This is a genomic window from Pseudarthrobacter adonitolis (assembly GCF_055412845.1).
This window is the reverse complement of sequence record NZ_JBVAYW010000002.1, coordinates 57,157-448,580: the sequence shown is the minus strand read 5'-3', so window position 1 is coordinate 448,580 and position 391,424 is coordinate 57,157. Positions and strand designations below refer to the sequence as shown.

At 64.7% G+C, this 391,424-nt stretch carries 365 protein-coding genes, 6 tRNA genes, 10 pseudogenes and 2 riboswitches; of the genes and pseudogenes, 219 read left to right on the top strand and 162 right to left on the bottom strand.

Going from position 1 to position 391,424, the window contains the following annotated elements:
* Positions 1-277: cupredoxin domain-containing protein (locus tag ACZYZ4_RS04695; protein ID WP_463858603.1), on the bottom strand; the 277-nt coding region annotated here is incomplete at its 3' end.
* Positions 278-548: 271 nt separating this feature from the next.
* Here ACZYZ4_RS04695 and ACZYZ4_RS04690 point away from each other — a divergent pair.
* Positions 549-1,391, top strand: coding sequence for an alpha/beta fold hydrolase (locus tag ACZYZ4_RS04690; protein ID WP_463858602.1), 843 nt, complete (start codon positions 549-551; stop codon positions 1,389-1,391).
* A 578-nt stretch (positions 1,392-1,969) separates the two neighbouring features.
* Here the strand turns inward: ACZYZ4_RS04690 and ACZYZ4_RS04685 are convergent.
* Both ACZYZ4_RS04685 and ACZYZ4_RS04680 read right to left on the bottom strand, forming a co-directional pair.
* Positions 1,970-2,437, bottom strand: coding sequence for a VOC family protein (locus ACZYZ4_RS04685; RefSeq protein ID WP_463858600.1), 468 nt, complete (start codon positions 2,435-2,437; stop codon positions 1,970-1,972).
* 899 nt (positions 2,438-3,336) lie between these two features.
* Positions 3,337-4,410: a DNA polymerase IV gene (locus ACZYZ4_RS04680; RefSeq protein WP_463858598.1), complete on the bottom strand. Its 1,074-nt coding sequence runs from the start codon at positions 4,408-4,410 to the stop codon at positions 3,337-3,339.
* A 513-nt stretch (positions 4,411-4,923) separates the two neighbouring features.
* On the opposite strand from ACZYZ4_RS04680, the gene ACZYZ4_RS04675 reads away from it, so the two are divergent.
* Positions 4,924-5,259 (top strand): hypothetical protein, encoded by a 336-nt coding sequence (locus ACZYZ4_RS04675; RefSeq protein WP_463858596.1) that lies wholly within the window; start codon positions 4,924-4,926, stop codon positions 5,257-5,259.
* A gap of 177 nt (positions 5,260-5,436) precedes the next feature.
* On the opposite strand, the gene orn is transcribed toward ACZYZ4_RS04675, so the two are convergent.
* Both orn and ACZYZ4_RS04665 read right to left on the bottom strand, forming a co-directional pair.
* Complete coding sequence (gene orn, locus ACZYZ4_RS04670) at positions 5,437-6,057, bottom strand: oligoribonuclease (protein WP_463858594.1); 621 nt, start codon at positions 6,055-6,057, stop codon at positions 5,437-5,439.
* A gap of 41 nt (positions 6,058-6,098) precedes the next feature.
* Positions 6,099-6,296, bottom strand: coding sequence for a hypothetical protein (locus ACZYZ4_RS04665; RefSeq protein ID WP_463858647.1), 198 nt, complete (start codon positions 6,294-6,296; stop codon positions 6,099-6,101).
* Between ACZYZ4_RS04665 and mptB the strand changes: the two genes are divergently transcribed.
* Positions 6,220-7,776 carry a polyprenol phosphomannose-dependent alpha 1,6 mannosyltransferase MptB gene (mptB, locus tag ACZYZ4_RS04660; RefSeq protein ID WP_463858592.1) on the top strand — a complete coding sequence of 519 codons (1,557 nt, stop codon included), beginning with the start codon at positions 6,220-6,222 and terminating at the stop codon, positions 7,774-7,776. The two genes, ACZYZ4_RS04665 and mptB, sit on opposite strands and share 77 nt — an antisense overlap.
* A 15-nt stretch (positions 7,777-7,791) precedes the next feature.
* Here the strand turns inward: mptB and ACZYZ4_RS04655 are convergent.
* Positions 7,792-7,956: pseudogene (locus ACZYZ4_RS04655) on the bottom strand (DNA alkylation repair protein); the annotation flags it as partial.
* Between the two features lie 16 nt (positions 7,957-7,972).
* Positions 7,973-8,143 (bottom strand): hypothetical protein, encoded by a 171-nt coding sequence (locus ACZYZ4_RS04650; protein ID WP_463858590.1) that lies wholly within the window; start codon positions 8,141-8,143, stop codon positions 7,973-7,975.
* A 140-nt stretch (positions 8,144-8,283) separates the two neighbouring features.
* On the opposite strand from ACZYZ4_RS04650, the gene map reads away from it, so the two are divergent.
* The gene (gene map, locus ACZYZ4_RS04645) at positions 8,284-9,051 is read left to right on the top strand and encodes a type I methionyl aminopeptidase (protein ID WP_463858588.1); all 768 of its coding nucleotides are present in this window, start codon (positions 8,284-8,286) and stop codon (positions 9,049-9,051) included.
* On the opposite strand, the gene ACZYZ4_RS04640 is transcribed toward map, so the two are convergent.
* Positions 9,038-9,307, bottom strand: coding sequence for a GNAT family N-acetyltransferase (locus tag ACZYZ4_RS04640; protein ID WP_463858586.1), 270 nt, complete (start codon positions 9,305-9,307; stop codon positions 9,038-9,040). The two genes, map and ACZYZ4_RS04640, sit on opposite strands and share 14 nt — an antisense overlap.
* 354 nt (positions 9,308-9,661) lie before the next feature.
* Complete coding sequence (locus tag ACZYZ4_RS04635) at positions 9,662-10,750, bottom strand: LacI family DNA-binding transcriptional regulator (RefSeq protein ID WP_463858584.1); 1,089 nt, start codon at positions 10,748-10,750, stop codon at positions 9,662-9,664.
* Between the two features lie 174 nt (positions 10,751-10,924).
* On the opposite strand from ACZYZ4_RS04635, the pseudogene ACZYZ4_RS04630 reads away from it, so the two are divergent.
* Positions 10,925-11,389, top strand: a pseudogene (locus tag ACZYZ4_RS04630) (sugar phosphate isomerase/epimerase family protein); the annotation flags it as partial.
* Between the two features lie 112 nt (positions 11,390-11,501).
* Here the strand turns inward: ACZYZ4_RS04630 and ACZYZ4_RS04625 are convergent.
* Positions 11,502-11,577, bottom strand: a tRNA-Arg gene (locus tag ACZYZ4_RS04625).
* A 213-nt stretch (positions 11,578-11,790) separates the two neighbouring features.
* Here ACZYZ4_RS04625 and ACZYZ4_RS04620 point away from each other — a divergent pair.
* From ACZYZ4_RS04620 to ettA, 3 genes are all read left to right on the top strand, one after another.
* Positions 11,791-12,372, top strand: coding sequence for a single-stranded DNA-binding protein (locus ACZYZ4_RS04620; protein ID WP_463858582.1), 582 nt, complete (start codon positions 11,791-11,793; stop codon positions 12,370-12,372).
* Between the two features lie 108 nt (positions 12,373-12,480).
* Positions 12,481-13,038 carry a DUF6993 domain-containing protein gene (locus ACZYZ4_RS04615; protein WP_463858580.1) on the top strand — a complete coding sequence of 186 codons (558 nt, stop codon included), beginning with the start codon at positions 12,481-12,483 and terminating at the stop codon, positions 13,036-13,038.
* A 46-nt stretch (positions 13,039-13,084) separates the two neighbouring features.
* Positions 13,085-14,767, top strand: a complete 1,683-nt coding sequence (ettA, locus tag ACZYZ4_RS04610; RefSeq protein ID WP_463858578.1) for an energy-dependent translational throttle protein EttA — start codon at positions 13,085-13,087, stop codon at positions 14,765-14,767.
* Positions 14,768-16,393: 1,626 nt separating this feature from the next.
* On the opposite strand, the gene ACZYZ4_RS04605 is transcribed toward ettA, so the two are convergent.
* The 3 genes from ACZYZ4_RS04605 to ACZYZ4_RS04595 form a co-directional block, all read right to left on the bottom strand.
* Positions 16,394-17,206 carry an IS3 family transposase gene (locus tag ACZYZ4_RS04605; RefSeq protein ID WP_463858576.1) on the bottom strand — a complete coding sequence of 271 codons (813 nt, stop codon included), beginning with the start codon at positions 17,204-17,206 and terminating at the stop codon, positions 16,394-16,396.
* A gap of 38 nt (positions 17,207-17,244) precedes the next feature.
* Positions 17,245-17,571: a helix-turn-helix domain-containing protein gene (locus ACZYZ4_RS04600; protein ID WP_463858575.1), complete on the bottom strand. Its 327-nt coding sequence runs from the start codon at positions 17,569-17,571 to the stop codon at positions 17,245-17,247.
* A 295-nt stretch (positions 17,572-17,866) separates the two neighbouring features.
* Positions 17,867-18,847, bottom strand: coding sequence for an acyl-CoA thioesterase (locus ACZYZ4_RS04595; RefSeq protein ID WP_463858573.1), 981 nt, complete (start codon positions 18,845-18,847; stop codon positions 17,867-17,869).
* Between the two features lie 63 nt (positions 18,848-18,910).
* Between ACZYZ4_RS04595 and ACZYZ4_RS04590 the strand changes: the two genes are divergently transcribed.
* Positions 18,911-19,567, top strand: a complete 657-nt coding sequence (locus ACZYZ4_RS04590; RefSeq protein ID WP_463858571.1) for a DUF8185 domain-containing protein — start codon at positions 18,911-18,913, stop codon at positions 19,565-19,567.
* Between the two features lie 60 nt (positions 19,568-19,627).
* On the opposite strand, the gene ACZYZ4_RS04585 is transcribed toward ACZYZ4_RS04590, so the two are convergent.
* Together ACZYZ4_RS04585 and ACZYZ4_RS04580 are read right to left on the bottom strand one after the other, a co-directional pair.
* A complete protein-coding gene (locus tag ACZYZ4_RS04585; RefSeq protein WP_463858569.1) occupies positions 19,628-20,080 on the bottom strand; it encodes a globin in 453 nt (150 codons plus the stop codon).
* Positions 20,081-20,084: 4 nt separating this feature from the next.
* A complete protein-coding gene (locus ACZYZ4_RS04580; RefSeq protein ID WP_463858567.1) occupies positions 20,085-20,765 on the bottom strand; it encodes a mechanosensitive ion channel family protein in 681 nt (226 codons plus the stop codon).
* A 134-nt stretch (positions 20,766-20,899) separates the two neighbouring features.
* Between ACZYZ4_RS04580 and ACZYZ4_RS04575 the strand changes: the two genes are divergently transcribed.
* Complete coding sequence (locus ACZYZ4_RS04575) at positions 20,900-21,883, top strand: Rossmann-fold NAD(P)-binding domain-containing protein (RefSeq protein WP_463858566.1); 984 nt, start codon at positions 20,900-20,902, stop codon at positions 21,881-21,883.
* Between the two features lie 81 nt (positions 21,884-21,964).
* On the opposite strand, the gene ACZYZ4_RS04570 is transcribed toward ACZYZ4_RS04575, so the two are convergent.
* Positions 21,965-22,438: an OsmC family protein gene (locus ACZYZ4_RS04570; RefSeq protein WP_463858564.1), complete on the bottom strand. Its 474-nt coding sequence runs from the start codon at positions 22,436-22,438 to the stop codon at positions 21,965-21,967.
* A gap of 9 nt (positions 22,439-22,447) precedes the next feature.
* A complete protein-coding gene (gene pepN / locus ACZYZ4_RS04565; protein WP_463858563.1) occupies positions 22,448-25,015 on the bottom strand; it encodes an aminopeptidase N in 2,568 nt (855 codons plus the stop codon).
* Positions 25,016-25,125: 110 nt separating this feature from the next.
* Here pepN (ACZYZ4_RS04565) and ACZYZ4_RS04560 point away from each other — a divergent pair, with 110 nt between their 5' ends.
* The 3 genes from ACZYZ4_RS04560 (at position 25,126) to ACZYZ4_RS04550 (ending at position 27,628) form a co-directional block, all read left to right on the top strand.
* A complete protein-coding gene (locus ACZYZ4_RS04560; RefSeq protein ID WP_463858561.1) occupies positions 25,126-26,136 on the top strand; it encodes a hypothetical protein in 1,011 nt (336 codons plus the stop codon).
* Positions 26,137-26,213: 77 nt separating this feature from the next.
* The gene (locus ACZYZ4_RS04555) at positions 26,214-26,708 is read left to right on the top strand and encodes a ribose-5-phosphate isomerase (protein WP_463858559.1); all 495 of its coding nucleotides are present in this window, start codon (positions 26,214-26,216) and stop codon (positions 26,706-26,708) included.
* Entirely contained in the window at positions 26,708-27,628 is a 921-nt protein-coding gene (locus ACZYZ4_RS04550; RefSeq protein ID WP_463858557.1) for an Fpg/Nei family DNA glycosylase, read from the top strand. The genes ACZYZ4_RS04555 and ACZYZ4_RS04550 overlap by 1 nt, the downstream gene beginning before the upstream one ends.
* Before the next feature lie 56 nt (positions 27,629-27,684).
* Here the strand turns inward: ACZYZ4_RS04550 and ACZYZ4_RS04545 are convergent.
* Positions 27,685-27,758 (bottom strand) — tRNA-Gly (locus ACZYZ4_RS04545).
* 148 nt (positions 27,759-27,906) lie between these two features.
* Here ACZYZ4_RS04545 and ACZYZ4_RS04540 point away from each other — a divergent pair.
* The 6 genes from ACZYZ4_RS04540 (at position 27,907) to ACZYZ4_RS04515 (ending at position 33,160) form a co-directional block, all read left to right on the top strand.
* Positions 27,907-27,981: transfer RNA gene (locus ACZYZ4_RS04540), tRNA-Pro, on the top strand.
* Positions 27,982-28,066: 85 nt separating this feature from the next.
* Positions 28,067-29,470: a trigger factor gene (gene tig, locus ACZYZ4_RS04535; RefSeq protein WP_463858555.1), complete on the top strand. Its 1,404-nt coding sequence runs from the start codon at positions 28,067-28,069 to the stop codon at positions 29,468-29,470.
* 224 nt (positions 29,471-29,694) lie between these two features.
* On the top strand, positions 29,695-30,318 hold the full coding sequence (locus tag ACZYZ4_RS04530; RefSeq protein WP_463858645.1) for an ATP-dependent Clp protease proteolytic subunit: 624 nt from the start codon (positions 29,695-29,697) through the stop codon (positions 30,316-30,318).
* A 37-nt stretch (positions 30,319-30,355) separates the two neighbouring features.
* Positions 30,356-31,015 (top strand): ATP-dependent Clp protease proteolytic subunit, encoded by a 660-nt coding sequence (locus ACZYZ4_RS04525; RefSeq protein WP_463858553.1) that lies wholly within the window; start codon positions 30,356-30,358, stop codon positions 31,013-31,015.
* Positions 31,016-31,195: 180 nt separating this feature from the next.
* On the top strand, positions 31,196-32,476 hold the full coding sequence (clpX, locus tag ACZYZ4_RS04520; RefSeq protein WP_463858551.1) for an ATP-dependent Clp protease ATP-binding subunit ClpX: 1,281 nt from the start codon (positions 31,196-31,198) through the stop codon (positions 32,474-32,476).
* Between the two features lie 69 nt (positions 32,477-32,545).
* Positions 32,546-33,160, top strand: coding sequence for a mycothiol-dependent nitroreductase Rv2466c family protein (locus ACZYZ4_RS04515; RefSeq protein WP_463858549.1), 615 nt, complete (start codon positions 32,546-32,548; stop codon positions 33,158-33,160).
* A gap of 343 nt (positions 33,161-33,503) precedes the next feature.
* On the opposite strand, the gene valS is transcribed toward ACZYZ4_RS04515, so the two are convergent.
* Positions 33,504-36,122, bottom strand: a complete 2,619-nt coding sequence (gene valS, locus ACZYZ4_RS04510; protein ID WP_463858548.1) for a valine--tRNA ligase — start codon at positions 36,120-36,122, stop codon at positions 33,504-33,506.
* Between the two features lie 51 nt (positions 36,123-36,173).
* Here valS and ACZYZ4_RS04505 point away from each other — a divergent pair, with 51 nt between their 5' ends.
* Both ACZYZ4_RS04505 and ACZYZ4_RS04500 read left to right on the top strand, forming a co-directional pair.
* Complete coding sequence (locus tag ACZYZ4_RS04505) at positions 36,174-36,485, top strand: DUF488 domain-containing protein (RefSeq protein ID WP_463858546.1); 312 nt, start codon at positions 36,174-36,176, stop codon at positions 36,483-36,485.
* Positions 36,486-36,558: 73 nt separating this feature from the next.
* Complete coding sequence (locus ACZYZ4_RS04500; protein WP_463858544.1) at positions 36,559-37,362, top strand: SDR family oxidoreductase; 804 nt, start codon at positions 36,559-36,561, stop codon at positions 37,360-37,362.
* Between the two features lie 44 nt (positions 37,363-37,406).
* On the opposite strand, the gene ACZYZ4_RS04495 is transcribed toward ACZYZ4_RS04500, so the two are convergent.
* Positions 37,407-38,507, bottom strand: coding sequence for an endonuclease/exonuclease/phosphatase family protein (locus ACZYZ4_RS04495; RefSeq protein WP_463858542.1), 1,101 nt, complete (start codon positions 38,505-38,507; stop codon positions 37,407-37,409).
* 359 nt (positions 38,508-38,866) lie between these two features.
* On the opposite strand from ACZYZ4_RS04495, the gene ileS reads away from it, so the two are divergent.
* Genes ileS through ndk form a run of 4 tightly spaced genes read left to right on the top strand, consistent with a single transcriptional unit; the run spans position 38,867 to position 44,454 of the window.
* Positions 38,867-42,193 carry an isoleucine--tRNA ligase gene (gene ileS / locus ACZYZ4_RS04490; protein WP_463858540.1) on the top strand — a complete coding sequence of 1,109 codons (3,327 nt, stop codon included), beginning with the start codon at positions 38,867-38,869 and terminating at the stop codon, positions 42,191-42,193.
* A gap of 3 nt (positions 42,194-42,196) precedes the next feature.
* Complete coding sequence (locus ACZYZ4_RS04485; protein WP_463858538.1) at positions 42,197-43,555, top strand: bifunctional folylpolyglutamate synthase/dihydrofolate synthase; 1,359 nt, start codon at positions 42,197-42,199, stop codon at positions 43,553-43,555.
* A gap of 2 nt (positions 43,556-43,557) precedes the next feature.
* On the top strand, positions 43,558-43,995 hold the full coding sequence (locus tag ACZYZ4_RS04480) for a DUF4233 domain-containing protein (protein ID WP_463858537.1): 438 nt from the start codon (positions 43,558-43,560) through the stop codon (positions 43,993-43,995).
* 39 nt (positions 43,996-44,034) lie between these two features.
* Positions 44,035-44,454: a nucleoside-diphosphate kinase gene (ndk, locus tag ACZYZ4_RS04475; protein WP_463858535.1), complete on the top strand. Its 420-nt coding sequence runs from the start codon at positions 44,035-44,037 to the stop codon at positions 44,452-44,454.
* Positions 44,455-44,558: 104 nt separating this feature from the next.
* Here the strand turns inward: ndk and ACZYZ4_RS04470 are convergent, their stop codons facing one another.
* Complete coding sequence (locus tag ACZYZ4_RS04470) at positions 44,559-45,230, bottom strand: vitamin K epoxide reductase family protein (RefSeq protein WP_463858533.1); 672 nt, start codon at positions 45,228-45,230, stop codon at positions 44,559-44,561.
* 449 nt (positions 45,231-45,679) lie between these two features.
* On the opposite strand from ACZYZ4_RS04470, the gene ACZYZ4_RS04465 reads away from it, so the two are divergent.
* The 13 genes from ACZYZ4_RS04465 to ACZYZ4_RS04405 all read left to right on the top strand — a co-directional run bounded on the left by ACZYZ4_RS04465 (position 45,680) and on the right by ACZYZ4_RS04405 (position 58,999).
* Positions 45,680-48,958: an Rne/Rng family ribonuclease gene (locus ACZYZ4_RS04465; RefSeq protein ID WP_463858531.1), complete on the top strand. Its 3,279-nt coding sequence runs from the start codon at positions 45,680-45,682 to the stop codon at positions 48,956-48,958.
* 101 nt (positions 48,959-49,059) lie between these two features.
* Positions 49,060-49,157: riboswitch (TPP riboswitch) on the top strand.
* A complete protein-coding gene (gene thiD / locus ACZYZ4_RS04460; protein ID WP_463858529.1) occupies positions 49,150-50,724 on the top strand; it encodes a bifunctional hydroxymethylpyrimidine kinase/phosphomethylpyrimidine kinase in 1,575 nt (524 codons plus the stop codon). (Overlaps the previous riboswitch by 8 nt.)
* A gap of 272 nt (positions 50,725-50,996) precedes the next feature.
* Positions 50,997-51,305, top strand: a complete 309-nt coding sequence (rplU, locus tag ACZYZ4_RS04455; RefSeq protein ID WP_018773353.1) for a 50S ribosomal protein L21 — start codon at positions 50,997-50,999, stop codon at positions 51,303-51,305.
* A gap of 61 nt (positions 51,306-51,366) precedes the next feature.
* Positions 51,367-51,630, top strand: a complete 264-nt coding sequence (rpmA, locus tag ACZYZ4_RS04450; protein WP_069952019.1) for a 50S ribosomal protein L27 — start codon at positions 51,367-51,369, stop codon at positions 51,628-51,630.
* 116 nt (positions 51,631-51,746) lie between these two features.
* Complete coding sequence (gene obgE, locus ACZYZ4_RS04445) at positions 51,747-53,336, top strand: GTPase ObgE (RefSeq protein WP_463858527.1); 1,590 nt, start codon at positions 51,747-51,749, stop codon at positions 53,334-53,336.
* Entirely contained in the window at positions 53,326-54,477 is a 1,152-nt protein-coding gene (proB, locus tag ACZYZ4_RS04440) for a glutamate 5-kinase (protein WP_463858526.1), read from the top strand. Before obgE ends, proB begins: the two co-directional genes overlap by 11 nt.
* Positions 54,478-54,503: 26 nt before the next feature.
* Positions 54,504-55,865 (top strand): glutamate-5-semialdehyde dehydrogenase, encoded by a 1,362-nt coding sequence (locus tag ACZYZ4_RS04435; RefSeq protein WP_463858524.1) that lies wholly within the window; start codon positions 54,504-54,506, stop codon positions 55,863-55,865.
* Positions 55,866-55,940: 75 nt separating this feature from the next.
* Complete coding sequence (locus tag ACZYZ4_RS04430) at positions 55,941-56,171, top strand: hypothetical protein (protein WP_463858522.1); 231 nt, start codon at positions 55,941-55,943, stop codon at positions 56,169-56,171.
* Positions 56,172-56,226: 55 nt separating this feature from the next.
* Positions 56,227-56,841, top strand: a complete 615-nt coding sequence (gene nadD / locus ACZYZ4_RS04425) for a nicotinate-nucleotide adenylyltransferase (protein WP_463858642.1) — start codon at positions 56,227-56,229, stop codon at positions 56,839-56,841.
* Positions 56,842-56,848: 7 nt separating this feature from the next.
* Positions 56,849-58,159, top strand: a complete 1,311-nt coding sequence (locus ACZYZ4_RS04420; protein WP_463858520.1) for a hypothetical protein — start codon at positions 56,849-56,851, stop codon at positions 58,157-58,159.
* Between the two features lie 47 nt (positions 58,160-58,206).
* On the top strand, positions 58,207-58,608 hold the full coding sequence (rsfS, locus tag ACZYZ4_RS04415; RefSeq protein ID WP_463858519.1) for a ribosome silencing factor: 402 nt from the start codon (positions 58,207-58,209) through the stop codon (positions 58,606-58,608).
* 99 nt (positions 58,609-58,707) lie between these two features.
* Positions 58,708-58,780: transfer RNA gene (locus tag ACZYZ4_RS04410), tRNA-Ala, on the top strand.
* Between the two features lie 143 nt (positions 58,781-58,923).
* Positions 58,924-58,999: transfer RNA gene (locus tag ACZYZ4_RS04405), tRNA-Ala, on the top strand.
* 89 nt (positions 59,000-59,088) lie between these two features.
* On the opposite strand, the gene ACZYZ4_RS04400 is transcribed toward ACZYZ4_RS04405, so the two are convergent.
* Positions 59,089-60,414, bottom strand: coding sequence for a class I SAM-dependent methyltransferase (locus ACZYZ4_RS04400; RefSeq protein WP_463858517.1), 1,326 nt, complete (start codon positions 60,412-60,414; stop codon positions 59,089-59,091).
* 84 nt (positions 60,415-60,498) lie between these two features.
* Between ACZYZ4_RS04400 and ACZYZ4_RS04395 the strand changes: the two genes are divergently transcribed.
* The 7 genes and pseudogenes from ACZYZ4_RS04395 (at position 60,499) to ACZYZ4_RS04365 (ending at position 67,783) form a co-directional block, all read left to right on the top strand.
* Positions 60,499-60,852 (top strand): zinc ribbon domain-containing protein YjdM, encoded by a 354-nt coding sequence (locus ACZYZ4_RS04395; RefSeq protein WP_463858516.1) that lies wholly within the window; start codon positions 60,499-60,501, stop codon positions 60,850-60,852.
* An 18-nt stretch (positions 60,853-60,870) separates the two neighbouring features.
* Positions 60,871-61,920, top strand: a pseudogene (locus tag ACZYZ4_RS04390) (FAD-dependent oxidoreductase); the annotation flags it as partial.
* A gap of 48 nt (positions 61,921-61,968) precedes the next feature.
* On the top strand, positions 61,969-63,135 hold the full coding sequence (locus ACZYZ4_RS04385; RefSeq protein ID WP_463858640.1) for a class I SAM-dependent methyltransferase: 1,167 nt from the start codon (positions 61,969-61,971) through the stop codon (positions 63,133-63,135).
* Between the two features lie 174 nt (positions 63,136-63,309).
* Positions 63,310-64,512 (top strand): ROK family transcriptional regulator, encoded by a 1,203-nt coding sequence (locus ACZYZ4_RS04380; RefSeq protein ID WP_463858638.1) that lies wholly within the window; start codon positions 63,310-63,312, stop codon positions 64,510-64,512.
* Between the two features lie 119 nt (positions 64,513-64,631).
* The gene (locus ACZYZ4_RS04375) at positions 64,632-65,981 is read left to right on the top strand and encodes an extracellular solute-binding protein (RefSeq protein ID WP_463858515.1); all 1,350 of its coding nucleotides are present in this window, start codon (positions 64,632-64,634) and stop codon (positions 65,979-65,981) included.
* A gap of 3 nt (positions 65,982-65,984) precedes the next feature.
* A complete protein-coding gene (locus tag ACZYZ4_RS04370) occupies positions 65,985-66,902 on the top strand; it encodes a carbohydrate ABC transporter permease (RefSeq protein ID WP_463858513.1) in 918 nt (305 codons plus the stop codon).
* Entirely contained in the window at positions 66,899-67,783 is an 885-nt protein-coding gene (locus ACZYZ4_RS04365; protein WP_463858512.1) for a carbohydrate ABC transporter permease, read from the top strand. Before ACZYZ4_RS04370 ends, ACZYZ4_RS04365 begins: the two co-directional genes overlap by 4 nt.
* A gap of 9 nt (positions 67,784-67,792) precedes the next feature.
* On the opposite strand, the gene ACZYZ4_RS04360 is transcribed toward ACZYZ4_RS04365, so the two are convergent.
* Positions 67,793-67,990 carry a hypothetical protein gene (locus ACZYZ4_RS04360; RefSeq protein ID WP_463858510.1) on the bottom strand — a complete coding sequence of 66 codons (198 nt, stop codon included), beginning with the start codon at positions 67,988-67,990 and terminating at the stop codon, positions 67,793-67,795.
* Between the two features lie 155 nt (positions 67,991-68,145).
* Here ACZYZ4_RS04360 and ACZYZ4_RS04355 point away from each other — a divergent pair, with 155 nt between their 5' ends.
* The 8 genes from ACZYZ4_RS04355 to metE all read left to right on the top strand — a co-directional run bounded on the left by ACZYZ4_RS04355 (position 68,146) and on the right by metE (position 77,125).
* Entirely contained in the window at positions 68,146-69,153 is a 1,008-nt protein-coding gene (locus ACZYZ4_RS04355; protein ID WP_463858508.1) for an AAA family ATPase, read from the top strand.
* Between the two features lie 7 nt (positions 69,154-69,160).
* Positions 69,161-70,045 (top strand): DUF58 domain-containing protein, encoded by an 885-nt coding sequence (locus ACZYZ4_RS04350; RefSeq protein ID WP_463858507.1) that lies wholly within the window; start codon positions 69,161-69,163, stop codon positions 70,043-70,045.
* A complete protein-coding gene (locus ACZYZ4_RS04345) occupies positions 70,035-70,499 on the top strand; it encodes a hypothetical protein (protein ID WP_463858505.1) in 465 nt (154 codons plus the stop codon). The genes ACZYZ4_RS04350 and ACZYZ4_RS04345 overlap by 11 nt, the downstream gene beginning before the upstream one ends.
* Positions 70,490-71,563: a vWA domain-containing protein gene (locus tag ACZYZ4_RS04340; RefSeq protein ID WP_463858503.1), complete on the top strand. Its 1,074-nt coding sequence runs from the start codon at positions 70,490-70,492 to the stop codon at positions 71,561-71,563. The genes ACZYZ4_RS04345 and ACZYZ4_RS04340 overlap by 10 nt, the downstream gene beginning before the upstream one ends.
* The gene (locus tag ACZYZ4_RS04335) at positions 71,560-72,585 is read left to right on the top strand and encodes a VWA domain-containing protein (RefSeq protein WP_463858501.1); all 1,026 of its coding nucleotides are present in this window, start codon (positions 71,560-71,562) and stop codon (positions 72,583-72,585) included. Before ACZYZ4_RS04340 ends, ACZYZ4_RS04335 begins: the two co-directional genes overlap by 4 nt.
* Positions 72,582-73,394, top strand: a complete 813-nt coding sequence (locus ACZYZ4_RS04330; protein WP_463858499.1) for a hypothetical protein — start codon at positions 72,582-72,584, stop codon at positions 73,392-73,394. Before ACZYZ4_RS04335 ends, ACZYZ4_RS04330 begins: the two co-directional genes overlap by 4 nt.
* A 375-nt stretch (positions 73,395-73,769) precedes the next feature.
* On the top strand, positions 73,770-74,735 hold the full coding sequence (locus ACZYZ4_RS04325) for a methylenetetrahydrofolate reductase (RefSeq protein ID WP_463858497.1): 966 nt from the start codon (positions 73,770-73,772) through the stop codon (positions 74,733-74,735).
* 56 nt (positions 74,736-74,791) lie between these two features.
* Positions 74,792-77,125: a 5-methyltetrahydropteroyltriglutamate--homocysteine S-methyltransferase gene (metE, locus tag ACZYZ4_RS04320; protein WP_463858495.1), complete on the top strand. Its 2,334-nt coding sequence runs from the start codon at positions 74,792-74,794 to the stop codon at positions 77,123-77,125.
* A gap of 130 nt (positions 77,126-77,255) precedes the next feature.
* Here metE and ACZYZ4_RS04315 read toward each other — a convergent pair whose 3' ends face one another.
* Both ACZYZ4_RS04315 and ACZYZ4_RS04310 read right to left on the bottom strand, forming a co-directional pair.
* Positions 77,256-77,762, bottom strand: a complete 507-nt coding sequence (locus ACZYZ4_RS04315; RefSeq protein WP_463858493.1) for a DUF2004 domain-containing protein — start codon at positions 77,760-77,762, stop codon at positions 77,256-77,258.
* A gap of 45 nt (positions 77,763-77,807) precedes the next feature.
* A complete protein-coding gene (locus ACZYZ4_RS04310; RefSeq protein ID WP_463858491.1) occupies positions 77,808-78,725 on the bottom strand; it encodes a LysR family transcriptional regulator in 918 nt (305 codons plus the stop codon).
* Positions 78,726-78,906: 181 nt separating this feature from the next.
* On the opposite strand from ACZYZ4_RS04310, the gene ACZYZ4_RS04305 reads away from it, so the two are divergent.
* From ACZYZ4_RS04305 to nrdF, 7 genes are all read left to right on the top strand, one after another.
* A complete protein-coding gene (locus ACZYZ4_RS04305; RefSeq protein WP_463858489.1) occupies positions 78,907-80,289 on the top strand; it encodes an NAD(P)/FAD-dependent oxidoreductase in 1,383 nt (460 codons plus the stop codon).
* Positions 80,286-81,017, top strand: a complete 732-nt coding sequence (locus tag ACZYZ4_RS04300; protein WP_463858487.1) for a DUF1365 domain-containing protein — start codon at positions 80,286-80,288, stop codon at positions 81,015-81,017. The genes ACZYZ4_RS04305 and ACZYZ4_RS04300 overlap by 4 nt, the downstream gene beginning before the upstream one ends.
* Positions 81,014-82,387, top strand: a complete 1,374-nt coding sequence (locus ACZYZ4_RS04295; RefSeq protein ID WP_463858485.1) for a class I SAM-dependent methyltransferase — start codon at positions 81,014-81,016, stop codon at positions 82,385-82,387. The genes ACZYZ4_RS04300 and ACZYZ4_RS04295 overlap by 4 nt, the downstream gene beginning before the upstream one ends.
* 353 nt (positions 82,388-82,740) lie before the next feature.
* Positions 82,741-82,986 carry a glutaredoxin-like protein NrdH gene (nrdH, locus tag ACZYZ4_RS04290; protein ID WP_009356333.1) on the top strand — a complete coding sequence of 82 codons (246 nt, stop codon included), beginning with the start codon at positions 82,741-82,743 and terminating at the stop codon, positions 82,984-82,986.
* 64 nt (positions 82,987-83,050) lie between these two features.
* The gene (gene nrdI / locus ACZYZ4_RS04285; protein WP_463858636.1) at positions 83,051-83,515 is read left to right on the top strand and encodes a class Ib ribonucleoside-diphosphate reductase assembly flavoprotein NrdI; all 465 of its coding nucleotides are present in this window, start codon (positions 83,051-83,053) and stop codon (positions 83,513-83,515) included.
* Between the two features lie 65 nt (positions 83,516-83,580).
* Positions 83,581-85,701, top strand: a complete 2,121-nt coding sequence (nrdE, locus tag ACZYZ4_RS04280; RefSeq protein ID WP_463858635.1) for a class 1b ribonucleoside-diphosphate reductase subunit alpha — start codon at positions 83,581-83,583, stop codon at positions 85,699-85,701.
* A gap of 96 nt (positions 85,702-85,797) precedes the next feature.
* Complete coding sequence (gene nrdF / locus ACZYZ4_RS04275; RefSeq protein WP_024368367.1) at positions 85,798-86,772, top strand: class 1b ribonucleoside-diphosphate reductase subunit beta; 975 nt, start codon at positions 85,798-85,800, stop codon at positions 86,770-86,772.
* 935 nt (positions 86,773-87,707) lie between these two features.
* Here the strand turns inward: nrdF and ACZYZ4_RS04270 are convergent.
* From ACZYZ4_RS04270 to ACZYZ4_RS04260, 3 genes and pseudogenes are all read right to left on the bottom strand, one after another.
* Positions 87,708-88,211 carry a hypothetical protein gene (locus ACZYZ4_RS04270; protein WP_463858482.1) on the bottom strand — a complete coding sequence of 168 codons (504 nt, stop codon included), beginning with the start codon at positions 88,209-88,211 and terminating at the stop codon, positions 87,708-87,710.
* 60 nt (positions 88,212-88,271) lie between these two features.
* Positions 88,272-89,060 (bottom strand): ArsR/SmtB family transcription factor, encoded by a 789-nt coding sequence (locus ACZYZ4_RS04265; RefSeq protein WP_463858480.1) that lies wholly within the window; start codon positions 89,058-89,060, stop codon positions 88,272-88,274.
* A gap of 255 nt (positions 89,061-89,315) precedes the next feature.
* Positions 89,316-89,901, bottom strand: a pseudogene (locus tag ACZYZ4_RS04260) (recombinase family protein).
* 1,141 nt (positions 89,902-91,042) lie between these two features.
* Here ACZYZ4_RS04260 and ACZYZ4_RS04255 point away from each other — a divergent pair.
* The 3 genes from ACZYZ4_RS04255 (at position 91,043) to ACZYZ4_RS04245 (ending at position 93,347) form a co-directional block, all read left to right on the top strand.
* Positions 91,043-91,573, top strand: coding sequence for a P-loop NTPase family protein (locus ACZYZ4_RS04255; protein ID WP_463858478.1), 531 nt, complete (start codon positions 91,043-91,045; stop codon positions 91,571-91,573).
* 117 nt (positions 91,574-91,690) lie between these two features.
* Entirely contained in the window at positions 91,691-92,215 is a 525-nt protein-coding gene (locus tag ACZYZ4_RS04250) for a DUF2199 domain-containing protein (protein WP_463858476.1), read from the top strand.
* A gap of 196 nt (positions 92,216-92,411) precedes the next feature.
* Positions 92,412-93,347 carry a hypothetical protein gene (locus ACZYZ4_RS04245; protein ID WP_463858474.1) on the top strand — a complete coding sequence of 312 codons (936 nt, stop codon included), beginning with the start codon at positions 92,412-92,414 and terminating at the stop codon, positions 93,345-93,347.
* A 43-nt stretch (positions 93,348-93,390) separates the two neighbouring features.
* Here the strand turns inward: ACZYZ4_RS04245 and ACZYZ4_RS04240 are convergent, their stop codons facing one another.
* A complete protein-coding gene (locus ACZYZ4_RS04240; RefSeq protein ID WP_463858473.1) occupies positions 93,391-94,560 on the bottom strand; it encodes an IS30 family transposase in 1,170 nt (389 codons plus the stop codon).
* Between the two features lie 198 nt (positions 94,561-94,758).
* Positions 94,759-95,157, bottom strand: a complete 399-nt coding sequence (locus ACZYZ4_RS04235) for a MarR family winged helix-turn-helix transcriptional regulator (RefSeq protein WP_463858471.1) — start codon at positions 95,155-95,157, stop codon at positions 94,759-94,761.
* A 499-nt stretch (positions 95,158-95,656) separates the two neighbouring features.
* Between ACZYZ4_RS04235 and ACZYZ4_RS04230 the strand changes: the two genes are divergently transcribed.
* The 3 genes from ACZYZ4_RS04230 (at position 95,657) to ACZYZ4_RS04220 (ending at position 98,151) form a co-directional block, all read left to right on the top strand.
* Positions 95,657-96,244 (top strand): isochorismatase family protein, encoded by a 588-nt coding sequence (locus tag ACZYZ4_RS04230; RefSeq protein ID WP_463858469.1) that lies wholly within the window; start codon positions 95,657-95,659, stop codon positions 96,242-96,244.
* A gap of 195 nt (positions 96,245-96,439) precedes the next feature.
* The gene (locus ACZYZ4_RS04225) at positions 96,440-97,531 is read left to right on the top strand and encodes a CE1758 family FMN-dependent luciferase-like monooxygenase (RefSeq protein ID WP_463858467.1); all 1,092 of its coding nucleotides are present in this window, start codon (positions 96,440-96,442) and stop codon (positions 97,529-97,531) included.
* The gene (locus tag ACZYZ4_RS04220) at positions 97,528-98,151 is read left to right on the top strand and encodes a CE1759 family FMN reductase (protein WP_463858465.1); all 624 of its coding nucleotides are present in this window, start codon (positions 97,528-97,530) and stop codon (positions 98,149-98,151) included. Before ACZYZ4_RS04225 ends, ACZYZ4_RS04220 begins: the two co-directional genes overlap by 4 nt.
* Positions 98,152-98,204: 53 nt before the next feature.
* On the opposite strand, the gene ACZYZ4_RS04215 is transcribed toward ACZYZ4_RS04220, so the two are convergent.
* Positions 98,205-98,678 carry an SgcJ/EcaC family oxidoreductase gene (locus ACZYZ4_RS04215; RefSeq protein ID WP_463858463.1) on the bottom strand — a complete coding sequence of 158 codons (474 nt, stop codon included), beginning with the start codon at positions 98,676-98,678 and terminating at the stop codon, positions 98,205-98,207.
* A gap of 188 nt (positions 98,679-98,866) precedes the next feature.
* Here ACZYZ4_RS04215 and ACZYZ4_RS04210 point away from each other — a divergent pair, with 188 nt between their 5' ends.
* On the top strand, positions 98,867-99,145 hold the full coding sequence (locus ACZYZ4_RS04210) for a DUF3846 domain-containing protein (RefSeq protein ID WP_463858633.1): 279 nt from the start codon (positions 98,867-98,869) through the stop codon (positions 99,143-99,145).
* A gap of 1,750 nt (positions 99,146-100,895) precedes the next feature.
* On the opposite strand, the gene ACZYZ4_RS04205 is transcribed toward ACZYZ4_RS04210, so the two are convergent.
* Positions 100,896-101,909, bottom strand: a complete 1,014-nt coding sequence (locus tag ACZYZ4_RS04205; protein ID WP_463858461.1) for a trypsin-like serine peptidase — start codon at positions 101,907-101,909, stop codon at positions 100,896-100,898.
* 304 nt (positions 101,910-102,213) lie between these two features.
* On the opposite strand from ACZYZ4_RS04205, the gene ACZYZ4_RS04200 reads away from it, so the two are divergent.
* On the top strand, positions 102,214-102,525 hold the full coding sequence (locus tag ACZYZ4_RS04200) for a hypothetical protein (RefSeq protein WP_463858460.1): 312 nt from the start codon (positions 102,214-102,216) through the stop codon (positions 102,523-102,525).
* On the opposite strand, the gene istB is transcribed toward ACZYZ4_RS04200, so the two are convergent.
* The 5 genes from istB to ACZYZ4_RS04175 all read right to left on the bottom strand — a co-directional run bounded on the left by istB (position 102,522) and on the right by ACZYZ4_RS04175 (position 108,450).
* Positions 102,522-103,340 carry an IS21-like element helper ATPase IstB gene (istB, locus tag ACZYZ4_RS04195; protein WP_463858458.1) on the bottom strand — a complete coding sequence of 273 codons (819 nt, stop codon included), beginning with the start codon at positions 103,338-103,340 and terminating at the stop codon, positions 102,522-102,524. The genes ACZYZ4_RS04200 and istB overlap by 4 nt on opposite strands.
* Positions 103,337-105,013 (bottom strand): IS21 family transposase, encoded by a 1,677-nt coding sequence (gene istA, locus ACZYZ4_RS04190; RefSeq protein ID WP_463858631.1) that lies wholly within the window; start codon positions 105,011-105,013, stop codon positions 103,337-103,339. Before istA ends, istB begins: the two co-directional genes overlap by 4 nt.
* Before the next feature lie 416 nt (positions 105,014-105,429).
* The gene (locus tag ACZYZ4_RS04185; protein WP_463858456.1) at positions 105,430-105,813 is read right to left on the bottom strand and encodes a DUF6262 family protein; all 384 of its coding nucleotides are present in this window, start codon (positions 105,811-105,813) and stop codon (positions 105,430-105,432) included.
* Positions 105,800-107,347 (bottom strand): tyrosine-type recombinase/integrase, encoded by a 1,548-nt coding sequence (locus ACZYZ4_RS04180; protein WP_463858454.1) that lies wholly within the window; start codon positions 107,345-107,347, stop codon positions 105,800-105,802. Before ACZYZ4_RS04180 ends, ACZYZ4_RS04185 begins: the two co-directional genes overlap by 14 nt.
* Positions 107,344-108,450 (bottom strand): site-specific integrase, encoded by a 1,107-nt coding sequence (locus ACZYZ4_RS04175; RefSeq protein WP_463858452.1) that lies wholly within the window; start codon positions 108,448-108,450, stop codon positions 107,344-107,346. The genes ACZYZ4_RS04180 and ACZYZ4_RS04175 overlap by 4 nt, the downstream gene beginning before the upstream one ends.
* Before the next feature lie 233 nt (positions 108,451-108,683).
* On the opposite strand from ACZYZ4_RS04175, the pseudogene ACZYZ4_RS04170 reads away from it, so the two are divergent.
* A pseudogene (locus ACZYZ4_RS04170) lies at positions 108,684-109,085 on the top strand (recombinase family protein); the annotation flags it as partial.
* 95 nt (positions 109,086-109,180) lie between these two features.
* On the opposite strand, the gene ACZYZ4_RS04165 reads toward ACZYZ4_RS04170, so the two are convergent.
* Positions 109,181-110,215, bottom strand: coding sequence for an AAA family ATPase (locus ACZYZ4_RS04165; RefSeq protein ID WP_463858450.1), 1,035 nt, complete (start codon positions 110,213-110,215; stop codon positions 109,181-109,183).
* Between the two features lie 133 nt (positions 110,216-110,348).
* Between ACZYZ4_RS04165 and ACZYZ4_RS04160 the strand changes: the two genes are divergently transcribed.
* Entirely contained in the window at positions 110,349-111,233 is an 885-nt protein-coding gene (locus tag ACZYZ4_RS04160) for a DUF4352 domain-containing protein (RefSeq protein ID WP_463858448.1), read from the top strand.
* Positions 111,234-111,425: 192 nt separating this feature from the next.
* On the opposite strand, the gene ACZYZ4_RS04155 is transcribed toward ACZYZ4_RS04160, so the two are convergent.
* Positions 111,426-112,640, bottom strand: a complete 1,215-nt coding sequence (locus ACZYZ4_RS04155; RefSeq protein WP_463858446.1) for an aminotransferase class I/II-fold pyridoxal phosphate-dependent enzyme — start codon at positions 112,638-112,640, stop codon at positions 111,426-111,428.
* 735 nt (positions 112,641-113,375) lie between these two features.
* On the opposite strand from ACZYZ4_RS04155, the gene ACZYZ4_RS04150 reads away from it, so the two are divergent.
* Positions 113,376-114,113: a VOC family protein gene (locus ACZYZ4_RS04150; protein ID WP_463858445.1), complete on the top strand. Its 738-nt coding sequence runs from the start codon at positions 113,376-113,378 to the stop codon at positions 114,111-114,113.
* A 66-nt stretch (positions 114,114-114,179) separates the two neighbouring features.
* Here ACZYZ4_RS04150 and ACZYZ4_RS04145 read toward each other — a convergent pair whose 3' ends face one another.
* Positions 114,180-115,214, bottom strand: a complete 1,035-nt coding sequence (locus tag ACZYZ4_RS04145) for a PDDEXK nuclease domain-containing protein (RefSeq protein WP_463858629.1) — start codon at positions 115,212-115,214, stop codon at positions 114,180-114,182.
* A 247-nt stretch (positions 115,215-115,461) separates the two neighbouring features.
* Between ACZYZ4_RS04145 and ACZYZ4_RS04140 the strand changes: the two genes are divergently transcribed.
* The 3 genes from ACZYZ4_RS04140 (at position 115,462) to ACZYZ4_RS04130 (ending at position 117,201) form a co-directional block, all read left to right on the top strand.
* On the top strand, positions 115,462-115,845 hold the full coding sequence (locus ACZYZ4_RS04140; RefSeq protein WP_463858443.1) for a cupredoxin domain-containing protein: 384 nt from the start codon (positions 115,462-115,464) through the stop codon (positions 115,843-115,845).
* The gene (locus ACZYZ4_RS04135; protein ID WP_463858441.1) at positions 115,842-116,264 is read left to right on the top strand and encodes a hypothetical protein; all 423 of its coding nucleotides are present in this window, start codon (positions 115,842-115,844) and stop codon (positions 116,262-116,264) included. The genes ACZYZ4_RS04140 and ACZYZ4_RS04135 overlap by 4 nt, the downstream gene beginning before the upstream one ends.
* A gap of 118 nt (positions 116,265-116,382) precedes the next feature.
* On the top strand, positions 116,383-117,201 hold the full coding sequence (locus ACZYZ4_RS04130; RefSeq protein ID WP_463858439.1) for a CPBP family intramembrane glutamic endopeptidase: 819 nt from the start codon (positions 116,383-116,385) through the stop codon (positions 117,199-117,201).
* Between the two features lie 36 nt (positions 117,202-117,237).
* On the opposite strand, the gene ACZYZ4_RS04125 is transcribed toward ACZYZ4_RS04130, so the two are convergent.
* The 3 genes from ACZYZ4_RS04125 to ACZYZ4_RS04115 form a co-directional block, all read right to left on the bottom strand.
* Positions 117,238-118,131, bottom strand: coding sequence for an SDR family NAD(P)-dependent oxidoreductase (locus ACZYZ4_RS04125; protein ID WP_463858437.1), 894 nt, complete (start codon positions 118,129-118,131; stop codon positions 117,238-117,240).
* Positions 118,132-118,262: 131 nt separating this feature from the next.
* Positions 118,263-119,159: a diacylglycerol kinase catalytic domain-containing protein gene (locus ACZYZ4_RS04120; RefSeq protein ID WP_463858435.1), complete on the bottom strand. Its 897-nt coding sequence runs from the start codon at positions 119,157-119,159 to the stop codon at positions 118,263-118,265.
* A 9-nt stretch (positions 119,160-119,168) separates the two neighbouring features.
* The gene (locus ACZYZ4_RS04115; protein WP_463858434.1) at positions 119,169-120,230 is read right to left on the bottom strand and encodes an SPFH domain-containing protein; all 1,062 of its coding nucleotides are present in this window, start codon (positions 120,228-120,230) and stop codon (positions 119,169-119,171) included.
* 102 nt (positions 120,231-120,332) lie between these two features.
* On the opposite strand from ACZYZ4_RS04115, the gene ACZYZ4_RS04110 reads away from it, so the two are divergent.
* Positions 120,333-121,067, top strand: coding sequence for an NUDIX hydrolase (locus tag ACZYZ4_RS04110; RefSeq protein ID WP_463858432.1), 735 nt, complete (start codon positions 120,333-120,335; stop codon positions 121,065-121,067).
* A 6-nt stretch (positions 121,068-121,073) separates the two neighbouring features.
* On the opposite strand, the gene ACZYZ4_RS04105 is transcribed toward ACZYZ4_RS04110, so the two are convergent.
* Positions 121,074-122,138, bottom strand: a complete 1,065-nt coding sequence (locus ACZYZ4_RS04105; RefSeq protein WP_463858430.1) for an FAD-dependent oxidoreductase — start codon at positions 122,136-122,138, stop codon at positions 121,074-121,076.
* A gap of 79 nt (positions 122,139-122,217) precedes the next feature.
* On the opposite strand from ACZYZ4_RS04105, the gene ACZYZ4_RS04100 reads away from it, so the two are divergent.
* On the top strand, positions 122,218-122,736 hold the full coding sequence (locus ACZYZ4_RS04100) for a dienelactone hydrolase family protein (protein ID WP_463858428.1): 519 nt from the start codon (positions 122,218-122,220) through the stop codon (positions 122,734-122,736).
* A complete protein-coding gene (locus tag ACZYZ4_RS04095) occupies positions 122,733-124,196 on the top strand; it encodes a protein adenylyltransferase SelO (RefSeq protein ID WP_463858426.1) in 1,464 nt (487 codons plus the stop codon). The genes ACZYZ4_RS04100 and ACZYZ4_RS04095 overlap by 4 nt, the downstream gene beginning before the upstream one ends.
* A gap of 69 nt (positions 124,197-124,265) precedes the next feature.
* Here the strand turns inward: ACZYZ4_RS04095 and ACZYZ4_RS04090 are convergent, their stop codons facing one another.
* A complete protein-coding gene (locus ACZYZ4_RS04090; protein WP_463858425.1) occupies positions 124,266-125,096 on the bottom strand; it encodes a C40 family peptidase in 831 nt (276 codons plus the stop codon).
* Between the two features lie 3 nt (positions 125,097-125,099).
* Positions 125,100-125,268, bottom strand: a riboswitch (cyclic di-AMP (ydaO/yuaA leader).
* Between the two features lie 214 nt (positions 125,269-125,482).
* Between ACZYZ4_RS04090 and ACZYZ4_RS04085 the strand changes: the two genes are divergently transcribed.
* Complete coding sequence (locus tag ACZYZ4_RS04085; protein ID WP_463858424.1) at positions 125,483-126,784, top strand: coiled-coil domain-containing protein; 1,302 nt, start codon at positions 125,483-125,485, stop codon at positions 126,782-126,784.
* A gap of 23 nt (positions 126,785-126,807) precedes the next feature.
* Here ACZYZ4_RS04085 and ACZYZ4_RS04080 read toward each other — a convergent pair whose 3' ends face one another.
* A complete protein-coding gene (locus ACZYZ4_RS04080) occupies positions 126,808-127,188 on the bottom strand; it encodes a cupin domain-containing protein (RefSeq protein WP_463858422.1) in 381 nt (126 codons plus the stop codon).
* A gap of 139 nt (positions 127,189-127,327) precedes the next feature.
* On the opposite strand from ACZYZ4_RS04080, the gene ACZYZ4_RS04075 reads away from it, so the two are divergent.
* From ACZYZ4_RS04075 to ACZYZ4_RS04045, 7 genes are all read left to right on the top strand, one after another.
* Positions 127,328-127,690, top strand: a complete 363-nt coding sequence (locus tag ACZYZ4_RS04075; protein ID WP_463858420.1) for a TraR/DksA family transcriptional regulator — start codon at positions 127,328-127,330, stop codon at positions 127,688-127,690.
* A 23-nt stretch (positions 127,691-127,713) separates the two neighbouring features.
* A complete protein-coding gene (locus tag ACZYZ4_RS04070) occupies positions 127,714-128,274 on the top strand; it encodes a DNA alkylation repair protein (protein ID WP_463858418.1) in 561 nt (186 codons plus the stop codon).
* Between the two features lie 53 nt (positions 128,275-128,327).
* Positions 128,328-128,528, top strand: a complete 201-nt coding sequence (locus tag ACZYZ4_RS04065) for a DUF1918 domain-containing protein (RefSeq protein ID WP_463858416.1) — start codon at positions 128,328-128,330, stop codon at positions 128,526-128,528.
* Positions 128,529-128,582: 54 nt separating this feature from the next.
* On the top strand, positions 128,583-129,119 hold the full coding sequence (locus ACZYZ4_RS04060) for an NUDIX domain-containing protein (protein ID WP_463858414.1): 537 nt from the start codon (positions 128,583-128,585) through the stop codon (positions 129,117-129,119).
* 472 nt (positions 129,120-129,591) lie between these two features.
* On the top strand, positions 129,592-129,714 hold the full coding sequence (locus tag ACZYZ4_RS04055; protein ID WP_463858412.1) for a hypothetical protein: 123 nt from the start codon (positions 129,592-129,594) through the stop codon (positions 129,712-129,714).
* Between the two features lie 3 nt (positions 129,715-129,717).
* A complete protein-coding gene (locus ACZYZ4_RS04050; RefSeq protein ID WP_463858410.1) occupies positions 129,718-130,230 on the top strand; it encodes a DedA family protein in 513 nt (170 codons plus the stop codon).
* Between the two features lie 30 nt (positions 130,231-130,260).
* Positions 130,261-131,064, top strand: a complete 804-nt coding sequence (locus tag ACZYZ4_RS04045) for a thioesterase family protein (protein WP_463858627.1) — start codon at positions 130,261-130,263, stop codon at positions 131,062-131,064.
* 233 nt (positions 131,065-131,297) lie between these two features.
* On the opposite strand, the gene ACZYZ4_RS04040 is transcribed toward ACZYZ4_RS04045, so the two are convergent.
* Positions 131,298-132,002 (bottom strand): endonuclease/exonuclease/phosphatase family protein, encoded by a 705-nt coding sequence (locus ACZYZ4_RS04040; RefSeq protein ID WP_463858625.1) that lies wholly within the window; start codon positions 132,000-132,002, stop codon positions 131,298-131,300.
* Positions 132,003-132,094: 92 nt separating this feature from the next.
* Positions 132,095-132,484: a DUF2177 family protein gene (locus ACZYZ4_RS04035; RefSeq protein ID WP_463858408.1), complete on the bottom strand. Its 390-nt coding sequence runs from the start codon at positions 132,482-132,484 to the stop codon at positions 132,095-132,097.
* A gap of 16 nt (positions 132,485-132,500) precedes the next feature.
* Here ACZYZ4_RS04035 and ACZYZ4_RS04030 point away from each other — a divergent pair, with 16 nt between their 5' ends.
* Entirely contained in the window at positions 132,501-133,268 is a 768-nt protein-coding gene (locus tag ACZYZ4_RS04030) for a lipoate--protein ligase family protein (protein WP_463858624.1), read from the top strand.
* A gap of 46 nt (positions 133,269-133,314) precedes the next feature.
* On the opposite strand, the pseudogene ACZYZ4_RS04025 reads toward ACZYZ4_RS04030, so the two are convergent.
* The 3 genes and pseudogenes from ACZYZ4_RS04025 to ACZYZ4_RS04015 form a co-directional block, all read right to left on the bottom strand.
* Positions 133,315-133,942: pseudogene (locus tag ACZYZ4_RS04025) on the bottom strand (MBL fold metallo-hydrolase).
* A gap of 8 nt (positions 133,943-133,950) precedes the next feature.
* Positions 133,951-135,033, bottom strand: a complete 1,083-nt coding sequence (locus ACZYZ4_RS04020; protein ID WP_463858406.1) for an S-(hydroxymethyl)mycothiol dehydrogenase — start codon at positions 135,031-135,033, stop codon at positions 133,951-133,953.
* 82 nt (positions 135,034-135,115) lie between these two features.
* A complete protein-coding gene (locus tag ACZYZ4_RS04015; protein WP_111907727.1) occupies positions 135,116-135,373 on the bottom strand; it encodes a mycoredoxin in 258 nt (85 codons plus the stop codon).
* 129 nt (positions 135,374-135,502) lie between these two features.
* Here ACZYZ4_RS04015 and ACZYZ4_RS04010 point away from each other — a divergent pair, with 129 nt between their 5' ends.
* Positions 135,503-136,252, top strand: a complete 750-nt coding sequence (locus ACZYZ4_RS04010) for an SOS response-associated peptidase (protein WP_463858404.1) — start codon at positions 135,503-135,505, stop codon at positions 136,250-136,252.
* A gap of 24 nt (positions 136,253-136,276) precedes the next feature.
* Here ACZYZ4_RS04010 and ACZYZ4_RS04005 read toward each other — a convergent pair whose 3' ends face one another.
* The gene (locus tag ACZYZ4_RS04005) at positions 136,277-136,699 is read right to left on the bottom strand and encodes a VOC family protein (protein WP_463858402.1); all 423 of its coding nucleotides are present in this window, start codon (positions 136,697-136,699) and stop codon (positions 136,277-136,279) included.
* A gap of 19 nt (positions 136,700-136,718) precedes the next feature.
* Between ACZYZ4_RS04005 and ACZYZ4_RS04000 the strand changes: the two genes are divergently transcribed.
* Positions 136,719-137,039: a chorismate mutase gene (locus ACZYZ4_RS04000; protein WP_282331519.1), complete on the top strand. Its 321-nt coding sequence runs from the start codon at positions 136,719-136,721 to the stop codon at positions 137,037-137,039.
* A 54-nt stretch (positions 137,040-137,093) separates the two neighbouring features.
* On the opposite strand, the gene ACZYZ4_RS03995 is transcribed toward ACZYZ4_RS04000, so the two are convergent.
* Positions 137,094-137,483, bottom strand: coding sequence for a hypothetical protein (locus tag ACZYZ4_RS03995; protein ID WP_463858399.1), 390 nt, complete (start codon positions 137,481-137,483; stop codon positions 137,094-137,096).
* A gap of 155 nt (positions 137,484-137,638) precedes the next feature.
* Between ACZYZ4_RS03995 and ACZYZ4_RS03990 the strand changes: the two genes are divergently transcribed.
* From ACZYZ4_RS03990 to pdxS, 6 genes are all read left to right on the top strand, one after another.
* The gene (locus ACZYZ4_RS03990; RefSeq protein WP_463858398.1) at positions 137,639-137,974 is read left to right on the top strand and encodes a DUF6504 family protein; all 336 of its coding nucleotides are present in this window, start codon (positions 137,639-137,641) and stop codon (positions 137,972-137,974) included.
* The gene (locus ACZYZ4_RS03985) at positions 137,971-141,459 is read left to right on the top strand and encodes a DNA polymerase III subunit alpha (RefSeq protein WP_463858396.1); all 3,489 of its coding nucleotides are present in this window, start codon (positions 137,971-137,973) and stop codon (positions 141,457-141,459) included. The genes ACZYZ4_RS03990 and ACZYZ4_RS03985 overlap by 4 nt, the downstream gene beginning before the upstream one ends.
* Before the next feature lie 115 nt (positions 141,460-141,574).
* A complete protein-coding gene (gene thrS / locus ACZYZ4_RS03980) occupies positions 141,575-143,584 on the top strand; it encodes a threonine--tRNA ligase (protein WP_463858394.1) in 2,010 nt (669 codons plus the stop codon).
* A 20-nt stretch (positions 143,585-143,604) separates the two neighbouring features.
* On the top strand, positions 143,605-144,192 hold the full coding sequence (locus ACZYZ4_RS03975; RefSeq protein ID WP_463858392.1) for an HIT family protein: 588 nt from the start codon (positions 143,605-143,607) through the stop codon (positions 144,190-144,192).
* Entirely contained in the window at positions 144,182-144,805 is a 624-nt protein-coding gene (gene pgsA / locus ACZYZ4_RS03970; protein WP_463858390.1) for a phosphatidylinositol phosphate synthase, read from the top strand. Before ACZYZ4_RS03975 ends, pgsA begins: the two co-directional genes overlap by 11 nt.
* Before the next feature lie 141 nt (positions 144,806-144,946).
* Positions 144,947-145,873 carry a pyridoxal 5'-phosphate synthase lyase subunit PdxS gene (gene pdxS / locus ACZYZ4_RS03965; RefSeq protein ID WP_463858388.1) on the top strand — a complete coding sequence of 309 codons (927 nt, stop codon included), beginning with the start codon at positions 144,947-144,949 and terminating at the stop codon, positions 145,871-145,873.
* 206 nt (positions 145,874-146,079) lie between these two features.
* Here the strand turns inward: pdxS and ACZYZ4_RS03960 are convergent, their stop codons facing one another.
* Entirely contained in the window at positions 146,080-148,092 is a 2,013-nt protein-coding gene (locus ACZYZ4_RS03960) for a M3 family metallopeptidase (RefSeq protein WP_463858386.1), read from the bottom strand.
* Between the two features lie 84 nt (positions 148,093-148,176).
* On the opposite strand from ACZYZ4_RS03960, the gene ACZYZ4_RS03955 reads away from it, so the two are divergent.
* Positions 148,177-149,433 (top strand): CapA family protein, encoded by a 1,257-nt coding sequence (locus ACZYZ4_RS03955; RefSeq protein ID WP_463858384.1) that lies wholly within the window; start codon positions 148,177-148,179, stop codon positions 149,431-149,433.
* A gap of 77 nt (positions 149,434-149,510) precedes the next feature.
* Here the strand turns inward: ACZYZ4_RS03955 and ACZYZ4_RS03950 are convergent, their stop codons facing one another.
* Both ACZYZ4_RS03950 and ACZYZ4_RS03945 read right to left on the bottom strand, forming a co-directional pair.
* Positions 149,511-150,263 (bottom strand): type 1 glutamine amidotransferase, encoded by a 753-nt coding sequence (locus ACZYZ4_RS03950; RefSeq protein ID WP_463858382.1) that lies wholly within the window; start codon positions 150,261-150,263, stop codon positions 149,511-149,513.
* Positions 150,260-151,552 carry a MurT ligase domain-containing protein gene (locus tag ACZYZ4_RS03945; RefSeq protein ID WP_463858381.1) on the bottom strand — a complete coding sequence of 431 codons (1,293 nt, stop codon included), beginning with the start codon at positions 151,550-151,552 and terminating at the stop codon, positions 150,260-150,262. Before ACZYZ4_RS03945 ends, ACZYZ4_RS03950 begins: the two co-directional genes overlap by 4 nt.
* Positions 151,553-151,643: 91 nt before the next feature.
* Here ACZYZ4_RS03945 and pdxT point away from each other — a divergent pair, with 91 nt between their 5' ends.
* The 9 genes from pdxT to ACZYZ4_RS03900 all read left to right on the top strand — a co-directional run bounded on the left by pdxT (position 151,644) and on the right by ACZYZ4_RS03900 (position 161,535).
* Entirely contained in the window at positions 151,644-152,354 is a 711-nt protein-coding gene (gene pdxT, locus ACZYZ4_RS03940) for a pyridoxal 5'-phosphate synthase glutaminase subunit PdxT (protein WP_463858379.1), read from the top strand.
* Positions 152,355-152,357: 3 nt separating this feature from the next.
* Positions 152,358-153,113, top strand: coding sequence for a YebC/PmpR family DNA-binding transcriptional regulator (locus ACZYZ4_RS03935; RefSeq protein WP_463858377.1), 756 nt, complete (start codon positions 152,358-152,360; stop codon positions 153,111-153,113).
* 34 nt (positions 153,114-153,147) lie between these two features.
* On the top strand, positions 153,148-153,726 hold the full coding sequence (ruvC, locus tag ACZYZ4_RS03930) for a crossover junction endodeoxyribonuclease RuvC (protein ID WP_463858622.1): 579 nt from the start codon (positions 153,148-153,150) through the stop codon (positions 153,724-153,726).
* Positions 153,727-153,816: 90 nt separating this feature from the next.
* Positions 153,817-154,461, top strand: coding sequence for a Holliday junction branch migration protein RuvA (gene ruvA, locus ACZYZ4_RS03925; RefSeq protein ID WP_463858375.1), 645 nt, complete (start codon positions 153,817-153,819; stop codon positions 154,459-154,461).
* Positions 154,454-155,542 (top strand): Holliday junction branch migration DNA helicase RuvB, encoded by a 1,089-nt coding sequence (gene ruvB, locus ACZYZ4_RS03920; RefSeq protein WP_463858373.1) that lies wholly within the window; start codon positions 154,454-154,456, stop codon positions 155,540-155,542. The genes ruvA and ruvB overlap by 8 nt, the downstream gene beginning before the upstream one ends.
* A 182-nt stretch (positions 155,543-155,724) precedes the next feature.
* The gene (gene yajC / locus ACZYZ4_RS03915; protein ID WP_463858372.1) at positions 155,725-156,114 is read left to right on the top strand and encodes a preprotein translocase subunit YajC; all 390 of its coding nucleotides are present in this window, start codon (positions 155,725-155,727) and stop codon (positions 156,112-156,114) included.
* A gap of 111 nt (positions 156,115-156,225) precedes the next feature.
* The gene (gene secD / locus ACZYZ4_RS03910; protein ID WP_463858370.1) at positions 156,226-157,983 is read left to right on the top strand and encodes a protein translocase subunit SecD; all 1,758 of its coding nucleotides are present in this window, start codon (positions 156,226-156,228) and stop codon (positions 157,981-157,983) included.
* Positions 157,983-159,005 carry a protein translocase subunit SecF gene (secF, locus tag ACZYZ4_RS03905; RefSeq protein WP_463858368.1) on the top strand — a complete coding sequence of 341 codons (1,023 nt, stop codon included), beginning with the start codon at positions 157,983-157,985 and terminating at the stop codon, positions 159,003-159,005. Before secD ends, secF begins: the two co-directional genes overlap by 1 nt.
* A gap of 244 nt (positions 159,006-159,249) precedes the next feature.
* Positions 159,250-161,535 carry a RelA/SpoT family protein gene (locus ACZYZ4_RS03900; RefSeq protein ID WP_463858366.1) on the top strand — a complete coding sequence of 762 codons (2,286 nt, stop codon included), beginning with the start codon at positions 159,250-159,252 and terminating at the stop codon, positions 161,533-161,535.
* A 93-nt stretch (positions 161,536-161,628) separates the two neighbouring features.
* Here the strand turns inward: ACZYZ4_RS03900 and ACZYZ4_RS19430 are convergent.
* From ACZYZ4_RS19430 to ACZYZ4_RS03885, 3 genes and pseudogenes are all read right to left on the bottom strand, one after another.
* Positions 161,629-161,883: pseudogene (locus ACZYZ4_RS19430) on the bottom strand (type IV toxin-antitoxin system AbiEi family antitoxin); the annotation flags it as partial.
* 343 nt (positions 161,884-162,226) lie between these two features.
* Positions 162,227-163,801, bottom strand: coding sequence for a DUF349 domain-containing protein (locus ACZYZ4_RS03890; RefSeq protein ID WP_463858364.1), 1,575 nt, complete (start codon positions 163,799-163,801; stop codon positions 162,227-162,229).
* Positions 163,802-163,868: 67 nt separating this feature from the next.
* The gene (locus ACZYZ4_RS03885) at positions 163,869-164,669 is read right to left on the bottom strand and encodes a peptidylprolyl isomerase (RefSeq protein WP_463858362.1); all 801 of its coding nucleotides are present in this window, start codon (positions 164,667-164,669) and stop codon (positions 163,869-163,871) included.
* 235 nt (positions 164,670-164,904) lie between these two features.
* Between ACZYZ4_RS03885 and hisS the strand changes: the two genes are divergently transcribed.
* Positions 164,905-166,290: a histidine--tRNA ligase gene (hisS, locus tag ACZYZ4_RS03880; protein ID WP_463858360.1), complete on the top strand. Its 1,386-nt coding sequence runs from the start codon at positions 164,905-164,907 to the stop codon at positions 166,288-166,290.
* A gap of 141 nt (positions 166,291-166,431) precedes the next feature.
* Here the strand turns inward: hisS and ACZYZ4_RS03875 are convergent, their stop codons facing one another.
* On the bottom strand, positions 166,432-167,688 hold the full coding sequence (locus ACZYZ4_RS03875; protein ID WP_463858358.1) for an APC family permease: 1,257 nt from the start codon (positions 167,686-167,688) through the stop codon (positions 166,432-166,434).
* 110 nt (positions 167,689-167,798) lie between these two features.
* Between ACZYZ4_RS03875 and aspS the strand changes: the two genes are divergently transcribed.
* Positions 167,799-169,571, top strand: a complete 1,773-nt coding sequence (gene aspS, locus ACZYZ4_RS03870; RefSeq protein ID WP_463858356.1) for an aspartate--tRNA ligase — start codon at positions 167,799-167,801, stop codon at positions 169,569-169,571.
* A 66-nt stretch (positions 169,572-169,637) separates the two neighbouring features.
* Complete coding sequence (locus ACZYZ4_RS03865) at positions 169,638-170,453, top strand: GNAT family N-acetyltransferase (protein ID WP_463858354.1); 816 nt, start codon at positions 169,638-169,640, stop codon at positions 170,451-170,453.
* Between the two features lie 414 nt (positions 170,454-170,867).
* Here ACZYZ4_RS03865 and ACZYZ4_RS03860 read toward each other — a convergent pair whose 3' ends face one another.
* Complete coding sequence (locus tag ACZYZ4_RS03860) at positions 170,868-171,443, bottom strand: hypothetical protein (RefSeq protein WP_463858352.1); 576 nt, start codon at positions 171,441-171,443, stop codon at positions 170,868-170,870.
* Between the two features lie 382 nt (positions 171,444-171,825).
* Complete coding sequence (locus ACZYZ4_RS03855; RefSeq protein WP_463858350.1) at positions 171,826-172,095, bottom strand: hypothetical protein; 270 nt, start codon at positions 172,093-172,095, stop codon at positions 171,826-171,828.
* A gap of 23 nt (positions 172,096-172,118) precedes the next feature.
* On the opposite strand from ACZYZ4_RS03855, the gene ACZYZ4_RS03850 reads away from it, so the two are divergent.
* The gene (locus ACZYZ4_RS03850) at positions 172,119-172,304 is read left to right on the top strand and encodes a hypothetical protein (RefSeq protein WP_463858349.1); all 186 of its coding nucleotides are present in this window, start codon (positions 172,119-172,121) and stop codon (positions 172,302-172,304) included.
* Between the two features lie 178 nt (positions 172,305-172,482).
* On the opposite strand, the gene ACZYZ4_RS03845 is transcribed toward ACZYZ4_RS03850, so the two are convergent.
* On the bottom strand, positions 172,483-173,157 hold the full coding sequence (locus tag ACZYZ4_RS03845) for an acVLRF1 family peptidyl-tRNA hydrolase (protein ID WP_463858347.1): 675 nt from the start codon (positions 173,155-173,157) through the stop codon (positions 172,483-172,485).
* Between the two features lie 60 nt (positions 173,158-173,217).
* Here ACZYZ4_RS03845 and ACZYZ4_RS03840 point away from each other — a divergent pair, with 60 nt between their 5' ends.
* From ACZYZ4_RS03840 to nusB, 14 genes are all read left to right on the top strand, one after another.
* A complete protein-coding gene (locus ACZYZ4_RS03840) occupies positions 173,218-174,618 on the top strand; it encodes a replication-associated recombination protein A (RefSeq protein WP_463858345.1) in 1,401 nt (466 codons plus the stop codon).
* A 264-nt stretch (positions 174,619-174,882) separates the two neighbouring features.
* Positions 174,883-175,509: a 30S ribosomal protein S4 gene (rpsD, locus tag ACZYZ4_RS03835; RefSeq protein ID WP_056340296.1), complete on the top strand. Its 627-nt coding sequence runs from the start codon at positions 174,883-174,885 to the stop codon at positions 175,507-175,509.
* Between the two features lie 145 nt (positions 175,510-175,654).
* The gene (locus ACZYZ4_RS03830) at positions 175,655-176,029 is read left to right on the top strand and encodes a DUF948 domain-containing protein (protein ID WP_463858343.1); all 375 of its coding nucleotides are present in this window, start codon (positions 175,655-175,657) and stop codon (positions 176,027-176,029) included.
* Between the two features lie 17 nt (positions 176,030-176,046).
* Positions 176,047-176,277, top strand: coding sequence for a DUF6167 family protein (locus tag ACZYZ4_RS03825; protein WP_463858341.1), 231 nt, complete (start codon positions 176,047-176,049; stop codon positions 176,275-176,277).
* A 119-nt stretch (positions 176,278-176,396) separates the two neighbouring features.
* Positions 176,397-179,075, top strand: coding sequence for an alanine--tRNA ligase (alaS, locus tag ACZYZ4_RS03820; protein ID WP_463858339.1), 2,679 nt, complete (start codon positions 176,397-176,399; stop codon positions 179,073-179,075).
* A gap of 7 nt (positions 179,076-179,082) precedes the next feature.
* Complete coding sequence (ruvX, locus tag ACZYZ4_RS03815) at positions 179,083-179,694, top strand: Holliday junction resolvase RuvX (RefSeq protein WP_463858337.1); 612 nt, start codon at positions 179,083-179,085, stop codon at positions 179,692-179,694.
* Positions 179,678-181,306 (top strand): endolytic transglycosylase MltG, encoded by a 1,629-nt coding sequence (mltG, locus tag ACZYZ4_RS03810; RefSeq protein ID WP_463858335.1) that lies wholly within the window; start codon positions 179,678-179,680, stop codon positions 181,304-181,306. The genes ruvX and mltG overlap by 17 nt, the downstream gene beginning before the upstream one ends.
* On the top strand, positions 181,303-182,163 hold the full coding sequence (locus ACZYZ4_RS03805; RefSeq protein WP_463858334.1) for a shikimate dehydrogenase: 861 nt from the start codon (positions 181,303-181,305) through the stop codon (positions 182,161-182,163). Before mltG ends, ACZYZ4_RS03805 begins: the two co-directional genes overlap by 4 nt.
* Positions 182,164-182,189: 26 nt before the next feature.
* The gene (aroC, locus tag ACZYZ4_RS03800; RefSeq protein ID WP_463858332.1) at positions 182,190-183,389 is read left to right on the top strand and encodes a chorismate synthase; all 1,200 of its coding nucleotides are present in this window, start codon (positions 182,190-182,192) and stop codon (positions 183,387-183,389) included.
* 23 nt (positions 183,390-183,412) lie between these two features.
* Complete coding sequence (locus ACZYZ4_RS03795; RefSeq protein WP_463858331.1) at positions 183,413-183,958, top strand: shikimate kinase; 546 nt, start codon at positions 183,413-183,415, stop codon at positions 183,956-183,958.
* Positions 183,955-185,046 carry a 3-dehydroquinate synthase gene (aroB, locus tag ACZYZ4_RS03790; RefSeq protein ID WP_058932360.1) on the top strand — a complete coding sequence of 364 codons (1,092 nt, stop codon included), beginning with the start codon at positions 183,955-183,957 and terminating at the stop codon, positions 185,044-185,046. The genes ACZYZ4_RS03795 and aroB overlap by 4 nt, the downstream gene beginning before the upstream one ends.
* On the top strand, positions 185,046-185,564 hold the full coding sequence (locus tag ACZYZ4_RS03785) for a tetratricopeptide repeat protein (protein WP_463858329.1): 519 nt from the start codon (positions 185,046-185,048) through the stop codon (positions 185,562-185,564). Before aroB ends, ACZYZ4_RS03785 begins: the two co-directional genes overlap by 1 nt.
* Before the next feature lie 177 nt (positions 185,565-185,741).
* The gene (efp, locus tag ACZYZ4_RS03780) at positions 185,742-186,305 is read left to right on the top strand and encodes an elongation factor P (RefSeq protein WP_056340266.1); all 564 of its coding nucleotides are present in this window, start codon (positions 185,742-185,744) and stop codon (positions 186,303-186,305) included.
* Complete coding sequence (nusB, locus tag ACZYZ4_RS03775) at positions 186,305-186,715, top strand: transcription antitermination factor NusB (protein WP_056340263.1); 411 nt, start codon at positions 186,305-186,307, stop codon at positions 186,713-186,715. The genes efp and nusB overlap by 1 nt, the downstream gene beginning before the upstream one ends.
* A 75-nt stretch (positions 186,716-186,790) precedes the next feature.
* Here nusB and ACZYZ4_RS03770 read toward each other — a convergent pair whose 3' ends face one another.
* The gene (locus ACZYZ4_RS03770; RefSeq protein WP_463858327.1) at positions 186,791-188,053 is read right to left on the bottom strand and encodes a PrsW family intramembrane metalloprotease; all 1,263 of its coding nucleotides are present in this window, start codon (positions 188,051-188,053) and stop codon (positions 186,791-186,793) included.
* A gap of 100 nt (positions 188,054-188,153) precedes the next feature.
* Between ACZYZ4_RS03770 and pyrR the strand changes: the two genes are divergently transcribed.
* From pyrR to ACZYZ4_RS03705, 13 genes are all read left to right on the top strand, one after another.
* Entirely contained in the window at positions 188,154-188,741 is a 588-nt protein-coding gene (gene pyrR, locus ACZYZ4_RS03765; protein ID WP_463858326.1) for a bifunctional pyr operon transcriptional regulator/uracil phosphoribosyltransferase PyrR, read from the top strand.
* A complete protein-coding gene (locus ACZYZ4_RS03760; RefSeq protein WP_463858324.1) occupies positions 188,738-189,781 on the top strand; it encodes an aspartate carbamoyltransferase catalytic subunit in 1,044 nt (347 codons plus the stop codon). Before pyrR ends, ACZYZ4_RS03760 begins: the two co-directional genes overlap by 4 nt.
* Positions 189,781-191,133 carry a dihydroorotase gene (locus ACZYZ4_RS03755; RefSeq protein ID WP_463858322.1) on the top strand — a complete coding sequence of 451 codons (1,353 nt, stop codon included), beginning with the start codon at positions 189,781-189,783 and terminating at the stop codon, positions 191,131-191,133. The genes ACZYZ4_RS03760 and ACZYZ4_RS03755 overlap by 1 nt, the downstream gene beginning before the upstream one ends.
* A complete protein-coding gene (locus tag ACZYZ4_RS03750) occupies positions 191,133-191,654 on the top strand; it encodes a PH-like domain-containing protein (protein WP_463858320.1) in 522 nt (173 codons plus the stop codon). The genes ACZYZ4_RS03755 and ACZYZ4_RS03750 overlap by 1 nt, the downstream gene beginning before the upstream one ends.
* Positions 191,635-192,897, top strand: a complete 1,263-nt coding sequence (carA, locus tag ACZYZ4_RS03745) for a glutamine-hydrolyzing carbamoyl-phosphate synthase small subunit (protein WP_463858620.1) — start codon at positions 191,635-191,637, stop codon at positions 192,895-192,897. The genes ACZYZ4_RS03750 and carA overlap by 20 nt, the downstream gene beginning before the upstream one ends.
* Positions 192,897-196,241 carry a carbamoyl-phosphate synthase large subunit gene (gene carB / locus ACZYZ4_RS03740; RefSeq protein ID WP_463858318.1) on the top strand — a complete coding sequence of 1,115 codons (3,345 nt, stop codon included), beginning with the start codon at positions 192,897-192,899 and terminating at the stop codon, positions 196,239-196,241. Before carA ends, carB begins: the two co-directional genes overlap by 1 nt.
* Positions 196,234-197,106, top strand: coding sequence for an orotidine-5'-phosphate decarboxylase (pyrF, locus tag ACZYZ4_RS03735; RefSeq protein WP_463858316.1), 873 nt, complete (start codon positions 196,234-196,236; stop codon positions 197,104-197,106). Before carB ends, pyrF begins: the two co-directional genes overlap by 8 nt.
* A 109-nt stretch (positions 197,107-197,215) precedes the next feature.
* The gene (mihF, locus tag ACZYZ4_RS03730) at positions 197,216-197,533 is read left to right on the top strand and encodes an integration host factor, actinobacterial type (protein ID WP_426985650.1); all 318 of its coding nucleotides are present in this window, start codon (positions 197,216-197,218) and stop codon (positions 197,531-197,533) included.
* 47 nt (positions 197,534-197,580) lie between these two features.
* Positions 197,581-198,156 carry a guanylate kinase gene (gmk, locus tag ACZYZ4_RS03725; protein ID WP_463858313.1) on the top strand — a complete coding sequence of 192 codons (576 nt, stop codon included), beginning with the start codon at positions 197,581-197,583 and terminating at the stop codon, positions 198,154-198,156.
* Positions 198,157-198,192: 36 nt separating this feature from the next.
* Positions 198,193-198,453 carry a DNA-directed RNA polymerase subunit omega gene (gene rpoZ / locus ACZYZ4_RS03720; protein ID WP_056340218.1) on the top strand — a complete coding sequence of 87 codons (261 nt, stop codon included), beginning with the start codon at positions 198,193-198,195 and terminating at the stop codon, positions 198,451-198,453.
* A 28-nt stretch (positions 198,454-198,481) separates the two neighbouring features.
* Positions 198,482-199,732 (top strand): bifunctional phosphopantothenoylcysteine decarboxylase/phosphopantothenate--cysteine ligase CoaBC, encoded by a 1,251-nt coding sequence (coaBC, locus tag ACZYZ4_RS03715; RefSeq protein WP_463858312.1) that lies wholly within the window; start codon positions 198,482-198,484, stop codon positions 199,730-199,732.
* Positions 199,733-199,810: 78 nt separating this feature from the next.
* Entirely contained in the window at positions 199,811-201,046 is a 1,236-nt protein-coding gene (metK, locus tag ACZYZ4_RS03710; protein WP_463858310.1) for a methionine adenosyltransferase, read from the top strand.
* An 11-nt stretch (positions 201,047-201,057) separates the two neighbouring features.
* Entirely contained in the window at positions 201,058-203,193 is a 2,136-nt protein-coding gene (locus tag ACZYZ4_RS03705) for a primosomal protein N' (RefSeq protein WP_463858308.1), read from the top strand.
* Positions 203,194-203,215: 22 nt separating this feature from the next.
* On the opposite strand, the gene ACZYZ4_RS03700 is transcribed toward ACZYZ4_RS03705, so the two are convergent.
* Genes ACZYZ4_RS03700 through ACZYZ4_RS03685 form a run of 4 tightly spaced genes read right to left on the bottom strand, consistent with a single transcriptional unit; the run spans position 203,216 to position 207,084 of the window.
* Complete coding sequence (locus ACZYZ4_RS03700) at positions 203,216-204,292, bottom strand: glycosyltransferase family 4 protein (RefSeq protein WP_463858306.1); 1,077 nt, start codon at positions 204,290-204,292, stop codon at positions 203,216-203,218.
* The gene (locus ACZYZ4_RS03695) at positions 204,289-205,218 is read right to left on the bottom strand and encodes an alpha/beta fold hydrolase (protein WP_463858304.1); all 930 of its coding nucleotides are present in this window, start codon (positions 205,216-205,218) and stop codon (positions 204,289-204,291) included. The genes ACZYZ4_RS03700 and ACZYZ4_RS03695 overlap by 4 nt, the downstream gene beginning before the upstream one ends.
* 11 nt (positions 205,219-205,229) lie before the next feature.
* Positions 205,230-206,099, bottom strand: a complete 870-nt coding sequence (locus tag ACZYZ4_RS03690) for an aldo/keto reductase (RefSeq protein WP_463858303.1) — start codon at positions 206,097-206,099, stop codon at positions 205,230-205,232.
* Positions 206,100-206,109: 10 nt separating this feature from the next.
* The gene (locus tag ACZYZ4_RS03685) at positions 206,110-207,084 is read right to left on the bottom strand and encodes a sugar-binding transcriptional regulator (RefSeq protein ID WP_463858301.1); all 975 of its coding nucleotides are present in this window, start codon (positions 207,082-207,084) and stop codon (positions 206,110-206,112) included.
* 124 nt (positions 207,085-207,208) lie between these two features.
* On the opposite strand from ACZYZ4_RS03685, the gene ACZYZ4_RS03680 reads away from it, so the two are divergent.
* The 3 genes from ACZYZ4_RS03680 (at position 207,209) to glpK (ending at position 211,423) form a co-directional block, all read left to right on the top strand.
* Positions 207,209-209,020: a glycerol-3-phosphate dehydrogenase/oxidase gene (locus tag ACZYZ4_RS03680; protein ID WP_463858299.1), complete on the top strand. Its 1,812-nt coding sequence runs from the start codon at positions 207,209-207,211 to the stop codon at positions 209,018-209,020.
* A 92-nt stretch (positions 209,021-209,112) separates the two neighbouring features.
* Entirely contained in the window at positions 209,113-209,865 is a 753-nt protein-coding gene (locus tag ACZYZ4_RS03675) for an MIP/aquaporin family protein (RefSeq protein ID WP_463858297.1), read from the top strand.
* Between the two features lie 43 nt (positions 209,866-209,908).
* Entirely contained in the window at positions 209,909-211,423 is a 1,515-nt protein-coding gene (gene glpK / locus ACZYZ4_RS03670; RefSeq protein WP_463858295.1) for a glycerol kinase GlpK, read from the top strand.
* A gap of 90 nt (positions 211,424-211,513) precedes the next feature.
* On the opposite strand, the gene ACZYZ4_RS03665 is transcribed toward glpK, so the two are convergent.
* The 5 genes from ACZYZ4_RS03665 to ACZYZ4_RS03645 all read right to left on the bottom strand — a co-directional run bounded on the left by ACZYZ4_RS03665 (position 211,514) and on the right by ACZYZ4_RS03645 (position 219,322).
* Positions 211,514-211,786, bottom strand: a complete 273-nt coding sequence (locus ACZYZ4_RS03665; RefSeq protein ID WP_463858293.1) for a hypothetical protein — start codon at positions 211,784-211,786, stop codon at positions 211,514-211,516.
* A gap of 243 nt (positions 211,787-212,029) precedes the next feature.
* Entirely contained in the window at positions 212,030-215,173 is a 3,144-nt protein-coding gene (locus tag ACZYZ4_RS03660) for an efflux RND transporter permease subunit (protein ID WP_463858291.1), read from the bottom strand.
* 1 nt (position 215,174) lies between these two features.
* Positions 215,175-215,630 (bottom strand): hypothetical protein, encoded by a 456-nt coding sequence (locus tag ACZYZ4_RS03655; protein WP_463858289.1) that lies wholly within the window; start codon positions 215,628-215,630, stop codon positions 215,175-215,177.
* On the bottom strand, positions 215,627-218,776 hold the full coding sequence (locus ACZYZ4_RS03650; protein ID WP_463858287.1) for an efflux RND transporter permease subunit: 3,150 nt from the start codon (positions 218,774-218,776) through the stop codon (positions 215,627-215,629). Before ACZYZ4_RS03650 ends, ACZYZ4_RS03655 begins: the two co-directional genes overlap by 4 nt.
* A 336-nt stretch (positions 218,777-219,112) precedes the next feature.
* Positions 219,113-219,322: a hypothetical protein gene (locus tag ACZYZ4_RS03645; RefSeq protein ID WP_463858285.1), complete on the bottom strand. Its 210-nt coding sequence runs from the start codon at positions 219,320-219,322 to the stop codon at positions 219,113-219,115.
* Positions 219,323-219,719: 397 nt separating this feature from the next.
* Here ACZYZ4_RS03645 and leuS point away from each other — a divergent pair, with 397 nt between their 5' ends.
* The 4 genes from leuS (at position 219,720) to ACZYZ4_RS03625 (ending at position 226,155) form a co-directional block, all read left to right on the top strand.
* Positions 219,720-222,245 (top strand): leucine--tRNA ligase, encoded by a 2,526-nt coding sequence (gene leuS, locus ACZYZ4_RS03640; protein ID WP_463858283.1) that lies wholly within the window; start codon positions 219,720-219,722, stop codon positions 222,243-222,245.
* 57 nt (positions 222,246-222,302) lie between these two features.
* A complete protein-coding gene (locus tag ACZYZ4_RS03635) occupies positions 222,303-223,328 on the top strand; it encodes a DegV family protein (RefSeq protein WP_463858281.1) in 1,026 nt (341 codons plus the stop codon).
* A gap of 63 nt (positions 223,329-223,391) precedes the next feature.
* Positions 223,392-224,279, top strand: coding sequence for a ComEA family DNA-binding protein (locus tag ACZYZ4_RS03630; protein ID WP_463858279.1), 888 nt, complete (start codon positions 223,392-223,394; stop codon positions 224,277-224,279).
* A 1-nt stretch (position 224,280) separates the two neighbouring features.
* Positions 224,281-226,155 carry a ComEC/Rec2 family competence protein gene (locus tag ACZYZ4_RS03625; RefSeq protein WP_463858277.1) on the top strand — a complete coding sequence of 625 codons (1,875 nt, stop codon included), beginning with the start codon at positions 224,281-224,283 and terminating at the stop codon, positions 226,153-226,155.
* Positions 226,156-226,500: 345 nt separating this feature from the next.
* Here the strand turns inward: ACZYZ4_RS03625 and ACZYZ4_RS03620 are convergent, their stop codons facing one another.
* Positions 226,501-227,547, bottom strand: coding sequence for a LacI family DNA-binding transcriptional regulator (locus ACZYZ4_RS03620; RefSeq protein ID WP_463858275.1), 1,047 nt, complete (start codon positions 227,545-227,547; stop codon positions 226,501-226,503).
* A gap of 31 nt (positions 227,548-227,578) precedes the next feature.
* On the opposite strand from ACZYZ4_RS03620, the gene ACZYZ4_RS03615 reads away from it, so the two are divergent.
* The 5 genes and pseudogenes from ACZYZ4_RS03615 (at position 227,579) to holA (ending at position 231,524) form a co-directional block, all read left to right on the top strand.
* On the top strand, positions 227,579-228,850 hold the full coding sequence (locus ACZYZ4_RS03615) for an MFS transporter (RefSeq protein ID WP_463858273.1): 1,272 nt from the start codon (positions 227,579-227,581) through the stop codon (positions 228,848-228,850).
* Positions 228,851-228,902: 52 nt separating this feature from the next.
* Positions 228,903-229,438: pseudogene (locus ACZYZ4_RS03610) on the top strand (DUF1349 domain-containing protein).
* Positions 229,439-229,805: 367 nt separating this feature from the next.
* On the top strand, positions 229,806-229,961 hold the full coding sequence (locus ACZYZ4_RS03605; protein ID WP_463858271.1) for a hypothetical protein: 156 nt from the start codon (positions 229,806-229,808) through the stop codon (positions 229,959-229,961).
* Positions 229,948-230,202 (top strand): hypothetical protein, encoded by a 255-nt coding sequence (locus ACZYZ4_RS03600; RefSeq protein WP_463858270.1) that lies wholly within the window; start codon positions 229,948-229,950, stop codon positions 230,200-230,202. The genes ACZYZ4_RS03605 and ACZYZ4_RS03600 overlap by 14 nt, the downstream gene beginning before the upstream one ends.
* 305 nt (positions 230,203-230,507) lie before the next feature.
* Positions 230,508-231,524 (top strand): DNA polymerase III subunit delta, encoded by a 1,017-nt coding sequence (gene holA / locus ACZYZ4_RS03595; protein WP_463858268.1) that lies wholly within the window; start codon positions 230,508-230,510, stop codon positions 231,522-231,524.
* Positions 231,525-231,644: 120 nt separating this feature from the next.
* Here the strand turns inward: holA and rpsT are convergent, their stop codons facing one another.
* Together rpsT and ACZYZ4_RS03585 are read right to left on the bottom strand one after the other, a co-directional pair.
* On the bottom strand, positions 231,645-231,905 hold the full coding sequence (gene rpsT / locus ACZYZ4_RS03590) for a 30S ribosomal protein S20 (protein ID WP_056340153.1): 261 nt from the start codon (positions 231,903-231,905) through the stop codon (positions 231,645-231,647).
* A 169-nt stretch (positions 231,906-232,074) separates the two neighbouring features.
* Entirely contained in the window at positions 232,075-232,623 is a 549-nt protein-coding gene (locus tag ACZYZ4_RS03585; RefSeq protein WP_463858266.1) for a type II toxin-antitoxin system PemK/MazF family toxin, read from the bottom strand.
* 161 nt (positions 232,624-232,784) lie between these two features.
* On the opposite strand from ACZYZ4_RS03585, the gene lepA reads away from it, so the two are divergent.
* Positions 232,785-234,638: a translation elongation factor 4 gene (gene lepA, locus ACZYZ4_RS03580; protein WP_252565471.1), complete on the top strand. Its 1,854-nt coding sequence runs from the start codon at positions 232,785-232,787 to the stop codon at positions 234,636-234,638.
* Positions 234,639-234,674: 36 nt separating this feature from the next.
* Complete coding sequence (gene hemW, locus ACZYZ4_RS03575; protein ID WP_463858263.1) at positions 234,675-235,904, top strand: radical SAM family heme chaperone HemW; 1,230 nt, start codon at positions 234,675-234,677, stop codon at positions 235,902-235,904.
* A gap of 82 nt (positions 235,905-235,986) precedes the next feature.
* Here the strand turns inward: hemW and ACZYZ4_RS03570 are convergent, their stop codons facing one another.
* On the bottom strand, positions 235,987-236,406 hold the full coding sequence (locus ACZYZ4_RS03570; protein ID WP_463858261.1) for a DUF4870 domain-containing protein: 420 nt from the start codon (positions 236,404-236,406) through the stop codon (positions 235,987-235,989).
* A 128-nt stretch (positions 236,407-236,534) separates the two neighbouring features.
* Positions 236,535-237,383: a DUF3097 domain-containing protein gene (locus ACZYZ4_RS03565; protein WP_463858259.1), complete on the bottom strand. Its 849-nt coding sequence runs from the start codon at positions 237,381-237,383 to the stop codon at positions 236,535-236,537.
* 135 nt (positions 237,384-237,518) lie between these two features.
* Here ACZYZ4_RS03565 and hrcA point away from each other — a divergent pair, with 135 nt between their 5' ends.
* The 3 genes from hrcA to ACZYZ4_RS03550 all read left to right on the top strand — a co-directional run bounded on the left by hrcA (position 237,519) and on the right by ACZYZ4_RS03550 (position 240,522).
* Positions 237,519-238,532 carry a heat-inducible transcriptional repressor HrcA gene (gene hrcA / locus ACZYZ4_RS03560; protein ID WP_463858257.1) on the top strand — a complete coding sequence of 338 codons (1,014 nt, stop codon included), beginning with the start codon at positions 237,519-237,521 and terminating at the stop codon, positions 238,530-238,532.
* Positions 238,533-238,609: 77 nt separating this feature from the next.
* Complete coding sequence (gene dnaJ / locus ACZYZ4_RS03555; RefSeq protein WP_463858256.1) at positions 238,610-239,737, top strand: molecular chaperone DnaJ; 1,128 nt, start codon at positions 238,610-238,612, stop codon at positions 239,735-239,737.
* A 2-nt stretch (positions 239,738-239,739) separates the two neighbouring features.
* Positions 239,740-240,522, top strand: coding sequence for a 16S rRNA (uracil(1498)-N(3))-methyltransferase (locus tag ACZYZ4_RS03550; RefSeq protein ID WP_463858255.1), 783 nt, complete (start codon positions 239,740-239,742; stop codon positions 240,520-240,522).
* Between the two features lie 21 nt (positions 240,523-240,543).
* Here the strand turns inward: ACZYZ4_RS03550 and ACZYZ4_RS03545 are convergent, their stop codons facing one another.
* Positions 240,544-241,500, bottom strand: a complete 957-nt coding sequence (locus ACZYZ4_RS03545) for a GerMN domain-containing protein (protein ID WP_463858253.1) — start codon at positions 241,498-241,500, stop codon at positions 240,544-240,546.
* Between the two features lie 374 nt (positions 241,501-241,874).
* Here ACZYZ4_RS03545 and ACZYZ4_RS03540 point away from each other — a divergent pair, with 374 nt between their 5' ends.
* From ACZYZ4_RS03540 to ACZYZ4_RS03520, 5 genes are all read left to right on the top strand, one after another.
* The gene (locus ACZYZ4_RS03540) at positions 241,875-242,960 is read left to right on the top strand and encodes a PhoH family protein (RefSeq protein ID WP_463858251.1); all 1,086 of its coding nucleotides are present in this window, start codon (positions 241,875-241,877) and stop codon (positions 242,958-242,960) included.
* Positions 242,957-243,430: an rRNA maturation RNase YbeY gene (gene ybeY / locus ACZYZ4_RS03535; protein ID WP_463858249.1), complete on the top strand. Its 474-nt coding sequence runs from the start codon at positions 242,957-242,959 to the stop codon at positions 243,428-243,430. The genes ACZYZ4_RS03540 and ybeY overlap by 4 nt, the downstream gene beginning before the upstream one ends.
* The gene (locus ACZYZ4_RS03530) at positions 243,427-244,758 is read left to right on the top strand and encodes a hemolysin family protein (RefSeq protein ID WP_463858247.1); all 1,332 of its coding nucleotides are present in this window, start codon (positions 243,427-243,429) and stop codon (positions 244,756-244,758) included. The genes ybeY and ACZYZ4_RS03530 overlap by 4 nt, the downstream gene beginning before the upstream one ends.
* On the top strand, positions 244,742-245,716 hold the full coding sequence (era, locus tag ACZYZ4_RS03525; protein ID WP_354250246.1) for a GTPase Era: 975 nt from the start codon (positions 244,742-244,744) through the stop codon (positions 245,714-245,716). The genes ACZYZ4_RS03530 and era overlap by 17 nt, the downstream gene beginning before the upstream one ends.
* Positions 245,717-245,812: 96 nt before the next feature.
* On the top strand, positions 245,813-247,390 hold the full coding sequence (locus ACZYZ4_RS03520) for an LCP family protein (RefSeq protein WP_463858245.1): 1,578 nt from the start codon (positions 245,813-245,815) through the stop codon (positions 247,388-247,390).
* Between the two features lie 71 nt (positions 247,391-247,461).
* On the opposite strand, the gene ACZYZ4_RS03515 is transcribed toward ACZYZ4_RS03520, so the two are convergent.
* Positions 247,462-249,414 (bottom strand): M13 family metallopeptidase, encoded by a 1,953-nt coding sequence (locus ACZYZ4_RS03515; RefSeq protein ID WP_463858243.1) that lies wholly within the window; start codon positions 249,412-249,414, stop codon positions 247,462-247,464.
* Between the two features lie 254 nt (positions 249,415-249,668).
* Between ACZYZ4_RS03515 and leuA the strand changes: the two genes are divergently transcribed.
* The 3 genes from leuA to ACZYZ4_RS03500 all read left to right on the top strand — a co-directional run bounded on the left by leuA (position 249,669) and on the right by ACZYZ4_RS03500 (position 253,108).
* Positions 249,669-251,408 carry a 2-isopropylmalate synthase gene (leuA, locus tag ACZYZ4_RS03510; protein WP_463858242.1) on the top strand — a complete coding sequence of 580 codons (1,740 nt, stop codon included), beginning with the start codon at positions 249,669-249,671 and terminating at the stop codon, positions 251,406-251,408.
* A gap of 84 nt (positions 251,409-251,492) precedes the next feature.
* Positions 251,493-252,245, top strand: coding sequence for a DNA repair protein RecO (gene recO, locus ACZYZ4_RS03505; RefSeq protein ID WP_463858241.1), 753 nt, complete (start codon positions 251,493-251,495; stop codon positions 252,243-252,245).
* Between the two features lie 2 nt (positions 252,246-252,247).
* On the top strand, positions 252,248-253,108 hold the full coding sequence (locus ACZYZ4_RS03500; protein WP_463858239.1) for an isoprenyl transferase: 861 nt from the start codon (positions 252,248-252,250) through the stop codon (positions 253,106-253,108).
* Here the strand turns inward: ACZYZ4_RS03500 and ACZYZ4_RS03495 are convergent.
* On the bottom strand, positions 253,033-254,043 hold the full coding sequence (locus ACZYZ4_RS03495) for an alpha/beta hydrolase (RefSeq protein WP_463858237.1): 1,011 nt from the start codon (positions 254,041-254,043) through the stop codon (positions 253,033-253,035). The two genes, ACZYZ4_RS03500 and ACZYZ4_RS03495, sit on opposite strands and share 76 nt — an antisense overlap.
* A gap of 75 nt (positions 254,044-254,118) precedes the next feature.
* On the opposite strand from ACZYZ4_RS03495, the gene ACZYZ4_RS03490 reads away from it, so the two are divergent.
* Positions 254,119-255,192, top strand: a complete 1,074-nt coding sequence (locus ACZYZ4_RS03490; RefSeq protein WP_463858235.1) for a quinone-dependent dihydroorotate dehydrogenase — start codon at positions 254,119-254,121, stop codon at positions 255,190-255,192.
* 84 nt (positions 255,193-255,276) lie between these two features.
* Here ACZYZ4_RS03490 and ACZYZ4_RS03485 read toward each other — a convergent pair whose 3' ends face one another.
* Positions 255,277-255,879: a DUF3043 domain-containing protein gene (locus ACZYZ4_RS03485; RefSeq protein WP_463858233.1), complete on the bottom strand. Its 603-nt coding sequence runs from the start codon at positions 255,877-255,879 to the stop codon at positions 255,277-255,279.
* A gap of 54 nt (positions 255,880-255,933) precedes the next feature.
* Between ACZYZ4_RS03485 and ACZYZ4_RS03480 the strand changes: the two genes are divergently transcribed.
* From ACZYZ4_RS03480 to ACZYZ4_RS03460, 5 genes are all read left to right on the top strand, one after another.
* The gene (locus ACZYZ4_RS03480; RefSeq protein WP_463858232.1) at positions 255,934-257,379 is read left to right on the top strand and encodes a dipeptidase; all 1,446 of its coding nucleotides are present in this window, start codon (positions 255,934-255,936) and stop codon (positions 257,377-257,379) included.
* Positions 257,380-257,563: 184 nt separating this feature from the next.
* Complete coding sequence (locus tag ACZYZ4_RS03475; protein ID WP_463858230.1) at positions 257,564-257,953, top strand: HesB/IscA family protein; 390 nt, start codon at positions 257,564-257,566, stop codon at positions 257,951-257,953.
* Between the two features lie 187 nt (positions 257,954-258,140).
* Positions 258,141-259,013, top strand: a complete 873-nt coding sequence (gene ctaC / locus ACZYZ4_RS03470) for an aa3-type cytochrome oxidase subunit II (protein ID WP_463858229.1) — start codon at positions 258,141-258,143, stop codon at positions 259,011-259,013.
* Between the two features lie 10 nt (positions 259,014-259,023).
* Positions 259,024-260,751 (top strand): aa3-type cytochrome oxidase subunit I, encoded by a 1,728-nt coding sequence (ctaD, locus tag ACZYZ4_RS03465; protein WP_463858227.1) that lies wholly within the window; start codon positions 259,024-259,026, stop codon positions 260,749-260,751.
* On the top strand, positions 260,748-261,149 hold the full coding sequence (locus ACZYZ4_RS03460; protein WP_185260590.1) for a cytochrome c oxidase subunit 4: 402 nt from the start codon (positions 260,748-260,750) through the stop codon (positions 261,147-261,149). Before ctaD ends, ACZYZ4_RS03460 begins: the two co-directional genes overlap by 4 nt.
* 129 nt (positions 261,150-261,278) lie before the next feature.
* Here ACZYZ4_RS03460 and ACZYZ4_RS03455 read toward each other — a convergent pair whose 3' ends face one another.
* Positions 261,279-261,572 carry an HPr family phosphocarrier protein gene (locus ACZYZ4_RS03455; protein WP_463858225.1) on the bottom strand — a complete coding sequence of 98 codons (294 nt, stop codon included), beginning with the start codon at positions 261,570-261,572 and terminating at the stop codon, positions 261,279-261,281.
* 187 nt (positions 261,573-261,759) lie between these two features.
* Here ACZYZ4_RS03455 and ACZYZ4_RS03450 point away from each other — a divergent pair, with 187 nt between their 5' ends.
* Positions 261,760-262,551: a GntR family transcriptional regulator gene (locus tag ACZYZ4_RS03450; protein ID WP_463858223.1), complete on the top strand. Its 792-nt coding sequence runs from the start codon at positions 261,760-261,762 to the stop codon at positions 262,549-262,551.
* Positions 262,552-262,644: 93 nt separating this feature from the next.
* On the opposite strand, the gene qcrB is transcribed toward ACZYZ4_RS03450, so the two are convergent.
* The 4 genes from qcrB to ctaE form a co-directional block, all read right to left on the bottom strand.
* Positions 262,645-264,321 (bottom strand): cytochrome bc1 complex cytochrome b subunit, encoded by a 1,677-nt coding sequence (gene qcrB, locus ACZYZ4_RS03445; RefSeq protein WP_463858221.1) that lies wholly within the window; start codon positions 264,319-264,321, stop codon positions 262,645-262,647.
* Complete coding sequence (gene qcrA / locus ACZYZ4_RS03440; RefSeq protein WP_463858219.1) at positions 264,299-265,369, bottom strand: cytochrome bc1 complex Rieske iron-sulfur subunit; 1,071 nt, start codon at positions 265,367-265,369, stop codon at positions 264,299-264,301. Before qcrA ends, qcrB begins: the two co-directional genes overlap by 23 nt.
* 99 nt (positions 265,370-265,468) lie before the next feature.
* Positions 265,469-266,257: a cytochrome bc1 complex diheme cytochrome c subunit gene (qcrC, locus tag ACZYZ4_RS03435; protein ID WP_463858218.1), complete on the bottom strand. Its 789-nt coding sequence runs from the start codon at positions 266,255-266,257 to the stop codon at positions 265,469-265,471.
* An 87-nt stretch (positions 266,258-266,344) separates the two neighbouring features.
* Positions 266,345-266,983: an aa3-type cytochrome oxidase subunit III gene (gene ctaE / locus ACZYZ4_RS03430; protein WP_463858216.1), complete on the bottom strand. Its 639-nt coding sequence runs from the start codon at positions 266,981-266,983 to the stop codon at positions 266,345-266,347.
* A gap of 147 nt (positions 266,984-267,130) precedes the next feature.
* On the opposite strand from ctaE, the gene trpD reads away from it, so the two are divergent.
* Positions 267,131-268,189 carry an anthranilate phosphoribosyltransferase gene (gene trpD, locus ACZYZ4_RS03425; protein ID WP_463858214.1) on the top strand — a complete coding sequence of 353 codons (1,059 nt, stop codon included), beginning with the start codon at positions 267,131-267,133 and terminating at the stop codon, positions 268,187-268,189.
* Between the two features lie 65 nt (positions 268,190-268,254).
* On the opposite strand, the gene ACZYZ4_RS03420 is transcribed toward trpD, so the two are convergent.
* Entirely contained in the window at positions 268,255-268,536 is a 282-nt protein-coding gene (locus ACZYZ4_RS03420; protein WP_463858212.1) for an Lrp/AsnC family transcriptional regulator, read from the bottom strand.
* Positions 268,537-268,655: 119 nt separating this feature from the next.
* Positions 268,656-269,051: a DUF3054 domain-containing protein gene (locus ACZYZ4_RS03415; protein WP_463858210.1), complete on the bottom strand. Its 396-nt coding sequence runs from the start codon at positions 269,049-269,051 to the stop codon at positions 268,656-268,658.
* A 113-nt stretch (positions 269,052-269,164) separates the two neighbouring features.
* Between ACZYZ4_RS03415 and ACZYZ4_RS03410 the strand changes: the two genes are divergently transcribed.
* Positions 269,165-269,614: a VOC family protein gene (locus ACZYZ4_RS03410; RefSeq protein ID WP_463858208.1), complete on the top strand. Its 450-nt coding sequence runs from the start codon at positions 269,165-269,167 to the stop codon at positions 269,612-269,614.
* Between the two features lie 654 nt (positions 269,615-270,268).
* Entirely contained in the window at positions 270,269-270,742 is a 474-nt protein-coding gene (locus ACZYZ4_RS03405) for a hypothetical protein (protein WP_463858207.1), read from the top strand.
* Positions 270,743-271,112: 370 nt separating this feature from the next.
* On the opposite strand, the gene ACZYZ4_RS03400 is transcribed toward ACZYZ4_RS03405, so the two are convergent.
* On the bottom strand, positions 271,113-272,555 hold the full coding sequence (locus ACZYZ4_RS03400; protein WP_463858205.1) for a glycosyltransferase 87 family protein: 1,443 nt from the start codon (positions 272,553-272,555) through the stop codon (positions 271,113-271,115).
* Between the two features lie 102 nt (positions 272,556-272,657).
* Between ACZYZ4_RS03400 and ACZYZ4_RS03395 the strand changes: the two genes are divergently transcribed.
* From ACZYZ4_RS03395 to ACZYZ4_RS03385, 3 genes are read left to right on the top strand one after another with little or no spacing between them, the layout of a single operon-like run.
* Entirely contained in the window at positions 272,658-273,341 is a 684-nt protein-coding gene (locus tag ACZYZ4_RS03395; protein WP_463858203.1) for a hypothetical protein, read from the top strand.
* 59 nt (positions 273,342-273,400) lie between these two features.
* Positions 273,401-273,874, top strand: coding sequence for a molybdopterin-dependent oxidoreductase (locus tag ACZYZ4_RS03390; protein WP_463858202.1), 474 nt, complete (start codon positions 273,401-273,403; stop codon positions 273,872-273,874).
* Positions 273,874-274,146, top strand: a complete 273-nt coding sequence (locus ACZYZ4_RS03385) for a hypothetical protein (protein ID WP_463858200.1) — start codon at positions 273,874-273,876, stop codon at positions 274,144-274,146. Before ACZYZ4_RS03390 ends, ACZYZ4_RS03385 begins: the two co-directional genes overlap by 1 nt.
* 199 nt (positions 274,147-274,345) lie before the next feature.
* Here ACZYZ4_RS03385 and ACZYZ4_RS03380 read toward each other — a convergent pair whose 3' ends face one another.
* The 3 genes from ACZYZ4_RS03380 to ACZYZ4_RS03370 are packed head-to-tail and all read right to left on the bottom strand — an operon-like array spanning position 274,346 to position 276,614.
* Positions 274,346-275,098: a methyltransferase domain-containing protein gene (locus ACZYZ4_RS03380; RefSeq protein WP_463858198.1), complete on the bottom strand. Its 753-nt coding sequence runs from the start codon at positions 275,096-275,098 to the stop codon at positions 274,346-274,348.
* Positions 275,098-275,793, bottom strand: a complete 696-nt coding sequence (locus tag ACZYZ4_RS03375) for a TIGR04282 family arsenosugar biosynthesis glycosyltransferase (protein WP_463858196.1) — start codon at positions 275,791-275,793, stop codon at positions 275,098-275,100. The genes ACZYZ4_RS03380 and ACZYZ4_RS03375 overlap by 1 nt, the downstream gene beginning before the upstream one ends.
* Positions 275,790-276,614 (bottom strand): glycosyltransferase family 2 protein, encoded by an 825-nt coding sequence (locus tag ACZYZ4_RS03370; RefSeq protein ID WP_463858194.1) that lies wholly within the window; start codon positions 276,612-276,614, stop codon positions 275,790-275,792. The genes ACZYZ4_RS03375 and ACZYZ4_RS03370 overlap by 4 nt, the downstream gene beginning before the upstream one ends.
* Positions 276,615-276,745: 131 nt before the next feature.
* Between ACZYZ4_RS03370 and ACZYZ4_RS03365 the strand changes: the two genes are divergently transcribed.
* Positions 276,746-277,480: a response regulator transcription factor gene (locus ACZYZ4_RS03365; RefSeq protein WP_463858192.1), complete on the top strand. Its 735-nt coding sequence runs from the start codon at positions 276,746-276,748 to the stop codon at positions 277,478-277,480.
* Positions 277,473-278,612: a sensor histidine kinase gene (locus ACZYZ4_RS03360; RefSeq protein WP_463858190.1), complete on the top strand. Its 1,140-nt coding sequence runs from the start codon at positions 277,473-277,475 to the stop codon at positions 278,610-278,612. Before ACZYZ4_RS03365 ends, ACZYZ4_RS03360 begins: the two co-directional genes overlap by 8 nt.
* Here the strand turns inward: ACZYZ4_RS03360 and ACZYZ4_RS03355 are convergent.
* The 5 genes from ACZYZ4_RS03355 to ACZYZ4_RS03335 form a co-directional block, all read right to left on the bottom strand.
* Complete coding sequence (locus ACZYZ4_RS03355; protein WP_463858189.1) at positions 278,609-279,676, bottom strand: NAD-dependent epimerase/dehydratase family protein; 1,068 nt, start codon at positions 279,674-279,676, stop codon at positions 278,609-278,611. The two genes, ACZYZ4_RS03360 and ACZYZ4_RS03355, sit on opposite strands and share 4 nt — an antisense overlap.
* Entirely contained in the window at positions 279,673-280,602 is a 930-nt protein-coding gene (locus ACZYZ4_RS03350) for an MTAP family purine nucleoside phosphorylase (protein ID WP_463858188.1), read from the bottom strand. The genes ACZYZ4_RS03355 and ACZYZ4_RS03350 overlap by 4 nt, the downstream gene beginning before the upstream one ends.
* Positions 280,603-280,882: 280 nt before the next feature.
* The gene (locus tag ACZYZ4_RS03345) at positions 280,883-281,182 is read right to left on the bottom strand and encodes a hypothetical protein (protein ID WP_463858186.1); all 300 of its coding nucleotides are present in this window, start codon (positions 281,180-281,182) and stop codon (positions 280,883-280,885) included.
* Positions 281,152-281,475 (bottom strand): hypothetical protein, encoded by a 324-nt coding sequence (locus tag ACZYZ4_RS03340; protein ID WP_463858185.1) that lies wholly within the window; start codon positions 281,473-281,475, stop codon positions 281,152-281,154. The genes ACZYZ4_RS03345 and ACZYZ4_RS03340 overlap by 31 nt, the downstream gene beginning before the upstream one ends.
* The gene (locus tag ACZYZ4_RS03335) at positions 281,451-282,140 is read right to left on the bottom strand and encodes a hypothetical protein (RefSeq protein ID WP_463858183.1); all 690 of its coding nucleotides are present in this window, start codon (positions 282,138-282,140) and stop codon (positions 281,451-281,453) included. Before ACZYZ4_RS03335 ends, ACZYZ4_RS03340 begins: the two co-directional genes overlap by 25 nt.
* A 593-nt stretch (positions 282,141-282,733) precedes the next feature.
* Between ACZYZ4_RS03335 and ACZYZ4_RS03330 the strand changes: the two genes are divergently transcribed.
* The 3 genes from ACZYZ4_RS03330 to ACZYZ4_RS03320 are packed head-to-tail and all read left to right on the top strand — an operon-like array spanning position 282,734 to position 285,755.
* Positions 282,734-283,915, top strand: coding sequence for a type III polyketide synthase (locus ACZYZ4_RS03330; protein WP_463858182.1), 1,182 nt, complete (start codon positions 282,734-282,736; stop codon positions 283,913-283,915).
* Between the two features lie 12 nt (positions 283,916-283,927).
* On the top strand, positions 283,928-284,620 hold the full coding sequence (locus ACZYZ4_RS03325; protein WP_463858180.1) for a class I SAM-dependent methyltransferase: 693 nt from the start codon (positions 283,928-283,930) through the stop codon (positions 284,618-284,620).
* Positions 284,613-285,755 (top strand): FAD-dependent oxidoreductase, encoded by a 1,143-nt coding sequence (locus tag ACZYZ4_RS03320; RefSeq protein WP_463858178.1) that lies wholly within the window; start codon positions 284,613-284,615, stop codon positions 285,753-285,755. Before ACZYZ4_RS03325 ends, ACZYZ4_RS03320 begins: the two co-directional genes overlap by 8 nt.
* A gap of 25 nt (positions 285,756-285,780) precedes the next feature.
* On the opposite strand, the gene ACZYZ4_RS03315 is transcribed toward ACZYZ4_RS03320, so the two are convergent.
* Positions 285,781-286,200, bottom strand: a complete 420-nt coding sequence (locus ACZYZ4_RS03315; protein WP_463858176.1) for a nuclear transport factor 2 family protein — start codon at positions 286,198-286,200, stop codon at positions 285,781-285,783.
* Between the two features lie 59 nt (positions 286,201-286,259).
* Here ACZYZ4_RS03315 and ACZYZ4_RS03310 point away from each other — a divergent pair, with 59 nt between their 5' ends.
* The gene (locus ACZYZ4_RS03310) at positions 286,260-286,925 is read left to right on the top strand and encodes a peptide deformylase (protein WP_463858174.1); all 666 of its coding nucleotides are present in this window, start codon (positions 286,260-286,262) and stop codon (positions 286,923-286,925) included.
* A 12-nt stretch (positions 286,926-286,937) separates the two neighbouring features.
* On the opposite strand, the gene ACZYZ4_RS03305 is transcribed toward ACZYZ4_RS03310, so the two are convergent.
* Positions 286,938-288,935: a S9 family peptidase gene (locus ACZYZ4_RS03305; protein ID WP_463858172.1), complete on the bottom strand. Its 1,998-nt coding sequence runs from the start codon at positions 288,933-288,935 to the stop codon at positions 286,938-286,940.
* A gap of 101 nt (positions 288,936-289,036) precedes the next feature.
* Between ACZYZ4_RS03305 and ACZYZ4_RS03300 the strand changes: the two genes are divergently transcribed.
* The 4 genes from ACZYZ4_RS03300 (at position 289,037) to ACZYZ4_RS03285 (ending at position 292,070) form a co-directional block, all read left to right on the top strand.
* Positions 289,037-289,924 carry a putative RNA methyltransferase gene (locus ACZYZ4_RS03300; RefSeq protein ID WP_463858170.1) on the top strand — a complete coding sequence of 296 codons (888 nt, stop codon included), beginning with the start codon at positions 289,037-289,039 and terminating at the stop codon, positions 289,922-289,924.
* Positions 289,925-290,026: 102 nt separating this feature from the next.
* Positions 290,027-290,491, top strand: coding sequence for an NfeD family protein (locus ACZYZ4_RS03295; RefSeq protein WP_463858168.1), 465 nt, complete (start codon positions 290,027-290,029; stop codon positions 290,489-290,491).
* A gap of 32 nt (positions 290,492-290,523) precedes the next feature.
* Positions 290,524-291,474: an SPFH domain-containing protein gene (locus ACZYZ4_RS03290; RefSeq protein ID WP_463858166.1), complete on the top strand. Its 951-nt coding sequence runs from the start codon at positions 290,524-290,526 to the stop codon at positions 291,472-291,474.
* Between the two features lie 248 nt (positions 291,475-291,722).
* Complete coding sequence (locus tag ACZYZ4_RS03285; protein WP_003802221.1) at positions 291,723-292,070, top strand: RNA polymerase-binding protein RbpA; 348 nt, start codon at positions 291,723-291,725, stop codon at positions 292,068-292,070.
* A 146-nt stretch (positions 292,071-292,216) separates the two neighbouring features.
* Here ACZYZ4_RS03285 and ACZYZ4_RS03280 read toward each other — a convergent pair whose 3' ends face one another.
* From ACZYZ4_RS03280 to ACZYZ4_RS03195, 18 genes are all read right to left on the bottom strand, one after another.
* Positions 292,217-292,960: a polyprenol monophosphomannose synthase gene (locus ACZYZ4_RS03280; RefSeq protein ID WP_463858163.1), complete on the bottom strand. Its 744-nt coding sequence runs from the start codon at positions 292,958-292,960 to the stop codon at positions 292,217-292,219.
* Between the two features lie 116 nt (positions 292,961-293,076).
* Complete coding sequence (locus ACZYZ4_RS03275) at positions 293,077-294,732, bottom strand: amidohydrolase (RefSeq protein ID WP_463858161.1); 1,656 nt, start codon at positions 294,730-294,732, stop codon at positions 293,077-293,079.
* A gap of 62 nt (positions 294,733-294,794) precedes the next feature.
* Positions 294,795-297,704, bottom strand: coding sequence for a DEAD/DEAH box helicase (locus ACZYZ4_RS03270; protein WP_463858159.1), 2,910 nt, complete (start codon positions 297,702-297,704; stop codon positions 294,795-294,797).
* Between the two features lie 24 nt (positions 297,705-297,728).
* The gene (gene tatC / locus ACZYZ4_RS03265) at positions 297,729-298,523 is read right to left on the bottom strand and encodes a twin-arginine translocase subunit TatC (RefSeq protein ID WP_463858157.1); all 795 of its coding nucleotides are present in this window, start codon (positions 298,521-298,523) and stop codon (positions 297,729-297,731) included.
* 48 nt (positions 298,524-298,571) lie between these two features.
* Complete coding sequence (tatA, locus tag ACZYZ4_RS03260; protein ID WP_056340008.1) at positions 298,572-298,847, bottom strand: Sec-independent protein translocase subunit TatA; 276 nt, start codon at positions 298,845-298,847, stop codon at positions 298,572-298,574.
* A 32-nt stretch (positions 298,848-298,879) separates the two neighbouring features.
* Positions 298,880-299,233 carry a hypothetical protein gene (locus tag ACZYZ4_RS03255; RefSeq protein ID WP_463858155.1) on the bottom strand — a complete coding sequence of 118 codons (354 nt, stop codon included), beginning with the start codon at positions 299,231-299,233 and terminating at the stop codon, positions 298,880-298,882.
* A 10-nt stretch (positions 299,234-299,243) separates the two neighbouring features.
* Entirely contained in the window at positions 299,244-301,229 is a 1,986-nt protein-coding gene (locus ACZYZ4_RS03250) for a helix-turn-helix transcriptional regulator (RefSeq protein ID WP_463858153.1), read from the bottom strand.
* A 105-nt stretch (positions 301,230-301,334) separates the two neighbouring features.
* On the bottom strand, positions 301,335-301,730 hold the full coding sequence (locus tag ACZYZ4_RS03245) for an FKBP-type peptidyl-prolyl cis-trans isomerase (RefSeq protein ID WP_463858151.1): 396 nt from the start codon (positions 301,728-301,730) through the stop codon (positions 301,335-301,337).
* A gap of 40 nt (positions 301,731-301,770) precedes the next feature.
* Complete coding sequence (locus tag ACZYZ4_RS03240; protein WP_463858149.1) at positions 301,771-302,712, bottom strand: FKBP-type peptidyl-prolyl cis-trans isomerase; 942 nt, start codon at positions 302,710-302,712, stop codon at positions 301,771-301,773.
* A 110-nt stretch (positions 302,713-302,822) separates the two neighbouring features.
* Positions 302,823-304,187, bottom strand: a complete 1,365-nt coding sequence (gene pafA, locus ACZYZ4_RS03235; RefSeq protein ID WP_463858147.1) for a Pup--protein ligase — start codon at positions 304,185-304,187, stop codon at positions 302,823-302,825.
* Position 304,188: 1 nt separating this feature from the next.
* Positions 304,189-304,920 carry a proteasome subunit alpha gene (gene prcA / locus ACZYZ4_RS03230; protein ID WP_463858145.1) on the bottom strand — a complete coding sequence of 244 codons (732 nt, stop codon included), beginning with the start codon at positions 304,918-304,920 and terminating at the stop codon, positions 304,189-304,191.
* A gap of 1 nt (position 304,921) precedes the next feature.
* Positions 304,922-305,740 (bottom strand): proteasome subunit beta, encoded by an 819-nt coding sequence (gene prcB, locus ACZYZ4_RS03225; protein WP_463858143.1) that lies wholly within the window; start codon positions 305,738-305,740, stop codon positions 304,922-304,924.
* 82 nt (positions 305,741-305,822) lie between these two features.
* A complete protein-coding gene (locus ACZYZ4_RS03220) occupies positions 305,823-306,026 on the bottom strand; it encodes a ubiquitin-like protein Pup (RefSeq protein ID WP_056339984.1) in 204 nt (67 codons plus the stop codon).
* A gap of 84 nt (positions 306,027-306,110) precedes the next feature.
* Positions 306,111-307,784 (bottom strand): depupylase/deamidase Dop, encoded by a 1,674-nt coding sequence (gene dop, locus ACZYZ4_RS03215; protein ID WP_463858141.1) that lies wholly within the window; start codon positions 307,782-307,784, stop codon positions 306,111-306,113.
* A complete protein-coding gene (gene arc / locus ACZYZ4_RS03210) occupies positions 307,781-309,532 on the bottom strand; it encodes a proteasome ATPase (protein ID WP_463858139.1) in 1,752 nt (583 codons plus the stop codon). Before arc ends, dop begins: the two co-directional genes overlap by 4 nt.
* An 83-nt stretch (positions 309,533-309,615) precedes the next feature.
* Complete coding sequence (locus ACZYZ4_RS03205) at positions 309,616-310,677, bottom strand: tRNA (adenine-N1)-methyltransferase (RefSeq protein WP_463858137.1); 1,062 nt, start codon at positions 310,675-310,677, stop codon at positions 309,616-309,618.
* 105 nt (positions 310,678-310,782) lie between these two features.
* Positions 310,783-311,949: a site-2 protease family protein gene (locus tag ACZYZ4_RS03200; RefSeq protein WP_463858135.1), complete on the bottom strand. Its 1,167-nt coding sequence runs from the start codon at positions 311,947-311,949 to the stop codon at positions 310,783-310,785.
* The gene (locus tag ACZYZ4_RS03195; RefSeq protein ID WP_463858133.1) at positions 311,946-312,683 is read right to left on the bottom strand and encodes an HAD family hydrolase; all 738 of its coding nucleotides are present in this window, start codon (positions 312,681-312,683) and stop codon (positions 311,946-311,948) included. Before ACZYZ4_RS03195 ends, ACZYZ4_RS03200 begins: the two co-directional genes overlap by 4 nt.
* A 150-nt stretch (positions 312,684-312,833) precedes the next feature.
* Between ACZYZ4_RS03195 and ACZYZ4_RS03190 the strand changes: the two genes are divergently transcribed.
* Entirely contained in the window at positions 312,834-313,739 is a 906-nt protein-coding gene (locus tag ACZYZ4_RS03190) for a PAC2 family protein (protein ID WP_463858131.1), read from the top strand.
* Here ACZYZ4_RS03190 and mshC read toward each other — a convergent pair.
* Positions 313,736-315,013, bottom strand: coding sequence for a cysteine--1-D-myo-inosityl 2-amino-2-deoxy-alpha-D-glucopyranoside ligase (gene mshC / locus ACZYZ4_RS03185; protein ID WP_463858129.1), 1,278 nt, complete (start codon positions 315,011-315,013; stop codon positions 313,736-313,738). The two genes, ACZYZ4_RS03190 and mshC, sit on opposite strands and share 4 nt — an antisense overlap.
* A gap of 15 nt (positions 315,014-315,028) precedes the next feature.
* Entirely contained in the window at positions 315,029-315,862 is an 834-nt protein-coding gene (locus ACZYZ4_RS03180; RefSeq protein WP_463858127.1) for an undecaprenyl-diphosphate phosphatase, read from the bottom strand.
* Between the two features lie 50 nt (positions 315,863-315,912).
* On the opposite strand from ACZYZ4_RS03180, the gene ACZYZ4_RS03175 reads away from it, so the two are divergent.
* Entirely contained in the window at positions 315,913-316,848 is a 936-nt protein-coding gene (locus ACZYZ4_RS03175; RefSeq protein WP_463858125.1) for an aldo/keto reductase, read from the top strand.
* Between the two features lie 56 nt (positions 316,849-316,904).
* On the opposite strand, the gene ACZYZ4_RS03170 is transcribed toward ACZYZ4_RS03175, so the two are convergent.
* Positions 316,905-317,171, bottom strand: a complete 267-nt coding sequence (locus ACZYZ4_RS03170) for a hypothetical protein (protein ID WP_463858123.1) — start codon at positions 317,169-317,171, stop codon at positions 316,905-316,907.
* A gap of 39 nt (positions 317,172-317,210) precedes the next feature.
* Here ACZYZ4_RS03170 and ACZYZ4_RS03165 point away from each other — a divergent pair, with 39 nt between their 5' ends.
* Complete coding sequence (locus ACZYZ4_RS03165) at positions 317,211-317,444, top strand: DUF5703 family protein (protein WP_056339951.1); 234 nt, start codon at positions 317,211-317,213, stop codon at positions 317,442-317,444.
* 23 nt (positions 317,445-317,467) lie between these two features.
* Here ACZYZ4_RS03165 and ACZYZ4_RS03160 read toward each other — a convergent pair whose 3' ends face one another.
* On the bottom strand, positions 317,468-318,628 hold the full coding sequence (locus tag ACZYZ4_RS03160; protein WP_463858121.1) for an acyl-CoA dehydrogenase family protein: 1,161 nt from the start codon (positions 318,626-318,628) through the stop codon (positions 317,468-317,470).
* A 12-nt stretch (positions 318,629-318,640) separates the two neighbouring features.
* Complete coding sequence (locus tag ACZYZ4_RS03155) at positions 318,641-319,945, bottom strand: M20/M25/M40 family metallo-hydrolase (RefSeq protein WP_463858119.1); 1,305 nt, start codon at positions 319,943-319,945, stop codon at positions 318,641-318,643.
* A 173-nt stretch (positions 319,946-320,118) separates the two neighbouring features.
* Between ACZYZ4_RS03155 and ACZYZ4_RS03150 the strand changes: the two genes are divergently transcribed.
* From ACZYZ4_RS03150 to ACZYZ4_RS03135, 4 genes are all read left to right on the top strand, one after another.
* Positions 320,119-320,201, top strand: a tRNA-Leu gene (locus ACZYZ4_RS03150).
* Between the two features lie 75 nt (positions 320,202-320,276).
* Positions 320,277-320,639 (top strand): hypothetical protein, encoded by a 363-nt coding sequence (locus tag ACZYZ4_RS03145; protein ID WP_463858117.1) that lies wholly within the window; start codon positions 320,277-320,279, stop codon positions 320,637-320,639.
* A 60-nt stretch (positions 320,640-320,699) separates the two neighbouring features.
* Entirely contained in the window at positions 320,700-320,891 is a 192-nt protein-coding gene (locus ACZYZ4_RS03140) for a hypothetical protein (protein WP_463858115.1), read from the top strand.
* Between the two features lie 206 nt (positions 320,892-321,097).
* Positions 321,098-321,400, top strand: coding sequence for a DUF4193 domain-containing protein (locus tag ACZYZ4_RS03135; RefSeq protein WP_056339942.1), 303 nt, complete (start codon positions 321,098-321,100; stop codon positions 321,398-321,400).
* Positions 321,401-321,511: 111 nt separating this feature from the next.
* Here the strand turns inward: ACZYZ4_RS03135 and ACZYZ4_RS03130 are convergent, their stop codons facing one another.
* Positions 321,512-321,976, bottom strand: a complete 465-nt coding sequence (locus ACZYZ4_RS03130) for a GatB/YqeY domain-containing protein (protein WP_463858112.1) — start codon at positions 321,974-321,976, stop codon at positions 321,512-321,514.
* A gap of 118 nt (positions 321,977-322,094) precedes the next feature.
* Here ACZYZ4_RS03130 and ACZYZ4_RS03125 point away from each other — a divergent pair, with 118 nt between their 5' ends.
* From ACZYZ4_RS03125 to ACZYZ4_RS03110, 4 genes and pseudogenes are all read left to right on the top strand, one after another.
* Positions 322,095-322,838, top strand: a complete 744-nt coding sequence (locus ACZYZ4_RS03125) for a M50 family metallopeptidase (protein WP_463858110.1) — start codon at positions 322,095-322,097, stop codon at positions 322,836-322,838.
* A 107-nt stretch (positions 322,839-322,945) separates the two neighbouring features.
* Positions 322,946-323,576: pseudogene (locus ACZYZ4_RS03120) on the top strand (glutathione S-transferase family protein).
* A 17-nt stretch (positions 323,577-323,593) separates the two neighbouring features.
* The gene (locus tag ACZYZ4_RS03115) at positions 323,594-324,703 is read left to right on the top strand and encodes a serine hydrolase domain-containing protein (protein WP_463858108.1); all 1,110 of its coding nucleotides are present in this window, start codon (positions 323,594-323,596) and stop codon (positions 324,701-324,703) included.
* 93 nt (positions 324,704-324,796) lie between these two features.
* Positions 324,797-325,849 carry an FUSC family protein gene (locus tag ACZYZ4_RS03110; RefSeq protein ID WP_463858619.1) on the top strand — a complete coding sequence of 351 codons (1,053 nt, stop codon included), beginning with the start codon at positions 324,797-324,799 and terminating at the stop codon, positions 325,847-325,849.
* On the opposite strand, the gene ACZYZ4_RS03105 is transcribed toward ACZYZ4_RS03110, so the two are convergent.
* From ACZYZ4_RS03105 to ACZYZ4_RS03095, 3 genes are read right to left on the bottom strand one after another with little or no spacing between them, the layout of a single operon-like run.
* On the bottom strand, positions 325,846-326,757 hold the full coding sequence (locus tag ACZYZ4_RS03105) for a MaoC family dehydratase (RefSeq protein WP_463858106.1): 912 nt from the start codon (positions 326,755-326,757) through the stop codon (positions 325,846-325,848). The genes ACZYZ4_RS03110 and ACZYZ4_RS03105 overlap by 4 nt on opposite strands.
* Entirely contained in the window at positions 326,754-328,094 is a 1,341-nt protein-coding gene (locus ACZYZ4_RS03100; RefSeq protein ID WP_463858104.1) for a 3-oxoacyl-ACP reductase, read from the bottom strand. The genes ACZYZ4_RS03105 and ACZYZ4_RS03100 overlap by 4 nt, the downstream gene beginning before the upstream one ends.
* A gap of 9 nt (positions 328,095-328,103) precedes the next feature.
* Positions 328,104-329,471, bottom strand: coding sequence for an acetyl-CoA C-acetyltransferase (locus tag ACZYZ4_RS03095; RefSeq protein ID WP_463858102.1), 1,368 nt, complete (start codon positions 329,469-329,471; stop codon positions 328,104-328,106).
* 61 nt (positions 329,472-329,532) lie between these two features.
* Here ACZYZ4_RS03095 and ACZYZ4_RS03090 point away from each other — a divergent pair, with 61 nt between their 5' ends.
* Together ACZYZ4_RS03090 and ACZYZ4_RS03085 are read left to right on the top strand one after the other, a co-directional pair.
* A complete protein-coding gene (locus ACZYZ4_RS03090) occupies positions 329,533-330,225 on the top strand; it encodes a TetR/AcrR family transcriptional regulator (RefSeq protein WP_463858100.1) in 693 nt (230 codons plus the stop codon).
* A gap of 53 nt (positions 330,226-330,278) precedes the next feature.
* Positions 330,279-332,441, top strand: a complete 2,163-nt coding sequence (locus tag ACZYZ4_RS03085; protein ID WP_463858098.1) for an acyl-CoA dehydrogenase family protein — start codon at positions 330,279-330,281, stop codon at positions 332,439-332,441.
* Positions 332,442-332,554: 113 nt separating this feature from the next.
* Here the strand turns inward: ACZYZ4_RS03085 and glgA are convergent, their stop codons facing one another.
* Entirely contained in the window at positions 332,555-333,751 is a 1,197-nt protein-coding gene (gene glgA / locus ACZYZ4_RS03080; protein WP_463858096.1) for a glycogen synthase, read from the bottom strand.
* Positions 333,752-333,852: 101 nt separating this feature from the next.
* On the opposite strand from glgA, the gene glgC reads away from it, so the two are divergent.
* From glgC to ACZYZ4_RS03065, 3 genes are all read left to right on the top strand, one after another.
* The gene (gene glgC / locus ACZYZ4_RS03075) at positions 333,853-335,262 is read left to right on the top strand and encodes a glucose-1-phosphate adenylyltransferase (protein WP_463858094.1); all 1,410 of its coding nucleotides are present in this window, start codon (positions 333,853-333,855) and stop codon (positions 335,260-335,262) included.
* An 81-nt stretch (positions 335,263-335,343) separates the two neighbouring features.
* Positions 335,344-336,795 (top strand): SDR family NAD(P)-dependent oxidoreductase, encoded by a 1,452-nt coding sequence (locus tag ACZYZ4_RS03070; RefSeq protein ID WP_463858092.1) that lies wholly within the window; start codon positions 335,344-335,346, stop codon positions 336,793-336,795.
* A 45-nt stretch (positions 336,796-336,840) separates the two neighbouring features.
* Entirely contained in the window at positions 336,841-337,323 is a 483-nt protein-coding gene (locus ACZYZ4_RS03065) for a pyridoxamine 5'-phosphate oxidase family protein (protein WP_463858090.1), read from the top strand.
* A 33-nt stretch (positions 337,324-337,356) separates the two neighbouring features.
* Here the strand turns inward: ACZYZ4_RS03065 and ACZYZ4_RS03060 are convergent, their stop codons facing one another.
* From ACZYZ4_RS03060 to ACZYZ4_RS03050, 3 genes are all read right to left on the bottom strand, one after another.
* Positions 337,357-338,208, bottom strand: a complete 852-nt coding sequence (locus ACZYZ4_RS03060) for a transglutaminase family protein (protein WP_463858088.1) — start codon at positions 338,206-338,208, stop codon at positions 337,357-337,359.
* Positions 338,205-339,131, bottom strand: coding sequence for an alpha-E domain-containing protein (locus ACZYZ4_RS03055; RefSeq protein ID WP_463858086.1), 927 nt, complete (start codon positions 339,129-339,131; stop codon positions 338,205-338,207). The genes ACZYZ4_RS03060 and ACZYZ4_RS03055 overlap by 4 nt, the downstream gene beginning before the upstream one ends.
* Positions 339,132-339,206: 75 nt before the next feature.
* Positions 339,207-340,763 (bottom strand): circularly permuted type 2 ATP-grasp protein, encoded by a 1,557-nt coding sequence (locus tag ACZYZ4_RS03050; protein ID WP_463858084.1) that lies wholly within the window; start codon positions 340,761-340,763, stop codon positions 339,207-339,209.
* A gap of 204 nt (positions 340,764-340,967) precedes the next feature.
* Here ACZYZ4_RS03050 and ACZYZ4_RS03045 point away from each other — a divergent pair, with 204 nt between their 5' ends.
* The gene (locus ACZYZ4_RS03045; RefSeq protein ID WP_463858617.1) at positions 340,968-341,957 is read left to right on the top strand and encodes a YeiH family protein; all 990 of its coding nucleotides are present in this window, start codon (positions 340,968-340,970) and stop codon (positions 341,955-341,957) included.
* A 53-nt stretch (positions 341,958-342,010) separates the two neighbouring features.
* Positions 342,011-344,626, top strand: a complete 2,616-nt coding sequence (gene pepN, locus ACZYZ4_RS03040) for an aminopeptidase N (protein WP_463858081.1) — start codon at positions 342,011-342,013, stop codon at positions 344,624-344,626.
* Between the two features lie 15 nt (positions 344,627-344,641).
* Here the strand turns inward: pepN (ACZYZ4_RS03040) and lplAB are convergent, their stop codons facing one another.
* From lplAB to ACZYZ4_RS03015, 5 genes are all read right to left on the bottom strand, one after another.
* Positions 344,642-345,733: a lipoate-protein ligase LplAB gene (lplAB, locus tag ACZYZ4_RS03035; RefSeq protein ID WP_463858079.1), complete on the bottom strand. Its 1,092-nt coding sequence runs from the start codon at positions 345,731-345,733 to the stop codon at positions 344,642-344,644.
* Positions 345,734-345,831: 98 nt separating this feature from the next.
* On the bottom strand, positions 345,832-346,089 hold the full coding sequence (locus ACZYZ4_RS03030) for a type B 50S ribosomal protein L31 (RefSeq protein WP_111909496.1): 258 nt from the start codon (positions 346,087-346,089) through the stop codon (positions 345,832-345,834).
* Positions 346,090-346,211: 122 nt separating this feature from the next.
* A complete protein-coding gene (locus ACZYZ4_RS03025) occupies positions 346,212-347,036 on the bottom strand; it encodes a TrmH family RNA methyltransferase (protein ID WP_463858077.1) in 825 nt (274 codons plus the stop codon).
* 7 nt (positions 347,037-347,043) lie between these two features.
* Positions 347,044-347,829 (bottom strand): sulfite exporter TauE/SafE family protein, encoded by a 786-nt coding sequence (locus ACZYZ4_RS03020; protein WP_463858075.1) that lies wholly within the window; start codon positions 347,827-347,829, stop codon positions 347,044-347,046.
* Between the two features lie 18 nt (positions 347,830-347,847).
* Positions 347,848-348,633 carry an ABC transporter ATP-binding protein gene (locus ACZYZ4_RS03015; RefSeq protein ID WP_463858073.1) on the bottom strand — a complete coding sequence of 262 codons (786 nt, stop codon included), beginning with the start codon at positions 348,631-348,633 and terminating at the stop codon, positions 347,848-347,850.
* Positions 348,634-348,801: 168 nt separating this feature from the next.
* Here ACZYZ4_RS03015 and serB point away from each other — a divergent pair, with 168 nt between their 5' ends.
* Positions 348,802-349,695 carry a phosphoserine phosphatase SerB gene (gene serB / locus ACZYZ4_RS03010; RefSeq protein ID WP_463858071.1) on the top strand — a complete coding sequence of 298 codons (894 nt, stop codon included), beginning with the start codon at positions 348,802-348,804 and terminating at the stop codon, positions 349,693-349,695.
* On the opposite strand, the pseudogene ACZYZ4_RS03005 reads toward serB, so the two are convergent.
* The 3 genes and pseudogenes from ACZYZ4_RS03005 to ACZYZ4_RS02995 all read right to left on the bottom strand — a co-directional run.
* Positions 349,649-350,077 (bottom strand): annotated as a pseudogene (locus tag ACZYZ4_RS03005) (hypothetical protein); the annotation flags it as partial. The gene serB and the pseudogene ACZYZ4_RS03005 overlap by 47 nt on opposite strands.
* 78 nt (positions 350,078-350,155) lie before the next feature.
* Entirely contained in the window at positions 350,156-350,569 is a 414-nt protein-coding gene (locus ACZYZ4_RS03000) for a VOC family protein (RefSeq protein WP_463858069.1), read from the bottom strand.
* A gap of 150 nt (positions 350,570-350,719) precedes the next feature.
* Positions 350,720-351,472, bottom strand: coding sequence for an SDR family oxidoreductase (locus ACZYZ4_RS02995; protein WP_463858067.1), 753 nt, complete (start codon positions 351,470-351,472; stop codon positions 350,720-350,722).
* Positions 351,473-351,631: 159 nt separating this feature from the next.
* Between ACZYZ4_RS02995 and ACZYZ4_RS02990 the strand changes: the two genes are divergently transcribed.
* Positions 351,632-351,868 carry a hypothetical protein gene (locus ACZYZ4_RS02990; RefSeq protein WP_463858065.1) on the top strand — a complete coding sequence of 79 codons (237 nt, stop codon included), beginning with the start codon at positions 351,632-351,634 and terminating at the stop codon, positions 351,866-351,868.
* Between the two features lie 26 nt (positions 351,869-351,894).
* Here ACZYZ4_RS02990 and fabG read toward each other — a convergent pair whose 3' ends face one another.
* A complete protein-coding gene (gene fabG / locus ACZYZ4_RS02985; RefSeq protein ID WP_463858063.1) occupies positions 351,895-352,620 on the bottom strand; it encodes a 3-oxoacyl-ACP reductase FabG in 726 nt (241 codons plus the stop codon).
* A gap of 145 nt (positions 352,621-352,765) precedes the next feature.
* On the opposite strand from fabG, the gene ACZYZ4_RS02980 reads away from it, so the two are divergent.
* The 3 genes from ACZYZ4_RS02980 to ACZYZ4_RS02970 are packed head-to-tail and all read left to right on the top strand — an operon-like array spanning position 352,766 to position 354,366.
* Complete coding sequence (locus tag ACZYZ4_RS02980) at positions 352,766-353,200, top strand: DUF3099 domain-containing protein (RefSeq protein WP_463858062.1); 435 nt, start codon at positions 352,766-352,768, stop codon at positions 353,198-353,200.
* Positions 353,197-353,472 carry a hypothetical protein gene (locus ACZYZ4_RS02975; protein WP_463858060.1) on the top strand — a complete coding sequence of 92 codons (276 nt, stop codon included), beginning with the start codon at positions 353,197-353,199 and terminating at the stop codon, positions 353,470-353,472. Before ACZYZ4_RS02980 ends, ACZYZ4_RS02975 begins: the two co-directional genes overlap by 4 nt.
* Positions 353,473-354,366 (top strand): SURF1 family cytochrome oxidase biogenesis protein, encoded by an 894-nt coding sequence (locus tag ACZYZ4_RS02970; RefSeq protein ID WP_463858059.1) that lies wholly within the window; start codon positions 353,473-353,475, stop codon positions 354,364-354,366. It abuts the gene before it with no gap.
* An 83-nt stretch (positions 354,367-354,449) separates the two neighbouring features.
* On the opposite strand, the gene ACZYZ4_RS02965 is transcribed toward ACZYZ4_RS02970, so the two are convergent.
* Positions 354,450-356,048: an ABC-F family ATP-binding cassette domain-containing protein gene (locus tag ACZYZ4_RS02965; RefSeq protein ID WP_463858057.1), complete on the bottom strand. Its 1,599-nt coding sequence runs from the start codon at positions 356,046-356,048 to the stop codon at positions 354,450-354,452.
* A gap of 283 nt (positions 356,049-356,331) precedes the next feature.
* Here ACZYZ4_RS02965 and ACZYZ4_RS02960 point away from each other — a divergent pair, with 283 nt between their 5' ends.
* Genes ACZYZ4_RS02960 through ACZYZ4_RS02950 form a run of 3 tightly spaced genes read left to right on the top strand, consistent with a single transcriptional unit; the run spans position 356,332 to position 358,302 of the window.
* Entirely contained in the window at positions 356,332-356,958 is a 627-nt protein-coding gene (locus ACZYZ4_RS02960) for a biotin transporter BioY (protein ID WP_463858056.1), read from the top strand.
* A gap of 7 nt (positions 356,959-356,965) precedes the next feature.
* Positions 356,966-357,682, top strand: a complete 717-nt coding sequence (locus tag ACZYZ4_RS02955; RefSeq protein WP_463858055.1) for an energy-coupling factor ABC transporter ATP-binding protein — start codon at positions 356,966-356,968, stop codon at positions 357,680-357,682.
* Positions 357,679-358,302, top strand: a complete 624-nt coding sequence (locus tag ACZYZ4_RS02950; protein WP_463858053.1) for an energy-coupling factor transporter transmembrane component T family protein — start codon at positions 357,679-357,681, stop codon at positions 358,300-358,302. The genes ACZYZ4_RS02955 and ACZYZ4_RS02950 overlap by 4 nt, the downstream gene beginning before the upstream one ends.
* A 26-nt stretch (positions 358,303-358,328) precedes the next feature.
* On the opposite strand, the gene ACZYZ4_RS02945 is transcribed toward ACZYZ4_RS02950, so the two are convergent.
* Complete coding sequence (locus tag ACZYZ4_RS02945) at positions 358,329-359,558, bottom strand: thiolase family protein (protein ID WP_463858051.1); 1,230 nt, start codon at positions 359,556-359,558, stop codon at positions 358,329-358,331.
* Positions 359,548-360,954: a class I adenylate-forming enzyme family protein gene (locus ACZYZ4_RS02940; protein WP_463858049.1), complete on the bottom strand. Its 1,407-nt coding sequence runs from the start codon at positions 360,952-360,954 to the stop codon at positions 359,548-359,550. Before ACZYZ4_RS02940 ends, ACZYZ4_RS02945 begins: the two co-directional genes overlap by 11 nt.
* A 61-nt stretch (positions 360,955-361,015) precedes the next feature.
* On the opposite strand from ACZYZ4_RS02940, the gene ypfJ reads away from it, so the two are divergent.
* Positions 361,016-361,897: a KPN_02809 family neutral zinc metallopeptidase gene (gene ypfJ / locus ACZYZ4_RS02935; RefSeq protein WP_463858047.1), complete on the top strand. Its 882-nt coding sequence runs from the start codon at positions 361,016-361,018 to the stop codon at positions 361,895-361,897.
* 248 nt (positions 361,898-362,145) lie between these two features.
* Here ypfJ and ACZYZ4_RS02930 read toward each other — a convergent pair whose 3' ends face one another.
* From ACZYZ4_RS02930 to ACZYZ4_RS02905, 6 genes are all read right to left on the bottom strand, one after another.
* Entirely contained in the window at positions 362,146-362,478 is a 333-nt protein-coding gene (locus ACZYZ4_RS02930; protein WP_111908059.1) for a metal-sulfur cluster assembly factor, read from the bottom strand.
* Between the two features lie 12 nt (positions 362,479-362,490).
* Positions 362,491-363,279, bottom strand: coding sequence for a Fe-S cluster assembly ATPase SufC (sufC, locus tag ACZYZ4_RS02925; RefSeq protein ID WP_463858045.1), 789 nt, complete (start codon positions 363,277-363,279; stop codon positions 362,491-362,493).
* A 113-nt stretch (positions 363,280-363,392) separates the two neighbouring features.
* Positions 363,393-363,752 (bottom strand): non-heme iron oxygenase ferredoxin subunit, encoded by a 360-nt coding sequence (locus ACZYZ4_RS02920; protein ID WP_056339825.1) that lies wholly within the window; start codon positions 363,750-363,752, stop codon positions 363,393-363,395.
* 16 nt (positions 363,753-363,768) lie between these two features.
* Positions 363,769-365,055, bottom strand: a complete 1,287-nt coding sequence (sufD, locus tag ACZYZ4_RS02915; protein WP_463858043.1) for a Fe-S cluster assembly protein SufD — start codon at positions 365,053-365,055, stop codon at positions 363,769-363,771.
* Positions 365,056-365,057: 2 nt separating this feature from the next.
* A complete protein-coding gene (sufB, locus tag ACZYZ4_RS02910; protein WP_463858041.1) occupies positions 365,058-366,521 on the bottom strand; it encodes a Fe-S cluster assembly protein SufB in 1,464 nt (487 codons plus the stop codon).
* On the bottom strand, positions 366,521-367,363 hold the full coding sequence (locus ACZYZ4_RS02905) for a helix-turn-helix transcriptional regulator (protein ID WP_463858039.1): 843 nt from the start codon (positions 367,361-367,363) through the stop codon (positions 366,521-366,523). Before ACZYZ4_RS02905 ends, sufB begins: the two co-directional genes overlap by 1 nt.
* 106 nt (positions 367,364-367,469) lie before the next feature.
* Here ACZYZ4_RS02905 and ACZYZ4_RS02900 point away from each other — a divergent pair, with 106 nt between their 5' ends.
* Genes ACZYZ4_RS02900 through ACZYZ4_RS02890 form a run of 3 tightly spaced genes read left to right on the top strand, consistent with a single transcriptional unit; the run spans position 367,470 to position 370,157 of the window.
* Positions 367,470-368,438 (top strand): ABC transporter ATP-binding protein, encoded by a 969-nt coding sequence (locus tag ACZYZ4_RS02900; RefSeq protein WP_463858037.1) that lies wholly within the window; start codon positions 367,470-367,472, stop codon positions 368,436-368,438.
* Positions 368,435-369,205 (top strand): ABC transporter permease, encoded by a 771-nt coding sequence (locus ACZYZ4_RS02895; protein ID WP_463858035.1) that lies wholly within the window; start codon positions 368,435-368,437, stop codon positions 369,203-369,205. The genes ACZYZ4_RS02900 and ACZYZ4_RS02895 overlap by 4 nt, the downstream gene beginning before the upstream one ends.
* A 7-nt stretch (positions 369,206-369,212) precedes the next feature.
* Positions 369,213-370,157: a COX15/CtaA family protein gene (locus tag ACZYZ4_RS02890; protein ID WP_463858033.1), complete on the top strand. Its 945-nt coding sequence runs from the start codon at positions 369,213-369,215 to the stop codon at positions 370,155-370,157.
* A 208-nt stretch (positions 370,158-370,365) separates the two neighbouring features.
* On the opposite strand, the gene ACZYZ4_RS02885 is transcribed toward ACZYZ4_RS02890, so the two are convergent.
* Entirely contained in the window at positions 370,366-371,325 is a 960-nt protein-coding gene (locus tag ACZYZ4_RS02885; RefSeq protein ID WP_463858031.1) for a heme o synthase, read from the bottom strand.
* Positions 371,326-371,837: 512 nt separating this feature from the next.
* Here ACZYZ4_RS02885 and tkt point away from each other — a divergent pair.
* The 6 genes from tkt to pgl are packed head-to-tail and all read left to right on the top strand — an operon-like array spanning position 371,838 to position 380,068.
* A complete protein-coding gene (tkt, locus tag ACZYZ4_RS02880) occupies positions 371,838-373,955 on the top strand; it encodes a transketolase (RefSeq protein ID WP_463858029.1) in 2,118 nt (705 codons plus the stop codon).
* Between the two features lie 23 nt (positions 373,956-373,978).
* Positions 373,979-375,094 carry a transaldolase gene (gene tal, locus ACZYZ4_RS02875; RefSeq protein WP_463858027.1) on the top strand — a complete coding sequence of 372 codons (1,116 nt, stop codon included), beginning with the start codon at positions 373,979-373,981 and terminating at the stop codon, positions 375,092-375,094.
* A gap of 6 nt (positions 375,095-375,100) precedes the next feature.
* Positions 375,101-376,735 carry a phosphoglucose isomerase-related protein gene (locus ACZYZ4_RS02870; RefSeq protein ID WP_463858026.1) on the top strand — a complete coding sequence of 545 codons (1,635 nt, stop codon included), beginning with the start codon at positions 375,101-375,103 and terminating at the stop codon, positions 376,733-376,735.
* A 15-nt stretch (positions 376,736-376,750) separates the two neighbouring features.
* Positions 376,751-378,322 (top strand): glucose-6-phosphate dehydrogenase, encoded by a 1,572-nt coding sequence (zwf, locus tag ACZYZ4_RS02865; protein ID WP_463858024.1) that lies wholly within the window; start codon positions 376,751-376,753, stop codon positions 378,320-378,322.
* A complete protein-coding gene (locus ACZYZ4_RS02860; RefSeq protein ID WP_463858022.1) occupies positions 378,319-379,260 on the top strand; it encodes a glucose-6-phosphate dehydrogenase assembly protein OpcA in 942 nt (313 codons plus the stop codon). The genes zwf and ACZYZ4_RS02860 overlap by 4 nt, the downstream gene beginning before the upstream one ends.
* Positions 379,250-380,068 (top strand): 6-phosphogluconolactonase, encoded by an 819-nt coding sequence (gene pgl / locus ACZYZ4_RS02855; RefSeq protein WP_463858020.1) that lies wholly within the window; start codon positions 379,250-379,252, stop codon positions 380,066-380,068. The genes ACZYZ4_RS02860 and pgl overlap by 11 nt, the downstream gene beginning before the upstream one ends.
* On the opposite strand, the gene ACZYZ4_RS02850 is transcribed toward pgl, so the two are convergent.
* The 12 genes from ACZYZ4_RS02850 to ACZYZ4_RS02795 all read right to left on the bottom strand — a co-directional run bounded on the left by ACZYZ4_RS02850 (position 380,021) and on the right by ACZYZ4_RS02795 (position 391,380).
* Positions 380,021-380,416 (bottom strand): RNA polymerase-binding protein RbpA, encoded by a 396-nt coding sequence (locus ACZYZ4_RS02850; RefSeq protein ID WP_463858018.1) that lies wholly within the window; start codon positions 380,414-380,416, stop codon positions 380,021-380,023. The genes pgl and ACZYZ4_RS02850 overlap by 48 nt on opposite strands.
* A gap of 110 nt (positions 380,417-380,526) precedes the next feature.
* Positions 380,527-380,784 (bottom strand): preprotein translocase subunit SecG, encoded by a 258-nt coding sequence (gene secG, locus ACZYZ4_RS02845; protein ID WP_058932520.1) that lies wholly within the window; start codon positions 380,782-380,784, stop codon positions 380,527-380,529.
* Between the two features lie 51 nt (positions 380,785-380,835).
* Positions 380,836-381,651, bottom strand: coding sequence for a triose-phosphate isomerase (gene tpiA, locus ACZYZ4_RS02840; protein ID WP_463858015.1), 816 nt, complete (start codon positions 381,649-381,651; stop codon positions 380,836-380,838).
* Between the two features lie 87 nt (positions 381,652-381,738).
* Positions 381,739-382,965 (bottom strand): phosphoglycerate kinase, encoded by a 1,227-nt coding sequence (locus tag ACZYZ4_RS02835; RefSeq protein WP_463858013.1) that lies wholly within the window; start codon positions 382,963-382,965, stop codon positions 381,739-381,741.
* Between the two features lie 10 nt (positions 382,966-382,975).
* The gene (gene gap, locus ACZYZ4_RS02830) at positions 382,976-383,986 is read right to left on the bottom strand and encodes a type I glyceraldehyde-3-phosphate dehydrogenase (RefSeq protein WP_463858011.1); all 1,011 of its coding nucleotides are present in this window, start codon (positions 383,984-383,986) and stop codon (positions 382,976-382,978) included.
* 264 nt (positions 383,987-384,250) lie between these two features.
* On the bottom strand, positions 384,251-384,877 hold the full coding sequence (locus ACZYZ4_RS02825; RefSeq protein WP_185263578.1) for a superoxide dismutase: 627 nt from the start codon (positions 384,875-384,877) through the stop codon (positions 384,251-384,253).
* Positions 384,878-384,988: 111 nt separating this feature from the next.
* Complete coding sequence (gene whiA / locus ACZYZ4_RS02820; RefSeq protein WP_463858009.1) at positions 384,989-385,969, bottom strand: DNA-binding protein WhiA; 981 nt, start codon at positions 385,967-385,969, stop codon at positions 384,989-384,991.
* Between the two features lie 9 nt (positions 385,970-385,978).
* Positions 385,979-386,998 (bottom strand): gluconeogenesis factor YvcK family protein, encoded by a 1,020-nt coding sequence (locus ACZYZ4_RS02815; protein WP_463858007.1) that lies wholly within the window; start codon positions 386,996-386,998, stop codon positions 385,979-385,981.
* Positions 386,998-387,921 carry an RNase adapter RapZ gene (rapZ, locus tag ACZYZ4_RS02810; protein WP_463858005.1) on the bottom strand — a complete coding sequence of 308 codons (924 nt, stop codon included), beginning with the start codon at positions 387,919-387,921 and terminating at the stop codon, positions 386,998-387,000. Before rapZ ends, ACZYZ4_RS02815 begins: the two co-directional genes overlap by 1 nt.
* Positions 387,922-387,992: 71 nt before the next feature.
* The gene (uvrC, locus tag ACZYZ4_RS02805) at positions 387,993-389,999 is read right to left on the bottom strand and encodes an excinuclease ABC subunit UvrC (RefSeq protein WP_463858003.1); all 2,007 of its coding nucleotides are present in this window, start codon (positions 389,997-389,999) and stop codon (positions 387,993-387,995) included.
* A 12-nt stretch (positions 390,000-390,011) separates the two neighbouring features.
* Positions 390,012-390,680, bottom strand: a complete 669-nt coding sequence (locus tag ACZYZ4_RS02800) for a lysophospholipid acyltransferase family protein (RefSeq protein WP_463858001.1) — start codon at positions 390,678-390,680, stop codon at positions 390,012-390,014.
* Positions 390,667-391,380 carry an HAD hydrolase-like protein gene (locus tag ACZYZ4_RS02795; protein ID WP_463857999.1) on the bottom strand — a complete coding sequence of 238 codons (714 nt, stop codon included), beginning with the start codon at positions 391,378-391,380 and terminating at the stop codon, positions 390,667-390,669. The genes ACZYZ4_RS02800 and ACZYZ4_RS02795 overlap by 14 nt, the downstream gene beginning before the upstream one ends.
* Positions 391,381-391,424: the final 44 nt, after the last annotated feature.

The window sequence follows — 391,424 nt, the reverse complement described above, 5'->3', positions numbered from 1 at the left end:
CGCCCTTGTCCTTGGCGGTCAGCGTGTGCGGGGCGCTGTCCGCGTTCGTCACCGTCACCATCGCCCCCGGCTTCACCGACGCCGGAACCTCATACTTGAAATCCCGAATCGTGATGAGCGCCTGACCGGCCTGTGACGAAGCGTTGGATGATGGGGCAGAAGCGGTGCTGCTGGCCGCGGGCAGGGTATAGGAGTCCCCTCCCGGACCGGTGCATCCGGTGATGGCCGCCAGCGAAACGGCCGCCGCTATGGCCAGGGCTCTGTTGATCCTTGTCATGACAATCCCTTCGCAGGGATGTGTCCTCCACACGCCGGACGGCGCGCCCATCAGGAAACCACCCCACACACTCTTATTCGTCACCCCCGCCCTCACGGACTGCCCGACTGGCATCCCGGCTGTATGTTTCCCATGAACTCGTGAGGCTGAGCTCACCTGCAGTGGCTGTCATGATGCCCGCAGGAAGTTCTCCGATTAAGAAAGACAGCATGCTGATGGTCTGAGTAGGCTGGCTCCAACCGGCACGGTCCAAAACATCGAAGGGTGAGTCATGACCGAAATCACTGCACATCACGGATTGTTCAAAGACACCAACCTGCACGTGGATGACATTGGCGGGCCGGGTCGCCCGGTCGTCCTTATCCACGGCTGGCCGCTGTCCGGGGAAGCGTTCCAGGCCCAAGTGCCGGCCCTTCAGGACGCCGGATATCGCGTCATAACCTATGACCGTCGCGGCTTCGGCCGCAGTGACAAACCACTGACAGGCTACAAATACGACACCCTGACCGAGGACCTGCACGCCCTGCTTGAACAGCTTGAGCTCGATGATGTCACTCTGGTCGGTTTCTCCATGGGCGGCGGAGAAGTCGCCCGCTACTTCAGCCGCTACGGCGCCGAACGGCTCCGCAGCGTGGTCTTCGCTTCCGCGGTCCCGCCCTACATGATGCAGACCGACGACAACCCCGACGGTCCCCTGACCAAGGACGAGGCCGCAAAGATGGCCGCTGACCTGACCAAGGACGAGGACGAGTTCTACGACGGATTCACCCGCAACTTCTTCTCCGTCAACGGAGAACTCAAAGTCAGCGAACAACAGCGCCAGGACGCCATCGAATTATGCAAGCAGGCGGACAAGAAAGCAGCCCTCGCGTGCATGACCGCTTTCGGCGGCACCGACTTCCGTGACGACTTGCCCAAAATAACCGTCCCTGCACTCGTGCTCCACGGAGACGGCGACGCCACCGTACCCTTCGAAGGATCCGGCCAACGCACCCACGCGACCCTGCCCGGCAGCGAACTGCACGTCATCGCCGGAGCCCCCCACGGATGCAACGTAAGCCACCCCGACGAATGGAACCAAGCACTCATCCAGTTCCTGGCGAAACAGAGGTAAGGCGTCCACCATGGATCGCTGCTTCCTCGCGGACGGTATCGATGACAACCGTATTATCAACAATCCAGCCGACTCGTCCAAAGGTGTGAGTCGCAACGGTAATAGGCGTGTTTTCAGCAGCGTTTGGTGGCCGATTAGGCCGAGCGCGAGCTACGCGCCCAGATTGCCGCCGAGGGCATGGCGAATCTGATCTGAACTCTGGTGCCTCGTATCTGGCGCGGTTTCGTCCTGCGGCCCGCTGCTAGCTAGTCGCTGACGGTGTGCTCGGGGCCGAGGTCGCGGAGCATGACTAGCTCGCGCCGGCCACCCGTCCTGAATGGGACAGAGAAGATGTCTTCGGACGGATCACTCCGTATGCGTTATCTACAAGGACATTGAAGTGATCAACGCTGTCTATGCCAAGCACCTGAACGAGCCGTTCCCCGTTCGCACAACGATCCAGGTGGCAGCGCTGCCACTCGGCGCGAAGGTACAGGTCGACACGGTCGTCGGGCTTTACAACGCAACTGTTCTACATCTTCGTTGGAAAGCTGACCTTCTCGTTTCGTCATTCCTCGAAAGTGATGGGCCCCGATGGATTACCGTCCCGCGGCGGTTCCAAACCCTTCGCGATTGGTCCGAGTAGCGGCATCTTCCAGCTCCTCGAACACTGTGATCTGTAGCCCGGCGGGTGCTTCGAGCCGTGCGTTCAAAGATCGCCAGGGCGTCTCGCGCGGCTCGGCAACGACGGTGGCTCCGGCCTCAGCAAGTTTGGTGGTGACGCCGCGCCCGTCGGTGACCTCAAAGGCCAGCCGGATGCCGGCGCCTTGCCGCGCCCCAGTCTCGACCTGATCGATCATCCGCTTCTGGGCGGGGTTTGAGATTTCGAGGGTGGCTCGTCCGGCCTCCAGAATCGAAACCCGGGCGTCACCGTCTCCCTCAAACGCGGCTTGTTCGGGCAACCCTAACGTGTCCCGGTAGAAGGCTATGGCTGCGTCGAAATCCTCGGCCTCGACGATGACTCGAAGTTGAAGAACTGGGGAAGAATCATGCTGGTTTGTAGTCATGATCGTTAGACTAGGACCTGACACCAATGTGAGGGGCAAGTGACCGGTGAGAATTGGCCAATTATCTGAGGCAACCGGTGCCAGTCCGCGGTGCCGTGCATGGCCAACCCCGCCTCGCAGACACCCCTTCTCCGAAAGCGCCTGGTCGGCGAACGGGCCAGGATCTCAACTCAAGTCGAAGTCATGGCGCAACTCTGAAAGCCATGGATGGCGTTCTCGGCAACTTAGCCCGCGAGGCAGAATTCGGGAGTTTTACCCGTGGTTCTCTGTGATTACTAGCGAGCGAGCTGGTGTGACGACTCAATTGATCGCGGTCAAGGTTCCCCACATGGGCCAGGTCATCGCCGACGCACTGCGGGCAAGTGTGGATAGGGTGGCATCATCTAAGCCTGAAGGGGCAGCGCCATCAATTATCGTAGGTCTTACTTCCTGACCGCCGCGCTCATATCGGGATGCCTGCTCAGCGGCTGCTAGGGGCCGTCCGGCTTCAAGGCCTTGGAGCGTCCCGCTACGGCGACGGACTAGCTTCCTGCAGGCGTTAATTTTCGGCGAATCAGATTTGGACAAGGTGCTCCTTGTTGCCGAAGCGGGTGGGAGCAAGTACTTCCTTGGCCAGAACGCCGAGAAGTCGACGGCGTGCTTGGCCGTTTTCCGGTTGATAACCCATCTGGCTGGCACCCCGCGTGCACCACCGGCGGGGCGCGCGAGGGAGAGCTTTTGACAACTGCAGGACTAGGCCACGACTCCTCCATCCTCATTTCCGGCGACTAGGACCAGGTCGATCAGTCCAGGGCACCAGATACTAATCGCGGAGTGTTTCGGGGACCGGCACCTGTTCGCCAGGTCCCATCGAGGTTCCCCAAACGGGACGGAGGCCACGTATCAGACGAGTGACGCCGTCACCAACCGCCGCGCGTCGGCGTGTGTCCCTTTCGGGCATCGTCGGGCATTGCCATTTCGGCCCGCAGGCCTAGGAGTCGGATCGGACGGCCCGCTTCGATCCCGGCTGCGAGGTCCAAGGCCCTCGCGAGGATTTCGTTCCGGTCAAATGTCTCGGGAATCTTCCTCGCGTGGGTCTTGGTGAAGAACGGAGCGTACCGAACCTTCAGGGTCAGCCCCACCACGGGCCGTCCTTCGGCCACAACATCCGCAAGGACACGCGCTGCCAGCTCCCTCACGGCGTCGTCCACCTGGGCGGGCTCGGTCAGGTCCCGCTGGAAGGTGGTCTCCCGGCTATGCCCGCGGGCAACCCACGGGGTGTCGTCCACAACGCTGGCGCCGTCCCCGCGTCCGAGCTCCGCGTACCAAGGACCCATCTTGGGGCCGAACTCCGAGACCAGGTCTTGGGGGTCGGACGCGGCGAGCTCGGCGACTGTGTTGATGCCGAGTTTGGCCAGCCGGCCCGAGATTTTGGTTCCGACGCCCCACAGGTCCTTGGTGGGCCTACTGCCCATGACGTCGAGCCAGTTCCCGGCAGTGAGACGGAAGACGCCGGCCGGCTTGCCGAAACCGGTGGCGACCTTGGCTCGGACCAAGGTGTCGCCGATGCCCACGCTGCAATGCAGCTGCGTTCGCTCCAGGACAGCGGCCTGCACCTGCCGGGCGTAGGCTTCCGGGTTCTCTGTCTCAGTGCCTACAAAGGCTTCATCCCAACCCAGCACCTGCACGGTGGCGCCGGGCTGCGCGCGCAGGGTAGCCATCACCGTTTCAGACGCCGTGAGGTAAGCCTCCTGATCGACGGGCAGGATCACAGCGTCGGGCACTTTCCGGGCGGCAATGCGTAAGGGCATTCCGGAACCCACGCCGAACGCCCTGGCTTCGTAGGATGCGGTCGACACCACAGCTCGTTCCGTGGGGTCGCCCCGACCCCCGACAATGATCGGCTTGCCCGCGAGCTCCGGCCGCCGGAGCACTTCGACCGCCGCGATGAACTGGTCGAGATCGACGTGCAGCACCCACAGGATTCCGCTCACACCACCAGTCTGCCCTAAACATCCCTGGCAAGCATCGGCTCTCCACCGAGCCCGGCCGCCGAGCCTGCGGCCCCCTGACCTTCTTTAAATTCCAGCGCCGCCGCATCGCGTTCTCCTGCCCTGAGCACGGCGTGCACCCGGTGATCGACCCGTTCGAGGGGAGCCGGTAGGGCACGAGCCGCCGGACGTCGCCTTAGTGGTTCGCCCAGCTATTAAGCGGAGAATCACCGAGGGTAGACCAGATTTGTACAGTGCATTTGTGGTTCGGACCAGGAGCGAGAGCCATTGAGGTGTGAGCAGGTTTAAAGTCCGCCCTCGACGCGAAGGAGCGCCAAATTTCCGCCCGGTAGATGTTCCCTTAAAGCGGACGGGCGTCATATCGAGCTGCTGCAAGAGTCCTCAAAAGCACGGCAGCGATCAGCGACGACAGGCTCATCGCCTGATGACGGTGCTCCCGGCAGTGCGGGGACGGGCCGCGTAGGGTGGGGCGTAGGCACAACTATTGGGGGAACCATGGGGTCAACAGGTAAACGTTTGCTGTCCATACTTGGTGGTGCAGCATTGGTGTCGCTTGGCGGCGCTGCAGCTCATGCCGCAATGGGGGAGCCGGCACCGTCAAAACCCGACGTAGCAGTTTCTGGCGACACAAGTCATCCGGAATGCTATGACGCCGGAAAGATGAACGACCCCAGTGATTACTGCTATCAGACGATCGGCCCCTGGAACAGCACACTGTCCAGTGTCGAAGAAGTCCGTTCGCTCGTGAGCCTGGAAAAGATGATAAACACGGGCATGACGACGGATCAAATTCGCAGTTACTATCCGGAGTACCAGCCGGAGGCTAAGTAAGGCCTACATTCAGAGCTTCTAAGCCGTTGAAAGCGTTGGGGTTATCGTACTTTTCGTTTCCTCCAACGCGTTTTGCATGCGCCGGCAGCACGCAATGGCGCAAGAACCCAAGGTTCCCTCAACGGGACGGCAAACCGCCATTCAAACTGTGATTTAACCGCCATTTCGGGTTAACAGTCACACTGCTGGGCCGGGCGTGGCAGTGATGCGCTGCGCGACTTCGCGGGCCGTGGCGCTGTCAGGCCCGGGAGCTGGAACAAAAACCGCCTCGCGGTAGTAGCGGAGCTCGTCGATGGAATCCTGGATGTCCCCCAGGGCGCGGTGTCCGCCCTTCTTGGCGGGGGACTGGAAGTAGGCCCTGGCGAACCAGCGGCGGGAGAGTTCCTTGATGGTGCTCACGTCGATCACGCGGTAATGCAGGTGTTCCACAACGGCCGGCATGTCGCGGGAGAGGAAGACGCGGTCGGTCCCCACGGAGTTGCCGCCCAGCGGTGCCTTGCGCGGGTCCGGCACCCACTTTTCGATGTATTCCATCACGGCGGCTTCGGCCTCGGCCATGGTCTTGCCGTGCGGCAGTTCCTTGAGCAGCCCGGACCGGGTGTGCATGTCCCGGACGAAGTCGTTCATCTGGGCGAGGGCCGCATCCTCGGGCTTGATCACCACGTCCACACCGTCGCCGAGAATGTTGAGCTCTGAGTCCGTCACCAGGGCCGCGACCTCAATCAGGGCGTCGTTCTTGATGTCCAGGCCGGTCATTTCGCAGTCGATCCAGACGATGCGTTCGTTAGATATAGGCACCGGACCAGCCTACCGTTTAGCTCCGGCGCAACCGTCCGATGCTACGATTTCGGGTACATGGGGGCGAGGATTTTGCCGCTGTGCTGTGGCTGCGCGGCCCGGGTGGCCGCTGCTGCCCACGGGGCTGAAGCGCTGAGTGCAAAGAGATTGGACGATCCTGAGATGACGGCGCCTGTGCCTGCAACGGGGGAGAGGTCCGCCAGCGTGATCCCGGAGTCCGCAGCGGCGGAAGTGGACAACGCCAGGTCCCCCATCCTTGCCGGTTTTGTCGGCTCGGTCTGTATGGCGATCGGATCCCTGGGCGTCGGCTGGTTGGCCCCCGTTTCCGAACTCCGCCGGGTTCCGATCTTTATCTGGATGCGCACGGAGGCCATCGGCGTCGCCCTGGCCATCGTGCTGGTTGCGGTGGGCGGCATGCTCCTGGTCCGCTCCTGGCTGCGGCTGGGCCAGCGGGTCCGGGTATGGGGACCGGCGGCACGAAAGGCGACGCTGCAGGCCATCGCGGCGTGGGGCCTGCCGATGATGTTCACCGTCCCGCTCTTCAGCCGTGATGTGTACGCGTACATCGGTCAGGGCCGGCTGATGGCGGAGGGGTTCAACCCCTACGAGAACGGCATCTCGGCGCTGTCCAATTACTTCCAGCTCGGCGCCGACAGGCTGTGGACCGAGGCTCCTGTGCCCTATGGCCAGCTGTTCCTGTGGATTGAGCAGTTTGTGGTGTGGTCCACCAACGTCCAGCCCGAAGCTAGCGTGATGCTGTTCAGGCTCGTGGCGCTGATTGGTGTGGTCCTGTGCATAATTTATGTGCCGAAGCTGGCCGAGCTTCATGGAGTCAATCCGCACCGCGCCCTCTGGCTCACCGCGGCGAACCCGCTGTTCCTTACCAACTTCATCGCCAGCGTTCACAACGATGCCCTCATGATCGGGTTGGCGCTGGCCGGGCTATATTACTCGGCCACCAGACGCGTTGTGCTGGGCATAGTCCTCGTAACCCTGTCCATTGCCGTCAAGCCCATCACCATCGTTTTCCTGCCGTTCATCGGCCTCATCTGGGCAGGTAAGAACGCCGGCTGGCCACGGAAATTCCTGTTCTGGGGACTGACTGGAGGGCTGAGCCTGGCCATTCTGTATGGCCTGAGCCTGGTCAATGGATTCGGCTTTGGCTGGATCAACGGGCTGTCCGCCCCGGGAAGCATTTTCATCTGGTACGCGCCAGTGGGCCTGGTGGGGCTGGTGGTCGCCTCCGTTTCGAATGCGTTCGGCCTCGACGGGTGGACGCTGGCAGGCTGGGTGTTCGACGCCGGTAAAGTGCTGGCCGTGGGCATCGTCGCCTTCCAGATCTTCAAGGGTGAGCATGAGCGGCTGATTCGCCGACTCACCTTGGGATTTGCGGCGGTAGTGGTGCTGGCGCCCATGATCCAGGCCTGGTATGTAGTTTGGCTCATCCCGCTGTTTGCCGTGACAGGCATCCGCAATGACTGGCAGGTCAAAGCCCTGTATTTCATCGTGTCGTTCTTTATGATCTACGCCATTTCTGACCAGCTTGAGGTGTTTCCCTACCTCCAGACCGAGGACCTGGGACTTGCCTTGGTCCTGGCCCGCTTTGCGGCGGCGATCACTGGCCTGCTTTTTGCCATGTACCTGATCTTCATGGATCCACGCACCAAGCGGCTTTTCCGGAAGTCGGCCGAGCCGGTGACCGAACGTCCCGTCATCTAGCCTCCACAGGCGCGGTTATCCAGCTCCGGTGGCTCCCGCCGTCGTGACCGGTTCCAGATGCCGTAGGGCTTCCTTCCGGGACAACGGACTCAGCTGCGTGCCTTCTTCTGCCACGTACTGCCGCACCCAAGCCGGGTCCGTCTTCGCGTATTCACGAAGCGCCCAGCCGCCTGACTTCCGGGACCCTGACGCCCAGTTACGGCAGGGTGGACTTCATATACGCCTGCGCTCCGGCTGCCCGCACCGGGTCCGTCCGCTCCCGCCGCGCTGCGGGGACGGTGTCCAGCAGCTCGCGGTTCGGAGCCTCCGTGGCCGGAGCTGCTGTGTCCGAAGCTTCCTTGTCGAGCGATTCTTCATTCGGCGACAATCCGTCAATGGTGCAACTTTAGCGAGGCGCCGGCGACGTGAATGCTGGCCGGTCCGTCCTCAGCGGGACGGCTCTAGAGTGGGACCAGACAAACTGCACGTTCCCGTGGACCGTGCCACCCGACGTCGGAGGTTCCCTGCATGTCCATGATCAAGACTCCCGAGCAGATTGCCCTCATGCGCGAAGCCGGGCGGGTGGTGGCCAATACGCTGGCGGCTGTGCGTGAGGCGGCCGGAGTGGGTGTCACCCTGCGTGACCTCGATGCGCTGGCCGCCGAGACGATTGCCACGGCAGGAGCCACGCCGGCCTTCCTGCACTACCACCCGCGCTGGGCCTCAGTTCCGTTTCCCGGAGTGATCTGCACCAGTGTTAATGACGCCGTGGTCCACGGGATCCCCGACGGATACACACTCCAGGACGGTGACCTGCTCAGCGTGGATTGCGGGGCCTTCCTGGACGGCTGGTGCGGGGATGCGGCCGTCAGCTTCGTCGTGGGAACACCCGATCCTGTGGACCAGGCCCTCATTGATGCCACGGAGGCCGCCTTGGCACGCGGGATCGAGGCAGCCCGGATCGGCAACAAAATAGGCGATCTTGCCTACGCGATCGGCGGCGCCGCGCGGCGGGCGGGCTACGGTCTGCTGGCTGACCACGGCGGCCACGGCATCGGCCGCACCATGCACGCCGAACCGCCTGTGCCCAACGACGGCAGGCCGGGGCGGGGGATCAAGCTCACCGAGGGGCTGGTCATCGCCATCGAGCCCATGCTGATCCTGGGCCGCAAGGATGACTATTACCACGACGACGACGAATGGACGCTTCGCTCCGCCAACGGACGCCGGGCGGCCCACAGCGAACACACGGTGGCCATCACCGCCGATGGCCCGCTGATCCTCACGCTCCCTTAGGTCCGGTTAGGCTCAGGCGCACCACGGCCCGCCCCGGGACGGCACTGCTGACCACTGTGAACCCGGCGCGCAGGAAGAGGTTCAGCGTGCCGTGGTAGAGGTCGGCGGGTCCCGTTTGGGGCCGCTGTGCGCCGTCCACCGGGTAGCTTTTCACAACATCTGCACCATTCAGCCGGGCATGCTCGACGGCGGCACGCAGCAGGGCGTCTGCCACGCCGCTCCGGCGGTGGTCGGCGGCGACCACAAAGCAGGTCACGGACCACACCCCGCCGGGCGGGTCGGGTGGTGCTGGTGCGGAATCGAGTCCTTCGGCTGATTCCGCGAGGCGGAGTACCCGTGGGTAGCAGGTCCGGGGTTCCGCCGCACACCAGCCCACGGCTGTCCGTCGACGAAGGCGAGGACGCCGGGGGCGGTGGAGCCGCCGTCGAAATTTTCCTTCAGCTGTGTCTTGCGGGCGGCCGGCTCCAGCGCGGAGTACTCCGGATCGGTGACGGCAAAGAACCGGCACCAGCAGCGGGACGGCTCGCCGGGGCGCCGAACAGCCGCTCGACGCCGTTCAACTGCGCCGCGGCCGTCGTCAGGCCGGGGGCGTGCCCGTCCGTTATGCTGGTCAGGCCACCGACTCGGCGCTGCTCGGCTGTGCCACTTCAGTGCTGCGCCGGAGTGTGACCTGGCCGGATATCGGAGACGAACCGGCATCTTCGGAGGACAGGCCGGCCGCGCTGCGAGCGGCCTGCCGTCCGATCTCCTCCAGGGGAAGGTGCACCGTGGAGAGGGCCGGCCGGAAATCGCGCAGGGTCTCAATATCGTCGAAACCGGCAACGGAGGCGTCGCGCGGGATCCGCAGTCCCTGGGAGCGCAGCGCGGCGGCGGCCCCGATGGCCATAACATCGTTGACGGCAAAGATGCAGAGCCTTTTTGTCCCGCCCCCGGGTTGGGACGCTGTGATCCGTGCAGCCAGGGCGAGGCCGGCCTCGAAGCCGCCGGCACGGTTGAAGTCCGTGCGGATGACTTCCGCGGCGGGCAGGCCGGAGCTGGCAAGGCCGCGCTGGAACCCGCGGATCCGGTCGTCGGACGTGAACAGGCCTTCCGGGCCGCCGATGATGACGAAGCTTTCTTCCCGCGACGCGGCCAGCTCAGTCGCGAGCTGCGCGGCCAGGTCCTCATTGGGCACACTCACCACGTGGTAGCCGTCCGCTGCCGTGGCGCCCACAATCCCGTGGCCGATCACGCCCACGTGGCCGCCGTTGCGGCAGTAGCGGTCCAGTTCCGCCGCCAGTTCGGTGTTGCCTTCCCGGTCCACGGTGCGGGATGTCCGCGATCCTGCGATCACGATGGAATCGGCGCGGCGTGCGGCGAAGGCAGCCACGGCTTCCTTCTCACTCTCCGGAGCGCCCTCGGTGGTGGCCAGCAGCACCATCTTGTGCTGTTCCCTCGCGGCTTCCTGGACGCCGCGCGCAATGGCGGCAAAGTAAGGATCGGCGATGTCGTGCACGATCAGCCCGATCAGCCCGGAGCTGGACTTGGCCAGCCCCTGCGCCTGGGCGTTGGGAATGTAGCCGAGGGATTCGGCAGCCTGGCGCACCCGGTCCGCAATATCCTTGCCGGGTATCCGGGCGGAGCCGTTCAGCACGCGGGAGGCGGTGGCCGGCGAAACGCCCGCCAGCCGGGCCACCTCGGTGAGGGTACTTGCAGCCACAGCTTCTCCTGTTCGTACAGACTTACAGCGCTTAGGGCGCCGACTTCAGTATGGCAGTTTGGATATACCTGGGGAAAGCGCTTGCCAATGCCGAGTTGAACGGTGCATGATGGAGGCATGGGGAATGCGCTTTCCCAGTTCAGCTTGAGTAACACCTGCTCACTCACCGTGGAAGATCTTGTCCCGTTCGCCGCGGAAAACGGCATCCGGCTGGTGCTGGAGCCACTGCACCCCATGTACGCAGCGGACCGCGCCGTCATCTCCACGCTTGGCCAGGCCCTGGATCTTGCCACCCCGTTTGATGCGCAGGCGGTGGGCGTCGCCGTCGACACGTTCCACGTCTGGTGGGACCCGGAACTGAAGACGCAGATTGAACGTGCCGGCAGGGAAGGACGCATCGCCTCCTACCAGGTGTGCGATTTCAACATGCTCATCGCGACCGATCCGCTGCTGTCCCCGGGGCTTTATCGGCGACGCGTCATCAACTTCGCCACCATCAGCACCTGGGTCAGGGACGCCGGGTATACAGGGGACATTGAGGTTGAAATCTTCAACCAGGAGATCTGGGACGCCGACGGCGATGCTGTCATTGAGACCGTCAAGGCGCGCTACGCGGAACTCGTGCTGCCTTACGCCTGATTCACACCGCTGGTTCGTAACAGTCAGACAACGAAGAACACCCCCGGTCCGAAGACCGGGGGTGTTCTTCGTTGACCGGCGCATCCGTCAACGATGGCTCGATTCATCACGATGGTGCCCCAGGAGGGAATCGAACCCCCGACCGGCGGATTAGAAGGCCGCTGCTCTATCCCCTGAGCTACTGGGGCACGTGGCGCCACGACCATAAATCCGGCGCATAAAAAGTCTACATTGCCCCGACGTGCTGCCGCGTCAGCGTCGCCCGGTGCGGGCTCTTGTCCTCAACAAGGCGGTTTCGGGCATGGTTGTGCACATACGCGAAGTTGTCCCTCGCGGCCCGGTGCAGTCCGCGCGAAGCTGGTTCTGCCGCTAAGGCACCACCTTCGAGACAGGACAAGACGATGAGTGACTACCAAACATTCCGGGGCTTCGTTGCCACGGATATCAAGACCTCCACAACTCCGGGCGGCGTTGGCACAGCTTCGTTCCGCCTCGGTTCAACGGCGCGGCGCTTTGACCGCGCTACCAGTACGTGGGTGGACAGCCACACCAACTGGTTCAACGTCCAGGGCTATCGTCAGCTTGCCGGGAACATGGCCTGCAGCATCAAGAAGGGCCAGTGCGTCATCGTTGTGGGCCGGCTCAAGCTGCGCAGCTGGGAGAAAGACGGCCGGGTCTACCATTCGGCCGAAATCGATGCGGATTCCGTGGGGCACGACCTCAAGCGGGGTTCGGCCAACTACATCCGCACCAGCGACACCGGACTGCACCACGTCTCAGACAATGGTGCGGCAGGGCAGGATGCGGCAGCGGACGGCCGCGGCATCGGCCCCGCTGATCCTGACGACGACGGTGGCGACCCGGACGAGGGGGAGCACGCGGACGACGACGCCGCAGCGTTGGCAGTTTTTCACGAGGATGCAGACGGCAACCACATCCCGGTGGACGCTGAAACAGGCGAGCTCGCCGGATCCACCGTCTGAAACTGCAGGCACTGGATACCGAACGGGACGCGGGCGGACCCGGTGCCGGCAGTCCGCCCGCGCCGGGACCGTTCCATCCCAGGCTTGGCCGCGTGGCAGAATGGCGGCATGAATCGCGCGACGGACAACCGGCAGGCAACCCCAGTCACCAGCCGCCCCACCCGTTCCCGGCGGTTTGGGTCACATGCGGGACGGGCGCCCGCGGCGCTCGCCGGAAGTCTCCTGATGGTGCTCGCGCTTGCAGCCTGCACCGGCAGCTCCCCAACAGGGGCCGGTCAGGGCGCAGCCACCCCCGGCGAAGTCGCCACCCCCTCGGAGCTGGCCACCACCGGAACCACCCAGCCGGCCGCCACGTCCCCGGCGGAGGATCCGGCCATCGCGGTCATGAAGCGGACGGTAACGGATGCGCTGGGCAGGCTGGCGGCGGGGACACCAAAGCCAGCCACAGCCCAGGTGACCGATGCCCTGACCGGCGCCGGGATTGCCCCGGCGGCCCTTGAAGTGTCGGCGAGCCGGACACCCACCGGGCTGGAAGCGGACGCCATTGAAGCCGCTGTGTTGCAGGGCACCGACTGCGTGGTGGGACAGGTCCGCGACGGCCACGTCACCGTCATCGTTCTGCCGGTCCTGGCCAGCGGCAAGTGCTTCGTGGGGGCGGCTGCCTGACGCCTCGAATGTGAGTTAAGCCCGCCAACCCACTAGATTTGGAACCATGGCGGAATTTATCTACACAATGACCAATGCCCGCAAGGCAGTTGGCGAAAAACTCATTCTTGACAACGTAAGCATGTCGTTCTTCCCGGGCGCCAAAATCGGTGTTGTTGGCCCGAACGGTGCCGGTAAGTCCACCATCCTGAAGATCATGGCCGGACTGGACATCCCGTCCAACGGTGAGGCCCGGCTCAGCCCCGGCTACACCGTGGGGATCCTGTTGCAGGAACCGCCACTGAACGAGGAAAAGACTGTCCTGGGCAACGTCCAGGAAGGTGTTGGCGAGATCTACGGCAAGATCCAGCGCTTCAACGAGATCTCCGAGGAAATGGCCAGCCCCGACGCTGACTTCGACGTCCTGCTCGAAGAAATGGGTCAGCTGCAGGAGGCCATTGACGCCGCGGAGGCTTGGGATCTCGACTCCCAGCTTGAGCAGGCCATGGACGCCCTCCGCTGTCCGCCCGCGGACGCCGACGTGACACTGCTCTCCGGCGGTGAGCGCCGCCGCGTGGCCCTCTGTAAGCTCCTGCTCCAGAAGCCCGACCTCCTGCTCCTGGACGAGCCCACCAACCACCTGGACGCCGAGAGCGTGCTGTGGCTGGAACAGCACCTCTCCAGCTATGGGGGCGCAGTCCTGGCCGTCACCCACGACCGGTACTTCCTTGACCACGTCGCGGAATGGATCGCAGAGGTTGACCGCGGCCACCTGTACCCCTACGAGGGCAACTACTCCACGTACCTGGAGAAGAAGCGTGCCCGCCTGGAAGTCCAGGGCAAGAAGGACGCCAAGCAGGCCAAGCGCCTCACCGAGGAACTCGAGTGGGTTCGCTCCAACGCCAAGGGCCGCCAGACCAAGTCCAAGGCCCGTCTGGCCCGCTACGAGGAGATGGCAGCCGAGGCTGACCGCACCCGCAAGCTTGACTTCGAAGAGATCCAGATTCCGCCGGGCCCGCGCCTGGGCGGGCTGGTCCTGGAAGCCAGGAACCTGCAGAAGGGCTTCGACGACCGCACCCTGATCGACGGCCTGTCCTTCACGCTTCCCCGCAACGGCATTGTAGGCGTCATCGGCCCCAACGGCGTGGGCAAGTCCACGCTGTTCAAGACCATCGTGGGCCTGGAGCCGCTCGACGGCGGCGAGCTGAAGATCGGCGATTCGGTCAAGATCTCCTACGCTGACCAGAGCCGCGGCGGCATCGACCCGAACAAGACCCTGTGGGAAGTTGTTTCCGACGGCCTCGATTACATCCAGGTGGGCCAGGTCGAAATGCCGTCCCGCGCCTACGTTGCCGCGTTCGGCTTCAAGGGGCCGGACCAGCAGAAGAAGGCCGGGGTGCTCTCCGGTGGTGAGCGCAACCGCCTTAACCTTGCGCTGACCCTCAAGCAGGGCGGTAACCTGCTGCTCCTTGACGAACCCACTAACGACCTCGACGTCGAAACCCTCAGCAGCCTTGAAAACGCGCTGCTGGAGTTCCCCGGCTGCGCCGTAGTGGTATCGCACGACCGCTGGTTCCTGGACCGGGTGGCCACGCACATCCTGGCCTACGAAGGCGACGAGGAAAACCCCGCCAAGTGGTACTGGTTCGAGGGCAACTTCGAATCCTACGAGGAGAACAAGGTGGAGCGGCTCGGACCCGATGCGGCCAAGCCGCACCGCGTGACGCATCGCCGCCTCACCCGCGACTGATCGTAAAGAAAGGCCGGCACCCCGTCAGTGAACTGGTCCCCGAAAGTTGGACTCGCAATTGCGATGTGTCCACTTTAGCGGGCCAGCGATTGGCTCTTCGAAGAAGGCTCCGTCCCACTTGGGACGGAGTCTTCTTCGCGTAGGAGCATCCGTGGCCGGGCGGCGGACCTAGGCGAATCTAATCTTCGTGGGATTTGGCTCAGGCCAGGGGGAGCCACTTTGGCGTGCACGAATAGGCTCCCTGGGTGCGGTCTAGGCCAATGGAAGAGGGCAGGATAGTGAAACTGACTTTGATAGTTCTTGCCGTTGTCTTCTTGCTCTGCAGCTTCGTAGTGATTTTAGCTCCACTCATTAGGGCCCTCCACAGACGTGCTGACTTGGGTTCACTGGACGCTCTTTGGAGCGCTCCTCGCCGCATCTGGAGCTTGTTCTATTTTCTCAACACTCATTGACTAGCCTCAGCGCGCATCCTTTGACGAACAAGATCAAAGTCGGGCTTTTGCCCGGGCTTTTCATGAGGATGGCGATATGGCGGAGCCCACGTGGGGGCTATCGTTGAAAGCGTGAAATTTGTCGGTGGAGCAGTAATCAATCAAGGAACTGGAGTCGAGCCGTGGTGAGTCACGGAACGGGCTCTGGTGTTGCCGGTGGGTCCGACGGTGAAGGCTTCACTGCGGAGCAACTCCGGTTCAGCAAGAAGGATGCAAGGAATCTGAGTCTCATCTGTGTGGGTGCTTTGGTGGTGTGCATCGGCATGGCTGTTTTTGTATTTACGAGTGTTCCTTGGGAAACCCGGATGCCGTACGACGGCAAATACAACCGGAGTGGAAGTGGGATTCCGATGCAGGTCGCCCTGCTGCCTGTCCTTGTTCCCATTCTTGGCATGTGGAGGGCAGTTGCACGCACTGAAAAGAGTCCCAGAACCAAAGCAGGGCGCATACGGATTTACATACTCGTTTCGGTATTTGTGAGTGTCTGCATTGTCGCTCAATGGACTTTTTCAGAAGGGATCTTGGTTGCAGGCGGATACCAGAATTAGTGGTAGCGGCTCCACCCATTGATGAGCGGAATAGATCGGCCCCATCGCGGAGATGGAATGATGATTGCAAAATGATGACTCGGTGAAGACCGCCAAGAGACCGAAGCTGAAGTGGCCTTGGAGTTTGCTCGGATTCGGGCTTCTGGTTTACGGCGCTCGTTCTGTTGCTTCCGGTGTGGGATTCGATTGGTGTTGAGAGCATGCGTTGCGAGATCGGGACGGCGAAACCTGATACAAGTTCTGGCGGTTCCAGGCGTTCGGCATCCACTGCGGGGTTTTGGCTGAGACGTCAAACTGCGGGAGTATCTATGTCTGTCCACGGGTGACTTTTGATAATCAGAATGAGGTTGCTGCGTCGTTCAAAGCTGGTAGTGAATACGAAAATCAACCGAGACCATAACCAAACAGGGACCGGGCGGCCAACCTCGCTCTGATGAAAAATTCGGGTTAGTCGGCAACCTTTCTAACTTGGCTCATGCCCAGTAGCTAACTGCGGGTTTAACAGAGCCTGCCCGAGACGACCAGAACCAGGCGGTCCTGTCGCTTGGAAACAGCCCTTGAAAGCTGGACTGGCCCCAAGTGGGGTCCTAAGCAGCGAGCGTCAGAGCACGGTACTGCACCGGGCTTAGGCCCTTGAGCTTGGTCGAGATTCTTTCGGTGTTGTACCAGCCGATGTATTCGTGCAGCGCTGCTGTCAGTGCTTCGGTGTTGAGGAATCGGACGCGGTTGAAGAGCTCTTCCTTGAGGTGTCCGAAGAAATTCTCAATGACGGCGTTGTCGTAGCAGTTGGCTTTGCGGGACATCGACTGGACCGCGCCGGCGTTCTCCAAGAGTGTGCGCCAGGATTTGTGCTGATACTGGAATCCTTGGTCGGAGTGCACAAGCGGTTTTTGCCCGTCCTCCAGCGTGGCCAAGGCGCCGCGCAATGAGGAGTTGGCCAGCTCCAGATTGGGTGAGGTGCCAATAGCGTAGGAGATGATCTGCCGGTCGAAGAGATCCATAACCGGCGATAGGTACAGTTTCCTGTCACAGACGCTGAACTCGGTCACATCGGTCACCCATTTCTGGTTCGGCGCATCCGCTTCGAACTGCCGTTTCAACAGGTTTGGAGCCGCGACGCCCTGCTCGCCTTGGTAAGAGTTGTAACGCTTCTTCCGCCGAACCTTGCAGACCAGCCGCAGTAAGCGCATCAGCTTCAGCACGGTCTTCTTCGCGATCGTCCAGCCTTGCTTGACCAGTTCGATGTGGACGCGGCGGTGGCCGTATCGGGCATGGCTCTTCTTGAAGGTACTGGTGATTGCCGCTTTGAGGTCTGCTTGCGGGTCAGGGGCAAGGAGTCGGGCTTGGTGGTAGAAGAACGTGGACCGCGGTAACCCGGCTACATCCAGGAGAACTTCCAACCGGTGTTCGGCCTTGAGAGCGATGACAGCGCGGACCTTCAGCGCTGTTCCTCGTCCCTCAAGGCGTTTACTTTTCCCAGGAAGGCCACCTCTGCCCGCAAGCGCTCGTTCTCGCGGCGCAACCGCTGCAGCTCCGACTCTGGCTGCATCGGCGCCTTGGGAGGTGAGATCGGCCGGCCAGGTACTTTTGGGCGCAACCCATATTCGCCCTCGTTGCGGTATATCCGCGCCCACTTCTTGACCAGATCCGGGGAGGACAGCTCAAGCTCTTTCGCCAGGGCGACCTGGTTCTCCCCGGCCAGGAACCGACGGACCGTATCGAGTTTGAACTCGAACGTGAACTTCCGGTGGGTTGATTTGGTCACTAGCGCAGTACCTCCGCGAACTCTCCACAGGTTGTGTAGGCGGATGACAGCCTTCGAGCGTACCCCTAGGCTCGTCGCCGCTGACTTCGCGCCCCAACCATTCTCGAACAACGCTATCGCGGCTTCGCGCTGTTCCTCAGATAACGAACTACTGTCCTGCATAAAACTGCTCCCCGAGAGTAAGGACTGATTTCTCAGTCCAACTTTCGGGGAGCAGTTCATCAGGGTGCCGGCCTTTTTCTGCTGCCCGACAGACGCCGGCTGCCTGCCGGAAGTCAGCCAGCCCCGCCCGGCCTCAGTTCCGCCCGGCCTTGCGGATCTGGTGCTCCAGGACTTTGGACTGGAAGGCGCCAACTACTTTGTTTTTCAGGTCGGTGGGGACCCGGACCATACCCTCCTGCGCCACCGAGGCAACGTGCTGCCCGGCCCGGTTGAAGATCTTGCCCGTGGCGAGGCCGCGGGCTCCCTGGGCGCTGGGGGATTCCTGGACGTAGAGCAGCCATTCGTCCACGCGGGCCGGGCGATGCCACCACATGGCGTGGTCGAGGCTGGCGACACTCATGCCGGGCGTGATCCAGCTCAGCCCGTGACGGCGCAGGATGGATTCCAGCAGCGTGTAATCGCTCGCGTAGGCCAGGGCCGCCCGGTGCAGGTTCGAATCATCGGGCATGTGCCCGAACGTCTTCATCCAGATAGCGTTCCGGGCCTCCTTCTTGCCCTTGGCCGAAACGTAAAGCGGCGGGTCAACGTGCCTGATATCAAAGGGCCGCTCGAAAGCCCAGTGCTGGGCGATGGGGTGGTCGAACTTGCCCAGCAGGTCGGCCGTGCTCGGCAGCGACTCAGGATCGGGAATGCCGGCGGGCATCTTGGATTCGTGGTCGAGGCCTTCGTCCAGGTCCTGGAAAGACGCGATCATCGAAAGGATGGGCACTCCTTCCTGGTAGGCATGGACACGCCTGGCCGAAAAGGACCGGCCGTCACGCAGGCGCTGGACACCGAATGTGATGGGCTTGTTGGCGTCGCCAGGCCTGAGGAAATAGCCATGCATGGAATGGACAAACCGCTCCGGGTCCACCGTCCTCATGGAAGCGACCAGCGACTGAGCCAGCACCTGACCCCCGAACACGCGCTGCCGGGGCTGCTGGTGCGATGGACCAAGGAAGATGTCCTCATCGGTCCGGGCGCCTTCAAGCTCACCAAGGTCAAGGAGTTGGATGAGCGTTTCGGTGGGGTCGCCGCTGGATGGCGCCAGCAGTCCGGTTTCGGCTTCAGTCATGGATTGACTCTAGACGTCGCCCCGCCGCTGCTCAACCAAGCGTCAGCCGGTAGTGTTCTTAATGTGTCTGACCTACTTACGAAGTCCTTCCGGTTCGCCGATCCGCGTGATCTCGCCGATCTGCGCACCTTCGCCACCCGTGCCAAGACCGTGGACGACGGCGCCATCCGGCTTCAGGCCGCACGTTCCGTTCTCGCGGCATACGTGTGCGTTCTGCGGCCCCGCCTGCTGGGCGAATCCACTCCTACCATTCTGGGCCTGCGCACCATGGCGCTGGCGGAACCTTCCTCGATTGACGTAACCGTGCCGCTCTCAGCCGTCCTTGACCGGCTTGCCAGGGCGGGAGAGGACGACGTCGAGCTGCCCGTTCCGCCGTCCACCGTCACCGAATCGTGGACGGGCGTCGGCGCACCGCGCACCGGCTGGGAGTTGGTGGGTGCGTTGTCGGATGCCGAACTCCGGCGCGCGGCTGAAGCCGGCATCACCGAAGTGGCGGGCATTGTGCCCGCCCAGCCGGGGGCACTGATCGTCAACAACGCACGCGCCGCTGTGTGGGGCCGGGCACTTGACGACTCCGGCCTCCCGGCAGGGGCCGCCTTCGCGGCCCTCACCCTGGGATTCCTCGCAGACGCGGACCAGAAGCTGTACCGGGCGGGCCGTTGGTTCCGCCTCAGCGGTCCGCGCGGCCACGTCCTGGTGCGGACCGGCAGCGGCCTCTAGTATCGGGCCAGCCGCCGTCGTGCGCGTCAAAAATCCAGCCCCGCAGGAGGGGCGTGAGCGTCAGGCGTCCGAGGGGCTGTTCACCATGGACAACGCGGCACGTTCCATGTAGTCCCAGAGGGTTCCCTCGTACAAGGGAGGCAGTGCCAGGGAGTCGACGGCGGTCCGCATGTGGAACAGCCAGCGGTCCTTGGCCTCCGGCGTAACCCGGAACGGCATGTGGCGCATCCGCAGGCGGGGGTGGCCGCGCTCCTCGCCGTATGTGGTGGGCCCGCCCCAGTACTGCTCCAGGAACATCAGGAACCGCCGCTTGGCCGGCTCGAGGTCCTCCTCCGGGTATATCGGGCGCAATAGCGGGTCCGTGGCGACGCCGTCGTAAAAAACATCGATCAGCTTAACGAACGTGTCATGTCCGCCTACAGCATCGTAGAAGTTGTCCGTGTAGCCGGGCTGGCTGAAGGGATCGTTCTGCATGAGCTGGCGTGGCTGCTGCGGCTCGGCGGGTGTGGTCATGTCTCTATTCTCCGGCCTTTTGCTCTGTCTTTTTCGCCTCGGTGGCAGGCGCACTCAGGGCAGTGTCCGGCCCGGCCTCCGGCGAGTCCTGCACCGGCACGTAGTTGCCCTGCGACCGGTTGCCTACTCGAAGGATCTCGCCGTTGCGGAGATACCAGATGGCGCCGTCCTCCGAGCGGACCCGGGTGATACGCAGCCCCATGGACTCCACCACGCCCACTACTTCGCTGGTTTCGATGACGTCGCCGATCCCGTACTGATCCTCGATGGTGATGAAGATCCCGGCGAGGAAGTCACGGATCAGCTGCTGCGCGCCAAAACCGATGGCAACACCCAGGATGCCGACGCTCGTCAACAGCGGTGCGATGTTGATGTCCAGGTTCTGCAGCACATACATGATGGTGATAACGGCCACCAGGACGCCGACGATGCTGTTCAGGAGCGAACCGATGGTTTCAGCCCGCTGCACACGGCGTTCATGGTCCAGTGCCCGCAGCGCCGGTGCTACCCACTTGAAGTGCGGTTTCTTGAAGAAATTGCTGCCCGCAGCTACGCGCCTGCTGATCCGGGAAATCACGAACGTAGCCACCAGCCACACGGCGACACCGACGCCAAGGCTGATCACAATGCCCGTGACGCTGATGCCGTTGGGCTGCGAGGTGAGGGGCGGGGGTGTAAGCGACATCGTGCTGAACATAAAGGGCAAAACTCCTGGGGGGTCACCGGTGGCGGCCGGGGGGATGACAGCGGCCCATGCACAGGTTCGCCCGCGGCATAAGGCTCTATTCTGATTCAACCCTAGCGCCGTAGCGTGGCCCCATGCGCATCCTCATTCTGGGCGGAACCGCCTTTCTCTCGTCTGAAATCGCCCAGCAGTCCGTTTCCGCAGGTCACACAGTCACGTGCCTGGCCCGCGGATCCGCGACGGAACCGCCAGCCGGCGTCCAGTGGGTAAAAGCGGACCGTTCACTCGGCGCGAACAGCTACGCACAGGTGGCAGGGGACTGGGACGCGGTCATTGACGTGGCCCGCGATCCTGTCCCGGCCAAGGAGGCGCTGACCGCACTGGCCCACAGGACCGCCCACTGGACGTTTGTGTCCAGCTGCTCCGTCTACGCAGACCTTTCGACGCCGGGAGCGGCTGAGGACGGCCCGCTCCTGGCCCCCTTGCCGGCCGGCACTGAATCCACTCCCGACAACTATGGCGAATCCAAGTCAGCGATTGAACAGGCAACCCTGGAAGCTGCGGGGGACAGGGCCCACCTCTGCCGCGCCGGCCTGATTGGCGGCCCCGGCGATGGAACGGACCGGTATGGCTACTGGCCTGCAAGGTTCGCCATGGACAACGGCCCGGCCGTGGTCCCGGATATCCAGGGCCACGCCACGCAGGTCATCGATGTCCGGGACCTGGCGGCCTGGGTCCTCGATGCTGTCCAGCGTGGGGTGACCGGGCCGCTGAACGCCGTGGGGGACCAAGTGCCCTTTGGCGACTACATCGAGGCGGCCAAAACAGTGGCCGGGTACCAAGAAGAGGCCCTCAAGGCCCCGGAGGATTGGCTCCGGGAGCACGGGATTGACTACTGGGCCGGACCGGATTCCCTCCCGCTTTGGCTGCCGCCCGGCCACGAGGGGTTCTGCAGCCGCAGCAACCATGCCGCCGGGCTGGCCATAAGACCCTGGCAGGAAACGTTGGCGGATACACTGGAGGACGAGCGCCGCCGCGGCCTGGACCGCCCCCGCAAGGCAGGGCTAACGCCCGCCACCGAAACACGGCTTGTTCAGGAGCTTCTTCGAAGCCGCTGAGTCCCGTCCGCCCCGAACTGGGTAGCAGTAAGTGTCGTTCTGAGGCCCCAGAACGACACTTACTGCGACCCAGTTGGGCGCTCAGGCCACCATAGTTACGGGTGAATGAAGCACCGGGAAATTGACGCTCCGGGCGATGAAACAGACGGCGTTGGCTTCCCGGTGAAGCTGTTCCGCCAGATCCACATGGGCTGCGTCCGCCACGGTCACCCGCGGGTTCAGGGTGACGGACTCAAACTGTCCGCTGCCGTCGCGGTTCAGGCGCATAACACCGGTGGCGTTGTCCTGATAGCCGGTCACCACTACCCCGTGCCGTACCGCCACGTGCAGGAAGGACAGCATGTGGCACTGCGCCAGCGCCGCCAGGAGCAGCTGCTCCGGGTTGTAGCGGTCACGGTCGCCATGGAACGTCGGATCGGCCGAGCCGGGTAGGACCGGCAGCCCGGGGATCCGGACGTCGTGGTCCCGTGAGTAGCCACGGTACGACGACGTGCCGTCTCCCAGGTTGCCGGTCCACTGCACCGTCAGGGAATAGTGGTGCTCGCCCAGGCTCATGGTGCCGGCCTAGGCTTCGCCCGGGAGCACGTCGGCGGCGCGTGCCCGCAGGGCCCTGGCCACACCGTCGCGGTTTTCCAGCATCATGCGGCGCAGGGCGGCGCTGTCTGCCGGAAGGCCGGCGAGGAAAGCATCCGTCCGGTCCACCGTTGCCTGTGTGGTCAGCAGCGCCGGGTAAAGCCCGACGACGATCTGCTGGGCGAGTGCGTGCGTGCGGTTTGCCACGATCCCGGGAACAGCCTCGAAGTACTTTTCCGCGTACGGCTCCAGCAGCGAACGGTCCAGCACCCGCATAAAGCCAGTGACCGCTGATCCCTGGAGCGCATTGGAGAGTTCTCCCGAGAGCACGATCGAATCCCAGGCGGCGGCCTTGGCTTCGGCGGTGGGGATGGCCGCAGTGGCCAGGGCTGCGGCGTTCTGTCCGCTCGCGGTGTTGTCGCGTTCCAGTTCGGCGTCGATCTCAGCCTGACCGAGCCGGCCTCCGGCCACCAGCGAGGCCAGCAGCTCCCAACGGAGGTCCTGGTCCACGGCCAGCCCGTCCAGGGTCGCGGTGCCGTCCAGGAGCCCGGCGACGGTGTCCAGCTGGCCTGAGCTGCGGGCCAGCAGGGCAAACGACTTCACAAGCTGCAGCTGGGCGTCTGACCCGCCGAGTGCTTCGCTGGCAAGGTCCCACAGCGTGTCCACGGCGGCGACCGTGGCGGCCTCACGAGGCTCCTCGGCCACATAGAAGTTCAGTGTGGTGGCCAGCTGGCGCAGCTGGACCAGGATCACCGAAGAATCGGATTCCGCGGCCACGTTGGCCAGGATCAGCTCCACGTACCGGCGCGCCGGGGTCTCGCCGTCGCGGGCAGCATCCCAGGCGGAGTTCCACACCAGGGTGCGCGGCAGGCTCTCGCTGAAGTCCTTCAGGTGCGCCGTTGCCGTGGCGAGGGAGTTCTCGTCCAGCCGAACCTTGGCGTAGGCAAGGTCGTCGTCGTTGACCAGGATCAGGTCAGGCTGCGCCCGGCCCGCCAGCGCCGGCACCTCGGTGCGCTCGCCGTCGACGTCGAGCTCCTCGCGGTGCACGCGCTCCAGCTTGCCCGCGCTGTTCAGGTTGTAGAACCCGACGGCGAGCCGGTGCGGACGGATGGTGGGCCACTCCTCGACGGCCGACTGGACGATAGTGAAGGATGTCAGCGTCCCGGAGTCGTCCACGGAGAGCTCCGGCTTGAGCGTATTGACGCCGGCGGTCTCCAGCCAGAGGCGGCCCCACTGGTCCAGGTCGCGGCCGCTGGCCTTCTCCAACTCGATCATGAGGTCGCTGAGCTCGGTGTTCTGCCAGGCGTGCTTGGCGAAATACTCCCGGACCCCTGCCATGAACTGCTCCGGCCCCACCCAAGCCACCAGTTGGCGCAGCACTGAGGCGCCCTTGGCGTAGGTGATGCCGTCGAAGTTGACTTCAACGTCCTGGAGGTCGTTGATGTCGGCGAAGATCGGGTGAGTGGTGGGCAGCTGGTCCTGGCGGTAGGCCCAGGACTTCTCCACCGAGGCGAAAGTGGTCCACGCGCTCGTGAAGGACGTGTTTTCCACGGCCGCGAGGTGGGACATGTATTCGGCGAAGGATTCGTTGAGCCAGAGGTCGTTCCACCAGCGCATGGTCACCAGGTCGCCGAACCACATGTGGGCGAGTTCGTGCAGCACGGTGATGGCCCGGCGCTCGATCTGCGCCCCGGTAACTTTGCTCCGGAAAACGTAACCTTCGAGGATTGTCACCGCCCCGGCATTCTCCATGGCGCCCGCGTTGAATTCGGGCACAAAGAGCTGGTCGTACTTCTCGAACGGGTACGGGAAACCGAACTGTGCCTCGAAGAATTCGAAGCCTTGGCGGGTCAGCTCAAAGATGTTGTCCGCGTCGAGATACTGCATCAGGGACTTCCGGGCAAAAACTCCCAGCGGGATTACACGGCCGTCGGAACTGGCCACTTCGCTGCGGACCGACTGGTACGGGCCGGCGACCAGGGCGGTGACATAGGAAGACAGCCGCGGCGTGGGGGTGAACGTCCAGACCGAGCGGGCACCGCCGTCGTCCCCTGGCGTGGCCTCCACCGGGGCGGGGGTGGGGGAGTTGGAGATGACATCCCAGTGCGAAGGCGCAGTGACGGTGAACCTGAAGGTGCCCTTGAGGTCGGGCTGCTCAAAGACCGCAAACATCCGGCGCGAATCGGGAACCTCGAACTGCGTGTACAGGTACACCTCGTGGTCCACCGGATCCACAAAGCGGTGCAGGCCTTCGCCGGTGTTCATGTACGGCGCGTCGGCCACCACCGTGAGCTCGTTGGCCGCGGCCAACTCCGGGAGCTGGATCCGGATGCCGTCGGACACTACCGCAGGGTCGAGGGCGCGCCCGTTGAGCGTGACGCTGTGCACGGCGTGGGTGACGGCATCGATAAACGTGGCGGATCCGGGCACTGCCGTGAACTTCACCGTGGTGGTGGTCCCGAAGGCCTTCTCGCCCCTGGTCAGGTCCAGAATGACATCGTAGGAGTCAACGTTGATGAGTTCGGCACGCTCGCGGGCTTCGGCGCGAGTCAGGTTCATACCTGGCAAGTGGGGCCTCCAGAAGGGGTTGCGGTTGCCGGCGGGCGGTGGCCTGCTCCGGCACAGTGAAGTCATTCTGTCACGGCCTCCGGCGGGAGTAGCGTTAATGCATGGGAAAGTTCCGGGATTCGGTGGATACCAAGGCACTGCGCTTCGCGGTGGGCTTTCCCGTGGTCCTGGCGGCGGCTTTTGTGTTCTGCGCCTTTTTGCTGCGGCCCGATCTTCCGGACCCCGTAGCGGTCAGCTGGACGGCCGACGGCGGCGCCTCCTTTGCCCCGTTCGGCGCCTATGCGGGCGGCGGCGCGCTGCTCATCATCGCCTCAGGCTGGCTGGTGCTGTTCCAGGCGGTACCGCTGTCGCGGCCCGCTGTTATGCGCCGGATCATGATGGGAATGGGATTGTTCCTGAGCCTGTTCATCACCAGCGTCCTTGCGGCCGGGCTGGTGGGCCAGGCCGGCCTCGCCGACGCCCGGGAGTCCCTGGTGGATCTCACGGTACTCGCTCTCGGGAGCGGGGCGGCGTTGTCGCTGGGCGTCATCATGGGCTTCGTCTTCAAAGCCGACAGGCAGTGGTCGCCCGAGGATGACCGGGCCCTGGAGTTGGCCCTCGCCCGCGAGCTTGACCCGGAGCTTGCGGGAGACACCTTCCGGATGTGGGTGCACGCCCGCAGTTCCGTCTTTGTGATGATCGCGGTGGCCAGCCTGTTCCCGGCTGCGCTGATCGCTGTGGCGCTGCCCTGGCTCGGGGCCCTGGTGGCTGCCCTCGCTGTGGTGGCGGCTGCTTTCCTCTGCGCCCGCGTCAAGGCCGACCGCCGCGGCCTGCGTGTCCTGGTGGCCGGCGTGCTGCCGGTCATGGATGTGCCAGCGGCCGCGATCTCCACCGCAAGCGCAGCGGACGTCCGCGCCGCCGACTACGGCGGGTGGGGCTACCGCAACCACAGCGGCACCGCCGCGATGCTGGTCAGCAGCGGCCCCGCCGTCGTCGTTCATCAAACAGATGGGCGCAACATTGCGGTCAGCGGCGGGAGCCCGGCATCTGCGGCCCGGCTGGCAGAAGTCCTGACCCGGGTAGCTGCCAGGGCGCACAGGGGGGCCTCTGGCGAACGCGCCCCGGAGGCCTAGTATCCTTGTCCGTGTTGATCTGACCCTGGCCTGAACCAGCACTGCTGGCCCCGGCGCCGAAACGAACGGATACTGCTGTGACCTCTTCCCCTGCCTTCCCGCGGGTACATATCGCCACCGACCACGCAGGCATGGAACTCAGCGCCCACCTGGTCAGCCACCTCACGGCCAAGGGCTACGACGTGGTGGACCACGGACCCAAGGAATACGACGCCCTGGACGATTATCCGTCCTTCTGCATCCACGCAGCGCTCGCCGTCGTGGCTGACCAGCAGGCAGGAATCCATGCCCTCGGCATTGTCCTGGGCGGCTCGGGCAACGGGGAACAGATTGCGGCCAACAAGGTCAAAGGGGTCCGCGCAGCCCTCGCCTGGAACCACTCCACCGCCACCCTGGCGCGTGAACACAACGACGCCAACGTGGTGGCCGTGGGCGGCCGCCAGCACACGGTCGAAGAAGCAACCGAACTGATCGAGGCCTTCCTGGCTGAGCCGTTCAGCAATGACGAGCGGCACGTCCGCCGCATCGGCAAGATTGCGGCTTACGAAGCCACCGGCGAGGTCATCGAGTAGTGCCCGAAGGGCATTCAGTCCGCCGCCTGGCGCAACAGTTCGGGGACGTTTTTACCGGCGAGTCGCTATCCGTCAGCAGCCCGCAGGGCCGGTTCGTTGCCGGTGCAGCCCTGCTGGACGGCCAGGTCATGACGGATTCGCGCGCCCACGGCAAGCACCTCTTCCTGCATTTTGACCACGCCGTGGTGCTGCACGTCCACCTGGGGCTCTATGGTGCCTGGGACTTCGGCGGCGACGCAACGTTCAGCGGGGCCTCCAGCATCGGCGCCCCGCGGAAGATCGGGGAGCGCGAGGTTTTCGATGACCGCGACATTGTCGATGACGCCGGGACGGTTGAGTACGCAGGCCCGCCCGAGCCCCGGGGCGCCGTGCGCGTCCGGTTGGTCAGCCGCCATGGCTGGGCAGACCTGCGCGGTGCCACCACCTGCGCGGCCATCACCGAGGCCGAAGCGCGGGCCGTCCTGGCCCGGCTGGGGCCGGATCCGCTGCACAACCAACCCTCGGACAGGACCCGCTTTGTGACGGGGCTCTTGTCCCGCAAGACGCCGATCGCGGCCCTGCTGATGGACCAGAAGGTGATTGCCGGCGTCGGGAACGTCTACCGGGCCGAAGTGCTGTTCCGGCAGCGGCTGGGTCCGTGGCTGCCGGGTACTGGACTCACCAGCAGCGCCGCCGGTCTGTTGTGGGACGACACGGCCGCAGTAATGGCCGACGGCGTCCGCGACGGGCGGATCATCACTACACCACCGGTGTATTGGGAGCCGGAATACTGGGAACCAGGGGCGGTCCTGCCCGCGGGCGGCGACGCCCACTTCGTGTACAAGCGTGAAGGGCAGCCTTGCCGGGTCTGTGCCGTGCCGGTGGCCATCACCGAAATGGTGGGCCGCAAGCTGTACTGGTGCCCGGGCTGCCAGCAGTAGCCAACAAAAGCCAGCCAACAAAAAGCAGGGCCCCTCAGCGAGGGGCCCTGCTTGTGTGGAGGGGACGACGGGAATCGAACCCGCGTAATCAGTTTGGAAGACTGAGGCTTTACCATTAAGCTACGTCCCCGGAAAAATGCAGCTCAGCTGTTGCATCAGGCTGTGCTGCGTTTCTTCGGGCTGGCTGTTGAAGCCGGATACAACTAAACCTAATTCATGCCCCACGTGTCAAATGTGCAAAGAACGCCCGGATGACCGTAGACTTGCCTGTGCACTTACGGGGTGTAGCTCAGCTTGGCTAGAGCACCTGCTTTGGGAGCAGGAAGTCGCAGGTTCAAATCCTGTCACCCCGACTCTGCGGCTCGGGCCGTGCATATGGCCCGGGCAGAAAAATGCGTTTGCAGAAACCCATCCCACAAACCCAGGAGTACTTAGACCGTGAAGAGCGCTGTCGAGAACCTCACCCCCACGCGGGTCAAGCTCAATGTTGAGGTCCCTTTTGAGGAATTGAAGCCCAGCATCGACGAGGCATACAAGACTGTTGCTTCGCAGATCCAGGTCCCTGGCTTCCGTAAGGGCAAGGTCCCGTCCAAGCTGATCGACCAGCGCGTTGGCCGCGGCTACGTTCTGGAGACGGCCATCAACGAAGGCCTCAACGGCTGGTACCAGGCTGCAGTCCAGGAATCCGGCATCCGCCCCCTGAGCCGTCCCGAGGTGGAGATCACCGAAGTTCCGGACCCCAGCTCCACGGACGGGGAACTGAAGTTCCACGCCGAGGTTGATATCCGTCCGGAGATCGAACTTCCCAACTACGCCGGCATCAAGGTCGAGGTAGCCGCAGCGGAATCCTCGGACGAAGACGTAGACAAGGCCCTGGATGAACTGCGCGGCCGCTTCGGCACGCTGAAGTCCGTGGATCGCCCGGCGGCCGACGGCGACTTTCTGACCATCGACATCACGGCCACCATTGACGGTGCCGACGTTGATTCGGCGTCCGGCCTGTCCTACCAGGTGGGCACGGAAACCATGCTCGAGGGCCTGGACGAGGCCGTCACAGGCCTCAGCGTTGACGAAGACGCCATCTTCGAAACCACCCTGGTGGGCGGTGACCACGCCGGCGAGTCCGCCCAGGTGAAGGTTGTTGTCAAGGCCGTCAAGGAGCGCGAGCTTCCGGAAGCCAACGACGACTTCGCCCAGCTGGCCTCCGAGTTCGACACCCTGGCCGAACTCCGTGAGGATCTGGCCAAGCAGGCTGCCGAATCCAAGGTTGTTGAGCAGGGCGTAGAGGCCCGTGACAAGGTCCTGGACAAGCTCGTTGAGCTCGTTGAGGTTCCGGTTCCGGACTCCGTGGTTGAAGAGCAGCTCGATGCCCACTTCAAGGAGGGCAACGGCCACGGTGAAGGCGAACATGACACCGAGGAGCACCGCGAAGAGGTCAAAGCCAACACCGCCCGGGCCTTCCAGAACGAAGTCATCCTTGACGCCATTGCCGAAAAGGAAGAAGTCAACGTCAGCCAGGCTGAGCTGATCGACTACATCGTCAGCGCCGCCAGCCAGTACGGCATGGACCCGAACCAATTCGCCCAGATCATCGATCAGAGCGGCCAGGTTCCCATGATGGTTTCCGAGGTCCGCCGCCGGAAGGCACTGGCTGTTGTCCTGGGCCAGGCCACCGTGACCGACACCGCCGGCAAGACTGTTGACCTCAGCGACTTCGTCCGCCCCGGCGGCGAAGAAGAGGCTCCCGTCGTTGACGGCGAAGCCGCGACGAACGCAGTTGAAAACACCAACGCCGAGACCGAGGCCACCCCGAGTGACGATCCGGCAGCCGTGAAGTTCTAGCACGCCCCTGGCAGTGCGACTGAAGGCAGCCCCCGGACCTATTGGTCCGGGGGCTGCCTTGGTTAACGGGCGGTCGCAGGGATCGTGCGCCGTCAGCGAACAGCGCGATTCCCGCGAACAAATCGGCCACCAAACCGGTTAGTGTCCAAGTAGTGAAGTTCAGTGATGTCACCGTCACCAGCGAGAGGTAATTACACATGTCACAGCACGCAGAGGCCCCCCGGATGGCGACTGTAGATCCGGCCGGCCAGGACAACTACATCTACAACCGCCTCCTGAAAGAGCGCATCATCTGGCTGGGCTCCGAGGTGCGTGACGACAACGCCAACGCTATCTGCTCGCAGCTGCTGCTCCTGTCCGCCGAGAACCCGGAAAAGGACATCTACCTCTACATCAACTCTCCCGGCGGCTCCGTGACCGCGGGCATGGCCATCTATGACACCATGCAGTTCATCCCGAACGACGTCGTCACAGTCGCCACAGGCCTGGCAGCCTCCATGGGCCAGTTCCTGCTCTCCTCCGGCACGAAGGGCAAGCGCTACGCCACCCCCAACGCCCGCGTCCTGATGCACCAGCCCTCCGGCGGCATCGGCGGCACGGCATCGGACATCAAGATCCAGGCCGAGCTGATCCTGCACATGAAGAAGGTTATGGCCGAACTGACCGCGGATCAGACCGGTCAGCCGGTGGAAACCATCCTCAGGGACAACGACCGTGACAAGTGGTTCACCGCGACTGAAGCCCTCGAATACGGCTTCTTCGACAAGATCGCGGCCCACGCCGGTTCCGTCTCCGGCGGCGGCGGAACCGCCAGTGGTACCTCCGGCGAGTCAGCATCCGAGAAGTAACCCGGCACTTAGAACACTTAGATCAGGAGCAACAAAAATGACTTACAACTTCGGATCGACTGCCGGTAATCTTCCGACCAGCCGCTACGTCCTTCCCCAGTTCGAAGAGCGCACGCCTTACGGCTTCAAGCGCCAGGACCCCTACACCAAGCTGTTCGAGGACCGCATCATCTTCCTCGGCGTCCAGGTGGATGACGCCTCCGCGGACGACGTCATGGCCCAGCTGCTGGTCCTTGAGTCCACCGACCCGGATCGTGACATCACCCTGTACATCAACTCCCCGGGTGGCTCGTTCACCGCCATGACGGCGATCTACGACACCATGCAGTACATCCGGCCCGAGATCCAGACCGTCTGCCTTGGCCAGGCGGCCAGCGCCGCCGCGGTCCTGCTGGCTGCCGGTACGCCCGGGAAGCGGCTGGCGCTGCCCAACGCCCGTGTCCTGATCCACCAGCCGGCACTGTCCGGCGGCCAGGGCGGCCAGGCTTCGGACCTCGAGATCCAGGCGGCCGAAGTCATGCGGATGCGAGCCTGGCTTGAGGACACGCTGGCACACCACTCGGGCCGGACCTCAGAGCAGGTCAACAACGACATCGAACGCGACAAGATCCTGACCGCGGCCGACGCCCTGGATTACGGTCTTATCGACCAGGTCCTTGATTCCCGCAAGATCAAGCCACAGGCAATTACCAGGTAGTACGGCTCTTCGGCGGCCGGTGCGGTCCCAGTTATTTGGGCCGCACCGGCCTTCGCTTTCCACCCTTGGGCGCAATTGTGACCTAGAGTGGAAGATGTCATGGCCGGTCCTCCCAGGCCCGCCACGATTCCAGCAACGGTGCACAGCTGCCTGGCAGCAAGATACTAAAGGGGTTCACATATGGCTCGGATTGGCGAGAGCACGGATCTGCTGAAGTGTTCTTTCTGCGGAAAGAGCCAGAAGCAGGTACGCAAGCTCATTGCCGGGCCCGGTGTCTACATCTGCGACGAATGCATTGAACTCTGCAACGAGATCATTGAGGAAGAACTCGCGGAAGTCGCCGATCTGGGCAGCTTCGAACTGCCCAAGCCCCGCGAGATCTTCGACTTCCTGCAGGAATACGTCGTCGGCCAGGAACCTGCCAAGCGTTCCCTCGCCGTCGCCGTTTACAACCACTACAAGCGGATTCAGGCCGGCCACGCCCCCAAGAGCGGCAGCCTCGCCGAGGGCGGCCACCACGACGACGTCGAAATCGCCAAGTCCAACATCCTTCTGATCGGCCCTACCGGCTGCGGTAAAACCTACTTGGCCCAGACACTGGCGCGGCGGCTGAATGTTCCGTTTGCTGTTGCCGACGCCACGGCGCTCACCGAAGCCGGCTATGTGGGTGAGGACGTCGAGAACATTCTCCTCAAGCTCATCCAGTCGGCGGATTACGACGTCAAGAAGGCCGAACAGGGCATCATCTACATTGACGAAATCGACAAGATTTCGCGCAAAAGCGAGAACCCTTCCATCACCCGGGACGTCTCCGGTGAGGGCGTGCAGCAGGCCCTCTTGAAGATCCTCGAAGGAACCGTAGCCTCAGTTCCTCCGCAGGGAGGACGCAAGCACCCCCACCAGGAATTCATCCAGATCGACACCACCAACGTGCTGTTTATCGTGGCGGGCGCCTTTGCCGGGCTGGAAGAGATCATTGGTTCGCGTTCCGGACGCAAGGGCATCGGCTTCGGCGCCCCACTCAACGATGCCAGCAACAAGGTGGACTCCTACGGCGAAGTTATGCCCGAGGACCTTCTGAAGTTTGGCCTGATCCCGGAATTCATCGGCCGCCTGCCCGTGATCACCACGGTCTCCAGCCTTGACCGCGACGCCCTCATCCAGATCCTCTCCACGCCGAAGAACGCCCTGGTCAAGCAGTACCAGAAGATGTTCCAGATCGACGGCGTGGAACTCGTCTTCGATGACGACGCCCTCAATGCCATCGCCGACCAGGCCCTTGAGCGTGGCACTGGCGCCCGTGGCCTGCGGGCTATCATGGAGGAAGTGCTGCTCCCGGTCATGTTCGACCTCCCCAGCCGCGAAGACGTGGCAAGCGTGGTCATCACCGCTGACGTTGTCCTCAGCAAGGCCGAGCCCACCCTTATTCCGCACGTGACCAAGCGACGCAAGTCCGCCTGACGCGTCCGCCACCCCGACTGACACTTCCGCCTTCCATCCCCGCACGCCCAGGAACCATAGGACTCACGCATGACTGAAACAACCATCAACCAGGCCGACTTCTGGTTTGATCCGCTGTGCCCGTTTGCCTGGATCACGTCACGCTGGATCGGTGAGGTTGAGGCTGTCCGCGACATCAAAACGGTGTGGCATGTGATGAGCCTGGCTGTGCTCAACGAGGGCCGGGACCTTGACGCGGGCTACCGGGAGATGATGGACAAGGCGTGGGGTCCGGTCCGGGTCATCATCGCGGCGCAGGAGCAGCACGGTGACCACGTGGTGAGGCCGCTCTACGACGCCATGGGCACACTGATCCACCTTGGCGGGGAGGAGGACTTCGGCGATGTCATCAGCAAGGCACTGGCCGAGTGCGGACTCCCGGCCGGCCTGGCAGACGTAGCCACCACGGACGCCTTTGATACCCAGTTGAGGGCCAGTCATGAGGAGGGCATCTCGTTGGTGGGCCAGGACGTTGGAACGCCGGTTGTTGCCGTCAACGGAACTGCTTTCTTCGGCCCCGTGCTGACGCGCATCCCGCGCGGCGAACAGGCGGGCCAGCTATGGGATGCCACCATCACGCTCGCCTCCTACCCGCACTTCTTCGAGATCAAGCGCAGCCGCAGCGAACGCCCCGAATTCAACTGACGTAGACAGCAAAGAGCCCCGGAAGAATTACTCTGATGTAGTTCTTCCGGGGCTCTTGCGCATCCAAACCGGCGGGACAACAATGGTTCTTACCCACTTCGAATGAAGTGGGACGCAGGAACCAAAGATTCAGTGATATGTATCCGACGCAGCCATTGGCAAAGTCAGATACAAGCTACCAGTGACGAGGTAGGAAGACCTGAAGATCCGAGGATCCTGCCAGACCATCAAAGACGTCACCAGGATGGCCGAAAAGTCGAAGCCCCACCAACGGCAAAACGCTGATGGGGCTTCCCCTTTGCCCAAAAACGGGGCTGCTGCCCCGAAACGGGGCTACATCCGGTCAGGCCTTGGGCTGTTCCTCCGGAGCGGCCAGCACAACGTCGCTGACTGTCAGTTCGCCGTCGCCTGCCACGAGGGTCAGTTCGCGGGCGTTCGAGGCTGCTTTCAGGTCGCCAAGTCCGGCCTTCAGCTGTGTGGTCAGGGATTCCGAGGCCGTGATGGTGGCGGAGAGGACCTCGGTGCGCTGCTTGACCTTGGCCTCGGACTTTGCCTTGCGGACACCGCTCAGGGCCGTGCCCACAGTGGCGAGCAGGGTGGTGTCGCCGTCCACGGCCACTGCGGTCGGCCACTGAGCACGGTGCACGGAGCCGTTGCGCCACCAGCCCCAGACCTCTTCGGTGGCGAAAGGCAGGAACGGGGCGAACAGGCGGAGCAGCGTGTCCAGGCTGGTGGCAAGTGCTGCCAGCACGGATGCCTGCTCAGCGTCGCCAGCGGCACCGTAGGCGCGGTCCTTGATGAGCTCCACGTAATCGTCCGTGAACTGCCAGAAGAAGCTCTCGGTGATCTGCAGGGCCCGGGCGTAGTCGTAGTTCTCAAACGCCTTGGTGGACTGACGCACCACCTCGGCCAGCTGGGCCAGAACGGCGCGGTCCAGCGGATTCGTGAGGACCGAGAGATCGCTGGAGACCACAGAATTCTCCGTCGCACCCAGGTTCAGGACGAACTTTGAGGCGTTCAGCAGCTTGATGGCCAGGCGGCGACCGATCTTCATCTGCGCAATCTCGTACGCCGTGTCCGCGCCGAGCTTGGCAGACGTGGCCCAGTAGCGGACGGCGTCGGAACCGAATTCGTCCAGCACATCGGTGGGAACCACCACGTTGCCCTTGGACTTGGACATCTTCTTCCGGTCCGGGTCCAGGATCCAGCCAGAGATGGCGGCATGCTTCCACGGCGCGGCGTGCTGCAGCGCATCAGCCTGGACTACCGAGGAGAAGAGCCAGGTGCGGATGATGTCGTGGCCCTGAGGGCGCAGGTCAAACGGGAACACCTTGGCGAAGAGGTCCTCGTCCCGGCTCCAGCCGCCCACAATCTGGGGGGTCAGGGAAGACGTGGCCCACGTATCCAGTATGTCGGCGTCGCCGGCGAAGCCACCGGGAACACCGCGCTGGGCCTCGTCGTAACCCGGTGCGGCATCGGCCGCGGGGTCAACCGGCAGCTGCTCGTCCAGTGGCACGATCGGGGCATCGTACTGCGGGTTGCCGTCAGCATCCAGCGGGTACCAGACGGGGATGGGCACACCGAAAAAGCGCTGGCGGGATACCAGCCAGTCGCCGTTCAGCCCGGAGATCCAGTTCTCGTAGCGGGACCGCATAAAGGCCGGGTGGAAGTCGATCTCGTGGCCGCGCGCGATCAGGCGTGCGCGGCGCTCTTCGTCGCGGCCGCCGTTGCGGTAGTACCACTGGCGTGAGGTGACAACCTCGAGGGGCTTATCGCCCTTTTCGTAGAAGTTCACGGGGTGCATGATCTTCTTCGGTTCGCCGTCGATCAGATCTTCGGCGGCCAGGAGCTCCACTACTACTTCCTTGGCGCTGAAGACGGTCTTGCCCGCGATGGCGTCGTAGGCGGCGCGGCCGGCGCCGGTGGTGATCCAGTCCGGTGTTTCGCCGATGATCCGTCCGTCCCGGCCAACGATGGCGCGGGTGGGCAGCTGGAGTTCCCGCCACCAGGTGACGTCGGTGAGGTCACCGAAGGTGCACACCATGGCGATGCCGGAGCCCTTGTCCGCCTTGGCCAGCGGGTGGGCCCTGACCTCAACCTCAACACCGAAGACCGGGGACGTGACCTTCTTGCCGAACAGCGGCTGGTACCGCTCGTCGTCGGGGTTTGCCACCAGCGCGGCACAGGCTGCCAGGAGTTCGGGACGGGTGGTCTCGACGTAGATCTTTTCGCCGTCTTCGGTGAAGAACGGGTAGCGGTAATACGCGCCGGCAACTTCGCGGTCTTCGAGCTCAGCCTGGGCCACAGCCGTGCGGAAGGTGATGTCCCACAGGGTTGGCGCCTCGGCCATGTAGGCGTCGCCGGCTGCCAGGTTGGCCAGGAAGGCGCGCTGGGAGACTTCGCGGGAGGCGTCGTCGATGGTCCGGTAGGTCAGCTGCCAGTCCACGGAGAGGCCGAGCTGCTGGAACAGGCTTTCGAAGACCTTCTCGTCCTCCACCGCCAGTTCCTCACACAGCTCGATGAAGTTCCGGCGCGAGACAACGTCGAAATCGCGCTGGTTCTTGGCGGGCTCTGCCGGGGCGCGGTAGCCGGCGTCGTACGGGATGGCCGGGTCGCAGCGCACGCCGTAATAGTTCTGCACGCGGCGCTCGGTGGGCAGGCCGTTGTCATCCCAGCCCATCGGGTAGAACACGTTCTTGCCGATCATGCGCTGGTAGCGGGCCAGCACATCCGTCTGCGTGAAGGAGAACATGTGCCCCACGTGCAGGGAGCCCGATGCGGTGGGCGGGGGAGTGTCGATCGAATAGACCTGCTCCCGGGTGGTGTCCGGGTTGAACTTGTAGGTCCCTTCGGCAAGCCAGCGCTGCGTGAGGGCAGCTTCGAGCCCCTCAAGGGCGGGCTTGTCCGGAACGTTGATAGGGGCGGTGGAGGGCGTGTCTGTACCCTGAGTGTCTTCAGCCATCTTGCAATTGTTTCATGTTCCGGTGACGCGGCCTGCCGCAGCATGCGGGAGATGGGCACAACCGCGGAATCTTTTGGGATCAATCGCATCTATGACGCACCCGCTGACGACGACGGCTGCCGGGTTCTGATGGACAGGCTGTGGCCGCGCGGGGTCAGCAGGGCCGACGCCCAGTTCGACCTCTGGCTGAAGGACGTTGCGCCTTCAGCGCCGCTGCGGCAGGAATTCGGGCACATGAAGGAGCGCTTGAGCAGGCTGAAGTACCGGCAGGAGCTGGCGAGCAACCGCGCCGTTGTCACGCTTCTGGACCTGGCGGCCACCCACAGCCGGGGTGACTCTCCTTTACGGAGCGCGGGATCCTGAGGTGAAGCACGCACGGGTGTTACTCGAGTTCATCCTCAAGCACCGGTAGCTGCGCTGCCGTTAGTGTGGTGCCATGACTGAGGATCCACGCAATGCGACGGCACAGAACCAGGCAGCACAAAACGATTCGCACCAGAACAAGGCCGCGGTGGTTACCGGGGCCAGCACCGGGATCGGCGAGGCGACCGTGCGGGCATTGCGGGCGGAAGGCTGGACGGTGTTCGCTGTGGCACGCCGCGCCGAACGGCTGGCCGCGCTGGAAGCTGAAACAGGCGCCGTCGGAATTCCGGCCGACATTACCGAGGACGACGACGTCGCCAGGCTGCTTGCCCGCGTCACCGAAGCGGGCGGTGTGGCGACACTCATCAACATCGCCGGCGGGGCGCGGGGCGCTGACCTGGTGGGCGCTGCCAACACCGAGGACTGGGAATGGATGTACCGGGTCAACGTCCTCGGCACCATGAAGCTCACCCGCGCGTTCCTGCCGATGCTCCGCGCCAACGGCGAAGGTACCGTCCTGAACCTGACATCGACCGCCGGACTCGTTGCCTACGAGGGCGGCAGCGGCTACAACGCCGCCAAGTTTGCCCAGCACGCACTGACCGGCGCCCTCCGGCTGGAAGAGGCGGAGCACAACATCCGCGTCATCGAAGTGGCCCCAGGACTGGTCCGCACCGAGGAGTTCGCCCGGAACCGGCTCGGCGACAAGGGCGCTGCTGAGAAGATCTACCAAGGCGTTGAGAAGCCGCTGACCGCGGACGACGTCGCGGACGTGGTGCGCTATGCCGTCAGCGCGCCGCACCACGTCAACCTGGACCAGATCGTGATCCGGCCCGTTGCCCAGGCGGCCAACCACAAGCTGATCCGCAAGGGGTGAACTGATCCGCTGCGGCTGATCGGCGGAACTTCCTCACGGCGTGCCTAGCCGGCCGGTATGGCGAGGGTGGCCAAGACGGCCGCGTGGTCCGTTCCCGGAACCCGCCGGACCTGGTAACCGGCGCTCCCCACCTGCGGTGAGGTGACCAGATGGTCGATCGTGATCCCGGGCAGCAGCGGACCTTCCATGGGCCAGGTGGGCGTGAGACGGGACCCGGACGCTGTCCCAACATCAACCAGTCCCGGACCGTCCGTGCCCGTACGAAGGAGCGCCCGGAACTCGGAGTGGTCATACGTAGCGTTGAAGTCACCGATCAGCAGCCGGTTACCCGGCCGTTCAGCCACCCTGCCCACCGCCGCCAGGTCGCTTCGCCACTGGGCAACCCTGACATCCACGGGCGGCAGCACATGGACGTTGGTCACTTCCAGCACGGCCACCGCGCCGTACTCCTCAGCCATCAGGCGGACGGTCGGCATCCTGAACGGCGTGTCCGGAACATGGCCCACCAGTTCCATCGGGTAGCGCGAGTACACGGCGCTGCCACCGGCGTCGTTAGTCGGTTCGCTGATCCGGTATGGCAGCACCCCGTCCAGGCCAGCCGCGGAAAGTCTGTCCTGAAGCCCTTGCGTGTGTTCCTGGACCGCCAGCAGCGCCACGCCGTTATCCCTGACAAGACGAACGATCCCGGCGGTGTCGGCCTCGCCGAACTCGGAATTGATGTTCATGACCGTCAGCGGCACGGTGGCGCCAGCCGACGCAGCAGCAGGACGCGTTGTGTCCAAAGGGAAAAGCCAGAACGCCTGGCACAGCAGCAGCACTCCGGCGGACAACTGCAGCCACCTGCTCCGCTCCACAGCCGCCAGGGCCACGGCCACTGCAGCGGGAACCGCCAGCCACGGTGTGAAAGACAGCAGCTGGACTGCGAGCACCGGCCATTCGACCGGGACTGCCCGGAGCACTGACAGGACCAGCACCGGCAACGTGGGCAGGAGCGCCAGCCAGCGGCAGGCCGCCGTAAGGAACTTACTTGCCCGAGGCGCCTTCGGACCGGGCACCGGACGGTCCGGTGTGGCCAGACGCGCTTGCCCGGCCGTGGCCGCTGTGTTCTGCGGCGGCATGGCTGCGGAGCCGTGGGCGGAAGTCATGGCTCCGAGTCTAGGCAATGGGCACCCCGTGCGTCCGGGAATGGCGGTGGGCAGCCCGGCGATAGTAGACTCGAAGGTGGCTACGACCCGGCTATCACCGGTGAGCTTCCGGAAGAACGCACTGACCGCCAGGCATCTGGCAGCCGGTGTCAGTAGAACCGGACGGGTAAGCCCGTCACAGCAGTAATGAGCGGCCGGCGCAACAACAGCTCCCCCGGAGCATGGCGGAGTGCCGGTAAGTGAGGTGGTACCGCGGTAAGCGTGCAGTCCCAGGACTGTACAGGAGCCGTCCTCGCATCCTGAACGGAACCATTCAGCAACGGCTGAACGGTTCACCAGCTCAACCCAGGATGTCGAGAATGACGTATTACCCCAAAGCCTCAGCCTCCCCTTCGGCTGCTGTTTCGAGCGGCGCTGCCGCTGGTGTCTCCCACTCCGTGAAGTTCCCGGAGATCGAAGAGCGCATCCTGAAGTACTGGGACCAGGACGGCACCTTCCAGGCCAGCATCGACCAGCGCAGCGCCGACGCCCCCGGTGGGCAGCCCGGCAGCAACGAATTCGTCTTCTACGACGGCCCTCCCTTCGCCAACGGACTGCCGCACTACGGCCACCTCCTGACCGGGTACGCCAAGGACCTCGTGGGCCGCTACCAGACCCAGCGCGGCCGCCGTGTGGAACGCCGCTTCGGCTGGGACACCCACGGCCTCCCGGCTGAACTGGAAGCCATGAAGCAGCTGGGCATGACGGACAAGACCCAGATCGAGACCATGGGCATCGACAAGTTCAACGACGCCTGCCGTGCCTCCGTGATGAAGTACGCCGATGAGTGGAAGAGCTACGTTACCCGGCAGGCCCGCTGGGTTGACTTCGACAACGACTACAAAACCCTCAACGTCGAGTACATGGAGTCGGTCCTCTGGGCGTTCAAGCAGCTGCACGAAAAAGGCCTGACGTATAACGGGTACCGCGTGCTCCCGTACTGCTGGAAGGACGAGACGCCGCTGTCCAACCATGAGCTGCGCATGGACGACGACGTCTACAAGAACCGCCAGGACCAGACCGTCACGGTGACGTTCCCCATCACAGCGGGGGAGTCTGAACTGTCCCAACAGTTGGCCGGCGTGCAGGCGCTCGCCTGGACCACCACGCCCTGGACGCTGCCCACCAACCTGGCGCTCGCCGTCGGGCCTTCCATCACCTACGCTGTGCTGCCCGCAGGACCCAACGGCGTCAAGGCTGGTTCGCCGGACGCACCGGTCACCGGCAGTTTCCTGTTGGCCGCTGACCTGCTGGCTGCGTACGCCAAGGATCTGGGCTATGAGGATGTGGATTCCGCCGAGGCCGCCGTCACGTCAACCCACACCGGCGCGGAACTTGCGGGCCTGGCGTACCAGCCGCTGTGGAACGACTTCAGCGACGATGAAAAGTACGGCACCCAGAACGCCTGGCGCTTCCTCGTGGCCGACTACGTCACCACCACCGACGGCACCGGCATCGTCCACCAAGCCCCTGCCTACGGTGAAGATGACCAGAAGGTCTGTGAAGAGGCCGGCATACCGGTCGTCCTGTCCGTGGATGAGGGCGCCAATTTCCTGCCGCTGTTCAGCCATGGCGACCTCCACGACATCGTGGGCCTGCAGGTGTTCGAGGCCAACAAGCCCATCACTCAGGTGCTGCGGGCCCAGGGTCGCCTGGTCCGCCAAGCAAGCTACGAGCACAGCTACCCGCACTGCTGGCGCTGTCGCAACCCCCTGATTTACCGCGCCGTGTCCTCCTGGTACGTGGAAGTCACCAAGTTCAAGGACCGCATGTCCGAACTGAACCAGGAGATCAACTGGATCCCCGGCAACGTCAAGGACGGCCAGTTCGGCAAGTGGCTGGCCAACGCCCGCGACTGGTCCATCAGCCGCAACCGCTACTGGGGCAGCCCCATCCCGGTGTGGCAGTCCAGCGACCCCGAGTACCCGCGCACCGACGTCTACGGCTCCCTCGCCGAAATCGAGGCCGACTTCGGCCGCCTGCCGCTGAACAAGGCCGGCCAGGTTGACCTGCACCGCCCGTTCATCGACGAACTGACCCGCCCCAACCCGGACGACCCCCGGACCCCCGAAGAGGGCCAGTCCGTGATGCGCCGCGTCGAGGACGTCCTGGACGTCTGGTTCGACTCCGGCTCCATGCCGTACGGCCAGGTCCACTACCCCTTCCATAACGAAGCCTGGTTCGACACGCACAACCCGGCGGACTTCATCGTGGAGTACATCGGCCAGACCCGCGGCTGGTTCTACATGTTGCACATCCTGTCCACGGCACTGTTCGACCGTCCGGCCTTCCGGAACGTCATCAGCCACGGCATCGTGCTGGGCTCGGACGGGCAGAAGATGTCCAAGAGCCTGCGCAACTACCCGGACGTCTCCGAGGTCCTGGACCGCGACGGTTCCGACGCCATGCGCTGGTTCCTGATGTCCAGCCCCATCCTGCGCGGCGGCAACCTGGTGGTTACCGAACAGGGAATCCGCGACGGCGTCCGCCAGGTCATCCTGCCGCTGTGGAACGTGTACAGCTTCTTTACGCTCTACACCAACGCCGCCGACGGCGGTAAGGGTTACGACGCGAAGCTCCGCTACGACGGCTACGCCGACACCCTTGACCAGTACCTGCTGGCCAACACCGGCGACCTGGTCCGCAACATGACCGCACAGTTGGACAGCTACGACATCTCCGGCGCCTGCGACGAGCTCCGCAGCTACCTGGACATGCTCACCAACTGGTATGTCCGCCGCAGCCGCCAGCGCTTCTTTGACGAGAGCGTTGACGCCTTCGACGCGCTCTACACAGCGCTGGAAACCGTGTCCCGCGTGGCCGCCTCGCTGCTGCCGCTGGTATCCGAGGAGATCTGGCGGGGCCTCACCGGCGGTCGCTCCGTGCACTTGGCTGACTGGCCGGACGCTGACCTGTTCCCGGCCAACGCTTCGCTGGTGGAAGCGATGGACCGCGTGCAGCAGATCTGCTCCACCGGATCTTCACTGCGCAAGGCCGCCAACCTGCGCGTGCGGCTGCCGTTGCAGGAACTGACCGTTGTGGCACCCGGCGCGGATGCGCTGGGAGGCTTCGCCGTCGTCGTCGCCGACGAACTGAACATCCGTTCCGTCCGCCTGCTCGACGCCGACAGCGCCTCCCCGGAGGAGTTCGGCATCGAGCAGAAGCTCGTGGTCTACGCCCGAGCAGCGGGCCCGCGCCTGGGGAAGAACGTCCAGCAGGCCATCAAGGGCTCCAAGTCCGGTGACTGGTCGGTTTCCGATGCTGGAGTGGTCATCGCCGGAGGCCTGGAGCTGGAACCCCAGGAGTACACCCTGGAGACAGTGGTGGCAGAGTCCGACGGCGGATCTGCTTCAGCAGCAGTCCTGCCGGGCGGCGGCTTTGTGGTGCTCAATACCGAGGTCACGCCCGAACTTGAGGCCGAAGGGACTGCACGCGACACGGTCCGCGCCATCCAGCAGGCACGCAAGGACGCCGGACTGAACGTGAGCGACCGGATCCGGACCACCGTCACGGCCGTTCCCACCGTGATCGACGCACTGCTGGCCAACGCCGGGCTGGTCAAGACCGAAACCCTGACCCTGGAGCTGGCCACCGTTCCGGCTGAGTCAGGCGAACCATGCATCACCGTCGAAAAAGCAGAGGCCTGAGCAATGACTGACGAATTCTCCGTAGAGAGTGTGTACGCCGAGCTGCTGGGGCGTGCACCGGAAAACAAGATGGAGCCGCGTCTCGCGCCGCTGTTCCGGGCCATGGACGTGCTGGGGGAGCCCAACAAGGCGTTTCCGATCATCCACGTGACAGGCACCAACGGCAAGACTTCCACCGCCCGGATGATTGAGGCCGGTCTACGCGCGCACGGCCTGAGCACCGGCCGCTACACCAGCCCGCACCTGTCCAAGGTCACCGAGCGCATCAGCATCGATGGCCACCCCGTCTCTGACGAAACGTTCGTCCGGATCTGGGACGAGATCCGCCCGTACCTGCAGATCGTCGACGACGAACTTACCGCTGCGGGGGAGCCCCGGCTCACGTACTTCGAGTGCCTGACCATCCTGGGCTTCGCGATCTTCGCGGACCAGCCCGTCAACGTGGCCGTGATCGAGGTGGGACTGGGCGGCATCACCGATGCCACCAACGTGGGCGACGGCCTGGTTTCGGTGGTCACCCCCATCTCCCTGGACCACACCGACCTGCTGGGCGATACCACCGAAGACATTGCCTACGAGAAGGCCGGCATCATCAAGCCCGGCGGTTACCTCGTCAGTGCCTCGCAGCCCGTTGATGCTGCGCAGGTGCTGCTCGAGAAAGCCAAAGACGTGGCAGTCCCGTTCCGGTTTGAAGGCGTGGAGTTCGGCGTCGAATCCCGGACGGTTGCCGTGGGCGGCCAGGTGGTGAGCATCCAGGGCATCGCCGGCCGGTACCCGGAACTGCTGCTGCCGCTGCACGGCGCGCACCAGGCCCAGAACGCCGCAGTGGCCGTGGCAGCCCTCGAGGCCTTCTTTGGCGGCGAAAAGGAACTTGACGCCGAGGTGCTCCAGGAAGCCTTCGCGTCCGTCACGTCCCCGGGGCGCCTTGAGGTGGTCCGGACAGCGCCCACCATCATCGTGGACGCGGCCCACAACCCGGACGGCATCAGGGTCTCGGCCGAGGCCATCCAGGAGGCCTTCACTTTCACCCGGCTGGTGCCGGTAGTGGGAGTCCTGAAGGAGAAGGACGCCGAAGAGATCCTGCGCCAGCTCAAGGAATCCTTGGGCGACATCGCCCAGGAATACTGCTTCACCCAGTCCAACTCGCCACGGGCAGTGCCCGCGGCCGAACTGGCCGAACTGGCCGTGGAGATGGGCTTCGGGGAAGACAACATCCACATCGCGGAGAAACTCGACGACGCCCTGGAATGGGCCGTTGAACGCGCCGAAGCCAACGATGACCTCTCCGGCGGCGTCCTGGTCACGGGGTCCATCACCCTGGTGGCGGAAGCCCGGATCCTGCTCGGAAAGACGGAGGCCTAGCGGTGGCCAAGCTGACCAAAGCCCAGCGTGAATGGCGCCCGGGAATGCCCAAGAAGCGCCGGTCCACCAAGGTGATGTTTGCCTCCACCGTCCTGCTGCTTGAGGCGTTTGTGGTGTTCTTCGCAACGCTGGCAGTCTTTGGACTCAAGCGCGGTGAGTTTCCGCCGGCGCTGATCCTGGGGATCGGTATCGCGCTGAGCGTCGTGATGGTCCTTGCCTGCGCTGTGCTGTCCAAGCCGTGGGGCGTAGGGCTGGGCTGGATCCTGCAGATTGTGCTGATCCTGACGGGCATCGTTGAGCCCATGATGTTCCTGGTTGGCGCGCTGTTCGGCCTGGCATGGTGGTACGGAATCCGCACCGGCATCAGGATTGACTCCGAGGCCGCCCAGCGCGAACGCGAACAGGCCGACTGGAACGCGGCGCACCCGGAATCCTCGTAGAATTGTCCCGAAACCCACCCCTTACGCATTGGAGCAGCCATGACCATCGAGCGCACCTTGGTACTGATCAAGCCCGACGGCGTTGCCCGCAACCTCAGCGGCGCCATCCTGGGCCGCATTGAGGCCAAAGGCTACACCCTCAGGGAACTGAAGAAGGTTGAGGCCAGCCGGGAACTGCTGGAGCAGCACTACGAAGAGCACGTGGGCAAGCCGTTCTACGAGCCCCTCGTTGAATTTATGCTCAGCGGCCCGGTCGTGGCAGCGATCTTCGAAGGCCACCGCGTCATTGAAGGCTTCCGGTCCCTGGCCGGCACCACCGATCCCACCACTGCCGCCCCCGGCACCATCCGCGGCGACTTCGGCCGCGACTGGGGCCTGAAGGTCCAGCAGAACCTGGTCCACGGCTCCGACTCCGTGGACTCGGCCGAGCGCGAAATCAAGATCTGGTTCCAAGACTAGGTCCTGCATCCACCAAGTACAGGCGCGAACTGGCACGTAATGCCCTCAAATCCGAGATCTGAGGGTATTAGGTGCCAGTTCGCGCCTTTTGTGCGGGGCTCGCGTTAGAAGCCCGAGGTTCCGGCAAACACCTGGATGAACGCGAAGAAGATGCTGGCGATGACTGCCACGTACAGCAACGCGGTGATGATCCAGCCTGATTCGCCCAGCACACGTGCCGCCCCTGACGGGACGGGGATGATGCCGTGGACGACGTTGCGGATGGTTACCCAGACGAAGAGCGGGATCATCGCGGCCCAGACGATCATGCAGAACGGGCACAGGACGTGGATGTCGTAAAGTGCCTGCGACCAGAGCCACACCACAAACGCGAACCCGAGCGTGACGCCGGCCTGGAGCCCTGCCCAGTACCAGCGGGCGAACGTGGCGCCGGACAGCAGGGCCATGCCCGCGGTGATGACGACGGCGAACGCGACGATGCCAATAAACATGTTGGGGAACCCGAACGCCGAGCTCTGCCAGGTCTGCATGACCTGGCCGCAGGAGATCCAAGGATTAACGTCGCAGGCCGTTACGTGATTCGGATCCTCGAGGACGGCGAGCTTTTCCAGGACCAGAGCCCCTGAAGCCAGCCAGCCGATGGCGCCGGTGATGACCATCAGCCAGCCGAGCGGCCGGTTACGCGCCATCGGCGGCACAGTCCCGGGCCTGGCGGGCAACGGCTGGGCCGCAGGGGAGGCTGCCGGCGTGTCGGTGCCGTGGGAAATGCTGGGCATGGTGGCGTCCTTTGCTTCGGGTGCTCCTTGCCCGATTGTAACCCCGGTGACTGGAAGCAGCATTCAGCCAGCGCCCTCACGGACTGATCCGCTGCCCTTGGTTCCGCCGTCTTTCAGCCCGGGTGTGAGAGAATAAACATGGCTGGAGGCCGACCCACATTCGGACTCCGGTCCGGTGGCTTGTTTCAAGACCGCCAATGATGAGCAGGGCAGGCTTCGGATTCTCTAATCCGGCTTCCCGCAATTCCATTGGTCGGCACCTGGTTGTGGCGTGTAGAACAACGGGTTTCAGGACACAGCCGACGGCTCCCACGGGCTGCCGCACCCCTCTATCGGTGCGAACCTGGGAGTATCCACTTGACTTCTGTCAACGCCTGCGGGTTTTGACAATATGTGCCCCAATGGGTGCCGGATGTGGCGGTACGTCAGGGGCAGGAGTGTTGCCACATATGGAAAACGAACAAGCACCAGCCGTTAACGATGAAGCCGCCGCCGAGGCTGCGGAAGCGCCCAAGAAGGCCACCCGGACGCGTCGGAAGGCAGCGCCGAAAGCCGCAGAGGCCGCACCAGTGACTGACGCTGCTGAGGGCGTCGCACCGGAGCCCAAGGCGCCGGTTCGCCGGACCCGCGCACGTAAGAAGGTGGACACCGCCGAACCGTTGCCGGCGTTCGCTGTTGCAGCCACAAAAGCACCTGCCATTGTTGCCGAGACCGCCGTAGAACCCGCCGCCGTGGAACCCGCGGGCGAAGCCGCAGCCCCTGAAGCTGCAGCGGAGACCAAGCCTGTCCGCCGGCGTCGCGTGGCCACGCGCAAAACCTCGGCCCCCGACGTCGCTCCCGCGGCCGTAGGACAAACAGCTCCTGAGGAGCAGCCGGCCCGTGAAACCGCAGCAACGCCGGCCCCGGAAGCAGAGGAAGTCGCAGCCGCGGAGGCCGCCGCGCCCGCAGCAACCGCCGCCGTCGCCCCCGTCAACACTGCCGCCGCGCCTGCTGAAGAGCCGGCTGCTGCTGCTGAGCCTGCCAGCCCGTTCAGTTCACTGTTCCTCGAGCCGGCGTCCACCACGTCGGTGCTTTTCCAGGCCCCTGACCTCAGCACAGTGGTCCGCCCCGCACCGGCCGCCGCCGTGGTTGAAGAGCCGGAAGAGGACGACGCCGAAGACGGCGAAGCGGACGACGCCAACGGCCGCCGCAGGCGCCGCAGCCGTGGTCGCCGCGGACGCAGCCGCACAGGCGAAAGTGATGCCGACGGCGATATCGAAGGCGACGACGGCGCAGCCGAAGAAACTGATGAGGAATCCGCTGGGCAGGCCGATGAGGGAGTGACGTCCCGTCGTCGTCGGCGCCGCCGCCGTGGCGACCAGGATCTGGAACTGACCGGAGGAGAAGGCGACGACCCGCCCAACACGGTGACCCGCGTTCGCGCGCCGCGCGCCGCGACCGAGGCGCCTGTCAACAACCGCGTCACGTCCGTTAAGGGCTCCACCCGCCTCGAAGCCAAGAAGCAGCGCCGCCGCGAATCCCGCGACACCGGCCGCCGCCGCACCGTCATCACCGAGGCCGAGTTCCTGGCCCGTCGTGAATCAGTTGACCGGCAGATGATCGTTCGCCAGCGCGACGACAGAATCCAGATCGGCGTCCTCGAAGACGGCGTCCTGGCCGAACACTTTGTCTCCAAGACGCAGCAGGACTCCCTGATCGGCAACGTCTACCTCGGCAAGGTGCAGAACGTCCTGCCGTCCATGGAAGCAGCGTTTGTTGACATCGGACGCGGCCGCAACGCCGTCCTCTACGCCGGTGAAGTGAACTGGGAAGCCGTCAACCTCGAAGGCAAGCAGCGCCGGATCGAAAACGCGCTCAAGTCCGGCGACACCGTCCTGGTCCAGGTCACCAAGGATCCCGTGGGCCACAAGGGTGCACGCCTGACCAGCCAGATCTCGCTGCCCGGCCGCTACCTCGTCTATGTGCCCGGCGGCTCCATGACCGGCATCTCCCGCAAACTGCCCGACGTCGAGCGCAACCGTCTCAAGCGCATCCTCAAGGACCGCCTCCCGGAGCACGCCGGCGTTATCGTCCGCACCGCTGCCGAGGGCGCCTCGGAAGAGGAGCTCACGCACGACATCAACCGGCTGCGCGCGCAGTGGGAGGGCATCGAAAGCCAGTCCACGTCCACCAAGATCCTCGCCCCGGAGCTGCTCTACGGCGAACCTGACCTCACCATCAAGGTGGTCCGTGACGTCTTCAACGAGGACTTCTCCAAGCTGATCGTCTCCGGTGAAGAGGCTTGGGACACCATCGAGGCCTACGTCACCTACGTTGCCCCGGACCTCGTGGGCCGCCTGGAAAAGTGGACCAAGGACCAGGACATCTTCGCTGCGTGGCGGATCGATGAGCAGATCCACAAGGCCCTGGAACGCAAGGTCTTCCTGCCCTCGGGCGGTTCGCTGGTCATCGACCGCACCGAAGCCATGACCGTGGTGGACGTCAACACCGGCAAGTTCACCGGCAGCGGCGGCAACCTCGAGGAGACCGTCACCAAGAACAACCTCGAGGCAGCTGAAGAAGTGGTCCGGCAGCTCCGGCTCCGCGACATCGGCGGCATCATCGTTATCGACTTCATCGACATGGTCCTCGAATCCAACCGCGACCTGGTCCTGCGCCGCATGGTGGAGTGCTTAGGCCGCGACCGGACAAAGCACCAGGTGGCCGAAGTGACCTCGCTGGGCCTTGTGCAGATGACGCGCAAGCGCATGGGCACCGGGCTCCTGGAAGTCTTCGGGGAGCAGTGTGAAACCTGTGCAGGCCGCGGAATCGTCACCCACGACGACCCCGTGGAGCACCGCCGCGCCAACACCGTAGCCGCAGAGCACCACGTGCAGCGTGCGGATCACCGCCCGGACAGCCAGCGCACGGACAGCCAGCGCACGGACAGCCAGCGCACGGACAGCCAGCGCCCGGACAGCCAGCCGGGTGGCCGCACTGACCGGAAGCGCCGCCGCGGACGGGGCGGCCAGCCGCTGGAAACGGCGCCGGCAGCTCCGATGCAGATCCATACGGTCCACCCGGAACCCAGTGATGCCGAACGCCATGCCAAGGCTGAGGCCACGCGGGCAGCGCTTGCGAACATTGCGGCCGCAGCCCACGCTGCGCACATGCACGACGACGAAGTGGCTCACGCATCAGCTGCCGCGGGCCAGACTCCCGCTGCGCCGGTGCCGGCTCCGGCTGAGCGGTCCGAGACGGACTCCAACGGCCGCCCGGCCGCTGTACTGACGTTTGGCGGCGAGCAGGTGGTGCTGCCGTTCGTGCAGCACCACGAGGACCAGCCGCACGCACCTGCCCTGACACTTGACCGCCTCGCAGAGGCCTTCGCCCACCTTGGCGAGCCGGCCCCTGTAGCGGAAAGCACGCCGGCGGCAGCCCGGGCAACTGAAAGCCAGCCGGCCGAACCTGTCCGTCATCAGCAGCCCGCTGTGGCGGAGAAGGACTACTCCGACCACACCAAGCAGCCCCCCGCCCGCCGACCCCGTCGGAACCGGAGTGCCAGCCGTGCCCAGGGCGCAGCCAACGCCACGTCCGTGGAGCATCACGCAGCCGCTCCGGCGGCTGCCGCCGGACACACCCACGCCGCCAAGGCCCCGGAGTCCGTCAAGGCTCCCGTGGCTGACAAGCCGGCGGCCACCAACGCGCCCATCATCCTGGGCGTAGGGGTTCCGGCCTCGGAGCTCTGACCAAACAGTAGGGCAAGCCACTACAACGGCGCCCGGACGTGTCTGTGAATCACAGGCTGCGTCCGGGCGTCCGGCGTTAAGTCCTGAGGAACGCTAGGCTGGTGACTGACACGGGGTGCCGCGCAGAGAGCCGGCTGAGATCCACACCCGTTGAACCTGTCCGGTTAGCACCGGCGAAGGGATGTCCTCCTTTGGCTTCAACTTCTGTCCTTCCTCCTGCAACACCCCTGACTACGGCAACCCCCGCTGGGCTCCGGCCCGCACCAGGCCGCTCTTCTGCGGTCAAGGTGCTGCGTGACGTTCCGCGGGTGCTGTCCATTGCCGGATCGGACCCGTCAGGTGGCGCAGGCGTCCAGGCCGACCTCAAAAGCATTGCGGCGCTTGGCGGCTACGGGATGGCGGCCATCACCGCCCTGACGGTCCAAAACACACAGGGGGTCCAGGCGGTTCACGTCCCGCCGGCGTCCTTCCTGCGCCAGCAGCTCGATGCCATCAGCGACGACATCACCATCGACGCGGTCAAGATCGGCATGTTGGGCGACGCTGCGGTGATTGGCGTGGTCCGGGACTGGCTGGAAAAGGTGCGTCCCGCCGTCGTCGTTCTTGATCCGGTGATGGTGGCCACGAGCGGAGACCGGCTGCTGCAGGAGTCTGCCGAGGCGGCCCTGAGGGGGCTGCTCCCGCTCGCGGACCTGATCACCCCCAACCTGGCCGAATTGGCCATCCTGGTGGGGGAGCCGCAGGCGCGGGACTGGCTTGATGCGCTCGGGCAAGGGGAGCAATTGTCCGCCGCGACCGGTGCCACCGTCCTGGTCAAGGGCGGCCATCTCGACGGCGGTGCGTGCCCGGATGCCCTGGTCAACACCACTGGGCTGCTCACCCAGGAGGTGGTGGAAGTGAGCGGGGACAGGATTCCCACCCGCAACAGCCACGGCACCGGCTGCTCGCTGTCGTCGGCCATGGCTACGGCTCAGGCAAGGCTGGGGGACTGGGAGGCCGCACTGCGGAAGGTTAAGCCATGGCTGGTTGGTGCGCTGCAGACCTCTGCCCAGCTGGAGGTGGGCGGAGGCAACGGCCCAATCAACCACTTCCACCACATGCAGCGGGTTCCGGCAGTCGGCGAATTTGCACACACGCTGCGTCGGGCGTCGGAGCCGGATCTTGAGGCCATCTATGGGCTGGATTTCATTCGCGACCTGGGGGCCGGCACGTTGGCTGAGGAACAGTTCGCCTATTACCTCGCTCAGGACGCCATCTATCTCAACGGCTATTCGCGTGTCCTTGCCCGGGCCAGTGCGCTGGCGCCCACGGAAGCCGCGCAGCTGTTCTGGGCAAAGTCGGCCCAGCAATGCCTTGAGGTCGAATCCGAACTGCACCGCACGTGGCTGAGCACCAGAGCAGTGGAATCCGCCCTTGGACCTGTCACCAAGTCCTACGTGGACCACCTGCTGGCGGCCTCGGCATCCGGAAGCTACGCGGTCCTCGTGGCGGCGGTGCTGCCGTGCTTCTGGTTGTACGCCGACGTGGGACAGACCCTCCACGCGGAGTTCCTGGCTGCCGGTGCCCCTGCAGCGCACCCTTACGCCGACTGGCTGCGGGCCTATGCTGACGAGGACTTCGCACAGGCCACCCGCGACGCCGTCGCCATGGCTGACGAGGCCGGCCGGAGCGCTTCCGCGGATGAACGGGCGGCGATGCTTGTGGCGTTCAGGCAGTCATGCCGGTTCGAAGTGGAATTCTTCGACGCGCCGCGAATTCACTCCTGACAGTCTCAGGCCCGCGCGGCCTGTAGGATAGTCAGGCACGGTTTTGGATTGTCAGTGCAGTACCTGCTTGTGGGTCCTATCACAGACAACCGACCGTAACCAGCCTCATTTGCGGCCGAAGGCAAAATTAGCGTATTCTAGATCTTCGGTGCTTACGCCAACACTTGGGTTACGACCCCACGGCGTTGAGGCACAGCGAGAACCCAGCCAATTATGGAAACGGGTTCAGCACGCAAATTTAGTAATAAACGTCGAGAGAAGTGAGTTCCCAAGTGGTGTACGCGATTGTCCGCGCAGGCGGCCGCCAAGAGAAGGTTTCCGTTGGAGACTTCGTTACCCTGAACCGCGTCCCCGGTGGAGCCGGCAGCACCTTTGAGCTGCCCGCACTGCTCCTGGTAGACGGTGACAAAGTCACCTCTGCTGCTGCGGACCTGGCCAAGGTAACGGTTACGGCTGAGATCCTCGAAGACCTCCGTGGTCCGAAGATCGTCATCCAGAAGTTCAAGAACAAGACCGGTTACAAGAAGCGCCAGGGTCACCGTCAGGAATTGACCAAGGTCAAGATCACGGGTATCAAGTAACTCTTCGTTAGCGTTCAGGTTCTTCAGCAGATTCCCCAGAATTTAAAGGCAGGCATTTCAAATGGCACATAAAAAAGGCGCGAGTTCCACTCGCAACGGTCGTGACTCCAACGCCCAGTACCTCGGCGTCAAGCGCTTCGGCGGTCAGGTAGTTTCCGCAGGCGAGATCATCGTCCGCCAGCGTGGCACCCACTTCCACCCGGGCGCCGGCGTTGGCCGTGGCGGCGACGACACACTGTTCGCACTGGCCCCGGGAGCCGTCGAGTTCGGCACCCGCCGCGGTCGCCGCGTTGTTAACATCGTTGCTGCTGCAGCTGCAGAGTAACAAATAGTTCTGAAGCGGTGGAGCGGGCCATTTGGTCCGCTCCACTGTTCTTTTAACCGCATTACAATCGTTTTGTCGCCTTTGGGCGTACAGGAATCAGCACTGAGGAGATCCACGTGGCGAGCTTTGTAGACCGGGTAGTACTGCACGTATCCGGCGGTACCGGCGGCCACGGCTGTGTCTCTGTCCACCGGGAGAAGTTCAAGCCCCTGGGCGGTCCCGACGGCGGCAACGGCGGCGACGGCGGCGACGTCATCCTGCGCGTTGATCACCAGACCACCACGCTGCTTGACTACCACCACGCCCCGCACCGCCACGCCACCAACGGTGGACCGGGCATGGGCGACTGGCGCGGCGGCAAAAGCGGTGAGACCCTCATCCTCCCCGTGCCCGACGGCACCGTGGTCAAGGCCAAGGACGGCACAGTCCTGGCTGACCTTGTCGGCGAAGGCGCCGAATATGTGGCGGCCGCCGGCGGCCTTGGCGGCCTGGGCAATGCCTCGCTGTCCTCGCAGAAGCGCCGTGCCCCGGGGTTCGCGCTCCTTGGCATCGAGGGTGATGCCAGCGACGTTGTACTGGAACTGAAGTCCATCGCCGACATCGCGCTGGTGGGTTTCCCCTCTGCCGGCAAATCCAGCCTGATCGCGGCCATGTCCGCCGCGCGGCCCAAAATCGCCGACTACCCCTTCACCACGCTGATCCCGAACCTGGGTGTTGTCCAGTCCGGCGATGTCCGCTTCACCATTGCCGATGTCCCGGGCCTCATCGAGGGCGCCAGCGAAGGCAAGGGGCTTGGCCACCACTTCCTGCGCCACGTGGAGCGCTGCGCCGCCCTGGTGCACGTGCTGGACTGCGGCACGCTTGAATCGGACCGCGACCCGCTCTCAGACCTGGCCATCATCGAGGCCGAACTGGAAAAGTACGCCGTGGACATGAGCTACGCGGGTACCGACGGTGAGGTGGTCCCGCTGAATCACCGCCCGCGCCTGGTGGCCCTGAACAAGGTGGACCTCCCGGACGGCAAGGACATGGCTGAATTCGTCCGCCCCGAACTGGAATCCCGTGGCTACAGGGTCTTCGAGATCTCGGCCACCAGCCACGAGGGTCTCCGTCAACTGGGCTTCGCCATGGCGGAAATCGTCCAGGCCGCCCGTGACACCCTCGCCGCTGCCCCGCCGAAGGTCCAGCCGCCCATCCTCCGGCCCCGCGCCGTCAACGAGTCCGGTTTCAAGATCCGCCGCGAGGAGAAGAACCTCGAACCGCTGTTCCGCGTCCTGGGCGACAAGCCCGTGCGCTGGGTCAAGCAGACCGACTTCACCAACGAGGAAGCCATCGGCTACCTCGCGGACCGCCTGGCCAAGCTCGGCGTCGAAAACGAACTGTTCAAGCAGGGCGCCATGCCTGGCGACACCGTGGTGATAGGCGAGGACGACGGCGTTGTCTTCGACTGGGAGCCCACCATGATGGCCGGTGCCGAACTGCTGGCGGCACCCCGTGGCACCGACGTCCGCTTCGCCGACATCGGCGACCGGCCCACTCGCGGGCAGAAGCGGGACGAGCAGGTCGAACGCCGCGAGGCCAAGGCCGCCGCCCGCGCCGAGCTCGAGGCCGAGCGCAAGGCCGGGATCTGGACCGAATCGGTCAGCAGCCGCCGCGCCGCCATGCCGGTCAAGGAGAGTGGACTGGGCGCAGAAGATGACCAGTAACGCCGTCACCGCGGTCCCACGCAAGCGGACCGCGGACCGCAGCGTACTCTCGGATGCCCGCAGGATTGTTGTTAAGGTCGGCTCGTCGTCGCTGACCAGTATCAAAGGCGGCATCTCGGAGGAATCGCTGACGGCCCTCGCCGATGCGCTGGCAGCCAAGCGGAACTCCGGGACCGAGATCATCCTGGTGTCCTCCGGCGCCATCGCGGCCGGCCTGGCACCGCTGGGCCTCGCGAAGAGGCCACGGGACCTGGCTACGCAACAGGCGGCGGCCAGCGTGGGCCAGGGGCTGCTCATGGCCCGTTATACCCAGGCGTTCGGCGCCCACGGCGTGACCGTCAGCCAGGTGCTGCTCACCGCCGATGACCTGATGCGCCGGAGCCAGCACACCAACGCCTTCCGTGCCTTGGACCGGCTCCTCAACCTTGGCGTCCTTCCGGTGGTCAACGAAAACGACACCGTGGCCACGCACGAGATCCGCTTCGGTGACAACGACCGCCTTGCTGCCCTGGTGGCCCACCTGGTCCGCGCCGATGCGCTGGTGCTGCTCTCCGACGTCGACTCCCTGTATGACGGTCCGCCGTCGCACGGCGCCAAGCGGATTGCGCTCGTGGAAGGTCCGCATGACCTCGACGGCGTGACCATCGGCAAGGCGGGAAAGGCCGGCGTGGGAACCGGCGGCATGACCACGAAAGTGGAAGCCGCCACCATAGCGGCCGGCTCGGGCATCCACGCCCTGGTCACTTCCACCGCCAACGCCGCCGCCGCGCTGGCCGGCGAGGACGTTGGCACCTGGTTCAAGGTCAATGGCGCCCGCAAGCCGGTCCGGTTGCTGTGGCTTGCGCACCTTGCCTCCGTCCATGGCAGGCTGTTTCTCGACGACGGCGCCGTCAAGGCCGTGTGCCACCGCCGCACCTCGCTGCTTCCGGCCGGCATCTCGGCGGTTGACGGCGATTTTGAGGCGGGCGACGCCGTCGAAATGGTCAGTGCCGACGGCACGGTGATTGCCCGGGGCCTCGTCAACTACTCCGCGGCGGAACTGCCGCAGATGCTGGGACGGTCCACCAAGGAACTGGGCAAGGCGCTGGGCCGCGGATTTGACCGTGAAGTTGTTCACGTTGACGACCTGGTACTGGTCTGAGCCCGCGGCTCGCCTAAACTTGGATCATGACTGAGGCAATGACCCACCACACTGCTGCGATTTCCGGGGACAAGACTGCCGTTCCCGCTGCCCCGGAAGCGCCTGCATCAGTTGTCCCGCTGTCGCCGGGGGACGTCGAGGCTGCTGTCCACGCAATTGCCGATCGCTCACGGCACGCGGCCCGCCGGATGGCCAGGGCAAACCGGGCCTGGAAGGACCGTGGCCTGCGCGCCATCGGCGCTGCCCTGCTGGCGCGGAAGGACCAGATCCTGGCCGCCAACGCCAAGGATGTTGCCGCCGGCAAGGCCAACGGCACCTCCTTGGCCATGCTGGACCGGCTGACGCTGACAGCCGCCCGCATTACCGGACTTGTGGATGCACTGGAGAACCTGGCCAACCTGCCTGACCCGGTTGGCAACGTGGTCCGCGGCCAGACCCTCCCCAATGGCCTCCGCCTGCGTCAGGTAAACGTTCCCATGGGTGTCGTCGCAGCCATTTACGAGGCCCGGCCCAACGTCACCGTGGACATCGCCGGCCTTGCGCTGAAGAGCGGCAACGCCGTTATCCTCCGTGGCGGCACCGCCGCTGCAGCCACCAACGAAGCCCTGGTTCAGGTTCTCCGCGAAGCCCTGGACGGCGTCGGGCTGCCCGCCGATGCCGTGCAGACAGTGGACCAGTACGGCCGTGAAGGCGCGAACGCGCTGATGCGGGCCCGCGGGCGCGTTGATGTCCTGATTCCGCGCGGGGGCCGGGATCTGATCCAGTCCGTGGTGTTGAACGCCGCAGTGCCTGTCATCGAGACCGGCGAGGGCAACGTGCATATCTTCATCGACGAATCTGCCAGTGAGGACATGGCGGTGGAGATCCTGCTGAACGCCAAGACCCAGCGGCCCAGCGTCTGCAACACCGTGGAGACCCTGCTGGTCCATTCGCGGTCCACCGTGCTGCCCGCCGTCGCCGCCGCGCTGCGTGGTGCCGGAGTCACCCTCCACGCCGACGAGCGCGTCCGTGCAGCACTTCCTTCATCCGTTGAGTCCGAGCCGGCAACGGATGAGGACTGGGGAACCGAGTACATGGACCTGGACCTCGCCGTGGCCATGGTGGACAGCCTGGATGACGCCGTCAAGCACATCCGGACCTGGTCCACCGGCCACACCGAGGCGATCCTCACCAACGACCTCGCCAACGCTGAGCGGTTCATTGCTGAGGTTGACTCGGCCGCTGTCATTGTCAACGCGTCCACGCGGTTTACCGACGGCGGCGAGCTGGGCCTGGGTGCCGAGGTTGGCATCTCCACGCAAAAGCTGCACGCCCGCGGCCCGATGGGACTGACTGAGCTCACCACTACTAAATGGATCGTGCAGGGCGAGGGCCAGGTCCGCGGGTAGCAACGCGGTAATATAGACAGAAGTCCGGAACGGCGGGACAATCCGCTGCCACATCCTTGAACCTTAGGGGAGAAAATGCTGCTCCAGCAGATAGCCATGACCGTTGCCGAAGGCGGAGAACACGAACTCGCTCCGCTGTGGGCTGAGCCGTGGGTCTTCGGCATATCCATTTTCGCCATCCTTCTGGTGTTGATGTTCGTCACGCTCTCCTACTCCAACCTGGGCAACCGGCACACCGTAACGGACGAGCACGCCGATCCGCACCGCCAGCACCCCAACAAGCACGACCACGGCCAAGGCCACTGACATTTCGCGTGTTCTGCACCATGACGGTGCGCAAAGGCGGCTGCGGCTGGGCGTGATGGGCGGGACGTTTGATCCCATCCACCACGGCCACCTTGTTGCAGCCAGCGAAGTGGCCGCCAAGTTCGGCCTGGATGAAGTGGTCTTTGTCCCCACGGGACAGCCGTGGCAAAAGTCGCACAAGCAGGTCAGCGAGCCTGAGCACCGCTACCTTATGACGGTGATCGCCACGGCATCGAACCCCCGCTTCACCGTCAGCAGGGTGGATGTTGACCGGCCCGGTCCCACCTATACCATTGATACTTTGCGGGATCTCCGGACCCAGCGTCCGGATGCGGATCTGTTCTTCATTACCGGTGCGGATGCACTGGCGCAGATCCTGTCCTGGAAGGACATTGATGAGCTGTGGTCCCTGGCCCATTTTGTCGGCGTGACACGGCCGGGACATGTGCTTGATGGCATGGGCCGCAAAGACGTCAGCCTCCTCGAGGTGCCCGCCATGGCCATCTCGTCCACGGACTGCCGCGCCCGCGTAGCCGGGAACAACCCCGTCTGGTACCTCGTGCCGGACGGAGTGGTCCAATACATCGCCAAATATGGTCTGTACGCCGAGGGATCAGATCCCCAGGACGTCCGAACTACCCAAACAGACGAGCCAGCCAGTACTGAATGAGTCCTCAATGAGTCAGGAACAGCCCCCCGTCCGCAGCCGCCGCGAACTGCGGCAGGCCAGAGATGAGAACACGGCTCCCGGGTCCAACGGCCCGGGCCAGGTTTCGCCTGCCTCAAAACAACGGCGAGCGGCTGACGCCCCCGTGGACTCTGTCCCCGAGCAGTCCCAGGCGCAGCGGTCCTCGCAGATCCGTGCGCGCGACCGCGCGGCGCTCCGTGCCATCAAAGAACTTGAGGAGAAAGAGGGCCAGCTATCCGCCGGCGGCCCTCCCACCCGCAGGCAGTTACGGCTCCAGCAGCTGAAGGAACAGGCCGTCACGTCGGCCAATCCCATCATTCCGGCCCCCATGGGGCAGCCCCTGCCAAGCCAACCTGCGCCGAGCCAACCCAAACCAGGTCAGGCCAAACCAGGCCAAGCCAAGCCGGGCCCAATGAAGCCAGGCCACGGCACCGCCGGATCCGAAAAGGCCCAGGCCGCTGTTCCGGCCAATGCCAAGGGCGTCCCGGATGGCATGAGCGTGGAGCAGGCACTCGCGGCCCGCACACTTATTGCCGAGCAGGCCAAGAACCAACTGGCCAAGATGGAACACATCGCCTCCATGGACCCCGAAGCGGTGGATCCGGACATTCTTGCGGAACAGATCGCGTTGGCCGAGCGTGCGGCGGTGCTCAACCGCCGGGCGATGGCCAAGCAGAAGCTGGCCGAGCAGGCCGCCCCTGCCGCGCAGAGCGTCCCTGCACAGCCAGTGTCAGCACCCATGCTGGCTGCAAATACGCAGGCCGTGGCCACCCAGTCCGTTCCCCAGGGCCCGGCCACCGCCGACAACCTGGCCATGGTGACGCCGCTGGAATTCGTGCAGGTGCCCGGCGTCGACCGTCCTGTGATGAAACCCCCAGCGACCTCCTATGTACCGGTGGTGACCCAGCCCGGATTTAAGGTCCGGCCTGGCGGCAAGGGCCGCCGGCCGTCCACTACGTCAAAGGCGCCAGCCGCGGGTTCTGGACAGGCAGCCGCTTCGGGCCGTTCCCGGGTTATCGCCCGTGCGGAAGCTGCTGCCAAGGCGGCCGCGGAATCGAAGCGCGTCGTGCCCGTGCAGCCGGTCGTGGCCGATATGCCAGGGGGGGAGCCGGACGATCTGTTCGATGACCTGCCACGCATCCCGGCCCGGTCAGCGCATGGGCTGGAGCCGCTGGATGCGGCAACGGCAGGCCTGGCCCGCGCGAAGCGGCTCAGGCTTATGCAGGTTCTCGTCCTGACGTTTGGGATCGTGGCCCTTATTTCCGGCGTCATCCTCATCGTCAGCGGCATCTCCAGCTGACCAGGCAACGCCCTCTTACGAAGCTTTAGAAAACTACAAGGAGTCCCATGACTGCATCAGATTCATCCATAGCCATTGCCCGCCAAGCCGCCAAAGCCGCCGCTGACAAGATTGCCCACGATATCGTGGCCCTCGATGTCAGCGAACGCCTGGCATTGGCCGACGTTTTCCTCATCGCATCCGCGCCGAGCGAGCGCCAGGTCAACGCCATCGTTGACGGCATTGAAGAAGAACTTTCCAAGCAGGACCTCCGTCCGGTACGCCGGGAAGGCCGCTCCGGCGGACGCTGGGTACTGCTGGACTACTCGGACATCGTCATCCACGTCCAGCATGAAGAGGACCGCGTTTTCTACGCCCTGGAGCGCCTGTGGAAGGACTGCCCGGTAGTTGACCTGCAGCTGGGCGACGACTCGTCAGCCAGGGCGACGGCGGCTTCCGACGCCGAATAGCGGGCCTGGCCGGCCGAATATGCCCGATTTGGAATTTTCGGAAACGCTGGTCTAAGATATTTGAGTTGCTCCGGGGAGACTGCGGAGTAACGAAGGTCCGGGGCTGTGGCGCAGCTGGTAGCGCACCTGCATGGCATGCAGGGGGTCAGGGGTTCGAGTCCCCTCAGCTCCACCGGATAATCCGCCGGAATCGAAAGATTCCGGCGGATTTTTTTATTGCAGGAAAAAGCCCCTCCCGATTGGCGCCGCGCGAAGATTTCCATTAAGCTAATCAGGTTGCTTCGGGCGGTCTGAACCGCGGAGGAGTACAAGTTTGGGGCTGTGGCGCAGCTGGTAGCGCACCTGCATGGCATGCAGGGGGTCAGGGGTTCGAGTCCCCTCAGCTCCACCAAACAGGACGCAGGTCCACAAAAAATGAGCCACCCGGCTGGGCGGCTCATTTTTTGTTTCCAGAGTAGTGACCGCGCGAGTAGTGAGCGCTCAGGTCCAGTCAGTCCGGCGCAGCGGCGGCCCGTCCCCGCCGGCACGCTGGACCAGGATCTGGTTGACGCCCGTGATACCGGTTTCAAAGCCCAGGGCACTTGAGGCCATGTAAAGCCGCCAGACCCGCGCCCGGCCCAGGCTGGTGAGCCGGACGGCTTCGTCCCAGTCTTCTTCGAGCCTGCGCACCCAGGCCCGCAAGGTCAGGGCATAGTGCTGACGCAGGGCCTCCACGTCCAACACCTCGAACCCGCCGGTCTCCAGAGCGCTGACCATCTCGCCCAGGCTGATCATTTCGCCGTCTGGAAAGACGTAGCGCGGAATGAACGAATCCGGGTCCGGCTCGGTGGGGCCGGCGTTCCACGAGATGGCGTGGTTGAGCAGCCGGCCGCCGGGACGGAGTAAGCCGTGCAGCACCTCGACATAGTGGGGTGTCTGTTCCCGGCCCACGTGTTCGGACATGCCGATGGAGCTGATGGCGTCGAATGGTCCGTCGGAGATATCCCGGTAGTCCTGGACTCGGATGTCGATGTTTTCGGTCAGGCCGGCGTCGGCTGCGCGTTTGCGCGCCAGCACGGCCTGTTCCGTGGAGAGCGTCACCCCCACCACAATGACGCCGTAATGTTGCGCCGCGTGCAACGCGAAGCTGCCCCAGCCGCAGCCCACGTCCAGCACCCTCATCCCGGGCTTGAGCCCAAGCTTCCTGCAGACGAGGTCCAGCTTGGCCTTCTGCGCGTCTTCCAGTCCGGCTGGAAGGCCGCGGCCGGCCGGGGCGCCGCCGCCGCCGCCGTCGGGTCCATCCGCCCACACAGCGCACGAGTAGACCATTGACGGTCCCAGCACGAGGGCGTAAAAGTCGTTGCCGACGTCGTAATGGTGCGAGATGGCCGCGGCGTCGCGCTGCCGGGTGTGGAGCCGGCCCTTCCGCGTGACCTTTGCTTCCTCCGGCGGCGGAGCAGGGTTGGGACCCAGCGCGCCCAGCCGGACGGCCGAACTGACCAGCGTGGCCAGTTCACGCGGAGTCAGGGGCCGGAAGGGGCCGGGCTCGGAAAACTTCCCCACGGAACTGAGCGCCGTGAAGGCCGCGAAGATGTCGCCGGGGGCGTTGATGTCCCCGGCTACGTAGGCGCGGCTTAGCCCGAGCTGCCCGGGCGACCACAGGATCCGGCGCAGGGCGCGGCGTGACCTGAATTCGAGGACAGGGGCGTCGGGCGGCCCCGCCTCGGAACCGTCCCATGCACGCAGCCGCAGCGGTATCTCCGCCGTCCCCAGGACGATGCCCAGAGCGTTTGCCAGCAGCGACGCTGCCCCTTTTTCCGTTGTCATGGTCCTCGCCCTTCTTCCGCCTAGGCCCAACAGTACGACGGCGGCGCGCGCCTGTCAGCGCAGCCGCGCGATTATCATGGGGGAGTGAATGAGACGTTGCCTCCGTGCCCCGACTGCTCCAGCGCCTACACCTACGAGATGGGTGCGCTCCTAGTCTGCCCGGAATGCGGCCACGAGTGGTCCGCTGAGGCAGCGGAGTCGACGGCAGAGGCCGGGCCGCGGGTCATTAAGGACGCCGTGGGCAACATCCTCGCCGACGGTGATACCGTCACGGTGGTCAAGGACCTGAAAATCAAGGGCAGCTCCGGCGTTATCAAGGTAGGCACCAAGGTCCGCGGGATCCGGCTCATGGAGGGCGTGGGCGATCACGACATCGACTGCAAAGTGGACGGTGTGGGGCCGATGCAGCTCAAATCCTCCGTGGTGAAGAAGGTCTAGCGGAACCCGGCCAAGTGCGTGGACAACGGAACCACCGACGTTGTGGTCATCGGCGCGGGCCAGGCGGGACTCTCCGCCGCCTACCACTTGCAGCGCCGGGGGGTTGAATACAAGGTCCTCGACGCCGAGGAACGCCCGGGCGGCGCCTGGCGCCACCGCTGGAAGAGCCTGGTGATGGCCACGGTCAACGGCATCAGCGACCTTCCAGGCATCGCGAAGCCTGACGTGGACCCCGCGGAACCCAGCTCGGAATTCCTGAGCCGGTACTTCGCCGGATACGAGCGAGACCTCGGGATTGAGGTCCTGCGCCCGGTCAAGGTCACCTCCGTCGCCAGGGAAGACGCCGATCCGGCAGGACGCCTGCGGATCACCACCGACAGCGGCCACTGGTCAGCGAAGGCTGTCATCAATGCAACCGGCACATGGACCAGGCCGTTCTGGCCCATCTATCCGGGCCGCGCCGCGTTCAGGGGCCGGCAGCTGCACGTGGCCGATTACGTCTCCGCCGAGGAGTTCCGCGACCTGCACGTCATCGTGGTGGGCGGCGGCATTTCCGCTGTCGGGCTGCTGGACGAGGTCTCGCAGGTCACCAGCACCAGCTGGTTCACCCGGCGGGAACCGGATTGGCGCAACGCCGCGTTCGATGCCCAGGCCGGCCACGACGCCGTGGCCCTTGTGGCCGAACGGGTCCGGCAGGGCCTGCCGCCGCAAAGCGTGGTGGCCGTGACCGGCCTCATCTGGACGCCGGCCTTGCGGGCGGCAGCACAACGGGGTGCGCTGGAACGTCGTCCCATGTTCATCGCCATAGAGCCCGACGGCGTCCGGCTCACCGATGGGAGCCTGCTCCGTGCCGACGTTATCCTGTGGGCCACCGGATTCCGTGCCGAGCTCGAACACCTGGCGCCGCTGCACCTCCGGGGACCCGGCGGCGGTATTGCCATGGAGGGGACCCAGGTGGCAGCGGAGCCGCGCGTCCATCTGGTGGGTTACGGACCGTCGTCGTCCACCATCGGCGCAAACCGGGCGGGCCGGGCAGCCGTCACCGCCATCCTCAAACGCCCCGCACTTACGCACCAACCGCATCAACAACCAGCACTGAGCAGACGGCAGGAACCCTTGGCACAGAACAAACTTGAGGACATCTTCGGTACGCTCCGGCGCCACCCGGACGTCGAAGCCCAGAACCTTCAGGCCTGGGACGCCACAGACCGGCTGCTGCTGGAAGCCGCCGCAGCCCGCCTGGAACCGGACACACGGCTCACAGTGATCGGCGACCGCTACGGCGCCATCACCCTCGGTGCGCTGGGCACTCTGGGGGTCCGGCGGGTCCGCGTGCACGAGGATCTCATCACGGGGGAGCGCGCGCTCAGCAACAACGCCGCGGCGTTGGGCTTCGAAGCCGCGGCTCCCGGAGCCGTTGACGCCGCGGGGTTCGAACAATTGCCGCTGGGGGAGGAGCTGCTGTCCGGTGCGGACCTGGTGCTGCTTCAACTGCCGCGGACGCTGGCGGAGCTTGAAGAAATCGCAGCCGCCGTAGCGCGTCATGCCGCCCCAGGCGTGGTGCTGCTCGCCGGCGGGCGGATCAAGCACATGTCCCTGGGGATGAATGCCGTCCTGGAACGCCGCTTCGAGACGGTCCAGCCGCAGCTGGCGCGGCAGAAGTCGCGCATCATCCTGGCCCGCGACGCCCGGCAAACTGAGACGCACGAGTGGAGTCCCGCCGTCGAACGCCTTGCCGAGTTGGACCTGGACGTGGCTGCGCACGGTGCCGTCTTTGCTGGAGCAAAACTGGACATCGGGACCAGGTTCCTCCTGACCTTCCTGCCGGAGATGCCGCACGCCCGGCACGCCATCGACTTGGGCTGTGGCACCGGCATCCTCGCCGCCATGTACGCCCGCCAGAACCCGGCGTCAAAGGTCACGGCCACGGACCGCTCCGCAGCCGCCGTCGCCTCTGCCCAGGCCACGGCGCGGGCCAACGGCCTCGAGGAGCGGATCACCGCACTGCAGGATGACGCCATGAGCACCCTGCCCGCCGGAAGCGCCGACCTGGTCCTGTTGAATCCGCCCTTCCACCTGGGCGCCAGTGTCCATGCCGGCGCGGGCATCAAACTTTTCGAGGCGGCAGCCCGGGTCCTGGCTCCGGGCGGTGAGCTGTGGACGGTCTTCAACCGGCACCTGCAGTACCTCCCGGCGCTGGAGCGGCTGGTGGGTCCCACCACGGTGAAGGGCAGCAATCCGAAGTTCACAGTGGCGGCCAGCACCAGGCGGCCGTGGGCGTGACTGCACGGCAAGCGGGCGCCCCGGCCGCGTCGCGGCCCCACCTCCGGCTCTGGGCGTTGATCAGCGGGTAACGTACGATTCAGACAATATGAGTACGCGGCCGACAACCTAGGGGAGACCGTGCCAGAAATCCGCCAGTCCTCGGCGCCACGGCGCGGGACCAACCTTCCCCGCATGGGGGACTTTAACCTCACGGTCATCCTGGATGCCATCCGCCGGGCATCCGGTGGACTCAGCCGCGTGGAGCTCGCCCAGATTGTTGGCCTCTCGCCGCAGACGATCTCCAACATCTCCCGCCGTCTCCTGGACCAGCACCTGATCGTCGAGGCGGGCAAGGAAGGCAGCGGCCCCGGCAAACCCCGCACCATGCTGCGCCTCAACCCGGCTGGCATGTATGCCATCGGCGTACACCTGGACCCCGCCGTCACCACGTTTGTGGTCCTGGACCTCGTGGGTGCCGTCGTACAGCATTCACGGATCAAAACACCCGGCGGGAATGATCCTGCCGCCGTGATGTCCACGATGGCCACCGAGATCGAACAGCTGGTCGCCGAGTCCGGCGTGGACACGAGCAGGATCGCCGGCCTGGGCCTGGCCGCTCCGGGACCCATCGACCTGGACAATGGCACCGTGGTGGATCCGCCGCTGCTGCCGGGCTGGGACCGCGTGGAACTTCGGGACGCCCTGGCCAAGGCCACCGGCTATTCCGTCCTGGTGGATAAGGACGTCACCAGCGCCGCCGTCGCCGAAACATGGGCCGGCGGGCCCAGCGGCTCGGGCAGTTTCATCTTTATGTACATGGGTACAGGCATCGGATGCGGCATCGTCCTCAACGATGAAGTGGTCCGCGGAACATCAGGAAACGCCGGCGAGATCGGCCACATTGTGGTGGATCCCGATGGACCGGGCTGCGACTGCGGACTGCGCGGCTGCGTGAAGTCCTCGGCCATCCCGCAGGCGCTTGTAGCGGAGGCCGTTGCCGCGGGCATCCTGAACGGCTCCGGAAAGCACACCAGCGGAGCCGAAGTGCAGCAGAGCTTCGCGCAGCTGTGCGACCTCGCCGATGCCGGCGACGCCAAGGCCCTGGCCATCATCGACAAGTCAGCCGTGCTGGTGGCCCGGGCCGTCTCCGTGGTCACCAACACGCTGGACGTGGAACGGGTTGTGTTCGGCGGACCCTACTGGAGCCGGATCGCTGACCGCTACCTGGAAAAGATCCCGGCGCTGGTGGACGCCAACAGCGCGGCCCGCCTGATCCACACCATCGAGGTTGTCGGCACGGGAGTCGGTGAGGACGTGGGCGCCATTGGAGCTGCCTGCCTGGTCCTGGAGCATACACTGGCGCCCCGGGCGCAGCGGCTGCTCCTGGATGTCTGAGCCGGACGTCTGAACCGGGGCTCCTTGCCAGTGGCAGGAGCCCCATCTAGCATGTGGATATCGCCGCGGCTGGGGCCCGCAAATACAGGGCACGGCAGCCATTGACTGAATGGAGCACCATGCGTCGGACCCTGAAAATCACTTCACTCTTCGCTGCAGCGGGCTTTGCGCTGACGGGGTGTTCCCCGAGCACTCCCGAAGCTGAGACCACGACACTGAAGGTGGTCTACCAGAAGACCGATTCCTTCACCGCCCTGGACACTCTTTTCCAGGTGGCCAAACAGGAGTTCGAGGCGGCCAACCAGGGCGTCACGGTTGCCTTGGAGCCCATCCAGGCGAACGACGACGACTACGGCACCAAGCTTGCCCTTGCCCTCCGTTCGCCCTCAACAGCCCCGGACGTTTTCTACGAGGACACTTTCAAAGTCCGTTCCGACGTCGACGCCGGTTACCTCCTGAAGCTGGACAGCCACCTGGAAGGCTGGACGGACTGGGATACCTTCGATGACGGTGCCAAGGCGGCCGGTCTGGGGGACGACGGCGGCACGTACGCGGTCCCGCTGGGCACCGACACGCGCGGTATCTGGTACAACAAAAAGGTGCTCACCGCTGCGGGCGTCAGCGTCCCGTGGGAGCCCCGCACCTGGCAGGACATCCTGGACACCGCCCGGAAAATCAAAGCCAGCGATCCCAGCGTGGTGCCATTCAACATGTACGCCGGCAAGGCCACCGGTGAAGGCACCGTGATGCAGGGCTTCTACGAACTGCTCTACGGAACGGACTCCGAGCTCTACGACGCCGACGCCAAGAAGTGGGTAGTGGGTTCCCAAGGGTTCAACGACTCGTTGGCGTTCCTCAAGACCCTCTACGACGAAAGACTGGCCGTCTCGCCGGCAGAGGCCCTCGACGCGAATGTGTGGAAGAAGGTCTTCGGGGAATGGCTGCCGCAGGGCAAGATGGGCGCCACCGTGGAGGGTTCCTACACGCCGTCCTTCTGGCAGAAGGGCGGCAGCTACGAATGGGCCGAGTACGGGCAGGACATGGGCGTGACGGCCTTCCCCACCCAGAACGGCCAGGCGCCCGGCGGCGTCAGCATGTCCGGCGGCTGGACCCTGGCGGTCGGGGCGGAGACCAATAACCCCGACCTCGCGTTTGAGTTCCTCGCCACGGCCCTGAACCAGAAGAACTCCCTGGCGTTCAACATCGCCAGCTCCCAGATAGCCGTGCGGAAGGATGTCGCCGCAGATTCCGGCTACCAAGCGGCCAACCCGTTTGTGAAGGACGTTTCCGAGCTTGTGGCCGTCACACACTACCGGCCCGCCACCGCAGACTACCCACGGATCTCGGCGGCCGTCCAGGAGGCCACGGAAGCGGTGATCACCGGGGCGAAATCCCCGGAGCAGGCGGCCGCCGACTATGACACGGCGGTGAAGGGCATCGTGGGTGAGGCCAAGACCGTCGCCAAGTAACCTGTGGCGGTCTCCCTACGCCGTGACCAGACCGGTCACCGGCGGCGTCGCTCCGGACTCCGGCGCCAGGCACGGCTGCTCCCCGTACTCCCTGCCGTGGGTCTGCTGTTCGTGTTTTTGGCCGGCCCCGTGCTGTGGGCCTTCCACGCGTCATTCACCAATGCAGCCCTGACCGGCCGCAATGCCCGCAGTCCCGGCTGGATCGGGTTCGACAACTACGCCAGGCTGCTGTCGGATCCGGTGCTGCCGCTCTCGCTTGGCCTGACCGTCCTGTTTGTGGGCGGCTCGGCCATACTGGGCCAGAACCTGCTGGGGCTCACCCTCGCCGTGCTGATGCGGCGGGCCCGCCGGGCGGTGGCCGCCGTCGTCGGTACTGCGGTGGTGGCTGCGTGGGTGCTGCCCGAGATCGTGGCCGCGTTCGCCGCCTACGCCTATTTCAGCCGGGACGGGACCCTGAACCAGCTGCTGGGCAGACTGGGGTTCGGACAGACCGACTGGCTGTATTCGTTCCCGATGGTTGCCATCCTGCTTGCCAACGTCTGGCGCGGCACGGCGTTTTCCATGCTGGTCTATCGCGCCGCGCTCAATGACATCCCCGGTGAAGTCACGGAGGCCGCGACGATGGACGGTGCCGGTGGCTGGCAGCGGCTGGCCTTCATCACCATCCCCATGATCCGCGGCAGCATCGCCACCAACCTCATGCTCATCACCCTGCAGACGCTGGCGGTGTTCACGCTAATCTGGGTCATGACGGCGGGCGGTCCCGCCAACGCCAGCACCACGCTGCCGGTACTGGCGTACCTGGAGGCCTTCAAGTTCGGCGACATCGGATATGGCACCGCGGTGGCGTCAGTACTGATCCTCATTGGCCTGGTGTTCGGTGCGGCCTATGTCCGGCTCCTGCGGGAGAGCAAACCATGACGACGACGGCGCGGACCGCCGCCAGTGGGCAGCTTCGGTCCGGAACGGGCGCCGTTTCCCGTGTCCAGCAGCGTGCCCGGATGCCGGCGGACGTGTCCCTGATCCTGATCGGTGCCTGCTTTGTCCTGCCGCTGCTCTGGCTGGTGTTTGCGTCCCTTGATGCCTCCGCCGGGCATGAGGCCCGGCTCCCGGGTCAAGTCTCCCTGGATAACTTTGCCGCCATCATGACGCCGGGGCTGCTGTTCCAGCCGCTCTGGAACAGCATGGTGCTGTCCGCCGGCACGGCCGCCGTGAACCTCGTGGCAGCAGTGCTTGCCGCCTACCCGCTGTCCCGCTACCAGTCCAGGTTCAACAGGCCGTTTATGTACACGATCCTGTTTGGAACCTGCCTTCCCATCACGGCCATCATGGTGCCGGTGTACGGATTGTTTGTGCAGCTTCAACTGCTGGATTCGATGCCAGCGACGATCTTTTTTATGGCCACCACCACGTTGCCCATGGCCATCTGGATGACCAAGAACTTTATGGACGCCGTCCCGGTGTCGTTAGAGGAAGCGGCCTGGGTGGACGGTGCCTCGGGACTAACGGCGCTTAGGACCATCGTCCTGCCACTCATGCGGCAGGGGCTGGGCGTGGTTTTCATTTTTGTGTTTATCCAGGCCTGGGGGAACTTCTTCGTCCCGTTCGTCCTGCTGCTGTCCGAGGCCCGCCAGCCTGCGGCAGTATCGATCTTCAGCTTCTTCGGCCAGCACGGCGCAGTGGCGTACGGCCAGCTGGCCGCCTTTTCCATCCTGTATTCAGTCCCGGTGCTAGCCCTGTACGTCATTGTGGCCAAGGGTGCGGGCAGTTCCTTCGCGCTCTCGGGTGCCGTGAAGGGCTAACGTCCGGCTTCAGTCGATGTCCTCGATGACAGTCCCAAACGGGATGGAATCGTCCAGATGTGCCTGATGTCCGTGAGGCAGGTTGAGCACCCGGACGCCATGGGACTGGTCGGCAGCAGACTGCTGCAGAACAGGCTTGACGGCAAGGATGAAGCTCTCGCTCTTATCGGCGAGGAACTGCTTGTAACTGGCTGGAAGCTCGCTCATTCCAACAGGATAAACCTGCCGACCCGCGATGGGGAGGGGTCCCCATTACGGCCGGACCTGCAGGTGGCTTGGATAGGATGGCGGGCGGAGTGCAGCCGCCGGCGGCACCATGCGGCCTAACAGTCGTCAACCACCATCCATCAGGGGGAAATCCATTGCTTCAGACCAGTGCGCCCGCACGAATTGACCCGGCGGAACTGGCCCGAGCACAGCAGGTGGTGGCGAACATTTCCCGCAGTTTCGATGCCAAGGTGGTGGGCCAGGCGCGGCTCCGCGAATCCCTGCTGGTAGGCCTGATGACCGGCGGGCACATCCTACTGGAAAGCGTTCCGGGACTGGCGAAGACCACCGCCGCCCAGACCGTGGCCGAAGCAGTGAGCGCAGAATTCCGCCGGATCCAGTGCACGCCGGACCTGCTCCCCAGCGACATCGTGGGCACGCAGATCTACGACGCCGCCAAGGGCACCTTCATCACCCAGCTGGGGCCGGTGCACGCCAACATCGTTCTGCTGGATGAGATCAACCGGTCCAGCGCCAAGACCCAGAGCGCCATGCTGGAGGCCATGCAGGAGCGGCAGACCTCCATCGGTGGAGAGGAATACCGGCTGCCGTCCCCGTTTATGGTGCTGGCCACCCAGAACCCGATCGAGCAGGAAGGCACGTACCAGCTGCCGGAGGCGCAGATGGATCGTTTTATGCTCAAGGACGTGCTGGACTACCCCACGCCGGCCGAGGAAACGGAAATCATCCGCCGGATTGACGCCGGGGTCTTCAGTGCGGAGCAGAAGCCGGCGGCCGCCGCCTCGCTGGACGCCGTCATTGGCGTGCAAGAGCTGGTGAAGCGGATCTACATCGACCCGGCCATCATCAACTACATCGTGGGCCTGGTGTTCGTCACCCGGAACGCCGGGCAGTACATCGACCAGCGGCTCGCGGGCTTCATCGAATTCGGCGCCAGCCCGCGCGCCAGCATTGCCTTCAGCCAGGCCGCCCGGGCAGTGGCACTGCTTCACGGCAGGGACCACGTGATCCCGGAGGACGTGAAGTCCCTCGCTCACCGTGTGCTGCGGCACCGCCTCATCCTGGGGTTCGACGCCGTTGCGGAGCAGGTGCCGGTGGAGACGATCATCGATGCGGTCGTAGCCTCCGTCCAGACTCCCTGAGGCTGCGGTGACCAGCCTCCTGCAGCGCGTGAAGTCGAAGATGGCCATCTTCGCCCACCGGAAAGCCCGTGGCATGCTCGACGGCGAATACGGTTCCGTCTTCCGCGGCCGCAGCCTCGACTTTGATGACCTGCGCGCCTATATCCCCGGGGACGACGTCCGCGACATCGACTGGAAGGCTTCCGCCCGGTTCGGCTCGCCGCTTATCAAACGGTACGTCGCCGTGCGGCGACAGACCGTCCTGCTCATTGCCGATACGGGACGGGGCATGGCTGCCGATTCCCGCGACGGCGAAACCAAAAAGGACATCGCCGTGATGGCACTCGGTGTGGTGGGCTACCTGGCGCACCGGCACGGCGACGTGGTGGGCTTGGTCTGCGGCGATCGCAACGGGACACGCTCCCTTCCCGCCAAAGCCGGTGAGCCGCATCTGGAACGGCTCCTGCGCGAGGTTGATTCGTCCGCCTCCTTGGACTCGGGCCCGAGCAGGATCGAGGACCAGCTGGAATATGTGGCCCGCAACGTCAAGGGCCGGTTCCTGCTGTTTGTGGTGTCCGACGAACATGCTGCCGGTCCCGACACCGAACAGCTGCTCCGCAGGCTGCGTGCCCAGCATGAGGTCCTTTGGCTCACCATCCGGGACGCTGACCTGGCCGGAGAAGGACACTCCGGCCAGGACGCCTTCAGCGTGGCAGACTCCTCGTTGCTGCCGGCGCACCTGGCAGTATCCCCGGCAATCGCGGCGGCCTATACCAAGGCAACTGGGGAGCGGGACGCCGCCCGGCAGGCCATGCTCCGCCGCACCGGCATCACCCAAGGCCACGTGACCGGCAGCAGCGCGGTCATGACGGAACTCTTCGCCCTCTTGGAAAGGCACCGGCGTGCAGGCTGACCCGGGCATCTATGGACCCCTCCAGTACAGCCACGCGTGGCTGTGGACTGGGCTCTCCCTCCTGGCAGCGGTCCTGGGGTGGTGCGCATTCGTTTTCCTGAGCACGCGCAAACCGAAGGTGCCGGAGCAGTCGCCCCGGTTCACGCCGCCGTCGGACCTTGCGGGCCTCAAGGAGGCCTACCTGCAAAGGATCGACGCCGTTACAGCCAACGCCGCCGCCGGGCTGCTGACCGCACGGGAATCCCACCAGGAACTGAGTCTGCTGGTTCGTCGGTTCGCCCGCGACGTCACCGGCGTGGACGCACCCAGGATGACGCTGGCCGAGCTGCAACCCCTGCCGCCTGTGGCCGAGGCCGTTCGCAAGATCTACCCGGGTGAGTTCGGCCTGGAGCCGCTGCCGCCGGTCGCGCAATCGGCTGAGACCGCCCGCCAGGCGGTGTGGCAATGGAACTGATGTTCTGGTGGCTGATCCCGCCGGCACTGGTCCTCGCGGCCGTGGCCGGTTGGCGCGCCTTCCGCCTGGACCGCCAAGCAAACGCACGACGGCGGCCGGTGGCCAATGCGGACCGCCTCACCGCGCTGCCCGAATACCAGGCTGCCCTCCGGCGGCACCGCCGCTGGCTGGCGGTGGCCGCGCTCGCGGCCGTAACCCTGTTGGTCTCTGCGGTGGCCGCGGCGGCGCGCCCGGTGGAGCTGACCACCATCGCGCCGGAGCAGCGCAATCGGGACATCATGCTGTGCCTGGACACGTCGGGCTCGATGAGCAGCGCCGACGCGGCCGTGGTGCAGGTGTTTGCCGAACTGGCGAAGAAGTTCGACGGCGAACGGATCGGCCTCACCGTCTTCGACAGCAGCGCCGTCCAGGTCTTCCCCCTCACGGACGACTACGGGTACGTCCAGGAACAGCTCACACTGGCCAAAGACGCCTTCGACGGAAACCCCGGCAGCGCTGGATTCCTGGACGGTACGTGGAATGGCCGCGGTTCGTCGCTGATCGGCGACGGCCTGGCGTCCTGCGTCAACGGTTTCCCTGGCACGGCCGCCGCGGATGCCCGCAGCGCGGAGACGGGCATTAGTGACACTGGCAGCCCTGACTCCGGCAGCCCTGACTCCGGCAAATCGGATGCCGGCCAGCGGCGCTCGCGGTCCGTTGTCCTGGCAACGGACAACTACCTGTCCGGCGATCCCATCTTCACCCTCGAACAGGCGGCCGCCCTGGCCAAGGAGCGCGATGTCCGGGTGTACGCGCTGAACCCCGGCGACTTCGACTATGGGCCCGGTCCCGGCCAGCCCGGAGCCAGGCTGCGCACAGCGGCCGAGGCCAGCGGTGGAGCGTACTACCGGCTGGACAGCCCGGAGGCCGTGGCTGACATCGTCCGGTCCGTTCAGGAAACCGAAGCCACGGCCCTGAAGGGCGCACCCAGGGCTGTGGTCTCGGACCGGCCCGATCTACCCCTCACGCTGGCACTCCTGTCCGGCCTGGTGCTGGCGGGCGCATCGTGGAGGCTCCGGCCATGACACTGCAACCGATCCTGCCCTGGTGGGTTATGCTCCCGCTCATGGCCGCGACCGTGCTGTTTCTGGGCTGGCGTCTCGTCCGTGCGTCGCGGGAGCGCTCTGCCGGTATACGCCGCGACTGGCTGTCCAGGAGCGCCCTGGTGCTGCTGCTCCTGGCTGCCGCGCTCCGGCCGGGTGCTCCCGGTGGAAGTTCCCAAGCCGCAACGGCGGATGTCAACGTCTTCTTTGTGGTGGACACCAGCAGCAGCATCGTTGCCGAAGACTACGGCGACAGCTCGTCCCGGCTGGATGGGGTGCGACAGGACATCATGGCCATCGCGGGTGAGCTGGCAGGAGCCCGCTTTTCGCTCCTGACCTTCGACAGCAACGCCATTGTCCGGATGCCCCTCACCACCGACACCACCGCCCTGGACACCAGCGTGTCCGTCCTGCAGCCCCAGGTCACGGCATTTTCCAAGGGCAGCAGCGTCACGGCTGCCGGAACTTTGCTGGCGGAGCGGCTGAGGGCCGCGCGGGACAGCCATCCCGACCGGCCGCGCCTGGTCTACTACTTCGGCGACGGTGAACAGACCAGCGCCAAGGCACCGGAGGCGATTAGGCTCGACGGCGGCCTGGTGGATGGCGGCGCAGTGCTCGGCTATGGCACGGCGGAAGGCGGCCGGATGAAGGAAAACACGGGGAAGGGCTCCGGGCAGGATACTGGTGCCGGCTACATCCAGGACCGGTCGTCCGGAACCGGCAAGGATGCGCTATCGGTCATCGATGAAGGCCGGCTGCAGGGGATTGCAGGTCAGCTGGCGGTTCCCTATGTCCACCGTTCGGCCGGAGACCCGGTGGCGCCGATGATGCAGGCCTCTGATCCAGGGGACTTCCAACGGGCACCGGCGGATGGCGACGTTGCCGGCCGGACTGAGCTGTACTGGCTTTTCGCCGCCGGAGCGTTCCTGCTTGCCCTCCGCGAAACCTTCCTCGTGCTGCGCCAGTGGCGGCAGCTCCGGCCCGGACAGGGAGGTCGAACATGATGCGTCCAGCGCCCAAGCCGGTACTGCCCGCAGTCGAGCCCGCGCAGCCCAGACCGGCTCCGCCCCCGCCGGCACCGGGCCGGCGTCAGCGCCGCCGTCGGCTGCTCATGTGGTCTGCGCTGCCCGCACTCGTGGTCCTCTGCCTGTCCGCCAAATTGCTTAGCGTGGGCATGCTCGCCGACACTGCTGCCCGGTCCTTTGCGGCTGGGGACTCCGTTGGCGTGGCGGATGCTGCGGCCGGACTGCGGATCGCCAATATCATCGAACCGCACAAGGCGCTGTTCGCCGAAGGTAACGGGCTGTTCCTCGCGGGGGACTTCGCGGCCGCCCGCCAACGCTTCGAGGAGGCACTGTCCCTGGCGGGCACGGCCGACGAGTGCGTCGTCCGGGTCAATCTGGCGCTCACCATCGAACGCCTCGGTGACGCCCAGGCCAAAGCAGAAGATCCGACGGCGGCGGCCCGGCTCTTCGCCGAAGGCGTTGCGGTGGTGGAGGCTGCTCCGGAGGGTTGCTTCGACCCCGGCGGAGCAGCCGGCGAGGCCGGCTCAGAGGACAGCGCGGGGGAGAAGCTGGAGCAGGCGGGGGAGCGGCTGCAGCAAAAGGCCGATGTAGCTGCTGCGGACACCACCCCGCAACCGTCAGAGCAGCCTGGTGGGGACGAACCTGCTGCGGATCCGGGCCAGCAGAGCCAGCTTGAGCAGCTCCAGGACAGTGCCAAGGAAGCCCAAAGCGAGCGGAATTCCGGGCAGGAGCGGGACGAGTATCTCCGGGACGATGACTTCGGGCCGGGCGTTGATCGGCCCTGGTAGCGAGCCAATGCAGCGGCGCCCCGCAGTATGCCCCGATGAATCCTTCGACCCAAACGGCGAACAAAATTCTGTACCAGAACGAAACACGCCGTAAAACTGCGTCTTAATTCGGCGGTGAACTTGAAGGGTGCGCCGCCGGCTCCTAGAGTTCTATACAAGTTACCGAGGTAACGTGTCAGCGATCCTCCGATTGTGGAGGGTGTGGGTGCCCCCATGTGGGCCTGACATTTGCTCACGGACAACTTCATGACAGGCGTAACAGTCGCGGCTGCGTCCCTGTGGAGTTTTCCGTGTTCCCAAACTCAAATTCATTCCCGGCTTCACCGTCACATTTGCTGACCGGTAGCCGGCAATGGCCCAAAGCCAAGGACGCAAATGTCACCGCCAAGCCTTATCGAAACACATCCGAACTTCTTCGAGACCGCCCCCGTAGCGCTCTCCTACGAACTCTTCCCGCCCCGCTCGCCGGCCGCGGCCGAGTCCCTCTGGACCACCATCCGGGAACTGGAAACCACCGAACCGGACTACGTCTCCGTCACTTACGGTGCCAGTGGCTCGAACCGGGACACCGCCGTCGAACTCATCAACAGGCTCCTGCTGGATACCACGCTCCGGCCGCTGGCGCACCTGACCTGCGTGGGCAACACGCCGGAGGAGCTGGCGGAGATCATCGGCGACCTCCTGGACACCGGGGTCCGTGGCATCCTGGCGCTCCGGGGCGACCAGCCCAAGGACGGTGCACCGCCCGCCGCAGGGTCACTGCGGTATGCACAGGATCTGATCGAGCTCATCCGCCGGGTTGAACAGCGTCGGTCGGCTCTCCTGTGCGCAGGCAAGATCGCCGTGGGCGTCGCTGCCTACCCCACCCGGCACCCGGAATCACCCAGTGAAGCCCACGACGTCGAGGTGCTGCTCGCCAAGCAGCGTTCCGGCGCCGACTTTGCCATCACGCAGGTCTTCTTTCATACCGAGCAGTACGCGAACCTCATCAGCCGCGCACGCCGAGCAGGGGTCACCATCCCCATCATCCCCGGCGTTATGCCGCTCACCAGCCTGCGCCGGGTCACACGGCTCGGCGAACTGACAGGCGTTGAACCGGCACCGGAACTCCTGGCCCGCCTCGCCGCCGCGGACAGCGACGCCGAACGCCTCCGGATCGGTGTCCGGGCAACGGTGGATCTGGCCAACGCGGCCCTCGAGGCCGGAGCGCCGGGCATCCACCTCTACACCTTCAACGAACACCAGAGCGCGCTGGAGGTGCTGGACAAACTGGCACTTCCGCGCCAGTCCCGTTCAATTGGCCGCCGCAGCGCCACCCTCCGGCGCCAACTCGCCAGCTGACCTTCAAACATCCGCCAGACCATTCACAGCTTCCACTAACACTCAAGGAATCTCCCATGACTGAACAGAACACCACCCCGTTCCCGGCCGCGTCACTCCTCGGCTACCCGCGCATCGGCCGCCGTCGCGAGCTCAAGAAGGCCGTCGAAGCCTACTGGGCCGGCAGGATCGACGCCTCTGCCCTGGACGCTGCCGCCAAGGACATCCAGCTGACCATCGCCAAGCGCCTGCAGGAACTGGGCCTCACCGAAGCCGCCGCCGTTCCGGGCACGTTCTCTTACTACGACCAGGTCCTGGACGCCACCGCCCACCTCGGCGCTGTCCCGGCCCGTTTCGGCAAGCTCCTCAACGCCGAAGGCCAGCTGGACATCGATGGCTACTTCACCCTGGCCCGTGGCAACAAGGACCAGCAGCCGCTGGAAATGACCAAGTGGTTCGACACGAACTATCACTACCTCGTTCCGGAGATCGGCCCGGAGACCGAGTTCACCCTCGCCTCCAACCGCATCGTTGAGGAATTCGAGTTCGCCCTGGCCAACGGCATCGAGACCCGCCCGTACATTGTTGGCCCGGTCACCTACCTGCTGCTCTCCAAGGCTTCGGATGAGGCCCCCGCTGGCTTCGCTCCGCTGTCCCGCCTTGAAGACGTCCTGCCGGTGTACGTGCAGCTGCTCGAGAAGCTCGCCGCCGCAGGCGCCAGCTGGATCCAGCTTGACGAGCCCGCACTGGTTGTTGACCAGGACACCCCGGCCGCAGAAATCGAAGCAGCCGTTGCCCGCGCTTACGAGGTCCTCTCCGGTGCGGCCAAGCGCCCGCAGATCCTCGTCTCCACCCCGTATGGTGCCCTCGATGGCCAGCTGGGTACGCTTGCCGCCACCAACATCGACGCCCTGCACATCGACGCCTTCAAGGGTGCGGTCCCGTCCGCAGCGGCCCTGGCCGGCCTCGGCAACAAGACCCTGGTTGCCGGCGTCGTTGACGGCCACAACATCTGGCGCAACGACCTCGCCGTCGCTACCGCCAAGCTGGATGAACTGAAGGCTGCCGCCGGCCGGATCGCCGTCAGCACCTCCACCTCCACCCAGCACGTCCCGCACGACGTCACCGAAGAGGGCCAGCTCTCCGAGGAGCTGCGCAGCTGGCTGGCGTTCGCCGATCAGAAGGCCGTGGAGGTCAAGACCCTCGCGTCCTACCTGGCCGACCCGGCCTCCGCCAAGGCAGCCATCGACGAGGCGTCCGCCGTCATCGCAGCCCGCGCCATCGCCGAAGGCGTGCGCCGCGACGACGTCCGGGCCCGCACCGAGGCCCTGACCGCAGCGGACTTCAGCCGCTCCGCCTACGCAGTCCGCGAAGCCGCCCAGGAAGATGCCCTGCACCTCCCGCCGCTGCCCACCACAACCATCGGGTCCTTCCCGCAGACGTCCGAGATCCGCTCGGCGCGTGCCCGCAACAACAAGGGCGACCTCACCAACGAGCAGTACGAACAGCTCATGAAGGACGAGATCAAGCGCGTCGTTGAGCTCCAGGAAGAGCTCGGCTACGACGTCCTGGTGCACGGCGAGCCCGAGCGCAACGACATGGTCCAGTATTTCGCCGAGAACCTGGAAGGCTTCGACGTCACGGTCCACGGCTGGGTCCAGTCCTACGGCTCACGCTGCACCCGTCCGTCCATCCTCTGGGGCGATGTCACCCGCAGCGCCCCCATCACGGTGGTCTGGGCCGAGTACGCCCAGTCGCTGACCAGCAAGCCCATGAAGGGCATGCTCACGGGTCCGGTGACCATCCTGGCCTGGTCCTTCGTCCGCGATGACCAGCCGCTGGGCGAGACCGCCAACCAGGTCGGCCTGGCCCTGCGCGATGAAATCGCGGACCTCGAGGCTGCCGGCATCAAGGTCATTCAGGTGGACGAGCCCGCACTGCGCGAACTCCTGCCGCTGCGCAAGGCCGACCACGCCACCTACCTGAAGTGGTCAGTGGATTCTTTCCGCCTGGCCACCGCCGGTGCGGCCGACGCCACGCAGATCCACACCCACCTCTGCTACTCGGAGTTCGGCGTGATCATCGACGCCATCGACGGCCTCGACGCAGACGTCACCTCCATCGAAGCGGCACGCTCCCGCATGGAGGTTGTGCACGACCTCGAGTCCCACGGCTTCGGCCGCGGCGTTGGTCCGGGCGTCTACGACATCCACTCGCCGCGTGTTCCGGGCGAAGCCGAGGTCACCGAACTGCTGGCCACCGCCGTCAAGCACGTCCCGTCCCGCCAGCTCTGGGTCAACCCGGACTGCGGCCTGAAGACCCGCGGCTACGCCGAGACCGAAGAGTCCCTGCGAAACCTGGTCAAGGCCACCAAGACGGTCCGCGCCGGCCTGCTGGAATCCGCGAAGTAACAACGGTCTGACTAAGAGAGCTCGCAGAGGCTCAAGGGCTAGTGCGGCCTACCGCGCTGGCTCTTGAGAAGCGAGCGAACGGGCGGCCGGTCACCGAAAGGTGACCGGCCGCCGTCGAGCGTTAATCGATTCAGGACTCCCAGAGGATTTCGTCGTCCACCACGCCGTCTTCGTCGGCGGCCACCACCAGCACCTCGTCCGTGAAGTGTGAGCCCAAGGTGAAGTCCATCACGAAGTAGCGCTCTGGCTGGCCGGGGAAGATACCCACGTGGCCGAGTTTGAGGGCTTTCAGGAAGACGTCGTTGGTGAGCTGGTTACGTTCCTCCACGCCGAAGACTTTCTGCAGGTGCTCGTCCTTGAGGGCGCTGCAGTGGAAGTGGAGGTATTCTTGCGGGCTTGTGCCTTCCTGCTCCAGCTCGTCGGCGATCATCTGCCGGACCTCATCCACGAGCTCGGGGAGGAACCGCAGCCGGTAGTCCACCTTGTGCATGGCCGCTTCGTCAAAGTGATCGTGCGCGTTGATGTTCAGGTCGAGTTCCAGTACCTGGCCACCCAACTCATGTTTGGCGGCGATGTTGTGATCCCTGCCGTGGTTGAGCTCGATTTCTCCAAAGTGCTGGCTCGCTACCCTGTTCATACCTTCAACATAGACCCCAAGTGCTGCGCTTTCCAGCATTCCGGGCTAATTGCCTGAGGACCCCGCAGCGGCCATGGTTTCGGCGAGCAGGTCCACGAACAGCTGCACCCGGGCGGTCTTCTTCTCGTTGATGAGCAGGGCAAACACGTTCCGAGCCAGCCGGATCTCGGGAACGTCCAGCACTACAACGCCGGCCGGCCGGTTCCGCAATGCCAGCTCGGGCACCAGCGCGGCGCCCAGTCCGGCGGCCGCCATTTCGAGGCTGGCATGGAAATCGTCGCTGTGGGCCACCACGCGCGGATGCAGGTTGCAGCTGGCAAAGAGCCGTTCGATCACCACGGCGTCGGGGCTCCCGGGGTGGTGCATGATCCAGGGCAGTTCGGACAGATGATCCGCCGCCACCTTGGCGTCTGTGCGGAACCCCCAGCCCGCGGGCAGCACCACACGGAAGTTGTCATCGCCGATCCACTGCCGGTTAATAGTGTGCGGCCAGGCGAGCCCGGACTGGCCCACCTGGAAAACGAGCGCCACATCCAGCTCTCCGCCGGTGCGCAGTCCCTGGATGGTCTGGGCCGGCTCGGCCACGGACACTTTGAGGTCGATGCCCAGGTCTTTCCACGCCGGATTCTTCAGGATGCGCGGGAGGACGTAGGTTGCCAGGCTGGGGAAGATTCCCAGCCGCAGCTCCTGGCTGGTGCTGCTGTGTGTCTTGGAGGCTGCCGCCATCAGGGCCTCGATGTCCGTTAGCACCTTCGCGGCGTGCCGGGTGATCACCACCGCCGCCTCCGTGGGGACCACGCTGCGGGCCGAACGCTGGAACAGGATCACGCCCGTCTCGCGTTCCAGGGCGGACATCTGTTGCGACACCGCCGACGCCGTGTATCCCAGGCGTGCCGCGGCGGCCGCGAAGGAACCCAGCCGGGTAACCTCGAGGAGGGTCTTCAGATGTACGGGATTTACCAACGCAGTCCTTCGGTCAGGGCCGCCTCAGCACCGCAATGTGCCGGGTCTGGAAGGCCCGCTTCATTCTGGCACAAAGTTTTACTTCCAACTCAGTCATCCACCGGCCCCACGGCGTCGAACTGCCCCTAGAGAGTTTGCACCGAGCAAGTGCACCACGAAGTCCGAGCAGGGGAGCAGAACAGTGTCTTTGGCAGGGAACCCGAGTGGCAGGCCGGAGGGGCGGCGCATCGCCGTCGTGGGCAGCGGAGTGGCCGGCCTGACGGCCGCGTACGTCCTGAACCGGCACGACAACGTCACCCTCTTCGAGGCGGACAGCAGGCTGGGCGGCCACGCCCACACCCACAACGTCGCGCAGCCGGATGGATCCACGCTCGGCATCGACACCGGCTTCATCGTCCACAACGAGCGGACCTATCCCACCCTGCTGCGGCTGTTCGCCGAGCTGGGCGTGGAGACGCAGGAGTCGGAAATGAGCATGTCCGTCCGCTGTGACGGCTGTGGCCTGGAGTACGCCGGGGCCCGCGGGGGCGGTCGCGGGATCATCGCGCGGCCGTCCAGCCTGCTGCGCGGACGATACCTGCTTATGCTGCTGGAGGTCATGCGTTTCTACCGCAGGGCCCGGGCGCTGATTGAGGCAGCTCCAGCGTCCGACGCCGGCCCTGATGCGGGCGGAGCAGAGCCCACCCTCGGTGAATTCCTGGCAAAGGAACGCTTCAGCCAGTACTTCATCTCCCACTTCATGACACCGGTGGTCAGCGCGGTCTGGTCGTGCGATCCCACCACGGCGCTGTCCTATCCGGCGCGCTACCTTTTCACGTTCCTGGGCCACCACGGCATGCTGGGCGTCAAGGGTTCGCCGCAGTGGCGGACGGTCACCGGCGGTTCGGGGAGGTACGTGGAGAAGCTTGCCGCGACGCTCCCGGACATCCGGCTCGGCACCCCTGTCACCGGCATCCGGCGGCACGCGCTTGGTGTGGAACTGGCCTCTGACCAGGGAGTTGAGGATTTCGAGGCCGTGGTCATCGCCACGCACCCGGCCCAGGCCTTGAGCTTCCTCGCGGACGCCACGCCGGCCGAAAAGGACGCCCTCGGCCAGATGCCTTACTCCGTCAACCACACCGTTTTCCACCGGGACCCGGCCGTCCTGCCCACCGCGGACAATGCCAGGGCGTCCTGGAACTACCGGCTCCCGGACTGCGGAGCCCGTCCGGACAAGGTACTGGTCAGCTACGACCTCACCCGGCTGCAGCGCCTGGAGCCCGCCGATGGCCAGCCCTACGTGGTGAGCCTGGGGGAATCCGGGCTTATCGCGGAGGACCGGGTCCTGGAACGCATGGTCTACGAACACCCCCAGTACACCCCCGAATCGTTGCGGGCACAGCAGCGGATCGCCGCCCTCAGCGATGACCGCATCGCCTACGCCGGCGCGTATCTGGGCTGGGGGTTTCATGAGGACGGCGCCCTGGCCGGTGTCCGTGCCGCCGCGAGCTTGGGACGGACCTGGGATACGCCCGGGATTCAGGCACCCGAGCCCGAACTGCTCTCAGCCTCGGAGGGCACATGAGCTCAACCGCAGCCATCTACCGCACATCCATTTCCCACGTGCGCCAGAGCCCGCTGAAGAATGCGTTCACCTACCGGAGCTACAGCTGGTTTGTGGACGTGGACCGGCTCCCGGTTCTGCCCAGGCTCCTGCGGCCGCTGGCTGTTTTCCGGGCCGCCGACCATCTGGGCGATCCCGGGGCCACCATCCGCAGCAACGTGGAACGGTTCCTGCGGACCCGATGGATAGAGCCCGACGGCGGTGCCATCCGGATGCTGACCAGCGCCCGGGTTTTCGGCCACGTCTTCAACCCGCTCACCCTCTTCTGGTGCTACCGGATGTCCGGGGAGCTGCAGTGTGTCATCGCCGAGGTTCACAATACCTACGGCGAACGTCACTGCTACCTCCTGGAAACGGATCCTTCCGGCCGGGCCAGTGTGCCCAAGGCCTTCTACGTTTCACCGTTCAATGACGTTGACGGGCAGTACCGGATGAAGCTGCCCGCACCGGAGCAACGGCTGTCCGTCTCCATCGTTCTGGAGCGGGAAGGTCGCCGGCCGTTCGCCGCAACCATGGACGGGGACCGGCACCCGGCCACCGTCAGGAACATCCTGGCAGCGGCCATTGCCGTCCCGGCGGCGCCGCTGCTGGTATCGGCGCTGATCCGGATTCAGGGCATCAAACTCTGGGCACGACGCCTGCCAGTCATTAAGAAACCACATCACCCCTCACAGGAGGCAGTCCAATGACAATGACCGATGAGAACGGAACAGCCGCGACGGCGGAGGTTTCCGCCGCGAAGTCAGCCGCACGGCACCTGGTGATGGGGCAGACTGCTGCCGGGGTACCGGCGTCGCCGGCCACGATCGATCCGGAAGTGTGGCCCGGCGTTGCCCACGCGCCGTCGGGCACTAAAGCGCTGGTGGCGGGAAAGGCCGCAGGCCTGCTGTTCAAGGCGGCGGTGCGCCGGCTGCCCCTGCGCGTCGCCTACCCGGACGGGTCAGTGCTGGGCACCGGCGGCCTGGACGCGCCGGTGATGACCATGCTCAGGCCGGCGGCGTTCGAAGTGCGGATCGGGGACAACGGCCTGATCGGGCTCGGCGAGTCGTTTATGGCGGGGGATTGGGAAGCATCAGACCTCGCCGGGGTGCTGGAGGTCTTCGCCGCGTCCGTGGACACGTTGATTCCCGCGCCGCTGCAGAAGCTGCGGACCCTGTACCTTCCGCGGACCCCGCGGCAGGAACGCAATGAAGAGGACAACACGCGCAGCAACATCTCGCGGCACTACGACCTCTCCAACGAGCTCTTCTCCAACTTCCTGGACACCACCATGAGCTATTCCTCGGCGCTCTTCCCGCTGAGCGACGGTGCGCTGGATTCGGTCCGGTGGGACGCGTTGGCCGAGGCCCAGCAGGCCAAGATCGACAGACTGCTGGACAAGGCCGGCGTCGGACCAGGCACGCGGCTGCTGGAGATCGGCACCGGCTGGGGTGAACTGGCCCTCCGGGCAGCAGCCCGCGGTGCCACCGTCTACAGCGTGACGCTTTCCAGTGAGCAGCGGGCGCTGGCGCAGGAACGCATTGCGGCCGCCGGCTACGCAGACCAGGTGACCGTGGCGCTGCAGGACTACCGGGCCGTGGAGGGCGAGTTCGACGCCGTTGTGTCCGTGGAAATGATCGAAGCGGTTGGTTACGAGTACTGGCCCATCTACTTCCAGACCATCGACCGCGTGCTGGCCCCGGGCGGGAAGGTGGCCATCCAGGCCATCACCATGCCGCACGGCCGCATGCTGGCCACCCGCAACGCGTACACGTGGGTGCACAAGTACATCTTCCCCGGCGGGTTCCTGCCGTCCGTGCGGGCCATCGAAAGCGTGACCCAGCAGCACACCACACTCCGTGTGCGGGAGCGGATGGGCCTGGGCGATCACTATGCCGCGACCCTCCGCCTCTGGGAGGAACAGTTCATCGCGCGCTCGCAGGAGGTGGGCGGGCTGGGGTTCGACGCCGTTTTCCAGCGGATGTGGCTTTTCTACCTGTGCTATTCACGGGCGGGATTCCAGTCCGGCTACCTGGACGTGCAGCAGATAGTCCTGGACCGCCGGGAGGCTCAGCTGTAGCTGGTTAGGTTCATCACGCCGCAGGGGTCCTGAAGGTTTCTTCGGGGCCCCTTTTGCGTGTCGGCACCAGATGTAGTGGCCCGCCGGAGGGGTGCGACACGCCGTCCAGCACGCGACACGCGGGGGCGTTAATTGTGGCTAAGTACTCCACAGGGTGTGGATGATGTCCGCAAAAACGGCGGGATTCCGGACATTTTGGGGGCCCCTGCCTGTGGATTAAAAGTGCATTAAATGACATACTTGTAATACATCATCTTGGGGTTCCGAAGAGCCGTCTGCACTACATGTAGTATCGACGTACAGCTTGGGCGGGACAAAGACGAGCGAAGATTTCGATAAAGGGGACAGGGACCATGACCGTTACGGTTTACACCAAACCTGCGTGTGTACAGTGCAACGCAACCTACCGTGCGCTGGACAAAAAGGGCATCACTTACCAGAGCGTTGACATCTCCCAGGACGCCGACGCCCTCGAGCGCCTGAAGGCGCTGGGCTACATGCAGGCACCTGTTGTAGTCACGGACCAGGACCACTGGTCAGGCTTCCGCCCGGACAAGATCGAGGAACTGGCACTGTCTGCCGTTTCCTCCGTGGCCTAAGGCCCTACACTTTTCGCCAGCCGGCAACTTTCAATACACACATGAGGTGACTCCCGTGTCAGCACTGGCAGTGGCCAGGGCCCAGGTGCCCCCGTTGCCGCCTGTCACCACACAGAGCCAGCTCATCTACTTTTCCTCCACCTCCGAGAACACCAGCCGCTTTGTCGCGAAGCTCGGATGTGAGCTGGCACGGATCCCGCTCCACGCACAGGATGCGCCCCTTCTCGCCACCCGGCCTTACGTGCTGGTGGTGCCGACCTACGGGGGCACCGGGGGAGAGGGCTCGGTGCCCAAGCAGGTGATCCGCTTTCTGAACAACCCGCAGAACAGGCAACTGATCCGCGGGGTTATCGGTGCAGGCAACACAAACTTCGGGGACAACTACTGCATGGCCGCGGACATCATTGCCGCCAAATGCAACATCACCCGGCTTTACAGATTTGAACTTATGGGCACGCCAGAAGACGTCGCCCGCGTACACAATGGATTGGACACGTTTTGGACACGACTGTCGCAGACACAGAAGTAACCAGGGCCGAAGGCCAGGGCACCGCCGCTGCCGAAAAGCGGAGTGCCGCCGTCGAAAAGCCCGAGATGCCGGCCGCCTATAAGGGGCTGGGCTATCACGAGCTCAACGCCATGCTGAACCTGTACGGTCCGAACGGCGAGATCCAGTTCGAGGCCGACCGCGAGGCTGCACACCAGTACTTCCTGCAGCACGTGAACAACAACACCGTCTTTTTCCATGACCTGGAAGAGAAGCTCGACTACCTGGTGAAGAACCAGTACTACGAGCGCGAAACCCTCGACCAGTACACGATGAACTTCATCCGCGAGCTCTACAAGCGCGCGTACAAGAAGAAGTTCCGCTTCGAGACCTTCCTCGGCGCATTCAAGTTCTACACGTCCTACACGCTGAAGACGTTTGACGGCAATCGCTTCCTGGAGCGCTACGAGGACCGCGTCTGCATGGTGGCCCTGCACCTCGCCCGCGGCGACGAGCAGCTCGCCCTGCAGATGGTGGACGAGATCATCGAAGGCCGCTTCCAGCCGGCCACGCCCACGTTCCTGAACGCCGGCAAGCGCCAGCGCGGCGAGCTGGTCTCCTGCTTCCTGCTCCGCATCGAAGACAACATGGAGTCGATCGGCCGGTCCATCAACTCGGCGCTGCAGCTGTCCAAGCGCGGCGGCGGTGTGGCGTTCGCGCTGACCAACATCCGCGAAGTCGGCGCACCGATCAAGCAGATCGAGAACCAGTCCTCCGGCGTCATCCCCGTGATGAAGCTCCTCGAGGACAGCTTCTCCTACGCCAACCAGCTCGGTGCCCGCCAGGGTGCCGGCGCCGTGTACCTGCACGCGCACCACCCGGACATCTATCGCTTCTTGGACACCAAGCGCGAGAACGCGGATGAGAAGATCCGCATCAAGACCCTCTCGCTGGGCGTTGTCATCCCGGACATCACGTTCGAGCTGGCCAAGAAGGACGAGGACATGTACCTGTTCTCCCCGTACGACGTCGAACGCGTCTACGGCATGCCGTTCTCCGACGTCTCGGTCACCGAGAAGTACTACGAGATGGTGGACGATTCCCGGATCAAGAAGACCAAGATCAAGGCGCGCGAGTTCTTCCAGACCCTCGCCGAGATCCAGTTCGAATCCGGCTACCCGTACATCATGTTCGAGGACACCGTGAACCGGGAAAACCCGATCGACGGCAAGATCATCATGTCCAACCTGTGCTCGGAGATCCTCCAGGTTTCCCAGCCCACCACGTACCACGATGACCTGTCCTACGCCGAGACCGGCAAAGACATCTCCTGCAACCTGGGTTCGCTGAACATCGCCAAGGCCATGGACAGCCCGGACTTCGGCCTGACCATCGAGACGGCCATCCGGTCCCTCTCGGCAGTCTCGGACATGTCCAACATCACCTCGGTGCCGTCCATCGCCCGTGGCAATGACCAGTCCCACGCCATTGGCCTGGGCCAGATGAACCTGCACGGCTACCTGGCCCGTGAGCGGGTCCACTACGGTTCCGAAGAGGGCCTGGACTTCACCAACATCTACTTCTACTCGGTGGTGTTCCACGCGGTCCGTGCCTCGAACCTGCTGTCCATCCAGACCGGGCAGACCTTCGGCGGCTTTGAGAAGTCCAAGTACGCCTCGGGCGAGTTCTTCGACAAGTACACGGAGCAGGAGTGGGTGCCGCAGACCGAGAAGGTTGCGGAGCTGTTCAAGAACATCCACATCCCCACGCAGGATGACTGGCGGGAGCTGAAGGCTTCGGTCATGGAGCACGGCATCTACAACCAGAACCTGCAGGCCGTGCCGCCCACGGGCTCGATCTCCTACATCAACAACTCCACTTCCTCGATCCACCCGGTGGCGTCCAAGATCGAGATCCGCAAGGAAGGCAAGCTGGGCCGTGTGTACTACCCGGCGCCGTACCTGACCAACGACAACCTTGAGTACTACCAGGACGCGTACGAGATCGGCTACGAGAAGGTCATCGACACCTACGCCGCTGCCACGCAGCACGTGGACCAGGGCCTGTCCCTGACGCTGTTCTTCAAGGACACCGCCACCACGCGTGACATCAACAAGGCCCAGATCTACGCCTGGAAAAAGGGCATCAAGACCATCTACTACATCCGTCTCCGCCAGCTCGCGCTGGAGGGAACTGAGGTGGACAACTGTGTTTCTTGCATGCTTTAGTTGTAGCTTCTACTAAATCTTGACAGTACGACGGCGGGCGCCCGCCCGCCGTCGTACGCTTTAACTGAAGAACTAACCCAACATTTAGGGGATGACATGACCGAAAAGGTCAAGCTGCTCAGCCACGTCGAAGCCATCAACTGGAACCGGATCCAGGACGACAAGGACGTGGACGTCTGGAACCGCCTGGTCAACAACTTTTGGCTGCCGGAGAAGATCCCGCTGTCCAACGACGTGCAGTCGTGGGCCACGCTGACCCCGGACGAGCAGCAGCTCACCATGCGTGTGTTCACCGGCCTGACCCTGCTGGACACCATCCAGGGCACCGTCGGCGCCGTCTCGTTGATTCCGGACGCGATCACCCCGCACGAGGAAGCCGTCTACACGAACATTGCGTTCATGGAGTCCGTACACGCCAAGAGCTACTCCTCGATCTTCTCCACGCTGGCCTCCACCAAGGAGATCGACGAGGCCTTCCGCTGGTCCACCGAGAACGTGAACCTTCAGAAGAAGGCCCAGATCGTCATGGACTACTACCAGGGCGACGATCCCCTGAAGCGCAAGGTGGCCTCCACGCTGCTGGAGTCCTTCCTGTTTTACTCGGGCTTCTACCTGCCCATGTACTGGTCCTCACGGGCGAAGCTGACGAACACGGCCGACCTGATCCGCCTGATCATCCGCGACGAAGCCGTGCACGGCTACTACATCGGCTACAAGTTCCAGAAGGGCCTGGAAGGCCTGTCCGAGGAGCGCAAGCAGGAGATCAAGGACTACACGTTCGAGCTGCTGTTCGAGCTGTACGAGAACGAAGTCCAGTACACGCACGACCTCTATGACTCCGTTGGCCTGGCCGAGGACGTCAAGAAGTTCCTGCACTACAACGCCAACAAGGCGCTGATGAACCTGGGCTACGAGGCCATGTTCCCGGCGTCCGTCACGGACGTGAACCCGGCCATCCTCTCGGCGCTGTCCCCGAACGCGGACGAGAACCACGACTTCTTCTCGGGGTCGGGTTCTTCGTATGTCATCGGCAAGGCCGTTAACACCGAGGACGACGACTGGGACTTCTAAGTTCCTGTAGATGGACAACCTATTTGGTCCCTCGGACAAACTAATTGGTCCTTGTGTGTGAGTTGACGACCTAGGTGGCACATGAGAGACGCAGGGCTAGTTGGCGAAACGGCGAGTTGTTGGCGAAATCCTGCAGGCCTAGTTGGCGAAGGACCCCTAACTGGCGATTGTGAGATGTCGAGCTACTTGGAAGAATTGCTTCCTATTGGAAGAAGCACATCCTCTATTTGAAAGTCTTCCAAGTATCGCCCTAACGAAACAGTGAACGGCCCCGCACGCTGACGCGTGCGGGGCCGTCCCATCAAGGTAGCTGATCTATCCCGACTCCGGACTCGTGGACCGTGTGGTGGCGTAAGGCCCGCGATGAGCCGCATCGCGTCGTGGTACTGCGTCGTGTGCACCCAGCGACACCAAGTTGAGTAAAGCGAAGCGACCGGCTCTCGTAGTACGCAGTATGTGTTCGGTGGAGGATCCCTCAACGCACTCGAGTCATTCCGTGGCGTCAACCAGGGCTAGGCGTAGGTTCCCGCGCCTGAATCGTTAATCCGGCTCCTCAAAAGTCGGGGAACAGACCCTAAGCCAGAGTTCATCTGCAATGGGGTCTGTAGCGGGGGGGCAGAAGGTAGCCGAAGCGGCCGAGTCGCCGAGACAGTCCCGCGAGGAGCCGGTATTCCAGAGCTAGATGCGTCGTAAAAACCGTGGCCCAGGCATCACCTCTTAGACCAAAAGACGTTCCTGAGAAGACCCGTTTATCCTCTTCCTCAGTGGTCCATTCAGGGAAGGGACGGTACTCGCATTCCTCGTATATATCGGCGATCTTGATAGGCATGCCACCATCATCCGTGATTGTTGAAGACTGCCCGCTGAAGGATCCTTGAGCGGACAGGGCACCGCGTACCGCAGTCGTCCGTGGTGTTGGTGAACGGCTTGGTTCCTTATGCTTTGGGCCGTGCACTTCCCGGCAGTAGGTCCAAGAGTTGTTGGGTGTGCCCGGGTAGCTCTACGGCTGCCAGTCCAGTGATGAGTTCCCTCAAAGGGACGGGCTGATCGACCAGGACTTCATTGTTGGACAGGAGCCTGCTGGGCACCATCGTGTCGAGTTCGAGCTCGCTCAGTGTGGGGCCGGTCAGTGTGCACAGTGCATCTGCTTGGGCTTGGATGCGGTCGCGAAGTCCGGTGGTGCCGCCGGCCAGGGTGATGACGCGCCCGATGGTCCATGTATCGAGAGCGATGCGGTTGTCGTACGTCGTGTTGATCCCTGCGGCCACAGCTGACAGGGCCGCGATCGTGGTCGCGTTCACGAGCGTGACGTGGGCCAGGATCTGCTCGGCATTCCATCCTCCGTCCTGCGGTGTGCAGCGCGTTTCGCCTGCATCCGCCACGGTGGAGGTGGCGTCGAGCAGTGTTTGGTAGGCATTTCGAAGTTGGGTGGTGTCCATTGCGTCTGCGGCTTCCTGCGGTCGTGGTGCACGTCGGGATGACTGGCAGTGGTGGGTTTTCTACGTGTGCGCGGGTGCCATGCTCCAAGGCGCTTGTGGGAGTACCTCGCCAGTTTCTAGAAGGGATTTCAGGTTCGCCACCACGGCCGGCCAGCCGTGGGAAATACCGTTCAGCATCTCCCGGTTAGGAAGATTCTCGTGGGTCACGGTGAGCCGGACGATGTCCTCGTGCGGCTCGACAAGGAAGGTCACAACGGATGGTTCCCTCGAGGATTCGTCGTCGGGAGCATCATCGAAGGTGATGACCAGGCGTGTGGGAGGTTCGACCGTAATCACGCGTCCGGCGACATCGACGATCCCGGATCCATCGATGCGTTGATGTTCCCAAGCCGAGCCTGGCTGCCAATCTGAAACGTTCGCGTGGGCCCAGTACTGTGCGGTCACGTCTGCATCCGTCAGGGCTTGCCATACCTGCTCAGCGCTTGCCCGGATATAGGTGACATAGAGATAGGTCGGGACGGGGACAGGTTCGGTACTCATGGCGCTCTCCTCTGCTTGGTTCCTGATCGCATCAATCGTTCGCAATCGGGGCTTGTCGAATTCTGCGATCCACCGCTGCTCGATCTCTTGGATCGGCGTCGGGTTCAGGTAGTGGAGTCGTTCGCGTCCGCGCCGCACGACAATCACCAGATTGGCTTTTTCCAGGATGTCCATGTGCTGGGTAGCTGACTGACGCTTCATGTCCAGACGTTCGCACAGCTCGCGCAACGACTGACCGTTATGCTCGCGCAGACGGTCAAGCAGTAGCCGGCGGGTTGGGTCGGCCATCGCTTTGAAGACCGAGTCCATTTCTCTGTCCTTAGAACTCACAGGACCATTATGCAGGTACCTGCCTGCCTAACGTCAAGCGCCAGAGAGATCCGGACGCCGATGTTGGTCCTACCTCTGGTGCCCGCAAGCCGGTCGATCACCGTGCCGCGGAAGCTCGGCGCCACGTTTGTTATTTTCCGAAGACGAGTGCACGGAATGTCCGAAGTCCTCTGCACAAGTCTCGGTGGCGCGCCGTGCGATACAGGGTCGCAGGCTCGGTTTCACGCTATACGGTCATGTGGCGTCGTCGCCTGCACGTTTGATGGCACGGTAGACGGTTGAACGCGCTACCGCGAAGAGTTCGGCAAGTTCCACCGTCGTGTGCGTCCCTGCTCGGTGAACGGAGACCAGGTGGGCTTCCTGTTTTTTCGAGAGCTTGGGCTGCTTCCCCCGCAGGCGGCCCTTCGCCTTGGCGACCGCCATGCCCTCCCGGGTCCGTGCCCGGATCAGATCGGCTTCGAATTCCGCGACCATGGCCAGGACGTTAAAGAGGAGCCGGCCTACGGGGTCGGTCGGGTCGTGGACGGAGTCGCCAATGCTTAGCTGGACTTCGCGGCGGGTGAGTTCATCAACAATGTCCTTCGCATCGCGCAGCGACCGGGCCAGACGGTCGAGTTTGGTCACGACCAGGGTGTCCCCGTCACGGCAGGCGGCCGGCGCTTCCCTGAGTCCGGGCCGTGCCCGGTTGGCGCCGGTGAGACCCTGGTCCGTGAAGGTCTTCCCCGGGGTCACCCCCCAGAGCGACCAGGGCGTTCTTCTGGGCGGTGAGGTCTTGGCCGTTCGTGAATACGCGGGCGTATCCGATGAGGAGCCCGGTCATGGTTCAGAAGGTACCGTTTAGCCCCCCGTCACCGGGCATTTTCTCGGGCAGATCATACGGGAATCGGCCGGCCGCGGAAACACGGCGATCGCGATCCGGAAATATTGGGTGGCACTTGCACCGGTGAAGGACCGGCTTACGGGCTCCCGGTCGGACGCGTGTTCTACCGGAGAGCTCTTCAGGTCGTCTAGGTCCGCGTGGCGGCTGCTGATTGCCACGCCCGGGCTGCGGAGGATTTTGATGTCCGAGTGAACTACGAGCAGTGTCTGCTCGGGCCCTCCAACTAACAAAAGGACCCTAGTACCGGGCAGCAGACCCTAACGGTAGGGGCGGGCAAGGAATGCATAAGGATGCACTCAACTTGCCCGCCCCGCATTACTGGTATTGCTCTGGCCGTCTCAAGCTGTCCGACGACCAGGTACTGCTGGTACTGCTGTATCCGTCTCCTATTGCTTGACGGCCCGGTACTGCTGGTACTGCTCTGGCCATCTCAAGCTGTCCGACGACCAGGTGTTACTGGTGTTGCTCTGGCCGTCTCAAGCTGTCGACGACCAAGTACTGCTGGTACTGCTGTATCCGTCTCCTATTGCTTGACGGGCCGGTACTGCTGGTACTGCTCTGGCCGTCTCAAGCTGTCCGACGGCCAGGTGTTACTGGTGTTGCTCTGGCCGTCTCAAGCTGTCCGACGACCAGGTACTGCTGGTACTGCTGTATCCGTCTCCTATTGCTTGACGGCCCGGTACTGCTGGTACTGCTCTGGCCATCTCAAGCTGTCCGACGGCCAGGTGTTACTGCAACGGTGCTTCCCCCTGAACCGGCAACTGCAGCTACTTCAAGTGGGGGAACTTCCGTTCTCTTTTTCTTACGAGAAAAAATATAACCACTCTCTGAAATCTCGTCAACTCGTGTTTGGGCGCTGAGTTAGGTCGCCATTTGCGGTTGGCTCGGACCTCCTTGTAGGACACCCAAACGCCAGGCGGGCCGCAGCCACTACAGAGCCGGCTTACAACCGTCCGGTGAGGGATCCCTGAGCGGACGCAGGAGGCCCCGATGACCCACCTGCTCACGAGACGGCATCGTCTTACAGGAAAGCGCCCGCCGCCTGCATCCTTGCCCGTGCCCACACCCCGATAATTGAGTCATGCAACGTGCGAGGGTTCATGTGATGGGGGCGAGCGGTAGCGGAACGACTACGTTCGGTCGGGCGCTGGCTGACTATTGGTCGGTTCCTCACGCGGACGCCGATGACTATTTCTGGGTGCCCACCATCCCGCCGTACGTCGAGAAGCGTCCCGAGAACGCTCGGCTGGCCCTGATGCGCGACGTGTTCGTTCCTCGGGAGGGCTGGGTCCTGTCCGGGTCGATGCTGGGCTGGGGGGAGAGCATCGTTGCAGAGTGCGATGCCGTGGTCTTCTTGACGCTCGACTCTCGTGAGCGGCTGCGACGCCTCGAAGCACGCGAGGTGCATCGCCGGGCCGGCCGAGACTTCGACGAGGCGGCGTGGTCCGAATTCCTGAACTGGGCAAAGGGTTACGACGACCCGGCATTCGACGGCAGAAGCCGTGCCGCTCATGAGGCATGGCTTGACCAACTAGACCTGCCGGTTCTGCGCCTCGGCAGCGAGATGTCGGTAGCGGAACTCCGCGACGCCGTCCTGAATTGGAACCCTTGATAGGTCGCTGAAGGCTCACCCGCCCGGTAGAGGATCCTTCAGCGGACGCGAGGAAAGGGCCTCCTTCGCAGGTAGGCTTCGGGGAGCCAAAGTGATCACGAAAATTGGGGGGAATCAATGGGTGGCCAGCGCGGGAACGGATGGCAGTGCGGGACGTGCGGACAGCAACATCAAGGGCTCGCTACGGTTTTCGGAGCCCAAGCTCCGGATGTTTGGCTGCAGGCCACCGCAACCGAACGCGAAGCCGGCGAACTGACCGGCGACATGTGCGTGCTTGAAGTCGGAGGAGAACGACACTACTTCCTTAGAGGACACGTTGAGATCCCTCTCATTGATGCCCCCGGTGAGGTCTTTAGCTGGTCTGCTTGGGTCTCACTCAGCCAAGAAAGTGTCCAAAAGATTGCGGACCACTGGGATGACCCGGCACGAGCCTCCATGCCCCCGGTGTTCGGTTGGCTATGCAACGAGTTGCCCTACGACCAGCCCACGACCTCAATTGCGACGCACGTGCACAACAGGGAGCCAGGAGTGGTTCCCTACATTGAGCTCGACCCGTCCACCGACCACCCTTTGGTTAGAGAACAAGCGTCCGGAATCTCGCTGCATCGGCTGGCCGAAATCAATAAAGCGGTAATGGGCTAGGTTTCAACGCCAGTACGGTTCCGGTGGTGTTCGGTAAAGGACGCTTTTACGGGCGGCCGTTGAAGGATCATTCACGTGACGCCACATCCTTGCAGTCCAGCTGCCGTGTACGGCTAGCGTTTGGAAGCCCAGAGGAGACATCTGTGTTGGTTAGTGGGGAGCCGTATCTGGGGTGGCCCGGTGGTAGGTTCGGCTCATGACTGACAAGGACGCTGCGCTGCCGCCTGGGTGTTATGTGATGGATTGGCCCTGGCCTGACCGCCCTCGCCCTTCGATGCCGCCCGGTTGGTCAGTTAAGGGCTTTGAGGATGACCTTTGCTGGCTTGGGGACGACGTCATCATTAATGCCGAAACGGATGTCCTTCCGCCGGGTTGCGAGGACAGTGTCTGGATCCTTCATAATCAGTACGTGTGCCCACCGAGCATCGACCCTGGAGCGCTGGCCGAGGACAATCCAAATCCCTACCCAGTCGCCCCACCACCCGAGTTTTTGCGGGTGAAGTGGGAGGACGTAGCTGAAATCAAAGGTGTTCCACTGCGCGGGGCCTTCTGGGATGGGCTTGAAGTTCCTCCGTGCTTCCGCTGGGACGCGTTCCTCAGCTGGCGTGAAGCATCACTAGTTTTGCCGGGTGCTGACTTCGTGTATCAGCCTGTCGATGCAACCATCGGCCAGGTGGAGCTGGAGGCGCTCCTGCCGCTGCTGAGGGCTGCGACAACAACGGGTCGGATGGAGGCAATGTTCGCCGCGGCCGACCCATTCGAAGACGAGATCCTGGGCCGAGTCCTGGACGTCAACAGCGAAGTGCACTCCCGAGTTTTCTCCTTCAAGCTCAACGACTTGCTCCCGACCATGCTGCGACCGGGCCTGCCGGACGTGACACCTGAGTTCTGGTGGCCAGAGGACCGGACATGGGTGGTATGGACTGATTGGGACCTGCTTGGATCAAAGGTCTTTGGCAGCAAGGAATTGATCGATGAACTACGGCGCCACCCCGACCTTGAAACTCTTGACTGGTTCCCGGTCCGAGTGCACCCGCCGTCACCACCTGGCCCTCCGAGCCGTCTTGAACTCCGAGCACAAGAACTACGTGAAAAACAGCGGAGGGCCGCAGAGGAGAGGCTGAAAAAATAAGCATCCTGCCGCTGCCCGGTAAGGGATCGGCGGTTTCAGGCGGTCATTGCAACAGGAGGCCTTCGATCAGTTCGATCGGTTTTTTGAACTCGAGTCTTTTGCGTGGCCGGTCGTTGAGTTCCTGGGCAACCCAGTCGAGGTCTGCCTGGCTGTGGATGCCCAGGTCCGTGCCCTTGGGGAAGTACTGGCGGAGCAGGCCATTCGTGTTTTCATTGATGCCGCGGTGCCAGGGCGAGTGCGGGTCCCAGAAGTAGATGTCTATGCCGGTGTCCATCTTCACGGTTTTCCAGTCCTGCATCTCGATGCCCTGATCCCAGGTCAGGGAATGCCTCAGCGCTTCGGGAAGCGTCTTGATCTTCGCGACCAGCGCATCACGGATCTGCTCGGCCCTGTACCCGTCCGGCAGGTGCACGAGCATCGTGTAATTGGTGGTCCGTTCCACCAGTGTCCCGATCGCGGACTGGTTCCCCTTGCCGATGATGAGATCACCCTCCCAGTGCCCCGGCATGGCCCGGTCCTGAACCTCGGGATGACGTTCGGAAATGTTGATCATGCCCGGGATCCGGTTCTTCCGCTGACCGGCTTTCCTGCAGGGCTGCCTGACCGCCCGCCCGGTGCGCAGGCACGCGGTCAGATCACGCTTCAGCGCTCCGCGGGACTGCACATACAGGGACTGGTAGATCGTCTCGGGTGACACCTGCATCTCCGGCTCGTCAGGGAACTCAATCCGGAGCCGTCCTGCGATCTGCTCCGGTGAGTACTTCTTTTTCAGGTCCTCTTCCGCCTTCGCACGCAGCACGGTGTTCGTGTGCAGTTTCGCCGGTTTCGGCCGCGAGGCCCGCTCATACGCCAGCGCGTGGGCCAAGGTCGCCCGGTAAGGCAATCCTGCCACCGAGTTACGGCGCAGCTCCCGGGAAACCGTCGAGGCCGACCCGTCGATCAGGGCCCCGATCGCCCTTAGGGAGCTTCCCTGGGCGCGCAGCACCGCGATCTCTTCACGCTGGGCGAAGGTCAGGCACCGGCCCTTCAGATCCCGGCCGCGACGAGGCCTGACACCCCCGGCCTCCGCCAGGACACGGCGCCCAGCCCGCCTGCTCGTATTGATCGGCACCACAGCATCCGTGATGAAATCACCGGCCTGCATCCCGGCCCAAAACACCTGCAGCAAACCCGGTCTTACGTAGATCGAATACCTCGCCATAACAACACCCATCCGCTAAGTGTTGCAATCACCGCAAGAACCCAAGGAACCCCTTCCGGGCGCACATTTGGTCGTGCACCTACGTGCGTGGTGATATCATCAGGCGGATCTCCCACCCTCTCCCTCGGCGAGGACATCGCCGTCCACGCCGTAATCGATTGGGCTCGGAAACAGATCAGCAGTCATCCACCTACATAGGGCAGAACCCTGTCACTGCGCAGCCGGGCTGAGCGTTTCTTTGCCGAGGTTCGTCTCCAATTGCTTCAGCATCTGCAACACTCGAGCACGATCCTCTTCCGAAAGCCCATTAGTGGTCAGTTCTTCAAGCCGCTGCCACTCGCGCTCCACGCGATCACGCAGGGCTTCCCCGGTCTTGGTGGCGCTCACCAAGACCGTTCGACGGTCGAGACTGGAAGGTTTTCGCGTAACGAAGCCCGCCTGCTCCAGACGCTTGAGCATCTTTGTGACCGTTGAGGGATCGAGCCCCAGGAGTTTGATCAGGTCTGCTTGGCGCTGCGTACCGCGCTCCCACAACTGCATCATCAGTAGCTCCTGGCCGGCGTACAGGCCGGTCTCCCGAAGGAGATTTCCAGCCGTCGACCGGTGCAACCGTGCTACCCGAAAGATTGCCTCACTGACGGGGGCTTGCGGAAATGTGGGTACCGGGTGGTCCGTTGTGTCTGCATCAAGGGATATTGGCAAAGTCCTGCCTCCTCAAGGCACACGCAAGTCGACACCACGACCTGCTCAAAATGGTTGATGTCCATTCTGTCATCCGGGGCCACCGGTGCGCTCCAGGCAAAGAAGCTATGCACGCGCGGCATCTGGACGGCCCTGCCATGCTCTCTCTGCCGCTTCCTGGCGGCCATTGGGCACGTCCGACACGAAGGTTGCCTACCGTTTGGCCGCACCGAAGTCCGGTTCCGATCCGGGTCCTGGCCAACGAGCACGACATCCTGCCTGCGAGCCTTCTCCGCGACCCTATTCGTGCACCTGCACTATGTGATGCACCTCTCGGGAATATTCCGCGAACGCGAGACGCTGATCTAATTACTTGGTCGGCAAATGAAATGCGACCATGAACTCATCAAACAGATAGAAGGACGCCATGTCTGAGAAGTCATTTACCCCGGAAAACACTGCGATGCTGCTCATCGACCACCAGGTGGGAACCATGGGATGGGTCGGTTCAATTGGATTTGAAGAGCTGAAGGCCAACTCTCTTGGCCTAGCCAAGGCAGCCAAGGGCCTGGGCATTCCACTGATCCTGACATCCTCGATGGAGGAATACGCACAGGGTCCGCTCCTGACGGAGCTGGAGGAGATCGCTCCGGAGGAGTTCGCCGGGCGCATCCAGCGCCAAGGCGTCGTGAACGCTCTCGATGATGAGAAGTTTGCCTCCGCGGTGCAGGCTACCGGGAAGCGGAACCTGATTGTCGCCGGAGTCACGAACGATGTCTGCACTGTCTACCCCACCCTTACCGCCCTTGAGGAAGGTTTCAATGTGCAGGTCGTTGCCGACGCCGGTGGTTCCCCCACACAGCGGGCGGACGACATCGCCCTCCGCCGCATGGAACGAGCCGGCGCCACGATCACCAGCACCAACCAGCTCCTTGCAGAGCTGGCCGCGGATTGGACGAGCCCCGCTGGCCAGGCGATCCTGCCGATCGTCGCCTCGCTCATGCCGCAGAACTAAGCCTCCGGCGTAGCTAGCGACACCGTCGCGAGCCAACGGTTCGTGGCCGGCCGCCTGGGGAAATCCCGCGGCCGGCCACCTGGCAACTGTTCATCGCAATCGTTGCCCAGGCGCGTTCCAACCAGCATTTGCCTGCAACCCCAGCAGTGCCGGAGAACCGGCCAAACTCGTCAACCTTAGTAAGGAGTTGGTTTCATGCAGTTCGGCGTCTTCACCGTTGGTGACGTCAGACCAGATCCCGTCTCGCATCGCTCGCCAACTGAGCAAGAGCGACTGTCGATGATGGTTTCCATTGCCGAGAAGGCAGAAGCCGTAGGATTCGATGTATTTGCCGTCGGAGAGCACCATAATAGGCCTTTCGTAGCTTCATCGCCCACGACCTTGCTCGGCTTCGTGGCGGCAAGGACCAAACGCATCCTGCTGTCTACTTCAACGACGTTGATCACGACCAACGATCCAGTGAAGATAGCGGAAGATTTCGCGGTTCTGCAGCATCTTGCGGAGGGCAGAGTGGATCTGATGATGGGGCGCGGCAATACCGGCCCCGTCTACCCGTGGTTCGGGAAGGACGTTCGGGACGGGATTCCGCTCGCCATCGAAAATTATGCGCTGCTGCACAGGCTCTGGCGCGAAGATGTCGTCGATTGGCAAGGGAGGTTTCGCACGCCACTGAGCGGCTTCACCTCCACACCCCGACCGTTAGGCGGTGTGCCGCCCTTCGTGTGGCATGGATCTGTCAGAAGCCCTGAAATCGCCGAGCAGGCCGCCTACTACGGTGATGGTTTCTTCGCCAACCACCTGTTCTTTCCCAAAAAACACTTCGTTGCGCTTGTCGACCTCTACCGAGACCGTTTCGAGCACTACGGCCATGGTGCGCGACATCAGGCCATCGTGGGCCTTGGTGGGCAGGTATTCATGCGCAATAACTCCCAGGATGCCAAACGAGATTTCCGCCCCTACTTCGAAAATTCACCCGTTTATGGAGGTGGCCCGTCTCTCGAGGAGGTGGCCGATCAAACGCCCCTGACTGTCGGCAGCCCTCAGGAGGTCATCGACAAGACCCTGACATTCCGCGAGACCTTTGGCGACTACCAGCGCCAACTGTTCTCCCTGGACATGGGTGGCATGCCGCTTAAGACCGTACTTGAGCAGCTGGACCTGTTCGGTGAGATCCTCCCCGTCCTCCGTAAGGAGTTCTCCCATGCCCGCAACGAAGAAGTTCCCGCCGGCCCGCTCCACCCGTCAATCACGTTGAGGCAACAGGAACCCCAAAGGAGCGCACTGTGACAACCCTCCAACTCGCAGTGGTATCGGCGGGGGTGGGCGACCCTTCATCCAGCACCCTACTCGCGGAGCGCCTTGCTGAATCAGCGCAAACGACCTTGGCCAGCCTTGACAGGTCCGTCAACATCAGCATGATCGAACTAAAGGAGCATAGTGTCGCGATCGCTCACTCCCTGACGACGGGATACCCGGCCCTCGGTCTGGCAGAGGCCATCAAGACCATTGAAGATGCGGACGGAATCATTGCGGTGACGCCGATCTTTAGCGCCTCCTACAGCGGGCTCTTCAAATCATTCTTCGACGTTCTTGACCGTACTGCCCTCGTTGACACACCGGTTCTCATCGCAGCAACGGGCGGAACCGAGCGGCACTCGCTGGCCCTCGAATATGCGCTGCGTCCTCTGTTCGTCTTCCTGAAGGCAAGGGTTGTTTCAACGGCGGTCTTTGCCGCCACAGCTGACTGGGCGGCGGCAGGGGAGACCTACTCCGGTAGCCTTCCCACCCGGATCGACAGCGCGGCTGACGAATTGGCGGAGCTGATGGCAGGCCCCGGCCCTGCGATCAAAAAGGACCAGCGCCTTGTCCCATTCGCCGAGCAACTGGCCGCCCTTCAACAAATCTGACTGAGGTAGTAGCCAGTCACCTGAGGGACGCTCCCGCTCCCAGGCCCCATCCGCTACTCGCCTTCGCTGGGCCATCCGTAATTGCCGGGAGCGAGCCCGCTCCCGTTTGCGATGAAAGTCTGGGCGCCGGGAACCCGGTCGGTGTTTTGGGCGCTCACCGCCAGCCACAGACCGTCGGCCTGACGGGCAACGGTGAAGCTGAGCACCGCGGTCCGATCTCCGGCTCTTTCGCCCGAAGGCTTCATCTGACCCGTCAATGAACAAAGGACGTGGAGAACGGCAACATCGTCGTTCAGATATCGGACGGTGACCTTCAGAGGTGTGAGGGTCGTGTCAGGAAACATGTGACGAAACCCATAGGCGTGGTTGTACCGGATCTGCGACCGGCTAGTCCACCACATTCCAACAACGTTCACGAAGTCAGCGTCCTCGACAAACAATGAGGCCAAGGCATCGGCATCGGCCTTGTTCCAGGCCGCAACGAAATCATCGATGAGCACTTCGGGCCGGCCAGGCAACAGCACCATCCTCTCTGACGGCCACGGCTGGAGTCGAACCCGTTCCCGCCAAGGTCGAGTCCGCGGCTCAGTCATTCTAGCCAGGATGCACGAAGAAAAGAACAACACTCGTGTTTACCGTGGTCTTTCTTCCATCTTGCCGGACTGGTCGGAAGGTGCCGGGATTCATTCACCGCGCCCAACTCTATTGACGGTCCCTGCAAACCATCGTGGGCGGCAACATCGAAGCCGTCAGCGGGGAGGACTGGCACTTCTACCTCAACGAGGAAGGCAAAATCCTCGGGCTGAGGCCCAACGTTCGGACCGCTCAGCTCGTCTGGGAGCTCACCGGAATTCTGACCGATATCTATTGCGGCGACACGGTGTTCCTGGGCGAGGATGGCCACGGCAACGAGGCGGACGTTCCCGCCCATGTGGTGGCCATTGCTGAACAGTTGTTCGGCCTGAGTCAGCCCGCCATAATCACCGCCAGCTAAGCCCCGATGTGAACACCTATTTCGATGAATAGCCCGAGCCCAGGCCAGGCAGCCACTCGGCCGCCTATCTCTTGTCGCGGCAGGTTGCGCAGTTCCAGTTCCTCAGGTGCACGCTGTGGGTCCACAGTGATGCAAGAAATTTGCGGAAACAAAGTGTGGCCAGGACTGGTTGAACAATTCTCGTTCCGCAGGCCCCGGTGTTGCGGGACCGTGGCTAGGCGGGGTGGAGCGGACGCTGGAATCCGGAGGACAGGAACCAGAAAAGTCATAGAGGCCGGCTGCGGGCGATGCCTTCCTGAATGACATACCGGGCGTACCCCGAATTTGCCCGAAGTAGTACACACCGCACCCCGACGGTCCGGCGTGAAGAGGGCAATGTACGTAAGACCAGCACGGTGAAATGCACTGTGAGGAGGCGCTAACAGCAGCCGCCGGCGGGACAACGGGGCATGCCCTTGTCTCGAAAACGCGTCTCACCACGCGCAGTCGCTTACGTGTCAATAACGGTCGATATCTTTAGTCTTCCTCCTTCGATGCCTTGGATAGCGGGGGCATTCGATGTGGAAAGTGTCCACGACGCGTCTCCGACCGCACTGCGTCCCCGAGGATCAGACTGAGAATCGTGATGCACTCGAGATGCTTCCGATGACGATTCCCTGGTTTCTGAATGGCTGCAGCCCTCAACTGGTCGTGCGGCGGTGTGATTCTTAGCAGCGCATTCTTGGCCTTCAGCGGTGCTGGCAAAGTCGCGGCCTTGGCAGGGAAGGAGGGTCTCGGATATGAGACTATGGGCACAATGCTCACAGGCGGGTTTGCCTTGGATACTTTGGACTATATGGGAACCGGCGAGGTGAGCACGCAGTGCAAATGACTCCGAGCAGTCTGTACGAGCGGATGGTGGACCGGCGGGTCAGGAAACTGGCGCCTCTCTGGGAGTCCAGGATCGGCGAGACGGGGCTGCGTCTGAATGCCGAGACTTGGGTGCGCTTCAAGTTGGGATGGCTGACCGCAGTACTTGGCTGTGCAGTGTTCGCCCCTGTCATATGGTCTGGGGCGGCTGCCGAAGTCACCGTTCCTCTGGTGCTCGCGGTGCTTATTACGTCTGGGGCACTAATGTGCTCAGCGCTACCGGTGATCAAACGCCATATGAAAGCCACCATGCAACACTGACTGTGTCAACCTGAATGAGGCCCACCAGGACGGCTAGAACGGTACCCACCTGCGGGATTTTGGCGGGTGCTGTTGGCGGGATGAGATGTTTGCGGACGCGCGCGTAGTTTGCCCGGTACTCCTTTAGCTGACTCAAGGTGACAGTAGCTTGGGCTGGGGTTAAGGCGGGATCATTGAGGCGTACCTGCCGACGGCCTGCCCTCACCGCCGGTCGCGGTCGAGACAATCATCGCTGGCCCCCACCGCTGGCCCCCATCGCCGGCAGCACTCAGGTGGAGTGAAGGAGCGGCCCCGGCAGTATGCTTCCGGGGCCACCCCTTGTGTTCAGGGGATTCAGGGCATTGGTTGGGGCGTTGCGCTTCTCATTCGCTCCGGTGTCCAGCCACCGGTCTCTTCGACACCTGGAGTGGTGACCGTCGAATCCCCGCTCCCGTCAGAGCTTTGGCTTACTCTTTGTATGATCACTCCGGCCGAGAGTAGAGCTACGAGAAATGCGGTCAGCACGATGGCGGTGGTTCTGCGCCGTTTGCCGGTGTCTAAGTGCATGAGACTCATTGCGTTGACCTCCTTGGCTCCGCTATTAATACATCAGGTTGTACATGCTCAGTACGTCGCTGGTGTTCGGGGTTGCGAGCAGAAGCGGCCTGCCGAAAAGTGTCCTGCGCGATGTGACTGCGAAGACGTACCCGAGGTCTTGATTGATGATGTCTTTCAGCCACGGACCGCCGCTGGCACCGCCGGTCATGTCGCAGTAAAGGGCAGAATCAGTGCTACTGAAAGCATAGGCTTCTGCGGTGCCGTCGCAGTAGTAGGGAAGTTCTCCTCCGTAGGGTGCTTCCGCCGGCCAGCCCCAGATCCGGGTGTTGCTCTGTGTTCTTGGGTTACCCGTCACAAGGCCGTTGCCTCCGGTCATGTTGACCAGTTCCTGGCCGTTCCGGGGCTGGAAGGACACGAAGGCCTGATCGTGGGTCGAGTCACTGCTGTTTATCCATGAGTTGAAAGTGCGACCCATTTCGTAGTTCCACACGCCGTAATAGCTGTTGGCGCCGTTGTAATAGGCCGGGGCAAAAGCAAAGTCCGTGTAGAAACCTGACCCCTGGCCCCCGTGAATGCAATGAGCCGCTGTGATCACCAGGTTCTTGTAGCTGCTGTTGATCGTCGAACCCGAGCAGACGTAATCTAGGCCGTTGTAGGGGTTTGCGTAAAAGAATTTGCCTGCCGTGGTGGGCACAGTTACGGCAGCATTCAGAGTTGCCTGCCCTGCATCCGTCTGCGGGGCAACTGGTTCAGCGGCAATCGTTCCTTTCTTTTTCTGGTCCTTACGGGTGTCCAACTCTGTTTCCGCTTCGCTGCGGGGTATGACTGAGGTATCGATGAGGTCGGCTGGTATTGCGTTTTTCATTCGCTCGGCCGTCCAGGGTTTCGACGGTGCCAACCCGTTTAGGGCGGGGTTCACGATGCTCTGAGTCAGATCTTCTTCAGGAAGTACAACTCCTTTAGCATCAGGCGCTGCGTTCGCAGCGGCCGGGCTTGTCATGGTGAGACCCAGAGCCAGGATGATGGCACCGGCGATGAGAGTAGATTGTTTTCGCACAGGTATTCCCCAATACTTTTGTGCGACGCGACCAGGGCCTAACCAAACGATTCGATCCCCAGTCGAGTCCTTTGAATGGCGCTGACACTACTCGCCGAGCAAGAGCCTACGCTGGCTTTGAATTTGCGGCCATAGAATACAAGGCGTTCCGGACGATATGTTTCCCCTCCACAAAGAAAAATGAACTCACGCCGCAGGAATATCGTCCTACCTCCCGCGGGAACGTTGCGTGCGCAGTTGGCAGTTCAAGATTCATGGTCCTGTTCGTCTGGCATGGTTGTCTTGGGTGAGGTCGAGGCTGTGCGTGAAAACGCGGCAGGGAACACCGGCCCATGGGCGGGCCATAGAGCACAAACGCCTGGTCCTGGAATGGATCACGGACCTTTCCCGACGTGCCGGCGCCAACGACCCGGACCGGCTCGCCCGGACCCTGACGCTGCTGCTGGACGGTGCGCTGAGCAGCGGGGCGCAGGAAGACTCCGTGGCCACAGCCGCTCGGGAGGCCGCACGGCTCCTCGTCCGGGTCAGTCTCCAGCTGCACCAAAGTGCCCATACCGGAATGTCACCCCGGATCAGCTGTGACGGTCTGCATCAGGTCCACCACAAAACCGTTTAGGGCGTTGATTGTTGTTGCAGGCTATGGGCGAGGCGGTAGGAGGCGGTGCCGGTTTCGATGATTGCACCGTTGAAGGTCAGCCTGTCCACGATCGCGGCGCATAGGCGCGGGTCGGTGAACGTTTTGGTCCAGCCGGAGAAGGATTCGTTGCTTGCGATGGCGATGGAGTTCTTTTCTTCTCGTTCGGTGAGGACCTGAAAGAGGAGCTCGGCGCCGCGGCGGTCCAGTTCCATATAGCCCAGCTCGTCAATACACAAAAGGTCCACGCGCCCGTAGCGGGCGATGGTCTTGGCCAGGACCTTCTCATCGGCGGCCTCGACGAGTTCGTTCACGAGCCGGGTGGCGAGCGTGTATTTGACCCGGTACCCCTTCTCCGCGGCCGCGGTGCCGAGCCCGATGAGCAGGTGGGATTTGCCGGTGCCGGAGTCCCCGATCAGGCACAGGGGCGCGCCTTTGCGGATCCAGTCCCCGGTCGCGAGGGTGTGGATGGTGGCGGGGTTGATGTTCGGATTCGCGTCGAAATCGAAATCCCCGAGCCACTTGTCCCTGGGAAAGTTCGCGGCTTTGACGCGGCGGATCGAGGAGCGCCGGTCCCGGTCATCGCACTCCGCCAGCAGCAGCTCGGCCAGGAAGCCCTGGTAGGAGAGTTGTTCCTTCCCGGCGACCGTGAGGGCTTCGTCCAGGACCGCCCGAACAGTGGGCAGGCGCAGCCGCCGGCAGGCCTGGTCCACGGCAGCCACCGCGGCTTGCTCAGTCAGGCCGCGACGCCGGCGCAGGGACGGGGTGATGGTGGTGGCCGCTGCTGAGGGGCTCATGAGATGTTCTCCTTCGACGCTGTTCCTGCGGGGTGTTCGGTGCGTTTGGCCAGCAGCTCGTCATAGGCACTGACCGATGGCAGGGGCCGGCTGTCCGGCGGGAGCCCTGCGATGACCGCGTCCGGGGACATGAGTCGACGCTGAGTAAGACTGACAACCCGTTGCACTTTCACGTCACCTTGAGCACCGCGATGACGGTCCGGACCGGACCCACCCCCGGAAGAAATCGTTGCTTGTCTGCGGGCTTCGACAGCGACGACGTCGGCACTGACCGCACCCACTCCCAGCGCCGCGATGATCCCCGCCTGGATGTCTCCGGCGTCCATGAAACGGTGGAGCAGGAGAACGTCGATGAGTTCACGGGTCCCGTCGGCGTCGCCGTTGACCCTGCGGGAGGCAGCCCAGAACGCCTCATGGGCGCTGGTGAACGCCCCGGACTCCCGCGCCCGAGCCAGGGCGGTGGAACCGGGAAGGGCTCCGGGTTTGGTTTTGAGGACCTCGAGGTAGTGGTCCAGCTGGACCGACTGCCCGTGCTTGGCGGCAATCCGCTGGTGCCTGGCAGCTACGGCCCGTCCGTCGAACACCACGACCTCGGACGCCCTCAAGGAGACCCGGACCTTCCGGCCGATGAACCGCGCCGGGACGGAATACTTCACCATCCGCACCGTGACCATTGAAGACCTGTCCACCCTGGGATTCAGCACCAGACCGGGATCAAATTCGTCCGTCGGCAACGGTGCCAGAAACGGCCGCTCGGCGGCGAAGTCCTGGCCGATCGTGCGGATCCTGTCATTGATCCGCCGACGATTGTCCTGCGCTTCCCATTCCCGGATCCGGTCGTTGAGCTCATCCAGAGACTCAGCGATAGGCATCGGGGAGAGCCGGTTGCGACGGAACCAGCCCACCTCACCCTCGACCCCGCCCTTCTCGTGCGCCCCGGCGATGCCGGGCTGGCAATAGAAGGCATCGAAACCGTAGTGCGATCTGAACAGCACCCACCGGTCGTTTTCCTGGCGCTGCCGGCCCTGCCCGAACACCACCGCGGTGACCGCGCTGGTGAGGTTGTCATAGCGGATGTGCCTGACCGGTACCCCGCCAATCTCGTTAAACGCTTCGATGTGGCCTTCCAGAAATGCTTCCTGGGCCTGGGTCGGGTAAACCCTGTGGATGGCCTTGCCCGCGTGGGACAGGCGGAAGACGAACATGTGGCACTTCGTCTTCACCCCGCCCAGGATGACCCAGACCTCGCCGAAGTCCACCTCGGCCTCCGCGCCCGGGGCGTGTTCCTGCGGGACGAAGACCTCAACCCGACGGCCGGCGTCCACATCGATCTGCGCCCGCCGCACCCGCACGTAGTCCCGCACCGTGGAATACGACAACTCCTCCGCACCGCACTCCTCAATCAGCCGGGCGCGTATCCTCCTGGCGGTGTGGCGTTGCTTCCGCGGCGCAGTCGTGTCCTCGACCAGCATCGCATCGATCGCCGGTTTGAACGGATCCAGCCGGGGCGACGACCGCTCCGGAGTCTTCCGCTCCGGCGGGACCGGGGAACTCAATGCCTTCCGCACGGTCTTTCGCGCCACCTGATGCCTCCGGGCAAGCTCCCGGATCGAGACACCCTCGACTCGGGCGTCCCTTCGAATCTGCGCGAACAACTCCACTCTCGACCCCATCCCGGCCCTCCCGTCGTCGATCCAACACTGGATGGGATCAACGCTCACAGGTGGGTACCATTCAAGCCGTCATTAGGTCCGGCATGTCTGGCAGCTGGGTACCGTTCGGGCCGTCCTAGTGGGCTCCGATCAGACTGACATACTCACAACACCTTGGGCTTCCCGAAAAACCTGCCATCACCGCTCAGGCGCTGCAGTCGCCGGAGGATTTCGACATATGGCTCCTTGAAACACGGCAATACCACAACTTGAAGAATGACAAATAGCGAATGGGTACCGTTCTGGTTGTCCTAGCGGGTGCCAATCAATCAAACCGCTGCCCTCAGGTGAATGTGCTCAATAAAGCATCACTGCACGCCACCACTACTGATATATCCCGCAGAGGATGCCTGAGGAGCAGCCCGCATCGGGTTCCCTTAGGTCCCGCTGGCGTTCCGTCGCCGCGAGTGTCCCAAGGCGAGGGCCAGCTGGTGTCTGAGGTGTTCGATTTCCGTGGAGAGCGCGCGGTTCCGTTCTAGGGATGCGGTGAGGCGGGCGCGAAGGGAGTCCGTGCTTGCGCTGCTTCGGCTTGCTCTGGGTTGTTGTGGGCGGTCGTCGCGCAGGGCAGTGATGTCCGCGCGCAGGTCCGCCTGGGTGTAGAGCCAGGACCTCGATACTCCGGCGGCCGCGGCTACGGCTTCGAAGGTGACGGCGCCGCCCTTATTTTGTAGTTCACGCAGCGCCGCCACGGCTTTGGAGCGGGTGAGTTCGTGCCGGCGTTCGGCGGCCCGCCGGATGTGGCGGCTGTTATCTGCCCGCACGGCTGTCCTCCTCATGTAGATGGTCAGGGTTTGCATGCGCTTCGTCGTCGAGAGTTTCAATGATGCGGTCCAGGTTGCCGAGTACCCGGGTGTTCATTTCGGCCAGCCGCTGCTGGCCCCGGGCTTCAGCGGCGGAGATGATCTGCACGACCTGGGTCCGGTGTTCGCGGTGTTGCGGGAGGAAGTCTGCCGTGGTGATGAACATGGGACAGGTCAGGCACGCGTTGGCGTGCGGGCAGGACTTCTGCACCGGGAGACCGCAGTAGCCGTTGGGCAGCGCCTGGGTAGCCCTGCCGAGGCGCTGTTTTGACCAGGCGGCCTCGGCCAGGGGGCCGTCGGGATCAAGTTCGACGACGCTGCCGGATGCGTTGACTTTCCGTGCGGCTTCCCAGTGCCGCCGGATGGTTGTATCGCTGAGTCTGGCGTAGTGCGCGGTCATCTGGTGTGAGTCGTGGTCCAGGATCCGGCGCACTACCTCCTGCGGGACGTCGAGGTTGATCAGTCTGGTGCCCAGGGTGTGACGGAAACGGTGCGGGCTGACCACGGCAGGGTTGCCGTTTTCATCGGTGACGTTGCAGTCTCTGACCCATCGCCGAAGAGCGGTGCTATATGAGCCTGCGCTGATGTGTCCGGCGCCGTAAACGTCCACCATGTCATGGGCGAAAAGCAGGCGTGTCCCGGAATTGCCCGTGCCGTTGACGTAGATGATCTGCTCCGCGATGGCCCGTTCGAGTTCCTCATCGATGGGGACGAGCGCCTCGCGTTTCATCTTGTGGTTCAGATACCGCAGATACGGGGCACCGTCCTTGTCCCGGGTGATGCAGTCCTGGGTCAGGGCCACGGTGTCGCTGATCCGCAGCCCGCACCGGATCAGAATCACGGTGATCAGCCGGTGATGCGGGCTGGCCATTTTGGCGAGATTTTCCGGGTTTTCCAGCTGGGCCATGACGTGTTCACTCAGTGCCCGGGGTTGTCGGACCGTCTCTTTGGGGTAGTCCTCGGTGTAAATCTGGGCCGTACTGGGCAGATCGGACACCCATCCGTGACGGCGCATGGTGAGGAGAAATGTGTTGAACTGGCCGATCCGGATCCGGTGCGATGGAGCTCCTGCGCTGTGGGTATGCAGGTATGCCAGGAACCCTTCGATCACCTCCCGGTCAATGTCGGCGGTGCCGGTGACAGGAATCCTCGTTGAATCCAGAAAGGCGTTGAAGCTCTCCACGGCTTTGGTTCCCAGCACCGCGGATTCGACCGTTAACCCGGTCGTCAGCCGCCAGCGGGCCCATCGTTTGGCCAGCTGCTTTAACCAGGGCCGCGTGATGTTTTCGAAATGGACCGTGACTTGGCTGCGGGCGGTGATACCGAGGGCTCTCGCATGCCAGACATCCTTGGGAAACTCGGTATCCCACGGCGCGGCGCCCGACCCGGCCTTCCCCATAGGCACCGTCCGGAGCGGCGGCGGGTCGAAGCTGCTGTCCGCGCCAGGGACCGCTGCCGGGTCGTTTCGTGAGGGAACGGGATTCAGGGTGGTCATATCGTCACCGTTCTGGTTGCGAACCAGCCCGCATCGGTCAGTGCGCGGCGGGCATCATCGCTGGAGATGTGGGCATAGGTCTTGATCGTCGTCGTCAGGCTTGCATGGCCCAACAGATTGGAGACCACCTCGACAGGGACGTTCTCCCGGAGCATCCGGGTGGCATAGGTGTGCCGGAACCAGTGCGGTTCAAACCCGATGCCCGTCTGACGCCGGAGCCGCCGCACGAGATCATGGACGGCGGCATATGTCATTGCCTGCCCGTGGGGCCGTCCCCACAGGTTGACGAAGACGTAGTCGGAATCCAGGTCACCGTATTCGACGTCGAGGTAGTCGGCATACAGCCGGATCAGTTCGGCGGTGACGGGGACGGTGCGAGAATGGGGCGACTTCGCGCGCGCACCATTGGTGTTGTCGCGCCGGCGGATCGTGATTTCCCGTTCGGCGACGGCGATGTCCTCATGCCGGAGCCCCAGCGCTTCACCGATCCGGATACCGGCGTCATGGAGCAGCGCGAAGAGCAGCCGGTCCCGGAGGTGTCCGCATGAATCCAGGATGCTTTGGACCTCGTCGGGGGCCAGCAGGCGGGGAATCCTTGCCGTCACGGGAAGCTTCACCACCCGGCGCTGCTTTGCGGCGCCCTTGCTGATGTGGTGTAGGAAGGGTTTCCACCCTCCTTGGCGGGCGGACGGGTCCCAGCATGTGATCAGCTCGCCCAGGTCAAGGCCATGGCGGGCGGCGTGCTGGTAGAAGATCGACACGGTGGAAAGCTTGCGGTTCACCGTTGCCTCGCCGCAATGGTGCCCGATCGCCGGAAGCACCGAAAAGACCTGGCCACGCATGCCCGGCGGACGCCGCAGCCACCGGATGAACGCCCCCACGTCTTCCAGCTTCACCGACTGCCAGTCACGTCCGTATTCGTCAAGGAAAACAAACCAGTCCTTCAAATCGTGGGCATGGGCCTTGATCGTGTTCGGTGACCGCTCGGTTTCGGCCAGATACCGCAGATACCGCTCCGCCGGGTCCACCACGCCGGTCGCGCCGATCAGCGTGAACGACACCGCGTTGCTTGCCGGATCCAGCACCTTCGATACCCGCATCATCGCTCCCGTCAGCTGCCTCGTGGACGGACAAGACGCTAACCCATCCACAACGCAGCAACCAGAACCCCAAACCCCCGTGCACTACATGACAGACGTAAAGAGGAGGACTAAAGATATCGACCATTTCTGACTAGTCCTTTCGGCTCGCCGGAATCGGTCCCGGAAAATGGCAGTTGACCCCGTATTTTTGATCAGAACCCGTTGCCGGTATCAAAGCTGGTCGGAACGCGGGAATGAGGGTTTTTGACCTGTTTAGATCAGGTGGCCCCGTGAGTGTGGAAGACGGCCATGTGAGCCGGAACGTGATTGGCTATGCCCGAGTCAGCACCCGGGGACAGTCCCTGGATGCGCAGGTCGATGCGCTTGTGGGCGCCGGCGCCATCAAGGTCTTTATGGAGCATGCCTCCGGTGCGACGCAGGCACGGGCGCGGTGGCAGGACTGTCTCGAACACCTGCAACCGGGCAACATCTTGGTGGTTACCGACCTGACCAGGCTGGGGCGCAGCACCGCGGACCTGTCCGATATCGTTACCGTGCTCGGGCGGCGGGGGATAGGCTTCCGGTCCCTGGCGGAACCCTGGTTGGACACGACCAGCGCGCACGGAAAGCTGATCTTCGACATGTTCGCGTCTTTGGCCGAGTACGAACGCTCGCGTTTGTCCGAACGCACTAAGGCAGGACTAGCGGCCGGGCGGGACGGGCATTCGCCTGACAGCCGCCGCAGATCCGGTCAGACCAGCCAGCGCCACCAGCGTGACTTCTCCGGTTCCGGCGTCGGTTCCGGCTCCGGCTCCTCGCCTAAGGCCAGCGCGGCCTCGACGATGTCGTCCGCGGTGAGTGTCATGACGGCCTCACGATTGAGCGCGTCGAGACTTTGTTCCTTGTCGAGCGACAGCCGCAGCGCCTGGCGGTTGAGCGCCTGCTCGAACAGCGTGCGGGCGAACCGTGCGTTGCCGGAGTCCTCGCCCGCGTGGAGCCCGGTGAAGATGCGGCGCAGCATCTGTTCGGCACCCGGCTCCAGCGTGTACTCGTGCTGGGCCAGCATCTGGTGGAAGATCGTCTGGAGTGCGTCGACGGAGTAGTCGGGGAACGTGATCTCGCGGGCGAACCGGGAGCGCAGTCCGGGGTTCGAGAGCAAGAAGGACTCCATCAGCCGCGGGTACCCGGCCACGATCACGACCAGGCGGTGGCGGTGGTCCTCCATCCGCTTGAGCAGGATCTCGATCGCCTCGGGGCCGAAGTCCATCCGGCCGTCCTCCGGGGCCAGCGCGTAGGCCTCGTCGATGAACAGGACGCCGTCCAGCGCACGCCGGATCACCCGGTCCGTCTTGATGGCGGTCGCGCCGACGTACTGCCCCACCAGGCCGGAACGGTCGACCTCGACCAGGTGGCCTTTCTGCAGCAGTCCGACCGCGCGGTACATCTCGGCCAGGAGCCGCGCCACGGTGGTCTTGCCCGTGCCCGGGTTTCCGAGGAACACCAGATGCTGCGATGTGGCCACTTCCGGCAGCCCGTGCGTCTTACGGCGGGCCTGGACCTGGAGCAGTGCGACGAGGGCCCGCACCTGTTCCTTCACGGTCTCCAGCCCGACCAGCGCATCGAGCTCGGCCTGCACCTCGGAAAGCGGCCGGGCCGGCCCGGGCCTCGAACCGATGAGATCGCCGACCAGGTCGTCGACGCGCTCTGAACCGTGCAGCCTGAGCTGATCGGTCAGATGGCCGATGGTTTCGCGCAGGTCGTCGAGCGGATTGCGGCTGGCAGCCATGCATCCACTGTAGTACTCAGTTCCCGACCGGGGTGGGGTTGGCCTCACCAGTATCAACTCCCTTTTGGTCGTAGTCCAGGACACGCCCGCCCTCGTCCAACGCCCTGCCAGTGCCCGGGAGCACCATGGTCCTATGACGGCTCCAACTGTTGAGGCGGCGATCCACGAACTGATGGATCTGGCCTGGAATGTTGTCTACGACCTGCTTGAGGAGCGGGGCCTGCTCGGTGACGGGCTGGAAGTCGGGGAGTACACCGGGATCCATTCCTGGGTGGAAGACCTGACGCGGTACACCGTGGTTCACTCCCGGACGATTGCGGTCCTGTTCGTGGACACCCGCCCCGTGGACGCCATTGTCTTCCACCACGACCTGCTGGGCGCCGACGACTTTGATTCACTCCCGTCCGTGCCGGTTGCTGCGGCCCCGGCCATGCGCCCGTTTTACCAGAAGAAGCGCTTTGTGATTCCGGCTGGCGTCCTGCTCCTCGGTATCGTCATGGGCTCGTGCTCCAGCGGCAGCAAGCCTGTTGCGGATTCCAGCCCCATCGCCTCTGCTGCTGCCTCCGCGGCTGCGGCGCAGCCGGCGGCAGCACCGCCGTCGGCCGCCCCGGCACCTGCGGCTCCCACGGGACCGACGGTGGGGACACCCTTCACCGTGAAAATGCGCAACGGCGACGTCGCCAGAATCACGATCGTTTCCGCTGTGCGGACCGACACGGTGACCACCACGGCCTTTTCGTCGCCGCCGAAGAACGGAACCTACCTGCTCCTGGACGTGCTGTGGGAGACCGAGGCGGGGAAGACGAGATCGAATCCCTTCTACTTCTCAGTCAAGGATGAAAGCGGCCGGAAGGCTGACCTCAGCATGTTTGCCGATAACCAGCTGGGCTCCGGTGACGTGCTGCCCGGGGACAAGTCCCGCGGTTTCGTCGCTTTCGACATGGCAACCGGGGCGGCGACCGTGATGATCTCCGACCCGCTGATGCAGGAAGCGGCGCGGATCCAGATTCCGGGGTAGCCGGAACTTCAGCGGGACGCGGAGGGAGTCCTGTTGGCTACGGCCCGGCAGGACTCCTTCATCATTGGCGCTGAGTATCTCCCTGCGGCGGCTGGGCGAGCTTAAGTTCAGCGATGCGAAGCCGGAGGAAGATGATCGTACGGACCAGCACGTAAAGGCCTGGCCGACCACCACAGCTGAGACGAGCACGAATCACAGGCGGCTTTCCTTCATCGCCGCTTCGAATGCCGGCAAGCTGCGTTCGATCATGTCCTCGTTGGCTGTCAGGGAGATCCGGAAGAAGCCTGGCGTCTCGAACAGCACGCCCGGCAACACGAAGACATCCCGGCGGGCAAGTGAGTTGGTGAACGTCTCATCGTCCGAAATGGGGGACGTGACATACAGGTAGAACGTACCTTCCGGCCGCCGGACGCGGTACCCCATGCCGCCGAGCACATCGACGAGACGGTCCCGGCGCCGCTGCAACTGGCCGACGTCGATGGTGAACTTCTCCAGTTCGGGAAGCGCGTGCTGCAGCAGGGCGTTCGGATACACCCAGCCCATCGCCACCTGCAGACCGGTGATAGCCGGTTCCATCTCCTCCCGCTGCGGCATGGTGGGCGGCAACGCCAGATAGCCGACGCGCTGGCCTGGGGAGAGATGGGTTTTGCCGTAGGAGTAGGCCAGGAGTGTGTGCGGGTAGAACTCCACAGGGCTGCGGAATCGCATGCCGTCGAACACGATCCGGTTGTAGGCCTCGTCCGAGATGAGGTAGATCCGCCGTCTAAACCTGACCGAGGCCGCCTCCAGCAATTCTGACAGCCGGACCAGCAATTCGGGTGGATAAATCCGCCCCGTGGGATTGTTGGGCGAGTTGACGATCACTACCCGGGTGCGTTCCGTGATGGCGGCCTCGATCGCGTCGAGGTCCAAGTCGAACGTGGTTGTGTTGATTTTCACCTTCACCGGCACGAGCCCGGCTTCAAGGATCAGCGGCTCGTATAGGAACCAGGGCGGCAGGCTGTAAATGATCTCGTTGCCGGGATCGGCGACGGTCTTCAGGGCAAGGGCGATGGCGGCGAAGCCACCGGTGGTGAGGTAAATATCCTCCGTCCGGAAAGGCACATCCAGCAGCCTGTGAAGGGATTGAGCGGCTGCTTCGCGGGCGGCCTCGCCGTTGGTCTGGTAGGCGAACCACTGATCATTCTGAGGAGTCAGCGCGTCCCGCAGCGTATTGACGTAACGGTCAGCCGGCATCTGGTGCGGGTTGCCGAAGGTGAAGTCGCAGCCCGGCACCTGCCCGTGCCCGCGGGCACTGTACTCCCGGATGTAGGCGTTAACCCGCTGAAAGGAGGGGATCGACGCCAGCCGTGCAGCGCGATCAGATACCGCCGAGGTTGTCTGGGATGTGGCTGTCGGATCGTTCATGTCAGCGCTCCTGTGTAGGGCAGCCCGGTGGGGCGGCCGTTGGATGGGCAGCGCGCTGCCGAGCCAGCGGAGGCTGTTGTAAGTGCCATTGTTGACCCGAGGACGCGTTGGAGTAAAGAGTCCGCGATAGGACCGATCTCGGTCGCCGTGACGGCGCAGTGGTAGGCGCCCGTGCCGTGCGGTGCGGCCGGGTTGGGAAGGGTCAACGCAGTGTAGAGGGAGTCGCGACGAAGGTCCCCGAGCACGACTTGGAGTTGCGACTCTCCTGACCGGCATCACAGTTGGGGGCGTGGTTGGCGTCGTGCAGAACTCTGTGACCGGAGAGTGTTCGCCGCTAGTGGTCGGCGCTCGATTGGGGCGTTGACCATCAGCAGGGCATCGGCGCTCCCGTTAACGGGCTGGTCGGTGCTCAGCCCCCCGATGGCTGGTTCGGGATCATGCGAGCGTTCAGCGCGACAGCTGACGCCAACTTTCCGGTCGTGGGCGCCAAGTAGCTTAGGCCCGGGAATTGGCTTGTCGATGTAACGCCTGATGCGCGCCAGATAGGCTCATTGGCGCCGGAGTAGGGCCATGAACGACTGCCCTCAACAGAAGGGCCTCCAATATGGCGCCCGTCGCCAAGAAGGTTCCTGTCTCACACCTCCTGCCTCCAGTGGTGGTTGGGCTTGCCGAAACCACTGCCTGCTTGGAACGGCCCAACTACGGCGTGCCTCCCATATAATAGGGTCGGGCGGTATGGCGCTGCGACTGGTTCAGGTGAATTTTAAGGCTCGGGATGAATCAGCGCTGGGGCGGTTTTGGGCGGAGGCGCTCGGCTGGGGTGTTTCCAGCGAGGGACCCGGTGTGACCAATGTTGAACCCGTGGGCTTCGTCTGGCCGGACCCCGTCGCCGTTTGCGTCGATGTCGTCACCGTCCCGGACCCCGAGACGGTGAGGTACCGCGCGCACCTCGATCTCGCCACCACTTCTGCGGCCCATAAGGCGGAGCTAGTCGCGCACCTGTTGGAGCTCGGTGCGACGCCCGCCGACGTGGGCCAGGGTGATGTGCCGTGGACGGTCCTGGCCGACCCGGAGGGCAATGTGTTCTGTGTACTGGAGCCGCGACCGATCTACCGGGACACCGGGCCGATCGCCACGGTGGTGGTCAACTGCGCGGATCCGCGGGCCATGGCCCGGTTCTGGGGCGAGGCTACGGACTGGACCCTGCACGAGGTGAACGACGATCATGCCAGGCTGCGTTCGGCCAAGGGCGTCGGGCCGTATCTGGAATTACTTCGCACGTCTGGCGTGGAGACCGTGTGGAACCGTGTCCATCTCGACCTGATGCCTTACCCGGGTGATGATCAAGCGGCAGAAGTGGCCAGGCTTCGGGCTCTGGGCGCCACTGACGCCGACGTCGGCCAAGGCGATGTGCCATGGGTGTGCCTCGCCGACCCGGAGGGCAACGAGTTCTGCGTCCTCACCCCGGGTTGACGCAGAGTCTCGGCTCGCTTGTTTAGACGACCGAATGCTCCAGATGTGCCATCACGGTGATTCCGGCTAATTCACCGGGTCTCCTGGTGAAAAGTCTTGCGAAAGCTCGGCTTCGATTTCGCTGATGCTGGGTAGCGTGGCAGCGAATTCCTCAGGCAGGGACGCCACAATCTCGGACTCCCATTCGGCGATACCGATCGGTTTCGAGAAGCCCCGCAGAGAGTACTCGGCCACGACGTTGTTCTTGGTTTTACACAGCAGCAGCCCGATGGTCGGCTCGTCGTCAGGATGACCCAGGAGGTCGTCAACAGCGGACATGTACATGTTGATCTGGCCCAGGTACTCAGGCTTGAAGGCGGTGGCTTTCAACTCCACCACGACGAAGCAACGGAGCTTGAAGTTATAGAAGAGCAGATCGGCGTAGAACTCATCGGCGCCGATAGTCAACCGGACTTGCCGGCCGACGAAGGCAAACCCTTGGCCGAGTTCCAACAGGAACTTTTCGACGTGCACCACAAGCTGTCCCTCTAGCTCACGCTCATTCCGCTTGCCTGTCATGGACACGAAGTCGAAGACGTATGGGTCGTTGAATGATTGCTGGGCAAGATCCGAGTCCGACGGCGGCATTGTCGCTTTGAAGTTGGTGATCGCCTTGCCGGAGCGTTCACGCAGCCGCGTTTCAATCTGATGCCCAAGGACGCTATGCGACCACCCTTCGTCGATGGCGCAGGCCATGTACCAGAGGCGTTCCTCGGGAGTATTCAGCTTCTCCAACAACAGCACGTGGTGGCTCCACGGCAATGTTGCAGACGCCGTCTGCAACATTGTGGTGTCGGGCCATGCGGCAGCAAAAGTTTTCATATAGCGAAGATTCCGTGGGGAAAATCCCCGAGCTTCCGGGAACTGGTCCCGAAGATCGGTAGACAGCCGGGTCACCACCTTGGATCCCCAGCCTTCCTTGGACTCGCGCGCCAAAAGTTCATGCCCGATGGACCAATAAGAGCGCACAAGTTCCTGGTTCGCCGCGGTGACGGCCCGGAACCGGCCCGTGTTGATTTGGACTGCCACGGACGCCAGCAAGTCAGGGTACCAATCCGGCATGCTCGACGCCACGGGCGCTGTTTCAAACGATGCTGGTGTCGTCATGTGGAGCGGTGCCTTTCGTGGGGATCATTTCCCCTGAACGTATTTGCGGGCTCCGACATTCTTGACCTGCGTCGTTCGCGGCAGCACCGCCGTCGGCCGCCCTCCACCGAACCGCAGGCGCCATTTCCGCCTGATGCGCGCACAATAGTAGGGACAGGCAGGGCGTGGCCGGCCTTGGTTTCAGGAGTCGAGGACGGTCACCGTGAGAGCGGTTCAGGCCAAGGCCGCAGTGCTGCTGACGGCGGCGCTCCTGTTGGGCGGCTGCGGCTCCGGCGGCGGAAGTCCCGCGGCGTCACCCGGGCCGGGGACAGCGACGACCGGAGCGGTCACGCCGGGAGCACCAACTATCACCATCAAGGACTTCGAGTATGGCGCGCCGCTGACGGCCGCGCCGGGCGCCGTTGTCACGGTCACCAACATGGACTCAGCTGGCCATACTGTCACCGCGGAACAGGGCGACGTATTTGGCGTGGACGTCAAGGGAAGCGGCGGGACAGCCACATTCACGGCGCCCTCGGCACCCGGCTCCTACCCCTACTACTGCACCTATCGCCCCAATATGCGCGGCTCGCTGATAGTCAAATGAACTTGGCGCTGAGGGTATTGACGGCGCTGGCTTTATTCATTGACGGCGGGGTGCATATTTATCTGGCCCCCGGCTACCAGGCGGCCTCGCCTGGTGGAATCGGACAGGGCAACCTGTTCTTGCTCGAATCGGCCGCGGCAGTGCTGGCTGCGCTGTGGGTGCTGTTCCGCGGCAGCAGAGCCTCCTTTGCCCTTGCCCTGATGGTGGCCCTGAGCGCATTCGTCGCCGTGGTGTTGTACCGGTATGTGGATATTCCGGCCTTCGGACCCTTCCCTGCCATGTATGAGCCGATGTGGTTTCTTGAGAAGACCCTCAGCGCCGTGGCTGAAGGAGCCGGAGCGCTACTGGCCGCTGCGGGCCTGGTACGTACCAAGCGGTCCGGCGATGCGAGGGGTTCAGCCGTGCGGCCCATTTCCTGAGGGGATCGGCGGACCCCGGGGTATTGAGCGGCACGGACGGGCGCACCGGTTGCAGCTGGCACGGCCCGTCATACGGGTGAACAGTTTCGTGCCACGGCCGCCGTGACATGCTTGTGGGGTGACATCGATTTCGACGCAGCCACCCCGTACCGCGCTCACCTGGAAGCTGGTGCCTGCGGTGTTGCTCTCGGCGTCTGGGGTGTTGCTATTCGGCGTCGAGAATGACCTCCTGGGCTACAGCGTGCTGGCCTTGAGCCTGGTTACGGCCGCACTGATCGACCGCGAATTCGTGCGGCACCTCGCGGTAATTGCTGCGGGGATGGTGATCATCAGCCTGGTTCCGCTGAACGCCGATCTAAGCATCCCGCACATGACGCTCATGGGAGGTGCCCTTGCGTTGGCTGTGCTGATTCCGTGGCTGGTGTCGCGGTTCGCCTACCGCGAGAAGATCATCCAATTTCCGGTGAACACGGGCCGCAAATGGCCGTTGAGCGCAAAGCTGTACCTGCTGGGTGTTGTGGCGCTCGGCTACCTTATTCTGCCCGTGTACCTGATCCGGACAGGGGTGTATCAAAACTGGCCGGATGCCTCCGACCCCACGATCTTCTGGCGGCTGTTTCTCGGCGTGAACGCTGTGGGTATCTGGGACGAACTGTTTTTTATCTGCACCACTTTCACCCTTCTGCGGCAACACTTCCCGGACTGGCTGGCCAACATCCTGCAGGCTGTGGTCTTCTCGTCCTTCCTTTGGGAGATCGGCTACATGGCCTGGGGGCCGCTCCTGACGTTCCCGTTCGCCCTGCTGCAGGGCTACACCTTCAAGCTGACAAAGTCGTTCACCTACGTTGTGACCGTGCACTTAGTCTTCGACTTCGTTCTGTTTCTCGCGCTGGTTCACGCCCACAACCGCGACTGGCTGCCGATCTTCCTTTACTGACTGCTGAGCCCTACACCGTGCATTAACTGGGCAACGTCAGGGCATCCCGGCCAGGTGCGCGCACGCGTCCCACAAGCGCTTCCGGGCTTCGGGGCCCGATCCCATGCCGGGCGTCGGAAGCTCCTTGCGCTTGGCCCACAGCTTTCCGGAGAGTCCCGCTGTTTTGGGTGACGTGGCGAGCCAGATCGGTGTGTCAGCCGCCTGCTCGGCCGGTGCGCCGAACGTGTTGGTGATCCAGCGGAAGGGACCGCCAACGTCCGTTAACAGCGAAGTGTTCTTGACCAGCCCCGGATGAACGGCGTTGGCCACCACGCCTGAGCCACGCAGACGCTCAGCGAACTCCTGGGTGAGGAGGACACGGGCGAGCATGGTGGGCGGCGTCGAACGAAGGTAACTGTACTTGCCCTGCGCCGCCTGGAGGTCGTCGAAGTTCAGCTTGGCATTGCCGTACCTGGACGCAATGTTGACGATGCGGGACACGCGCAGCGATCCGGCCGGACTGTCCGAAGCTCCGGCGTCGCCGCCTGTATCGGCGGCGTGCGTGAGCGCGTCCAACAGCAGGTTGGTCAGCAGGAAGTAGGCCATCACGTTGGTCGCGAAGGTCAGTTCGAGCCCGTCGACAGTCACGTGGCGCTCCTTGCGGAACACACCGGCTGCGTTGACCAGCACGTCGAGCCGTTCGTGGCGGGACAGGAAGTCAGCAGCCGCCGTATGAATCGAGGACTGGTCTGAGAGGTCACAGACCAATGGCTCAAGATTTGCGCCCGGAACGTGCCGGCGGATGCCCTCCATCGCCTCTTTCGCCCGGGCTGTTGAGCGTCCCACTACCGCGACCAAGGCACCTTCGCGTGCAAGGCCGGTTGCCACAGCGCCTCCCAAGCCTCCAGCGGCGCCCGTTACCAGTGCCACGGTTCCATCCATGGATGCCATCGCCTCGCCTCCTGACGCGTTGCCATCTTGTCGTAACGATGAGCTTTCCGAAAGAGCCGGGGATCTCCGGCGCTATTCCTCGACTAGTCAAAATCACAACACACGCGAGCCGGATTGACTAGGCAACGTGCTCACACCACCAGGCGCAGCGGCCTTTCGGCCAACCGCACCGTGATTTCCTGGCCCCAGGAAGCGCTCAGCCGGTCTTTTTCCATGCCGTCGCCGAACACCACGAGCTGATCGGATGCGACGGTGATCCGGAGTGTTTCGCCGGTCTCCAGCACTCCCTCCGTCAGGGAAGCTCCGGTGATGGGGGAGGGCCAGGCTTCGCGGACGAACCACGCTAGCTGTAGGTCTGCCGGCGCCGGCAGGGCGCGTCCTCCGCGTTCGAGGGCGATGGATGCGCACCAGCCCGTGGCGCCTGTGCCGGTGGAGACGATCACCCCGGACGAGGACTGCCGTTCGGTTCGGTCGTCCGGGGTAATGAGCTGGTACCGGGCCGACTGGTGCGAGGCGTGCCCGATGAAGATCTCGTTGAGCGCCGAGAGCTGCTGCCCGTCGTCGAGGCGTGCTGTCACTGTGGCGAGTTCCTGGGTGTTCAGCCGCTTCGGCCCGGCCAGGGCAGCTTCCCGGAGTAGCTTTGCTGCCCCGTTGGGCGTGTGCCGGACCAGGATGCCGGGATTCGCTCCCGGCTCCGGATCTATCCCGATGACTGGCTGGCCGTTGAGGTACTTGGCCGCGTTGGCCACCAGTCCGTCCTGGCCCACCACGGCCACGATGTCCTCCGGCGTCAGCAGGAAGCGGCTGAGGTCCGTGCGTTCCACTTCGGCGTGACGCCACTCCGCCGGAACGGCGGCCCGGACCGTATCGAGCGCGGCTGTGATCCTGCCGTGGCGCTCCTGGACCTCTTGGATGTTGCGTCCCCGCGTGCGGAGGAAGAATTCGGCCTGGCCGCGGGTGGCGTGCCGGTCCAGCAGTTCTTGGAGTTCGGTCCGTCGGTGGACGATGACAAGGCGGGGATTTGCCATGCCGGGAACCTACTTCCCGGCGTTGCCGGTGATGCCTGCCGCTACGCGGCCTGCATCAGCCAAGGCCGCGCCGCCCACAGGCTCCCGCAGCAGCCCGGCCAGCGCCCCGCTCAAGAGGTCCGGCGTGATGGTCAGGTTCCCGATGTTCGGCAGCGAACCGGCTGCCTCGCGGAGGGCCAGGCCTAGAAGCGTGGCCTTGTCGACATCCTGGTAGACCTCCATGGTGGCGGCCTCGCGTGCAGCAGCAGCCTCGCCCAAGAGCCGGATCTGGTTCGCCTCGGCGTCGGCGCTGATGCCTTGACGTTCGGCCGAAGCATGCGCGTCGATCAGCCCAGCGGCTGCCTTTTCCTCGGCAGCACGCCGTGCGTTGGCGCCTTCCTGCGCCACCAGGTGTTCGCGGCGGGTGGCCAGTTCGATCTGGCTCGCCATTTCGTTCTCTGAAATGGTCCGTTCACGTTCGACGGCGACGGCCCGGCGTTCGTAAACGGCGCGGTCTGCTTCGGCCTGGAGCTGTTCGCGGACCGGTGTTTGGAGGGCTCTTTCGACGTCCGACTCCGGCCGGACGGCCAGGACCTGCACGCCAAGGATCTCGATGCCGGTGGACAGGAGCCGGGCGTCCGAGCGCAGCGCCTCGGTAAGGACCGTGCGGAGCTGGCTGACGGCGCGTTCCAGGGCCTCGGCCAGCGTCGTGGTGGCGATCTGGTCAATGGCGTGGCTTTGGCACAGTTGGCCGATGATGGTGGCGACCTGCTCCCTGCCGGTTGCGGGACCCGCGCCGGACGGTTGGAGGCCGAAGTCGAGCCGGCTGGAGACGGCCACGGGATCGATGAAGCGGTAGGTCACGTTTGCCTGGATGCTCACGTCCTGGTGGTCGCGGGTGATGGCGTGGAAGAGAGTGGGCAGTTCCTGGTCATCGACGGGAACCTCGCTGAGCACGGAGACTGCGGGGCGGTACCAGAACGCCTGGCCCACTCCCTCGTGGCGGACCGAGCCCTTCTGGAGGTGGACGACGTAGCCGGTTGGGCTGCCCAAGAAGTGGCTGATCCAGGGGTAGTTCTTGATGCTGGCCATGGGATTCTCCTCAACGGTCCTTGTCGTCACTCTGACGATAATCAACGATAGGCCGCGCCGGAACTTATTGTCAGGTTGACGATAAGTTCCTAAGATGGGGACATGCCTGAATCTCACCCGGAGCCCGCGCGCTTCCCGGTGACGGTCGACGTCGTCGCCCTCACCGTGGCAGACGACACCCTGAACGTCCTGCTCATCACCCGGCTCATTGAGCCGTTCCGCGGCGCACTCGCCCTCCCGGGCGGTTTTGTACTTGCCGGCGAGGACCTGGCGACAGCGGCTGCCCGTGAACTCGCTGAGGAGACCGGCGTCGAGCACGTCCCCGGCTACCTGGAGCAACTGGGGAGCTATGGCCCGAAGGGGCGCGATCCGCGCGGTGATGTGCTCACCGTGGCTCACTTACTGCTCGCTCCCAATTTCCCGGTACTGTCTGCCGGCAGCGACGCCGAGCACGCCGGCTGGTATCCGGTCAGCCAGATCCTGAGGGGCCAGGTGCAGCTCGCCTTCGACCATAAGCGGATCCTCGACGATGCAGTGGAGCGGGCAAAATCAAAGCTTGAATACTCGCCGTTGGCGGCGGCCTTCTGCGGTGAGGAATTCACCGTTGCCCAGCTCCGTGCTGTGTATGAGGCCGTTTGGGACACCCGACTCGACCCCAGGAACTTCCACCGGAAGGCCACGGGAACGCCTGGTTTTCTGGAGAGCACCGGGCGGATGACCTCGGGCGACGCCGGCCGCCCCGCTGCGCTCTTTAGGCTCGCCGAAACGGCCCGCCCGACAGCAGGCCAGCCAACGCATGCCGTGCTCAATCCACCGCTCATGCGATCGCGTGACTGACGCCTCTTAGCGACGGGGGAGCCCGAGATCCCGCCGTGGCCTGGGCTTCATAAGCCGGCCGACAGTGCCGACCGCCGCGTTGCGGATTCCTGCGCCGGTATCCGTCATGGCGAATTGGCCCATCACGCGCGAGGCCAACACCAGCCGCTGAGTCCGCGCCCTGCGTTTCTTGTCGAACACGGCAAGACCCGCCTCGACAGAGGAGCCCTGCGCCACGGACCGCCCCAGTGTGGCTCCATCCACGATGGCCTCGCAGGCGCCACGCCCAAGGAAAGGCGCCATTGCGTGGGCGGCGTCGCCCACCAGCGCCGTCTTTCCAGTGATGTACGACGGCAACCTTGGTGCCTCGAAGAGACCATGATGCAAAATGGCTCCTTCTTCGATCCTGTCAATCAGCTCCCTCACTCCGCGATACCAGGACCCGAAATGGTTCACTATGTGGGGCAGGTGTGGTCCATCAAACGTCTGGTTGGCGCGGATGCATGCATACCAGTTGGTCGCGTCCGGACCTGCCGGTGTGATGCCGAACAGTGCCCCGGGGGCCCAGATCTCGCCGTATTCGGCTACGGCGCCCTTGACGGTGCCCCGCCATGCGACGGCTCCAAGGGAGCGGGCGCGGAACCGGTCACCGAACATCCGCTGCCGGGTGCGGCTGAAGGTGCCGTCTGCACCGACTACCAGCTCTGCATCGTCCAGCTGTCCGGGGTCGACGATCTGCGTGTTGAAGCTGACGTCGATGTCCCGGGCTAGAGCGGCGAGCAACGCGGGCCGGGAGACCAGGTTCAGGTCGGCGCCGCCGGGGGCTGTCACCAACGTCCGCCCGCCCGGCGTCCAGAGCCGTGTTCCTGCGCCGGCAGCAATATGCGCCCAGCCATCAGTGCGGCGTGAGGCGTCAACACCAATGTCGTCGAGGGCCTTCATCGCGGCCGGCCACATGCCCAGCATGGTGCCCGACGCCGGCAGGGCCGCCGCCTGCTCCAATACTTTCACTGCCCAGCCGTGACGCGTCAGGGCCCGTGCCGTGCTCAGGCCGCCGATTCCCGCGCCGATGATGACCGCTGAATGTCCCACGCCTCAAGGCTACAGACTCCGCCCAGCCGTTCCTTCATCGCGTGAGGCCGGAAGGATAGGCGCGGATAACCGTTAGGCAGTGCGCGGTGCCCGTCCAGCTGCCGTCGGGCGGGGCTGTGCCGGGGCCAACAGTCCGCTTTCCGTCCCGGAGGGCGCCTCGGGGATTACGACGGCGACCATCCGGTTCGCGTCCGACGGAACGGACATCAGTGGTTGCCTCGCCCGGTCCGAATCCGGTGCAGCCGGCCCGGCGGTGCTGGTGTGCCACGAGAACCGTGGTCTGACCCCGCACATCCAGAACGTTGCCCGCCGCTTCAAGGCGGTGGCGTTTGGAGTATATGCAGAACGTGACCAGCGGATCACCGGTGCCATGCCAGCCCTCCGCGATGCCTTGGACGCCACCACGGTGACGCATCAGCTCACCGTTTACCCCGGCGTGGACCATGCCTTCCACAACGACACCGGCGAGCGCTACAAGGAAACCCAGGCCACGGCCGCCTGGAACGACACCCTCGCCTGGTACGGACAGTGTTCTGAGACAGCACATCCGACCTGTCGCCGTATGGGCGATCCTGCCGCGAGTAGTCTTGAAGCATGAGCACCGCTATCCCACTAACGCTCACCTTCGACGGGCGTTTCGCCCGCGAACTCGAGGAGTTGGCGGTTCCCTGGCAGGCAGAGGAAGCGCCAGACCCGCAGCTGCTCGTCCTGAACGAGCCGTTGGCCAGCGAGCTGGGCCTGGTCCCGTCCTCGCTGCGGACGCCCGAGGGGACTCGGTTGCTCATCGGCAACCAGATTCCTGAAGGGGCCACACCGGTGGCCCAGGCGTATGCCGGCCACCAGTTCGGCGGATACTCACCCGTACTCGGCGACGGCCGTGCGCTCCTGCTCGGTGAGGTCACTGACATCCACGGGCAGCTTCGCGACATCCATCTCAAGGGCTCCGGCCGGACGCCGTTCGCCCGCGCTGGTGACGGACTCGCCGTCGTCGGTCCCATGCTGCGTGAATACGTCGTCAGTGAAGCCATGCACGCGATGGGCATCCCCACCACGAGGTCCCTTGCCGTGGTGGCCACGGGCCGGCCCGTCCGCCGCGAAACCATGCTGCCCGGGGCTGTGCTCACCCGGGTGGCGAGCAGCCACCTGCGTGTCGGCAGCTTCCAGTTCGCCCGCGTCAACGGCGACACAGACCTCCTCCGCCGCCTGGCCGATCATGCCATCAGCCGCCATCACCCGGACGCGGCGCAGGCCGAAAATTCCTATCTTGCGTTCTTCGATGCGGTCATAGCCGCCCAGGCGTCCCTGGTGGCGCAATGGATGCTGGTGGGATTCGTCCACGGCGTGATGAACACCGACAACATGACCATCTCAGGCGAGACCATCGACTACGGACCGTGTGCGTTTATGGACGCGTATAACCCGGCCGCCGTCTACAGCTCCATCGACGAGGGCGGACGGTACGCCTACGGCAACCAGCCGCTCATTGCCGAATGGAACCTCACCCGGCTTGCCGAAGCACTCCTGCCCCTGTTCCATGAAGAGCAGGATCAGGCCGTTGCGCTCGCCGTAGAGTCCCTCGGCGCCTTCCGCACGCTGTACAGCGCGGCCTGGTCAGCCGGCATGAAATCCAAGCTTGGGCTGCGCGCGGACACGCACGACGACGTCGCGTCGCCTCTGGTGGACGGCGTGCTGGGCCTGCTTCAGGAAGGTCAGGTGGATTACACGTCCTTCTTCCGGAGCCTTGGTTCGGCGGCCCGCGGTACCCCGGAAACTGCCCGGGCCATGTTCGCGGACCCGGGAGCCTTCGACGCCTGGGCCGAACCGTGGCTGGACCTGGTGCCGGATGCGGACCTGATGGACCGGGTCAACCCCGTCTACATCCCCAGGAACCATCTGGTGGAGGAGGCCCTTGACGCTGCTGTTGCAGGCGACCTGGACCCCTTCAACCTCTTGGTGAACGTCCTTGCGGATCCGTACACGCCGCGGCCCGGCCTGGAACGCTACGCAGGCCCCGCCCCTGAAACCTTCGGGAGCTACCGGACCTTCTGCGGGACCTGAGTGAACACAAGGGGTGGACGACGGCGGCGCGCAGCTGGGTGCCACCCGCCGCCGTCGTGCACGGCCGGATCACGCTACGCGGACGAAGGACGCTCCGGAGAGCCAGCTGATGGAGTGGACTTCGGTCTTGTAACCGTCCACCCCGCCACTGACAACCTGGCCGTTGCCGGCGTAGACGCCCACATGGCCGGCCGTGATGACCAGGTCACCGGCGGCAGGCGTGCCCACCACCGTGCCGTACTGGTAGAACTGGCCCGGCGCCAGGTCTCCCACGCTCTTACCGACCGAGCGCAGCGCTTTCTCCACCATGGCAGTGCAGTCCTGCTGGAGGCCGAGCTGGGAATTGGCGGAAGCCAGGATGGCCGCGCCGAGTGAGCCGGCCGGCGCCTGTGCCGCCGGTGCGGACGTTGAGGCCAGCTGGATGCCGGTGTTGGTTGGGGCGGCCGGGGCCGCGGCGGCCTTCGCCGCCGGGGCCGGTGCTGTGTAGCCGGCACCGGGGATCTGGATCTGGTCGCCGGGGTAGATGATGGTGGTCATCGTCAGGCCGTTGACAGCCAGCACGTCGTTGAGTGCGACGCCGTACTTGGTGGAAATTGCGCCCAGTGTGTCGCCTGAAACGACAGTGTGAACGTTGGCCGCGGCGGGTGCCGGGGCAACTGCGGCCGGGGCAGGTGCGCTGACCTGGCCCTGAACGTTGACAGTCCCGGAATTGTCGGGGCCGTGGACGCCGGCCTGCGCCGGGGCGCCGATGCTGAACAGCAGGCCGGAGGCGGCAACAGCCACCAGGGCCGGCCGGCCGAACGTCAGGGCGTGGGCTTTGGCCGTTGAAGACAGGCCAACGAGGACGGTAGAGCTGGCAGGAACCGCACGGTGGCGTGCGGCAGTTGAAATATTGGACACGGTTGATCGCCTCTCCCATGCCTGCGGGGTGAGCTGTCGGGTTCGGGTCGGAGATACCCGGCCGGCATCGATTCCGCACAGGACGGAGCGATACTGACTTAACCCCAAGGCTTCGAAAAGCCGTGGAAACGTGGTTCCCCCGTCCCTGCCAGTTGGAAAGCGACTGGATCCCGGTCAGCGGCAGGGCTCGGCATACTGGCGGGAATGTCCCGGCTTGAGCCAGGCCACCGCATGACCATAACTTCTATTCGGCGGCAATGTCACATTCCGATAACGGAATGTAGGCCTGGAATCCACCCGTCTTTCAGCACGGATGCGCTACTCCTCGGTAACGATGTTGCAGGTCAGGCCCTGTAATCCGTATATGCCCGGTAAGCTCACCAACTATGTCCCGGTTTGTTCAAAAAATGCGGCTGCCCGCCCTCGCCGGAATGCTGGCCGTTGCCCTGGCCGGGTCGGTTGCGCTGCTTCCCTCACATGCCGCCGACGACGCGCCGCCGGGTGGCTATCCCTCCTGGCAGGACGTGCAGAACGCCAAGCAAAGCGAAGCCGGCAAAGCGGCAGAGGTCGCCAGGATCACCGGGCTGCTGGGCGGGCTCCAGACCGGAGCAGAGGCGCTGGGCAATGCGGCCGTGACGTCCGCCGCCGAGTACGCCCTGGCCGAAGTGGCGCTTCAGGCCGCCACGTCTACCGTGGACGCCCTGACCGCCCAGACTGCACGCGCCACGGCCGAACTGGGACAGTACAAAAAGGAAATCGGTGCCCTGGCAGCCCAGTCGTACAAGACTGGTGGCACCAATATGGGTTTCTTCGTTGCCCTCGACGCTGTGCAGACCAACAGCATCCAAGGCCTGAACATCGTCCAGATCGTCAGCGACAAGACTGCTGCCCTAGTGCACAAATCCGCAGCCGCTGAACGCATTTCCCGCGCCCTGGCTGAGCAGGAGCAGACAGCCAGGGCCGAACGTGAGCGCCTGGCCGGGGAGGCCAGGACCAAGCTCGACGCCGCCCAGTCCGCCCAGCAGGCGATGTCCCGGCAGATCGCGGAGCAGGAGGAGCACGGCCAGGAACTGACCGCGCAGTTGGCCTCCCTCAAGGGCACCACCGCTGCGGTGGAGGGGGAGTTCCGGCAGGGCCAGGCAGCCTTGGCCGCGTACGAAACGGCGCAGGCCGCCAAACGGGCCGCAGCCCAGGAACAGGCACGCCAACTGGCGGAGGCGGCAGCCAAGGCGGCTGCCCTCGCTGCCGCGCAGAAACCTGTGAACCCGGCGCCGGCCCCACCGGCTGTACCGGGAGTGCCCGCCCCCGCTCCCGTCCCCAGCCCGACGCCGCCACCGCCGCCCGTCGTCGTCGTGCCTTCTGTGCCGGGCGGCGCTGTGAACGACCCCGCTGGCGCAAAAAACTACGCGGCCGGCCAGCTGGGAGCCTACGGCTGGGGCCAGGACCAGTTCCAGTGCCTGGCGTCGCTGTGGACCAAGGAATCCAACTGGCTGACCACTGCCACCAACCCCTACTCGGGCGCATACGGGATCGCTCAGGCGCTGCCGGCCAGTAAGTACGGCAGCGCCGGGAGTGACTGGCTCACCAGCTACCGGACTCAGGTCAATTGGGGACTGTCGTACATCGCGGACCGCTACGGGTCACCCTGCGGCGCGTGGAACCATTCCGTGGCCAAGAACTGGTACTGACCTGCTCTGGGACGGCAGTCGGGTCACGTTCCCGGGGCTTTGGCGAATTCCGCGGCGCTGAGGAATTCAATTCCGACGAAGGCCTGATCGCCGTCCACCCAGGCGTCATGCCCTGGCGGAATGGTGTAGGAGTCGCCGGCGCTGATGTTGATCCGATTGCCATCGGTGGTCTCGACGTTGAGGGCCCCGGAAACGCAGTAACCGACGTGGTTGTTCTGGCAGGACTCGGTCTGGACCACCGGCTTGATGCAGTCCGACCAGCGCCAGCCTGGATTGAACGTGAACCGGCCAACCGTGTAGTCGCCCAGGTTGACGAGGTCCACTTCGGTTTTGTCCGGGCGGCGCTTCTCATCCGGCGTGTTGTGGGACTTGACTGCCAGCTCGGTGACGATGTTTGTAGGCATGACACGCAGACTTTCTCTGTGGAGTTTGTGTCCATCAGCTGTCTGTCCCTGGCTGCCAGACGGCATCTGAGGCGCTTACGATTGCCAGCATCCTCCAACCGGCCGCGCTTGTCGAGACCCAAACCACTAGGCTATTCCCATGCCCGATTTTGAACGGTTCCGGGTCATGCTGGAGGACGAGCGCGCGCGGAAACTCGCGCTTCTTCCAGCCCTCCGTGCGGACATCTCCTCAGCCAATGGCGCACGCCAGGATTCCAACGTGGATGACGAGCACGACCCCGAGGGCTCCACTATTGCGTTCGAGCTATCGCAGGCATCGGCGCTCCTGAAGCAGAGCAGCTGGGGCCTCGAACAGGTGGACGCGGCCTTGGCGCGGATTGCTGCGGGCACCTACGGTACGTGCGCCCTGTGCGGGGACCCCATCGCGGACGGACGGCTCGAAGCCCGCCCGTCGACGCCGTTCTGCATAGTCCACGCCGCTGCCGGCCGGCAGGGACGGTAGCGGGCGCCTTGAACCAAAACACGGTGAACGAAAGGGTGCAGGAGGCCGCCGGCTTCATCGACGCCACCCTGCAGGACGAGGGAACCTGGTACCGGGCGGAAGACGTGGAGTCCCGGGTGGGCGGGGCACTTGGATCCTATGGGTCGTCCGTCGGAGCCGTACGCGGCACTGTCCGCGACGCCGGCAGGAAGTTCAAGGAGTTTGACCACGATGAGGTGACCTCGTTGGCATCGCTCCTCTGGGGCCGGCCGAGTCCCGGCAGGCGGCCGATCTATGAGCGCCGGCTCGCCGCCGTTGTGCTGCTGCAGTCCCAGGTGGCGCTCCTCCGCCACTCTGACCTGACCAGGTTGGAGGGCTTCATCAGGTCCGCAGAGACCTGTGAGCTGGTGGACCCCCTGGTTGCCGACGTTGTGGTTCCGCTGCTGAAGGGCCTGGATGGCAGCGAGCGCCAGCGGGCCGACGCCGTCATCACCCGCTGGCACCAGGACCCCGTCGACGCGCTCCGCCATGCCGCTCAGCTCATCGCGACTCAGGGAACTGACCTGCAGCGCCTTTCGGGGGACCGTGACCAGGGACGGCTCTGACCCCTGTTCTCTGGTCTCCGTCAGTCGTACTCTTGGCCTTGGAGGTGATTGCCATGGAGGCAGCGCAGGGCGACAGGATCATCGTCCGGGGGAGGACCGTCGGATCCTCAGACCGGCACGGGATAATCGTCGAGGTACGTGGTCAGGAAGGCCATCCGCCCTACCTGGTCCGCTTCGACGACGGACACGAAACCGTTATGTATCCCGGCGGTGATTTCGCCGTCGAACGCGGTCACGGGGGCCAACCCGGCTGACCCGCGGCCGGCGCCTGCGCGTCAGGGCCGCGGGGCACCTGTCAGACTCGAGTCATGGATCACTCCTTGGCTGCCACGTCCCCTGATGCGAATCTCCAGCTTCCGCCGGCCCGGACAGGCCCGCGGGATCCCGGTGACGCGTGGGTGGAGGGCGACCGCGGTAAGTTCTGGGGCAGGTTCGGTGCCGCCGGCGTTCTGGCCTATGACCCGGGCAAGGGCGTCCTCCTGCAGCACCGCGCCCTGTGGAGCCACAACGGGGGAACCTGGGGGCTGCCTGGCGGGGCCTTGCACCAGGGAGAGGATGCCGTCACCGGCGCCCTCCGCGAGGCGCACGAGGAAGCCGCAGTGCCGGCCGCGGATGTAAGTGTGCTCTTCACCTCTGTGCTGGACTTGGGCTACTGGTCCTACACCACTGTTGTTGTGCTGGTGACCGCGCCTTTTGACCCCGTGATCAGCGATCCGGAAAGTCTCGAACTCCATTGGGTCCTGCTGGATGAGGTGGACCTGAAGAAGCTCCACCCCGGCTTCGCCAAATCGTGGCCGGACCTGCGGACGCGCATGCTGGAGCTTTCTGCCCAGCGGGGCCAATAGGGATGTTCCGCTAGTCACTTGCCGGCCGCGTTGCTGGGTCCAGGGCGTTCAATAATCCAGTGGCTCACTGTGCCATCGGTAGATGATGTTTCCAACATTCCGAGTTTGGCTGCTACCTGCATGGACAGTTGGTTACTTGAGTCGATCGTCGCGGAAATGTCATGGAGCGTGGAGATTTTGAAGACGTACCGTCGCCGACAAACTGCATGACCTCGGCGTCCCCGCAAGGTGCTGCGAAGTCGTCAAGATCTGCCTTTTCAAAAAATGGCGCGCCCTTAGTCTGTCCGTCTCAAACGTGGTGAAACCCTAGCGGCCGCACCCGCGCCGTTGACGAGGCGGCTCAGCGACGGCGTACCAAACTGACTACGGCCTACCGAATTTTGCCGACAGCCGGTCAGTACATTAGGTTAGTCTTACCTAAGTTCGGTGCGTCATGATGGTGTTCCGACCCCTGCTGCACGTGAGGAAGACCATGACGGCCCCGCTCTCCGTGTTGCTCAAGGAATACACCAGTGCAGCCCACGAAGAGGCCGAGTCGTCCCCGTTTATGGGCGACCTGCTCGCCGTCGGGGCCCGTCCGCAACCTGCGGCCTAACTCATGGACCATTTCCTGGATCTGCCCTTCGGCGTGGCGGCGGCCAGCCTGTTCGCCATTGTTATGCTGCGCGTCAACGCGACGTACTGGATCGGCCGGGGAGCCGCAGCAGGCGTGGAACACACACGGTTCGCGTCGTCCTGGAACGGCCGGCGCGCCGGCCAGGCGAAACAGCTCGTCCGCCGCTGGGGACCGTTCGCCGTGACGCTGTCGTTCCTGACCGTCGGCCTGCAAACGGCCGTCAACCTTGCCGCCGGTGCTGCGAAGATGCCGTTGCGGCGCTACCTTCCTGCCGCCGTCGCCGGTTCCATCCTCTGGGCACTGATCTACGCCACCATCGGGCTCGCCGCCGTCGAAGGGTGGCTAGCGTTGGCGGCCGGGTCCGCGTGGGGGATTGTTGTGCTGGCAGCCGCTGCGGCCGGACCTATCGCGTGGCTGCTGGTACGGCGGCGGCGCAGGTCGCGGGGGAGCGCTGCCGCGCAGGCAGAGGCAGGCAATGCGGATAGGGTGGGCTGAACCCCATAAGGACAAGCGAAAGGGTCAATGTTGACTGCTGCACTCCCGGAACTGGCCGATGGCGACTTCTACTACCAGGCGCTGGGCGGCGGCCGATTCCGCTCCACCATCCACGCCCAGGGGGCCTGGAACGAGCACGAACAGCACATGGCGCCGGCCTCCGGCCTGATGGCGGACAGCCTGGAGCGCCACGAGCCGCGCCACGATATGCGCATGGCCCGGCTGAGCTACGAGATCCTGGGCCTGATCCCGGGTGGCGGGTTCGACATCGAAACGACCACACTGCGCCCCGGCCGGACCATTGAGCTCCTGCAGGCAGAACTGGTTGCCAACGGCCGGGTGGCCGTCCGCGCCACCGCGTGGCGGATGATCACCAGCGACACGGCCGCGGTTGCCGCCGTCGAGGACTCCGGCATTGCGGCGCCGGATGAATGCAAACCGTTCGACGGCGCCGCCATCTGGCCAGGTGGGTACATCCGGTCCCTGGAGATGCGCGTTGCCGAGGGCCACCGGCCCGGCGCGGGCATCGTCTGGATCCACACCCAGCACCCCCTGACGGATAAGGCCGACAGCGGCGACCTGGCCCGTCTGATGGGGCTCGTTGACACAGCCAACGGGATCGCGGCCAGGGTCCCGCCGGGCAAAGACAGCTACGCCTTCCCCAACCTGGACCTGCAGATCCACATGTACCGCAGGCCCGAGGGCGAATGGCTCGGCCTGGACAACGCCGTCTCCTTCGGAACCGACGGGATTGGCCTCACATCCACCGTCCTGCACGATCTCCAGGGCCCCTTCGGCCGCGCCGAACAGATCCTGACGCTGCGCCGGAGTTAACCACATAACAGGGACCCTCTGGGCGCCTGCAGAGCCGGATGCTATTCCTGCTTCGGGGCGGCCTCCACGGGGAGCCCGGCAGCAGCCCACTCCGGGTAGCCGCCTTCTAGGCGTGTGGCCGGGATCCCTTCCAGGCGGAGCATTTGTACGGCTTCATCTGCCAATACGCACCAACGCCCGGTAGCACTTTGTTGATCCAGTCGTGCCGCACGCAGGCCTCCAAATATGTGCAGTCAGGAAGCCGGAGGCTCCTGACACGGCGTCGATTCCTGGCCATACTCGGCAGTCACCAGGATGGGCAGGTGGTCGGAGGCGCCGCGGGGCAGCGTTTCCACGTTCTCGATGTTCAGTCCCAAGGACGTGGCGAAGTCGAAGTGGCCCTTGAAAACTTTGTATCGGGTGTACGTCCTGCGGTCGCTGAGAGAGAGTTCGTAACCGGAATTCTTCATGTGTTCGTTGAGGTTCTTCGTGAAGAACGGGTAGTTGAAGTCACCCACCATCAGGGTCATCAGGCCCGTTCCCATACCCAGCAGTTCCTTGTGCGCAGCATGGATCTGGTTGCGCCGCAGCGAGTTGGTGGCGGTCAGCGGAGCGGCATGGAATGAGGCAATGACGAGTTCGTGATCGGTCTCGTTGTCCCGCACGCGCGTGCCAATGAGGCGCTCATGTGCGGGTGCCAGGACCATGTCGTGCAGGGACTTCTTGAGCGCGAAGGTCTTGGTGCCGTGGGCCGTGAATCGGTCAGGCCGGTAGTAGATGGCCAGCCCTAGCCGGTTGCCCTTGGTGGAGTCGGCGAGCTGCAGCGGTCCCAGCGTGTCCGGCAGGTCGGACGTGTCACACTCCTGGAGGCACAGGGCATCGACGCCGAAGTTCTGGGCAAGATCACCTAGTTCCCCGCTGGCCTGGTGCTTACGGAGGTTGTAGCTAATGACGCGTATCAGTGGAATACCTCTTCTGAGGAGTAGCGGGTGGACCCAGTTCCTGAGTTTAGCTACCCGACGGGGACGGTGCAGTAATACTCCGCTGGATGTCAGGTGGAGCGGAACGCCAGCCACCCGGCGAGGGTGGACAGCCCCGTCAGGGCGGCACCCCACAGGATATCCACGACAAGGAGCTGCAGCGGCCACGTCTTGAGCGTGGCGGCATTTGTGAGGTCGTACGTCGCGTAGGCAAAGGCGCCCAAGGCGGCCCCATATCCGATGGCGGTCAGCCAGCTGCCGCCGTCGAGCGCCGGCCGCAGCGCAAAGAAGACAATCCCCGCTATGTACATGACATAGAAAGCCACGGCGTAACCTAAGTGTGGCTTGTCTGCGAGCAGGTCACCGATGTGGCTGCGGTAGAACGGGTTCATGAGCTTGAGCCAGACGGCGTCGATGACCGCGAACGCAGCCGCGACGACAAGGAATTGCAATATGACCATAAGGGAGCTTAGCAACATGCAGGACGCCGAAGCGGGACTCCGGACGCTCACCGTGGTGCGGCAGGATCGTTCCCTCGGCGCCGCACATGACCTGGAATTCGGCCTCGAACTGCTGACCCAGGCGAAGACCGGCAGGATCGGCCCCACGCTCCGGTTGTACCGGCCCGCACCCACTGTTGCCTTCGGTCAGCGGGATACCCGTCTGCCCGGCTTCGACGCGGCCGCCCAGGTCTGCCGGCAGCACGGATTTGAACCTCTGGTGCGGAAGGCCGGCGGCCGTGCCGCCGCCTACCACGAGGGCACGCTGGTGGTGGACCATGTGATGCCCCACGCCGATGCCATTGCTGGGTCCAAGGACCGGTTCGGTTTCTTTGGTGAGCTGCTGGCGCAGTCCTTGCGGAACGTCGGTGTGCAGGCTGCCGTTGGCGAAATTCCGGGGGAGTACTGCCCGGGGGAGTTCAGCGTTCACGGTACCCACCCGGCTGACCCGGCGCGCCGGATCAAACTCGTCGGCACAGCGCAGCGTGTGGTGAGCGGCGGGTGGCTGTTCAGTTCCGTGATCGTGGTGGAAAATTCCGCGCCCATCCGCAGCGTCCTGACGGACAGCTATGCAGCCCTGGGCCTGGACTGGGACCCGGCGACCGCCGGTGCGGCCAACGACCTCGTGCCCGGGCTGACGGTCCAGAATGTCCAGGACGCCGTTATTGCCGCGTACGCGGGCCACGCTTCCCTCCGGCACGCTGACTTCAGCAGCTATGCACGGTTGGACTCTCGGGAGGCGTAGCCCGCGCTGGCGGGGCTGTCCGGGCCGGCCGGCCTGGCTCGGGCCCTTAGTGGCCCCGGGCGATCCACTCGTCCAGGTGCGGGGCTTCGGCTCCGATGGTGGTGCTGTCGCCGTGCCCGGTCCGGATCACTGTTTCGGCCGGCAGTGGCAGTAGCCACGTCCGGATCGATTCGATGATGGTGGGGAAGTCGCTATTGGAGCGGCCCGTGGCGCCGGGGCCGCCCTGGAACAGGGTGTCGCCGCTGAAGATCGAGCCTTCGCCGTCGGGCCCGTCCGCCAGGTGGAAGGACACCGAGCCGGGCGAGTGCCCGGGGTGTGCAGTGCCGTCAGGCTGGCCCCCGCCACCTCAATGACGTCGCCGTGCTTGATGGCGACGTCGGGTTACACATCCGAGTAGACGCTGCGCCACAGCATCCAGTCGTCCGGGTGAAGGTGGATCGGGGCTTGGACGAGGTCCCAGAAGTCGACTCCGACCGGATGTGGTCGTCATGGCCGTGGGTCAGCAGGATCGCCTTGAGCTTCCGGCCACCGACGGCGGCGGCGACGGTCTTGGCATCGTGCGCGGGATCGATCACCACGCATTCCTCATCGTCGCCCACGATCCAGACGTTGTTGTCCACATCCCAGGTGCCGCCGTCGAGTGAGAATGTCCCGGACGTGACGAGACGCTCGATCCGGACGCTTACAGTTCCACCACCGAACGCAGCACCGAACCGGAGTGCATCTTCTCGAACGCTTCCTCCACCTGATCAATGGTGATCCGCTCGGTCACGAAGGACGTCAGGTCCAGTTTGCCCTGCTTGTACAGGCTGATCATGGGGAAGTCCCGGGACGGCAGGCAGTCACCGTACCAGGAGGACTTCAGCGATCCGCCGCGGCCGAAAACGTCCAGGAGCGGCAGCTCAAGGGTCATCTCCGGCGTCGGGACGCCCACCAGCACCACGGTGCCGGCGAGATCGCGCGCGTAGAACGCCAGCTTGTACGTTTCGGGACGGCCGACGGCGTCAATCACCACGTCTGCGCCGAAGCCGCCGGTGAGTTCCCGGATTTTCTCCACCGGGTCAGAATCCGAGGAGTGCACGATGTGGGTGGCGCCGAGTTCCTTGGCACGGTCCAGCTTTTTCGCGTCGATGTCGACGGCGATGATGGTGGTTGCGCCGGCGAGCGCGGCGCCGGCGATGGCGGCCACGCCTACACCGCCGCAGCCGATGACGGCGACGGTATCACCGCGTTTGACGCCCCCGGTGTTGATGGCGGCGCCCAGTCCGGCCATCACGCCGCAGCCGAGCAGGCCGATGGCGGCAGCATCGGCGTCGGGATCCACCTTGGTGCACTGGCCGGCGGCTACGAGGGTCTTTTCGACGAAGGCGCCGATGCCCAGGGCGGCGGACAGCTCGGTGCCGTCCTCGAGCGTCATCTTCTGGGTGGCGTTGTGGGTGTTGAAGCAGTAGTGTGCCTGGCCGCGGTTGCACGCACGGCAGTTGGCGCAGACGGCCCGCCAGTTCAGCACCACGCGGTAGCCCGGGGCGACGTCCGTGACGTCGGGGCCTACGGCGCTGACAATCCCGGTGGCCTCGTGGCCCAGGAGGAAGGGGAAGTCATCGCTGATGCCGCCCAGTTTGTAGTGCAGGTCGGTGTGGCAGACGCCGCTGGTGAGGATGTCCACCAGGGCCTCGCCCGGACCCGGATCCGGGACCAGGATGGTCTCCAGAGTGACCGGGGCGCCCTCGGAGCGGGCTACGACACCTTTGACTTTATGGACCACGAATGGCCCCCTCAATGCAGATAGACAGAACGGGACCAACACGGATGTTGGTCCCGTTTTGTCTACCACATGAGTGCCGTGGTCAGGCTGCGAGGCGGCTCTTTACCTCGGCAGCGGAGGGGTTGGTGGCGGCGGTGCCGTCCGGGAAGAGAACGGTGGGGACGGTGCGGTTGCCACCGTTGAGCTGTTCCACGAGGTCGGCTGTGCCCTCCACCTCTTCGATGTTGATTTCCGTGTAGCCGATGCCCTGCGCGTCCAGCTGCTTCTTGAGCCGGTTGCAGTAGCCGCACCAGGTGGTGGAAAACATGGTGATTGTGCCGTTTTCGGGGGTAAAGTCCACGGAGCTCTCCTGAAATCGTTGACGGGGTTCGTTCCCGTTAACGGTAACCCGGGGCCGGCTATTCCCTGAGCTGGCCTGGCGGATGCGGTGCCGGATGACAGTAGATAACGCTGATGGCATGCTGGATCCATGTGTGGACGCTATGTGATGGCACGGGCCGTGGGCGATTTGCTGGCCGACTTTGATGCCCAGCTGGAAGAGGAAGTGCACCTTCCCCCGTCATGGAACGTGGCGCCAACCGACGATGTCCCGATCGTCCTGGAACGGCTGATCGATGACGGCCCTGTGCGGCAGCTGCATGTGGCCCGCTGGGGCCTGGTGCCTTCCTGGGCGAAGGATCCGGGTATCGGCCCCAAAATGATCAACGCGCGGAGCGAGACTGTGCTGGAGAAGCCAGCCTTCCGCAAGGCCGTGAAGTCACGGCGCTGCGCTGTCCCGGCGGACGGGTACTACGAGTGGAAGCAGGGCACCGGCAAAGCCAAACAGCCCTACTACGTCCATCCGGGCAAAGGCAGCGGGCTGGTGTTCGCGGGCCTGTATGAGTGGTGGAAGGATCCGTCCAAGGCCGAGGGCGATCCCGGACGATGGATGCTCTCCACGTCCATCCTGACGGCAGACACCCCGCCGCCTGGCGCTGAGTCCACAATTTTCGGCAAGCTCACCGCCCTGCACGACCGCGTGCCACTGCCCATGGACCGGGCCACGATGGCCGCGTGGCTTGACCCGCACGCCGACGACGCCGCGGGACTGGTGGACCTCGTCCGGGCCGGGGTGAAGGACGCCGCTTCCGGATGGCACGTGGATTCCGTCGGGACCGAGGTGGGCAACGTCCGCAACAACTCCCCGGAACTCATCCTCCCGGTAGAGGCACTGTTCTAAACCGACGCTCCGGGTGACGTGCCCCTAAACGGTGACCTTGCCGTCGTCGTCCACTGCCCAGGTGGGGTTATAGGCAATCTCCCAGCGGAAGCCGTCCGGATCGGCGAAATAGCCGCTGTACCCGCCCCAGGGCTGGGTGACGGGCGAGGCGACGATGGTGGCCCCGGCCGATGCCGCCTCCGCCATGACCCGGTCCACCGCTTCGGTGCTGGGCAGGTTGTGGCTGAGCGTGATGCAGGGGACCGGGCCGGGAGCACCGACCCCCGCCTCGGCATGCATCTGTGTGGCATCCCAGAGGGAAAGGATGAGGCCGTGGTTGACCTGGATGAACACCACATCGCCGGGGAACTCGCGGTGGACAGGCCAGCCGAGGCCTTCCGCGTAGAACCGGCGGGAGGCGACAACACTGCGAACGCCTAGTGAGATGAAGTCGACTCTGGGCTGCATGCTTCGATACTGTCAGAAGATGGCAACAATTCAAGGAAACGATCGGGATGCTTTGGCCGACAAGGAACAGCTCGCTGCCGTTCGGATTGCGGTCGACGAAGTTGACGAGCAGATTGTCACCCTCATTGCGCGGCGTGAACGCCTGATCCGGATCGCCGGAACCCTGAAGGGGGACGACGCTGAAGTCCGCGCCCCCGGCCGGGTGGAACGGGTGATTGAGCATGTCCGGTCCGCCGCGGAAAAGAAGGACATTGATCCGGACATCGTGGAATCAACCTACCGGGCCATGATCTTGGGGTTCATCGAACTCGAAATGAAGGTCCACAAAGAAAGCAGCTGACGCCGCCCGGGTGCTGTCCGGACATGGTTCCGGCAGCACCTGCTCCGGTGTTTCCTAGAGCGCTTCCTCGACGGCGACGCCCGACTGGAACTCCCGGCCGTCAGCCTCGCTGAAGGCCGACATGATGTGTCCCTTGCCCAGGCCATGGACGGCCGCGACGGGGAAGTTGCCCGTGATGATGTTGCCCGAGTGCGTCACACCGGCAAGATCATAGTTTTCCTCGGCGCTCTGGTCATGGCTGAACGAGTAGAAGGCAATGGCCTCCCCGTTCATGAACTCAATGCCCAACCGTCTTTGTGATGAGTAATCAGGGCTCGCTGCCACCAGTCCCACTACGTACGCACCTGCCCCCGGTATGTTGCCGTCGATATCGAAGGTTGCCACGAGCTTTTCGTCCTGGGCCTTGATGCTTACGTGCTTGAGGAGTGCGTCATGGGTGCTCATGCCACAATCCTGCCCCCCTGCTGCCCGTCCGTCCACCCCTGTCTAGGTTTTGTCGGGGCCCCGTCGTAGACTGGATTTCTTCGAACATGTATTCGAATACCTTGCTTTTTGCATCAGCATTTTGCATCAGCTCCGTTCAGTTCCGGGAGGCGCCCATGGGTATGTTCAGCGAGTCCGTGGACGTCGTCTGCACCACTGCGGGCCAGCCGCTGAAACTCCAGTGGGCCGGGCGGCACTACACGGTGTGTGCCGAGCCTGTCCGGTGGTACGAACGCCGGCAGTGGTGGGTCGAGGAACGCCGTGCACCCCTCGGCAGCGGGCCGGGGCTGGTGGACCACGAAATCTGGCGCGTCCAAGTACAGGCGGACCCGCGGAGTGCCGGCCCTCGGGATGAAGGAGAGCCGCTCACCCTGGACCTGAGCAGGCATATCGGCAGCGGCCGCTGGAGGCTCCTGCGGATCCACAACGCACTCCGGCCTCAAACAGCATGAGCTTCTCCCACCTTCACGTTTCCACGGCCTTCAGCGCACACTATGGCGTGGCCTGGCCCGATGAACTGGCCCAGGTTGCCGCCGCGGACGGCGCAACCGCGCTCGCCTGCACGGACCGGGACGGCCTGTACGGCACCATCAAACACCTCAAAGCCTGCATGGCCGCCGGCATCGACCCCGTCGTGGGTGTGGACCTTGCGGTCTTCGACGACGACGGCGACCACCGCACCCAGCTCGCCGGCAGGGTGGTGGTGCTCGCCCGTGGCCACAACAACGGGGCGGGCTACCGCGCCCTGTGCCGGCTGGTGTCCGATGCCCATGCCCGCACCTCCGGCAAAGCCGGGGGAGCGGTGCCAGTGGCGGTCACCCGTGCCGAACTCGCCTCCCGCACACTCGACCCCAAAACCCTGAAGCCGGTCCTGACAGTCCTGATCGGCCCGGATTCCGACGTCGGACGGGCCATGAGTGGCAGGCGCTACCTCCGTCCGCGCACCCTTTTCAAGCGCTGGCTGGACGCCATGCCCGCAGGATCCCTGGTGGCGGAAGTCGTTTCCCAGCTCACTGCCCCCGGGGCGCCCCTGAGCACCGCCCATGCAGTGCGTATGCTCAAACTCGCGGAAGAACACCACATACCGGCCGCGCTCACCAATGCGGTCCGCTATTGCGCCGAGGACGGTGCCGCCACGGCGGACGTGCTCGACTCCGCCCGGACACTGAAGTCCCTCCCCGAGCTCGCGGCCGAACCGCTGCTCCAGCCCAACGGGCAGGCCTGGCTCAAATCATCAGCGCAGATGCTTCAGTTGGGCAAGGAAATCATCCGCGCCGCAGGGTATGGCACAGCGGACCTCAAACAGCTGATGGCACAGACCGAGGCGCTCGCCGACTTCTGCCGGATTGACCCGGTGACTGACATGGGATGGAAGCAGCCGGTGGTCCCCGAGGCATCGGTCATTGGCATCAGCCAGGACCCGCACGTTGAACTGGTGCAGCGCTGTGAGGCCGGGATCAGCAGGCGGTTTCCCGGAATATCAGGATCTGCCCACAAGGACATGCGCTCGCGGCTGGAGCACGAACTGGGGATCATCAGGAACCTCGGGTTTTCGTCCTACTTCCTCACGGTCGCGGAGGTCTCCCGGATGATCATGGACATGGGGGTCAGGGCAGCCGCCCGCGGTTCCGGGGCTTCCAGCCTGGTCAACTATCTGATTGATGTCAGCCAGGTGGACCCACTGCAACACGACCTGATCTTCGAACGCTTTCTGTCCCGGGACCGGGCCACGTTGCCGGACATCGACATCGACGTCGAAAGCGCCGAACGGCACAACGTGTACCGGCGGATCTTTGACCGCTTCGGTTCCGAGCGCGTCACGCTGATGAGCATGCAGAACGGGTACCGCGCCCGCGGTGCCGTCCGTGACGCCGGGATGGCCCTGGGTATGGACGATGACGACGTCGGTGAGATCGCCAAGCAGCTGTGGCGTTTTTCGGCCCGGAAATTCCGTGAGGCACTGGTTGAGAAGCCTGAGCTGCGTGAGTTCGCCGGACGGGTGGAACAGCGGGACTTCGCCGAAAACCAGCAGCTTGACCTGCTGGTGGACCTCACCGAACGGCTGGACCGGCTGCCCCGCCATATTTCCATGCATCCCTGCGGCGTGATCCTGGGCGATGCCACGCTGCTGGACCGGACCCCTGTGCAGCCCAGCGGACTGGGGCTGCCCATGAGCCAGTTCGATAAACACGACATGGATCCCATGGGCATGCTCAAGCTTGATGTCCTGGGGGTCAGGATGCAGAGCGCCATGGCGTTTGCCGTCCGGGAAGTCATCCGGATCCATCCTTCCAAAGCGGAAGTGGTGGCGGCAGGGGCCCACCCTGCAGGTCCTGACGGGACCGGGCCGGACTACATCGCCGAGAACGGACACATCGACCTCAACGCCGTGCCGCTGGATGATGAACCAACCTACGAACTGATCCGCAGCACCCACACCCTGGGCTGTTTCCAGATCGAGTCGCCCGGACAGCGTGAGCTGATCGGCAAGCTGGCGCCGCGTGAGTTCAATGACCTCATCATCGACATTTCGCTGTTCCGGCCGGGCCCGATGAAATCGGACATGGTGAGGCCTTTCCTGGAGCACAGGCACGGCTTCGCGCCGGAGGTCTACCCGCACCCCGACCTAAAACCCGTGCTGAAGGAAACGCATGGCGTCACTGTCTTCCATGAACAGATCCTGAAAACCTTCAACGTGATGACCGGCTGCGGCCTGGCGCGCGCAGATGAGTTCCGCCGGGCGCTCGGCAACGAGGTCCTTGAACTGAAAGTGGAAGAGTTCTTCCGCAAGGAGGCCCGGATCAAGGGGTACTCCCCGGAAGTGGTGGACAAGGTCTGGGGGACCCTGAAAGCCTTTGGCAGCTTCGGCTTCTGCAAGGCGCACGGTGCGGCATTTGCTGTTCCCACCTACCAGTCCGCCTGGCTCAAGACGCACCACCCCGAGGCTTTCCTGGCCGGGCTGTGGGAACACGATCCCGGCATGTACCCCAAACGGCTGCTGGTGGCAGAAGCACGCAGGCTGGGCATCCCCATCCTGCCGCTGGACATCAACCGCAGCCAGGCCGAGTACCGGGTGGAGCGGGTCGCGGACGGGCCGGACGCCGGCAAACTGGGGATCAGGCTGAGCCTTAACGGCATCTATGGCCTGTCCGGGGCCGAGCTCAAACGGATTGTCGCCGGCCAGCCCTACGACTCCTTGGCTGACCTCCGGGCACGGTCCAGGCTGAGCAAGCCAAGCATCAAAAGGCTCGCCCAGCTAGGTGCCTTTGATTCCCTGCACCGGGAGTCGGGCGGCTCCGCCAACCGTGCAGATCTCGTCCAACACCTGCAAAAGCTCCAGGCCGCGGGCGGTACCCGGAAGGGCATCGACATCATGGAAGGGCAGCTGTCCCTGCCGCTGGGGGATGTGGAACTGCGGAACGTCAAACCCGGGCTTCCCGCGCCCACCCTGGTGGAAAAGGTCCGGGCAGAACTGGACCTGATGGCCATAGATGTCAGCGGGCACCTGATGGACAGCCACCGGCCCATGCTGGACCGGCTGGGGGTCACCACTGCAGACAAACTGTTGAGCCTGCGCAACAACACCGAGGTGCTGGTGGCCGGGGTGCGCATCGCCACCCAGACACCGCCCATGCGTGGCGGCCGGCGGGTGGTGTTCATCAGCATCGACGACGGCACCGGCTGCGTCGACTCCGTGTTCTTCCATGAAGCCCAGGAGCAGGCGGGGCTGTTGCTGTTCGGCACCAGGCTGCTGCTGATCCGGGGCACCACACGGCGGACAGGTCCCCGGGGAATCAGCCTGAGCGCCAGCATGGCCTGGGACCTGAGCCGGGTGGAATCCCTGCCGTTCGCGGCGGATCGCGTGGAGAGCACCGATGTGCCGCATCCCCTGGACGGGATCAGCCGAAGCCTTGCGATTACCGGAATGGGCGGCTGAGGTGCCGCGGGTCCCGTTGGTCGACCTCCCGGGAAACCGATAGCATTGACGATGGCTGGCTGTGGTCCCCGTATGCCGCAAGCTATGAAGCCTTAACTTTGAATAGGAGACACCCGTGTCAGATGCCCAGCAGATCACCCTCATCGTCGATGGCGAAGAGACCAAGGTGACTACCGGGACAACCGGTGCGGAACTCTTCTTTGAGCGTCGCGACGTCGTTGTAGCCCGTGTCAACGGCGAGTTGACGGACCTGGACCAGGAACTGCCCGAAGGCGCAGACATCCAGGCCGTCACCATTGGTTCGCCCGACGGACTGAACGTGCTCCGCCACTCCACGGCCCATGTGATGGCCCAGGCCGTTCAGCAGCTGCGCCCGGACGCCAAGCTGGGCATCGGACCGTACATCACTGACGGTTTCTACTTCGACTTTGACGTCGCCGAGCCGTTCACGCCCGAGGACCTGAAAACCCTCGAAAAGATGATGCTCAAGATCGTCAACCAGAACCAGAAGTTCGTCCGCCGCGTGGTCAGCGAGGACGAGGCCCGTGAAGCCATGAAGAACGAGCCCTACAAGCTGGAACTGCTGGGCAGAAAGAACGACGCCGCCGAAGCCGGTGAAGGCGTCAACGTCGAGGTCGGCGCCGGAGACATCACCATCTACGACAACGTGGACCGCAAAAGCGGTGACAGCGTCTGGTGCGATCTCTGCCGCGGCCCGCACCTGCCCAACACCAAACTCATTTCCAACGCCTTCGCGCTGACCCGTTCCTCCTCCGCCTACTGGCTGGGCAACCAGAAGAATCAGCAGTTGCAGCGCATTTACGGCACCGCCTGGCCCACTAAGGACGAGCTGAAGGCCTACCAGGAACGCCTCGCGGAGGCAGAACGGCGCGATCACCGCAAGCTTGGCGTGGAGCTGGACCTGTTCTCCTTCCCTGACGAGCTTGGCTCCGGCCTGCCCGTCTTCCATCCAAAGGGCGGCATCATCCGCAAAGAGATGGAGGACTACTCGCGCCAGCGCCACGTCGAAGCCGGCTACGAGTTCGTCTACACACCCCACATCACCAAAGGCCACCTGTACGAGGTCTCGGGCCACCTTGACTGGTACAAGGACGGCATGTTCCCGCCAATGCGCGTGGATGAAGAACTCAACGCTGACGGTACGGTCCGCAAGCCCGCCCAGGACTACTACCTCAAGCCGATGAACTGCCCCATGCACAACCTGATCTTCCGCTCGCGGGGACGCTCCTACCGCGAACTGCCGCTGAGGCTGTTCGAATTCGGCTCGGTGTACCGCTACGAGAAGTCCGGCGTGGTGCACGGGCTGACCCGCGTCCGTGGAATGACCCAGGATGACGCCCACATCTACTGCACCCGCGAGCAGATGAAGGACGAGCTCACCAAGACCCTGACGTTCGTGCTGGACCTGCTGAAGGACTACGGCCTGACCGACTTCTACTTGGAGCTTTCCACAAAGGACCCGGAGAAGTACGTCGGCGAGGACGCAGCCTGGGAAGAAGCCACCCGGACCCTCACCGAGGTGGCCGAGGAATCCGGTCTGGAACTGGCCGCGGATCCGGGCGGAGCGGCGTTCTACGGACCTAAAATCTCCGTGCAGGCCAAAGACGCACTCGGCCGCACCTGGCAGATGTCCACCATCCAGCTGGACTTCAACCTCCCGGAACGCTTCGAGCTGGAATTCCAGTCAGCCGACGGCACCCGCCAGCGTCCCGTGATGATCCACCGTGCGCTCTTCGGTTCCATCGAGCGCTTCATGGGCGTACTCACCGAGCACTACGCTGGCGCGTTCCCGGCGTGGCTTTCCCCTGTCCAGGTGGTGGGCATCCCGGTAGCCGAAACGTTCAACGAGTACATGTTCGACGTCGTTGACCAGCTCAAGGCGGCGGGCATCCGCGCCGAGGTGGATACGTCCTCGGACAGGTTCCCCAAGAAGATCCGCACCGCCAGCAAGGACAAGATCCCGTTTGTCCTGATCGCCGGCGGTGACGACGCCGAGGCCGGCGCGGTGTCCTTCCGCTTCCGTGACGGGAGCCAGGACAACGGCGTGCCGGTGGCCGAGGCCGTTAAGCGGATCACGGAAGCCGTCCGTAACCGGACCAGCTAGCGGAAACGGATAAGAACACGGTGCAGGAGAACACAGGCGCAGGCTATCCAGGGGATGCCGGCGTGACCGATGACTTTGATCTCGCGGGCGTGCCGGATGCTTTCCAGCGCCTGTGGACTCCGCACCGGATGGCCTACATTAAGGGCGGCCAGCACCAGTTCAAGAACGAGAACGACTGCCCCTTCTGCGTTGGTCCGGGCCGGACTGACGGGGAAGCCCTGATCGTCTACCGGGGGAAGGCCTGCTACGTGGTCCTGAACCTGTTTCCCTACAATCCGGGCCACCTTCTGGTCTGCCCGTACCGGCACGTCCCGGACTACACGGACCTCACCGTGGAAGAGACCGCGGAGTTTGCGGAGATTACCCAGACAGCCATGAGGGTCCTGCGCAAGGTAGCGAACCCGGGCGGCTTTAACCTCGGCATCAACCAGGGCGTAGCGGGCGGGGCAGGAATCGCCGCGCACCTGCACCAGCACATCGTTCCGCGCTGGGGCGGGGACGGAAACTTCTTCCCCATCATTGCCCAGACCAAGGCCATCACGCAGACTCTGGACGAAGTCCGCCAGCAGGTCGCAGACGCCTGGCCCGGGGAGACGGATGCTGAATAGGCATGCGCGCGGGTTTTTCACCGCGCTGTTCACTCCGCTTGCGCGCTGGCTCCTGAAAATCGGAGTTTCCCCTGACGCTGTGACGGTCATCGGAACCGCCGGCGTGGTGGTGGGTGCGTTGGTGTTCTACCCCCTCGGCCAGCTCTGGTGGGGAACCCTGTTCATTACCGCGTTCATCTTCTCCGACGTGCTCGACGGCATTATGGCCCGGCTGCGGGACACCGGCGGCCGCTGGGGAAACTTCCTGGACTCCACCTTGGACAGGATCGCCGACGGCGCACTGTTCGCGGGCGTGGCCATCTGGTTCTTCACCGGGGGCGCCGATTACGCCATCGCCGTCGCAGCCATGCTCTGTCTGGTTCTGGGCATGGTGGTCTCGTATGCGCGGTCAAAGGCGGAGTCCCTCGGCTTCACGGCGAATGTTGGCATTGCCGAGCGCGCCGAGAGACTGGTTTCGGTGCTTGTGGTCACCGGATTCACCGGCCTGGGACTGCCCCCTGTGGTCCTACTTGTGACGCTCGGACTGCTGGCCCTGGCCAGCCTCATCACGATCATCCAGCGCGTAGCGACCGTCCATCGCCAGGCCTTTGCGGAGTCCGCGGCTTCTGAATAAGGCTGATTAAGCCCGCCGCCTGCCGTGGGACTAGTATTGTGACTGCCCGGTCAATGGATCCGGCAACCCGGTGCGTGTACTTTCGGCTTTTTGCCGCCCTCACGCCCGGCGAAGATCATCTATCTACCCATAGGGGTTTTTGTGTCTACACCTGATGTAAGCAGCGAAGCCGGTTCGTCCGCGAACAGCGTCACGGGCAGCAACCGCGTCAAGCGCGGCATGGCCGAGATGCTCAAGGGCGGCGTCATCATGGACGTCGTCAATGTCGAACAGGCCCGCATCGCCGAAGACGCCGGTGCCGTTGCAGTGATGGCGCTGGAACGCGTTCCGGCTGATATCCGTGCCCAGGGCGGCGTGTCCCGCATGTCCGATCCGGACATGATCGACAAGATCATCGAAGCCGTCTCCGTCCCGGTCATGGCCAAGGCCCGGATCGGCCACTTCGTCGAAGCCCAGGTCCTGCAGTCGTTGGGCGTGGACTACATCGACGAGTCCGAGGTCCTGACCCCGGCCGACTACGTCCACCACATCGACAAGGGGAACTTCAAGGTTCCCTTCGTCTGTGGCGCCACCAACCTCGGTGAGGCGCTGCGCCGCATCAACGAGGGCGCGGCCATGATCCGTTCCAAGGGCGAGGCCGGCACCGGCGACGTCTCCAACGCCACCGGGCACATGCGCCAGATCCGCGCCGAGATCGCCAAGCTCGCCGCCCTGCCTGAGGACGAGCTCTACGTCGCGGCCAAGGAACTGCAGGCCCCGTACGAACTGGTCAAGGAAGTTGCTGCCGCCGGCAAGCTCCCCGTGGTGCTGTTCACCGCGGGCGGCATTGCCACCCCGGCCGACGCTGCCATGATGATGCAGCTCGGCGCCGACGGCGTGTTCGTTGGCTCCGGCATCTTCAAGTCCGGCAACCCGGCCCAGCGTGCCGCTGCCGTGGTCAAGGCCACCACGTTCTTCGATGACCCCGATGTCATCGCCAAGGCCTCCCGCGGCCTCGGCGAAGCCATGGTGGGCATCAACGTGGACGAGATCCCGCAGCCGCACCGCCTCTCCGAGCGCGGCTGGTAACTCGCTTTACTTGGGCGCCTGGCGGCGCTGATCCTCTGCGCGCTATTCCCCGCGCCCTGCTAGGCCGCTTCGCGGCGAGCTGGGGCGCGGGGCCCCTTTTACGCGCGCTACCGGATCAGCCCCGTCATTCGCTTGGCGCTCCTGGTTTACGACGCCGGTTCCTCACCTTTCTGGGCGAGGGACCGGCGTCGTTCATTAACTGAGTGTTAGTCGAGGCCGCGGCGTTTCAGCAGGGGCTCCAGTTGTGCGTCGCGGCCGCGGAGCGAACGGAAGGATTCCAACGGGTCCCTGCTGTTGCCGCGGGAAAGCAGCTCCTGGCGGAAACGTTCGCCGTTGGCGCGCGTTATGCCGCCGTTCTCGGTGAACCAGTCCACGGTTTCGGCATCCAGCACCTCACTCCAGATGTACGAATAATAGCCGGCAGCATAGCCGGCTCCCGCGAAGATGTGCTGGAAATAGCCGGTCCGGTAACGCGGCGGGATCAGGGCATGAGCCACGCCTGCGGCCGCGAGGGACTTCGCCTCAAACGCCAGGACGTCGTCGGGGATTCCGGTTTCGTCCAGCACATGCCAGGCCAGATCCAGCAATGCAGCGCCGAGGTATTCCGTGGTGGCGAAGCCTTCGCCCCAGAGCCGTGAGTCGTTCAGCTTGTCCGCAACCTGCTGCGGAAGCGGTTCGCCGGTGGCGTGGTGCCGGGCATAATTTGCAAGCACCTCTGGCCACAGGATCCACATCTCGTTGACTTGCGACGGATATTCCACAAAGTCGCGGGGGACAGCAGTCCCGGCGAACCGCGGATACGTCACGTTCGACAACAAGCCGTGGAGTGCGTGTCCGAACTCGTGGAAGGTGGTGCGTAGCTCGTCCAGCGTCAGGAGCGTTGGCTTGCCTGCCGGCGGCTTGGAGATATTGAGGTTGTTGATCACCACCGGCCGGGTGCCGAGCAGGACCGATTGTTCCACCAGCGAGTTCATCCACGCGCCGCCCCGCTTGGATTCGCGGGTGTAGTAGTCGCCGAGGAACAACCCCAGCCCGCTCCCGTCCTGGTCCCGGACTTCCCAGACGCGGACGTCCGGGTGGTATCCTGCGAGGTCCTTCCGTTCGTGGAAGGTGATGCCGTAGAGGGATGTGGCGGCGAAGAAGACGCCGTCCCGGAGAACGCGGTCCAACTCGAAATAGGGGCGGAGCGCCTGCTCGTCAACTGCGTACTTTTCCCGCCGCACCTTGGCTGAGTAAAATGCCCAGTCCCAGGCCTCCAGCGGATGCACTGCCGCCTCAGTCAGGGCCGCGGACTCGGCGTCGGCATTGCGTACCGCGGCGGGGGCCAGCCTGTTCAGCATGGACTGGACCGCCTCAAAGTCGCGGGCCGTCTGGCGGTCCAACTCCAGTTCGGCATAGTTCGTGAAACCCAGAAGGGCTGCCTTTTCAGCGCGCAGGCCGGCCGTCGACCTGGCCAGTTCCAAGACGTCCAGGCCGCTGCCGTCACTGCCCCGGCCGAGGGAGGCCTCAAACAGCCGACGGCGGACATCCCGGTTTTCGAGGGCAGCCAGGGCGGGCTGGTTGCTCGGCTGGACCAGCGTCAGCAGGAATTTTCCGTCGTGGCCAACGGCGCGGGCCGCCTCAGCGGCGCTGGCGACATCATCTGCCGGCAAGCCGGCCAGCTCGGCTGCTGTGTCCAGCAGCAGTGCGGCCGATTTCATGGCCTCCTTGACCCGCTGGCCAAACTCCGTGCCCAGTTTGGACAGCTCCGCGTTGATTTCCTTCAGCCTTTCCTGGCCCGGCTTTTCGAGCTGGATCCCGGTCTGGCGGAACTCCTTCATGTACTCCTCCACGAGCCGGACGGACTCAGGGTCAAGCTCGGTGGTGTCAATCGCCGCGAAGCGGTCGAACAGTCCGCGCTTGAGATAGGTCTCGTCCTGATGGGCCGAAATCCGGGGTGAGAGTTCGGTTTCCAGGTCACGGATTTCGTCTGTTGCGTCGGCTGAGACAAGGGTGAAGAAGGAGTCCACCGCCCGCTGGAGCAGTTGGCCGGACTTCTCCATGGCCAGGGCCGTGTTCTCGAAGTTCGCCGGCACCGGGTTGTCGACGATCGTCTGGATTTCCACCAGATGCTCCGCCAGGCCAGCGCGGATGGCATCGGCGTAATCGGATGGTCTGATCTCGGCAAAATGCGGCAGCCCATAGGGCAGGGTGCTGGCGCTGAGGAGGGGATTCGTCATCACGCTAACCTTTCATACTGGCGCATGCTTCTCAACGCGTGCCTTTCCGGAATTCGGGCGACGGCCAGACCTACAATGGCGCCTATGGGGAACATAAAGTGCGTTGCTGCTATGCGTATTGGGGCGGCGCTTTCGGCTTTCACAGTGGCCGCGGCGCTGCTGGCAGGGTGCGGCCTGATCGCTGAACAGACCGCGCCTTCCTCCGGTGCGGCCGCGGGTGCCGACGCCGGGACAGGGCAGCCAAGCCCGACGGCGACCCCCGCCCCGACGCCCACTCCCACGCCCGGCGCGGGGCCGGCGTGTCCCACGCTGCGCTGCACGTCCGTCCTGGTGACCGGCGACATGTTGGTCCACACCCAGCTCTGGCAGCAGGCCCGTGACGACGCCGCAGCGGCGGGTAAGCCAGGGCTGGACTTCACCCCGCTCCTCGAAGGCCAACGCAAGTACATCCAGGCCAGTGACCTGGCCATCTGCCACCAGGAGACCCCTGTGGCCGGGCCGGACGGGCCGTTCGCGGCCTACCCATCGTTCAACGTCCCGCCCCAGATCATTACAGCGTCCAAGGCAGTGGGCTACCAGGCCTGCACCACCGCAAGCAACCACACGATCGACCGGAGCACCGATGGACTGCTGCGCACCTTGGACGCCTTGGATGCCGCGGGGCTGAAGCACACCGGTTCCTACCGCACCGAAACCGAGTCACAGGGAATCCTGATCCTGCAGACTGAGGCGGCGAAGATCGCCATCATCCAGGGAACCTACGGCCTCAACGGCCAATACCCTGAATACGACTGGCAGGTGGACATGCTGGATGCGCCCACCATGATCGCCAAGGCCGTCAAGGCGAGGGCCCTCGGCGCGGACATCGTGCTCGGTGCCATGCACGCTGGGGACGAGTACGCGAGCCAGGCGAACGCCCAGCAGCAGGAGGTGGCCCGCGCCCTGGTGGACAGCGGCCAGTTCACCATGATCTACGGCCACCACACCCACTCGGTGCTGCCGATCGAAAACTACAAGGGAACCTGGATCGTCTACGGGCTGGGCAACGGCGTCACTGAGCTTTCGCCCTGGTATGTAGTCAACAATGAGGGCTTGCTGGTGCGGGCGCAGTTCAGCCAGGACGCAGCAGGCAGGTGGGCGGCGTCGGACCTCGCGTGGGCCCCCTCGGTGATCGTCCGCGACCCGTACCGCTGGTGCTCGGTGGCAACCGACGCGCCGCAGGGCGGCTGTGCAACTCCCGAGGCGGACGAGGCCACCCGGCTGAGGACCGCCACCGTAGTGGAATCGATGGGGGCGGCTGCTGCGGGCGCGCACGAACTGCTGATTACCAAGGAACGCTGAGGCGCTCCGACGGGGAAGCGGCCAGCGGCCATACTCAGCGCAGCAAGCTCAGCGCGGCCTGCTCAGCGCAGTGCTACTCAGCGCGGACGGCGCGTTGCGTGCTCCCGGGCCAGCACTGCGTAGCGGTCGTCCGGCGCGCCGGCCGTGAAGGTGCCGTACTTACGCTCGGCCGCGGTCCTGATGAGGAAGTCGGCGATGGCGGGGTTCTTGGGCAGCAACGAACCGTGCAGGTAGCTGGCCACCACATTCTTGTAGCGCGCGCCCTCGTGGCCGTCGCTGCTGTTGTTGCCGGTGCCCTTGGCCACGGTGCCGAGCGGCCGGACGCCGGCGCCCAGGGTGGTCTGCCCGCTGTGGTTTTCGTAGCCCAGGACCTCGCCGAATTCCGCGGTGGCCACCTTGACGTTGCCGATCAGGCGTTCCGCGGTGCCGTGCGTCTCCACGTCCAGGACGCCGATGCCCGGAATGACAGAGCCTAAACGTGTCTTGAAGAAGCGCCCGAACAGCTGGTACAGCCCGCAGATCACAAGCATGGGCGCACCGTCTTCGGCCAGCTCCGTGAGGACGCCGGCCTGTGACTGCAGGTCGTCCTTGATGACCAGCTGTCCGCTGTCCTGGCCGCCGCCGCCGACAATCAGGTCCACGTCGGCGGGAAATTCGTCGCCGACATTGTACTCGAGCAGCTCGGGGGTGTAGCCGTGCCAGCTGATCCGCTGCTTGAGGACCAGGGCGTTGCCCCAGTCGCCGTAGATGTTCATGTCCCGCGGGTAGAGCTGCAGGACCCGGAGGGTGCCCTTGCTGTCCGGCTGGACGCCGGTTGATTCAGCGGTCAAGAGACCACCTCCACTGTGGTGATTTTGGACAGCTCGCGGCGGATGGCCAGCATGGCTGTGTACGTGCAGAAGATCCGCTTCGGCTTGCCCTTGGCGTCGCGGATGAACGCGGCGAGTGCGGGCGCGATCTCCGGCTGGACCGCGCCGATCCGGACGTCGTCATACTGCAGCCGCAGCGCCATGTCGTAGGCCCGGAACCCTGTCAGCTGGTCCACGCCGCCGCTGCGGAGCGAATCGAATTCCACGTCCCAGAGCCAGGACATGTCCCGGCCGTCGGCATAGTTGTCGTTGATGGCGATCATGGTGGCGTAGCCACCCGCGGGGAAGGACTTCAGTCCCAGCCGGAAACCGCTGGGGTTCTTGACCAGGACCAGGTCCAGCGGCTGGCCGTCCACCGTGAGGCTTTCGCCGCGGCCGAACGCCGGCTCCACCTGGGACAGCGCGGTCAGCAGGGTGGCGTGGTCGGCGGTGGCGGCACCGCCGCCACAGATGCTGCGGGCCAGGGTCAGGGCAGCGGCTGCATTAAAGATGTTGTAGACCCCGCGGAGCTTCATCGCGGTGGTGACCGTGGCGCCGTCGTACTCAAAATCGGCCGTGTCCGGCCCCACTTTACGGAGTACGACGTCGGCGGGCGGCTTGTGGGGGAGCGTCGCGGGGGCGGGGCTGCCGGGCGCTGCCCGCATGTCGTCGTCGTTGGGGAAGGTGCTGAGGAGGGAATCGTCGAGGCCGAAGTACTGGACGTCCTGGCCGGTGAGGGTGTCCGCGATGCGGGCGACCCGGGGGTCCTCCCGGTTGAGGACCACTGTTCCGGTGGTTTTGCCGGCGATATGCTGCAGCAGCTGGGCCGTCTTGTCGATCTCGCCGAACCGGTCCAGCTGGTCGCGCAGGACATTGAGCAGGAGGCTGTACCGGGGTGGAACGCGGTTCACAAAATGCACGGCGTGGGCTTCGTCGAGCTCCAGGACAGCGACGTCGGCCGTGAGCCTGCCGCGCCAGTCCACTTCACCCAGCAGGGCAGCCGCTACGCCGCGGGTGAAATTGCTGCCTGTGCGGTTTGTGAAGACCTTCAGGCCCTGGCTTTCCAGGAGTTCCACCACCATCTTGGTGGTGGTGGTTTTGCCGTTGGTTCCGCTCACCACCGCAACGCCGTGCGGGAGCGTGGCGAGCGTCCGCTGCATAAAGCCGGGGTCGATTTTTTCGACCACCAGCCCGGGCAGGGCGGACCCGCCGCCCCTGAGCCGGGAGACCCGGCGGACCAGCTTGCCGAGCGGAACACTGATGTAAAGCATGCTCTGTAATATATCCCAGCAACGGCACAGACCCCCGACCGGGAGGGCTCTCCGACGCAGTCCTGGGCTGCGCGCACATTATGCTGATTGGATGACAAACCCCCTTTCGGCTGCTTCTGCACGCGTGGGCTCGGGCCTGCGGATCGGCGTCCTGGCACTTCAGGGCGACTTCCGTGAACACCTCCGGGCCGTGGAAGCCGCCGGTGCCGCGGGCATCGGAATCCGCAGGTCTTCGGAACTGAACGGCCTGGACGGTCTCATCATTCCCGGCGGCGAATCAACAGCCATCGACAAGCTGGCCCGCGCCTTTGAGCTGGCCGGACCGTTGAAGGACCGGATCCTCGACGGACTGCCGGTCTACGGTTCCTGCGCCGGCATGATCCTCCTTGCCGACGAGATCGCCGACCCGGCCACGGACCTGGCCGGCAACCCGCAGCAGACGTTCGGCGGCCTGGACATCACAGTGCGGCGCAACGCCTTCGGCCGCCAGCGCGAGTCGTTCGAAACGGATCTGGACTTCAAGGGCCTGGACTTCAGCGCCACGGAATCCGGCGTTGCCCCAGTACATGCAGTGTTCATCCGCGGCCCCTGGGTGGAACGCGTCGGAGCCGGCGTGGAGATCCTGGCCCAGGTGGAGCCCGCCGACCCGGAGCACGCCTCCCATGCGGCCAGCCTGCCGGGGACAGCTAGAATTGTTGCAGTGCGTTCCGGCCACCTGCTGGCCACCTCCTTCCACCCGGAAGTGACTGGGGAGAAACGCGTACATGAGCTTTTTATCCGCATGATCAGAGGAGACGCGTAAAGCATGTCAGGACACTCCAAATGGGCAACGACCAAGCACAAGAAGGCCATCCTCGATAGCCGCCGCGCAAAATCGTTCGCCAAGCTGATCAAAAACATCGAAGTCGCTGCGCGTATGGGCGGCCCGGACCTCGCCGGTAACCCTGGCCTGGAACTCGCCGTCACCAAGGCCAAGAAGACGTCGGTGCCCGCCGACAACATCGACCGTGCCATCAAGCGTGGCGCCGGCCTCACCGGTGAAGTGGTTGACTACACCGAGATCATGTACGAATGCCGCGGCCCGCAGGGTTCGGCGCTGCTGATCGAGTGCCTAACGGACAACAAGAACCGCGCGGCCTCCGAAGTCCGCTTGGCCATTTCCCGCAACGGCGGCACCATCGCCGATCCGGGTTCGGTGAGCTACCTCTTCAGCCGCAAGGGCGTCGTCTCGCTGCCGAAGAACGGCCTGAGCGAGGATGACGTCCTGATGGCCGTCCTCGACGCCGGAGCCGAGGAAGTCAAGGACAACGGCGACAGCTTCGAGATCCACTCTGAGCCGACCGACCTCCAGGCCATCCGCGATGCCCTCAAGGAAGCCGGCATGGAGTACGAGACCGATGAGCCCGAGTTTGTGCCGTCCATGCAGGTGCCGCTGGACCTCGATGCCGCCAAGAAGTTCATGAAGCTCGTGGACGCCTTGGAAGAGCTCGACGACGTCCAGAACGTCTACAGCAACGCCGACCTCAGCGACGAAGTCCAGGCCGCCCTGGAAGCTGAGTGACCTTCTACTTTGTGGCGTAGGACGGATGTCCCAGGTGACCCTGCGCGTATTGGGCGTTGATCCGGGCCTCACCCGCTGCGGCATCGGCGTGGTTGACGTCGAACGGAACCGGCGGGCCACGATGGTGGCAGTCGGGGTGGTGGGTACCTCTCCCGACGAGACGTTGGACCAGCGGCTGCTGGTTATTGCCTTGGCCATCGACGAGTGGCTGGACCGCTACGAGCCGCACGTTCTCGCCGTTGAACGCGTTTTTTCCCAGCTCAACGTCAGCACGGTGATGGGCGTGGCGCAGGCCTCTGGTGTGGTGATTGCCGCCGCGGCCCGGCGCGGGATACCGGTGGCACTGCACACGCCGTCGGAAGTGAAAGCGGCAGTGACCGGCAGCGGCACGTCCAACAAGGAAGCCGTGACCAAACTCGTTACAAAAATTCTCAGGCTGGAGGCGCCGCCGCGGCCGGCGGACGCTGCAGATGCCCTGGCCCTTGCCATCACCCACGCCTGGCGGGCGGGCAGCGGCGCCGCCGTGGCCACCACCGGCCCCGGCAGCCTTTCGCTGACGCCGGCCCAGCGCGCTTGGGCCGACGCCGAGGCGAAAGCGCGCCGCGCACGCTGAATGTCCGCGGCGCTTGCTAGGGTATTCGTAGATATGTTCGGATAGCCGGTCCTACCCCCAAGTGCCCGGCAGTACACCAGGAGCCCGGCTTTGATCAGTTTCCTTCGCGGAACCGTAGCGCACGTTGGCCTTTCCACTGCCGTAATCGACCTCAACGGGGCGGGCATGAGCGTCAACGCCACGCCGCAGACCCTCAGCCGCCTCCGCACGGGCGAGGAGGGCAAGCTTTTCACCTCGCTGATCGTCCGTGAGGATTCACTCACCCTGTTCGGGTTTGCCTCGGACGACGAACGCGAAGTCTTTGACGTCCTGCTCAGCGTCAGCGGCGTGGGTCCGAGGCTCGCGCTGGCGGTTCTCGCCGTGCACGAGCCTGAAGCGATCCGGGTTGCTGCACACACAGGTGACAGTAAAACGTTCACGAAGGTGCCCGGCATCGGCCCCAAGGTGGCCGGGCGGATCGTGCTGGAACTGGCCGGCAAGCTGGTGCCGCACGGTGCGGCAGGTGCCGCCGGCGCTTCCACCCCGGCCGAAGCGGCCTGGAAGCCCCAGGTGGTGGCGGCCATGACCAGCCTCGGGTGGTCGGAAAAGGATGCCGCTGCCAGCATCGAGAAGGCCCTTGCGGACGATCCCGAGGTTGAATTCCGTGGCAATGTGGCAGAGATCCTGCGGACCACGCTGCGCTGGCTGGGCCAGGATGGCGTGCGGGCCGGCAACCGCGTAGGCAGCCGTGGCTGAGCAGTCGGTGGTGGCGGCAGGGGAGGAACCCGAGGAACGGGCGATCGAAGCCGCCCTCCGGCCGAAGAACCTGGATGACTTCGTAGGCCAGCACCGGGTCCGCAGGCAACTCTCGCTGGTCCTGCAGGCCTCCCGGATGCGGGGACGCAGCGCGGACCACGTGCTGTTTTCCGGCCCCCCGGGCCTGGGCAAAACCACCCTGGCCATGATCGTGGCCGCTGAAATGAACGCGCCACTGCGGATCAGCAGCGGTCCCGCCATCCAGCACGCCGGCGACCTCGCCGCGATCCTTTCCTCCCTCTCCGAAGGGGAGGTATTGTTCCTGGACGAGATCCACCGGATGTCCAGGCCGGCAGAGGAAATGCTCTACATGGCCATGGAAGATTTCCGTGTGGACATTGTGGTGGGCAAGGGCGCCGGGGCCACCGCCATACCGTTGGAGCTGCCGCCCTTCACCCTGGTAGGTGCCACCACGCGCGCCGGCCTGCTGCCCGGCCCGCTCCGGGATCGGTTCGGGTTTACCGGGCATCTGGAGTTCTACAGCGTGGCCGAGCTCGAACTGGTGCTCAGGCGCTCCGCCGGCCTGCTGGACCTCAAGGTCAACTCTGCGGGTTTCAGCGAAATTGCCGGCCGGTCCCGCGGTACGCCGCGTATTGCCAACCGGCTGCTCCGCCGGGTCCGGGACTGGGCACTCGTGCATGGGATTGAGCAGATTGATGCCCGTGCCGCTTCCGCAGCCCTGGACATGTACGAAGTGGACAAACGAGGCCTGGACCGGCTGGACCGGGCGGTCCTGGAAGCACTCATTACGAAGTTCGGCGGGGGACCCGTGGGACTTTCTACCCTGGCCATTGCGGTGGGGGAGGAGACCGAGACCGTGGAAACGGTGGCGGAACCGTTCCTGGTGCGCGAAGGCCTGCTGGGCCGGACGCCCCGGGGCCGCATCGCCATGGCTCCGGCCTGGACCCACTTGGGCTTCGCCGTACCGGCCGGAGTTTTCGGTCAGGAGCCGCTGGATCTGTTCGAACCGGACCCGGACAACGCCGAGTCCGCGGCCGAATGGGCGCCGAACGGTCAATAGCACTGTCCTCCCAGCTTTTCCCTTTAGACTGGTATGACACCCGGCACGTTCGGGTCTGTGTTCCCGCGGCGGCTCCGCGGAGCCGTTGCCTGTCAGGCACGATTTTTTGCAACGGGGAACGACGCGGACGCTGCCAAACACTCGATACGCCAGTACAGAACGGAATCTTCCCTGTGGATCCAATGAACATCGTCTTGTTCGCAATGCTCGGAATCTTTATCTTCATGATGTTCCGCCGCAACAAGAAGACCAAGGAGCAGCAGGCAACGCTGCAGTCCCAGTTCGAGCCCGGTGTTGAGGTTATGACGAGCTTCGGACTCTTTGGCCGAATTGTCTCCATGGACGACGCCGAGAATAAGGTCGTCCTGGAACTCTCCCCCGGGAACCTGGCCACCGTCCACCGCCAAGCCGTGACCAAGATTGTTGAACCGGCCATCGAAGCCGAGACTCCGGCCGTCCCGGATGACGCCTCCTCTCTGACCACTGAAGAAGCGGGCACCCCGACTGCATCCGCCGAAACCCCGGACGAGACCCTGAAGCGCCTCAACGACGAGGGCAAGAAGGACAACTAGTCCGCGCCGCACGGCAGCCCGCGTTACAACACCTCTACGGCTGGGGACAACCGCTGGTGGGACTGATAGGTCCCGCCGGTGGTTCCTCCGTAAATAAGAGAAAGATCGACAATGGCACGAACTGGCCCTAACAACTCAGGCCTAAGGGTACTGGTGTGGCTCGGTGTAGTCCTCGCCGTGCTGACCGCTGTCCTGGCCGGCGGCACCCTTGCCGGACAGGCAAGCTGGGCACCCAAGCTGGCACTGGACCTCGAGGGTGGCACCCAGATGATCCTGGCGCCCAAGGTTGAGGGCGGTTCGGACATCAATGAAGAGCAGCTCAACCAGGCCGTAGCCATCATCCGCCAGCGGGTGGATGGTTCAGGTGTTGCCGAAGCGGAAATCAGTACGCAGTCCGGCCGCAATGTCGTGGTCAGCCTTCCGGGTACACCCACGAAGGAAACCCGGGACCTGATCCAGGCCTCCGCGGACATGAATTTCCGCCCGGTACTGCTGAACGGAGACGGCGCGCCCGTCCCCACGGAATCCCTCACCCCCGAAGACCAGCTTCCGAAGCCCACGGCAGAACCCGCCAACGGCAGCGATGTCAACTGGATCACCGCGGACATCTACCGGCAGTTCGAAACCATGGACTGCAACAATCCTGCGCCGGAGAGCCCCGAAGCCTCCGATCCCGCCAAACCCCTTGTAACTTGCGAACCGGCAACTGAGGCCACGCCAGCCATCAAGTACATCCTGGGACCGGTGGAGGTCAAGGGCGGCAACATTGTCACGTCCTCCTTCCAGCTGCAGCAGGGTGCGCAGGGCGCTGTGACCAACGACTGGGCAGTCAACATCCAGTTTGACGACGATGGCACCGCCAAGTTCAAGACGGTCACCGAACGCCTGAACCAGTTCTACGTGGCGGCAGGCGGCGAGACCGGCAACGACCCCAAGGCGCAGTTCGCCATCGTCCTTGACGACCAGGTCATTTCCGCGCCGCGCTCCTTGGCCGTCATCACTGACGGACGTCCGCAGATCACCGGCGGATTCACCGAACAGACCGCCAAGGTCCTTTCCGACCAGCTTCGCTTTGGTGCACTGCCCATCAGCTTCGAGATCCAGAGCGACCAGCAGATCTCCGCAACCTTGGGTGGCGAACAGCTGCGTATGGGCCTCCTCGCCGGCATCATCGGCTTGCTCCTCGTGGTGGTCTACTCACTCTTCCAGTACCGGGCCTTGGGCCTGGTGACCATTGCATCGCTGGTGGTGGCCGGCGCCCTCACCTATCTGGCCATTGCCCTGCTGGGCTGGACAGAAAACTACCGGCTATCCCTGGCCGGCGTGGCCGGCATCATCGTCGCCATCGGCCAGACCGCTGACTCGTTCATCGTCTACTTTGAACGCATCCGCGATGAACTCCGCGAAGGACGTGGATTGGTCTCCGCGGTGGAGAACGGCTGGAAGCGGGCCAAGCGCACTGTCCTGGCCTCCAAGGCCGTGAACCTGCTGGCCGCCCTGGTGCTCTACTTTGTGGCCGTCGGCAACGTCCGCGGGTTCGCTTTCACGCTGGGTCTGACGGCCATTGCCGACCTCATCGTGGTCTTTATGTTCACGCACCCGACGCTGCAGCTCCTGGCGCGTACCAAGTTCTTCGGGGAGGGCCACCCGCTCTCCGGCCTGGACCCCAAGCGGCTGGGTGTTGTGCCGCTCTACCGCGGCGCCGGGCGCCTGCGTACGCCGGAGGCCAAGCCTTCCGTAGTCCGGGCCAAGAATACCGGGGCCGTCGCCGAAGCTGAACGACGCATGACCATCGCAGAACGCCGCCTCGCGGAAAAACAGGAGCAGCTCACCGGCTCCTCCAAGAGCGCAGCCAAGGAGAACAAGTAATGTCCAGCAGCTTCGCCAATTTCGGCAACGAGCTCTACACCGGGAAGCGCTCCTACAACTTTGTGGGGGCCAAGAAACTGTGGTTCCTCATCGCCGCGGTGGCGGTGGCGCTGTCCATCCTCATCCCGGTTGCCAAGGGCGGCTTCAACCTTGGCATCGAGTTCCGCGGCGGTTCGGAGTTCACCGTCTCCAACGTGCAGAGCACCGACTCGACCCTTGGTGAAAAGATTGTCGAAGATGTTGTGGCCGGCAGCGTTCCGCGTGTGGCCAATGTCGCCGGTACCACTATGCGGATCCAGACGGACAAGCTCACGGACGACGAGACCCTCCGGATCAAGGAAGGCCTCACCTCTGCCTACGGCGTCACTGACAACGAGGTGACATCCACCTTTATCGGACCCACCTGGGGCGCGGATGTCACCAAGCAGGCCCTGATTGGCCTGATCGTCTTTGTGGCCCTGGCCGCTGTGCTGATGGCGCTGTACTTCCGGACCTGGAAGATGTCGCTGTCCGCGATGGCTGGAATGCTGGTGACGATGTTCATCACCGCCGGCGTGTACGCCCTCAGCGACTTCGAGGTAACGCCCTCAGCCATCATCGGGTTCCTGACGGTGCTCAGCTACTCGCTGTATGACACGGTGGTGGTCTTCGACAAGATCCGTGAGAACACCGCTGATCTCGATGCGTCCACGCGGCGTACTTTCGGTGAGGAAGTCAACCTCGCCGTCAACCAGACCCTGGTGCGTTCCATCAATACCATGATGGTGGCCATCCTCCCGGTCGGCGCCATCCTGTTCATTGGTGCCGGCCTTCTGGGGGCAGGCACGCTGCGCGATCTGTCGCTGGCATTGTTCGTCGGCATTCTGATCGGTACGGCGGCCACCATTTTTATCGCTGCCCCGATGTATGCATGGCTGCGCCAGAACGAACCTGACCTGCTGAAGCAGGCGAAACGCGTCGAGCACCGCAGGTCCACGAACAATGCCCGGACCGAAGAATCGGCTACGCCCGCAGGGATCTGACCCTTCGCATCACAGCGGGCCGGGCGGCGTCGGAATACCGACGTCGCCCGGCCGTTTCGCATTTAGGCGCCGGTTACATAAGTGAACTGACGGGGGAATAGACTGGGGTAATTAAACAGTCGTGAGGGGTGCTTCATTGGAAGAACGTTCGGCGTCGGTGCCAACGTCAGGCGGGGATAACAGTTCAGGCCACGGAGTTCAGGCCGGGCTGACCGCTTCCGCACGCCCGGCGTCGGTTGTTCCCGTGGACAAAACGGGCGCCCGCCCTACATTTCCCGGCCGACGCGAGCGGACGCGTTCCCGACTTGCCCGACTGACCGGCCGCGGCACGGCAACCTATTCGCCCATTCTTGAGCCGCTGCTGCGTACCGTCCGTGCCAACAACCCCAAAGAAGATTTTGATCTCATCCAGCGCGCCTTCGAGGTGGCCGAGCAGAGCCACCGCGGGCAGAAGCGCAAAAGCGGTGATCCGTACATCACCCACCCCGTGGCCGTAGCCACCATCCTCGCTGAACTGGGCCTCAGTGGAACCACCCTCGCCGCGGCCCTGCTGCACGACACTGTCGAGGACACCCCTTACACCTTGGCGGACCTCAAAAGGGACTTCGGTCCTGAGGTCGCCATGCTGGTGGACGGCGTCACCAAGCTCGACAAAGTCAGCTTTGGTGAAGCCGCACAGTCTGAGACCGTCCGCAAGATGGTTGTGGCCATGGCCAAGGACATCCGGGTCCTTATGATCAAGCTCGCGGACAGGCTCCACAACGCCCGTACCTGGCGGTTTGTCTCCGCGGAGTCATCGGCCCGAAAAGCCCGCGAAACCCTGGAAATATTCGCGCCCCTGGCCCACCGCTTGGGTATGAACACCATCAAGTGGGAGTTGGAGGATCTGTCCTTCGCGGCACTCTACCCGAAGGTCTATGAGGAAATCGTCCGGATGGTGGGCGACCGCACCCCGGAACGGGAGAAAAGCCTTGGCGTCATCCGGGACCAGATCACCGAGGACCTCCGTACCGCCCGCATCAAGGCCACCATTACCGGCAGGCCGAAACACTATTACTCGATTTACCAGAAGATGATCGTCCGGGACAAGGATTTCGACGACATCAACGACCTCATGGGCGTCCGGGTGCTCGTCGATTCGGTCCGCGACTGTTACGCCGCGCTGGGCACCATGCATTCGCGCTGGAACCCGTTGCCGGGGCGTTTCAAGGACTACATCGCTATGCCCAAGTTCAATATGTATCAGTCACTGCACACCACGGTGATCGGTCCCGGCGGCAAGCCCGTGGAGATTCAGATCAGGACCCACGAAATGCACCGCCGTGCCGAGTACGGTGTGGCCGCCCACTGGAAGTACAAGGATCAGCCCAACCGTACGGCAGTGGGGCCGGGCAGTCCCCGCGACGGCGACATGGGGTGGCTGAGGTCCCTGGTTGACTGGCAGCAGGAGACTTCCGATCCCGGGGAGTTCCTGGACTCGCTGCGGTTTGAGATCAACGCCCGCGAAGTCTTTGTCTTCACCCCCAAGGGTGAGGTCATGGCACTGCCTGCCGGATCGACTCCGGTGGATTTTGCCTACTCCGTCCACACCGAAGTGGGGCATCGCACCATCGGCGCGCGGGTCAACGGCAAGCTCGTTCCCCTGAACAGCGAGCTGAACCACGGCGACTGGGTTGAGATCTTCACTTCCAAGGCAGAAGGCGCCGGGCCCAGCCAGGACTGGCAGCACTTCGTCAAAAGTGCCCGCGCCCGGAACAAGATCCGTCAGTGGTTCAGCAAAGAACGACGCGAAGAAGCAATCGACCGCGGCAAGGAACTGCTGACACGGGCGATGCGCAAGCAGAACCTGCCCCTGCAGCGCCTGATGACGCACGAGGCCCTGGCGGCGGTGGCTGCAGACTTCAAGTACCTTGACATCTCGGGCCTGTACGCCGGGGTAGGCGACGGTCATACGTCGGCGCAGTCGGTCATGGAGAAACTCGTTGAAAGCCTGGGCGGCCACGAGAGCACTGATGACGACATCACTGAAGTCAGCATCCCGACGCAGGTGGCCAAAACCAAGTTCTCCGATTCCGGCGTGGTGGTGCGCGGCGTTGGCGATGTTTGGGTGAAGCTCGCGCGCTGTTGCACGCCCGTTCCGCCGGACCCGATTCTCGGCTTTGTCACCCGCGGCTCCGGTGTTTCGGTGCACCGTACAGACTGCACCAACATTTCGGATCTCCGGGACCAGCCCGACAGGATTGTCGAGGTGGACTGGGCACCCACCCAGTCAAGTGTTTTCCTGGTGGAGATCCAGGTTGAGGCGCTGGACCGGAAGTCCCTGCTCTCCGACGTCACGCGCGTCCTGTCCGAGAACCACGTCAACATTCTGGCAGCCAGCGTGAACACCTCCACCGACAGGGTGGCCATCTCCAGGTTCGCCTTCGAGATGGGCGACCCCAAGTACCTCAGCCACGTCCTCAGTGCCGTGCGGCGCATCGACGGCGTGTTCGACGTCTACCGGACCACCGGGAACAAGCGCCGGAGCTAACAGGGCCAGTTTTTCCAGTGCGGCTCTTTTGTGCGGGACCCGAGGGCTGGCTTCGATGGCCAGGATCAGCAGGCGCAGGCGCACGTCCCGCTCCGGGCGGGCCAGCAGGCTTTCCAGTGCAGGCAAGGCCCGGTGGGCGTCGACGTGCAGGGCAATGTCCACGGCGGTGCGCAGTGGACTGGACACCATCAGCCCGCCCATGCTGACAACGTCGCACGGACCAAGCCTGACTTCATGAAGGGTGCAGCCGCGGGTGTTGCGGAGGCTCGAAATCCGCCGCTTTGCATCCACGAGCAAGGCCAGCCGGTCCGGTTCAGCCGCACAGCCGTAGATCCAGGCCGCCGTCATCCGCCCGGCCACCACGCGTTGCCTGACCGCTGCCGGAACCGCGTTGGCCACTGTTCTGGCCCGCACCTGAGGTGACGCGGGAGCGTCCGGCAGTGTGAAGCCGTGCTGGTGGAACTGCGCCAGGACACCGTCCGCCGCCAGCGCCTGGAGTTCGGGCCACGCGAACGGTTTCCCCGGCGAATACAGGTGCGGGTATTGGGGTGGTGAGGAGGTGGCCATCCCCCCATCCTGCCGCGTCTTCCCTTAACGCGCACAGGCCCGGTTCCGGCTATGTGGATAACCGGGACCGGGCCTTTGCGTCCTGCGACAGGGACCTTACGAAAGGCGTCCTACAAACTACTGACTAGGAAAGTTCGCTGGCTGAGCGCTGGATCTGGTCCAACCAGGCCTGCCTCGCCTCGAGGGCTTCGCGGGCCCCCTTGATCTTGCGCTGGTCGCCGGCTTTCTCTGCCTTGGCGAGATCGTCCTGCAGGCCGGAAATGGCTGCTTCCAGCTGCGACAGGGCGCTGTTGGTGCGGGCCTTCGTCTCCGGGTTGGAGCGCTGCCAGTTTTCCTCTTCGGCGTGGCGGACAGCGTCCTCCACCTTACGGAGGCCCGCTTCGATGCGTCCCATGTCGGCGCGGGGGACCTTGCCGGCTTCTTCCCAGCGGTCGCGGACAGACTGGAGCGCCTTCTTGGCCGCGCCCAGGTCCTTGACCGGCAGGATGGTGTTCGCTTCGACGAGGAGCGCTTCCTTCACCGTGAGGTTGGCGGCGTATTCCTGGTCGATCTCCTCATTGGCTGCCTGCCGGTGCGTGAAGAACACATCCTGGGCGGCACGGAATCGGGCCCAGAGGGCGTCGTCGTCCTTGCGGCTGGCGCGCGGTGAGGCCTTCCATTCATCCATGAGCCGGCGGTATTCGCCAGCGGCAAAGCCCCAGTCGGTGGACGAGGACAGGGCCTCGGCTTCCGCGATGAGTTTCTCCTTGGCCGATTTCGCGGCCGAATTCGTGCTGTCCAGCTGGGAGAAGTATGCACGGCGGTGACGGTCGAAGACGGTGCGGGCGGCACGGAACCGCTTCCACAATGCGTCCTCGTTGCTGCGGCCAAGCCGGATGCCGCTCTTCTGGGCTGTCTTCCAGCTTTCAAAAAGATCGTTCATCCGGGCGCTGGAGGTTTTCCACTGGATCTGCGCGGGATCCTGGCCCGAGATCTCTTCGGCTTCGGCCACGATGGCCTCGCGGGCCGCGAGTTCGGCCGAGCGAACGGCGTCGTGTTCGGCCTTCTCTGCCTTTTCGAGTTCGGCGATCTGCGCGGATACCGCATCCAGCCGCGCTTCGGTGGAACGGAGGTCTCCCACCATGTTCCGCTCTGCCAGCTGCTCGCGCAGGTGCGTGACGGTCTTCTGCATATCCGTGCTGGGCGCCTTGGAGCTGATGCGCTGCTCCAGGAGCAGGACCTGCGCAACAATGTCGTCATACTTCCGCGCAAAGTAGCCAAGGGCTTCGTCATTGCTGACGCCGGGGTACTGGCCCACCGGGTGCTCATCGCCGTCGATCGTCAGGAATACGTGGCCGTCACCCTCGACACGGCCCCATTTTGCGGCTTCCGCCAGCGAGGTCGCGGACGCGACGGGTGCCGGTGCTGCCGCAGGTGCGGCTGCTGCCGGCTTGGGCCGGGCGGCGAAGGCTGCCGGCGACGGGGCGGGTCGAGCTGCCGGAGCAGGCGCCGGTGCCGGCACCGGGGCTTCTTCAGCCGGGGCCTCATCACCCTCGGCCTGGGCGGCCACGCCTTCTTGATCCACGCCCGCTGGAGCCTCGGTTTCGTCAACCGTGGCCTGTTCGGCGGTTGCCTGGACAGCGTCTGCCTGGTCAGCCACGGGGGCTGTTACCTCGGTCAGGTCTGCTGCTGTTTCGTCGGATTTCTGACTGTCTGTCACCGCTAAAAGTCTTTCGCTTGGAGGGAAATACTCACGTACTGCACCGCGGCCGTTAGGGCCTGGCTTCCTACTTCAGAGAAACCGAGTCTATCGTGACTGATTGCACAGGTGCGCCGTCTGATGCGCTGGAGCCGGGGGTGATTCCCGCGGCGGCGATAGCGGTCACTGCTTCCAAGCCAGAGGTCACCTTGCCCACCACCGTATAGCCCCCGGCAGAGTCGGCGGGAATCACCGTGTCTTTGTAGACCACAAAGAACTGCTTGCCGTTACCGTAGGGGTTGTCGCCGGACCGGGCTACGGCAATGGTGCCCGCAGGGTAGGTGTTGTCTGCCGGGGTGTTTTCGAGGGGTCCCCAGGTGTACTCGGGGTCGGCGGCAGCGGAGGCGCCACCGCACTGCAGGAGTCCGAAGGTTTCGCCCGTGGTCAGCCGGTGGCACGCGCTGCCGTTGTAGAAGCCCTCGTCCGTGAGTGCTTTGAAGACCGCGGCGGCCTGGGGCGCCTTGGTGCCGTCAATTTCGACGCCGAGCACATTCCCGTTCAGTGCCAATTCACCAGTGAACACCTTGCCGGCGGCAGTGTCCGGGGCCGGGATGTTCGCGCCGTTCGTGGCGGGCGCGGAAGGTGTGGGGGAGTCGGTTGGGCTGATCAGGCCGGCCTCTGCAGCGGCGAATTCGTCTTCCGTGGGGTTGCCGGCAAAGGCCGTCAATTGGAGCACGACGGCGAGCAGGACGGCGGCGGTTCCCGCGCCGACGGCAACGAGGTTGTCGCGCTTGCGCCGTTTCTCCTGGTCCCGCCGCAGCTCGCGCTTTGCCTCCATCTGCTGGATGCGCCGTTTGGCTTCGCGGGCGCTGCGTGAACTGGCCGCCAATGGTCCTCCTGTGTGTCGGGCCGCGTCCGGTCGTTACTGAATCCGGAGGCGGTTGTCTGCCGGCAGCCTTCTGCGCTGCCGGCCGCCGTATTAGAGATGCCGGCGGATGACGCATAAACTGACTGCCGCACATAGTTTATGCATGAGTTGCCGGACTGCCGCCGTTCCCCGCCCGTTTCGGGTGGAATGCCGGGCAAAGTCCCAGGCACCCTTCATCAAGAGGAGAACATCCACCATGGCACGCACCGCCTCCCTGTCCGGATTCCCCGAGTGGCTTCCCGAGGAGCGGCTGGTGGAGCTGCACGTGTTGGACACCCTTCGTAAGGTTTTTGAGCTGCACGGCTTCGCGTCCATCGAGACCCGTGCGGTGGAAACCGTGGGCCAGCTGCTGCGCAAGGGCGAGATTGATAAGGAGGTCTACGGCCTCAGCCGCCTTCAGGACGACGACGCCGAGACCTCCGACGCGGGCAAGGCCGGCAAAGCTGACCCCCACGCCCTCGCGCTCCACTTCGACCTCACGGTGCCTTTTGCGCGATACGTCGTCGAGAACGCCGGCTACCTCGCGTTCCCGTTCCGGCGTTACCAGATCCAAAAAGTCTGGCGCGGGGAACGCCCGCAGGAGGGCCGGGCCCGAGAATTCACCCAGGCAGACATCGATGTTGTGGGCGACGGCGAGCTGCCGTTCCGCTATGACGTGGAAATTGCCCTGGTCATTGCCGAAGCCTTGAGCGCACTGCCGATTCCGGACTTCCGCCTGCGGATCAACAACCGCAAGCTTGCCGAGGGCTTCTACCGCGGCATTGGCCTGGACGACACCGCCGGCGTGCTCCGCAGCATCGACAAACTGGAAAAGATCGGCGCAGCCAAGGTCGCAGAGCTGCTCAAGACCGAACTGGGTGCCTCCGATGACCAGGCGCAGGCAGCGCTGAAGCTGGCAGGAATCCGCGCCGAGGACACCTCGTTTGTGGCCCAGGTCCGCGCCCTCGGCGTGACGAATGACCTCCTCGAGGAGGGCCTGAATGAACTGGAACAGGTGATCGAAGCCGCCGTGCAGCGCGCGCCGGGCAAGGTCATTGCCGATCTCAGCATCGCCCGCGGCCTGGACTACTACACCGGCACGGTGGTGGAGACGGTCCTGGTGGGCCACGAACAGCTCGGTTCCATCTGCTCCGGCGGCCGCTACGACGCCTTGGCAAGCAAAGGTAACCGCAAGTTCCCCGGCGTCGGACTCTCCATCGGTGTGACCCGGCTGGTGTCGCGCATCCTGAGCCAGGACCTGGCCAAGGCCTCCCGTTCGGTCCCTACCGCCGTGCTGGTGGCGCTCACCACTGACGACAGCTGGGGTGCGGCGCAGGACGTTGCTGCCCAGCTCCGCAGCCGGGGCATAGCCACTGAAGTGGCTGCCAAGGCGGAGAAGTTCGGTAAGCAGATTAAATTCGCGGACCGCCGCGGCATCCCGTTTGTCTGGTTCACCGACGACGACGGCAAGCACCAGGTCAAGGACATCCGGTCGGGCGAGCAGGCCGACGCAGATCCCGCAACCTGGACGCCACCGTCGGAAGACCTCAAGGTCCAGGTCACAACGGTCCAGGTGCCAACGGCAGCAGCCCAGTCGGCCTGACACTGGAGGTGGCGACAGGGTCCGGATCCGGCCTTAACGGGGCACTTTGACGCGGACCCGCCGCACACTGAGCCCGTTTCTGCATTGGCCGGACCCAAAGTGCCCCACGACGGCGTGACTGGCGCAGTCTGGCGGCGCCGGCTAGCGGCGCCGCCGAAGTACCACGAATCGGCAGGCCGCTCCGGCGGCCAGCACAGCGGCCATCCCCAACACCGAGGCGGGCGGCAATGTGAAGGCCAGCAGCAGGCAACTGATGAAGCCGGCCACATTGAGCCACCTCGGGCCGTGGGCCGGGTGCTCCTCCAAGGTGTACGCCGCGGCATTCGTCACCGCGTAGTAGATGAGCACACCGAAGCTGGAGAAGCCCACTACCGTCACCACATCAGTAATCAGGATCAGGAAAAGCACGACGGCGGCCACCGCCAGTTCTGCCACGAACGGCACCGTGTGTTTCCCGCCGACGCGGGCCAGTGGCGCAGGCAGGTCGCGTTCCCGCGCCATAGCCAGGGTGGTGCGCCCCAATCCGGTGATGAGCGCAAGCAACGCACCCAGGCACGCCGCTGCCGCGCCGGCCTGTACCACTGGCGCGCCGGCGGCAAGCTGCGAATTGAGCACAGCGTCCAGCAGCGGGGCCGTGGTGGCGGCCAGGCGGCCTCCGGTCAAGTGGTTTTGGAGCAGCAGCGCCAAAGCCAGGTAGATAATGAAGGCGCCGGCCAAGGCAGCCAGGATCGCACGCGGAATGGTCCTGGCCGGGTCCGTGACTTCCTCACCGAGCGTGGCGATGCGCGCGTAGCCAGCGAAGGCGAAGAACATCAGGCCGGCGGCCGGCAGCACCCCCTCGATTCCCCCTACTCCGCCAGGGAGGGACGAGCCAAGGGACGTCCCTCCCGACGGATGCGGCCCCACAATCGCGGCAGCAGCAACAAACACCAGGGTGGCCAGGACAACGCACAGCAGGATCCTGGTCAGGAACGCTGTGCGGGTAATGCCAAAAAGGTTCACAGCGGTCAGCGCCACCACCGCAGCGATAGCAACCGGGACCGCGTAGCCCGGTGAGATGTAGTGGCCGAACGTCAGGGCCATGGCGGCGCAGGAGGCCGTCTTGCCGCTGCTGAATCCCCAGCCGGCCAGGAAACCAGGCCATTCTCCCAGGCGCTTCCGTCCGTACACGTACGTTCCGCCGCTGGCCGGATACCGTGCAGCCAACTCTGCGGAGGCCACCGCGTTGCAGTAGGCCACGGCACCTGCGATCAGGACAGAGAGGACCAGGAAATTTCCGGCCAGACCCGCGGCGGGGGCGAAGACTACAAAAACGCCGGCCCCGAGCATGGAGCCGAGGCCGATGGACGTGGCGTCAAACACGCCCAGCCTCCGTTGAAGCTGCTGGTGTTCGGACATGGGGGAGGCGGTCCTTTCCAGCGGGTAAACTCAGACGGGATTGTTCCCGGAACGATCCTATGCAGTTTTTATCTTTTGTTTTCCTGCTGTCGTCTTCAGAAAGGCGTGCTGTGCTGCGCACACATGACCTCGGATCCCTTCGCTCCGAGCACATTGGACAAACCGTTACCCTGGCTGGCTGGGTGGGCCGCCGTCGTGATCACGGTGGTGTTGCATTCGTGGATTTGCGCGATGCGTCCGGCGTGGCCCAGGTTGTGGTCCGTGAGGAAGAGGTCTTCCACGGTCTGCGCAACGAGTACGTCCTGCAGATCACCGGCACCGTCTCCGAGCGTCCCGAGGGCAACGAGAACCCCGCCCTGGCCACCGGCGCCATTGAGGTCATGGCGGACAAGGTAGTTATCCTTAACACCTCCGATCCGCTGCCGTTCCAGATCGATGAGCATGTGGAGGTCGGTGAGGAAGCCCGCCTGAAGCACCGCTACCTTGACTTGCGCCGCCCCGGCCCCGCCCGCAACCTCCGGCTGCGCTCCGAAGCCAACCGGATCGCCCGCGAACTGCTCCACCAGGACGGTTTTGTTGAGATAGAGACCCCCACGCTGACGCGTTCGACGCCGGAAGGCGCCCGCGACTTCGTGGTCCCCGCCCGCCTGGCGCCGGGTTCCTGGTACGCGCTGCCGCAGTCCCCGCAGCTTTTCAAGCAGCTCCTGCAGGTGGGTGGTTTCGAGAAGTACTACCAGATCGCGCGCTGCTACCGCGACGAGGACTTCCGTGCCGACCGCCAGCCCGAATTCACCCAGCTGGACATCGAAGCCAGCTTCGTGGACCAGGACGACATCATTGCCCTGGGCGAAAACATCGTCAAGGCGCTGTGGAAGCTGATCGACGTTGAGATCCCCACGCCCATCCAGCGCATCACCTACGCAGACGCCATGGCGCGCTATGGCTCGGACAAGCCCGATCTCCGCTTCGGGGTGGAACTGACTGAGCTCACCGAATTCTTCAAGGACACCGGCTTCGGCGTCTTCAAAGCTCCGTATGTCGGCGCCGTGGTGATGCCCGGCGGTGCTTCCCAGCCGCGACGCACCCTGGACGGCTGGCAGGAATTCGCCAAGCAGCGCGGCCATAAGGGCCTGGCATACGTCCTCTTCAAGGAAGACGGCGAACTGGCCGGCCCGGTTGCCAAGAACCTGACGGAAACCGAGCGTGCAGGCCTCGCCGACGCCGTGGGCGCCAAGCCGGGCGACTGCATCTTCTTCGCCGCCGGTGAGAAGTCAGCGGCCCGCGCCCTCCTGGGTGCTGCCCGCGTGGAGATCGGCCACCGCACCGGCCTGATCGATCCCAGCGCCTGGGCCTTCTGCTGGGTGGTTGACGCCCCCATGTTCGAACCGGCTGCCGCAGCGGTGGCGTCCGGCGATGTGGCTGTTGGCGCCGGAAAGTGGACGGCCGTCCACCACGCCTTCACCTCGCCCAAGCCCGAGTTCATGGAAACGTTCGACAAGGACCCGGAATCGGCCCTGTCCTACGCCTACGACATTGTTTGCAACGGCAACGAAATCGGCGGCGGCTCCATCCGTATCCACGAGCGTGACGTCCAGGAACGGGTATTCGAACTGATGGGCTTGGACAAGGAAGACGCCCAGACCAAGTTCGGGTTCCTGCTGGAGGGCTTCAAGTTCGGGGCACCTCCCCACGGCGGCATCGCTTTCGGCTGGGACCGTGTGGTGGCACTGCTGGCGGGCGTAGAGTCCATCCGCGATGTCATTGCCTTCCCGAAGACGGGCAACGGCTACGACCCCCTGACGCAGGCTCCCGCGCCGATCACGGCGCAGCAGCGCAAGGAAGCCGGCGTGGACTTCAAACCGGAAGCCAAGAAGGCCGAGTAATCTGAACCGCAGTCGAGAGGCTCCCCGGGAACCGGGGAGCCTTTCGCATTGGAAAGGTGGAACGCCATGACAGCTTCAGGTCCTGCTCCAGCCCTGCCCGGGCTTGAGGCGCTGATGGACGCCGCCTGGCCGGCCCCGGACCGCGAGGAATCCGGCGGCTGGGTGCTTCGCGCGGCCTCCGGCGTGACCCAGCGCGCCAATTCGGTCTGGCCGCGCGAGCCGGAGGGCGACACCCACCAGCAGCACGAGGCTCTTCGTGCGGCGCGGCTCTGGTACCGCGGCCGGCGCTTGCCGCTGATTTTCCAGGTCTTCGATGATCCCCGATCCACCGGACTCAATATCGTCCTCGACGGGGAAGGCTTCACCAGGCAGTCCGAAACACTGGTGATGTCCCGGAGCAACGGCGCGCAGGCGGCGGACCAACCTGCGCTGACCCAACCCGGCGTCGAGATCTCTGGGGCCCCCAGCGATGAGTGGCTTGAGCTGTGGTGGAGCGTCGATGGCCGCGGCGGCCCGGCCGAGCGCGAGACCGCACGCAGCATCCTGGCAGGCTGCCCGTCGATCTATGCCCTGGTGAGGTCCGACGACGGCGTCCCCGCCGCCGTCGGAAGGCTGGCTGTTCCTGACGGGACGGCAGTAAACGGTTGGGGCGGGCTTTACTGCATGGCCACCCGTCCGGACGCCCGGCGGCGCGGCCACGCCCTGCGGATCATGCAGGCACTCCTGCAGCAAGGCGCCGCCCGGAACTTCGCCGGCTACTGGCTGCTGGTCACCGCGGCGAACTCCGGTGCCCAGCAGCTCTACGCCAAGGCAGGATTCCAGGAAGCCGGCCGCTACCTCTACCGGCAGGAACGGCCCAAGCGCCATCTGACCGGCTGCTGACATCAGCGAGCGCCGGACGGCTGCAAAGCACGGGCCCGTCCAAGGGAAGTGCACATTAGGGCTCAGGCACGTCAGTGCTTATCCCAAGGAGCCTCGCCGGTCAGCAGGCCCGGTGGCACCGGCGATCATCAACTTTTCCCCCGCGATCCCGAGGGCATAACACTGAGATCCTCCTGTTCGAGTGCAGCGTGGTCCACGGGCCGGGCCGCGAACCGCCGCCCGTCAGCGCTCACCATAAGAACAGGCGGGTGATGACGTGGTCGCCCCTGGGTTGCCAGCAGCACAAACCCTTCTCCATTGACAGCGACCCGGGGGAGGGCCACATCCTGGTCAGGCGAGGGAGCATCCAGATCCGTTCCGTGGTCCCAGATCAGTCCGTTGTCGGCGCTGGAGTAGGTCGAATAGCGAATGGGTTTACCCGTGGAGCTCTGTTGGACGAGGGCGACCGTCCGCGATGGCCCCCGTAGTGAGTGACATGATGTGGGCGTCCGTGTAGCCCTCGGTGCTGGGGAGTAGAACGGGCGTCCAGGTCCGGGCGTCAGAGGATGCCCACACTGCTGCCGTACTTAGCTGCCCCTCCTCGACGGATCCGCCAGCCAGCACCGTCCGGGCCGGTGTCTCGGCGAGCGAACCGATGTAACGGCCAGCGGATGGCTTACCCCGGAGATCGCTTCCCTGGACATGGCTCCATTCGGCGCCATCGGCGGTGACGGCGATTCCCGCGTGCTCGGCACCGTCCGCATGGAACCATCCGGCTGCGACGAAGCCATGGCTGGAGGGCAGCACTGCTTTCACCGGAGAATCCCCGTTTTCTGTGCCGGCGCCGAAGATGTTGCCGGTGTACACCGACCATGCTCCGCCTTCGGGCGGTGACCAGATGACCGGCAGCTGGCTGTTCGCTGTCCTGGTCACGTGCCAGAGGCGGACCTGGTTATTTCCATGGTTGGAGTCTGTGCCGGCCACCAGGAAGCCGTCAGCTACTGCTGTCATTCGCAATAGAGGCGAAGCCCGCCGTCTGCCGGTTCAGGCATCTGCAGTTCAGACCAGGGTTGCCCAGGCCGCTGAAGCAGGACCTTAGGTATGTCGATACTCAGCCCGCCGATCATCTGAGTGGCGATCGCTCCCGCGGCACCGTAGGTCACGTCTGACTGCTGGGGGTATTCCTGGTCCTGGCGGCTCCACGAAGGGTCGGCAGTAAGCTGCCATGCACCTCCCGGCGTCCACTGCCGGACATGCCCAGGGGAAAGCCTCTCGGCCTGGAAACTCCAGGCCACGCATGGCCGGTCACCCTGAAATCTGTTCCCGACCAAGCCGCGGTCCAGAGGGCATTTCCGAGGAGACCGACGCCCGAGCTATCCGGTGTGGCATCTTGTCAGCTACTCCCGCCGACGCTGGAGTCGAACGCCCGTGAATACGGTGGCCGGCTGGGATCGACCTCCTGCCCCACGAGAAGCACGGCGGCCATGCTCATTGGATGGAGGGTGCCGTGCGCAGGGGGGGGCAGCCCGGCAGCTGTCCCGTCCCGCCCGGTCCACACTGCACCGTCGGTGCTTTGGTAAAGGGTCATGGCCGTGCCGCCGGACTTGCGGTCGGGTGTTGTGGCGACGAGCCAGCCCTGGGCAGTACCAATGGCTGCGTTCACGCTGGTGCCGGTGGTTTCAAGAATTGGTTCGGCTGAAGGACGAAGTCCGTGCCGTTACTGCTGGTGAAGGTGAAGACCTCTCCGTTACGGTGCCCCAGCAGGAGCCATTGGCCCTCGCGGGCGGTGGGCTTGTTGGCCAGCGCCATGTCCGGATCTGCCTGGCCGTCAACAAGACCGGCTGCCAGGATACGCCGTTGTCCGGTGAGTAGGCGGCGCGGTGGCCGTCGAAGGTTGACGTATTAATGTCAAGGACGGCGGGGACTTCCTGCTCATTAGTAAGTTCATATCTTCCCCCCGGCAGCTGATCCGGGCCGCAGCAGCAGCCCATGGGGAGTCTAGGCAGGAAGGGTCGGCCGGCGCTTGTCACCGACGGCCGGTTGTGGATAACTATGCCGGCGGGTCGGCCACCTGAATCCGGACGGCGCAGATATCCGCGGCGGCTTTCCTCAGCACCGAGCCATTGGGATCAGGCACATCCAGGAAGTCCAGCCGCGGGACTGGGGCATAGAGCCTCAGGGCCGGATGGTCCATGACCAGCCCCGCAAGGGTCCGGTCCCCGCCCGGAGCAAGATACTCCATCGGCTGGCCGCCGAAGACCGCTGCTGCGTGCACCGCCACTTTCTCCACCAGCTCATCAGCCTGGTTGGCCCGGCGGCGTGCAAACCGCTGCTGGGACTGGCCACCGGCGGCGGTCCGGGACTGCACATAGCGGGACCCTGTCTTGGACGCGAGCAGGATGCCTTCCCTGGCCACGGCCACCGCATAGCCGCCGCGCCGCACGAGCACCAGGCCGGCCGTCCGGGGCTGGGCGGCGACGGAGGCCAACCGCTCCAGCGGATCGGCGCCCCGTCCCGGCCTTCCGTCCGGTGGCCAGGGCGCCTGGAGCAACGCATTGGTGCCGTCGCCCGCCACCAGCCGCACGCCGTCGTCGTCATTGCTGATCCGGAAGCCGCCGTGCGCGGCACCGAAGCGTTCCGCCCATCCGGCCAGGCGTTCGCCGGACACAAACGCGGTCCTGACGGGCCCCGGACGGCCGGCGCCGGAGGTACTGCGTGCGCTCATGGCGGGATCCTTGCATGGAGGGCGGAAGTGGGACGGTGAACTAATGAGTAGCCTATCTATGTGGATGATCTCTTCGCCCAAGGGCATGGCAATGACGACGACGACGGTCACGAACCGTCGCCGGCCGGCCGTTCCGCCGCGCCCCGCAGTCCTTTGGCCGTCCGGATGCGGCCACGCACGCTGGATGACGTGGTGGGCCAGCAGCACCTGCTGGGGCAGGGATCGCCGTTGCGGCAGTTGGCGGCCGGGACCGACGCCCTGGGTCCTGCAGGCCCCAGCTCGCTGATCCTCTGGGGACCGCCCGGGACCGGAAAAACCACGCTCGCCCACGTGATCGCCAAGGGCAAGGGGCGGAAGTTCGTGGAGCTGTCCGCCATCACCGCAGGCGTCAAGGACGTTCGGCGGGTCATGGACGAAGCCCTCACGGCACGGGATCTATACAAGACCACCACGGTGCTTTTCCTTGACGAGATCCACCGATTCAACAAGGCACAGCAGGATGCCCTGCTGCCCGGCGTCGAGAACCGCTGGGTGGTGCTCGTGGCGGCAACCACCGAAAACCCGTCCTTTTCGGTGGTCTCGCCACTGCTGTCCCGTTCCCTCCTGCTCACTCTGAAACCGCTGACGGAGGCGGATATTGAAGGGCTCGTGCAGCGCGCCGTGTCGGACGCTCGGGGCATGAACGGGAAAGTGGAGCTCAGCGCCGAGGCCCAGGCGCACCTCGTCCGGCTCGCCGGCGGCGATGCCCGGCGCGCCCTGACGGCCCTCGAAGCCGCAGCTGGCGTGGCATTCGGCGATGCAGACGACGCCGATGCCGACGCGCGGGTCACCGTGGAGCTCAAGCACACCGAACGTGCCCTGGACGTGGCCGCCGTCCGCTACGACCGCGCCGGGGATCAGCACTACGACGTCGCCAGCGCCTTCATCAAATCAGTCCGCGGTTCTGACGTGGACGCCGCACTGCACTACCTCGCCAGGATGCTGGAGGCAGGGGAGGACCCGAGATTCATTGCCCGGCGCATCGTGATTTCCGCAGCGGAAGACGTGGGAATGGCAGACCCCACAGCGCTGCAGACGGCGGTCGCCGCCGCCCAGGCGGTACAGCTGATCGGCATGCCCGAGGGGCGGATCGTCCTGGCCGAGGCCGTGGTGCATCTGGCCACGGCGCCGAAATCCAATGCTGCGTACATGGGAATTAACAAGGCCGTCGCGGATGTCCGTGCCGGCCTGGGGAACGGGATCCCGGCGCACCTGCGCGATGCGCACTACCCGGGGTCCAAGCAGCTGGGCCACGGGCTCGGCTACAAGTACGCCCACGATGCCCCCCACTCCGTGGCCAGCCAGCAGTACCCGCCGGATGATCTGGTGGGTCGGGACTACTACGAGCCCACTGCCAACGGCGCGGAACGGGACATCGCCGTGCGCCTCGAACGGTTGCGGAAGATCATCCGCGGCACCTGACCGGCGTCGGCGGTGGAGTGCCCGGGCAGTGATGCCACTGGAGTGACGCGGGCGAGCGGCGGCCGGAGTGCGGGATTGCATACGAATCCTGCTAAGATTGTTCGTTGTCTGGCAAGGCGCGGACGCAATCTCCCCATCCTTCAGTATTTTCTGCTGTTTCGTTGGGGTAGCCCTGTGCCCAGTAGCAAAAGGCAGCGGTTGGCCGATGCTCTCCATCGTGGAGGCCAGTAACACTGACACACCGCAGATATTGGAAGGACACAAGTGGCTAACAACACTCGTGCTCGCCGTACAGCACGCCTCTCGCGTGCACTCGGCATTGCTCTGACCCCCAAGGCCGCCAAGTACATGGAGCGCCGCCCGTACGGCCCCGGTGAGCATGGCCGTGCCCGTAAGAAGCAGGACTCCGACTACGCCGTACGTCTGCGCGAAAAGCAGCGTCTGCGCGCCCAGTACGGCATCCGCGAAGCCCAGATGACCCGCGCCTTCGAAGAAGCCCGCCGCACCAAGGGCCTGACCGGTGAAAACCTGATCGAACTGCTCGAAATGCGTCTCGACGCCCTCGTGCTGCGTGCCGGCTTCGCCCGCACCATCGCCCAGGCCCGCCAGCTCGTTGTGCACCGCCACATCATGGTTGACGGCATTCGCGTTGACCGCCCGTCCTTCCGCGTAGGCGAAGGCCAGCTGGTCCACGTCCACACCCGCAGCGAAACCATGGTTCCGCTTCAGGTCGCAGCAGCCGGCGCACACCGCGATGTCCTGCCCCAGGTTCCGGCCTACCTGGACGTCAAGCTTGACGCCCTGCAGGCCCGCCTGGTCCGTCGCCCGAAGCGCTCCGAGGTCCCCGTAACCTGCGAAGAGCAGCTCGTCGTCGAATTCTACGCACGCTAAATCCCAGCAGCGTATACAAAGAAGCCCGTGGCAAGCGCCACGGGCTTCTTTGTATGTAAGGTACTTGGGGGACATCTGCGGAACGCATCAAGGCAGCGTGCGCGGAGGTAACGGATCCACGACAGTTTCAAGGAGATGAACGTCTATGTCTGGTGGCGATATTGCTGGCCTGATCGCAGCCGGGGTGTTCGCGCTGCTGGTGCTGCTGCTCGCCGTGCCCATCCTGAAGCTCGGCAGTGTGCTGGAGGAAATTAGGACCTCCATCCGCTCCCTCAGCGACGGCGCCACGCCCCTGATGGACGAAGTCACGGCGACCGTGTCCACCACCAACCAGCAGTTGAAGAAGGTGGATGGCATCGCCTCCAACGTTTCAGATGCGTCGGCAAACCTCTCCGCGCTGTCATCACTCGTTGCATCGACGGTCGGTTCCCCGCTGATCAAGGTGGCAGCCTTCAGTTACGGCGTGCGCTCCGCCCTCGCCAACCGCAAGAAGCCCGCCCCCGGCCGCCGCAGCCGCTAAGCCACCGGAGAACTGAAATGAAACGATTTGTCTGGATGGGAATCGGCGTGGCCATCGGAGTCATCGCGTTCCGCAAGGTCACCGAAGCCCAGGCCAACCTGGGGCCGGAAGGCCTGAACCGCGCGGTGGGCCGTTTGGCTGACGGCGTGTACGACTTCGCCGATGCGGTGCGTGCCGGAATGCGTGAGCGCGAGACGGACCTTCGGGCCGCACTCGGGATCGACTCCCAGGACGTAGCCCGCCGCTGAACGCGCGGGAAAAACGCGCGAGAATTAAACCAGCAGCCGCCGCTTGCCGGCACTGCCGTCTGAACCAATAAGTCATGCGTGGCACAACGCGTGAACCGAGAAGGGTATGTAATCAGCTCATGAAGTCGCAGGAGATCACAAAGCGCTGGGTGGACTTTTTTGTCAGCAAAGGACACACCGCGGTTCCCTCCGCCTCGCTGGTCTCCAGCGACCCCTCCCTCCTGTTCACCGTGGCCGGCATGGTCCCATTCATCCCTTACCTGACTGCCCGTGAAGAGGCCCCTTTCGCCCGGGCCACCAGCGTTCAGAAGTGCATCCGCACCGGTGACATCGAAGAGGTGGGCAAGACCGCCCGCCACGGCACCTTCTTCCAGATGTGCGGCAACTTCTCCTTCGGTGATTACTTCAAGGAAGACGCCATCAAGTACGCCTGGGAGCTGCTCACCAAGAGCGTGGACGACGGCGGCTATGGCCTTCCGCCGGAACTGCTGTGGGTGACGGTTTACGAAGAGGACGACGAAGCCAAGGAGCTGTGGCTGACGAACACCGGCGTTCCGTCCGAGCGCATCCAGCGCATGGGCAAGGCCGACAACTACTGGCACACCGGCCAGCCGGGCCCCGCAGGCCCCTGCTCGGAGATCTACTACGACCGGGGCCCTGCCTACGGCGTCGAGGGCGGTCCCATCGCCGACGAAAACCGTTACGTTGAAATCTGGAACCTGGTGTTCATGCAGTACCAGATCGACAACGTCCGCTCGAAGGACGACTTCGACGTCGTCGGCGAACTGCCCAAAAAGAACATCGATACCGGCCTTGGCATGGAGCGCCTCGCGATGATCCTGCAGGGCGTCGAGAACATGTACGAGACCGACCAGGTCCGGCCTGTGATCGACAAGGCTGCTGAGCTGTCGGGCCGGGAGTACACCTCGGCCGAAACACCTGAGGATCCGCACCACACGGACGACGTCCGCATGCGCGTTGTGGGTGACCACATCCGTTCGGCCCTCATGCTGATCGCCGACGGAGTGACCCCGTCCAACGAGGGCCGTGGCTACGTCCTGCGCCGCCTGATCCGCCGCGCCGTGCGTTCCATGCGCCTGCTCGGCGTCGAAAAGGCCTGCCTGCCGGACCTGCTCCCCGCCTCACGCGATGCCATGAAGGGCGTCTACCCCATCGTGGCGACGGACTTTGACCGCATCAGCCGTATCGCCTACGCCGAAGAGCGGGCCTTCCTGCGCACCATCGCTTCAGGTACCGCCCGCCTCGAAGACGCCGTGACGGATTCCAAGGCCGCCGGCACGCCGCTGTCTGGCGCCGATGCCTTCGCCCTGCACGACACCTACGGCTTCCCGATCGACCTCACCCTGGAAATGGCCGAGGAAGCCGGACTCAAGGTCGATGAACCGGAATTCCGCCGCCTGATGCTGGAACAGCGCCAGCGTGCGCAGGCCGACGCCAAGGGCAAGAAGGGCGGCCACGCCGATCTCAGCGCCTTCCAGGAACTGCTGGCCCAAGGCGAGACTGTCTTCACCGGATACACCGAGCTGGATGGTGAGTCCCGGGTCCGGGGCATCCTCAACCGCGGACAGAACGTGGGGCACGCCGCCACCGGCGACGAAATTGAACTCGTCCTGGCGGAGACCCCGTTCTACGCTGAAGCCGGCGGGCAGTCGGCTGACACCGGCCTCATCACCGGTGATGGATTCGTCGTTGAAGTCCTGGACGTCCAACGCCCCATCAAGGGACTGAGCGTCCACAAGGCAATCGTCCGCGAGGGCGAGATTGGCTCCGATTCACTGGTCCGCGCCGCCGTGGACCGCGAGCGGCGCCACGCCGCCGAGCAGGCCCACACCGGTACGCACATTGTGCACGCCGCCCTGCACCAGATCCTCGGCCCCGAAGCTACCCAGCGCGGCTCCTACAACAAGGCCGGCTACCTGCGCTTCGACTTCGCCTGGGGCGAAGGCCTCAGCACCGCCACGCGTTCGGAAATCGAGGAAGTTTCCAACCTCGCCATCCGCAACAACTTCCGCGTGGACACCAAGGTCATGGGCCTGGCAGAGGCCAAGGCGCTGGGCGCCATGGCGCTCTTCGGAGAAAACTACGGCAGCGAAGTCCGTGTTGTGGAGATCGACGGCACGTGGTCCCGGGAACTCTGCGGCGGCACGCACGTAGCAAACACGTCCCTGATCGGCAGCCTGTCGCTGCTCGGCGAGCAGTCAGTAGGTTCAGGCAACCGCCGTGTTGAAGCGTTTGTGGGCATGGATGCCTTCCGCCACCTGGCCGCCGAACGCGCCCTCGTGACCGAACTGACCGAGATGCTCAAAGTGCCTTCCGGGCAGCTCGCCGACAGAATCGCCAGCACGCTGAACAAGCTCAAGGCCACGGAGAAGGAACTCGACCGGTTGCGTAAGGAACAGATCGCCGCGGCGGCCGGAAACCTTGTCGGCACCGCGCGGGACGCAGCCGGCGTCCAGGTCATCGCGCACGACGCCGGCCAGATCGGCGGCGCAGACGACATCCGCAACCTTGCCCTTGACCTGCGTAACCGCCTCGGTTCGGGAGCATCCACCGTGGCAGTGGCCGGCGTTAGCAATGACCGGCCCATGATCCTCGTGGCCACCAACGAGGCAGCCCGGGAAGCCGGGGTGAAGGCCGGCGCCCTGGTCCGGCTCGCGGCCGGAATCCTCGGCGGCGGCGGCGGCGGCAAGGACGACGTCGCCCAGGGTGGCGGCACGGACGCCGCTAAGGTCGCACCGGCGCTGGCCGCCGTTGTGGACGCCATCTCCCGGCGCTAGGGAAGCTGTGACAGAATCCGCTGGCGCCGCCGTCGTCCCCCAGGGCATCAAACTGGGGGTAGACGTCGGCACCGTCCGCGTTGGCGTCGCCATCTGCGACCGGGACGAAATCCTGGCCACTCCGTACAAGACCCTGGACCGCAACGTAAAGAAGAACTCCGACGTCCGCGTCATCGCGTCGCTCGCTGGGGAACTGGGCGCCGTCCAGGTCTTCGTGGGGTTGCCACGTACCATGAAGGGCGAGGAGCACGCTTCTGCCAGAATGGCCACCGACTACGCCGAACTGCTGGTTGCGGAGCTCTTTGCCCGGGGAATGGATGTTCCGGTCAATCTGGTGGACGAGCGCCTGAGCAGTGTTACGGCGCACCGCAACCTGCACGAAGCTGGCATGAGCAGCCGGAACCACCGTAAAGTGGTGGATCAGGTCGCGGCGGCAGGCATCCTCCAGCACGCCATAGACATGCAAAAAGCCAGGGGAACGGACGTTGGCAGCCGCGTGACTGCGCCGCCCCGTACTCGGCCATCCGGAGCAGGTTCGGCAGTTCAGCCCGAGCATGCGGCCCCGGAAGGCACGACTCGATCTCAGAACACGGAAGGCTACAGTGAGCCCGTCCAGTAACGACGACGCCTCAGGCGCCACGAGCAACGATGGCGCCAGGCCGCTGACCCGAAAAGAGGTCCGCGCCCTGGAGAAGCACACGGGAAGCAGCGATGTTGTTCCCGAGCAGGCCTACGAAACGGGGCAGGACGCGCCTGCACCTGCCACGGCATCTGAACCCGAAGCTGCACCCGCTCCGGCGCCGGCCCCCGAACCGGTCCAGGCGGCCGAACCCGTTCGAGCGCCCGATCCGGAGCCGCAGCCGGCTATTCCCGCAGCCCCGGATACGCCGCCTTCCATCCAGGACGCCGGTCCGGCCGCAAACCACCATCCGGATGACGCCCAGGTCCAGGAATACCACCCCAATGACGAGCACTTTAATGAAACGCACGACGCCGGGCCCCACTACCCTGACGAAACGCTCCATGAAGCCGGGCACCACTATCCGGACGAAGAACACCACGATGCAGGCCACCATGATGATCACCACGCCGATGACCACTACCTTGATGATCACCACCCCGACAACGGCCTGTTCGCCGGCGCAGCCGCGGCTTCCGTAGTGGCAAAGCCCTCAAAAAAGGTGCGGCGCCGGCGCCGCCTCCTGGCCCTGTTCCTGACTCTTGTGGTCTTCGTGGCAGCGATCGCCGTGGGCGCGCAGTTCCTGAAGCCCCTGCTTGGAAACGACAAAGCGGCCGACTATCCCGGTCCCGGCACCGGCGAAGTCATTGTTTCGGTCCAGCCAGGCGAAGGTACCCGCTCCGTGGCCACCAAACTGGAGAGCGGGAAAGTAGTGGCCAACGCTGACACATTCCTGCAGGCCTTTGCTTCATCCGGCGGAACGCTGTCGCCGGGGGACTACACGTTCAAGACGGAGATGAAGAACTCTGACGCGGTCAGCGTCCTGCTTGGCACCGACAAGAGCAAAGTCATCTACTTCGCCCTGAGCGCCGGTCTCAGGATCGGCGAGTCGCTGCAGGCCATCTCAGAGGGCTCCGGTGTGTCGCTGCAGCAACTGAAGGAATTCAGCAACGCTCCGGCGCAGTTCGGCCTTCCGGCCAACGCCAAAAACCTTGAGGGCTTCCTCGCTCCGGGGGAGTACCGCTTCCCGCTTGGCACACCGGCGAAGGACATCCTCCAGTCGCTGGTCAAGGGAACCACGGACGAACTTGTGGCACAGGGGATCACCGATCCGGCGAAGCAGTATGAAGCTGTGATCGTGGCGAGCATTGTGCAGGCCGAAGGCGGACAGGCTGAGTACGGCGACGTTGCCGGAGCCATCTACAACCGCCTCAAGCCGAATGACCAGACCTCCGGCTACCTGCAGGTGGATTCGGCCGTGACGTACGGACTGGGCACCAAGAGCTTCAACTTCACCGATGCAGAGCGCCAGGACAAGTCCAACCTGTACAACACGTACGCCAACCCGGGCCTGCCGCCAGGCCCCATCGGTTCTCCGGGCAAAACCGCCATCGATGCGGCGGCGAAGCCCAAAACCAACGACTACCTGTACTGGGTAACCATCAACCTGGACACGAAGGAGACAAAGTTCTCCAAGACGCTCGACGAGCACAACGTCTACGTCACCCAGTACAACACCTGGTGCCAGGCCAACGTGGGCCGCTGCACATGAGTCTCCGGGCTGCGGTCCTGGGCCACCCGATCAGCCACTCCAAGTCCCCGGCCCTCCACCTGGCGGCCTACGGCAAACTTGGCATGGACATTGGATACACGGCCCTGGACCTGACCGAGCAGGCGCTGCCCGCATTTATGGAACAGGTCAGGACGGAGCAGGGCTGGCGTGGACTCTCAGTGACCATGCCCCTGAAATCCGGCATGGTTGCCGAAGTGGACGAAGTCCGCGGTGTGGCGCGGATACTGGGCGTGGTCAACACCGTCGTCTTCGAGGAAGACCTCGGCTCCGTCAGGCGCATCGGCTACAACACCGACGTCGCCGGCATCGTCAACGCTGTCCTTAACGCCGGAGTGGCGGCCAGCCCCGCTGCCGTGGTCCTGGGCGGAGGCGGTACAGCCGCAGCCGCAGTGGCCGCGCTGAAGGATCTGGGCACGCAGCACGCCCAGGTGTTCGTCCGCGATACCTCCCGGGCCGAAGAAGCGCGCGCTGCCGCTGCCGGAGTAGGCCTTTCCGTCGTTGTCCGGCCGCTGACCGAAGCCGCCGTTCCTACCGCAAGTGCCGACGTCGTGATTTCCACGCTCCCGCCGCGCGCAGCGGACGGTCTGGCGGGGGAGATCGCTGCGTTGGGAACCGGGACGCCCGGTGTCCTCCTGGATGTGGCCTACGATCCCTGGCCGAGCCGGATCGCGTCGGTGTGGCAGTCCGGCGGCGGCGCCGTGGTACCCGGACTTGAGATGTTGTTGTACCAAGCTGTGGAACAGGTACGCCTGTTCACCGGCCGCGGTGACGACGTTAACGCAGCTGTCATAGATGTGATGTGTGACGCAGTCGGCCTTCCCCGACGGGCGTTCTGACCGCCATACGTGGCAGGATGGAAATTATGTTGCGTTGGTTGACTGCCGGTGAATCCCATGGTCCGGCCCTGATGGGAATTATTGAAGGCGTCCCCGCCGGTGTTGAACTCACTAGCGGGCAGATCGCCGATTCATTGGCTCGCCGCCGCCTTGGCTATGGCCGGGGCGCACGTATGAAGTTCGAGCAGGACGTCGTCACCATTCTCGGCGGCGTCCGCCACGGTCTGACCCAGGGCGGTCCGGTGGCCGTCCAGGTCGCCAACACCGAATGGCCCAAGTGGGAGCAGATCATGGCTGCCGATCCGGTGGATCCGGAAATCCTCGCCGACCAGGCCCGCAACGCGCCCCTGACCAGGCCCCGTCCGGGACACGCAGATTTCACCGGGATGCAGAAGTACGGGTTCTCCGAAGCCCGGCCCGTCCTGGAGCGTGCCAGCGCCCGGGAGACCGCCACCCGTGTTGCCATGGGCACGGTTGCGTCCCAGTTCCTCAAGGCGCTCGGCATCGAACTGGTCAGCCATACAGTCTCCATTGCCAGCGTGACGGTGCCCGAGGGCCGTCCGCTGCCCGTTCCCGCCAATGTGATAGCGCTCGACGCCGATCCCTTGCGTTGCTTCGACCGCGAGACGTCCGATGCCATGGTGGCCGAGGTTGACGCCGCACACAAAGAAGGCGAAACCCTGGGCGGTGTGGTGGAGGTCCTCGCGTATGGGCTGCCGCCGGGACTGGGCAGCTACGTCCACTGGGACCGCAGGCTCGACTCCCGGCTCGCCGCTGCCCTAATGGGCATCCAGGCCATCAAGGGCGTGGAAGTCGGCGACGGATTCCTCACCGCCGCGCGCCGCGGCTCCGCTGCCCATGACGAAATCGTCAAGGACGCGGACGGTAAGATCATCAGGACCAGCAACCGGGCCGGCGGCATTGAAGGCGGCATGAGCATTGGCGACGTGCTCCGCGTGCGTGCGGCCATGAAGCCCATCGCCACGGTGCCCCGCGCCCTGCGCACGGTTGACGTCAGCACGGGGGAGCCTGCGAAGGCGCACCACCAGCGCTCGGACGTCTGTGCCGTGCCGGCTGCCGGTGTTGTGGCCGAGGCGATGGTGGCGCTGGTCCTGGCGGAAGCCGTTACCGAAAAGTTCGGCGGTGACTCCGTGGCGGAGACCGCCCGCAACATCAAGGGTTACCTGGACAACATTCCGGCATCCCTGGACTCGATCGGCCACTAGTGCCCGGGAGCCGCAAGGTCGGTGTGCCTGGCAACCGGCCCATTGTCCTCATCGGACCCATGGCGGTGGGAAAGTCCGCGATCGGCCACGAGCTGGCCAAGCTGCTGGACGTGCCGTTCGTCGATACGGACAATCTGATCGTGGAGGCCCATGGCAGTATCGCGTCCATCTTTGCCGGACGCGGCGAGCACGCGTTCCGGGAGATTGAGGCCCGGACCGTAGCCAGCGCGGTGGAGCAAGCAGGAGGCTCGGCCAGCGTGATTTCCCTGGGTGGCGGTGCGGTGCTGGATTCCGGAACGCAGCAGCTCCTGGCCGGCTGCACCGTGGTGTACCTCGAATGTGATGAGGAAACCGTGGCCGTCCGCATTGCCCGCAACTCGGGCCGGCCGCTGCTCGCCGGCGATGCCATGGCCCGATGGTCCGCACTCTTTATTACCAGGAAACCCGTTTACGAACGGCTGGCCGACCTTGTGGTGGATGTCCGCCATGGCTCAGTCAGCGAGCTGGGACACCGGCTCGAAGTTGCGCTGCGTGACTACGCGGCCGCCAAACAGGAAGTTGAAAATTGAGCGTCGATTCAACAGTCATCAAGGTCACCGGCGAATCCGCAGGGCAGAATTACGACGTCGTAGTTGGCCGCGGTCTGCTGGGGAACCTTCCCGCGTTGCTGGGGGAGCGGGTCCGGCGTGTGCTGGTCATCCATCCCCGTGCGCTGCGGCTCACTGGTGACACCGTCCGCGATGAGCTCGCTGCAGCGGGTTTCACCTCGCTGACCGCGGAAATCCCGGACGCCGAAGAAGGCAAGCACATCCAGGTCGCCGCTTTCTGTTGGCAGGTCCTGGGCCAGAACGACTTCACGCGCTCGGACGCCATCGTGGCAGTCGGCGGCGGGGCCGTCACCGACCTGGCCGGTTTTGTGGCGGCTACCTGGCTCCGCGGCGTGAAGGTCATCCACATGCCCACCAGCCTGCTGGGAATGGTGGATGCTTCCGTGGGTGGAAAGACCGGCATCAACACGGCTGAGGGCAAGAACCTGGTGGGCTCCTTCCACCCGCCGGCCGGAGTGCTGGTGGACCTGGACACCCTGAACACGTTGCCTAGGAACGAAATCATTTCCGGCATGGCTGAAGTCATCAAGTGCGGCTTCATCGCCGATCCGGCCATCCTTGACCTGGTGGAAAAGGACCCGGCGGCGGCCACCGACCCCGGATCGGATGCCCTGCGTGAACTCATTGAACGCGCCATCGCGGTCAAGGCAAAAGTGGTCTCGGAAGACCTCAAGGAATCCGGGCTGCGCGAAATCCTGAACTACGGCCATACTTTGGCCCACGCCATTGAACTGGTGGAGCGGTACTCCTGGCGCCACGGCGCGGCAGTATCGGTGGGCATGATGTTTGCCGCGGAACTTGCCCGCAGCGTTGGCCGGCTCAGCGATGCCGACGCCGACCGCCACCGCAGCATCCTGGAAACACTCGGACTCCCGGTCACGTACCGGCGGGACCGCTGGCAGGGGCTGCTGGACGGCATGCGGCGCGACAAGAAATCACGCGGGGACCTCCTGCGCTTTGTGGTTCTGGACGGCATTGCAAAGCCGGGCATCCTGGATGTCCCGGACACGTCGCTGCTCTTCGCCGCCTACCAGGAAATCGCCTCCTGATGCAGGGCGACGTGGCGGGCACCAGCGACTGGCCCGAGGCTGGCTTCCCCGGAATCCGCATCAACCCGGTCTCCCTGTTGCCGGAGATCGTCAACGGGGATGCATGCCGCGCGGCCCTGGCGGCGTCCACGGACCCGTCGGACCAGATCTTCGTCCTGATCGTGGAGGGGCATGCTGCGGAGGCGGCCGAACTGCTCGCGGAGGCCCGCTTCAAGGACCCTGAGTCTTTCCGCCTTCGCACGTTCGAGGCAGAGGTGCTGCGTGTCTCGCACCGCACGGACCGCGCCCTGGAGCTGTTCAGGCAGTTGCTCGCTGAGTTCCAGGGGACTGACCGTGAAGCCCTGGTCCTGCAATACCTGGGCAAGACCCAGTACGCCGCCGGACACGCGTCCGCCGCGGTGGAAGCCTTTGCCCGGGCGCTGGATCTTCGTGTTGCGCAATCGGCTGATGCCGCACTGATCTACTCGTCCACCGTGGCGCTTCAGCGGGCCCGCGACGTCTTGGATCTTGCCTGCTGACACTCCTGTCACGTTCTGGCGTGGGTGACCGGGAGGCTTGGACACAAGCCGCCCGGGTTTTACCGGTAGAATAGTTCTTGGATTTTTGATAAACACGCGCTGGCGGGCCGTTCGGCATGCCTGGCCGGCATAGAACGTCTGACAACTGACCAGACAGATAGAAACCAGAGGATACCAGTGGCAACCACTAACGACATCAAGAACGGAACGGTCCTTAAGCTTGAGGGCCAGCTCTGGAACATCATTGAATTCCAGCACGTCAAGCCGGGCAAAGGTGGCGCGTTTGTGCGGACCAAGATGCGGAACGTGATGTCCGGCAAAGTTGTAGACAAGACGTTCAACGCCGGCCTTAAGATCGAGACCGCCACGGTTGACCGCCGCGATTACCAGTACCTGTACCAGGACGGTGCAGACTTCGTGTTTATGGACACCTCGGACTTCGACCAGCTCACCGTCTCCGGCGCCACTGTTGGCGACGCCACCAACTTCATGCTGGAGAACCAGATGGTGAACATCGCCATCCACGAAGGCAACCCGTTGTACATCGAACTTCCGCCCAGTGTTGTGCTGGAGATCACTTACACCGAGCCTGGCCTGCAGGGTGACCGCTCCTCGGCCGGCACCAAGCCCGCAACCCTGGAAACCGGCTACGAGATCCAGGTTCCGTTGTTCGTCGAGAACAACACCAAGGTCAAGGTCGATACTCGCGACGGCAGCTACCTCGGCCGGGTCAGCGAGTAGTGAGCGCACGCGGTAAGGCCCGTAACAGGGCGCTGGATGTCCTCTTCGAAGCTGAGCAGCGCTCGGTTTCCGCTTTTGACGTGCTCAGGTCCCGGCGCGAACTGACCGACCAGATCGTGAACCCGTACACCTTGGAAATCGTGGAGGGCGTCGTCTCACAGCAGACGGCCATCGACGAATTCCTTGAGACCTATTCCCAGGGCTGGACCCTGGAGCGTATGCCTTCGGTGGACCGCATCATCCTGCGGATCGGCACGTGGGAACTGCTGTACAACGACGACGTTCCCGACGGTGTCGCGGTCAGTGAGGCAGTGGCGCTGTCCAAGACGCTGTCAACGGATGAATCGCCGTCGTTCATTAACGGCCTCCTGGGCCGGCTGCAGCAGCTGAAGCCCTCGCTGCTCGCCTGAGCAGGACCCCCTGAACAGCACTTCGTGACGGGAGGGACCGGCACCACCCATACGGTGGTGCCGGTCCCTTCTGTGTCAGCCCGCGACGGCGCCGCGCAGGGACAGAATTTGCTGCAGTTGCTGCTGTTCCTCCATCTGGTGAAGCCGGACATCGCGGCCACTCAGGATGCGCTGCCTGATAAAGGCGAGCTGGGTGGCGGAGTGCAGGAATGCCTTCATCTGCGGGCGGCGGTTGTAGCCGGCCGCCCACTGCAGGGCGGTCCGCCTGCCGCGCGGTGTGGCCAACAGCTCAACTTCGGCGGGGCTGAACCAGCCGGCCGCGGAATATTCCATCAGCCGTTGGCGGGTGAGCCGGTTTTCAGCGACGCGGAGCAGGATGATCCCCACAGCGGCCAGCACAAAGATAGGCACCTGGATTAGGATGTACTCCGCCAGGAACCCCGCGCCCATGCTGTTCCACCGGTTATGCAGCAGCATCGCCGGGATCAGTCCGATGACAAAGGCCAGCACCGAGGCCCCGGAGTGCCAGCGGCGGGCAGCGAAACCCATGATGAGTCCGGTGGTCCCCGTGAAGATGGCATGCGCGAACGGCGACATCACCCCGCGGAGCAGGAAGATCTGGGCCAGATCCGTTCCCGGGTTGGCGGATTCGGCGATGGCCCGCCCAAAGTAGAGGATGTTTTCGGTGAACGCGAAGCCGCCGGCGATGGTGAAGGCGAACACCACACCGTCCACCGGACCGTCGAAGTGTTTGCGCGCCAGCAACAGAATCAGCAGCAGGCCCAGGGACTTCGCGAACTCCTCCACCACGGGCGCCTGGACGGTGGCCATAAACGTCTGGAAGTCAGCCACGTCGCTGAACTGGAAGGTCAGGGCGAAGAACGGCTGGATCAGCAGCGTGACCGCGATGGAAACCGCCGCGCCCCAGGTAAACGCGAAGAATAGGAGCCGCTGGGGTTCCGGTTCCCACCTGTCGATCAGGTAAACAGCCAGGAGCACCGCGGACAACGGAATCAGTGACAGGACAAACCCCACCAGGAACCCGCCCACGCCGGTGCTGGCCAGCAGGAACGGGACCACCAGGAACAGGCTCAGGAAGACGAGGGCGGCGCCTCCCACCGTGAGTGCCAGGAGGCCGGTGGACCGCCTGCCCGCCAGACTTGCCGGCGGAGGCCCCAAAGGCGGCAGCGGAGCCGCGTTGGTTCCGGGTGCGGGCCGGTAGTACTCCGGTTCAATCCGGCCCATCCAACTGGGGTTGGCCTGCCTGGGGAAGGGATCCTGGGGACCGGCCGGCCCGCCGGGCTGGCCGGAACCCGGCTGATGAGGGTGCATGGACATACTGGAAGCCTATGATGCCCCTGCCGGTGTGGTAATTTTGAAACGCAAATGATCCTTTTTTAATTCCGTCCCGTGAGGCGGGGAAAGGGGAGACGAGAGTTTGACTTCTGTCACAAACGCAACGGTTCCAGCCAGGGTTGTCCTCAACCAGGCAGACATTGACCGTGCACTCACTCGAATCGCCCACGAGATCCTTGAGGCCAACAAAGGGTCCAAGGACCTGGTCCTGCTGGGCATCCCGCGCCGCGGCTATCCGCTGGCCGTCCGCCTCGCACACAAGATTGCAGCCGCGGACCCCACGGTGGACGCCACCGCCATTGTTGGGCAGCTGGACGTCACCATGTTCCGCGATGATCTTTCCCACCAGCCCACCAGGCCGCCGTACCCCACGCAACTCCCGCGCACGGGAATCGATAACAAGGTTGTGGTGCTCATTGATGATGTCCTGTACTCCGGCCGCACCATCCGTGCCGCCCTTGACGCCATCATTGACCTCGGCCGTCCGCGGATCGTCCGGCTCGCTGTGCTGATCGACCGCGGCCACCGTGAGCTGCCCATCAGGGCGGACCACGTGGGCAAGAACCTGCCCACCTCGTCCGCCGAGAAGGTCCGGGTCCGCCTTGAGGAAACCGACACCGCCGCCGACGGTTCCGTAGTCAACGAAGTGGTTATCGAGGGTGGCGCGTGAAACACCTCCTCTCCACTAAAGACCTCAGCCTGGCCAACGCCATCCGCATCCTCGACACCGCCGAAGAAATGGCTGCCGTCGGGGACCGCGAAGTCAAGAAGCTCCCGGCCCTCCGCGGCCGCACCGTGGTGAACCTCTTCTTCGAGGACTCAACCCGCACGCGGATCTCCTTTGAAGCGGCCGCCAAGAGGCTGTCCGCCGATGTTATCAACTTCGCCGCGAAGGGCTCCTCCGTCTCCAAGGGCGAATCCCTCAAGGACACAGCCCAGACGCTGGCAGCCATGGGCGCGGACGTCGTTGTGATCCGCCACTGGGCCTCGGGCGCGCCGCACCGGCTCGCCGCGACGGACTGGATCGACGCCGCTGTCATCAATGCCGGCGACGGCACCCACGAACACCCCACGCAGGCCCTCCTGGACGCCTTCACCATGCGCAGGCACTGGTCACAGCTGGCGGGCTCCGCGTCCATCGGGGCAGACCTTAAAGGCATGCGCGTAGCCATCGCCGGGGACGTCCTGCACTCCCGCGTGGCCCGCTCCAACGTCTGGCTGCTCCGCACGCTCGGCGCCGAAGTCACCCTCGTGGCGCCACCCACCCTGCTGCCTATCGGCGTTGAACACTGGCCGTGCAAGGTCAGCTACAACATGGATGACACCCTGGCGCAGGGTGTGGACGCCGTGATGATGCTGCGCGTGCAGGGCGAGCGGATGAACGCCTCGTTCTTCCCCTCCACCCGCGAATACTCACGCCGCTGGGGCTTCGATGACAACCGGCTCCGGGCCCTCGACAGCCTGGGACTGAAGGACACCATCATCATGCATCCCGGACCCATGAACCGTGGCCTGGAGATTTCTTCCGCGGCCGCTGACTCGCCCCGCTCCACCGTGCTCGCGCAGGTGCGTAACGGCGTCTCGGTCCGGATGGCGACCCTCTACCTGCTGCTCTCCGGGGATACCCGCGAACCAGCCGCCACAGCGGGCGCAGCCCGCAACAATGCAGCGCGTTCGAACGCCGCCCATTCCACCAAGGAGAGCAACTGATGGCCGAGAACAACGGAACCTACCTGATCCGCGGTGCGTCGATCCTGGGCGCCGGGGCCGAGGACCTGCTCATCCGTGACGGCGTCATCGCCGCCCGGGGCACCGCCGTTGCCGCCCACAAAGACGCACACGGCGCCACCGTCATCGAAGCCGCCGGCCTGGTGGCACTTCCCGGCATGGTGGACGTGCACACGCACCTACGCGAACCCGGCCGCGAAGATGCCGAAACCGTAGAGACCGGCTCCCGCGCCGCCGCCTTGGGCGGCTTCACCGCTGTCCACGCCATGGCCAACAGCAACCCGGTGGCAGATACCGCCGGAGTGGTGGAACAGGTCCACAGCCTGGGCCGCGCGGCCGGCTGGGTGGACGTCCGCCCCGTCGGCGCCGTGACCGTCGGCCTGGCCGGCGAGCAACTCGCCGAACTCGGCGCCATGGCGGATTCCCGCGCCCAGGTCCGCATGTTCTCCGACGACGGCCTCTGCGTCCACGATCCCGTGCTGATGCGCCGCGCCCTGGAGTACGTCAAAGCTTTCGACGGCGTGGTGGCCCAGCACGCGCAGGAACCCCGTCTCACCGCCGGCGCCCAGATGAACGAGGGCGCCGTCTCCGCCGTCCTGGGACTCACGGGCTGGCCGGCGGTCGCCGAGGAGAGCATCATCGCCCGTGACGTCCTGCTGGCGCAGCACGTGAACTCCCGCCTGCACGTCTGCCACGTCTCCACGGCCGGCTCCGTGGAGATCATCCGCTGGGCCAAGAAACGCGGCATCAACGTCACCGCCGAGGTCACCCCGCACCACCTCCTGCTCACTGACGACCTGGTCCGCAGCTACAACCCTGTCTACAAGGTCAACCCGCCGCTGCGGACGGATGCAGATGTAAAGGCACTGCGCGCCGGCCTGGCCGACGGGACCATCGACGTGGTGGGCACCGACCACGCCCCGCATCCGAGCGAGCACAAGGAATGCGAGTGGGCGCAGGCCGCAATGGGCATGACCGGGCTGGAAACCGCTCTGTCCGTGGTCCAGCACACCATGATCGAAACCGGCCTCATGACCTGGGCCGATTTTGCCCGGGTGACCTCCTCGGCCGCGGCGCAGATCGGCCGAGTAACGGACCAGGGCCGCCCCCTGGACGCCGGTGAACCGGCCAACATCATCCTCGTGGACCCCGCTGCCCGCTGGACGGTTGACCCCGCCAAGATGGCAACCATGGGCCGCAATTCCCCGTTCGCCGGCCTGGAGCTGCCAGGTAAGGTGGTGGCCACCTTCTACAAAGGCCACCCCACCGTCCTGGACGGCAAGCTCAACACGCCGTACCGCGAACCGGCGGCGTCTGCGGCAGGCGCCTCCTGATGGACACCAAACTCCTCACTGGCCTCATCACGACGGTGCTCATCGCCGTCGTCCTGCTGATGATCTGGGCGGGCTGGCGGAGCCGCCTCAGGCGGCAGGCCGACGTCGGCCGGTTGCCGGCCGTGCCCGAGGCGCCCGGGGTCCCGCTCGCCGGCGCCGACGGCCAGTACGTGGCGTCCACCACCGCCGGGGACTGGCTGGACCGGATCGCGGTACACAGCCTCGGCATCCGGACCAATGCCGTTCTCAGCGTGTACCCGCACGGCGTCCTCTTCGACAGAACCGGTGCGCCGGCGCTCTACATCCCGGCTGGAAGCCTCTCCGCCGTCCGGCAGGAAAGCGGAATGGCCGGCAAGTTCGTTGAAAAGGAGGGTCTCCTGGTCCTTACCTGGGACCTCGGAACCCACGAAGTCGATACGGGCTTCCGGACCCGCCGGGCCGCCGACAAAGACGCCCTCTATGACTCCCTTCAGCAATTGATCGCCGCAGCCCCACAGGCAGATCCCCAGAGTGGAAAGTAAGACAGTGACAGAAACAGCGACAGCAAAAGCAGAGGCTGCGGCACCAGCAGCCCTTTCCACCCCGGCGGTATTCGTCCTGGAGGACGGCCGCATGTTCCGCGGCACCAGCTACGGCGCGCAGGGCGCTGCCCTTGGCGAAGCGGTGTTCGCCACCGGCATGACCGGCTACCAGGAAACCATCAGCGACCCCTCCTACGCCCGCCAGTTGGTGGTGCAGACGGCGCCGCACATCGGCAACACGGGTGTGAACAGCGAGGACGCCGAGTCCCGTCGCATCTGGGTGGCCGGCTACATCGTCCGCGACGCCGCCCGCCGCCCCTCCAGCTGGCGCTCCGAGCGCTCCCTGGACGAGGAGCTCGTTGAGCAGGGGATCGTTGGCATCCAGGGCGTGGACACGCGTGCCATTACCCGGCACCTGCGCGAGCACAAGACCATGCGGGCCGGCATCTTCTCGGGTGATGCCGCCAAGGCCACGGACAAGGAACTCCTGGACGCGGTCCTGGCCAGCGCCCCGATGGAAGGCGCCCGCCTTGCCGAGGAAGTCAGCGTCAGCGAAGCCTATGTGGTGGACCCCCAGGACCACGGCTGGGATGGCGAGCCCCGTTTCAGCATCGCAGCGATAGACCTCGGCATCAAGGCCATGACCCCCATCCGGTTCGCCGAGCGCGGTGTCCGTGTCCATGTCCTGCCGGCAACCTCCACCCTCGAGGACGTCAAGGCAGTCAACCCGGACGGCTTCTTTATGTCCAACGGCCCCGGTGACCCCGCCACGGCAGATGCCCAGGTCAAGCTGCTGCGCTCCGTGCTGGACGAGAAGCTGCCGTACTTCGGCATCTGCTTCGGCAACCAGATCCTGGGACGTGCCCTGGGCTTTGGCACCTACAAGCTCCGATACGGCCACCGCGGCATCAACCAGCCCGTCCTGGACCGCCGCACCGGCAAGGTGGAGATCACCTCGCAGAACCACGGCTTCGCCGTTGACGCACCGCTCGACGGCGCCACGCAGGCTCCCGAGGAGCGCTACGGCCGCGTCGAGGTCAGCCACATCAGCCTTAACGACGACGTCGTCGAAGGCCTCGCGTGCCTGGACATCCCCGCCTTCTCGGTGCAGTACCACCCGGAAGCCGCAGCCGGCCCGCACGACGCCGCTTACCTGTTTGACCGTTTCATCGACCTGATGGCGGACACAAAGGCAGCCGGCACCAAGAACACCACCGATTCCAAGACTGAGGACAAGAAGTAATGCCCAAGAGTACTGACCTTAAGAGCGTCCTGGTCATCGGTTCCGGCCCGATCGTCATCGGCCAGGCCGCGGAGTTCGACTACTCCGGCACCCAGGCACTGCGTGTCCTCAAGGAGGAGGGCCTGCGGGTCATCCTGGTGAACTCGAACCCGGCCACCATCATGACGGACCCCGAGTTCGCCGATGCCACCTACATCGAGCCCATCACCCCCGAGGTGGTGGAGAAGATCATCGCCAAGGAGCGCCCGGATGCGATCCTGCCCACCCTTGGCGGCCAGACTGCGCTGAACACGGCCATCGCGCTGGACAAGAACGGTGTGCTGGCAAAGTACAACGTAGAGCTCATCGGTGCGAACATTGCGGCCATCGAGCTCGGCGAGGACCGCGAAAAGTTCAAGGGCGTGGTGGAACGCTGCGGCGCCGAATCGGCCCGCAGCCACATCATCCACACCATGGACGAGGCCTTCACCGCCGCCGAGGACCTCGGCTACCCGATGGTGGTCCGGCCCTCGTTCACCATGGGCGGCCTCGGCTCCGGCCTGGCCTACAACGAAAATGACCTCCGCCGCATCGTGGGCCAGGGCCTGCAGTACAGCCCCACCAGCGAGGTGCTGCTTGAAGAGAGCATCCTCGGCTGGAAGGAATACGAGCTTGAGATGATGCGCGACAAAAACGACAACGTCGTGGTGGTCTGCTCCATCGAGAACTTCGACCCCGTGGGCGTGCACACCGGAGACTCCATCACCGTGGCACCTGCGCTGACCCTGACGGACCGTGAATACCAGCGGCTGCGCGATATCTCCATCGCCGTCATCCGTGAGGTCGGCGTGGACACCGGCGGCTGCAACATCCAGTTCGCCATCGAGCCGGACACCGGCCGGGTAGTGGTCATCGAGATGAACCCGCGCGTGTCCCGGTCCTCCGCCCTGGCGTCCAAGGCCACGGGCTTCGCCATCGCCAAGATCGCCACCAAGCTCTCCCTTGGCTACACGCTGGACGAGATCCCGAACGACATCACGCAGAAAACCCCGGCGTCGTTCGAACCCACCCTGGACTACGTGGTGGTCAAGGTTCCTCGCTTCGCCTTCGAGAAGTTCCCGGCTGCAGATGACACCCTCACCACCACCATGAAGTCCGTGGGCGAAGCCATGGCCATGGGCCGTAACTTCACCGAAGCGCTGCAGAAGGCCCTCCGCTCCCTGGAGCAGAAGGGCTCGCAGCTGGACTTCACCTCCGTCCCCGAATGGGAAGTCCCGGAGCTGATCGAGAAGGCCAAGCGGCCCACCACGGAGCGCCTGCACCAGGTCCAGCGCGCCCTGCTCGGCGGCGCCACCGTGGAACAGCTCTTCGAAGCCACCAAGATCGACCCCTGGTACCTGGACCAGCTCCAGCTGCTCAACGAGATCTCCCACGAGATCCGCCAGGCCGGAGCCCTGACCGTGGAGATGCTCAAGCGCGCCAAGCGCCACGGCTTCTCAGACGAGCAGATCGGTTCCCTCACGCACAACTCCGAAGCCGTGGTCCGCGGCGTCCGGCAGGCCCTCGGGATCCGTCCGGTCTACAAGACGGTGGATACCTGCGCCGCCGAGTTCGCCGCCTACACCCCCTACCACTACTCGTCCTACGACGAGGAGGACGAGATTGCGCTGCACTCTAAGCCGTCCATCCTGATCCTCGGCTCCGGCCCCAACCGCATCGGCCAGGGCATCGAGTTCGACTACTCCTGCGTCCACGCCTCCATGGCGCTGCGCAAGGCCGGCTACGAGACCGTTATGGTCAACTGCAACCCGGAGACCGTCTCCACCGACTACGACGTCTCCACCCGCCTGTACTTCGAGCCGCTGACCCTGGAGGACGTCCTCGAGGTCATCGCCGCCGAAGAACGCACCGGCGGCGTGATGGGCGTCTTTGTGCAGCTCGGTGGGCAGACCCCGCTGAAGCTGGCACAGCAGCTGGCCGACGCCGGCGTCCCCATCCTGGGCACGTCCCCGGAAGCGATCGACCTTGCTGAGCACCGCGGCGAGTTCTCCCGCGTGCTCGACAACGCCGGGCTGATCGCCCCGAAGAACGGCACCGCAGTGTCCTTCGACGACGCCAAGAAGATCGCCGACGAGATTGGCTACCCCGTCCTGGTCCGCCCGTCCTACGTGCTCGGCGGCCGCGGCATGGAAATTGTCTACGACGAGCCGAACCTCTCCCGGTATATCGCCAACGCCACGGAAATCACCCCGGACCACCCGGTGCTGATCGACCGCTTCCTAGAGGACGCCGTCGAAATCGACGTCGACGCACTCTTCGACGGCACCGACATGTACCTGGGCGGCATCATGGAGCACATCGAGGAGGCTGGCATCCACTCCGGCGACTCCGCGTGTGTCCTGCCTCCCATCACCCTGGGCAACAACGTGATTGAACGTGTCCGCACGGCAACCCGCGCCATCGCCGAGGGTGTGGGCGTCCGCGGCCTCATCAACATCCAGTTCGCGCTGGCCTCGGACGTTCTCTACGTGCTCGAGGCCAACCCGCGAGCCTCCCGCACTGTGCCGTTCGTCTCCAAGGCGACGGGCGTTCAGATGGCGAAGGCCGCTGCGCTGATCGGCACTGGCGTCACCATCCATCAGCTCCGGACCGCCTACAAGATGCTGCCGGAAACCGGTGACGGCTCCACGCTGCCGCTCGACGCTCCAGTCTCGGTCAAGGAAGCCGTGCTTCCGTTCAGCCGCTTCCGGACCCCGGACGGCAAGGTTGTGGACTCGCTGCTCGGGCCGGAGATGCGGTCCACCGGCGAAGTCATGGGCATCGACAAGCACTTCGACACCGCCTTCGCCAAGAGCCAGGCAGCCGCCAACAACGCCCTGCCCACTGAAGGCAAAATCTTCGTCTCCGTGGCCAACCGGGACAAGCGTGCGGTCATCATGGCCGTCAAGCGTCTCTCTGACCTCGGCTTTGAGATCGTCTCCACCGGCGGCACCGCCGACGTCCTGCGCCGCAACGGCATCCAGGCCAGCACGGTCCGCAAGGTCGCCGAGGGCAGCAGTGCCGAAGGAGAGGGCACCATCGCAGACCTCGTCATCGCCGGCGAGATCGACATGGTCTTCAACACCCCCTCCGGCGGTGAAGCCCGCAGCGACGGCTACGCCCTGCGTGCCGCCGCGACATCCATCGGCATCCCTTGCATCACCACGGTGGCAGAGTTCAACGCGGCGGTGCAGGCCATCGAGGCGATGCGCACCTACGAGTGGTCAGTGACGAGCCTGCAGGAGCACGCCGCCGCCCTGGTGGCGTCCCAGAAGGCAGCTGCAGAGAATGCGGCGGCCGAGTCTGCGGTTTCGCAGAATGCCTGAGGCCGGCTCCACCTCATCAAGCCCCGCCGGCCGGGAGTCCTTTGGCTCCCAGCTCGGGGCGGCCATGGCGGCCCGCGGGCCGCTGTGCGTGGGCATTGACCCGCACCCGGCACTCCTGAAGGACTGGGGACTGGCCGACGACGCCGCAGGGCTGAGGCGGTTCTCGCTGACTGTCCTGGAGGCTGTCGGTTTCCTCGCTGCCGCCGTGAAGCCGCAGGTGGCGCTTTACGAGCGCCACGGCTCGGCCGGGATGGCAGTCCTTGAAGAGGTCCTGGCAGCAGCAGCGCAGGCACAGGTCCTCACCATTGCTGACGCCAAGCGGGGGGATATCGGCTCCACGATGGCTGCCTACGCGGACGCCTGGCTGCGGGACGGCTCGGCCTTGGCAGCCGACTCCGTGACCCTCAGCCCGTACCTGGGGTTTGAGTCGCTCCGCCCGGCCCTTGACCTGGCGGCGGATAACGGCCGCGGTGTATTTGTCCTGGCCCTGACCTCCAATCCGGAGGGGGCTTCCGTGCAGCATGTGGGCGGAGCCGACTCCGTGGCTCGGCGGATCATCGAGGCGGCAGCGGCAGAGAACAAGCGCTATGCCGGCAGCCTGGGGTCCGTTGGACTCGTCGTCGGAGCCACCGTGGGGTCAGCGTTGACTGACCTGCACCTGGACCTGCCGGCGGTCCGCGGGCCCATCCTGGCCCCGGGACTGGGCGCCCAGGGGGCCACCCCTGCGGACCTGCGCCGGACTTTCGGGGCCGCGTACCCGCAGGTCCTGGGAACGTCCAGCCGGGATATCCTGGCTGCCGGTCCAGGGCCCCGGGGTCTCCGTGATGCTGCGTTGCGCACCCTTGATGGGCTCCGCGGCGAATAGGTGCCCAATGGCGGCATCCATTGATTCACCGCCCACCAAGGGGTAGGTTTCAGGACAAGTCCAATGGCGGTCGCCTTGGACTCAGCCGATGAATCCGGGGGTGTCCTCCATGAGCCTGCGACCCTTATCCGCTTCGGAACGCGCGGCCGCCCTGAACAAGGCGGCCGCCGCGCGGGCCTCCAGGGCGGCCGCGAAAGATCGCCTCAAGAACGGCAAGACGTCGGCAGCGGACCTCCTTGACGCCTCCGCAGCGGATGACGCCCTGGCCCGGATGCGGGTGGTGGAGCTGTTGGAGGCCCTGCCGGGCATTGGAAAAGTCAGGGCTGCCGCCATAATGGAGCAACTGGGCATCGCGGCGTCCCGCCGGCTCCGCGGCCTGGGCATTCACCAGCGCCAGGCGCTGGTAGATTTTATAGACGAGAAATAGGGCGTTCATAGCATCGCCCGAACCCAAACTCCGCCGCAAAGGAATACGTGAGCAAGAAACCGGGACTGACAGTCCTCGCTGGTCCGACGGCTGTTGGCAAAGGCACCGTGTCCACCTACATCCGGGATAACTACCCCGAAGTCTGGCTTTCCGTATCGGCCACCACCCGCGCTCCGCGGCCCGGGGAGCAGGATGGCGTCCACTACTTCTTCAAGTCCAAGGAAGAGTTCGAGTCGCTTGTTGCGGCCGGCGAGTTCCTGGAGTGGGCCGTAGTCCACGGCCAGAACACCTACGGCACCCTGCGGAGTTCCGTGGACGAGGCCATCGCCGCCGGCAGGTCCGTCCTGTTGGAGATCGATCTGCAGGGTGCACGCCAGGTCAAGCAGGCCGTTCCGGACGCCCAGTTTGTGTTCCTGGCACCGCCCACCTGGGACGAAATGGTCCGCCGCCTGGTGGGTCGCGGCACGGAAACTGAGCATGAGCAGCAGCAGCGGCTGGAAACAGCTAAACTGGAACTTGCCGCTGAACCGGAGTTTGACCACACCGTCATCAATGATGACGTTCGCCGGGCAGCGGACGAGCTTGTTTCACTCATGGGGCTGACCCCGCACCCGCACTCGTAGCCGGTACCAGTCAGCCCGTTAGAATTTGGAGAATTCGTGTCCACGAACCTTGAAGGCATCATCAACCCGCCGATCGACTCACTGCTCAAGGCAGCTGATTCCAAGTACGGCCTGGTGATCTTCGGTGCCAAGCGTGCACGTCAGATCAACGCTTACTACGCCCAGCTGCACGAGGGCCTGTTCGAATACGTCGGCCCCTTGGTCGACACCAAGCTGAACGAGAAGTCGCTCTCCATCGCCCTGCGCGAGATCAACGAAGGCAAGCTCGTTTCCACGCCGATCGAAGCCGCAGAGTAAGTCAGACTGCCCTGTTGACGGAGGTCACGTGCGCATAGTCCTCGGAGTCGGGGGAGGGATTGCGGCCTACAAGGTTGCATCGCTCCTCCGGCTTTTTACTGAAGCCGGCCACAATGTCACGGTGATGCCCACTGAGGCATCCACCCGCTTTGTAGGTGTCGCCACGTGGGAAGCCCTGTCCGGGAACCCGGTCAGCAACAGCGTCTTCGACGACGTTCACCAGGTCAACCACGTCAGGCTTGGCCAGGAGGCCGACCTCATCGTGGTGGCACCCGCGACGGCCGACCTTCTGGCGCGCGCGGCCACCGGACAAGCCAACGACCTCCTCACCAACACGCTGCTGATGGCACGGGGACCCGTGCTTTTTGCCCCCGCCATGCACACGGAAATGTGGCAGCACGCCGCCACCCGCGCCAACGTTGAAACGCTGCGGAGCAGGGGAGTGGCCGTCCTGGAACCGGCCAGCGGCAGGCTCACCGGCACCGACTCCGGTCCCGGTCGCCTGCCTGAGCCCGAAGCCATCTTTGACGCCGCCATGGCACTCTCCCAGGGTCAGTCCGATTACCAGCTTCCGCTGGCCGGCCGGACCGTCACCGTCAGTGCAGGCGGAACCCGGGAACCGCTGGACCCCGTCCGTTTCCTGGGCAACCGGTCCTCCGGTAAGCAGGGTGTGGCGCTGGCCGTAGCTGCCCGCAACGCGGGCGCCACGGTACGGCTGGTTGCCGCCCATATGGAGGTCCCGGCGCCGGCCGGAGTCGACGTGGTGACCGTTGAGACCGCCCTGGAGTTGCGCGGGGCCATGCTGGCAGCCGCTGCGGATTCCGACGTCGTGATCATGGCGGCGGCCGTGGCAGACTTCCGCCCCGCGGAGATCTCCGGCACGAAGATCAAAAAACGTGATGACACCGCTGACCCCTTCATTACCCTGGTCCGGAATCCTGACATCCTCCAGGAACTGGTCGAGGTCAGGGACAATGCTCCGGAAAATCAGGCAGCCCGCCGCGGCCAGCTGATTGTGGGCTTCGCGGCCGAAACCGGTGACGGCCAGGGCGACGTCCTCTCCTATGCGGAGGCAAAGCTCAAGCGCAAGGGCTGTGATCTCCTGGTGGTCAATCATGTGGGATCGGACAAGGTCTTTGGCCAGGACAGCAACTCGGTAGTCATCCTTGCCCGCTCCGGCGCCGAACCACAACTGGCCGCCGGATCCAAAACAGAGGTTTCGGTCGCCGTCATCACCCGGGTCGGCTATGAGCTGAACCACGTTTCGCCACGCGCCTGACCGAAAGCCACGCACCGTTTCCTTAGCACGGGGACACACGCTGCCGGACGTCCGATTCCCAACCAGTAAGGTAGTTGAGTGACTTTACCGCTGCACATTCCCCACACCCACGGGGCCACGCCCTCCGCACTCCGGCTCTTCACGTCCGAGTCGGTCACTGAAGGCCACCCGGACAAGATCTGCGACCAGATCAGTGACGCCATCCTGGATGCACTGCTCGCCGCGGATCCCGAGTCCCGCGTCGCGGTGGAGACCATGGCCACTACCGGCCTGGTCCATGTTGCCGGTGAGGTCACTACAGACGCCTACGTCGAAATCCCGCAGATCGTCCGGGAAACCATCCTGGGCATCGGCTATGACTCCTCGGCCAATGGCTTTGATGGCGCCCGCTGTGGTGTGTCTGTATCCATTGGACAGCAGTCCAACGACATCGCCGGCGGTGTCTTCAACTCCCTCGAAGCCCGCGAAGGCCGCCAGGAGGACGACTACGACCTCCAGGGCGCCGGCGACCAGGGCCTGATGTTTGGGTACGCGAGCGACGAAACGCCGTCCTACATGCCGGTCCCGATCTGGATCGCGCACCGCCTGTCCGAACGCCTCACCGAGGTGCGCAAGTCCGGCGAGCTCTCTTACCTCCGCCCCGACGGCAAGACTCAGGTCACCATCGGCTATGACAAGGACGTGCCGGTTTCCGTGGAAACCGTCGTTATCTCCAGCCAGCACGCCGAAGGAACCAGCCTGGACCGCCTGCGCGCGGACCTCGCCTCCTTTGTGATTAATCCCGTGTTGGCCGCAGCCAACCTGGACATCTCCCGGACGGCCAACATCCTGAACCCGGCCGGCGAGTTTGTCATCGGCGGACCCGTCGGTGACGCCGGCCTGACCGGACGCAAGATCATTGTGGACACCTACGGCGGGATGGCCCGCCACGGCGGCGGCGCCTTCTCGGGCAAGGACCCCTCCAAAGTGGACCGTTCCGCTGCCTACGCCATGCGCTGGGTTGCCAAGAACGTCGTGGCGGCCGGACTGGCAAAGCGTGCCGAGATCCAGATTGCCTACGCCATCGGCCAGGCCCGTCCCGTGGGCACGTACGTGGAAACCTTCGGCACGGAGACGGTGGATCCGGCCCGGATCAGCGCCGCCATCGCGGAGATCTTCGACCTCCGCCCGCGGGCCATCATCGATGCCCTGGACCTCAAGCGTCCCATCTACGCCAAGACCGCCGCGCACGGACACTTCGGCCGCGACGATCCCGACTTCACCTGGGAGCGCCTGGACCGGGTGGAGGACTTGAAGGCCTTCTTCAACGCGTAGGCCAGCCTGCCATGGCCTCTGATGAGTCTGTCCCTCCCGGCGCTGTCCAATTGTCGCTGCTGCAGGGCTTCCCGGCGAAGGCCAGGCCGTCCGGACCTCCCCTGGCCGCGCACCTTCCGGTGGCTCGGGTCCTTGTAGAGACGCCGCTGCCGCATCTGGACCGGCCCTTCGACTACAGCGTGCCGGCCGAACTGGATGAGGCCGCGCAGGCCGGCGTCCGGGTCAAAGTCAGCTTCAACGGCCAGGACCTGTCCGGGTTCATCATTGAACGGACTGCAGAATCCGACGCCGGCCACACCCTGGTGCCCCTGCAGAACGTGGTCTCTCCCGTCGTTGTCCTGACGCCGGCTGTCCGGGATTTGGTGTCCGCCGTCGGGGCCCGGTATGCGGGCACGGTCAGCGACGTGCTTCGCGTCGCGGTTCCTCCGCGCATGGCGAGGCTCGAGAAGGAGTTCCTCACCGCCTCCGTAGTAGAGTCTGTTGCCCCGGCTCCGCTCTCCGACGCCGACGCCGTTACTGGCCCGGACGCCCCTTCCGGGACGGAGACCGACTGGGCCGGGTACCGTAATGGGCCGGCATTTGTCCGCCACCTGCGGGACGGCGGATCTCCACGGGCAGTCTTCAATCCACTCCAGGGATTCGGCCCGGAAGCATGGCCGCACCTGATGGCAACGGCCGTGGCAGCAGTCCGTGCCTCCGGCCGCGGCGCCGTGGTGGTGGTACCGGACTACCGGGACCTGGACCAGCTCGAAAAGGCTCTCCTGGCGGTGCTGCCTGCCGATGATATCGCCCGGCTGACGGCCGAGGACGGTCCCACCCCCCGCTACCGGAATTTCCTGCGCCTTCTGGCCGGGTCCGCTCGCGTGGCCATCGGCACGCGTTCTGCAGCGTTTGCTCCGGTTCAGGATCTGGGCCTTGTTGCCTGCTGGGACGACGGCGATGACCTCCACATCGAACAGCGTGCCCCGTATGCCCATACCCGCGACGTGCTGTTGCTTCGCGCGGACCAAGAAGGCACCGCCTGCCTGATGGCGGGTCATTCCAGGAGCACGGAACTCCAGCGGCTGGTGGAGGCCGGCTGGGCCATGCCCGTCGAGGCCGATCGGGCGTTCGCACGACGGACCGTGCCCCGGGTGCTGAACACGGCGGACAGCTTCGAACAGGAACGGGACCCCCTGGCCCTGGTTGCGAGGCTTCCCGGTGCCGCGTGGCGGGCTGCCAAGGAAGGGCTGGAACGCGGGCCCGTCCTGGTGCAGGTGGCCCGCGCCGGCTACGCCCCGTCGCTCGTATGTGAGACCTGCCGCGAACCTGCCCGATGCCAGGCCTGCCAAGGTCCCCTTGCCCTGGCCGGCGCCAGCGGCAGTTCTGCGATCCCGCAGTGCCGCTGGTGTTCCACGCCGACGCCGGAGTGGCAGTGTGCCCACTGCGCGGGGCACAAGCTCCGTAAGGGCGCCACCGGAGTCCTGCGGACAGCCGAAGAGCTGGGCCGGGCATTTCCCGGGAAAGCAGTTATTACGTCCTCGGGCGGCAACGTCAAGGCCGGCGTTGGCAGCGCCAAGGCCCTGGTGGTGGCCACCGTCGGGGCCGAGCCCGTGGCGGATGGCGGTTACGCTGCGGCGCTGCTCCTCGACGGCGACTCCCTGCTTCGACGGGAGAACCTCCGCGCCGGGGAGGACACCGTGCGCCGCTGGTTCAATGCCGCAGCTTTGGTGCGCCCGGCGTCCGAGGGCGGACTGGTGGTCATCACCGCGACGGAAAGTGTTGCTGTTGGCGCGTTGCTGCGGTGGGACCCGGCCGGGTACGCCCGGCGCGAGCTGGAACTCCGGATGGAACTCCAACTGCCTCCGGCCGTCAGGATTGCCTCGCTCACCGGCCCCAGGGCCGCCGTCGTACATTTTTCCGGGGCCGTGGAGAAGGAGCTGGCCACCGCCGGCGTGGCACTGCGGACCGCAGGACCGGCCCCGCTGGTGCTGACCGGTCCCGCGGCCGCCGCGGGGGCCGGTGACGACGCCCGTACCCTCCTGTTCTTTGCGTACGGGCAGGCAGCCACGGTCACCCGCGTGCTGCGTGCAACAAAAGCTGCGGCCGCCGCCAAGAGGAGCACGGAACCGGTCCAGGTCAGACTGGACGGCGTGGACGTCCTCTAACGGTCGCCCCTCGCGGCGTCCGCTACCGGCTGCGCCGCGCCATGATGTCGTGGGCCACGTCCACCAATTGCTGGGCGGATTCATCCCAGCTGAACTCCTGGGCACGCGCCACAGAAAGGCGGGACACCTGTTGCCAGTGGGCGTCGTCGCGCAATGTCTGCACTGCCGCGGCGAAGTCTGCCGGGGACGCGGGGTCAACGTAAGTTGCCGCGTTGCCGCCCACCTCGCGGAAAATCGGTATGTCGCTGGCAATGACCGGGGTGCCAAGGGCCATGGCCTCCACCAGCGGAAGACCGTATCCCTCGGCGCGGGAGAGGCTCACCAGCGCCGTGGCGCGCTTGAGCATGACGGCATATTCGTCATCGGTGACCCCGTTGCGGAAGACCACCTTGGCGCCGGGCGGCACCATGACCTCCAGCTCGGCCCGGCGTTCCGCGGTGATCCTGCTCAGCAGGTACAGGGTGAAATCAGGGAGCTCAGACATTCCAGCCACCATCGTTTCAACGTTCTTATAGGGCATAAACGAGCCCATGTACACCAGCGAATGGTCCGCCCCGGCGGCAGGATCGCGCGGTTCCTGTGCGGGCTGCGGGGCGTTGCTGATGATCCGCACCGGCCTTTTGGTCAGCCGGTACTTGGCCATCAGCGCTTCTGTGGTCCGGCTGATGGTGGCCACGGTGTCCGCCCGGTTGAGGAGGACGCGCTGCGGCCAGAACGCCTTGTGGTAGAGCCGCCACAGCACGCGGACGGGTGCCGGCAGGAATCCCGGGGGAGCGGGGTGCTCGTAGTAAATGAGGTCGTGCAGGGTCAGGACCAGGCCGTACTTGCGCCCCCAGCTGCCCATGGTCTGCATGGGGCACACCACAACGTCGGCCCCAAGCGGGTTGATCCTGCGGGCCACGAACAGCTCCAGCGGGGACAGCGGACTGTTGATCAACGTGTACGGAACATCCGGGAGAAGCGCCAGTTGGCGCGTGTCGCTGATGAGCATGGAGACGTCGGCCACCTTCGCCATGGCGGCGATGAGGCTGGCCCCGTAACGGCTGATGCCGTCGTGGTGGTCGGTCCGGGTGAATCGTGCATCGATGACAATCTTCACGCGGGGTGGTCCTTAAGGAAGCTGCGGATGAAGCCGGCTGCGGGTCCGGGCGTTTCGTAGTGGATCAGGTGGCCGACGCCGGGAATGACTTTGAGGACACCGTCGGGGAGGAGCGCGGCGAGCCGGTGCTGGTCCGGCATGGTGGCAATCTCGTCCTTTTCACCGGCAACCAGGAGCACCGGCAGGTCCAGCTTCCCGGCAACCTCGGCCACATGGCCGCTGACGGACGCCGTGAACGATTCGAGGAGACTTTCCCGGTCCGCGAACGCACTGAAGTAAGCATGGTGCTGGCCGTGGATGAAGCGGCGCAGCTCTTTGTCGGCCGTCTTGGCCATGGCCTCGCTCATGACCCGGACAATCAGTGGACTGCGCAGCAGTGCCAGTCCCAGCGGGCGGGGGAGCCGGGCCGCCAGCCGGTAGTAGAGGACGGCCAGCTTGGTCATGATCCCCTTGGGACCTTCCAGGGCGGGCGCGGCGATGGGATTGATCAGGATCAGAGGTGTGACGCTGCCCGGGTGGGTCGCGACAAAATGGGAGGCGACGATCGAGCCGAAGGAGTGCCCCAGCAGCACAGTGTCCGCACCAAGGCCGAGCGCCGCCATAAACGCGGTGACAAACGTGCCGTACTGCTCCACCGAATGCTTCCCGGAGGCGAACGCGGCGGAGCTGCCGAACCCTGGCAGGTCCGGCATGATGATGCGCATGTCCGGCAACTGGTCTGCCACCCGGAGCAGGCCGTGGTGATCGCCGCGGAAGCCGTGGATGACCAGGATGGTGCGGGTATCAGGTGAGGCCTGGACTGGTTCGTAGGTCCAGTACGCCACGGCGCTGCCATTGATCACGATGTCGGCGGCCCGGGTGCGGGCCGCCAGCCCGGGGCTGAAGAACGAGGGCGCAGGGGATGGCTGTTGATCGGCGGTTTTCATGACCCTCGGTCCTAGTTGACGTTGTCGGGGTGGGACCCGGTGCGCTGCCCGCGGTCAAGCTCAGCCAAGGCTGCCATGTCGCGGTCTGAAAGTTCAAAGCCAAAGACGTCCAGGTTTTCCCTGATCCGGGACTCGGAGCTTGCCTTGGGGATGGCGATGTTCCCCAGCTGGATATGCCACCGAAGAATGATCTGGGCCGCTGTCCTGCTGTGTTCGGCCGCCAGGGCAAGGACCACGGGATCCGACAGCACGTGTCCGCGCCCCAGGGGGCTCCAGGCTTCCGTCCGGATGCCTACGGTGTGGTGCTTGTCCCTGAGCTCCGCCTGCTGAAGCCACGGGTGCAGTTCAATCTGGTTCACGGCGGGTACCACTTCGGCACTCTCGAGCAGGCGGTCCAGGTGCGCCGGCTGGAAGTTGCAGACACCGATGGCCCGGGCCTTGCCTTCGCGGTACAGGGTTTCGAGGGCGCGGTATGTGTCGGTGAACAGATCCAGCTTGGCGCAGGGCCAGTGGATCAGGTACATGTCCACGTAGTCCAGGCCGAGGTTGACCATGGAGGTATCGAAGGCACGGAGCGTCGCGTCGTACCCCTGGTCATCGTTCCAGACTTTCGTGGTAATGAATACGTCTTCCCGCCGCAGGCCAGGCGAGGATTCCCCGGAGCCGCCGCTTCTGCCTTCGGAATCCATGGCGGGGCCGAGTCCGCGCGCCACGCCGGTTTCGTTGCCGTACATGGCTGCCGTATCAAAGTGGCGGTATCCGGTGCCCAGTGCCGTGGCCACCAGGCCGGATGTTTCCGCTGCCGGAACTTTGTACAGCCCGAATCCCAACTGGTCGATCAGCACGCCGTTGTTGAGGCTGAGGCGGGGTGAGGTTTTCATAGCATTGACTTTACCCATTGGGCCAGGCGACACCGCCAAAGCCCACCAGACGGCGCGCGGTGGCTTCATCCAAGATAAGGTCGGTGGCAAGTCCGGCGGAGAGGGCACCGCGCAGACCGTTGATCTTCGACGCACCGGAGACCACGCAGATCCGACGCCGGACCTGGCGCAGCTGGGAGAGCGCCGGACCGGTGGAGCGTTCGTTCAGGACGATGCCGTCAGAGGATCCGTCACGCCGGAAAAAGACCGTGGCAACGTCACCCACGACATCCGAATTGGCTAGGTTCTTCAGGTCGCTTTCGTCCAGGTATCCGCCTGCATAGACGTGGCTGGGGTAGTCCGCATCCACGGATCCGACGCCGAAGACTGCGATGCTCATCCTGGCCTGCAGGTCCAGGATCCGCTGCACGCTGCGCTCATTCCACATGGCGGTCTTGGTGGCGGCGTGGTCAAAGAACGCCGGAACGGGGAACTGCTCTACCCGCGCCCCGTAGGCACTTCCGAAACGGCGCATGATGTCACTGGCGTAGGTGATGCCGGTGGTGTGCATGTTTCCGGCGCCGTTCAATTGGACCACCACCGTGTCGTGGGTGATCTTGCGGGTGAGGTGCCTGCTGACGGCGCTGAGCGTTGATCCCCACGCGACGCCGATAATCGCATTGGAATCCACCAGCGGGCCGATGGTGCGTGCTGCCTGCATAGCCACGCGGTCCAGTGTTTCCGCCTCGTTGAGGGACTCAAGGACCGGAACAACGTGCACGTCCACGCTGTACTCGCGCCGGATCATACTTTCCAGCTCGGGGCCGGTGTCCAGCGGATTGCGGATCTGGATTTGCACCAGGCCCGTATCCCGGGCCGCGGAAAGAAGCCTGGAAACGGTGGACCGGGACGTCCGAAGTTCCCGGGCGATCGCGTCCATGGTCAGATCCTGGAGGTAGTACATCTGTGCAGCCCGGAGCGCATCCGAGTGTCGGGAAAGCGTCATTCTGTTTCCATTCTGCACGTTTGTGCATAGTGCTTGACACCATTTTCCAATAGTCCAAACAATAGTTGAAGAACGGCGGTGCATCCGGCGGATGCCCGCACGCCAACAAACCCAGGGAGCAGTTTTGGGACTCAAGGATTCACTCGGTCATACCGGCGCCACGCCCGCCCACAGCACCGTGCCGCGCGCATCGGTCCAGGGTCTGCGGAATCGTCCGCACGCCAAGGTATTGATCATCGGCGGTGGCATCAACGGCGTGGGAACCTTCCGGGACCTCGCCCTGCAGGGAGTGGACGTGGCCCTGGTGGAGCGTGGCGACTACTGCCAGGGTGCCAGCGGTGCGTCCTCCCATATGATTCATGGCGGCATCCGTTACCTCGAAAACGGTGAATTCCGCCTCGTCCGGGAATCCGTGATGGAACGCAACCGCCTCCTGCGGATCGCACCGCACTATGTGAAGCCCCTCCAGACCACTATCCCCATCTTCAGCACCTTTTCCGGCGTCCTGTCCGCACCCTTGCGGTTCCTCACGCACAAGCAGCAGGGCAAACCCAAGGAGCGCGGCGCCTTCCTGATCAAACTTGGGCTCAGCATGTACGACTCGTTCTCCCGCGACGGCGGCACCGTGCCGCGCCACCAGTTCCGCGGACGTAAGCGGGCCCTCGCCGAGCTGCCGCACCTGCACCCCGGAATCAAATACGCAGCCACCTACTTCGACGCCTCGGTACACAACCCCGAGCGGCTCACGCTCGATGTGCTCCAGGACGGTGAGAAGGCAGGGCAGGCCAGTGGCGGACCGGAAAGCTCAACAGCCCGGGCGAGCAACTACCTCGCACTGCATTCTCTCGGCGGGGCTGCCACGCAGTCCGGCACCACGGTCCAGCTCCGCGACGAACTGACTGGCGAGCTGTTTGATTTCACCGCGGACGTCATCGTCAACACCACCGGCGCCTGGGTGGACCTGACCAACGAAGCCATGGGGGCGGCGTCGGCCTTTATGGGCGGCACGAAGGGATCGCACATTGTGCTGGACCACCCGGTCCTGCTCGAGGCCTGCAAAGGCCGGGAGATCTTCTTTGAGCACACGGACGGCCGGATCGTCCTCATCTATCCCATGGGCGACCGGGTCCTGGTGGGAACCACTGATGTCAACGCGGACATGACGCAGGACGCGGTGTGCACGGATGAGGAGATCGAGTACTTCTTCAACCTGATCGGCCACGTCTTCCCGGACATCAGCGTGCGGCGTGACCAGATCGTTTACACGTTCTCCGGCGTCCGCCCGCTGCCACGCCACGACGCCACCCAGCCGGGGTTTGTCTCGCGCGACTACCGCATTGAGCGGCGCACCCCGGCTGCCGGGGCACCCGGCGCAGGAACCGCCGTCGTACTCAGCCTGGTGGGCGGCAAGTGGACCACTTTCCGGGCTCTGGCCGAGCACATGGCAAATGATGTGCTTGCCGAGCTGGGGATGGAACGGAAGGTCTCGACGGCGAAGCTCGCCATCGGAGGAGGGGCCGGCTTCCCCGAGGATGAGACCGGAATCCAGAAATGGATCAAGGCGCACATGGGCGCCGGCCGGGACGCTGACCGCACCGCCATCCTGCTGACGCGCTACGGCACGAGGGCCGCCGACGTGATCGCCTACCTTGATGCCGGCCCGGACAGGCTGCTCCGTTCCACCCGCGAACTCAGCGTCCGGGAGCTGGAGTTCATGGCCCGGAATGAGCAGATCGGGCACCTCATCGATGTCCTGGTCCGGCGTACGTCGCTTGCCTTCCGGGGGCTGGTTACGGGTGAACTCCTCGTCGAGGTGTCCGATGTCCTTTCCGCCCCGCTCGGTTGGGACGCGGCAGCCAAGGCTGCCGAGATCCAACGAGCGCGGGAGGTGCTGGAGCGCTTCCACGGCGTGCAGATCCACAGCCTGGTGGCCTAGGCAGGCCAGGCTGCAGCCGGGGCGTCTAAGCGCTCCGGTTCAACGGTCCTTCAACCCGCGAAGGACCGAAAACAGAAATAGAGGAGTCAACGATGTCTCTTGAAATTGTTTTTCTTTCCGAAGTCTTCGGAACGGCGATGCTCACCCTTCTGGGTTGCGGTGTCGTGGCCAACGTTGCCCTGAAGGGCACAAAAGGCAACAGCGGCGGGTTCCTGATGGTCACCTGGGGGTGGGGGATCGCCGTCTTCGCGGGTGTTTTCGTTGCCGCCAAATCCGGCGCCCACCTCAATCCCGCCGTCACGCTGGGCCTACTGGTTAACGGCAAGAGCGAGTATGCTCCCGGTGTCACGGTTGACATCGCCTCGACTCTCACGTACTTCGGCGGTGAATTGCTGGGGGCATTCCTGGGCGCGGTCATTTGCTGGGCCGCGTACAAGCAGCATTTCGATGTCGAACCCGTGGCAGCCAACAAGCTAGCGACGTTCTCCACCGGTCCGGCCATCCGCTCCACGCCATGGAACCTTGTTACGGAGATCATCGGCACGTTCGTCCTGGTATTCGTCATCCTGACATTTGGCGGGACGCCCTCGGGCCTGGGGCCGCTGGCGGTCGCCCTGCTCGTGGTGGGCATCGGTGTATCACTGGGCGGACCGACGGGCTATGCCATCAATCCCGCCCGTGACCTCGGGCCGCGTATCGCACACGCACTCCTGCCCATCAAGGGCAAGGGTTCAAGTGACTGGGCTTACTCCTGGATCCCCGTGGTGGGGCCGCTGGTTGGCGGGACGCTTGCCGGTCTGGTCGCCCTCTGGGTTCCCATGATCATGCCTGCCCTCGCCGGCTAGTAACCATTTCAAACGCACACGAAATACAGACAAGGACGTCACCATGAACCAATACGTAATCGCCATCGACCAGGGCACCACCAGCTCCCGCGCCATCATCTTTGACCACAGTGGCACCATCGTGTCCTCGGGCCAGATGGAGCACGAGCAGATCTTCCCGCAGGCGGGCTGGGTAGAGCACAACCCTGCCGAGATCTGGAACAACACCCGCGAGGTGATCGCTTCCGCCCTCTCCAAGGCGAACCTGACCCGGCACGATATCGCCGCCGTCGGAATTACCAACCAGCGCGAGACAGCCGTCGTCTGGGACAAGACCACCGGCGAGGCCGTCTACAACGCGATTGTCTGGCAGGATACCCGGACTCAGGACATCGTAGATGAGCTGGCCAAGGACGGCGGCCCGGAGCGGTTCAAGCAGAAAGTCGGACTGCCCCTGGCCACCTATTTTTCCGGCACGAAGATCAAGTGGATCCTGGATAACGTCGACGGGGCCCGGGCCAAGGCGGACGCCGGTGACCTGGTCTTCGGCAACACCGATTCCTGGGTGCTCTGGAACCTGACCGGCGGGGTGGACGGCGGCGTGCACGCCACGGACGTCACCAATGCCTCCCGCACTCTGTTCATGGACCTCGAAACGCTGAGTTGGGATGAGGAGATCCTGGGCATCTTCGGAGTGCCGCTGAGCATGATGCCGGCCATTAAGTCCTCCTCGGAGGTCTACGGCAGCGTGCACACCTCCCAGCTGCTGCGCGAAGTTCCCGTCGCCGGCATCCTGGGTGACCAGCAGGCGGCCACGTTCGGCCAGGCGGCGTTCGAGGCCGGTGAAGCCAAAAACACGTACGGCACCGGGTGCTTCCTGATCTTCAACACCGGCGAGGAGATTATTCATTCGAAGAACGGACTACTCACCACGGTCGGGTACAAGCTCGGCGATGCCCCAACGCACTATGCGCTGGAAGGCTCCATCGCGGTCACCGGTTCCCTAATTCAATGGCTGCGCGACAACCTGGGCATGATCAGCAGCGCGCCGGAAGTGGAAACGCTGGCGGCGGCCGTCCAAGACAACGGCGGAGTCTACATTGTTCCGGCGTTCTCGGGCCTCTTTGCCCCGTACTGGCGCTCGGACGCCCGCGGCGCCATCGTAGGCCTGACCCGGTTCGTCAACAAGAACCACATCGCCCGGGCGGCGCTGGAGGCCACGGCCTTCCAGACCCGCGAGGTACTGGACGCGGTCAACGCGGACTCCGGCGTCCCGTTGACTGAACTGAAGGTCGACGGCGGCATGGTGGCCAACGACGCGCTCATGCAGTTCCAGGCGGACATCCTGGGCGTTCCGGTGATCCGGCCCAAGGTAGTGGAAACCACCGCACTGGGTGCGGCCTACGCCGCGGGCCTCGCCGTCGGGTTCTGGAAGGATCTCGGTGAGCTGTCGGCCAACTGGTCTGAGGACAAGCGGTGGGAACCGAAACTGGACCAGGCCGAGCAGGACCGGCAGCTGCGCCTCTGGAAGAAGGCAGTCACCAAATCCATGGACTGGGTTGACGAGGACGTGCGCTAAGGCACCACGGACCGGACGGCGAACAGCACCAGAGGGGGAGGACGGCCTGCATGCCGTCCTCCCCCTCTGGTGCGCGGCTCTCGTGCGCGTTCAGGAAGCCGGAGCGGGTCCTTCCAGTTCTGCCGGCGGTGTCTTCGCATAGATGCTTCTGCTGACCGAGTATGCCCGCTCATCCAGTTCCAACGCTTGGGTGTTGACGGCCGCAAACTGCGCGGCGCCCAGCTTCTTCACTTTCACCAGGTCCATGAATTCCTGGTTGGGACCGCCGACGGCGGTGACTTTCACCAACCTTGTTCCGGCTGAGTAGAACTTCCGCTGGTGGCCTGCCTCAGGCGGTTCCAGCGGGTTGTATTCATCGATCACCAGTACATCGTCGTAGCAGCCAGTCGGGACGCAGACGTCTGGTTTTTCTGGAACACTGTCCCGCAGTCAAGGAAGTGAACCTTGGGTGCATAGGCCTGGACATAGTCCGGTGTGCCGGTCCGGGGCCTGGCCTGCATGGCGATGCCGGCCCGGGCCTTGGCAAGCCGCTGATGAAAGTGCTGGGCGCACCTGTGCTCGAAAAGCCAGGTGACGTGCCTCTCATACTCGGGGGGAAGGATCCGCCTAAACGGCAGGGGCGGGTTGCAACTCGTGTGACCCGTGCCGGCGGCCGCGGCCGCCTCTGGCGAAACGCAGGTACAGCGAGGGGACGATGAACAGGTTGACCAGCGTTGACGTGACTAGCCCGCCTAGGATCACCACCGCCATAGGATGCTCGATCTCGTGGCCCGGGATGTTCCCCATCACCACCAGCGGCACGAGGGCCAGGGCAGTAGCGAGTGTGGTCATGAGGATCGGCGACAAGCGCTCTGCAGCCCCCCGAAGCACCAGGGAAGGTCCAAAGGGCATGCCCTCGTACTGCTCCAGATGCTGGCAGTGGTTGATGAGCAGGATGCCGTTGCGTGCCGCGATCCCCATGAGGGTCAGGAATCCAACCAGCGAACCCAGGGACAGGATTCCGCCGCTGAGGTGGGCAGCTATCACCCCGCCCACGAGTGCCACCGGCAGGGTCAGGATGGCCAGGGTGGCCAGCCGCCAACTCTTGAAAGCAGCCTGCAGGAGAAGGAAGACGACGATGACCGCGCCAATGGAGTAGAGCAGCAGCCGTTGGGATGCGGCCTGGCGTTCGGCGTATTCGCCGAGGACAGCCGCGCTGTAGCCGACCGGGAACTGAACAGATTCCATTTCGGAATTGAGCTTCTCCACGACCTTTGCCAGATCACCTTCCTTGACGTTGGCGCTGACGTCGATGCGCCTGGATCCCTCCGACCGCTCAATGACATTGGGCGTGGGCTGGACCGAAATCTTGGCCACATCAGCCATCCGGATCTTTTGCCCGCTCGGCGTATCGAGGGGAAGGTTCTCAATGCTCGTGACACTCGTCCGGGCCTCCGGCGGGCTCCACACCTGGACGTCGTAGGCCTTCCCGTCCCGGTAGATGTCGCCGACTTCTTCACCGGCAACAAAGGTCGCCGCGGCACGCCGCACGTCGCCCGGTTTCAACCCGTAGCGGTTCGCCGCCTCCAGGTTCACTTCCACTTCGATCTGCGGAACGTTGGCCTGGAGAGCCACCTTCGCTCCGATCGCGCCGTCAATGCCACCCAGGATTTCCTTGATCTTGCCGGCCTCCTGCCGCAGCGTCGCAAGGTCGTCTCCGTAGACACGGACGACGACGGCGTAACCGGTTCCGGTGAGTACCTCGCGAATGCGTTCCTTGAGGTACGTCTGCACGTCCCGTTGGATTCCGGGGTACCCGTCGACGACCGCCGCGACTGCTGCCAAGGTTTGGTCATAGTCGACGGCGGGGTCAACGCTGATCCAGTTCTCACCGAAGTAGACGCCCACCACCTCATCGGCGTTGAATGCCTGTCCGGTGTGGGCCCCGCAATTGTTGACGCCCGGGATTGTCATGAGTTCCTTGCAGGCCAGCTCGCTGACGCGAACTTCCTCGGAGTTGGACGTGCCAGGCTGCGTGAGCCAGTGCATCAGGAAATCACGCTCCTTAAATTCCGGGAGCAACGATTGGCCCAGCAGCGGCGCCGCCACGATGCCGACCACCCCGACGGCGGCCAGTGTCAGGTAGCCGGGGACAGGACGGCGGAGAATAGGCCGGAGCGCGTTGGCGTACCTGCGCTTCAGGACCCTGACCACCGGCGGATCGCGGTCCTCCAGCTTGGCCTTTCGCAGGACGATGTACGCCATTGCCGGCGTGACCGTCAGCGCCACGAGCATGGACGCGATCACCGCGAGCGTGTAGGACGTGGCCAGCGGCCGGAAGAACGCCCCTGTCAGTCCGTCCAGGAAGAAGATCGGAACCGTGGCCGCGACGATGATCAACGTGGCGTACACAATCGGTCCGCGGACCTCAAGCGAGGCGTTGACCACTACCCTGGCGGTGCTTCCGGTCGCGCCACTGGCCCGGTGGTGCCGGAGCCGTCTGACGATATTCTCGACGTCGATGATGGCATCGTCCACTACCACTCCGACGGCGATCACCAGCCCCGCAAGCACCATGGTATTGATCGTGCCGCCGGTCCAATACAACACGAGCGCCGCCGCCACCAGGGACAACGGGATGGCCAGCACGCTGACCAGTGCTGTCCGCCACTGGAAGAGGAAGACACTCAACACCAGGATGACCAGCAGGCATCCCAGCAGCAGGGCTATGCCCAGGTTGTCGAGGGATTCCTCAATGAAAGTTGCCGGCCGGAATATGGCCGTGTCCACAGCGATTCCCGTCAGGCCGGGTTCGAGCTGCTTCATGGCCTCTTCCACCCCCCGCGTCACTTCGAGGGTGTTGCCCCAAGGCAGTTTTTCCACGATCAGCATCAGACCCGGTCCGCCGTTAATGACGGCGTCACCGATCAGCTGCTGGTGGTCCTCCACCACATTTGCCACGTCGCCCAGCTGGAGCGGGGTCTGTCCCTCACGATCCTCCAGTGCCACCTTCGCGAGGTCCGCAGGTGTGGTGATGGGCTGTACATGCCTGATCCCGATTGTCTGGCTGGGTGTGTCCAGGGAACCGCCGGTGCCGATCATGGCACCGGAGGAATACTGGAGCAGGCCGGCGTCGAGGGCGTTGGCGGTGGTACTCATGACGGTTTCCAGGCTGACCTTGTTTGCTGCCAGCTTGGCCGGGTCAGTCTGGACCTGAAGCATCTGGAGACGTTCGCCCCAGATTGCCACGTTTGCCACGCCGGGAACTCGGAGCAGATGGGCCCTGATGTTCCAGTAGGAGATCATTGACATCTCGATCAAGGACCGGGTGTCGGAGGACAGCCCGATCTTCATGACCCGGCTGGTGGAGGACAGGGGCTGCAGCATGACCGGCGGCGCCGCCCAGGTGGGCAGCGTCGGAATGACCGTCGCCATCCGTTCGGACACCAGCTGCCGGGCAGTGAGCAGATCCGTGCCGTTCTCGAATTCCATCACAATCGAGGACAGCTGCGGTACCGACTTGGACCGCATGTGGTGGAGGCCGTCGATGCCGTTGAAGGCTTCTTCCATAGGAACCGAAACGAGTTCTTCCACCTCAGCGGCAGTGAGCCCCAAGCAGGCTGTCTGGACCTCCACTTTCGGCGGCGCGAATTCAGGGAACACGTCCACCGAGGCACTGCTGAGCTGGGCGCCGCCCACCATCATCAGGGCCGCTGCCATCGCAATGATGATCGATCTGAACCTTAGGCTTGCCGCGACTATCCGGCGCATGTCATTTGCCCGTAACGAACTCTGCGCCGAACAACTCAGCCGCGGCTACCGTTACCACTGGCGTTCCCACGGCTGGGCCGACGCTGGCTGTGACCGCGCCCGCTTCGATTTTGGTCACCGTGACGGACTGGCGCTCGTACACCCGTGGCTCGGGGTTGATGTAGACCCAGGTCTTCCCTTGCGCGTCGTACAGCAGCGCTGCGTAAGGGAACAGGACGCCTGCGCCCGCCGGACCCGGTTTGACCGTGTCAGTTTGCAGCTCCAGCCGTTCAATGGCCCGCTGGCTCAGTGTGATGCGTGCAATGCCGGTGGTGGCATTTTTTTCCACCGTGGCAGGCGCTTCAGAAACGGATTCTGCCACGGCTGCGGGTTGAGCACAGGCGGGCAGTGAAAACAGCAGTGCTGCACAGACAGCGGCCGCCACGGGCAGGCGCCCCAGGGTCCTTTTGCTGGTCATGATACTTCCACCTTTTCCGGCATAACGGGGGTGACTGGAACTTCCGATTCGTAGACCTCTGACCACTCCTCCGGCTCGGTGCGGGGGCCGAACCAGAGCGTGAGCAGCGGGAGCACAAAGAGCCCGACGAGCGTTGTGGTCACCAGGCCGCCGCCAATGATCAGCAGCATCGGCAGCATTAACGCCTGGCCTACCGTGCCGCCGAGGAGGGCGGGCGGTATCAGCACGAGGAACGTCATCAGGGCGGATTTCAGGATCGGAGAAATCCGGTCCCGGGCCGCCATCATGACCACGTCAGTGCGGGACAACTGGGCAGGTTCGCGCCAGATTTCGTCAACACGCGCGGACAGGAGAACCGCATTACGTGCAGCGATGGCCAGGACGGCCGCAAACGCCGTCAGTGACAGCCAGGACAGAGACTCCGCCCTGATCCATGCGGCGACCGCAGCTCCCGCCATCGCCGCGGGAAGCGTCAGGAAGACGGCGAGGGCAAGGTTCCAGCTCCGCACTGCTGTCTGGAGCAGAAGCAGTACAGCCAGAATGGCCGCGATTCCGAGCCCATGGACCAAGGTGTCTGCGGCCTGCAGCTGGCTGTATTTCGTCGGGACCTCGGCGTGATACTCGAGCGGGAACTGGATTTGTTGGATTGCCGCCTCGATATCCCGCTGGATGTCTGCGAGCGGGCGACCACTGACGTCAGCCACAACGTCGATCCGCCGTGAGGTGTCATCGTGCAGGATGACCACTTCATTGGGAACCATCCGGACATCGGCCACTTGGCCGAGCTGGACATGGCCGCCATTAGGGGTATCGAGGAGCAATTCACGGATGCTGGTCAGGTCGTCCCGGACGCCAACCGCACCGCGGACTACGACTTCGAAGACCTTCTGCTGTTCAAAGAGGTTGCCCACGACGATGCCCTGCATGAGCGTGGCCGCGGCGCGCCTTGCATCACCGGGCTTGATGCCGAATTTTTGGGCAGCTTCGAGATTGACCTCGACCTCGACGATCGGGGTCATGGCAGCAGCGTCGATGGTCGGGTTGTTCACGCCGTCAATCTTCTGTAGGGCCTGGCGGACCTCTTCTGCCTTCTCGCGCAGCACCGGCATTTCCGTTCCGTAGACCCGGACGGCGAAGCCCGGTTCCAGGCTGGAGCGCATGTCGCCGATGGTCTGTTGCGAGTAGTTCAGCACGTTGTGCGCGATGCCGGGGTAGCCCTGCACCACGTCCCGTACTGCCTGCTCCGTTTCGCCGAAGTTCGCGTCCGGTGCGATCGACACCCACAGTTCTGCAGAGCTGTTGCCGACCACTTGATCCGCGGAGATGGCGCGGCCCACATGCCCGCCGACTCCGGAAACTCCCGGGAGGGCCCTGAGTTCATCGGAGGCCCGGGCGGCGATGCGCCGGACTTCGTCGTTGGACGTCCCGGCCATGGTGTCCCACTGGACCAACAGGGTCCTGTCGGGCATGGTGGGAACGAGGGGCCGGTTTCCTGCCAGTTGCGAGCCGGCAGCGACGCCAAGGATCCCAAGGACCACGACGGCCACAATGGCCAGGGGCTTCCGGGCGTTGATCCGGCCCACCGCGCGGTCGTAGTACGCCTTCCCACGCCCGACGGCCGGAAATTCCGTGTAATTTGCCGTCTTTGGCTGAAGTAGAAAGTACGCCAGCACCGGCGTGACGGACAGGCCCACGATCAGGGCGGCGGCCAGGGTCAGCGCAAGCGACCAGACAAGCGGCGAAAAGAACGAGCCGCCGACTCCAGTCACGAAGAGCGTCGGAATGAGGACAATCACCATCATTAGCGATGCGTGGAACAGCGGTGTGCGGACCCCGCGGACGATGTAGCTGCTGCGCGACCTCGGGGTAGCCTCGACATCAGTCGCCTCGCGGACGGCGTGCTGTCGTCGGTGGGCCTGAACGTCTTCCACGATGTCGCCCACGATCACTGACGTGCCAAGCAGAACTCCCATCAGGACGGTGATGTTAAGTGTTGCGTTTTGGGCGAACAGCACCGCCGCCGCCGTCGTGACGGTTGTGGCGCTGGCCACGAGTGCGATCACGGCGACCCGCCAGGACCGGAACAGCAGCCAAAACAGTGCTGCCGCAATCAGCAGGCTGATCAGGAGCGCCAGGCCGAGGTTGTTGACGGAGTCCTGAACACCGGTCGCAGGCCGGAAGACGGACGTATCGATCTGGACCCCCGTGAGGCCCGGCTCCATGTCCTTGAGGGCGGCCTCAACATTACGGGTGACCTCCAGGGCGCTGGTGCCGGGGAACTTCTCGATCACCAGCATCAGGCCGGCGTCCGCCCCGACAACGGCGTCGCCGATCAGCGGCTGGTGGTCTTCCTTGACCTGGGCAATGTCGCCCAGGAGCAACTGCGGGTCCGTTTCCTCCACGCTGACCTTGGCCAGGTCGGCCGGCGTGCGGATGGGAAGGACGTGCTGGATGCCAAGGCGCTGATTCGGCGACTCCACGAAACCGCCGGTCCCCGGCGTCGAAGCCTCGAGGAAGCTCAACGGCGAAACCCAGACGGCGTTACCCGTGGTCTTCACAAGCTGCTCCAGGGTAATGCCCTTGTCACGCAGCTGCGTCGGAGTGACCTCCACCTGCAGCTGCTGTTCGCGCTGTCCCCAGATGGACACGTTCGCCACGCCCGGGATACCGATGAGCCGAGGCTTGATCTTCCACCGGGCCAGCACTGACATCTCAATGCCGGAGAGTTCCTTGGAGCCCATTTTGACCATCAGCACGCGGCTGGTGGAGGACATGGGCTGCATGATCAGCGGCGGCGATGAGACGTTAGGCAGCGCGTGCGCCTGCGTCATCCGTTCCGCGACCAACTGGCGTGCGCGCAGGAGGTCCGTGCCTGGCTCGAAGACCAGTTCGATGGACGACAGCCCCGGGACGGATTTCGAGCGGATCTCGTCCAGCCAGGCGACCCCATTGAGGAGGTCTGCCTCCATCGGTGCGGTGATGAGCTGCTCAACTTCAACCGCGGAGAGCCCTAGGGCCTCAGTCTGGATCTCTACCTGTGCGGGGGCGAACTCCGGCATGGTGTCCACGGCCATACGTGGGACGTTCACGACGCCAAAAGTTATGAGGCCCGCCGCGAGGGCGAGAACCAAGATTCGGAACTGCATGCTGAACCGGGTAACCCAGCCGAACACGGTCAGTCCCTCGCTAGTTCTTCGCAGGGGTGAAGGACGGAATTTTCAGCCCATCACATCGATGTACTGGACATTGACGCCAAGAATACATATCAGGCTCCTCGACCCGAGACCGTCTAGTTTCCCCACAGACTTGAGAATACAGTGGACCGATTCTCCCCCGCTGGCAAGGGTGGAATCTACCCCCTTGAGCCACCGCTCACTAGGGTTTACTTTGGCGAAGAGCTCAGGGCTACCTAATGGGCCCGGCGGCACTGTCCACTTCGACGGTGCCGGCACTTCCGTCGACCGTGACAGGTTAACCGGTCCTCAGACCACAGCGGCCGCGACGGCAAACAGCGGGGTCCATGCGGGTGCTGTGGCCCTGGCCACGAGGATCTCGCCGGTCTGGAACTGGGAGAAGTCCTCGGGGCCGTCAATGATCCCGCTGGCCCGAAGATGTTCACCGATCGCCGTTAGGTAGCGGCGCAGCAGCGGCCAACGCAGGGTGAAGTCCCGGGCCTGTTCCTCACGAAGCACCGCCTAATGCTGGGCAAGGCCCAGGAGTGTGTCAAACCTGCGCAGGGGACGCGTTCCCTTCAGTACGCTGCGGCAAGCGGCTGATAGAAACTGCTTGGCGGGCTTCTGTTTCGTCGCGGCCGGCTGCCCGCCCAAGTACACGCGGGCCGGGCAGCGCCCTGCCGGAGGCCTTCAGTCTGGGCCTGCCCACCGGCGGTGGGTAGGCTAAAGTAGTCCTATGCGTGCGATCCTTCTGCTTAGCTAGCCGCCCGGTGTCCGGAAACTACCGGAATGCCGCGCGGCTGCCCCTCCATGGAGAGGGGCTTTTGTGTGTCCGGGCTTGTTTCCGGGCCGGCAGCAGAGGGGATCAGACCGTTGTGGCAGCACCGATGCCGCAACAGAACAGAAGAGGGCAGCAGTGAGCGTTCAGCCGGAGACAGAGACCGGAACAGCAACAGTGTCGGCGGAAACACCCGAAGAGGGTGCCTACAGCTTCGCGGCGATGGAGGCCAAGTGGCCGCAGGTGTGGGAGGACCTTAAGGTTTTCACCCCGGTGGATGATGGTTCCCGCGAGCGCCGCTACGTGCTGGACATGTTCCCGTACCCCTCGGGTGACCTGCACATGGGCCACGCCGAGGCTTTTGCCATGGGCGATGTTGTTGCCCGGTACCTGCGGCAAAAGGGCTTCGACGTCCTGCACCCGATCGGCTGGGATTCCTTTGGCCTGCCGGCCGAAAACGCCGCCATCAAGCGCAATGCGCACCCGAGCGAGTGGACCTACGCCAACATCGACACCCAGGCGGCATCGTTCAAGCGTTACGCGATCTCCGCGGACTGGTCCCGGCGGGTGCACACCTCGGACCCCGAGTACTACCGCTGGACCCAGTGGCTGTTCAAGCGCTTCTACGAGCGGGGCCTGGCATACCGCAAGGACTCCCCGGTCAACTGGTGCCCCAAGGACCAGACCGTCCTGGCCAATGAACAGGTAGTCAACGGTGCCTGCGAACGCTGCGGCACCCCCGTCACCAAGAAGTCCCTGAACCAGTGGTACTTCAAGATCACCGAGTACGCTGACCGGCTGCTCGATGACATGGACGAGCTGCGCGGCCACTGGCCCGAGCGGGTGCTGGCGATGCAGAAGAACTGGATCGGCCGCTCCGAAGGCGCCCACGTCAACTTTGTGATCGAAGCCCACGGCGGCAAGCCTGCCAAGGACGTCACCGTTTTCACCACCCGCCCGGATACCCTGTACGGTGCCACGTTCTTTGTTGTCGCGGCCGACGCGCCGATCGCCGTCGAACTTGTCACCGAGGAGCACGCCGCCGCCCTGGACGCCTACCGCGAACAGGTCAAGGCGCTGACCGAAATCGAACGCCAGTCCACCGAACGTGAAAAGACGGGCGTCTTCACCGGCCGCTACGCCGTCAACCCGCTGAACGGCGAAAAACTGCCGGTCTGGGCGGCGGACTACGTCCTGGCCGACTACGGCACAGGCGCCATCATGGCCGTCCCGGCCCACGACCAGCGCGACCTCGACTTCGCCAAGACGTTCGACCTGCCCGTCCGCGCCGTGCTGGATACCGGTGAAGAGGATCCCACTGTTTCCGGCAAGGCCACCTCGGGCGAGGGCACACTGATCAACTCAGGCATTCTTGATGGGTTGCCGAAGACAGAGGCCATCCCGGCTGCCATCGGCATCCTGGAAAAGCAGGGCACGGGCGAGAAGTTCGTCAACTTCCGCCTGCGTGACTGGCTGTTGAGCCGCCAGCGGTTCTGGGGAACGCCCATCCCGATCATCCACTGCCCTGCCTGCGGCGAGGTTCCTGTTCCCGACGAGCAGCTGCCTGTCAGGCTGCCGGCGGATTTGCGCGGCGAGGACCTGTCCCCGAAGGGCACGTCACCGCTAGCTGCGGCCGAGGCCTGGGTCAACGTTGACTGCCCCAACTGCCACGGGCCGGCAAAGCGCGACACCGACACCATGGACACGTTCGTGGACTCGTCCTGGTACTTCCTGCGGTTCGTCTCGCCGCAGTACACCGATGGTCCCTTCGATCCGGCGAAGATCAACGAGTGGATGCCGGTAGGCCAGTATGTGGGCGGCGTGGAGCACGCCATCCTGCATCTGCTATACGCCCGGTTCTTTACCAAGGTCATCCACGACCTTGGCATGATCGATGCCGACGAACCCTTCAGTGCGCTGCTGAACCAGGGCCAGGTCCTCAACGGGGGCAAGGCCATGAGCAAGTCGCTGGGCAACGGCGTTGACCTCAGTGAGCAGCTGGACAAGTACGGCGTGGACGCCGTGCGCCTGACCATGATCTTCGCGTCCCCGCCGGAGGACGACGTCGACTGGGCGGACGTTTCGCCGTCGGGCTCCGCAAAGTTCCTGGCCCGCGCCTGGCGCCTGGCGCAGGACGTCACCAGCGAGGCTGGTGCCGATGTAACCGCCGGTGACCGTGCCTTGCGCTCCGTCACGCACCGCACCATCGCTGACGCCGCCGCGCTGCTGGACACCAACAAGTTCAACGTGGTGGTGGCCAAGCTGATGGAGCTGGTCAACGCAACACGCAAGACCATCGACACCGGCGCCGGCGGGGCGGATCCCGCCGTCCGGGAGGCGGCGGAAGTCGTTGCCGTTATCCTGAGCCTCTTCGCGCCGTACACCGCCGAGGACATGTGGAACGTCCTGGGTCACCCGGCGTCCGTAGCCAACGCCGGCTGGCCGGTGCACGACGACGCGCTGCTGGTCCAGGAGACCGTCACCGCGGTAGTCCAGGTCCAGGGCAAGGTCCGTGACCGCCTCGAAGTCTCGCCCGGGATCGGCGAAGACGAACTGCGCGATCTCGCGCTGGCCAGCGAAAACGTCCAGCGCGCGCTCGACGGCCGCGGCATCCGCACGGTGATCGTGCGGGCGCCTAAACTGGTCAACATCGTCCCGGCGTAGTCCGGGGCGCCGGCCGCCGGGCCCAACCGGCGGCCGGCCCTAAACCAGGAGGCACTCTTGCCCGACCGTGACGCCGCTGCGTGGCTCTGGCTCCGGGAGCGTCTGGCTGCCCTCCGCCCCGCCCCGCGCCAGGGCACGCCACTGCCGCCAGCCCCGGCGGCGCCCGCCGTCGTCGTCCGTACCGCGGTGGTGACCGATTCTGCCTCCGCACTGCCGGCCGACTGGGTGCATGCCTGTGCCCGTGACGGACGCCTGACTGTCATCCCGATGCCCGTTATGGTGGGCGCGGAAATCTACGGCGAGGGCGAAGACGACATCACCGAAACCATTGCGCTGGCACTCGCCAGTGGCACGTCGGTCAAGACGTCCCGCCCGTCACCCGGACAGTTTGAACAGGTCTTCCTGGCCGCCGAACGCCTAGGCTACGAAAGCGTGGTCTCCATCCACATTTCCGGTGGCTTGTCCGGGACCGCGGATGCGGCCCGGCTGGCGGCCAGCCGGGTGACCATCCCCGTGGAAATCCTTGACTCCGGCACTGTGGGCATGGCGCTGGGCATGGGTGTGCAGGCCGCGGTGGAAGCAGCCGCTGCAGGGAGTGACGCCACAGCAGCAGCCGCCGCGGCGGCGGAGCAGTTCGCGCGGGCCAAGGTCTATTTCTACGTGCCCAGCCTTGAACAGCTCCGCCGGGGCGGTCGGATCGGCGCGGCCGCGTCGCTGCTGGGGACCATGTTAGCCATCAAACCCATCCTTGCCGTCGACGACGGAAAGATCGTGCCGCTGGAAAAGGTCAGATCAGCGGCAAAAGCTGTCGCCCGCCTCGAGGAGCTGGCCGCCGCGGACGCAGCGTCGCGCCCTCACGGCCAGGCCCGCCTCGCCGTCCACCACTTCGGTAATCCGGCCGAGGCAGAAGCTTTGGCAGCCAGGCTGTCTGCGGCCCTGCCAAGCTGTCCGCGAGCCCAGATCAGCTCCCTGCCCGCCGTACTGGCAGCCCACGCGGGACTTGGCGTGCTCGCGGTGATCGTGGGGGAGAGCGGCCCAACTGTGCGGAGCCCGGAGCCGGAGCTCCCCGCAGTTTCCACATAGCGGTTTCCACATAGGGCAGGCCCGGACTGTCACCGGCGGCGTTGTATCCCTAGCGTTGGAAGCATGTCACGCCGGGACGCTGGAGCAGCACGCCAGGGGGCCCGGCATGCCCGGGACCGGCTGCGGTCCACGCTGGGAGTCGGCCCGGGGCTTCTGCTGACCGACGACGAAAAGGTCTTTGAGTACGACGGCGGTGCTCACGTTCCCGGTGACGCCTCCGCTTCGGGGGCTGCTGATGAGTCCCCTCCCGGTACCGGTAAGACGGGACCGGCCCTGAGATGGCGGGTGGGCCTGCGGGTCGCCGTGTTCATCGCCGCACTCGCGGTGCTGGGCGGCGCTTGGTTCTGGTCACAGGTTGCTGCCGGTCAGCCCGAAGCCATGCCACTGAGAGACATCTTCGCCGAGGGCAGCCTGCCCGCGGGGGAAGGAACCCAAGGCCAGGAGCCCCACGGGGCAGGGCCGCCTGAACCGCCATCGGAAAGTCCACCGGCCGGCACGGTCATTATCCATGTGGCCGGGGCCATCGCTGTGCCCGGGATTGTTCAGTTGCCCGCTGGCAGCCGGGTTCACGAAGCAGTCGCCGCGGCCGGCGGAGGCACGCCCACAGCAGACCTGAACCGCCTCAACCTTGCTGCCGTGCTGACGGACGGACAAAAGCTCTACGTTCCCCAGGCCGGCGAAGAAATCCCTGCTGCTTCGACCGGCGCACCCGGGGAAGCAGGAGAGGGACCTGGCGGCGGCGGGACCGCGTCAGCGGGAGGGAAGGTCAACCTCAACTCGGCAGGCGTCGAAGAACTGGACGCCCTGCCGAGGGTTGGGCCCGTGCTGGCGCAGCGGATCGTGGACTGGCGCAAGGAGCACGGCCCCTTCAAATCGGTCGAGGAGCTCGACGCCGTGGACGGCGTGGGTCCCAAGATGCTCGAAACACTCCTTTCCCTGGTAGGCGTCTGAGATGGCCGGGCGCAGCCCGTGGAGCCGCTTTGTTGACTCAGCCGTCCACGGCCAAGGGGCACCAGCGTCACCCGCAATTCCCGTGGCGACGGCCGCAGGGATCCAGAGTGCCGGCGTCCAGTCTGCCGGGCTGGAGGTCCGCAGGCTGGGTGAACGCGTCGGGGCGAAGCTTCGGGGCCAGGAGCCAGCGAACTCATCAACGGATGTGCCGCGCCGGCGCACCGACGTCAGGCTGGCGCTGCCCGCCTGCCTCGTCTGGGGTGCCGCCGTGGCCGGCGTATGGCTTTCCCCTGTGGCACTGGTGGGGCTGTGCTGCGCTTTGGTGCTCCTGGCTGCGTTCCTGTTAACAGGGGCCGCCCGCGGCAGGGGGCTTGGGGCCGGCCGGCGGAGCTTTCTCATGACCACAGCTGTTGCTTTGGTGCTGGCTGCAACCGCCGCTGCCCATTCGGCCGTCTCCTCGTCGCAACGCCATGATGGGCCGTTCGCCGAAGCGGTCGCCGCCGGCAACTCCGTAGTGGCCATCCTGGAAGTCACCGGATCCCCGCGGGCCATGACCCTCCCGGGAAGCGCGGGGCCGCCCGCGCGGTGGTCGGTACCGGCGCAGACGGAGGAGGTCACCGTCAGCGGCCGGGTCATCCGTACCCGTGCCCCGGTGGTGGTCAAGGGCGGCGAAGGCTGGGGAGACCTGGTGCCTGGCCAGATAGTCCGGACCGCCGGCAAGCTGAAGCCACCGGACGCAGGCCAGCAGGAAGCCGCTGTCCTGTCGGCCTCCTTGCCACCCCTCGCCGGCTCCGGGACCGGCAGCGGCGCCGGAGTCGATGATGCTGGCGCCCCGGGCTGGCAGCTCGTAGCGAAGGACCTGCGCGTCCGATATGTTTCCGCTGCGTCCTTCCTTGCCGCCGATCCGGCCGGTCTCCTGCCGGGCATGGTCACCGGAGATACCAGCGCCCTGGACGAAGGACTCAATGCGGCGATGAAAACGGTGGGCATGACCCACCTGACCGCGGTCAGCGGGGCCAACTGCGGCCTGGTCCTGGGAGCACTGCTGCTTGCTGCACGCAGCCTTCGGCTGCCCCGGGTCCCCGCAGCGGGACTGGCGTTGACCGGCCTGGGTATGTTTGTGGTGCTCGTGGGCCCGGACGCCAGCGTCCTGCGCGCTGCGCTGATGGGTTCAATCGCGGTCGCATCGCTGGCAGGGGGCCGGATGGGCCGCGGACTCAGCTTCCTTTGCCTCGCCGTGATAGGCCTGCTGCTGATCGACCCCGGACTGGGCACCAGCTTTGGGTTCCTGTTGTCAGTACTCGCAACCCTGGGCATCATCGTCCTGGGCAGACGAATGATTGACTGGACCCCTGCGGTGATTCCACGCTGGGCAGCCGCGGCCTGGGCCGTCCCGCTGTCCGCTCAGTTACTGTGTGGCCCGGTGATTGTGCTCCTGCAGCCCCAGTTCTCGACGTACTCGCTGCTCGCGAACCTGATGGCAGCCCCGCTGGTGGCACCGGTGACATTGCTGGGAACGGCCGCTGTCCCGCTGGTGGTCTCCGCACCCTGGTTGGCCACCGCCCTGATCGCCGTGGCAGGAACTTTCAGCGCCGGCGTAGCAGGAACCGCACGGATCACGGCCGGACTGCCCGGGGCTTCGCTGCCTTGGCCCGAAGGTCCGTTCGGTCTCCTGACCATGGTGCTGCTCTCCACCCTGACGTTTGCCGGTGTTTGGCTGGCCGTCCGCCCGCGACAGGCCTTCCGGGGGGTCCTGACACTGCACGCCCGGACGGAATCGATGCTGGGCCTCGCGGAACGCCACCTGCGGGCCACGCCGGGTCAGCGGCGGCCCAGGTGCGGTGCAGGTGAGCCGGAAGTTCGCCGTGTACCCTGATGAATTGGGGATGGATGCGGTTCTTAGGAGCGAAACAGAGATCACCCATGAAGCCCTCGACGCAGCCGGCACGCCCGGAGCGGGGATGTGGCGCTCTTTCCTCATCGCCACCGCCGTTCTGCCCGACCGGAACGAGCGCCTAACCGGCCTCGCCCCATCAACGACGGTCCGTTGGAATGCCGCCATGTCGGCCAGAACGCAAGGAATCTACCGTCGCTGGATGCATCAAAGTTGGTAGATAGAAGGACATGAGGTTCGAGAGGTCAGCGGGGGCCGGTCCGGTGATTGAGGGCCTCTTCATGGGGGTAGCGGTTCCACTCCGCATGCTCTCAGATGACTGCTCGGCTACCGGGTAGTACGCCCGGTAACCAGCCGCCAGGGTTGCGGCTGAACTGTGGGGTTGCCCGTGATGACGGCCTCGGCGCAGGCGGCTCCTTGCCCGCGGAGGTCCTGCTCTATGGTAGTGAGCCGGCAGTCCTGTGCGGTGTCGGAGGCATCCCACCCGGTCACAGCAAGACCGGTGGGAATCGGGATGCCAGCCTGCGCCGCAGCATCGAGGACCCCTCGGGCCTGCTCATCACTCATCGTGAGGATCAGATCCGGTCGGTCGCCGCCGCTGAGCAGTCTTTCGCCGGCCCGTGCCGACTCGGCGGCGCTGTTGGTCGAACACGCCGCCACGGGGATCTGGTTCCAGTGGAATCCTGCGGCGGTGATGGCGTCCTGGAATCCCAGCAGCCGGTTCCGGGTGACAGGGAAGGTGGCTGCCGCGGGGTCCGGCCCAAGAGTGAGCGCTTCGGCCCGTACCTTGGAAAAGGGAAAGCTCACAACCGCCGGGCGCCTGCACTGACGCAGCCCCGCCTCCGCGACCGCCCGTGCCGCCGCCCTGTCCTCGATGCCCACCAGGCCGAACTCGTTCCTCTGCGGGCCGCCGTGGATGGTGACCGGCCGGCCCGTCACCGCCAGGGCGTCAAGGACAGGGTCATCCTCCGTAGTCGTCCACACCACGAAGCCGTCTACGGCTGCGGCTCGGATGCGCTGTGCGTCCTCAGCCGAACCGTTCGTGGGAAGAATGGTCATGGCCAGCCCGTGCCCGGCGCACACATCTGCTATCCCGGCGAGAAACCGCGTCGCCTGGGGATCATCGAAGGCGTAGGAAAGGCTCTCTCCCAAGACCACTCCGAGCGCGCCACTGGTTCCCCGGCGCAGGGACCGGGCGCTGGGATCCGGTCCGGGATACCCCAGCACCTCCGCGGCCAACAGTACTTTCTCCCGGGACGCCGCGGACACGCGCGAGGGGGTGCTGTAGGTGTAAGAGGCGGTCATCACGGAAACCCCAGCCGTGCGTGCCACCTCACTGAGCGTGACTCGGGAGCCCGAAGCGGATGATGACATGAACCCAGCATACTTGTGTATCGTTACACAAATGATCCGCTCACGAGTGTTTCCCGCCCTCAGTCCATCCCTGGCGTCCTACGCGTCGTTCGCGGCGTTCGGAATCTTTTGGGGCACCTGGGGCGCGTCGGTTCCAGGCATCAGATCCCAGGCAGGTATCTCCGATGGCCAGCTGGGGATGGCCCTGTTGTTCATTGGTGCCGGGGCGCTGCCGGCCATGCTGCTGACCGGCCGGGCAATCGACCGGCTAGGGATCCGCTTCACGGCGGCGGTGGCCCTTACGGGTCAGGGAGTCTCGGGGCTGATCATCGCATTGGGCGCGACGGACTTCACGAGCTTGTGTGTGGGCCTGCTGCTTGTGGGTGCGGCCAGCGGAGCGGCCGACGTCGCGATCAACGCGGCGGCGGGGGCTGCGGAGCAGGCAGCGGCCAGACCGGTCATCACGCGCTCCCACGGCATGTTTTCCGCCTTCGTGGTCGTCTCCAGCCTGGGCACCGGTCTGTCAGCTTCATTTGGCGCCCCCATCGTGTTCTCCTTCGTCGTTGTCGTTGCAGCATCGGTCATTGTCGGTCTGTTTCTCCTGCTCGCACTTCCTCCCCGGACTCCATCCGGTGCCCCGCCCGGGGCGAGGGAAGAGGGAGCTGAAGCGCGGGACCGCCGCGGCAGCGCCGGAGCAGAGGTGCCGGTGCTGGCAGTCCTCCTCCTCGGAACTCTCGGGGCTCTGGCCTTCGCCGGCGAAAACGCCCACCAGAGCTGGTCCGCCGTGTTCTTTGAAGACGAGCTGGGGACCGGTCCCGGGCTGAGCTCCACCGCCCCTGCCGTGTTCGCCGCCGTGGTCGCCATCACCCGATTCAGCGCCGGAGCCCTGAAACCATCCCAGGCCAGGAGCACACTGATCCTTGGGGCGGCCGCTGCCAGTCTCGGCGCGGCGATACTTGCCGCTGCGCCAACGACCATCGTCGCCTGGATCGGACTGGCGGCCGCCGCCGCCGGCACTGCGGTCCTGTATCCGACCCTGTTGGGAATGATATCCCGCTTCACCCGCGAAGAAGCCCGCGGCAGGGCCACATCCCTCCTCGCGACCGTGTCCTACCTCGGGTTTCTCCTCGGTCCTGTCTACGTCGGGCTGTGGTCCGAAGCGGCAGACCTGCGCGGGTCCATGCTGGCCGTGGCCGGACTTTGCGCGACCCTGCTCGCCCTCACCCCGGTGCTCCTGCGGATCTGCCAGCACCTTATCGGTTCCTCTCCCTCGAGAGATGACCTGCAGTTCATTCGAAACCCACAGGAGGACCGCCGTGTTTGACGGAATGACCTGGCTAAATGAAGCAGTCCGCTGGACGGCCGGCAGATAGTCCCTGAGCGTCACTTCAGCTCCGGAAACGGACTTCTGGCGGAAAACCCATTACGGCTTCATCCACGACAACGGGCACTTCCTTCACCGTGAGGTCGCCGGCGACTTCACAGCCACCGTTACCCTTCCGGCGACTTCCACACCCTCTATGACCAGGCTGGGCTCATGATCCGGGCCAGTGAACAAATCTGGGTCAAAACCGGCGTCGAGTACACCGATGACGCCCTCCATCTCAGCACAGTCCTCACCAACGGCCGCTCCGATTGGTCCGTCGCACCGTTACCGCGCACGCCTGCCGAAGTCACCCTCCAAGGCAGTACAGTGCGCACCCAGTACCTCCAACCCGCCGACATGATCGGGCAGTGGCAAATGCTGCGCCTGGCACACCTGCCAAGTCGGCATAATGACCTGTTCGCCCAAACGCGGCGGATTGCACACCCAGTTCAGAGACCTCTCCATAAAGTCCTCACATGCGATCGACTTACACCCGCATTGATAGCCAAGCGGGCGACCGAGCACGGGTTCGAGTCGCGATTCTGATTGTGGGACTCTGGCCGTGACAGGTATCCGAACTTGGAGCTGCATCCGGCCGGCCTCCTAGACATGTCCCCTTTGCTGGGCACTGGCGGCGGGATACGGCACACTCCTGAGTCGCCGAAGGGGGCCCAGGTCTCGCAGTAGGAACGCCAGCGGGAACACGTATTCAGTAGGGACGTCCTCCGAACTCGGTGGAGTGCTACCTGGAGGTCCACCAGTATTCCTCGCTGATCGCGGTCAACTTCCCGCCGTCGACACTTAATGCTGGCGTGCAGTCCGCCATGGGGCTTTGCGTCGTTTATCCAGGCGTTCGGCAAGCGGTATTGCCGCCCAGGGAACGAACCTCGCCGGCGCATTAGGCTGAGTGACTATGGAGAAGAACCAAAAATTGCTGGTGCTGGCCAATGGGTTTCTCGGGACCCTTGTGGCACGCGGCGTCACTGACATCGCCACGGACAACATCGCCTTCGAAGGTCCTTTTCCTGTCCGCCTGGCGCCAATGGCAGCCCACTGTGCAGTCACCTGAGGCACTCCCCAAGATCGAATTCGGCGCCGTGAACCAGCCCCGGAACATCATCTTCCGGGTGAACAGGTCGACGTCCCCGTTCAAGAACTTCCGGTCGGAAGACATCGACCAGAATTCCACGCCCGAGGAGTTCCTTGAGGACTGGCGCTCTGAGCTGCCGGTCAGTGACTGGCTAAACCTGGCTGACCTTTTTCTACTGGAAGTGGACGCTAGGAACACCCGGGCAGCTGATCGCAGTTAGCCGTAGGCTTCACGCAGGGGTGTCTTGGAAGTTAAGTCCGACGTCCAAACGGAGACGGAGAATTGTCCTTGCNCCTGACGTTTGCCGGTGTTTGGCTGGCCGTCCGCCCGCGACAGGCCTTCCGGGGGGTCCTGACACTGCACGCCCGGACGGAATCGATGCTGGGCCTCGCGGAACGCCACCTGCGGGTTGGCGCGGTCCGGGCCGGACCAACGCGGCCCGAACCAACGTGGTCCCGGCTTGGTGGCGGCGGCCCACCGTGGCAGGCTTAGACACTGCACCAGAATTTCCGGGAGGAACCCACCATGGCCGCTGCCCAGAACACCCGAACCAGGACTCCGGCGACCAACGCGGCCACCTGGCGGGACGTGACGCCTGCCGAAATCGTCCTGGTGGGCGGACCGGAGGAATACCTTGGCATCCGTGCCATGGACCATGTCCGCGCCCAGGTGCGCACGGCGTTCCCCGACGTCGAAGTCAGCCGCCTCGCGGCCGGCACCTACGAAGCCGGGACCCTCGCCATGAACGTCAGCCCCTCACTCTTCGGTGAGCGCAAACTGATCGAGGTCGAAGGCGTTGAAGGCATGAACGACGCCTTCCTGGCCGACGCACTGACCTACCTGGCCCGCCCGGAGCCGGACGCGGTGCTCGTCCTGCGCCACGCCGGGGGAGTCCGCGGCAAGAAGCTCCTCGATGCCGTCAAAACCGGCGGTTGGCCCGTAGTGGACTGCCAGCCCCTGAAGAAGGATGCGGATAAGGCCACCTTCGTGGCAACTGAATTCAGGGCCGCCGGACGGAAGATCAGCTCGGACGCCGTTCAGACGCTGGTCAATGCCGTCGGCGCCAACCTTTCGGAACTCGCGGCGGCGTGCAGCCAACTGATCGCGGATGCCACGGGAGCAGTGACCCCGGAGATGGTGGACCGCTACTACGGCGGCCGGATCGAAGCCACGGCCTTCAAGGTCGCGGACGCCGCCATGGCCGGAAACGGTCCAGCGGCGCTCTCCACCCTTCGCCACGCGCTGGCCACCGGCGCCGATCCGGTTCCGCTGGTGGCGGCGCTGGCAGCCAAGCTGCGGACGGTGGCCAAAGTTGCCGGCGCTCAGGGGTCCCCGGCGCAGATCGCCCGAGATCTGGGCATGCAGCCCTGGCTCGTGGAGCAGGCCCAGCGCGATGTGCGCCGTTGGACCCCGGAGGGCCTGGTCCGCTCCATCCAGGCCACCGCCGAGGCCGACGCCCAGGTCAAGGGCCTTTCGCGTGATCCCGTCTATGCCGTTGAACACGCAGTGACCGTCATTGCAACCTCCGTGCGCGGGCACTGACTCCAGCTGATTGCGGCTGCGGTTGGTGGCTCTGACGGAGAGGCCCGGACGGCTGAAAGATTTGTGGCCGGCACCCATCGGGTACCGGCCACAATCATCAGTTCAGGTGAACTGGAAACCTTACAGCGCGTTGACCTTCTTGGAGATGGCCGACTTGCGGTTTGCTGCGTTGTTCTTGTGCAGAACACCCTTGCTGACAGCCTTGTCCAGCTTGCGGCCGGCAACAAGCAGGGCAGCGGCAGCTGCATCCTTGTCGGTGGACTCAACGGCGGTGTTGACGGCGCGGATGGCCGTCTTCAGCTCAGACTTGACTGCGTTGTTGCGCAGGCGGGCCTTCTCGTTGGTAAGGATGCGCTTCTTCTGGGACTTGATATTAGCCACGTGTGAACTCTCTTTTTAATGCGGAAATGGTCTAGAGGGCTTTCAGATTGGCCATTGACTGAGCGGCGTGGGGATACCTATGGCGGCCAACCATCAGTGGCCGTCGACCTGCACGGACACACAGCTATAAAGAATAGCAGACCCCCCGGAAGCTGGCCATTTTGGCGGGCTATTCCCAGCCGTGTCGCCGCCGTATACCTGCAGCCACCAGATCGAAACGTTTCCGGTCCAGAACAGCACCTTCGCGCCGGATGGCGTCCGAGCTGATCTGCAGGATCCGCCCGAGGTTCGCCTCGCTGGGCCGCTGCTGGCGGTCCCAACTGCCGGTTCCGATGTCCACGTACTCGCCGGACCCGTTGCCGGCCTGGTCGTGGTCCTTGCTGGTGAGCATCACCCCCAGCAGGTACCGCCCATTCTTGCCCACCAGCAGAACAGGACGGTCTTTGCCCCGGCTGCGGTCCTCTTCATATGGAACCCACGTCCACACAATCTCGCCGGGGTCGGGACTGCCGTCGGGCTGCGGGGCGTACCGGATGGCTGCTTTGCCGTGGAAGTCGCCAGGATAGGTGCCGGGCGGGGTCGGCCTGACCGGCGGTGCCTGGCGGGCCGGCGTGGGCGTGCCCGGTCCCGCAGATCCGGTTGGGCCGGAACGGTATCTCTGCAGGAACCTGACGGATATCCGGACGGCGTGGGCCAAGGAGCGGAGGTTGATAGGCATGGGGCAAGACTATCGCCGGGCCCGTGTACCGGTTTGACCTGAATGCAATACGATGCGCCCGGACGTGGGAGACTGGAAGTTCCAAATGTGCGGTCCGGCCGCAGGGTGCCCTCGGTGCGTCCTGGCGGTGGCCGCGTGAATGCCAACAGTAAGGACCCTGCGTGTCTCCCATGGCCCGCACCGCCCCGGTGCCCGCCGCGACAGATCCGGCCATCATTCGGAATTTCTGCATCATCGCGCACATTGACCACGGCAAGTCCACCCTGGCAGACCGCATGCTGCAGTACACCGGGGTGGTTAAGTCCCGCGATATGAAGGCCCAGTACCTGGATCGCATGGACATTGAGCGCGAACGCGGCATCACCATTAAGTCCCAGGCTGTCCGTATGCCCTGGGAACTCGACGGCACCAGCTACGCGCTGAACATGATCGACACCCCCGGCCACGTGGACTTCACCTACGAAGTGTCCCGCTCGCTGGCCGCCTGCGAAGGAGCAGTGTTGCTCGTTGACGCGGCGCAGGGCATCGAGGCCCAGACCCTCGCGAACCTGTACCTGGCGATGGAAAACAACCTCACCATCATCCCGGTGCTGAACAAGATTGACCTCCCGGCAGCCCAGCCTGAGAAGTACGCAGCCGAACTCGCCAGCCTGATCGGCGGCGACCCCGACGACGTGCTCCGTGTCTCCGGCAAGACCGGCATGGGCGTCGAGGTCCTGCTGGACAAGATCGTCCGCGACCTGCCAGCCCCCGTAGGGGACCCGAACGCCCCCGCGCGCGCGATGATTTTCGACTCGGTCTACGACACGTACCGCGGTGTGGTCACCTACGTCCGCGTCGTTGACGGCATGCTCCACCCCCGTGAACGCATCCAGATGATGTCCACTCGTGCCACCCACGAACTTCTCGAGATCGGCGTGAGCTCCCCGGAGCCCACCCCTTCCAAAGGCCTCGGCGTGGGCGAAGTGGGCTACCTCATCACCGGTGTGAAGGACGTCCGCCTGTCCAAGGTTGGCGACACCGTCACCAACCTGGCCAAGCCTGCCACTGCGTCCCTTCCAGGCTATGCGGATGCCAAGCCGATGGTCTTCTCGGGCCTGTATCCGTTGGATGGCACGGACTATCCGGTACTTCGCGATGCGCTGGAGAAGCTGATGCTCAACGACGCCGCGCTTGTCTATGAGCCCGAAACGTCGGCCGCGCTCGGCTTCGGCTTCCGCGTCGGCTTCCTCGGCCTGCTCCACCTGGAAATCACCAGGGAGCGGCTCGAACGCGAATACAATCTTGACCTGATCTCCACTGCCCCCAACGTGGAGTATGAGGTAACACTGGAGGACAAGAAGGTGGTCCATGTGACCAACCCCAGCGAATACCCTTCCGGCAAGATCGCCGAGGTCCGCGAGCCGATGGTGGCTGCCACCATCCTGGCGCCGAATGAGTTTGTGGGCGCCATCATGGAGCTCTGCCAGAGCCGCCGCGGTGTTATAGGCGGCATGGACTACCTGTCCGAGGACAGGGTTGAAATCCGGTACCGGCTGCCGCTCGCTGAGATCGTGTTCGATTTCTTTGACATCCTCAAATCCAAGACCCGTGGCTACGGCTCGCTGGACTGGAAGGCCGACGGCGAGCAGGTGGCCGACCTGGTCAAGGTGGACATCATGCTCCAGGGCGAACAGGTGGATGCCTTCTCGGCCATCACGCACCGCGAGAAGGCCTATGCCTACGGTGTGATGATGACCGGCAAACTGCGCGAGCTCATTCCCCGCCAGCAGTTTGAGGTGCCCATCCAGGCTGCCATCGGCTCCAGGATCATCGCCCGGGAAAGCATCCGCGCCATCCGCAAGGACGTTCTGGCCAAGTGCTACGGCGGCGATATTTCCCGGAAGCGCAAACTGCTGGAGAAGCAGAAGGAAGGCAAAAAGCGCATGAAGATGGTGGGCCGCGTTGAGGTTCCCCAGGAAGCCTTTATCGCTGCGCTGACCACCGACGAGTCCAAGGACAAGGCCAAGAAGTAGTGATGACAGTGGCCGGCAACACCGGACGCCCCCGCAATGCCTAGCATTCTTCCCCTCGGCGACCCGGCGCCGTCGGACGGTCTGCTGCCCGCCCAGGCAGTGGACGGTGCGGCGGACCGGGCTTTCGGGTTGTACGTGCACATCCCGTTCTGCGCGGTGCGCTGCGGATACTGTGACTTCAACACGTACACGGCCACCGAGCTGGGCGGCGGAGCGTCGCAGGACGCCTACGCCACCACGGCCGTGTCCGAGGTGGATTTTGCGGCCACGGTCCTGCGGGCCTCCGGTCTTCCGGACCGGCCCCTGAGCACAGTCTTCTTCGGCGGCGGCACCCCTACGTTGCTCCCCGCGGAAGACCTCGCGCGGATACTGACGGCCGCCGTCGGGCACTGGGGCCTGGAACCCGGCGCCGAAGTGACCACCGAAGCAAACCCCGATTCGGTCACCCCTGCATCCCTGCGGGTGCTGGCCGATGCCGGTTTCACCCGGGTTTCCTTTGGCATGCAGTCTGCCGTTCCCCACGTCCTGAGGGTCCTTGACCGCACGCACACGCCCAGCCGCGTGCCGCAGGTGGTGCAATGGGCGCGCGATGCCGGACTGGCCGTGAGCCTGGATCTTATCTACGGGACGCCGGGGGAGGCCCTGGAGGACTGGCGGTTCTCGCTGCAGACGGCGCTGTCCTACCAGCCTGACCACATCAGTGCCTACGCGCTGATCGTGGAGGACGGCACCAAGCTGGCCGCCCAGATCCGCCGTGGTGAAGTCCCGGGAATCGACGACGACGACCACGCCGACAAGTACGAACTCGCCGATCAGCTGATTGGCGCTGCGGGCCTCAGCTGGTATGAGGTCAGCAACTGGTCCCGGACGCCGGAGCAGGCATGCCGGCACAACCTTGCGTACTGGCGGGGGGACGACTGGTGGGGCATCGGACCAGGTGCACACTCACACGTCGGCGGAGTGCGGTGGTGGAACGTCAAGCACCCTACTGCCTACGCCGGACGGCTCGCGCAGCGGCTGTCACCGGCCGCCGGGCGGGAAACTCTTGACGCCGAAACCCGCGACGTGGAGCGTGTGATGCTCGAGGCCCGGCTCGTGTCGGGGCTGGCAACGTCAACGCTGGGCGAACACGGCCGTCACGCCGTGGCCGGGCTCATTGCCGACGGCCTGGTGGAGGCGCCCGCTGCCTTCCAGGGCAAGCTGGTCTTGACCCTGAGGGGCCGCCTGCTGGCCGACGCTGTGGTCCGCAGGATCCTGCCGGACTAGCGCGGGGGTCCATTTCCAACACTCGCAAGCTCGCGTCGGGGCCCTCGGGACGCCGCTTAGCGGATCCAGCGCAAGTTGTCGCTTACTTGATCCAGCGCAGGTTGTACTGGTAGCGGTGAGGCTGGCCCTTGTTGACATGGATGCCTGCGGAAACTGAGAAGCAGGTCAGGGCAATCCAAATCAGGGTGGCGATGACGGCGAAGATATTTCCCACCACCGGAATGAAAACCAGGACGTTGGCCACCAGGGCAGCAATGGTGGGCGGCAGGCTGAAGTTCAGCGCTTCCTTGGATTCCTGGGCGGTAAACGGCCCGCGCTCACGGAAAATCAAGTAGATCAGCAGTGACGGAACACAGCCGAGGATCCCGCCAAAGTGTGCCAGCGTGGCCCATTGGCGGTCTTCGCTGGCCGTCAGGGGCAGCGCATTTGCCGGAACGCCCTGGTACTCGGAACGGGCCTGGCCGCCGTGGTCGTCCCGGTGCTCGCGTGCGTTTTGTGCCACGGTTTTCTTCCTTTGAAAGTGCAATGGTGCTGGGTTGGAGAATGCCGGACTGAAGCAACTGCAGCCTCCGCAGTACCAAGAATACTGGTTCGGCCACCGAATGCCGCCGCCCGCAGCCGGATCCGGCGTTATGGCACTGTCAGGAAGTCTATGACTTCCTCCACTCTCCCGAGCAGTGATGCTTCCAGATCCGCGTAGCTGCGGACAGCGCCGAGCAGCTTTTGCCAGCCAAGCCCGGTGTCTTCCTTGGTGGAGTGCGGCCAGCCGAACGCTGCCAGGATGCCGGTCTTCCAGTCCTCCCCGCGGGGCACCACCGGCCATTGTTCGATGCCCAGTACGGCGGGCCGGATTGCCTGCCATACGTCAACGTAAGGGTGCCCGACGATCAGGACATTCCCGGCCGCGCCGGGAGAAGCCATCACGGCGGCAGCGATGCGCGACTCCTTCGAGTCCGGCACCAGATGGTCCACCAGGACCCCCAGCCGCCGGCCCGGACCGGGACCGAACGCGGCCACCGCCCCCGCCAGGTCATCAATGCCGTGCAAAGGTTCGACGACGATGCCCTCTACGCGGAGATCGTCACCCCAGACTTTTTCCACGAGTTCGGCGTCGTGTTTTCCCTCCACCCAGATTCTGCTCGCCTTGGCCACCTGGGCACGCTGGCCAGCCACACGGACTGAGCCGGACGCCGTCCGGCCGGCGACCACGGCGGCTGGCTGCCTGGGCGCCGGGGGAACGAGCCGGATGGGCTGTCCCTCCAGGAGGAACCCGAAGCCGAGCCGGAAGGATCGGGACTTTCCGCGTCGGTCTTCGAGGGCCACTACATGCATGCCGCCGGACTTCTCCACCCGGGTCACCGCTCCCACCCAGCCTGACTGGGCGTCTTCGAGAACCATGCCGCGTTCCACAGGAACCTCAGGGAGTTCGCTTCTGACGGGCGCGGTGATCTCCTGCGGACCCCAGTTCTGGTATTGCATGGATTGATTCCGCCTTGCCGCTAGATCCTGGCCCGGAATTCGCCCGGAGCGGTACCAATGCTAACAACGGGGTGACTCATATTAGACTGTTAGCACTTAGGCATGTCGAGTGCTAACCCTGGATGGAGGTGGAGTATGAGCGAGCCGCGCAAACTCGAAGTACTGCGCGCCATCGTGGAGGACTATGTGCACTCCCGCGAGCCAGTGGGTTCCAAGGCGCTCGTGGAACGCCATCACCTCGGAGTATCCAGCGCCACCATCCGCAACGACATGGCGGCCTTGGAAGACGACGGCCTGATCACGGCCCCGCACACCAGCGCCGGACGAATCCCCACCGACAAAGGCTATCGGCTGTTTGTGGACCAGATTTCAGCGGTAAAGCCGCTGTCCCAGGCGGAACGGCGTGCAATCCAGTCGCTGCTGGAGGGCTCAGACGATCTGGACGACGTCCTGGACAGGACCGTCAGGATGCTGTCACAGCTGACCAACCAGGTCGCCGTGGTCCAGTATCCCCATCTGAGCCGCGCCACCATCCGCCATATCGAATTCGTGCTGCTCGCGCCCCGGCAGGTCCTGGTGGTCCTCATCGCCACCACCGGCAAAGTCGAACAGCGCGTGATCGACGTCGGCCAGGACCTCGGCGAAGACGTCATCGCCGCCTTGCGGACACACTTCCTCGGATTATTGGCGGGCACTTCGCTGAGCCGTCTGACGCCGTCGCTGCCGGGAGTCGTTTCATCCGTCAGTCCGGGCCAGCGCGCGGCCGCCCAGGCTTTGGCCCAGGGGCTGGAAACGCTCGCCCACAACAGCCGTGAGGAACGCATGGTTATGGCCGGAACGGCGAACCTTGCCCGCTCCAATGTGGATTTTCCGCTGAGTATCGGACCCGTCCTGGAAGCCCTTGAGGAGCAGGTTGTCCTGCTACGCCTCCTGAGTGACATGGCTCAGGATCCGAGGGGCGTGGCAGTCAGTATCGGGCGTGAGAACCCTTACGACGGGCTCGCGGAAGCCTCCGTGGTGGCCACGGGCTACGGACCTGACAGCACGGCCAAGATCGGTGTGCTGGGCCCCACCCGGATGGACTATCCCACCACCATGGCCGCCGTCAGGGCAGTTGCCCGTTACCTTTCAAGAATTCTGGGTCCGTAACAGCACCACGGTCCAGGCACAAAGAGCAGTGCCGGCAGCCCGGCTGCCGGCAGTACAACAAGGAAGAGATACGAACTTTGAGCAGCCACTACGACGTCCTCGGAGTCTCGCCGGAAGCCACCGGGGAAGAGATCAAGAAGGCCTACCGCAAGCTGGCCCGGACTCTTCACCCGGACGTAAACCCCGGGGACGATGCATCGGACCGCTTCAAGGCCGTGACCCACGCCTATGAGGTACTTTCGGACCCGCAGAAGCGCCGGATCTACGACACCACCGGCAACGAGAACGGCACCGACAACGGGTTCGGCGGCGCCGGATACTCCGGCCAGGGCTTCGCGTTCCAGGACATCTTTGACACGTTCTTCGGTGCCGGCGGGTCCTCCGGCCCCGCGTCCCGGGTCCGCCGCGGCCAGGACGCGTTGATCAGTGTCCGGATCGAACTCCGCGATGCGGTGTTCGGCGTCAACCGGAAACTCGAAGTGGACACCGCCGTAACCTGCCCCACCTGCAACGGCTCATGCTGCCGCGAAGGCAGCCATCCTGTCCGCTGCGATATCTGCGGCGGCAGCGGCCAGGTCCAGCGCGCGGTGCGTTCCATCCTGGGCCAGGTCATGACGGCGGCCCCGTGTGGCAGCTGCGAAGGCTTCGGAACGGTCATCAAGGACCCCTGCAACGAATGCAGCGGCCAAGGCCGCATCCGCAGCCGGCGGTCGCTCACCATCAAGGTGCCGGCCGGTGTTGCCACAGGCACCCGGATCCAGCTCTCCGGACAGGGCGAAGCGGGCCCCGCCGGAGGACCGTCCGGGGACCTGTACGTCGAACTCCGGGTCAACAACGACGCCACCTATGCCCGTGACGGTGACGACCTGCACGCCACGTTGCACATCCCGATGACTGCCGCCGCCCTGGGCACTGAGCTCTCACTGGAAACCTTTGACGGGCTGCAGGAGATCGACGTCAAGGCGGGGACGCAGTCCGGGGAGATTATCACGCTCCGTGGACTCGGCGTGACGCACCTGCGCGGTTACGGCCGCGGAGACCTGATGGTCCATCTGCAGGTGGAGACACCGGCCAAGCTGGATGCCGCGCAGGAGGATCTCCTGCAGCAGCTGGCGAAGCTACGTGGCGAACAGTTCACGGAAGGCAAGCTGGCTGCCAGCGGCGGCGTCTTTGCCAAGCTGCGGGACCGGTTCGGTAACCTGTAGCGGTGAGCAATCCCGTTTTCTTCACCGGCGCCGGGTCGCTGGACGAGCTGGTGCCCGGTGGTCGCTTTGTCCTTCACGGGCCGGAGGCACGCCATGCCGTGACCGTGAAGCGGCTCGCTCCCGGGGAAGCGGTAGACATTGCCGACGGCGCCGGAAAGCGGCTGACGGGAACTGTCGTTTCGGCGTCGCCTGCAGAGCTCACCGTGGAATGCTCCGCCCTTGTAGTGGAGGACCAGCCCGATATCCGGCTGGTGCTGGTCCAGGCACTGGCCAAGGGGGACCGCGATGAACTGGCCGTGGAAACGGCAACTGAACTGGGGATCGACGCCGTGGTTCCGTGGCAGTCCGAGCGGTCGATTGTCCGCTGGAAGGGTGAGCGCGCCGCCAAGGCCCACGCGAAATGGCAATCTGTGGTCACTGCTGCCGCCAAACAGGCGCGCCGCGCCTGGATCCCCGAGGTACGGGCCGCCGTCGAAACGCCTGGCCTTGTGGCTGCCGTGGCGGCAGCAAACCTGGCCGTGATCCTACACGAAGACGCGGTCCGGCCGCTGCGTTCCGTCCTGGAATCATGGCAGGCCACCCACGCTGACGCAGGGCCCCTGGAAATTCTGCTCATCGTTGGCCCGGAAGGCGGAATCAGTCCCCGCGAAGTCACCCGGCTTTGCGACGCCGGCGCCGTGACGGCGCTCCTGGGACACCACGTCCTGAGGTCATCCACGGCCGGACCGGCAGCGGTTGTTCTGGCGAGCGATGTACTGGGACGCTGGAGAGCCCCGGTATCCTGAGGCCGCCCGCTGCGAGGTCTCCTACCGGACGTTGAAGTTCCGCGTATCCACATTCAGCTCCTGGCCGCTGCCGTCCGCACCCACCTGCGAAACACGGAGCTCGTAACTTCCCGAGGACAGGCTAAGGGCAAGGGTGAACAGTCCCGACTGGGCCGCCTCGGCAGCTGCAGTGGTCTCCCCGGTCAGGTAGGGCGTTTTGTCCCCATTTGCTTCGGCCCGCAGGATCTGCCAGCGGAGCTTACCGCCCGGGACCGTGCTGCGGCCGCTGATCTTGACGCTTCCGCCGGCCATGTCGATCCCTTCCTGCGGATCGATGATCCATACGGGCGCCACCATCCCGTCGGCGCGGGACATGGGAGCGCCAAGCTGGACGTGGTCGAAGGCAACGTAATCGGTGTGGCTGTCCACCAGGATCCTGACCTGGATCTGCTGGCCGGAATCGATCAGGCCGGAACTCGCTGCCGCTGCCGTGGCCGTGAAGACCAGCTGTTGGATGGCGCGGCCGGCCATGTCGGCGTCGAGATTGCTGTTAAAGGCATCCTCCGAGACGTCGACGGTGATGACGTTCTTGCCGGAGATGGACGAGGCGAGTTTCTCGGGATTTTGCCAGGGCGTGAAGAAGTCCGGGTCCAGCGGCTTCTCAGACATCATGGCCCGCAAAGCACGGGTCACGGGATTCTCCTGCTCCGGAACGTCCCGGAATTCCCGGTACAGGAACACATTGCTGTTGCTTCGGCCAATCCAGTAGACCGGTGCCTTACTAGACGACTGCGTGGTTTCCAGGGGCGCGCTGGTGGAGGCTGCCCCGGGGGAGCCGGTGGCGGCAGAGCTGGAGTTTGCCGTCAGGTTCGGCTCAGGGCTGGGGTCCGCGATGCAACCGGTGAGAAGGAGTAAAGGCGGAAGTAGAGCCAGGAGACGTTGCGGACGGAAACGCGGCGCGGCGCGTCCGGCAGTGAGGGGGGTCGCTGTTTCCGACACTCTCGTGGCCCTGTCCTTCCTGGCTAAGAAATGGTGAGGCCTGGGCCTCGGGAGCCGGTCCCCCGACGGCCTTGATTTCCAGCATCGCATAGCCAGCCCTCCCAAAAGGACCGAATACGGGCCGCCGGCCCAACTGCAACGGGAACGATATGAGCCCGATATGAAGTTGATACCTAATGACGCCAAACCATCCCGCAGCAAGCCGGTGACGGGCGCCCTTGCCGGAGACCGCAGGCGCTCCCGGGAGGTTCCTCCTGGCGTAAGATGGAAGGACTCCGCTGGCTCTCGCGTGATCGGCAACAACCCGCCCACACAGCAGCCGGCGGCACTTAAGTTTCGAACTGGAGGAGACTACGGGCCTGCGGGCCAGCACCATGACTGAATCAGCGAACGGAAAGCGCCGGCTCAATACTGACCGCGCCGCCGGAGAATTCCCCCATTCACTTCCCGGTGTCCGGACGGAGGTGGTTCTCTTTGACAACTCCGATCAGATGGTCCAATCGCTCGGCAGCCATGATGAGGCCCTGCGTTTCATCGAAGAACAGTTCCCGTCCGTTAACTTCCACGTCCGCGGAAACGAGCTGTCCATCAGCGGCCCTGCCAACGAAGTTCCCCGCATCATGCGGCTGCTGCATGAAGTGCGCGGCCTCGTTGCCCGTGGCACGGTCATCAGCCCCGCGGTGTTGCAGCAGCTCGTCGCGTTGCTCCGCAGCCAGTCATTGCAGAACCCTGTGGACGTCCTCACTCATGACATCCTCTCCAGCCGGGGGAAGACCATCCGGCCCAAGACCCTGAACCAGAAGAACTACGTGGACGCGATTGACGCGAACACGGTGATCTTCGGGATTGGCCCTGCAGGTACGGGCAAGACTTACCTCGCGATGGCCAAGGCTGTCCAGGCGCTGCAGCAGAAGGAAGTCAGCCGCATTATCCTGACCAGGCCCGCAGTCGAGGCCGGCGAACGGCTGGGGTTCCTGCCGGGCACCCTGAGCGACAAGATCGATCCCTACCTGCGCCCGCTGTACGACGCGCTGCACGACATGATGGACCCCGAGTCCATCCCACGCCTGATGGCCGCCGGGACCATCGAAGTGGCGCCGCTGGCCTACATGCGTGGGCGCACGCTCAACGACGCCTTCATCATCCTGGACGAAGCGCAGAACACCACACCGGAACAAATGAAGATGTTCCTCACGCGTTTGGGGTTCGGTTCCAAAATGGTGGTCACCGGAGACGTTACCCAGGTGGACCTGCCCTTCGGCACCCGCTCAGGGCTGCGGATCGTGGAGGAGATCCTGCAGGGGATTGAGGACGTGAACTTCACTGTCCTGGATTCCACAGACGTGGTCCGCCACCGGCTTGTGGGTGACATCGTCCGTGCCTACAGTCTCTGGGATGATGTCCAGCGGAACAAAGTGAAGCACTCGGTAAGCCGCGAAAAGCGGGGGGAACAGGCGTGAGTATTGAGGTAAACAACGAGTCCGGCATCCAGGTTGATGAAGCGGCTCTGGTGTCACTGTCCCGTTACGTTTTCGAACAGCTGTATATCCACCCGCAGGCTGAACTCTCCATTCTCCTGGTGGATGAACCAGCCATGGAAAAGCTCCACATCGAGCTAATGGACGAGCCGGGATCCACAGACGTGCTCTCGGTCCCCATGGACGAACTGACTCCCGGTACGCCGGACCGGCCCACTCCGCAAGGGATGCTGGGTGACATCGCCGTGTGCCCCCAGGTGGCGCAGGTGCAGGCCGTCAACGCCGGGCACTCCCTGCAGGATGAGATGCTGCTGCTGACCACCCACGGGATCCTCCACCTCCTCGGCTATGACCACGCAGAGCCCGAGGAAAAGGAAGAGATGTTCGGCCTTCAGCGCCAGCTGCTTTCCGGCTTCACCGGCAAAGAAGCACCCGCCGAGACCACGCAGTGACGCCCCTGCTCCTTGTCGGCATGGCCCTGGCGTTCCTCAGTACCGCAGCACTCCTGACCGCAGCCGAGGCCGCGTTCACGTTTCTTCCCCGGCATGACGCAGAAGACGCCCTGCTGAAAAGCCGCGGAAACGCCATGCAACGTATCCTGGCCCAGCCGGTGGCCCACATCCGGGCCCTGAGGTTCTGGCGGGTCTGGTTCGAGATGGCTTCAGCCGTGGCGGTGGCCGTCCTGCTCCACAGCCTGCTGGACAACATCTGGCTGGCCGGGCTGGCCGCCACCGGGATCATGGCCCTGCTCGGCTTCGTCATCGTCGGAGTTTCCCCGCGGCAGATCGGCAGGCTCCATTCGGCTGCAGTGGTCCGGTACACGGCACCGCTGATCAGGTTCCTGACGTGGGTCCTCGGTCCCATCCCCAGGTGGCTCGTGGCGCTGGGCAGTGCAGCCGCTCCCGGCGCTCCGGCCGGTGATGACGCGTTCTTCAGCGAACAGGAATTCCGCGAACTCGTGGACCGCGCATCGGAATCGGACATGATCGAAGACACCGAAGCTGAAATGATCCAATCAGTCTTTGACTTCGGCGATACCCTGGTGCGCGCCGTGATGGTGCCCCGGACGGATATCCTCAGCATTGACGCCGGCTCCAGCCTCAGGCGGGCCATGTCGATGTTCCTGCGTTCGGGCTATTCACGGATCCCCGTGATCCGCGACAACACGGACCAGATCCTCGGAATCGTCTACCTCAAGGACGTCGCGGCAACGCTTCATGAGCTGGGACCCGACGACGAACCGCCGCCGGTCGAAGCCCTGGCCCGCGAGGTCCGGTACGTTCCGGAGTCCAAGCCGGTGAGCGACCTGCTGCGTGAACTGCAGAAGGAGTCCACACACGTTGCCATCGTGATCGACGAATACGGCGGCACGGCTGGCCTTGTCACCCTCGAAGACCTCATCGAGGAAATCGTCGGCGAAATCGTGGACGAGTATGACACCGAAAGCGCCGAGGCCGTGGCCCTGGGCGGCGGTTCCTTCCGGGTGAGCGCCCGGATGAGCATCGACGACCTCGGAGAATTGTTCGACATAGAGCTCGACGACGACGAGGTTGATACCGTGGGCGGGCTGCTGGCCAAGGCCCTGGGCCGCGTTCCCATTGTGGGCAGCCACGTGGAGGTGGGCAGCATCTCGCTGCTCGCCGAACGGCTCGAGGGCCGCCGCAACCGCGTCAGCCACATCATTGCCGCAGCAGTACCAAAAGTAGACACTGACCTTGAAGACCTCCTCGACGAGGGGGAAGCAACCCAGCAGGGAGTTCCACGTGAGCAAGAAAAATAACCGTCCGGCCAACCCGGATTCAGCCGCGAAAGACTTCGGCGGCTACAGGGCAGGCTTTGCGGTCCTCGTGGGGCGACCGAACGCGGGCAAATCAACCCTGACGAACGCCTTGGTGGGCCAGAAGGTGGCGATCACCTCCGCCAAGCCGCAGACCACGCGCCACACCATCCGGGGGATCGTGCACCGCGATGACGCCCAGCTGATCCTGGTGGATACCCCGGGCCTGCACCGCCCCCGCACGCTGCTGGGAAAGCGCCTGAACGAACTCGTCGCCGACACGCTGGCCGAGGTCGACGCGATCGGCTTCTGCCTTCCCGCCAACGAGAAGATCGGCCCGGGCGACAAGTACATCGCTGCCCAGCTCGCCGCCATCGGCAACAAGCCGGTCATCGCGATCGTCACCAAGGCGGACACGGTAGACCGGCAGGCGCTCACCGAGCAGTTGCTCGCCGTCGCAGCACTGGGCCGGGATGTCATCGGCGAGGACGGCTGGAAGGACATCGTCCCCGTCTCCGCCACCGATGGGTTCCAGGTCGACACACTCGCAGACGTCCTGATCAGCCACATGCCGGCGTCGCCGCCCCTCTATCCGGACGGGCACCTGACAGACGAACCCGAAGCCGTGATGATCGCCGAACTCATCCGGGAAGCTGCCCTCGAAGGCGTCCGCGACGAATTGCCGCACTCCCTGGCCGTCGTCGTCGATGAGATCGTTCCGCGTGAAGGCCGGCCCGAAGACCGGCCTTTCCTCGACGTCCGGGTTAACCTCTATGTGGAACGTCCGTCCCAGAAGGCCATCATCATCGGCAAGGGCGGCGCACGGCTCCGCGAAGTCGGCACCAACGCACGCAAGGGGATCGAAGCGCTGCTCGGCGCCCGAATCTACCTTGACCTGCATGTGAAGGTGGCCAAGGACTGGCAGCGCGACCCGAAGCAGCTGGTCAAGCTCGGCTTCTGACACTGCCCCCTTTGCAACGCCCGGACGGTCACCGGGAAGTTCCCAGATTGGGCAACTAAAATAGACCGGATTCATTTTTCGAGGAAGGTACACCACATGGGGCGAGGCCGCGACAATCGCGAGTACGGAGCTGATGCGTCAGCCGGAACCGGTCCGGTGTCCCGACACGCGGACGCCACCGCCGCCGGCGTTGCCCGGCATCTCGGATCCGGGCGGCAGATGTCGGCGTGGCTGAAGGTGACCACCGCGGTCCTGACCGTCCTGGTGGTCGGTGGTCTCGGTTTCGCAGGCTATTGGTATTTCCGGTTTCAGTCGAACATCACCACGGCAGCGCTGAACGCCGGCGACGGCACCGGAAACGGTGTCAATGACGCCAACGACAGGATGCAGATCTTGATCCTGGGCTCGGACACCAGGGACGGCAAAAACGCCCAGTACGGCGCCACAGACGACTCGTCAGGATACGGCCAGTCCGACGTGATGATGCTGATGGACGTCTCGGCGGATAACAAGCGCGTCAGTGTCATCAGCTTCCCCAGGGACCTTTTGGTGGACATTCCGCAGTGCACCGACCAGAAGACCAAACAGGTCTATCCCGCACGCAGCGGGGCCATGATCAACGAGGCCATGGCAGAAGCCGGCATCGGCTGCGCCGTGGACACGGTCAACGAGCTGACCGGTCTCGAAGTGGACCACTTCATGATGGCGGACTTTAATGCCGTGAAGGAGCTCTCGAACACTGTAGGCGGCGTGGACGTCTGCATTAGCGACGCCGTTTACGATCCTGATTCCCGGTTGCGGCTGCCCAAGGGCACGTCTTCGGTGCAGGGCGAAATGGCCCTCGCCTTCCTCCGGACCCGGCACGCCTTTGCCGACGGCGGCGACCTCGGCCGGATTAAGGCGCAGCAGGGATTCCTGTCATCGCTCACGCGCAAGATCAAGGACGACGGCACACTGTCAGACCCTGCCAAGATGCTGAACATTGCCGATGTTGTGACGAAGAACCTCACGGTGGACGAGAGGCTTGCCTCCGTTCCGTCGCTCGTGACAATTGGTAGTCGGCTGAAGGACATTGACATCAGCAAGGTGGCGTTTGTGGCGGTGCCCACCACAGCCGCAGTCACGGACATCAACCGCCTTCAGATTGCCGAGCCGGCCGGGTCCCAACTGTTCGCGGCCCTCCGTGAGGACGTGGACCTGACGGATCCGACAGCACCCACCACGCCGACTCCGGCGCCGACGGAAACGACCTCTCCCTCAGCGGCCCCAACAGAAACCGCAGCGCCCGTGCCACCCTATGACAAGGCACTCCAGCCCGTCACAGTAGCCAATGGGAGCGGCGTCACCGGACGCGCCCAGGAAATCGTGCAGGCACTGATCACCGGAGGCTTCACACAGACCGGGCAAGCTGCAGCCACACCGGTGGCGCAGAGCGTGGTCCACTACGGCACTGGCTTTGCCGACGTCGCAGCTGACGTGGCTGTGCTGCTGGGGATCCCGGCCGCCCAGGTCCAGTTGACACCTCGCGTTGCCGGCGTCCAGGTCTACCTCGGGACGGACTTCACGTCTGGCGCAACCTACGGCGCCGTGGCCCTGCCCGAGGACATCGTCAACCAGACTGCCGGCGACACCGTTTGCCAGCAGGCGAATCCGGAGCTGATCGTCCAGGACTGAAGGCAGTACCCAGCTTGAAGAAAAGAGGCGGGGCCACACGGCCCCGCCTCTTTTCTTCAACTACCGTCTGGCTACCAGATGCTGACGCGAGCTTCCTGCGGCATCCACATGCCGTCCTGGTCGGTCACGCTAAAGGCATCGTGGAAGGCGTCCAGGTTCTTGGCGATGGCGTTGGTCCTGAACTCGTTGGGGGAGTGGGGATCCGTGGCGAGCCTCCTGATGGCCTCTTCGGACCGGATGACCTGCCGCCAGCCGGCCGCCCAGGACGCGAAGAACCGCTGCTGCCCCGTCAGTCCGTCCAGCACCTCGGGTTCCCTGCCGTCGAGGCTGAGGAGATAGGCCTTGTAAGCGATGGTCAGGCCACCAAGGTCGCCGATGTTTTCCCCGAGCGTTAGCTTGCCGTTGACGTTGTGCCCCGGCGCGGCGTATGGCGACAACGCGTCGTACTGTGCCACCAGCTTCGCCGTGAGTTCCTCAAAGGCCGTCCGGTCATCCTCGGTCCACCAGTTCCGCAGGGCGCCGCCGCCGTCGAACTGCGACCCCTGGTCATCAAAACCGTGGCCGATCTCGTGGCCGATCACCGCTCCGATGCCGCCGTAGTTGACGGCGTCGTCGGCGTCGGCTGTGAAAAACGGTGGCTGCAGGATAGCGGCCGGGAAGACGATCTCGTTGAGCATCGGGTGGTAATACGCGTTCACCGTCTGCGGTGTCATGAGCCACTTGTTGAGGTCCACCGGTTTGCCCACCTCATCTAGGTGGCGGTCGACGTCGGCATTGTGGGCCCGCTCAATGTTGCCCAGGAGGTCCAGAGGGTCGATTTCCACAGCGGAGTAATCGATCCACTTGTCGGGGTAGCCGATCTTGGCGCGGAATGCCTCGAGTTTCCGCAGGGCCTCAGCCTTGGTTTCCTCGCCCATCCAGGCAAGGCCGGTGATGGACTGCCGGTAGGCCTCGATCAGGTTGGCCACCAGGGTCTGCATGCGGGCTTTGTGGGTTTCGGGGAAGTGCTTCGATACGTAAATCTGCCCAACGGCCTCACCGAGTGCAGCTTCGACGACGGCGACGGCCCGCTTCCAGCGGTCCTTGTTCCGGGGTGTGCCGCTGATGGTTGTTCCGTAGAAGGCAAAGTTGGCGTCCACGAACTCGGAGGACAGGTAGGGCGCGGCGCCGTTGACGACGCGCAGGGCCAGCCATTCCTGCCACACGGAGAGCGGTTCGGACTCCAGCAGGCCTGCGGCCCCACTGAAGAAGTCCGGGGTGCTCACCACGATCTCGTTGCGTTTGTCGGCGTCGATCCCGGCAGCTTCAAACCAGGTGTTAAGGAGCGGGAACAGGGTGGCTGCTTCCTCAGCGGACTTGAGGTTGTAGGTCTTCTGCGGGTCGCGCAGGGTGACATTGTCCCAGTGGTGGGAAGCCAGGCTGGTTTCGAGCGCAACGACGCGCGCGGCCGCAGCCTCCGGATCTGCCACTCCCGCCAGGTCGAACATGGTTTGGACGTGTTCGCCATAGGCCCTGACCATGGGGGCGAACTTTTCTTCCCGGTAGTAGGACTCGTCCGGCAGCCCCAGGCCACCCTGGCCGGTGTAGAGCAGAATGCGGTCCGGGTTGCCCGCGTCCGGAGCCGGGTAGATGTAGAAAAGCCCGGAAACGTCTGACCGGAACAGCCGACCGGCCAGGGCCACGAGGTCGGCAACCGTGGTGGTTGCAAATACCTCGGCAAGCCGCCCGCGGATGGGCTCTATGCCCTTGGCTTCGACGGTGGCTTCGTCCATGAAACTGCTGTAAAGCTCGCCCACCTTCCGTTCTATCCCGCTGGCGGCTTCACCCTTGGCGGCTGCTTCCTCGATGATGTCCCGGACCGCGATCTCCGCTCCGTCGCGCAGCGCGGTGAACGTTCCCTCGAGTGGCCGGTCATCCGGAATTTCCGTGGCCTTGAGCCAGGACCCGTTCACGTGCTGGTACAGGTCATCCTGCGGCCTGACGGTGTGGTCAATGTTGGACAGATCGATCCCCGAGATGGGCACAGATGCTCCTTCGTGTGACGTGCCGCGGCCGGGGCTGGCACCGGTGCGGCGTCTGCATGTTGGACGATAAGGACGGTGGTGCTCTCTCATCTTACGCACGCGTGCTACCCTCAAATGGTGCGCGCAGAGCTCCTTCTTCTTAGCTGCCGCGGCGAGGCCTCAGACGCGATTTAGCGCAAGGCCCATCCTCGTCGCGGAGTTTGTGTTGCCCGGCCACCTTTCAGATAAGAACCACAGAAAAGGCCCCGATAGTAATGCGAAACGCACAGAAGCCCTCCGGAATGCCAGCCCACCGCTACCGTCCGTTCCAGGATCAGATCACCGTTGAACTGCCTGACCGCACGTGGCCGGACAAAGTCATCACCAAGCCCCCGCGCTGGTGCGCCGTGGACCTGCGCGACGGCAACCAGGCGCTGATCGACCCGATGAGCCCGGCCCGCAAGATGAAAATGTTCGATCTGCTGGTCCGCATGGGTTACAAGGAAATTGAAGTGGGCTTCCCATCTGCGTCGCAGACCGATTTCGACTTTGTCCGCCAGCTCATCGTCGGTAACCACATCCCGGACGACGTCACCATCCAGGTCCTCACTCAGGCCCGTGAGCACCTGATCGAGCGGACGTATGAGTCCCTGGTCGGCGCAAAGCAGGCGATTGTTCACCTGTACAACTCAACGTCCGTCCTGCAGCGCCGTGTGGTGTTCAACCAGGACCAGGACGGCATCCTGGACATAGCGCTCCAGGGCGCCCGGCTGTGCAAGAAGTACGAGGAAACCCTCGTTGACACGCACATCACCTATGAATACTCCCCGGAGTCGTTCACCGGCACCGAACTGGACTATGCCGTCCGGGTCTGCAACGCCATCGCCGACGTCTTCGAAGCATCCGCCGACAGCCAGGTCATCATCAACCTGCCCGCCACGGTGGAAATGGCCACTCCGAACGTTTACGCCGATTCCATTGAGTGGATGAGCCGGAACCTGCACCCGCGTGAAGGCATCATCCTGTCCCTGCACCCGCACAATGACCGGGGCACCGGCGTGGCCGCCGCCGAGCTGGGGTACCTGGCCGGCGCGGACCGGATTGAGGGCTGCCTGTTCGGCAACGGCGAGCGGACCGGCAACGTGGACCTCGTCACCCTGGGCCTGAACATGTTCGTCCAGGGCATCGATCCCATGATCGATTTCTCCGACATCGACGAGATCCGGCGCACCGTGGAGTACTGCAACCAGTTGCCGGTGGCCGAGCGTTCCCCCTACGGCGGCGACCTCGTGTTCACCGCTTTCTCAGGCTCGCACCAGGACGCCATCAAGAAGGGCTTCGAGGCCCTCGAGAAGGATGCTGCCGCCGCCGGCAAAGACGTTGCGGACTTCACCTGGCAGGTCCCGTACCTGCCCGTTGACCCCAAGGACCTGGGCCGCAGCTACGAAGCCGTCATCCGCGTCAACTCGCAGTCCGGTAAGGGCGGCGTGGCCTACCTGCTCAAGAACGAGCACAGCCTGGACCTGCCGCGCCGCGCCCAGATGGAATTCTCCGGTGTGATCCAGAAGAAGACCGATACCGTGGGCGGCGAGGTCAGCGGTGCCCAGTTGTGGCAGCACTTCCAGGACGAGTATCTGCCCTCCAGCCAGGCCGACGACCAGTGGGGCCGCTACTCACTTGGTTCCGTCAGCACTGAAACTGATGACGACGGCGGTATGACCCTGCACGCCTCGCTCACCGTTGACGGTGTCCAGGTCCGTCGCACGGGCACCGGAAACGGACCCATCGCCGCGCTGTTGAGCATCTTGCGCGAGGACGGCATGGATGTCCGGGTGCTGGACTACAGCGAGCATGCTCTTTCGGAAGGCGGCAGCGCCATGGCCGCAGCCTACGTCGAGTGTGCCGTAGGAGAGCGGGTCCTGTGGGGCGTCGGCATTGATGCCAACACCAGCATGTCCTCCCTCAAGGCCGTCATTTCCGCAGTCAACCGTGCCATCCGGGATTCCCGCGCCTGATTCGGAATACGTCGCGCGCCGGGGCTCCCGGCGCGCAACGCACCGGCATTGCCGGCTTTCCGGAACTCAGTGCGAAGATTAACCGTGGCCCAACAATCCTTTGCTGCCCGGTCCTACCGGGATGACGCCGTGGTGCTCCGTACCCACAAGCTGGGCGAGGCCGACCGCATCATCACACTGCTGACCAAGCACCACGGCCAGATCCGCGCCGTCGCCAAGGGAGTGCGGCGGACCAGCAGCAAGTTTGGAGCGCGGCTGGAGCCGTTTATGGTTGCGGACCTGCAGTTGGTCTCCGGAAAGTCGCTAGACATTGTCACCCAGGCTGTTGCCAAGGGCGCCTACGGGAGCAACATCGCCGCAGACTATGGCCGCTACACCGTTGCCGCGGCCATGACCGAAACTGCGGAAAAACTGACCGACGTCGATGGCGAAGCCGGCACCGCCCAGTACAACCTGCTGGTGGGGGCGCTGGGCTCGCTGAGTCGGGCCGAACACGCGCCCGGACTCATCCTCGATTCGTATCTCCTGCGGGCCCTCGCCACCGGCGGCTGGGCGCCGAGTTTTACCGACTGCGCCCGCTGCGGCCGGCCCGGCCCCCATACGGCGTTTTCGGCACCGCTCGGCGGCATGGTCTGCGCTGACTGCAGACCACCCGGTTCGCCGGCGCCGGCGGCGGAGACCGTCGTTCTGCTGGGCGCCCTGCTGACCGGGGACTGGACGACGGCGGACGGTTCGCAGGTGCCGCACCGCCGGGAAGCTGCGGGGCTGGTGGCCGTATACCTGCAATGGCACCTTGAACGTGTCCTGAAATCCCTCAAACATGTGGAGCGTGGCTGACAGTGGCCTTGGGAAAAAAGAAGAGTCCTTCGCGGCAGCGGACCACCCCTGTGGTGGCACCGTATCCCCACCCGTCCGGCGCGGTTGCCCCGGCGATCCCCGCTGAATTCGTCCCCCGCCATGTCGCTGTTGTGATGGACGGTAACGGCCGTTGGGCCAACCAGCGGGGCCTGCCGCGGATCGAGGGTCACAAAGCCGGCGAACCCGCCCTGCTGGACGTGATGGCGGGCGCAATCGAACTGGGCATCGAATACGTGAGCGTCTATGCGTTTTCCACCGAAAACTGGCGCCGTTCACCCGAAGAGGTCCGCTTTCTCATGGGTTTTAACAAGGACGTGCTACGAAGGCAGCGAAACCAGCTGGACGAGTGGGGTGTCCGTGTGCGGTGGTCAGGCCGGCGTCCCAGGCTGTGGGGCTCGGTGATCCGCGAACTTGAAGAGGCTGAGGAATTCACCGCGGGCAACAGCACCTGCACGTTGACCATGTGTGTTAATTACGGCGGCCGGGCGGAAATCACGGACGCCGTATCGGCTATTGCCGCCGAGGTAGCCGCAGGCCGGCTCAAGCCCGGCGCCATCACCGAGAAAACCATCCAGAAGTTCCTGGACGAACCGGACCTGCCGGATGTGGACCTGTTCCTGCGGAGCTCGGGGGAGCAGCGGCTCTCAAATTTCCTGTTGTGGCAGTCGGCGTACGCTGAGTTCGTCTTTATGGACACGCTCTGGCCCGACGTCGACCGACGGACCCTGTGGGACGCCGTCGAAATCTACGCCCAGCGGGACCGGCGCTACGGCGGCGCCGTCGACGCCGCGCCCGGTTCAGCCGTACCGTATCCCCGGAGCCAGCGGGCGAGCCGCGCATAGGCGTCGGCCCGCACTTTGGCAGGGGAGAGGAAGACGTCGTGGAGCGCGCCGTCGATCCGTTCGACCGTGACGCTGCGCCCCAGCGTCAGGGCGCGGAGGGCGATGATGTTGACGTCCAGTACGGCGTCGGTTCGCCGCATTTCCTCGGACCAGAACGGCCCTGTGGCGCTGCCCCGGGACAGCAGCACCAGGATGGGTATGTCGATGCCCAGGCCACGAGCCACCTTGGTGTGGCCAGCCAGGATGGCACTGAGCCAGCCCACGCGGAGCGGAAATGCCATGGGCGGCCGGAACTTGTCGTCAAGCGGCCACTCGCCCTCGGCTGAACTGCTGATGGTCCGCCAATAGAACCCCCGCTCAGGCAGGCGCAGGACCGCCTCCGGCCGGAAACGCGCCACGGGTCCCACCATCGTGGAGGCAGCACGGCGCACCAGCGAGCTGCCGTGCATCTCCAGCCAGGGACTGTTCAATACCAGCTGCGAGGCAGCTCCGGGGTGGTTGCTGACCCAGAGGGCGGCCACCAGGCCGCCGGTGGAATGGCCCATCAGCGTGAGTGAGACCTCGGCTCCCCCTTCCGGGGAGTGCGTGTCGGCCCGAAGGATGGATATGGCCGCCTCGATCTCGGCGTCATAATCCGCCAGGTTCGCCACGTAGCCGCCAGGCGTTTCCGGGCGCAGGCTGCGGCCATGGTTGTGCATGTCCAGGGCGTAAAACTCATAACCCCGGCCCGTCCAGAACTGTGCGAGATCCACATTGAAGAAGTAATCGCTCCAGCCATGGAGGAACAGCACTGTCCGCCGCCGTCCGGTGGCCGCCAATTCCCTCGCCGGACGGAAGCGCACCAGCGTGGCGGTGCGCTGGACGCCGTCGTCGCCCGCGGCCTCGAAGGTGCAGGCTTCAAAGCCGGCACCGAGGATATCTGGCTGCCACCTCATGGCTTTATGCTAGCCGGGGTGGCGTCTGCGGCGGCCCGGTTTGGTCTGGACCGTCCGAGACGGAAAACTAGAGCCATGCGCGTATATCCGACATTCTTCAGGCTGGCCTTTTCGTGGATGGACGCGGAACGCGCCCACAAGATCGGATTCAAGGGGATCAAGCTCGCCCATACTTCCGGCGCAGGACGGCTGCTGCAGCGGTTCACGGCGCCGGCAGCCTCATTGCAGACTTCTGCCTTTGGGCTGACCTTCCCGTCCCCGTTCGGCCTTGCGGCCGGATTCGACAAGGAGGGGTTCGGCATCGAGGCCCTCACCGAACTTGGCTTTGGCCATGTCGAAGTAGGGACCATCACCGGGCAGGCACAGCCAGGCAACGAGAAGCCGCGCCTGTTCAGGCTGATCGAGGACCGGGCTGTCATTAACCGGATGGGGTTCAACAACGATGGCGCGGCCGCCGTCGAACCGCGCCTCAAGGCGGCACGGGCCGCCCTGCAGCGCAGGCACCCCAACGTCCGCCCCGTGATCGGGGTGAACATCGGCAAGAGCAAGGTGGTGGAACTCGACGACGCCGTGGCCGATTACCTCATCAGCGCCCGGAGCCTGGCGCCCGCCGCGGACTACCTGGTGGTTAATGTCAGCTCACCCAACACGCCCGGGCTGCGCCTCCTGCAGGATGTCCAGACGCTCCGCCCGCTGCTGACCGCGGTAGGGGCAGAGGCGGACAAGGCTGCCGGCCGGCACGTCCCGCTGCTCGTGAAGATCGCACCGGACCTCAGAGATGAGGACATCGACGACGTCGCCAGGCTGGCCCTGGACCTTAAGCTGGACGGCATTATCGCCACGAATACCACGATCGGGCGTGAGGGGCTGGCGTCGCCGGCTGCGAAAGTGGACGAATGCGGTGCCGGGGGCCTGTCCGGGGCACCGCTGAAGCAGCGTTCATTGGAAGTCCTTCGCCGGCTCAAGGAGGCCACCGGGGGTGCGATCACGTTGGTGGCCGTCGGCGGCGTCGAGACGGCGAAAGACGTCCAGGACCGGTTGGATGCCGGGGCCACGCTGGTCCAGGGTTACACGGCCTTCCTGTACGAGGGGCCGTTCTGGGCGGTACGGATCAACCGCGACCTGGCCAAAGCCCGACGCAATGGCTGACTAACACAACAAAACCCCGGCGGTCGGACCGCCGGGGTTTTGTTGTCTAAGCATGCGCTGCCGGCGCTTGGTCCGGCGCGCCTATCAGGACGGGTATTGCCCGCGCTTCACGAGCGGCTTGGGCAGGCGCAGTTTGCGGAACTGCAGGGAACGCATGGAGCCGTACCAGACGGTGCCACGCTCAAGCTCGCCGAACTTCCCGGTGAGCTTCTTGCGGAGCTGCCGGGACAGAATAAACACATCCACAAAGACGGCCAGGAACATCACCCAGAAACCGCCCAGGACATAAACCATCTGCCCACTGGAAGCCGGCACGATCAGGGAAATGATAACGAATACGAGGGCGCCGAACATCAGGTATTCGCCCAGGCTGAAGCGCGCATCCACGTAATCACGGGCATAACGCTTCTGTGGACCCTTGTCGCGCAAGGGCAGGAACTTCTCATCACCTGTATCGAGGGCCTGGCGCATTTTGGTCCGCTGGTCCTGGATGGCCTGGCGCTCCGCCGCCTTTGACGCCTTGCGGTCCTCCGGCACCAGGGGCCGCTTCCGGGCCGCTTCCTGCGCTCTGCGCTTGGGCGTGGGCGCACCCTTGCCCAACGCGGCATCCTGCCGGGCTGCCGCTTCAGCGGCCTGCTGGTCTATTGATTGCTGCGCCGTTGGCGCTTCCTTTTTACGTCCGAACACGTGAACAGAATACCTTGCGGCCCAAGGAGATTCGGCGCGGGTATTGTGTTCGCCATGACCCACACTCCAGCAGCCAATCCGTCCGACGCCAGCACCCCCGGCTCCGGTCACCCTGCACTGGCCATCGACGCGGACCGACTCCGGCTGTCCGTCGCAGGTTCCTTCGACACCACCCTCGACCGGCTCAAGGAACTTGTGGCCATTCCCGGCATCGCCTGGCCGAGTTTCGATCCTGCTCCCTTGGAGGCCAGCGCGCAGGGTGTAGCGGAACTGTTGCGTGCCGCCGGAGTCGAGGATGTCCAGGTCCTGCGCAGTAATAAGGACGACGGCACCCCCGGCGGCCCTGCCGTCGTCGCACGCCGCCAGGCGGCAACTGGGAAGCCGACCATCCTGCTGTACGCCCACCACGACGTCCAACCGCCCGGGGACCCGGCGCTGTGGGAAACAGAGCCTTTCACCGCCGTCGAACGGGACGGCAGGCTGTACGGACGCGGCGCTGCTGACGACAAGGCCGGGATCATGGCCCATGTGGCCGCCTATGCTGCAGCAACCGAGGTTCTGGGCACGGAATTCGGCCTTGGCGTGACGTTCTTTTTCGAAGGGGAGGAGGAAGCTGGTTCTCCCACCTTCCGTTCCTTCCTGGAATCGCACCGGGAACTGCTGAGGGCCGATGTGATCGTGGTGGCCGATTCCAGCAACTGGAAGGTGGGCATTCCCGCCCTGACCACCAGCCTGCGCGGCCTTGTGGACGGAACCATTGAAGTTCAGGTACTGGACCATGCTGTCCACTCGGGCATGTTCGGTGGACCCGTACTGGACGCGCCAACCCTGCTGTCCCGATTGATTGCCACCCTGCACGACGCAGAGGGCAATGTGGCCATCGAAGGCTTGGTGTCGAATGAGTACGTCAGCGTGGAGCTCACCGAAGCGGAGTACCGGGCCGATTCCTCTGTCCTGGACGGCGTCCGGCTCGCCGGCACGGGCAGCATTGCCGCCCGGCTGTGGACTAAACCTGCGCTGTCCATCATCGGCTTCGATGCACCCGCCGTGGACGTGGCATCAAATACGCTCCTGCCGCGGGCGCGTGCCAAGTTCAGCCTGCGCCTGGCACCGGGCCAAGTTCCAGCGGCAGCCATGGATGCCGTGCAACGGCATGTCGAGGCCAACGCACCTTTTGGCGCGAAGGTGGTGTTCACCCCGGGGGAGAGCGGGAATTCGTTCCTCGCCGATACAACTTCCACCGCCGCGAAGTTCGCAATGTGGGCGCTTGGCGAGGCTTGGGGTGTTCCGGCGGTGGAGATGGGGATCGGCGGGTCGATTCCCTTTATCGCAGACCTGATGGACATATATCCGGACGTCCAGATCCTCGTGACCGGTGTTGAGGATCCCGATTCCCGTGCCCACAGTGCCAACGAGTCCCTCCACATCGGTGATTTCAGGAACGCTGTGATCGCCGAAGCGCTGCTTCTCGCCCGGCTCAACTCCGAGGGCCTGTCCTGACTGCGATGCTTCGCGAATGCCTGCATTCCTCCACCGTTGGGAACAATCATTGGACCAGCTTGGTTACGTCAGAAGTTAGAGCTACACGGCTGACCGAAGTAGCATGTAGCTATAGCCCGTACCGTATCCGTAGGGGCAGGCACCGCTGACGCGGGGCCGCCAGGACCGTCCTAAGGTAGGCCAAATGAGCACCGCAACCAACGAGAACATCACCGACACCGCCAGCGCTGCCAGCGATGAACTGGCCGCACACGAGGTCAAACTGACCGACGTCGCAGCAGGCAAGGTCCGCAGCCTCCTGGAACAGGAAGGCCGGACCGATCTCCGCCTCCGCGTTGCCGTGCAGCCTGGCGGCTGCTCCGGCCTCATCTACCAGCTGTACTTCGACGAGCGCCTCCTCGAAGGAGATGCCGTCCGTGACTACGACGGCGTCGAAGTTGTGGTGGACAAAATGAGCGTGCCGTACCTCAGCGGTGCCAGCATCGACTTCGAGGACACTATCTCCAAGCAGGGCTTCACCATCGACAACCCCAATGCCGGTGGCTCCTGCGCCTGTGGTGATTCGTTCCACTGACCCGGTTCTTTCGCCCGATGCCGGCGCCTGCTTTCCGCCCGCCAAAAACGGCACGGAGGCACGGCGCCGACATGTGGGCGAAACGCCCGGCAGAGCGGTAAGCTCTACACCGAGTAGTAAAACTTTTAGTGTGCCCGGAAGGCCCCTTGGGTGGCCGGGCAACAGCAACAAGTAGGAAGGGCCGTCTGTGAGTTCGCAGAACCGAACCGGCAGCCGACGCAAAACGATCACTACGATCTCAGGCTTGGCAGTTGCCGGCGCGTTGGTTTTGACTGGATGTTCGCCAGAGGTAGAGAAGGGGTGGCTGCCCACTGAGCGTGGCACCACCAATCACACTGACCGGATCATGGACCTCTGGGTCAACTCATGGATTGCAGCCCTGGTTGTGGGCATCATCACGTGGGGTTTGATCGTTTGGTGCCTTGTCGCCTACCGCCGCCGCAAGGGAACCACGGGTTTCCCGCGGCAGACCAGCTTTAATCTCCCGCTGGAGGTCTTTTACCTGACCATCCCGCTATTCATGGTCCTGGTGTTCTTCTACTTCACCGACCGCGACCAGCAGGCCATCGATGACCGCTCCAAGCCCGCCGACGTCGTAGTTGACGTCCGTGGCAAGCAGTGGGCCTGGGACTTCAACTACAAGTCCGGCGAGGTCGTTACTGAGGATGTCCACGAAGCAGGAGTCCAGGCACACCTGACGGGTAACACCATCGACAAGGAAGCGCTTCCGACGCTCTACCTGCCGGTTGGAAAGTCAGTTGACCTCGAACTGAACTCCCGCGATGTCATCCACTCGTTCTGGGTCCCCGCCTTCCTGCAGAAGCGCGACATGATCCCCGGCAAGACCAACTACATCAGGTTCACCCCCACTAAAGAGGGAACATACGACGGCAAGTGCGCCGAACTCTGCGGTGAGTACCACTCCGAAATGCTGTTCCGCGTCAAGGTTGTCTCCGAAGCCGAATTCCAGGCTCACATGGACAAGCTCAAGGCAGATGGCAACACGGGGCTCATCGGCGAAGAGTACGACCGCAACCCGAACCTGAACGAAATAAAGTAAGGGGAGCGACGTGGCTACTTACACCCAAACCGCACCTGCCGGAACCCTTGAGGCTCCCGTAGTTCCTAAGTCCAAGGGACGCATCGTCGTCAACTGGATCACTTCCACCGACCACAAGACCATCGGGTACATGTACCTGATCGCATCCTTTGTGTTCTTCTGCCTCGGTGGCGTCATGGCACTGCTGATCCGCGCCGAACTGTTCGAACCCGGCATGCAGATCCTGCAGACCAAAGAGCAGTACAACCAGCTGTTCACGATGCACGGCACGGTAATGCTGCTGATGTTCGCGACGCCGCTTTTCGCCGGCTTCACCAACGTCATCATGCCACTGCAGATCGGCGCCCCCGACGTCGCCTTCCCTCGGCTGAACGCACTGGCCTTCTGGTTCTTCCTCTTCGGCTCCACCACCGCGGTGTCCGGCTTCATCACCCCCCAGGGCGCGGCCTCGTTCGGCTGGTTCGCCTACGCGCCGCTGTCCAACACGACGTTCAGCCCTGGCATCGGCGGTGACCTGTGGGTCTTCGGCCTGGCGCTGTCCGGCTTCGGCACCATCCTTGGCGCGGTCAACTTCATCACCACCATCATCTGCATGCGCGCCCCGGGCATGACCATGTGGCGGATGCCCATCTTCACCTGGAACGCCTTGGTGACGTCCATCCTCGTGCTGATGGCCTTCCCGCCGCTGGCTGCGGCACTGTTCGCGCTCGGCGCCGACCGCCGCTTCGGTGCCCACATCTTCGATCCGGAAAACGGCGGCGCCGTACTCTGGCAGCACCTGTTCTGGTTCTTCGGCCACCCCGAGGTGTACATCATCGCGCTGCCGTTCTTCGGCATCGTCTCGGAGATCTTCCCGGTCTTCAGCCGCAAGCCGATCTTCGGTTACAAGGGCCTTGTCTACGCCACCATTGCCATTGCAGCCCTTTCCGTCACCGTGTGGGCCCACCACATGTACGTCACGGGCTCTGTCCTGCTGCCGTTCTTCGCCTTCATGACCATGCTCATCGCTGTCCCGACCGGGGTGAAGTTCTTCAACTGGATCGGCACCATGTGGCGAGGCTCGTTGACGTTCGAGACACCCATGCTGTGGAGCCTCGGCTTCCTCATCACGTTCCTCTTCGGCGGCCTGACCGGCATCATCCTGGCTTCGCCGCCGCTGGACTTCCACGTCTCCGATTCATACTTTGTGGTGGCGCACTTCCACTACGTGGTGTTTGGCACTGTGGTGTTCGCGATGTTCGCAGGCTTCTACTTCTGGTGGCCCAAGTGGACCGGCAAGATGCTCAACGAACGCCTCGGAAAGATCCACTTCTGGCTGTTGTTCCTTGGCTTCCACGGCACCTTCCTAATCCAGCACTGGCTGGGCGTTGAAGGCATGCCCCGCCGCTACGCGGACTACTTGGTGGAGGACAACTTCACGTGGATGAACCAGTTCTCCACCATTTCCTCGTTTGTGCTCGGCGCATCCCTGATTCCCTTCTTCTGGAACGTCTACATCACCTGGCGCAGCTCCGAGCGCGTCGAAGTGGACGATCCCTGGGGCTTCGGAGCCTCGCTCGAGTGGGCTACCTCCTGCCCGCCGCCGCGCCACAACTTCACCTCGCTGCCCCGGATCCGTTCAGAGCGTCCCGCCCTGGACCTCCACCACCCGGAGCTTTCGCAGGTACATACCGTTGAATCGCCTGCAGCCGCAGCAGCGGTGCTCGGTAACGCCGACCAGAAGGACACCGCCAAGTGAAAATCGAATCATGGATATTTGGAGCCGGAGTTTTCTTCTTCGTACCGGTTTCCCTGGTCTACGGTTTCCTGACCAACTGGAGTGAATGGGTCGGAACCCTCGGGATCCTCCTCGTGGGCGGACTCTCCGGAATGATCGGCGGCTACCTCGGCTTCACCGGCAAGCGCATCGGGATGCGTCCTGAGGACCGCAACGATGCCGAGATCCATGAGGGCGCCGGTGAACAGGGGCACTTCAGCCCCTGGAGCTGGTGGCCGCTGGTTCTGGGCCTCGCCTGTGCGGGCGGATTCCTGGGCCTTGCAGTGGGTTGGTGGATCCTGTTCATCGCAGCCGGCCTCGCAGTCGTAGCCCTCGTGGGTTGGGTCTTCGAGTACAGCCGTGGGGACCACGCCCACTAGAAGCCGCTGAGCTTCAGCAGAGATTTTGCATATTACGACGTCGGGCCCCACCTCCTGGTGGGGCCCGACGTCGTTCTTGTCCGTACGATTTCGCGCGGGGAGCCGTGGGGCAGTGCGCCCTGGGAGAGGCTAGCTGGCCCCCTGAGACTCCAGGAGCTCTCCCAGCATCCGCAGGACCACCTCGGCGTCGCGGTGACTGACAGAGCCGCTGAGGGCCCCCTCGAGGACTGAAAGCTCTACTTCGCAGCCGAAGGGGAAATCGGCAGTCATGACTTCCAGCAGGGAGCGGGCGTCGACACCCTGGATGCCGGCCTTGCGGATGGTGACAGGAAGTCCCGTTTCGGTCACAGCCCTGACGAACATCGCGGCAGGACGGGCATGCAAGCCGACTGACGCTGACACAACGGCCTTATGCACTGGCAAGGGGTCTCCCATTTCCTGATGGCCCCCAAACCGTCATCGCTAAATTTCCTGTCCAATATATCCGGCTGGATGGCTGCGCGACCAAACGGGGGGAGCAGGGGGCGGTCCGTTGCTGGAACTGGTCTAGTCCAGCAACGCTGCTTGCCTTAAGCTTGGACAGTGAAAACTGAAGCAAGGACGTACCTCCGTGGCTGCTGATGCCCGCGGCGTTGCCGGCGAGATTGACCGCAGCAACGGGACTGCCATCTACATCCAGCTCAGGGAGATCCTCCGGGCCTACATCAGCGATTCCTGTCCGCCTGGATCTGCGCTGCCTTCGGAACGGGATCTTGCCCTGCGGTTCGGCCTGGCCCGGATGACCGTCCGGCAGGCCATCGATGCCCTGGTCGGCGAAGAAGTCCTCGAGCGAGTTGTCGGCCTCGGCACCTTCGTGCGGAAGCCCAAACTCGACCTTCAGGTGAAGCTCACTTCCTACAGCGAAGAGATGCAACGCCGCGGCATGGTCCCGGCCGCCAGGGTCCTGAGCTTTGAACAGATCGGCGCCAGCGCCTTCCTGGCGCGGGAACTGCAGGTGGAGGAGGGGACACCTCTGGTCCGCTTCCGTCGGCTGCTGCTGGCGGACGGAGAGCCCATGAGCGTGGACGAGAACTTCATCCCGGCGCAGCGAGTCCCGGGTCTTCTGGACGGCGAGCCCCCAACATCGCTCTACAACGTGCTGAGTGAGCAGTTCGGCCTCGTGATGGAGTGGGGGGAAGACATGATCGAAGCGACAGCAGCTTCCCCCTCTACGGCGCGCCTGCTCAATGTCGACGTCGGCGCCCCCTTGCTCAAAATCCAGAGGCACGCCTTTGTTGCCCGGGCGATGGTGGACTACTCAGTTTCGTACTACCGGGCCGACCGCTACAAACTATGGGTACCGCTCCAGCGGCCAGGTGCGAGGCCTGCCCGGAACCAATCGCTGGGCTACCGCAACCACTAGTAGCGGGCCGGCAGGAGGCAACAGCGGCGGCTGCCAGTAACGGGAAAGGCCCGGTCCAAATGGACCGGGCCTTTCCCGTTACTGCTGTGAGCGTTAGTGGCTGAGGCTCTTGCTTTCCTCGCCGGCCTCTACGGCTGGGTGGGCGTGGTGGCCGTGTGCGGCCTCCAGCTCTGCAGGCGTGGCCGGTGCAACACGGTCCTCAAAGAACCACTTGGACAGGAACGCACGCTGCTTTTCCTTGCGCGTCACAATGCCGTGGTCGTTGGGTACCGCCGGCAGCGGTGAGGGGGATTCGAATCCAACGAGCTTGTAACGCTTGTACTCATCCAGGGGCGCATGCACTTCTATGAACTCGCCATGCGGAAGGCGGACAATGCGTCCTGTTTCCCGGCCGTGGAGCGCGATTTCGCGGTCCTTGCGCTGCAGGGCGAGGGCTACTCGCTTGGCAACCATAAACGCGATGACCGGGCCGATGAAGAACAAGGCGCGGAGCCAGTACGTCACATCGTTCAGGGACACGTGGAAGTGTGTGGCGATGAGGTCCGAACCAGCGGCTGCCCACATGACGCAGTACCAGACGAAGCCGGCGACGCCGATGGCGGTGCGGGTGGGGGCGTTCCGCGGACGGTCCAGGACGTGGTGTTCGCGGGTGTCCTTGGTGATCCAGCTTTCGATCCACGGGTACATAAACATCACCGTGAACAGAATGCCTGCGGGCACCAGTGCGGGCAGCAGGACGTTCAGCGTCAGGGTGTATCCGAAGACGACGTACTCGAATTTGAAGTCACCGATGACGCCGGGCATGAGCCGGAGGGCGCCGTCAACGAACCCGATGTACCAGTCAGGCTGAGTACCGGCGGATACCGGTGACGGATCGTAGGGGCCGTAGTTCCAGATCGGGTTGATAGTGAAGAATGCCGCCATCAGGGCAATCACACCGAAAACGATGAAGAAGAAGCCGCCTGCCTTGGCTGCGTATACAGGGCCGAGCGGGTATCCAACAACGTTGCCGTCGTTGCGGCCCGGGCCGGGGTACTGGGTGTGCTTGTGCACAACCACCATAAAGAGGTGCAGGACGATCATCAAAAGGATCAGCGCGGGCACGAGCAGGATGTGCAGCATGTAGAGGCGGCCGATCACGAGCGTCCCTGGGAACTCGCCACCGAAGAAAAAGAAGGAAATGTATGTTCCGACGACCGGGATTGCCTTCATAACACCGTCGATGATCCGCAGGCCGTTGCCGGAGAGTAGGTCATCGGGGAGGGAGTAGCCGGTGAAGCCGGCTGCCATGGCAAGGATCAGAAGGACGCTGCCGACAACCCAGTTCATTTCACGCGGTTTGCGGAAGGCGCCCGTGAAGAAGACGCGCAGCATGTGCACGGCGATCGAGGCGACGAAAAGCAGTGCAGCCCAGTGGTGCACCTGGCGCATGAACAAGCCGCCGCGGACGTCGAAGGAAATGTTCAGCGACGAGCTGTAAGCAACGGACATTTCGACGTTCTTCAACGGCACGTATGAGCCGTTGTAATGGGTTTCCGCCATGGACGGATCAAAGAAGAAGGTCAGGAACGTGCCCGATAGCAGGAGGATGACGAAGGAGTAGAGCGCAACCTCACCGAACATAAACGACCAGTGGTCGGGGAATACCTTGCGTCCGAATTCGCGCAGGATTCCTGATCCGCCAACCCGCGCGTCAACAAAATCAGTGATGCGTCCGGCTTTAGTCTTGGCGACGAAGGCGGGGGCTTCAGCTCTTGATGCTGCGCTCATGCTCATCACGCTCCCAGTAACTCGGTCCTACAGGTTCATTGAAGTCGCTGGTTGCGACCAGGTAGCCCTCGGCATCCACTGCAATCGGCAGCTGGGGGAGGGGCCGGCTGGCCGGTCCAAAGATCACCTTGCACTCGTTGGTGAGGTCAAAGGTGGACTGGTGGCACGGGCACAGCAGGTGGTGCGTCTGCTGCTCGTACAGAGCAACGGGACAACCGACGTGGGTGCAGATCTTGGAGTAGGCAACGATTCCGTTGTAGCTCCAGTCTTCGCGGCCCTCCGAGGGGTTCAGCGAGGCTGGATCCAGACGCATCAGCAAAACAACAGCCTTGGCCTTTTCGTTGAGCTTGCCTTCATGCAGTTCGTTCAGGCCCTCAGGAATTACGTGGAAAGCCGAGCCGATGGTGACGTCAGAGGCCTTGATAGGTGTGCCGTCGGGGTCGCGAGTGAGACGCTTGAGTTTGCCTTCTTGCGGGGCCCACATCGTGTGGGCCAACGCCCGGTCGGGGCGGGGGCCGAGGTCGCCGAAAACCGCAATTGCGGGAAGCGGGGCCAGGGCCATAGCACCGAGCAGCGTGTTGCGGATGAGTGGGCGGCGTTTGATGCCGGTCTCTTCCACGATGTCATCCACGATTCGGACTGCCGCCAGGCGGTCTTCTTCGGTGCGGATGGGATGGCGTTCTTCGGAGACTTCATGGTCCGGCATCAGGGCTTTAGCCCAGTGCACAATACCGGTGCCGATGCCGAGCATCGCAAACGCGGTGCCAAGGCCCAGCAGGGCGTTCTGAAGCCGGATGGTGGCGATGCTTGTGCCATCGCCCAGGTCGATGGCGAAGTACGCCACCAGGAAGATCAGGGTGCCGACAACTGACGCGCCGAAAAGTACGGCGACCTGCCGTTCTGCACGCTTTGCGGCCTTCGGGTCCGTGTCGGCCAGGCGCAAACGATGCGGGGGAATTCCAGGATCCTGGAACTTCTCCACCTCATTCTGACCAGCCGTAGCTACGGTGCCCGAGTGGTTCGGACTGCCGTCACTATGGTTGCCCATAATTCGCCTCATCCTTCTCTCGTCCCGGCGTTTGCCAGGTTAGTTTTCAATTTCAAACTGCTGACTGGGCAGCAGAAGTTCTTAGGTTTCCCGTTGCGCCTAAGACGTCCGGGAAGTAAGCCAGATGGTGAACGCGATGATGACACCCAGGCCTGCAATCCAGACGAAAAGTCCTTCAGAGACCGGGCCGAGGGCGCCGAGGTCGGCGCCGCCGGGGGAGCCGTTGGCCTCGATCTGCTTAAGGAACGTGACGATGTCGCGCTTGCCCTCGGGGGTAACGTTTGTGTCACTGAACACGGGCATGTTCTGCGGTCCGGTGACCATCGCTTCGTAGATGTGCTTGCCGGAGACATCGGCAAGGGCGGGAGCGAACTTGCCACGGGTGAGTGCACCGCCGGCGGCTGCCGCGTTGTGGCACATGGCGCAGTTCACGCGGAAGAGCTCTCCACCCTTGGCAGCGTCACCCTGCTCATCAAGCAGATGTTCTTCAGGTATTGCCGGGCCGGCCCCCAAGGAAGCTACGTAGGCTGAAAGCTGGTGAGTCTGCTCATCGTTGAACTGGGCCGGCTTCTTGTATGCCTGGGGACCGTTCATCTGCATGGGCATCCGGCCGGTACCGACCTGGAAGTCAACCGACGCAGCACCGACACCAACCAGCGAGGGGCCATCCTGGGTGCCGCTCGCGCCCATGCCGTGGCAGGTGGCGCAGTTGGCTTCAAAGAGCTTTTCGCCCTCGGCGCTGTCATTGGTGCTGAAGCTGGTGGTGGACGCCTTGGCCTCGTTGACGGTGGTGGCAACGGCGTACAGCCCACCAGTGACGAGGAGTCCCATCAGTAGCAGCGCGATTACTGCGAGTGGGTGACGCCGCTTTTGCGAGAGAGCCTTCACGTGGTGGTTCCTTTATTCGATCGTGCGCCGGCTCCGTGAGCCGCTTCTTGAAATTCTGCCTCTTGTAGAAAAGGAATCAAAGCTTGACTACTTAAGTACGTAGATGACCAGGAAGAGGCCGATCCAGACAACGTCCACAAAGTGCCAGTAGTAAGACGTGACGATCGCGGAGGTTGCTTCGAAGTGGCCGAACTTCTTTGCTGCGAACGAGCGTCCGATGATGAAGAGGAAAGCTATGAGGCCGCCGAGGACGTGCAGGCCGTGGAAGCCGGTGGTCATGTAGAACGCTGAGCCGTAGGCATTGGATGAGAGCGAAACGTGCTCTGAAACCAGCATCGCGTATTCCGTTGCCTGGCCGGCGACGAAGAACGCGCCCATAACGAAGGTCAGCGTGAACCATTCGTTCATGCCCCAGCGGGAGAGCTGGAACGGGCCGCCTGTTTTGCGAGGCTGCAGCCGTTCGGCGGCGAAGACGCCCATCTGGCAAGTAAAGGAACTGGCCACGAGGACGATCGTGTTAACGAGCGCAAAGGGGAAGTTGAGCTTGGCTGTCTCTTCCGCCCACATCTGTCCGCTCGTGGAGCGCAGCGTGAAGTACATGGCGAAGAGACCGGCGAAGAACATCAACTCACTGGACAGCCAGACTACGGTTCCGACAGAAACCATATTGGGGCGGTTCAGCGTGGGGTGCGCAGGGGTACTGGGGGCATGGGTCGCAGATGTCACATAGACATTATGTCTATAAAAGTCCGTACTTCCCAACGCGAACCGCCTTTTCGGGGGACTTTTTCTACAAAGACGCGAAATCAGTGCGAAAAGTTCCCGGCGACGTTCACATTGGTCAGGTCCGAGGTGGCTCGATAGCATCAGGAGGTGACTTCTCAGGCAACCGCGCCGGCGGACAGCAACACCTGGCCGCGGCTTATATCGGCTCTTATCAACGGTACTGACCTCACAGCGGACAATACCGCTTGGGCGATGGACAGAATCATGTCCGGGGAGGCGACCCCTTCGCAGATCGCCGGATTCCTGGTTGCCCTCAGCGCCAAGGGGGAAACCGTCGACGAAATCTCGGGCCTGGTGGACGCGATGCTGCGCCATGCAACACCGATCGATATTCCCGGTGAGAAGCTGGACATCGTTGGTACCGGCGGTGACCAGCTCAATACCGTCAACATTTCCACCATGTCTGCCCTTGTAGCTGCGGGCGCTGGAGCGAAGGTCGTAAAGCACGGCAACCGTGCAGCTTCTTCGTCCTCAGGGTCGGCCGACGTGCTTGAAGCACTGGGGGTCAGGCTCGACCTCCCGGTGGCTCAGGTGGCACGCAACGCGGGGGAGGCTGGAATCACTTTCTGCTTCGCGCAGGTATTCCACCCGTCTTTCCGTCACACGGCCGTGCCCCGCCGGGAGCTAGCCATCCCCACCGCTTTTAATTTCCTGGGCCCGCTGACCAACCCTGCACTGGTGCAGGCCTCAGCCGTGGGAGTGGCGAATGCCCGGATGGCTCCGCTGGTCGCAGGCGTCCTGGCGAAGCGGGGCAGCCGTGGCCTGGTTTTCCGTGGCAATGACGGCCTGGACGAACTGACTACTACGGGTCCCTCCACCGTCTGGGAAATCCGCGACGGCGCTGTCTCTGAGCTGAATTTTGAGCCGGCCGAGCTGGGCATCCGTGCCGCGACTGTGGCGGAACTCCGCGGGGGGGACGCCCAGGCGAACGCCGCCGTCGTCCGTGATGTTCTTGCCGGCAAGACCGGCGCAGCACGGGATGCCGTGCTGCTTAACGCGGCCGCCGGACTGGTGGCCTTTGATGAATCGTCGGATGGCCCGTTCCTGGAGCGTATGCGTTCGGCGCTTGCCCGGGCCGCAGAGTCGATTGATACGGGTGCCGCCGCTGCGGTCCTAGATAAGTGGGTATCGCTGACGCGGCCGTGACATACGTACAGGAAAAGACGCGGGCCCGGCTGTAAAGCCGGGCCCGCGTCTTCCGGGGAGCGGTCCTACTGCTCGAAGCCGAGCGCGAACGCCGCGTCCAGATCGTGTTGCGAGTAGGCACGGAACGCAATGTGTGTGGTGGTGTGAACCACCGCGGGTACCTTTGACAGCTTGTCGGCAATGACGTCAGCCAGGTCCTCGTGCCGGGGAACGCGGGCTACGGCGATGAGGTCCCATTCGCCTGTTACAGAGTAGACCTCGCTGATGCCTGGGATCGCGGAAATTTCCTCGGCGGTTTCGGGGATGCGCGCGGCGTCGGTCTTGATCAGAACGAATGCGGTGATCACTGTTCAATCCTTCCGGATCTGTTGGCCGTAGCTGTGCCCGGCAAGACTCTGTGGTGACGCCAGCCTATTACATGGCGGTGTTCATCAGGCGTGGCCCGGACGCGTGTCCGGCAGCGCATTCACGACTTTTTAGGCCTGCCTACCAGCGCAAGAAGTGCCCGGTAGCCCACCAGGAACAGGGCAAGGCTCAAGAGTGCAACAATCACGAAGGCAACAACCACGTTTTGTCCCGTCACCGCCCTCAGGATCATGCCGCCGGCGACGGCGCCAACCCAGATCACGACGCCGGATGCCATGGAGAGCGGATGCCGCCACGCCCGCCCCGCAAACCAGGCGACAGCGGCCCCAGCCAGGAACGGCCACGCGGTGAGGAACACTCCGGTGACGATGTCGCCGCGCTGGTGGGCGTCCCTGCCGATCGCCGCGAAGACCAGAATCAGGAATGCGTCTGACAGGGCTGCGGCAATAATGGCTGGCCGGGGGCCGCGCGTGGACTGTTTGGTCTTGGAATTCATGGCTTCGAGCCTAGCCCGGGGACGGCGTCGTTCCGGTCCTGATGCTTGCCCGGCCACAGAGGAGCGAGGATGATGACCGGGAGAACAGCGGCGCTCATCAAGCGGGAGGCACAGTGCGTCTGATCCAGAAGGCCCAGCAGGCACATGACCTCCAGCGGGCAGCAGAGTTCTATTCACATCTGCTCGGGGTGCAGCCTACGGCGGTCTACGGCCCGCCAGGACTCCTGTTCTTCGATCTCGACGGCGTCAGGCTCCTGCTGGAGCGCGGGGCGCCGTCGTCGGTCCTCTATTTGGAGGTCGAGGACGTCAGGACCAGCATCGGCGTCCTGCAGGGCAATGGAGTGGAAGTGGTGGCATTGCCGCACGTCATTTTCCACCCTAACGACGCCACCCTGGGTCCGTCGGAAACCGATGAGTGGATGGCCTTCATCCGCGACTCCGAAGGGAACACAGTACGCGGTGGCCGGAGGACAGCAGTCCGTGGCCACCCAGCCGCTTTTCGACGGGGATCTGTTGCCTCATTGAAGAACCTCCGGATTCTCAGTTGTTCCATGCCCTGTTGATTGGTTTCACCGCGGCGGGTTGGTTGGCCCCGGTCCAGCTCCAAGATTTCGTTGAGTTCGCCAGCGCCGCGGCGGTGTCGTAGCGGAGGTAGCCGACCAGTTCCCGGACACTTGCCCAGTTCTTTTGCGTCACTTGGGCGCCGTCGTTTTTGTTCCCTGGCCGGGACCGGGTGAAGGTGATCTGGCGCGCATGGCAGTAGTCGAGCAGATGTTCATTGACGAACTTGGATTATGCCGACCTTCTGGTATAGCTCCTGCTCAGCGGGGTGAGATACCGGGATTTGCGGGCATAGTCCGAGGGCCTCGAGGAAGGCCATGGTGGGGTCCGGTGGCCGGTAACGGTCAGGAGCGGTGTCCGGGGGCGTGACGCGGGCGATGGCTTGTTCCTTTTGGGACATGTCTGCGTGCCACGGCGTTGGTTGAGGAGTCTTTTGAGTGGCCGAGCCAGAGCAAATGTCGTCCGGCAAAGTGCGGCCCGACACATCCATGGGGCGGCCGGGAAACCAAAGTCAGCGACCTCCGCCAGGAGCTCGGCGTCACGTGGGACCCTGTACCGTCATGTGTCGCCCACCGGAACTCCGCCAGGATGGTGTCAGGCTGCTATCCAGAAACCAGAGGAACCACTGGGGTTGAGGTGCTGGATAGGGTGGACCCATGTCCACCATGTTCGTGCTGGCTCTCGCCAGCGTTGCCCTTGTCTTAGTGATTCTCCGGCTGGCCGTGCCCGGATTACCCTTCACTCGGTTCGAGCGCAGGCTGACACCACTGGACCTCGCGGCGACGGTGGTCGGCGTGCTGGGGCTGATCCTGCACTGTACCTCAATGTTTTTCCGGCCGGTCGTGGCCGCGATACCGGGGACGGAGAGCGTCATCAGCCAGATCAACTCCATGGGAACGGCAAGCATGATCTGGTACACGGTTCCCGCCCTGCTGGTTCTGGCGGGACTGCGCCGGCATCACTGGGGAGCCCTGCTCCTCCTGGTGACCTCGCTGCTGGCTGTTGGCATCACTATGTATAACGGCACCGCGTTATCCATCCATGTGGCCACCATCTTCGCCGCTGGCGTGGTGATCGCTGCTATTGTCTTTTTCTTTAACACCCCGCCTTGGCAGCACAGGCAGGCCTAACCCCTCACCTAAAGCGGACAGCTGCCGCATAGGGCTCGCGCCTCAACGACTACAAACCGCCATCTGGCCAACAGTAGTACGCACTTGCACCGGAGGGCGGAGCGGGGTGCCTGCCGTGCACAGGCTTTGGCCGGATAAGATCATGCCATGGCCGGACCCGCTGATGTTTCTTGGACCCATCCTTGAACCAATGACCTGGGTGGGATTCTTTCGGGCATCCCGCTGTTGATCTGGGGCTGGATCCTCGGTAACGACGCTGCCTATGGACCAGTACCAGCGGCGAGGTCTTTGAGGCCGGCCGGTACAAGGTGCTCAACCATCTGGACAGCGCAGCCGTGGCCGCGTTTCATAACGCCAAGATGGTCCCATCTCAAACCGGGGAACGCCGTTGTCTCACGACTGTGGCAACCACGATGAGCACGGCGGCTGCGCCCAAGGCCAGCCTGGCCACCAGCTGGCCGTGTGGTTCGGCGCCGGTGAGGTACATCATTGCCAGCACGGGAGCGATGGCGGTGAACTCGTAGCGCCGGCTCAGCACGACGAACGGCAGCAGCAGCAGCGCGTACCACGGGTAGCTGGGCGAGACGAGCAGCAACGTCCCCCCGACCATGAAAACCTGCCCGTCCCACGGCCGGGCAGCGTCGGTGGTCCGCCAGACATACAGGGCCAGACCCAGCAGCAGCGCCAGTGCCGCCGGTGTCGCCCAGCTGTCCGGGAGCACCAGCTTCAACAGCGTGAAGCGGGGGCTGTTCTGCCCGGCGTACCCCTCCGAGCGAAGGTATTCGGGCAGATAGCCCAGCACTGCCCAGCCGCTGGCGAGGACATACGGCACGTACGCCACAGCGAACGTGCCCGCGGCCGCGGCGACAAAGCGGACCGGCCGACGGTAGAGCAGGGCCGGGGCGTTGATGGCGGGAATGAGCTTGGTGGCCACCGCCGCCCCGAAGGCCATTCCGGAACCCAGCGGGCGCCCGCCCACCAGCAGCAGAGCGGCGGCCAGCGCCAGGGCGGCGCCGAGTGTGTCCACGTGGGCGCCGTTGACGGCTTCAAAGGCCACCAGCGGAGACCATGCCCACCACACTGCCTGGTGTGCCGGACGGCCGGTGCGGCGCAGGAACGCCAGCAGCAGCACTGTCACGGCCAGGCTCAGCAGCAGCCCGGCCAGTTGGAAGGTCATGAACCCCCCGTCGGCACCGGGGATGAGCCGGACGGCGAGGAAATAGAGCTCCGCTACGGCCGGGTAGACGGTGGGCACGGTGGGCCGGTTGATGGCCGTGCACAGTGTGCCGCCGCCGGGAATGTCGGTGGTGGTCTCCGTGCCGGTGGGAAAGGGGTTGGTGTGGCAGGTCCGGTCCGGTCCGGCGTCCTGAAACAGCCATGCCGGCCGCAGCGGCCGCAGTGCCTGATCGGTCGGCACATACCGGTAGGGGGAAATTCCCGCCTTCTGGACGATGCCGTCCCAGGCATAGCGGGCGGAGTCGTTGCTGGTGGCGGGCGGGGCAGAAATGGCCGCGGCACCCAGCAGCAGGGAGCCCAGCAGCACGACGGCGGCCGCGTGCCGGGCGCGGATTCGGCGTGCCATCAGGGCGGCCGGGAGGAAAAGTGCCCAGGCCGCCAGCGTGCCAATGGGGGACACCCACTCCGCTGACGGATCGGTGGTGACGGTCCACCAGACGGCGCCAGCGAGCAATGCCACCAGCGCCAGCGCCGCCACCGTGGCGCCAGTGTGCAGCGGCCCGGTTCCCGCCGGGCTGTTGCCCGCTGGCCCGGGCGCCTGGCTGCCATGTGCACGGCGGGGTGTTGATTCGCTCACCCCTTGATCCTGCACCGTGTGCAGGCCGGTGGGCCATGGAACCAAGGGAGCGTTCGCGTTTCGTAAGGTCTGGCGCGGGGGCCTCAGCGGTCTGATGTGGATATGGACAGATTGACCGTCCTCCTCCAACAGCGGATGGAGTCGGTGGACGGACGGTTTTCTTCCCGCTTGCGGAGCAAACGGCTGACGGTGATGCTGGGCCGCTGGCTTGGCATGGCGCTCACTGTGTGCTTCTTGACGGGGCTGTTTAGCCGCCTCCTGCAGGATCCCTCCGGGTGGATGGTTTTCCCCACCCGCCCGGTTTGGCTGTATGCGGCCACGCAGGGCATCCACGTCACCAGCGGGATAGCTTCCATCCCGCTGCTGGCGGCCAAGCTTTGGTCCGTATTCCCTGAACTGTTGCGTTGGCCGCCGCTGAAATCTGTGGTGCACGGCCTGGAGCGGGCCTCGATTGCGCTCTTTGTGGCCGCCTCGCTGGTGGAGGTCACCATCGGATTGCTCAACACATTCCATTGGTACCCCTGGCCGTTCTCCTTCAAGGACGTCCACTATTGGCTGGCTTGGGTGGTCATTGGATCGCTGGCATTGCATATTACGGTAAAGCTGCCGCTCATCAGGGCGCACTGGAACCGTCGGTCGGAAGCGGCCGCCATCGCGGACTGCCGCCGACGCAGTGCCGGACAGCGAAACGGTCCCGGCTGCCGTGCTGCCTGCAATGGGGCCTTCCTGGAGCCGCAGGGGGGTTCCTGGCGGCAATCACCGCCAGCGCCGGCGTCGTTGTTCTGACGACAGCGGGCCAGTCTTTCGCCTGGCTGGCGGGCCTGAACCTCTTCGCGCCGCGCCGAATGGATACGGGTCCGCAGGGGGTACCGATCAACTGGACCGCGGCCCAGGCAGGTGTCGCGGGCGCTGCGCTGGCCCCCGACTGGGTGCTGACCGTGTCCTCGGGATCGGTGCAGAAGACGTTTACGCGGGCCCAGCTGGCCGCCCTCCCCCAATACAGCTACGGGCTGCCCATCGCCTGCGTGGAGTGTTGGAGCCAGGGCGCCCAATGGCGCGGTGTCCGGATCCGGGACCTGATGGCCACTGTGGGCGCGCCGGCGGACGCCGAGCTGCAGATTTCCAGTCTGGAGAAGGGCGGAGTCTCTGGGCGCTCCTTCATGCCCGCCGCGTACAGCCAGGACGACAAGACGTTACTGGCGCTTGAACTCAACGGCGCGCCGCTGGACCTTGACCACGGTTATCCCGCACGGTTCATCGCCCCCGGCCGCCCGGGGGTGCTGCAGACCAAACGGGTGCACAAAGTGGAGGTGATGTGATGCGGCTGCCACTGTTGGGTCCGCCGGCGACGGTGGAACGCGGAACGTTTTGGTGGGTGCGGGCGGCGCTGGGCGCCCTGGGCGTGGCAGCCCTCGGTCATGCCCTTTTTGGATTCCTGGCAAATGTGCCGCCTGCCCAGTTGGTCGGCGTGGCGGCCTGGCTTGCCGTGGCGTTGTTGGTGCATGACGGCGTGCTGGTCCCGTTGACAACGTTGGCTGGCGGCGGATTGTCGCGGCTGACGTATGGGCTGCGCCCTGTCCAGCAGGGATAGTGCGCGGGGCCCTGCTGGTGGGGGCCGTGGTGACCCTACTGGCAGCCCCACTGATTCGCGCCCAGCAGGTGCTTCAGCCAAGCGGTCTGGGAAGCGGTGCCAACGATACAGTCCTGCAGGGGGACTACGTGCAAGCCTTGGGCCTCTTCTGGCTGGTTTTGGTGGTGGCCGCGGCGGGGGTCGTGGCCGACGTCGGACTTTACAGCCGCCGTTCCAGCGTCAGAAAGACCCGGCCCTGAACCGTCCGGGTGGCGACGGAGGCCAGCCTCGCCCGGGCCGCATGGGCGGCCAGCGCTTTCGCGCCGGCGCGGGCCCAGGGAAAGGCGGCGCTGACGCGTCCGGCCGAATCCTCCAGCACGGCCAGATAGGCCACGTCGAGGGAATCGGGGGTTTCGGCCTCTGCCAACACCTGCCCGTCCGGGGCCAGCAGTGAGGCAACACGCTCCAGCAGCACCCGTATGTTCCCGCCGATGCCGATGTTGCCGTCCAGCAGCAGGGCCGAACCCCAACCTCCCTCATGGGGGACCGGGTCAAAGATGGAGCCGTGGATGGCGGCGCCGCCGCGGCTGGTGGCCAGCCGCACTGCTCCGGCGCTCGTGTCAACGCCCATTGCGGCCAAGCCCAGTTCCCGGGCAGCGGCAAGCATTCGACCTGGGCCGCAGCCCACATCAAGAACGGGTCCGCTAAGGGCGCTCAGCAGCTCGCGTTCGCAGGCGGTGGCCGGGGCGGACCAGCCGAGCACGCTGAAGTGGACCGGCCCGATGGGTTCCGGTCGGGCAGAATCCGGTCGGGCAGAATCCGGGCGCAGCGTCAGGTGCCCCAGTCCGAGGGACAGGCTGCCTGCGTAGGGCTCGTGTCCTCCTTGACCAAACAAGGCAACCGGGATGGTGCCCCCTGCAGGTGCGCCGCCCGCCCGAGTACCGGCATCGGTGGAGGCTGTCTGGGTGCTCATCACCGGGCCGCCTCTCGGGGTGGTTCGTCGGCCGGCACCGAAACCGGCACTTTCGCCGCCGGCAACACCAGGGCCAGGCGATCGACCGAGCGGGCAAACGGGGTGCCGGAGCAATCGCGGGCGGCGGCCATGGCATCGGCAAAGTGGTCCACGTCCGTCAACATGGGCAGCAGACCCACAGCCAGGCCGGCGCTGGCCAGCCGGGCCAGCTGGTGCGCCCCGGTATGCGGGGTGGACATTTCCACGCCCCGGACCAGGCCGCCGTCGGGCCGGTGCAGCCCCAGAGCCCAAAAGCCGCCGTCCGACGCCGGGCCGATCCAGGCGTCGTGGCGGGGCGTCGGGGCGGACCAGTCCGCCAGCAGCCCGTCGAGTGCTGTAAGCGAAAGCTGGGGCGTGTCCATGCCCAGAATCAGAAGCGGGCCGGTACCCAGCGAACAGATGGCCGCCAACCGTTGGTCCAGCCCGCCGGCGTCCTGGGCAACCACTTCAAAACCCGCAGCGTCCCTGCGGAGCGGCGTCCCGTCAAAGACCAGCAAACGCCTGGCCGCCGGGAGGGACCGCACCATCTCCAGCGTCTGGCTGAGGCTGGTTTGGGCCAGGGCTGCGGCCTGCGCTGGAGTGAGCGGAGGAGTGAGGCGCGTCTTGGCCTTGCCTGGGATGCATTCTTTGGCGATGACGGCGATGGTGAGGTTCATGGCATGGTTCCCTGGGTTTCGGCTGGAGGTCCGCCAGCCGGAGGTCTCTCCAAAGCTCGCCCGCCGGCTGTCGCCCCTGGCGCCCACCGCGAGGCGGCGTCCAGCTGCGCCCTCATGTCCTTGAGGGCCGTCAGAGTTCCGCGCACCGTGCCCGTCACCTTGGACTTCCCCAGGCGCGGCGCATAGGCGACCGGGACCTCGGCCACCCGCCAGCCGTCGTGGTGGGCTTTGAGGAACATTTCCAGCGGATAACCGCTGCGCCGGTCCGTGAGGTCCAGCCCCAGCAACGCGCTGCGCCGGGCCAGCCGAAGCGGGCCCAAGTCCGTGACGGGGATCCCCGTCATTCGGCGCAGCCGCCGGCTCAGGGCGATGTTGGCCAGCCGGGCATGGATCGGCCACGCACCGCGGGCCGGCCGCCGGGCACCCAGCACCAGATCGGCACGCCCGGTGCGCACCAGCTCCAGCATCGGGGCCAGCTGGGCAGGGTCCAGCGAACCATCGCAATCGCAGAAGGCCACAAACTCCGCCGTGGCAGCCAACAGCCCTGCATGGGCCGCCGCGCCAAAGCCGCGCCTCGGTTCGAGCACGACGGCGGCCCCCAGACTGGCGGCCAGCGTGCCGGAGCCATCGGAGGACCCGTTGTCCACCACGATTGCGCGGTATCCGGGCGGCAGGGCCCCCAGCACCTGGGGAAGGGCCGAACGCTCATTGAGGCAGGGCAACACCACATCCACCAACACGGCGGGCGCGCCCCCGGCGTCGTTGTCCGATCCGCCGCGGCCGCTGGCCATATCGGTTCCATCGCGCGAATTGCTCTGCATTTTCTCCACTCTTCGACCGTAGAATCCGCGGGCCCGGAAAGGCAGACGGAAATCCTTACGGAAACGGGACGATTGCCCTCCGGCAGCCCCGAACGGACTCGCAGCGGCGCGCACGAAACTATGCTGGGAACGTGAACACTGTCCAGCCCGACGCTGACGCCGTGGACGTTGGCAACCGGCGCATCCTGCTCGTTGAAGACGAGGCCACCATCGCCCAGGTGGTGCACGACTATCTGGTGCTGGCAGGCTTCCAGGTGGATATGGCTGGCGATGGATTCAGTGCCCTGCACCTGGCCCAGACGCGCAACCCGGACCTGATCATCCTGGACCGCATGCTGCCCGGCCTGGACGGGGCGGAGGTGTGCCGCAGGATCCGCCGCACCCAGTCCATGCCCATCATCATGCTCACCGCGCTGGGCACCGAAGACGACCGCATCCTGGGCCTGGAAATGGGCGCTGACGACTACGTCACCAAGCCCTTCTCGCCCCGTGAGCTGGTGTTGCGGGTGAAGTCCGTGCTTCGCCGCAGCATCAAGGAATTCACGCCGGAGCAGCCCGTGGAACTGGCCGGCTTTGTCCTCAACCCGGCTTCGCGCATCGTCAGATACCGCGATGAGAACCTCACCCTGACAGCGAGGGAATTCGACCTTCTGGCGTTCTTTCTGCGCCGCCCCAACCAGGTCTTCAGCCGCGACGTCCTGATCAAGGCCGTCTGGGGCTGGGACTTTGGCGACCTCTCCACCGTAACCGTGCACGTCCGCCGGTTGCGCGAAAAAATCGAGGCCGACCCCACCAGACCCCTGCTGTTGAAAACGGTGTGGGGCGTGGGCTACCGATTTGACGACGGCACGGCCAGCCGTGACTAGCGGCGATCTGTTCACCATTGTCACCGTTGTGCTTTCATGGGCCATAGCCATCGGCGCCGTGACAGTGGTGCTGCAGCGACTGCTCCGCAGCACCTCAATTGTGGTCCAGATCCTGCTCGTGGTTCTGGCCACCCTGGCCATCCTGGTGGCGGGAATCGTGACTGCCTTCAATGCCATGTTCATTACCGCGGCGGACCTGCAAGTGATGTGGGTTATTCTGGCGATCGCCTCTTTTGTGGCGGTTGCCGTCGCCGTGCTCCTGGGCGTGGGGGTGGCGCGCAACACCAACCGGCTAGTGGGCGACGCGGCCAGAATCGGCCGCGGCGAGAGCGTGGCACCGCAACGGAAAATGACCTCCGAACTGTCCGCGTTGGCCGCCGAACTGGCCGCCACCAGCCACAAACTGGAAGAATCCAGACAACGGGAACTGGCGGTGGAGGCCGCGCGGCGCGAACTGGTGGTCTGGGTTTCCCACGACCTGCGCACCCCGCTGGCCAGCATGCGCGCCATGGCCGAGGCGCTGGAGGACGGCATTGCCGAGGATGCGTCCGGTTACCACCAGAGAATCATCGGCCAGGCCGACCAGATGGCCGTGCTGGTCAATGACCTGCTGGAGCTCTCCAAGATCCAGGCCGGAACCTTGGTGCTGGACCACCAGCAATTGGACCTGTACGACGTCGTCAGCGACGCAATAGCTGACCTCGCCCCTGTCGCGGCCAGCCGGGCCATTGCCATCAACGGCGACGCCGTCGCTCCCACCATGGTGGCCGCCGACGGGGCGTCGTTGTCCCGGGCCATCCGCAATGTGGTCCTTAACGGCATTCTGTACAGTGCCCACGGGAGCACCGTGTCCATTGCCGTGACCTCCACGGCCGGCGAAGCGGTGGTGGAGGTGCGCGACGGCTGCGGCGGGATCCCGGAGGAGGACCTGCCCCGGATGCTCACCGCGGGCTGCCAGAAGGACACCGGACGCACCAAATCGCGCTACAGCGGTGCCGGCGTAGGCCTGAGCATGGTCCACGGCATCGTCCAGGCCCACCGTGGCACCCTGGAGGTTGCCAACATTGAGGGTGGGTGCCAGTTCCGGCTGCGGATACCAGCCGGACAGGAAAACCTGGGACGGGCCGTCTAGGTCCGGTCCCCGCGCAGCGGGGCGGTGGCGAACTCGCGCAGACCGTCCTCAAAACTATGCCGCGGAGCCCAGCCCAGTTCGGCCGTGGCCCGTGCCGAACTGGCGGTGATGTGCCGGACATCGCCTAACCGGAATTCGCCTGTGAACACAGGGACCGGGCCGCCGCCGACAGCGCTCAGGACCCGTGCCACCTGTGCAATGGTGTGGACCTCCGGGGCTCCCACGTTGTACGCCCTGAAGCTGCCCGGAGCCATGACCCGGCCCTGCGCCAACGCCTGAATCGCGCACAGGTTTGCCTCCGCCACATCCGCCACGTGGATGAAGCTGCGGCGCTGGCCGCCGTCCTCGAACACCTGCGGCGCCTCCCCACGAGCCAGGGCCGAGCGGAACAGGCTGGCCACGCCCGCATAGGGGGTGTCTTTGGGCATCCGGGGGCCATAGACGTTGTGGTACCGCAGGGCGGCGGCAGTCCCTCCGGTTGAACGGGCCCACGCCGACGCCAGGTTTTCCTGGGCCAGTTTGGAGGCAGCATAGACGTTCCGCGGGTCAAGCGCCGCGTCTTCGGTGACTAGCGCGGGCAGCAGGAGCCCGCCGGTGGCAGGGTCCCGGGGGTCAAAGATTCCGTGGTCCAGGTCCTCCACCCGGCGCGGGCCGGGCCGCACCGGCCGTCCGGCGGAGTCTGTGTAGGCGCCCTCGCCGTAGACCACCATGGAGGAGGCCAGGACCAGCTTGTCTGTGCCGGCAGAGGCCATTCCTGCCAGGAGCACGGCCGTGGCCAGGTCATTGTTGCGGATGTAGTCCGGCGCATCGGAGAAGTCCACGCCGAGGCCCACCTTGGCGCTCTGGTGGACAACGATGTCGATCCCCTCCAGCGCAGCAGCCACGGTGGATGCATCCCCAACGTCGCCCACCAGCAGGGGCGCGCCGGGATTTCCTGGCGGTCGATCCGGATGCACCGCCGGATCCAGCGAATCCAGGATCCGGACCTCCCATCCGCAGGCCAATGCGGCATCGACGATGTGGCCGCCAATGAAACCGGCTCCACCCGTGACCAGAATTTTCACGGCGCGCTCCGTCCAGTGCCGGGGCGGACTGGTCCGGCGGCGCCCATCACAGTGGCCACGGCGTCGGCGGGCATGAGGGTCATCCGCGGGAATCCGCCGTCGTCCGACGGCTCCACGCCGGACAGCCCCGCGGACACCCTCCGCACCGCGGCGGACAGCACGGCCAGAATCCGCGGCTGCGCGGCTGCCAGGCGGCCGAGCACCAACTCCGCGGTCACGGGTTCGGAACCGTCGTGGCCGGTGTCGGCGTCCGTGATGAACGCCAGCGCGGCGAAATGCATGTTCAGCTCCGCCGCCAGCACCGGCTCGGGGTGTTGGGTCATGCTGACCAAATGCGCACCGGCCTGGATCAGGGCCGCGGACTCGGCCTTGGTGGAAAAGCGTGGCCCGTTGATGACTGCCACCGTGGCTGCCGGCGCGAAGTGTTCGCCCTGCAGCTCGAGAGCGGCGATGAGTGCGGCGCGCAGCGGGGCGCTGTAAGGCTCGGCGGCGGGCAGGTGCTGCACCCCGGTGGGCATCGAGCCATCGTAGAAGGTGTCCGCCCGGCCCCAGGTCCTGTCCAGAAACTGGTCGGGGACGGCAAAGGTGCCGGTTCCGTGGCTGGGAACCAGTCCGCCCACTGCCGCGGAGGAGATGACCGCCTCCACGCCCATGCTCTTGAGGGCCCAGAGGTTGGCGCGGTGGTTGATCTGCTGCGGGGCAATGCTGTGTCCGCGGCCGTGCCGGCTCAGGAACGCGACCACCGGACCGTCCGCGCCTCCGGGACCGTCCGGTGCGGCCAGCCGTACAAGGGTGACGGGGCTGGAGGGCGGGCCGAACGGCGTCGCGGCGTCCAGTGTCTCCAGCACGGCGGCGCCCGGGACCCGATACAGGCCGGTGCCGCCAATGATGCCGATCCGGGCGAGGGGTTCCGAGGGGTAGGCCATGCCCCCATCATGCCAACCTGGGCAGCAGCCGTCGCGGGTGGAATCCTTACATGTCTCGAACGCCGGCGATGGGACGGACGTATTATTCGTGTGAAACGCGGCACCATGTCTCTCACGCAGGAAGACATGACGGTCCGGAACATCGACGAAGTCATCGGAGTCAGCCGTAGCACCGTTCGAGGGCACTGACCCAAACACCCCGGGTGAGGACCGCAGAACGTCCAGAACCGCGGAGTGTTCTGGGCGCGGGCGAGGATGCGGCCGGCGTAGCTGGCGGCGATCATGCCGTGTTCCGCGCGAGGGTCCTGCTGGTGGCTTCGCGGGTGGCGTCCAGCAGCCCGGCGATCTGTTCACGGGTGAGCCGGACCGGCCGGTTCTGCCCGAACCTGCCGGACCGGGCGGTCCCGGCGAGGCTGAACAGGGTAGGGATGTTCCCCAGGCTCAGGTGCAGCCCGTCGGGCAGGGCTTGGAGGTCCGAACATTTCAATGCAGCGATCTTGCCGGCGGGCTGGCCGAAGAGCAGCAGGATCAGGGCAGCGACGCGGAAAGTCAGGGGTGCTTCGTTGACTCGACGCAGCAACGAATGAGTTCGATGCGTAGTTGCTGGGTAATCAGGGGCTTCGTGACGGCGTAGCGGTGCTGTATTTCGAGCCTGGCGATCTCCTTGTTCTTGATGAGCCAGACGATGAACGTGCGGATGGCATATCGGGTCGACGGCCCCGCGGCCAAGTACACGTTGACGTGGGCCTGCCTCATACCGGCGAAGGCGGGTCCGTGGTCGGCGATGAGCCAGGCAAGGAACTTCCCGGACTCGGTGATTTCCTGTTTGGCGGAGCGGACGGCAGTGTTCAGTGTCTTCCCTGGACCGGCCATTGCGCGGAGGCGTTTGAGATGGTGCCAGCGGGCGAACCGTTCGATCGGCGCCTGGATGTGAGGTGTCCCGGCGAGTCCAGGAGTCGGGTAGCCAGCCAGCCTTCGAAGGCTGCCAGTTGGCGGTCCCGGTCCGGGAGCATGCCGTGATGGATGAGGATTACCCGGAGGTGTTCCACTGACCGGGACCCGGGGAGAGCGTCAACGGCATCATGGCTGAGCGCGATGCCGCGGGTACCGAGTCCGGTGAGGACTTCTTTGGCCTTGGCCCCGCGCATCCAGGTGTAGATGCTCTCCGGTCGATCGGTCTCCGCATGGACTCCGATCAGGCGTTTATGGCGCAGATTCGGGGGACTGCTGGGGTGGAGAAGCTGGTCCAGGTCTGCGCGCAGCACGCAGCGGATGCAGTGGCCGGCGCGGAACCTCTCGGTTTCGGTGCCGCAGCCCTCGCAGGTCATGTTGGTGGTGATGCTGGCGCAGTCCCGGCAGACGTCGGCCGTTTCGGTGTTTCTGCCGGGAAGGAGCCTGCCTTCACCGCAGCCCGGGCAGGATCCGCGGGTCCGCGGGTCCGCACGGCGATGGTGAAGCAGATCCCGCAGATTGGTCCGTCGGGCCAGGTTACGCGGATCTTGGCAGCCATGCGCCCGCATCGGGCGCATGGTGTTCACCGGTGGAACGCGGCCGCCCGCGGGTGCCGGTCTTAGTCGTCGTCAAGGTCGAAGAATCCCTGCAGCTCGGCCCGGGTGAAGGGCCTCTTCGTGGGTGCCTGCTCGTTGTTCTGGGCGTGGCGTGCCCGGTTGAATTCGGTGATGATCTGGGCGGGGGAGAGGCCGAACCCCTGACTGCAGATCCGGTCCCACTCATAGACAGGATCGGTCAGGAATCGCAGAACACCTTCAGATGGGTCGGGTAGGCGCGGATGGTGGCTAACGCCAGGTTCAGGATGGAGCGTTCATGGGCGACAAACTCATCAGGATTACCGACGGTCCAGTCACAGGGAAAATGCCCGGTGTGATCCACGAAGCGGCGGACTAGGCTCTCACGTCCCCGGATCGTGCCGGCCGTCGAAAACAGGCTCAGATCCCTGTAATGGCGCGGACTGCAGCGCCCAGGCGCCCCAGACCGGCGAACCCGTATCATCGGGTCCTATTCTGCAGATTTTGCAATCGGATCATTTCTACTTTACATAATGTAGATTATCGGCGTTCCGCGGAAGAACCCGGCCATTGTCTAATCCCGCGGGCTCGCCAAGAATGAACCAATGACGGTCTACCTGCGTTCACTTGAAACTGCTGTTCCGCCGACGGTACTGGTCCAGGCCGAAGCCCGGGATGTTTTCGCGGCTCAGCCCGGCCTCACCAGGTTGGGCTCGCGGCTGGTGAATACCTGTTTCGATTCAGCCGCCATAGACACCCGCCATACCGCGGTTCAGGAAATGACCATGGACTACCGCTCGGACGATCCGCAGTTCTTTGATCCCGCCACGGGCCTGCTCCTGAACCCCACCACCAAGGTGCGCAACGAGATCTTCGCCCGGGAAGTCACCAAACTTTTCATCGAGTCCGCCCGAGCTGCCGTGGATGCCTGCCCGGATCTCTCCTTACTTGACATAACCCACGTCATTACCGTCTCCTGCACAGGGTTCTTCAACCCCGGCCCTGACTATAAGATCGTCCGCGCGTTGGGGTTGGACCCGGCCGTCCAGCGTTATCACCTCGGCTTCATGGGCTGCTATGCCGCCTTTCCAGCACTGCGGGCTGCCAAGTCCTTCTGCGAAGCAGACCCGCAGGCCGTGGTCCTGGTGGTCTGTGCCGAGCTGTGCTCCCTGCACGTACGGACGTCCAACGATCCCGACACCATCATGGGCTCGGCGCTGTTCGCCGACGGGGCGGCGGCAGCCATCATTTCGGCCCGGAATGATCCGGACGCGCCTGCCCTGATGCGGCTGGACCACTTCGAAACCGTCCTCACACCGGTGGGCGAGGAATCCATGGCGTGGAACATCGGTGACCACGGCTTTGAGATGGTGCTGGGCAACTACGTCCCCCACATCATCGACGATCACATCATCGGCGCCCTCACGCCGCTGCTGGCCCGGGATCCCTCGTTGCGTGGACTCCCCTACCGGGACATCCGCCATTGGGCCATCCATCCCGGTGGCCGGAGCATCCTGGACAAGGTCCAGACGCGCCTTGAACTCACGGACCAGCAACTCGTTCCGGCACGGGATACCTTGCGGGACTACGGCAACATGAGCAGCGCCACCGTGCTGTTTGTCCTCCGGCACATCCTGGAGCAGCCACCGGTGGAGGGTGGGGAACGCATCTGCTCCATGGCGTTCGGCCCCGGACTCACGGTGGAAACCGGGCTCTTCACGAAACTCCGCCAGGCCGCCACCGAGAAACGGGCGGTGCAGCCCGAGGCGGCCTCGTCACTGGCCTGAACTGTGTCCCTGATGCGGCAACGGGCTGTGGACGCCGTGGAAATGATGGACTTGCCGGACTGCGACCCCACCAAACTGGAGCTCACGTACCGGCAGTTCGGACTGGTAAACCTCCTCTTCTCCGGCTGGCGGCGGCTCTATTGCCGCGAGCTTCGCCCTCTGCTCTCCCGTGACTCTGCAACCACCCTCCTCGACATAGGATGCGGCGGAGGAGACCTGGCACGGCAGCTCGCCCACTGGTCTGCCCGGGACAAACTGCTGCTCGACGTCACCGGCATTGACCCGGACGCCAGGGCATACAGCTACTCGTCACGCCGCCCCCACCACGTCTCAGTCCGGTTCCGCCAGGCAAACAGCACCGACCTGGTCCGCGAAGGCCGCCGTTTCGACGTCGTGATCTCGAACCACGTCATCCACCACCTCCTACCAGCGGACCTTGCGCAGTTCCTGACAGATTCGCAAGCCCTAGCGCGCCGCCTTTCCCTGCACAATGACCTGCGCCGGAACCTCGCGGCTTATGCACTTTTCTCCTTGGCGGCCCTCCCATTCCGCGGCTCGTTCATCCGTGCGGACGGCCTGACCTCGATCAGGCGCAGCTACACCCCGGCAGAACTCACCGCCGCCGCTCCCCCGGGCTGGCAGGTGGCGCGCCACTCCCCTTTCCACCAGGTCCTCATGCGCCGCCTGGGCCATCCCGATGGTTGACGTGGTGATCGTGGGCGGCGGACCCGTGGGCCTCTATCTCGCCGCCCTGCTGCTGCAGGAAGGCGTCACGGCGCGGGTCCTTGAACAGCGGCTCCACCGGGAACATCACTCGCGGGCCATCGGCATCCATCCGCCCGCCCTCGCGGCACTGGACAGAGTGGGCGTGGCCAGCGCCATGGTCGGTGCCGGCGTGCAGATCCGCGGCGGGATTGCAGTCAGCGGCGGGAAGACCGTGGGGTCAATGTCCTTCGCTTCGGTCTCGGAGCGTTTTCCGTTTGTCCTGTCCCTCCCCCAGTTCACAACGGAATCCTTGCTGGAGCAGCGGGTACACGAACTCGATGGCGCGGCGCTCGTCAGGGGCGCCAGGGTGACGGAAATAGCGGACGACGGCGGACTGGTCACCGTCCACGCTGAGGCCACCAAGGCGGGCGGTGCCGGCAGCCGGATTACCTCACGTCTTTTGGTCGCCGCCGACGGCTCGCGGTCCCTGATGCGCAGCCTGCTGGGCATCCAGGTCACGTCCCGAAGTTATCCCGACCACTACGTGATGGGTGATTTCGCAGGTTCCGGCGAAAATCTGCACGAAGCCGTCCTGTACCTCGAAGCCGAAGGGATAGTGGAATCCTTTCCGCTGCCGGGCGGTCTCCGTCGCTGGGTGGTGAGGATTCGCCGGCCCGAACCGGTCCCGGACGCCGTCGAGCTGGCGCGGATGGTCCACCAGCGCACGGGGATCCGGCCGGACCCGGCCACCAACACCATGCTCAGTAGCTTCAGCCCCCGGACTATGGTGGCGTGCCGATCGGTCCAGGGGCCGGCGGTCCTGATCGGTGATGCCGCCCATGAAATAAGCCCCATCGGCGGCCAAGGCATGAACCTTGGCTGGCTGGACGCCGCGGAACTCGCACCGATCATCTGCGCTGCCCTGGCCGGGAAACCGGTTGGCCAGCGCCTGCGCGCCTATTCCACCCGGCGTCGGAAAGCCGCCTCGGTGGCACGATGGCAGTCCGAAGTGAATATGACGCTGGGGCGCCCGCTGGTGCCGTCGTTACTGGCGTTGAGGAACTGCGCACTCAGCGCGGTGTCCGGCATTCCGCCGGTTAACAGGTTGGTGGCCCGTCGGTTCACCATGCAGTGACCCCGTGCCGGAGGGCACCGCCGGGTCAGGAGTTCACGAAATAGCAGTCGTAACTGTCCTGGCTGATGATCAGGCCGTCCCGAACTTCAAAGACCGACGACGTTCGGGCGCGAATGGTCTCCCCGGCATCCCAGTACCGCAGGTCCATCAGCGTCCTCGCCGACCAGTCGGCCTCTACCACAACACGTCCGCCTTCGCAGGTGGTGCGGCGGATCTCAAACTTCTGGTCCGCCACTACTTCGCCGCTTTGATCGACGCCGGCCATCGCCTGGCCCCGAGTCCGGGTGGAGCCTTCAGCCGCGAGCAGATGCGGCGCCTCGACCAGCACGAAGTCCGCAGCGAGGAAAGGCCCTATGGCCCCGCCGTCGCCGCCGGCTTCCAGGGTCCGGATAAAGTCCAGGACAAGTTCCAGTGCGCTGGGTTCGGACGCAATCAGTTCAGCCATGGCATCGACATTAGCCGACGCGGCCGCCGCCGTGCGGCGTCCGCCGCTAGGCTTTCCGCATGACCGCCGTATCACCGCCTAGTTCATTCACTCCTGCGCACCTGAGGGAACGGGTGCAGGAAATCCTGTCTGCAGGATCGTTGCCGTCCATCGTCCAGGCCGGGAATCCCGTACTCCGCCAGCGGGCCGCGGCCTTCGACGGCCAGATCAGCGCCGGCGAGCTGGAACAGTTGATTGCCCTCATGCGCGACGTGATGCACGAGGCCCCTGGTGTGGGGCTGGCCGCCCCGCAGCTCGGAATCCCGCTGCAGCTGGCAGTCCTCGAGGACCAGTACGACGTCGACCCGGAGGCCGCTGCAGTGCGGCACCGTGTTCCGCTGGAATTCCTCATCATCATCAACCCGCGCTACACCGCCGTCGGAACGGAAGCGGCGGCGTTCTTTGAGGGATGCCTCTCCCTGAGCGGCCTGCAGGCAGTGGTGGTACGCCACGAACGGGTGTTGCTCCGGTTCGACACCCCCGAAGGCCTGGCGTCGGAACGGGAATTCGAGGGGTGGCAGGCGAGAGTTGTGCAGCACGAGACCGATCACCTCCATGGCACCCTGTACGTTGACCGTGCCGAGTTAAGGTCCTTGAGCTCCAACGCCGAGTACGCCATTAACTGGGCCGAGCCAGGGATCGGAAAGGCCCGCGCCGCCTTGGGATTCCTGCCCGGCAATCCCTGAAGCGTCCACGCGTCATTCCGGCGGTACGTCTGCCGGATTCGCATCGGTCGGGAGGAACCTCGCCCACCATCGCAGGATGTGCTCGAACCTCTGCCGCCGGTGCTGTGGCCTGCCTGACCGGGAAAGTTCATGGTCCTCCCCCGGGAACACGAGCAGTCGGGCTTCCACGCCCCGCCGCTTTAAGGCCGTGAAATACCGCTGGCCCTGCTCCAGCGGACACCTGAGATCGTTTTCGCTGTGGATGACCAGCGTCGGAGTCTGCACGTTGCCTACGTGTTCGAGCGGGCTTTGGGCGGCGACCTCCACCGCTGAGCCGCCGAGATATTCCAGGCCGAAGTACCAGCCAATGTCGGCAGAGCCCTCGAAACTGACCGGGTCCAGGAATCCACGCTCCACAATGGCACCCTTGAATCTGTGGTGGTGGGCTATGGTCCAGGCGGTCAGATATCCGCCGTACGAGCCGCCCATGATGCCCAGCCGGCCCGCGTCCAGCGCCGGAAATTTGGCCAGGGCGCCGTCCAGGAACGCGAGGACATCCTCCATGTCATCGGTGCCAAAGCGGCCCTTAATGGCCAGCCCATGGTCCCTGCCATATCCCGCAGAGCCGCGTGGATTGCACATCAGCACGGCGTACCCGGCAGCCGCGTAGACCTGGGCTTCGTCGAACAGGGCGACAGTGAACTGGGCAAAGGGCCCGCCATGGATGTTCAACAGGACCGGGTGTGGACCCTTGCCCGCAGGCCTGACCAGCCAGCCATGGACGGGATACGCGTCGGACGCCTCAAACGTCAGTTCCTGTGGAACCACAATGTCCGTCTGTGTCCGCAGGATGGCCGAAAAGTCTGTCAGCAGCCGCAACTGCCCGTCGTCGAGCACTGCGACGTCCCCGTGGGTGGACGGATCGCTGAATACTACGACCAGCGAACCACCCGCCCAGGCAGCGCCCGTCAACACCTTGTCACCGTGCACCAGCAGGGCATGCCCGCCCGTCGCCCCCAGCTCGAGGAGCTCAACAGTGCCCTGCGCATTGTTCAGGACCAGGACCCGGTCCGGGCCGCGGAGCTCAATCCGGGCACCCGGGGCGGCAACGTCCATCAGCTCAGGGTCGGTCAGCGCAACCGGCACTCCGCCGTCGGCTGCGACGCAGTACAGCACGGCGTTACGTGCCACGAAGTCCCTGCCCGAGCCGCCCAGGTCCCGGGCAATATAGAACAGCCACCTGCCGTCCCGGGATTGCCGGACCTCCGTGATGCTTTGTGGTGCGGCTACTCCCTGAGCCACCGGGACAGCGTCGCCGCCGGTGACCGCCACCTTGTAGATCAAGGTGGCCAGGTCGTCGTCGTTCCCCTGCGGTGCCGCCACAAAGTAGACGGACGATCCGTCTGCACTGAAAACCGCGGAGCCGGCGTCCGTGGCGAGCGATGTCAGCTGCCGGGCTGCCGGCACCGACGGAGAGGCCGACGCTGTCAGCGGCTCGCCACCAAGTTCCGGGACGTCCACGATGAACAGCTGCTGTGGCTTGTCGCGCGTGTAGCCAACGCCGTTCAGCCTGTACTGGTAGGAGGAGATCAACCGTGGTTCCTCCGCCTCCGCGGTGATGGCCTCGCGGCTGCCGTAACGCCCGGCCTCGGGTTCGCGGGAGCTGAAAACTATCCGGTGCGAATCTGGAGACCAGGCGAAGGACTCCACTCCCACCAGCCTGTCGGTAATGACTTGGGGTTCACCGCCGCCGGCCTCCACGACGACGAGCTGCGCCTTCGACGACGGTCCGCCCGTCCGGAGGAAGGCGAGGACCAGCCCATCAGGAGAGAAGGCAGGGTCGGTGTCCCGAAAGCCTCTGGTAATTCGCCGCGGCAATTGCTCCTGGTTCAATGGAATGTTCCACAGCTGTCCCACGTAGGAATCAGTGTTGAAATCCGGTCTGGTTACCGACACAACAGCACGGCTGCCGTCCGGGTGAACGGCCGGCGCGGAGACGGAATTCAGCAGCGGGAGGTGTTCTGGCTTCACCCACGTGAGCCTAACGTGCGGTTTCCTCCCAAACGAACATCCGGGCCGGAACCCTGGTGCGGGCGCCGCACCGGCCCGCTCCCCGCCCTAAGATGGTCCGTATGCCATCAAGCCCTCGCCCTCCGCTGCGCTGCCCGTTGTGCGGCGCCGCTCTGAATGCCCAAGGCGGCGCGGCTGACGCAGCCCGCAAGGCCATGGTCTGTGGCTCCGGGCACAGCTTCGATGCGGCGAAGCAGGGCTACTTCAACCTGCTGGTGGGCAAGGGGACGGTCTTTGAAGCAGACACCGCAGAGATGGTGGCGGCCCGCTTCGCTTTCCTCGACGGCGGGCACTACCGTCCCCTGGCAGACGCCGTCGCGGCCGCCGTTGTGCCCGGGATAACCCCCGGCGAACCATTCACTGTCCTCGATTCGGGCACGGGCACCGGTCACTATCTCAGGGTGGTGCTGGATGAGGTGCAGCGGACTACCGACAGTTGCACCGCCGTCGCGCTCGACATCTCCAAGTTCGCGCTCCGGCGCGCCGCGCGCCTGAACCCCGAGGCCATCAGCCTCGCCTGCGATGTGTGGCAGCCGCTCCCGGTGGCCAACGCCGCCGTCGACGCCATTACGGTGATCTTCGCTCCCCGCAATGGCGCCGAATTCGCCAGGGTCCTCCGCCCCGGCGGAAGGCTGGTGGTGGTGACGCCGCGCGCCGGACACTTGGCCGCCGTCGCCGCCCAGGCTGGGATGCTGTCCATCGAGGACGACAAGGACGCACGGCTGGCCGAATCCCTCTCGCCGCACTTCGCCGCCGAGTCCACCCGGGACCTGGATATCCGGATGATGCTAACGCCCAGCGACCTGGCTGACCTGGCCTTCATGGGTCCGGCCGGGCACCACCTGGACCGCACGGCCATTGCGGCCAAAATCGGAAGCGGCGAGGTGTCCACCCAGGTGGAGGCACGATTCCGGATCACCGTCTTCCGCCTCGCACTGTCCGCACCGTAACGACTTGAACACGTTCAACCGCTGCCCTTCCCGCGACCTGCCGTCCTGCTTTCGGGCGGACTAGGATAAATAGACAACTACCGGAAGGTCAAGGGGGACGGAATGTTTGAATGGCTCGGCGAAAACTGGTGGGCCCTGTGGCTCACAGCCTTCCTCGCGTTCGCAGTGATCGAAATGATCACCCTTGACCTGTTCTTCATCATGCTCGGCGGCGGAACACTTGCCGCGCTCGTCGCAGATTTCGCCGGCGCTGATCTGTGGCTGCAGATTGTGGTCTTCTGCGTCGTCTCACTGCTGATGATCGCCTTTGTCCGCCCGGTGGCACTAAGCCACCTGAAAAAAGGACCCGCCGACCAGCGCACCAACATAGACCGGCTCATTGGCGAGCAGGCCCTTGTGATGGAAGCAGTCAGCTCCACCGGCGGCCTCGTCAAGATCGGGGGCGATGTCTGGAGCGCCAGGTCCTCCGGCGGCGTCCTGCCCGCCGGCCAGAAGGCAGTGGTCTCCGCCATCGACGGGGCCACGGCAGTTGTCTCCGCCCCGCCGGAGCAGGCCACACAGTCCTAAGTACAGCCTAACAATTGGGGAATAGGAGACGCATGGATAACGCAGGAGGAGCCGCCTTGGCCATTGTGCTGGTGGTCCTGATCGTGTTCGTGATTATTGTTTTGGTCCGCTCAGTGCGCATCATCCCGCAGGCGAGGGCCGGCGTCGTTGAACGGCTCGGCAAATACCAGCGGACCCTCAACCCGGGACTCACCATCCTGATCCCGTTTGTGGACCGGCTCCTGCCGCTCCTGGACCTGAGGGAGCAGGTGGTGTCCTTTCCACCGCAGCCGGTGATCACCGAAGACAACCTGGTGGTCTCCATAGACACCGTGGTGTATTTCCAGGTCACTGACCCGCGCGCCGCCACCTATGAAATTGCCAACTACATCCAGGCCGTGGAGCAGCTCACCACGACCACGCTGCGTAACGTCGTGGGCGGCCTGAACCTGGAAGAGGCGCTCACATCCCGCGACCAGATCAACGGCCAGCTGCGCGGCGTATTGGACGAGGCAACCGGCCGCTGGGGCATCCGCGTCTCGCGCGTGGAGCTCAAGGCCATTGACCCGCCCCACTCGATCCAGGATTCGATGGAGAAGCAGATGCGGGCCGAGCGCGACCGCCGCGCTGCGATCCTCACCGCCGAAGGCACCAAGCAGTCTGCCATCCTCACAGCCGAGGGCCAGCGGCAAGCCTCGATCCTTGCGGCTGAGGGCGACGCCAAGGCAGCCATCCTCCGCGCAGACGGTGAGGCGCAGGCCATCCAGAAGGTCTTTGATGCCATCCACAAGGGCAACCCCGACCAGAAGCTGTTGGCGTACCAGTACCTGCAGACGCTTCCGAAGATCGCAGAGGGATCATCGAACAAGCTGTGGATCATTCCCAGCGAAATTGGTGAAGCACTCAAGGGCATCGGACAGGCACTAGGCGGCACCAATCCTGATCCGAGCGCCGGCGGCGGCGGGCTGTTCGACGAGGAACCGGCGAAACAGCCTGGGTCCTGACTCGGATCTGCCTCATACGGGCCGGGAGGGGATTCGCGCTTCGTCGCGGGTCCCCTCCCGTTTTGCGGCTTGGCCCCACGCCGGTATAATTGAGTATTTGTCCGGTCGGACCAGATCCGCTGGAACAAGAATGCTTCGCAGTGCGTTGAATCTTATGATGCAGCACAGTGCACACAGTAGTCCGGGGCAGTTATGCCGTACCGGCTTGCGTGGAGTCCTGCTCCGCGAACCGACCAGAGGGAGAAAACATGAGCGATCGCAGCCTGCGGGGTATGCGCCTTGGCGCGCAGAGCATGGAGACCGAGTCCGGCGTTGAGCCGGCTCCGCGCCAGCGTGTCGAATACCGGTGCGAGGACGGCGAGCAGGTCTTCGTGACGTTCTCTTCAGAGGCTGAAATTCCTCCTGTGTGGGTTTCCAAGACCGGCAAGGAAGCGCTCCTCGTCGACGGCGAACGTCCGGACACCAGCAACGAAAAGGCTGTCCGTACCCACTGGGACATGCTTCTGGAGCGCCGTTCCCTTCCGGAGCTGGAGCAGATCCTTGAGGACCGGCTGACCATCCTGCGCGAACGCCGTGGCGAACGGCGCAGTGCCTGATCCAGTGGTGGCCACAGCCTCGCTGACTGAGGTTTTCTGAACCAATTGATAAGGGCCGGTCCGGCAACGTAATCACGTTGCCGGGCCGGCCCTTTCTTAAGCGTGTGCTCTTGAAGCGTGTGCTTCAGCTGTCCCCGCGGCGGGTGTTAGCCCTGTGCCGGATCCTTCTTGCCCGTGATCTTGTTCCAGCGTGCCTGCAGGCCCCACCTGGTGACGTTGACCATTGCTTCAACAACGATATTGCCGCTCATCTTTGACGCACCGAGCTCGCGTTCCACGAACGTAATGGGGCGTTCCTCGATCCTGAGCCCAAGTTTGGCCACCCGCCACGCCAAGTCAACCTGGAAGCCGTAGCCCACCGAGTCGACCTGATCGAGGTTCAATTTTTCCAGCGTGGTCCGCCGGAAGGCGCGGTAGCCGCCGGTGACGTCCTTGATCTTCAGGCCCAGCATAAGCCGGGCGTACGTGCTGCCAACGCGTGAGATCGCCTGCCGGTACAGCGGCCAGTTGACCACACTGCCACCGGGAACCCAGCGGGAACCCATGGCAAGGTCCGCACCCTGTTCAACGGCTTCCAGCAACTGGGGAAGCTGTTCGGGCTGGTGTGAGCCGTCCGCATCCATTTCCACCAGGACGTCGTAGCCTGCCTCGAGACCCCATTTGAACCCGGCAATGTATGCGGCTCCCAGGCCTTCCTTGCCTTTACGGTGCAGGACGTTAACCTGCGGATCCCCGGCGGCAAAGCCGTCCGCAAGCTGCCCGGTGCCGTCCGGGCTGTTGTCGTCCACCACCAGTACGTCGGAGGCCGGTACGGCTGCTCGGAGGCGTTGAAGAGTCTTGGGCAGCGATTCCAGCTCGTTGTAAGTAGGAATGATGGTGAGGACGCGCACAAAGGGCCTTCCTGGACGGGAGCGGTCGGAGCGGCTGAACTGTAGCGGAATAGCTGGCGGTCAGGCGCAACTACCTATTATAGGGCGCTTTATTGGGCCCTGGCCGGCGTGTCCGCTCAGGAGCGCAGCGCGGGACTGGAATGCAGTTCCACGCCGTCCTTCACGGTCTGCAGGCACACCGGGTCCACGCCGGTGTCCAGTGCCGGGAGAAGGGGCGTGCGGGCCCGCGGATCCGTGCTCCAGGACTGGACACGTCCGTCCGCCACCTGGACCATGAGCTCCTCAACATCCCAGACGGCGAAACTGGCTGGTGCGCCGGGAACCAGTTGCCCGGCCACCGGGTTGTGGTATTTTGCTGCCCTCCACCCCGCGCGGGTGTGGCCGAGGAACGCTGCGCGGGCCGAGATCCGTTCAGCGTGGTTGTGGTGTTCCAGGCAGGCACGCACGCTGGACCACGGGCGGAGCGGCGTCACGGGGCTGTCGCTGCCGAAGCAGATAGGAACACCGGCAGCGTAGAACGAGGCAAACGGGTTCATGGACCGGCTCCGGCTCCCCAGTCGCTGCTCATACATTCCGCCTTCGTTCCCCCATGCAGCGTCGAAGCGTGGCTGGGCGCTGACGGTGACGGAGTAGCGGGCCAGCTGTTGCACTGCGTTGGCGTCTGCGACTTCCACATGCTCGAAGCGGTGGCCGGCGGCACGGATCCGTTGCTCACCCACTTCGGCAGCCGCGAGTTCCAGTGCCTCCAGCGCGGCATCAAGTCCCGCGTCGCCGATCACGTGGAAGCCGCCCTGCATGCCCAGCAGCGAGCAGGCCGCCAGGTGGGCGCCAGCCTGTTCTGCCGAGAGGTAGAGGCTGCCCCGCTCCCCTGCCGCGTCGCTGTAGCCGGTCCTCAGGGCCGCTGTCCTGGAGCCGATGGAACCGTCAATGTTCAGATCGCCGGCCAGGCCGCGCACAGATACGCCCAGTTCGTCTAGCAGCGCCCGGGCCTGCTCCTCCGAGGTGGCCAGTTCGCCCCAGTACGGCAGGATCTCCGGCATGGCCTCGCCGGCCGCCGTGTTCCACGTGGCGGCAAGGCGAAGGTCGGAAACTCCGCCGATATGCGGCGCGGCCATCTCAGCCAGTGCCACATAGCCGTTTTCGGCAGCTTCGGTCAGGGCGCGCCGCTGGTAAGCCAGGAGGCTGGCCTCCGGGAGCCGCCGTGCTTCCTGACGGGCCGCTGTATGGGCGGCCCGCTTCACTTGTGACCCCGCAGTGTAGCCGTCGAGGCCGCCAAGCCCGGCGGCGGCAGCCAAGGAGGAAGAGACCAACGCCGAATGCGCATCCACCCTGGCCAGGAACACGGGCCTGCCCCCGGCCGCCCGTTCAAGTTCCTCGGCCGCCGGCAAGGCAGGGTCTTCCCACATGGATTCATCCCAGCCGTGGCCCAGCAACGGGCCGTCGCCTTTGGACGCGGCGACGGCATCGAGCAACTGCCGGGCGGAACGGATCCCGCCCAGCTGGAGGGAACCCAGCGCGATGCCGGTTTCCGTGAGGTGGACGTGGGAGTCAACAAACCCCGGCGCTACGAGGGCACCATGGAGGTCGATGATCTCCATGGAGCTGTCGGCAATGGAGGATGCCGCCTGCTCGGAGCCGACCCAGGCAACGGTGTCTCCGTCAACCAGCATGGCGGTGGCAAAAGGGTCCGCTGCTGTGTAGACCGAGCCGTTGCGGTACAGGACCACCTTTCGCTCGTTCGGCGCGGGCGTGGTGGAACGTTCAATGGTCATGCGGGCGAAGCTCCTGGGCTAGGGGGAAGAAGTCAGGCTGCCGGTGCATCAGGGCCGGTACATCAAAGTACGGAAGAGTAGGCCACAACGCCGCGGCGGATAAGCGATATTGCTTCTGCGCAAAGCCTGGACACGCGCGGATCCAGACCGGGAATCTTGGCGAGTTGGTCCAGGAGGTCGATGACCTGTTTGACCCAGCGGACAAAGTCGCCCGCCGCCAGGTCCGTGCCGTTGAGCACCTCCTGGAGGTGCCGTCCCTTGGCCCATTTGTACATGGGCCAGACGAGACCCAGCTCGGGTTCGGCAGTCAGCGGAAGTTTGTTCGCCTCTTCCACGTCCTCCAGGGCCGACCATTCCCGGATCACCACATCCACGGACGATTCAAGCGAGACGCTGGGCATCCGCGGGCGGAGACCCCTGTCTTCGCGTTTGGCCTGGTAGACCAGGACGCTGGCCAGGGCTGCTACTTCGACGGCGTCCAGGTCGTTGAGTGCGCCCAGCCGCAGTGCTTGCGAAATCAGCAGGTCCTTCTCGCCGTAGATCCGGCGGAGCCGCTGGCCGTCTGCGCTGATGGCCAGGCGCCCGTCAGCTCCCGCTTCCAGGTAGCCGTAGGCGGAAAGGACATCGCAGACACGGTCGAAGGTCTTGGCAATGGTGTTGGTTCGGCCCTGGATTTGGCGGATCAGGGCATCCGTCTCCCGGCGCAGCTTCCACCACCGCTCAGACCAGCGCGCGTGGTCTTCACGCTCGCTGCAGCCGTGGCAGGGGTGGGCGCGGAGTGACCTGCGAAGCTCCGTGATGCGTTTCTCCTGATGGGGCAATACGGACCCCAGGCCAAAGTCGGTACTGCGGCCGGGTGCCGGCGGGCGGTTCTCCCGCAGCGCATTCCGGGCCGACGATGCGAGGTCGCGCCGGGACTTCGGGACCTTTGCGTTGAACGACTTCGGGATCCGGATCCGCGTCAGGGGCGCGATGGGGCCTTCAAGGTCCTCCGTACCGATTCGCCTGAGCTGGTTGTCCAGCGTCAGGATGGCGGGCCGTGGCTCCCTGCCGCTGTGGTCCGAACTCAGCACAATCGCCGGCCCGGGAGCCCGCCCTCCCGGGACGTCCACCACGTCGCCCGGCATCAGCCGCGCCAGCGAGTCTTCGTTCAGGGACTTGTGGGCCCGGGACTTGCTGCGCGAGGTGACATTTTCGGCGTCGGACAGTTCACGGCGCAACCGGGCATACTCGGTGAAGTCTCCGAGGTGGCAGGTCATGGATTTCGCGTATCCGGCGAGGGACTCTTCGCGGCTGCGCACCTGCTTCGCAAGACCAACAACGGACCGGTCCGCCTGGAACTGCGCGAAGGAGGATTCAAGGATTTCCCGCGCACGGGCGCGGCCAAACTGCGCCAACAGGTTGATGCTCATGTTATACGTCGGCCGGAAGCTTGAGTTCAGCGGATACGTACGCCGCGAGGCGAGGCCGGCAACGGCAGCAGGGTCCGTGCCGGGCTGCCAGAGTACAACGGCGTGGCCTTCGACGTCGATGCCACGGCGGCCGGCGCGGCCGGTCAGCTGCGTATACTCCCCCGCGGTGATGTCCACATGGGCTTCGCCATTAAACTTGTCGAGCTTTTCCAGGACCACGGAGCGGGCGGGCATGTTGACGCCCAGGGCCAAGGTTTCGGTGGCGAACACAGCCTTGACCAAGCCCTCGACAAAGAGTTTCTCCACCACTTCCTTGAAGGTGGGAAGCATGCCGGCATGATGGGCCGCGAAACCACGCAGCAGGCCGTCCCGCCACGTCCAGAAGCCCAGGACGTCCAGGTCCTCAGACGGGATGTCCTGCCCGGCCTCGTCAACGCGCTGGGCAATGATCTGCTGCTCCTTCTCCGTGGTCAGCCAGAGTCCGGAGGAGACACACTGAGCAACGGCGGCGTCGCAGCCTGCCCGCGAGAAGATAAACGTAATGGCCGGCAGAAGGTCCTGCCGGCCCAGGCTCGCGATGACCTGGGGCCGGCTGGCCTTCCGGACGGCGCCGGGCTGTGCCCCCTGCCTGGGGCGGTCCTCTGTCCGCTGCCGGTGCTGCCGGCGCTGGCTTCGTCCGCCGTGGCCGAACCGTCCGGCGAAACTTTGCTGGCCTTCGCTGCGGGCCATTTTGAGCAGGTCCGGATTGACCTCGAACCCCGGGCGGTCGGCGTCATTGGTGGCTGCGGTGAGCAGCTCCTGGACCGGTATCGGAGCTCCGGTCTCCGCATCCGCGGGCGGCGCGATTTCGTCAAAGGTGGTTTCTCCGGCGAACAGGTCCACGATGTCCCGGCCCACCATGACGTGCTGCCACAGGGGAACCGGACGGTGCTCGGAGACGATGATGTCGGTGTCGCCGCGCACGGTGTCCAGCCAGGCGCCGAATTCTTCTGCGTTGGAAACTGTGGCGCTGAGCGAAGCTACCTGGACTTCACTGGGGAGGTGGATGATGACTTCCTCCCAGACGGCACCACGGAACCGGTCCGCGAGGTAGTGGACTTCGTCCATGACCACAAAACCGAGGTCATCCAGGGTGTCCGAATCTGCGTAGAGCATGTTCCGGAGGACTTCCGTGGTCATGACCACTACGGGGGCGTCGCCATTGATGCTGGTGTCCCCCGTCAGGAGGCCGACGTTTTCCGCCCCGTACTTTTCGGAGAGTTCCGTGAATTTCTGATTGCTCAGTGCCTTGATCGGGGTGGTGTAGAAGGCCTTAAGGTTTCGTTCCAAAGCGAGGTAGATGGCAAATTCTCCCACGATGGTCTTGCCGGCGCCGGTAGGGGCAGCCACCAGCACTCCCTTGCCCTCTTGGAGGGAGCGGCAGGCGAGTCGCTGGAATTCGTCAAGTTCAAAATCAAGGGTGCGGACAAACCCCCCGAGGTAGGTGCCCGCTTCGGCCGTGCGTTCCGCGCTGGCCCGGTAGCTTTCAGAGGGCGAGAGTGGCCCGGAAATAGAGGACATGCCTCAAGCCTAGTGCGCCGCGCGCTACAGGTTCTTCAGTTCGCTGCCGGGCGTCGCGATGTTGGCTGTCGCGTCCGTCTCGGCAGCCTGTTTCGCCACGCGCTTGTCACGGCGCTTGTCGTTGAAGATGCAGAGCCCGATCGCCGCGAAGAACAGAATCAACAGCGGCGCAGCAAGCAGGAACATGGACAACGCGTCTGTGCCTGGTGCGGCCAGGGCGGCGAGGACAAAGACCAGGAAGACGATTATCCGCCAGGCTTTGAGGATGGTCCGGCCCCTGACTACACCAGCCATGTTGATGCCGACCAGGATTACGGGAACCAGGAAAGAGATCCCGAGGATAAGCAACATCTGGGTAGCGAATGTCAGGTAGTCGGTGGCCGAGATGTTGTTGGCGCCGGTGGCGGGCGTGAACTGCAGCAGCGCCCTGACCACGGTGGGGAATACGAGCCAGGCTACAAACACGCCGGCCAGGAACAGGGGCACAGCGGCTGCCATAAAGCCGAGCGTGTAGCCGCGTTCCTTCTTGGTCAGCCCCGGCGTGATAAAAGCCCACACCTGATAGATCCAGACAGGGCTGGAGATAACCAGCCCTATCTGGATGGCAATCTGAATCTTGAAGGCAAAAGGATCTGCGATGGTCGCAAAGTTCAGGACTGCGGTGCGCCCCGTATCCCGGGCAATGGAAATCAGCGGGTCCGACAGGTTGGCGACAACAGGGTCGTAAAGGAACCAGCCACCCACACCGGCAAGCAGCACAGCAATTGCCGATTTGATCAGCCGGTTCTTGAGTTCCTTGAGGTGGTCCCAAAGAGCCATCCGCCCCTCAGGGTTGGACTTACGGCCCCGCGTCAGTGCCACTTCGGGTTAAGCGCGGGTCGACGGCGGAACGTCAGTGCCGTCGGTCGGCTCACCGGGCTTCGCCGGCGGGTGGTTAACGATCTTGCCTTCCACCGGGCCGGAAGCCGTATCGGTGGAGTCGGTTTTGCCGTCGTTCTTCATTTCCTTGACCTCGGACTTGATGATCCGCATGGACTGGCCAAGGCTTCGCGCCATGGCAGGGAGTTTGGGCGCGGCGAAAAGCAACAGCGCAACGACGATGATAATGACAATTGGCCACGGGCCATCAAAGAGTCTTCCCACGGGAAATCCTTTCCTCTAACAACATCCTACGTCTAACTGAGATTGAGATCGCGAAGTGACTGGGGCTGGCCCCGGTCGTGCTTCCGCTGGACGCGCCTCAGGCGGCGGCCCTCACGGCGGGATGACTTGGATGCGTCGTAATCATGACGCATCTGGGCCGGTGAGGCAAAAACAGCCGCACCGGGCTGAGCTGACCCTGGCGGCTGTATGCCGTCATCGACGATGGCCGATGCCGGTGCCAGGTGTGCAAGTTTGGCTCCGGCTGCGCCCAGGTCCTTCATCACCGTCATAAACTGGCGGTACAGCCGGATGCCCAGGAGGACATAAAAGAGCAGGGAGAGCGCAATAAGCGCAATCCAGATCAGAATCCAGGACCACCAAGGCATGCTGAAGAGTCTAGCCGCCGTACCGGGCCAGGGCCGCCTCGATCCAGTCCAACGCTGCCGCCCCAAGCTCGGACGGTTCGAGGATCCGGGCGGCCCCACCGTGCTGGGCCACGAACATGGGCAGCCAGGCCGTACTGCCGAACCGGATCTCGGCTACGAGGCCGCCGTCGGGAAGAGGCGCCACACGTTCGGCGTAATAGTCGTCCGCCAAGCCGGCGCCCTGCCTGGTGAGCTGTACGAGGACCGTGGTGTCGTCGTCATTGGGGGTGAACAGCTTGGCCGGGAAGTCTTCCCCGGCCCGGACCTGCGTGGATGTGGGATTTCCGTTCGAGTGGACCTCCTGCACCCTGTCCAGCCTGAAGTTCCGCAGCCCCTGGGCCGAATGGCAGTAAGCCTCGAAGTACCAGGTGTTATCCAGGGAATACAGGCGGAGCGGGTCCACGTCACGTTCTGAGACCTGGTCGCGCTGGGCGGAAAAGTAGACGAGCCGCAGCTGCGACCGTTCCTGGATGGCATCACGGACAACGTCAAGGACGGCTGAATCCGCTGGGCCCACCTCCGGACCGGCAAGAGAACCTGCCCGCAGCCCTTCCTCGCCGGCCACTGCCATCAGCTTGAGCGTCACCGACTCCAGTGCGCCGCCCTCGGCAAGTTCGGGAAGCCCGTTGAGCGTCTCGAGCCCGGTCAGCAGCGCACAGGCCTCGTCCACAGTGAACCGGACCGGCCTCTTGAGATCCAGGTCCTGGGTGATGTAAACGTGGCCTTCTTCCCAATGGATGTCCAGAAGGTCGTCAGGGTATCCCTCGGGAAGTCCGGAGCAGATGAGGATCCGCAGGTCGTTTTCCAGCTCCCCGGGCGTGACACCAAAGCGGGCCGCGACGTCCTGGATGTGGAGGCCCTGGTTGTGGACCAGGAACGGAACCAGCTGCAGCATGCGCTTGAGCTGGTCCTCAGAGGTGCGTTTGCGGACGGTTCGGCCCCGCGGTGCGTCCGCAAACAAATAGGCAGGGCTGGGAGCGGCGCAGAAAGCGGCCGCGTTGCGCAGGCGGTGCCGCACGGCTGCCGCCAGCTCTTCGGGAGCATGTGCCACAGCGTCCGGGCCATAGGAGGCAAGCTCCTCGGCCAGCACCTCAGCGTCCCTGAAGTTGACCTGCAGCCGTTCGTAGCCGGCGTCGGGCGTTCCTGCACTCCCGGCGGGACCCGGCGTGGTGCGCCGGCGCAGGCCAAGGAGGCGTCCCTCCCGGACGTCCACGACGGCGGTCCGGAGCGGGAGTTCCGGAAGCCGGTCCAGTTCTGCGCGGACATTGAAGTTCGGCGGCGCCGAGTACGTTTCTTTCTCCAACACCGTGACGGGACCCGTGAACCGGGAAAGCCGGAAGTGGCGCGGCGCCTCGCGCGAGCGGTCGTAGCCTGTCAGATACCACTGGCCAAAGCGGCTGCCGAGGCCCCACGGCTCCACCGTCCGTTGCTCTTCCTTGCCGGTGGTGCCTGCCAGGTAGGGGAAGCTGACGGGGTGCTGGGCGTGCATGGCTGCCACAACATCATCAAAGGCCTGGCCCGCCGGCCGTATCCGCGGCTGCACGCCAACGGGAAGTTCGACGTCGGACAAGGTACCGGAGGCCTGGAGCTTGCGGAGGGCGTTGGCGGCCGCGGTTCCCAGGGCGGCACGCTCCCACAACTGGGACGCCAGCAGAAGGACGGTCCACTCCCCCGGGCTGAGCTGCACATCGGGCAGGCGGTTCGATTCCTTGCCGACGCGGTAGCGGGTGGTGGCCGGGTCATCTTCGCTCCAGCCGTGGTCCGTCACGGTTTCCACATCGAACCCGAACTGACGGAGGTCGTTCTTGTCCCGCTCAAACATCCTGCCGAAGGCCACATCGTTGCCGGACGTGTCGTGGTAGACCTTCGCCCGCAACTCGGCGCGGCGCAGGCCGTATTTGGTGTTCAGCAGGGCGATCAGAAGGTTCAGCAGGCGTTCAGTACGGGAGACGGACACGCTGGCTACGTTACTAAACTCCTCCTCGGAAAGCAGAAAGCGCGGCAACAACAGGAAAACAGAATCCTGATTGTTACCGCGCCTTCCGGCCCTACAATGCTTCGGTCAGCGGACGCCCATGAGGTCCACCACGAAGATCAGCGCTTCGTTGGGGCCGATGGCCCCGCCGGCGCCGCGGGAGCCGTATGCCAGTTCGGAAGGAATCTCCAGGCGACGGCGGCCGCCCACCTTCATACCCAGCAGGCCCTGGTCCCAGCCCTGGATGACCTGGCCCACGCCCACGCGGAAGTCCAGCGGGGCGCCGCGGCCCCAGGAAGCGTCGAACTCTTCGCCGGTGGACCAGGCCACGCCGACGTAGTGGGTGGAGACGGTGTCGCCCTTTTTGGCCTCGGCACCGTCACCCTCGATGAGGTCGGTGATGACCAGTTCGGTGGGGACATCGCCTTGCGGGAAGTCAATTTCCGGCTTCTGGCGGTCGAAATCGCGCTGACCAAATGACATGGTTGCTCCTTTGTTTCTTGGGTGGGTGATGTGTTGGAAGTTATTTGACGCCGAGGATGTCCACAACGAAGACAAGGTCACCCTTGGCTTCGCCCTGGCCGGCATCACCGTACGCGAGGTCCTTGGGGACCACCAGGAGGACCCGGGAGCCCACCGTCTTGCCCGCCAGTCCCTGGGTCCAGCCCGGAATGACGCCGGTCAACGGGAAGCTGGCCGGCTCACCGCGGTCAAAGCTTGAATCAAATTTGGTGCCGCCCACGAGGTTGACCCCCACATAGTTGACGGTCAGCGTGTCGGTTTCCTTAACCTCCGCGCCCTTGCCCTTGATCAGGTCCTGGGAGACGAGTGCTGTGGGCGCAGCGACACCGTCAACGGAGATCTCCGGCACGCCCTGGTCATTGTCCTTCACGGTCGGCAGGCCAGCCGGCGGGGTGACAGTCTCGCCTTCAGGCTTTTCGAGAGGAGCGACAGGCTGCGGGACATCCTTGGTGGAGAGCACCTTGATCAGGAGAAGCTGCGTTGGCTGGGCGGCGGCGCCTTCAGCGGTTGCGGCCTGGCCCGGGATGGCCAAGGCAAGGCTCGAGCCGATCTTCGAGCCAACAAACGCGCTATAGATGACCGGGCTCTGGGTCTTGAGTTCCTCGTTCAGCTCCAGCGGTTCGGGCTCGCCGGGGAAGGTGTCCTCCAGCGTGGATCCGTCCGCACCGCTGAGCGCGAGGATGGAGATATTTGCGACCTGGTTCTCTTTGACCCGGTCGCCGTCACCTTCGGTGACCACCTTGATGGTGGGTTCGGTGACCTCGAGGGGCTTGGAGAACTCGACACCGGGAGCCTTCTTGTCCCCGTTGTCCGTCAGTTTCAGAGAGTCGAACTTGGCAGTGTCACCGGCAGACTGGCTGGTGGGTTCCGGTGCTGCGGGCGAACCGCCACAAGCGGTAAGCAGCAGCAGGCCGGGGATCAGGATTGCTAGGAGTCGGCGCACGTAAGAGAACTTTCGTCGGGGCAGGGTGGACGCGGTACCGGAGTCAGGCGCTCGGCACCGCTGCAAGGCCAAGGAACGACCCCATCAAGGATAGCCCGTGAACCTGAACGTCAGCCCATAGAGCTCAGAAGGGCATCCACCCGCTCATCGACGCTCCGGAAGGGATCCTTGCACAGGATGGTCTGGTGCGCGCGGTCGTTCAGTTTCAGGTGCACCCAGTCAACCGTGTAGTCCCTGCCCAGTTCCTGGGCGCGCCGGACGAAGTCGCCCCTCAGCTTGGCCCGGGTGGATTGCGGTGGCACGTCGACGGCGTCTTTGATCACGGTATCGTCCACAACCCGCCGAACGGCACCCCTGGACTGCAGGATGTAGTACAGTCCGCGGGTCCGCGAAATGTCATGGTACGTAAGATCCAGCTGGGCAATCCTGGGCGCATCCAGCCCCAGGCCGTGCCGCTGCCGGTAGTTGTCCATCAGTTTTTTCTTGATGGCCCAGTCGATTTCCGTGTCGATGGTGCTGGTGTCACCGCTCTCGATCGCGTTCAGGGTCCGTTGCCAAAGATCAAGGATGAACGGAACGTGGGCATTGTGGGCCCCATGCTCCTGAACAAAGGCCGTGACCTTGGTGAGGTACTCCTGCTGGATCTCCAGGGCTGTGAGCTGGCGGCCGTTGGCAAGGCGAACCAGGGCCCTTCCACTGAGGTCGTGGGAAATCTCGCGGATGCTGCGAATGGGATTTTCCATCCTCATGTCGCGCATGATCACCCCCGCCTCGATCATGCGCAGGATGAGGTCCACGGTTCCGACCTTGAGCAGGGCCGTGGCTTCGGACATGTTGGAGTCGCCCACAATGACATGGAGCCGGCGGAAGAACTCGGCGTCGGCGTGCGGTTCATCGCGGGTGTTGATAATGGGCCGTGACCGGGTGGTGGCGGAGGAAACGCCCTCCCAGATGTGGTCTGCCCGCTGGGAAAACGCATACGTGGCCCCGTGCGGAGTCTTAAGGATCTTTCCTGCGCCGGCGATCAGCTGGCGGGTCACCAGAAAGGGGATCAGGATCTCCGCGAGCCGGGAGAATTCGCCGCGGCGTGGGATGAGGTAGTTTTCATGGCTGCCGTAGGAGTTGCCGGCCGAATCGGTGTTGTTCTTGAACAGGTAGACAGTGCCGTTGAATCCTTCCGCAGCCAGCCTTGCCTGCGCCTCGTCAACGAGGTCGTCCAGGATCAGCTCGCCCGCGCGGTCATGCGCAATGAGCTGCGCCAGGTCATCGCATTCGGCCGTGGCGTATTCAGGGTGTGAGCCGACGTCGAGGTACAGCCGGGAACCGTTGGTCAGGAACACGTTGGATGACCGTCCCCAGCTGACCACCTTGCGGAACAGGTACCGGGCCACTTCTTCCGGGGCCAACGGCCTCGAATCGGGGCTCGAATACGAGATTCCGAACTCGGTCTCGATACCGAAGATTCTCTTGTCCATCTCAGTCCTCCTCAGCAAGCAGCGCCGTGATATCAGCATCGTTGAGCCGCCGGAAGGCCCTGCGGAAACCCCGGGAGGTCTCCGACTGCCTGTCCAGGACGGCAACCTCCACGGCCTTGGCCGGAAGGGTTACTCCCGCTTCGCCCTGGTCAGAGGCCTGGTCCGCGCCGCTGGCCAGTCCGCCGGTAGCCAGGCGGACAGCGCCGGCGAACCGCAGCGACGGTCGCCAGCCCTCGGCGATGACCGCAGAGACACGCTCTGCCTGCCCGCCCATCACGATGAAGCCGCGCTCGTCAGCGATGGACCCGTCGAACGTGAGTCGGTAGAGGTGGTCCAGTTCCGGCGTGGGGCCAACTTCGGCGACGGCCAGTTCCACTTCAAAGGGTTTCTGTTCCGCGGTGAAGACGGCACCGAGGCTTTGCGCATAGACGCTCGCGAGCCCCCGTGCTGTGACGTCCTCACGGTCGTAGGAGTAACCACGGACATCCGCGTACCGCACCCCGGCCTGGCGCAGGCTTTCGAATTCGTTGTACTTGCCGACGGCGGCAAAGGCGATTTTGTCGTAGATCTCGCCGATCTTGTGCAGTGAGGGCGAAGGGTTTTCAGCGACCAGGGCAATGCCGTCCTGGCAGCTGATGACCACCACGGACCTGCCGCGGGCGATGCCCTTCCGTGCGAAGTCCGCACGGTCCTTCATCAGTTGTTCAGGCGAGACATAGAACTGCTGCGTCATCTCAGGCCTCCCGCCGCTCGGCGGACCTGGCTTCGATAATCCTGCCCGCCACAGCGGCGAGCTCGGATTCGGGGATGCGCCGGGCGCCATCCCTGTTCACGGTGTACACCACCGGCCACAATTGGCGGACAGGATCCGGACCACCCGTGGCGGAGTCGTCGTCGGCCGCGTCGTAAAGGGACTCGACCGCCACGGAGACTGCCTCGGCTTCAGCGAGGTTGGGCCGCCAGAGCTTCTTCAGGGCGCCGCGGGCGAACACGGAACCGGAGCCGACAGTGTGGTGCTCGCGTTCCTCGTACCTGCCGCCGGTGACATCGTAGGAGAAGAGCCGGCCCACGCCGGCAGTTGTGTCGAAGCCGGCGAACAGCGGCACGACGGCGAGTCCCTGGAGGGCCATCGGCAGATTTCCGCGGATCATGGCCCCCAGCCGGTTGGCTTTGCCGTCGAGGCTCAGCAGGGTGCCCTCGATCTTTTCGTAGTGCTCCAGCTCCACCTGGAAGAGCCTCGTGAGGTCAATCGCAATGCCGGCCGTGCCGGCGATCCCCAGCACCGAAAACCTGTCGGCCGGGAACACCTTTTCGATGTGCCGGCTGGCAATGACATTGCCCATGGTGGCCCGCCGGTCGCCGGCCATCAGGACGCCGCCGCCATAACTCATCGCCACGATCGTGGTGGCATGGGGCACCTGCAGCGGAGTAGCCGCCGCTGCAGCAGGCATAGCAAGGTTGTACGGAAGCAGGTCCGGCCGGTCCCGCTGCAGATGCTCGGTGAATGAGGATGTCGCGTTGCCGGCTACCTGGTTGGCGCTTGTTTCCTGCACTGATGCACTCCTTGTACGTGGTCCTTCAACGTCGGTACAGATTCCGGCCGGACGCGGCTTCCACCACCCATCCGGATCCGGGTTACTGGCCGCCTTTTTGGACGAAGGCGCGGACGAACTCCTCGGCGTTGGACTCCAGGACGCCGTCGATTTCATCAAGGAGGTCGTCGACGCCCTGGGTGGCAGCCGATGCCTGGGCTTCCGGGGCTGCCGGAGGTGCCTCCGGGATCTCGTCCTCGACCTGGCTGTCGTGTGATTGTGGCTTCTGCTGCTCCTGGCCTGCCATGGTGATCACTCCTCTAAAATCCTCGGATCCGGACGGATCTGCTGATACGCCCATATTGCCACGCTGTCCGCCCGACGGCACGGTTTACGCCGCAGGCGGAGCCGTGTTATGCCCCAAAAGCTCGGCGAGGAACGGACCTGCCGTCCGGTGGCGGGCAAAGAGCCCTCCCGTGAGGGCCTTGGTACCGCGCAGGGGTTCCCGGGTTGGCACGCGCTGTAACCGGCCGTAGCCCGGCACATCGAAGATGACAGAGTCCCAGCTGGCCCCCACCACGTCTTTGCCGAAGCTGCTGATGCACCGTCCGCGGAAGAAAGCACGCGTGTCCGACGGCGGTTCGGTCATCGCTGCGGCGATGGCACCATCGTCGACGATCCGCTGCATCCGGTTCCTTGCCAGGAACCGGTAGTACAGTCCCTTCTCCGGCCTGATGTCTGCCCACTGGAGGTCCACGAGGCCGAGCCTTGCGTCACCCCAGGCAAGGTTGTCGCGGTTCCGGTAGCCGTCGAGGAGGGAGAGTTTGGCCAGCCACTCCACGGAGGTGGCCGCCGCGTTCCTGTCGGAATCGAGCTGGGTCAGCGTGGCAGCCCAGCGTTCCAGCACCACATGCGTATGGCCGTCCCCGTCCACGGCATCGGCAACGCCGGTGTCCTGCGCCAGTTTTGCCGCCGCCTCGTGGTAAATCCATTGCAGGTCCAGGGCCGTCACGCGGCGCCCGTCCAGCAGCCTGAGTTTGGCTGTCAGCGACGTATCGTGGCTGACTGCCTGGAGGGCTGCGACGGGTTCGTGGACCTCCACCTTGGGCGCCAGCCCGGCCTCGATCAGGCTCAGGACCATGGCCGTGGTGCCGAACTTGAGGTAGTTGGAGGACTGGCTCAGGTTGGCGTCACCGATGATCACATGCAGACGCCGGTATTTGTCGGCGGTGGCGTGCGGTTCGTCTCGGGTATTGATGATGGGACGCCGGATGGTGGTTTCCAGGCCCACCTCCGCCTCGAAGAAATCTGCGCGCTGGCTGATCTGGTACCCGGGTGTGGAGCTGTCCTGCCCCAGGCCCACCCGCCCGGCGCCGCATATGATCTGGCGCGTGACGAAGAATGGCGTCAACCCCCGAACGATGTCACCGAAGGGCACCGAGCGCGGCATGAGGTAGTTCTCGTGGGAGCCGTAGGAGACGGACTTGTTGTCCGTATTGTTCTTGTACAGGTTGACCGGGGGCAGCTCGCGATCCGCGGCCAAGCGACGGACGGCCGCCAGCGCGACGAGGTCCCCGGCTGCATCCCAGATCACCGCATCGCGGGGGTTGGTCACCTCGGCACTGGAATACTCCGGGTGGGCATGATCCACGTACAGGCGGGCTCCGTTGCCCAGGACCATGTTCATCAGGAGACTTCCGGACCCGTCCTCGCCGTCCAGTTCCAGTTCCTCGCGGCCGTAGGCAAGCGCCACCGCTTCGGCGTCGAGTACCGGCGGCTGGTCTGTCAGCTGGCTGGGGTGGGCCGAGGCCCGCTCCAGGGTCCAGCCACGGGCGTCGTGGAGGGGCTCCTCGTCCGTGTAATCCCACCGGGTCTCTGCCCCTCCGGCAGCCCTTTGCCGCGTCACCTGCGCATAAGCCTGGACAACACGGGCGGACATCATGGTGGCGTTTGCTCCGGGCGCAGACGGGGCGTGGATGCCGTATTCCGTTTCCGCCCCCATGACGCGCATGGCCCCGCCGGCCGGGAGCCCTCCCCCGCCGGCGCGTTCCGGGGCTGCCGTCACAGGTACTGTCCCGTGTTCGGCATCGTCTCGATGGACTTGCCGGGCTCCTGGCCTGCCTTACCCTGCACGATGGTGCGGATGTAAGTGATCCGCTCCCCCTTCTTGCCTGAGATCCTCGCCCAGTCGTCCGGGTTGGTGGTGTTGGGCATGTCCTCGTGCTCGCGGAATTCGTCCACCACGGCACGCAGCAGGTGCTCGATCCGAAGACCCTTCTGATGCAGTGTCAGGAGATCCTTGATGGCGTACTTCTTGGCCCGGTCCACAACGTTCTGGACAACGGCGCCTGAATTGAAGTCCTTGAAGTAGAGCATCTCCGTATCGCCGTTGGCGTAGGTGACTTCGAGGTACTCGTTGGACTTCTCCGTGGAGTACATGGCTTCAACCGTGCGCTGGACCATGGCGTCCACCGTCGCCTGGACGTCGCCGCTGTGTTCGGCAAGGTCGGACTCGTGGAACGGCAGGTCAGTGGTGATGTATTTGTTGAAGATGTCCGCCGCGGCCTCTGCATCGGGGCGCTGGATCTTCACTTTCACGTCCAGTCGGCCGGGACGGAGGATGGCGGGGTCGATCATGTCCTCGCGGTTGGATGCGCCGATCACAATGACGTTGTCCAGCCGCTCCACGCCATCGATCTCACTCAGCAGCTGCGGGACGATGGTGGTTTCGACGTCGGAGGAGATCCCGGTTCCGCGCGTACGGAACAGAGAATCCATTTCATCAAAGAAAACCACCACGGGGCTGCCGTCCGAGGCCTTCTCGCGGGCCCGGGAGAAGATGAGGCGGATATGGCGCTCTGTCTCGCCCACGTACTTGTCCAGAAGCTCCGGACCCTTGATGTTGAGGAAGTAGCTCTTCAGGTCCACATTGCCGGACCGCTCCGCCGCGCGGGCGGCCAGCGAGTTGGCAACAGCCTTTGCAATCAGGGTTTTGCCGCACCCTGGCGGACCGTACAACAGAATGCCCTTCGGGGCTTTCAGTCCATGCTCGCGGTAGAGGTCCGGGTGCAGGAACGGCAGTTCCACAGCATCCCGGATCTGCTCGATCTGCGGACCCAGGCCGCCGATGTCCTCGTAGGTGATGTCGGGGACTTCTTCGAGGACCAGGTTTTCCACTTCGGAGCGGGGCACCTTTTCGAGGGCGTAACCGGTGCGCGAGTCGATGGACAGCGCGTCCCCCACCCTGAGCTTTTCGGTGAGCAGGGCCCCGGAAAGCCTGATGACACGTTCCTCGTCGGCACGCCCCACCACCAATGCGCGGTCCGTTCCGAGCATTTCCTTGAGGGTGGCGAGTTCACCGGCGCGTTCATAGCCGAGACCGGCCACAACCAGCAGTGCCTCGTTGAGGAGGACCTCCTGGCCGACCGCCAGCTGGTTGATGTTGACCAGGGGGCTGATGCCCACCCGCATCTTCCGGCCGGCGTTGAAAATATCCGCCGATTCCTCAGTGGCAGCCTGGCCGCTGTTGCCCGGTGACGGCAGCCGCCTGGGATTGAGCTGGAGGACGGTGCCGAAGCTGTACGGGGGCTGGCCCTCCTGGTCCAGGGCATTCTTGAGCCGCAGGATCTCGGCCTTGGCCGCTTCCAGCATGCTGACCAGCTTGGCGTTGTTCTGCGTGGCGGCTGCCAGCTGGCGGTCAATGTGCCTGAGTTTGTCTCGGAGGACATTGGCCTGCCGGTCCGCAGCCGACAGTTCGTTGGCGGCCGACTGCTCCGCCGGTGTACGTCCGGAGTCCTGATTCGGCGTCTCCATGGTGCATCAGCCCCTTCCTGCTCTTCTTCTTAAGACCTTAGCCCCAAGTTGGCAGGTACTGCTGGCGACTCCCGAAATGTGGACTAGTTCGTGATCTCCGGTTCGTCCTTGACGTTGGTGCCGGCGATGGCGTCCCGCGCGGCGCGGCGGAGCTTTTTGTCGGAGACGAGGCGTTCGCCGACGGCACCGGGTGTCCAGGCGTTGACGTCTTCTTCGTTGAAGCCAGTCTTCGAGGGACGGCGCTTGACGGAGATGCCGGTAACGCCGTCGGCTAGCCGGCGGGTGACCAGCAGGAAGCCGGTGTGGGCAACCATGCGGTGGTCCGGGCGGACGGCCAAGCCCTCAAGGTGCCAGCCGCGGACCATGGACTCCCAGGCGTCGGGTTCGGTGAAGCGGCCGTCAGCCCTGATGGCCTCCGCGGTCCGGGACAGCTGGGTGACCGTGGCCACGTAGTTGATCCAGACACCGCCGGGTGCGAGAACGGTGGCGACGGCATCGAGGCACTCCCAGGGTGCCAGCATGTCCAGCACTACACGGTCCACGGATCCGGGCGCCTCAGTGCGGACTACTTCCTCCTGGAAGTCGCCGAGTGAAATTTTCCACGCCGGGTGCGGGCCGCCAAAGATGGTTTCCACGTTCCCCCGGGCAATGTCCGCAAATTCCTCCCGGCGTTCGAAGGAGTGTAGGTAGCCGTTGTCGCCAACAGCCCGGAGTAGCGAGATGGACAGCGCTCCCGAGCCAACTCCGGCTTCAACGACCCTGGCGCCGGGGAAGATATCGGCCATGGTGACGATCTGCCCGGCGTCCTTCGGGTAGACCACTGCGGCGCCACGCGGCATGGAGAGGACAAAATCCGAGAGGAGCGGGCGCAGCGTCTGGTACTGCTGGCCGACGTTGTTCACGACGACGGAGCCATCAGCCTTTCCGATGATCTCGTCGTGGTTCAGGAAACCGCGGTGCGTGTGGAAGGCGCCGCCGCTTTCGAGGGTGATGGTGTTCATGCGGCCGCGCTCGTCGGTCAGCTGGACCCGTTCGCCTTCACGGAACGGTCCGCGGCGGCGGGCAGCTCCCACCGGCTGGGTGCCATTGGCGGCAACACCGGTGGTGGATGGTGCTGCGGCTTCGGCGACAGATTCGCTGCTCATGGATTTTCCTCGCTCCTGTAAAACTGTGGGGCCACGCATCGAAATAGGTCCGCCCGGTGCGGCGCAGGCCTCCGCGCGACGGCAATGCACGGCCGGCACGTAACTCTACCGGCTTTGACCCTGTGGATGCCTATTTGACCGGTCAGCCTTGCCGGTGATGGCAGCCAGCACCACGTGCTGCGCAAGCAGGCCGGTGACGGTTCCATGATGGTCCACCACTGCATATTCGTGACCGTCAAGCTGGGAAAGGTACTGGATCAGCTCCTGCCCCTGGGACGACTCAGGCACGTAGGCTCCCGCCGCAAGGGCATAGGACACTGCCGTGGCCGGCGTGGAGCCGGCGGCGTAGTCAGGAACCGCGGCGAGGGCTCCGGCGTCCACAACACCCTGCGGGCGTCCCTCCGGCCCGCAGACCACGACAGCCCGTGAGCCGTCCGGTGAGAGCCTGCGGATGTCCGCCACGGTGGCCGTGGTTGGAATTCCGACGGCGGGAGCCGCCAAGGCGGCGGCGCTTACCAGGTGCATCCTTCCGCGCAGTGTGCCCTGCTGGATTGACGCGCTGGCACCCATCCAGAGGAAGCCGCCGACGAGGATGGTGATCATCAGGAGGCTGAAATCCGGTGTCTCACCGGCCAGCAGTGGCCGGGCAATGAACCAGAAGCCCAGCGCCACCACAATGACGCGGCCGGCCCAGCCGGCGGCAACGGTGCCTTTGGCCTGGCTGCCGGTTGCTTTCCATACGGCCGACTCAACGATCCTGCCGCCGTCCAGCGGGAGTCCGGGCAGGACATTGAAGATGCCGATGACGAAGTTGGCCCACATAAAGATGTTCGTGAGGATCCCGGCCACGGTGCCCATGCTGGTGGTGGAGAGGACCACCCAGGCCCCCCCGGCGAGGACCAGGTTGGCCGCCGGCCCTGCCAGGGCCACAATGACCGAGCGCGCGGGCGTCGCCGTGAAATTCTCAAACTGGGTGTGGCCGCCCCAGAGATTCAGCACGATCTTCTGCGTGGGCCAGCCGTAGATCTTGGCCGTGAGGGCGTGCGCCAGTTCGTGGACCAGGACGGAGATCAGGAGCAGCAAGGCGTACGCGAATGCCATGTAATACGCGGAGATGCCCAGCGCCGGATTCTGCTCCAACAACAGGGGCCCGTAGACAATGACGGTAAAGGCGGCAATCACAAACCACGAGTACGCCAGAATGACCGGGATTCCGGCGACCCGGCCGAGTGGTATTCCTTCGCGGCGGGCGGGGGCCGGCGCGGAACTCATGACGGGCTCCCCGTCACGGGCACGGCAGGTCCAGTCGCCGCGGCGGCCAGGCTGCCCGCTGCGATGGCCTCCAGCTCGGCAACGGTGCGGCCGGCCAGGGATTCCCAGATGGTGTGCCTGGGATCTTCGGGGATCGGGACAATGTGCGGGATGGCCACAGTGGCGACGCCGGACGCCACAGCCGAGGCCACTCCTGGTGCCGAATCCTCCAGGGCGACGCAGTGTTCTACGGTCAGATCCGGGTCCGCCGCCTGAAGCAGCTCCACTGCCTTCAAGTACGCTTCCGGGTGCGGCTTGCCCTGGGCGACGGTGTCCCCCGTGACCAGGAATTCGAAGTAGGGCTTGGGCAGGCTTTCCACGATTTCCCGGGCCAACGGCTCCTCTGACATGGTCACCAGCGCACACCGCACACCGGCGTGGTGCAGGTCATCCAGCAGTTCCCTCGCCCCGGGACGCCAGGGAACAGCGCGCTGGACGCTCCTGATGACCTCAGCGGTCAGGGTGTCGATGATCTCCCGGCGCTCCAGCCGGACGCCGGCCGCTTGCAGGATTCCGGCCGAATATGTCAGTGACTGTCCCACGAGCTGCATGGCCTGCCCGTGTGACCAGGAGCCGCCATGGGCTTCCACGAGGGCGCGCTCCGCGGCAATCCAATAGCGTTCCGTGTCCACAATGGTGCCATCCATATCCCAAAGAACGGCTCTGAGCGGGGATTCGGTGGGTGAGGATTGCATGGTTTCAGTCTACGGGGCGCACCTGAACGCAAACCGTGGGATACGCCCTCGGCGAATATCAGCATTGCCTTCGGGCGCCCGCGTGCCCCGGCGCACTTTTTGGCTCTTCATTCAATGCGTCGCGCCGGTTCTTGGACGTAGGGTGATGAGATGAATAGCTTCGACGGAGACACCACGGAACCGGGTGCCGCACCTGAACCGGAGCAGTTCCTGCTGCCAGTGGCGGACGGGGAGCGCATCACTGTCATGCTGGCCGCTTTTGAAGGCTGGAACGATGCCGGCGAAGCCGCGAGTGACTCGTTGCACTATCTGAACAGGGTCTGGGGCGGCAAGAAGGTCGCGTCCATTGACGCCGACGAGTACTACGATTTCCAGTTCACTCGTCCTACGGTCCGCAGGAACGCCTCGGGGGAACGCAAGATCAAGTGGCCATCTACGCGGATCTACAAGGCCAGTGCGCCGGATTCGAATGTGGACGTCATTTTCGTCCAGGGCATCGAGCCGTCCTACAAGTGGCGGGCCTATACGGCGGAGCTGCTGGTCCACGCGGAAGCGCTGAAGGTGGACTACGTGGTCCTGGTGGGGGCACTTCTGGCAGACGTTCCGCACAGCAGGCCGATTCCGGTCAGCACATCCTCGGACGACGCCGTGTTGCGGGAGCGCCTCAACCTTGAAGCCTCCCAGTATGAAGGTCCCGTCGGCATCGTCGGTGTACTGTCCGAAGTGTCCCTCCTGGCAGGCCTTCCCACTGTTTCCCTCTGGGCCGCAGTCCCGCATTACGTGGCACAGGCCCCGTCACCCAAGGCACAGCTGGCTCTCCTGCACCGGGTGGAGGAGCTGATCCAGGTCCCGCTGGACACCCACGAACTGGCCGAAGAGGCCGCCGCGTGGGAGCGCGGCGTCGATGAGCTGGCTACCGAGGACCCGGAGATCGCCGCGTACGTCCGGCAGCTGGAAGAGGCAAAGGACACCGCCGACCTCCCGGAGGCGAGTGGGGAATCCATCGCGCGGGAGTTTGAGCGCTACCTCAAGCGTCGGGGCCGGGACAAGCCCTAAAGCACGACGCCGAGCAGGGCGTCCAGCGCGTCACTGACCAGCGCCTGATCATGCTGGCAGCCCGCTGCCGCGGCGGGGTGCGACGTGGCGGCCCAGCGGTCAACAGCTTCCAGGGCGGCTGGTGCGTTCAGGTCAGCTGCAAGGGCGGACCGCATTTCTGCGATCAGGCCCGACGCTGATCCTTCGGGCGCGGTGGCGAGTGCGTGGCGCCACGCAGCCAGCCGGTCCTTCGCGGCCGCAAACCCGTCCGCGGTCCAGGACCAGTCTGAACGGTAATGGTGGGCCAGGATGGCCAAGCGGATGGCTGCCGGGTCTTCTCCCGCGGCCCGCAGTTTGGACACCAGGACCAGGTTGCCCTTGGACTTGCTCATTTTTTCGCCGTCCAGGCCCACCATGCCGGCGTGGGCATAGTGCTGGGCCAGCGGCACTTCGGCGAGGGAATATGCGTGACCGGCGCCCATCTCATGGTGGGGGAAGATGAGGTCTGAGCCGCCGCCCTGGACAGTGAAGGGAGCGGGCAGGTACCGCTGGGCGATGACCGTGCACTCGATGTGCCAGCCAGGCCTGCCCTGGCCCAACTCGCCGCCCGGCCAACTGGGCTCGCCGTCGCGGGCAACCCGCCAGAGCAGGGGGTCCAGCGCCTGCCGCTTGCCGGCCCGGCCTGGGTCGCCGCCGCGTTCGGCGAACAGTTCAAGCATTTCGGCTTCACCGAGGCGGGAGATGGAGCCCAGGGTCCAGGCGTCAGGGGCGACCGTCTGCTTTCCGGCAGCTTCGACGTCGTAGTAGACGTCGCCGTCGGGCTCCCCTGCCGTTCCCGGCACACGGTAGGCCAGACCCACGCGGACCAGCCGTTCGATGGCCGGAACAATGATGTCAACTGACTCGACGGCACCCACGTAGTGGTCCGGCGAGAGGACGTTCAGGGCCTCCATGTCGGTCCGGAAGAGTTCAATCTGGCTCGCGGCGAGGTCCCGCCAGTCCACACCTGTGGCAGTCGCGCGCTCCAGCAGGGGGTCGTCGACGTCGGTGACGTTCTGGACGTAGGAAACCTGCTGGCCGGCGTCACGCCAGGCCCTGTTCAAGAGGTCAAACGCCACGTAGCTGGCCGCATGGCCCATGTGGGTCGCGTCATAGGGGGTGATCCCGCAGACATACATGGATTGCTCTCCCCCGGCCCGGAGCGTGACCTCACTGCCTTTGGCGGTGTCGAACAGCCGGATGGCAGGCATGGCGCCGGGCAGCGCAGGGACAGGGCGGGAGGTCCAGGATTTCACAGCCTAAGCCTACGGCTAGGCGCTGATGACATTGAAACCGAGCAAAAGGTACAGGGCCAGGCCAAGGAAGATCCGGTACCAGACGAAGAGCCGGTAGCTTCGGGTGGAAATGAACTTGAGGAACCAGCCGATGATTACGTAACCCACCACGAGGGCGATCACTGTGGCCAGCGCAGTCTCCGGAAGGCCGTAGGGGCCGGTGATGCCATCCTTGGAGACCACTTTGTACAGCTGGTAAAGGCCGCTGCCGAACACCGCCGGGATAGCCAGGAGGAACGAATACCGCGCGGCGGCTTCGCGAGTGTAGCCCATCAGGAGACCCGCGGTGATGGTGCCGCCGGATCGCGACACGCCGGGAATAAGAGCTAGGGCCTGGGCGAAACCGTACAAAATACCGTGTTTGTAGGTGAGCTGGGTGAGGTCCCGGTCCTGCTTACCGACGGCGTCGGCCACTGCCAGAACGAGTCCAAAGACGATCAACATGGTGGCGACGAGCCACAGGCTCCTCAGGACCGACTCAATCTGGTCCTGGAACAGCAAACCCAGCACGATGATGGGGAGGCTGCCCAGGATCACCAGCCAGCCCATGCGGGCATCCGGGTCCTGCCGGGAGACCTTTCCGGTCAGCGATCCCGCCCACGCCCTGACGATCCGCACGATGTCGCGCCAGAAATAGATCACCACCGCCGTTTCGGTACCAAGCTGCGTGATGGCGGTAAACGCGGCCCCGGGATCGGATGCGTTGGGCAGGAACTGCCCCACAATCCGCAGGTGCGCGCTAGATGAAATCGGTAGAAATTCGGTCAGTCCCTGCACTAGGCCCAGCAGGGCCGCCTCAAACCAGTTCACGCTAAGACCCTACGTCATGGTCCCTGTTGATTCCCCGTAAGCTTGCAGCTATGCAGCAGCGTTACGTCGGCAACAGTGGATTGCGAGTCTCTGCCCTTTCCCTCGGCACCATGTCCTGGTCCGGCGATACCGACGAACAGGACGCCTCGGAGATACTGCGGACATTCGTCGATGGTGGCGGAAAACTTATAGATACCGCGGCGTCATACGCCGACGGCCGCGCAGAGGCGATGATCGGGTCCCTCCTGGGTGACGTAGTCTCCCGCACTGAAGTCTGCATTTCCACCAAAGCGGGGATGTCGACGTGGGACGGCCGTCGCACGGTGGACACGTCGCGTAATGCGATGCTCTCTGGCCTGGACGCCAGCCTGGCGAGGCTGGGGACCGACTACGTGGATATCTGGTTTGCCCAGGCATGGGACGGCAGCGTCCCGCTGGAGGAGACCCTGTCCGCGCTTGAATTCGCACTCCGGAGCGGCCGCGCCCGCTATGCGGGCGTCTCCAACTTCAACGGGTGGCAAAGCGCCAAGGCAGCCGCGGTGGCCGGGTTTCCGCTCGTAGCCGCGCAGGCTGAATATTCACTGCTGCAGCGAAAGGCGGAAGCGGAACTGGTTCCCGCCGTCGCAGATGCCGGCCTGGGGCTGATGGCCTGGGCGCCGCTGGGACGCGGTGTCCTGACCGGCAAGTACCGCGGCGCCATCCCCGCCGACTCCCGGGCGGCAAGAACAGACTCCGCACCCTACGTAGAGCCGTACATGGCGGCGCAGCCGTCGAGCGTTGTTGAAGCCGTGGCGATGGCTGCCAAGGGCTTAGGCCGGACACCGCTGGATGTTTCGCTGAGCTGGCTGTTGTCGCAGCATGGCGTGGCCACGGCCATCATCGGGCCGAGGACTCCTGTCCAGGCGAAAGAAATCATGGCAGCCCAACTGACCAGGCTGCCGCCCGAAATTGCCCGCGCGCTCGAGGACGTTTCCCTGCCCGGCTGACACGCCGTTCATGGCTGCTGCGTTACGGCTTTCCCCGCGTTGGTGGCGTGGACTGCTCAGTCCTGGACGATTTCCAGGTCCTCGTCATCGTCGATCCTGGCTTCATCGTCCTCATCTTCTTCATCATCGAAGACCTGAAGGGGTGTAACTTCGCTGTAAGCCTCGTAGAGTGCGTCTTCATAAACCTCGAACGCATCCGCGACCGCAAAAAAAGCCGCTTCCACGGCAGGATCGCCATCGCCACGCCGGTTGGATGCTGCTATAAGGTGTTCTTCCAAGGCGGTTGTCAAGGACTGAAGCGCGACACGCGGATCGATGCTCATGACTTCACGTTAGCCGGAAAAGGACGAAAATGGAGAGCAATGAAGGAACATTTTCTCACCAGCTCGGTCCAGCGGGAACGGGACATTCTGAGGCAGTACGAGTACCTCGTTCTGACGGTCAGCCCTGACGATTCACTGCCCGACGCCAGGCGCCGGCTCGTGGAGCACTCCGAGTACGGCAAGTGGGAGTTGGAACGCAGCAAGCTGTATCTGGGCGGCGGCAGGCGCTTCTGGCTCCGCCGCCGGGTGATGCAGGTCCAGAGGACCGTGTAGGGATTCACCGGCCAGCGGCCAGTTCAGGCCTCCAACGGACCCAGCCACGCGTTCGCCACGGTGTTGTGCGCCGACTCATCGTCTGACGGGTGGAACATCCCCGCCAGCACGTCCCGGTACAGGCGTTCAAGTTCGGACCCACGGAAGTAGCTGGACCCGCCGCTCACCCTGATGGCCAAGTCCACAACGCGGCGGGCCGTTTCAGTTGCATTGACCTTCAGCCCCACAAGTTTGGGAAACCACTGCGGCCCGTGCTCAACGAGCGCATCGACATCGCGGGTTACGGTCAGCAGCTGGGGGTAGAGGTTATCCATGGCCATGGCGGCTTCCGCGATCTTCCAGCGGATGTCCGGATCCTGTGCATAGCTTCGGCCGGCATTCTTGAACGACGTCCGGCGCTTGACAGCCTCAACACCCAGGTTCAGGGCACGCTCGCCGATGCCGGTGTACACGGCGGCCAGCAACGACTCGAAGCAGGCGAAGATGGCGAAAATGAGCGGATCGGCGTTGGGTCCCACCGGGAGTTTGCGGAAGACCCGGTCCGGGCGGACCTCGACGCCGTCCAGGACGGTGGTGTTTGACAGGCTGGCCCGCATGCCCAGGGTGTTCCAGTCGTCCAGGATGGTGTAGCCCGCGGCCTCCCGGGTGATGAACCCGTGCACCAGCTCCCCTTCGCCTCCCCTGGCCTGGGCGTCCTTGCCGAAGATTCCCAGCCGGGTCCAGGCAGGCGAAAGGCTGGTGAAGATCTTGGTACCCGTGAAGCTGTAGGCTCCACCCGGCAGGTGGACGGCTTCCGTTTTTGAGTCAAAAAGGACCGAATCGTTGCCGGCTTCGGAATTGCCGAAGGCAAAGATCTCGCCGTGGGCAGCATCCTGCAAGACGAAGTCAAGGGAATGGTCGCCCCTTGCGGCCAAGACGTGGGCGACGCCGGTCCAGACCAGATGCATGTTGATGGCCAAGGCGGTGGCCGGGGCGGCCGTTGCCAGCCGCCGCTGGCACTGCGCTGCCGCCTCGAGCCCAAGCCCCACGCCGCCGTCGGACGCCGGCACAAAGAGCTTGAGGTAGCCGGCGGCCGTCAGCTCCTCAAGGTCTTCAAAGAAGAAGCTGTTGTCCCGGTCATAGCCCGCAGCACGGCCGCGGATGGCCTCGAGCAAGGGCTCCGGCAGGACTTCCTCGGGAGTCATGTCCGGGCCGGCTCAGTAGTTCGTGAGGAGCGTGTTGAGCACCCGGGCGCCGAACTTCAGCGAGTCCACCGGGACCCGCTCGTCCACGCCGTGGAACATCCCGGTGAAATCGAGATCGTCGGGCAACTGGAGGGGAGCGAAGCCGTAGCCAGTGATACCCAGCCGGCTCAGTGATTTGTTGTCCGTTCCGCCGGAGAGCGTATAGGGAAGTACTCTCGCCCCAGGGTCCTCGGTGTGCAGGGCGTCAATCATGGAATCCACCAGGTTCCCTGCGAACGGGACCTCGAGCGAGACGTCGCTGTGCACGTAGCTGACTTCGACACCGGAACCGGCAAGCTCCCGCACGACCTCCAGGACGTGGTCCTGCTGGCCCGGGAGCGTCCGGCAGTCCACCAGGGCCTCAGAGGATTCCGGAATGACGTTGTGCTTGTAGCCGCCCTTAAGCAGCGTGGGGTTGGTGGTGTTCTGCAGGGTTGCCCCCACAAAGCGCGCCACGGTGCCGAGCTGGTCCAGCAGGCGGTCCGGATTGTCGGGATCGAATTCCACCCCTGTGAGTTCGGTCACGCCGTCCAGGAACTGCCGCGTGGTGGGCGTCAGCTCAATCGGCCACTTGTACTCGCCAATCCGGGTTACCGCGGCAGCCAGCCGGGTGACGGCGTTGTCCGTGTTGATCTGGGAGCCATGGCCTGCCCGGCCGTGCGCGACCAGGCGGAGCCAGGAGATGCCCTTCTCGGCCGTTTGCAGAAGGTACGTGCGCTGCCCGCCGATGGTTGCCGAGAACCCGCCCACTTCCGAGATGGCTTCTGTTGCGCCTTCGAAGAGCTCGGGCCGCTTGTCGACGGCGTAGCGGGCGCCGTATTCACCGCCGGCTTCCTCGTCGGCGAAGAAGGCAAAGATAATGTCGCGCTTGGGCTTCCGCCCGGATCTGGCCAAATCCCGCATCACAGCAAGGATCATGGCGTCCATATCCTTCATGTCCACGGCTCCGCGGCCCCAGATGAGTCCGTCCTTGACTTCGGCACCAAATGGATCCACCGACCACTGTTCACGCAGTGCGGGAACAACATCAAGGTGCCCGTGCACCACCAACGCGCTCGCGGACGGATCTTCACCAGCCATCCGGGTGACAACACTTGCCCGGCCGGGCGCCGACTCGAAGATCTCGGCAGAGAGGCCCACTTCCTCGATCAGCCCGGCTGTGTATTCGGCGGCCACCCGCTCCCCCGGCCCCGAACCGTCACCGTAGTTCGAGGTATCTATCCGGATGAGTTCCTGGCAGATTTGGACAACTTCGTCCTCGGCACGGATGTTAGACATAGAAACTCCTTGGGCAGTGGGAAGGCTGCAAAACAACCTGCGTTCTCGTGTGCCTTCACCCTACCCATCCGCCCCGATTCCATGTTTCCGGAAAGTTCGTGTTAGAGTTTTTCTCGCTGCTTCGGAGAAAAGCGAAACGCTGAAAGGCGTGAACGTTGTCCGAATTACCACCTGCGCGGGTGGCGGAATGGCAGACGCGCTAGCTTGAGGTGCTAGTCCTCGAAAGGGGGTGGGGGTTCAAGTCCCCCTCCGCGCACATATGGGAAAACCCCCTGAAATCCACGGATTTCAGGGGGTTTTTCTGTTTCCCTCCACGGCCTAAGCTGGAGCCGTGAATCCAACCCCGCTGCCTGGCCCCCTTGATGTCGTCGTCCACTCCGGGCCGGCCGACTGGTGGGTGATCCTTGCCGGGCTTGGACCCTTGGCTGTCCTGATTGCGGCCCTGCTGGCCTTCTACATCAACTGGCGCACCCTGGCCCAGCGCACGTCGGCCGATAAGACAGCGCTGGACCAGAAGTGCGCAGCCGACGAGCAGGCGCTGCGGCAGAAGACCGAGGCGGACAGCCGGGCGGAATGGTGGCGCCGCACCCAGTGGGCCCTGGACCGCGCCTTGGCTGAAGATGAAGGAACCAAGGCCCTGGGTCTTGCGACCCTAAACGTCCTGGCAGGCAGTGAGCTGGCCAGTACCGAGTAACTTGAACTGTTCGACGCGGCTTGGGAGTACGTGCCTGCCGGGGAAAGTGGAGACTGGACGGTGAGCGCAGGCACCTCTGAACACCAGCAGGTCCAAACACCCCCGAACGCCGCCTCGACGCCCGACAGGAAGGTCACCCCTGCCGAGCACCGTGTTGAGGTGGCTGCCGCCAGGCTGCGCGTGACGCTCGATGAGCGCCTGGGGCGGGCTACCCCGCCGCAGACCAAAACGTTGGCAAAGAAACGCATCTGAGCCTTAACTGGCAGCGGCCGTGCGCTGGCCTTTTCAATCCCGAGGCACCAGGGTGCCCAATGTCACCCGACGCCGATCCCAGCTGGTGTCCGCAGGGAAATATAGGCGCCGGAGAGAAATATTCTTGCCAAGCTATTGGGGAATACCCGCCGGATGCTGTACGTTGCATACGCGACAGACGAACCAAAGAAAAGAGATACCCCTAAGTGGCAACCGATTACGACGAACTTCGCTCCGACGTCAAGGAGTCGCAGGACAACTCACTCGAGGCACTGCAGTCCGCCAATGCACCGGACGCCCGCAGTGTCGTCCTTGAGCTCGATGAGGCCGACGGGCTGGATGGCGCCGGCGTTCCCGGGGGCGAATTCGTTGCCGAGGAATTGGTCGTGCAGGTTATCCCGCAGGCTGAGGACGAGTTCACGTGCTACTCCTGCTTCCTGGTCCGGCACCGCTCCCAGATTGCGCGCCAGAAAGACGGACACAGCTACTGCACTGACTGCGAAGGCTGAATCAAGAACTCCGGAAGTATTCCGTGGCGGGCCGGTTCCGCCAACAGGAAGTTAAGGCACGCCCACGTTCAGTAGGCGTGCCTTTCCTGTTAGCGGGCTCAAGCTGACGGCTCAGGCGAGACGGCTGCGGACGATCTCGCTGACCGCCTTACCATCGAAGCGTCCGGCGACCTTGGCCGTGACAGGTTTCATCACGGCACCCAACTGACGCATGCCGGGCTCCACGCCTTCACTCCTCAGCCCGGCGATGGTCTCGTCAACAATCGCCTCGACTTCAGCGGCTGCCAACGGCTGCGGCAGGTAGGCTTCAACAATCTCCGCCTCGGCGATCTCAGCCGACGCCCGCTCGGGTTCGCCGGCGTCCGTGTAGATCCTTGCGGTGTCACGTCGCTTTGCAGCCTCTTTCTGCAACAACGAGGTCACCTGGGCGTCGTCCAGGACAATGGGCGTCTTTCCCGACTTCTCCCGTGTTTCGATCTCGCCCAGGACATTGCGCACCGTTGTCAGGGCGGTTTTGTTCCGCTCCTTCATATGCACCACAACATCAGCGTGCAGGCGTTCCTTCAAAGTGGTCACGGCATTCCTCGATTCGTTGAGCGCCCCAAGCCGGCAGGGCAGCAGGACAGCGGTGAACCATCCCTCTAGTACCGTAGAGGGCTATGGCTGACAATCACTACTCCCGGCCCGGCGGGGAATGACCTTGATTCCCGAGCAATTGTGGCAACGGATCATTGAAGCCTTCAGCCGTGCCGCCATCCCCCAGGTCACAGTGGCCGAACTGGTGCTGGTGCTGGCGCTGGCAACGGCACTGTCCATCCCCCGGGCCACCTGGAAGTACTTTGGACTCCTGGCCACCGCCACACACGAATTGGGCCATGCCTTCGCCGCCGTCATGAGCGGCCAACGACTGGGCGGGATCCGGCTCCGGTTGGACCACTCAGGCACAACCACCAGTTACAGCCGTGGCCCGGCTGCCGCCGTCTGGTCGGGATTCTGGGGCTATCCTGTTCCTGCCCTGACCGGCGCCGCCCTGGTCACCTCCGGTTTTGCCGGCTGGGGTCCGGCCGCCTTGGCCGCGGGAACCCTTATCCTCCTGGCTTCGCTCGTGTTCATCAGGAACTTCGCGGGGCTGCTGATCACCGGCCTTGCCGTCGCCGGGGGCGGGTTGCTGGTCCTCGTTGTGCCGAGCAACTTCACTGGCCACGTTGCAATCGTTCTTGGCTTGGCCCTCCTGGTGGCCGCCGTCCGGGACCTCGCGAAGCTCACCAATGTACACCTGCGGCGCCGTGACAGGCTGGCCAGTTCCGACGCTTATCTGCTGTACCGCGCAACGTCTATACCCTCCGGCGTCTGGATCGCGCTCTTTGTCGCCGTTATTGCCGGGTCCTGGCTGGTCGCTTGGCAGCCCATCTCGGCAATCCTGGCCGCCGGAGCCTAGGCGGGTCCGTATGAGCCAGGAATCTTCGAGCGGGCCGCAGGCCAGGACCGCCACCGTAGCCGACAGCACGTAACACCCGCACCGAACACCGCGCCCGGGGCGCTTATGTGACCGGCGGCGCGGAGTTCAACCCGGACACGAACTACATCGAGGACCGGATCACCCACGACGACCGCCCCTTGCGTCAATGGCGAGCCGGCATGACAGGTGGAGACCGGCCGGTACCGGCTGATTCCGGCGACGGCATGTCCGGGGGCGAACCGGACCGTGATTGTGCGGAGGGTCCTCGGGCTCGAGGACGCCATCTCCCTGGGTCAACCCGGCCCTGCACACGATAAACGGTCCTGGACCCTTGACCTGGATCCGGGTGGGCTGGACACCGTCCTCGGCATGGAGCGCATCAAGAGTGCCCATTTCCGGCGCTTCCCGGATTACCTCCGCGGCATCACGGTGCCGGCCCTATGGGGCTACACGCGGGACCTGTCCCAGACTCCCGGATTCGGCGACACAATCGACTCTGTGCAGATCAAGCAGCACTATGGCATCGTCCATGAGGACATCAATCCCACCGGGATGGTGCCGCGAGGTCCAGATCTGGCCGGCCGGTTGCAGCCCCAGGGCAGGGAATTGCTGGCCGGCCGGCCATTCGGTGAGGACACCCCACCGGGACCGGTGCGCCCTGACGAAGAAGTTTCCCTTGGACACGGAGCGTCAGCACCGCAGGAAAGCGCTTTCTAACGGGTTAGGCTCGGCCCATGCAGAAATCTCATGGCTTTGCAGCGCCCGGCTACGAGGGCGTTTTGGATCTGTTTGACGCCCTCCTCGCCGCCGACCCTCAATACAGCGCCCAACTGGCCGCCTACCGGGACGGCGTGAAGGTACTGGACCTGTTTGGCGGGCCCCACATCACAGGCGACTCCATCACCGGGGCGTATTCAGTCTCCAAAGGCGTGGCGGCCCTCGTGATTTCCGTGCTCGTCCAGGACGGGCTGCTTGACCTTGACCGGACGGTGGCGCACTACTGGCCCGAGTTCGGTGTCCACGGCAAGGACAGGTTGCTGGTGCGTGAAGCCCTGTCCCATCAGGCTGGCCTGGTGGGCGTCGAAGGTGGGTTCGCCTTGGACGAATTCACCACTTCCCGGGCCGCGGCACGGCTGGCCGGGGAGCGGCCGGCATGGCGTCCCGGCAGTTGCTTCGGCTACCACGCCCTCACCATCGGCATCATCATGGAGGAACTCTGCCGGCGGGTTGCGGGAACCAGCCTGCAGAGCCTCTACGACCACCGCATCCGCACGGCCTACGGCATCGACTTCTTCCTGGGACTGCCGGAGAAGTCGGAACCGCGCTACCGTGACGTCCTCTACGACGTCGAGCCCCTGCAGCCATGGCTGGATCCACTGAGCCTGGACGGGCTTAACAGCAACGCGGCGCTCAGCTCAATCATGGAACTTCCCAATCAGCGGACCGTGCGCGCCACCGGGATGAGTGCCGCCGGCGGTGTGGGTACGGCGGAGGGCCTGGCCAGGCTCTACGCCGCGGCCCTGACAGGCGTGTACGGCAGCGCCCCCTTGTTGACCCCTGAGACAGTCAGCGTGATGTCCCAGGAGCAGGTATGGGGCCTGGACCGTATGTCCGGACTGGACAACGCCTTTGCCGTGGTCTTTATGAAGCCGCACCCGGCGAGGAATTTCGGCAGCCACCGCGCCTTCGGCCACGAAGGAGCAAACGCTGCGCTGGGGTTCGCCGATCCCGCGTACGGACTCGGCTTCGGATACATCCCGCAGCGGGCGGAGGTCGGACGCACGCAGGGCAAAGCGCATCGGCTGGCTGCGGAGGTACGGCGGGCGGCGTCGGTTTTGTCGTAGCCAGCGGCTGCACTTAGTGTGGGGCGGATGGGTGACACTCAACCGCAGCCGCAGCGCCGGGCCGCTGCTGGATCCCGCCTCCTGAGAAATTCGGTGGCCGGTCTCTCGTCGGCATTCACGGTACAGCGCCTGCAGTTGGCGGCGAAGGCAGCCTTAGCCGCCGGCCTCGCTTTTGCTATTGCCCCCCTGATGCCAGGATCCGCTGCCGAGTATCCGTACTACGCGCCGCTCGGGGCACTGGTGTCGATGTACAACAACGTGGCCGGATCCATCCGGCAGGGTTTCCAGGCGCTGGTGGGCCTTGCCCTCGGTATTGGGCTCGCCTTTGCGCTGGTCAGCGTCGGTGATCCGTCACCGCTGACTGTAGCGGTCGTTATGGGAATCGGTGTGCTGCTCGGCGGCCTCCCCCGAATTGGCTCCGGCAGCGATTGGATTCCGACGGCGGCGCTGCTGGTTCTTCTCGTGGGCGGAAGCAACCGGGACGACTTTTCCTTTGGCTACCTCATCCAGATGGGCGTCGGCGTCGCGGTGGGCATCGCCGTCAACGTCCTGGTGTTTCCTCCCCTCCACTTCAACGCGGCAGCCACCAGTCTGGGCAAACTCCGGCTGGCCCTCGGGCGGCAACTGACTGACATGGGAGCGGCCCTGACTGAAAAGTGGCCTCCCGAGCATGAGGACTGGTCCCGCCGGTCGACCGAGCTGGCCGAAGCGGCCAGCACGGTCCGGCATCTTGTCCAGGAGGCTGACGCGAGCCGCCGCGCCAATCCGCGCCGCCGGTTCCATCCTCGCGATGTGGATCTCGACTACCGCAACCTTCGTGATCTGGAGCGGGTGACGTTCCACATCCAGGACATGACAGAGGTCCTGTCGGATGTCATCTGGACAGACGACGCACCGTACACGGTGCCTTTCAAAGACAGTTCACCGCTGGCAGCGGCCATGACCGCCACCGGTGAACTCCTGGCCTCGTTCGACGGCGGGGATGAAGCAGACCAGCGCCGGCTCTTCGCCGCCGCGAAGTCAGCGGTGGAGGCCGGCATGGCAGCGGTTGCGGAGCGGGCACCGGGAGATTCGAGCGTGACAGCGTCCGAGTCCATTCTGCTGAGCCTGCACCGCGTTCTCCGGGCCGTGCGGCCGGCGTCCTAGAGCGGTCCCACGGAGCCGCGGAAGTGCCGGCGACCCGAGCGGTGATTCCACGCCACAAATTCGGACCCCTGCCACCCTTCGCCAGGCGCCTGCCCGGTGGTGATATCCAGCGCAACGCGGGCCGGCAGGAACACCGGCGCCTCGAACGTGACATCCCACGTGAACGTTTCGCCCTTGGCCGGCCCGACATCCGCAAGGGCCCTCGAGGCAAGATACATCCCATGCGCGATAGAGCGTCGCATGCCCAGGGCCTTGGCAGAAAGCACGCTCAGGTGGATCGGGTTGAAGTCACCTGAAACGGCCGCATACGCGCGGCCCGTATCGACCCCCAAATGCCAAATCGCTGTGGGGTCCGGAGGCGTGAATTCCGTCTGGCCGTTGTGCGGGGTCAGCTTATCGATGCCGGGGAGGAATACGCCCTTGGCCAGGTAAGAGGAACGTCCCGTCCATTTGATGTCCGGCGTACCGGCGCCACGGATCTCGGCAACCACGTCAAGTTGTGTGCCGGCCCGGTGCCCCTGGAGGTTCTCGACCCTGGCCTGGATGTCCAGGGCTTCAGTGAAGAGCACCGGCGACCGCTGCTCCACATGGTTGCTGAGGTGGATCATGCCCAGGAGCGGCAGCGGGAAATCGTCGCGGTTCATCACACTCATGGCCAGCGGGAATGCCAGCGCGTGCAGGTAGCCGGCCGGCAGGGTGTCCCTGGCGGTCAGCCCAATGAGGTGCTGGTACGCGGTGAGGTTGCCGACGTCGGCCGTTACCCCGCGCACTTCGTGGCCGGTGGCCGGAAGGCTGGATCCGTTGTGGGTGCCCAGCACGCGGCGCCGCGCCGCCTGCCCGGCGGCATTGACGTACAGCTTAGACAGGGACGGCATCTCCCCCAGGATGACCGGCTGGACCGTACTCATGCCCCCACCAGGTTCTGTCCGCAAACCCTAAGCACGTCGCCGTTGATGCCCCCGGCGGCGTCACTCGCCAGGAAGGCAATGGCCTCCGCGACGTCGGACGGTTGGCCGCCCTGCTGCAGGGAGTTCAGCCGCCGTCCCACCTCGCGGACGGCTAACGGGATCCGTGCCGTCATGTCTGTTTCGATAAAGCCGGGCGCCACTGCGTTGATGGTCCCGCCGTTCGCCGCCAGAAGGGGCGCAGAAGCGCGCACCATACCCATCACGCCTCCCTTAGACGCCGCGTAGTTGGTCTGGCCGCGGTTGCCCGCTATGCCGCTGGTGGACGCAACCGAAACAATCCGTGGTGAATTCCGGAAGTGCTTAGAGGCCAGGAATGTTTCGTTGATTCTGAGCTGGGCGGCGATGTTGATGTTCAGGACTGAACTCCAGCGGCCGTGGTCCATATTGGCGAGCAGCTTGTCCCGGGTAATCCCGGCGTTGTGGATGACGATGTCCAGGCGGCCGTGGCGCTGCACAGCGTGGTCGATCATCCGCTGGCCGGCATCTGCGCTGCTGATATCCAGTTGAAGCGCCGTGCCGCGGACTTCGTTGGCAACAGCAGTCAAATGGTCCCCGGCCGCCGGGATGTCAACGAGGACCAGGGTGGCCCCGTCCCGGTGGAGGGTCCGGGCAATGGCCGCACCGATGCCGCGGGCGGCGCCGGTCACCACGGCAACCTTGCCGGCGAGCGGCTTCTCGAAGTCAACGGGCAGGTGGCCATCGCCGGAGGTGACAGTGAGGAACTGGCCGTCCACAAATGCCGACCGGCCGGACAGGAAGAACCGCAGGGCGGCAAGGGCGCTGGGGCTTGTGCTCTGGACCCCCTCGGCCAGGAGGATGCCGTTCGCTGTTGCGCCGGCGCGGAGTTCCTTGGCCAGGGACCGCAGGAAGCCGTCCACGCCTTGCCGGGCAGCCGCCTGTGCAGGGGACGCGGTTTCGGCGGCTGGCCGGGAGATGGTGATGACGCGGGCGCTCGGTCCGAGATCACGCAAGGAGGACGCCGCGGACAGCACAGGCTTTTCAAGGTCCTCGGGCCGGGACAGCTCATCCAGGACCAGAATGATCGCGCCAAGCTTTTCGCGGGGCACAGCGTGGCGCCGGACGTCCAGGTCCCAGGAGAGCAGTGTGGCGGCCAGTTCGTCGGCTCCGGCGGTGTTGCCCTGGACCAGGACGGGACCGGTGGCCAGGGGCTGGCCCGGCTGGTAGCGGCGAAGCAGCGCAGGCTGGGGCAGGCCCAGCCGCTTGGCAATGTTCCTGCCCAGGCCCTGGTTGACCAGGGTGGTGTATTTGTCCGTCATCCGGTGCCCCTAGAGTGCTTCGAGAATCGCGACGACGCCCTGGCCGCCGGCGGCGCAGATGGAAATGAGACCACGTGCCGGCCTTCCGTCGACGGTGCCTTTGGCCTGCAGCATCTTGGCCAGCGAGGCGACGATGCGTCCGCCGGTGGCTGCGAACGGGTGGCCTGCGGCCAGGGAGGAGCCGTTGACGTTCAGCTTGGTGCGGTCGATGCTGCCGAAGGCGCCGTTGAGTCCCAGCCGGGTGCGGCCGAACTCCTCATCTTCCCAGGCGGCCAGTGTGCTCAGGACGGTCCCGGCGAAGGCTTCATGGATCTCAAAGAAGTCGAAGTCGTCCAGCGTCAGTCCGTTGCGGGCCAGCAGCCTCGGGACCGCGAACGCGGGGGCCATGAGCAGGCCATCCTTGCCGTGGACGAAGTCAACAGCAGCAGCTTCTCCATCAACTACGGTGGCCAGCTTCGGCAGGTCATGGGCATCGGCCCAGTCTTCGGATGCGAGCAGGACCGTGGATGCACCGTCGGTCAGCGGTGTGGAGTTTCCCGCCGTCATGGTGGCCTCGGCACCCAGGTTCCGTCCGAAGACGGGCTTGAGTGTAGCCAACTTCTCTAGCGTGGTGTCCGCCCTCAGATTGGAGTCCTTGGCGAGGCCGCGGTACGGCGTCAGGAGGTCATCGAAGAAACCCGCGTCATACGCGGCGGAAAGGTTGCGGTGGCTGTTGAAAGCCAGCTCATCCTGCGCCTCGCGCGAAATGTTCCACTGCGCGGTGGTCAGCGCCTGGTGCTCACCCATGGAAAGGCCGGTGCGTGGCTCCCCCGTGCTCGGAGCATCGGGGGCCAGGTCCTTGGGCCGCAGCCGGCTGAGCACCTGCAGGCGCTGGGGAAGGGTCTTGGCGCGGTTGAGGTCCAGGAGCACCTCGCGAAGGCCTTCACTGACAGCAATGGGGGCATCCGACGCTGAGTCCACACCGCCTGCGATCGCGGAATCGATCTGGCCCAGCTTGATCTTGTTGGCCAGGCCCAAAACCGTTTCCAGGCCGGTGGCGCACGCCTGCTGCAGGTCGTAGGCCGGGGTCTCCGCCGACAACGCTGAACCCAGGACTGCCTCGCGGGTGAGGTTGAAATCCCTGGAGTGCTTGAGGACGGCCCCGGCCGCAACCTCGCCGATCCGCTCATCCTGGAGGCCAAACCTGGCAATGAGACCGTCAAGTGCTGCTGTGAGCATGTCTTGGTTGGACGACTTCGTGTAAGCCCCGCCGGAACGGGCAAACGGGATCCGGTTACCACCCACAATCACGGCCCTGCGGACCGGACGCGCCGCGCCGGAAGTCGTGGGGCTGGCGAATTCATGGGGTCCGGTGCCGGACTGTCCATTGACGGACATGGGTGACTCCTCTGATCTGCGACGGTTACCGATACCCAGCGTACCTGATACGCTGAGTATCGTGAACAACCTCCACTCAGAAGCCCCGACGCCGGCTGCCGGCGGAAATGCCGACGGCCGTTCGGCCCGCTGGCAGACCCACCGGGAGGAGCGACGCCGGGAGCTCATCAAGTCCGCACGGCGGGCTGTCCACGCGCTGGGCAGTGACGCCTCCATGGAGGAGATTGCAGCGGCAGCCGGAACATCGAAGTCAGTCTTCTACCGCTATTTCGGCGACAAAGCCGGCCTCCAGCGCTCCGTCGGGGAAGTTGTCCTGAGCCAGATGCAACGCAAGATCCGTGAAGCGGCCCAGGGTGCGCAGACCCCTAGGGAAGGGCTGCTGGCCATGATCTCGGCCTATCTCCAGATGGCGGAAACCAGCCCCAATGTCTACAGCTTCGTCACCCGCTATGCGCCGGTGGACGCGGACGGACCCCAGGGATCGGCGGCCATTTCCGGAGCCCTGGGCCACTTCTTCGATTCCATCGCGGAGATGATCGCTGCACCGATGCGGACCCACCTCGGCGATGGCAAGGAAGCGGTGATCGGCTACTGGCCCACGGCGGCCATCGGCCTGGTCCGAAATGCCGGCGAGCAATGGCTCAGCACACCTGATTCGGCGGCGAAGCCGGACCAGGAAGCCATGGCCCGCCAGATCACGGCCTGGTTATGTGTGGGAATCGCCCCCGAGCTTGACCCTGCCAGCGCGCCATGATTCCGCCCAAAGAACCTCACACCCTCCTGTCAGAACCAACGAAGGACATTGACATGACCGAAGTAGTGGACCGCCCCACCGGACAAAACGCAGCCGTAACCAACGCAGCCGTCACGAACTCAGCCGCTGCGAACCCAGCCGTCGCCAGCCCCACCGCAAGCCACGGAACGGCTGCGCAGCCCGCCGTCGACGTTGCCGCCCTCGGCGAGCAGCTCCTGGGCAAATGGGCGGACTCCCGCCGGCAATCGCGTGCGCTGGCCAGCGACCCTGCACTGCACAAGATCGAAGGACTGACGCACACCGAGCACCGGACGCGGGCCTTCGGCCAGTTGAAGTACCTTGTGGACAACAACGCCGTGCAGCGGGCCTTCCCGGCGGCACTGGGCGGTTCCGATGATCACGGCGGCAACGTGGCCAGGTTCGAGGAGCTGGTAACCGCCGACCCGTCCCTGCAGATCAAGGCCGGTGTCCAGTGGGGCCTCTTTGGCTCGGCTGTGATGCATCTGGGCACGCAGGAGCACCACAACAAGTGGCTGCCAGGCATCATGAGCCTGGAGATCCCCGGCTGCTTCGCCATGACGGAGACCGGCCACGGTTCCGATGTGGCCAGCATCGCCACCACGGCGACGTACGACGCCGAAACCCAGGAATTTGTGGTCCACACACCGTTCCGTGCTGCGTGGAAGGACTACATCGGCAACGCTGCCATCGACGGCCTCGGCGCTGTCGTCTTCGCGCAGCTCGTAACCAAGGGCGTGAATCATGGTGTGCATGCCTTCTACGTTGACCTCCGGGACCCCCAGACAAAGGAGTTCATGCCCGGGATAGGTGGCGAAGACGACGGCGTCAAGGGCGGCCTCAACGGGATCGACAACGGCCGGCTGCATTTCGATAACGTCCGCATCCCCCGCACGAACCTCCTGAACCGCTACGGCGATGTGGCACCCGACGGGACTTACGCATCGTCCATTGCCAGCCCCGGCCGCCGATTTTTCACCATGCTGGGAACCCTCGTCCAGGGCCGCGTGTCGCTGGACGGCGCGGCCGTTGCCGCGTCGAAGATCGCCCTGACAGCAGCCATCCGCTACGCTACCGAACGCCGCCAGTTCAACGCGTCGTCCCACACGGACGAAGAGGTCCTCCTGGACTACCAGCGCCACCAGCGGCGCTTGTTTACCCGGCTGGCCACGACGTATGCCGCGGGGTTTGCGCACGAACAGCTCCTCCAGAAATTCGACGACGTCTTTTCCGGCGCCCACGATACCGATGAGGACCGGCAGGATCTGGAGACACTTGCCGCAGCCCTGAAGCCGCTGAGCACCTGGCACGCCCTGGACACTTTGCAGGAATGCCGTGAGGCGTGCGGCGGCGCCGGCTTCCTGATCGAAAACCGCTTCGCCTCCCTCCGGGCGGACCTGGATGTCTACGTCACGTTTGAGGGCGACAACACCGTCTTGCTTCAGCTGGTGGCCAAGCGCCTCCTGGCCGACTATGCCAAGGAGTTCAGGAATGTCGATTTCGGCGTGCTGGCACGCTACGTGGTGGCCCAGGCGACGGGCGTCGCGATCCACCGCACCGGCCTGCGGCAGGTGGCGCAGTTTGTCGCAGATACCGGATCAGTCCAGAAGGCTGCTATCGCGCTCCGGGACGAGGAAGGCCAGCGCGCCCTCCTGACGGACCGCGTCCAGACCATGGTGGCCGACGTCGGGGCGGCCCTGAAGGGCGCCAACAAGCTGCCTGTCGAAAAGGGGGCGGCCCTCTTCAACCAGCACCAGAACGAGCTGATTGATGCCGCCCAGGCCCATGCCGAGCTCCTGCAATGGGAGGCGTTCACGGAGGCCCTGGAAGCTGTCACGGACCCCGGCACCAAACGGGTCCTGACATGGCTGCGGGACCTTTTCGGCCTGTCGCTGATCGAAAAGAACCTGTCCTGGTACCTCATGAACGGCCGGCTCTCCATGCAGCGGGCACGCACTGTGGGTGATTACATCAACCGGCTCCTGGTCAAGATCAGGCCGCACGCCCTGGACCTTGTGGACGCCTTTGGGTACAGCGACGAGCACGTGCGCGCCGCCATCGCCACCGGTGCCGAGAAGACCCGGCAGGACGAGGCCCGTGCGTACGTCAGGGCACAGCGGGCCAGCGGCAACACACCCGTCGACGAAAAGGCGCTGCTGGCACGCACCTCGGCCGGCGGCCGCACCCAGCGGAACTGACCGCCTGCTCCGCGTCCCACTGGCGGGTAAAGCACGACGGCGCCGCTTCCCTCGGTGGGGAGCGGCGCCGTCGTGCGCTGGTTGGTCAGCAGTGCTGCTGTTCCTGCCGTCCGTCAGGAAAGCACTGAGCGGTAGACCTCAAGGGTGGTCTCGGTGATGGATTCCCAGGAGAAGTGCTCCTCAGCGCGGCGGCGGCCGGCCTGGCCCATGGCACGGGCCCGTTCGGGATCGGACACTACCTCCGTCAGTGCGGCGGCGAATTCCGTCACGAACTTCTCCGGATCAAGCGGTGTGCCGGTGCCGTCGGTGACTTGCTCAAGATCCACCAAAAGGCCCGTCTGGCCGTGCTGGACCACCTCAGGAATACCGCCCGTAGCGCTGGCCACAACGGCGGCACCGCAGGCCATCGCCTCAAGGTTGACGATGCCGAGCGGTTCATAGATGGACGGGCAAGCGAACGCTGTGGCGTGGCTGAGGACCTGGATGAGTTCGTTCCGCGGCAGCATCCGTTCGATCAGGACAACGCCGGTCCGCTGGCTCTGCAGCTCCTCGATCAGGCGTGCAGTTTCTGCTGCGAGCTCTGGGGTATCCGCCGCCCCAAGGCACAGCACCAGCTGCACATCGGCCGGAAGCTTCGCAGCGGCACGCAGCAGGTACGGCACACCCTTCTGGCGCGTGTTGCGTCCGACAAACACCACGCTCGGCTTATCCGGATCAATACCCAAGGCGCGGACGGCGTCCTGGTTTTCATCGCGCTGCCACAGTTCGACGTCGATGCCATTGTGGACCACCCTGACTTTGGCCGGGTCAACGTCGGGGTAGCTGCGGAGGATGTCCTGGCGCATGCCTTCCGAAACGGCGATGATCGCCGCTGCCGCCTCGTAGGCAGTTTTCTCAACCCAGGAGGACAACGCGTAGCCACCGCCAAGCTGCTCGGCCTTCCATGGCCTCAACGGCTCCAGGCTGTGGGCGCTGAGCACATGCGGGATGCCGTGGAGCAGCGACGCCAGATGGCCAGCCATGTTCGCGTACCAGGTGTGCGAATGGACCAGATCGGCGCCGGCGACGTCCGGCACGATGCGCAGGTCCACACCGAGTGTCTGGACGGCGGCGTTGGCCGAGTCCAGGTCTTCGGGCACGGAATAGGAGGTCACCCCTGCGCCGTGGTAATCGGCGTCGCGGGGAGCCCCGAAGGCACGAACCTGCAGGTCAACGTGCTTACTAAGCACCCTGCTCAATTCGGCCACGTGGACTCCGGCGCCTCCGTAGATCTCGGGCGGGAACTCTTTAGTCACAATGTCTATTCGCACGTTACCCAAGGTAGTCGTTCCGCAGTATCTGTTCTAGTGTGAAGGAGTCCGGGCATGCCGGACTGTTTGGGGAGTTACGAAGGCGTACAGGAGCGACCACCATGCCGTTGAACAAAAGAGTCCTGGCCATTGTCCTCGCGGGCGGCGAGGGAAACCGGCTGATGCCACTGACGGCAGACCGGGCGAAACCTGCCGTGCCTTTCGCCGGCAGTTACCGGCTGATCGACTTTGCGCTGTCCAACCTGGTGAATTCACGCTACTTGCAGATCGTGGTGCTGACCCAGTACAAGTCCCACAGCCTTGACCGCCACATTTCCGAGACCTGGCGGATGTCCACGCAGCTGAGGAACTATGTGGCCTCCGTGCCGGCGCAGCAGCGCGTCGGCAAGAGCTGGTTCCTCGGCAGCGCCAACGCCATCTACCAGTCCCTGAACCTGATCCATGACGCCAACCCCGACATCGTCGTCGTGGTTGGCGCGGACCACGTGTACCGCATGGACTTCGCCCAGATGGTGGAGCAGCATGTGCTCAGTGGAGCCAAGGCCACCGTGGCCGCCGTGCGCCAACCGTTGAACATGGCCAACCAATTCGGTGTGATCGAGGTGGACCAGGAGGACCCGCAGAAGATCGCCGCATTTGTGGAGAAACCCGCCACAACTCCTGGCCTGGCCGCTGATCCCAGCCAGTTCCTGGCTTCCATGGGCAACTACGTTTTTGACGCCGACGCGCTGGTGGATGCCCTCCACGTCGACGCCGAACGGCTCGATACCAAGCACGACATGGGCGGGGACATCATCCCCTACTTCGTCAGTCAGGGTGAGGCGGCCGTCTACGACTTCACCCTCAATGACATCCCGGGTTCCACGGAACGCGACCGGACGTACTGGCGCGACGTCGGCACCATCGATTCGTTCTACGACGCCCACATAGATCTTATCTCCCCGCTGCCGGTGTTCAACCTCTACAACTCTGAATGGCCCATCTACACGCGCCAGAGCATCTCCCCGCCGGCCAAGTTCGTCCGCGGGAAAAACGACACCGTGGGCACCGCACTGGACTCCATCGTGTCCAGCGGCGTAGTCATCTCCGGCGGCGTGGTGGAGGGATCCGTCCTGTCCAACGACGTCTTTGTGGGGACCGGCAGCAGGGTCATCGACTCGGTCCTGATGGACAAGGTGAACATCGGCGAAGGTGCCGTGGTCAACCGGGCCATCCTGGACAAAAACGTGAAGGTACCGGCCGGCGCCGCGATCGGCCTGGATCCGGAATTGGACCGCGCCCGCGGTTTCAAGGTGACCGAGTCCGGCATCACGGTGCTCGCCAAGGGCCAGCAGGTGCCAGAGCCCGGAGAGGCGGAACGGGCGCTCGCCGCCAGGAACCTCCACTTTGTCCCCAATGCCATCAAGGCGGCCACGGCCAACTATCCCGAAATCCGCGAATCAGTGGAACAGGTCGCTGCGGTCCATGCGGCGACGGCATCCCAGGCCGCCCCAGGCGGCCGCCGCGCCTAGGCGACGGGCGGGCAGGCCCGGCACGACAGCAACGCTGGACCCGGTCAGGCCGGATCTTCCCCAGGCTGTAAAATCGGTACAATGAGCTCCCCCGATCTGACGCCTGAGGAAATCCAGGCCTGCCTCAAGGTGTTGAACACCATCCACGTCTATGACGAGGAACACCCTGACTATGTCTCGGTGCGCCGAGCCACCGGGAAGATGTTCAAGGCCGTGAAGCGTCACCGCCGCGTGACCAAGCGGGACCTGATCTCCGAAGCCGACCGGGCCGTCATCGCACAGACGGCTACAGCAGCACCGGACCGGATCGACGACGAGACCCGCGGCAACAAGCTGGAGACCTCGGCGACGGGAAAGGTGGCCGGGCACCTGATCCGATCCCGCCCCTGCTACATCTGCAAGAAGCACTACACGCAGGTGGACGCTTTTTATCATCAGCTCTGCCCAGAATGCGCCGCCTTCAGCCACAGCAAGCGGGATGCCCGTACCGACCTGACAGGCCGGCGTGCGCTGCTCACCGGCGGACGCGCCAAAATCGGCATGTACATCGCGCTGCGCCTGCTCCGGGACGGCGCCCACACCACCATCACCACCCGGTTCCCCAAAGACGCCGCGCGCCGTTTCGCGGCTATGGAAGACAGCGGCGACTGGCTGCACCGGCTCCGGATTGTGGGCATCGACCTGCGCGACCCGTCACAGGTGATGGCCCTCACGGATTCGCTCAACGCCGCGGGCCCCCTGGACATCATCATCAACAACGCCGCCCAGACCGTGCGCCGATCCGGCAACGCCTACAAACCCCTGGTGGACGCCGAAGACGAGCCGCTGCCCGTCGCGCTGGAACCGGCCAACGGCGGACCGGAACTGGTGACGTTCGGCCACGCCCACGACAAACACCCCCTCGCCCTGGCGAGCAGTGTCACCGAACACCCGGTGCTGGCCGGCGACGCCATCACGTCACTGGCGCTCTCCACCGGGTCGGCCTCGCTGGAGCGCATCGCCTCCGGGACGGCGATCGACGCCGGCGGGCTCGTCCCGGACCTGGCCGACATCAACAGCTGGACCCAGGTGGTGGACGAAGTTGACCCCCTGGAAATGCTGGAAGTCCAACTCTGCAACGTCACGGCCCCGTTCCTGCTGGTCAGCAGGCTACGGGACGCCATGAAACGCTCCACGGCGCACCGGAAGTACATTGTCAACGTTTCCGCCATGGAAGGCCAGTTCTCGCGTGCCTACAAGGGCCCCGGGCATCCGCACACCAACATGGCCAAGGCGGCCCTGAACATGATGACCCGGACCAGCGCCCAGGAAATGCTGGACGCCGACGGGATCCTGATGACGGCGGTGGACACCGGCTGGATCACCGACGAACGCCCGCACTTCACCAAGGTCCGGCTTATGGAGGAGGGCTTCCATGCACCCCTGGACCTGGTGGACGGCGCCGCCCGAGTCTACGATCCGATCGTGATGGGCGAAAGCGGCGAGGACCAGCACGGGGTCTTCCTGAAGGACTACAAGCCCAGCCCCTGGTAGGAAGGACACTGTCCTGGCCGGGGTGTTGGGCGTAGGCTCGGCGGCATGAGCAGCGAAGCAACGTCCAGCGAGTCAACGCCCCAGGTTCAGAACCTGGAACACCACGAGTGCTGGGCCCTGTTGCGGACGGTCTCCGTAGGCAGGCTGGCCGTCCTGGTGGACGGCCAGCCTGATATCTTTCCCATCAACTACACGGTGGATGGCGGAACATTAGTCTTCCGCACCGGCGCAGGAACTAAGCTGGCCGCCGCCTCGGGAGGTGCCGCTGTGGCGTTGGAGGCCGACGGCGTGGATGCCATCAGTGGCCTGGCCTGGAGCGTGGTGGTCAAGGGACCGGCAAAGGCCATTACGGGAACCGAGGGCATCCTGGACTCCGCGGCCCTGTACCTCTTCCCATGGCAGGCGGGGAAGAAGGACACGTTTGTCCGGGTAAGCCCGGGCACTGTGACCGGGCGCCGGTTCAAAGTCACTGCGCCCATGACCTGGTGGACCCAGCTCAGCAGGGTGGCCAAGACGGCCCCTGAGTAGCACTGGGCAGGACGAGGAAACGTCCCCTCCCGCCTAGGCGAGGCGGGTGATTTCCACGCTCACGCTCAGCGCCGATCCGCCGCCGCCGGACAGGATGCCTTTCAGTGGCGGTACGTCCCGGTAGTCACGGCCCCTGGCTACGGTGACGTGGTAGTCCCCTGCCGGCTTGTGGTTTGTTGGATCCCAGCTGCGCCAGTCCCCGTCCCAGAACTCCAGCCACGCATGCGACTGGCCGGCGACGGTTTCGCCGATGGCCGCCGTCGACCTCGGGTGCAGATAACCGGACACGTACCGGGCGGGAATGCCACAGCTGCGTAGCGCGCCGATGGCGAGGTGCGCGAGGTCCTGGCAGACGCCCTGCCGCTGGCCCCACGCTTCCTCGGCGTTGGTGGTGACCGCGGTGGAACCGGACATGTACGTCATCTCGCCGCGCATCCAGTCAAAGATGGCCATGGCGGCCTCGTGCGGGTTCCTGCCCTCAACGACACCTGGAATGATTCCCAACACCTCGTCGCCGGGACCGCTCAGCTGGGACTGCGGCAGCCAGTCGCTGAACGTGTCCAACGACACCTCCGACGCCAGGACGTCCCAGCCCGCAATGTCCGCGTCGGCGGGGATTTTTTCAGCCCGGTGAACTTCAACGGTGATGTTGGAAACGACCTCAAGGTGGTCGTGCGGCATCTGCATGTCGAAGGCGGTGACCCGTGTGCCCCAGTAGTCCCGGTAGTTGCTCACGGCCGCCTGCGACGGCGAGACCTTGAGCACGGATTCAAGAACCACCTGCTGGGGATCAGTCAGGGGCGTCATGCGGGCCTCGTTGTAAGAAAGCGTGACGCGCTTGTTGTACTTGTAGGCCGTGGTGTGGATGATGCTCAGCCGGGTCATGAAACTTCTCCCACCCAGGCCAGTTCGTCTGCCTGATTGAAGTATTTACGGGAAATGGCGTCCGAGGCCTGGGCAACGGCCTTCTGCACGCGTTCCATGTGCTCGGGCAGTTCGGACATCAGATCGTCCGTCCGGTGAAACTCAAGGAAGGTGCGGGCCTGGCCCACAATCCGGCGGGCGTCGTTGATGAAGCCCACGCGCTGTGCGGATGGGTCCAGCTTGGCGAGGCAGTCATCGGCGTCCCGCAGGGCATAGACGATGGACCGCGGAAACAGCCGGTCAAGCAGGAGGAACTCGGCGGCGTGCTGGTCCCCGAAGGCGGCGCGGCGCGTACGCAGGAACGACTCATAGGCTCCCGCGCACCGCAGCATGTTGACCCAGGACATGCCTGCAGAGAGGACATCCCCGGTGGAAAGCATCCGCGCGGTCATGTCCGCGCGCTCCAGGGACCGGCCCAACACCAGGAACAGCCAGCTTTCGTCATGGCTCACCGTGGTGTCTGCCAGGCCACTGACCATGGCCGTCCGTTCCAGCGTCCAGTTGCAGAAGCGGTACGTCCCCACCACGTCCTTACGGTGCTGGCTCAGCCCGTAGTAGGTGGTGTTGAGGCTTTCCCACAGGCCCGAGGACACGGTCTCGCGGGCACGGCGGGCATTCTCGCGCGCGGCTCCCAGCGACCCGGCGATGGACGTTGCACTGGTTTTGTCGTATGCCAGGGCGTGGAGGAGTTCGGGCAGGCCGAAGTCTTCGCTCTGCGGCCGGGCGCCCATCACCGCGAGCAGTTCCTGGGCTACCCTGCGGCGTTCGTCCATGGGGAGGTGGTTCAGGCGTTCAAGGTGCACGTCCAGGATGCGGGCGGTGCCGTCGGCCCGCTCCACATAGCGTCCGATCCAAAATAGGGACTCAGCAATACGGCTAAGCATTCGCGGTGACCTCCTGCGCGTCCGAAATCTGTGGGGATGAACCCGTGAACAATTGTGCCGGTTCGATGGCTTGGCTCACTGCTGCTGCTCCGATTGGCGGTCGCGCCAGTTGCTCTCCACTGGCCAGACGGATACCCGCTCACGGATGGAAATGGTGGGCCGAGGAACAGTTTCCACCGGCACCTGGGGTGAGTTTGCCAGCACCCATGTGTCCTTCGAGCCACCGCCCTGGCTGGAGTTCACAATGAGGGAGCCTTCCTTGAGCGCCACTCTGGTGAGTCCTCCGGGAAGTACCCAGACGTCGTCGCCGTCGTTGACAGCAAAGGGGCGTAGATCCACGTGCCGCGGGCCGAATTTGTCTCCGCCGAGGGTGGGCACTGTGGAAAGCTGCAGGACCGGCTGTGCGATCCAGCCCCGCGGGTCAGCGACGACCCGCTTGCGCAGGGCCTCGAGTTCATTCTTGGAGGCGTCCGGCCCGATGACGAGGCCCTTGCCGCCGGAGCCGTCCACGGGCTTCACCACGAGCTCAGCCAGGTTGTCCAGGACATATTCCCGGGATTCCTTCTCCTCCAGCCGGAACGTGTCCACGTTCGCGATGACGGGCTCCTCGCTGAGGTAGTAGCGGATGAGGTCCGGAACGTAGCTGTAGACAAGCTTGTCGTCGGCCACGCCGTTGCCCACGGCGTTGGCGATGGTCACGCCGCCCGCCCTGGCGGCGTTGACCAGCCCCGGGCAGCCGAGCATGGAATCGGAGCGGAACTGCAGAGGGTCCAGGAACTCGTCGTCGATGCGTTTGTAGATCACGTCCACGCGCTGCTCACCGGCAGTGGTGCGCATGTAGACGCGGTTGCCGCGGCAGATGAGGTCGCGTCCTTCGACGAGCTCCACGCCCATCAGGCCGGCCAGCAGTGTGTGTTCAAAGTAGGCGCTGTTAAAGACACCGGGGGTCAGCACCACTACCGTGGGATCGTCGACGCCGGCGGGTGCCGTTTTGCGCAGGGCGGACAGCAGCCGGCGGGGGTACTCTTCAACGGGCCGGATGAGCTGCTGGCCAAATGCTTCGGGCAGGCCCTTGGCCATGGCCCGCCGGTTTTCCAGGACGTAGCTGACGCCCGAAGGCACCCGCACATTGTCTTCCAGGACGCGGAAGGTGCCCGCTGCGTCGCGCACCACATCGATGCCGGAGATGTGGACGCGGACTCCGCCGGCCGGCTCGAAGCCGTGCACTTGGCGGTGGAAGTGGGCGCTGGTGGTGACGAGTTGGCGCGGGATGACGCCGTCGGCCACCACGTTCATTTTGTCGTAGACATCGTTGAGGAAGGCTTCCAGGGCCCGCACGCGCTGCGCCACACCCTTTTCCAGCACGGTCCACTCATCAGCGGGGATAACGCGGGGGACGATGTCGAGCGGAAACGGCCGCTCCTCCCCCGCGAAGTCAAAGGTCACACCGCGGTCCAGGAAGGTCCGTGCCATGGAGTCCGCCCGGGCGCTGACGTCGGCGAGGGAGAGCTTGCGGAGCGCGTCCGCCACCTCCGCGTACGAGTCGCGGGCCTCCTGGTCGGGAGTGAACATCTCGTCGTAGGCGCCCGTGCGCCCGGCGGCCTCGGAGTAATCCTGGAATAGGTCTGACATGTCCTTTAGCCAACCATCTTTTTGTTTCGAAATCATTACTGCCATCCATTGTGGCGTGTTGCCGGGAGCATCAGCGGTTCGTTGAATCCGTGTCCTATCCGGCAAGGTTAGTGAGTGCCAGAGACAAGTAATCCCGGGAGCTCCGGAGACGGCGGGAACCGCGGCCGCCGCAGCGGACTGCGGGCCCGCCTTCGTGGTGTGACAATGCGTTCACGCAGGCTCCTGCCCGGCCTCCTGACAGCCACGCCCGCCCTGGCCGTTGCCTTCGCTGTACATGCCGTGGTGCCGGCGCTGCCGGCCATGACCATTGCAGTTGCGCTGGGCCTGCTTGCCGCAAACCTGCCCTGCACGGCCGTCTGGATCGCTGGCCGGGCGCGCCCGGGCCTGGACTTCGCGGGCAAGCACCTGATGCGGGGCGGCATCGTCCTGCTGGGCCTCAAAGTGAGCATCATGGATATCCTGGGCCTGGGCTGGCTGGCCATGGTCCTGATCACTGGCGTGGTGCTTCTGAGTTTCGGCGGCACGTACATGCTGGTGCGGCTGTTCCGGCTGCCGCGTGAGACAGCGCTGCTGGTGGCAACCGGCTTTTCGATCTGCGGGGCGTCCGCCATCGGAGCCATGGCGGCCGTGCGCAGGATCCGGCATGCGGATACCGTCCTGCCGGTGGCGCTGGTGACACTGTGCGGCACCTTGGCGATCGGTATCCTGCCGCTGCTGATGCATCCCTTGCAATTGAGCCCCCTCACTTTCGGCGCCTGGACAGGTGCGTCGGTGCACGACGTCGGCCAGGTGGTGGCCACGGCGCAAACTGCCGGCACCGCGGCGCTGGGCATCGCCGTCGTCGTTAAGCTCACCCGTGTGCTGCTCCTGGCACCGGTGGTTGCTGTGGCGGGCGTGCACCACCGCATGAGCACTTCAGGACAACACGCGCTGCCGCCGCTGGTGCCCCTGTTCGTGGTGGGGTTTGTGGCCATGGTGGCGCTTCGGTCCACGGGCTGGCTCTCCGAAGGTTGGCTCGACGCCGGTGCCGGGCTGCAGGACATTCTCCTGGGGGCGGCGCTGTTCGGGCTCGGGTCCGCCGTGCGGATCCGCACCCTGCTGCACACCGGAGCGAGGGCGCTTCTCGCGGCGCTGGCGGCGTGGCTGCTGATCGCGCTGCTGGGCCTGGCAGCGGCCCTGCTGATGACCGCCTAGACCGGGGGCGGGATGGTGAGCTGCGGGCCCGGGTCCCGTGATTAGATAGCTGCGTGTCACATGAGAATCTGCAGCGCGATGAAGCCGCTCAACGGTCAGCCCTGATCAGCACCCACAGTTACGACGTCTCCCTTGATGTGCGGCAGGCAGCGGACCCGGACGTAGCGGGATACACGAGCCGCAGTGTTATCACCTTCTCCGCAGCCGTGCCGGGCCAGGGGCAGGCGGCGTCTACATTTCTGGATTTCATCGCCGGCGAAGTCCACAGTGTGTTCCTCAACGGCGAAGGGCTCCCCGTAGCCGACGTTGTGGACGGTTCCCGGATCCGCCTGGACAACCTGCAGGCAGAGAACCAGGTCACCGTCACCGGCACCGCCCTGTACAGCCGCTCCGGTGAGGGCATGCACCGCTTTGTGGATCCGGCCGACGGCCAGTGCTACCTCTACACGCAGTACGAGCCCGCCGACGCCCGGCGCGTGTTCGCCAACTTTGAACAGCCTGACCTCAAGGCCGAGTACACGTTCCACGTCATGGCACCGTCCGGCTGGGAGGTCGCCTCCAACGGAGTTGAGGCTGCCTGCACGCAGCTGACCAGCGATCCGGCCACCAGCCGCTGGGACTTCACCGCCACCCGCCCCATGTCCACATACATCACCACAGTGCTTGCCGGGCCGTACTTCAAAGCCCAAGACCACTGGAGCGCAACGCTCGACGACGGCACTCCGCTGGACGTGCCGCTGGCACTGTACTGCCGTGCTTCCATGGCGGAATCCTTCGATGCCGCGGAGCTGTTCCGCCTGACCAAAAACGGGCTGGACTTCTTCAACCGGCTTTTCGACTTCCCGTACCCTTGGGGGAAATACGATCAGGCCTTTGTCCCGGAATACAACCTGGGCGCGATGGAAAACCCGGGGCTGGTCACCTTCACGGAAAGCTATGTGTTCACGTCCCGCGCTACCGACGCGCAGTACCAGGCACGGGCCAACACGGTGATGCACGAGATGGCACACATGTGGTTCGGTGACCTGGTCACGATGCAGTGGTGGGACGACCTGTGGCTGAAGGAGTCCTTTGCGGACTATATGGGCACCCTCGGCGTGGACCGTGCCACGGACTGGGAGACAGCCTGGGTGAACTTCGCCAACAAGCGCAAGGCGTGGGCCTATGTCCAGGACCAGCTGCCCACCACCCACCCGATCGTTGCCGACATCCCGGACCTGGAAGCCGCCAAACAGAACTTCGACGGCATCACCTACGCCAAGGGCGCTTCCGTGCTCAAGCAGCTGGTGGCGTACGTGGGGTTTGACGCGTTCATCGCCGGCTCACGGCAGTACTTCCGCGACCACGCCTACGGGAACACCACCCTGGCGGACCTCCTGAAGGCCCTCAGCGATGCTTCCGGCCGCGACCTTGCCGGCTGGGCTGCCGCCTGGCTGCAGACCTCCGGCATCTCCACGCTGTCCCTGGAGACGGAATCGCACGACGGCGTCCTGGAGGCCGTGACGATCGTCCAGGACGCAGTGGACCCTGTTACCGGACGGGAGGAACTGCGGCCGCACCGGCTGCGCGTGGGCTCGTACAACTTCGACGCCGACGGCGCCCTGGTCCGCACCGGGAGTGTCGAAACGGACGTTGCCGGAGCGCGGACGGACGTCCCTGAACTGGCCGGCCAGCCGCAGCCTGCCCTCCTGCTCGTCAACGATGACGACCTCACCTACGCCAAAGTGCGGCTGGACGCGGTGTCAGAGGCGACAGTTTTGGTATCCCTGGACCGGATCAGCGACCCCATGGCCCGCGCCCTCTGCTGGACCGCGCTGTGGAACTCCGCCCGCGACGGGGAAAGCCCGCCCTCCCGCTATGTGGAGGCCGTGACGTCGTTCGGACCGTCCGAAACGGGAGTCGGCGTGCTGCTGAACATCCTCGAGAACGCCTGCACCGCCGTCGAACGCTACACCCCCTTAGCCCGACGCGACGCGGTGCGTGGCTCCTTCCTCGCAGCGGCCGACGCCCAGCTGGATAAGGCAGCGCCGGGCTCGGACCACCAACTGGCCTGGGCGCGGACACTCGCCGCCGTCAGCCGTCACGACGCTGCCCTCCTCCCCCGGCTCAGGGGCCTCCTGGACGGCACGATGGTGGTGGACGGCCTGGCCGTAGACGCCGAGCTGCGCTGGAGCCTCTGGCACGCTCTGGCGGCCAACGGGCAGGCCACCCCCGAAGAGCTGGACGCAGAACTCGAACGGGACACCACCGCCTCGGGCCGGGCGGGCCACGCTACGGCCCTCGCTGCTCGTCCGGAGACTGATGTGAAGGCAGCCGCCTGGCAGGACGCCGTGGAGGGGGCGGAGCTGTCGAACCAGCTTCTCAGCGCCACCATCGTTGGATTCACCACCGCTCCCGCTGCCCTCCTGGAACCCTATGTGGAGCCGTACTTCGAATGCCTCCGCGGTATCTGGGACAACCGGAGCATTGAAATCGCCAGCCGGATCGTCCGGGGACTATATCCCCTGGCGCAGGATCTGCCGGCGGGGACCCTGCCTGCGGAGCATCCCGTTGTGCTCCGCACGGATACCTGGCTGACGGCCAACACTGACGCGCCCCGGGCGCTGCGCCGGATCATTGTGGAACAGCGGAGCCACCTGCTCCGGGCGCTCACCGCACAGCTGCAGTAGGTCACCGGGCCGGGTTTACGGGACCCGGTGCAGCCACTCCCCGGTGCCGAACTTGGCGGCCACCCGATCCCTGGCGGCACCGAGTTCGACGGCAGTGAGTTCCGACGGCGTGGCGGCGTATCGTTCGCTGAACACTTCCATCATGGCCGCGATAATCTCCGAGCGAGACAGTCCGGTCTGCCGGCGCAGCGGATCAACCCGCTTCTTGGCGCTGCGTGTCCCCTTGTCCGAGAGTTTCTCCTTGCCGATGCGCAGCACCTCGACCATCTTGTCGGCGTCGATGTCATAACTCATGGTGACGTGGTGCAGCATGCCCCCGCTGGCGAGGCGCTTTTGGGCAGCGCCGCCGATCTTGCCCTGGTCCGTGGCGATGTCGTTCAGGGGTACGTAAAACGCCGTCACCCCGATTTTCTCGAGGGCGGCCATCACCCAGGCGTCCAGGAACGCGTACGAGTCCGCGAAGCTGATCCCGTCCACCAGCGTCTGCGGCAGGTACAAGGAGTAGGTGATGCAGTTGCCGGCCTCCATGAACATCGCTCCGCCGCCGCTGATCCGGCGGACCACACTGATGCCGTGCCGGGCCACGCCGTCGGGATCCAGCTCGTTGCGGAAGGACTGGAAACTGCCGATCACCACGGACGGCTCCTCCCAGTCCCAGAACCGCAGGGTGGGGTTGCGACGGCCCGCGCCCACCTCTTCGGTCAGCACCTCGTCCAGGGCCACGTTGATATGCGTCGGCAGCACTGTGGGGGCCATGATGCTCCAGTGGTGGTCAGTCCAGGACGTTGCCCTCGCCAGGGCGCGGCGGACCGTGACGGCCACGGCATCGGCCGAAAAGCCGAACAGGACAGCGCCGGTAGGCAGCGAACCCGTGACGGCCGCGGAAAGCTCCGCCGCCGTCGCGCTTTCAGGGAGGCCGGTGAGCGCCCGGTTGATGGCTGGCAGCGCCTCATCGGGTTCGAGGAAGAAGTCGCCGCTGAGGGAGACGTCGGCGAGGACGCTGTCTACGACGTCTAAGTCCACCACCACAAGTTTGCCGCCCGGGACTTTATACTCACCGTGGTGGCTGCGGGGGCGGTCTTCAGCGGCAAATGGTGAGGCAGTCATGCGATCCATCCTGCCCCACGATCAGCGCCTCCCGAAACGCAAAAAGCCCGCACCGTTGCCGGTGCGGGCTTTCCAAAGAACCTTGGGGGTGAAGTGAATTACTTCGCGCCGCCGAAGCCCTTGAAGCGAGCGTTGAAGCGCTCGACGCGGCCCGCAGAGTCCATGATGCGCTGCTTGCCCGTGTAGAACGGGTGGGACTCGGAGGAGATTTCGACGTCGATAACCGGGTAGGTGTTTCCGTCTTCCCACTCGATGGTCTTCTTGGAAGACACGGTGGACTTGGTCAGGAAACTGACGCCGGAAGCCAGGTCGTTGAAAACAACAGCTTCGTACTTCGGGTGGATATCAGACTTCATAATGGGGCCTTTGTTCGCACAACTGGATTTTGCCAGCTGCCAGGTATGAATGGGATGGCTGGTGTCTGCTTCTATGCCGCAAGGTAAGAAGCGCAGGACAGCCAGCTGTTAATAATAGCTGATCAACGCGGACCCTGCGAACCGCGGGGCCGGAGTTCCCAGAACGCCACGGCGGAGGCCGCCGCCACGTTGAGGGAGTCCACGCCGGTGCGCATGGGGATCTTCACGGCGAGGTCGACGGCGGCAAGCGTCTCGGCGCTCATGCCTGCGCCTTCGGTGCCGAGCACCAGGGCCAGCCGGTCCGGATTGCGCGCGGCGAGGCCGTCCACGTCCACGGCGTCCTCAGTGAGTTCCAGCGCGGCCACCGTGAAGCCGGCTTCCTTGAGGATCGACAGGTCCTGCGGCCAGGACCCCAGCCGCGCCCAGGGCACCTGGAAGACCGTTCCCATGCTGACCCGGACACTGCGCCGGTAGAGAGGATCGCCGCAGCGCGGCGAAATCAGGACGGCATCGATGTCCAGTGCCGCGGCAGACCGGAAGATAGCGCCCACGTTGGTGTGGTCGACGATGTCCTCCAGGACCGCGACCCGGCGCGCGCCGGCCAGCAGCTCGTGGAGGGGTACCGGTTCCGGCCGCTGCATGGCTGCCATGGCGCCGCGGTGGAGGTGGAATCCGGTGATCTCTTCGAGCAGGGCGGCGCTGCCAATGAACGCGGGAACGTCCGGATAGGCACTGAGGACATCCTCCAGGTCAGCCTGCCATTTCTCCGCCAGGAAGAACGACCTTGGCCGGTGGCCGGCCGCCAACGCCCGGCGCAGGACCCGCGAGGATTCGGCGATGTACATTCCTTCAGCCGGTTCGCGGAGCTTCCGCAGGTGCACATCCGTCAGCTGCGTGTAGTCGGACACCCGGGGGTCCCCGGCGGATTCAAGATAGTGGATTGTCACCGGCTGATTATTTCAGCAGGTTGGCGATCATAAAGCCCAGCGCCATCAGGCCAAGCGCAAAGATGACAGCCCGCAGCACAGCCGGGGACAGCCGCCGGCCTACCTTGGAACCCAGGAGGCCGCCGATCGTGGAGCTCACGGCGATCAGGAGCACCACCAGCCAGTTGATCCGGTCAAAGGCGAAGAGCAGGTATGACACTGCGGCCACGAGGTTCACGCCGAGGACCAGGATGTTTTTCATGGCATTGGCGTTCTGGATGGTGCCGGTGAGGAACACGCCCAAAATGCCGACCAGGAGGATGCCCTGGGCGGCCACGAAGTACCCCCCGTAGACGCCAGCCACGTACACCAGCACAATCAGGAGAACGCCGTGCCCTTTGTCCCGTACGGCATACTCGGGATTCTCCTCGCGTTTACGGACCCAGGCCTGCAGCCGCGGCTGGAACACCACCATCAGCAGGGCAAGCACCAGGAGGACCGGCGCAACGTAGTGGAAGACCTTCTCCGGCAGGTGCAGAAGCAGCCAGGCTCCGGTGATGCCGCCCAGCAGCGACGCCGGCAGGAGCCTCAGTAGCTGCCTCCCCCGGCCCTTGAGCTCGCGGCGGTACCCCCACGCCCCCGCCGCGGTGCCGGCCACAAGGCCCATCGCGTTGCTCATGGAAGCCACCACGGGAGTGACGCCGAGGGCGATCAGGACCGGGAAGGTGACAAGGGTGCCGGAGCCTACAACGGCGTTGATGGTGCCGGCCCACAGGCCGGCAAAAACCACAAAGATGCTGCTGAGAAGATCCACGGTTGGCGGCGCCGCGGCCTAGCGGCGGGCGGTGGCGGTGTAGCGGCCAGCGTTGACGCTTACATCGAGATCCACCCCGAAGGTCTTGCTAAGATGCTCCGCCGTCAGCACGCCGTCGAGGGGTCCGGCTGCCACCACATTGGAGTCACGGAGCAACATCGCGTGGGTGAAGCCCGGCGGTACTTCTTCGAGGTGATGGGTGACCAGGACGATGGCCGGAGCGGCCTCATCACTGGCCAGTTCGCTGAGGCGGTGCACCAGATCCTCGCGCCCACCCAGGTCCAGGCCAGCGGCGGGTTCGTCCAGCAGGAGGAGTTCCGGATCAGTCATCAGGGCACGGGCAATCTGCACCCGCTTGCGCTCACCCTCGGACAGGGAAGCGAAGGCCCGGTTCAGGAACGGACCCATGCCCCAGTCATTCAGCAGCCTGAAGGCCCGGCGTTCGTCAGCCTTCTCATAGCCCTCACGCCAGCGCCCCGTGACGCCGTACGCAGCGGTGACAACAACATTGAGGACCGTTTCGTGCCCGGGAATCTGGTTGGCCAGGGCGGCGGAGGACAGCCCGATGCGGGGACGGAGTTCAAACACGTCCACGGAACCCAGGATTTCCTCCAGGATGCCGGCCATGCCGCTGGTGGGGTGAAGGCGGGCAGCAGCAATCTGCAGGAGAGTGGTCTTGCCTGCGCCGTTGGGTCCAAGGATGACCCAGCGTTCGCCCTCCTTGACCTGCCAGTTCACCTTGTTCAGGAGCGTTTTAGCCCCACGGACAACGCTGACGGCGGCCAATTCAAGAACATCACTCATAGGAGTAGACACTAGGACAAAACAAGGGCGGACTGATAACTGATACTTGGACTGCACCACTCGTCACAGTCACGGTCGCCGCCCGCCTGCTGGCTGCCCCGCGCTGTTCGCCTTCAACGTGGCGCAATCAATTCGGTTGGCTCTCCCCCGCTGGCTAAGATTGCAGCCATGACTTCGAACGTGACTGCTGTCAGTTATGGCCCAAAACTGACTGCCTCCGGGCTCGACAAGCTGCGCTCCGCCCTGAAGGGCAGTGGCGCCACGCTCCAATCCGAATCGAGGGGCGGGGACAGTCGGTTTGAGGTCCACACTGCCGAGCTCGCCATCGCCGAGGGCACGGACGCCGGTATTTCCGCCCTCCGCAGGGCGGTGGCTGAGGCGGCGCAGGATGGCCTGGACACCGCCATCGTTCCCGCAAGTTTACGGGCGGCTCCGCGGAAGCTGCTGATCATGGACGTTGATTCGACGCTGATCCAGCAGGAAGTCATTGAGCTCCTGGCAGCCTATGCGGGCAAGCGGGAGGAAGTGGCGGCAGTCACCGAAGCCGCGATGCGCGGCGAACTGGACTTTGCGCAGAGCCTCCACGCGCGGGTGGCCGTGCTCGCAGGACTGCCGGCCGCCGTCGTCGATTCCGTCCGGGCGGAAGTGAAGCTGAGCGAAGGGGCCGCTGAGTTGGTTGCGGCATTCAAAGCTGCTGGCCACGTGGTGGCCGTGGTGTCCGGCGGGTTCAACCAGATCCTGGGTCCCATCGCGGAGGATCTGGGCCTGGACTTCTGGCTGGCGAACGAACTTGAAATTGTGGACGGCGCCCTGACCGGCAAGGTCCTCGGTGCCGTCATCGACCGTGCGGCGAAGGAAAAGTACCTGCGCGAGTGGGCGGCTGCCGAAGGCATCGCCATGGAACACACCATTGCCGTGGGCGACGGCGCCAACGACCTGGATATGCTCGGGGCCGCCGGGATCGGAGTTGCGTTCAACGCCAAACCCGCGGTCCGGGCCGTCGCGGACTCCGCGATCAACATGCCGTACCTCGACGCGGTGCGCCACATCGCCGGGGTCTGAAGCTCCGCCGACTCCGTCCCGCCGGCCGGGTCGAGTCAGCCGGGTCACTCAGCCCGTCGGCGGCGTGAACTGGCTCGCGGTGAAAACGGCTCCGCTGAGGTCCCGAATCAGGACGGTGCGTCCACTCGGTATCGTCCTGCCCCAGGATGACGGCGCCGAGTCGCTCCGCATACCGGGCCGTACGGTCCCGGACTGCGACAGTAAACGTCACGTGCCACTGCGGACGCTCACCGGGCGCCGCGGAGGCAAGCCAGGCAACAGCGTCCTCGAAACCGCGGGGGACGAGGTCGCCCGACTGGCGAACCCTGATGTTGGGGTCGACGGTGGCCTCGAGGTGATCACCGTATCCGGGGCGGCGGATCATCGTTCCGAAGTCGAGGTTGTTGAACTGCCAGTCGAATGCCTTGGTGTAAAAGGCGACTGCCGCCTCGGTGTCTGTTGTGTGGAGGTCACTGAAGTTTCATCCGCCGGGAAGGTTGACCGCCTGGGCACCGAGCCGATCGCGGGCCTGCCAGATACGGAACTCGGCGCCTTCGGGATCCGCCAGCACCGCCTGTACGCCTCCTGAACCCGTATCGGCGGGAGCCGATTTCAGTGTTGCGCCGACAGAGAGCAGGTGGCGCACGGCAGCATCCGCTTCGTCGACGGAGACGTAGGTGTTCCACGCGGCGACACCGGTTCCGGGGCCCGTGATCGCGCCGGCCGCCTGGCCGTCAAGTGTTGCTATTACGTACCTGCCAGTGCCGCCGGACGGGGCGGTGTCCTCGAACTCCCACCCGAAGATTCCGCCGTAAAAGTGCATGGCGGCCTCCACGTCGGGCTGCTGGGTGTCCACCCAACGGGGAACACCTGCCAGATAGCTACGGCCCGTCACCTCTCGTTACTGTGCCACGCATAAAACCCTAGGCGGCCTTGCCCCCGTAGCTTCGCGACAGAAGAGCTCCGGGCAGGAGTGCTGCCCGGAGCTCGTCGTGGTGATGGGTCTTGCCGCGAGGAAAACGGCCCTTACGGGATGCCGGAAACGCTACTCGGCGCCCTTGCCGAAATAGTCGGCGCCGCCGGCGTACTCCGTGTGGCCGGATTCGACGTCGGCCGTAGCCATGCTGGCCACAACTTCAGCAAACTCCTCCACGGAGTAAAGCTTTCCGGCCTCGGCGCGCCGGGCCTCGATGGCGCCCGGGTTCGAGCGGTCCAGCAGCGTTGCCGTGACGGTGCCTTCGATCATGTCGCCGGACACAACCACCAGCGAGATGCCTTTTTCCGCCAGGTTCGGCAGGAGCTCACGCAGGGCGTCCTCGCCGGCGCGCTTGCTGCGGGCCACGGGCTCGTATTCGGGCATGGTGGGCACGGAGTTGATGAAGTGGGCCTGGTGGCTGGTCACGAAGACCACACGGGAGCCTTCCCTCATCAGGGGCACGGCGGCGTTGAGCATGTTGACCTGCGCATCGCGGTTCAGCTTCAGGGCGTAGTCGTCTGCCATGCCGGACTCCATGCCGCCGGAAGCGTTGAGCACCAGGACATCCAGCGAACCGAAGTTCTCCATGGCCGCGCTCGCCAGGGCCTGCACGCCTTCCTGGGTGGTGAGGTCCGCACCTACGGCGGTGGCGCGGCCGCCCGCAGCTTCAATTCCTGCGACCACCTTGTTGGCGCGCGGCGCCTTCTGGCGGTAATTCACTACGACGGCGGCGCCCTCGGCAGCGAGGTTCTTGGCCACTTCGGCGCCGATTCCCCGTGAGGATCCGGTCACGATGGCGGTTTTGTTGTCCAGCAGTCCCATATGGGCTCCTTTGTTCGAAACGTCTAAATCGCTTGAGGTCTGGAGTCCATCATGCCAGCGCCTGCCCCGCATTGGCTTGTGTGACCCCGACAAAGAAGCCCGGTCAGGCTAGTTCCGCCAAGCCTCCCGGCGGCGTTCCGCCCGGCGTATGCTCCCCCTATGACGGGCTGCGCCGGGACTGCGTCCACACCGGAGGAGGTCTTCAGCAACTCACCTCCCGGACTTCAACTCTGCCAGGCAGTCCACGACGCCATCATGAACGCCGTACCGGCCACCGTGCGCACCACCACCAGCCAAGTGGCCTTCCGGAACCGGCGCGGCTTCGCATACGCCCCTGGGGACGTCGACGCCGAGGTCACCGCCTGGCTGAGGGAAGCGTTCGACGCCGCCGCCTGAGGGGTCTCTTGGTCAGTGTTCTGTGGTCAGTGGCCCATGCCGAGTCCGCCGTCAACAGGGATGACGGCACCGGAAATGTAGGCCGCCTCGTCGCTGGAAATCCAACGGACCACGTTCGCCACCTCCGAAGCCTCGGCAAACCGGCCGGCAGGAATGCCGGAGAGGTAATTTTTCTGGGTGGCCTCGGGCAGTTCCGCCGTCATGTCCGTGTTAATGAACCCGGGGGCCACAACGTTTGCTGTGATCCCGCGTGAACCCAGCTCGCGGGTCAGGGACCGGGCGATGCCCACCAGGCCGGCCTTGGAAGCCGAGTAGTTGATCTGGCCCGGCGCACCATAGAGGCCGGAGACCGAGGAAATGAGGACCACGCGGCCCTTGCGCATCCGGATCATGCCCTTCGACGCGCGCTTGATGACGCGAAAAGCGCCGGTGAGGTTGGTGTCGATCACCGACGTGAAGTCATCTTCACTCATGCGCATCAGGAGCGTGTCCTTGGTGATTCCCGCGTTTGCCACCAAGACCTCAACGGGACCGTGCGCAGCTTCCACCTCGGAGAAGGCCGCATCCACGGAGGCCTCGTCAGTCACATCGGCCTTCACGCCCAGAATCCCGGCCGGCAGCTCCGACGCGCTCCGGTATGTCACGGCCACCTTGTCGCCGTTGGCCACAAAAGCCTGCGCGATGGCTAGGCCGATGCCGCGGTTTCCACCGGTGATCAGGACGCTGCGGGCCGCTGTAGCTGCTTCAGACATTAAACGCTCCAGGATTCTGCGGCATGTGCAGCCGCGGGTAGTAGACGGGTTTGATTTTTGCTGCCTCCGATCTTAGCCCGCGTTTGGGCGCCACTGCCGATGGTGAGAGAATTGAGGCAAGCCTTTGGAGCGTGATCAATCAGCCGTGACCCTTGAAAACCATGCTGGACAGTCCGTGCCCGGAGATCCCGAAAGGTTCTCTGAGGATTCCGGGGTCCACAGCATCACGGACGCGGCGGCTGCCCACTCGGAGGACATGCGCCAGCGCATGATCAAGTACGCGGTGGCCATGGGAATCCGCATGGTCTGCCTCATCCTCATTTTTGTGGTGGACGGCTGGTTCAAGCTCGTCATGGCGGCCGGTGCCGTCTTCCTCCCGTGGATCGCCGTGGTGATCGCGAACGGCAGCGACCAGGCGGAGGTCCACAGCGACTCGCTGCTGGACTCGGCGCCGCTTGCCGAGCTGGAAAGCCCGTCGGGGCCGCCGGAACAGGACGGCTCCTCGTCCGCGGTCATCCAGGGTGAGCTCATTGATGACGACGACGACCCCACGCACGGACAGGAACGGCGCGCCTCATGAACATTTTTGACCTGGCTGCAGGGACCGCTGGTCCCCCGCCGGCCTTGGCTGCCATGTGCTCCCGCAAGGCCTGCCGCTCGGAAGCTTCCTGGCAACTGCTCTGGAACAACCCCAAAATCCACACGCCGGAACGCCGCAAGACCTGGCTTGCCTGCGATGACCACCGTGACTGGCTGGAAGACTATCTCCAGACCCGAGGGCTCTGGAAGGAAACCCTGATCCTGGCTTCGGGGCAGGGAGCCAGCCAGGCGCCGGCAGGGCAGGACGGCTGAATGTACCGCTTCCTCTTTTCCAGCAAGTGGCTGGGGTACCTCCTGCTGGCCGCCATCTTTGCCGCTGCCTGCGTCTTCCTTGGCCGCTGGCAGATGGACCGCCGCGCAGAGACCCTCGCGGAGATCAACCGCGTGGTTACTAACTATTCCGCCACACCCATCTCCTTCGACCAGGCACGGGACGAGTTCGCCGCGCTGGACCCGACGAAGGAATGGACCCAGGTGGAACTCCAAGGCACCTACGATCCCGACGGCCAGCGAATTGTCCGCAACCGTCCGCTGAACGGGCAGCCCGGGTATGAGGTGGTTGTCCCGTTCAAGCTGGAGACCGGCGAAACTGTGGTGATTGACCGCGGCTGGCTGCCTATCGGCAACAAGAACCCGGGCAGCCCCGATTCGATCCCGGCGCCTCCCGCCGGCCCCGTGACCGCCGTCGTCCGCCTCAAGCACGGGGAGCCCCAGCTGGACCGTAGCGCCCCCGACGGCCAGCTTGCTTCCATCGATCTCCCCACCTACGCGGACCAACTGGGATATCCGGTACTGACTGGCGCCTACGGACAGCTCGCGTCTGAATCTCCCGCCCCCGCGGACATGCCGTTCCCGTTCCCGAAGCCGGCCACCGAAGAAGGCACACACCTGTCCTATTCCTTGCAGTGGTTCGCGTTCGGCGTGCTGATGTTCGTGGGCTTCGGGTACGCCGCACGGCAGCAGGCCAGGAATGCCGCGATCGACGCCGAGGATGAGCTTGAGGGTGAGGACGGGTCGCGCGACTCCGGCAGCCCGGTGCACTCCGCCGCTGCGGCAGCCCGCCGTCGTCCGCCCGTTGCCCGCAAACGCAAGAAGGCGACCGCAGAAGAAGAGGAAGACGCCCTCCTGGATGCGCAGGGGTACTAGCCAGGTTCGCTGCTTCAGTTGCGTCCGCTTCGCAACGCGCGTGAATTCCCGCGTGCCGGCTCGTTCCTCGCCTCTGACGAAGGCTAAGCGAGCGTAATCAGGTCCAGGTAGTCTTCGTTCCAGTGGTCCTCGACCCCATCGGGCAACAGCACAACGCGCTCAGGATTCAGGGCCTCAACGGCCCCTTCGTCGTGGCTGACCAGGACGACGGCGCCGGTGTAGTTGCTCAGGGCCCCGAGGATTTCGGCGCGGCTGGCCGGGTCGAGGTTGTTAGTGGGCTCGTCGAGGAGCAGCACGTTCGCGCTTGAGGCCACGATGGTGGCCAGGGCCAGCCGGGTCTTCTCGCCGCCGGAGAGCACACCGGCGGGCTTGTCGACGTCGTCTCCGGAGAACAGGAACGAGCCCAGGATGTTGCGGACTTCCGCGTCGTTCATGTCCGGGGCGGAGGAGCGCATGTTCTGCAGGACGGTGCGGTCCACGTCGAGCGTCTCGTGCTCCTGGGCGTAGTAGCCCACCTTCAGGCCGTGGCCGGCCACGACCTCGCCGGTGTCCGGCTTGTCGACGCCGGCGAGCATCCGCAGGAGGGTGGTCTTGCCGGCGCCGTTGAGGCCCAGGATGACCACCTTGGAGCCGCGGTCGATGGCGAGGTCCACGTCGGTGAAGATCTCCAGCGAGCCGTAGGACTTGCTGAGTCCGTCCGCGGTTAGCGGGGTCTTGCCGCAGGGTGACGGATCCGGGAAGCGCAGGGCTGCCACGCGGTCGGTCGCGCGGACGGCTTCGAGGCCGCCCAGCAGACGTTCGGCACGCTTGGCCATGTTCTGCGCTGCGACGGCCTTGGTGGCCTTGGCGCGCATTTTGTTGGCCTGGTCGATGAGGACCTGCGCCTTCTTCTCCGCGTTGGCGCGCTCTCGCTTGCGGGCGCGCTCGTCCGTTTCGCGCTGCTGGAGGTAGCGCTTCCAGTTCATATTGTAGAAGTCGACCTTGGCGCGGTTGGGATCCAGCAGGAACACTTTGTTGACGGTGGCTTCGAGCAGTTCGGTGTCGTGGCTGATCACGATCAGGCCGCCTTGGTGGTTCTTCAGGAACTCGCGGAGCCAGGTGATGGAATCCGCGTCGAGGTGGTTGGTGGGCTCATCGAGGAGCATCGTTTCGGCGTCCGAGTACAGGATCCGGGCAAGTTCCACACGACGGCGCTGGCCGCCGGACAGGGTCTTGAGCGGCTGGTTCAGCAGTCGGTCCGGGAGGGCCAGATTGGAGCAGATCGCGGCGGCCTCGGCCTCGGCCGCATATCCGCCGGCGGCCAGGAACTCGGACTCCAGCCGATCATAGCGGTTCATCGCCTTGCGCTGGATCTCGGCGTCCTCGCTGGCCATGTCCTCATGGGTCTGCTTGAGCTTGTTGACGGCGATGTCCAGGCCGCGGGCGGAGAGGATGCGGTCGCGGGCCAGCTGTTCCATGTCCGGGGTCCGGGGATCCTGCGGCAGGTAGCCGATCTCGCCGCTGCGGGTAACCTTGCCGCCGGCGGGCTGGCCTTCGCCCGCGAGCACCCGGGTCAGGGTAGTCTTGCCTGCACCGTTACGGCCGACCAGACCGATCTTGTCGCCCTTGTCGATGCGGAAGCTCACCTGGTCCATGAGGAGCCGGGCGCCGGCGCGCAGTTCAAGATCCTGGACAGTAATCACAGCAGGTAAGGCCTTTCACAACAGGGAAACGCCGCAGCTCAACGGATGGTGTCAGGAAGCAGCCGGCAGAATGGCCGACAGAACGGCCTATCCAAGTCTACCGGCCCCAGCTTGACCCCATAACCGCTACACCGCCGTCGTGCGTTGACTCAGCGCTTGTGCTCCGCAGCCAGTCCCGGGTGTCCCGCTTAGTAGGTCCCCTACAAAATGGCGCCCGACGGCGGCCGGTAACGTCGGGATCACCCCCATGCTTCGCTTGTACAACCACGACAGGAACACCCCCATGAGCCAGACTGACACCGTCACCGGCGCCCCTTCCCGCCTCCGGAACCGCTGGAACGCCACCGACCTGGGCCTGATCGCCGTCTTCGCTGCACTCGTTGCCGGCTCCGCCATGGTGCCCGGCATCGCGGCGAACGTGTTCGGCATCCCCATCACTTTCCAGACCCTTGCGGTGATGCTCACCGGACTGATGCTGGGCCCCGGCCGGGGTTTTGCCGCCGTCGGCCTGTACACCCTCCTGGGCCTGGCCGGCCTGCCGATCTTCAGCCAGGGCCGCAGCGGCCTGAGCATCCTGGCCGGACCGTCGGCCGGTTACATCATTGCTTTCCCCATCGCTGCAGCCGTTGTAGGTTGGCTGGCCACCGTGGTGATCCGGCGGACAATACGTGCCCGGGCGCTGTGGTTCTTCGCGTCGGCGATGGTCACCAGCATCGCCATCGTCCACACGCTCGGAGTTGCCGGGATCGCCCTGAACACCAAAGCGTCACTGGGTGAAGCCTTCGTCGCCGACCTGATCTTCTACCCCGGCGACGTGATTAAGAACATCCTCGCCGCGGTGATCGCCGTCTCACTGCACCGGGCATTTCCCGATGTCCTGGTCCGCCGGGTGAAGCGGATCAACAACTAGTCCCGCCATGGCAACCATTTCCTTCCGGCAGGCCACTGTGGCCGTTGCCGTTGACACCCGCCCGGAACCGAAGGCCCTGCTCCAGGAGGTCACGCTTGAGCTGACCGAACAGCGCATCGGCGTGATCGGGGCCAACGGGTCCGGCAAGTCCACGCTGCTGCGGCTGATTAACGGCCTGGTCCAGCCAAGTTCCGGCACCGTGTCGGTGGAGGGCGCCGATACTGTCCGTGCCGTGCGGGCAGTCCGCAGACAGGTGGGGTTCGTCTTCACGGATCCCTTGTCGCAACTGGTAATGCCCACGGGGCGCGAGGACGTGGAGCTTTCGCTGCGCCGCCGGGTCCGCAACGGTGCGGAGCGGCGCAGGCTGGCGGAAGCGGCCCTTGAGCGCCTCGGACTGCTGCCGCTCGCGGACCAAAGCATCTACGAGCTCTCCGGTGGTGAACGCCAGCTGATGGCCCTCGCTGCCGTCTTGGCCGTGAACCCCGCTGTCCTGGTGCTGGATGAACCGTCCACCCTCCTGGACCTCCGGAACCGCGAACTCCTGCGCCGCACCCTGTCCGGACTCGACCAGCAGATCGTGATGTCCACGCACGACCTCGACCTCGCCCTGGAAATGGACCGCGTGCTGGTGGTGGAGGCGGGACGCGTGACGTTCGACGGCGGCCCTGCCGCGGCGGTCGACGCGTACCGGGCGCTGGTCACCAACGGCCTGGCCGCGCCGTGAGGGGGCACGGCTTCCTGCTGGCCAACTACGTCCCGGGGAATTCCGTCATCCACCGGACGCCGCTGGCACTGAAATTCCTGCTGGTGGTGGGCTGCGGCCTGGTGTCTTTCCTGGTGGTCGACTGGCTGGTCTCCGCCGCGGTGCTGGCCGCGCTCGTCGCACTGTTTCTCCTGACGGGCGCCGGAGCCCGGCGGCTGGTGAGTGCCGTCCGTCCTGTTGGCATGGTGCTCGTGGTCATCGGCCTGTTCCAGTGGTGGCAGCTCGGAGCGCCCACGGCTGCCCGGATTGTCCTGAACATCCTGGTCTGCGTGCTGGCGGCGTCCCTGCTGACGGCCACCACGCCCATGCAGCGGATCCTGGACGGCGTGGTGTCGCTGGCTACGCCGTTCCGCCGCTTTGGCGCTGACCCTGAGCGTTTTGCGCTAACCATCGCCATCATGCTCCGCAGTATCCCGTATATCGCCGGCGCCTTTGCAGACGTCAGGGATTCCGCCCGGGCCCGCGGGCTTGAGCGCAACCCGCGTGCGCTCGTGCTGCCCGTCTTTATCACCACCGTGGCGTTCGCCCGCCAGACCGGCGAAGCGCTGGCCGCACGCGGGCTGGGCGATGCAGCAGACTGATGGGCCGTTGGGCCTTCCTGTGCGGCTTAGGGGACCTGTTGGTCGCCAGCCAGCAACTCATAACGCAACAGCGCCGCCGTGCCCATGCCGCCGGCGATACTGATCAGGGCCAGCGCCAGGGAGCCATGATTCCCGGCACGCCGGGCCTGCGCGAGAAGCCGGGTCACGAGTACCGCCCCGGACGCCCCGTAGGCGTGGCCCAACGCCAGCGCCCCGCCATCAAGGTTGACCCGCTCCGGATCAATGCACAACTGGTCCAGGCAGGCCAGAGTCTGGGACGCGAAGGCTTCGTTGAACTCCACCAGGTCAACACTGGCCGCGGACAGTCCCCTCCCCTGCAGGAGCCGCTCCGCGGCAACCGCTGCGCCGATCCCCAACAGCTCGGGATCCACGCCAGCAGTGTCCGTGGCCAGCACCAGGAGCCCGTCCGTGGCTCCCAGTTCCCGGGCCCGCTGCAGGGACGTGATAACGACGGCGGAAGCGGCGTCCGCGTCGAAGCATGAGTTCCCGGCGGTGACGGTCCCCCCTGGCACAAAAGCGGGCGGGAACCGGTTCAGGACGGCGGCGTTCAGGCGGGCGCGGGGGCCGTCATCGGCACTGATGGGTCCAGCCGGCGTTTCCAGAGTGGTGATTTCAGCGGCGAAGTATCCTGCTTTGGCAGCCACCAGCGCCCGCTGGTGGCTGCGCAGCGCCGAGGCATCCTGCCGCTCCCGGCTGACCTCGAACCGGGCAGCCACGTTCTCGGCCGCGACCCCCATATCCGGGTCGCCGAAGCTGTGCGGCACAAACTGGGCCCGGGCAAAAAAATCTGGTTCGCCGTCGTCGTCCCGGTAGGCCCGCAGCGGAGCCGTGCTGATGCTCTCCACTCCCCCGGCGAGATACACGGGGTTTCCGCCGGCGGCCACCAGCCCGGCGGCCAGGACAATGGCATCCAGCCCTGAACCGCACTGGCGGTCTACGGTCAGTCCCGGCACACTGACCGGCAGCCCCGCCTCAAGCAGGGCCAGGCGGGCCACGTTGCCGCCGCCGCCCACGGCGTTGCCGATCACCACATCCGTGACCGCTTCGGCCGGCACCTGGGCGTCTGCCAGGATGTTGACCAGGACCGGCGCGAGAAGCTGGTGCGCACGCAGTTCCTTCAGCGCACCGTTCGCCCTCCTCACCGCGGTACGCCGCGCCGCGATGATCACGGGTTGCCGGTCCGTGGGCAACAGGTCGCCAGGTTGCCGGTCTACGGGCAACAAGTCAGCGGTCAAGGTGCCGCGCCCTTGGGTCCTGGGAACCGATCCAGTCCAGCAGGATGTTCCGGCTGACCTTGCCGCGGTCCGTGGTGGGAAGTTCGGAGAGTGCGAAGTACTGGTGGGGCCGTTTGTCCCGCGGCAGGATGTTTTCGAGTCCTGCCTTGAGCTGCATGGCTGTGACTCCGCCATGGGACGGAACGACGCCTGCAACCACCCGTTGGCCCCGGAGATCATCGGGTATGCCGGCGGCCACCGCGGCTGCCACCCCCGGCACGGCCGCCAGGGCGAGTTCCACTTCGTGCGGATACACGTTCTTTCCCGAGGTCAGGATCATGTCGGCGCGTCGGCCCAGGATGTGCAGTTCGCCGCCGGCGAGGTAGCCCTGGTCCCCCACCGTGAACCAGCCGTTGAAGGAGCGCAGCGCCTGGCCGTCGTCACCCCACAGGTAGCCGTTGCTGACCATGCCGCTGCGCACGCAGATATTGCCGGCCGCGCCGTCCTGAAGTTCGGAACCGTCGTCGTCGAGGATTCTGACGTCCACGCCCGGGAGCGGGCGTCCGATTGCTGTTCCCCCAGCGTCCAGCAGCTCCCCCGCCGCCAGCCCGATACCGGAGACAAAGCTCAGTTCGGATGCGCCGTAGTACTCGAAGATGGTGGCGTTCGGCGCCCAGCGCCGTGCTGCTTCAAGGGTGCGTGCGTCCAGCTTCGAGCCGGCGCAGATGATGGTGCGGATGCCGGAGGCATCCACGCAGCCGGTCAGTCCCCGCTCACTCAGCAGCCGCAGCATGGTGGGCACGAGGATCAGCCGGGTCACGCCGTCGTGCGTGATGGCGGCGTGGACATCACCGATGTCGAAACTCTCCAGCGTCTGGAATTCCGAGCCCGCGTAGAGGCACTCAGCGAGGGCGTAGAGGTTAAGGCTGGCGGCCAGGGGTCCGGGCGCGAGCGTGACATCGTCCTGGGCGAGGCCGAAGAACTCAATGGACGCCTCGAAGGACTGCCGCCAGGACTGCCTCGACCGGGTAAACGCCTTGGGCACGGAGGTGGTACCGGACGTGAGTCCGATCAGGAACGTCGAGTCCGGCGGCCCGTCCGCCAAGGCATCCGCTGCGGAGACCGTGCCCGGCTTGGCTGATTCCGCCAGCCGTTGAACGATCTCCTGGTGCAGGGACGCCGGCCACGTCGGATCCAGGACGGCGCATTGCCGGCCGCCGGCAACGGCTGCCGCGAACCTCACGGCGAAGTCTACGGAGTTGGCCTCCGCAAGGACTGTGACGGCTGCAGTCGCCGGAAGGGCGGCCGCGGCGGCGTCCCGGAGCTCAGCCCAGCGCAGGCGCCGGCCCGCCACCACAACGGCGGTGTCATGGGGGCGTTCTTCGGCCCAGCGCTGGATTTTGTCGAGAAAAGGCATCGCCTCAACTTTACCGGCCGGACTCCGCTTCGGTGGTGCCGGTAAGGACTATTGTGACTTCATGAGCTTCAATGACAACGTGCAGCTGGACCCTTCCCAGGTCCAGGACCGGCGCGGCATGGGCCGCGGCGCCAAAGTCGGCGGCGGTATCGGAGGCGGGATCATCCTGCTTATTGCAGTCCTCCTCGGCGTCAACCCCGCCATGCTGGAAGGTCTGCCCGGCGGGGCGGGCACGGCTGAACAGAGCCAGGGCACGTCACCGGCCTGTGCCACGGGGGCCGACGCCGACGCCCGGCTGGACTGCCGGATCACCGGCACCGTCAACAGCCTGAACGCGTTCTGGCCAGCCTATCTTCAGGACTACAACGTCCAGTACCCGCAGCCGGAGACCGTGATCTTCGATGAAGCCGTCAACAGCGGTTGCGGAACGGCTTCCAGCGCGGTGGGCCCCTTCTACTGCCCAGCTGATAGCACCGCCTACTTCGATCCCGGGTTCTTTCAGGATCTCGTGGACCGCTTCGGATCCTCGGGCGGTCCCCTGGCACAGGAGTACGTGGTGGCGCACGAATTCGGCCACCACATCCAGAACGTGCTGGGATACCTCGACCGTGCGCAGCAGGATCCGCAGGGGCCGGAGTCCGGCGCCGTCAGAACGGAGCTCCAGGCCGACTGCTATGCCGGCCTCTGGGTGAAGCACGCCTCAACCCAACCAGGACCCGACGGCCAACCGTTCCTGGAACCGATCACCCAGCAGGACCTGAACGACGCCCTGTCCGCAGCTTCAGCCGTGGGCGATGACCGGATCCAGGAAGCCGCCACAGGACAGGTCTCGCCCGAGGCCTGGACGCACGGCTCCAGCGAACAGCGCCAAAAGTGGTTCTACCAGGGCTACACCACCGGCGACATTAACCAGTGCGACACGTTCTCGGCGCCCACCCTTTAACGCCATCGGTTGCTCCGTAACCGCCGTTTTGGGGGCTCAAAAGGGGTCAGGGCCCACGCCTGGGCCCACGCTACCGAGGGGCCCCCAATCGAGCTTGCGAGATTGGGGAGGTAGCGGGGAGTGTTCCCTGGCCGAACTTGCGAGGCTAGGGAGCCGATGGGGATCAATCGATGAGGGAACGACGACGGCCGGTCACCTCCGCTGGGGAGGTAACCGGCCGTCGTCGTACGTTACCCGGTAAGGATGGATCAGATGTTGAAGCCGAGGGCCCGCATCTGGTCCTTGCCGTCATCGGTGATCCGCTCCGGACCCCAAGGCGGCATCCACACCCAGTTCAGGCGCCAGTCGTCGACGACACCGTCAAGGGACTTGCCTACCTGTTCCTCGATGACATCGGTGAGCGGGCAGGCGGCCGTGGTGAGCGTCATGTCGATGAGCAGCGCGCCGTCGTCGTCAGAGTATTTCAGGCCGTACAGCAGCCCGAGGTCCACGATGTTCACACCGAGTTCCGGGTCGATGACGTCCTTGAGTGCCTCTTCGACATCCTCGAGGCCCGTGCGGGCCGTATTGATTTCGGTCATGGCAAGTCCTAACTAGGCCTGTGCAGCGGCGGCGATGGTGGCTGCGCCGGCGCCCGTGGCGTAGCGGTCGTAGCCTTCTTCTTCGAGGCGGTCGGCCAGCTCCGGGCCGCCCTCTTCGACAACCTGGCCGTCAACGAATACGTGGACGAAGTCAGGCTTGATGTAGCGCAGGATGCGGGTGTAGTGCGTGATGAGCAGCGTGCCCATGTTGCCTGCTTCGTGTGCACGGTTGACGCCTTCGGAAACAACCTTCAGGGCGTCAACGTCCAGGCCCGAGTCGGTCTCGTCAAGGATGGCGAACTTCGGCTTGAAGAGTTCCAGCTGGAGGATCTCGACGCGCTTCTTTTCGCCGCCGGAGAAGCCTTCGTTGACGTTGCGCTCGGCGAAATCAGCGTCGATGCGCAGCTGGGCCATGGCCGCCTTGACGTCCTTGGTCCAGGTACGCAGCTTGGGTGCTTCGCCGTCGATGGCGGTCTTGGCGGTGCGCAGGAAGTTGGTCATGCTCACACCGGGGACCTCCACGGGGTACTGCATGGCAAGGAAGAGTCCGGCGCGGGCCCGCTCGTCAACGCTCATCGCGAGGACGTCTTCGCCGTCGAGCGTGATGGTCCCGCTGGTGACCTTGTAGCGCGGGTGCCCGGCAATGGTGGATGCCAGGGTGGACTTGCCCGAACCATTGGGGCCCATGATGGCGTGGGTCTGACCAGTTTTGATGGTCAGGCTGACGCCCTTCAGGATCTCCTTGGTGCCCTGCTCCGTGTCAATGCTGACGTGCAGGTCCTTGATCTCAAGAGTAGACATAGGTCTTGTTCTCCTCTGCACCGCGCCCTCCGGCGGTGGTGCGGTCTGTTTCTGGAAGTTTGGTTCTGTTACTTGGAATTGCCGCTGGCGGCTGATCTATCCGGCTGATGCTGCTAGCTGAAGTTCGGGGCTTCCGCTCCGTTGAGCACGTTTGTGAAGTCCACGTAGACCTCGTCGCCGACGATCTCAACGGCGAACACCGGGACCGGATCGTAGGCGGGCAGCTGGAGCGGCTCACCGCTGCGCAGGTCGAACTGGGAGCCGTGGCCCCAGCATTCGATCATGCACCCTTCCACTTCGCCCTCGGACAGTGAGATGTCCGCGTGCGAGCAGGTGTCCCCGATGGCGTGGATGTCCCCCATGGAGTCCTTCACGATGGCTACGGGGTAGTCATCGATCAGGATCCGGAGAGCCTGCTTGAGCTGTATTTCATCCGTCTTGCAGACAAATTCGCCCTTTGGCTGGTCAGTCATCTGTTTTCCGCGCCGTCTAGTTGTTCGTCACGGCGAGTTCGCGCTCAACAGCCTCGGTGAGCCGCTCTTCGAGGGCCGGTACCTTGATCTGCTGGATGATCTCGTGCAGGAAGCCACGGACCACCAAGCGGCGGGCAACATCCTCGGGGATGCCGCGGGCCATCAGGTAGAACAGGTGCTCGTCGTCCAGCCGGCCGGTGGCGCTGGCGTGCCCGGCTCCCTTGATCAGGCCGGTTTCGATCTCCAGGTTCGGCACGGAGTCGGCGCGGGCGCCGTCCGTGAGCAGCAGGTTGCGGTTGGCCTCGTAGCTGTCGGTGCCTTCGGCTTCCTTGCGGATCAGGACGTCGCCGACCCACACAGCGTGGGCATTGCGGCCCTGCAAAGCGCCCTTGTAGAGCACGTTGGAGGTGCAGTTCGCCACCGCGTGGTCAACAAAGAGCCGCTGCTCCAGGTGCTGGCCGGCGTCGGCGAAGTACAGGCCGAACATTTCCGCTTCGCCGCCGGGGGCGGTGAAACGGGCCGACGGCGTGACGCGGACCAGGTCCCCGCCGAGACTGACCACGACATGCTTGAACTTGGCGTCGCGGCCGATCTTTGCCTGCTGGGAGGAGGCGTGGACGGCGTCGTCGTTCCATTCCTGGAGCGAGACAACCGTGAGGTTGGCGCCGTCTTCAACAACTATTTCGATGTTTTCGGACACAACTGCCGAGCCCAGGTGGTTAAGGACCACAACGGCCTTGGAGAACTTCTCCGCCACGATCACCAGGTGCTGGGCGGCCGCCTCCGTGGAGGTGCCTTCGATCACGACGGTGATCTCGGTGTCGGCTTCAAACTCGGCCGGGATGGTGAGGACGGTGGCTTCGCTGAAGTTCTCCCAGGCGTTGGCGGACACGCGGTCCTCCGGGATGCCGGCGGAACCGATGCGCTTATCGCCGCGCGCCACGGTCTCAACCGTGACCTGCTCCGGGCCGCTGACGGTGACGGTGGGTGCCGCTCCCGCCAGGACCTCGCTGTGCAGGCCACGCAGGCGCTTGAGCGGGGTGAAGCGCCAGTCTTCCTCAAGCCCGGTGAGGGGCTTGAAGTCCGCCAGGTTGTACGAGGTCAGCCGGCCGGCGCGGGAGCTGTCCGGAACGCCGACGCCGCCACCGTGCGAGTGGCGCTTGACCGCTTCGCCGGCCAACGGGGCCTTGGAAGTGGCCGAGTTGATCGGGGACAGGCTTTCGCCTTCTTCCGTGAAACCGTTAATAAACGGCTGGGCCGAAGGCGCGCCGATGCGGGCCTTTTCAGTAGTGATTTCAGTCATCGTTATCCGACGGACCCTTCCATCTGCAGTTCAATCAGGCGGTTCAGCTCAAGTGCGTACTCCATCGGGAGCTCGCGGGCGATGGGCTCGATGAAGCCACGGACGATCATCGCCATGGCCTCGTCTTCGCGCATGCCGCGGGACATCAGATAGAAGAGCTGCTCTTCGCTGACCCGGGAAACAGTTGCTTCATGGCCCATCACCACGTCATCCTCACGGATGTCGATGTACGGGTAGGTGTCCGAACGGCTGATGGTATCCACCAGAAGCGCGTCGCAACGGACGGTGTTCGCCGAGTGCTTCGCACCTTCACGGACCTGGACCAGGCCGCGGTAGGCAGCACGCCCGCCGCCGCGGGCCACGGACTTGGAAATGATGGAGCTCTTGGTGTTCGGCGCGATGTGCACCATCTTCGAGCCGGTGTCCTGGTGCTGGCCGGCGCCGGCGAAGGCGATGGACAGGGTCTCGCCCTTGGCGTGCTCGCCTACCAGGTAGACGGCCGGGTACTTCATGGTGACCTTGGAGCCGATGTTGCCGTCAACCCATTCCATGGTGGCGCCTTCTTCGCAGATGGCACGCTTGGTCACCAGGTTGTACACGTTGGTGGACCAGTTCTGGATGGTGGTGTAACGGACGCGGGCGCCCTTCTTGACGATGATTTCCACCACGGCGGAGTGCAGCGAGTCCGAGGTGTAGATCGGCGCGGTGCAGCCTTCGATGTAGTGGACGTAGGAGTCCTCGTCGGCGATGATCAGGGTCCGTTCGAACTGGCCCATGTTTTCCGTGTTGATGCGGAAGTATGCCTGCAGCGGGATGTCCACGTGGACGCCCTTGGGGACGTACACAAAGGAACCGCCGGACCAGACAGCCGTGTTCAGCGACGCGAACTTGTTGTCGCCCACGGGAATGATGGTGCCGAAGTACTCCTGGAAGATCTCCGGGTGTTCGCGCAGCGCGGTGTCGGTGTCCAGGAAGATGACGCCCTGGGCTTCGAGGTCCTCGCGGATCTGGTGGTAGACAACCTCGGACTCGTACTGGGCGGCGACGCCGGAGACGAGGCGGCTGCGCTCGGCTTCCGGGATGCCCAGCTTCTCGTACGTGTTCCGGATGTCCTCGGGGAGGTCTTCCCAGGTGGCGGCCTGCTTCTCGGTGGACCGCACAAAGTACTTGATGTTGTCGAAGTCGATGCCGGAGAGGTCTGCCCCCCACGTGGGCATGGGCTTGCGGTCGAAGTACTTCAGGCCCTTGAGCCGAAGATCGAGCATCCATTCCGGCTCGCTCTTCTTGGCCGAGATGTCGCGGACGACGTCTTCATTGATACCGCGGCGGGCGTTGGCACCGACATCGTTCTTGTCAGACCAGCCGTACTCGTACGTGCCGATGCCGTGGAGCTCGGGATTCTTTTCCAGAATCTCCGAGATCACAGTGTCTTCGGCTACCGCTTTCTCTGATAGTTGGTCCGTCATCACGGCCTTTCTTGCTGATGGTTGGTTACTTCATCCAGGCTGGCGGGGGCTGTCTGGGGGACCCTGGGTCCCCCGGCGGCCAGCCGGCCTGTGGGTATGTGGGTGGTGCAGACGTGTCCACCGCGCGCCAGCGTGGACAGGCGGCGTACGTCAACGCCTACCAGCCGGGAGAACACTTCGGTCTCCACATCGCAGAAGACAGGGAACTGGGCAGCAAGCTGCTGGATGGGGCAATGCCCCTGGCACAGCTGGACGCTGGACAGTGCTGCCGGCAGGGGGGCCTTGGCCTCGATCGAAGCGGCCGACGCTACGAAGCCATCACGGCTCAGCGCGGCGGACAGTGCCTGCGCCCTGGCGGTGATGTCCGGTCCGGCCTGTTCGACCTCCGGTGCGTACCGACGTTCCATGTCGGCAAAACGTTCGACGGCGAACGCGCGGACTGCCTGTTCGCCCGCCACTGTCTGGAGCTGCTTGAGCGCGAGGGCTGCGATGTCGAGGTAATCGTTGCCAAGCGTGGACTGGCCCTGCGAGCTAAGGACATAGCGGCGGGCGGGACGCCCCGCGCCAGCACCGGCCTTTGCCACGCGCTTGACCTCAATATCCCCGCTGCGGGCCAGGTGATCAAGGTGCCTGCGGACCGCCGCGGGTGTGAAACCGAGCATGTCACCGAGTTCCGCCGCGCTGATGGGGCCATGCTCAAGCACGGCACCAAGGACCCGGTCCCGGGTACGCTCGTCGGAGTCGGCCACCGGCGCAGCAGCTGCGTGGCCGCGGTCGGCGGCGGTACGCGGCGCTCCGTGCCCGGCAAACGGCACAGCAGCAGTATTGGTCATGGAATACACAACACAATCATGTCGTAATTTAGTCCCTCATTCCAGTAAGGTCAGGCTGACCTGCGGCCGGAGTCCCCGGCGGTCCCCCCAGTACTACATCGCGTAGAATGCTGGGGTGCGATCCCCCGAATCCCCGGTTCTGTCCATCAGCGGGTTAATTAAGGATGTTGGTCCGCTGGCCAGCCTGGACGGAAAAATGCTCCGGGTGGTCAACGGCGTATCTCTTATGGCCGAACGCGGCCAGGTCACGGCCCTTCTGGGCGCCAATGGAGCCGGAAAGACCACCACCCTCGAATGCGCCCAAGGCTTGCAGAAGCGCAGCGGCGGCAGCATCTCGCTGCTCGGCCAGGATCCGGGCCGTTCGGGCGCTGACCTGCGGTCCCGCGTAGGCGTGATGCTTCAGGACGGCGGCCTCCCGCCGTCGGCCCGTCCGGTCCCGCTCCTGCGGCACATCGCCGGAATGTACGCGAGGCCCCGCTCCGTTGACGAACTGGTGGAACGGCTCGGAATTGATACTTTCGCCAGGACCACCGTCCGCAGACTCTCCGGTGGGCAGAAGCAGCGCCTGGCACTCGCCGCGGCCCTGATTGGCAATCCGGAGGTCCTTTTCCTGGACGAGCCCAGCGCCGGCCTGGATCCCCAGTCCCGGCAGCTGGTCTTCGAGCTGATCTCGGAACTGCGGGCAGCCGGGATGGGCATTATCCTGACAACCCACCTCATGGACGACGCCCAGCGGTTGGCGGACTACGTGTACATCATCGACGCCGGCAGGAACGTCGCCGAGGGAACAGTTTCCCAACTGCTGCAGCGGGACCCGGCTGTGGAGGCCGGCACGGACCACGTCCGCACCCTGGTGTTCGAGGCGCCCCCGGGGCTGGATTTCACCGGCGTGCTGCCCGATGCCATCGCCGTCTCTGAGACGCGGGCCGGAAGCTACGTTGCCTCCGGTGCACTGACACCCCACGATCTCGCGTCGTTGACCGCCTGGTGGGCAGCCCACGACGTTATGCCCGGTTCCATGAGCCTGGCGGCACGAAGCCTGGAAGATGTTTTCCTGGACATCTCAGGAAAGGACATCCGATGACGGCTCCCGCAGCCACTGCCACCCAGGGGGCACCTGCCACCCTGCTGCACCGTATCCTGCTGCAGGGCAGATACGAATCGCTGACCATGCTCAGGAACGGCGAGCAGCTGATCCTCGCCGTGGTCCTGCCGCTTCTTGCGCTGGTGGGGCTCACCGTCACCCCCTTCCTGGACGGCTTCGGAGCCAGCCGCATCAATGTGGCGGTCCCCGGCATCCTGGCTTTGTGCGCGATGTCCACGGCCTTTACCGGGCAGGGCATCGCCACCGGCTTCGATCGGCGGTACGGGGTCCTCCGGTTCCTGTCCACCACGCCCCTGGGCCGCGAAGGCCTCATCGCGGGTAAGGTGCTGGCGGTACTGGCGGTGCTTTGCCTCCAGGTGTCAGTGGTGACACTGGTGGCGCTTCCTTTGGGCTGGCAGCCGCCTGCCTCCGGCTGGCTCCCCGGACTGTCGCTGCTAGCCCTGGGCGCCGTGGCGTTCACCGCGCTGGGGCTCCTGGTGGCCGGCACTGTGCGGCCCGAGGCAACCCTCGCTATCACCAATCTGCTGTGGATCCTGCTGGGCGCCCTGGGCGGGATAGTGATTCCCGCGGAACGGCTGCCCGCCCTTGCGCAGGGAGTGGTCCACTATCTGCCCTCCGGTGCACTCGGCGAGGCCATGCGCGAAGCTTTCCTGCGCGGCTCGCTGAACGGCGGCGCCGCACTTATCCTGCTGCTCTGGACGGTTCTTGCCGGAGCAGCAGCCATCCGTTGGTTCAAGTGGAATTGAGATATCCGTGAGCACGGCTTCACGCCTCCCCCAGATCGCCGGTCGCCTTGTCGCGAGGCTACCCCGTACCGTGGACGCCAGCGTCCGCCGCCTCGCGGTGGCGTCCCTGGTTGGCCAGACGCTGCTGGTGGTGACCGGCGGCGCGGTGCGGCTGACCGCGTCCGGCCTCGGCTGCCCCACCTGGCCGCGCTGCACGGACACCTCCCTGGTGAACACTCCCGAAATGGGAATCCACGGCTTCGTTGAGTTCGGCAACCGGCTCCTGACGTTTGCTCTGGCAGCGGTTGCGCTGGCCATGCTTGTGTACTTGTGGAACCTACGCAAGGAGCGCCGGGACCTCTTCCTGCTGGCGCTTGGCCTGCTGGCCAGCATTCCGGCACAGGCGGTGATCGGTGGCATCACCGTGCTGACTAACCTCAATCCGTGGGTGGTGGGCCTGCACTTTCTCGTTTCCATGGCCCTCGTGGTGATTGCCACGCTGCTCGTCAACCGGGCCTACGGCAGGACGGGCCGCCATGCCAGCGTCCAGCTCCCCGCTTTGCCGGGCGTCCTGCGTCCGGTGGCTGCCGCCGTCGGGCTCTTCTCCGCTCTCGCCGTGATGCTCGGCGTAGTGGTGACCGGCTCCGGTCCCCACGCCGGTGACGCCGACGCGCCCCGCAACGGCCTCGACTGGGACCTGTTCTCCCACATCCATGCCGTTCCGGCGTACGTGATCACGGCCGGAACGCTGTTCGCACTGGTGCTCGTGATTGTCCGCCGGATCCAGGGCCCGTTCCGCACGTCCGTCCTGTTGCTCCTGGCCGTGACCCTGCTGCAGGCCGTCATCGGCTTCACCCAGTACTACAACGGCATCCCCGCGTTGCTGGTGGGTGCCCACATGCTCGGCGCGGCGCTGCTGATGAGCGCGGCGACAAACACCGCCGACCTCGCCCGCTCAAGCCCGGTCACCTAACTTCCACCGCTGCCGGCCTTAACCCCGACGGAGTGCCACGGTTCCGGACGGAACCGTGGCACTCCGCATTCAAGGACCCTCTCTCACTTCCTGCAGCAAAACCACGGACGCTCTCTCACTTCCTGCATACAAACGAAGGACCCTCTCTCACCTGAGTGAGAGAGGGTCCTTGGAAAACCTGCAGGACCTGCGAGAGCGTTGGGTGTTGCTAACCGATGATCGCTGATCCGACGAACGGATCCACTGCCAGTGCGATGAACAGCAGCGTCAGGTAGCTGATGGAACCGTGGAAAACCTTCATGGCCCGCTTGTCCGAGATGTCCTCCCGCTGCGCCCGGTTGTACAGGGAGTGCGACTCGTACAGGAACCAGGCACCCGCCAGGACTGCGGTGGCGGTGTAGACCCAGCCGGCGCCACCGGCCGGGACCATCAGCAGCGAGCAGGCCACCATGGCCCAGGCGTAGAGCACTACCTGGACGGAAACCACCTTGGCGCCGGCAATAGCCCCAAGCATGGGCACGTTGGCGTTGCGGTAGTCCTCGCCGTAACGCATGGAAAGCGGCCAGTAGTGCGGCGGCGTCCAGAGGAAGATGACCATAAACAGGATGACGGCCGGCCACTCGACGGTGTGGGTCACGGCGGCCCAGGCAATCAGCACCGGGAAGCAGCCAGCGGCTCCACCCCACACAATGTTCTGTGCGGTGCGGCGTTTAAGGATGATGGTGTAGATGACCACATAGAAGAAGATCGCGCCCAACCCGAGCCACGCGGCCAGCGGGTTGGCCCCGAACCAGAGAATACCAATGGCGGCCGCCCCGAGCAGCCAGGAGAAAACCAGCGCCTCACGAGGCGTCACCTCGCCGGTGACGAGCGGACGGTTCTCGGTCCGGTGCATCAGTTTGTCGATGTCGCGGTCGAGGTAGCAGTTGAAGGCACCGGCGCTGCCGGCAGCAAAGGCGCCGCCTACCAAGGTGGCCAGGATCAGCCCGATCGGCGGGAAGCCGCGCTCGGCGTAGATCATGGTGGGCAGGGTGCTGACCAGCAGCAACTCAATGACACGCGGCTTGGTGAGGGCGAAATACGCCTTGGCCTTCCGGGCGAACCCGGCTCCCCCTCTGATGCGGGAAGCATTAAGCGGCGTATCTGTTGTGCTCACGGTGGCAGTCACCCGTTCTGGTTGGCAGTTCTGTCTGGCGGTGCAGCTGTGTCTTGCGGCCGTTCGCCGGGCAGCCCGCCAATGGTCATCAGAAGAAGGTCCCGGCAACGCCCGGGGTCTGCCGCCGCCCTTAAGAGGGCTCGGCTACCGGCGTCGGCCTCCAAATATCATACCGCGCGCATTTGTAACAGATGCCCCGTGATTAGGCCCTGATGATTGCGCGCAGTGTGATTCGAGCAGATTAACTCAAACTCACGAAATGGCGATTCACATAAGGGGAAATTGAGTCCAATAGGTGAGATCTGCGCTGACCGGAGGGTGGAATGGAGCTAAGCTGTCACCAGATCAGCACGCGGCAGAAAAGCGTTGGAAAACGCGTTCCCACAGCCCTGCTGAATGATAGATCAACGTTTCGATGGTGAACGGCTGGTACACACCGCAGCGGGCACCACAGCGTGCTCCGGAACGGATCCCGTGTATCGCCCACCATCAGCACAGAGAGGGGCCCGGTTTTCGTGCCACATTTGGAAGAGCAAGAACTGTCATGGACCAGCTTGGACCAGCGCGCGGTGGACACCATTCGCGTTCTCGCTGCGGATGCCGTGGAGAAGGTCGGTAACGGCCACCCAGGTACCGCAATGAGCCTGGCGCCCGCCGCATACCTTCTCTTCCAGAAGCTCATGCGCCACGACCCGCGCAACCCGCACTGGCTGGGACGCGACCGTTTCATCCTGTCTCCCGGCCACACGTCGCTGACCCTTTACATCCAGCTGTTCCTGTCCGGCTACGGACTGGAACTGAAAGACCTTGAGGCGCTCCGTACCTGGGATTCCCTGACGCCGGGCCACCCGGAGTACAAGCACACCGCCGGTGTGGAAATCACCACCGGGCCGCTGGGCCAGGGCCTGGCCTCCTCGGTCGGGTTCGCCTACTCCCAGCGCCGCCAACGCGGCCTGTTCGACGCCGATGCTGCCGCCGGCACCAGCCCCTTCGACCACACCATCTGGGTCATCGCCTCCGACGGCGACCTCCAGGAAGGCGTCACGGCCGAGGCTTCCTCGCTGGCAGGCCACCAGGAACTGGGCAACCTTGTAGTTGTCTACGATGAGAACCACATCTCCATCGAGGACGACACCGACATCTCCTTCACCGAGGATGTCCTCAAGCGCTACGAGGCCTACGGCTGGCACACACAGCGCGTCGACTGGACCAAGACCGGCGAATACAAAGAGGACGTGCAGGAGCTTTACTCCGCACTGCTCGCCGCCAAGGCCGAGACGTCCAAGCCCTCCATCATTTCGCTGCGCACCATCATCGGCTACCCGGCGCCCAAGAAGCAGAACACGGGCAAGATCCACGGTTCCGCACTGGGTGCAGAGGAAGTCGCAGGCCTCAAGGAGGTACTGGGCTTCGATCCCGCCAAGTCCTTCGACGTTGACCAGGAAGTCCTGGCCCACGCCCGCGCAGTAGTGGACCGCGGTGCCGCTGCCAAGAAGGAATGGGAAGAGTCCTTCAACGCCTGGCAGGCCGCCAACCCCGAAGGCGCAACACTCCTGCAGCGCATCGAGGCCCGCGAACTGCCCGACGGCCTGGACGCCGCTCTTCCGGTCTTCCCGGCCGGCAAGGACGTCTCCACCCGCGCGGCTTCCGGGAAGGTGCTGAACGCACTCGGACCGGTCATGCCGGAACTCTGGGGCGGCTCCGCCGACCTCGCCGAGTCCAACAACACCACCATCGAAGGCTCGCCGTCGTTTGTGCCCGCCTCCAAGCAGACCGATACCTGGTCCGGCAACCCCTACGGCCGGGTCCTGCACTTCGGTATCCGTGAGCACGCCGCGGCATCGATCGTGAACGGCATTGCCCTGCACGGACGGACCCGCGCGTTCTCCGGCACCTTCCTGATCTTCAGCGACTACCAGCGGCCGGCCATCCGGCTCGGCGCCCTGATGGGTGTGCCGTCCTTGTATGTCTGGACGCACGACTCCATCGGACTCGGCGAAGACGGCCCCACCCACCAGCCGGTGGAACAGCTCGCATCCCTGCGCGCCATCGTGGGCCTGGACGTGGTCCGTCCGGGCGATGCCAACGAGGTCGCCGTGGCATGGAAGACCATGCTGGAGAACCACGAGAACCCGGCCGGCATTGTGCTGACCCGCCAGAACATCCCCACGTACGCTCGTGGTGAAAGCGAAGCCGACGGCGACACTTTCGGTTCAGTCTCCGGCGTCGCGAAGGGCGGCTACGTCCTGGCTGAAGCTTCCAAGGACGGCGCCACCGTGCCCGCCGACGTGATCCTGATCGGCACCGGTTCCGAGGTCCAGCTGGCCGTCCAGGCCCGCGAAGCCCTCCAGGCTGAAGGCATCGCTGCCCGCGTTGTCTCCATGCCCTGCGTTGAGTGGTTCACCAAGCAGGACGCCGCTTACCGCGAGTCCGTGCTCCCCGCTGCCGTGAAGGCCCGCGTCTCCGTCGAGGCCGGGCTGGCACTGGGCTGGAGGGAATTCGTCGGCGACGCCGGACGTTCCATCTCGCTCGAGCACTACGGCGCTTCCGCCGACTACAAGCGCCTTTTCCAGGAGTTCGGCATCACCGCGGAGGCTGTTGCCGCCGCTGCCAAGGACTCCCTCGCTGGCCTGCAGGCCTGAACCAGATTTTAGGAGATATCACTATGACTACCTCTACCAAGCAGCTCTCCGACGCCGGAGTATCCATCTGGCTCGATGACCTTTCCCGCAGCCGCCTTGAGACCGGCACGCTGCAGAAGCTGATCGAAGAGAAGAACGTTGTTGGTGTGACCACCAACCCGTCCATCTTCCACGCCGCCATCACGGCCGGCACGGACTACGACGCCACCATCGCGGCCCAGGCAGCAGCCGGCGCCAGCGTCGAGGAGACCATCTTCGAAATCACCACCACCGACGTCGCTGACGCCTGCGACCTCTTCGCACCGGTGGCAGCAGCCACCAACGGTGTTGACGGCCGTGTGTCCATTGAAGTTGACCCGCGCCTCGCCTGGGACACGGCCGGCACCATTGCCGAAGCCAAGCACCTGTATAAGAAGGTCAACAAGGACAACGTCCACATCAAGATTCCGGCAACCCTTGAAGGCCTGGAAGCGATCACTGCGACGCTGGCCGAGGGCATCAGCGTCAACGTGACCCTGATCTTCTCGCTCGAGCGCTACCGCGCGGTCATCAACGCTTTCCAGTCCGGCCTTGATCAGGCCAAGGAAAACGGTCACGACCTGTCCAAGATCCACTCGGTCGCGTCGTTCTTCGTTTCCCGCGTGGACTCCGAAATCGACAAGCGCCTTGACGCCATCGGCACGAACGAGGCCAAGGCACTCAAGGGCAAGGCCGGCGTGGCCAACGCACGCCTGGCATACCAGGTCCACAAGGAGCTCTTCGCCACCGAGCGCTGGGCACTGCTGGCTGAAGCCGGCGCACTCCCCCAGCGTCCGCTGTGGGCCTCCACCGGCGTCAAGGACCCGGCTTACCCCGACACCCTGTACGTCACCGAGCTGGCGGCCCCCGGCGTAGTGAACACCATGCCGGAGAAGACCCTGGACGCCACGTTCGACCACGGCGTCGTCACCGGTGACACCGTCTCCGGCACCTACGCGGAGGCCAACGCCACGCTGGACGCACTGGACGCGCTGGGCATCTCCTACAACGAAGTTGTCGCGCTCCTCGAATCAGAGGGCCTGGACAAATTCGTGGCCAGCTGGAAGGAACTTCTGGGCGACGTCGAAGGTGCCCTTGCCGCTGCACGGAAGGCTTCCTAACCCACTATGAGCACTCTCAGCTACGACGCCACCGGTGCCGCGCAGCAGGCACTCGAGCAGCACCTGCCCGCCCTCGTGGCGGACCGCATTGCCACCCGGATCTTCGCCAAGGACCACACCCTGTGGGGTCCCGACGCCGAGTCCGAGTCCGCTGTCCGCCTCGGTTGGGTTGAGGCGGCCACCGTCTCACAGGCCCTCGTGGTCGGCATCCTCGAGCTCCGTGATGCCCTCAATGCTGACGGCGTGACCCGCATCGTGCTTTGCGGCATGGGCGGATCTTCGCTGGCTCCCGAGGTTATAGCCGGCACCGCTGGCGTCGAGCTGACTGTGCTGGACAGCACCGACCCCGACCAAGTCCGTGCTGTCCTCGCAGACCGGCTGGCCGAAACCGCGATTGTGGTTTCGTCCAAGTCCGGTTCAACCCTGGAGACCGACTCCCAGCGCCGGATCTTCGAGCACACCTTCACGGAGGCCGGCATCGATGCGAAGAGCCGGATCATCATTGTCACCGATCCCGGTTCCCCGCTGGATAAAGCCTCGCGTGAGGCCGGCTACCGCGCCGTTTTCAACGCCGATCCGAACGTGGGCGGCCGCTACTCAGCCCTCACCGCATTCGGGCTGGTCCCTTCGGGCCTGGCCGGTGTGGACATCCAAGCTTTCCTGGACGAGGCTGAAGAAGCCGCCGAGATCCTGAACGAGGACGCCGACGAGAACATTGGGCTGGCCCTCGGAACGGCCCTGGGCGGAACCAATCCGCTGCGCAACAAGATTGTCATCGCCGAGGACGGCTCCGGCATTGTGGGCTTCGCGGACTGGGCCGAACAGCTCATCGCCGAATCCACCGGCAAGCTCGGCACCGGCGTCCTGCCGGTGGTGGCCGGACCCACGTCGCCGGAGGTCACCTCCGGCGCCGCTGACGTCCTGGTGGTGCGGCTGGTAGCTGCCGATGCCGACGTCGAACTCGGCGACAACGAGGTAGCCATCGCGGGTGGCCTGGCCACCCAGATGATGGTGTGGGAGTTCGCCACCGCCGTGGCCGGGCGCCTGCTGGGAATCAACCCGTTCGACCAGCCGGACGTGGAGGCAGCGAAGGTTGCCGCCCGCGGCCTGCTGGACGCGCAGCCGGAACCGATCCCTGCCGCGTTTGTTGACGGTGCCATCGAGGTCCGGGGCGGGGACTGGCTCCGTGGTGCAGCCACTGCCGAGGAAGCCGTCGGCGCCCTCCTCGGAACGCTCGACGACGACAGCTACCTCTGCGTCCAGGCCTACTTTGACCGGCTGGCCTTCGCTGAGCTGGAAGGCATCCGCGACCAGTTCGCCGACGCCAGCGGCCGCCCAGTCACGTTCGGCTGGGGCCCGCGGTTCCTGCACTCCACCGGCCAGTTCCACAAGGGCGGACCCGCGATCGGAGTCTTTCTCCAGGTCACCGCTGCTCCCGCAGAAGACCTGGCCATCCCGGACCGTCCGTTCACATTCGGGGAACTGATTTCCGCCCAGGCTGCGGGCGATGCCCAGGTCCTGGCCGTGCACGGCCGCCCCGTCCTGCGACTGCACCTGACCGACCGCGCCGCCGGAGTTGCACAGCTGCAGGAGATCATTGCAGCACTTGCCGCCCGGTCAGCTTCCGTCACCGAAAACTAAGGCTCAACAGCAACCATGCCAGAAACTGAAAACGGCAGGAATTCCGCGACGCGTTCCGGAAGATCTGGGCGCAATCCGCTCCGGGACCCGCGTGACCGCCGCCTGAACCGGATCGCCGGTCCGTCCTCGTTGGTGCTCTTTGGAGTGACCGGTGACCTTGCCCGCAAGAAGCTCATGCCGGCCGTGTACGACCTCGCGAACCGGGGCCTGTTGCCGCCGAGTTTCGCGTTGGTGGGTTTCGGGCGCCGGGCATGGAGCGATGAGGATTTCGCCGCTGAGGTGAAGTCCTCGGTGCAGGCCTACGCACGCACGCCGTTTGATGAGGCGGTGTGGAACCAGTTGTCCGAGGGTGTCCGTTTTGTCCAGGGCGAGTTCGACGACGACGACGCTTTCGAGCGGCTCGGTGAGACCATCAAGGAACTCGACGACGTCAGGGGCACCCGGGGCAATCACGCGTTCTACCTCTCGATCCCGCCGAAGGCGTTCGAGCAGGTCTGCCGGCAGCTGTCCAAGCACGGCCTCGCGGAGGCAGACGGGGACAAGTGGCGGCGGGTGGTGATCGAGAAGCCGTTCGGGCATGACCTGGAGTCGGCCCGGCAGCTGAACGACATTGTGGAGTCGGTGTTCCCGCCGGATGCGGTGTTCCGGATCGACCACTACCTGGGTAAGGAGACGGTCCAGAATATCCTGGCGTTGCGTTTCGCGAACCAGTTGTTCGAGCCGTTGTGGAACGCGAACTATGTGGACCACGTCCAGATCACCATGGCCGAGGACATCGGCACGGGCGGCCGGGCGGGGTATTACGACGGCGTGGGCGCGGCCCGGGACGTCATCCAGAACCATCTCCTGCAGTTGCTGGCGCTGACCGCGATGGAGGAGCCCATTTCCTTCAACGCCGATGACCTGCGGGCGGAGAAGGAAAAGGTCCTCGCCGCAGTCAAGCTGCCGGAGGACCTCTCCACCCATTCGGCGCGCGGGCAGTTCGCCGGCGGGTGGCAGGGCGGGGAACAGGTCCGGGGCTACCTGGAAGAAGACGGCATCCCGGCCAATTCAACCACGGAGACGTTCGCCGCGATCCGGGTGGACATCCACACCCGCCGCTGGGCCGGTGTGCCGTTCTACCTCCGTGCCGGCAAGCGCCTGGGCCGGCGCGTGACCGAAATCGCCGTGGTGTTCAAGCGCGCCCCGAACCTGCTCTTCCGTGACCACGGGGAAGACGACTTCGGCCAGAACGCCGTGGTGATCCGGGTCCAGCCCGACGAAGGCGCCACCATCCGGTTCGGGTCCAAGGTCCCGGGCACGCAGATGGAAGTCCGCGACGTGACCATGGACTTCGGCTACGGGCACTCCTTCACCGAGTCCAGCCCCGAAGCCTACGAACGCCTGATCCTGGATGTGCTGCTCGGCGAGCCGCCGCTGTTCCCCCGGCACGAGGAAGTGGAGCTGTCCTGGAAGATCCTTGACCCCTTTGAAGATTACTGGGCAGGGCTGAAAGAGCAACCGGAGCCCTACGCTCCGGGCAGCTGGGGCCCTGCCTCGGCCGATGAACTGCTGGCCCGCGACGGACGAACCTGGAGAAGGCCATGATTGTAGACCTGCCGGACACCACCACCTCGAAGATCTCCAAGAAGATCACCTCCCTGCGCGAGCAGGGCGGGGTGATCGCCCTGGGCCGGGTTCTGACCCTCGTCGTCGTCACCCGGTCCGGGCTCGAGGAAGAAGCGATCGAGGCGGCCAACGAGGCCAGCCGCGAACACCCCTGCCGGATCATCGTCCTGGCCGACGCCGGGGCCACCGCCCCGAACCGGCTCGACGCGCAGATCCGGGTCGGCGGTGACGCCGGCGCGTCCGAGGTCATCGTGCTCCGCGGCTACGGCGAGCTCGCCCACGAAAGCGAATCCCTGGTCGCGGCACTGCTCCTGCCGGACGCCCCGATCGTGGCCTGGTGGCCGCACGGGGCACCGGAGAACGCCTGCGAAACCTCCGTGGGCCGGATCGCGCACCGCCGGATCACCGACTCCGCCAACGAAACCGACCCCCAGCTGGCGCTCGAAAACATCCGCAACACCTACAAGGCCGGTGACACCGACCTCGCCTGGACCCGCCTCACCAACTGGCGGATCCAGCTCGCCGCCGTCCTGGACCAGGCCGACGGCACCCCCATCACCGCCGTCACCGTCGAAGGCGCCTCTGACTCGCCAAGCACCATCCTGCTCGCCGCCTGGCTGACCCTGGCCCTGGACGCGCCCGTGACCATCGTCGCGGACCCCGCGGGCACGGGCATCCGCCGCGTCCGCCTCACCCGCCACACCGGCGACGTGCAGCTCTTCCGCCCCGGACTGTCCGTCGCGGAACTGACCCAGCCCGGACAGCCCGCCCAACGCATTTCGCTGCCACGCCGCAGCCTCAAGGACTGCCTCGCCGAAGAGCTCCGCCGCCTCGACCCCGACGAAGTGTTCGGCGAAGTGATTACTATTGGACTGCCACGTACCAATCTAAGGAGCGTCCGACCCAGTGAGCGTTGAGCCAAGAGTTAGCATCCATCCCGATTCGTCCGTGCTGATGGCCGCCATCGCGGCCCGTCTGATCACCAAGCTGGTGGATGTGCAAGACAAGCACGGTGAGGCCACGGTGGTGCTGACCGGCGGCACAGTAGGCATCGGAACTCTGAAGGCTGTAGCGGACTCTCCGGCGGCGCCTGCCGTCGACTGGTCCAGGGTTAACTTTTGGTGGGGTGACGAGCGCTTTGTTGGTGCGGACGATCCCGACCGGAACACCCGGCAGGCGTTTGATGCACTCCTGTCGAGCATTCCGGTTGACCCTGCAAGGATCAACGAGCCGGCCTCCTCGGATGACTTCGACACGCCCGAGGAAGCCGCCGAGGACTATGCGCGGAGGCTCCGGGAAGCAGCCCAGGTCGAACACGCTGCTGACATGTCCGACGACCGTCCGGACGAACCGGGAGTACTGCCGCGGCTGGATGTCGTGCTGCTGGGCGTTGGTCCGGACGCCCACGTGGCCTCGCTCTTCCCCGAGCAGGGCGGAATCCGGGAGAAGGAGCTCACAGTAGTTGGCGTCCGCAATTCGCCCAAGCCGCCGCTACAGCGCATCTCACTCACCCTTCCGGCCATTAACACTGCGGCCGAGGTCTGGATAGTGGTGGCCGGCGAGGACAAGGCCGGCGCGGTTGGCCTGGCCCTGGCGGGCGCCAACCCGGTGCAGGTTCCGGCGGCAGGCCCGCGGGGAACATCCCGCACCCTGTGGCTTATTGATGAAAACGCAGCGTCACGTGTCCCGCAGCAGCTCGTCCGGAAGGACGCCACCGGCGCGTAGTTTTTCCAGCGCTCCGGCCAGGACAGCTTCGGCGTCCTGGTCGGAGCGCCGTTCTTTAACGTACTCAAGATGGCTCTTGAAGCCCTCGTCCAGCAGGTCGGGCAGGTCGGCGTCCTTGCCGTCCCGTGATGCCTGAGCCCCGCAGCGCCGGCAGTCCCAGACGGAGGGAATCTGCTCGTCCGGCAGCCGCAGGAAAACAAGCTGGGTCTCATGCCCCTTGGCACACCAAAAAGAAACCCGGATACGGGGCACTCTTTCGCCCGGGGCAGCTTCTGACTGGTTCTTGGGACCGGCTCCTTCTGTCACACCCACGCGGGTGCCGCGGAACGCTGACGCACTATGTACCATCGGGACTCCTGGCTACTTAAACAAAAACTGTGGCTGTTGGGAGCCAACAGCCACAGTTTAGTTCGGAGATCCTCATCGCGGCAGTGCCGGGCGACGATCAGTTGCAGAGTCTATGAGTCCCCTGCGCCGCTGAAGCGCATCACCAGGCCGAGGGCGATGATCACGACGCCCCAGGTAACGCCCAGGATCACTGTGAACCTGTTCAGGTTCCGTTCGGCGACTCCGGAGGAACTGAGGCCGGAACTCATACCGCCGCCGAACATGTCCGACAGCCCGCCACCCCGTCCCTTGTGAAGGAGGATAAGCAGGGTCAGCAGAAGGCTGGTGATGCCCAGGAGAATCTGCAGAATGACATGAAGAACGTCCACGACGGCCTTTCAGAAGATTGGAATTGCGGGAGCCGGGACCTGCGTGACGGACTAGTCCGTCACCAGGTGACTCTCGAACCTGACAATATTAGCAAACTCCGCGGGATCGAGGCTGGCCCCGCCGACCAACACGCCGTCGACGTCGCGTTGCTTCAGGATCGCGGCGACATTGTTGGCCTTGACGGAGCCGCCGTAGAGCAGCCGGATCTTTGCCGCTACATCGTCGCCGAAGAGCGTGGCAAGTTCTGCGCGGATGGCAGCGCACATATCCTGGGCGTCCTCGGGCCCGGCCACTTCACCGGTGCCGATGGCCCAGACGGGCTCGTAGGCGACCACAAGCTCTGCCGCCTGCTCGGCCGTGAGTCCGGCGACGTTCGCCCGGAGCTGTGTCAGGGTGTGCTCGACATGTGTGCCTGCCTGACGGATTTCCAGGCCTTCGCCAACGCAAAGAACCGGAGTGACACTGTGCTTGAACGCTGCCTTGACCTTGGCATTGAGCACTTCGTCGGATTCCTGGTGGATGGTGCGGCGTTCGCTGTGCCCCACCAGGACGTAGCGGCAGCCCAGCTTGTTCAGGAACTGGCCGGAGGTGTCGCCGGTGTAAGCGCCCGAGTCGAACTGGGAGAGGTCCTGGCCGCCGTAGGCTATGTCCAATTCATCGCCTTGGACGAGGGTCTGCACGCCGCGGAGGTCGGTGAATGGCGGGAAGACAGCCACCTCAACCCGGCTGTAGTCGTGCTTGGCATCAGACAGTGTCCAGGCTAGTTTCTGCAGGAGGGTGATGCCCTGGACATGGTCCATGTTCATCTTCCAGTTGCCTGCAATGAGAGGCGTGCGGTCAAAAGCGCCGTTCGTTGACGTAGTCACGTGTTCTCCAAAAGTACTTGATATGTGTGCGGCCGGCAGGGCGCCCGCGGGCACCCTGCCGGCCGGAGGACTTGGCAGTCCAAGTTCCTAACGGTCCAGGATGCTGAGTCCTGGGAGTTCCTTGCCTTCAAGATATTCCAGGCTGGCGCCGCCGCCGGTGGAAATGTGCCCGAACTGGTCGTCAGCGAAGCCGAGCGTCCGCACGGCGGCAGCGGAGTCCCCGCCGCCTACCACGGTGAACGCGTCGGCCTCAGTCAGGGCCTGGGCCACGGCGCGGGTTCCGCCGGAGAATGCTTCGAACTCAAAGACGCCCATGGGCCCGTTCCAGAACACCGTTTTGGCGCCTTTGATCCGGTCCGCAAAAGCGGCCGCAGAGTTCGGTCCAATGTCCAGGCCGATGCCCTGGGCGCCGAAGCTGCTGCCCTCGATGCCGTGCGCGGGGACGGTCTCGTAGTCTGCGTCGGCCGCGAACTTACCGGCCACCACAACGTCGGTGGGCACGATGAATTCGGTGCCGGCACCGGCAGCCCGCTTCAGGTAGTCCTGGACAACCGGGATCTGGTCTTCTTCCAGGAGGCTGCCAGCCACGCTGTGGCCCTCTGCCGCCAGGAACGTGAAGAGCATGCCGCCGCCCACCAGGATGGTGTCGGCCTTGCCGATGAGGTTGTCGATGACCGCCAGCTTGTCGGATACCTTGGAGCCGCCGAGCACCACCACGTAGGGCCGCTGCGTGTCAGCCGTCAGCTTCCGCAGGACCTCCACCTCGGTGTGTACGAGATCGCCCTGGTAGGACGGGAGCCGGGTGGCGACGTCGTAGACACTGGCGTGCTTGCGGTGTACGGCACCAAAGGCGTCGTCAACGTAGGCGCCGTTGGCCCCTGTCAGGGCCACCAGTTCGTCCGCGAAGGCGCCGCGTTCGGCGTCGTCCTTGCTGGTCTCTCGGGCGTCGAAACGCACGTTCTCCAGGACGAGGACTTCGCCGTCCTGAAGCGAGGCAGCGAGTTCCTTCGCGGAGCTGCCCACAGTGTCCTGCGCGATCGAGACCTTGAAGACGGCAAGTTCGGCGAGCCGCGCTACGGCAGGCTGGAGGGAGTACTTTTCCTCCGGAGCGCCCTTGGGGCGTCCGAGGTGGGCTGTTACCAGCACGCGGGCACCGGCGTCCGTGAGCTTTCCCAGTACTGGCAGAGAGGCCTTAATGCGGCCGTCGTCAGTCACTGTAGAGCCGTCGAGCGGCACATTCAGGTCACTTCTGACAAGAATGTACCGCCCGCGGACACCTTCAGCGATCAGTTCGTTGAGGGTGTGGAATGTCATGTGTCTAACCCTAGCCCAGCTTGGCTGCAACGAGCTCCGTGAGGTCCACGAGGCGGTTGGAGTAACCCCATTCGTTGTCATACCAGGAAACAACCTTGACCTGGTTGCCGATGACCTTGGTCAGGCCCGAGTCGAAGATCGACGACGCCGGGTCCCCCACGATGTCCGAGGAAACGATCGGAGCGTCGGTGTAGGTGAGGATGCCCTGGAACTCCTCGGACTCCGAAGCCTTCTTCAGCGCTGCGTTGACTTCCTCGACAGTGGTCTCGCGTGAGACGGTGACCGTGAGGTCGGTGGCCGAGCCGGTGGGGACGGGCACGCGGATGGCGTAGCCGTCCAGCTTGCCCTTGAGCTCGGGCAGGACCAGGCCGATCGCCTTGGCCGCACCCGTGGAGGTGGGGACCATGTTGATGGCGGCGGCACGGGCACGGCGGAGATCGTTGTGCGGGCCGTCCTGCAGGTTCTGGTCAGCCGTGTAGGCGTGGATGGTGGTCATCAGGCCACGCTCGATGCCGAAGGTGTCGTTGAGGACCTTGGCCAGCGGGCCCAGGCAGTTGGTGGTGCAGGACGCGTTGGAAATGATGTTGTGCGCCGCGTTGTCGTACAGGCCGTCATTGACACCCATCACGATGGTGATGTCCTCGTCGGAGGCCGGTGCGGAGATCAGGACCTTCTTGGCGCCTGCATCGATGTGCTTCTGCGCGGCGGCGGCCTTGGTGAAGAAGCCGGTGGACTCGATGACGATGTCAACGCCCAGCTCACCCCAGGGCAGATTGGCGGGATCGCGTTCGGCGAGAACCTTGATGACGTTGCCGTCGACGACAATGTTGCCGTCCTTGACTTCAACGGTTTCCTTCAGGCGGCCGCCGACGGAGTCGTACTTGAGCAGGTGGGCCAGTGCCTCAGGGCTGGTGAGGTCGTTGACGGCAACGATCTCCAGGTCCGCGCCCTGTGCGAGGGCTGCGCGGAAGTAGTTGCGGCCGATCCGGCCGAAGCCGTTGATACCAATACGGGTCGTCACTTGTTTAGTCTCCTTGGTGCTTGATTAAGCACAAACTAGTTGAGCGGGCGTTGAAGCCAACTAACAGATCCCGCACGCCATTGGGCAGAGATGATTAACAGATCGGAGGGCGACCAGCCACGTTGCTGAAGGCAGACCGCCTTCCGTGATCCATCTTACGTTTAAGTAGGTCCGCCCCCGCAAGTGCGGGGGCGGACCTTCCACATTCCGGCCGAAATCACGCCGAAATGTGAAGTTTGTTACACGTGCATGTACTGCAGGTCACTACGGCAGGGTAATGAGGCCCGTGGCGTTGGTGCGTGCAGCATCGAAGCGCTTGGCGACATCAGCCCAGTTGACGATGTTCCAGAATGCCTTGACGTAGTCGGCCTTGACGTTGACGTAGTCCAGGTAGAAGGCGTGCTCCCACATGTCCAGCATCAGCAGCGGCGTGGTGCCGAGAGCCACGTTGCCCTGCTGGTCGTAGAGCTGCTCGATGACCAGGTTGCCACCGATCGGCTCGTAGGCCAGGAAGCCCCAGCCCGACCCCTGCAGGCCAAGGGCTGCAGCAGAGAACTGGGCGCGGAAGGCGTCGAAGGAACCGAAGGCGTCGTCGATGGCAGCTGCCAGCTCACCCTCAGGCTTGTCGCCGCCGTCCGGGGACAGGTTGTTCCAGAACACCGAGTGGTTGATGTGGCCGCCGGTGTGGAACGCGAGGTCCTTGGAAAGGCGGTTGATGTTGGCGAAGTCGCCCTTGGCGCGGGCCTCTGCCAGCTGGGCAAGGGCGTTGTTGGCGCCTGCAACGTACGCGGCGTGGTGCTTGCTGTGGTGCAGCTCCATGATGCGCGCCGAAATGTGCGGCTCAAGCGCTGCGTAGTCGTAGCTGAGTTCTGGCAGTACGTACTCGGTCACAAAATCCTCCAATGTCGTGGACGGTCTGTCCGGGTTGTAACTCTCGGATTGTGCATCCGGATGACTGGCATCCGGAAGATCAGGGTGAACGCTCTGATTCTAGGGGCGCCGCTACTCGTCCAGCATCTCAGGCGTCACATTGGCATCAGTGCCGGGGATCCCCAAATCGATGGCCCGCTTGTCCGCCATGGCCAGTAGCCGGCGGATGCGGCCGGCGATGGCGTCCTTGGTCATCACCGGATCGGCCAGGCGCCCCAGCTCGTCCAGGCTTGCCTGCTTGTGGGCCACGCGGAGTTCGCCGGCGTATTTTAGGTGGTCCGGGACGTCGTCGCCCAGGATCTCCAGTGCCCGGTCAACCCTGGCGCCGGCGGCCACGGCCGCCTGGGCGGAGCGCCGCAGGTTGGCGTCGTCGAAGTTGGCGAGCCGGTTGGCCGTGGCCCTGACTTCCTTGCGCATCCTGCGTTCTTCCCACACCATCAGGGCGTCATGGGCGCCCATGCGGATGAGCAGGGCGGCGATGGTGTCGCCGTCGCGGATCACTACCCGGTCCACTCCCCTGACTTCACGGGCTTTGGCCTGGATGCCGAGACGGCGGGCTGCGCCAACGAGGGCAAGCGCGGACTCGGCACCCGGGCAGGTGACTTCCAGCGATGACGAACGGCCCGGTTCGGTGAGGGAACCGTGGGCGAGGAAAGCACCACGCCACACGGCCTCGGCGTCAGCGGCCGAGCCATTGACCACGGCAGAGGGGAGCCCCCGCACCGGCCGCCCCCGGCCGTCCAGGAGCCCCGTCTGCCGGGCCAGGGACTCGCCGTCGCGGACTACCCGCACCACGTACCGGCTGCCGCGGCGCAGTCCCCCGCCGGAGACAACGATGATCTCGCTCTGGTGGCCGTAAACCTCGGCGATGGCTGCACGAAGCCTGCGTGCCGTGGACGCGAGGTCAACCTCGGCTTCGATCACGATCCTGCCCGAGATGATGTGCAGGCCGCCGGCGAAGCGCAGCATAGCCGAAACCTCCGCCTTGCGGACAGACGACTTCTTGATGTCCAGACGGGACAGTTCTTCCTTGACCGATGATGTCAGTGCCATGGCACCTTCCTAACTGTTCCCAAAAATGTCGTGGTACGCCGCTGCCAGACGCAGGGGGTCATGGACGGGTCGGCGGCCCGACGCCCCCACTTTACCCAAGACAACCTCGGCGCCGATCATCCCGGCGGCTTTCTCGAACTCCTGCCGGTCCGGCACCGACGCGGGATCCGCCAGGACAACGTCGACGCTGAAGTCCGGCGCATACCGGCGCAGTGCGTACAGGTGGTCCGCCGCAGACATGCCTGTGGTCTCCTTGGTGTCCGTGGCCAGGTTCATGGTGAGGCAGCGTTTTGCGGCCGTCGCACTCAGAGCGGCACGCATTTCCGGGAGCAGCAGGTGCGGCAGCACGGACGTGTACCAGGACCCCGGCCCCAGGATGACCCAATCGGCCAGTTCGATGGCTGTCAGGGCCTCAACGCAGGCCGGCGCCTGTTCGGGCAGGAGCCGTACCTGTTCCAGCGAGCCGGCAACGGCACACCGCGCCTGCCCGCGGATCGTCTGGAGCGCTGACGTGCCGTCAGGTGCAGTGACACGGATGTCGCCTTCGATGGTCAGCGGCACAGTGGACATGGGAAGCACCTGCCCACGGGCACCGAGCAGGGCGCCGGCCCACTTCAGTCCGGCCACCGTGTTGCCCAGAAGCTCCCAAAGGGTGACGATCAGCAGGTTGCCCATTGCATGCTCATCCAGTGATCCGCCGCGGCCTTGGCCGGGCCGGAAACGGTGCTGCATCACGTCGCGCCAGGTGCGGCCCCAGTCCGTGTCATCGCACAAGGCGGACAGCGCCATGCGCAGGTCTCCGGGCGGGAGGACGCCGTACTCGTCGCGCAGACGCCCTGAAGACCCGCCGTCGTCCGCCACAGTGACAATGGCGGTCAGCTCAGACGTGAGCAGCCGCAGCGCCGAGAGCGAAGCGGACAGGCCATGCCCGCCGCCGAGCGCCACGACGTTCGGGCCCTTGTCCTGCTGGCCGGCTGCCGTTCCGCTGGAAATCGGTACCAACGGCAGCGGCCCGGTGAGCATCCCCATTACTCGCGGCCCAGATCCCGATGGGTGGTGGTCACGGTCACGCGGGGATACTGTGCCAGTTTCTTGGAAAGCTCTACGGCGACTGCCACGGACCGGTGCTTTCCGCCTGTACAGCCGACGGCAATGGTGGCGTAGTGCTTGTTTTCGCGCCGGTAGCCGTCCAGCACCGGCTCAAGTGCCAGGACATAGCGGTCAACGAAGTTCTTCACGCCTTCAGCTTCGAGGACGTAATCGCTGACGTCCTTGTCCAGGCCCGTGTGCGGGCGCAGCTGCGGGACCCAGTGCGGATTCGGGATGAACCGGACGTCCGCAACGTAGTTGGAATCCACGGGCAGGCCGTACTTGAAACCGAAGCTCATGACGTTAAGCCGCAGGGCCACCGGGCCGGTCTCGCTGAAGAGTTCCGTGATGGCCGTGGCCAGGGCGTGGACGTTGTAGGCCGAGGTATCCAGTACGACGTCGGAGCTGTCGCGCAGTTCCGTGAGCACCTCCCGTTCGGCGGCAATGCCGTCGAGGATCCGGCCGCCTTCCTGGAGGGGATGGGGCCTGCGGCCCTGCTCGAAGCGGCGGACCAGGACGTCGTCGTTGGCGTCCAGGAAAAGTACCCGGAACGTAACACCGCTGGCGGCCAGGGCTCCGAGGGCTGCCCGGACGTCCACAAAGAGGCCCTTGCTGCGGACATCCATCACCACGGCCAGCCGCGGAATGGACTGCGGCGCGTGGGACACAATCTCGGCCAGGGTGCCGAGCATCTGGGGCGGCAGGTTTTCCACGACATACCAGCCATGGTCCTCAAGCGCGTCCGCGGCGGTGCTGCGTCCCGCCCCCGACATACCGGTGACCACCAGCAGTTCCGCTTCGACGGGCTTGACCGGCGTCATGCCGTCCTGCCCTGTCCCGGATTCCGCCGTAGAGTCTGCCATTCGTTCCGCCCCGTTTCTGTCCAGATGAAGGCAGGCAACCGCGAAGCGGAAACCTGCTTTTCTAACCCTACCTAGGTTTCAATGATTTCGCCGGTGGCCATATTCACGGATGGAACAGCATCGCCGGCCGCGTCTTCGCCGCTGAAGTGGGCCACGATGGCGTTGGCAAGGGCTGGTCCAATGCCCTTGGCAGCCGTGAGCTCGGCCGCGGTGGCAGCTTTCACACCCTTAACGGACCCGAAGTGGGTGAGCAGGGCCTTGCGTTTGGACTCCCCAAGGCCAGGCACTCCGTCCAGCGCCGAGACCGTCATGGCCTTGCCCCGCTTCTGCCGGTGGAACGTGATGGCGAAACGGTGGGCTTCGTCGCGGATCCGCTGCAGCAGGTAGAGTCCCTGGGACGTCCTCGGCAGGATCACGGGGAAGTCGCTGTCCGGCAGCCAGACTTCCTCAAGCCGTTTGGCCAGGCCCACCACGTACACATCCTCAATGCCAAGGTCCGCCAGCGCCCGGGCGGCGGCGTTCACCTGGGGCTGGCCGCCGTCGACCACCACCAGGTTGGGCGGGTACGCGAATTTCGCCCGCGGCGCCGCAGTGGTGGTGTCCAGGACCGCCGCATCGGCGGCCGCTTCCAACGCGGCTTGGTGCCCCGGCAGGGCGGACGCTTCGACTTGCGCGGACTTATCCTGCAGGTAATGCCGGAAGCGCCGCGTCAGGACATCGTGCATGGCGGCGGTGTCATCCGCAGCGGCGGCCCCGGTGACGGAGAATTTCCGGTAATCGGACTTCTTGGGCAGCCCGTCCTCAACCACCACCATGGACGCGACCACGTTGGTGCCCTGGACGTGGGAGACGTCGAAACATTCAATCCGCAGGAGCGCCACGGGCAGGTCCAGGGCTTCCTGGAGCTCCTGCAGTGCCTGGGAACGCACGGTGAGGTCCCCGGCGCGGCGGGTCTTATGCAGCTTGAGCGCGTGCTCGGCGTTCTCACGCACGGTGGACATCAGCGCAGCCTTGTCGCCGCGCTGGGGCACCCTGATATCCACTTTGGCGCCCCGCAGGCCGCCGAGCCATACCGTCAGTTCCGCAGCGTTGCTGGGTTCTACGGGTACCAGGACTTCACGGGGCAGCCTGCCGTGGCTGTCGCCGTCGTCGCCGTAGACCTGCTGCAGCAGGTGTTCCACCAGGTCCGGGGTGGTGGCGTCCTCCACTTTTTCCACAACCCAGCCGCGCTGGCCACGGATCCGGCCGCCCCTGACGTGGAAGACCTGGACGGCGGCCTCCAACTCGTCCTCGTGCAGTGCGAAGACATCGGCGTCGGTATCATCGGCGAGCACTACGGCGTTGCGCTCAAAGACCTTCCGCAGGGCGGAGATGTCATCACGGAGCCTCGCCGCACGCTCGTAGTCCAGGGTGGCAACGGCGTCGGCCATCTGCTTTTCGAGCTTGGTGATAAAACGCTTGGCCTCGCCGCCCATAAACGCGCAGAAGTCCTCCGCCAGGACCCGGTGTTCCTCCGGGGTCACCCGGCCAACGCAGGGGGCGGAGCATTTGTCGATGTAGCCCAGCAGGCAGGGCCGGCCGCTGGCCTGGGCACGTTTGAGGACTCCGGCGCTGCAGCTGCGGACGGGAAAAACCCGCAGCAACGTGTCCATGGTTTCCCTGATCGCGCCGGCCGTGTAGGGGCCGAAGTACCGGGTGCCTTTGCGGCGGTCCCCCCGCATGACCTGGACCCTGGGGAGCTTCTCGCTCATGGTGAGGGCGAGGTACGGATAGGTTTTGTCGTCGCGGAAGACCACGTTGAACCGTGGCTTGAATTCCTTGATCCAGGTGTATTCAAGCTGCAGCGACTCCAGTTCGCTGCCCACCACTGTCCACTCGACGCTGCTGGCCGTGTGAACCATTGCGTGGGTTTTGGGCAGCAGGCCCGCCGGGTTCGCGAAGTAGGAGTTCAGGCGCGAGCGAAGGCTTTTGGCTTTGCCGACGTAGATGACCCGACCGTGGGGATCGCGGAACCGGTACACCCCGGGGTTCGTGGGAATTTCACCCGCCTGGGGCCGGTAAGTTGCTGGATCTGCCACTACTTCATTCTACTAATCCGTGGTTTTGCTCTGGTTATAGCTGGTGGAGCGTTCCTGGCCGCTGAGTTCGGCGATCGCATCCATGATGCGGTCCGTCACCTGGCGCCGCGCCGGCAGTGAATGATCCGGGCCGGTCTTGTCGAAATACAAGGGCTCCCCCACTTTCACGGTGAAGTGATGCGGCTTAAAGCCCTTCTCGCCGGCCGGCTGCAGGCTCTCCGTGCCGATCAGGCCGACCGGGACCACCGGGGCCCCGGTGGTCAGGGCGAGCCAGCCCACGCCCGTGCGGCCGCGGTAGAGGATGCCGTCCCGTGAGCGTGTGCCCTCGGGGTAGATGCCGATGCCTTTGCCCGCTTCAAGGATGTCCAGGAGGGTCTTGAGCGCCTGGACGCTGGCCGCCTGCTCGCCCCGCTCCACCGGGATGGAACCCACGGACTCAAAAAAAGACTTCATGACTTTGCCCTTGACGCCACCGGTGGTGAAGTACTCGGCTTTGGCGAAGAAACCCACCGGCCGCGGCATCAGCGCCTGGACAATGACACTGTCAAAAAAGGAGAGGTGGTTCGGCGCCACAATGAACGGGCCGTCCTTGGGAACGTTCTCAAGGCCGACGACGGTGGGCCGGCACGTGCCAGCAATCAGTCCCCGGGTTGTCCAGCGGACTGCATCAAACAGCGCCATCGTTGCGCACCTCACTCATCGCGGCAGTGTGGATCGCTTCGAGGCGCCCAATGGCGGCAACCATGCCGGCGGCGGTGTCCACCACGGTGACGGCCCCGGCTTCCTCGAGTTCACCGTCGGGGGCGAATCCCCAGCCCACTCCGATGCAGTCAAGACCGTTCGCGATGGCTCCCGCCACATCCTGGGCGCGGTCACCCACCATGACGGCATGCTGGGTGGACAGGTCGGTCAGTGCCGCGGCGATGATGTCTGCCTTCCCCACCGGACCGTCCGTTGACGATTCGTTGTCTGCCGAACCCCTGATGGACTGGAACAGGCCGGCGATGCCGTGGTGGCCCAGCACAATCTGGGCCAGCGCTTCGGGCTTCTGCGTGGCGACGGCCACTGGCCTGCCTTCCGCTGCAAAGCTCTCCAGCGCTTCCTTGATCCCGGGGTACAGCCGGCTCTGGGCTATCCCTGTGGCCAGGTAGTACTGCCGGTACGTCTGGATGACCTCGTCAAGCATCCCGGCAGGAACCTTGCAGACACTCAGGAGTGCGTCGCTGAGTTTAGGGCCGATCATCGAGTTCAGGACGGCCCGGCCAGGAACCGGCAGATCTGCGGCGGCAAGGGCTGCTGCGATTCCGTCGGATATTCCGCCGGCCGGATCGACAAGAGTGCCGTCCAGGTCAAAGATCACGGGCACTGTTGTTTGAGTCACCGGCTTAGTTTCTCACGACACCGAGCATGCCCGAAACTCGCATG

Excerpts from the sequence above, each read along its gene's own strand:
- ACZYZ4_RS04690 (WP_463858602.1), top strand. The coding sequence starts at position 549 with ATGACCGAAATCACTGCACATCACGGATTGTTCAAAGACACCAACCTG.
- ACZYZ4_RS04685 (WP_463858600.1), bottom strand. The coding sequence starts at position 2,437 with ATGACTACAAACCAGCATGATTCTTCCCCAGTTCTTCAACTTCGAGTC.
- ACZYZ4_RS04675 (WP_463858596.1), top strand. The coding sequence starts at position 4,924 with ATGGGGTCAACAGGTAAACGTTTGCTGTCCATACTTGGTGGTGCAGCA.
- mptB (WP_463858592.1), top strand. The coding sequence starts at position 6,220 with ATGACGGCGCCTGTGCCTGCAACGGGGGAGAGGTCCGCCAGCGTGATC.
- map (WP_463858588.1), top strand. The coding sequence starts at position 8,284 with ATGTCCATGATCAAGACTCCCGAGCAGATTGCCCTCATGCGCGAAGCC.
- ACZYZ4_RS04620 (WP_463858582.1), top strand. The coding sequence starts at position 11,791 with ATGAGTGACTACCAAACATTCCGGGGCTTCGTTGCCACGGATATCAAG.
- ACZYZ4_RS04615 (WP_463858580.1), top strand. The coding sequence starts at position 12,481 with ATGAATCGCGCGACGGACAACCGGCAGGCAACCCCAGTCACCAGCCGC.
- ettA (WP_463858578.1), top strand. The coding sequence starts at position 13,085 with ATGGCGGAATTTATCTACACAATGACCAATGCCCGCAAGGCAGTTGGC.
- ACZYZ4_RS04595 (WP_463858573.1), bottom strand. The coding sequence starts at position 18,847 with ATGACTGAAGCCGAAACCGGACTGCTGGCGCCATCCAGCGGCGACCCC.
- ACZYZ4_RS04585 (WP_463858569.1), bottom strand. The coding sequence starts at position 20,080 with ATGACCACACCCGCCGAGCCGCAGCAGCCACGCCAGCTCATGCAGAAC.
- ACZYZ4_RS04580 (WP_463858567.1), bottom strand. The coding sequence starts at position 20,765 with ATGTCGCTTACACCCCCGCCCCTCACCTCGCAGCCCAACGGCATCAGC.
- ACZYZ4_RS04575 (WP_463858566.1), top strand. The coding sequence starts at position 20,900 with ATGCGCATCCTCATTCTGGGCGGAACCGCCTTTCTCTCGTCTGAAATC.
- ACZYZ4_RS04570 (WP_463858564.1), bottom strand. The coding sequence starts at position 22,438 with ATGAGCCTGGGCGAGCACCACTATTCCCTGACGGTGCAGTGGACCGGC.
- pepN (WP_463858563.1), bottom strand. The coding sequence starts at position 25,015 with ATGAACCTGACTCGCGCCGAAGCCCGCGAGCGTGCCGAACTCATCAAC.
- ACZYZ4_RS04560 (WP_463858561.1), top strand. The coding sequence starts at position 25,126 with ATGGGAAAGTTCCGGGATTCGGTGGATACCAAGGCACTGCGCTTCGCG.
- ACZYZ4_RS04530 (WP_463858645.1), top strand. The coding sequence starts at position 29,695 with ATGGCGACTGTAGATCCGGCCGGCCAGGACAACTACATCTACAACCGC.
- ACZYZ4_RS04525 (WP_463858553.1), top strand. The coding sequence starts at position 30,356 with ATGACTTACAACTTCGGATCGACTGCCGGTAATCTTCCGACCAGCCGC.
- clpX (WP_463858551.1), top strand. The coding sequence starts at position 31,196 with ATGGCTCGGATTGGCGAGAGCACGGATCTGCTGAAGTGTTCTTTCTGC.
- ACZYZ4_RS04515 (WP_463858549.1), top strand. The coding sequence starts at position 32,546 with ATGACTGAAACAACCATCAACCAGGCCGACTTCTGGTTTGATCCGCTG.
- valS (WP_463858548.1), bottom strand. The coding sequence starts at position 36,122 with ATGGCTGAAGACACTCAGGGTACAGACACGCCCTCCACCGCCCCTATC.
- ACZYZ4_RS04505 (WP_463858546.1), top strand. The coding sequence starts at position 36,174 with ATGGGCACAACCGCGGAATCTTTTGGGATCAATCGCATCTATGACGCA.
- ACZYZ4_RS04500 (WP_463858544.1), top strand. The coding sequence starts at position 36,559 with ATGACTGAGGATCCACGCAATGCGACGGCACAGAACCAGGCAGCACAA.
- ACZYZ4_RS04495 (WP_463858542.1), bottom strand. The coding sequence starts at position 38,507 with ATGACTTCCGCCCACGGCTCCGCAGCCATGCCGCCGCAGAACACAGCG.
- ileS (WP_463858540.1), top strand. The coding sequence starts at position 38,867 with ATGACGTATTACCCCAAAGCCTCAGCCTCCCCTTCGGCTGCTGTTTCG.
- ACZYZ4_RS04485 (WP_463858538.1), top strand. The coding sequence starts at position 42,197 with ATGACTGACGAATTCTCCGTAGAGAGTGTGTACGCCGAGCTGCTGGGG.
- ndk (WP_463858535.1), top strand. The coding sequence starts at position 44,035 with ATGACCATCGAGCGCACCTTGGTACTGATCAAGCCCGACGGCGTTGCC.
- ACZYZ4_RS04470 (WP_463858533.1), bottom strand. The coding sequence starts at position 45,230 with ATGCCCAGCATTTCCCACGGCACCGACACGCCGGCAGCCTCCCCTGCG.
- ACZYZ4_RS04465 (WP_463858531.1), top strand. The coding sequence starts at position 45,680 with ATGGAAAACGAACAAGCACCAGCCGTTAACGATGAAGCCGCCGCCGAG.
- rpmA (WP_069952019.1), top strand. The coding sequence starts at position 51,367 with ATGGCACATAAAAAAGGCGCGAGTTCCACTCGCAACGGTCGTGACTCC.
- proB (WP_463858526.1), top strand. The coding sequence starts at position 53,326 with ATGACCAGTAACGCCGTCACCGCGGTCCCACGCAAGCGGACCGCGGAC.
- ACZYZ4_RS04435 (WP_463858524.1), top strand. The coding sequence starts at position 54,504 with ATGACTGAGGCAATGACCCACCACACTGCTGCGATTTCCGGGGACAAG.
- ACZYZ4_RS04430 (WP_463858522.1), top strand. The coding sequence starts at position 55,941 with ATGCTGCTCCAGCAGATAGCCATGACCGTTGCCGAAGGCGGAGAACAC.
- nadD (WP_463858642.1), top strand. The coding sequence starts at position 56,227 with ATGGGCGGGACGTTTGATCCCATCCACCACGGCCACCTTGTTGCAGCC.
- ACZYZ4_RS04420 (WP_463858520.1), top strand. The coding sequence starts at position 56,849 with ATGAGTCAGGAACAGCCCCCCGTCCGCAGCCGCCGCGAACTGCGGCAG.
- rsfS (WP_463858519.1), top strand. The coding sequence starts at position 58,207 with ATGACTGCATCAGATTCATCCATAGCCATTGCCCGCCAAGCCGCCAAA.
- ACZYZ4_RS04400 (WP_463858517.1), bottom strand. The coding sequence starts at position 60,414 with ATGACAACGGAAAAAGGGGCAGCGTCGCTGCTGGCAAACGCTCTGGGC.
- ACZYZ4_RS04380 (WP_463858638.1), top strand. The coding sequence starts at position 63,310 with ATGGGGGACTTTAACCTCACGGTCATCCTGGATGCCATCCGCCGGGCA.
- ACZYZ4_RS04375 (WP_463858515.1), top strand. The coding sequence starts at position 64,632 with ATGCGTCGGACCCTGAAAATCACTTCACTCTTCGCTGCAGCGGGCTTT.
- ACZYZ4_RS04365 (WP_463858512.1), top strand. The coding sequence starts at position 66,899 with ATGACGACGACGGCGCGGACCGCCGCCAGTGGGCAGCTTCGGTCCGGA.
- ACZYZ4_RS04360 (WP_463858510.1), bottom strand. The coding sequence starts at position 67,990 with ATGAGCGAGCTTCCAGCCAGTTACAAGCAGTTCCTCGCCGATAAGAGC.
- ACZYZ4_RS04340 (WP_463858503.1), top strand. The coding sequence starts at position 70,490 with ATGGAACTGATGTTCTGGTGGCTGATCCCGCCGGCACTGGTCCTCGCG.
- ACZYZ4_RS04335 (WP_463858501.1), top strand. The coding sequence starts at position 71,560 with ATGACACTGCAACCGATCCTGCCCTGGTGGGTTATGCTCCCGCTCATG.
- ACZYZ4_RS04330 (WP_463858499.1), top strand. The coding sequence starts at position 72,582 with ATGATGCGTCCAGCGCCCAAGCCGGTACTGCCCGCAGTCGAGCCCGCG.
- ACZYZ4_RS04325 (WP_463858497.1), top strand. The coding sequence starts at position 73,770 with ATGTCACCGCCAAGCCTTATCGAAACACATCCGAACTTCTTCGAGACC.
- metE (WP_463858495.1), top strand. The coding sequence starts at position 74,792 with ATGACTGAACAGAACACCACCCCGTTCCCGGCCGCGTCACTCCTCGGC.
- ACZYZ4_RS04315 (WP_463858493.1), bottom strand. The coding sequence starts at position 77,762 with ATGAACAGGGTAGCGAGCCAGCACTTTGGAGAAATCGAGCTCAACCAC.
- ACZYZ4_RS04300 (WP_463858487.1), top strand. The coding sequence starts at position 80,286 with ATGAGCTCAACCGCAGCCATCTACCGCACATCCATTTCCCACGTGCGC.
- ACZYZ4_RS04295 (WP_463858485.1), top strand. The coding sequence starts at position 81,014 with ATGACAATGACCGATGAGAACGGAACAGCCGCGACGGCGGAGGTTTCC.
- nrdH (WP_009356333.1), top strand. The coding sequence starts at position 82,741 with ATGACCGTTACGGTTTACACCAAACCTGCGTGTGTACAGTGCAACGCA.
- nrdE (WP_463858635.1), top strand. The coding sequence starts at position 83,581 with ATGCCGGCCGCCTATAAGGGGCTGGGCTATCACGAGCTCAACGCCATG.
- nrdF (WP_024368367.1), top strand. The coding sequence starts at position 85,798 with ATGACCGAAAAGGTCAAGCTGCTCAGCCACGTCGAAGCCATCAACTGG.
- ACZYZ4_RS04270 (WP_463858482.1), bottom strand. The coding sequence starts at position 88,211 with ATGGACACCACCCAACTTCGAAATGCCTACCAAACACTGCTCGACGCC.
- ACZYZ4_RS04265 (WP_463858480.1), bottom strand. The coding sequence starts at position 89,060 with ATGGACTCGGTCTTCAAAGCGATGGCCGACCCAACCCGCCGGCTACTG.
- ACZYZ4_RS04255 (WP_463858478.1), top strand. The coding sequence starts at position 91,043 with ATGCAACGTGCGAGGGTTCATGTGATGGGGGCGAGCGGTAGCGGAACG.
- ACZYZ4_RS04250 (WP_463858476.1), top strand. The coding sequence starts at position 91,691 with ATGGGTGGCCAGCGCGGGAACGGATGGCAGTGCGGGACGTGCGGACAG.
- ACZYZ4_RS04245 (WP_463858474.1), top strand. The coding sequence starts at position 92,412 with ATGACTGACAAGGACGCTGCGCTGCCGCCTGGGTGTTATGTGATGGAT.
- ACZYZ4_RS04240 (WP_463858473.1), bottom strand. The coding sequence starts at position 94,560 with ATGGGTGTTGTTATGGCGAGGTATTCGATCTACGTAAGACCGGGTTTG.
- ACZYZ4_RS04230 (WP_463858469.1), top strand. The coding sequence starts at position 95,657 with ATGTCTGAGAAGTCATTTACCCCGGAAAACACTGCGATGCTGCTCATC.
- ACZYZ4_RS04225 (WP_463858467.1), top strand. The coding sequence starts at position 96,440 with ATGCAGTTCGGCGTCTTCACCGTTGGTGACGTCAGACCAGATCCCGTC.
- ACZYZ4_RS04215 (WP_463858463.1), bottom strand. The coding sequence starts at position 98,678 with ATGGTGCTGTTGCCTGGCCGGCCCGAAGTGCTCATCGATGATTTCGTT.
- istB (WP_463858458.1), bottom strand. The coding sequence starts at position 103,340 with ATGAGCCCCTCAGCAGCGGCCACCACCATCACCCCGTCCCTGCGCCGG.
- istA (WP_463858631.1), bottom strand. The coding sequence starts at position 105,013 with ATGGGGTCGAGAGTGGAGTTGTTCGCGCAGATTCGAAGGGACGCCCGA.
- ACZYZ4_RS04180 (WP_463858454.1), bottom strand. The coding sequence starts at position 107,347 with ATGACCACCCTGAATCCCGTTCCCTCACGAAACGACCCGGCAGCGGTC.
- ACZYZ4_RS04175 (WP_463858452.1), bottom strand. The coding sequence starts at position 108,450 with ATGATGCGGGTATCGAAGGTGCTGGATCCGGCAAGCAACGCGGTGTCG.
- ACZYZ4_RS04165 (WP_463858450.1), bottom strand. The coding sequence starts at position 110,215 with ATGGCTGCCAGCCGCAATCCGCTCGACGACCTGCGCGAAACCATCGGC.
- ACZYZ4_RS04160 (WP_463858448.1), top strand. The coding sequence starts at position 110,349 with ATGACGGCTCCAACTGTTGAGGCGGCGATCCACGAACTGATGGATCTG.
- ACZYZ4_RS04155 (WP_463858446.1), bottom strand. The coding sequence starts at position 112,640 with ATGAACGATCCGACAGCCACATCCCAGACAACCTCGGCGGTATCTGAT.
- ACZYZ4_RS04150 (WP_463858445.1), top strand. The coding sequence starts at position 113,376 with ATGGCGCTGCGACTGGTTCAGGTGAATTTTAAGGCTCGGGATGAATCA.
- ACZYZ4_RS04145 (WP_463858629.1), bottom strand. The coding sequence starts at position 115,214 with ATGCCGGATTGGTACCCTGACTTGCTGGCGTCCGTGGCAGTCCAAATC.
- ACZYZ4_RS04135 (WP_463858441.1), top strand. The coding sequence starts at position 115,842 with ATGAACTTGGCGCTGAGGGTATTGACGGCGCTGGCTTTATTCATTGAC.
- ACZYZ4_RS04125 (WP_463858437.1), bottom strand. The coding sequence starts at position 118,131 with ATGGCATCCATGGATGGAACCGTGGCACTGGTAACGGGCGCCGCTGGA.
- ACZYZ4_RS04120 (WP_463858435.1), bottom strand. The coding sequence starts at position 119,159 with ATGGCAAATCCCCGCCTTGTCATCGTCCACCGACGGACCGAACTCCAA.
- ACZYZ4_RS04115 (WP_463858434.1), bottom strand. The coding sequence starts at position 120,230 with ATGGCCAGCATCAAGAACTACCCCTGGATCAGCCACTTCTTGGGCAGC.
- ACZYZ4_RS04110 (WP_463858432.1), top strand. The coding sequence starts at position 120,333 with ATGCCTGAATCTCACCCGGAGCCCGCGCGCTTCCCGGTGACGGTCGAC.
- ACZYZ4_RS04095 (WP_463858426.1), top strand. The coding sequence starts at position 122,733 with ATGAGCACCGCTATCCCACTAACGCTCACCTTCGACGGGCGTTTCGCC.
- ACZYZ4_RS04085 (WP_463858424.1), top strand. The coding sequence starts at position 125,483 with ATGTCCCGGTTTGTTCAAAAAATGCGGCTGCCCGCCCTCGCCGGAATG.
- ACZYZ4_RS04080 (WP_463858422.1), bottom strand. The coding sequence starts at position 127,188 with ATGCCTACAAACATCGTCACCGAGCTGGCAGTCAAGTCCCACAACACG.
- ACZYZ4_RS04075 (WP_463858420.1), top strand. The coding sequence starts at position 127,328 with ATGCCCGATTTTGAACGGTTCCGGGTCATGCTGGAGGACGAGCGCGCG.
- ACZYZ4_RS04065 (WP_463858416.1), top strand. The coding sequence starts at position 128,328 with ATGGAGGCAGCGCAGGGCGACAGGATCATCGTCCGGGGGAGGACCGTC.
- ACZYZ4_RS04060 (WP_463858414.1), top strand. The coding sequence starts at position 128,583 with ATGGATCACTCCTTGGCTGCCACGTCCCCTGATGCGAATCTCCAGCTT.
- ACZYZ4_RS04055 (WP_463858412.1), top strand. The coding sequence starts at position 129,592 with ATGACGGCCCCGCTCTCCGTGTTGCTCAAGGAATACACCAGTGCAGCC.
- ACZYZ4_RS04050 (WP_463858410.1), top strand. The coding sequence starts at position 129,718 with ATGGACCATTTCCTGGATCTGCCCTTCGGCGTGGCGGCGGCCAGCCTG.
- ACZYZ4_RS04035 (WP_463858408.1), bottom strand. The coding sequence starts at position 132,484 with ATGGTCATATTGCAATTCCTTGTCGTCGCGGCTGCGTTCGCGGTCATC.
- ACZYZ4_RS04030 (WP_463858624.1), top strand. The coding sequence starts at position 132,501 with ATGCAGGACGCCGAAGCGGGACTCCGGACGCTCACCGTGGTGCGGCAG.
- ACZYZ4_RS04010 (WP_463858404.1), top strand. The coding sequence starts at position 135,503 with ATGTGTGGACGCTATGTGATGGCACGGGCCGTGGGCGATTTGCTGGCC.
- ACZYZ4_RS04005 (WP_463858402.1), bottom strand. The coding sequence starts at position 136,699 with ATGCAGCCCAGAGTCGACTTCATCTCACTAGGCGTTCGCAGTGTTGTC.
- ACZYZ4_RS04000 (WP_282331519.1), top strand. The coding sequence starts at position 136,719 with ATGGCAACAATTCAAGGAAACGATCGGGATGCTTTGGCCGACAAGGAA.
- ACZYZ4_RS03995 (WP_463858399.1), bottom strand. The coding sequence starts at position 137,483 with ATGAGCACCCATGACGCACTCCTCAAGCACGTAAGCATCAAGGCCCAG.
- ACZYZ4_RS03990 (WP_463858398.1), top strand. The coding sequence starts at position 137,639 with ATGGGTATGTTCAGCGAGTCCGTGGACGTCGTCTGCACCACTGCGGGC.
- ACZYZ4_RS03985 (WP_463858396.1), top strand. The coding sequence starts at position 137,971 with ATGAGCTTCTCCCACCTTCACGTTTCCACGGCCTTCAGCGCACACTAT.
- pgsA (WP_463858390.1), top strand. The coding sequence starts at position 144,182 with ATGCTGAATAGGCATGCGCGCGGGTTTTTCACCGCGCTGTTCACTCCG.
- ACZYZ4_RS03960 (WP_463858386.1), bottom strand. The coding sequence starts at position 148,092 with ATGACGAATCCCCTCCTCAGCGCCAGCACCCTGCCCTATGGGCTGCCG.
- ACZYZ4_RS03955 (WP_463858384.1), top strand. The coding sequence starts at position 148,177 with ATGGGGAACATAAAGTGCGTTGCTGCTATGCGTATTGGGGCGGCGCTT.
- ACZYZ4_RS03945 (WP_463858381.1), bottom strand. The coding sequence starts at position 151,552 with ATGCTTTACATCAGTGTTCCGCTCGGCAAGCTGGTCCGCCGGGTCTCC.
- pdxT (WP_463858379.1), top strand. The coding sequence starts at position 151,644 with ATGACAAACCCCCTTTCGGCTGCTTCTGCACGCGTGGGCTCGGGCCTG.
- ACZYZ4_RS03935 (WP_463858377.1), top strand. The coding sequence starts at position 152,358 with ATGTCAGGACACTCCAAATGGGCAACGACCAAGCACAAGAAGGCCATC.
- yajC (WP_463858372.1), top strand. The coding sequence starts at position 155,725 with ATGAACATCGTCTTGTTCGCAATGCTCGGAATCTTTATCTTCATGATG.
- secD (WP_463858370.1), top strand. The coding sequence starts at position 156,226 with ATGGCACGAACTGGCCCTAACAACTCAGGCCTAAGGGTACTGGTGTGG.
- secF (WP_463858368.1), top strand. The coding sequence starts at position 157,983 with ATGTCCAGCAGCTTCGCCAATTTCGGCAACGAGCTCTACACCGGGAAG.
- hisS (WP_463858360.1), top strand. The coding sequence starts at position 164,905 with ATGGCACGCACCGCCTCCCTGTCCGGATTCCCCGAGTGGCTTCCCGAG.
- ACZYZ4_RS03875 (WP_463858358.1), bottom strand. The coding sequence starts at position 167,688 with ATGTCCGAACACCAGCAGCTTCAACGGAGGCTGGGCGTGTTTGACGCC.
- ACZYZ4_RS03865 (WP_463858354.1), top strand. The coding sequence starts at position 169,638 with ATGACAGCTTCAGGTCCTGCTCCAGCCCTGCCCGGGCTTGAGGCGCTG.
- ACZYZ4_RS03860 (WP_463858352.1), bottom strand. The coding sequence starts at position 171,443 with ATGACAGCAGTAGCTGACGGCTTCCTGGTGGCCGGCACAGACTCCAAC.
- ACZYZ4_RS03845 (WP_463858347.1), bottom strand. The coding sequence starts at position 173,157 with ATGAGCGCACGCAGTACCTCCGGCGCCGGCCGTCCGGGGCCCGTCAGG.
- ACZYZ4_RS03830 (WP_463858343.1), top strand. The coding sequence starts at position 175,655 with ATGTCTGGTGGCGATATTGCTGGCCTGATCGCAGCCGGGGTGTTCGCG.
- ACZYZ4_RS03825 (WP_463858341.1), top strand. The coding sequence starts at position 176,047 with ATGAAACGATTTGTCTGGATGGGAATCGGCGTGGCCATCGGAGTCATC.
- alaS (WP_463858339.1), top strand. The coding sequence starts at position 176,397 with ATGAAGTCGCAGGAGATCACAAAGCGCTGGGTGGACTTTTTTGTCAGC.
- ACZYZ4_RS03805 (WP_463858334.1), top strand. The coding sequence starts at position 181,303 with ATGAGTCTCCGGGCTGCGGTCCTGGGCCACCCGATCAGCCACTCCAAG.
- aroC (WP_463858332.1), top strand. The coding sequence starts at position 182,190 with ATGTTGCGTTGGTTGACTGCCGGTGAATCCCATGGTCCGGCCCTGATG.
- ACZYZ4_RS03785 (WP_463858329.1), top strand. The coding sequence starts at position 185,046 with ATGCAGGGCGACGTGGCGGGCACCAGCGACTGGCCCGAGGCTGGCTTC.
- ACZYZ4_RS03770 (WP_463858327.1), bottom strand. The coding sequence starts at position 188,053 with ATGTCCATGCACCCTCATCAGCCGGGTTCCGGCCAGCCCGGCGGGCCG.
- ACZYZ4_RS03755 (WP_463858322.1), top strand. The coding sequence starts at position 189,781 with ATGGCCGAGAACAACGGAACCTACCTGATCCGCGGTGCGTCGATCCTG.
- ACZYZ4_RS03750 (WP_463858320.1), top strand. The coding sequence starts at position 191,133 with ATGGACACCAAACTCCTCACTGGCCTCATCACGACGGTGCTCATCGCC.
- carB (WP_463858318.1), top strand. The coding sequence starts at position 192,897 with ATGCCCAAGAGTACTGACCTTAAGAGCGTCCTGGTCATCGGTTCCGGC.
- pyrF (WP_463858316.1), top strand. The coding sequence starts at position 196,234 with ATGCCTGAGGCCGGCTCCACCTCATCAAGCCCCGCCGGCCGGGAGTCC.
- mihF (WP_426985650.1), top strand. The coding sequence starts at position 197,216 with ATGAGCCTGCGACCCTTATCCGCTTCGGAACGCGCGGCCGCCCTGAAC.
- ACZYZ4_RS03705 (WP_463858308.1), top strand. The coding sequence starts at position 201,058 with ATGGCCTCTGATGAGTCTGTCCCTCCCGGCGCTGTCCAATTGTCGCTG.
- ACZYZ4_RS03695 (WP_463858304.1), bottom strand. The coding sequence starts at position 205,218 with ATGAAAACCGCCGATCAACAGCCATCCCCTGCGCCCTCGTTCTTCAGC.
- ACZYZ4_RS03690 (WP_463858303.1), bottom strand. The coding sequence starts at position 206,099 with ATGAAAACCTCACCCCGCCTCAGCCTCAACAACGGCGTGCTGATCGAC.
- ACZYZ4_RS03685 (WP_463858301.1), bottom strand. The coding sequence starts at position 207,084 with ATGACGCTTTCCCGACACTCGGATGCGCTCCGGGCTGCACAGATGTAC.
- ACZYZ4_RS03675 (WP_463858297.1), top strand. The coding sequence starts at position 209,113 with ATGTCTCTTGAAATTGTTTTTCTTTCCGAAGTCTTCGGAACGGCGATG.
- glpK (WP_463858295.1), top strand. The coding sequence starts at position 209,909 with ATGAACCAATACGTAATCGCCATCGACCAGGGCACCACCAGCTCCCGC.
- ACZYZ4_RS03660 (WP_463858291.1), bottom strand. The coding sequence starts at position 215,173 with ATGCGCCGGATAGTCGCGGCAAGCCTAAGGTTCAGATCGATCATCATT.
- ACZYZ4_RS03655 (WP_463858289.1), bottom strand. The coding sequence starts at position 215,630 with ATGACCAGCAAAAGGACCCTGGGGCGCCTGCCCGTGGCGGCCGCTGTC.
- ACZYZ4_RS03650 (WP_463858287.1), bottom strand. The coding sequence starts at position 218,776 with ATGCAGTTCCGAATCTTGGTTCTCGCCCTCGCGGCGGGCCTCATAACT.
- ACZYZ4_RS03630 (WP_463858279.1), top strand. The coding sequence starts at position 223,392 with ATGTCACGCCGGGACGCTGGAGCAGCACGCCAGGGGGCCCGGCATGCC.
- ACZYZ4_RS03625 (WP_463858277.1), top strand. The coding sequence starts at position 224,281 with ATGGCCGGGCGCAGCCCGTGGAGCCGCTTTGTTGACTCAGCCGTCCAC.
- ACZYZ4_RS03620 (WP_463858275.1), bottom strand. The coding sequence starts at position 227,547 with ATGTCATCATCCGCTTCGGGCTCCCGAGTCACGCTCAGTGAGGTGGCA.
- ACZYZ4_RS03615 (WP_463858273.1), top strand. The coding sequence starts at position 227,579 with ATGATCCGCTCACGAGTGTTTCCCGCCCTCAGTCCATCCCTGGCGTCC.
- ACZYZ4_RS03605 (WP_463858271.1), top strand. The coding sequence starts at position 229,806 with ATGGAGAAGAACCAAAAATTGCTGGTGCTGGCCAATGGGTTTCTCGGG.
- holA (WP_463858268.1), top strand. The coding sequence starts at position 230,508 with ATGGCCGCTGCCCAGAACACCCGAACCAGGACTCCGGCGACCAACGCG.
- ACZYZ4_RS03585 (WP_463858266.1), bottom strand. The coding sequence starts at position 232,623 with ATGCCTATCAACCTCCGCTCCTTGGCCCACGCCGTCCGGATATCCGTC.
- hemW (WP_463858263.1), top strand. The coding sequence starts at position 234,675 with ATGCCTAGCATTCTTCCCCTCGGCGACCCGGCGCCGTCGGACGGTCTG.
- ACZYZ4_RS03565 (WP_463858259.1), bottom strand. The coding sequence starts at position 237,383 with ATGCAATACCAGAACTGGGGTCCGCAGGAGATCACCGCGCCCGTCAGA.
- hrcA (WP_463858257.1), top strand. The coding sequence starts at position 237,519 with ATGAGCGAGCCGCGCAAACTCGAAGTACTGCGCGCCATCGTGGAGGAC.
- ACZYZ4_RS03540 (WP_463858251.1), top strand. The coding sequence starts at position 241,875 with ATGACTGAATCAGCGAACGGAAAGCGCCGGCTCAATACTGACCGCGCC.
- ACZYZ4_RS03520 (WP_463858245.1), top strand. The coding sequence starts at position 245,813 with ATGGGGCGAGGCCGCGACAATCGCGAGTACGGAGCTGATGCGTCAGCC.
- leuA (WP_463858242.1), top strand. The coding sequence starts at position 249,669 with ATGCGAAACGCACAGAAGCCCTCCGGAATGCCAGCCCACCGCTACCGT.
- ACZYZ4_RS03495 (WP_463858237.1), bottom strand. The coding sequence starts at position 254,043 with ATGAGGTGGCAGCCAGATATCCTCGGTGCCGGCTTTGAAGCCTGCACC.
- ACZYZ4_RS03490 (WP_463858235.1), top strand. The coding sequence starts at position 254,119 with ATGCGCGTATATCCGACATTCTTCAGGCTGGCCTTTTCGTGGATGGAC.
- ACZYZ4_RS03480 (WP_463858232.1), top strand. The coding sequence starts at position 255,934 with ATGACCCACACTCCAGCAGCCAATCCGTCCGACGCCAGCACCCCCGGC.
- ACZYZ4_RS03475 (WP_463858230.1), top strand. The coding sequence starts at position 257,564 with ATGAGCACCGCAACCAACGAGAACATCACCGACACCGCCAGCGCTGCC.
- qcrB (WP_463858221.1), bottom strand. The coding sequence starts at position 264,321 with ATGAGCGCAGCATCAAGAGCTGAAGCCCCCGCCTTCGTCGCCAAGACT.
- qcrA (WP_463858219.1), bottom strand. The coding sequence starts at position 265,369 with ATGGGCAACCATAGTGACGGCAGTCCGAACCACTCGGGCACCGTAGCT.
- ACZYZ4_RS03415 (WP_463858210.1), bottom strand. The coding sequence starts at position 269,051 with ATGAATTCCAAGACCAAACAGTCCACGCGCGGCCCCCGGCCAGCCATT.
- ACZYZ4_RS03405 (WP_463858207.1), top strand. The coding sequence starts at position 270,269 with ATGTCCACCATGTTCGTGCTGGCTCTCGCCAGCGTTGCCCTTGTCTTA.
- ACZYZ4_RS03395 (WP_463858203.1), top strand. The coding sequence starts at position 272,658 with ATGGACAGATTGACCGTCCTCCTCCAACAGCGGATGGAGTCGGTGGAC.
- ACZYZ4_RS03390 (WP_463858202.1), top strand. The coding sequence starts at position 273,401 with ATGGATACGGGTCCGCAGGGGGTACCGATCAACTGGACCGCGGCCCAG.
- ACZYZ4_RS03385 (WP_463858200.1), top strand. The coding sequence starts at position 273,874 with ATGCGGCTGCCACTGTTGGGTCCGCCGGCGACGGTGGAACGCGGAACG.
- ACZYZ4_RS03380 (WP_463858198.1), bottom strand. The coding sequence starts at position 275,098 with ATGAGCACCCAGACAGCCTCCACCGATGCCGGTACTCGGGCGGGCGGC.
- ACZYZ4_RS03375 (WP_463858196.1), bottom strand. The coding sequence starts at position 275,793 with ATGAACCTCACCATCGCCGTCATCGCCAAAGAATGCATCCCAGGCAAG.
- ACZYZ4_RS03370 (WP_463858194.1), bottom strand. The coding sequence starts at position 276,614 with ATGCAGAGCAATTCGCGCGATGGAACCGATATGGCCAGCGGCCGCGGC.
- ACZYZ4_RS03350 (WP_463858188.1), bottom strand. The coding sequence starts at position 280,602 with ATGGCCTACCCCTCGGAACCCCTCGCCCGGATCGGCATCATTGGCGGC.
- ACZYZ4_RS03340 (WP_463858185.1), bottom strand. The coding sequence starts at position 281,475 with ATGGCCGGTCCAGGGAAGACACTGAACACTGCCGTCCGCTCCGCCAAA.
- ACZYZ4_RS03330 (WP_463858182.1), top strand. The coding sequence starts at position 282,734 with ATGACGGTCTACCTGCGTTCACTTGAAACTGCTGTTCCGCCGACGGTA.
- ACZYZ4_RS03325 (WP_463858180.1), top strand. The coding sequence starts at position 283,928 with ATGCGGCAACGGGCTGTGGACGCCGTGGAAATGATGGACTTGCCGGAC.
- ACZYZ4_RS03320 (WP_463858178.1), top strand. The coding sequence starts at position 284,613 with ATGGTTGACGTGGTGATCGTGGGCGGCGGACCCGTGGGCCTCTATCTC.
- ACZYZ4_RS03315 (WP_463858176.1), bottom strand. The coding sequence starts at position 286,200 with ATGGCTGAACTGATTGCGTCCGAACCCAGCGCACTGGAACTTGTCCTG.
- ACZYZ4_RS03310 (WP_463858174.1), top strand. The coding sequence starts at position 286,260 with ATGACCGCCGTATCACCGCCTAGTTCATTCACTCCTGCGCACCTGAGG.
- ACZYZ4_RS03300 (WP_463858170.1), top strand. The coding sequence starts at position 289,037 with ATGCCATCAAGCCCTCGCCCTCCGCTGCGCTGCCCGTTGTGCGGCGCC.
- ACZYZ4_RS03295 (WP_463858168.1), top strand. The coding sequence starts at position 290,027 with ATGTTTGAATGGCTCGGCGAAAACTGGTGGGCCCTGTGGCTCACAGCC.
- ACZYZ4_RS03290 (WP_463858166.1), top strand. The coding sequence starts at position 290,524 with ATGGATAACGCAGGAGGAGCCGCCTTGGCCATTGTGCTGGTGGTCCTG.
- ACZYZ4_RS03285 (WP_003802221.1), top strand. The coding sequence starts at position 291,723 with ATGAGCGATCGCAGCCTGCGGGGTATGCGCCTTGGCGCGCAGAGCATG.
- ACZYZ4_RS03275 (WP_463858161.1), bottom strand. The coding sequence starts at position 294,732 with ATGACCATTGAACGTTCCACCACGCCCGCGCCGAACGAGCGAAAGGTG.
- ACZYZ4_RS03270 (WP_463858159.1), bottom strand. The coding sequence starts at position 297,704 with ATGTCCTCTATTTCCGGGCCACTCTCGCCCTCTGAAAGCTACCGGGCC.
- tatC (WP_463858157.1), bottom strand. The coding sequence starts at position 298,523 with ATGGCTCTTTGGGACCACCTCAAGGAACTCAAGAACCGGCTGATCAAA.
- ACZYZ4_RS03255 (WP_463858155.1), bottom strand. The coding sequence starts at position 299,233 with ATGCCTTGGTGGTCCTGGATTCTGATCTGGATTGCGCTTATTGCGCTC.
- ACZYZ4_RS03245 (WP_463858151.1), bottom strand. The coding sequence starts at position 301,730 with ATGTCATTTGGTCAGCGCGATTTCGACCGCCAGAAGCCGGAAATTGAC.
- pafA (WP_463858147.1), bottom strand. The coding sequence starts at position 304,187 with ATGGACAAGAGAATCTTCGGTATCGAGACCGAGTTCGGAATCTCGTAT.
- prcA (WP_463858145.1), bottom strand. The coding sequence starts at position 304,920 with ATGACGCAGCAGTTCTATGTCTCGCCTGAACAACTGATGAAGGACCGT.
- ACZYZ4_RS03220 (WP_056339984.1), bottom strand. The coding sequence starts at position 306,026 with ATGGCAGGCCAGGAGCAGCAGAAGCCACAATCACACGACAGCCAGGTC.
- arc (WP_463858139.1), bottom strand. The coding sequence starts at position 309,532 with ATGGAGACGCCGAATCAGGACTCCGGACGTACACCGGCGGAGCAGTCG.
- ACZYZ4_RS03205 (WP_463858137.1), bottom strand. The coding sequence starts at position 310,677 with ATGAGCAGCGAATCTGTCGCCGAAGCCGCAGCACCATCCACCACCGGT.
- ACZYZ4_RS03200 (WP_463858135.1), bottom strand. The coding sequence starts at position 311,949 with ATGAGTTCCGCGCCGGCCCCCGCCCGCCGCGAAGGAATACCACTCGGC.
- ACZYZ4_RS03195 (WP_463858133.1), bottom strand. The coding sequence starts at position 312,683 with ATGCAATCCTCACCCACCGAATCCCCGCTCAGAGCCGTTCTTTGGGAT.
- ACZYZ4_RS03190 (WP_463858131.1), top strand. The coding sequence starts at position 312,834 with ATGAATAGCTTCGACGGAGACACCACGGAACCGGGTGCCGCACCTGAA.
- ACZYZ4_RS03175 (WP_463858125.1), top strand. The coding sequence starts at position 315,913 with ATGCAGCAGCGTTACGTCGGCAACAGTGGATTGCGAGTCTCTGCCCTT.
- ACZYZ4_RS03170 (WP_463858123.1), bottom strand. The coding sequence starts at position 317,171 with ATGAGCATCGATCCGCGTGTCGCGCTTCAGTCCTTGACAACCGCCTTG.
- ACZYZ4_RS03165 (WP_056339951.1), top strand. The coding sequence starts at position 317,211 with ATGAAGGAACATTTTCTCACCAGCTCGGTCCAGCGGGAACGGGACATT.
- ACZYZ4_RS03160 (WP_463858121.1), bottom strand. The coding sequence starts at position 318,628 with ATGACTCCCGAGGAAGTCCTGCCGGAGCCCTTGCTCGAGGCCATCCGC.
- ACZYZ4_RS03155 (WP_463858119.1), bottom strand. The coding sequence starts at position 319,945 with ATGTCTAACATCCGTGCCGAGGACGAAGTTGTCCAAATCTGCCAGGAA.
- ACZYZ4_RS03125 (WP_463858110.1), top strand. The coding sequence starts at position 322,095 with ATGACCTTGATTCCCGAGCAATTGTGGCAACGGATCATTGAAGCCTTC.
- ACZYZ4_RS03115 (WP_463858108.1), top strand. The coding sequence starts at position 323,594 with ATGCAGAAATCTCATGGCTTTGCAGCGCCCGGCTACGAGGGCGTTTTG.
- ACZYZ4_RS03105 (WP_463858106.1), bottom strand. The coding sequence starts at position 326,757 with ATGAGTACGGTCCAGCCGGTCATCCTGGGGGAGATGCCGTCCCTGTCT.
- ACZYZ4_RS03100 (WP_463858104.1), bottom strand. The coding sequence starts at position 328,094 with ATGACGGACAAATACACCACCCTGGTCAACCAGGGCCTGGGCAGGAAC.
- ACZYZ4_RS03095 (WP_463858102.1), bottom strand. The coding sequence starts at position 329,471 with ATGTCCGTCAATGGACAGTCCGGCACCGGACCCCATGAATTCGCCAGC.
- ACZYZ4_RS03085 (WP_463858098.1), top strand. The coding sequence starts at position 330,279 with ATGACCGAAGTAGTGGACCGCCCCACCGGACAAAACGCAGCCGTAACC.
- glgC (WP_463858094.1), top strand. The coding sequence starts at position 333,853 with ATGCCGTTGAACAAAAGAGTCCTGGCCATTGTCCTCGCGGGCGGCGAG.
- ACZYZ4_RS03070 (WP_463858092.1), top strand. The coding sequence starts at position 335,344 with ATGAGCTCCCCCGATCTGACGCCTGAGGAAATCCAGGCCTGCCTCAAG.
- ACZYZ4_RS03065 (WP_463858090.1), top strand. The coding sequence starts at position 336,841 with ATGAGCAGCGAAGCAACGTCCAGCGAGTCAACGCCCCAGGTTCAGAAC.
- ACZYZ4_RS03060 (WP_463858088.1), bottom strand. The coding sequence starts at position 338,208 with ATGACCCGGCTGAGCATCATCCACACCACGGCCTACAAGTACAACAAG.
- ACZYZ4_RS03055 (WP_463858086.1), bottom strand. The coding sequence starts at position 339,131 with ATGCTTAGCCGTATTGCTGAGTCCCTATTTTGGATCGGACGCTATGTG.
- ACZYZ4_RS03050 (WP_463858084.1), bottom strand. The coding sequence starts at position 340,763 with ATGTCAGACCTATTCCAGGATTACTCCGAGGCCGCCGGGCGCACGGGC.
- ACZYZ4_RS03045 (WP_463858617.1), top strand. The coding sequence starts at position 340,968 with ATGCGTTCACGCAGGCTCCTGCCCGGCCTCCTGACAGCCACGCCCGCC.
- lplAB (WP_463858079.1), bottom strand. The coding sequence starts at position 345,733 with ATGACTGCCTCACCATTTGCCGCTGAAGACCGCCCCCGCAGCCACCAC.
- ACZYZ4_RS03030 (WP_111909496.1), bottom strand. The coding sequence starts at position 346,089 with ATGAAGTCTGATATCCACCCGAAGTACGAAGCTGTTGTTTTCAACGAC.
- ACZYZ4_RS03015 (WP_463858073.1), bottom strand. The coding sequence starts at position 348,633 with ATGAGTGATGTTCTTGAATTGGCCGCCGTCAGCGTTGTCCGTGGGGCT.
- serB (WP_463858071.1), top strand. The coding sequence starts at position 348,802 with ATGACTTCGAACGTGACTGCTGTCAGTTATGGCCCAAAACTGACTGCC.
- ACZYZ4_RS02995 (WP_463858067.1), bottom strand. The coding sequence starts at position 351,472 with ATGGGACTGCTGGACAACAAAACCGCCATCGTGACCGGATCCTCACGG.
- ACZYZ4_RS02990 (WP_463858065.1), top strand. The coding sequence starts at position 351,632 with ATGACGGGCTGCGCCGGGACTGCGTCCACACCGGAGGAGGTCTTCAGC.
- fabG (WP_463858063.1), bottom strand. The coding sequence starts at position 352,620 with ATGTCTGAAGCAGCTACAGCGGCCCGCAGCGTCCTGATCACCGGTGGA.
- ACZYZ4_RS02975 (WP_463858060.1), top strand. The coding sequence starts at position 353,197 with ATGAACATTTTTGACCTGGCTGCAGGGACCGCTGGTCCCCCGCCGGCC.
- ACZYZ4_RS02970 (WP_463858059.1), top strand. The coding sequence starts at position 353,473 with ATGTACCGCTTCCTCTTTTCCAGCAAGTGGCTGGGGTACCTCCTGCTG.
- ACZYZ4_RS02960 (WP_463858056.1), top strand. The coding sequence starts at position 356,332 with ATGAGCCAGACTGACACCGTCACCGGCGCCCCTTCCCGCCTCCGGAAC.
- ACZYZ4_RS02955 (WP_463858055.1), top strand. The coding sequence starts at position 356,966 with ATGGCAACCATTTCCTTCCGGCAGGCCACTGTGGCCGTTGCCGTTGAC.
- ACZYZ4_RS02940 (WP_463858049.1), bottom strand. The coding sequence starts at position 360,954 with ATGCCTTTTCTCGACAAAATCCAGCGCTGGGCCGAAGAACGCCCCCAT.
- ypfJ (WP_463858047.1), top strand. The coding sequence starts at position 361,016 with ATGAGCTTCAATGACAACGTGCAGCTGGACCCTTCCCAGGTCCAGGAC.
- ACZYZ4_RS02930 (WP_111908059.1), bottom strand. The coding sequence starts at position 362,478 with ATGACCGAAATCAATACGGCCCGCACGGGCCTCGAGGATGTCGAAGAG.
- sufC (WP_463858045.1), bottom strand. The coding sequence starts at position 363,279 with ATGTCTACTCTTGAGATCAAGGACCTGCACGTCAGCATTGACACGGAG.
- ACZYZ4_RS02920 (WP_056339825.1), bottom strand. The coding sequence starts at position 363,752 with ATGACTGACCAGCCAAAGGGCGAATTTGTCTGCAAGACGGATGAAATA.
- sufD (WP_463858043.1), bottom strand. The coding sequence starts at position 365,055 with ATGACTGAAATCACTACTGAAAAGGCCCGCATCGGCGCGCCTTCGGCC.
- sufB (WP_463858041.1), bottom strand. The coding sequence starts at position 366,521 with ATGACGGACCAACTATCAGAGAAAGCGGTAGCCGAAGACACTGTGATC.
- ACZYZ4_RS02895 (WP_463858035.1), top strand. The coding sequence starts at position 368,435 with ATGACGGCTCCCGCAGCCACTGCCACCCAGGGGGCACCTGCCACCCTG.
- tal (WP_463858027.1), top strand. The coding sequence starts at position 373,979 with ATGACTACCTCTACCAAGCAGCTCTCCGACGCCGGAGTATCCATCTGG.
- ACZYZ4_RS02870 (WP_463858026.1), top strand. The coding sequence starts at position 375,101 with ATGAGCACTCTCAGCTACGACGCCACCGGTGCCGCGCAGCAGGCACTC.
- zwf (WP_463858024.1), top strand. The coding sequence starts at position 376,751 with ATGCCAGAAACTGAAAACGGCAGGAATTCCGCGACGCGTTCCGGAAGA.
- ACZYZ4_RS02860 (WP_463858022.1), top strand. The coding sequence starts at position 378,319 with ATGATTGTAGACCTGCCGGACACCACCACCTCGAAGATCTCCAAGAAG.
- ACZYZ4_RS02850 (WP_463858018.1), bottom strand. The coding sequence starts at position 380,416 with ATGGTACATAGTGCGTCAGCGTTCCGCGGCACCCGCGTGGGTGTGACA.
- ACZYZ4_RS02835 (WP_463858013.1), bottom strand. The coding sequence starts at position 382,965 with ATGACATTCCACACCCTCAACGAACTGATCGCTGAAGGTGTCCGCGGG.
- whiA (WP_463858009.1), bottom strand. The coding sequence starts at position 385,969 with ATGGCACTGACATCATCGGTCAAGGAAGAACTGTCCCGTCTGGACATC.
- ACZYZ4_RS02815 (WP_463858007.1), bottom strand. The coding sequence starts at position 386,998 with ATGGGGATGCTCACCGGGCCGCTGCCGTTGGTACCGATTTCCAGCGGA.
- rapZ (WP_463858005.1), bottom strand. The coding sequence starts at position 387,921 with ATGGCAGACTCTACGGCGGAATCCGGGACAGGGCAGGACGGCATGACG.
- ACZYZ4_RS02800 (WP_463858001.1), bottom strand. The coding sequence starts at position 390,680 with ATGGCGCTGTTTGATGCAGTCCGCTGGACAACCCGGGGACTGATTGCT.